Origin of the sequence: Burkholderia seminalis DSM 23518 (assembly GCF_902832885.1) — a bacterium.
In the GTDB taxonomy this organism is placed as follows: domain Bacteria; phylum Pseudomonadota; class Gammaproteobacteria; order Burkholderiales; family Burkholderiaceae; genus Burkholderia; species Burkholderia seminalis.
This window is the reverse complement of sequence record NZ_CADFDK010000001.1, coordinates 965,473-1,370,582: the sequence shown is the minus strand read 5'-3', so window position 1 is coordinate 1,370,582 and position 405,110 is coordinate 965,473. Positions and strand designations below refer to the sequence as shown.

The 405,110-nt window shown below is 67.8% G+C and carries 364 protein-coding genes, 8 tRNA genes, 4 pseudogenes and 1 riboswitch (1 of these 377 running past the window's edge); of the genes and pseudogenes, 232 read left to right on the top strand and 144 right to left on the bottom strand.

Features of this window, described 5'->3' with window-relative positions; translation table 11 throughout:
- On the top strand, positions 1 to 387 hold a 387-nt coding region (locus tag HWX00_RS06410; RefSeq protein WP_175868099.1), incomplete at its 5' end, for an acyl-CoA dehydrogenase C-terminal domain-containing protein.
- Between the two features lie 91 nt (positions 388 to 478).
- On the opposite strand, the gene HWX00_RS06405 is transcribed toward HWX00_RS06410, so the two are convergent.
- Entirely contained in the window at positions 479 to 1,765 is a 1,287-nt protein-coding gene (locus tag HWX00_RS06405) for a D-amino acid dehydrogenase (RefSeq protein WP_049034348.1), read from the bottom strand.
- Positions 1,766 to 1,910: 145 nt separating this feature from the next.
- On the opposite strand from HWX00_RS06405, the gene HWX00_RS06400 reads away from it, so the two are divergent.
- Positions 1,911 to 2,399 carry an Lrp/AsnC ligand binding domain-containing protein gene (locus HWX00_RS06400; RefSeq protein ID WP_012492860.1) on the top strand — a complete coding sequence of 163 codons (489 nt, stop codon included), beginning with the start codon at positions 1,911 to 1,913 and terminating at the stop codon, positions 2,397 to 2,399.
- 102 nt (positions 2,400 to 2,501) lie between these two features.
- Complete coding sequence (locus tag HWX00_RS06395) at positions 2,502 to 3,668, top strand: PA0069 family radical SAM protein (RefSeq protein ID WP_034186455.1); 1,167 nt, start codon at positions 2,502 to 2,504, stop codon at positions 3,666 to 3,668.
- Between the two features lie 50 nt (positions 3,669 to 3,718).
- On the opposite strand, the gene HWX00_RS06390 is transcribed toward HWX00_RS06395, so the two are convergent.
- Positions 3,719 to 4,186, bottom strand: coding sequence for an NINE protein (locus HWX00_RS06390; protein ID WP_034186748.1), 468 nt, complete (start codon positions 4,184 to 4,186; stop codon positions 3,719 to 3,721).
- Positions 4,187 to 4,295: 109 nt separating this feature from the next.
- Positions 4,296 to 5,435 carry a PQQ-dependent sugar dehydrogenase gene (locus tag HWX00_RS06385; protein WP_175028356.1) on the bottom strand — a complete coding sequence of 380 codons (1,140 nt, stop codon included), beginning with the start codon at positions 5,433 to 5,435 and terminating at the stop codon, positions 4,296 to 4,298.
- A 151-nt stretch (positions 5,436 to 5,586) separates the two neighbouring features.
- Here HWX00_RS06385 and rpsP point away from each other — a divergent pair, with 151 nt between their 5' ends.
- From rpsP to HWX00_RS06355, 6 genes are all read left to right on the top strand, one after another.
- On the top strand, positions 5,587 to 5,841 hold the full coding sequence (gene rpsP, locus HWX00_RS06380) for a 30S ribosomal protein S16 (RefSeq protein ID WP_006476550.1): 255 nt from the start codon (positions 5,587 to 5,589) through the stop codon (positions 5,839 to 5,841).
- 42 nt (positions 5,842 to 5,883) lie between these two features.
- A complete protein-coding gene (gene rimM / locus HWX00_RS06375; RefSeq protein ID WP_034186457.1) occupies positions 5,884 to 6,561 on the top strand; it encodes a ribosome maturation factor RimM in 678 nt (225 codons plus the stop codon).
- Between the two features lies 1 nt (position 6,562).
- Positions 6,563 to 7,357, top strand: coding sequence for a tRNA (guanosine(37)-N1)-methyltransferase TrmD (gene trmD / locus HWX00_RS06370; protein ID WP_034186458.1), 795 nt, complete (start codon positions 6,563 to 6,565; stop codon positions 7,355 to 7,357).
- Between the two features lie 133 nt (positions 7,358 to 7,490).
- Positions 7,491 to 7,883, top strand: a complete 393-nt coding sequence (gene rplS, locus HWX00_RS06365; RefSeq protein ID WP_006753174.1) for a 50S ribosomal protein L19 — start codon at positions 7,491 to 7,493, stop codon at positions 7,881 to 7,883.
- Between the two features lie 87 nt (positions 7,884 to 7,970).
- Positions 7,971 to 8,657: a CoA pyrophosphatase gene (locus tag HWX00_RS06360; RefSeq protein WP_034186459.1), complete on the top strand. Its 687-nt coding sequence runs from the start codon at positions 7,971 to 7,973 to the stop codon at positions 8,655 to 8,657.
- Between the two features lie 120 nt (positions 8,658 to 8,777).
- Positions 8,778 to 9,716, top strand: a complete 939-nt coding sequence (locus tag HWX00_RS06355; protein WP_034186460.1) for a CobD/CbiB family protein — start codon at positions 8,778 to 8,780, stop codon at positions 9,714 to 9,716.
- Positions 9,717 to 9,779: 63 nt separating this feature from the next.
- Here the strand turns inward: HWX00_RS06355 and HWX00_RS06350 are convergent, their stop codons facing one another.
- From HWX00_RS06350 to HWX00_RS06340, 3 genes are all read right to left on the bottom strand, one after another.
- Positions 9,780 to 10,097, bottom strand: coding sequence for a putative signal transducing protein (locus HWX00_RS06350; RefSeq protein ID WP_034186461.1), 318 nt, complete (start codon positions 10,095 to 10,097; stop codon positions 9,780 to 9,782).
- 62 nt (positions 10,098 to 10,159) lie between these two features.
- Positions 10,160 to 11,101 (bottom strand): ribosome small subunit-dependent GTPase A, encoded by a 942-nt coding sequence (gene rsgA / locus HWX00_RS06345; RefSeq protein ID WP_175028357.1) that lies wholly within the window; start codon positions 11,099 to 11,101, stop codon positions 10,160 to 10,162.
- Positions 11,098 to 12,357: a M48 family metallopeptidase gene (locus HWX00_RS06340; RefSeq protein ID WP_034186463.1), complete on the bottom strand. Its 1,260-nt coding sequence runs from the start codon at positions 12,355 to 12,357 to the stop codon at positions 11,098 to 11,100. The genes rsgA and HWX00_RS06340 overlap by 4 nt, the downstream gene beginning before the upstream one ends.
- A 117-nt stretch (positions 12,358 to 12,474) precedes the next feature.
- Here HWX00_RS06340 and orn point away from each other — a divergent pair, with 117 nt between their 5' ends.
- Positions 12,475 to 13,095, top strand: coding sequence for an oligoribonuclease (gene orn / locus HWX00_RS06335; protein WP_049030222.1), 621 nt, complete (start codon positions 12,475 to 12,477; stop codon positions 13,093 to 13,095).
- Positions 13,096 to 13,111: 16 nt separating this feature from the next.
- Here orn and mog read toward each other — a convergent pair whose 3' ends face one another.
- Both mog and yjgA read right to left on the bottom strand, forming a co-directional pair.
- Positions 13,112 to 13,729 carry a molybdopterin adenylyltransferase gene (gene mog / locus HWX00_RS06330; RefSeq protein WP_124670472.1) on the bottom strand — a complete coding sequence of 206 codons (618 nt, stop codon included), beginning with the start codon at positions 13,727 to 13,729 and terminating at the stop codon, positions 13,112 to 13,114.
- A complete protein-coding gene (yjgA, locus tag HWX00_RS06325; protein ID WP_272481919.1) occupies positions 13,713 to 14,315 on the bottom strand; it encodes a ribosome biogenesis factor YjgA in 603 nt (200 codons plus the stop codon). Before yjgA ends, mog begins: the two co-directional genes overlap by 17 nt.
- Positions 14,316 to 14,442: 127 nt before the next feature.
- Between yjgA and pmbA the strand changes: the two genes are divergently transcribed.
- A complete protein-coding gene (pmbA, locus tag HWX00_RS06320) occupies positions 14,443 to 15,813 on the top strand; it encodes a metalloprotease PmbA (protein WP_175028358.1) in 1,371 nt (456 codons plus the stop codon).
- A gap of 96 nt (positions 15,814 to 15,909) precedes the next feature.
- Here the strand turns inward: pmbA and HWX00_RS06315 are convergent, their stop codons facing one another.
- On the bottom strand, positions 15,910 to 16,410 hold the full coding sequence (locus tag HWX00_RS06315) for a dihydrofolate reductase (RefSeq protein WP_175028359.1): 501 nt from the start codon (positions 16,408 to 16,410) through the stop codon (positions 15,910 to 15,912).
- On the opposite strand from HWX00_RS06315, the gene HWX00_RS06310 reads away from it, so the two are divergent.
- Entirely contained in the window at positions 16,409 to 16,675 is a 267-nt protein-coding gene (locus HWX00_RS06310) for a hypothetical protein (protein ID WP_124609141.1), read from the top strand. The genes HWX00_RS06315 and HWX00_RS06310 overlap by 2 nt on opposite strands.
- Here HWX00_RS06310 and HWX00_RS06305 read toward each other — a convergent pair.
- Positions 16,669 to 16,962 (bottom strand): hypothetical protein, encoded by a 294-nt coding sequence (locus tag HWX00_RS06305; RefSeq protein WP_404823839.1) that lies wholly within the window; start codon positions 16,960 to 16,962, stop codon positions 16,669 to 16,671. The two genes, HWX00_RS06310 and HWX00_RS06305, sit on opposite strands and share 7 nt — an antisense overlap.
- A 155-nt stretch (positions 16,963 to 17,117) precedes the next feature.
- Positions 17,118 to 17,519 (bottom strand): hypothetical protein, encoded by a 402-nt coding sequence (locus HWX00_RS06300; protein WP_080287732.1) that lies wholly within the window; start codon positions 17,517 to 17,519, stop codon positions 17,118 to 17,120.
- Here HWX00_RS06300 and HWX00_RS06295 point away from each other — a divergent pair.
- Positions 17,499 to 18,896, top strand: a complete 1,398-nt coding sequence (locus HWX00_RS06295; protein ID WP_034186469.1) for a sigma-54 dependent transcriptional regulator — start codon at positions 17,499 to 17,501, stop codon at positions 18,894 to 18,896. The two genes, HWX00_RS06300 and HWX00_RS06295, sit on opposite strands and share 21 nt — an antisense overlap.
- A gap of 41 nt (positions 18,897 to 18,937) precedes the next feature.
- Positions 18,938 to 19,909: a thymidylate synthase gene (locus HWX00_RS06290; protein ID WP_049030723.1), complete on the top strand. Its 972-nt coding sequence runs from the start codon at positions 18,938 to 18,940 to the stop codon at positions 19,907 to 19,909.
- An 88-nt stretch (positions 19,910 to 19,997) separates the two neighbouring features.
- On the opposite strand, the gene HWX00_RS06285 is transcribed toward HWX00_RS06290, so the two are convergent.
- Together HWX00_RS06285 and HWX00_RS06280 are read right to left on the bottom strand one after the other, a co-directional pair.
- The gene (locus HWX00_RS06285; RefSeq protein ID WP_226194065.1) at positions 19,998 to 22,589 is read right to left on the bottom strand and encodes a DUF6600 domain-containing protein; all 2,592 of its coding nucleotides are present in this window, start codon (positions 22,587 to 22,589) and stop codon (positions 19,998 to 20,000) included.
- Between the two features lie 150 nt (positions 22,590 to 22,739).
- On the bottom strand, positions 22,740 to 23,447 hold the full coding sequence (locus HWX00_RS06280) for an ArsR/SmtB family transcription factor (protein WP_124609140.1): 708 nt from the start codon (positions 23,445 to 23,447) through the stop codon (positions 22,740 to 22,742).
- 186 nt (positions 23,448 to 23,633) lie between these two features.
- On the opposite strand from HWX00_RS06280, the gene HWX00_RS06275 reads away from it, so the two are divergent.
- Positions 23,634 to 23,774 (top strand): hypothetical protein, encoded by a 141-nt coding sequence (locus tag HWX00_RS06275; RefSeq protein WP_167361865.1) that lies wholly within the window; start codon positions 23,634 to 23,636, stop codon positions 23,772 to 23,774.
- Between the two features lie 131 nt (positions 23,775 to 23,905).
- Positions 23,906 to 24,418: an acyl-CoA thioesterase gene (locus HWX00_RS06270; RefSeq protein ID WP_175028360.1), complete on the top strand. Its 513-nt coding sequence runs from the start codon at positions 23,906 to 23,908 to the stop codon at positions 24,416 to 24,418.
- A gap of 46 nt (positions 24,419 to 24,464) precedes the next feature.
- Here HWX00_RS06270 and fumC read toward each other — a convergent pair whose 3' ends face one another.
- From fumC to HWX00_RS06255, 3 genes are all read right to left on the bottom strand, one after another.
- Positions 24,465 to 25,859 (bottom strand): class II fumarate hydratase, encoded by a 1,395-nt coding sequence (gene fumC / locus HWX00_RS06265; protein WP_034186471.1) that lies wholly within the window; start codon positions 25,857 to 25,859, stop codon positions 24,465 to 24,467.
- Positions 25,860 to 26,004: 145 nt separating this feature from the next.
- Complete coding sequence (norM, locus tag HWX00_RS06260) at positions 26,005 to 27,393, bottom strand: multidrug efflux MATE transporter NorM (RefSeq protein ID WP_034186472.1); 1,389 nt, start codon at positions 27,391 to 27,393, stop codon at positions 26,005 to 26,007.
- A gap of 137 nt (positions 27,394 to 27,530) precedes the next feature.
- On the bottom strand, positions 27,531 to 27,749 hold the full coding sequence (locus tag HWX00_RS06255; protein WP_034186473.1) for an RNA-binding S4 domain-containing protein: 219 nt from the start codon (positions 27,747 to 27,749) through the stop codon (positions 27,531 to 27,533).
- A gap of 269 nt (positions 27,750 to 28,018) precedes the next feature.
- Here HWX00_RS06255 and HWX00_RS06250 point away from each other — a divergent pair, with 269 nt between their 5' ends.
- Positions 28,019 to 28,420 (top strand): hypothetical protein, encoded by a 402-nt coding sequence (locus HWX00_RS06250; RefSeq protein ID WP_034186474.1) that lies wholly within the window; start codon positions 28,019 to 28,021, stop codon positions 28,418 to 28,420.
- Between the two features lie 128 nt (positions 28,421 to 28,548).
- Here the strand turns inward: HWX00_RS06250 and HWX00_RS06245 are convergent, their stop codons facing one another.
- The 8 genes from HWX00_RS06245 to fdxA all read right to left on the bottom strand — a co-directional run bounded on the left by HWX00_RS06245 (position 28,549) and on the right by fdxA (position 32,896).
- The gene (locus tag HWX00_RS06245) at positions 28,549 to 29,334 is read right to left on the bottom strand and encodes a DUF4088 family protein (protein WP_034186475.1); all 786 of its coding nucleotides are present in this window, start codon (positions 29,332 to 29,334) and stop codon (positions 28,549 to 28,551) included.
- A gap of 161 nt (positions 29,335 to 29,495) precedes the next feature.
- Positions 29,496 to 29,834 carry an AzlD domain-containing protein gene (locus HWX00_RS06240; protein ID WP_049028167.1) on the bottom strand — a complete coding sequence of 113 codons (339 nt, stop codon included), beginning with the start codon at positions 29,832 to 29,834 and terminating at the stop codon, positions 29,496 to 29,498.
- Positions 29,831 to 30,583 (bottom strand): AzlC family ABC transporter permease, encoded by a 753-nt coding sequence (locus tag HWX00_RS06235; protein ID WP_034186477.1) that lies wholly within the window; start codon positions 30,581 to 30,583, stop codon positions 29,831 to 29,833. The genes HWX00_RS06240 and HWX00_RS06235 overlap by 4 nt, the downstream gene beginning before the upstream one ends.
- Positions 30,584 to 30,670: 87 nt before the next feature.
- On the bottom strand, positions 30,671 to 31,570 hold the full coding sequence (locus HWX00_RS06230) for an AraC family transcriptional regulator (RefSeq protein ID WP_124670470.1): 900 nt from the start codon (positions 31,568 to 31,570) through the stop codon (positions 30,671 to 30,673).
- 63 nt (positions 31,571 to 31,633) lie between these two features.
- Positions 31,634 to 32,119, bottom strand: coding sequence for a CreA family protein (locus HWX00_RS06225; RefSeq protein WP_034186479.1), 486 nt, complete (start codon positions 32,117 to 32,119; stop codon positions 31,634 to 31,636).
- A 127-nt stretch (positions 32,120 to 32,246) separates the two neighbouring features.
- A tRNA-Asn gene (locus tag HWX00_RS06220) sits at positions 32,247 to 32,322 on the bottom strand.
- 71 nt (positions 32,323 to 32,393) lie between these two features.
- A tRNA-Asn gene (locus HWX00_RS06215) sits at positions 32,394 to 32,469 on the bottom strand.
- A 103-nt stretch (positions 32,470 to 32,572) separates the two neighbouring features.
- The gene (fdxA, locus tag HWX00_RS06210; protein ID WP_006753067.1) at positions 32,573 to 32,896 is read right to left on the bottom strand and encodes a ferredoxin FdxA; all 324 of its coding nucleotides are present in this window, start codon (positions 32,894 to 32,896) and stop codon (positions 32,573 to 32,575) included.
- Positions 32,897 to 33,183: 287 nt separating this feature from the next.
- Here fdxA and pncB point away from each other — a divergent pair, with 287 nt between their 5' ends.
- The 5 genes from pncB (at position 33,184) to HWX00_RS06185 (ending at position 39,154) form a co-directional block, all read left to right on the top strand.
- Positions 33,184 to 34,383, top strand: a complete 1,200-nt coding sequence (pncB, locus tag HWX00_RS06205; protein WP_034186480.1) for a nicotinate phosphoribosyltransferase — start codon at positions 33,184 to 33,186, stop codon at positions 34,381 to 34,383.
- Between the two features lie 88 nt (positions 34,384 to 34,471).
- Positions 34,472 to 35,134, top strand: a complete 663-nt coding sequence (locus tag HWX00_RS06200; protein ID WP_034186481.1) for a LutC/YkgG family protein — start codon at positions 34,472 to 34,474, stop codon at positions 35,132 to 35,134.
- 43 nt (positions 35,135 to 35,177) lie between these two features.
- Positions 35,178 to 36,608 (top strand): sodium:proton antiporter, encoded by a 1,431-nt coding sequence (locus HWX00_RS06195; protein ID WP_059560721.1) that lies wholly within the window; start codon positions 35,178 to 35,180, stop codon positions 36,606 to 36,608.
- An 81-nt stretch (positions 36,609 to 36,689) separates the two neighbouring features.
- Positions 36,690 to 37,679, top strand: a complete 990-nt coding sequence (locus HWX00_RS06190) for a 2-hydroxyacid dehydrogenase (protein ID WP_034186752.1) — start codon at positions 36,690 to 36,692, stop codon at positions 37,677 to 37,679.
- Positions 37,676 to 39,154, top strand: a complete 1,479-nt coding sequence (locus tag HWX00_RS06185) for a DNA recombination protein RmuC (RefSeq protein ID WP_049034188.1) — start codon at positions 37,676 to 37,678, stop codon at positions 39,152 to 39,154. Before HWX00_RS06190 ends, HWX00_RS06185 begins: the two co-directional genes overlap by 4 nt.
- 102 nt (positions 39,155 to 39,256) lie before the next feature.
- On the opposite strand, the gene HWX00_RS06180 is transcribed toward HWX00_RS06185, so the two are convergent.
- The 6 genes from HWX00_RS06180 to HWX00_RS06155 all read right to left on the bottom strand — a co-directional run bounded on the left by HWX00_RS06180 (position 39,257) and on the right by HWX00_RS06155 (position 46,499).
- Positions 39,257 to 39,742, bottom strand: coding sequence for a GNAT family N-acetyltransferase (locus HWX00_RS06180; RefSeq protein ID WP_175028361.1), 486 nt, complete (start codon positions 39,740 to 39,742; stop codon positions 39,257 to 39,259).
- Positions 39,739 to 40,014, bottom strand: coding sequence for a hypothetical protein (locus tag HWX00_RS06175; protein ID WP_006476519.1), 276 nt, complete (start codon positions 40,012 to 40,014; stop codon positions 39,739 to 39,741). Before HWX00_RS06175 ends, HWX00_RS06180 begins: the two co-directional genes overlap by 4 nt.
- A 39-nt stretch (positions 40,015 to 40,053) precedes the next feature.
- Positions 40,054 to 41,352 (bottom strand): molybdopterin molybdotransferase MoeA, encoded by a 1,299-nt coding sequence (gene moeA / locus HWX00_RS06170; RefSeq protein ID WP_175028362.1) that lies wholly within the window; start codon positions 41,350 to 41,352, stop codon positions 40,054 to 40,056.
- Positions 41,353 to 41,466: 114 nt separating this feature from the next.
- On the bottom strand, positions 41,467 to 42,084 hold the full coding sequence (mobA, locus tag HWX00_RS06165) for a molybdenum cofactor guanylyltransferase MobA (RefSeq protein WP_059560716.1): 618 nt from the start codon (positions 42,082 to 42,084) through the stop codon (positions 41,467 to 41,469).
- 29 nt (positions 42,085 to 42,113) lie between these two features.
- Complete coding sequence (gene moaA, locus HWX00_RS06160; protein ID WP_034186487.1) at positions 42,114 to 43,226, bottom strand: GTP 3',8-cyclase MoaA; 1,113 nt, start codon at positions 43,224 to 43,226, stop codon at positions 42,114 to 42,116.
- 129 nt (positions 43,227 to 43,355) lie between these two features.
- Positions 43,356 to 46,499 carry an Rne/Rng family ribonuclease gene (locus HWX00_RS06155; protein ID WP_175028363.1) on the bottom strand — a complete coding sequence of 1,048 codons (3,144 nt, stop codon included), beginning with the start codon at positions 46,497 to 46,499 and terminating at the stop codon, positions 43,356 to 43,358.
- Between the two features lie 722 nt (positions 46,500 to 47,221).
- On the opposite strand from HWX00_RS06155, the gene HWX00_RS06150 reads away from it, so the two are divergent.
- From HWX00_RS06150 to HWX00_RS06135, 4 genes are read left to right on the top strand one after another with little or no spacing between them, the layout of a single operon-like run.
- On the top strand, positions 47,222 to 48,226 hold the full coding sequence (locus HWX00_RS06150) for an RluA family pseudouridine synthase (RefSeq protein ID WP_034186489.1): 1,005 nt from the start codon (positions 47,222 to 47,224) through the stop codon (positions 48,224 to 48,226).
- Positions 48,227 to 48,231: 5 nt separating this feature from the next.
- On the top strand, positions 48,232 to 48,891 hold the full coding sequence (locus HWX00_RS06145) for an HAD-IA family hydrolase (RefSeq protein WP_049030461.1): 660 nt from the start codon (positions 48,232 to 48,234) through the stop codon (positions 48,889 to 48,891).
- Entirely contained in the window at positions 48,888 to 49,289 is a 402-nt protein-coding gene (locus HWX00_RS06140; RefSeq protein WP_049030459.1) for a Rieske (2Fe-2S) protein, read from the top strand. Before HWX00_RS06145 ends, HWX00_RS06140 begins: the two co-directional genes overlap by 4 nt.
- Before the next feature lie 12 nt (positions 49,290 to 49,301).
- Entirely contained in the window at positions 49,302 to 50,294 is a 993-nt protein-coding gene (locus tag HWX00_RS06135) for a S49 family peptidase (RefSeq protein WP_049030457.1), read from the top strand.
- Positions 50,295 to 50,355: 61 nt separating this feature from the next.
- Here HWX00_RS06135 and HWX00_RS06130 read toward each other — a convergent pair whose 3' ends face one another.
- The gene (locus HWX00_RS06130; protein ID WP_034186493.1) at positions 50,356 to 51,078 is read right to left on the bottom strand and encodes an SAM-dependent methyltransferase; all 723 of its coding nucleotides are present in this window, start codon (positions 51,076 to 51,078) and stop codon (positions 50,356 to 50,358) included.
- Positions 51,075 to 51,707 (bottom strand): Maf-like protein, encoded by a 633-nt coding sequence (locus tag HWX00_RS06125; protein WP_034186494.1) that lies wholly within the window; start codon positions 51,705 to 51,707, stop codon positions 51,075 to 51,077. Before HWX00_RS06125 ends, HWX00_RS06130 begins: the two co-directional genes overlap by 4 nt.
- Before the next feature lie 230 nt (positions 51,708 to 51,937).
- Here HWX00_RS06125 and HWX00_RS06120 point away from each other — a divergent pair, with 230 nt between their 5' ends.
- From HWX00_RS06120 to nagZ, 22 genes are all read left to right on the top strand, one after another.
- Complete coding sequence (locus HWX00_RS06120) at positions 51,938 to 52,573, top strand: DUF177 domain-containing protein (protein WP_034186495.1); 636 nt, start codon at positions 51,938 to 51,940, stop codon at positions 52,571 to 52,573.
- Between the two features lie 98 nt (positions 52,574 to 52,671).
- Positions 52,672 to 52,851 (top strand): 50S ribosomal protein L32, encoded by a 180-nt coding sequence (gene rpmF / locus HWX00_RS06115; protein ID WP_006051932.1) that lies wholly within the window; start codon positions 52,672 to 52,674, stop codon positions 52,849 to 52,851.
- Positions 52,852 to 52,980: 129 nt separating this feature from the next.
- Positions 52,981 to 54,087 carry a phosphate acyltransferase PlsX gene (gene plsX, locus HWX00_RS06110; protein WP_034186496.1) on the top strand — a complete coding sequence of 369 codons (1,107 nt, stop codon included), beginning with the start codon at positions 52,981 to 52,983 and terminating at the stop codon, positions 54,085 to 54,087.
- Positions 54,088 to 55,077: a beta-ketoacyl-ACP synthase III gene (locus HWX00_RS06105; RefSeq protein WP_034186497.1), complete on the top strand. Its 990-nt coding sequence runs from the start codon at positions 54,088 to 54,090 to the stop codon at positions 55,075 to 55,077.
- A gap of 83 nt (positions 55,078 to 55,160) precedes the next feature.
- On the top strand, positions 55,161 to 56,093 hold the full coding sequence (gene fabD, locus HWX00_RS06100; protein WP_175028364.1) for an ACP S-malonyltransferase: 933 nt from the start codon (positions 55,161 to 55,163) through the stop codon (positions 56,091 to 56,093).
- 36 nt (positions 56,094 to 56,129) lie between these two features.
- Entirely contained in the window at positions 56,130 to 56,879 is a 750-nt protein-coding gene (fabG, locus tag HWX00_RS06095) for a 3-oxoacyl-ACP reductase FabG (RefSeq protein WP_034186499.1), read from the top strand.
- A 144-nt stretch (positions 56,880 to 57,023) separates the two neighbouring features.
- Positions 57,024 to 57,263, top strand: a complete 240-nt coding sequence (gene acpP, locus HWX00_RS06090) for an acyl carrier protein (protein ID WP_004197638.1) — start codon at positions 57,024 to 57,026, stop codon at positions 57,261 to 57,263.
- Positions 57,264 to 57,427: 164 nt separating this feature from the next.
- Entirely contained in the window at positions 57,428 to 58,660 is a 1,233-nt protein-coding gene (gene fabF / locus HWX00_RS06085; RefSeq protein WP_034186500.1) for a beta-ketoacyl-ACP synthase II, read from the top strand.
- Positions 58,661 to 58,671: 11 nt separating this feature from the next.
- Positions 58,672 to 59,136: a protein YgfX gene (locus HWX00_RS06080; protein ID WP_175028365.1), complete on the top strand. Its 465-nt coding sequence runs from the start codon at positions 58,672 to 58,674 to the stop codon at positions 59,134 to 59,136.
- Between the two features lie 91 nt (positions 59,137 to 59,227).
- Positions 59,228 to 59,827, top strand: coding sequence for an RNA polymerase sigma factor RpoE (gene rpoE, locus HWX00_RS06075; protein ID WP_006490873.1), 600 nt, complete (start codon positions 59,228 to 59,230; stop codon positions 59,825 to 59,827).
- A gap of 86 nt (positions 59,828 to 59,913) precedes the next feature.
- Complete coding sequence (locus HWX00_RS06070; protein ID WP_034186502.1) at positions 59,914 to 60,531, top strand: sigma-E factor negative regulatory protein; 618 nt, start codon at positions 59,914 to 59,916, stop codon at positions 60,529 to 60,531.
- Between the two features lie 5 nt (positions 60,532 to 60,536).
- Positions 60,537 to 61,589, top strand: a complete 1,053-nt coding sequence (locus tag HWX00_RS06065) for a MucB/RseB C-terminal domain-containing protein (RefSeq protein WP_034186503.1) — start codon at positions 60,537 to 60,539, stop codon at positions 61,587 to 61,589.
- 16 nt (positions 61,590 to 61,605) lie between these two features.
- Complete coding sequence (locus HWX00_RS06060) at positions 61,606 to 63,105, top strand: DegQ family serine endoprotease (protein WP_034186504.1); 1,500 nt, start codon at positions 61,606 to 61,608, stop codon at positions 63,103 to 63,105.
- Positions 63,106 to 63,112: 7 nt separating this feature from the next.
- Positions 63,113 to 63,349 (top strand): glutaredoxin family protein, encoded by a 237-nt coding sequence (locus HWX00_RS06055; protein ID WP_059560708.1) that lies wholly within the window; start codon positions 63,113 to 63,115, stop codon positions 63,347 to 63,349.
- A gap of 168 nt (positions 63,350 to 63,517) precedes the next feature.
- Entirely contained in the window at positions 63,518 to 65,311 is a 1,794-nt protein-coding gene (gene lepA / locus HWX00_RS06050) for a translation elongation factor 4 (protein ID WP_175028366.1), read from the top strand.
- 16 nt (positions 65,312 to 65,327) lie between these two features.
- On the top strand, positions 65,328 to 66,221 hold the full coding sequence (lepB, locus tag HWX00_RS06045) for a signal peptidase I (protein ID WP_034186507.1): 894 nt from the start codon (positions 65,328 to 65,330) through the stop codon (positions 66,219 to 66,221).
- A 153-nt stretch (positions 66,222 to 66,374) separates the two neighbouring features.
- Positions 66,375 to 67,565: a ribonuclease III gene (rnc, locus tag HWX00_RS06040; protein WP_059560706.1), complete on the top strand. Its 1,191-nt coding sequence runs from the start codon at positions 66,375 to 66,377 to the stop codon at positions 67,563 to 67,565.
- A 60-nt stretch (positions 67,566 to 67,625) separates the two neighbouring features.
- On the top strand, positions 67,626 to 68,525 hold the full coding sequence (gene era / locus HWX00_RS06035) for a GTPase Era (protein ID WP_034186509.1): 900 nt from the start codon (positions 67,626 to 67,628) through the stop codon (positions 68,523 to 68,525).
- A complete protein-coding gene (recO, locus tag HWX00_RS06030; protein ID WP_034186510.1) occupies positions 68,512 to 69,348 on the top strand; it encodes a DNA repair protein RecO in 837 nt (278 codons plus the stop codon). The genes era and recO overlap by 14 nt, the downstream gene beginning before the upstream one ends.
- Positions 69,345 to 70,121: a pyridoxine 5'-phosphate synthase gene (gene pdxJ, locus HWX00_RS06025; RefSeq protein WP_034186511.1), complete on the top strand. Its 777-nt coding sequence runs from the start codon at positions 69,345 to 69,347 to the stop codon at positions 70,119 to 70,121. The genes recO and pdxJ overlap by 4 nt, the downstream gene beginning before the upstream one ends.
- A gap of 33 nt (positions 70,122 to 70,154) precedes the next feature.
- On the top strand, positions 70,155 to 70,583 hold the full coding sequence (acpS, locus tag HWX00_RS06020) for a holo-ACP synthase (RefSeq protein ID WP_021159685.1): 429 nt from the start codon (positions 70,155 to 70,157) through the stop codon (positions 70,581 to 70,583).
- Between the two features lie 16 nt (positions 70,584 to 70,599).
- Positions 70,600 to 71,628 (top strand): beta-N-acetylhexosaminidase, encoded by a 1,029-nt coding sequence (gene nagZ, locus HWX00_RS06015; protein ID WP_175027825.1) that lies wholly within the window; start codon positions 70,600 to 70,602, stop codon positions 71,626 to 71,628.
- Positions 71,629 to 71,810: 182 nt separating this feature from the next.
- Here the strand turns inward: nagZ and HWX00_RS06010 are convergent, their stop codons facing one another.
- From HWX00_RS06010 to earP, 3 genes are all read right to left on the bottom strand, one after another.
- Positions 71,811 to 73,196, bottom strand: coding sequence for a sigma-54-dependent transcriptional regulator (locus tag HWX00_RS06010; protein WP_059560702.1), 1,386 nt, complete (start codon positions 73,194 to 73,196; stop codon positions 71,811 to 71,813).
- Positions 73,197 to 73,464: 268 nt separating this feature from the next.
- Positions 73,465 to 74,022, bottom strand: a complete 558-nt coding sequence (gene efp, locus HWX00_RS06005; protein ID WP_034186515.1) for an elongation factor P — start codon at positions 74,020 to 74,022, stop codon at positions 73,465 to 73,467.
- 126 nt (positions 74,023 to 74,148) lie between these two features.
- Positions 74,149 to 75,342, bottom strand: coding sequence for an elongation factor P maturation arginine rhamnosyltransferase EarP (gene earP, locus HWX00_RS06000; RefSeq protein WP_175027826.1), 1,194 nt, complete (start codon positions 75,340 to 75,342; stop codon positions 74,149 to 74,151).
- A gap of 76 nt (positions 75,343 to 75,418) precedes the next feature.
- On the opposite strand from earP, the gene uvrC reads away from it, so the two are divergent.
- From uvrC to HWX00_RS05970, 6 genes are all read left to right on the top strand, one after another.
- Positions 75,419 to 77,464 carry an excinuclease ABC subunit UvrC gene (uvrC, locus tag HWX00_RS05995; RefSeq protein WP_175027827.1) on the top strand — a complete coding sequence of 682 codons (2,046 nt, stop codon included), beginning with the start codon at positions 75,419 to 75,421 and terminating at the stop codon, positions 77,462 to 77,464.
- Between the two features lie 91 nt (positions 77,465 to 77,555).
- On the top strand, positions 77,556 to 78,143 hold the full coding sequence (gene pgsA / locus HWX00_RS05990) for a CDP-diacylglycerol--glycerol-3-phosphate 3-phosphatidyltransferase (protein WP_034186518.1): 588 nt from the start codon (positions 77,556 to 77,558) through the stop codon (positions 78,141 to 78,143).
- A 149-nt stretch (positions 78,144 to 78,292) separates the two neighbouring features.
- Positions 78,293 to 78,368, top strand: a tRNA-Gly gene (locus HWX00_RS05985).
- Between the two features lie 53 nt (positions 78,369 to 78,421).
- Positions 78,422 to 78,497: transfer RNA gene (locus tag HWX00_RS05980), tRNA-Gly, on the top strand.
- Between the two features lie 51 nt (positions 78,498 to 78,548).
- A tRNA-Gly gene (locus tag HWX00_RS05975) sits at positions 78,549 to 78,624 on the top strand.
- A 99-nt stretch (positions 78,625 to 78,723) separates the two neighbouring features.
- Positions 78,724 to 78,797 (top strand) — tRNA-Cys (locus HWX00_RS05970).
- A gap of 97 nt (positions 78,798 to 78,894) precedes the next feature.
- Here HWX00_RS05970 and HWX00_RS05965 read toward each other — a convergent pair.
- Complete coding sequence (locus HWX00_RS05965; protein ID WP_124609131.1) at positions 78,895 to 79,443, bottom strand: GNAT family N-acetyltransferase; 549 nt, start codon at positions 79,441 to 79,443, stop codon at positions 78,895 to 78,897.
- Positions 79,444 to 79,490: 47 nt separating this feature from the next.
- The gene (locus HWX00_RS05960; RefSeq protein ID WP_175027828.1) at positions 79,491 to 80,123 is read right to left on the bottom strand and encodes a helix-turn-helix domain-containing protein; all 633 of its coding nucleotides are present in this window, start codon (positions 80,121 to 80,123) and stop codon (positions 79,491 to 79,493) included.
- Positions 80,124 to 80,271: 148 nt separating this feature from the next.
- Here HWX00_RS05960 and HWX00_RS05955 point away from each other — a divergent pair, with 148 nt between their 5' ends.
- A complete protein-coding gene (locus tag HWX00_RS05955; protein ID WP_034186521.1) occupies positions 80,272 to 80,508 on the top strand; it encodes a ParD-like family protein in 237 nt (78 codons plus the stop codon).
- Positions 80,508 to 81,314: a type I methionyl aminopeptidase gene (gene map, locus HWX00_RS05950; RefSeq protein ID WP_175027829.1), complete on the top strand. Its 807-nt coding sequence runs from the start codon at positions 80,508 to 80,510 to the stop codon at positions 81,312 to 81,314. Before HWX00_RS05955 ends, map begins: the two co-directional genes overlap by 1 nt.
- A 96-nt stretch (positions 81,315 to 81,410) precedes the next feature.
- On the opposite strand, the gene HWX00_RS05945 is transcribed toward map, so the two are convergent.
- Positions 81,411 to 81,914, bottom strand: a complete 504-nt coding sequence (locus HWX00_RS05945) for a GAF domain-containing protein (protein ID WP_034186523.1) — start codon at positions 81,912 to 81,914, stop codon at positions 81,411 to 81,413.
- A 79-nt stretch (positions 81,915 to 81,993) separates the two neighbouring features.
- Positions 81,994 to 82,911: a LysR family transcriptional regulator gene (locus HWX00_RS05940; protein ID WP_124609129.1), complete on the bottom strand. Its 918-nt coding sequence runs from the start codon at positions 82,909 to 82,911 to the stop codon at positions 81,994 to 81,996.
- Between the two features lie 111 nt (positions 82,912 to 83,022).
- Here HWX00_RS05940 and HWX00_RS05935 point away from each other — a divergent pair, with 111 nt between their 5' ends.
- Positions 83,023 to 83,895 carry a pirin family protein gene (locus HWX00_RS05935; protein WP_175027830.1) on the top strand — a complete coding sequence of 291 codons (873 nt, stop codon included), beginning with the start codon at positions 83,023 to 83,025 and terminating at the stop codon, positions 83,893 to 83,895.
- 145 nt (positions 83,896 to 84,040) lie between these two features.
- Positions 84,041 to 84,526 (top strand): GNAT family N-acetyltransferase, encoded by a 486-nt coding sequence (locus tag HWX00_RS05930; protein ID WP_034186526.1) that lies wholly within the window; start codon positions 84,041 to 84,043, stop codon positions 84,524 to 84,526.
- 10 nt (positions 84,527 to 84,536) lie between these two features.
- On the opposite strand, the gene HWX00_RS05925 is transcribed toward HWX00_RS05930, so the two are convergent.
- Genes HWX00_RS05925 through HWX00_RS05915 form a run of 3 tightly spaced genes read right to left on the bottom strand, consistent with a single transcriptional unit; the run spans position 84,537 to position 86,507 of the window.
- Positions 84,537 to 85,406, bottom strand: a complete 870-nt coding sequence (locus tag HWX00_RS05925) for a cytochrome c oxidase assembly protein (protein WP_034186527.1) — start codon at positions 85,404 to 85,406, stop codon at positions 84,537 to 84,539.
- Between the two features lie 10 nt (positions 85,407 to 85,416).
- Entirely contained in the window at positions 85,417 to 85,863 is a 447-nt protein-coding gene (locus HWX00_RS05920; protein ID WP_034186528.1) for a copper chaperone PCu(A)C, read from the bottom strand.
- Between the two features lie 8 nt (positions 85,864 to 85,871).
- Positions 85,872 to 86,507, bottom strand: a complete 636-nt coding sequence (locus HWX00_RS05915) for an SCO family protein (protein WP_124670451.1) — start codon at positions 86,505 to 86,507, stop codon at positions 85,872 to 85,874.
- Positions 86,508 to 86,789: 282 nt separating this feature from the next.
- Between HWX00_RS05915 and otsB the strand changes: the two genes are divergently transcribed.
- The gene (gene otsB, locus HWX00_RS05910) at positions 86,790 to 87,542 is read left to right on the top strand and encodes a trehalose-phosphatase (RefSeq protein ID WP_034186530.1); all 753 of its coding nucleotides are present in this window, start codon (positions 86,790 to 86,792) and stop codon (positions 87,540 to 87,542) included.
- A complete protein-coding gene (otsA, locus tag HWX00_RS05905; RefSeq protein WP_034186531.1) occupies positions 87,539 to 88,927 on the top strand; it encodes an alpha,alpha-trehalose-phosphate synthase (UDP-forming) in 1,389 nt (462 codons plus the stop codon). The genes otsB and otsA overlap by 4 nt, the downstream gene beginning before the upstream one ends.
- Before the next feature lie 77 nt (positions 88,928 to 89,004).
- Here the strand turns inward: otsA and HWX00_RS05900 are convergent, their stop codons facing one another.
- Entirely contained in the window at positions 89,005 to 90,837 is a 1,833-nt protein-coding gene (locus HWX00_RS05900; RefSeq protein ID WP_034186532.1) for an ABC transporter ATP-binding protein, read from the bottom strand.
- Positions 90,838 to 91,402: 565 nt separating this feature from the next.
- On the opposite strand from HWX00_RS05900, the gene HWX00_RS05895 reads away from it, so the two are divergent.
- Together HWX00_RS05895 and HWX00_RS05890 are read left to right on the top strand one after the other, a co-directional pair.
- The gene (locus tag HWX00_RS05895) at positions 91,403 to 92,467 is read left to right on the top strand and encodes a glycosyltransferase family 4 protein (RefSeq protein WP_034186533.1); all 1,065 of its coding nucleotides are present in this window, start codon (positions 91,403 to 91,405) and stop codon (positions 92,465 to 92,467) included.
- A 236-nt stretch (positions 92,468 to 92,703) separates the two neighbouring features.
- Positions 92,704 to 93,513, top strand: coding sequence for a hypothetical protein (locus tag HWX00_RS05890; RefSeq protein ID WP_034186534.1), 810 nt, complete (start codon positions 92,704 to 92,706; stop codon positions 93,511 to 93,513).
- A gap of 56 nt (positions 93,514 to 93,569) precedes the next feature.
- Here HWX00_RS05890 and gudD read toward each other — a convergent pair whose 3' ends face one another.
- The gene (gudD, locus tag HWX00_RS05885) at positions 93,570 to 94,922 is read right to left on the bottom strand and encodes a glucarate dehydratase (RefSeq protein ID WP_034186535.1); all 1,353 of its coding nucleotides are present in this window, start codon (positions 94,920 to 94,922) and stop codon (positions 93,570 to 93,572) included.
- Between the two features lie 361 nt (positions 94,923 to 95,283).
- Here gudD and HWX00_RS05880 point away from each other — a divergent pair, with 361 nt between their 5' ends.
- Complete coding sequence (locus HWX00_RS05880) at positions 95,284 to 96,033, top strand: FadR/GntR family transcriptional regulator (RefSeq protein ID WP_059560683.1); 750 nt, start codon at positions 95,284 to 95,286, stop codon at positions 96,031 to 96,033.
- 137 nt (positions 96,034 to 96,170) lie between these two features.
- On the opposite strand, the gene HWX00_RS05875 is transcribed toward HWX00_RS05880, so the two are convergent.
- The 3 genes from HWX00_RS05875 to pdxY form a co-directional block, all read right to left on the bottom strand.
- Positions 96,171 to 97,319: a branched-chain amino acid ABC transporter substrate-binding protein gene (locus HWX00_RS05875; RefSeq protein WP_034186537.1), complete on the bottom strand. Its 1,149-nt coding sequence runs from the start codon at positions 97,317 to 97,319 to the stop codon at positions 96,171 to 96,173.
- 388 nt (positions 97,320 to 97,707) lie between these two features.
- The gene (locus HWX00_RS05870; RefSeq protein WP_175027831.1) at positions 97,708 to 99,852 is read right to left on the bottom strand and encodes a phosphocholine-specific phospholipase C; all 2,145 of its coding nucleotides are present in this window, start codon (positions 99,850 to 99,852) and stop codon (positions 97,708 to 97,710) included.
- Positions 99,853 to 100,125: 273 nt separating this feature from the next.
- Positions 100,126 to 100,986 carry a pyridoxal kinase PdxY gene (pdxY, locus tag HWX00_RS05865; RefSeq protein ID WP_034186753.1) on the bottom strand — a complete coding sequence of 287 codons (861 nt, stop codon included), beginning with the start codon at positions 100,984 to 100,986 and terminating at the stop codon, positions 100,126 to 100,128.
- A 172-nt stretch (positions 100,987 to 101,158) separates the two neighbouring features.
- Here pdxY and HWX00_RS05860 point away from each other — a divergent pair, with 172 nt between their 5' ends.
- On the top strand, positions 101,159 to 102,220 hold the full coding sequence (locus HWX00_RS05860) for an alpha/beta fold hydrolase (RefSeq protein WP_034186539.1): 1,062 nt from the start codon (positions 101,159 to 101,161) through the stop codon (positions 102,218 to 102,220).
- A 19-nt stretch (positions 102,221 to 102,239) separates the two neighbouring features.
- On the opposite strand, the gene HWX00_RS05855 is transcribed toward HWX00_RS05860, so the two are convergent.
- Positions 102,240 to 103,238: an LLM class flavin-dependent oxidoreductase gene (locus HWX00_RS05855; RefSeq protein ID WP_124670446.1), complete on the bottom strand. Its 999-nt coding sequence runs from the start codon at positions 103,236 to 103,238 to the stop codon at positions 102,240 to 102,242.
- Between the two features lie 638 nt (positions 103,239 to 103,876).
- Here HWX00_RS05855 and hpnI point away from each other — a divergent pair.
- The 16 genes from hpnI to HWX00_RS05775 all read left to right on the top strand — a co-directional run bounded on the left by hpnI (position 103,877) and on the right by HWX00_RS05775 (position 122,052).
- Positions 103,877 to 105,052 (top strand): bacteriohopanetetrol glucosamine biosynthesis glycosyltransferase HpnI, encoded by a 1,176-nt coding sequence (hpnI, locus tag HWX00_RS05850; protein ID WP_034186541.1) that lies wholly within the window; start codon positions 103,877 to 103,879, stop codon positions 105,050 to 105,052.
- 134 nt (positions 105,053 to 105,186) lie between these two features.
- Positions 105,187 to 106,629, top strand: coding sequence for a hopanoid biosynthesis associated radical SAM protein HpnJ (gene hpnJ / locus HWX00_RS05845; RefSeq protein WP_376698784.1), 1,443 nt, complete (start codon positions 105,187 to 105,189; stop codon positions 106,627 to 106,629).
- A 3-nt stretch (positions 106,630 to 106,632) separates the two neighbouring features.
- Positions 106,633 to 107,517, top strand: a complete 885-nt coding sequence (hpnK, locus tag HWX00_RS05840) for a hopanoid biosynthesis-associated protein HpnK (RefSeq protein WP_175027832.1) — start codon at positions 106,633 to 106,635, stop codon at positions 107,515 to 107,517.
- Entirely contained in the window at positions 107,514 to 108,560 is a 1,047-nt protein-coding gene (locus HWX00_RS05835) for a lysylphosphatidylglycerol synthase domain-containing protein (RefSeq protein ID WP_175027833.1), read from the top strand. Before hpnK ends, HWX00_RS05835 begins: the two co-directional genes overlap by 4 nt.
- Before the next feature lie 87 nt (positions 108,561 to 108,647).
- Complete coding sequence (locus HWX00_RS05830) at positions 108,648 to 109,205, top strand: lipoprotein (RefSeq protein ID WP_034186545.1); 558 nt, start codon at positions 108,648 to 108,650, stop codon at positions 109,203 to 109,205.
- A gap of 269 nt (positions 109,206 to 109,474) precedes the next feature.
- The gene (locus HWX00_RS05825) at positions 109,475 to 110,164 is read left to right on the top strand and encodes an ABC transporter permease (protein ID WP_006488734.1); all 690 of its coding nucleotides are present in this window, start codon (positions 109,475 to 109,477) and stop codon (positions 110,162 to 110,164) included.
- Entirely contained in the window at positions 110,161 to 110,874 is a 714-nt protein-coding gene (locus tag HWX00_RS05820; protein WP_034186546.1) for an ABC transporter permease, read from the top strand. The genes HWX00_RS05825 and HWX00_RS05820 overlap by 4 nt, the downstream gene beginning before the upstream one ends.
- A gap of 20 nt (positions 110,875 to 110,894) precedes the next feature.
- Positions 110,895 to 111,689, top strand: a complete 795-nt coding sequence (locus HWX00_RS05815) for an ABC transporter ATP-binding protein (protein ID WP_034186547.1) — start codon at positions 110,895 to 110,897, stop codon at positions 111,687 to 111,689.
- A gap of 22 nt (positions 111,690 to 111,711) precedes the next feature.
- Positions 111,712 to 112,752: a GlxA family transcriptional regulator gene (locus tag HWX00_RS05810; protein ID WP_175027834.1), complete on the top strand. Its 1,041-nt coding sequence runs from the start codon at positions 111,712 to 111,714 to the stop codon at positions 112,750 to 112,752.
- 1,007 nt (positions 112,753 to 113,759) lie between these two features.
- Positions 113,760 to 114,992, top strand: coding sequence for an aspartate aminotransferase family protein (locus HWX00_RS05805; RefSeq protein WP_034186549.1), 1,233 nt, complete (start codon positions 113,760 to 113,762; stop codon positions 114,990 to 114,992).
- Positions 114,993 to 115,023: 31 nt separating this feature from the next.
- Positions 115,024 to 116,076: an arginine/ornithine succinyltransferase subunit alpha gene (gene aruF / locus HWX00_RS05800; protein WP_034186550.1), complete on the top strand. Its 1,053-nt coding sequence runs from the start codon at positions 115,024 to 115,026 to the stop codon at positions 116,074 to 116,076.
- Entirely contained in the window at positions 116,073 to 117,119 is a 1,047-nt protein-coding gene (gene astA, locus HWX00_RS05795) for an arginine N-succinyltransferase (protein WP_175027835.1), read from the top strand. Before aruF ends, astA begins: the two co-directional genes overlap by 4 nt.
- Positions 117,120 to 117,126: 7 nt before the next feature.
- Positions 117,127 to 118,590 (top strand): succinylglutamate-semialdehyde dehydrogenase, encoded by a 1,464-nt coding sequence (gene astD / locus HWX00_RS05790; RefSeq protein WP_034186552.1) that lies wholly within the window; start codon positions 117,127 to 117,129, stop codon positions 118,588 to 118,590.
- A gap of 14 nt (positions 118,591 to 118,604) precedes the next feature.
- Positions 118,605 to 119,945 carry an N-succinylarginine dihydrolase gene (gene astB, locus HWX00_RS05785; protein WP_034186553.1) on the top strand — a complete coding sequence of 447 codons (1,341 nt, stop codon included), beginning with the start codon at positions 118,605 to 118,607 and terminating at the stop codon, positions 119,943 to 119,945.
- Between the two features lie 7 nt (positions 119,946 to 119,952).
- Positions 119,953 to 120,981 carry a succinylglutamate desuccinylase gene (astE, locus tag HWX00_RS05780; RefSeq protein WP_175027844.1) on the top strand — a complete coding sequence of 343 codons (1,029 nt, stop codon included), beginning with the start codon at positions 119,953 to 119,955 and terminating at the stop codon, positions 120,979 to 120,981.
- A gap of 276 nt (positions 120,982 to 121,257) precedes the next feature.
- Complete coding sequence (locus HWX00_RS05775; RefSeq protein ID WP_034186555.1) at positions 121,258 to 122,052, top strand: ABC transporter substrate-binding protein; 795 nt, start codon at positions 121,258 to 121,260, stop codon at positions 122,050 to 122,052.
- 90 nt (positions 122,053 to 122,142) lie between these two features.
- On the opposite strand, the gene HWX00_RS05770 is transcribed toward HWX00_RS05775, so the two are convergent.
- Both HWX00_RS05770 and cdpA read right to left on the bottom strand, forming a co-directional pair.
- Complete coding sequence (locus HWX00_RS05770; protein ID WP_175027836.1) at positions 122,143 to 123,633, bottom strand: HDOD domain-containing protein; 1,491 nt, start codon at positions 123,631 to 123,633, stop codon at positions 122,143 to 122,145.
- 27 nt (positions 123,634 to 123,660) lie between these two features.
- Positions 123,661 to 125,403 carry a cyclic di-GMP phosphodiesterase CdpA gene (gene cdpA / locus HWX00_RS05765; RefSeq protein ID WP_193791016.1) on the bottom strand — a complete coding sequence of 581 codons (1,743 nt, stop codon included), beginning with the start codon at positions 125,401 to 125,403 and terminating at the stop codon, positions 123,661 to 123,663.
- 278 nt (positions 125,404 to 125,681) lie between these two features.
- On the opposite strand from cdpA, the gene HWX00_RS05760 reads away from it, so the two are divergent.
- On the top strand, positions 125,682 to 126,230 hold the full coding sequence (locus HWX00_RS05760) for a peroxiredoxin (protein ID WP_175027837.1): 549 nt from the start codon (positions 125,682 to 125,684) through the stop codon (positions 126,228 to 126,230).
- Between the two features lie 87 nt (positions 126,231 to 126,317).
- On the opposite strand, the gene HWX00_RS05755 is transcribed toward HWX00_RS05760, so the two are convergent.
- Positions 126,318 to 126,947, bottom strand: a complete 630-nt coding sequence (locus HWX00_RS05755; protein ID WP_034186559.1) for an NAD(P)H-binding protein — start codon at positions 126,945 to 126,947, stop codon at positions 126,318 to 126,320.
- 230 nt (positions 126,948 to 127,177) lie between these two features.
- Here HWX00_RS05755 and HWX00_RS05750 point away from each other — a divergent pair, with 230 nt between their 5' ends.
- Positions 127,178 to 128,644, top strand: a complete 1,467-nt coding sequence (locus HWX00_RS05750) for an NYN domain-containing protein (protein ID WP_175027838.1) — start codon at positions 127,178 to 127,180, stop codon at positions 128,642 to 128,644.
- An 82-nt stretch (positions 128,645 to 128,726) separates the two neighbouring features.
- On the opposite strand, the gene HWX00_RS05745 is transcribed toward HWX00_RS05750, so the two are convergent.
- The 8 genes from HWX00_RS05745 to HWX00_RS05710 all read right to left on the bottom strand — a co-directional run bounded on the left by HWX00_RS05745 (position 128,727) and on the right by HWX00_RS05710 (position 142,669).
- Positions 128,727 to 129,110: a VOC family protein gene (locus HWX00_RS05745; protein WP_049028599.1), complete on the bottom strand. Its 384-nt coding sequence runs from the start codon at positions 129,108 to 129,110 to the stop codon at positions 128,727 to 128,729.
- Positions 129,111 to 129,269: 159 nt separating this feature from the next.
- Entirely contained in the window at positions 129,270 to 132,578 is a 3,309-nt protein-coding gene (locus tag HWX00_RS05740; RefSeq protein ID WP_034186562.1) for an efflux RND transporter permease subunit, read from the bottom strand.
- A gap of 3 nt (positions 132,579 to 132,581) precedes the next feature.
- Positions 132,582 to 135,695, bottom strand: coding sequence for an MdtB/MuxB family multidrug efflux RND transporter permease subunit (locus HWX00_RS05735; protein WP_034186563.1), 3,114 nt, complete (start codon positions 135,693 to 135,695; stop codon positions 132,582 to 132,584).
- A 15-nt stretch (positions 135,696 to 135,710) separates the two neighbouring features.
- The gene (locus tag HWX00_RS05730) at positions 135,711 to 137,081 is read right to left on the bottom strand and encodes an MdtA/MuxA family multidrug efflux RND transporter periplasmic adaptor subunit (RefSeq protein ID WP_034186564.1); all 1,371 of its coding nucleotides are present in this window, start codon (positions 137,079 to 137,081) and stop codon (positions 135,711 to 135,713) included.
- A gap of 257 nt (positions 137,082 to 137,338) precedes the next feature.
- A complete protein-coding gene (locus tag HWX00_RS05725; RefSeq protein ID WP_034186565.1) occupies positions 137,339 to 138,163 on the bottom strand; it encodes an IclR family transcriptional regulator in 825 nt (274 codons plus the stop codon).
- Between the two features lie 602 nt (positions 138,164 to 138,765).
- Complete coding sequence (locus HWX00_RS05720) at positions 138,766 to 140,727, bottom strand: PhoX family protein (protein WP_175027839.1); 1,962 nt, start codon at positions 140,725 to 140,727, stop codon at positions 138,766 to 138,768.
- Positions 140,728 to 140,886: 159 nt separating this feature from the next.
- Positions 140,887 to 142,080, bottom strand: a complete 1,194-nt coding sequence (locus HWX00_RS05715) for an ammonium transporter (protein WP_034186567.1) — start codon at positions 142,078 to 142,080, stop codon at positions 140,887 to 140,889.
- A gap of 253 nt (positions 142,081 to 142,333) precedes the next feature.
- Positions 142,334 to 142,669, bottom strand: a complete 336-nt coding sequence (locus HWX00_RS05710) for a hypothetical protein (protein WP_069705392.1) — start codon at positions 142,667 to 142,669, stop codon at positions 142,334 to 142,336.
- A 194-nt stretch (positions 142,670 to 142,863) separates the two neighbouring features.
- On the opposite strand from HWX00_RS05710, the gene HWX00_RS05705 reads away from it, so the two are divergent.
- The 4 genes from HWX00_RS05705 (at position 142,864) to HWX00_RS05690 (ending at position 145,314) form a co-directional block, all read left to right on the top strand.
- The gene (locus tag HWX00_RS05705) at positions 142,864 to 143,292 is read left to right on the top strand and encodes a BCAL1086 family glycoprotein (protein WP_034186569.1); all 429 of its coding nucleotides are present in this window, start codon (positions 142,864 to 142,866) and stop codon (positions 143,290 to 143,292) included.
- Positions 143,293 to 143,382: 90 nt separating this feature from the next.
- On the top strand, positions 143,383 to 143,835 hold the full coding sequence (locus HWX00_RS05700) for an Rrf2 family transcriptional regulator (RefSeq protein WP_034186570.1): 453 nt from the start codon (positions 143,383 to 143,385) through the stop codon (positions 143,833 to 143,835).
- Positions 143,836 to 143,967: 132 nt separating this feature from the next.
- Positions 143,968 to 144,609 carry an NAD(P)-dependent oxidoreductase gene (locus HWX00_RS05695; RefSeq protein WP_069705394.1) on the top strand — a complete coding sequence of 214 codons (642 nt, stop codon included), beginning with the start codon at positions 143,968 to 143,970 and terminating at the stop codon, positions 144,607 to 144,609.
- 234 nt (positions 144,610 to 144,843) lie between these two features.
- A complete protein-coding gene (locus HWX00_RS05690) occupies positions 144,844 to 145,314 on the top strand; it encodes an Lrp/AsnC family transcriptional regulator (RefSeq protein WP_006484401.1) in 471 nt (156 codons plus the stop codon).
- A gap of 59 nt (positions 145,315 to 145,373) precedes the next feature.
- Here the strand turns inward: HWX00_RS05690 and HWX00_RS05685 are convergent, their stop codons facing one another.
- Genes HWX00_RS05685 through HWX00_RS05675 form a run of 3 tightly spaced genes read right to left on the bottom strand, consistent with a single transcriptional unit; the run spans position 145,374 to position 148,873 of the window.
- Positions 145,374 to 146,147 (bottom strand): ABC transporter ATP-binding protein, encoded by a 774-nt coding sequence (locus HWX00_RS05685; RefSeq protein WP_175027840.1) that lies wholly within the window; start codon positions 146,145 to 146,147, stop codon positions 145,374 to 145,376.
- A 4-nt stretch (positions 146,148 to 146,151) separates the two neighbouring features.
- Positions 146,152 to 147,840 (bottom strand): ABC transporter permease, encoded by a 1,689-nt coding sequence (locus tag HWX00_RS05680; RefSeq protein ID WP_059560632.1) that lies wholly within the window; start codon positions 147,838 to 147,840, stop codon positions 146,152 to 146,154.
- Positions 147,830 to 148,873, bottom strand: a complete 1,044-nt coding sequence (locus tag HWX00_RS05675; protein WP_175027841.1) for a Fe(3+) ABC transporter substrate-binding protein — start codon at positions 148,871 to 148,873, stop codon at positions 147,830 to 147,832. The genes HWX00_RS05680 and HWX00_RS05675 overlap by 11 nt, the downstream gene beginning before the upstream one ends.
- A gap of 207 nt (positions 148,874 to 149,080) precedes the next feature.
- On the opposite strand from HWX00_RS05675, the gene HWX00_RS05670 reads away from it, so the two are divergent.
- Positions 149,081 to 149,242: a hypothetical protein gene (locus HWX00_RS05670; protein WP_009688068.1), complete on the top strand. Its 162-nt coding sequence runs from the start codon at positions 149,081 to 149,083 to the stop codon at positions 149,240 to 149,242.
- A 147-nt stretch (positions 149,243 to 149,389) separates the two neighbouring features.
- Here the strand turns inward: HWX00_RS05670 and HWX00_RS05665 are convergent, their stop codons facing one another.
- Entirely contained in the window at positions 149,390 to 150,757 is a 1,368-nt protein-coding gene (locus HWX00_RS05665; RefSeq protein ID WP_034186575.1) for an amino acid permease, read from the bottom strand.
- Positions 150,758 to 151,048: 291 nt separating this feature from the next.
- Positions 151,049 to 153,340 carry an FUSC family protein gene (locus tag HWX00_RS05660; protein ID WP_124609109.1) on the bottom strand — a complete coding sequence of 764 codons (2,292 nt, stop codon included), beginning with the start codon at positions 153,338 to 153,340 and terminating at the stop codon, positions 151,049 to 151,051.
- A 180-nt stretch (positions 153,341 to 153,520) separates the two neighbouring features.
- On the opposite strand from HWX00_RS05660, the gene recC reads away from it, so the two are divergent.
- The 4 genes from recC to arfB are packed head-to-tail and all read left to right on the top strand — an operon-like array spanning position 153,521 to position 163,273.
- On the top strand, positions 153,521 to 156,859 hold the full coding sequence (recC, locus tag HWX00_RS05655) for an exodeoxyribonuclease V subunit gamma (RefSeq protein WP_175027842.1): 3,339 nt from the start codon (positions 153,521 to 153,523) through the stop codon (positions 156,857 to 156,859).
- Entirely contained in the window at positions 156,856 to 160,560 is a 3,705-nt protein-coding gene (gene recB / locus HWX00_RS05650) for an exodeoxyribonuclease V subunit beta (protein ID WP_175868098.1), read from the top strand. The genes recC and recB overlap by 4 nt, the downstream gene beginning before the upstream one ends.
- A complete protein-coding gene (locus HWX00_RS05645) occupies positions 160,557 to 162,872 on the top strand; it encodes an AAA family ATPase (protein ID WP_175868097.1) in 2,316 nt (771 codons plus the stop codon). Before recB ends, HWX00_RS05645 begins: the two co-directional genes overlap by 4 nt.
- The gene (gene arfB / locus HWX00_RS05640) at positions 162,869 to 163,273 is read left to right on the top strand and encodes an alternative ribosome rescue aminoacyl-tRNA hydrolase ArfB (protein WP_034186580.1); all 405 of its coding nucleotides are present in this window, start codon (positions 162,869 to 162,871) and stop codon (positions 163,271 to 163,273) included. The genes HWX00_RS05645 and arfB overlap by 4 nt, the downstream gene beginning before the upstream one ends.
- Positions 163,274 to 163,300: 27 nt before the next feature.
- Here the strand turns inward: arfB and HWX00_RS05635 are convergent, their stop codons facing one another.
- From HWX00_RS05635 to thiC, 5 genes are all read right to left on the bottom strand, one after another.
- Entirely contained in the window at positions 163,301 to 164,581 is a 1,281-nt protein-coding gene (locus HWX00_RS05635) for a sensor domain-containing phosphodiesterase (RefSeq protein ID WP_034186581.1), read from the bottom strand.
- A gap of 423 nt (positions 164,582 to 165,004) precedes the next feature.
- On the bottom strand, positions 165,005 to 165,931 hold the full coding sequence (locus HWX00_RS05630; RefSeq protein WP_049035319.1) for a DMT family transporter: 927 nt from the start codon (positions 165,929 to 165,931) through the stop codon (positions 165,005 to 165,007).
- 141 nt (positions 165,932 to 166,072) lie between these two features.
- Complete coding sequence (locus HWX00_RS05625; RefSeq protein ID WP_034186583.1) at positions 166,073 to 166,321, bottom strand: hypothetical protein; 249 nt, start codon at positions 166,319 to 166,321, stop codon at positions 166,073 to 166,075.
- Positions 166,322 to 166,515: 194 nt separating this feature from the next.
- Positions 166,516 to 166,728, bottom strand: coding sequence for a glycine zipper 2TM domain-containing protein (locus tag HWX00_RS05620; protein WP_021162063.1), 213 nt, complete (start codon positions 166,726 to 166,728; stop codon positions 166,516 to 166,518).
- Positions 166,729 to 166,960: 232 nt separating this feature from the next.
- Positions 166,961 to 168,892 carry a phosphomethylpyrimidine synthase ThiC gene (gene thiC / locus HWX00_RS05615; protein WP_175029103.1) on the bottom strand — a complete coding sequence of 644 codons (1,932 nt, stop codon included), beginning with the start codon at positions 168,890 to 168,892 and terminating at the stop codon, positions 166,961 to 166,963.
- A 126-nt stretch (positions 168,893 to 169,018) separates the two neighbouring features.
- Positions 169,019 to 169,135, bottom strand: a riboswitch (TPP riboswitch).
- A gap of 270 nt (positions 169,136 to 169,405) precedes the next feature.
- On the opposite strand from thiC, the gene HWX00_RS05610 reads away from it, so the two are divergent.
- From HWX00_RS05610 to HWX00_RS05595, 4 genes are all read left to right on the top strand, one after another.
- Positions 169,406 to 169,678: a pentapeptide MXKDX repeat protein gene (locus tag HWX00_RS05610; RefSeq protein ID WP_034186585.1), complete on the top strand. Its 273-nt coding sequence runs from the start codon at positions 169,406 to 169,408 to the stop codon at positions 169,676 to 169,678.
- 71 nt (positions 169,679 to 169,749) lie between these two features.
- Complete coding sequence (locus HWX00_RS05605; RefSeq protein WP_034186586.1) at positions 169,750 to 170,382, top strand: cytochrome b/b6 domain-containing protein; 633 nt, start codon at positions 169,750 to 169,752, stop codon at positions 170,380 to 170,382.
- Between the two features lie 29 nt (positions 170,383 to 170,411).
- Positions 170,412 to 171,200, top strand: coding sequence for a molybdopterin-dependent oxidoreductase (locus tag HWX00_RS05600; RefSeq protein WP_175029102.1), 789 nt, complete (start codon positions 170,412 to 170,414; stop codon positions 171,198 to 171,200).
- A gap of 525 nt (positions 171,201 to 171,725) precedes the next feature.
- The gene (locus HWX00_RS05595; RefSeq protein WP_175029104.1) at positions 171,726 to 172,901 is read left to right on the top strand and encodes an EamA family transporter; all 1,176 of its coding nucleotides are present in this window, start codon (positions 171,726 to 171,728) and stop codon (positions 172,899 to 172,901) included.
- Between the two features lie 21 nt (positions 172,902 to 172,922).
- On the opposite strand, the gene HWX00_RS05590 is transcribed toward HWX00_RS05595, so the two are convergent.
- From HWX00_RS05590 to HWX00_RS05560, 7 genes are all read right to left on the bottom strand, one after another.
- Positions 172,923 to 174,122, bottom strand: coding sequence for an MFS transporter (locus HWX00_RS05590; protein ID WP_175029101.1), 1,200 nt, complete (start codon positions 174,120 to 174,122; stop codon positions 172,923 to 172,925).
- Between the two features lie 153 nt (positions 174,123 to 174,275).
- Complete coding sequence (locus tag HWX00_RS05585) at positions 174,276 to 175,100, bottom strand: phosphodiesterase (RefSeq protein WP_175029100.1); 825 nt, start codon at positions 175,098 to 175,100, stop codon at positions 174,276 to 174,278.
- Positions 175,101 to 175,186: 86 nt separating this feature from the next.
- The gene (locus tag HWX00_RS37355; RefSeq protein ID WP_059560608.1) at positions 175,187 to 176,218 is read right to left on the bottom strand and encodes an ABC transporter ATP-binding protein; all 1,032 of its coding nucleotides are present in this window, start codon (positions 176,216 to 176,218) and stop codon (positions 175,187 to 175,189) included.
- 13 nt (positions 176,219 to 176,231) lie between these two features.
- Positions 176,232 to 177,128, bottom strand: a complete 897-nt coding sequence (locus HWX00_RS05575; RefSeq protein ID WP_034186591.1) for an ABC transporter permease — start codon at positions 177,126 to 177,128, stop codon at positions 176,232 to 176,234.
- 10 nt (positions 177,129 to 177,138) lie between these two features.
- Entirely contained in the window at positions 177,139 to 177,963 is an 825-nt protein-coding gene (locus tag HWX00_RS05570) for an ABC transporter permease (RefSeq protein WP_034186592.1), read from the bottom strand.
- 17 nt (positions 177,964 to 177,980) lie between these two features.
- Positions 177,981 to 179,009: an ABC transporter substrate-binding protein gene (locus HWX00_RS05565; protein ID WP_034186593.1), complete on the bottom strand. Its 1,029-nt coding sequence runs from the start codon at positions 179,007 to 179,009 to the stop codon at positions 177,981 to 177,983.
- Positions 179,010 to 179,072: 63 nt separating this feature from the next.
- The gene (locus HWX00_RS05560; RefSeq protein WP_175029099.1) at positions 179,073 to 180,098 is read right to left on the bottom strand and encodes a LacI family DNA-binding transcriptional regulator; all 1,026 of its coding nucleotides are present in this window, start codon (positions 180,096 to 180,098) and stop codon (positions 179,073 to 179,075) included.
- Between the two features lie 651 nt (positions 180,099 to 180,749).
- Between HWX00_RS05560 and HWX00_RS05555 the strand changes: the two genes are divergently transcribed.
- The 7 genes from HWX00_RS05555 (at position 180,750) to HWX00_RS05525 (ending at position 188,252) form a co-directional block, all read left to right on the top strand.
- Positions 180,750 to 181,007, top strand: coding sequence for a hypothetical protein (locus HWX00_RS05555; protein ID WP_175029098.1), 258 nt, complete (start codon positions 180,750 to 180,752; stop codon positions 181,005 to 181,007).
- 278 nt (positions 181,008 to 181,285) lie between these two features.
- Positions 181,286 to 181,912, top strand: coding sequence for a flavin reductase family protein (locus HWX00_RS05550; protein ID WP_034186599.1), 627 nt, complete (start codon positions 181,286 to 181,288; stop codon positions 181,910 to 181,912).
- 401 nt (positions 181,913 to 182,313) lie between these two features.
- Complete coding sequence (locus tag HWX00_RS05545; protein ID WP_175029097.1) at positions 182,314 to 183,546, top strand: 3-methyl-2-oxobutanoate dehydrogenase (2-methylpropanoyl-transferring) subunit alpha; 1,233 nt, start codon at positions 182,314 to 182,316, stop codon at positions 183,544 to 183,546.
- Between the two features lie 2 nt (positions 183,547 to 183,548).
- A complete protein-coding gene (locus tag HWX00_RS05540) occupies positions 183,549 to 184,589 on the top strand; it encodes an alpha-ketoacid dehydrogenase subunit beta (RefSeq protein ID WP_034186601.1) in 1,041 nt (346 codons plus the stop codon).
- A 1-nt stretch (position 184,590) separates the two neighbouring features.
- Positions 184,591 to 185,895, top strand: a complete 1,305-nt coding sequence (locus HWX00_RS05535; protein WP_124609099.1) for a dihydrolipoamide acetyltransferase family protein — start codon at positions 184,591 to 184,593, stop codon at positions 185,893 to 185,895.
- 5 nt (positions 185,896 to 185,900) lie between these two features.
- Entirely contained in the window at positions 185,901 to 187,292 is a 1,392-nt protein-coding gene (gene lpdA / locus HWX00_RS05530; protein WP_175029107.1) for a dihydrolipoyl dehydrogenase, read from the top strand.
- Positions 187,293 to 187,622: 330 nt separating this feature from the next.
- A complete protein-coding gene (locus tag HWX00_RS05525; RefSeq protein ID WP_175029108.1) occupies positions 187,623 to 188,252 on the top strand; it encodes an NAD(P)H-binding protein in 630 nt (209 codons plus the stop codon).
- Between the two features lie 28 nt (positions 188,253 to 188,280).
- Here the strand turns inward: HWX00_RS05525 and HWX00_RS05520 are convergent, their stop codons facing one another.
- Complete coding sequence (locus tag HWX00_RS05520; protein ID WP_175029109.1) at positions 188,281 to 189,198, bottom strand: LysR family transcriptional regulator; 918 nt, start codon at positions 189,196 to 189,198, stop codon at positions 188,281 to 188,283.
- Positions 189,199 to 189,326: 128 nt separating this feature from the next.
- On the opposite strand from HWX00_RS05520, the gene speB reads away from it, so the two are divergent.
- The 5 genes from speB to HWX00_RS05495 all read left to right on the top strand — a co-directional run bounded on the left by speB (position 189,327) and on the right by HWX00_RS05495 (position 194,523).
- Positions 189,327 to 190,295 (top strand): agmatinase, encoded by a 969-nt coding sequence (speB, locus tag HWX00_RS05515; RefSeq protein WP_124609097.1) that lies wholly within the window; start codon positions 189,327 to 189,329, stop codon positions 190,293 to 190,295.
- Positions 190,288 to 190,752, top strand: a complete 465-nt coding sequence (locus HWX00_RS05510; protein WP_175029110.1) for a GNAT family N-acetyltransferase — start codon at positions 190,288 to 190,290, stop codon at positions 190,750 to 190,752. Before speB ends, HWX00_RS05510 begins: the two co-directional genes overlap by 8 nt.
- A 130-nt stretch (positions 190,753 to 190,882) precedes the next feature.
- Positions 190,883 to 191,560, top strand: coding sequence for an SOS response-associated peptidase family protein (locus HWX00_RS05505; protein WP_049034239.1), 678 nt, complete (start codon positions 190,883 to 190,885; stop codon positions 191,558 to 191,560).
- 303 nt (positions 191,561 to 191,863) lie between these two features.
- Positions 191,864 to 193,294 (top strand): purine-cytosine permease family protein, encoded by a 1,431-nt coding sequence (locus HWX00_RS05500; protein ID WP_175029111.1) that lies wholly within the window; start codon positions 191,864 to 191,866, stop codon positions 193,292 to 193,294.
- A 158-nt stretch (positions 193,295 to 193,452) separates the two neighbouring features.
- Positions 193,453 to 194,523 (top strand): porin, encoded by a 1,071-nt coding sequence (locus tag HWX00_RS05495; protein ID WP_175029112.1) that lies wholly within the window; start codon positions 193,453 to 193,455, stop codon positions 194,521 to 194,523.
- Positions 194,524 to 194,581: 58 nt separating this feature from the next.
- Here the strand turns inward: HWX00_RS05495 and HWX00_RS05490 are convergent, their stop codons facing one another.
- Entirely contained in the window at positions 194,582 to 195,538 is a 957-nt protein-coding gene (locus HWX00_RS05490) for a LysR family transcriptional regulator (protein WP_175029113.1), read from the bottom strand.
- A gap of 190 nt (positions 195,539 to 195,728) precedes the next feature.
- Between HWX00_RS05490 and HWX00_RS05485 the strand changes: the two genes are divergently transcribed.
- The 4 genes from HWX00_RS05485 to HWX00_RS05470 all read left to right on the top strand — a co-directional run bounded on the left by HWX00_RS05485 (position 195,729) and on the right by HWX00_RS05470 (position 199,795).
- Positions 195,729 to 197,039: an MFS transporter gene (locus tag HWX00_RS05485; RefSeq protein ID WP_175029114.1), complete on the top strand. Its 1,311-nt coding sequence runs from the start codon at positions 195,729 to 195,731 to the stop codon at positions 197,037 to 197,039.
- Between the two features lie 31 nt (positions 197,040 to 197,070).
- Positions 197,071 to 198,342 (top strand): Zn-dependent hydrolase, encoded by a 1,272-nt coding sequence (locus HWX00_RS05480; protein WP_059560576.1) that lies wholly within the window; start codon positions 197,071 to 197,073, stop codon positions 198,340 to 198,342.
- Positions 198,343 to 198,367: 25 nt separating this feature from the next.
- Complete coding sequence (locus HWX00_RS05475; RefSeq protein ID WP_175029115.1) at positions 198,368 to 199,390, top strand: histone deacetylase family protein; 1,023 nt, start codon at positions 198,368 to 198,370, stop codon at positions 199,388 to 199,390.
- A 117-nt stretch (positions 199,391 to 199,507) separates the two neighbouring features.
- Positions 199,508 to 199,795: a hypothetical protein gene (locus HWX00_RS05470; protein ID WP_049028455.1), complete on the top strand. Its 288-nt coding sequence runs from the start codon at positions 199,508 to 199,510 to the stop codon at positions 199,793 to 199,795.
- A gap of 19 nt (positions 199,796 to 199,814) precedes the next feature.
- Here the strand turns inward: HWX00_RS05470 and HWX00_RS05465 are convergent, their stop codons facing one another.
- The 6 genes from HWX00_RS05465 to HWX00_RS05440 all read right to left on the bottom strand — a co-directional run bounded on the left by HWX00_RS05465 (position 199,815) and on the right by HWX00_RS05440 (position 207,828).
- Complete coding sequence (locus tag HWX00_RS05465) at positions 199,815 to 200,777, bottom strand: Csu type fimbrial protein (RefSeq protein ID WP_034186616.1); 963 nt, start codon at positions 200,775 to 200,777, stop codon at positions 199,815 to 199,817.
- On the bottom strand, positions 200,774 to 203,158 hold the full coding sequence (locus HWX00_RS05460; protein WP_175029116.1) for a fimbria/pilus outer membrane usher protein: 2,385 nt from the start codon (positions 203,156 to 203,158) through the stop codon (positions 200,774 to 200,776). Before HWX00_RS05460 ends, HWX00_RS05465 begins: the two co-directional genes overlap by 4 nt.
- A gap of 7 nt (positions 203,159 to 203,165) precedes the next feature.
- Positions 203,166 to 203,885, bottom strand: coding sequence for a fimbrial biogenesis chaperone (locus HWX00_RS05455; protein WP_049034610.1), 720 nt, complete (start codon positions 203,883 to 203,885; stop codon positions 203,166 to 203,168).
- Between the two features lie 15 nt (positions 203,886 to 203,900).
- Complete coding sequence (locus HWX00_RS05450; protein ID WP_049034614.1) at positions 203,901 to 204,398, bottom strand: Csu type fimbrial protein; 498 nt, start codon at positions 204,396 to 204,398, stop codon at positions 203,901 to 203,903.
- Between the two features lie 566 nt (positions 204,399 to 204,964).
- On the bottom strand, positions 204,965 to 206,164 hold the full coding sequence (locus HWX00_RS05445) for an MFS transporter (protein WP_059560562.1): 1,200 nt from the start codon (positions 206,162 to 206,164) through the stop codon (positions 204,965 to 204,967).
- Positions 206,165 to 206,916: 752 nt separating this feature from the next.
- Positions 206,917 to 207,828: a LysR family transcriptional regulator gene (locus tag HWX00_RS05440; protein WP_034186621.1), complete on the bottom strand. Its 912-nt coding sequence runs from the start codon at positions 207,826 to 207,828 to the stop codon at positions 206,917 to 206,919.
- 161 nt (positions 207,829 to 207,989) lie between these two features.
- Between HWX00_RS05440 and HWX00_RS05435 the strand changes: the two genes are divergently transcribed.
- Positions 207,990 to 208,910 carry a pyridoxal-phosphate dependent enzyme gene (locus HWX00_RS05435; RefSeq protein WP_124609088.1) on the top strand — a complete coding sequence of 307 codons (921 nt, stop codon included), beginning with the start codon at positions 207,990 to 207,992 and terminating at the stop codon, positions 208,908 to 208,910.
- A gap of 129 nt (positions 208,911 to 209,039) precedes the next feature.
- Here the strand turns inward: HWX00_RS05435 and HWX00_RS05430 are convergent, their stop codons facing one another.
- Both HWX00_RS05430 and HWX00_RS05425 read right to left on the bottom strand, forming a co-directional pair.
- The gene (locus tag HWX00_RS05430; RefSeq protein ID WP_175868096.1) at positions 209,040 to 210,152 is read right to left on the bottom strand and encodes a DUF2242 domain-containing protein; all 1,113 of its coding nucleotides are present in this window, start codon (positions 210,150 to 210,152) and stop codon (positions 209,040 to 209,042) included.
- A 115-nt stretch (positions 210,153 to 210,267) separates the two neighbouring features.
- A complete protein-coding gene (locus tag HWX00_RS05425; RefSeq protein ID WP_034186623.1) occupies positions 210,268 to 211,161 on the bottom strand; it encodes a LysR family transcriptional regulator in 894 nt (297 codons plus the stop codon).
- Between the two features lie 108 nt (positions 211,162 to 211,269).
- On the opposite strand from HWX00_RS05425, the gene HWX00_RS05420 reads away from it, so the two are divergent.
- Positions 211,270 to 212,025, top strand: a complete 756-nt coding sequence (locus tag HWX00_RS05420; protein WP_034186624.1) for a TerC family protein — start codon at positions 211,270 to 211,272, stop codon at positions 212,023 to 212,025.
- Between the two features lie 90 nt (positions 212,026 to 212,115).
- A complete protein-coding gene (locus HWX00_RS05415; protein ID WP_124669866.1) occupies positions 212,116 to 212,418 on the top strand; it encodes a TFIIB-type zinc ribbon-containing protein in 303 nt (100 codons plus the stop codon).
- A gap of 123 nt (positions 212,419 to 212,541) precedes the next feature.
- Here HWX00_RS05415 and HWX00_RS05410 read toward each other — a convergent pair whose 3' ends face one another.
- Both HWX00_RS05410 and HWX00_RS05405 read right to left on the bottom strand, forming a co-directional pair.
- Positions 212,542 to 212,952 carry an Hsp20/alpha crystallin family protein gene (locus tag HWX00_RS05410; RefSeq protein ID WP_049033114.1) on the bottom strand — a complete coding sequence of 137 codons (411 nt, stop codon included), beginning with the start codon at positions 212,950 to 212,952 and terminating at the stop codon, positions 212,542 to 212,544.
- Positions 212,953 to 212,968: 16 nt separating this feature from the next.
- A complete protein-coding gene (locus HWX00_RS05405) occupies positions 212,969 to 213,409 on the bottom strand; it encodes an Hsp20/alpha crystallin family protein (protein WP_069245605.1) in 441 nt (146 codons plus the stop codon).
- 245 nt (positions 213,410 to 213,654) lie between these two features.
- Between HWX00_RS05405 and HWX00_RS05400 the strand changes: the two genes are divergently transcribed.
- On the top strand, positions 213,655 to 214,572 hold the full coding sequence (locus tag HWX00_RS05400) for a 3-hydroxyacyl-CoA dehydrogenase NAD-binding domain-containing protein (protein ID WP_034186628.1): 918 nt from the start codon (positions 213,655 to 213,657) through the stop codon (positions 214,570 to 214,572).
- Between the two features lie 9 nt (positions 214,573 to 214,581).
- Here the strand turns inward: HWX00_RS05400 and HWX00_RS05395 are convergent, their stop codons facing one another.
- The gene (locus HWX00_RS05395; RefSeq protein WP_049031214.1) at positions 214,582 to 214,860 is read right to left on the bottom strand and encodes a DUF4148 domain-containing protein; all 279 of its coding nucleotides are present in this window, start codon (positions 214,858 to 214,860) and stop codon (positions 214,582 to 214,584) included.
- 165 nt (positions 214,861 to 215,025) lie between these two features.
- Complete coding sequence (locus HWX00_RS05390; RefSeq protein ID WP_034186630.1) at positions 215,026 to 215,874, bottom strand: LysR substrate-binding domain-containing protein; 849 nt, start codon at positions 215,872 to 215,874, stop codon at positions 215,026 to 215,028.
- 325 nt (positions 215,875 to 216,199) lie between these two features.
- On the opposite strand from HWX00_RS05390, the gene madL reads away from it, so the two are divergent.
- The 11 genes from madL (at position 216,200) to HWX00_RS05335 (ending at position 224,960) form a co-directional block, all read left to right on the top strand.
- Entirely contained in the window at positions 216,200 to 216,595 is a 396-nt protein-coding gene (gene madL, locus HWX00_RS05385) for a malonate transporter subunit MadL (protein WP_034186756.1), read from the top strand.
- Between the two features lie 11 nt (positions 216,596 to 216,606).
- Positions 216,607 to 217,374, top strand: a complete 768-nt coding sequence (gene madM, locus HWX00_RS05380; RefSeq protein WP_034186631.1) for a malonate transporter subunit MadM — start codon at positions 216,607 to 216,609, stop codon at positions 217,372 to 217,374.
- 134 nt (positions 217,375 to 217,508) lie between these two features.
- Entirely contained in the window at positions 217,509 to 219,155 is a 1,647-nt protein-coding gene (gene mdcA / locus HWX00_RS05375) for a malonate decarboxylase subunit alpha (protein WP_034186632.1), read from the top strand.
- Positions 219,156 to 219,165: 10 nt separating this feature from the next.
- Positions 219,166 to 219,483 carry a malonate decarboxylase acyl carrier protein gene (gene mdcC / locus HWX00_RS05370; RefSeq protein WP_175029336.1) on the top strand — a complete coding sequence of 106 codons (318 nt, stop codon included), beginning with the start codon at positions 219,166 to 219,168 and terminating at the stop codon, positions 219,481 to 219,483.
- Positions 219,480 to 220,412, top strand: a complete 933-nt coding sequence (locus tag HWX00_RS05365; RefSeq protein WP_175029337.1) for a biotin-independent malonate decarboxylase subunit beta — start codon at positions 219,480 to 219,482, stop codon at positions 220,410 to 220,412. Before mdcC ends, HWX00_RS05365 begins: the two co-directional genes overlap by 4 nt.
- Positions 220,399 to 221,106, top strand: a complete 708-nt coding sequence (gene mdcE, locus HWX00_RS05360) for a biotin-independent malonate decarboxylase subunit gamma (RefSeq protein WP_175029338.1) — start codon at positions 220,399 to 220,401, stop codon at positions 221,104 to 221,106. The genes HWX00_RS05365 and mdcE overlap by 14 nt, the downstream gene beginning before the upstream one ends.
- On the top strand, positions 221,093 to 221,761 hold the full coding sequence (gene mdcG, locus HWX00_RS05355; RefSeq protein ID WP_175868095.1) for a malonate decarboxylase holo-[acyl-carrier-protein] synthase: 669 nt from the start codon (positions 221,093 to 221,095) through the stop codon (positions 221,759 to 221,761). The genes mdcE and mdcG overlap by 14 nt, the downstream gene beginning before the upstream one ends.
- Positions 221,758 to 222,624 carry a triphosphoribosyl-dephospho-CoA synthase MdcB gene (gene mdcB, locus HWX00_RS05350; RefSeq protein WP_124609547.1) on the top strand — a complete coding sequence of 289 codons (867 nt, stop codon included), beginning with the start codon at positions 221,758 to 221,760 and terminating at the stop codon, positions 222,622 to 222,624. The genes mdcG and mdcB overlap by 4 nt, the downstream gene beginning before the upstream one ends.
- Complete coding sequence (locus HWX00_RS05345) at positions 222,621 to 223,550, top strand: acyltransferase domain-containing protein (protein WP_034186638.1); 930 nt, start codon at positions 222,621 to 222,623, stop codon at positions 223,548 to 223,550. Before mdcB ends, HWX00_RS05345 begins: the two co-directional genes overlap by 4 nt.
- 117 nt (positions 223,551 to 223,667) lie before the next feature.
- Positions 223,668 to 224,189, top strand: a complete 522-nt coding sequence (locus HWX00_RS05340) for a phospholipase D-like domain-containing protein (protein ID WP_034186639.1) — start codon at positions 223,668 to 223,670, stop codon at positions 224,187 to 224,189.
- Between the two features lie 126 nt (positions 224,190 to 224,315).
- The gene (locus tag HWX00_RS05335) at positions 224,316 to 224,960 is read left to right on the top strand and encodes a phosphoribosyltransferase (protein ID WP_376698798.1); all 645 of its coding nucleotides are present in this window, start codon (positions 224,316 to 224,318) and stop codon (positions 224,958 to 224,960) included.
- Between the two features lie 7 nt (positions 224,961 to 224,967).
- On the opposite strand, the gene HWX00_RS05330 is transcribed toward HWX00_RS05335, so the two are convergent.
- Entirely contained in the window at positions 224,968 to 226,185 is a 1,218-nt protein-coding gene (locus HWX00_RS05330) for a polyhydroxyalkanoate depolymerase (protein WP_175027633.1), read from the bottom strand.
- A gap of 174 nt (positions 226,186 to 226,359) precedes the next feature.
- Between HWX00_RS05330 and HWX00_RS05325 the strand changes: the two genes are divergently transcribed.
- Both HWX00_RS05325 and HWX00_RS05320 read left to right on the top strand, forming a co-directional pair.
- Positions 226,360 to 226,989, top strand: coding sequence for a glutathione S-transferase family protein (locus tag HWX00_RS05325; protein ID WP_034186641.1), 630 nt, complete (start codon positions 226,360 to 226,362; stop codon positions 226,987 to 226,989).
- A 128-nt stretch (positions 226,990 to 227,117) separates the two neighbouring features.
- A complete protein-coding gene (locus tag HWX00_RS05320) occupies positions 227,118 to 227,324 on the top strand; it encodes a hypothetical protein (protein ID WP_034186642.1) in 207 nt (68 codons plus the stop codon).
- Between the two features lie 111 nt (positions 227,325 to 227,435).
- On the opposite strand, the gene proP is transcribed toward HWX00_RS05320, so the two are convergent.
- Positions 227,436 to 228,926: a glycine betaine/L-proline transporter ProP gene (gene proP / locus HWX00_RS05315; protein ID WP_034186643.1), complete on the bottom strand. Its 1,491-nt coding sequence runs from the start codon at positions 228,924 to 228,926 to the stop codon at positions 227,436 to 227,438.
- 541 nt (positions 228,927 to 229,467) lie between these two features.
- Between proP and HWX00_RS05310 the strand changes: the two genes are divergently transcribed.
- On the top strand, positions 229,468 to 229,800 hold the full coding sequence (locus tag HWX00_RS05310) for a YnfA family protein (RefSeq protein ID WP_034186644.1): 333 nt from the start codon (positions 229,468 to 229,470) through the stop codon (positions 229,798 to 229,800).
- Between the two features lie 28 nt (positions 229,801 to 229,828).
- On the opposite strand, the gene dnaQ is transcribed toward HWX00_RS05310, so the two are convergent.
- The 3 genes from dnaQ to HWX00_RS05295 are packed head-to-tail and all read right to left on the bottom strand — an operon-like array spanning position 229,829 to position 231,854.
- Positions 229,829 to 230,563 (bottom strand): DNA polymerase III subunit epsilon, encoded by a 735-nt coding sequence (dnaQ, locus tag HWX00_RS05305; RefSeq protein ID WP_034186645.1) that lies wholly within the window; start codon positions 230,561 to 230,563, stop codon positions 229,829 to 229,831.
- A 38-nt stretch (positions 230,564 to 230,601) separates the two neighbouring features.
- Entirely contained in the window at positions 230,602 to 231,045 is a 444-nt protein-coding gene (gene rnhA / locus HWX00_RS05300; RefSeq protein ID WP_021163370.1) for a ribonuclease HI, read from the bottom strand.
- Positions 231,042 to 231,854 (bottom strand): class I SAM-dependent methyltransferase, encoded by an 813-nt coding sequence (locus tag HWX00_RS05295; RefSeq protein WP_034186646.1) that lies wholly within the window; start codon positions 231,852 to 231,854, stop codon positions 231,042 to 231,044. Before HWX00_RS05295 ends, rnhA begins: the two co-directional genes overlap by 4 nt.
- 18 nt (positions 231,855 to 231,872) lie before the next feature.
- On the opposite strand from HWX00_RS05295, the gene gloB reads away from it, so the two are divergent.
- The 8 genes from gloB to HWX00_RS05255 all read left to right on the top strand — a co-directional run bounded on the left by gloB (position 231,873) and on the right by HWX00_RS05255 (position 242,360).
- Positions 231,873 to 232,679 carry a hydroxyacylglutathione hydrolase gene (gene gloB, locus HWX00_RS05290; RefSeq protein ID WP_124609552.1) on the top strand — a complete coding sequence of 269 codons (807 nt, stop codon included), beginning with the start codon at positions 231,873 to 231,875 and terminating at the stop codon, positions 232,677 to 232,679.
- A gap of 151 nt (positions 232,680 to 232,830) precedes the next feature.
- Positions 232,831 to 234,405: a transglycosylase SLT domain-containing protein gene (locus HWX00_RS05285; protein ID WP_175027634.1), complete on the top strand. Its 1,575-nt coding sequence runs from the start codon at positions 232,831 to 232,833 to the stop codon at positions 234,403 to 234,405.
- 158 nt (positions 234,406 to 234,563) lie between these two features.
- On the top strand, positions 234,564 to 235,781 hold the full coding sequence (locus HWX00_RS05280) for an MFS transporter (protein WP_175027635.1): 1,218 nt from the start codon (positions 234,564 to 234,566) through the stop codon (positions 235,779 to 235,781).
- Positions 235,782 to 236,146: 365 nt separating this feature from the next.
- The gene (gene carA, locus HWX00_RS05275) at positions 236,147 to 237,292 is read left to right on the top strand and encodes a glutamine-hydrolyzing carbamoyl-phosphate synthase small subunit (RefSeq protein WP_034186650.1); all 1,146 of its coding nucleotides are present in this window, start codon (positions 236,147 to 236,149) and stop codon (positions 237,290 to 237,292) included.
- 36 nt (positions 237,293 to 237,328) lie between these two features.
- Positions 237,329 to 237,988 carry a leucine efflux protein LeuE gene (leuE, locus tag HWX00_RS05270; RefSeq protein ID WP_034186651.1) on the top strand — a complete coding sequence of 220 codons (660 nt, stop codon included), beginning with the start codon at positions 237,329 to 237,331 and terminating at the stop codon, positions 237,986 to 237,988.
- Between the two features lie 49 nt (positions 237,989 to 238,037).
- Positions 238,038 to 241,292 (top strand): carbamoyl-phosphate synthase large subunit, encoded by a 3,255-nt coding sequence (gene carB / locus HWX00_RS05265; protein WP_175027636.1) that lies wholly within the window; start codon positions 238,038 to 238,040, stop codon positions 241,290 to 241,292.
- Positions 241,293 to 241,410: 118 nt separating this feature from the next.
- Positions 241,411 to 241,887: a transcription elongation factor GreA gene (greA, locus tag HWX00_RS05260; RefSeq protein WP_021163362.1), complete on the top strand. Its 477-nt coding sequence runs from the start codon at positions 241,411 to 241,413 to the stop codon at positions 241,885 to 241,887.
- Between the two features lie 14 nt (positions 241,888 to 241,901).
- Positions 241,902 to 242,360: a DUF4149 domain-containing protein gene (locus HWX00_RS05255; protein WP_034186653.1), complete on the top strand. Its 459-nt coding sequence runs from the start codon at positions 241,902 to 241,904 to the stop codon at positions 242,358 to 242,360.
- Between the two features lie 48 nt (positions 242,361 to 242,408).
- Here the strand turns inward: HWX00_RS05255 and HWX00_RS05250 are convergent, their stop codons facing one another.
- Positions 242,409 to 242,936: a YhbY family RNA-binding protein gene (locus HWX00_RS05250; RefSeq protein WP_034186654.1), complete on the bottom strand. Its 528-nt coding sequence runs from the start codon at positions 242,934 to 242,936 to the stop codon at positions 242,409 to 242,411.
- Positions 242,937 to 243,129: 193 nt separating this feature from the next.
- On the opposite strand from HWX00_RS05250, the gene HWX00_RS05245 reads away from it, so the two are divergent.
- The 11 genes from HWX00_RS05245 to phoR all read left to right on the top strand — a co-directional run bounded on the left by HWX00_RS05245 (position 243,130) and on the right by phoR (position 255,378).
- Complete coding sequence (locus tag HWX00_RS05245) at positions 243,130 to 243,792, top strand: RlmE family RNA methyltransferase (RefSeq protein WP_034186655.1); 663 nt, start codon at positions 243,130 to 243,132, stop codon at positions 243,790 to 243,792.
- Between the two features lie 166 nt (positions 243,793 to 243,958).
- Positions 243,959 to 245,857: an ATP-dependent zinc metalloprotease FtsH gene (gene ftsH / locus HWX00_RS05240; RefSeq protein ID WP_034186656.1), complete on the top strand. Its 1,899-nt coding sequence runs from the start codon at positions 243,959 to 243,961 to the stop codon at positions 245,855 to 245,857.
- Between the two features lie 162 nt (positions 245,858 to 246,019).
- On the top strand, positions 246,020 to 246,829 hold the full coding sequence (gene folP, locus HWX00_RS05235; RefSeq protein ID WP_437341336.1) for a dihydropteroate synthase: 810 nt from the start codon (positions 246,020 to 246,022) through the stop codon (positions 246,827 to 246,829).
- A gap of 27 nt (positions 246,830 to 246,856) precedes the next feature.
- A complete protein-coding gene (gene glmM, locus HWX00_RS05230; protein ID WP_034186658.1) occupies positions 246,857 to 248,212 on the top strand; it encodes a phosphoglucosamine mutase in 1,356 nt (451 codons plus the stop codon).
- A 465-nt stretch (positions 248,213 to 248,677) separates the two neighbouring features.
- A complete protein-coding gene (gene pstS / locus HWX00_RS05225; RefSeq protein ID WP_175868094.1) occupies positions 248,678 to 249,712 on the top strand; it encodes a phosphate ABC transporter substrate-binding protein PstS in 1,035 nt (344 codons plus the stop codon).
- A 94-nt stretch (positions 249,713 to 249,806) separates the two neighbouring features.
- Complete coding sequence (pstC, locus tag HWX00_RS05220; protein ID WP_059557054.1) at positions 249,807 to 250,790, top strand: phosphate ABC transporter permease PstC; 984 nt, start codon at positions 249,807 to 249,809, stop codon at positions 250,788 to 250,790.
- A complete protein-coding gene (gene pstA, locus HWX00_RS05215; RefSeq protein WP_034186661.1) occupies positions 250,787 to 251,680 on the top strand; it encodes a phosphate ABC transporter permease PstA in 894 nt (297 codons plus the stop codon). The genes pstC and pstA overlap by 4 nt, the downstream gene beginning before the upstream one ends.
- 15 nt (positions 251,681 to 251,695) lie before the next feature.
- Positions 251,696 to 252,544 carry a phosphate ABC transporter ATP-binding protein PstB gene (gene pstB / locus HWX00_RS05210; RefSeq protein ID WP_034186662.1) on the top strand — a complete coding sequence of 283 codons (849 nt, stop codon included), beginning with the start codon at positions 251,696 to 251,698 and terminating at the stop codon, positions 252,542 to 252,544.
- 18 nt (positions 252,545 to 252,562) lie between these two features.
- Positions 252,563 to 253,267, top strand: coding sequence for a phosphate signaling complex protein PhoU (gene phoU, locus HWX00_RS05205; protein WP_034186663.1), 705 nt, complete (start codon positions 252,563 to 252,565; stop codon positions 253,265 to 253,267).
- Between the two features lie 32 nt (positions 253,268 to 253,299).
- Positions 253,300 to 254,001, top strand: coding sequence for a phosphate regulon transcriptional regulator PhoB (gene phoB, locus HWX00_RS05200; protein WP_006750313.1), 702 nt, complete (start codon positions 253,300 to 253,302; stop codon positions 253,999 to 254,001).
- A gap of 57 nt (positions 254,002 to 254,058) precedes the next feature.
- The gene (phoR, locus tag HWX00_RS05195; protein ID WP_034186664.1) at positions 254,059 to 255,378 is read left to right on the top strand and encodes a phosphate regulon sensor histidine kinase PhoR; all 1,320 of its coding nucleotides are present in this window, start codon (positions 254,059 to 254,061) and stop codon (positions 255,376 to 255,378) included.
- 95 nt (positions 255,379 to 255,473) lie between these two features.
- Here phoR and ppk1 read toward each other — a convergent pair whose 3' ends face one another.
- Entirely contained in the window at positions 255,474 to 257,537 is a 2,064-nt protein-coding gene (gene ppk1, locus HWX00_RS05190) for a polyphosphate kinase 1 (RefSeq protein WP_034186665.1), read from the bottom strand.
- 279 nt (positions 257,538 to 257,816) lie between these two features.
- On the opposite strand from ppk1, the gene ppx reads away from it, so the two are divergent.
- Positions 257,817 to 259,331 carry an exopolyphosphatase gene (ppx, locus tag HWX00_RS05185; RefSeq protein WP_034186666.1) on the top strand — a complete coding sequence of 505 codons (1,515 nt, stop codon included), beginning with the start codon at positions 257,817 to 257,819 and terminating at the stop codon, positions 259,329 to 259,331.
- 88 nt (positions 259,332 to 259,419) lie between these two features.
- On the opposite strand, the gene HWX00_RS05180 is transcribed toward ppx, so the two are convergent.
- Complete coding sequence (locus HWX00_RS05180; protein WP_059557062.1) at positions 259,420 to 259,854, bottom strand: hypothetical protein; 435 nt, start codon at positions 259,852 to 259,854, stop codon at positions 259,420 to 259,422.
- Positions 259,855 to 260,630: 776 nt separating this feature from the next.
- Here HWX00_RS05180 and HWX00_RS05175 point away from each other — a divergent pair.
- The 5 genes from HWX00_RS05175 to HWX00_RS05155 all read left to right on the top strand — a co-directional run bounded on the left by HWX00_RS05175 (position 260,631) and on the right by HWX00_RS05155 (position 267,640).
- A complete protein-coding gene (locus HWX00_RS05175) occupies positions 260,631 to 263,585 on the top strand; it encodes a type VI secretion system Vgr family protein (RefSeq protein WP_175027637.1) in 2,955 nt (984 codons plus the stop codon).
- A complete protein-coding gene (locus HWX00_RS05170; RefSeq protein WP_175027638.1) occupies positions 263,582 to 265,600 on the top strand; it encodes a phospholipase D-like domain-containing protein in 2,019 nt (672 codons plus the stop codon). Before HWX00_RS05175 ends, HWX00_RS05170 begins: the two co-directional genes overlap by 4 nt.
- Before the next feature lie 2 nt (positions 265,601 to 265,602).
- On the top strand, positions 265,603 to 266,910 hold the full coding sequence (locus HWX00_RS05165; RefSeq protein WP_404823841.1) for an SEL1-like repeat protein: 1,308 nt from the start codon (positions 265,603 to 265,605) through the stop codon (positions 266,908 to 266,910).
- Between the two features lie 67 nt (positions 266,911 to 266,977).
- Positions 266,978 to 267,289, top strand: coding sequence for a hypothetical protein (locus HWX00_RS05160; RefSeq protein ID WP_124609556.1), 312 nt, complete (start codon positions 266,978 to 266,980; stop codon positions 267,287 to 267,289).
- A 63-nt stretch (positions 267,290 to 267,352) separates the two neighbouring features.
- On the top strand, positions 267,353 to 267,640 hold the full coding sequence (locus HWX00_RS05155; RefSeq protein WP_175027640.1) for a PAAR domain-containing protein: 288 nt from the start codon (positions 267,353 to 267,355) through the stop codon (positions 267,638 to 267,640).
- Between the two features lie 643 nt (positions 267,641 to 268,283).
- On the opposite strand, the gene HWX00_RS05150 is transcribed toward HWX00_RS05155, so the two are convergent.
- Positions 268,284 to 268,360, bottom strand: a tRNA-Pro gene (locus HWX00_RS05150).
- A 161-nt stretch (positions 268,361 to 268,521) separates the two neighbouring features.
- Here HWX00_RS05150 and sixA point away from each other — a divergent pair.
- Entirely contained in the window at positions 268,522 to 268,983 is a 462-nt protein-coding gene (gene sixA, locus HWX00_RS05145) for a phosphohistidine phosphatase SixA (protein ID WP_175027641.1), read from the top strand.
- Between the two features lie 170 nt (positions 268,984 to 269,153).
- Positions 269,154 to 269,960: a GNAT family N-acetyltransferase gene (locus HWX00_RS05135; RefSeq protein ID WP_175027642.1), complete on the top strand. Its 807-nt coding sequence runs from the start codon at positions 269,154 to 269,156 to the stop codon at positions 269,958 to 269,960.
- 192 nt (positions 269,961 to 270,152) lie between these two features.
- Here HWX00_RS05135 and HWX00_RS05130 read toward each other — a convergent pair whose 3' ends face one another.
- On the bottom strand, positions 270,153 to 270,323 hold the full coding sequence (locus HWX00_RS05130; RefSeq protein ID WP_162840567.1) for a hypothetical protein: 171 nt from the start codon (positions 270,321 to 270,323) through the stop codon (positions 270,153 to 270,155).
- 136 nt (positions 270,324 to 270,459) lie between these two features.
- Between HWX00_RS05130 and HWX00_RS05125 the strand changes: the two genes are divergently transcribed.
- Positions 270,460 to 270,636 carry a hypothetical protein gene (locus HWX00_RS05125; RefSeq protein WP_167361866.1) on the top strand — a complete coding sequence of 59 codons (177 nt, stop codon included), beginning with the start codon at positions 270,460 to 270,462 and terminating at the stop codon, positions 270,634 to 270,636.
- A 15-nt stretch (positions 270,637 to 270,651) separates the two neighbouring features.
- Here the strand turns inward: HWX00_RS05125 and HWX00_RS05120 are convergent, their stop codons facing one another.
- The 5 genes from HWX00_RS05120 to HWX00_RS05100 form a co-directional block, all read right to left on the bottom strand.
- Entirely contained in the window at positions 270,652 to 272,031 is a 1,380-nt protein-coding gene (locus tag HWX00_RS05120) for an MATE family efflux transporter (protein WP_175027643.1), read from the bottom strand.
- Positions 272,032 to 272,041: 10 nt separating this feature from the next.
- Positions 272,042 to 272,365 carry a DUF2288 domain-containing protein gene (locus HWX00_RS05115; protein ID WP_175027644.1) on the bottom strand — a complete coding sequence of 108 codons (324 nt, stop codon included), beginning with the start codon at positions 272,363 to 272,365 and terminating at the stop codon, positions 272,042 to 272,044.
- A gap of 73 nt (positions 272,366 to 272,438) precedes the next feature.
- Positions 272,439 to 274,058: an acyl-CoA synthetase gene (locus tag HWX00_RS05110; RefSeq protein ID WP_124609609.1), complete on the bottom strand. Its 1,620-nt coding sequence runs from the start codon at positions 274,056 to 274,058 to the stop codon at positions 272,439 to 272,441.
- Positions 274,059 to 274,426: 368 nt separating this feature from the next.
- A complete protein-coding gene (locus HWX00_RS05105; protein ID WP_069705434.1) occupies positions 274,427 to 275,128 on the bottom strand; it encodes a peptidoglycan DD-metalloendopeptidase family protein in 702 nt (233 codons plus the stop codon).
- 130 nt (positions 275,129 to 275,258) lie between these two features.
- Positions 275,259 to 276,170, bottom strand: a complete 912-nt coding sequence (locus HWX00_RS05100; RefSeq protein WP_049029343.1) for an aldose epimerase family protein — start codon at positions 276,168 to 276,170, stop codon at positions 275,259 to 275,261.
- 478 nt (positions 276,171 to 276,648) lie between these two features.
- Between HWX00_RS05100 and HWX00_RS05095 the strand changes: the two genes are divergently transcribed.
- Both HWX00_RS05095 and HWX00_RS05090 read left to right on the top strand, forming a co-directional pair.
- A complete protein-coding gene (locus tag HWX00_RS05095; protein WP_021157259.1) occupies positions 276,649 to 277,479 on the top strand; it encodes an undecaprenyl-diphosphate phosphatase in 831 nt (276 codons plus the stop codon).
- 176 nt (positions 277,480 to 277,655) lie between these two features.
- Positions 277,656 to 277,732 (top strand) — tRNA-Arg (locus HWX00_RS05090).
- 104 nt (positions 277,733 to 277,836) lie between these two features.
- On the opposite strand, the pseudogene HWX00_RS05085 reads toward HWX00_RS05090, so the two are convergent.
- Positions 277,837 to 278,055: pseudogene (locus HWX00_RS05085) on the bottom strand (transposase); the annotation flags it as partial.
- 460 nt (positions 278,056 to 278,515) lie between these two features.
- On the opposite strand from HWX00_RS05085, the gene HWX00_RS05075 reads away from it, so the two are divergent.
- The 7 genes from HWX00_RS05075 (at position 278,516) to HWX00_RS05045 (ending at position 288,913) form a co-directional block, all read left to right on the top strand.
- Complete coding sequence (locus HWX00_RS05075) at positions 278,516 to 281,515, top strand: type VI secretion system Vgr family protein (RefSeq protein WP_175027646.1); 3,000 nt, start codon at positions 278,516 to 278,518, stop codon at positions 281,513 to 281,515.
- Positions 281,515 to 282,384 carry an ankyrin repeat domain-containing protein gene (locus HWX00_RS05070; protein WP_034186682.1) on the top strand — a complete coding sequence of 290 codons (870 nt, stop codon included), beginning with the start codon at positions 281,515 to 281,517 and terminating at the stop codon, positions 282,382 to 282,384. The genes HWX00_RS05075 and HWX00_RS05070 overlap by 1 nt, the downstream gene beginning before the upstream one ends.
- A 43-nt stretch (positions 282,385 to 282,427) precedes the next feature.
- Positions 282,428 to 282,865 (top strand): hypothetical protein, encoded by a 438-nt coding sequence (locus HWX00_RS05065; RefSeq protein WP_124609338.1) that lies wholly within the window; start codon positions 282,428 to 282,430, stop codon positions 282,863 to 282,865.
- 71 nt (positions 282,866 to 282,936) lie between these two features.
- Positions 282,937 to 283,395, top strand: a complete 459-nt coding sequence (locus tag HWX00_RS05060) for a DUF1795 domain-containing protein (RefSeq protein WP_034186683.1) — start codon at positions 282,937 to 282,939, stop codon at positions 283,393 to 283,395.
- Between the two features lie 21 nt (positions 283,396 to 283,416).
- A complete protein-coding gene (locus HWX00_RS05055; RefSeq protein ID WP_124609339.1) occupies positions 283,417 to 287,682 on the top strand; it encodes an RHS repeat-associated core domain-containing protein in 4,266 nt (1,421 codons plus the stop codon).
- On the top strand, positions 287,682 to 288,308 hold the full coding sequence (locus tag HWX00_RS05050; protein ID WP_124609340.1) for a hypothetical protein: 627 nt from the start codon (positions 287,682 to 287,684) through the stop codon (positions 288,306 to 288,308). Before HWX00_RS05055 ends, HWX00_RS05050 begins: the two co-directional genes overlap by 1 nt.
- A 44-nt stretch (positions 288,309 to 288,352) precedes the next feature.
- On the top strand, positions 288,353 to 288,913 hold the full coding sequence (locus HWX00_RS05045; protein ID WP_175027647.1) for an imm11 family protein: 561 nt from the start codon (positions 288,353 to 288,355) through the stop codon (positions 288,911 to 288,913).
- A 144-nt stretch (positions 288,914 to 289,057) separates the two neighbouring features.
- On the opposite strand, the pseudogene HWX00_RS05040 reads toward HWX00_RS05045, so the two are convergent.
- Positions 289,058 to 289,241: pseudogene (locus HWX00_RS05040) on the bottom strand (IS3 family transposase); the annotation flags it as partial.
- A 90-nt stretch (positions 289,242 to 289,331) separates the two neighbouring features.
- Here HWX00_RS05040 and HWX00_RS05035 point away from each other — a divergent pair.
- Positions 289,332 to 289,544, top strand: a pseudogene (locus HWX00_RS05035) (IS30 family transposase); the annotation flags it as partial.
- Between the two features lie 130 nt (positions 289,545 to 289,674).
- Positions 289,675 to 290,133, top strand: coding sequence for a hypothetical protein (locus HWX00_RS05030; RefSeq protein WP_175027648.1), 459 nt, complete (start codon positions 289,675 to 289,677; stop codon positions 290,131 to 290,133).
- 244 nt (positions 290,134 to 290,377) lie between these two features.
- Here the strand turns inward: HWX00_RS05030 and HWX00_RS05025 are convergent.
- From HWX00_RS05025 to HWX00_RS04990, 8 genes are all read right to left on the bottom strand, one after another.
- Positions 290,378 to 291,519 (bottom strand): IS3 family transposase gene (locus HWX00_RS05025; protein WP_088578745.1). Its coding sequence is split into 2 segments (ribosomal slippage): positions 290,378 to 291,267 and positions 291,267 to 291,519, totalling 1,143 coding nucleotides; the frame shifts between segments, so codons are not numbered across the junction.
- 104 nt (positions 291,520 to 291,623) lie between these two features.
- Positions 291,624 to 293,441: a glutamine--fructose-6-phosphate transaminase (isomerizing) gene (glmS, locus tag HWX00_RS05020; protein WP_069706032.1), complete on the bottom strand. Its 1,818-nt coding sequence runs from the start codon at positions 293,439 to 293,441 to the stop codon at positions 291,624 to 291,626.
- 48 nt (positions 293,442 to 293,489) lie between these two features.
- A complete protein-coding gene (locus HWX00_RS05015) occupies positions 293,490 to 294,578 on the bottom strand; it encodes a prenyltransferase/squalene oxidase repeat-containing protein (RefSeq protein ID WP_175027649.1) in 1,089 nt (362 codons plus the stop codon).
- 92 nt (positions 294,579 to 294,670) lie between these two features.
- Complete coding sequence (locus HWX00_RS05010; protein WP_034186687.1) at positions 294,671 to 296,821, bottom strand: polysaccharide deacetylase family protein; 2,151 nt, start codon at positions 296,819 to 296,821, stop codon at positions 294,671 to 294,673.
- A gap of 334 nt (positions 296,822 to 297,155) precedes the next feature.
- A complete protein-coding gene (locus tag HWX00_RS05005) occupies positions 297,156 to 297,926 on the bottom strand; it encodes a hypothetical protein (RefSeq protein WP_175027650.1) in 771 nt (256 codons plus the stop codon).
- Between the two features lie 13 nt (positions 297,927 to 297,939).
- Entirely contained in the window at positions 297,940 to 298,953 is a 1,014-nt protein-coding gene (locus HWX00_RS05000; protein ID WP_175027651.1) for a YaiO family outer membrane beta-barrel protein, read from the bottom strand.
- Positions 298,954 to 298,964: 11 nt separating this feature from the next.
- Positions 298,965 to 299,960: a bactofilin family protein gene (locus HWX00_RS04995; RefSeq protein ID WP_034186690.1), complete on the bottom strand. Its 996-nt coding sequence runs from the start codon at positions 299,958 to 299,960 to the stop codon at positions 298,965 to 298,967.
- A 3-nt stretch (positions 299,961 to 299,963) separates the two neighbouring features.
- On the bottom strand, positions 299,964 to 301,508 hold the full coding sequence (locus HWX00_RS04990; RefSeq protein ID WP_034186766.1) for a glycosyltransferase family 2 protein: 1,545 nt from the start codon (positions 301,506 to 301,508) through the stop codon (positions 299,964 to 299,966).
- A 1,193-nt stretch (positions 301,509 to 302,701) separates the two neighbouring features.
- Between HWX00_RS04990 and wecB the strand changes: the two genes are divergently transcribed.
- From wecB to HWX00_RS04960, 6 genes are all read left to right on the top strand, one after another.
- Positions 302,702 to 303,919: a non-hydrolyzing UDP-N-acetylglucosamine 2-epimerase gene (gene wecB, locus HWX00_RS04985; protein ID WP_034186691.1), complete on the top strand. Its 1,218-nt coding sequence runs from the start codon at positions 302,702 to 302,704 to the stop codon at positions 303,917 to 303,919.
- A 703-nt stretch (positions 303,920 to 304,622) separates the two neighbouring features.
- Entirely contained in the window at positions 304,623 to 305,084 is a 462-nt protein-coding gene (locus tag HWX00_RS04980) for a (2Fe-2S)-binding protein (RefSeq protein ID WP_034186692.1), read from the top strand.
- The gene (locus HWX00_RS04975) at positions 305,081 to 307,405 is read left to right on the top strand and encodes a xanthine dehydrogenase family protein molybdopterin-binding subunit (protein ID WP_034186693.1); all 2,325 of its coding nucleotides are present in this window, start codon (positions 305,081 to 305,083) and stop codon (positions 307,403 to 307,405) included. Before HWX00_RS04980 ends, HWX00_RS04975 begins: the two co-directional genes overlap by 4 nt.
- A 72-nt stretch (positions 307,406 to 307,477) precedes the next feature.
- Positions 307,478 to 308,245: a class II aldolase/adducin family protein gene (locus HWX00_RS04970; protein ID WP_049029982.1), complete on the top strand. Its 768-nt coding sequence runs from the start codon at positions 307,478 to 307,480 to the stop codon at positions 308,243 to 308,245.
- Between the two features lie 108 nt (positions 308,246 to 308,353).
- A complete protein-coding gene (locus HWX00_RS04965) occupies positions 308,354 to 310,183 on the top strand; it encodes an acyl-CoA dehydrogenase (protein WP_175027652.1) in 1,830 nt (609 codons plus the stop codon).
- A 148-nt stretch (positions 310,184 to 310,331) separates the two neighbouring features.
- Positions 310,332 to 311,312: an NADPH:quinone oxidoreductase family protein gene (locus tag HWX00_RS04960; RefSeq protein ID WP_175027653.1), complete on the top strand. Its 981-nt coding sequence runs from the start codon at positions 310,332 to 310,334 to the stop codon at positions 311,310 to 311,312.
- A 162-nt stretch (positions 311,313 to 311,474) separates the two neighbouring features.
- Here the strand turns inward: HWX00_RS04960 and HWX00_RS04955 are convergent, their stop codons facing one another.
- Complete coding sequence (locus tag HWX00_RS04955; RefSeq protein ID WP_049032392.1) at positions 311,475 to 312,011, bottom strand: PadR family transcriptional regulator; 537 nt, start codon at positions 312,009 to 312,011, stop codon at positions 311,475 to 311,477.
- Positions 312,012 to 312,162: 151 nt separating this feature from the next.
- Between HWX00_RS04955 and HWX00_RS04950 the strand changes: the two genes are divergently transcribed.
- Together HWX00_RS04950 and HWX00_RS04945 are read left to right on the top strand one after the other, a co-directional pair.
- On the top strand, positions 312,163 to 314,187 hold the full coding sequence (locus HWX00_RS04950) for an NADPH-dependent 2,4-dienoyl-CoA reductase (RefSeq protein WP_175027654.1): 2,025 nt from the start codon (positions 312,163 to 312,165) through the stop codon (positions 314,185 to 314,187).
- Between the two features lie 47 nt (positions 314,188 to 314,234).
- Positions 314,235 to 314,672, top strand: a complete 438-nt coding sequence (locus tag HWX00_RS04945; RefSeq protein ID WP_049032393.1) for a nuclear transport factor 2 family protein — start codon at positions 314,235 to 314,237, stop codon at positions 314,670 to 314,672.
- Positions 314,673 to 314,781: 109 nt separating this feature from the next.
- On the opposite strand, the gene HWX00_RS04940 is transcribed toward HWX00_RS04945, so the two are convergent.
- The 3 genes from HWX00_RS04940 to HWX00_RS04930 are packed head-to-tail and all read right to left on the bottom strand — an operon-like array spanning position 314,782 to position 317,037.
- Complete coding sequence (locus HWX00_RS04940; protein ID WP_034186700.1) at positions 314,782 to 315,849, bottom strand: maleylacetate reductase; 1,068 nt, start codon at positions 315,847 to 315,849, stop codon at positions 314,782 to 314,784.
- Between the two features lie 7 nt (positions 315,850 to 315,856).
- Entirely contained in the window at positions 315,857 to 316,159 is a 303-nt protein-coding gene (locus tag HWX00_RS04935) for a Dabb family protein (protein ID WP_069706039.1), read from the bottom strand.
- Complete coding sequence (locus tag HWX00_RS04930; protein ID WP_034186702.1) at positions 316,156 to 317,037, bottom strand: intradiol ring-cleavage dioxygenase; 882 nt, start codon at positions 317,035 to 317,037, stop codon at positions 316,156 to 316,158. The genes HWX00_RS04935 and HWX00_RS04930 overlap by 4 nt, the downstream gene beginning before the upstream one ends.
- Before the next feature lie 118 nt (positions 317,038 to 317,155).
- Here HWX00_RS04930 and HWX00_RS04925 point away from each other — a divergent pair, with 118 nt between their 5' ends.
- From HWX00_RS04925 to HWX00_RS04905, 5 genes are all read left to right on the top strand, one after another.
- On the top strand, positions 317,156 to 318,079 hold the full coding sequence (locus HWX00_RS04925) for a LysR family transcriptional regulator (RefSeq protein ID WP_059557035.1): 924 nt from the start codon (positions 317,156 to 317,158) through the stop codon (positions 318,077 to 318,079).
- A 345-nt stretch (positions 318,080 to 318,424) separates the two neighbouring features.
- The gene (locus tag HWX00_RS04920) at positions 318,425 to 320,515 is read left to right on the top strand and encodes a TonB-dependent receptor (protein ID WP_175027661.1); all 2,091 of its coding nucleotides are present in this window, start codon (positions 318,425 to 318,427) and stop codon (positions 320,513 to 320,515) included.
- An 11-nt stretch (positions 320,516 to 320,526) separates the two neighbouring features.
- Positions 320,527 to 321,312 carry an ABC transporter ATP-binding protein gene (locus tag HWX00_RS04915; protein WP_175027655.1) on the top strand — a complete coding sequence of 262 codons (786 nt, stop codon included), beginning with the start codon at positions 320,527 to 320,529 and terminating at the stop codon, positions 321,310 to 321,312.
- Complete coding sequence (locus HWX00_RS04910) at positions 321,309 to 322,298, top strand: ABC transporter substrate-binding protein (RefSeq protein WP_175027656.1); 990 nt, start codon at positions 321,309 to 321,311, stop codon at positions 322,296 to 322,298. The genes HWX00_RS04915 and HWX00_RS04910 overlap by 4 nt, the downstream gene beginning before the upstream one ends.
- A 2-nt stretch (positions 322,299 to 322,300) precedes the next feature.
- On the top strand, positions 322,301 to 323,308 hold the full coding sequence (locus HWX00_RS04905) for a FecCD family ABC transporter permease (protein WP_175027662.1): 1,008 nt from the start codon (positions 322,301 to 322,303) through the stop codon (positions 323,306 to 323,308).
- A 56-nt stretch (positions 323,309 to 323,364) separates the two neighbouring features.
- Here the strand turns inward: HWX00_RS04905 and HWX00_RS04900 are convergent, their stop codons facing one another.
- A complete protein-coding gene (locus tag HWX00_RS04900; RefSeq protein WP_226194073.1) occupies positions 323,365 to 324,744 on the bottom strand; it encodes an ATP-binding protein in 1,380 nt (459 codons plus the stop codon).
- A complete protein-coding gene (locus tag HWX00_RS04895; protein ID WP_034186707.1) occupies positions 324,745 to 325,470 on the bottom strand; it encodes a response regulator in 726 nt (241 codons plus the stop codon).
- Positions 325,471 to 325,715: 245 nt separating this feature from the next.
- Here HWX00_RS04895 and HWX00_RS04890 point away from each other — a divergent pair, with 245 nt between their 5' ends.
- On the top strand, positions 325,716 to 326,462 hold the full coding sequence (locus HWX00_RS04890; RefSeq protein WP_034186708.1) for a MipA/OmpV family protein: 747 nt from the start codon (positions 325,716 to 325,718) through the stop codon (positions 326,460 to 326,462).
- A gap of 233 nt (positions 326,463 to 326,695) precedes the next feature.
- Positions 326,696 to 327,010: a hypothetical protein gene (locus HWX00_RS04885; protein WP_175027657.1), complete on the top strand. Its 315-nt coding sequence runs from the start codon at positions 326,696 to 326,698 to the stop codon at positions 327,008 to 327,010.
- Positions 327,011 to 327,056: 46 nt separating this feature from the next.
- Here the strand turns inward: HWX00_RS04885 and HWX00_RS04880 are convergent, their stop codons facing one another.
- Complete coding sequence (locus tag HWX00_RS04880) at positions 327,057 to 328,250, bottom strand: lytic transglycosylase domain-containing protein (protein WP_175027658.1); 1,194 nt, start codon at positions 328,248 to 328,250, stop codon at positions 327,057 to 327,059.
- 401 nt (positions 328,251 to 328,651) lie between these two features.
- Complete coding sequence (locus tag HWX00_RS04875; protein WP_124669786.1) at positions 328,652 to 329,812, bottom strand: porin; 1,161 nt, start codon at positions 329,810 to 329,812, stop codon at positions 328,652 to 328,654.
- A 485-nt stretch (positions 329,813 to 330,297) separates the two neighbouring features.
- Between HWX00_RS04875 and HWX00_RS04870 the strand changes: the two genes are divergently transcribed.
- Genes HWX00_RS04870 through HWX00_RS04855 form a run of 4 tightly spaced genes read left to right on the top strand, consistent with a single transcriptional unit; the run spans position 330,298 to position 335,230 of the window.
- Entirely contained in the window at positions 330,298 to 330,807 is a 510-nt protein-coding gene (locus tag HWX00_RS04870; RefSeq protein ID WP_175027659.1) for a sigma-70 family RNA polymerase sigma factor, read from the top strand.
- 3 nt (positions 330,808 to 330,810) lie between these two features.
- The gene (locus tag HWX00_RS04865) at positions 330,811 to 331,797 is read left to right on the top strand and encodes a FecR domain-containing protein (RefSeq protein WP_175868093.1); all 987 of its coding nucleotides are present in this window, start codon (positions 330,811 to 330,813) and stop codon (positions 331,795 to 331,797) included.
- A gap of 54 nt (positions 331,798 to 331,851) precedes the next feature.
- On the top strand, positions 331,852 to 334,413 hold the full coding sequence (locus tag HWX00_RS04860; RefSeq protein ID WP_175868092.1) for a TonB-dependent siderophore receptor: 2,562 nt from the start codon (positions 331,852 to 331,854) through the stop codon (positions 334,411 to 334,413).
- Between the two features lie 55 nt (positions 334,414 to 334,468).
- The gene (locus HWX00_RS04855; RefSeq protein WP_175029172.1) at positions 334,469 to 335,230 is read left to right on the top strand and encodes a hypothetical protein; all 762 of its coding nucleotides are present in this window, start codon (positions 334,469 to 334,471) and stop codon (positions 335,228 to 335,230) included.
- Between the two features lie 15 nt (positions 335,231 to 335,245).
- On the opposite strand, the gene HWX00_RS04850 is transcribed toward HWX00_RS04855, so the two are convergent.
- A complete protein-coding gene (locus HWX00_RS04850) occupies positions 335,246 to 336,136 on the bottom strand; it encodes a LysR family transcriptional regulator (protein ID WP_175029162.1) in 891 nt (296 codons plus the stop codon).
- Between the two features lie 112 nt (positions 336,137 to 336,248).
- Here HWX00_RS04850 and HWX00_RS04845 point away from each other — a divergent pair, with 112 nt between their 5' ends.
- On the top strand, positions 336,249 to 336,674 hold the full coding sequence (locus HWX00_RS04845) for a VOC family protein (protein ID WP_034186716.1): 426 nt from the start codon (positions 336,249 to 336,251) through the stop codon (positions 336,672 to 336,674).
- A gap of 130 nt (positions 336,675 to 336,804) precedes the next feature.
- A complete protein-coding gene (locus HWX00_RS04840) occupies positions 336,805 to 337,389 on the top strand; it encodes a flavin reductase family protein (RefSeq protein WP_034186717.1) in 585 nt (194 codons plus the stop codon).
- 39 nt (positions 337,390 to 337,428) lie between these two features.
- On the opposite strand, the gene HWX00_RS04835 is transcribed toward HWX00_RS04840, so the two are convergent.
- On the bottom strand, positions 337,429 to 338,325 hold the full coding sequence (locus HWX00_RS04835; protein ID WP_175029163.1) for a LysR family transcriptional regulator: 897 nt from the start codon (positions 338,323 to 338,325) through the stop codon (positions 337,429 to 337,431).
- Between the two features lie 97 nt (positions 338,326 to 338,422).
- On the opposite strand from HWX00_RS04835, the gene HWX00_RS04830 reads away from it, so the two are divergent.
- Genes HWX00_RS04830 through HWX00_RS04820 form a run of 3 tightly spaced genes read left to right on the top strand, consistent with a single transcriptional unit; the run spans position 338,423 to position 341,430 of the window.
- On the top strand, positions 338,423 to 339,721 hold the full coding sequence (locus HWX00_RS04830) for a CitMHS family transporter (RefSeq protein ID WP_034186719.1): 1,299 nt from the start codon (positions 338,423 to 338,425) through the stop codon (positions 339,719 to 339,721).
- 39 nt (positions 339,722 to 339,760) lie between these two features.
- Positions 339,761 to 341,119 (top strand): acyclic terpene utilization AtuA family protein, encoded by a 1,359-nt coding sequence (locus HWX00_RS04825; RefSeq protein WP_175029164.1) that lies wholly within the window; start codon positions 339,761 to 339,763, stop codon positions 341,117 to 341,119.
- Entirely contained in the window at positions 341,119 to 341,430 is a 312-nt protein-coding gene (locus HWX00_RS04820; protein ID WP_034186770.1) for an AtuA-related protein, read from the top strand. Before HWX00_RS04825 ends, HWX00_RS04820 begins: the two co-directional genes overlap by 1 nt.
- 37 nt (positions 341,431 to 341,467) lie before the next feature.
- On the opposite strand, the gene HWX00_RS04815 is transcribed toward HWX00_RS04820, so the two are convergent.
- Positions 341,468 to 342,289, bottom strand: a complete 822-nt coding sequence (locus HWX00_RS04815) for a carbon-nitrogen hydrolase family protein (RefSeq protein ID WP_175029165.1) — start codon at positions 342,287 to 342,289, stop codon at positions 341,468 to 341,470.
- A 184-nt stretch (positions 342,290 to 342,473) separates the two neighbouring features.
- Complete coding sequence (locus HWX00_RS04810; protein ID WP_124609361.1) at positions 342,474 to 343,277, bottom strand: helix-turn-helix transcriptional regulator; 804 nt, start codon at positions 343,275 to 343,277, stop codon at positions 342,474 to 342,476.
- A gap of 105 nt (positions 343,278 to 343,382) precedes the next feature.
- On the opposite strand from HWX00_RS04810, the gene HWX00_RS04805 reads away from it, so the two are divergent.
- The 5 genes from HWX00_RS04805 (at position 343,383) to HWX00_RS04785 (ending at position 349,389) form a co-directional block, all read left to right on the top strand.
- Complete coding sequence (locus HWX00_RS04805) at positions 343,383 to 344,168, top strand: hypothetical protein (protein ID WP_226194075.1); 786 nt, start codon at positions 343,383 to 343,385, stop codon at positions 344,166 to 344,168.
- A gap of 43 nt (positions 344,169 to 344,211) precedes the next feature.
- Complete coding sequence (locus HWX00_RS04800) at positions 344,212 to 345,018, top strand: topoisomerase IV (protein ID WP_175029166.1); 807 nt, start codon at positions 344,212 to 344,214, stop codon at positions 345,016 to 345,018.
- 156 nt (positions 345,019 to 345,174) lie between these two features.
- Entirely contained in the window at positions 345,175 to 347,490 is a 2,316-nt protein-coding gene (locus tag HWX00_RS04795) for a hypothetical protein (RefSeq protein ID WP_175029167.1), read from the top strand.
- On the top strand, positions 347,487 to 348,701 hold the full coding sequence (locus tag HWX00_RS04790) for a hypothetical protein (RefSeq protein WP_175029168.1): 1,215 nt from the start codon (positions 347,487 to 347,489) through the stop codon (positions 348,699 to 348,701). The genes HWX00_RS04795 and HWX00_RS04790 overlap by 4 nt, the downstream gene beginning before the upstream one ends.
- A gap of 13 nt (positions 348,702 to 348,714) precedes the next feature.
- On the top strand, positions 348,715 to 349,389 hold the full coding sequence (locus HWX00_RS04785) for a DUF1266 domain-containing protein (protein ID WP_175029169.1): 675 nt from the start codon (positions 348,715 to 348,717) through the stop codon (positions 349,387 to 349,389).
- A 77-nt stretch (positions 349,390 to 349,466) separates the two neighbouring features.
- On the opposite strand, the gene HWX00_RS04780 is transcribed toward HWX00_RS04785, so the two are convergent.
- The 3 genes from HWX00_RS04780 to HWX00_RS04770 all read right to left on the bottom strand — a co-directional run bounded on the left by HWX00_RS04780 (position 349,467) and on the right by HWX00_RS04770 (position 351,400).
- Entirely contained in the window at positions 349,467 to 350,396 is a 930-nt protein-coding gene (locus HWX00_RS04780) for a phosphatidate cytidylyltransferase (protein ID WP_034186724.1), read from the bottom strand.
- Between the two features lie 38 nt (positions 350,397 to 350,434).
- Positions 350,435 to 351,067 carry a lysophospholipid acyltransferase family protein gene (locus HWX00_RS04775; protein WP_034186775.1) on the bottom strand — a complete coding sequence of 211 codons (633 nt, stop codon included), beginning with the start codon at positions 351,065 to 351,067 and terminating at the stop codon, positions 350,435 to 350,437.
- A gap of 102 nt (positions 351,068 to 351,169) precedes the next feature.
- Positions 351,170 to 351,400, bottom strand: coding sequence for a hypothetical protein (locus tag HWX00_RS04770; RefSeq protein WP_154233710.1), 231 nt, complete (start codon positions 351,398 to 351,400; stop codon positions 351,170 to 351,172).
- A 123-nt stretch (positions 351,401 to 351,523) separates the two neighbouring features.
- On the opposite strand from HWX00_RS04770, the gene HWX00_RS04765 reads away from it, so the two are divergent.
- From HWX00_RS04765 to HWX00_RS04750, 4 genes are read left to right on the top strand one after another with little or no spacing between them, the layout of a single operon-like run.
- Positions 351,524 to 352,129: a CDP-alcohol phosphatidyltransferase family protein gene (locus HWX00_RS04765; RefSeq protein WP_034186725.1), complete on the top strand. Its 606-nt coding sequence runs from the start codon at positions 351,524 to 351,526 to the stop codon at positions 352,127 to 352,129.
- Positions 352,130 to 352,188: 59 nt separating this feature from the next.
- A complete protein-coding gene (locus HWX00_RS04760; RefSeq protein WP_124609365.1) occupies positions 352,189 to 353,958 on the top strand; it encodes a bifunctional alpha/beta hydrolase/class I SAM-dependent methyltransferase in 1,770 nt (589 codons plus the stop codon).
- Positions 353,955 to 355,355: a phosphatase PAP2/dual specificity phosphatase family protein gene (locus HWX00_RS04755; RefSeq protein WP_175029170.1), complete on the top strand. Its 1,401-nt coding sequence runs from the start codon at positions 353,955 to 353,957 to the stop codon at positions 355,353 to 355,355. The genes HWX00_RS04760 and HWX00_RS04755 overlap by 4 nt, the downstream gene beginning before the upstream one ends.
- A complete protein-coding gene (locus HWX00_RS04750; RefSeq protein WP_059557015.1) occupies positions 355,355 to 355,807 on the top strand; it encodes a hypothetical protein in 453 nt (150 codons plus the stop codon). The genes HWX00_RS04755 and HWX00_RS04750 overlap by 1 nt, the downstream gene beginning before the upstream one ends.
- Before the next feature lie 23 nt (positions 355,808 to 355,830).
- On the opposite strand, the gene HWX00_RS04745 is transcribed toward HWX00_RS04750, so the two are convergent.
- Complete coding sequence (locus HWX00_RS04745) at positions 355,831 to 356,853, bottom strand: sensor domain-containing diguanylate cyclase (RefSeq protein WP_175029391.1); 1,023 nt, start codon at positions 356,851 to 356,853, stop codon at positions 355,831 to 355,833.
- A 475-nt stretch (positions 356,854 to 357,328) separates the two neighbouring features.
- Between HWX00_RS04745 and bcsB the strand changes: the two genes are divergently transcribed.
- From bcsB to HWX00_RS04700, 9 genes and pseudogenes are all read left to right on the top strand, one after another.
- Complete coding sequence (gene bcsB / locus HWX00_RS04740) at positions 357,329 to 359,638, top strand: cellulose biosynthesis cyclic di-GMP-binding regulatory protein BcsB (protein ID WP_175029390.1); 2,310 nt, start codon at positions 357,329 to 357,331, stop codon at positions 359,636 to 359,638.
- Between the two features lie 3 nt (positions 359,639 to 359,641).
- Positions 359,642 to 360,871, top strand: coding sequence for a cellulose synthase complex periplasmic endoglucanase BcsZ (bcsZ, locus tag HWX00_RS04735; protein WP_034186731.1), 1,230 nt, complete (start codon positions 359,642 to 359,644; stop codon positions 360,869 to 360,871).
- A pseudogene (locus HWX00_RS04730) lies at positions 360,856 to 364,762 on the top strand (cellulose synthase subunit BcsC-related outer membrane protein). The gene bcsZ and the pseudogene HWX00_RS04730 overlap by 16 nt, the downstream one beginning before the upstream one ends.
- Positions 364,763 to 364,771: 9 nt before the next feature.
- The gene (gene bcsE, locus HWX00_RS04725; RefSeq protein WP_175027987.1) at positions 364,772 to 366,715 is read left to right on the top strand and encodes a cellulose biosynthesis protein BcsE; all 1,944 of its coding nucleotides are present in this window, start codon (positions 364,772 to 364,774) and stop codon (positions 366,713 to 366,715) included.
- The gene (locus HWX00_RS04720) at positions 366,712 to 366,921 is read left to right on the top strand and encodes a hypothetical protein (RefSeq protein ID WP_034186734.1); all 210 of its coding nucleotides are present in this window, start codon (positions 366,712 to 366,714) and stop codon (positions 366,919 to 366,921) included. The genes bcsE and HWX00_RS04720 overlap by 4 nt, the downstream gene beginning before the upstream one ends.
- Positions 366,918 to 367,697 carry a cellulose biosynthesis protein BcsQ gene (gene bcsQ, locus HWX00_RS04715; protein ID WP_175027988.1) on the top strand — a complete coding sequence of 260 codons (780 nt, stop codon included), beginning with the start codon at positions 366,918 to 366,920 and terminating at the stop codon, positions 367,695 to 367,697. Before HWX00_RS04720 ends, bcsQ begins: the two co-directional genes overlap by 4 nt.
- A complete protein-coding gene (bcsA, locus tag HWX00_RS04710; protein WP_175027989.1) occupies positions 367,694 to 370,231 on the top strand; it encodes a UDP-forming cellulose synthase catalytic subunit in 2,538 nt (845 codons plus the stop codon). Before bcsQ ends, bcsA begins: the two co-directional genes overlap by 4 nt.
- Positions 370,232 to 370,258: 27 nt before the next feature.
- A complete protein-coding gene (gene bcsG, locus HWX00_RS04705; protein WP_175027990.1) occupies positions 370,259 to 371,815 on the top strand; it encodes a cellulose biosynthesis protein BcsG in 1,557 nt (518 codons plus the stop codon).
- Positions 371,797 to 371,994 (top strand): hypothetical protein, encoded by a 198-nt coding sequence (locus tag HWX00_RS04700; protein ID WP_034186737.1) that lies wholly within the window; start codon positions 371,797 to 371,799, stop codon positions 371,992 to 371,994. The genes bcsG and HWX00_RS04700 overlap by 19 nt, the downstream gene beginning before the upstream one ends.
- Before the next feature lie 63 nt (positions 371,995 to 372,057).
- Here HWX00_RS04700 and HWX00_RS04695 read toward each other — a convergent pair whose 3' ends face one another.
- The 4 genes from HWX00_RS04695 to HWX00_RS04680 are packed head-to-tail and all read right to left on the bottom strand — an operon-like array spanning position 372,058 to position 375,289.
- Positions 372,058 to 372,942: a pirin family protein gene (locus HWX00_RS04695; RefSeq protein ID WP_175027991.1), complete on the bottom strand. Its 885-nt coding sequence runs from the start codon at positions 372,940 to 372,942 to the stop codon at positions 372,058 to 372,060.
- Positions 372,943 to 372,977: 35 nt separating this feature from the next.
- The gene (locus HWX00_RS04690; RefSeq protein ID WP_034186739.1) at positions 372,978 to 373,370 is read right to left on the bottom strand and encodes an OsmC family protein; all 393 of its coding nucleotides are present in this window, start codon (positions 373,368 to 373,370) and stop codon (positions 372,978 to 372,980) included.
- A gap of 52 nt (positions 373,371 to 373,422) precedes the next feature.
- Entirely contained in the window at positions 373,423 to 375,003 is a 1,581-nt protein-coding gene (locus HWX00_RS04685) for a cation:proton antiporter (protein ID WP_175027992.1), read from the bottom strand.
- A gap of 25 nt (positions 375,004 to 375,028) precedes the next feature.
- Positions 375,029 to 375,289 carry a XapX domain-containing protein gene (locus HWX00_RS04680; RefSeq protein ID WP_034186741.1) on the bottom strand — a complete coding sequence of 87 codons (261 nt, stop codon included), beginning with the start codon at positions 375,287 to 375,289 and terminating at the stop codon, positions 375,029 to 375,031.
- A gap of 274 nt (positions 375,290 to 375,563) precedes the next feature.
- Between HWX00_RS04680 and HWX00_RS04675 the strand changes: the two genes are divergently transcribed.
- Positions 375,564 to 376,250: a hydrolase gene (locus HWX00_RS04675; protein ID WP_034186742.1), complete on the top strand. Its 687-nt coding sequence runs from the start codon at positions 375,564 to 375,566 to the stop codon at positions 376,248 to 376,250.
- Between the two features lie 63 nt (positions 376,251 to 376,313).
- Here the strand turns inward: HWX00_RS04675 and HWX00_RS04670 are convergent, their stop codons facing one another.
- A complete protein-coding gene (locus HWX00_RS04670) occupies positions 376,314 to 377,237 on the bottom strand; it encodes a LysR family transcriptional regulator (protein WP_034186743.1) in 924 nt (307 codons plus the stop codon).
- 99 nt (positions 377,238 to 377,336) lie between these two features.
- Between HWX00_RS04670 and HWX00_RS04665 the strand changes: the two genes are divergently transcribed.
- The 6 genes from HWX00_RS04665 to HWX00_RS04640 are packed head-to-tail and all read left to right on the top strand — an operon-like array spanning position 377,337 to position 382,989.
- On the top strand, positions 377,337 to 377,504 hold the full coding sequence (locus tag HWX00_RS04665; RefSeq protein ID WP_059557006.1) for a DUF1427 family protein: 168 nt from the start codon (positions 377,337 to 377,339) through the stop codon (positions 377,502 to 377,504).
- Between the two features lie 18 nt (positions 377,505 to 377,522).
- Entirely contained in the window at positions 377,523 to 379,415 is a 1,893-nt protein-coding gene (locus HWX00_RS04660) for an amidohydrolase (RefSeq protein WP_175027993.1), read from the top strand.
- Between the two features lies 1 nt (position 379,416).
- On the top strand, positions 379,417 to 379,878 hold the full coding sequence (locus HWX00_RS04655; RefSeq protein ID WP_034186746.1) for a DoxX family protein: 462 nt from the start codon (positions 379,417 to 379,419) through the stop codon (positions 379,876 to 379,878).
- 26 nt (positions 379,879 to 379,904) lie between these two features.
- On the top strand, positions 379,905 to 380,822 hold the full coding sequence (locus tag HWX00_RS04650) for a glyoxalase (RefSeq protein WP_175868091.1): 918 nt from the start codon (positions 379,905 to 379,907) through the stop codon (positions 380,820 to 380,822).
- Entirely contained in the window at positions 380,819 to 381,514 is a 696-nt protein-coding gene (locus HWX00_RS04645; RefSeq protein ID WP_049035816.1) for a YoaK family protein, read from the top strand. Before HWX00_RS04650 ends, HWX00_RS04645 begins: the two co-directional genes overlap by 4 nt.
- Positions 381,511 to 382,989: an alginate export family protein gene (locus tag HWX00_RS04640; RefSeq protein ID WP_175027994.1), complete on the top strand. Its 1,479-nt coding sequence runs from the start codon at positions 381,511 to 381,513 to the stop codon at positions 382,987 to 382,989. Before HWX00_RS04645 ends, HWX00_RS04640 begins: the two co-directional genes overlap by 4 nt.
- 96 nt (positions 382,990 to 383,085) lie before the next feature.
- Here the strand turns inward: HWX00_RS04640 and HWX00_RS04635 are convergent, their stop codons facing one another.
- Positions 383,086 to 384,672 carry an acid phosphatase gene (locus HWX00_RS04635; RefSeq protein ID WP_059557001.1) on the bottom strand — a complete coding sequence of 529 codons (1,587 nt, stop codon included), beginning with the start codon at positions 384,670 to 384,672 and terminating at the stop codon, positions 383,086 to 383,088.
- A gap of 223 nt (positions 384,673 to 384,895) precedes the next feature.
- Here HWX00_RS04635 and HWX00_RS04630 point away from each other — a divergent pair, with 223 nt between their 5' ends.
- The 3 genes from HWX00_RS04630 (at position 384,896) to HWX00_RS04620 (ending at position 387,223) form a co-directional block, all read left to right on the top strand.
- Positions 384,896 to 386,245 (top strand): cytochrome-c peroxidase, encoded by a 1,350-nt coding sequence (locus HWX00_RS04630; RefSeq protein ID WP_175027995.1) that lies wholly within the window; start codon positions 384,896 to 384,898, stop codon positions 386,243 to 386,245.
- 109 nt (positions 386,246 to 386,354) lie between these two features.
- Positions 386,355 to 386,741, top strand: a complete 387-nt coding sequence (locus HWX00_RS04625) for a hypothetical protein (RefSeq protein WP_034191202.1) — start codon at positions 386,355 to 386,357, stop codon at positions 386,739 to 386,741.
- A gap of 11 nt (positions 386,742 to 386,752) precedes the next feature.
- Positions 386,753 to 387,223: an NUDIX hydrolase gene (locus HWX00_RS04620; protein ID WP_049035811.1), complete on the top strand. Its 471-nt coding sequence runs from the start codon at positions 386,753 to 386,755 to the stop codon at positions 387,221 to 387,223.
- 127 nt (positions 387,224 to 387,350) lie between these two features.
- Here HWX00_RS04620 and HWX00_RS04615 read toward each other — a convergent pair whose 3' ends face one another.
- Positions 387,351 to 389,060, bottom strand: a complete 1,710-nt coding sequence (locus HWX00_RS04615) for a glutamine--tRNA ligase/YqeY domain fusion protein (RefSeq protein ID WP_034191200.1) — start codon at positions 389,058 to 389,060, stop codon at positions 387,351 to 387,353.
- Positions 389,061 to 389,313: 253 nt separating this feature from the next.
- On the opposite strand from HWX00_RS04615, the gene HWX00_RS04610 reads away from it, so the two are divergent.
- Together HWX00_RS04610 and HWX00_RS04605 are read left to right on the top strand one after the other, a co-directional pair.
- Positions 389,314 to 389,523 (top strand): ornithine acetyltransferase, encoded by a 210-nt coding sequence (locus HWX00_RS04610; protein WP_006497729.1) that lies wholly within the window; start codon positions 389,314 to 389,316, stop codon positions 389,521 to 389,523.
- Between the two features lie 157 nt (positions 389,524 to 389,680).
- Positions 389,681 to 390,229 carry an RBBP9/YdeN family alpha/beta hydrolase gene (locus HWX00_RS04605; protein ID WP_059556998.1) on the top strand — a complete coding sequence of 183 codons (549 nt, stop codon included), beginning with the start codon at positions 389,681 to 389,683 and terminating at the stop codon, positions 390,227 to 390,229.
- Between the two features lie 33 nt (positions 390,230 to 390,262).
- Here HWX00_RS04605 and HWX00_RS04600 read toward each other — a convergent pair whose 3' ends face one another.
- Positions 390,263 to 391,483, bottom strand: a complete 1,221-nt coding sequence (locus HWX00_RS04600; protein WP_175027996.1) for a CaiB/BaiF CoA transferase family protein — start codon at positions 391,481 to 391,483, stop codon at positions 390,263 to 390,265.
- A 254-nt stretch (positions 391,484 to 391,737) separates the two neighbouring features.
- Between HWX00_RS04600 and alaS the strand changes: the two genes are divergently transcribed.
- The gene (gene alaS, locus HWX00_RS04595) at positions 391,738 to 394,362 is read left to right on the top strand and encodes an alanine--tRNA ligase (RefSeq protein WP_034191197.1); all 2,625 of its coding nucleotides are present in this window, start codon (positions 391,738 to 391,740) and stop codon (positions 394,360 to 394,362) included.
- A gap of 129 nt (positions 394,363 to 394,491) precedes the next feature.
- On the opposite strand, the gene HWX00_RS04590 is transcribed toward alaS, so the two are convergent.
- The gene (locus HWX00_RS04590) at positions 394,492 to 395,406 is read right to left on the bottom strand and encodes a LysR family transcriptional regulator (RefSeq protein WP_175027997.1); all 915 of its coding nucleotides are present in this window, start codon (positions 395,404 to 395,406) and stop codon (positions 394,492 to 394,494) included.
- Positions 395,407 to 395,529: 123 nt separating this feature from the next.
- Here HWX00_RS04590 and HWX00_RS04585 point away from each other — a divergent pair, with 123 nt between their 5' ends.
- The 9 genes from HWX00_RS04585 to HWX00_RS04545 all read left to right on the top strand — a co-directional run bounded on the left by HWX00_RS04585 (position 395,530) and on the right by HWX00_RS04545 (position 402,535).
- The gene (locus HWX00_RS04585) at positions 395,530 to 396,786 is read left to right on the top strand and encodes a YbfB/YjiJ family MFS transporter (RefSeq protein WP_175027998.1); all 1,257 of its coding nucleotides are present in this window, start codon (positions 395,530 to 395,532) and stop codon (positions 396,784 to 396,786) included.
- A gap of 121 nt (positions 396,787 to 396,907) precedes the next feature.
- Positions 396,908 to 397,444, top strand: a complete 537-nt coding sequence (locus HWX00_RS04580; protein WP_034191194.1) for an NUDIX domain-containing protein — start codon at positions 396,908 to 396,910, stop codon at positions 397,442 to 397,444.
- Between the two features lie 139 nt (positions 397,445 to 397,583).
- Complete coding sequence (locus tag HWX00_RS04575) at positions 397,584 to 398,021, top strand: acyl-CoA thioesterase (protein ID WP_034191208.1); 438 nt, start codon at positions 397,584 to 397,586, stop codon at positions 398,019 to 398,021.
- 9 nt (positions 398,022 to 398,030) lie between these two features.
- Positions 398,031 to 398,966: a branched-chain amino acid ABC transporter permease gene (locus HWX00_RS04570; RefSeq protein WP_175027999.1), complete on the top strand. Its 936-nt coding sequence runs from the start codon at positions 398,031 to 398,033 to the stop codon at positions 398,964 to 398,966.
- Positions 398,959 to 400,179 carry a branched-chain amino acid ABC transporter permease gene (locus tag HWX00_RS04565; RefSeq protein ID WP_175028000.1) on the top strand — a complete coding sequence of 407 codons (1,221 nt, stop codon included), beginning with the start codon at positions 398,959 to 398,961 and terminating at the stop codon, positions 400,177 to 400,179. Before HWX00_RS04570 ends, HWX00_RS04565 begins: the two co-directional genes overlap by 8 nt.
- On the top strand, positions 400,176 to 400,928 hold the full coding sequence (locus HWX00_RS04560; RefSeq protein WP_034191191.1) for an ABC transporter ATP-binding protein: 753 nt from the start codon (positions 400,176 to 400,178) through the stop codon (positions 400,926 to 400,928). The genes HWX00_RS04565 and HWX00_RS04560 overlap by 4 nt, the downstream gene beginning before the upstream one ends.
- Positions 400,925 to 401,629 (top strand): ABC transporter ATP-binding protein, encoded by a 705-nt coding sequence (locus HWX00_RS04555; RefSeq protein ID WP_059556993.1) that lies wholly within the window; start codon positions 400,925 to 400,927, stop codon positions 401,627 to 401,629. Before HWX00_RS04560 ends, HWX00_RS04555 begins: the two co-directional genes overlap by 4 nt.
- Positions 401,611 to 401,784: a hypothetical protein gene (locus HWX00_RS04550; RefSeq protein WP_156444742.1), complete on the top strand. Its 174-nt coding sequence runs from the start codon at positions 401,611 to 401,613 to the stop codon at positions 401,782 to 401,784. The genes HWX00_RS04555 and HWX00_RS04550 overlap by 19 nt, the downstream gene beginning before the upstream one ends.
- A 4-nt stretch (positions 401,785 to 401,788) precedes the next feature.
- The gene (locus HWX00_RS04545) at positions 401,789 to 402,535 is read left to right on the top strand and encodes an SDR family NAD(P)-dependent oxidoreductase (protein ID WP_034191189.1); all 747 of its coding nucleotides are present in this window, start codon (positions 401,789 to 401,791) and stop codon (positions 402,533 to 402,535) included.
- Positions 402,536 to 402,578: 43 nt separating this feature from the next.
- Here the strand turns inward: HWX00_RS04545 and HWX00_RS04540 are convergent, their stop codons facing one another.
- The 4 genes from HWX00_RS04540 to iolD all read right to left on the bottom strand — a co-directional run.
- Positions 402,579 to 403,070 (bottom strand): heme-degrading domain-containing protein, encoded by a 492-nt coding sequence (locus HWX00_RS04540; protein WP_034191188.1) that lies wholly within the window; start codon positions 403,068 to 403,070, stop codon positions 402,579 to 402,581.
- 79 nt (positions 403,071 to 403,149) lie between these two features.
- Positions 403,150 to 403,968 carry a 5-deoxy-glucuronate isomerase gene (iolB, locus tag HWX00_RS04535; RefSeq protein WP_059556992.1) on the bottom strand — a complete coding sequence of 273 codons (819 nt, stop codon included), beginning with the start codon at positions 403,966 to 403,968 and terminating at the stop codon, positions 403,150 to 403,152.
- Positions 403,969 to 404,004: 36 nt separating this feature from the next.
- Positions 404,005 to 404,934, bottom strand: a complete 930-nt coding sequence (iolE, locus tag HWX00_RS04530) for a myo-inosose-2 dehydratase (RefSeq protein WP_175028001.1) — start codon at positions 404,932 to 404,934, stop codon at positions 404,005 to 404,007.
- 61 nt (positions 404,935 to 404,995) lie between these two features.
- Positions 404,996 to 405,110 carry the 3' end of a 3D-(3,5/4)-trihydroxycyclohexane-1,2-dione acylhydrolase (decyclizing) gene (iolD, locus tag HWX00_RS04525; protein WP_175028002.1) on the bottom strand. Its footprint extends 1,769 nt past the window's final position, so the window shows 115 of its 1,884 coding nt (coding positions 1,770-1,884); the start codon falls outside the window, past its right edge; its stop codon occupies positions 404,996 to 404,998.

Here is a 405,110-nt window from a genome sequence, read left to right as displayed (position 1 = left end):
ATCGACGCCACGGTGGCGGCGCTGGGCAAGCTGGACGGTGCGGCGGCCGCGTCGATGAAGGTACAGCTGGAGAAAGGTGCCCGCGCGCTGGCATCGGCGGTGGATTACGTGCTGGCGAACGTGAAGCAGGACCCGAACGCGGTGTTCGCGGGGAGCGTGCCGTACCTGAAGCTGGCGGGCGTGGTGCTGTGCGGGTGGCAGATGGCGCGCGCGCTGGTGGCGGCGCAGGCGAACCGCGCGAGCGACCCGGCGTTTTTCGATGCGAAGATCGCGATCGCGCAATGTTATGCGGAGCACATTCTCGTGCAGGCGGGTGCGCTCGAGGCGTCGATCGTCGGCGCGAAGGGCAACGAGAGCGTGCTCGCGTTGACGGAAGACCAGTTCTGACCGCGAGCAACGCCGTCGACGCAACGAAAAAGGCGCCCGAGGGCGCCTTTCCTTTTGCCGCCGGCCGGCCCGTGTTGCGGGCCGTCGCGGCTCAGGCGTAGGCCGGGCGCGTCTGGCCGGCCACGTCCTTCAGGTAGCGATGCACCGACAGGTCGTCGGCCTGGATCGCGGGCATCTTGCCCGAGATCAGGTCGGCGAGCAGTTGGCCCGAGCCGCACGACATCGTCCAGCCGAGCGTGCCGTGGCCGGTGTTCAGGAACAGGTTCGACACCGGCGTGCGGCCGACGATCGGCGTGCCGTCCGGCGTCATCGGGCGCAGGCCCGTCCAGAACGTGGCCTTCGACGTGTCGCCGCCGCCCGGGAACAGGTCGTTGACGCACATCTCGAGCGTTTCGCGGCGCGCGGCGCGCAGCTTCTTGTCGAAGCCGACGATTTCCGCCATGCCGCCGACACGGATGCGCTGGTCGAAACGCGTGATCGCGATCTTGTAGGTTTCGTCGAGCACGGTCGACACCGGAGCGGCCGCTTCGTTGACGATCGGCGCGGTGATCGAATAGCCCTTCAGCGGATAGACCGGGATCTTCATCAGGTTCGAGATGAAGTTCGTCGAGTACGAGCCGAGCGCGACGACGTACGCGTCCGCGCGCACCGTCTCGCTGCCGCACTGCACGCCGGCGATCTTGCCGCCCGCGATCGCGAGCGCATCGATCGGCGTGTTGTAGCGGAACTTGACGCCGAGCGATTCGGCGAGCGCGGCCAGGCGCGTCGTGAACAGCTGGCAATCGCCCGTTTCGTCGCCCGGCAGGCGCAGGCCGCCCGTCAGCTTGTGCGAGACGGCGGCAAGCGCCGGTTCGGCATTCTTCAGTTCGGCCGGCGACAGCAGTTCGAACGGCACGTTCGCTTCCCGCAGCACGGCGATGTCCTTCGCCGCGCCGTCGAGTTGCTGCTGCGTGCGGAACAGTTGCAGCGTGCCGCCCGTGCGGCCTTCGTACTCGATGCCCGTATCGGCGCGCAGCGCCTGCAGGCAGTCGCGGCTGTATTCGGCGAGGCGGACCATGCGGCCCTTGTTGACCGCATAGCGCTCGGCCGTGCAGTTGCGCAGCATCTGGTACATCCACTGGAGCTGGAAGCGCGTGCCGTCGAGGCGGATCGCGAGCGGCGCATGCTTTTCGAACATCCACTTGACGGCTTTCAGCGGCACGCCGGGCGCGGCCCACGGTGCGGCATAACCGGGCGAGATCTGGCCTGCGTTCGCGAAGCTCGTCTCGAGCGCCGGGCCGGCTTCCCGGTCGATCACGGTGACTTCATGGCCGGCGCGTGCAAGGTAATACGCGCTTGCCACGCCCACTACACCACTGCCCAGAATGACGACTCGCATAGCTGCTCCAGATGGAAGGGACCAGATCGAGGCCGGGCGCGTGTGCGGCTCCGTGTAACCTCTAGCTGATCTAGTTTTTTGCGCTATGGTATTGTCGAATGTGTAGGTTTTGTTATCGTATTTTTCAGGTTTTCAGCATAAACAAATGAGAACGCAACGTCAGCCCGTACGCTCGCTCGACAAGCTCGACCGGCGCATCCTGAAACTGCTCCAGGACGACGGCCGGATGGCGATGAAAGACCTCGCGGAACAGGTCGGACTGACCGTCACGCCGTGCATCGAGCGCGTGCGTCGCATGGAGCGCGACGGCGTGATCACCGGCTATCACGCGCGGGTCGACCCGGGTCAGCTGGGGGCCGCGCTGCTGGTGTTCGTCGAGATCACGCTTGGCCACAAGGGCGGCAACATGTTCGAGCAATTCCGCCGGGAAGTGATGAAGATCGACGAGGTGCTCGAATGCCATCTGGTTTCCGGCGATTTCGACTACCTGATCAAGGCGCGGATCGGCGAGATGGCCGACTACCGGAAGCTGCTCGGCGACATCCTGCTGCAACTGCCCGGCGCGGTGCAGTCGAAGAGCTATGTCGTGATGGAGGAAATCAAGGAAACGCTGACGATTGCCGTCGGCGAGTGACGCGTCGGCAGCCTGTTGTCGAGCCCCTTATCCCGCCCTTGGCATGCTGCGCCCAATACTGTATAAATGTACAGTATTGGGCGCAGGCGAAGGGGTGGGCATATGGACGATCGGTCCGACAACGAATTTCCGGTAGCGCCGCCCGTGCCCCGCAAGGGGCGCGGTGCGGTCGACAACCTGCAGGGGCGGTATGAAATCGCGCAGCGCGAAGCGGTCGACGACGGCTGGACGCACGAGTCGGACGATGCCGACTTCCCCGCGCCGCTGCGCACGCAGGTGTTCGAGGAGCGTGCGAAAAGCATCCTGACGCACAACCAGTCGCCCGATATTCCGTTCAGCGTATCGCTCAACCCGTATCGCGGCTGCGAGCACGGTTGCATCTACTGCTTCGCGCGGCCGACGCACAGCTATCTCGGCCTGTCGCCGGGGCTCGATTTCGAAAGCCGCATCTACGCGAAGGTCAACGCGGCCGAGCTGCTCGAGCGCGAGATTTCGCGCAAGCGCTACGTGCCGGAGCCGATCGCGCTCGGCGTCAACACCGACGCGTACCAGCCGGTCGAGCGCGACCTGCGCATCACGCGCAGCGTGATCCAGGTGATGCACGATCGCGGGTTGCCGTTCGCGGCGATCACGAAATCGTCGCTGATCGAGCGCGATCTCGACCTGCTCGCACCGATGGCCGAGCGCGGGCAGGTGATGGCGGCGGTCACGATCACGACACTCGATGCCGATCTCGCTCGTACGCTCGAGCCCCGCGCGGCCACGCCGGCGCGACGGCTGCGCACGATCCGCGCGCTGCGCGACGCGGGCGTGCCGGTCGGCGTGAGCATTGCGCCGGTGATTCCGTTCGTGACCGAGCCCGACATGGAGCGCGTGCTCGAAGCGTGCGCGGAAGCCGGCGCGACGCACGCAAGCTACATCATCCTGCGGCTGCCGTGGGAGGTCGCGCCGCTGTTCAAGAACTGGCTCGCCGCGCATTTCCCCGACCGCGCGGAACGCGTGATGAACCGCGTGCGCGACATGCGCGGCGGCAAGGACTACGACGCGGATTTCTCGAAGCGGATGAAGGGCGAGGGGATCTGGGCGGACCTGTTGCGGCAGCGCTTTCGCCAGGCCGTCAAGCGGCTCGGGTTGAACGAGCGCACGAACGGCATTCTCGATCTGTCGCAGTTCCGCGGTGCGCCGGCCGCGGTCGCGCCGGTGCCACGTGTTGCCGGACGTTCGGCCGGTGCGAAGCCACGCGACGACATGCAGTTGAATCTGTTCTGATACGCGAGCAAGGCCGCCGCGGAGGGCCCTCGGCGCCGCGTCCGTCGTGCTTACTGCGAAATCTGCTTCGCGGCTTCGACCTGCGATTCGAAATACGTCTGGAACGACAGCGCGAGTGCGGTCATCAGCAGGAACGCGCCGATCAGCAGCGAGAAGATCACGACGAAGATCACGGTCCAGCCCGACTTGCTGTGCTTGCCGGTGTCCGCGTTGAATTGCGCATCCCATTTTTCGTCAGGGCGCAGCCCGTAGACGAGTGCGGCGAGGAATGCCGCCAGCAGCGAGATCGCGCCGGGTATCGCGAGCCACCAGCCGAGGCCGGCAGTGCGTTGGGTCGCCGCAAGCAAAAGGAAGCCCGGGATGCCGACGATCGTCGCAAGCAGGTGCGCCCAGCCGTACACGTCGCGCAAGCCATACAGATAGAAGCGGTGCGCGCCGAGCGAACCGAACAGGAACGCGAGGGCGGCAGTGAGCGTCTTGGAGCGGAAGCGGCGGGACGGTGCGGTGCTGCTGGACATGGATGGCGGCGGATGGTCGTTGGCATGGGCGGCCGGCGGGCCGGCGCGGGCGCGCGGCCCGGCACGCATTCTACGATGCCCGGTCGGGCCCGGTCACCCCTTGCCTGCGTCAAGGTGCCGCATAGGTCACGCGGTAGATGGCGCCGGCGTAATCGTCGCTGACGAGCAGCGAGCCGTCCGGCAGCGGCAGCACGTCGGCCGGGCGTCCCCATACCGTGCCGTCGGGGCGCAGCCAGCCCGTGACGAACGGCATCTGCTGCGCGTGGCTGCCGTCCGCCGACACGATCACGCGCATCACGCGGTAGCCGACCTTCGTGCTGCGGTTCCACGACCCGTGTTCGGCGATGAACACGTTATTGCGATACGACGCCGGAAACATCGGCCCGGTATAGAAGCGCATGCCGAGCGCGGCGACATGCGCGCCGAGTTTCACGACGGGCGGCGCGTAGCGGCGGCACACGCCGGCGCTGCCGAATTCGGGGTCGGGCGTATCGCCGCCATGGCAATAAGGAAAGCCGAAGTCGAGCCCGGCGCGCGGGGCGCGATTCAGCTTGTCATCGGGTACGTCGTCGCCCATCAGGTCGCGCCCGTTGTCGGTAAACCACAGCTCGCCCGAATCGGGATGCCATGCGAAGCCGACCGTATTGCGTACGCCGCGCGCGACCACCTCGCGTTCGCTGCCGTCCGCCTTCATGCGCGCGATGATCGCGTAGCGGCTGCGATCGGCGAGGCAGGCATTGCACGGTGCGCCGGTCGGCACGTACAGCTTGCCGTCGGGGCCGAACGCGATGAATTTCCAGCCGTGATGATGTTCCGTCGGTAGCGCATCGGTCACGACGACGGGGGCGGGCGGTCGGGCGAGCCGATCGTCGACATGATCGACGCGCAGGATCCGCGATACGGCGGATATATAGAGGGCGCCATCGCGGTAGGCGACGCCGACGGGCATGTCGAGCCCGGAGGCGATCACGTAGTGCGCGGTGATCCGGCCCTCGTGCATCGCGAACGCGTGCACGCGGCCTTCGCGTGTGCCGACATACAGGATGCCGCGGGGCGACCAGGCCATTTCGCGCGCGGCCGGTACCGTGTCGGTCAGGATTTCCACGTGGAAGCCGGGCGGGACGACGAGTTCACTCACCGGCAACGGCGCGGCAAACGCCGGTGCGGACGCGAGGCTGGCAAGGCCGGCGAGCAGCGCCGTGAAACGGTTCTGCGCGCGGCGCGTCGAGGCAGCGGGAAGGGGCGGCATGACGGCGGGAAACGTCCTGGACACGACGATTGTATGCCCGCCCGACAGGCCGCCCGCGGAATTTTGCGCGTAAGTGTTTGTTGTACCTCTGGTTTCCGGCTATAATCGCGTGTTTCAGTAGTTTCGAACCCGGTTTTCCGAAGGACATCATATGGTTATCATCCGTCTGGCTCGTGGCGGCTCGAAGAAGCGCCCGTTCTACAACATCGTCGCTACCGATTCGCGCAACCGTCGTGACGGCCGCTTCATCGAGCGCGTCGGCTTCTACAACCCGGTCGCCACGAAGGGCGAATCGCTGCGTATCGCTCAGGATCGCCTGACGTACTGGCAAGGCGTTGGCGCGCAACTGTCGCCGACCGTCCAGCGTCTCGTGAAGGAAGCGCAAAAGGCGCAACCGGCTGCCTAACATGGCACGGTGTGCCGGTCGTGCCGGCTGTGAGGTGCATTGATGGCGGGTCACGATTCCGGTAATGCAAGGCGCGGGCGTGCGTCATTCGGCGCGTTCGTCCGCAAGCCGGTCGAGCGCGACGCTGTCGCGAGCGCCGGTGAGGCTGCCGAGCAAGGTGGTCTCGAAGCGACGCAAGCCTGGCCCGACGACGCAGTCGAGGTCGGGGCGGTAGTCGACGCCTACGGCCTGAAGGGCTGGGTCAAGGTGGCGACGCATGCCGACGCCGGTCGCGGCGGCGATGCATTGCTCAACGCGCGTCGCTGGTGGCTGGAGCGCGGTGCGGAGCGGCTTTCGGTCCGCATCATGCAGTCGAAGACGCACAGCGACACCGTCGTTGCGCAACCCGCGGGCGTCAGCGACCGCGATGCCGCACTCGCGATGCGCGGCTTTCGCGTGTTCGTGCGCCGGGAAGATTTCCCGGCACTGGCCGCGGACGAATTCTATTGGGTCGACCTGATCGGTCTCGATGTCGTCAACGAGCAATCGGTGGCGCTCGGGAAGGTGAGCGGGATGATCGACAACGGCGTGCATTCGATCATGCGTGTCGAGTATCCGGCGACCGGCAAAGACGGTCAGCCGACCACCGACGAACGGTTGATCCCGTTTGTCGGCGTATACGTCAAAACGGTGGATCAGGCGGCGCGTCGGATCGTCGTCGACTGGGAAGCCGATTACTGAAATGAACCAGGTAACCGAGAGCGCGGTGCAGTTCGACGTCGTCACGCTCTTTCCCGAGATGTTCCGTGCACTGACCGACTGGGGCATCACCAGCCGGGCCGTCAAGCAGGGGCGCTTCGGGCTGCGCACCTGGAACCCGCGTGATTTCACGACGGACAACTACCGCACGGTCGATGATCGTCCGTACGGCGGCGGTCCGGGCATGGTGATGCTGGCGAAGCCGCTCGAAGCCGCCATTGACGCCGCGAAAGCGGCGCAGGCGGAGCAGGGCATCGCGAGCACGCGTGTCGTGATGATGTCGCCGCAGGGCGCGCCGCTCACGCATGAGCGTGCCGTGCGGATGGCGCAGGAGCCCGGTGTCGTCGTGCTGTGCGGCCGCTACGAAGCGATCGATCAGCGTCTGCTCGACCGGTGCGTCGACGAGGAAATCAGCCTCGGCGATTTCGTCCTGTCGGGCGGCGAACTGCCGGCGATGGCGATGATGGATGCCGTCGTACGGCTGCTGCCCGGCGTGCTGAACGATTCGCTGTCGGCCGTGCAGGACAGTTTCGCCGACGGCCTGCTCGATTGCCCGCACTACACGCGCCCCGAGGAATACCATGGCGTGCGCGTGCCGGACGTGCTGCTCGGCGGGCATCATGCCGAGATCGAGCGGTGGCGGCGGCAGGAAGCATTGCGGAATACGTGGCGGAAGCGGCCGGACCTGATCGTCCGGGCGCGCCGCGAGAAGTTGCTGAGCCGGGCCGACGAGGCGTGGCTTGCGAACCTCGCACGCGAAGCGAAGGACGCCTCCTGAGGCGGCTGCGCGAGCGGGAATTGGCGGTGCCGTGCATGCGTGTGCGGTGCCTGATGTGAATCCATCCTCTATCGGGGCCAGGCCTGGAAGCAGGCGGGTACCAACGCCGACACGATGGCATAAGGAGTCAGTAATGAATCTGATCGCAAAACTTGAGCAGGAAGAAATCGAGCGCGCGCTCGCCGGCAAGACGATCCCCGAATTCGCCCCGGGCGACACGGTGATCGTGAACGTGAACGTGGTTGAAGGTAACCGCAAGCGCGTTCAGGCTTACGAAGGCGTCGTGATCGCGATTCGCAACCGTGGTCTGAACTCGAACTTCATCGTCCGCAAGATCTCGTCGGGCGAAGGCGTCGAGCGTACGTTCCAGACGTACTCGCCGCTGCTGGCAAGCATCGTCGTGAAGCGTCGCGGCGATGTGCGTCGTGCGAAGCTGTACTACCTGCGCGAGCGTTCGGGCAAGTCGGCTCGTATCAAGGAAAAGCTGGTGTCGAAGGATCGCGCCGCAGCAGCTTCCCAAGAGTAAGAGCTGTAAGGAAAAAGCACCCACCCGGGTGCTTTTTTCATTCTGGCGCGACAATATGCTCGATACGACACGAACCCGAGAGCCCCATTGAATCGCCGCCCCATCATCGATCCCGAAGTCCTGCCGGTCGAAGGCACCGGTGCCGGCCTGCCTGTCATCGATCCCCCGCTGATGACGCCGTCCGGCTTGCGCGAACGTTTCGCGCGTACGCTCGACTGGAGCGTCGAGCCCGGCGAGGCGAGGCTGCAGGAAGGCGTCGATCCGCGCAGCGCGGCCGTCCTCATGCCGCTCGTCGTCCGCGAGTCGGGCCTGACCGTGCTGTTGACCCAGCGTGCCGACCACCTGAACGACCACGCCGGGCAGATCAGCTTCCCCGGCGGCCGTCGCGAGACGTTCGATCGCGATGCAACGGCCACCGCGTTGCGCGAGGCGAAGGAAGAGATCGGGCTGGCCGCCGAACGGGTCGAGATCCTCGGTGCGCTACCCGACTACCTGACCGGCACGGGCTTCTGCGTGACGCCGGTGGTCGGCCTCGTGCATCCGCCGTTCACGGTGCAGGCCGATACGTTCGAAGTCGCCGAGATTTTCGAAGTGCCGCTCGCGTTCGTGATGAATCCCGCGAACCATCAGGTCCGCGTGTTCCGCTGGGAAGGCGGCGAGCGTCGTTTTTTTGCGATGCCCTATCCGAATGGCGAACCGGGCGGGCATTACTTCATCTGGGGCGCAACTGCCGGCATGTTTCGCAATCTCTACCGCTTCTTGGCCGCCGGCTAGGCGCATGCACCGGCCGGCGCGCGCGGCCGGCCGCCGGGCGACCGCGTCGGCAGCCATGCGGGGCTGGCGCTGTGCTATCGTTATGCAAAAAATGACATAACTCCGAAGACGGCGCCACGCATGACTTTCTTTTCGGTTCTCCTCGCCCTCATCATCGAACAGGTCCGCGCGTTATCACCGAGCAATCCGGTGTTTGCGCTGTTCCAGTTTCATGCGGAAACCGTTGCGCATGGCCTCGACGCCGGCAAGCAGAAGCACGGCATCCTCGCCTGGCTCGCGGTCGTGCTGCCGTGGGTGCTGATCGTCGCGCTGATCTATTTCCTGCTGTACAAGGTGAGCTTCGTGCTCGCGTTCCTGTGGAACGTCGTCGTCGTGTATTTCACGCTCGGCTTCCGCCAGTTCAGCCACTACTTCACCGACATCCACCTCGCGCTCAACAACGACGACGTGCCGCGTGCGCGCGAAATCCTCCGTGAGTGGACGGGCATCGACACGGTCGACATGCCGGTCGGCGAAATCGTCCGCCATACGCTGATTCATGCAGTTGTCGCGTCGCATCGCCACGTGTTCGGCGTGTTCTTCTGGTATGTGCTGCCGATCGGCCCGGCCGGCGCCGTGCTGTACCGGATTTCCGAATACCTCGCGCGCAGCTGGTCGACGCCGGGCGACGACCGCACGGCCGCGTTCTCGACGTTCGCGCAGCGCGCGTTTTTCGTGATCGACTGGATTCCCGCGCGATTGACCGCGCTCGGCTTCGCGATCGTCGGCAATTTCGAGGATGCGATCTACGCGTGGCGCAATCACACGCGCCAGTGGCCCGACCCGAACGACGGCGTGCTGCTCGCCGCCGGCAGCGGGGCGCTCGGCGCGCGTCTCGCGGGGCCGCTCGCGGAGCCGTCGAGCCTCGATGCGCTGGCGGTCGGCGACAGCGGTCCGTTGACGGTCGGAGACGATTGCACGCCGCGGACGCTGCAATCGGCGGTCGGCCTCGTCTGGCGTGCGGTGATCCTGTGGATGATCCTGCTGCTGATGCTGACGCTCGCCGTCTGGGTGTCGTGACGTCGCACGGCGGGATCCGATGAAAGAACAAGGCCGGCTCGATGCCGGCCTTGTCGCTGTGGGTCAGTCGTCGCGCGGATCGCGCACGGCGCCGCATTGCCAGCACGCGGTGAACTGGGCCTCGAGCGCTTCGCCGCACTGCCGGCAAAACCAGGGCGCGGCGCCGGCCGACGGGCCGTGCGAGGCGGCATCGAGGAGCCGGCGCGCGAGGGCGCCGTCACGTTCGTCGTCGAGCCACAGCTCGGGCGTGCACGCATCGGCCGGCAGGCCGCCGAGCGCACCAGTCGCGTAGCAGTTATGCAGCTCGCAACCGACGCCGGCCACCTGAAGCACGTTGGCCCAATGTTGCGCGGTCGCGAGATCGGGTGCCTTGAAACGCATCGCGGCTCCTGTCGATGAAGGCCGGCCCGGGCGTGCCGGCCGGCCCCGCGCGCCTCTCGCGCTCAGCGGACGATCTGGCTCGCCTCGTGCACGAGCTGGGCGTACAGCGCATGCCGCGACGGCGCGATACGGCCGTCGGCGACGGCTTCGAGAATCGCGCAGCCGGGCTCGTGCAGATGATGACAATTATAGAAACGGCAATCCGCGAGCAGCGGCCGGAACTCCGGAAACGCGCGCTCGAGGCGGCCTTCCGTCAGGTGGTAGAGGCCGAATTCCTGGAAACCCGGCGAATCGATCAGTGCACCGCCGCCTTCCAGCGGGTAGAGGCGCGTGAACGTCGTCGTGTGGCGGCCGCTGTTGAGCGCGGCCGAGATCTCGCGCGTCGCGGCTTCGGCATCGGGGACGAGCAGGTTCACGAGCGTCGACTTGCCCATCCCGGACTGGCCGAGCAGGATCGTCGAGTGCCCGGCGAGGTGCGGCATCAACTGCGCGCGCGCGTCGTCGGGCGAGCCCTTCACCGACAGCTCGAGCACGTCGTAGCCGAGCGCGCGGTACGGCGCGAGGCGCTCGCGTGCGACGGGCAGCGCGGCCTCGACGTCGATCTTGTTCAGCACGACCAGCGGCTTCAGCTCGTTCGCCTCGGCCGCGATCAACGCGCGGCCGAGCAGGTCCTCGCTGAAATAGGGCTCGGTCGCGAGCACGATCAGCAACTGGTCGAGGTTGGCCGCGAACAGCTTCGACTTGAACTGGTCGGAGCGGTACAGCAGATTGCGCCGTTCGCCGATCTCGACGATCACGCCCTGGTCGGCCGATGCGAGTTCGCACACGACGCGGTCGCCGACCGCGATGTCGCTCTTCTTGCCGCGCGGGAAGCATTGCAGCATCGGGCCGCCGTTGTCGGGTGCGACGATGTAGTGGCGCCCGTGCGCGGCGATCACGCGGCCTTCGACCCGTTGCGCGTTCGACGCGCGCGGGGCCGGCTTGCGGGACGTCGGGCGGCTCATGCGTGTTGCAGCAGGCGGTCGATCCGCTGCGACGCAGGCGGATGCGAGTAGTAGAAGGCCGTGTAGACGGGGTCGGGCGTCAGCGTCGACGCGTTGTCCTCGTAGAGCTTCACGAGCGCGCTGACGAGATCCTGCGCGTCGGTCTGGCTGGCCGCGAACGCGTCGGCCTCGAATTCGTGCTTGCGCGACGTAAGGCTGCTGAACGGCGTCGCGAAGAACAGGAATACCGGAATCGCGAGGAAGAACAGCACGAGCGCGGCGCCCGCGTTGCTGGTGTCGAGCGACGGCGTGACGCCGAGCCCGGTGTAGAACCACGTGCGTTGCGCGAGCCAGCCGAGCAGCGCGAGCAGCACGAGGCTCAGCACGAACGACACGAGCATCCGCTTCATCACGTGGCGGCGCTTGAAATGGCCGAGCTCGTGCGCGAGCACGGCCTCGATTTCCTGGCCGGACAGGCGCGCGAGCAGCGTATCGAAGAACACGATCCGCTTCGATGCGCCGAAGCCCGTGAAGTACGCATTGCCGTGCGCGGAGCGGCGGCTGCCGTCCATCACGAACAGCCCCTTCGCCGCAAAACCGCAGCGCTTCATCAGCGACTCGATGCGCGTGCGCAGTGCGTCGTCCTTCAGCGGCTCGAACTTGTTGAAGATCGGCGCGATGAAGGTCGGGTAGATCAGCAGCACGAGCATCTGGAACGCGACCCAGACGATCCAGGTCCACAGCCACCACAGGCTGCCGGCCTGGTTCATCAGCCACAGCACGACGAACAGCAGCGGCAGGCCGAGCGCGGCGCCGAGCAGCGCGTTTTTCAGCATGTCGGTGAAGAACAGCCGTTTCGTCATGCGGTTGAAGCCGAACCGTTGCTCGACCCCGAACTGCCGGTAGTACTCGAACGGGACGTCGATCACGCTCGTGATCACGAGCACCGCGGCGACGAGCGCGACCTGCTGCCCGTAGCCGCGGCCGAGCCAGCCGGTCAGCAGCGTATCGAGCGCGCCGACGCCGCCGAGCAGCGTGAGGCCGACCAGCACGGCCGCACTGACGACGATCTCGAGCATCGTCAGCCGGGTGCGCTCGACCGTATAGTCGGCCGCGCGCTGGTGGGCGGTCAGCGGGATGGTCGCGCTGAACTGCGCGGGCACGCCGTTGCGGTGCGCCGCGACGAAGCGGATCTGCCGCGACGCGAGCCACAGCTTGGTGACGACCATCGCGAGTACGGCGATCGCGAACAGCAGGGTGAATGAAAAGGGTGACATCGAAGGCGCCAAAGGGTTCTATGCGAGAATTATATGTTCTTGCGGACCGGCCCCGCTGATGCGATGCCGGCCGCCCGGGCGGCGGCGCGCGCCGTCCGCCATTTTCCAGGATGACTCATGACCGATACCGCCGCTTCCGCCAGCCAGCCCGCGCTCGTGCGCAACGAGTTGAACCTCGTCTGGCTCGACATGGAGATGACGGGCCTCGACCCGGATAACGACCGCATCATCGAGATCGCGGTCGTCGTGACCAATTCCACGCTCGACATCGCGGTCGAAGGCCCCGTGTTCGCGATCCACCAGAGCGACGAGACGCTCGCGAAGATGGACGACTGGAACAAGTCGACGCACGGGCGCTCGGGCCTGATCGACCGCGTGCGCGCGTCGACCGTGACCGAGGCGGAAGCCGCCGCGCAGTTGCAGGCGTTCCTTGCGCAGTACGTGTCGCCCGGCAAGTCGCCGATGTGCGGCAACTCGATCTGCCAGGACCGCCGTTTCATGGCGCGCTGGATGCCGGAATTCGAGCGGTTCTTCCACTACCGCAATCTCGACGTCAGCACGCTCAAGGAGCTGTGCCGCCGCTGGCAGCCCGCGATCTACAAGGGTTTCCAGAAGCGTGCGATGCATACGGCGCTCGCGGACATCCACGAGTCGATCGACGAGCTGAAGTACTACCGCGAGCATTTCCTGATTCCGGCCGCATCGGCGCCGGCAGGCGAATCCGCGCCGGCCGCCTGAGCGGGCCGGCACGCGGTCAGCGCGGCGCCCGCCGCGCGCTTTTCGGCCGGAACGCCGCGACCACCGCGGCGTCGGTTTCGATGTACGGGCCGCCGATCAGGTCGATGCAGTAGGGCACCGCGGCGAAGATGCCGGGCACGGTCGACTTGCCGTCTGCATCGCGCAGCCCTTCGAGCGTTTCCCGGATCGACTTCGGCTGGCCCGGCAGGTTGATGATCAGCGCCGCATGGTCGGCCGTCTCGCGGATCACCGCGACCTGCCGCGACAGGATCGCGGTCGGCACGAAATTCAGGCTGATCTGCCGCATCTGTTCGCCGAATCCCGGCATTTCCTTCGTCGCCACGGCCAGCGTGGCCTCGGGCGTCACGTCACGGCGCGCGGGGCCCGTGCCGCCGGTCGTCAGCACGAGGTCGCACCCCGCGACGTCGACGAGCTCGGCGAGCGTGGCGGAAATCGTCGGCGCATCGTCCTGGATCAGGCGCGTTTCGGCGCGCCACGGCGACGTGAGCGCGGCGCCGAGCCATTCCTGCAGCGCCGGAATGCCTTTGTCCTCGTAGACGCCCGTGCTCGCGCGGTCGCTGATCGACACGAGGCCGACGACGAGTTCGTCCGGGTGGTTACGCTTCGTCGTCATGGTCGTCTTCGGTGTCGTCCGGCGCATCGTCACCCGCGTCGGGCGAGCCGCTCGCGGTCTTGATCCACTGGAACAGCTCGCGGAAATAGCGCGGCGGCTTGCCTTGCTGTGCTTCCTTGCGCGCGTTGCGGATCAGCGTGCGGCCTTCCTGGATATCGGCTTCCGGGTGCTGGCGCAGGAATTCGGTCAGCGCGTCGTCGCTGGCGAGCAACTGGTCGCGCGTGCGTTCGATCCAGTGCAGGCGGGCCGTCGCGGCCTTGTTCACGCCGCGTTGCGCGTCGAGTGCGGTGCGCAGTGCGGCCGTTTCGTCGTCGGTCAGCGAGCGCATCACGCGGCCGACGTACTGGAGCTGGCGGCGCTTGCCTTCGTGATCGGTGATCCGGCGTGCCTCGCGAACGGCGTCCGCGAGGTTTTCGGGCATCGGCATGCGCTTCAGTGCGTCTTTCGGCAGGTCGACGAGCGCCTGGCCGAGCACCTGCAACTCGTGCATCTCGCGCTTCAACTGGGATTTGCTGGGGCGATCGTAGCCGTTGTCGTCGTCTTCGACGGCATGCTCGATCGGCTGGATTCGGGTTTTGCGTGTCATGGGCGGCATTGTATCGCGGCGCGGACACCCCAAGCTTGTCTGTGTCCGGCCCCGGACCTTGCTATGATCGCGGGATACGCAACATTTTGACCATGCGGGCGCCCGCCCGCCACCGGATACCAAGACGATGGCAGCCAATCTCGACGTACAAGCGCGCTATTTCCCGCACACGCAGGACCAGCTCAAGGAAATCGCGTCGGACATCCTTCGCCATGCGAAGGCGCTCGGCGCGTCGGACGCCGCGACCGAAATCTCCGAAGGCGACGGCCTGTCGGTATCGGTGCGCCGCGGCGAAGTCGAAACGATCGAGCACAACCGCGACAAGATGGTCGGCGTGACGGTGTTCATCGGCAAGAAGCGCGGCAACGCGAGCACGTCCGATTTCTCGCCGGCCGCGATCAAGGATACCGTCGCCGCCGCGTACAACATCGCGCGCTTCACGGCCGAGGACGAGGCAGCCGGCCTCGCCGAGGCCGAACTGCTCGAAACCGACCCGCGCGATCTCGATCTCTACCACCCGTGGGCGCTGACGGCCGACGACGCCGTCGAACTGGCCCGCCGCGCGGAAGACGCCGCCTTCGCGGTCAGCCCGCAGATCCGCAATTCGGAAGGCGCGAGCGTGTCGGCGCAGCATTCGCAGTTCGTGCTCGCGACGTCGCGCGGCTTCCTGTCCGGCTACCCGTACTCGCGCCACTACATCGCCTGCGCGCCGATCGCGGGCAGCGGCCGTCACATGCAGCGCGACGACTGGTATTCGTCGAAGCGCAGCGCGATCGATCTCGCGGCGCCCGAGGCGGTCGGCCGCTACGCGGCCGAGCGTGCGCTCGCGCGGATGGGCGCGCGCCGCCTGGACACCCGCAAGGTGCCCGTGCTGTTCGAGGCGCCGCTCGCGGCCGGCCTGCTCGGCGCGTTCGTGCAGGCCGTGAGCGGCGGCGCGCTGTACCGCAAGACGTCGTTCCTCGTCGACAGCCTCGGCAAGCCGGTGTTCGCGCCGCACATTCAGGTCGTCGAGGATCCGCACGTGCCGCGCGCGATGGGCAGCGCGCCGTTCGACGAGGAAGGCGTGCGCACGCGCGCGCGCAGCGTCGTGAAGGACGGTGTCGTCGAGGGCTACTTCCTGTCGACCTATTCGGCACGCAAGCTCGGCACGCAGACCACCGGTAACGCGGGCGGGTCGCACAACCTCGCGCTGCGCAGCTCGAACACGCAGGCGGGCGACGACTTCGAAGCCATGTTGAAGAAGCTCGGCACGGGCCTGCTGCTGACCGAGCTGATGGGGCAGGGCGTGAACTACGTGACGGGCGACTATTCGCGCGGCGCGGCGGGTTTCTGGGTGGAAAACGGCGCGATCCAGTATCCGGTCGAGGAAATCACCGTCGCGAGCACGCTGCAGGAAATGTTCCGGCACATCGTCGCGATCGGTGCCGATTCGATCGTGCGCGGTACGAAGGAAACGGGCTCGGTGCTGATCGAGCAGATGACGATCGCGGGGCAGTAAGCGAGGCGCGGCGTCAGCCGCCCGCCCTCCAGCGAAAAAGCCCGACCGGCGGCAAGCCGGTCGGGCTTTTTTCATCGCGTGCGGCCGCGTACCGCGTCAGCCGCGCTTGCGTTCGTAGACCACGAACGCATAACCGAACGTGTTCGGCGCGGCAGCCTGGTGCGCATCGCGCGACACTTCCTGCCAATGTGCGGGATCGGGCGCGGGGAACGACGCGTCGCCGTCGAAGTCGGCGTCGATCTCGGTGACGACCAGCTTGTCGGCGAGCGTGAGCCCTTCCGCGTAGAGTTGCGCGCCGCCGATCAGGAATGCCTCGGGTACGCCGTCGCGCGCGGCGAGCGCCAGTGCATCGGCGAGCGACGTGACCGTGTCGCAACCGTCGAAACGGCGCGCCGCCTCGCGCGTGACGACGATGTTGCGGCGGCCCGGCAGCGGCCGGCCGATCGATTCGTGGGTCTTGCGGCCCATCACGATCGGCGCGCCCATCGTCGTGCGCTTGAAGAACGCGAGATCCTCGGGAAGTTTCCAGGGCAACTGGTTGTCGCGGCCGATGATGCCGTTGCGGGCACGCGCGACGATCAGGGTCAACGTCGTCATGAAGGTCGGGGAAGAGGAAAACCGGAATGGCGCCGATTCTACCGGAACGGCGGCATGCGCCGCCTTTCGCGTGCTGCGCGCCGCGACGCTCGATGCATGGCGTCGCGGCGACGGACCGAATAAAAAGAGTGCCCGCCGGGGGACGGAGCACAAAACCTTTGTCGTGTCGCGGGAACGGCGATACCGGCGCGGATCGGTGTCGGCCGGCTCGAATCGTCAAATCAATACGGAATCCTCATTGAGTGGGGCGACGCAGGCTCACTGACGCTTGTTGCCTTGAACGTTGCCTTCCATCGCGTGCTGCACGTCACCGGGTTGCGATACCGGAAGCGGCATCGGCAGTGGGGGCGGTGGCGGGATCTCGTCCCACAGCGTGACGGTTGCCTTGCCGGTCGGCAGCGGTTGCGGTGCGGACACGGTCACGATGCCGAAGCCGCTGCCGTGCCGCAGGCTCGGCGCATTTTCGGCCGGCAGCATGGCGCGATCCGGTTTTGCGATGTCATCCGCGCGGGCCGGCGCAGGCGGGCCGGCGGCCGAGAGCGCGAGCGCCATCGGCACGAAAGAAAGTAAAAGATGTTTGCGCATGGCCGCTGTCTCCGATCGTTTACGGATTCAGCGAAATGCATGCCACCGTGCCGGGACCGTTGTCGCTACGGCGATTCGCGCTCAAGCGTTGCGAATTGTGGCCGAAAACGCCTGAAAATGTTTCAGGCCTGAAACGAGGGGGCTCGGGAATACTGCGGATTCAATCGATTCGCTTCAAGGATGAAAATCGGCCCGTGTGTTGATGAACGAACACCTTGCTGCGCATGCGCTATGTGCAGATGATTGACCTGCATCGACCTCCTGTGCGATTGGGCCGTATCGCCGTCGGCGCCGAAATCCGTTTGTCGTATCTGGTGCCTATAACTAAGCTGTCTTGACCAAAAATAACTGGACGCGAGATAAGCGCCATCATGCGAGGCTTTGTCGTTGCCGAGCATCGGCATGGCGAATCGAGCCGCCTCTGGCTGACCCGATTCGATCCTTTTCGCACGAACTCTGACGTGCGCGGCAATCGTTAGACGGTTGATGAACGGGGTGAGGATATGGGAGCCGATCAGCGGCACGTGATCTACTATTCGCGCGAACCGAACGACGCGTTGCGCGGCCATTTCGACGAGTGCGGCTGGCGCGTCGATCTCGCGGAGACCGTACGCGACGTCCGGCGTGTCGTGCAGCATGGCGTGGCAACCGCCGGCCTGCTCGACTTTTCGCCGGGCTTCAAGCCCTCGGACCTGCGCGAACTCGAATCCTGCCTGAGCATCCAGCACATCGGCTGGATCGCCGCGACGCGTCGCGGCCAGTTGCAGGATGCCACGCTGCGCCACCTCATTCGCGACTACTGCTTCGATTATGTGACGATGCCGTACGAGACGTCGCGAATCGTCGAGACCGTCGGTCATGCGCACGGCATGGTCGCGCTGACCGATCCCGTTGCGCCGCCGGTCGGCGCCGGGCGCAGCGAAGGCGAGATGGTCGGCACCTGCGATGCGATGCTCGGGCTCTTCAGGACGATTCGCCGCGTCGCGGCGACCGATGCGCCGGTGTTCATCTCCGGCGAATCGGGTACCGGCAAGGAACTGACGGCGGTCGCGATTCACGAGCGTTCGTCGCGCGCGCAGGCACCGTTCATCGCGATCAATTGCGGCGCGATTCCGTCGACGCTGCTGCAGGCCGAACTGTTCGGCTATGAGCGCGGCGCATTCACCGGGGCGAACCAGCGCAAGATCGGCCGCGTCGAGGCCGCCAACGGCGGCACGCTGTTTCTCGACGAGATCGGCGATCTGCCGCTGGAAAGCCAGGCAAGCCTGTTGCGCTTCCTGCAGGAAGGCAAGATCGAGCGGCTCGGTGCGCACGTGTCGGTGCCCGTCGATGTGCGCGTGATCTGCGCGACGCACGTGGACATGGACGCCGCGTTGCGCGAAGGGCGGTTCCGCGAGGACCTGTTCCATCGCCTGTGCGTGCTGAAGATCGAGGAGCCGCCGCTGCGCGCGCGCGGCAAGGACATCGAGGTGCTCGCGCGTCACATGCTCGAGCGTTTCAAGGGCGATGCGCATCGCCGCCTGCGCGGTTTCTCTCCGGACGCGGTCGCGTCGCTGTACGGCTATTCGTGGCCGGGCAACGTGCGCGAGCTGATCAATCGCGTGCGCCGCGCGATCGTGATGTCGGAGGGCCGGATGATCACCGCGGCCGATCTCGAGTTGAACGACTTCGCGACGCTCGCGCCCGTGTCGCTGCTGGAGGCGCGGGAAGCGGCCGAACGGCAGGCGATCGAGCAGGCGCTGCTGCGCCACCGCGGCCGTTTCGCGGATGCCGCGCGTGAACTCGGCGTGTCGCGCGTCACGCTCTACCGGCTGATGTGCGCGCACGGCATGCGCGATCGCGGCGACACGCTGGCAGGGTTTTCGGCGCCGTTGCCGGAGCTTCCTCACCACGCTTGCTAAAATTGGCGGGTACGGCCGCCCTCGCGGCCGAAGGAACCCGCATGAAACAGTATCTCGACCTCGTTCGTACCATTCTCGATACCGGCACCTGGCAGGAGAACCGCACGGGGATCCGCACCATCAGCATGCCGGGCGCGATGCTCCGCTTCGACCTGCAGCAAGGCTTTCCGGCCGTGACGACCAAGAAGCTCGCGTTCAAGTCGGCGATCGGCGAACTGGTCGGCTTCCTGCGCGCGTCGCGCAGCGCGGCCGAGTTCCGCGCGCTCGGCTGCAAGGTGTGGGACGCGAACGCGAACGAGAACGCGCAGTGGCTCGCGAATCCGTACCGTCAGGGCGTCGACGATCTCGGCGACGTGTACGGCGTGCAATGGCGCCAGTGGCCGGGCTACAAGGTGCTCGACGCGGGCGCCGACGCGCAGATCGCCGACGCGACGCGCCGCGGCTTCCGGATCGTCACGCGTTTCGACGAAGACGGCGCGCCGAAGGTGCTGCTGTACAAGGCGATCGACCAGCTGCGCCAGTGCCTGGACACGATCATGGAGAATCCGGCCGACCGCCGCATTCTGTTTCACGCGTGGAATCCGGCCGTGCTCGACCAGATCGCGCTGCCCGCGTGCCACCTGCTGTACCAGTTCCTGCCGAACGCGACGAAGCGCGAGATCTCGCTGTGCCTGTACATCCGCAGCAACGACGTCGGCCTCGGCACGCCGTTCAACCTGACGGAAGGGGCCGCGCTGCTGTCGCTCGTCGGCCGCCTGACGGGCTACACGCCGCGCTGGTTCACGTATTTCATCGGTGACGCGCACATCTACGAGAACCAGCTCGACATGCTGCAGCGGCAGCTCACGCGCGAGCCTTACGAAAGCCCGCGGCTCGAGATTGCCGAGCGCGTGCCCGACTACGCGAAGACGGGCGTTTATGCGCCCGAATGGCTCGAGCAGGTCGAGCCGTCCGATTTCTCGCTGGTCGGTTACCGCCACCATGAGCCGCTGACTGCGCCGATGGCGGTCTGAGCGCGCGGTTTCATCGATCCGCGCCCTGCAGGAAGAAGGCCCGACCGGCTGAGACCGGTCGGGCTTTTTTGTTTCACGTTTGCGGCACTTACTGGCGATGCCGCTCGTCGTGCCCGCCTGGCGGCGGGCTGCTCGGGCGCGGCGCCTCGACGTGCGGTGCCGGTTGCGGCCGCGGTTCCATGCGGGGAGCGGGCATCGACGGGCGCGGTTCCATGCGGGGTGCCGGCTGCGGTCGCGGCTCCATTCGAGGTGCGGGCTGGGGGCGCGGCTCCATGCGCGGCGCCTGCGGTTGCGGGCGCGGCATGTCGTGTACGGCTGGCGCCGGCGGACGGTACTCGTTCACGCGCGGCGGTGCGACTTCGCGGTGCGGCGCCGGTTGCGCGAATTCGGGGCGGGGTTGCGGCGTGGGGGCGGCCCGTTCCGGTTGCGCTTGCCCGTGCTGGGCCAGTGTCGGGAAATCGGGGCGCGGACGCGGCTGCGGAATCTGCGCCGTGTGGTCGACCCTCGGCTGAGGCAACGCGCGCGGCGCGTCGTTCCGGCCGCCGGGCTGCGTGCCCTGCGGTGTCGGTATGCCCTCCGGATGCGGCACCGCCGCACTGCGCACGGGCGGCAGTGCATTCCGGCCTGCCGCGTGAAGGGCGCTCGGCGGGGCAGGGCGCTGGCGTTCCATCGGCGTGTGCGGCTGCATCCACGCCGGCGACGGCGCCTCGGGCGCGTGCGTGTTGCCGATGCCCGACGGCGTGTTGCTTGCGATCGGCGGGTGCGGGACGCCGTTGCCGGGCCCGAAGGCCTGATGCGGCGTCGCGTTGCCGGGCGCCTGCGGCATGCCGCCGGTGGCGAAATGCGGCCCATTGGGGATTTCGCCGTTCGCCGGCCGTCCGGCATTCGGCACGCCCGGCAATGGCGCACCGGGCGCACCCGGCCGTCCGGTTTGCACGGCAGGCGGCTGGCCTTCGCGCGGCGCGCGTGACGGCTGCACGACGGGGCCGTGCGGATTCACGAGCTGCACGTTGTGCATCGCCCACGCGCCGCCGCTCGGATTACCCGACACGCGGACCGGGCGGGCCCTGTAATCGGCCGGCACGCTCGTCTTCACGACCGGCGCGCCGGCGCCCGGCACGCGCCCGCCTTGCTGCGCGAGATGCGCGGCTGCCTGGTCTCGATAGGCGGCGGGCACCGCAGGATTGCGCGTCGCGACGTAGGGGTGCTGCGCGATCGCCGCCGGCGGACGGTAGCCGGCATTGCGCAGCCCGCCGGTAAAGCTCTGGCGCACCGGCGCGATGCCGGGTGTGCCCGGCGTGACGTGCGCATTGCGCCATTGCCGCGGATCGACGTGTTGCGAGAAGTGCGCGACCGGCTGGCCATGCACGAACGCGGCGGCCGGCACGGCCGTGATCGCGTGCGGCGCACGGAAGTTCACGTACGTCTTGTTGATGTTGGTGATATTGGTGATGTTCGTCACGTTCACGGTCTTGTTCACGTTGACGTTGTTCACCACGATATTGCGATTCACGCGGTCGTAGTAGTGCGGGCTCCAGCCGCCCCAGCGCGGGTGCCACGGCTCGCCCGGGCCGAGCGCGAACCATGCGCAGCCGGCCGCGGCGACGCCGCCGACCGTGAGCGCGACGCTCCAGTCGGGACCGCCGCCACCGCCCACGAACGCGACGAGCGCCGGCGCGTAGACCGGCGGCTGGCTGACGACCATCGGGCCGGGCACCCAGGCCCAGCTGTCGTCCACGTACGCCCAGCGGCCGTAGTGGTACGGCGCGAAGCCCCACGGTGCGTCGTCGACCCACGTCCAGCCCCACGGCGCCTGCCAGATCCAGTGGCCGTCGTGATACGGCGCCCAGTCGGCCGGCGTGTCGTTCGGCACCCAGACCGAGCCGTAATTCGGGGTTTCGCGCCACGTGCCGTTCGCGTCGAGATCCTGATAGCCGGGAATGTCGCGGGACACATAGCGGGCCGACACCGAGCGCTCCTCGGCCGCGTCGCGGCTGGCGGCCCACTGGTCGAGCGGGTCGGGGCCCGGCGCCGCCGATTGCTGTGCGACCTGCAGGTCGGTGCCGGTGAACACGACCTGCTGCCCGGGCGACAGCGGGTACTGCCCGTTGCTGCCGTAGACGGTCGCGCTGCCGCTGCGCATCGTGACGGTCGTGCTCGCGCCGTTCGGCGCGACATCGACGCGATAGTCGCCGGGGCCCGTGATGCCGAGCGCGAGGTTCGGCGTGTCGATTTCGTACGATCCGCCGCGGGGCAGATCGCGCACGTGCGTCGATACGGTGCCGAGGCCGACCTTCAACTGCGTCGTCGTGTCGTCGAGATTCAGGATCGACAGGCTCGTCGAATCGCCGAGCCGCACCGCGGTCGAGCCGATATGCAGTTCCGAGCGTGCGCCGGCGTCGTTCCAGAGCTGGTCGCCGGTCGTCAGCGGCCGGTTCACGGCCGCATACGACCACGTATCGGTGCCGGCCGGTTCGGTCGTCACGGCACCCGACAGGTAGTTGAGCCGCGCGACGCGGCCGGGCGGGTCGCCGCCCGGTTGCCGTGCCGCGGCCGAATACGGCGGCGCGCCGGCCGATTGCGCGAAGGCGGGCGGCAGGGCCGCAAGCGCGGCGAACGCGAGCAGCGTATAGCGGGCGGTTCGCTTGAGCGTGAACAGGGGGGCCATGGTGAGCGTCATCGTCGTTATCGCGGCGCGTCGATTCGTGCCGTTGAGTTCACAATATCCGCTCGGCCTGTTTCAATGCTCGGTGTTTTGTAAGTCGGATGGCACGCGGTGTAACAAAACCTGTCTGTCGCGTGCGGCTGTCGTGCAGCCGCAATGCGGGCGTCAAGCGGACGTAAGCCACGCGTCGAAAACCTGCTGGCCGGGCACGGTGACGCGCAGCACCCGCGGCCGTGCGGAACGTTCGATCCAGCCGTGCGCACAGAAGCTTTCGAGCAGCGCCGCGCCGAGCGCGCCACCCAGATGCGAGCGCCGCTCGCTCCAGTCGAGGCAGCCGCATGCGAAGCGGCGCCGGCGCGTGCGCTGCTGCGCGACGTCGATGCCCCATTGCGCGAGGGCCTGCGTGCCGAGCTCGGTGGCTTCGATCGCGTCGCCGTCCGCGAGCAACCAGCCGCGGGCGGTGAGCCCGTCGAAAATGCGCACCGCAAGTTCGCCGGCCATGTGGTCGTAGCAGGTGCGCGCGTAGCGCAGTTCGGCCGGTACCGTGCGCGACGGCGCCGGTACCGGGCGGTGCGGCGCAGCCGCGCGGGCGACGTTCGCGAGCGCCTCGAGCGACGCCGCGATGTCGGCCGACGCGATGCGGTAGTAGCGGTGCCGGCCGCGCACGTCGAGCGCGAGCAGGCCGCCTTCGGTCAGCCGCGCGAGGTGCGCGCTTGCCGCGGACGGCGACAGCCCCGCGATCATCGTCAATTCACCGGCCGGCCGCGCGCTGCCGTCCATCAGCACCCACAGCATCGCGGCGCGGCCGGGGTCGGCGATCAGTGCGCCGATGCGGCTGAGGCCCGGAAAGTGGTGGTCGTCTTGATCGGTCATCGTCGTCTCTCGTCAAGCGGGATGAGGGGCAGTGTAGTGGGTGTGCGCATTCGATGTTTCGTATCCGGATGAAATGTCGGATGCGGCGGCGCCGTCCCGCGGCAGCCTGGCTGCGGCCCGTTGCGGCGCGCGTAGAATGGGCCGGACGCGGCGGCAGCGGGCCGCCGCATGTGACACGATGCAACGATGAAGACGATTTTCTGCATGTTGGCCGCCGCGCTCGTCTGCGCGGCCTGTGCGCAGGGCGGCGCGGGCGCCGCCGGCGGGCAGGGCGGCAGTATCGAGATGTACGGGACGATCGACCAGGGCGTCACGGTGCGCCGCTGACCGGCGGCGCTGCGCGCGCGGGGCGGGTGGCGCCGCCGCGGCCGCGCCACGCGGCGCTGGCCGCGACGCATTGCCGCACTGCAACGTATAATGGCCCGATTACAGCGCCCCTGCCGCCTGGAGCCAGAACGATGCCCCAACCGTCCCCCGTGCCGGCCGCCCTCGACCGTACCGAAACCGTATTCCGCTTCCTCGCCGAGCCTTCGTCCGTGAACTTCGGCGGCAAGGTGCACGGCGGCGCGTTGATGAAGTGGATCGACGAGGTCGCGTATGCGTGCGCGGCCGTCTGGTCGAGCCGCTATTGCGTGACGGTCAGTGTCGGCAACATCCGATTCCAGCGTCCGATCCTGGTCGGCAACCTGGTCGAGCTGAAGGCGCGCGTCGTGGCGACGGGCCGCACCAGCATGCACATCCATGTGTCCGTGCACGCGGGGGACCCGAAGGGCGGCGTGCTGCGCCAGACGACCGACTGCCTCGTCGTGTTCGTCGCGGTCGACGAGAACGGCAACCCGGTGCCGGTGCCGCCGTTCGTGCCCGAGACCGCCGAGCAGAAGGTACTCGCGAAATATGCGGCCGACGTACGGGCCGCGCTCGACAAGATCGTCGAGATGAAACCGGAAGAAGTCGCGAAGGGCACGGTCTGACCGCAGCGGGCGCCGCGCTCGACGCGCCGCGCCCGTCGTCCTGCCCCTAGCGCGTCCCGATCATCTGCTCGGGGCGCACCCACGCATCGAATTCCGCCTCGGTCAGGTAGCCGAGCGCCAGCGCGGCCGCCTTCAGCGTCGTGCCTTCCTTGTGCGCCTTCTTCGCGATCTGCGCGGACTTGTCGTAGCCGATGTGCGGATTGAGCGCCGTCACGAGCATCAGCGACTCGTTCAGCAGCAGGTCGATCCGCGCGCGGTTCGGTTCGATGCCCACCGCGCAGTGGTCGTTGAAGCTCTGCGCGCCGTCGGCGAGCAGCCGCACCGACTGCAGCACGTTGTGCGCGATCATCGGCCGGAACACGTTCAGCTCGAAATTGCCGCTTGCGCCACCGACGTTGACCGCGACGTCATTGCCGAACACCTGGCAGCACAGCATCGTCACGGCTTCCGACTGCGTCGGGTTCACCTTGCCCGGCATGATCGAGCTGCCCGGCTCGTTTTCCGGAATCGACAATTCGCCGAGCCCGCAGCGCGGCCCGCTCGCGAGCCAGCGCACGTCGTTCGCGATCTTCATCAGGCCCGCCGCGACCGTTTTCAGCGCGCCGTGCGCGAAGACCAGCGCATCGGCGGCCGCCATCACCTCGAACTTGCTCGGCGCCGTCACGAACGGCAGCTTCGCGAGCCGGCCGATCTCGTCGGCGACGCGCACCGCGAACTCCGGATGCGCGTTCAGCCCGGTGCCGACCGCGGTGCCGCCGAGCGCGAGCTCGTACAGGTGCGGCAGCGCCGATTCGACGTGACGGATGCCCTGGTCGAGCTGCGCGACGTAGCCGGAAAACTCCTGGCCGAGCGTGAGCGGCGTCGCGTCCTGCAGGTGGGTGCGGCCGATCTTCACGATGTCGGCGAACGCCTTCGACTTCGCGTCGAGCGTCGCGCGCAGCGTGCGCAGTGCCGGCAGCAGATGATTGACGATCGCGTACGCGGCCGCGATGTGCATCGCGGTCGGGAACACGTCGTTCGACGACTGGCCGCGATTCACGTCGTCGTTCGGATGGACCTTGCGCGCTTCGCCGCGCTCGCCGCCCAGCAGCTCGCTCGCGCGATTCGCGATCACCTCGTTGAGGTTCATGTTGGTCTGCGTGCCGGAGCCCGTCTGCCACACCGCGAGCGGGAATTCGCGCGGATGCTTGCCGGCGATGATCTCGTCGGCCGCGTCGATGATCGCGCGCGCCTTGTCGTCGGCGAGCACGCCGAGCGACTGGTTCACGGCCGCCGCGGCGCGCTTGACGATCGCCAGCGCGTGGATCAGCTCGGGCGACTGCTTCTCGGTCGAGATCCGGAAATTCTGCAGCGAGCGCTCGGTTTGCGCGCCCCAAAGTCGGTCGGCCGGCACGGCGATTTCGCCGAACGTGTCGCGTTCCATCCGAACTGCTTCGTTCATGATGCACTCCTCCTGGAAAGGGGAAAGGCCGCGCGTCGTCGCGCGGCATCAGGCGTATCGTGAGGCAGTCGCGCCGCTCGCGCGGCGTCTCGAGGTGTTCAGCCGACAAGCATAGCGCCGGTCGCGATTTCGCGTCGTGTCGCGCTCAGTGCCGCGTCGCGACGAGCGACGCGGTTTTCAGATGAAAGCGCCATGCCATCAGCGCGGCGACGCTCGCGAGGCCGGCGGCGAGCCCCCACCACAGGCCGCGTGCGCCGAGGCCCGCGTGGAACGCGAACCAGTAGCCGGTCGGGAAGCCGATGCCCCAGTAGCCGAAGGTCGCCGCGAGCATCGGGATGCGCGTGTCCTTCAGGCCGCGCAGCGCGCCCGACGCGACGGTCTGCATGCCGTCGACGATCTGGAACACCGCGGCGATGCCGAGCAGCGAGGCGGCGAGCGACACCGTGGCCGCGTTGGCCGGGTCGTCGAGATTCAGGTACAGGCCGACGATCGTATGCGGCGCGACGATCATCACGACGCCCGACAGCGACATGAACGCGACGCCGAGCGCGAGTGCGACGAAGCCCGCGTGCCGCGCGGCGACGGGCGAACCCGCGCCGACCCAGTAGCCGACGCGCACGTTGGCGGCCTGGCCGATCGCGAGCGGCACCATGAACGACACCGACGCGACGTTCAGCGCGATCTGGTGCGCGGCAAGCGACGTCGCGCCCAGCACGCCGACCGTGAGGCCGGTGGCGAGGAACAGCGTCGATTCGACCCCGTACGTGATCGCGACGGGCCAGCCGATGCCGATCAGTTCGCCCATCGTGGGCAGCTTCGGGCGCGACGCGGTCACGAAATGACGGAAGCGCCGCCGGCCGTGCAGCAGCCAGATCAGGGCGAGCGCGGTGAGCCAGATCGTGATCGTCGTCGCGACGGCCGAGCCGAGAAAACCGAGGCGCGGCAGCCCGAACGCGCCGTGGATCAGCCCGTAGTTCAGCACGCCGTTGACGCCGACGCCGCCGATCGACACCCACAGCAACCGCCGCGCGGCGCCGATCGCCGGCAGGAATGCCCGCATCAGCCCGACGCCGATCAGGCTGCCGAGCGCCGCGTAGCGCAGGATGCCCGTGTATTCGCCGACGTGATGCGCGAGCAGCGGCGGCTCGTGGAACATCAGCAGGATCGGTTCGGACAGCGACAGCGCAACGATCGCCGGGATCGCGAGCAGCACCGACAGCGCGAAGCCCGTCCAGTAGATGTGCGGCACGCGGTCCTCGGCCTGCGCGCCGCGCGCGTGCGCGACGCTCACGCTGACCGACGACAGCACGCCCTGCAGGATCGTGACGATGACGAAGAAGAAGTTCGCGCCGAGCCCGCCCGCCGCGAGCGAATCGGGGCCGAGCGAACCGAGCAGCACCGTGTCGGTGACGCTCATCGCCATCTGGGAAAGTTGCGCGATCGCGAGTGGCGCGGCGAGGCGCGCGGTATCGGCGGCGTGACTGGATAGCGACGGCGGCGCGGCGGCCGTCCGCGTAAGACCGGAATGCGACATGGAATGGGCGCTCGCGCGGGTGCGGGCCCGCGCTGTATGTATTTATTTTGAGAGACGGCTAGCTTACGGCTTTATTCGTACGGTGTCGAACGCGTGCGCCGATGGCCATGTCGCGGACAGGGGGAACGCCGCGGGTGCTAGGCCTCGCGCACCGCGATGCGCGTGTCGCCGAGCAGCACGACCTGGCCCGCGCGGATCTTGCAGGTCTTGCGCAGCTCGACCGCGCCGTCGACTTTGACCGCGCCGGACGCGACGATCACTTTCGCGCTCCCGCCGCTGTCCGCGAGGCCGGTGATCTTGAGAAGGTTGTGCAGCTCGACGTATTCGCCGGTCAGCGTGAAATCCAGGTTGGGCATGACGAAGGAGGTGCGCAAGGCGCGGGAGGAAACGCTCCGCATCATACGGCACCGCGGGCCGACGCGCGAGCGCGGGCCGCCACGGCCCGCAGTTGTTAAGGACTGTGAGCGATTCGTCAGCAAATGAAACGGTGGGTAACAGTCTGAGAGATTCGAGAACCGGCCGGGCGCGCCGCGGGTCTTTTGTCGTACCTGCTGCGTGTTGCGGCGGGGACGCGACGGACCGCATCGCAGCGGTCCGGGCTCACAACTTCTCGAGGAGAATTGCCATGTCCAAGATTCGTACGATGCTGATCGGTGCCGCGCTGACGGCGTTCGCCACTTCGGCCGCATTTGCCCAGACGGGGACGGCGGCGCAGGGTGCAGCCGGTGCCGGCGTGCAGGCACAGACGCCGGCCGCAGGTGTCGGCGCAGGCGTACAGGGCAGCGCCGGCGCGAACGCGTCGGGCAACGCGGTCGGCGGCGCAACCGATGCGGTCGGCGCGGCAGCCGACGGCGCGAAGGATACCGCGTCGTCGGCCGTCCATTCGGCCAAGAAGCACACGAAGCATGCCGCGAAGTCGGCCAAGGGCCATGTCGGCGCCGCCAAGGCGAAAGCCGGCGAAGCGACCGAAGGCGGCGCGTCGGTCGGCGCGCAAGGCGGTGCATCGGCCCAGGGCGCCACGCAGTAAGCGACGCCCGGCGCCGCGCGACGCTCGCCCCCCGGGCGTCGCGCCCGCAGCGGTCCGACGGCCCGGTTCGCCTCATGCGAGCCGGGCCGTTTTCATGGGTTCATGCTGTCAGCGGGATGGGTGCGCGGTCATGGCCGGCGCTGTCCTTGCCCTTGTCCCGGTTGTCCCTGCGACGGTCGCACGGCGGCCGGCGTGAACACGCTGCGCAGCCACGCGGCGAGCCGTGCGAAGACGTCGTACGGTTCCTCGACGAAGATCTCCGGCTTCAGCAGCCGCAGGTACTCCATGATCTGCTGCGCTTCCTGCTTCTGGAACGAGCCGTGCGCAAGGCCCAGCCGCAGCAGCCCGCGCAGTTCGCCGAGCTTGTCGCGCGCGGTGCTGCCGACGCTCATCTCGCACGCGAGCTTGGCCTCGTAGATGCGCTGGCGCAACGATTCGGCGAGCCGCCACGCAGGCGTCTGCATCAGCTCCTCGAGCGCCTGGATGTCCTGCGCCGCGCCCTTGATCTGCGACGCGAGCGGGTCGATCAGCGACGGGTCGCCCTGCGCTTCGGCGACGATCGCCTTCGCCCAGTCGCGGCACGCTTTCGCGAGTTCGTCGGGGGTCCATTCGGAGCGCGACGCGAAGCCGAAGCCGAATTCGCCGGCCTGTCGCATCAGGATCGCGACGACGTCCGGAAACTCCTTGTCGAGCGTGCGCTTGGCCCATGCGTACTGGCCGCCCTGCAGCATCCGCTGCACCGCGTGTTCGGTCAGCGGCACCATGTTGTCGAGCAGCTTGGCGCGCAGGAAATCCTCGAACGACGGTGTCGCGAACTGCGGGTCGAGTTTCAGCGACACGCGGACGAACGCGTCGTAGTCCTTGCGCAGGGACTCGAGCGTGTCGTCCTTGAGGGAAAGGGTGATCTGGCCCATGAATCGTCTCGATGGCGGCCCGCGCAAGCCGACGGCCGGCACGGCGCACCGGGGCGGGCGCAGCGTCGACTGACCGGTGCGCGCCGAGGCCGGTGGCGGGTCTTCATCCCCTATATCGGCGCGCCGGGCGGAAACTTGAGCGTGCGCGGTAGAGCGTCCGCTCAGGCGGGCAGCCAGTGGGGGATCACGACCCCTTGCCAGAAGAAGAACACCGCGAGCCCCGCGGCGATCGTCACGAGCGGGCGGCGGGTTGCCGCCGACACGAGCACGGCGGCGAGCGCGCCGACGAGCTGCGGATTGCGCCAGGTCAGCTCGGCCGGGCCGCCGTGCGGCGAGACGGTCATCGGCACGATGATCGCCGTCAGCACGGTCACGGGCACGAAGCCGAGCGCGGTCCGCACGAGCGGCGGGAAGGTCAGCCGCTCGCCGAACAGGAACAGCGTCGAGCGGATCGCGTAGGTGATGACGGCCATTCCGAGGATCAGCAGCGCGTAGCTCACGATGTCGCCTCCGTGCGCGAGCCGGTGCGCCTGCGTTCGTGCAGCAACGTGAGCGTGACGCCGATCGCGACGCCGGCGGCGACCGCGCCGAGCAGCCCGAGCTTGTACGGCCAGCCCTGCCAGAAGCAGGCGAGCGTGCCGGCCGTCGCGGCCGCCGCGAAATAGCGCAACGTGCCGAGCTGCGGGACCACGATCGCGATGAAGGTCGCCGCCATCGCGAAATCGAGTCCGAGCGACTGCAGGCCCGGGAACGCCGCGCCGAAGCCGATGCCCGCGAGCGTCCAGACCTGCCAGTTCAGGTACATCGCAAGCCCGGAGCCGAAAAAGTAGTGGGGGCCAACCGTGCCGGGCGCGAAGTGCCGGTAGTGCGCATGGGCGACCGCGAACACCTCGTCGGTCATCAACGCGCCGAGCGTGGCACGCCAGCGCAGCGGCAGGTGTGCGACGTAGGGCGCGAGCGTCGCGCTGTACAGCAGGTGGCGCAGGTTCACGATCAGCGTGGTCGCGAGCACGACGACGAAGCTCGCGCTGCCCGCGATCAGGCCGAGCGCGATGAATTGCGCGGAGCCCGCGAACACGGCGAGCGACATCAGTGCGCCGTGCCATGCGGCGAGCGGGCCGCCGCCGACGAGCGTGCCGAAAATCACGCCGAACGGTGCTGCGCCGATCATCATCGGAATCGTGTCGCGCGCGCCGTCGAGCCATTCGTTGAGCGGGCGGCGAGGGGGCGAGGCGGGTGTCGGGTTCAAAGGGGCTCCTCCATGAACGGGAGGATAGCGGGCCGGTGGCGGGCCGGCTTGTATGTTCTTGCGCTCGCGAATGCGTGGGCGGCCGCGTCAGCTCGCCTGCCAGCGCCCGGGCGGAACCCCGAACATCCGTTTGAAGTGTCGCGTGAAGTGGCTCTGGTCGACGAAGCCGCTGGCCGCCGCGACGTCGGCGACGGGCACGCCCGCGCGCAGCGGCGCCAGCGCGCGCTGCAGCCGCAACTGGTTGCGCCACGCATGCGGCGGCATGCCGGTGGTGCGCGTGAACAGGCGTGCCGCGTGGAACGGCGACAGGCCGGCTGCCTGCGCGACGTCATCGAGCGTCACCGTGCACATGAGATTGGCCGCGAGCCGCTCGCGCATCGCGTCGACGCGCGGTTCGTCGGCCGCGAGCGGCGCCGGTCGCGGCCGCGCGTCGGCATGACGCACGATCAGCGTCGACAGTGCGTCGAGCATCGCCGTTTCGGCGGCGAGCGGATCGTAGATGCGCGGTGCGTCGGCTGCCGGATCGCCGGCCGGCTGCCCGTGCGCATGCGACGACAGCGCGCGCTCGCTGCCGGCTTCCATCATCCGGTGCGCGAGGGTGAGCCTGGCGGCGAGATCGGCGTCGCGAATCACGTCGGAGGCAAACCACGGCGCATCCTGCGGGCGGCCGGCGATCGCGCTCGCGAGTCCGCGGACGAATTCGACCGGCAGGTAGCTGACGCGATAGCACCAGCCTTCGTCGGTTGCGCGCGAACCCGTATGCACTTCACCGGGATTGATCACGGGCACGGTGCCCGTTTCGGCGACATAGCCGTTGCCGCGATAGGTGAAGCGTTCCGCGCCCTCGAGAATCACGGGGATCGTGTACGCGTCGTGCCAGTGCGGCGCGAACGCGTGGTCGCGATAGGTCGCCGTGAGGAGATCCGCGTCCGGCAGCAGCGGCGTGCGCCAGTAGCGTGCGGCGTCGGGAAGGCGGGTGGCGGACATGATCGGGCGCGGGAGCGGTCGGACACGACAGTGTATCGCTCGCGCGCCCGGCCGGTGTGCGCGTTACTTGACCGGAATCGTCGTGCCGGCCGGCATCGGCACCGCGGTGACGGCATTCTTCGGGCTGCCGCTGACGATCCGGTCGCTGTAGGTCAGGTAGACGATCGTGTTGCGCTTCTGGTCGACCACGCGCACGACGTGCAGCGTCTTGAAGATGAACGACATGCGTTCGCTGAACACGTCGGTCTGCTGCTTGAGCGGCTCCTTGAAGCTGATCGGCCCGACCTGCCGGCAGGCGATCGACGCCTCGCTCGGATCCTCGGCCACGCCGAGCGTGCCCTTGATCCCGCCGGTGCGGGCGCGCGATACGTAGCAGGTCACGCCGTTCACGACCGGATCGTCATACGCTTCGACGACCACGCGGTCGGAGCCCGTGACGCGGAAATGGGTGTTGACGCTGCCGACTTCCTCCGCGTGCGCGAGCGGTGCCGCGGCGAAGGCGGAGAACAGGAGGGCGAACGGGGCGGAGCGCAGGAGACGATGCTTCATCGACGGAACCGGATGCGAATGCGGGACAGAGACTCTAGCATGCGCGCGACGGGGCGATGAACGGCGGAAACGCGGAAGGGTGGCCGGAAAAACAAAAGGCCCGTCGAATGACGGGCCTTTCATTGTTTGGCTCCCCGACCTGGGCTCGAACCAGGGACCTACGGATTAACAGTCCGGCGCTCTACCGACTGAGCTATCGGGGAATAAATCGGTACATCTGCGTGCGTTGTTTCCAACAAAAAACCCGTCCACTTTCAACGGGCCTTCGTGTTTTTGGCTCCCCGACCTGGGCTCGAACCAGGGACCTACGGATTAACAGTCCGGCGCTCTACCGACTGAGCTATCGGGGAACAAACAACAACAGCAGAGAAACGAGATTGTATGGAGTGGTCGCTAACCTGTCAATACCTTCGGGCCGCGATCTACAAAAAAATTTCTGCGGCCGCCGCGCGATCAGCGCTCGAGCAGGTGCAGCTTCTCCTGCACGTCCTTCCACTCGTCCGCGTCGGCCGGTGCCGGCTTGGTCTTGGTGATCGACGGCCAGTTCTTGGCCAGCTCGGCGTTCAGCTCGGTGAACTGCTGCTGGTCGCCCGGAACGTCTTCTTCGGCATAGATCGCATTGGTCGGGCACTCGGCGACGCACACGGCGCAGTCGATGCACTCGTCCGGATCGATGGCGAGAAAGTTGGGACCTTCACGGAAGCAATCCACCGGGCACACATCCACGCAATCCGTGTATTTGCACTTGATGCAGCCTTCGGTCACAACGTGAGTCATTAAAACGCTCCTGCTTGGCGGTATATATGGGGTGGCGTTTGCGCCAAAAGCGGCATTGTAACTGAAGCGCCAAACCCGCATCGCGTGGTCGGCTATCCGGCTTATATCGTTTCGTGATTAGTTTATGGGGTGCGCAACGCAGGCGCGTGCGCGGCGCGCCTGCGCGACGGGAGCAGGGCCGCGGGCGGTTTCCCGATGGTCGGTCCCGCATTCGGGTAACATGGCCGCCTGACCGGGCGGCGCGCGGTGCGCAGGTGCCCTGTCTCGATATTGGCGGTGCCGTCACCATGATCATCACTTCGCTGCTCGACACGGATCTCTACAAGTTCACGATGATGCAGGTCGTCCTGCATCACTTTCCGGCTGCAAACGTCGAGTACCGCTTCCGGTGCCGCACGCCCGGCGTCGACCTCGTGCCGTACATCGACGAGATCCGCGACGAGGTGCGCGGCCTGTGCGCGCTGCGCTTTTCCGACGTCGAACTCGACTACCTGCGGCGGATGCGCTTCATCAAGAGCGATTTCGTCGACTTCCTCGCGCTGTTCCACCTGAACGAGAAATACATCTCGATCACGCCGTCGCCGAAGGGCAACGGCGAGATCGACATCGTGATCGAGGGGCCGTGGCTGCACACGATCCTGTTCGAGATCCCGGTGCTCGCGATCGTCAACGAAGTCTATTTCCGCAACACCCAGCGCGAGCCCGACTATCGCGAGGGCCGCGAGCGGCTGCGCGAGAAGATCAAGCTGCTCGGCGCGGAACCCGAGTTCGCCGACTGCAAGATCGCCGACTACGGCACGCGCCGGCGTTTCTCGAAGGTCTGGCACGAGGAAGTCGCGCTCACGCTGCGCGACGGGCTCGGCCCGCAGTTCGCGGGCACGAGCAACGTGCTGTACGCGATGAAGCACGACATCACGCCGCTCGGCACGATGGCGCACGAGTACCTGCAGGCATGCCAGGCGCTCGGCCCGCGGCTGCGCGATTCGCAGATCTACGGTTTCGAGATGTGGGCGAAGGAATATCGCGGCGACCTCGGGATCGCGCTGTCGGACGTCTACGGGATGGATGCGTTCCTGAACGACTTCGACATGTACTTCTGCAAGCTGTTCGACGGCGCGCGCCACGACTCGGGCGATCCGTTCGAATGGGGCGAGCGCATGCTGCGCCACTACGAGGCGAACCGCTGCGACCCGCGCACCAAGGTGCTCGTGTTCTCGGACGCGCTCGACATCCCGAAGGTCATGCAGTTGTACGAACGGTTCCGCGGGCGCTGCAAGCTCGCGTTCGGCGTCGGCACGAACCTCACCAACGATCTCGGCTACGTGCCGCTGCAGATCGTGATCAAGATGGTGCGCTGCAACGGCCAGCCGGTCGCGAAGCTGTCGGACTCGCCGGGCAAGAGCATGTGCGACGACAAGGCGTATCTCGCGTACCTGCGCCAGGTGTTCGGCATCGCGCAGCCGGTCGAGGAAGACGCGTCGAAGTGAGCGCCGGCCGTTCGGCCGAAGGTGCGTGGCGGCAGGGGCGGCCGGTATAATCGGACGGTATTGCACGCCAACGTCACGAGGACCGTTCATGGACACTTCCGCTGCCCGTCGCCAGATCCTCGCGCGCATCCGCGCGGCGCAGGGGCGCGCGGCCGAACCCGACGCAGCGGAGCGCGACGGCGTCGCCGACTATCTCGCGCGTCATCCGCCGGGCCCGCGCCCGCCGGCGCCGGCCGACCTCGTCGCCGCCTTCGTCGACGAAGCCGCGCGCCTGTCGACCACGGTCGACGAAGTCGCGACGCTGGCCGACGCGCCTGCCGCCGCCGCCCGCTATCTTTCCGCTCACGGGCTGCCGGCGCAGGCCGTCGCGTGGCGCACGCTGGCCGATCTCGACTGGGCCGGCGCCGGCCTGTCGGTCGAGTGCCGCAAGCCGCGCGACGGCGATCTCGTCGGCCTTACCGGCTGCTTTTGCGCGACCGCCGAAACGGGTTCGCTGGTACTGCTGTCCGGCCCCGACACCTATGCATCGGCCGGCCTGCTGCCGGAAACGCACATCGCGCTCGTACCGGCTTCGCGGATCGTCGCCGGGCATGAGGACGCGTTCGCGCTGATTCGCGCGGAGCGCGGCGAATTGCCGCGCGCGGTCAACTTCGTGTCGGGCCCGTCGCGCACGGGCGACATCGAGCAGACCATCGTCCTGGGCGCGCACGGCCCGTATCGCGTGCATGTGATCATCGTACGCGGCGCATGACGCGCCCGCTGCATCCGCTACCACTCGAACAAGGAAGTTCTGCATGAAACGACATGCCGCCTGGGCAGGCATGGCGTCGGGAATCGCGCTTGGCGCGGCGCCCGCGCTTGCATCGGCCGCCACGCTCGACGGTGCCGCGCTGTCCGCACTCTGGGGCATCCCGTTCGCCGGGATCCTGCTGTCGATCGCACTGTTCCCGCTCGTCGCGCCGGTGTTCTGGCATCACCACTTCGGCAAGATCGCGGCCGGCTGGGCGGTCGTGTTCCTGGTCCCGTTCGCGGTCGCGTTCGGCGCGGGCACCGCGTTCGGCACGCTCGTGCATGCGCTGCTCGAGGAATACATTCCGTTCATCGTGCTGCTCACCGCGCTCTATACGGTCGCGGGCGGCATCTGCGTGAACGGCAACCTGCACGGCTCGCCGAAGCTGAACACCGCGATCCTCGCGCTCGGCACGCTGCTCGCGAGCGTGATGGGCACGACGGGTGCCGCGATGCTGCTGATCCGGCCGCTCCTGCGCGCGAACGACAACCGCAAGCACGTCGTGCACGTCGTGATCTTCTTCATCTTCCTCGTCGCGAATGCGGGTGGCTCGCTGTCGCCGCTCGGCGATCCGCCGCTGTTCCTCGGCTTCCTGAACGGCGTGAGCTTCTTCTGGACGACGACCCATCTCGCGCTGCCGATGCTGTTCATCTGCGTCGTGCTGCTGACGCTGTTCTTCGCGCTCGATACATACTTCTACCGGAAGGGCGGCGAGGAGCGGCCGGCCGCACTCGACCCGACGCCCGACGGCGCCGCACTGTCGATCGACGGCAAGATCAACTTCGTGCTGCTCGCGGCCGTGATCGCGCTCGTGCTGATGAGCGGCGTGTGGAAGCCGGGCATCGCGTTCGACGTGTGGGGCACGCACGTCGCGCTGCAGAATCTCGTGCGCGATGTCGCGCTCGTGCTGGTGACGCTCGCGTCGCTCGCACTCACCCCGCGTTCCGCGCGCGAGGGCAATGCATTCAACTGGGCGCCGATCGAGGAAGTCGCGAAGCTGTTTGCCGGGATCTTTGTGACGATCGCGCCGGTCATCGTGATCCTGCGCGCGGGCTCGGACGGCGCGTTCGCACAGATCGTCCATCTCGTCACGGGGCCGGACGGCAAGCCGATCGACGCGATGTACTTCTGGGCGACGGGCATCCTGTCGTCGTTCCTCGACAACGCGCCGACGTATCTCGTGTTCTTCAACCTCGCGGGCGGCGATGCGCAGGCGCTGATGACGACGGGCGCATCGACGCTCGCGGCGATTTCCGCGGGTGCGGTGTTCATGGGCGCGAACAGTTATATCGGCAACGCGCCGAACTTCATGGTGAAGGCGATCGCGGAGTCGCGCGGCGTGAAGATGCCGAGCTTCTTCGCGTACCTCGGCTGGGCACTCGTGATTCTGGTCCCGGTGTTCCTGCTGACGTCGCTGATTTTCTTCCCGGCGTAACCTGACGACTTTCAACCCAGCGCGGGTGGTCCCGGCGGCGCGGCGCGCGCCGCGACCGGCTCGCGGCATACGGAGATGGCGATGCAGAAGATCCTGGTCGCGCGTCCGATCTTTCCGGACGTGATCGAACGGCTCAAGCAGTATTTCGACGTCGACTGGAACGACGGCGACGCGCTCGCGCCCGATGCGCTCGCCGCGCGTCTGGCCGACAAGGACGGCGCGCTGACGGCCGGCGACCCGGTCGGCGCGGCGACGCTCGCGGCGGCCCCGCGCCTGCGCGTCGTGGCGAACATGGCGGTCGGCTACAACAACTTCGACATGGCCGCGTTCAACGCGGCGAACGTGCTCGGCACCAATACGCCCGACGTGCTGAACGAGTCGACCGCCGATTTCGGCTGGGCGCTGATGATGGCCGCCGCACGCCGGATCGCCGAATCCGAGCACTGGTTGCGCGCCGGTCACTGGCGGAAGTGGGCGTACGACGGTTTTCTCGGCTCCGACATCTACGGCTCGACGCTCGGCGTCATCGGGATGGGCCGCATCGGCCAGGCGCTCGCGCGCCGCGCGCGCGGCTTCGGGATGCAGGTGATCTATCACAATCGTTCGCGAGTCGCGCCCGAGATCGAGGCCGAGCTGAACGCCGAGTACGTGTCGAAGGATGCGCTGCTCGCACGCGCCGATCACGTCGTGCTCGTGCTGCCGTACACGAAGGAGAACCATCACACGATCGGTGCGGCCGAGCTCGCGAAGATGAAGCCCACCGCGACGCTGACCAACATCGCGCGCGGCGGGATCGTCGACGACGCGGCGCTGGCTGCCGCGCTGCGTGACGGGACGATCGCCGCGGCCGGCCTCGACGTGTACGAGGGCGAGCCGACCGTGCATCCGGCGCTGCTCGAGGTGCCGAACGTCGTGCTGACGCCGCATATCGCGAGCGCGACCGAACAGACGCGCCGCGCGATGGCGAACCTCGCCGCCGACAACCTGATCGCCGCACTGGGCGAGGGGCCGCGCGCCGGTCAGCCGCCGAATCCGATCAACCCTGACGTGATCGGGAAGCCGCGCGCATGACGATGACGTTGTTGCTTGCGGCGGTCGTCGTGCTGGCCGTCGCGCTCGCGGTGGCGATCGTCGCGCTCGTGCGCGGCGGCGGCCGTCACGACGACGCGGCCGTACTCGGCGACCAGATCGAGGACGCCGCGCACGCGCAGGCGCGCGCGGTCGAGCGGCTCGAACGCGAATTGCGCGGGGAGATCGTCGAGAGTGCGCGCGGCTCGCGCACCGAGCTGGCCGGCAGTTTCGCGCAGCTTCAGCAGACGCTCGCCGCGCAGCTGACGAGCGTGGCGACCGTACAGAACAACCAGATCGAGGGTTTCGCGCAGCAGCTCGGCAAGCTCGTCGCCGGCAATGCGCAGCAATTCGACGCGATGCGCGAGAGCGTGCAGCGCCAGGCGCAGCAGGCGCGCGAAGAGCAGACGGGCGCGCTCCGGCTGTTCGGCGACACGTTGAACCGGCAACTCACGCAACTGACCGAGGCGAACGACCGCCGGATCGGCGAGGTGCGCGCGACGCTCGAACAACGGCTGAAGGAAATCGAGACCAACAACGCGGCGAAACTCGAGGAGATGCGCCGTACCGTCGACGAGAAACTGCATGCGACGCTCGAGCAGCGGCTCGGCGAATCGTTCAAGCTCGTGTCGGACCGGCTCGAACAGGTCCATCGCGGGCTCGGCGAAATGCAGACGCTCGCGGCCGGCGTCGGCGACCTGAAGAAGGTGCTGACCAACGTGAAGACGCGCGGCACCTGGGGCGAAGTGCAGCTCGAGGCGTTGCTCGAACAGATGCTGACGCCCGACCAGTACGCGAAGAACGTCGCAACGGTGCCGAAGAGCACCGAGCGCGTCGAATTCGCGATCCGGTTGCCGGGGCGCGACGCCGGTACGCGCGATGCGCCGCCCGTGTGGCTGCCGATCGATGCGAAATTCCCGCGCGAAGACTACGAGCGGCTGATCGATGCGCAGGAGCGCGCCGACGTGGTGGCCGTCGAGGAGGCGGCCCGTGCGCTCGAGACGCGCGTGCGGCTGGAAGCGCGCACGATCGCCGAGAAATACGTCGCGCCGCCGCACACGACCGATTTCGCGCTCCTGTTTTTGCCGACGGAAGGGCTTTACGCGGAGATTCTGCGCCGCCCCGGACTGACCGACCTGCTGCAGCGCGACTATCGCGTGACGATTGCCGGGCCGACGACGCTCACCGCGCTGCTCAACAGCCTGCAGATGGGGTTCCGCACGCTCGCGATCGAGCAGCGCTCGAGCGAGGTGTGGCAGGTGCTCGGCGCGGTCAAGACGGAATTCGGCAAGTTCGGCGACGTGCTCGCGCGCACGAAGTCGCAGCTCGAAACGGTCACGCGTTCGATCGAGGCGGCCGAGCAGCGCACGCGCGTGATGAGCCGCAAGCTGAAGCAGGTCGAGGCGCTGCCGGGCGATACGGCGGCCGGGCTGCTCGGTGCGGAAGGTGCTGACGGCGCCGATGCGGACGACGCATGACGTGAGTCGCCCACAGCAAGCGGGACGAAAAAACGGGCGCCGAGGCGCCCGTTTTCCGTTGAAGCAGTTTCTGAAGCGACCACCGGAGCGGCCGGCCCGCGCTCATTGTCCGGCGAGTGTACCCAGCGCGTCGCCCGTGACGCGGACGATGCGCCATTCGGGCAGCACGGTCGCGCCCATTTTCTCGTAGAACTCGATCGCGGGCTGGTTCCAGTCGAGGACCGACCATTCGAAGCGAGCGCAACGGCGCTCGACGGCCAGGGCCGCGAGATGACGCAGCATCGCGGTGCCGAGGCCCGTGCCGCGCTGCGACGGCTGCACGTACAGATCCTCGAGGTAGAGGCCGCGACGGCCGAGGAACGTCGAATAGTTGTGGAAGAACAGTGCATACGCGACGATCGCACCGTCGTGCTCGGCCACCCGCGCTTCGGCGGCGGGGTGTTCGCCGAACAACGCATCGGCGAGATCGGCCTCGGTCGCGACGAACAGATCCGTGAGCTTTTCGAACGCGGCCAGTTCGCGCATCAGCGCGAGGATCGCGCCGACGTCGCGTGTTTCGGCCGCGCGGATCAGCGGCGTGCCGCTCACGCTTCCTCCGGCGGATCGGACAGCACGATCTCGATGCCGCCGAAGCGCGACGCGACCCAGTTGTACGCGTGGCAGGCGATCCACAGCAGCACGAAGCCGAGAATGGCGTTCAGCAGCAGTGCGCTCAGGATCGTGCTCAGTTCGACCATCCCGTAGCGGATGTACGCGACGAGAATGCCGAGCAGCACGATCGGCACGCTGAACGTCAGATACACGAGGATCAGCGCCTTTGCGGTCTGCCCCGCGGCGATCGACGAGATTTGTTTCTTCATGTGCGGATTGCCCCCGTAGAAATATACCGATAGTGGAATTCAGATCAGGCCGTCGAGCGGCAGGATGTCGACCGGGGTGCCCGCGTCGACTGCCGCGGTATCGTGGCCCAGGACGATGAAACAGTTGGCGGCCGCGAGGCCGCTCAACGAGGCGGAACTCTGCGAGCCGGCCGGCGTGACGTGCCAGCGGCCGTCGGCGGAGCGTGTCGCGATGCCGCGCAGGTATTCGGTGCGGCCGGGGCGCTTCTTCAATGCCTGCGTGCTGAGCGCCGGGTACGTCGCCGGCGGCGGCGTCCGCGCGCCGGCCAGCGTCAGCAGCGCCGGGCGCACGATCGCGTAGAACGTCACGGCCGACGCGACCGGATTGCCGGGCAGCCCGAAGAAGAGCGCGTGACCGGTGCCGCCGGCCGCACGCGCGAGCGTGTCGCAGGCGAGCGGCCGGCCGGGCCGCAGCGCGAGGCTCGCGAACGTCACGTCGCCGAGTTTTGCCATCACGTCACGCGTGAAGTCGGCTTCCCCGACCGAGACGCCGCCCGACGTGATCACCGCGTCGGCCTGCACGTCGATGGCGTCGCGCAACGCGGCTTCGAGCGCGGCCGGGTCGTCGCGAACGATCCCGAGATCGAGCGCGTCGACATGCAGCCTTTCCAGCATCGCGATCAGCATGCCGCGATTGCTGTCGTACAGCGCGCCGCGGGCGAGCGGTTCACCGGGTTCGCGCAGCTCGTCACCGGTCGAGAACACGGCGACGCGCACGCGGCGGCGCACCGTGACGTCGGTGACGCCGAACGAGGCGAGCAGGCCGAGATCCGACGGGCGCAGAATGCGGCCCGCGGCGAGCGCACAGGCGCCGCGCGCGAGATCCTCGCCGGCCTTGCGGCAGTTCGCGCCGCGCGAGACTTCGTGCGCGCCGAAACGGATCGTGTCGCCGTCGATGCGCACGCGTTCCTGCGGAATCACCGTGTCGCATCCGGCCGGCATCGGCGCGCCCGTCATGATGCGCACGCACGAGCCGGCTGCCACGGCGCCATCGAACGGATGACCCGCGAACGCGGTGCCGGCGACCGTCATCGCGATGTCGCCCTGCGGCGTCGCGGGCGCGCCGGCGCTGCCGTCGAATGCGTAGCCGTCCATCGCCGAGTTGTCGTACGCGGGAATGTCGAACGGTGCGTTCACGTCAGCCACGAGCACGCGGTCGAGCGCATCACGCAGCATCACCGTGTCGCACGCGTCGACCGGCGCCGCGAAACGGCACGCGAGTGCCTGTGCGTCGGCGAGCGACAGCGGGGCATCGGAATCGGGTGCGGCTCGGGAGGCGGGCGAGGATTGCGTGATCATCAGTCGGACTGCGCCGCAAGGCGTATCGGGTTCGTGGCCGGTGGCGCGAGGAGGGTGCCTGGGCGCGAGTGTCGCGTGCGGCGGGCACCGGGCGGGAGCGGCACGGACGCGCCGTCAGCGACGGGCCAGCGCGGCGAGATCCTGCCAGGAATTGGCATTGTAAAACGCACGCTCGTCGCGAAACTCGACTTCGACCGTCTTGTGGCGTGCGTACCACGCACGCACCTTGCGGTCGCCGGCCGCGAGCCGGGCGGCCAGATCGTCGGCCAGCGACGTGCGCAGCAGCGCGAACGTCGGTTGCGGCGAGCGCGCCTGCTGCGCATCGACGGTCACGGCCATCGCGATGTCGGCCTGTTGCGCGTCGAGCGCCGCGTGCAGCCGCGCGACGAGGTCGGCGGGCAGGTAGGGCGTATCGCACGGCGAGCACGCGACGAGCGGCGCGCGCGCCACCCGCATGCCGGCGAGCAGGCCCGCGAGCGGACCGGGGAAGTCGGTTGTGTCGTCCGCGACGATGCGCGCGCCGAACGGCGCGCCGAGCTCGGCATAGCGATCGGCGTGGCGATTCGCGCTGATCAGCGTCTCGTCGACCTGCGGCGACAGCCGGCGCAGCACATGCAGCGCGAGCGGCGTGCCGTCGAGCAACTGCAGGCCCTTGTCGACGCCGTCCATGCGCGTGGCGCGCCCGCCTGCGAGCAGCAGGCCGGCGATCGAGGGGGAGGCGGAAGCGGGCATCGCGCGAAAGCGGAACGGGGCGGCGTGCGTCAGCCGCCGATATACGACATTTCGACACGCTTGCCGGTGCCGTCGGGCATGGCCTCGGCCGATGCGCTGCCACGCAGCTGCGAATAGCGATCGGTGCGGGCCTGCCAGATGCGGGCGATCGCGGTCGCGATCTCGGCGTCGGTCGCGCCGCCGCGCACGAGCGCGCGCAGGTCGTGACCCGTCGACGCGAACAGGCACAGGTACAGCTTGCCTTCGGTCGACAGCCGCGCGCGCGTGCAGTCCCCGCAAAAGGCCTGGGTGACGCTCGAGATCACGCCGATCTCGCCGCTGCCGTCCGCATAACCCCAGCGTTGCGCGGTTTCGGCCGCCGTGTGCGCGTCGAGCGGCACCAGCGGGAAATGTTCGGCGATCCGCGCGACGACGTCGGCCGACGGCAGCACCTCGGTCATGTTCCAGCCGTTCGACGTGCCGACGTCCATGTATTCGATGAAGCGCAGGACCACGCCGGTGCCGCGGAAACGCTCGGCCATCGGCAGGATCTCGCTGTCGTTGGTGCCGCGCTTCACCACCATGTTGACCTTGACCGGCGCGAGGCCGGCCGCCTGCGCGGCGAAGATGCCGTCGAGCACGTCGGCACTCGCGAACTCGGCATCGTTCATGCGCTTGAACAGCGCGTCGTCGAGCGCGTCGAGGCTGACCGTCACGCGTGTGAGCCCGGCGTCCTTCAGCGCACGCGCCTTGCGCGCGAGCAGCGAGCCGTTGGTGGTCAGCGTCAGGTCGAGCGGGCGGCCGGCGTGCGTCGTCAGGCGCGCGAGGCGCTCGATCAGGAATTCGAGATTCTTGCGCAGCAGCGGCTCGCCGCCCGTGATGCGGATCTTCTCGACGCCGTGTGCGACAAAGAGTCGCGCCACGCGCTCGATCTCCTCGTGCGTGAGCAGGGCGCTGTGCGGCAGGAACGGGTAGTCCTTGTCGAAGACCGCGCGCGGCATGCAGTACACGCAACGGAAGTTGCAGCGGTCCGTCACCGAAATGCGCAGGTCGCGCAGCGGCCTGGCGAGCGTGTCGGCCAGCGTGCCGTCGGGGGCATGCGCGACGCCGGAGACGTCCGGCATCCCGCTGACGTCGGCGAGGGGAATGATGCGTCGGGACATGTTGAAAGAAGTGCGAATCAGACCTCCATTTTAGCCGCAAGCGGCCGGCGGGTCCGGTGGGCGGAAACCCGCAGCGCGGACATGAAAAAGCCCGCCGGAGGCGGGCTTTTCCTGGTCGGGCGATGCGACTTAGTGATGCGTCGTTTCGACCTGCTGCATCGGGGCCGTATCGGCCGGCGGCAGCACCTTGCGTTCGCGCGGCACGCGGGCCGGGCGCGGGAGCTGCGACGCGGCTTCCTGCGCGGCAGCGAGCTTGCCGGCGTCCGTGTTCACCCAGACGAGGCCGGCTTGCTCCAGCACGGCGTCCAGGCTCGCCGAAGCGGGCGCGGCTGCCGGTTGCGCGGGAGCGGCTGCCGGCGCCGGTGCGGCGGCGACCTCGACCGGCGCAACGGCGACCGGTGCCGGTTCGACTGCCACCGGAGCGGCTTCGATCGCTACGGCCGGCGCGGCTTGCTCGACGGGCGCCGGCTGCGGCGCCTCGACAGCGACCGGGGCCGCGGCCGGGACTGCCGGCACTTCGAACGCGTCGGTCGGCGAAACCGCGACCGGAGCCGGACCGGCTTCGGCGACGACGGCCGGTGCAACCGGCGCCGGTTCCGCGACCTGCACGGCGACGGCCGGCTCGACCGGAGCCGCTTCGACGGGTGCCGGCGCCGGGGTTTCGACAGTGGCCGGAGCAGCATGCTGCTCGACGACTGCTTCCACGACGACCGCGCTTGCCACGGCTGCGACGACTGCCGGCGCGGCCGTGTGGGCCGGTTCGACAGCGGCCGGTGCCGCCGGCGTCACGGCTTGCACGGCGCCTTCGCCATCCGCGCCTTGCTCGGCCTGGTCGACGACCGTGCCGTCTTCTTCGCGCTCACGACGACCGCCGCGGCGGCCGCGACGGCGACGACGGCGCTCTTCGCCGTCGCGCGCGACGGCTTCCGCATCGGCTGCCAGATCGGCGCCGGGCAGGGCCTCCGCAACGGCCTTGTCGTCTTCCGGTTCCGGGTGGTTTTCACCGCGGTTGACGGTCTCGAGCGTGGCCGCATGCTGGGTCGGCTTGCGGCGCTCGCCGCGCTCGCGACGCTCGCCGCGTTCCTGGCGCTCGCCGCGGCCGGTTGCCTCGACGGCGTCCGCCTGCTCGGCACGCTCGCGCGGTTCGCGGTTCTCGCGCGGTTCGCGCGGCTCACGGCTTTCACGCGGCTCGCGGCCTTCGCGCGGGCCACGGCCCTCGCGACCTTCGCGGCCCTCACGACCTTCGCGACCTTCGCGACCTTCGCGACCTTCACGCAGCTCACGGCCCTCGCGCGGCTCACGGCCTTCACGCGGTTCGCGCACTTCCTTGCCTTCGCGTTCCTGGCGTTGCGGCTGGCCACGGCCTGCCGCTGCCTGATCGCGGCCGCCTTGCGCCTGCTGCGCGCCGCCGCGGCGGTTGCGATTGCGATCGCCGCCGCGCTGCTCGGTCTTTTCGGTCCGCTCGCGGGCCGGACGGGCCGCCTGCTCCTTCGCCGGTGCCGGAGCAACCGGTGCGGGCGCCGGTGCCGGCGCGACGCCGAACAGGCCCTTCAGCCAGCCGATGAAGCCGCCGCTTGCCGCGGCGACAGGGGCAGCCGGGGCGGGCGCGGCCACCGGTTCGACCGGGCGCTGCGGCGCCGGGCTCGGGGCCGGACGCTCGGGCGTGATGCCCTTGACCGCGGCTTCCTGCTTCGGCTTTACTTCCGCGGCGCGCTTGCTGTAGCCGGTTTCCGACTCGAGTTCGCGGGCGGCTTCCTCGGCCATCTTCCACGACGCGCGCGGATCGTCGAGGCGCGCATCGTCGTGACGCAGGCGCTCGAGCTTATAGTGCGGCGTATCGAGGTGCTTGTTCGGGATCAGCACGATGCCGACCTTGAAGCGCGACTCGATCTTGTTGATTTCCTGACGCTTTTCGTTGAGCAGGAAGGCGGTCACCTCGACCGGCACCTGGCAGTGGATCGCCGCGGTGTTTTCCTTCATCGCTTCTTCCTGAATGATCCGCAGGACCTGCAGCGCGGACGATTCGGTATCGCGGATGTGGCCGGTGCCGTTACAGCGCGGGCAGGTCACGTGGCTGCCTTCCGACAGGGCCGGACGCAGGCGCTGGCGCGACAGCTCCATCAGGCCGAAGCGGGAGATCTTGCCCATCTGCACGCGCGCCCGGTCGTGCTTGAGCGCATCTTTCAGGCGCTGCTCGACTTCACGCTGGCTCTTCGCCGATTCCATGTCGATGAAATCGATCACGATCAGGCCGCCGAGGTCACGCAGGCGTAGCTGGCGGGCGACTTCGTCGGCCGCTTCGAGGTTCGTGCGGGTCGCCGTTTCCTCGATGTCCGCGCCCTTGGTCGCGCGCGCCGAGTTCACGTCGATCGCGACGAGCGCTTCGGTGTGGTCGATCACGATCGCGCCGCCCGACGGCAGCGGCACCGTACGCGAGTACGCGGTTTCGATCTGATGCTCGATCTGGAAGCGCGAGAACAGCGGCACGTCGTCGTGGTAGCGCTTCACCTTCGACACGTTGTCCGGCATCACGATATCCATGAACGCACGGGCCTGATCGTGGATCTCGGTCGTGTCGATCAGGATTTCGCCGATATCGGGCTGGAAATAGTCCCGGATCGCGCGGATCACGAGGCTCGATTCCAGATAGATCAGCATCGGCTGGCCGGCATTGCCGCTTTGCGACGCCGCTTCGATCGCGCGCCACAGCTGCAGCAGGTAGTTCAGGTCCCACTGCAGTTCCTCGGCGCTGCGGCCGATGCCCGCGGTACGGGCGATCATGCTCATGCCGTCCGGGATCTGCAGTTGCGCCATCGTTTCGCGCAGTTCCTGGCGCTCGTCGCCCTCGATCCGGCGCGACACGCCGCCGCCGCGCGGATTGTTCGGCATCAGCACGAGGTAACGGCCGGCGAGCGAGATGAAGGTGGTGAGGGCGGCGCCCTTGTTGCCACGCTCTTCCTTCTCGACCTGGACGATCAGCTCCTGGCCTTCGCGCAGGGCATCCTGGATGCGCGCGGAGCGCATGTCGATGCCTTCCTTGAAGTACTGGCGGGCGACTTCCTTGAACGGCAGGAAGCCGTGGCGGTCTTCGCCGTAGTTGACGAAGCACGCCTCGAGCGAAGGCTCGATACGGGTGATGACACCTTTGTAGATATTGCCTTTGCGCTGTTCGCGCCCGGCTGTCTCGATGTCGATGTCGATGAGCTTTTGCCCATCGACGATGGCGACGCGCAGCTCCTCCTGCTGCGTCGCATTGAACAGCATGCGTTTCATGAACGGCTCCAGGCGGCTCCGCTGCCGGCGCCTCGCGGTTGTCAGTCGCGAGGGCGGGAACGACGGCAGGCCGCACCTTGTTGTGTTGTCACGAGCACGCTGGAGCGGGAACGATGGCGGGGAGAATTGCCTGAAGAGGCGCTTGGGCCCGAAAGACGGAGCCGGCGGCCATAGGGCACCTGCGAATACGGCTTCAAAGCACGGCGTTCACACACCGCACGCTGCAAAAGCGCGCTAAGCCTGAGTCCGGGCATTGCCACGGGCGCGCACAATGCGTCGCGCGCGCCGACGGGCGGCAGATGCTGCGGCTTGGGCCGCAGCGGGGAGTATCGAATCCAGCCCGACTTTCCCGCTTGGGGTGTACTTCCCTGGTTTGACGTCGCCAAGTCCCGCACGCTTCGCGGGACCAAATCGGGCGCAACGCCGTAATTTTCGCAACCGGCAGCCTGCGGACGCACTTCGCGCCGTCGGGCTGCCGATCAAATTCTTTTCAACCAACTTTCCGTTACCGCGGCGCCTTGCCGACCGAATCCGCCTGTGGGCGCGATCCTTGCCGACGGGCGGCGCCGTGCGTGCAACTTGCTGCATCTCTTTGATTAGGGGTGAGCAGCGGACCCCCGGCGCAAGTAAAATAACGGTTTGCGCTTGCGCCTTGCCCGATTCAGCCGGGGCCGGCCGGTCAGGCCACCCACAACGTCAGGCTGGGCAAAATTATATTCAGTATGAATGAGTTAGGCAAAATATCCCAGAATTCGGTCGCAAGCGGCCAGGTATCGATGATCGAGATCGACGAAAACTCGGCCGGTCAGCGTATCGACAACTTCCTGTTGCGCGTCTGTAAAGGCGTGCCGAAAAGCCATATTTACCGGATCCTCCGCAGCGGCGAAGTGCGCGTGAACAAGGGCCGGATCGATGCGCAGTACCGCCTGGCGCTGGGCGACATCGTCCGCGTGCCGCCCGTACGGGTGGCGGCAGCCGACCTGGCGCGCGCCGACACGCCGGTCGTGCCGCCCGCGAATTTCGACGTGCTGTACGAGGACGACGCGATGCTCGTCATCGACAAGCCGGCCGGCGTCGCCGTGCACGGCGGCAGCGGCGTCGCGTTCGGCGTGATCGAGCAGATGCGCCAGGCGCGCCCGCGCGCGAAATTCCTCGAACTCGTGCACCGGCTCGACCGCGAGACGTCCGGGATCCTGATGCTCGCGAAAAAGCGCACGGCGCTGGTCGGCCTGCACGAACAGATCCGCGAGAACCGGATGGACAAGCGTTACTTCGCGTGCGCGCACGGCGAATGGCAGCCCGACTGGGGCCGCCGCCGCGCGGTCAAGGCGCCGCTGTTCAAGTATTCGACCCCGGAAGGGGAGCGCCGCGTGCGCGTGCAGGACGACGGGCTGGCGTCCCATACGGTGTTCAACCTCGTCGACCGCTGGTCCGACTATGTGCTCGTCGAGGCGGAACTCAAAACGGGTCGGACCCATCAGATCCGCGTGCACCTCGCGCATCTCGGCCTGCCGATCGCCGGCGACGCCAAGTATGGCGATTTCGCACTGAACAAGGCGCTGGCGCGCGCGAACGCGCAACCGTCACTGAAGCGGATGTTCCTGCATGCGCACCGGCTGCGGCTTGCGCATCCGCTGACCGGCGAGGCGCTGCAGTTCGACGCGCCGCTGCCGGACGAATGCCGGCGCTTCCTCGATCAACTCAGCGCACTGCGCGATACCGCCTGAACCGCATGGCTCGACAGCAATTTGACCTGATCGTCTTCGACTGGGACGGCACGCTGATGGATTCGACTGCGCACATCGCGCACAGCATCCAGGCCGCGTGCCGCGATCTCGGCCTTCCCACGCCGTCCGACGAGGCGTCGCGCTACGTGATCGGCCTCGGCCTGCGCGACGCGCTGCAGATTACCGCTCCGACCCTCGATCCGTCCGAGTACGCGAGGCTCGCCGAGCGCTACCGCTATCACTATCTGCTCGACGACCAGCGCATCGAGCTGTTCGCCGGCGTGCGCGAACTGCTTGCCGAGCTGCGCGACACGGGCTACCTGCTCGCGGTGGCGACCGGCAAGGGGCGGGTGGGGCTGAACCGCGTGCTCGACCAGTCGAAGCTGACGAGCCTGTTCGACGCGACGCGCTGCGCGGACGAGACGTTCTCGAAACCGCACCCGGCGATGCTGCACGAATTGTCGCGAGAATTGGGGCAGGATCTGGCGCGCACCGTGATGATCGGCGATACGACGCACGACCTGCAGATGGCCGCGAGCGCCGGGGCGGCCGGTGTCGGTGTCGCGTATGGCGCGCATACGGCCGATGCGCTGGCGGCGCTCGCGCCTCGCTTCGTCGCGCCCGATGTCGGTGCGCTGGCCGAATGGCTGAGGGAGCACGCATGAGCGCGGCGCCGGACGCCGTGCGCGTGTGCGCATCGGATGCGCTGGCCGACGGCGGCGCCGGCGTGCGCGTCGACGCGACGCTGCGCGGCGAGCAGGCCGTCGTGTTCTTCGTGCGCTACGACGGCCGCGCGTACGGCTACCTGAACCGCTGCGCGCATGTGCCGATGGAGCTCGACTGGGCCGAAGGGCAGTTCTTCGAGTCGTCGGGCCTTTACCTGATGTGCGCGACGCACGGCGCGATCTATGCGCCGGATACCGGCAAGTGTGTCGGCGGCCCGTGCCGCGGCGGCCGCTTGCGCCCGGTCGAGGTCGACGAACGGGACACGCCCGACGGCCGTGCGGTATTCTGGGTGCCGGATGCCGACCTGCATCCCGCCACTTCCGCCACGACCGACTGACGACACCACTGCATGGCCGACCAACCGAATTCCCCGGAATCCTCCTCCCGTCCCGACAGCCGTGAACCGAACTGGGAGCGCGCGGCGCTCGAACGGATCGCGCTCGCGGCCGTCAAGGAGCAGCGCGCGGCGCGGCGCTGGAAAATCTTCTTCCGCTTCGCGTTTCTCGGCGTGTTCGTGCTGCTTGCGTTCGCGCTGATCGATTTCTCGAGCGATTCGAAGTTCTCGTCGAGCGGGCGGCACACGGCGCTCGTGACGATCGACGGCGAGATCGCGGCCGGCGTCAACGCGAACGCCGAGGACATCAACACGGCGCTCGACGCCGCGTTCGACGACGACGGCACGGTCGGTGTCGTGCTGCGGATCAACAGCCCGGGCGGCAGCCCCGTGCAGGCCGGGATGGTCTACGACGAGATCCGGCGGCTGCGCGCGAAGCATCCGGACAAGCCGCTGTACGTCGTCGTGACCGACATGTGCGCATCGGGCGGCTATTACATCGCGGCCGCGGCCGACAAGATCTTCGTCGACAAGGCGAGCATCGTCGGGTCGATCGGCGTGCTGATGGACGGTTTCGGCTTCACCGGGCTGATGGGCAAGCTCGGCGTCGAGCGCCGCCTGCATACGTCGGGTGAAAACAAGGGCTTCTACGATCCGTTCTCGCCGGAGACGCCGAAGATGGACGCGCACGCGCAGGCGCTGCTCGACCAGGTGCACGCGCAGTTCATCAAGGCCGTGAAGGATGGCCGCGGCAAGCGGCTGCACGAGACGCCCGACCTGTTCTCGGGGCTGTTCTGGACGGGCGAGAAGAGCGTCGAGCTCGGGCTCGCCGACGGCTACGGCACCACCGACACGGTCGCGCGCGACGTGCTGAAGGCGCCGGACCTCGTCGATTACACGGTGAAGGAAAGCCTGACGAACCGCGTCGCGCGCAAGTTCGGCGCGGCCGTCGGCGGCGCCGCGATGAAGGCGCTGACGGCCGGCGGCGCGTCGGTCAGCCTGCGCTGACCGGCTGGCGGCGGGCCGCGACGGCCCGCCTTCGTGCCACCGGCTTGTGCCGGCTGACGCGTCAGTTCGCGAGCAGCAGGAAGATGGCGGGACGCTTGTGCAGATTCGGCGCGGGCGCCTTTTTCCAGTCGGTCACGGTGCGGCTCGCGATCGTTTCGGTCGCGAGGGTCAGGTCGGCCGCGACGCAAATCTGCGTCGACGGCGCGCAGGTCGCGATCAGCGTGTCGAGCATCGCGTGATTCCGGTACGGCGTTTCGATGAAGATCTGCGTCTGGCGCGCCTTGCGCGACAGTTGCTCGAGTTCGCGCAGCCGTTTCGCGCGCGCGGCCGCATCGACCGGCAGGTAGCCGTTGAACGCGAAGCTCTGGCCGTTCAGGCCCGACGCCATCAAGGCGAGCAGGATCGAACTCGGCCCGACGAGCGGCACGACCTTCACGCCGCGCTCGTGCGCGCGGCGCACCAGCAGCGCGCCGGGATCGGCGACGGCCGGGCAACCGGCTTCCGACACGAGGCCGGCGTCCGCGCCGGCCAGGATCGGCGCGAGCAGCCGGTCGATGGCGCCGGCCGGCGTATTGACGTTCAGCTCGCTGATCTCGATTTCCTGGATCGGGCGGGTCGTGCCGATCTTCTTCAGAAACGCGCGCGTCGTTTTCGCGTTCTCGCCGATGTAATAGCCGAGCGTGCCGGCGCGCGCCTGGACGGCGGCGGGCAGCACGGCGGCAAGCATCGATTCGTCGCCTTCGCCGAGCGTGTTCGGGACGAGGTAAAGCGTGCCGGCGGTCATGCGCGGTCTCCACGGGTGGTTGCAAACAGCGGGTAGTCGGCGGCGCGCAGCATCCGCGTGAGCGCGATCAGCGGCAGGCCGACCAGCGCGGTCGGGTCGTCTGAGTCGATCGCGTCGAGCAGCGCGATGCCGAGCCCTTCGGATTTCGCGCTGCCGGCGACGTCGTACGGGGTTTCCGCGCGCAGGTACGCGTCGAGTTCGGCTTCGGGCAGCGAGCGGAAGCGTACGTGCGTGACGACGTCCTCGACCTGCGCTTCGCCCGTGCGGCTGTCGTACAGGCACAGCGCGCTGTGGAATTCGACCGCGCGGCCCTGCATCGACACGAGCTGCGCGAGCGCGCGCTCGTGCGTGCCGGGCTTGCCGATCTGAAGGCCGTCGAAGGTCGCGACCTGGTCCGACCCGATCACGAGCACGCCATCGGGTGCGTCGATCGTCGCGGCGACGGCGCGCGCTTTCGCACCGGCGAGGCGCAGTGCGGTCGCGGCCGGGGTTTCGCCGTCGAGCGGGGTCTCGTCGAGGTCGGGCGACACGACGTCGAACGGCACGCCGAGGCGCTCGAGGAGCGCGCGGCGGTAGCGGGAACTGGAGGCGAGAATCAGCCGCGGCGGGCGGCAAACGGTATCCGGCATGGTCGGTTGGATCGGTGAGTCTTCAGGTGTGGCGCGGCGTTGCGCGGACGCAAGCTTAAGTGATTGACCGCAAAAGGTAAAACAGGTATGCTTTCCCGCTTTTCGTCGGCAGGCTTCCGCGGTGGTGGCGCCTGCCGGGTCTTCGGAAGTAAAGTACGTCATCCGCGGATGAGCCGTACGCGAGCGGTACCAAGCCGGATCCGCAAGTCAGCCTGTAGGCGGGAGCGCACATGAACACTTCTTCTGGCAAACCTGCGGCGGCGCTCGATCCGCGCGCGGTCGACCTGTTCGAGTTCGCCCGCAGCGGGCGGCAGGCAGCCGGTGCGGTGCATCTCTCGCAACTGCCGCGCATGTTAAACGAAGTGCCGGCGGACGCGCCAGATCGCGACACGGTCTTCACATGGCAGGCGGAAGGGTTCACGCAGAAGGAACTGCAGGACGACGGCGCCGACGGTCAGCAGCCGTACCTGCGCCTCGCGGTGCATGGCCATGCGTGGCTCACGTGCCAGCGCTGCATGACGCCGTACGACCAGACGTTCGACGTCGACATGACGTACCGGATCGTCGCGACCGAAGAAGAAGCTGAAGAATTTCCGCTCGACGACGATGAAGCCGATGTGATCGTGGGCTCACGCCAGTTCGATCTCGTCGACTTGATCGAAGAGGAATTGCTGCTTTCGTTGCCGCTCGTGCCCAAGCACGAGGTTTGCCCGGCAGTTCACGAAAGCCTCGTGTCGGGTGCGAGCGGTCCCGCGGAAGAGTCGGACGAAGAGTCCGACGAAGCCGGGGACGAAGGCAAGCGGCCGAATCCGTTCGCAGCGCTGGAAGCGTTGAAGAAGGGCGGTGACGGCAACAAGAAACACTAAGCAGTTGTGGCGCGGGAAGGCGTAAGGGCTTTGGGCCAGGGTAGTTAAGCGCCGGATCGGGCTGTGTTAGAATCCGGAAAATTATTTAGGAGTTAGTCATGGCAGTCCAGCAAAACAAGAAGTCGCCGTCGAAGCGCGGCATGCATCGTTCGCACGATTTCCTGACGGCAGCGCCGCTGGCAGTCGAGCCGAGCACGGGTGAAGTGCACCTGCGTCACCACGTCAGCCCGAACGGCTACTACCGCGGCAAGAAAGTCGTCAAGACGAAGAACGACTAAGCGTCAAGTCACGCGTTGCGCGCTACGTTTGCCGTTCGCGTGACAACTGGTTCGCTTGACACTTTCCTGGCGCAACAAAAAGGCGACATTCTACTGCCGCTTTTTTGTGCCTGAAATTCGTCACATTCCATGACCGTAAAGCTCACAATCGATTGCATGGGAGGCGACCACGGCCCGTCCGTGACCGTTCCCGCGGCAGTCAAGTTCGTCCGCGCGCATCCCGATGCGCACCTGATGCTCGTCGGCATCGAAAGCGCGATCCGCGCTCAGCTGAAGAAGCTGAAAGCCCTCGACGATCCCGCGCTGACCATCGTTCCCGCCACCGAAGTCGTGGCGATGGACGACCCTGTCGAAGTGGCGCTGCGCAAGAAGAAGGATTCTTCGATGCGTGTCGCGCTCAATCACGTCAAGGATGGCGCGGCGCAGGCCTGCATCTCCGCCGGCAATACCGGCGCGCTGATGGCCGTTTCCCGTTACGTACTCAAGACGCTGCCCGGCATCGAGCGGCCCGCGATCGCGTTCGCGCTGCCGAACCCGACCGGCTACACGATGATGCTGGACCTCGGCGCGAACGTCGACTGCGAACCGCAGCACCTGCTGCAGTTCGCGGAGATGGGGCACGCGCTCGTGGCGGCGCTCGAAGGCAAGGAGCGTCCGACGATCGGCCTGCTGAACATCGGCGAGGAGGTCATCAAGGGCAACGAGACGATCAAGCGCGCGGGCGAGCTGCTGCGCGCCAGCACGCTCAATTTCCGCGGCAACGTGGAAGGCAACGACATCTACAAGGGCACCGTCGACGTGATCGTGTGCGACGGCTTCGTCGGCAACGTCGCGCTGAAGACGTCGGAAGGACTCGCGCAGATGCTGTCCGACATCATCCGCGAGGAGTTCGGCCGTTCGCTGATGTCGAAGCTGATGGCGCTGCTCGCGCTGCCGGTGCTGATGCGTTTCAAGAAGCGCGTCGACCACCGCCAGTACAACGGCGCGGCGTTGCTGGGGCTGAAGAGCCTCGTGATCAAGAGCCACGGTTCGGCCGACGCGTACGCGTTTGAGTGGGCGATCAAACGCGGGTATGATGCCGTCAAAAACGGCGTGCTGGAGCGCCTCGCGCGCGCGATGGCGGATAATTCAGTGTCGCTCGGCGATGGCGAACACGACGCGGGTGGCGCGGGCCAGGCAAGCCCGGCCGCAGGCCAACACGCCGAACCTTCCGCTGCGCAATCCTCTAAAGCATAAATGGCCCAATCGACTCTCTATTCCCGCGTGCTCGGCACGGGCAGCTACCTGCCGCCCGACCGCGTCACGAACCAGCAGTTGACCGATCGTCTTGCGAAGGAAGGCATCGAGACGAGCGATGAATGGATCGTTGCGCGCACGGGCATCCATGCGCGCCATTTCGCCGCGCCCGACGTCACGACGAGCGATCTCGCGCTCGAGGCGTCGCGCCGTGCGATCGAGGCGGCCGGTGTCGATCCGCAGTCGATCGACCTGATCATCGTCGCGACTTCGACCCCCGATTTCGTGTTCCCGAGCACCGCGTGCCTGTTGCAGAACAAGCTCGGCATCAAGAACGGCGGCGCGGCGTTCGACGTGCAGGCCGTGTGCTCGGGCTTTGCGTACGCGATGGCAACGGCCGACAGCTTCATCCGCAGCGGCCAGCACCGTACGGCGCTCGTGGTCGGCGCGGAGACGTTCTCGCGCATTCTCGACTTCAAGGACCGCACGACCTGCGTGCTGTTCGGCGACGGCGCGGGCGCGGTGATCCTGTCCGCATCGGAGGAGCCGGGCGTGCTGGGCAGCGCGCTGCATGCCGACGGCAGCTATTCGCACATCCTCTGCACGCCGGGCAACGTCAACCGCGGCGTGATCGAGGGCAGCGCGTTCCTGTACATGGACGGGCAGGCCGTGTTCAAGCTCGCGGTCAACGTGCTCGAAAAGGTCGCGATCGAGGCGCTCGCCAAGGCGAATCTCGCGCCCGAACAGATCGACTGGCTGATTCCGCACCAGGCCAACATCCGCATCATGACCAGCACCTGCCGCAAGCTCGGCCTGCCGCAGGAGCGCATGGTCGTGACGGTCGACCAGCACGGCAACACGTCGGCCGCGTCGATCCCGCTGGCGCTCGACACCGCGGTGCGCGACGGCCGCATCCAGCGTGGCCAGCACGTGCTGATCGAAGGCGTCGGCGGCGGCTTCACCTGGGGCGCGTCGGTCTTCCGCTTCTGATCCGCGGCGCGCGACCGCTGCGCGCGGATCCCACCGGCGCGCCGTTCGTGCGCGCCGTCCGAATCGATTCAATTGGGGACGATATGAAATTTGCATTCGTTTTTCCGGGGCAGGGCTCGCAGGCGATCGGCATGCTCAACGCATTCGCCGATCTGGCCGTCGTGCGCGAGACGCTTCAGGAAGCGTCCGATGCACTCAATCAGGATCTCGGCAAGCTGATCGCCGAAGGCCCGGCCGAAGAGCTGAACCTGACCACCAATACGCAGCCGGTGATGCTGACCGCCGCCTACGCGTGCTACCGCGCGTGGCAGCAGGCAGGCGGCCCGGCGCCGTCGATCGTCGCCGGCCACAGCCTCGGCGAGTACACGGCGCTCGTCGCCGCGGGTGCGCTGGCGTTCAAGGACGCGGTGCCGCTCGTGCGCTTCCGTGCGCAGGCGATGCAGACGGCCGTGCCGGTCGGCCAGGGCGGCATGGCCGCGATCCTGGGCCTTGACGACGACACTGTGCGCGCGGTGTGTGCCGAAGCCGCGGAAGCGGGCGTCGTCGAAGCGGTGAACTTCAATGCGCCCGCGCAGGTCGTGATCGCGGGCAGCAAGGCCGCGGTCGAAAAGGCGTGCGAGATCGCGAAGGCGAAGGGCGCGAAGCGCGCGCTGCCGCTGCCGGTGTCGGCGCCGTTCCATTCGTCGCTGCTCAAGCCGGCGTCGGACCAGTTGCGCGACTACCTCGCGAACGTCGACGTGAAGGCGCCGCAGATTCCGGTCGTCAACAACATCGACGTGGCCGTGATCAACGATCCGGCCGCGATCAAGGACGCGCTGGTGCGCCAGGCCGCGGGCCCGGTGCGCTGGGTCGAGTGCGTGCGGCACATCGCCGGCACCGGCGTCACGCACGTGATCGAATGCGGTCCGGGCAAGGTGCTCGCCGGCCTGACGAAGCGCATCGACGGCAACCTGACCGGTGCGTCGGTGTTCGATCCGGCATCGCTCGACGAAGCCCTCAAGCTGGTGACCGCCTGACGCGGCGCCTTTTTTCAAGAAACGGATATTCGATTCATGGAAAAGACTCTCGATAAACAGGTCGCGATCGTGACCGGCGCGTCGCGCGGCATCGGCCGTTCGATCGCGCTCGAACTGGCGCGCCTGGGCGCGACGGTGATCGGCACGGCGACGAGCGAATCGGGCGCCGCCGCGATCAGCGCGGCATTCGCCGAGGCGGGCGTCACGGGTCGCGGCGCGGTGCTGAACGTCAACGACGCAGCGGCCGCCGAGGCGCTGATCGATGCGACCGTGAAGGAATTCGGCGCGCTGAACGTGCTCGTCAACAACGCGGGCATCACGCAGGACCAGCTCGCGATGCGGATGAAGGACGAGGACTGGGACGCGGTGATCGACACCAACCTGAAATCGGTGTTCCGCCTGTCGCGCGCGGTGCTGCGCCCGATGATGAAGGCGCGCGGCGGCCGGATCATCAACATCACGTCGGTGGTCGGTTCGGCCGGCAACCCGGGTCAGGTCAACTACGCGGCCGCGAAGGCAGGCGTGGCGGGCATGACGCGTGCGCTCGCGCGCGAGATCGGCAGCCGCGGCATCACCGTGAACTGCGTCGCGCCGGGCTTCATCGATACCGACATGACGAAGACGCTGCCGGAAGAACAGCAGGCCGCGCTCAAGACCCAGATTCCGCTTGGCCGCCTCGGCAGCCCGGAGGACATCGCCCATGCCGTCGCGTTCCTCGCATCGCCGCAGGCCGGTTATATCACCGGCACGACGCTGCACGTGAACGGCGGCATGTACATGTCGTAACGGTTTTCGTTTACCATCCGCGCCGTATCCCGATTTTCAGGCGGATAGGCGCTTGATCGACCATCAAGCCAACGCGCGTTTTGGCGTCAGCAAACCTGATAAAATGCGCGCACTTGTAAATCTGAACTTTCCCTCGGAGGGGTAATGGACAACATCGAACAACGTGTCAAGAAGATCGTCGCTGAGCAACTGGGCGTCGCGGAAGCCGAGATCAAGAACGAAGCTTCGTTCGTGAACGACCTGGGCGCCGACTCGCTCGACACGGTCGAACTGGTGATGGCTCTGGAAGACGAGTTCGGCATGGAAATCCCGGACGAAGAAGCAGAGAAGATCACGACCGTTCAGCAAGCGATCGACTACGCTCGCGCAAACGTCAAGGCGTAAGCGCCTTTCGCGCTTGTCCGCCACGTCGCCGCGATCTTCGCGATTGACGCGCCATCCTGCCGGCTTCGCGCCGGACGGACTAACAGCCACAGGGCTCGCAGGGCTGGTTCCTGTGGCCACTGTGGCTTTTGTTTTTGTCATCCAATAATGGAAAAGAGGTTACCGTGAGCCGCCGTCGTGTTGTTGTTACAGGCCTGGGGCTGATTTCGCCTGTTGGCAATAATGTTGCCGACGGCTGGGCCAATCTCGTCGCCGGCAAGTCCGGTATCGCCACCGTCACGAAGTTCGATGCGTCGAACCTCGCCTGCCATTTCGCGGGCGAAGTGAAGGGTTTCAGCGCCGAGGAGTACATTCCGGCGAAGGAAGCCCGGAACATGGATACGTTCATCCATTACGGCATCGCCGCCGGCGTCCAGGCCATCCGGGACAGCGGGCTGGAAGTGAACGAAGCCAACGCGGAACGCATCGGCGTGCTGGTCGGTTCCGGCATCGGCGGCCTGCCGATGATCGAAGACACGCACCAGACCTACGTCGATCGCGGCGCACGCCGGATTTCGCCGTTCTTCGTGCCGGGTTCGATCATCAACATGATCTCGGGCCACCTGAGCATCATGTTCGGCCTGAAGGGCCCGAACCTCGCGGCCGTGACGGCCTGCACGACCGGCCTGCACAGCATCGGCCTCGCCGCGCGCCTGATCCAGGCCGGCGACGCCGACGTAATGGTCGCGGGCGGTGCCGAATCGACGGTGTCGCCGCTCGGCATCGGCGGTTTCGCGGCGGCGCGTGCGCTGTCGACCCGCAACGACGATCCGGCCAGCGCCTCGCGTCCGTGGGACAAGGACCGCGACGGCTTCGTGCTGGGCGAGGGTGCCGGCGTGATGGTGCTCGAGGAGTACGAGGCGGCGAAGGCGCGCGGCGCGAAGATCTATGCGGAAGTCTCGGGCTTCGGCATGACGGGCGACGCGTACCACATGACCGCGCCGAACATGGACGGCCCGCGCCGCTGCATGGTCGCGGCACTGCGCGACGCCGGCATGAACGCGGACGAGGTCCAGTACCTGAACGCGCACGGCACGTCGACCCCGCTGGGCGACAAGAACGAGTCCGACGCGGTGAAGGCGGCCTTCGGCGAGCACGCGTACAAGCTCGTCGTGAACTCGACGAAGTCGATGACGGGCCACCTGCTGGGCGGCGCGGGCGGCCTCGAATCGGTGTTCACGGTGCTGGCGCTGCACAACAACGTGTCGCCGCCGACCATCAACATCTTCAACCAGGACCCCGAGTGCGATCTCGATTACTGCGCGAACACCGCGCGGGACATGAAGATCGACGTCGCCGTGAAGAACAACTTCGGCTTCGGCGGGACCAACGGCACGCTGGTGTTCAAGCGCGTCTGACGCTGAATCGCTTGACGAGTCCATTCGACATGCCGGCCGGGCGCCCGCAGCGCTTTGCGTTGCGGGCCTCGGCTGTCTCGTATCTCGTGCTGGCCGTGTTCGTCGCATCGGCTGCCGCGTCGGCCTATCTGTTCTGGGCGCCGCGCGCGGGCGCCGTCGCCGGCGCATGCGTGTCGGCCGCGACGGCCGCGCTGCTGGCCGTGTGCGCGGCGCGGGCCGGTGCGCGCCGGCTGCCGGCCGAGCTGCGGATCGATGCATTCGGGGAGATTGCGGCGTTTGGCCGCACCGGGCGGCTGCTGGCCCGTGGCCGCGTGACCGGCCATGCGCACTGGAGCAGCCTGCTGCTGGTGCTGTCGGTCGGGCAGGGTGCCCGGCGGGCCCGGCCGCTGCTGATTCCGGCCGATGCGCTCGACGCGGCATCGTTCAGCGCGCTGTCCGTGCTGGCGAGAACCGCGGGCGCGGCGGGGCGGGCATGACCGCGGCACGGTTACCGACCGTAACCAGCGGCCGGCGCTGGAACGCTACAATAGCGCTCCGCGTTGCATCCCTAGTTAACGGATTTGTCAGGTGAGTGAAAAAGAAATCGATCAGGCTCTGGTCGAGCGCGTACAGAAGGGCGACAAGGCGGCGTTCGAACTCCTGGTCTCCAAATACCACCGCAAGATCATTCGGCTGATCTCGCGCCTCGTGCGGGATCCCGCCGAGGTCGAGGATGTGGCCCAGGACGCGTTCATCAAGGCGTATCGTGCGCTGCCGCAATTTCGCGGCGAATCGGCGTTCTATACGTGGTTGTACCGGATTGCCGTCAATACGGCCAAGAACTACCTTGCGACGCAAGGCCGCCGGGCACCGACCTCGACCGAGGCCGATGCAGAGGAAGCGGAAACTTTCTCCGACGCAGACCAACTAAGGGATATCAACACGCCTGAGTCGATGTTGATGAGCAAGCAGATTGCCGAGACGGTCAACGCTGCAATGGCTCTGCTGCCCGAGGAACTGCGCCAGGCAATCACGCTGCGCGAGATCGAGGGCCTGAGCTACGAAGAGATCGCGGAAATGATGGGCTGTCCGATCGGGACGGTCCGGTCGCGGATCTTCCGCGCGCGCGAAGCAATCGCTGCCAAGTTGCGTCCGCTGCTCGATACGCCCGAAGGCAAGCGCTGGTAAGCGCGATGGGCGTAACGACGCGGGTCGGGGTCTAGTTACGGATAGAGTCGTGAAGTCACGACGGGGTGTGCAAGATGGGGAGCATCATGGGGTCGGTCAATACGCAATCGCAAGCGTGCTCGCGCGGCGAGCGCCTTTCCGCGCTGGTCGACGGCGAAATGTTCGATGGCCCGGACCACGGGCAGTTTCTGGCTGAGCTCGACCGCGCGGATCGCGCTGCGTGGGCCCATTACCACCTGATCGGCGATGCGCTGCGCTCGGACGAGCTCGCGCTGTCGCCCGCCGTGAGCGTCGCGTTCACCGCGCGCATGTCGGCTGCGCTCGACAGCGAGCCGCACCTGCTCGCGCCGGCGGCGGCGCCGGTCGCGCGCAAGCTGCTGTCGCTGCGCCGGCGTGTCGTGCCCGCGTTCGCGGTCGCGGCCGCGGCGGCCACGCTGACTTGGATCGTCGTCCCGCAGATGCAGACGGCCGGTGCCCCGGGCGCCGTCCAGGTCGCATCGGCCGGTGCGCAGCAAGGCGGCAACCTGCAGCGCGTGACGGTTGCGCAGGCATCGGCCCAGCCGGGCCTGCAGGACGTCAACATCATTCGCGACGCGAGCCTCGACCAATATCTTGAAGCGCACCAGCAATTCGCGCAGCAGCCCGTCGTCACGGGTTCGATGCCGCTGATCCGCGCAGCCGTGACCACCACGCCAGGCCAATAAACCCGATGCGGACATTGCAGTTGAATCACGCCATCTCCGGATGGAAGCGGCTGCCGGCCCTCCTGCTTTGCGCAGCCGCCCTGTTGTCCGTTCAATCCCTTCCTGCCAGCGCCCAGCAACCGGACGATCCCGTCGCGACCCGCAAGGGCGCCGCGGACTGGCTCGACCGCGTCCAGCAGGCGGCGCAGCAGCAGAGTTACGAAGGCACGTTCGTCTACCAGCGCGGCGGGTATGTCCAGTCGTCGCGCATCGCGCACGTCGCGTCCCGCGATGGCGAGTTCGAGCGAATCGAGACGCTCGACGGCAAGCCGCGCAAGCTGCTGCGGCATAACGACGAGCTGTACACGTTCGTGCCCGAGCGCAAGCTGTGCGTGGTCGAGCGCCGCCAGACGCGCGACTCGTTCCCCGCGCTGCTCGGCGCGAGCGGCGAGCACGTGATGTCGGTCTACGACGCGAAGTCGCTCGGCAAGGACCGCGTGGCCGGGATCGACGCGCAGGTCGTCGAGCTCGTGCCGAAGGATGCGTACCGTTTCACGTACAAGCTGTGGGCCGACGCGCGCACCGGGCTGCTGCTGCGTTCGCAGACGCTCGATGCGAACGATCACGTGCTCGAACAGATTGCGTTCTCCCAGTTGCAGACGGGGGGCGCGAACGGCGACAAGGCCGCGATCGCGGCCGGCATGCGCAACCTGAGCGGCTGGACGGTCGTGCGCCCGCCGGTCGCGACGGTCGACATGGAAGCGCAGGGCTGGCAGCTCGCACCGAGCGTTGCCGGCTTCCAGAAGATTCGTGAAGTGCGCCGGCCGATGGCCGCGCGCGATGCAGGCGACCCGCCGATCGCGGTCGATCAGGCCGTCTTCACCGACGGTCTCGCGACGATCTCGGTGTTCATCGAGCCGGCCGAAAAGAATACGCGCAAGGAAGGCGCGGGCAGCACCGGTGCGACGCACGTTCTCGTGAAGCGCCGTGGCGACTACTGGATCACCGTGCTCGGCGAAGTGCCGCCGGCCACGTTGCAGCAGTTCGCGTCTGCCATAGAATACAAGGCTTCCAAGTAACGCTACGGCTTCCGACATGATGAAACTCACGCTGCGCAAATGGCTCGCGGCGGCGGCGTTGTCTGCCTGCCTGCCGCTCGTGCCGCATACCGCATTCGCCGTGACGGCTCCCGCTGCCAGCCTGCCCGACTTCGCCGACCTGGTCGAAAAGGTCGGGCCGGCCGTCGTGAACATCCGGACCACCGCCAACGTGCCGACCAACAGCGGCCCGCGCGGGATGCTCCCGCCGGGCTTCGACAACGGCGACATGTCGGAATTCTTCCGGCGCTTCTTCGGCATTCCGCTGCCGCAGGCGCCCGGCAACGGCGGCGGCAACGGCAGCAACCCGAAGAGCGCGCCGGCGCCGGACAATCCGCCCGACACCGAGCAGAACCGTGGCGTGGGCTCGGGCTTCATCGTGTCGGCCGACGGTTACGTGATGACCAATGCGCACGTCGTCGACGATGCGGACACCATCTACGTGACGCTGACCGACAAGCGCGAATTCAAGGCGAAGCTGATCGGCGTGGACGACCGCACGGACGTCGCGGTCGTGAAGATCCAGGCGTCGAACCTGCCGGTCGTCGCGATCGGCGATTCGAACAAGGTGCGCGTCGGCGAGTGGGTCGTCGCGATCGGTTCGCCGTTCGGCCTCGACAACACGGTGACGGCCGGCATCGTCAGCTCGAAGAGCCGCAACACGGGCGACTATCTGCCGTTCATCCAGACCGACGTCGCCGTGAACCCCGGCAACTCGGGCGGCCCGCTGATCAACATGCAGGGCGAGGTGATCGGCATCAATTCGCAGATCTACAGCCGTACCGGCGGCTTCATGGGCATCTCGTTCGCGATTCCGATCGACGAGGCGATGCGCGTGGCCGACCAGCTGAAGGCGACCGGCAAGGTCACGCGCGGCCGGATCGCGGTGGCGATCGGCGAGGTGACGAAGGACGTGGCCGACTCGATCGGGCTGCCGAAGGCCGAAGGCGCGCTCGTCAGCAGCGTCGAGCCGGGCGGCCCGGCCGACAAGGCGGGCATCCAGCCGGGCGACATTATCCTGAAGTTCAACGGCCGTTCGGTCGACACGGCGTCGGACCTGCCGCGCATGGTCGGCGACACCAAGCCCGGCACGAAGGCGACGGTCAGCGTGTGGCGCAAGGGTCAGGCACGCGATCTGCCGATCACGATCGCGGAGACGCCGGCCGAGTCGACGGCGAAGGCCGAACAGCGCAAGAACGCGCCGCAGAAGCCGCGCCAGACCAATTCGCTCGGTCTGACGGTGAGCGACCTGACGGCCGACCAGATGAAGGCGCTGAAGCTGAAGAACGGCGTGCAGATCGACGGCGTCGACGGCCCGGCTGCCCGTGCGGGCCTGCAGCGCGGCGACATCGTGCTGCGCGTCGGCGACACCGACATCACGAACGCGAAGCAGTTCGCCGACGTGACGGCGCAGCTCGATCCGCAGAAGGCGGTCGCGGTGCTCGTGCGGCGTGGCGACAACACGCAGTTCGTGCCCGTGCGGCCGCGCCAGAAGTAACGCGCCGATGTTCACGCTCTACGGCCGCGGCTGGTGCCACCTGTGCGACGACATGCGCGACGCACTGGCGCCGGTGGCGGCCGAATTCGGCGTCGCGGTCGACTACGTCGACATCGATACCGATGCGGCGCTGGTTGCCCGTTACGACGAGGACGTGCCCGTGTTGCTGCTGGACGGCGCGGAAGTGTGCCGCCACCGGTTCGACGGCACACGGGTGCGCGACGCGCTGGCGGCCCGGCGCTGAGTTCCGGCCGCGTCCGGCGGGTGCCCGCGGCGGGCCGCGCTGCGGGCGGGCGTCCGAAATACCGCCCGTCGAAAGCCTTTTCAGCTAAAATAAGCTGTTTTTTCACCGACTTACACAAGGCGTGCTCCGCAGTCGTCGAGCGCGCCTTTTTCGCTTGATCGGCACTGAATGGATCATATTCGCAATTTCTCGATCATCGCGCACATCGACCATGGCAAGTCGACGCTCGCGGATCGCATCATCCAGGTATGCGGCGGTCTCGCCGACCGTGAAATGGAAGCGCAGGTGCTCGACTCGATGGATATCGAGCGCGAGCGCGGCATCACGATCAAGGCGCAGACGGCGGCATTGTCCTATCGCGCGCGCGACGGCAAGGTCTACAACCTGAACCTGATCGACACGCCGGGGCACGTCGACTTCTCGTACGAAGTCAGCCGTTCGCTGTCCGCCTGCGAAGGCGCGCTGCTGGTCGTCGATGCCAGCCAGGGCGTCGAGGCGCAGACGGTCGCGAACTGCTACACGGCGATCGAGCTCGGCGTCGAGGTCGTGCCGGTGCTGAACAAGATCGACCTGCCGGCCGCGAACCCCGAGAACGCGATCGAGGAGATCGAGGACGTGATCGGCATCGACGCGACCGACGCGACGCGCTGCAGCGCGAAGACGGGGCTCGGCGTCGAAGACGTGCTCGAGTCGCTGATCGCGAAGGTGCCGCCGCCGAAGGGCGATCCGGCCGCGCCGCTGCAGGCGCTCATCATCGATTCGTGGTTCGACAACTACGTCGGCGTCGTGATGCTCGTACGTATCGTCAACGGCACGCTGCGCCCGAAGGAAAAGATCAAGATGATGGCGACCGGCGCGCAGTATCCGGTCGAGCACGTCGGCGTGTTTACGCCGAAGTCGCGCAATCTCGACTCGCTGTCGGCAGGGCAGGTGGGCTTCATCATCGCCGGCATCAAGGAGCTGACGGCCGCGAAGGTCGGCGATACCGTCACGCACGCGGCCAAGCCCGCTGCCGAGCCGCTGCCGGGCTTCAAGGAAGTGAAGCCGCAGGTGTTCGCGGGGCTGTATCCGGTCGAGGCGAACCAGTACGACGCGCTGCGCGAGTCGCTCGAGAAGCTGAAGCTGAACGATGCGTCGCTGCAGTACGAGCCGGAAGTGTCGCAGGCACTCGGGTTCGGTTTCCGCTGCGGCTTCCTCGGGCTGCTGCACATGGAAATCGTGCAGGAGCGGCTCGAGCGCGAGTTCGACATGGATCTCATCACGACCGCGCCGACGGTCGTCTACGAGGTCGTGCAGAGCGACGGCTCGACGATCATGGTCGAGAACCCGGCGAAGATGCCGGAGCCCGGCCGCATCGCCGAAGTCCGCGAGCCGATCGTCACCGTGAACCTGTACATGCCGCAGGACTACGTCGGCTCCGTGATCACGCTGTGCGAGCAGAAGCGCGGCTCGCAGATCAACATGCAGTATCACGGCCGCCAGGTGCAGCTCACGTACGAGATCCCGATGGCCGAGATCGTGCTCGACTTCTTCGATCGCCTGAAGTCGGTGTCGCGCGGCTATGCGTCGATGGACTACGAGTTCAAGGAATACCGTTCGTCGGACGTCGTGAAGGTCGACATGCTGATCAACGGCGACAAGGTCGATGCGCTGTCGATCATCGTGCACCGGTCGCAGTCGCAATACCGCGGCCGCGAGGTGGCCGCGAAGATGCGCGAGATCATCCCGCGCCAGATGTACGACGTGGCGATCCAGGCCGCGATCGGCGCGCACATCGTCGCCCGCGAGAACATCAAGGCGCTGCGCAAGAACGTGCTCGCGAAGTGCTACGGCGGCGACATCACGCGGAAGAAGAAACTGCTCGAGAAGCAGAAAGAAGGCAAGAAACGGATGAAGCAGGTGGGTTCGGTCGAGATCCCGCAGGAAGCGTTCCTTGCGATCTTGCGCGTCGAAGACAAATAACAGGACTGATCCTTTTATGAATTTTGCGCTGATTCTTTTTGTGCTCGTCATCGTGACGGGCGTAGCGTGGGTGCTGGACAAACTGGTGTTCCTGCCGCGGCGACGCAAGGCGGCCGACTCGGCGATCGAGGAGTTCGATCGCCAGCAGTCGCGCATCGACAAGCGCTTCGCGGATGAAAACGCGGTGCAAACGCGTTCGAAGCTGCGCGACGAGAAGCTGCGCCAGCCGTGGTGGCTCGAGTACACCGCGAGCTTCTTTCCGGTGATCCTGGCGGTGTTCGTCGTGCGCTCGTTCGTCGTCGAGCCGTTCAAGATCCCGTCGGGCTCGATGGTGCCGACGCTGCTCGTCGGCGATTTCATCCTCGTCAACAAGTTCGAATACGGGCTGCGCCTGCCGGTCACGAACACGAAGATCACGCAGGGCAGCCCGCTGTCGCGCGGCGATGTCGTCGTGTTCCGTTATCCGAAGGATGAGTCGGTCGACTACATCAAGCGCGTGATCGGCCTGCCGGGCGACACGGTCGCCTACCAGGACAAGCAGCTGACGATCAACGGCCAGCCGGTGCCCGAAACGCCGCTGCCGGATTTCTTCGACGACGAGCGCCAGAATTACGCGAAGCAGTTCGAGGAAACGATCGGCAACAAGAAGAACGCGATCCTCAACAACCCGGCCGTGCCGCCGTTCGTGATGGGCGCCTACGACTATCCGTATCGCGACAACTGCACGTACAACAGCCGCGGCGTGATCTGCAAGGTGCCGCCCGGTCACTACTTCATGATGGGCGACAACCGCGACAACAGTGCGGACAGCCGCTACTGGGGTTTCGTGCCGGACCAGAACATCGTCGGCCGCGCGTTCTTCATCTGGATGAACTTCAGCGACCTGAAGCGCATCGGCTCCTTCAACTGATCGCAGTCGACTCGCACGCAATACGCGACGCACGGGCCGCGTCGCGTATTGCCGAACTACTTTAAGAACCGGCGGTAACACCGCCTCGTCACGCCTTTTCGTCTCCGGCCGTGCCGTTTCGGCCCGACCGGCGCCCGCGTTATACTCCTGCACATGCCCCTATCCCAGTTGGAAAGCCGGCTGCGCTACGAATTTCGCAATGCGGAATTGTTGCGCCAGGCTTTGACCCATCGCAGTCACAGTGCCACGCACAACGAACGGCTCGAGTTTCTCGGCGACTCCGTTCTGAATTGCGCGGTGGCCGCCCTTTTGTTCCAGCGTTTCAGCAAGCTGGACGAAGGCGACCTGTCGCGCGTACGCGCCAACCTCGTCAAGCAGCAGTCGCTGTACGAAATTGCTCAGGCCCTGAATATCTCGGACGGCCTGCGGCTGGGCGAGGGCGAACTGCGCAGCGGCGGGTTCCGTCGCCCGTCGATCCTCGCGGACGCGTTCGAAGCCATCATCGGGGCCGTGTTCCTCGATGGCGGCTTCGAAGCCGCCCAAGGGGTCATCAAGCGCCTCTACATCCCGATTCTCGACCACATCGATCCGCGCACGCTCGGCAAGGACGCGAAGACGCTGCTGCAGGAGTACCTGCAGGGGCACAAGATCGCACTGCCGACCTACACGGTCGTCGCGACGCATGGTGCGGCGCACAATCAGCAGTTCGAGGTCGAATGCACGGTGCCGAAGCTGGACGTGAAGGTATCGGGCTCCGGCGCGAGCCGGCGCGCGGCCGAGCAGGCCGCCGCGAAGAAGGCGCTCGACGAAGTGATGGCGGCCGCGCCGATGCTGGCCACGAAGCCGAAGCGCTCGAAAAACGCGCGCGGCTCGAAGCATGTGGAACCCGAAATCGTGCCGGGCGTGAAGGGCGTGCAGGAAGCGCTCGACCTGCGCTCGCCGGAGCGGAAGGAGCGGGCGGCTGCCCGCGAGGCCAGGGCGGCCGCCGGTGCGGTGCCCGCGGCGGCTGCGACCGGCGCCGAGCCGGCCGTCGCGCCGATGGCCGCGATTCGCGCGGCGCATGTCGAGACGGCTGCCGACAAGGGTGAGCGGGCGGCGAAGCCGGCGGCCGACAAGGTGGCCGATAAACCCGCCGACCGCCCTGACAAGGCGGCGGACAAGCCCGCGGACGCCGCGCCGCGTGCCGCCGATCCGGCCGCATCGTCCGCCGACAAGCCTTCCGCCGGTTCCGACCCCGCTGCGCGCACGCGTGCGCGCGACGCTGCCGCACCGGACGCCGAGACGCCGCCGGGCGGCGCGAGCCTCGCCGCCGCGCAGGCGCGCGTGGCCGATGCCGACCACTGAATTGCCCAGCGATCGTGCCGCGCGCCGCGCGGCCGTTTCCGAACCTGCCTCCCAAACGATATGAACACTCCCGCTCCTACCGGCTTCCGTTGCGGCATGATCGCGATCGTGGGCCGCCCGAACGTCGGCAAGTCGACGTTGATGAACGCACTCGTCGGCCAGAAGATCAGCATCACGTCGCGCAAGGCGCAGACGACCCGCCATCGCATCACCGGCATCAACACGTTCGATGACGCGCAATTCGTGTTCGTCGACACGCCGGGTTTCCAGACCCGTCACAGCACCGCGCTGAACCGATCGCTGAACCGCGCGGTCACGTCGACGCTGACGTCGGTCGACGTGATCCTGTTCGTGATCGAGGCCGGTCGCTTCGGGCCCGACGACCAGAAGGTGCTCGACCTGATTCCGCCCGGCATGCCGACGCTGCTGATCACGAACAAGATCGACCGTGTCGCCGACAAGGCCACGCTGTATCCGTTCATGCAGAAGATGAACACGCTGCGCGAATTCGCCGAGCTCGTGCCGCTGTCGGCGCAGCAGCCGGAAGACATCAAGCGCCTGCTCGAGACGATCAAGCCGTACCTGCCGGAAGGCGCCCCGATCTACGGCGAGGACGAGCTGACCGACCGCAGCTCGCGCTTCCTCGCGGCCGAAATCCTGCGCGAGAAGGTGTTCCGCTGGACCGGCGACGAGCTGCCGTACACGAGCACCGTCGTGATCGACAAGTTCGAGGAGGAAGGGCGGCTGAAGCGCATCTTCGCGACGATCCTCGTCGAACGCGATTCGCACAAGGCGATGGTGATCGGCAAGAAGGGCGAGAAGCTCAAGCAGATCAGCACCGAGGCGCGGATGGACATGGAGAAGCTGTTCGACGGCCCCGTGTACCTCGAGACCTTCGTGAAGGTGAGGAGCGGCTGGGCCGACAACGAGGCCGGACTGCGCGCCTATGGGTACGAATGACGCGCTGACGTCGACTGAAGACGCGGTGACGGCCGGCGCGAACGACGCGCCGCTGCCGGCTCCGCCCGAACCGCCGCGCAAGGCGCGGCGCGCGACGTCTCGCACGTCCGATTTCCGCGTCGCCGAGCAGCCGGCGTTCGTGCTGCACAGCTATCCGTATCGCGAAACCAGCCTGATCGTCGATGTGCTGACGCGCGATCACGGCCGGCTTGCGCTCGTCGCGAAGGGCGCGAAACGCCCGCACTCCGCGCTGCGCGGCGTGCTGCAGACCTTCCAGCCGCTGCTGCTGTCCTGGTCCGGCAAATCCGAGGTGCGCACGCTGACGGGGGCCGAGTGGGTCGGCGGCATGCTGCCGCTCGGCGGCGACGGGCTGCTGTGCGGTTTCTACGCGAACGAGCTGCTCGTGAAATTCTGCGCGCGCGAGGATCCGCAGCCGCCGCTGTTCAATCACTATGTGCTGACGCTCACGCGCCTTGCGCACGGCGAACCCGCGGTGCAGGTGCTGCGTTCGTTCGAGCGCGTGCTGTTGAAGGAGACCGGTTACGCGATGGCGCTGAACCGCACGGTCGCGCGCCGCGCGGTCGAGCCCGATCGCCGCTACGTGTTCGATCCCGAGCGCGGCGTGCGCAACGCGGACGACGACGTGCCGTCGCACTGGCCGGTCATCACCGGACAGACGTTGCTCGACATGGAGCAGGACGATTACCATCGAGCCCAGACGGTCGCGCAAAGCAAGACGCTGATGCGCTTCCTGCTGAACACCTATCTCGGCGGTACGCCGCTTGCCACGCGTCAGATCCTGATCGACCTGCAAAACCTATGAGCTTCTTCCTGACAACGCCCACCGCCATCGACCTCGGCGTGAACATCGACCACGTCGCGACGCTGCGCAATGCGCGCGGCACGGCCTATCCCGATCCGATCCGCGCGGCGCTCGCCGCCGAAGAGGCCGGTGCGGACGCGATCACGCTGCATCTGCGCGAGGATCGCCGCCACATCGTCGACGCCGACGTGCGCAAGCTGCGCCCGCTGCTGAAGACGCGCATGAACCTCGAATGCGCGGTGACGGCCGAGATGCTCGACATCGCGTGCGAAGTGCGTCCGCACGACGCGTGCCTCGTGCCGGAAAAGCGCGAGGAACTGACGACCGAAGGCGGTCTCGATGTCGCCGGCCACTTCGAAGCCGTGCGCGCGGCCTGCAAGCAACTGGCCGACGTCGGCGTGCGCGTGTCGCTGTTCATCGACCCGGACGAGACGCAGATCCGCGCCGCGCACGAAGCGGGCGCGCCGGTGATCGAACTGCACACGGGCCGCTACGCCGAAGCGCACGACGAAGCCGAGCAGCAGCGCGAGTACGAACGCATCGTCGCGGGCGTGCAGGCCGGTGCGCAACTGGGCCTGAAGGTCAATGCGGGGCACGGGCTGCATTACACGAACGTGCAGCAGATCGCCGCGATCGACGGCATCGTCGAGCTGAACATCGGTCACGCGATCGTCGCGCATGCGATCTTCGCGGGCTGGGACAACGCGGTGCGCGAGATGAAGGCGATCATGGTCGCCGCCCGCGTCGCCGCGCTGCACGGCGGCGCGCGTTGAAGATGAAATACCGCCGCGTGCGCGCGTACTGACATGGCGATCTACGGCATCGGTACCGACATCGCCCAGGTAAGCCGCGTCGCGGCCGTGCTCGAACGCACGGGCGGCCGGTTTGCCGAGAAGGTGCTGGGCCCCGACGAACTGCGTGTGTTCCATGCGCGCCGCGCGCGCTCCGAGGCGCGCGGCATCGCGTTTCTCGCGACGCGCTTCTCCGCGAAGGAAGCGTTCTCGAAGGCGATCGGGCTCGGCATGCACTGGCCGATGACGTGGCGCGCACTGCAGACGCTCAACCATCCGAGCGGCGAGCCGTACGTGGTCGCGTCGGGCGAGCTGGCCGACTGGCTGGCCGCGCGCGGCATCACGGCGCGCGTGACGGTCAGCGACGAGCGCGACTACGCAGTGTCGTTCGTGATCGCCGAAACGGACGCCGCGCCTGCTCCTGTTTCCCGAACCTCCTCCTGACGGACTTCCCGATTCGATGAAAACGACTCCCGGCCCGGTCATGCTCGACGTCGTCGGCACGGCCCTGTCGCGCGACGATGCACGGCGTCTTGCGCATCCGAATACCGGCGGCGTGATCCTGTTCGCGCGGCACTTCCAGAACCGCGCGCAGCTGATCGCGCTGACCGACTCGATCCGCGCGGTGCGCGAAGACATCCTGATCGCCGTCGATCACGAAGGCGGGCGCGTGCAGCGGTTCCGCACCGACGGCTTCACGGTGCTGCCCGCGATGCGCCGCCTCGGCGAGCTGTGGGATCGCGACGTGCTGCTCGCGACGAAGGTGGCGACCGCCGTCGGCTACATCCTGGCCGCCGAACTGCGTGCGTGCGGGATCGACATGAGCTTCACGCCCGTGCTCGACCTCGACTACGGGCATTCGAAGGTGATCGGCGACCGCGCGTTCCATCGCGACGCGCGCGTCGTCACGCTGCTCGCGAAGAGCCTGAACCACGGGCTGTCGCTCGCCGGCATGGCGAACTGCGGCAAGCATTTCCCCGGGCACGGTTTCGCGGAAGCCGATTCGCACGTCGCGCTGCCGACCGACGACCGCACGCTCGACGCGATCCTCAAGCAGGACGTTGCGCCGTACGACTGGCTCGGCCTGTCGCTGTCGGCCGTGATCCCCGCGCACGTGATCTATACGCAGGTCGACAAGCGGCCGGCCGGATTCTCGCGCGTCTGGCTGCAGGACATCCTGCGCAGCAAGCTCGGCTTCACGGGCGCGATCTTCAGCGACGACCTGTCGATGGAGGCCGCGCGCGAAGGCGGCACGCTCACGCAGGCGGCCGATGCCGCGCTCGCCGCCGGTTGCGACATGGTGCTCGTCTGCAACCAGCCGGAGGCGGCCGAGGTCGTGCTGAACGAGCTGAAGGCACGGGCGTCGGCCGAGTCGGTGCGGCGCATCAAGCGGATGCGCGCGCGCGGCAAGGCGCTCAAGTGGGACAAGCTGGTCGCGCAGCCCGAGTATCTGCAGGCGCAGGCGCTGCTGAAAAGCGCACTGGCGTAAACGGGGAGGGGACGGTGCGGTTCGCGTCCTGTCACCCGCTGAAACGAAAAGCCGCGCGATTGCGCGGCTTTTTCATGGGTGACGGCACGGGGCAAACGGGGGCAAACAGGGCAGTCGGCACGGTGGGCTTTTGCGCAACTAACGGTCAGGTCCGGCCAGTGCCCGTATTCACGGTCGCGCGCTCAGTTCACCTTCATCCGCTGCAGCTTGTTGTACAGCGTCTTCGGGCTGATGCCGAGCAGCGTGGCCGCACGATGGCGGGTGCCGCCGACCGCGTCGAGCGTCGCGCGGATCAGCAGGTCCTCGACGTCGGACAGCGGCGTGCCGACCTTGATCTGCACGCTGCTGCCGTTCAGCGCGGCGCCGGAGGAGAAGCTCGGCTCGCCGGCGCGCAGCGTCTCGATGAAATCGCCCGACGCGTCGTACGCGAAGCGCACGCGTTCCTGCAGTTCGCGCACGTTGCCCGGCCATTCGTAGGACAGGCATTCGCGCACGAAGCCCGGCGCCGCGCGCTTGTCGGTCGTGCTGCGCCCGGTCGCGCGCGCCTCGCGGTTCAGTTCGTCGATCTGCGCGTCCGCGATCGCGAGTGCGTCGCCGTCGCGCTCGCGCAGCGGCGGCATCGTGATCGACGCCGCATCGAGGCGCAACCACAGATCCTCGCGCAGCGTGCCGTTCGCGACCGCTTCGCGTGCCGGGCGGCGCGTGGTCGCGATCAGCCGGAAATCGCTCGTGATCGAGCTCGTGCCGCCGATCCGCATGAAGTTCTGCGAATCGAGCGCATGCAGCAGCGCTTCCTGCAGCACGAGCGGCAGCGCGGTGATCTCGTCGAGGAACAGCGTGCCGCCGCCGGCCTGTTCGAACAGGCCCGATTCGCGGCGCTCGGCGCCGTCGAACGCGCCGCGCTCATGGCCGAACAGCACGCTGTCGAGCGACGCGCCGTGGCGGCCGGCCTGCGCGATCGTCCGGCAGTCGAACGACACGAACGGCCCCTTGCGGCGCCGGCTCAGGTCGTGCAGCGTGCGCGCAGCCAGCTTCTTGCCGGTGCCGGCCTCGCCCGAGAACAGCACGGCCGTTTCGGTGCGCGCGTTGTGCTCGATCATGTCGTACACGTGCTGCATTGCATCGCTGCAGCCGACCAGCGCGCCGAAGCGGCCGAGCCGGCGCAGCGACGCACGCAGCGACTGCACTTCGTCGATCAGTTCGTACGGGCGCGGGATCCGCGCGAGCAGGCTGCGCAGGCGCGGAATGTTGATCGGCTTCAGCAGGTAGTCCCAGATGCCGTGACGCAGGCCCTCGATGGCGCTCTCGACCGTCGCGTTGCCCGTGAGCACGATGACGGGCAACGAGCCGTTCGGCTGTTGCTGCGGCAGGTGCTGGAGCAGGTCGAACCCGCTGCCGTCCGGCAGGTTCAGGTCGACGAGGACGACATCGGGGATCGAGCGGCCCAGCGCCGTGCGGGCTTCGGCGAGCGACGTGGCCGTGTCGACCGAGAAGCCGTCTGCGGCGAGCAGCGCGGTGAGGCCGGAGAGACTGTTGGGATCGTCTTCGACAATCAGGGCGTGTGGCATGGTGGACGCGAGTCGAGTCAAGAGAGGCGGGCTGTCGGCCATCGGGGCCGCAGCCGCATGTCAGATTAAAAACTGATTTTATGCCCCGCCGAACCCGTCACGCGCATTATTTCTCCGGCGCTATAAAACAGTTACCGATGATACAAATTGAATATCTTTACCGGTGGATTTTGTGTTCCTTATGCCCTTGGCTGGTGCCCGCTGTTGGCGCCAGACAAACAAAAAGCGCCCCGAAGGGCGCTTTGTTCGATGCGGGTATCGCTGACGATTACGCGCGGCTGCGGTATTCGTTCGTACGCGTATCGATTTCGATCTTGTCGCCGGTATTGCAGAACAGCGGCACTTGCAGTTCGAAGCCCGTTGCGAGCTTGGCGTTCTTCAGCACCTTGCCCGACGACGTGTCGCCCTTGACTGCCGGCTCCGTGTAGGTGATCTCGCGAACGAGGATCGTCGGCAGTTCGACCGAGATCGCCTTCTCGTTGTAGAACACGACTTCGCACGCCATGCCGTCTTCGAGGTAGTTCAGCGCTTCGCCCATCATTTCGGCTTCGACTTCGAACTGGTTGTAGTCGGCGTCCATGAACACGTACATCGGGTCGGCGAAGTACGAGTACGTCACTTCCTTGCGGTCGAGCACGACGACGTCGAACTTGTCGTCGGCCTTGTAGACCGATTCCTGGCCTGCGTTCGTCAGCAGGTTCTTCATCTTCATCTTGACGACGGCGGCGTTACGGCCCGACTTGTTGTATTCCGTCTTGGAGATGACCCATGCGTCGCTGCCGATCTGCACGACGTTGCCTACGCGGAGTTCCTGTGCGGTCTTCATAAAAACTGTCCTGATCCAATCAAATAAATAGGTGCCTGAGCGTTGCGCAACGGCTGACGGCGCAAGCGGTGCGTTCCGGTGGACGCCAAAAGCGAGCGCTTGCCTGGTCAGCCGTCGGATAACCGCTTATTTTAACTGAGATTTTGCGTATTCCGCCAGCTTTCCGGCGAGATCGCCGACCGCCGCGAGCGCGTCGGCCCAGCGGGCCGCATTGGCGTCCAGTGCGGCACGGTGTTGCCAGAAATCGGCCCAGTCGGGCGTGCCGGCGCCGTTCCATGCATGCCAGAACCGCTCGAGCGCGGCGCGCGGCGCATCGGCGAGGCCCGCCGACAGGTGCGCGAGCGCGGCGTCGAGCTTCGGCAGGTGCACGTCGTCGGCCTGCGGGTAGATGTGCCACACGAACGGCTTGCGCGCCCATTGCGCGCGGACGAACGAATCCTCGCCGCGCACGAAATTGAGGTCGGCCGCCCACAGCAGCGGATCGTAGTCGGCCTGCGGGACGAATGCGAGCCCGTGGGCGACCAGGTTGCCGGCGCGTGCATGAGCGCCCGCCGCGAACGACTCGACCCCGAAAAAGCGCGCGACGGCCGGCGACAGGCGGCCGGCCGGCACGAGCGCGACGACCGGCGACGGGCCGTCGCGCCATTGGGCGAGCAGCGCGTCGACGGCCGGATTTTCGTACGCGAACAGACTGACGACCGTCGTGCCGGGCGCCGGCGGCGCGCCGCCGGTCGCGCGCCGCCACCACGCGGCGCGGGCCGCGGCGTCGGCATCGAAGGCCGTCCGGCGCGCGTCGAGGTCGTGCTCCTTCGGCACGCCGCCGGTGCCGGCCGACAGGCCGGGGAAGAAGAACGTCTTCAGCAGCGGGTAGCGTGGATGCGGCGACGGCCGCAAATGGAAATCGGCGACCCAGTCCTCGGCGCTCAGGTATTCGAGGTTGATCCACACGGGGCGGCGCTCGCGGCGTGCCATCGCCGCGAGATACGCGCCGGGCAGCTCGCACGCGAACGCCTCGATCACGACATCGGCGATCTCCAGTGCGTCGCCGACTTCCGCATGCCAGTGCTCGATCGCGATCGCGTCGATCGTCTGCCGTCCGGCGTCGGGATCGACGCTCGGCAGCAGGCGCGCGAAGGTGCGCAGGTCGTCGACGAACAGCCGGACCTGCCAGCCGTGCTCATGCGCGAGCTGGTGCGCGACGCGCCAGCACACGCCGACGTCGCCGAAATTGTCGATCACCGTGCAGAAGAGGTCGCAGGCGATCGGTTCGCCCGGCGCGAGCGTTGCGGCGGGGTGTGGGGCAGCGGTGGTGCGTGGCATCGAAGCGGGCCGGTGAATGCTCTAAACTGGCGATTCTAATAGACCCGTTCCGCGTTACAAGGCGCCCGGATCACGCATGACAGCCCCAGAAGCCTCCGATACCCCGTTCGAACCGAAGAAGATCCTTGCGCAGTTGCCGCACATGCCCGGCGTCTATCGTTATTACGACACGGCGGGCGCCGTGCTTTACGTCGGCAAGGCGCGCGACCTGAAGAAGCGCGTATCGAGCTATTTCACGAAGACCCAGCTGTCGCCGCGCATCGCGATGATGGTCACGCGCATCGCGCGCATCGAGACGACCGTCACGCGCTCGGAAGCCGAGGCGCTGCTGCTCGAGAACAACCTGATCAAGGCACTCGCGCCGCGCTACAACATCCTGTTTCGCGACGACAAGTCGTATCCGTACCTGAAGCTCACCGCACATCGGTTTCCGCGGATGGCCTACTACCGCGGGTCGGTCGACAAGCAGAACCAGTATTTCGGGCCGTTCCCGAGCGCGTGGGCCGTGCGCGAGAGCATCCAGATCCTGCAGCGCGTGTTCCAGTTGCGGACCTGCGAGGATTCGGTGTTCAACAACCGCACGCGGCCGTGCCTGCTGCACCAGATCGGGCGCTGCACGGCGCCGTGCGTCGGCGCGATCTCCAGCGAGGATTACGCGGTCGACGTGTCGAACGCCGCGCGGTTCCTGCTCGGCCGGCAGTCCGAAGTGATGAAGGAACTCGAGCAGAAGATGCATGCGTTCGCGGCCGAGCTGAAATTCGAGCAGGCGGCGGCCGTGCGCAACCAGATGAGCTCGCTCGCGACGGTGCTGCACCAGCAGGCGATCGAGGTCGGCGGCGACAGCGACGTCGACATCCTCGCCGTCGTCGCGCAAGGCGGGCGTGTGTGCGTGAATCTCGCGATGGTGCGCGGCGGCCGGCATCTCGGCGACAAGGCGTATTTCCCGACGCACGTCGAAAGCGCGCTGACGCTCGCCGAAGGTGGTCTTGGCGACGAGGCCGAGTCGTCGGAAGCGGCCGACACAACCGGCGCGACTGCCGCCGCGGTGCCCGACCAGCCCGCGGAAGAAGCCGGCAGCGTGCGCGGCGGCGCGGCGGCGGCATCGGTCGAGGCGGAGGTGCTCGACGCGTTCATCGCGCAGCACTACCTCGGCAACCGCGTGCCGCCGGTGCTTGTCGTCAGCCATGCGCCCGCGAGCCGCGACCTGCTCGAGCTGCTGTCCGAACAGGCCGGCCACAAGGTGTCGCTGGTGCGGCAGCCGCAGGGGCAGCGGCGCGCGTGGCTGTCGATGGCCGAACAGAATGCGCAGATCGCGCTGATGCGGCTGCTGTCCGAGCAGGGCTCGCAGCAGGCGCGTACGCGCTCGCTGGCGGAAACGCTCGGTTACGACATCGACGATCTCGCGACGCTGCGGATCGAATGCTTCGACATCAGCCACACGATGGGCGAGGCCACGCAGGCGTCGTGCGTCGTCTACCATCATCACAAGATGCAGTCGGGCGAGTACCGCCGCTACAACATCACGGGCATTACGCCGGGCGACGATTACGCGGCGATGCGGCAGGTGCTCACGCGCCGCTACGAGAAGATGGTCGAGCAGGCCGCGCAGGCGGCCGCGGTGGATGAAGCGGCCGGCATCGACGGCGAATCGACGCGCCAGGCCGAGGCGTCGAGCCTGCTGCCGAACATCGTGCTGATCGACGGCGGCAAGGGTCAGGTCGAAATCGCGCGCCAGGTGTTCACCGAGCTGGGGCTCGACACGTCCATGCTGGTCGGCGTCGCGAAGGGCGAGGGGCGCAAGGTCGGCCTCGAGACGCTCGTGTTCGCGGACGGCCGCACGCCGCTCGAACTCGGCAAGGAGAGTGCCGCGCTGATGCTCATCGCGCAGATCCGCGACGAGGCGCACCGCTTCGCGATCACCGGCATGCGGGCGAAGCGGGCGAAGGCGCGCCAGACGTCGCGGCTCGAGGAACTCGAGGGCGTTGGCGCGAAACGCCGGCAGCGGCTGCTCGCGCGGTTCGGCGGATTGCGCGGCGTGGTGGCCGCGAGCGTCGAGGAACTCGCGAGCGTCGAGGGCATCTCGCACGCGCTCGCCGAACAGATCTACAAGCAGCTTCACTGACGCGCCCGTGCGGCCGGGCTGCCTCGCCAGCGTTCTTGTGGCAGGCCGGTCGACACGGCACAATTGCGAATCCTTTACTGTCCCGCATGCCATGCCGTTCAATTTCCCGATTTTCCTGACGTGGGTACGGATCGTGCTGATTCCGCTCGTCGTCGGCGTGTTCTACCTGCCGGACACGGTGATGGGCGGCGCGCACCGCAATCTCGCGGCGGCGGCGATCTTCATCCTCGCGGCGCTGACCGACTGGTTCGACGGTTATCTCGCACGCAAGTGGAACCAGACCTCGTCGTTCGGCGCCTTTCTCGATCCGGTGGCGGACAAGCTGATGGTGACGGCCGCGCTGCTGATCCTCGTGCAGATTTCGCGGGTCGATGCGGCGATCGCGCTGGTGATCGTCGGCCGCGAGATCGCGATCTCGGCGCTGCGCGAGTGGATGGCGCAGATCGGCGCATCGAAGAGCGTCGCGGTGAACCAGCTCGGCAAGTTCAAGACCGCATGCCAGATGGTCGCGATCCCGATGCTGCTGTTCTACGGGCCGCTGCCGCTCGGCGTCGTGACGATCGACACGCGCGTGTGGGGTGAGTGGCTGATGTATCTCGCGGCGGTGCTGACGATCTGGTCGATGCTTTACTACATGAAGCTCGCGTGGCCGCAGATCCGTGAGCGCGGCGGTGCGTGAGACGTGCGTCTCGCGTTCGGTCGAGGCGGTTTTTGTAAAAAGGGCTGGAAAAGCCCTTGACACACGAATGTGCCTTCGACATAATCTCGCTTCTCCGCTGCACGACGAAGTAAGCGTGTGACGGGGAAGCAGCAGTAGCGTAGCAATACGCGGGAGTAGCTCAGTTGGTAGAGCGCAACCTTGCCAAGGTTGAGGTCGCGAGTTCGAGACTCGTCTCCCGCTCCAGATTTTTTCTGGCAGCGCGTTGGTCGGCGAAGCGCTGCAGATGCAGGACCCATGCGGGAGTAGCTCAGTTGGTAGAGCGCAACCTTGCCAAGGTTGAGGTCGCGAGTTCGAGACTCGTCTCCCGCTCCAGATTTTTCTGGCAGCGTGTTGGTCGGCGAAGCGCTGCAGGTGCAGGACAATGCGGGAGTAGCTCAGTTGGTAGAGCGCAACCTTGCCAAGGTTGAGGTCGCGAGTTCGAGACTCGTCTCCCGCTCCAAGTAATGGGGAAGCCAAGCTTCCCTTTTTATTTGATGGACTTCCGGTCCTCGAATAGAAATCTGTCGCTTGCCTCACGGCATCCGGACAGTCCGCTTTTGGCGCGATAGCAAAGCGGTTATGCAGCGGCCTGCAAAGCCGTTTAGGCCGGTTCGACTCCGGCTCGCGCCTCCAGGTAGAACGAGAAAAAGCCCCGCTTCGGCGGGGCTTTTCTTTTTTCTGCATCGTTTGCCGGCCGCCGTACGGGATGCATGCGACGGCCTCCGCGCAATCAGCCATCCACCGGCTGCGCGGGCGTATCGAGCTTCAACTGATAGAACGCCGCGTCGAGCCAGCGGCCGAACTTGAATCCCGCCTCCGTGATCGTGCCCGAGTGCACGAATCCCAGTTTCGTATGCAGTGCGATGCTTCCGGCATTGGTCGCGTCGATGCAGCCGACCAGCACGTGCACCTGCGCGTCGCGCGCACGACGGACGACTTCGCGCAGCAGCAGTTCGCCGAGCCCGCGGCCGCGCTGGTCGCTGCGCACGTAGACGCTGTGTTCCATCGTGTACTTGAACGCAGGGAACGCACGGAACGTGCCCCAGCTCGCGAAGCCGAGCAGCGTGCCCGATGCGTCGACGGCGCCGACGACCGGAAACCCGCCCGCGCGTTTCGTCGCGAACCACGTGACCATCGCTTCCGGCGGGCGCGGCCGGTAGTCGTACAGCGCGGTCGAATTCGCGATCGCGTCGTTCAGGATCTCGAGGATGGCCGCTGCGTGCTCGGCCTCGCTGCAATCGATCAGGCGCACGTCGTCGTGCTGTTTCGGGGAATTCATACGGGTTCCTGGTGGGGTTGAACGGGGGCGTACACCCCACGCATGCGTTACGCGTTCCGCGCGCCGGCCGCGCCGGCCGCGCCGGACGCATCGCAGATCACGACGACATAGCGCGCGGGATGCGGCGACGGATTGCTGAAGATCAGCGGCTGGTCGAGGCGCAGGGCCAGGCAGTCGCCTTCGTGAAGCGCGTGCAGCGCATCGCCGAGCGTGACGTCGACGCGGCCGCTGATGACCCACACCTGCTGATGCAGCACGCGCTCGCGTCCGCCGCTGTCGTACGCGACACGCGCGCCGGGCGGGAAATCGACCTCGACGAGCTGGATCGGCGACGGCCAGCCGGCCGGGGAGAGATTGCGCCGCACGTAGCCGGACGCCGGATCGCGCCACTCGGCCTGCTGCGCGCGCCGGGCCAGCGGCTGCGCGGGCGCGTCGTCCCGGTCGCCGCCGAACAACCCGGCCAGCGAGATGCCGAGGCCGGCCGCGAGCTTGTCGAGCACGACGGCCGTCGGGCTGGCCGACGCGCGTTCGATGAGCGAGATCATCGAACGGCTGACGCCGGAACGCGCGGCCAGCGCATCGAGCGTGTAGCCTCGAACGGTGCGCAGTTCGCGCACGCGCCGTGCGATGCGCTCGTTGATGCCGCTGTCGCCGGCCGCGGTGATCGTGGATTCTTTCATGATGGATTGATTTTCCAGCAAACTGGAATTTGATGTCAACGGCATTTGCCGCAGCCGACAGAGAGGGGAGCGGGATTCGGGCAGCTTGCCCGGCGCGCGTGCGCAGCGTAATATACGAAATAGCTACGTTTCGTTTAATTGGGGATATATGGGCATCATCAAGATTTCCGAGCACATGCATGAACGGCTGCGCTCGACGAGCACAGCGCTGAGCCGTTCGATCAATGCGCAGGCCGAACATTGGTTGCGCGTCGGAATGCTGGCGGAACTCAACCCGGCGCTGTCCTACGGCGACATCTGCAAGATGTTGATCGAGGCCGAGGCGCGGGGCGGCGACGTGGGGCCGGCGGAACCGGTCGCGTCGCAGATCGAGCAGGTGGCGTAATGGCGAGGCGAGAAATCCCGATCCGCGGGGCCGCGGAAATCGCGAAGTCGCGCGAAGCCGCGAAGCTCGCATCGCAGGTGCTGACGATGATCACCGAGCACGTGAAGCCGGGCGTGACCACCGACGAGCTCGACGCACGCTGCCGCGAATACATCGTCGACGAACTCGGCGCGATTCCCGCGAACATCGGTTATCACGGTTATCCGAAGACGCTGTGCACGTCGGTCAACCATGTGGTCTGTCACGGCATTCCGACCTCGCGGCCGATGCGCGACGGCGACATCGTGAACCTCGACATCGCGGTGATCAAGGACGGCTGGTTCGGCGATACGAGCCGCATGTATTTCGTCGGCGAGCCGAACGAGCTGGCGCGGCGCCTCGTCGCGGCCACCTACGAGGCGATGCACGCGGGCATCCGCGCGGTGCGTCCGGGCGCGACGCTCGGCGACGTCGGTTACGCGATCCAGCAGGTCGCGCATCGCGAAGGGTTCAGCGTCGTGCGCGAATATTGCGGGCACGGCATCGGCGATGTCTATCACGACGAGCCGCAGGTGCTGCATTACGGCCGCTCCGGCACCGGCGTGCCGCTGCGGCCGGGGATGATCTTCACGATCGAGCCGATGCTCAACGCGGGCAAGCGCGACACGCGCGTGTTGGCCGACGGCTGGACGGTCGTCACGAAGGACCATTCGTTGTCCGCGCAATGGGAGCACATGGTCGTGGTGACGGAAACGGGCTTCGAGGTGCTGACCGAGGACGCGAAGCCGCAGGCGTTCGCGGCGCTGTCGGGCACGCACGCGGCCTGACAGCGGCCGTGCGCCGCGTATGACGAGGCGCGGCACTGCAATGAAACGGGCCCTTTCGCGGGGCCCGTTCCGTTTGCGGCGACCGGCCGGCGCGGCTCAGCCGCGCGCCTTCTGCCACGCGTGTTCGACGAACACGCGGCACAGCGCTTCCATGCCCTTGCGATCTTCGTCGTCGAAGCGCGCGGCGACCGGGCTGTCGACGTCCCACACGCCGATCAGCGTGCCGTCGCCGGCCACCAGCGGGACGACGATTTCCGATTCCGAGGCCGCGTCACACGCGATATGGCCGGGAAACTCATGCACGTCGCGCACGACCTGCGTCTCGCGCGTCTGCGCGGCGGTGCCGCACACGCCCTTGCCGAGCGCGATGCGCACGCACGCGGGCTTGCCCTGGAACGGGCCGACGACGAGTTCGGTCCCGTCGAAGAAGTAGAAACCCGCCCAGTTGAGACGATCGAGCGCGTGATAGACGAGCGCGGAGAAATTCGCCGCGTTGGCCGTCAGGTCGCGTTCGGACTCGACGAGCGCGCGTGCCTGCTCGACGAGCGTCGCGTATTGATCGGCCTTGGAGGCGTTGGGGTCGTTGGACAGCGTGAACATGGCGGGAAAGCGATAAGGGTTGTGAAAAGACGCGTGGCGCGTATCGCAGTCTACGGCACGCGCGTGCGGTCTGCAGCGCTCAGTCGGGTTCGAGTTCGGCAAACCGCTCGGCCAGGAAGTCGAGCAGCGCGCGCACCGCGGGCAGCAGCCCGCGGCGCGACGCGAACACCGCGTGCACGATCTCGCGGCGCGGCGCCCAGTCCGGCAGCACGGTGACCAGTTCGCCGCGCGCGACTTCGTCGCGCACCATCATCGTCGGCAACTGCACGACCCCGACCCCCGCGACGGCCGCCGCGCGCAGCGCGAGCATGCCGCCCGTCACGAGGCGCGGCTGGTGATGGATTTCCGCGTGCGCGCCGTCGGGCCCGCGCAGCCGCCACACGTGGGTGGACTGCGGCACGCCGTGGTCGAGGCTCGGCAGGCGGGCGAGATCGGCGGGAACGGCCGGCGCGCCGCGCTCGCGCAGCAGCGCGGGGCTCGCGACGAGGCACTGGCCGCGCTCGGCCAGCACGCGCAGCGCGAGATCGCTGTCTTCGAGCGGCGGCGGGCGCACGCGGATCGCGACGTCGATTCCTTCGCCGACCACGTCGACGCGACGGTTGGTTGCTTCCAGATGAATGTCGACGCGTGGACACGCGGCCATGAACGCGGCAATCATCGTCCCGACCAGCGAATCGAGCAGCACGACCGGGCAACTGACCCGCACGATGCCGCGCGGCTCCTCGTGCAGCAGCGCGATCGCCTCGTCGGCCGCGTCGGCCTCGACGAGCATCGCGCGGCAATGCGCGTAGTACGTCTGGCCGACGTCGGTGACCGTGAAGCGGCGCGTCGAACGCTGGATCAGCCGCATCCCGAGCCGTGCCTCGAGCAGCGCGACGCGGCGGCTCAGTTTCGATTTCGGCATGTCCAGCGCACGCCCGGCCGGCGCGAAGCCGCCGTGTTCGACGACCTGCACGAAGTAGTAGAGATCGTTCAGATCCCGTGCTTTATCGTTCATGAAATAGAACGCTGAGTGCGATTTCGGCAGTCTACCGGATCGATCGTTCCACCACTATATTGCTACCCATGGATGCGAAACACGTGTTTCGCCGCAATTTGGAGAAGGGCCATGAAGAAGATCCAGGGTGTGTACAGTGCGCCGCGCGGACATTGGGTCGGCGACGGTTTCCCGGTGCGTTCGATGTTCAGCTACCAGTCCCACGGCGCGCACCTGAGCCCGTTCCTGCTGCTCGACTACGCCGGCCCCGCGACGTTCGAGCCGGGCTCGGTTTCGGCGCCGCGCGGGGTCGGCCAGCATCCGCACCGCGGGTTCGAAACGGCGACGATCGTCTATGACGGCGAAGTCGCGCACCGCGATTCGACCGGCGCGGGCGGCACGATCGGCCCGGGCGACGTGCAGTGGATGACGGCCGCGAGCGGGATCCTGCACGAGGAATTCCACTCGGAGGCGTTCACGAAGCGGGGCGGCCCGCTCGAGATGGTGCAGCTGTGGGTGAACCTGCCCGCCGCCGACAAGATGGGCGCGCCCGGCTATCAGACGCTGCTGAACGCGGACATTCCCGTGGTCGAGCTGCCGGACGGCGCCGGGCGTGCGCGGATCATTGCCGGCGAACTCGACGGGCGGCGCGGCCCGGCCCGCACGCACACGCCGATCGACGTGTGGGACGTGCGGCTCGTGGCCGGCGGCCACGCGCGGTTCCCGATCGCCGAAGGGCGCACGCTCGCGGTGGTCGTGCTGAGCGGCACCGTGCAGGTGAACGGCGAGACGGTCGCGCGCGAAGCGCAGTTCGTGCAACTCGGCCGTGACGGCAGCGACGTCGAGATCGAAGCGAACGGCGACGCGAAGCTGCTGATCCTGAGCGGCGAGCCGATCGACGAGCCGGTCGTCGGCTACGGTCCGTTCGTGATGAACTCGCAAGCGGAGATCCGTACCGCGATCGAGGACTTCAACGGCGGCCGCTTCGGCCAGATGCCGGCATGACAGTCGTGACGGCATGACGGACAGGCCCCGCGCAATGCGGGGCCTTTTTTTTCGCGCGCGGGCAGGCGGTCGTGCGCGACAGGCGCTTCGAGGCATAATCGACGGTTGTCGCGCGCCGGCCGGCGCGCCCGAATCAGGACCGTACATGAACGCATCCGCCGCATCCCCGAGCGCTGCCGATCTCGACTGGCGCTGGAAATCCTTCGACGCGCTGACGGCGCGCGAAGTCTATTCGATCCTCGAGGCGCGCAGCGCCGTGTTCGTCGTCGAGCAGAACTGCGTGTATCGCGATATCGACGATGCGGACCAGGCCGCATGGCACCTCGCCGCGTTCGATCCGGCCGGCCGCCTGGCCGGCTATCTGCGCGTGCTGCTGCCCGATGCGCAGCATACCGACGTGCGTATCGGCCGCGTGCTGACGACCGCCGCGTTTCGTGGTGCGGGCCTCGGCAACGGGCTGCTGTCGCGCGCGCTCGAGCACATCCGCGCGCAATGGCCGGATACGCCGGTGAGCCTGCACGCGCAGGCTCACTTGCAGCGTTTCTACGGGGCGTTCGGCTTCACGCCGAGTTCGGACGTGCATGACGAGGACGGCATCCCGCACGTGTGGATGAGCAGCGCGCGCGCATGACGCGCGGCGGTCAGTGCACGGCGCGGGGCACCGGCGGCTTGTCCGCGTGCCGCGCCGCGCGTTCGCCGATCAGGCGGCCGCGCGCGGAGAGCCGCAGCCAGTGCCGCAGCGCGATCAGCGCACCGATCACGCTCATCATCGAGCCGGGAATCCACAGCAGCAGCCCGCCGATCTGCTGATCGCGCAGCGGGCTCAGCCACGTGAAGGCACGGCCGCAGATCGAGTAGATCGGATACAACTCGTGCGGCGTGAAGAAGATCAGCGCGCCGAGCGCGATCTGCGGCGGGATCGCCGCGACGACGATCAGGATCCGGCGCCCCGGCGACAGCCGCGCGGGCGGCGCGGGCCGCGGATCGACGACGAGCCACCAGAACAGCAGCCCGTCGATCACCATGCTCCAGTTCATCACGCGATAGAGCCGCCAGTCGAGCATCGCGATGAAGTGGATCGGCGAGAGCAGCCAGAAATAGATCAGCCCGACGAACAGCACGACCGCGACGACCGGATGGAACACCACGTCGAGCGTGGCCCGGACGGGCGCCCACGCGAGCGCGGGGCGCACGAAGCGCTGTCGCCAGCGGAACGGGATGCCCGCGCGGATCGCCGCGCCCGGATACGACAGCGCGATGAAGAACGGCCCGAGGTGGTGCAGCACGAGATGCTGCGCGCGATGCATGAAGAACTCGTGCTCGAAGAAATAGTCGAGCCGCGTATGCAGCGCGATGTAGAGCGCCGTCAGCCCGAACCAGAACGAGAACTGCCGCAGCGGCGACACCTTCGCCTTCTTCACGCCGCGCGCGAACAGCACGGCCGCCGTCAGCACCGCGATGACGACCGTCGGCGACGGCTCCCACGGGTCGAGCCAGTACAGGAGGTTCATTGCGCGCGGATCACTTCGCCTGGGCCGGCGACTTCACGGCAAACGGTGCGTCGACTGTTTCGCCGTCGGAGAATTTCAGGCGCAGGTGCACGGTGTCGCCCGGCTTGATCGCGTGCTTCGGTTCCTCGAGCATGAAGTGATAGCCGCCCGGTGCGATGTCGACCTTGCCGCGCGCGGGGATCGTCAGCTTGTCGACCATTTCCATCTTCTGCGTCGAGCCGTTCGACACGGTCTGGTGCAGCATGGCCATCCCGTAGTCGGGGCTGTCGACGTCGACGAGATCGACCGGCTTGTCGCTCGTGTTCACGAGCGTCACGTAGCCGCCCGCGGGCAGCTTGTTCGGCAGCCAGCGCACCCACGCGCCCTGCGCGGTGATCGCGCCGGCGGCATAGGCCTGGGCGCCGGTGCACAGCGCGGCGAGGAGGGCGAACGTCTTGAGGGTCGTCTTCGTGTTCATGGCGGAATTCAGGTCGTGGAGGCGGTGTCGATGATCCGGCGCACATCGGCGGCGATGGCGTCGGGCGAATCGCGATCGGTCGCGAGCAGGCGCGCGCGGCCGGTTGCGTCGAAGATGTAGACGGCCGAGCTGTGCGTGACTTCGTAGCCGCCGGACGGATCGCGTTTTTCCATCTGGTACGCGACGCGATAGCGTTTCGCGAGCGATTCGATCTGGCCGTCGGTGCCGGTCAGGCCGCGCGCGTGCGCGGCGTCGAACGCGGCGACGTACGACTGCATCATCTGCGGCGTGTCGCGCGCGGGATCGACCGATACGAACAGGATGCGCACGTCGTTGGCCCGCGGGCCGAGCTTGCCGAGCACTTCCATCAGCCGCGCCATCGTTTCGGGGCAGACATCGGGGCAGTGCGTGTAACCGAAGTAGACGAGCGCGACGCGGCCGTGGAACGCATCGGCGTCAACGGGACGGCCGTCACCGCCCGTCAGCGTGAACGACAGGTCGGGCAGGTGGCCGGTGACGTTGGTCAGGTTCCAGCGCGGCTCGTCGTGCGTGCACGCGGCGAGCGTCACGGCGGCGGCGAGGGCCGCGGCCGTGCGGATGAGGCGGGGGAGGCGCCACGGCGGCGCGGGACGGGCAGACGACATCCTGGGGCTCGATCGGTCGGAAAAGTGGCCGGCCGGCGGTGATGCCAGGCGTCACGCGGCAGGCGGTTGCGACTGTAGCGCAATTCGCGCGCCCGCGTCCTTTCGAAACCCGTACGGGGCGAGCGAGCGGGGCAATATGTCGCAGTTGACGCAAGCGGCGGCGCGCGGCAGGCGACGCACCGGTTTCGCCCATCTCGGTGCGCAGGCGCGGTAAGATGCGCACAATTCCATTCGCGCAGCGGCGGCCCGTGGTTGCCGGCCGACCCTCAGACTATCGAATCGATGCAATCCGTTCCGGCTTCCCTGTCCCTGACCGATACCGCGTTCTTCTTCGACTTCGACGGCACGCTCGTCGAACTCGCGCCCACCCCCGACAGCATCCACGTTCCGCCGTCGCTGCTGACGCTGCTGGACGCGTTGCGCCGCCGCTCGCACGGGGCGGTCGCGATCGTGTCGGGGCGCGGTATCGACAACCTCGACACGTTCCTGCAGATGCCCGGCCTGCCGATCGCGGGCCTGCACGGGGCGGAGCGCCGCGATGCGAACGGCGACACGCAGCGCATCGGCTTCAACGACGAACGCCTGTTGCGCATCGAGCGCGAGCTTGCGGGTGTCGTCGACCGTCATCCGGGCATGCTGCTCGAAATCAAGGGCGCGGCCGTCGCGCTGCACTTTCGCAATGCGCCCGAGCGCGAGGCGGTCGCGCGCGAAGCGGCCGAGCGTCTCGTGGCCGACTATGCCGATGCATACGTGCTGCAGCCCGGCAAGATGGTGTTCGAGATCAAGCCGAAGGGCGTCGACAAGGGGCGTGCGCTGGCGGCGTTCCTCGATGAACCGCCGTTCGCGGGGCGCATGCCGCTGTTCGCGGGCGACGACCTGACCGACGAGAAGGGCTTCGCGGTGGTCAACGCGCGCGGCGGCCTGTCGATCAAGGTCGGCGCGGGCGAGACCTCGGCCCGCGCGCGGCTCGATTCGGTCGACGCGCTGCATGAGCAGATCGCGCGCTGGCTCGGCACGGGGCAGCCGCACGCATGAGCCGGCTCATCATCGTTTCAAACCGCGTCGCACCGATTTCGGAAGGCGAACCGGCGGCGGGCGGCCTGGCGATCGGCGTCTATGACGCGCTGAAGGAGACGGGCGGCATGTGGTTCGGCTGGAGCGGCGAGGTCGTCGCATCCGGCGCGCCGCAGCCGCAGATCCGCATCGAGGAGCGCGGGCCCGTGACGTTCGCGACCGTCGGGCTGTCGCGCCGCGATTACGACCAGTACTACCGGGGTTTCTCGAACGCCACGTTGTGGCCCGCGTTTCATTACCGTGCGGACCTGATCCAGTACGACCGCCACGAATTCGACGGCTATCGTCGCGTCAACGTGTGGCTCGCGCAGCAGCTCGTGCCGCTGCTGCAGGACGACGACGTGATCTGGGTGCACGACTATCACCTGATTCCGTTCGCGCGCGCGCTGCGCGAGGCCGGCGTGAAGAACCGGATCGGCTTCTTCCTGCATATCCCGTTTCCGGCCGCGCAGGTGCTCGTCAACGTGCCGCCGCATCGCGAACTCGTCGAGTCGCTGTGCGCGTTCGACCTGCTCGGCTTCCAGACCGAACCCGACTTGCGCGCGTTCTGCGACTACGTCGAGTTCGAGGCGGGGGGCGACGTCGAGCGCGACGGGCACAACACCGTGCGCGTGCGCGCGTTCGGCCAGACGCTGCGTGCGGCTGCCTATCCGATCGGCGTCTATCCGGACGAGATCGCGTCGCTCGCGCAGGCGGGCGAACACGGCAAGGCCGTGCGCACGCTCGCGACGTCGCTGCGCGGGCGGCAGCTGATCATGAGCGTCGACCGGCTCGATTATTCGAAGGGGCTCGTCGAGCGCTTCCGGGCATTCGAGAAGCTGCTCGAGCACCAGGCGTCGATCCGCAACCGCGTGTCGTTCCTGCAGATCGCGCCGTCGACGCGTGCGGACCTGCGCGCGTACCAGGATATCCGGCTGCAGCTCGAAGCGGAGTCGGGGCGCATCAACGGGCGCTACGCGGAGCTCGACTGGGCACCGATCCTCTACATTCACCGCCAGTACGACCGGCAGGTGCTGGCCGCGCTGTACCGGCTCGCGCGCGTGGGCTTCGTGACGCCGCTGCGCGACGGGATGAATCTGGTCGCGAAGGAATACGTGTCCGCACAGAATCCGGACGATCCGGGCGTGCTCGTGCTGTCGCGTTTCGCGGGCGCCGCGCGCGAGCTGACGGGCGCGCTGATCGTCAATCCGATCGACATCGACGGGATGGCCGATGCGCTGTCGCAGGCGCTGACGATGCCGCTCGCCGAGCGGCGCGCACGCTATACGGACATGATCGCGCAGCTGCGCGAGAACAACGTGTCGGTGTGGCGCGACAACTTCCTGCGCGACCTGCAGCACGCCTGACCGGCCGTTTCCGCGCCAATGAAAAAAGCCGCGGTGCGTGATGCACCGCGGCTTTTTTGTCGGCTGGCGGGGGCGCGTCAGGCCACGCGCTCGCCGGTCGGCGTGTTGCCGTCGTGCGCCGGGTGATGGCGGCCGTGCTGTTTCGCGAGCAGGTCGCGGTACAGGCCGGGGCGATTGCGCAGCACCTCGGGCGGGCCGTCGTCGATCACCTTGCCGTTGTTCATCACGATGATCCGGTCGAAGTTGCGCAGCGTCGACAGGCGGTGCGCGATCGCGATCACCGTGCGGCCGACCATCAGGCGGTCGAGCGCGCTCTGGATCGCTTCCTCGGACGCGCTGTCGAGCGCCGACGTCGCTTCGTCGAGCAGCAGGATCGGCGCGTTCTTCAGGATCGCGCGCGCGATCGCGATGCGCTGGCGCTGGCCGCCCGACAGCTTGACGCCGCGGTCGCCGACGATCGTGTCATAGCCTTCCGGCATCGCCTCGATGAACTCCGCGCAACGCGCGTCGCGCGCGGCGGCGAGCACTTCGTCGCGGGTCGCGTCGGGACGGCCGTACGCGATGTTGTCGTAGATCGTCCGGTGCAGCAGCGAGATGTCCTGCGGCACGAGCGCGATCGCATGGCGCAGGCTGTCCTGCGTGATCGCCTTCACGTCCTGGCCGTCGACCTTCACGACGCCGTCCTGCGTGTCGTAGAAGCGCTGCAGCAGCGCGAGCACGGTCGACTTGCCGGCGCCCGACTTGCCGATCAGGCCGACGCGCTGGCCCGGTTCGATATGGAGATCGAAGTGGTCGAGGATCGCGCGGCGGTGCGGATACGCGAACGTCACGCGCTCGAAGTCGACGCGGCCGCCCGTGGCCGCCAGCGGCTGCGCGTCGGAGCGGTCGGGCATCCCGTGCGGTTCGAGCAGCGTCTTCACGGCCTCGGACAAGCGCGCGACGTGCTGCGTGACGTCGACGAGCGCGACCGCGAGGTCGCGCGTGCCGTGCAGGATCGTGAAGCCGAGCGAACTGACGAGCACGATGTCGCCCGACGTCGCGCGGCCCTGGTCCCACAGCCACAGCGCCCAGCCGAGCAGGCCGGCGGACAGCATCGCGGTGATCACCGCGTGCAGCAGGCGCAGCTTTTCGAGATAGAGCAGGCTTTGCTGGCGCGCGTCCATCTCGGCCTTGACCGTCGCGCCGAAGCGCTTCTGCTCGCGCAGCGTCATCCCGAACGCGCGCACGAGGCCCATGTTGCCGATCACGTCGACGAGTTCGCCGTCGACCGCCGCGGCCTTCGCCGCGAACGCATGGTGACGGGCGGAGCCGCGGCCGGCGAGCTTGAACAGGATGATGGACAGCACGGCCGAACAGCCGAGCAGGCCGGCGGCCATCAGCGGATTGACGACGATGATCATCAGGATCGCGCCCATCACCGCGATGCACGGCGGCAGCACGTTCCACGCCATCGTGTTCTCGGACGTATACACCGCGTTCGACGTGGCCGTGATGCGGCTCGCGAGCGTGCCCGGCTGCTTCTCCGAGTAATACGTCGGCGAATGGCCGATCAGGTACTGGAACAGGTCGCGCCGCAGGTCGCCGGTCACGGCGACGAACGTGTGCGCGGCGACCCAGCCGCCGACGCGCCACAGCAGGTTGTCGGCCGCGATCAGCCCGACGAGCAGCGCGAACGCGCTCCACAGCGGACCCGGGTGATGGCGCCCGGTCGCGAGCACGTCGATCAGGTGCTTGATCGCATATTGCGAACCGAGCGCGCAGCCGACGGCGGCCAGCACGCTGAAGAGCACGATGAGGTGCGCGACGGGGTGGAGGCGGATGTAGCGGAACAGGAACGCGATCGGCCGGTGCGCGTAGCTCGACAGCTTCGCGTTGTGGGCGTTGCGCTGGGCAGGGGTGAGAGATTCCAAAATATGCGTGCGGTGATTCGGTGATTGAGCGTGGCGGCTGGATCGCATGCCGGCGTTCGCCCGGACTGAATAATCCGGCATTGTAAACAAGGCCGTGCGTCGCGCTGCGCGAATCTTGCCTTGGCCAGGGGCTCGCGGTCGATTTTGAGATAAAATCCGGCATCCCGTCCTGCCTCGTGTGCCGGAATCACGCTGCCGGCAGCCACGGGTGACGAGGATCGCCAAAGGGCCTTCCACTCTAGAACGGACACCCGAGTCCGCGGGTTGCAAAGTGTTGCGCCTTTGTAACAAAGTAAAGTGTTTGAAATGTTGTGCGCCGTATCGGGATTAACCCTAGATAATCGGCTCCGGGTTCGATTCCAGGTTTTTTTACGAACCCCTGTCAACGGGTCTTCGTTTCAAACGTTCTATGCCTGTCGCGTCGCCGACGCTCCTTGAGCAGCGCGGGTTCGACGCCCCCGGCAGGCTGATTCGTCCGATGGTTCGGATGAAAAGCATCCAGCCCGGACCGCCGGCAGGTTGCCGACCCATACCTGGTTTTTAGCCGATTTTTTAGGAGTTACGCATGCGAATCGCCCAAATCGCTCCGTTGCATGAAGCGGTACCCCCGAAACTGTACGGTGGTACCGAGCGAGTGGTGTCCTACCTCACCGAAGCACTCGTCGAGATGGGGCATGACGTCACGCTCTTCGCGAGCGGCGATTCGCAAACCTCCGCGAAGCTCGAAGCGTGCTGGCCGCAGGCGCTGCGCCTCGACCCGACGATCCGCGACGTGATGGCCCCGCACATGCTGCTCCTCGAGCAGGTGCGCCGCCGTGCGGAAGAGTTCGACGTCCTGCACTGCCACATCGACTACTACCCGTTCTCGCTGTTCTCGCGCCAGCCGGTCCCGCATCTGACGACGATGCACGGCCGTCTCGACCTGCCGGAACTGCAGCCGATCTTCAATGCATTCAGCGACGTGCCGGTCGTGTCGATCTCCGACAACCAGCGCATCCCGCTGCCGCAGGCGAACTGGCTGTCGACCGTCTACCACGGCCTGCCGGAAAACCTGCTGACGCCGATCCCGAACGTGAAGCCGAGCTACCTCGCGTTCCTGGGCCGCATCTCGCCGGAGAAGCGCGTCGACACGGCAATCCGCATCGCCGAGCAGGCCGGCCTGCCGATCAAGATCGCCGCGAAGCTCGACAAGGCCGATCGCGCGTACTACGAAGAGAAGATCAAGCCGCTGTTCGCGCTGCCGCACGTCGAGTACATCGGCGAAATCAGCGAAGCCGAGAAGACCGAATTCCTCGGCAATGCACATGCGCTGCTGTTCCCGATCGACTGGCCGGAGCCTTTCGGCCTGGTGATGATCGAGGCGATGGCGTGCGGTACGCCGGTGATCGCGTTCAAGCGCGGCTCGGTGCCGGAAGTGATCGACAACGGCGTGTCGGGCTTCGTCGTCGAAGACGAACTGTCGGCCGTCGCGGCGCTCAAGCGCCTCGATACGCTGCCGCGCGAGAAGGTTCGCGCCGCGTTCGAAGCACGTTTCTCGTCGAAGGTGATGGCGCAGAATTACGTGAAGGGCTACGAGGAACTGCTGCGCCAGAAGCGCCGCACGGTGCTCCGCGAAGTCAACGCAAGCTGATCGCGGGCCGCCGCCGCGCTGCGGCGCGCGGCCGTCATCGACGCCCCGTCCGGGTTTCCGGCGGGGCGTTGTCACATCCGCGGCGCGGATGTGTTGTATTCTCGCCGCGCCCGGCGCCGCGAACGCCCCCCGAAGCGCCCCGGCACGCCATCCGGCCGTCTGTCCAGACGGTAATGTCCCTATAATGGCCGTGCCGTGAAATCCGGCCCTGTACGAATATCAAGAGGAGAGCAGTCTTGGCGAGAACGAAAACCACGCGCGCAGCGCCGGCCCCCGGCGCCGGTGTGATCTTCGCGTTGCGCGCGATCGGTCTCGTGCTGCTCGCGCGCTGGCTGTTCTCGATGTCCCAGATGGGCTATCGCTCGTCGCTGTCCGCGATGGTGTCGTCGCCGTGGGCGTTCGTCTACCTCGTGCTGATCTTCCTGCTGCTCGCGCTGCCGGGCGCCGTCGCGCGCGCCGAGCGGCCGTTCCATCCGCTGCCGCAGTGGCTGCGTCAGGCGCTGCGCGTCTTCGCGCTGATCGGTTTCCTGTTCGCCGTCTGGTCGATCGGCGCGTTCACGTGGGCGGCCGGCTGGCGCCGCGCGCTGCATGCGGTGACGGCGACCAACGGCTGGCTCGTCGCCGCGCCGGCGCTTTACGCGGCCATCGTCTGGATCTGCCGCCCGCGGCCGCTGTGGCGCACCAACGTGGCCGCCCGCCGCTTCGCGGTCGGCCGGTATGCGATTTCACTCGACGTGCTGACGCGTACCGCGATCGTCTGGATGGAAAGCCGCAAGGTTGGCCAGTACGACGCGCGTGAGCTGTCGGTGCGCTGGCCGGGCCGCAAGGCTGCCGCGCCGGGCGAGCAGGGCGCGGCGGACGGGCAGCCGGCAGTCGTGCCGCCGCGTCGCGGCAGCCTGTTCAATCGGCCCAAGGTCGAACTGCTGTGGGATTCGCCGGCGGCCGTCGGCCACAACCGGCAGATCGTGATGCGCGCGCCGCTCGCGACCGAAGGCGACCGCGTCGCGGTGCTCGCGCTCGACGCGGCGCTCAAGCAGATCGTCTGACAGGGCGGGGACGGCACGGGCAACCGGGCGATCCGGGCGCCCGGTTCGTTCCGCGTTCAGCGCACGAGGCAGGGGCGCTTGTTGTTGAACGTCCACCCCGGAATCAGGTACTGCATGGCCGCCGCATCGTCGCGAGCGCCGAGGCCGTGCTGCTTGTACAGCTCGTGCGCGAGCGCGACCGCATCCATGTCGATGTCGATGCCCAGGCCCGGCCGCTTCGGCACCTCCACCAGCCCGTTCTCGATCTTCAGCGGCTCGCGCGTCAGCCGCTCGCCGTCCTGCCAGATCCAGTGCGTGTCGATCGCGGTGACCTGGCCCGGTGCGGCGGCCGCGACGTGCGTGAACATCGCGAGCGACACATCGAAGTGGTTGTTCGAATGCGAGCCCCACGTGAGACCCCAGTCGCGGCACATCTGCGCGACGCGCACCGAACCCTGCATCGTCCAGAAGTGCGGGTCGGCGAGCGGGATGTCGACGGCCTGCAGCTGCACCGCGTGGCCCATCTGCCGCCAGTCGGTCGCGATCATGTTGGTCGCCGTCGGCAGCCCCGTCGCGCGGCGGAATTCGGCCATCACCTCGCGGCCCGAGTAACCGTTCTCCGCGCCGCACGGATCTTCCGCATATGCGAGCACGTGATGCTGATCGCGGCACAGCCGCACGGCTTCGTCGAGCGACCAGGCGCCGTTCGGGTCGAGCGTCACGCGCGCGTCGGGGAAGCGTTCGGCGAGCGCCGTCACGGCCTCGATCTCGCTCGCGCCTTCGAACACGCCGCCCTTCAGCTTGAAGTCGTTGAAGCCGTAGCGTGCATGCGCGGCCTCGGCGAGCCGCACGACGGCCTCGGGTGTCAGCGCGGCTTCGTCGCGCACGCGCGTCCAGTCGTCGGTCGCGCCGCTGCCGTCGCGATAGGCGAGCGCGGTTTTCGTGCGGTCGCCGATGTAGAACAGGTAGCCGAGCATTTCGACACGGTCGCGCTGCTGGCCTTCGCCGAGCAGCGCGGCGACCGGCACGCCGAGATGCTGGCCGAGCAGGTCGAGCAGCGCGGCCTCGAGCGCGGTGACCGCGTGGATCGTCGTGCGCAGGTCGAAGGTCTGCAGCCCGCGGCCGCTTGCATCGCGATCGGCGAAGGTGCGCCGCACGTCGTTGAGCACCGCGTGGTAGTTGCCGACCGGCTGGCCGACGACGAGCGCGCGCGCATCGTCGAGCGTGCGGCGGATGCTTTCGCCGCCCGGCACCTCGCCGACGCCGGTTCGGCCCGCGCTGTCCTTCAGGATCACGAGGTTGCGGGTGAAGAACGGACCATGCGCGCCGCTCAGGTTGAGCAGCATGCTGTCGTGGCCGGCGACCGGAATCGCTTGCAGGTCGACGATGCGCGGCGTGTCGTGGGAAGGCGAGGCAGTGACGGCGTTCATGGGCGGCGATGGCAGAAGAGTAGGCAATGCCGTGCGGCAAAAGCTTTGCCGCGCGCGGCGGGAGGTGCGATCATTCGACAACCGACGTGCGCGGCGCGCAAGGCCCGCATGTCGACAGCAACCCGGAACGGGGGTGGGAGCGACAACGAGACCAGCGGAGCGCGGAACGCGAATGCTGGCCGATCGTCAGGCACGAGACCAGGCGGCGCTGAAGTGCCGGCCCTGAGTCGACAGGAGATCCGTGCACCGATCATCAGTCGTCGGATGACTTGTGACGCAGTATAATGAATCATCGGCTTTCGCTCAAACCCCGCGTAAACCCTCGGCTCACATTACGATCATTCAAAAAGGAACCGGCCTCATGTCCGTGCCCACGCTTCCCGCAGCGCCGCGCCGTCGCGCACGCAGCCTCGCACAAGATGTCGTCGACGCGCTGACCGCGCAGATCGAAAACGGCACGCTGCGTCCCGGCGACAAGCTGCCGACCGAAACCGAAGTCATGGCGGCGCAGGGCGTGAGCCGCACGGTCGTGCGCGAGGCGATCTCGCGGATGCAGGCGAGCGGCCTGATCGAGACGCGCCACGGCATCGGCAGCTTCGTGCTGGAGCCGTCGCGCCGCCAGACGCTCGGCATCGATCCCGCGACGATCACGACGCTGCGCGACGTGCTCGCGGTGCTGGAACTGCGCATCAGCCTCGAGAGCGAGTGCGCGAGCCTGGCCGCGCAACGCGCGAACGATGCCGACCTCGCCGCGCTGCGGCGCGCGCTCGACGCAATCGCGACGGGCGCGGGCGGCGGCCGCGATACCGCGCAGCTCGACTTCCAGTTTCACCTGCAGATCGCGCAATCGACCGGCAACCGCTATTTCGTCGACATCATGACGCAGCTCGGCACCTCGATCATCCCGCGCACACGCGTGAATTCGGCGCGCTTCGCCGGCGACGACCTCGAGCGCTACGTCGGCCGGCTGAACCACGAGCACGAGGACATCTACGAGGCGATCGCGCGCCACGACCCCGAAGCCGCGCGCGCCGCGATGCGCACGCACCTCACGAACAGCCGCGAGCGGCTGCGCCGCGCGCACGAGGCGGCCGAGGCCGAAGCCGGCTGACCGTCGCGTCGCGGGGCCCGCGTTGGCGTGGGCCCGGTCGAATCGCTTCAACATCAGTCGTCATACAAGATCGATGCGACGGCATCGATCCGCCCGGCCTGGCGGCGGGTTCGCCGCCAGGCCGCCTGCATGACCGATCAGCCTCCCTTGGTCACGATCGTCTTCCACGCGCCGCTCTTCACCTGGTAGAGCGTCGACATCCCGCTCTTCAGCGAACCGTCGTTCGCGAACGAGATGCGGCCGGTGACGCCTTCGAAGTCGATCTTCTTCAGCGCCGGGCGATAGACCTTCGGGTCGGTCGAGCCGGCCGCCTGCATCGCCTTGATCGCGGCCCACGCCGCGTCATAGCCGAACTGCGCATACGACAGCACGTCGACGCCGAAGCGCTTCTTGAAGCGCTGTTCGAAATCCTTCCCCTGCGGCAGCTCGTCGAGCGGCTGGCCGTATTCCCACGCCATCGCCCCTTCTGCGGCCGGACCGGCGATCTTGATGAACTCGTTGTCCTTCACGCCGCCGCCGCCGACGAACTGCGCGTTCAGCCCGAGCTGGCGCATCTGCTTGATGAAGTTCGCGGCGAGCGAATCGAGGCCGCCGAAGAAGATCAGGTCGGGGTTCTTGCCTTTCAGGCTCGTGATCTGCGCGCGGAAGTCGACGGCCTGGTTGCTGGTGAACTCGCGGCCGATGATGTTCCCGCCGGCGGCCTTCACGGCCTTCTCGAACTCGTCGGCCTCGCCCTGGCCGAACGCGGTGCGGTCGTCGATGATCGCGATGCGCTTCGCCTTCGTCACGTCGACCGCGTACTTGCCCGCGTTGCCGGCGTTCTGGCCGTCGGTCGCGATCACCATGAACATGTTCGCGAGCCCGCGCGACGTGAGTGTCGGGTTGGTCGCGGCCGGGTCGATCACCGGGATGCCGGCCTTGTCGTAGACGACCGATGCCGGAATCGTCGTCCCCGAGTTGAAGTGACCGACCACGACCGACACGTTCTGGTCGACGAGCGCCTGCGCGGCCTGCACGCCGATGCGCGGGTCGGCCTGATCGTCCTGCACGACGAGATTGAAGTGAGCCGGCTTGCCGGCGATCTGCACCTTCTGCGCGGCGGCATCGTCGAGCGCGAGCTGCACGCCGTTCTGCAGATCCTTGCCGTAGCCGGCGTTCACACCCGTGAGCGGTGCGGCGAAGCCGACCTTCACGTCGGTTGCGTCGGCAGCCTGGGCGGCCTGTTGCGAGAGGAGGGCCAGCGCGGATGCAATCGACACCGACAGCAGGGAATGACGGAATTTCATGTTGTTCCTCTTGTTCGACACCAGCGAGTGGGTACCGCGCGCGTCCGGGCGAGCCGGGCGCGTGCGACGGGCGGGCGGTTCGACCGCTTCTCGGAATCGGGCGGGGAGGTCGGCATCGCGATCTTCGGAACACGCCCCCGTCAGGCTCGGTGAAGAGCCCCGATTGTCTCGATATATAGGTCGCCGATATGCGCGGGTCTTGGCAATTTGCTGCGCATTCGATGCGGATTTGCGCATAGCTTCCGCGCGGGCAGGACCGGCCGGTATCGGGAGTTTCCCGTTGCGGACGGAAGGGGCGAAGAGGAGGGCAGGAGGAGGGGGCGAGACAAGGGCGCGAGACAAGGGCGCGGCACGGCCCGCCGGGGGCCGTGCCGCGCAAGCGATGCCGTCAGTCGGACAGCGCGTCCGATGCGGCCTCGGTGTCGTCGTGCGACGCGTGCGTGCGGATCAGCGGATCGCTGGTGCTCGGGCGGCCCGTTTCGACGTGGCCCGCGAAGCGGCGCAGGAAGCCGAGCAGCCGGCCGTCGCTGACGGTCAGGTCGTACCAGCCGTGGCTGCCGCGCAGATCCCAGTAGTCGTCGACGTGCGCGCCGGGCGCGAGGTCGAACGTGCGCGGGCGGCCATGACCATAGGCGTTCGTGACCTTGAGCCGCACGGCCTTGTGGCCGCGGTTCATCAGGCGCAGCGTGATGTTGCCGTTCGCGACGTCATAGCCGTAGATCACCTCGGGGTTCACGTTCGCGCTGCCCACGCCGGTCGCGAACGGGCCGCGGAAATGGCAGTAGAAGCCGTTCGGGCCGTACACGTCGAGGTCGTACAGGCTGAGCGATGCCGCCGCGCTCCACGTGTCGGCGACGCGTTTGCCGGCTTCGACCGTGTACGCCCACGGGCCGTCCAGGCGGTTGCGCGACTGGACCTGGAACGCGGCGCCCGCGCGGCCGGTGTTCGCGAAGGTCAGCCGGAACTGGCCGTTGACGGATTCGACGCGGCCGTGCACGAACAGCTCGTACGGCAGCGCGCGCGCCGGACGCAGCCCGGCCTCCTGCTTCGGCAGCTTCTGCAGCACCGGCGGCACCGGGATGTAGTCGGGATGGCGGTTGCGGTCGGGCGGCGCGTAGCCGCTCGTGTCGGGCAGCGTCGGCCAGCCGGCATCGGACGTCGCGAAGTCGAACGCGGCGGTCAGGTCGCCGCATACCGTACGGCGCCACGGCGACACGTTGGCGGCCGTGACCGGATATTGCGCGCCGAACCGTGCCTCGATGAATTGCAGCAGCGACGTGTGATCGAAGGTCTGCGAGCATACCCAGCCGCCCTTGGTCCACGGCGACACGACGAGCATCGGCACGCGCGGCCCGAGCCCGTAAGGGCCGGCCATGTGCGACGCGTCGCCGGCGAATGCCTCGTTGGTCGTCGCGACCGTCGACAGCCCGTTGTCGCGCGACTGCGGCGCGAACGGCGGCGGCACGTGGTCGAAGAAGCCGTCGTTTTCGTCGTACGTGATGAACAGCGCGGTCTTGCTCCACACGTCGGGATTCGACACGAGCGCCTTCAGCACCTGCTCGATGTACCACGCGCCGTAGTTCGCGGGCCAGTTCGGGTGCTCGGAATACGCTTCCGGCGCGCAGATCCACGACACCTGCGGCAGCGTGCCGTTCTTCACGTCCTGCTGCAGCACGTCGAACAGCGTGCCGCCCGCGCTGATGTTGGTGCCGGTGCGCGCCTTGTCGTACAGCGGCGTGCCGGGCAGCGCGGTGCGGTACTGGTTGAAGTAGAGCAGCGCGTTGTCGCCGTAGTTGCCGATGTACGGGTTCTGCGTCCAGCCCCACGAGCCGTTCGCGTCGAGGCCCGTACCGACGTCCTGGTAGATCTTCCACGACACGCCGGCCTGTTCGAGCACTTCCGGATAGGTCGTCCAGCCGTAGCCCTTTTCCTCGTTGCCGAGCACCGGGCCGCCGCCCGTGCCGTCGTTGCCGACGTAGCCCGTCCACATGTAGTAGCGGTTCGGGTCGGTCGAGCTCGGGATCGCGCAGTGGTAGGCATCGCAGATCGTGAACGCATCGGCGAGCTGGTAGTGGAACGGGATGTCGTCGCGCTTCAGGTACGCCATCGTCGTGGTGCCCTTGTTCGGCACCCACTGGTCGTAGCGGCCCTTGTTCCATGCGGCGTGCATGTCCTGCCAGCCGTGCGGCAGGTCCTGCAGGAACTGCAGGCCGAGCTTGTCGGCGCCCGGATGGAACGGCAGCAGTTCGGCCGGACCGACCGGCTGGTGGAACACCGACTTGCCGTTCGCGAGACGTAGCGGGCGCGGGTCGCCAAAACCGCGGACACCGCGCATCGTGCCGAAGTAATGGTCGAACGAACGGTTCTCCTGCATCAGGATCACGATGTGTTCGATGTCGCGGATCGTGCCGGTGCGGCGGTTCGCGGGAATCGCGAGCGCATCGCGGATCACGGGCGGAAACAGGTTCAGCGCGGCGGCGCCGGCAGTGCCGGCGGCGACGCGCAGGAAGTCACGACGGTTCGATCGGGTCATGGTCGTTATCGTGCGTTAAAGGGGGAAGCCGATTGGCGGGACCTGCTGGAAGGGCGCGCTCCGGGGCGCAGGATGCGGCTGCGCGGGTTCGTGCCGCCGCGAGCATAGCGAGAAATCGGTGTCATTCATGTGAAGTCCGGAAACGTTTGCAGGTGCGGTGAAACGACGGCGAAGCAGCATCGGGACACGGGGCGCCCGCGGTCGTGGCGCGGCAGGGGAAGCGGGCAAGCGGCGCAGGCGGCTCGCCGGTGAAGCGGAGCGGAGGGCGATGCGTCAGGCGTCGGTCACCCACGCGCCGAACCATTCGCTCGGGCGGGCGATCTCGTCCTGCGCGGCGACGAGTTCGAGTTCGTAGCGGCGCGCATCGTAGGTCGCCTTCACGACCGCATGCACGGCCGCGAGCGTGTGCTCGAACGCGGCGCGCACGGAGTCGCCACGCAGCCGGCGCGCGACGAAGATCGCGCTGGTCAGGTCGCCGACGCCGACCGGATGGCGCGGAAACGCGTACAGCGGGCGCTGGCCGATCCACGCTTCGGTTTCGGTGACGGCGAGCATGTTGAAACGGTCGGCCGGACTGTTACGGTCGTGCAGGTGCTTGACGAGGATGATCCGCGGGCCGCGGCGGATCAGCGCGCGGCACGCGTCGACGGCTTCGGCGACGGTTTCGATGCGCCGCCCGGCGAGCTTCTGCAGTTCGGTGTGATTCGGCGACATGCCGTCCGCGAGCGCCGGCACCTCCTGCACGATGAACTCCTCGACGCCGGGCTCGGGCCGGATGCCGCCCGTCTGGCCCATCGCGGGATCGCAGAAGTACCACGCGTCCGGATTCATCGCCTTCACCGAGCGCACGATCTCGACGGCCGCGCGTGCTTGCGGCGGCGACCCGAGGAAGCCGGACAGCACGGCGTCGCAGCGCTTGAGCGCGCCGATCGCGGCGATGCCGTCGACGAGCTGTTCCATCTTCGCGGCATCGATCGCGCTGCCGGCCCAATGGCCGTACTGCATGTGATTCGACAACTGGACGGTGTTGAGCGGCCAGACGTTGACGCCGAGGCGCTGCATCGGGAACACGGCCGCACTGTTGCCGGCATGTCCGTAGATGACGTGCGACTGAATGCTGAGGACGTTTTTCATGGGAATCGCCTGCACGCGTTTCAGGGTCACGTCACACGATACCCGAGTTCGTCGCACGCGCGGAAGTCGCGTGGCCCCGGAGTGTTGCGCGCCGTCGTCACGCGAGCGCGTAGAATCGCGGGGCGCGCGGCTGCCCGGCTGCCCGCGCGCGTCTCCAATCTCCGTGATCGCCATGCTTTCGATTTGCAAGATGTTGTCTGTTGCGCGCGCCGCCGCGCTCGGCGCGGCCGCCGCCGCCGTGTGCGCCATGCCTGCGGCGGCCGTTGCCGCACCGTCCGCGGGCAACGACGGGCCCGTGTACGGCCCGCGCCTGGAAGGGTTCACGTATCCGGCGCCTGTGCACCTGTATACGTTCGTGTCGCAGCGCGAAACCCTCGAGATGGCGTTTCTCGATGTCCAGCCCGCCCACCCGAACGGTCGCACCGTCGTGCTGCTGCACGGGAAGAACTTCTGCGCGGCCACCTGGGAGGACACGATCGGCGTGTTGAGCCGTGCCGGCTACCGCGTGATCGCGCCGGACCAGATCGGCTTCTGCAAGTCGTCGAAGCCCGAGCGCTATCAGTACACGTTCCAGCAACTCGCGCGCAACACGCATGCGCTGCTCGAATCGGTGGGCGTGAAGTCGGCGACGATCGTCGGTCATTCGACCGGCGGGATGCTCGCGATCCGCTATGCGCTGATGTATCCGAAGGCGACCGACCAGCTCGTGCTCGTGAACCCGATCGGCCTCGAGGACTGGAAGGCGCTCGGCGTGCCGCCGCTGTCGGTCGACTACTGGTATGCGCGCGAGCAGAAGACGACGGCCGACGGCATCCGCCGCTACGAGCAGGGCACGTACTACGCGGGCAAGTGGTCGCCGTCGTACGAGCGCTGGGTGCAGATGCTGGCCGGCATGTATCGCGGCGCCGGCCGCGATGCGGTCGCGTGGAATTCCGCGCTGATCTACGACATGATCCTCACGCAGCCGGTGGTCTATGAACTCGGCGCGATCCGCGTGCCGACGCTGCTGATGATCGGCGACAAGGACACGACCGCGATCGGCAAGGACGTCGCGCCGCCCGACGTGCATGCGAAGCTCGGCCGCTATCCGGAACTCGCGAAGCGCACGCAGGCCGCGATTCCCGGCGCGCAGCTCGTCGAATTCCCGGCGCTCGGACACGCGCCGCAGATCCAGGATCCGGACGCGTTCCACAAGGCGCTGCTCGACGGGCTGGAGGCCGTGCACCCGCAGTGACGCGGGGGCAGGGGCGCCGTCAGCGCGCCTCGTTCGCGAGCTCGTCGCGAATCTGCGCGGTCAGTTCGAACGAGCGCAGCCGCGCGGCGTGATCGTAGATCTGCGCGGTGACGATCAGCTCGTCGGCGCCGGTTTGCGCGATGCGATCGCGCAGCTTGTCGCGCACCGTGTCGCGCGAGCCGACCGCCGCGAACGACAGCGAATGCGCGACGGTCGCGAGCTCGAGCTCGTTTGCCTCGAGCACGTCGACGGGCGGCGGCAGCTTGCCCGGCGTGCCGCGCCGCAGGTTGATGAACTGCTGCTGCAGCGACGTGAACAGGCGCCGTGCCTCGTCGTCGGTCTCCGCCGCGAACACGTTGACGCCGACCATCGCGTGCGGCTTCGGCCACGCGGCCGACGGCCGGTACTGCGCGCGATAGATCTCGAGCGCACGCATCAGGTAGTCCGGCGCGAAGTGCGACGCGAATGCGAACGGCAGCCCGAGCATCGCGGCGAGCTGTGCACTGAACAGACTCGAACCGAGCAGCCATACCGGCACGTCGAGCCCCGCGCCGGGCACCGCGCGCACGCGCTGGCCGGGCACCGGCTCCGCGAAGTAGCGCTGCAGCTCGGCGACATCGTCCGGAAACGAGTCGGCGCTGCCGATCAGGTCGCGGCGCAGCGCGCGCGACGTGGTCTGGTCGGTGCCGGGCGCGCGGCCGAGGCCGAGGTCGATGCGCCCCGGATACAGCGAGGCGAGCGTGCCGAACTGCTCGGCGATCACGAGCGGCGCGTGATTCGGCAGCATGATGCCGCCCGAGCCGACCCGGATCGTTCGCGTGGCGCCCGCGACGTGGCCGATCACGACCGCGGTGGCCGCGCTCGCGATGCCCGGCATGTTGTGATGCTCGGCCAGCCAGTAGCGCCGGTAGCCCCAGCGCTCCGCATGCTGCGCGAGATCGACGGTGTTGCGGAACGCCTGCGAGGCGTCGGTGCCGGCCGGAATGGGGGCGAGATCGAGTACGGAAAACGGTGTCATCGGGTGGCCTTCGAATGAGGGGCGCGGTGATGCGCTTATGCAACAAATGCCAAGGATTTTGCCAAAGGGTTCCGGAACGTGCTGGCGGCGCGCCGATACCCATGCGCCTTACAGGGGTGCAGGGGCGTCGTTCTTGATCGTTGCAGAAATCAACCTAATCGCCGATTAATTACCAATCTTTACGGCGATTGGCGGTGAATCCGCATCGACGTACAAATTTGCACGAAACGTCTGATTTTCAAGACTGCAATACGCCTGCAAAGTGCTTACGCTAACGTGAACGTGGCTGTACCGATAAGGTTCGTCGTCCGCTCAGCTTTGCCGGAATTGCACTAGTCCGTTTCTCGTCGTGCCACGCGCGGGGGGCTGCGGACTGCTAAAATCCGGCGCCTGCCCATGTTGTGCCGATGGTAGCCAGTCGAGTCTTCCCGCATCCCCTTCCGGGCATTGCGCGGAGAGATGCCACGCGAAACCGGGCATGGCCGCACCCGAACAACGGGGCGCGCCTCCCCCATTACAGACGCTGCTGGAACAAGGAGTCGGGTCGTGCCCGCGTTCGTCGTCGCCGGAATACCGCATCACGCTCAATCGCGCTCAAGCGTTCTCCATGGCGTTCAGGCTGCCGGGAGGCGTTGCGCATGACGCCAACCGCAACACTGCTCGACTGGCTCCTGATCGCCTTCACGCTGGCCGCGGCCGGCTATGCGCTCGTCGCGGCCTTCGCGCCGCGGCCGCGCACGCCACGCACCGCCGCGCGCGACGGTTTCGAGCCGGTCAGCGTGCTCAAGCCGCTGTGCGGCGCGGAGCCGCACCTGTACGAAAACCTCGCGACGTTCTGCGAGCAGCGCCACCCGCGTCATGAGGTGCTGTTCGGGGTCGCGTCGCCGGCCGATCCGGCGATTGCCGTCGTCGAGCGGCTGCGCGCCGACTATCCCGAGTGCGACATCACGCTGGTGGTCGACGCGCGCGTGCACGGCAAGAACCTGAAGGTCAGCAACCTGATCAATCTCGCCGCGCGCGCGAAATACGACCGCATCGTGATCGCCGACAGCGACATCGCGGTACAGCCCGACTATCTGGAGCGCGTGACGGCGCCGCTCGCCGACGTGTCGGTCGGGGTCGTCACGTGTCTGTATCATGCGCGCAGCGTCGGCGGCTTCTGGACGCGGATCGGCGCACAGTTCGTCGACGCGTGGTTCGCGCCGTCGGTGCGGATCACGCACCTCGGCCGCTCGAGCCGCTTCGGCTTCGGCGCGACGCTCGCGCTGACGCGCGACACACTCGACCGGATCGGCGGCTTGTTCGCGCTGAAGGACGAGCTGGCCGACGATTTCTGGCTGGCGGAATTGCCGAGGCGCCTCGGGCGGCGCACAGTACTGTCGGAGGTCGAGGTCGCGACCGACGTGATCGAGCCGTCGTTCGGGCCGTTGTGGCACCGCGAAACGCGCTGGCTGCGCACGATCCGTTCGCTGAACCCGGCCGGCTTCGCGTTCCTGTTCATTACGTTTACGGTGCCGTGGCTCGCGATCGGCGCGGCGCTCGCGCTGCGCCTCGACGGCACCTTCGCCGGCACGCTGGCGGGCGGCGCAGCCGTGGTCGGCGCATTCGGGCGGCTCGTGCTGCACGCGCGCGGCGAAGAGGGCTGGCGCGCGTTCTGGCGCGACCTGCCGCTTGTCGCGGTGCGCGACACGCTGCTCGCGCTCGAATGGCTCGCGGCCGTGTTCGGCACGCACGTCGTGTGGCGCGGCGCAAGGATGACGGTCGTCGGCGGCGAACGCGCGACGGCGGCGGTGGAAGCAGTGGACGGCCATTAGGACCGTCGATCGAACCCGGCCCGAGGGCCGAGACGCGCTGCACGGCGACGCCGCGCGGCGCGACATGACAGAGAGGCGGGCGCCGGCACGGCGGCCCGCGGTTTTTTGACTGAATCGTTGCAACGAAACGAACTATGCAGGCTACCGGAGCATTCATGAAAACGCTGTTCTTGCAGGCCCCTTCGTATGACGGCTTCGACGGCGGAGCCGGCTCGCGCTATCAGGCGAAGCGCGAAATCCGTTCCTTCTGGTATCCGACCTGGCTCGCGCAGCCGGCCGCGCTCGTGCCGGGCAGCCGTGTCGTCGATGCACCGGCCGACGGCCTGTCGGTCGAGGAAACGCTGAAGATCGCCAACGACTACGACCTCGTGATCATTCACACGAGCACGCCGTCGTTCCCGACCGACGCGATGTTCGCGCAGGATCTCAAGAAGATGAAGCCGTCGATGCTGGTCGGCATGGTGGGCGCGAAGGTGATGGTCGATCCGCACAACTCGCTCACGGCGAGCGACGCAATCGACTTCGTGTGCCGCGAGGAATTCGACTACACGTGCAAGGAGCTCGCCGAAGGCAAGCCGTTCCCCGAGATCAAGGGCCTGAGCTGGCGCGCGAAGGACGGCTCGATCGAGCACAACGAAGCGCGTCCGATCCTCGAGAACATGGACGAGCTGCCGTTCGTCGCGCCCGTCTACAAGCGCGACCTGAAGATCGACAACTACTTCATCGGCTACCTGAACTATCCGTACGTGTCGATCTACACGGGCCGCGGCTGCAAGTCGCGCTGCACGTTCTGCCTGTGGCCGCAGACGGTCAGCGGCCATCGCTACCGCACGCGCTCGGTCGAGAACGTGCTCGCGGAAGCGAAGTGGATCCGCGACAACATGCCGGAAGTGAAGGAACTGATGTTCGACGACGACACCTTCACCGACGACCTGCCGCGCGCCGAAGCCATCGCCATCGGCCTGGGCAAGCTCGGCATCACGTGGTCGTGCAACGCGAAGGCCAACGTGCCGTACAAGACGCTGAAGGTCATGAAGGAAAACGGCCTGCGTCTGCTGCTGGTCGGCTTCGAATCCGGCGACGACCAGATCCTCGTGAACATCAAGAAGGGCGTGCGCACCGATTTCGCGCGCCGCTTCAGCGCGGACTGCAAGAAGCTCGGCATCAAGATCCACGGCACCTTCATCCTCGGCCTGCCGGGCGAGACGCAGGAAACCATCAAGAAGACGATCGAGTACGCGAAGGAAATCAATCCGCACACGATCCAGGTCTCGCTCGCCGCGCCGTATCCGGGCACGACGCTCTACAAGCAGGCCGTCGAAAACGGCTGGATGGAAGAGAACAAGACGATCAACCTGGTGAGCAAGGAAGGCGTGCAGCTCGCGGCGATCGGCTACGCGCACCTGTCGCGCGACGAGATCTATCACCACCTCGAGCAGTTCTATCGCGAGTTCTATTTCCGCCCGTCGAAGATCTGGGAGATCGTGCGCGAGATGCTGACGAGCTGGGACATGATGAAGCGCCGCCTGCGCGAAGGCGTCGAGTTCTTCCGCTTCCTGCGCGCGCACGAGGCGTAATCCGTGGCGACGCAGCGGGCGGCGCGGGCGCTGATCTTCACCGCGGACGATTTCGGGCTGCACCCGCGCGTCAACGCGGCGGTCGAGCGCGCGCATCGCGACGGCGTGCTGAATGCCGCGAGCCTGATGGTCGGTGCGCCCGCGGCGCGGGATGCGATCGACCGCGCGCGGCGGCTGCCGTCGCTCGCGGTCGGCCTGCACCTGGTGCTCGCGGACGGGCCGGCCACGCTGCCCGCGCATGACATTCCCGCGCTCGTCGGGCCCGACGGGCGGTTCGGCGACGCGATGGCGAAGGACGGCTGTCGCTTTTTCTTCCTGCCGCACGTTCGCGCGCAACTGCGCCGCGAGATCCGGGCGCAGTTCGACGCGTTCGCGGCGAGCGGCCTGCCGCTCGATCACGTGAACGCGCACAAGCATTTCCACCTGCATCCGACCGTGCTGTCGATGATCATCGAGATCGGCCGCGACTACGGGTTGCGCGCGGTGCGGTTGCCGTACGAGACGAGCGCGCCCGCGCTGCTCAAGCCGTGGATCGCGCTCGTGCGCGCGCGGCTCGACCGCGCCGGGCTCGCGCACAACGACTACGTGGTCGGGATCGCGCAGACGGGCGCGATGGACGAGGCCGTGCTGCTCGACGCGCTCGCGACGCTGCCGCCGGGCGTCGGCGAGATCTACTGCCATCCGGCCGAGGCCGGCGACGGCCCGATCACGCCGACGATGGCCGGCTACCGTCCGGTCGACGAACTCGACGCGCTGCTGTCGCCGCGCGTGGCGGCCGCGCTGAAGGCGGCGGGCGTCGCGACCGGCGGCTTTGCCGACGTCTTCGGCCAGCCCGCGGCACGTCGCGGCGCGCAGGCGGCGCGCGCACCGGGAGCGCAGCCGTCATGAGCAAGTGGATCAAGTGGCTCGGCTGGCCGATCGGCATCAGCATCCTGCTCGCGCTGGGGCTGCACGAAGGCGTCGGCGACGTGTCGCAGATGCTCGCGCGCGCCGGCTATGCGCTGCTGTGGCTCGTGCCGTTCCATGGGCTGCCGCTGCTGCTCGATGCGTACGCGTGGCACCTGCTGCTCGACCGGCGCAGTTCGCTGCCGTTCCTGTGGTGGATCGCGACCGTGCGCGAGGCCGTGAACCGGCTGCTGCCGGTGGTCGGGATCGGCGGCGAGATCGTCGGCATCCGGCTCGCGCGCTGGCAGGTGCCCGATGCGAGCCGTGTCACCGCATCGGTGATCGTCGAAGTGCTCGTGACGATCGTCGTCCAGTATGCCTTCGCGGCGCTCGGCCTCGTGCTGCTGCTCGCGACGACGGACAACATGGGCGGCGGCACGATCGGTCTCGCGCTGCTGCTGACGCTGCCGTTGCCGGTGCTCGGCGTCGTGCTGATGCGGCGCGGCGGCGTCTTCCACGCGATCGAGCGTTTCGCGGGGCGCCTGCTCGGCGATTCGCACCGGCTGCTGCAGGGCGTCGACGGGCGCCGGCTCGACGCCGACATCGACGCGCTGATGTCGCGCACGGGCCTGCTGTTCAGCGCATTCTTCTGGCAACTGGCCGGCTATGTGCTCGGCGCGCTCGAGATCTACTGGGCGCTCGCGTTGCTCGGCCATCCGGTGTCGGTCGGCGGCGCGATCGCGATCGAGGCGATGACGCAGGCCGTGCGGCATGCGGCGTTCATGGTGCCGGGCGGGCTCGGCGTGCAGGAGGCGACCGTCGTGCTGCTCGCGCAGATGTTCGGCGTCGACCGCGAGACGGCGCTGTCGCTCGCGGTGGTCAAGCGCGGCCGCGAGGTGCTGTTCGGCTGCCTGGCGCTCGGCTCGTGGCAGCTTGCCGAGCTTGTGCGTACGCGCCGCCGCATCGGTGCGCCGCCGGCCGCGCCGCGCGCGGCGCAGGCGGGCCGCGTGACCGAAGCCGAGACGGAAACCGAAACGACGCATTGAACAGGAGACGGGCCGTGCGCCCGTCTCGCGCTTTTGGCGTCGCACGGGTATCCTTGCCGCGTGTTTTCTCGACGCGCATTTCTTCCGATGATTTTCCGATTCCGGCTGCTTCCCGTGACGATGCTGGCCGCCGCGCTGGCGCTGACCGGCTGCGACGACAAGCAAGGCGACCTCGACGTGCAACGTATCAGGGACTTCTTCAACGCGATCAAGCCCGCGCCGCTGCTGCTCAAGGGGCTGAAGGTCGGCGAATCGACCGAGGCCGACGTGCGCGGCACGATGGGCAAGCCCGAGATCGTGCGCGAGTTCACCGACGGCTCGAAGCGCTACGAATATCCGCGCGGCCCGATGGGCAACCAGACCTGGTTCGTCGATCTCGATGCGAACGGGCGCTACGCGGGCGCGACGCAGGTGCTGACCGCCGAGAATTTCGCGAAGGTGCGCCCGGGGATGAACGAGGACGAGGTGCGGCGCCTGCTCGGCAAGCCCGGCGACATCGCGCAGTATCCGCTGAAGCCCGAGACGGTCTGGAGCTGGCGCTGGCTCGAGGACGGCGTCAACACCGACGCGTTCTTCAACGTCCATTTCGGCCCGGACGGGCTGGTCTATACGACTTCGCGCTCCGACATCCTGAAGGGACGGTAAGCGCGGCCGTCTGCGGCGCTATATCGAAAAAGCGACCGGAAAATTGCAAAAAGTCCGCTTCCCTGCGTGTCATCCGACTGTCAGGAAGCGGCTTTTTTCCTTTTGAAACAGCGAAGTAGACATCGGTCGCAAATGACGAGGCGGGTTGCTGCGATGCAGCAATCGCACGCCAGGTGATTTGAGACAATCAATTTCGCTTGCGACTATCCGCGTCAGCCCGGCGCGGGACAGGCGACGCGTCGGCATCCATTCCAACTCTGGAGACGCGCGTGTTCCTTTACGGCTTTGGTCCTGTTCTCTGGGCCGGCACCGTGCAGACCATCGAGCTGTCGGTGCTGTCGCTTGCCACTGCGGTGGCGCTGGGGCTGATCGGCGCGGTGGCGAAGCTGTCGCACAACCGGGTGCTGCGAGCGATCGCGACCGGTTATACGACGCTGATCCGCTCGGTGCCCGATCTTGTGCTGATGCTGCTGTTGTTCTACAGCATCCAGATCTGGCTGAACCAGTTCACCGACCTCGTCGGCTGGAACCAGATCGACATCGACCCGTTCGTGGCCGGCGTGCTGACGCTCGGCTTCATCTACGGCGCGTATTTCACCGAGACCTTCCGCGGTGCGTTCCTGTCGGTGCCGCGCGGCCAGCTCGAGGCCGGCGCGGCTTACGGGATGAGCGGCGCGCGCGTGTTCGCGCGGATCATGTTTCCGCAGATGATGCGCTTCGCGCTGCCGGGCATCGGCAACAACTGGCAGGTGCTCGTGAAGGCGACCGCGCTGGTGTCGATCATCGGCCTCGCGGACGTCGTGAAGGCCGCGCAGGACGCCGGCAAGAGCACGTTCAACATGTTCTTCTTCATCCTCGTCGCGGCGCTGATCTACCTCGCGATCACGACCGTTTCCAACCTCGTGCTGATCCAGCTCGAGAAGCGATATTCCATGGGCGTGCGGCACGCAGAACTATGATCGAGATCCTCCAGGAATTCGGCAAGGCGTTCCTTTTCTGGGACGGCCAGCGCCTCTCCGGCCTCGCGGTGACGTTGTGGCTGCTCGTTGCGTCGATCTCGCTCGGCTTCGTGTGCGCGGTGCCGCTCGCGGTCGCGCGCGTGTCGAAGAAGAAGTGGGTGTCGATGCCCGTGCGGTTCTACACGTACGTGTTTCGCGGCACGCCGCTCTACGTGCAGCTGCTGCTGATGTACACGGGCATGTACAGCCTCGAGTTCGTGCGGTCGCACTCGCTGCTCGATGCGTTCTTCCGCAGCGGCTTCAATTGCGCGATTCTCGCGTTCGCGCTGAATACCTGCGCGTACACGACCGAGATCTTCGCCGGCGCGATCCGTGCGATTCCGCACGGCGAGGTCGAGGCGGCGCGTGCGTACGGGATGTCGCCGTTCACGATGTATCGCCGCGTGATCCTGCCGTCGGCGCTGCGCCGTGCGCTGCCGCTGTACAGCAACGAGGTGATCCTGATGCTGCACGCGACGACCGTGGCGTTCACGGCGACCGTGCCGGACATCCTGAAGGTCGCGCGTGACGCGAATTCCGCGACCTACATGGCGTTCCAGTCGTTCGGAATCGCCGCGCTGATCTATCTTGCGGTATCGTTCGCACTCGTCGCGGCGTTTCGCCGGGCGGAGCGCCACTGGCTCGCGTATCTCGCGGCCGCCCGTCATTGATTCACTTCGAGGAGAGCCAGTTGGCCGAGATCACTCAAACGCACGGTGCCACCAAGCTTGCGGCGCTCGACATCCACAAGCGCTATGGCGACAACGAAGTGCTCAAGGGCGTGTCGCTGAACGCGAAGGCCGGTGACGTCATCAGCATCATCGGCGCGAGCGGCTCGGGCAAGAGCACGTTCCTGCGCTGCATCAACTTCCTCGAGCGGCCGAATGCGGGGCAGATCGTCGTCGACGGCGAGGCCGTCCGCACGAAGGCCGACCGCGCCGGCGCGCTCGAAGTTGCCGATCACAAGCAGCTGCAGCGTATCCGCACGAAGCTCGCGATGGTGTTCCAGCACTTCAACCTGTGGGCGCACATGAACGTGCTCGAGAACGTGATGGAGGCACCCGTGCACGTGCTCGGCATTTCCAAGAAGGAAGCCGAGGATCGTGCGCGCGAGTACCTGGAGAAGGTCGGCCTGCCGCCGCGCGTCGAGAAGCAGTATCCGTCGCACCTGTCCGGCGGCCAGCAGCAGCGCGTCGCGATCGCGCGTGCGCTCGCGATGCATCCGGACGTGATGCTGTTCGACGAGCCGACGTCGGCGCTCGACCCGGAGCTGGTGGGTGAAGTGCTGAAGGTGATGCAGAAGCTGGCCGAGGAAGGCCGCACGATGATCGTCGTCACGCACGAGATGGGTTTCGCGCGCAACGTGTCGAATCATGTGATGTTTCTGCATCAGGGGCGGACCGAGGAAGAGGGCGATCCGAAGGAGGTGCTGGTGCGCCCGCAGAGCGAGCGGCTCAAGCAGTTCCTGTCGGGCAGCCTCAAGTAACGCGACGGGGCAGGTTTCAGCCGTGGTACCGGTGTCTCGTCCCGCAGGCGCCACCCGCACGACGCAGGTGGTGATCGTTGCATTGCCGCCCGTGTCGATGTCGGGCGTGGGTCCGATCGTCGATGCGTTGAATCTGGCGAACGAGATCGACGGGCGGCTGCTGTACCGCTGGCAGGTGTGTTCGTGGGACGGGCGGCCCGTGCCGCTCGCGGGCGGGGCGCAGTGGCATGCCGATGCGGCGTTCAACGATGCGATCGCATGCGACTGGCTGATCGTCGTGACCGAGCGGTTTCAGCAGTTTGCCGATTACCGGCTGTTTCTCGCGAGTCTCGCGCGGGTCGGGCAGCGGACGCCGGTCGTGACCGGCATTCACCACGGCGTGTGGTGGCTCGCGATGGCCGGGCAGCTTTCCGGGTATCGCGTGAGCGTGAACTGGGAGACGTATCAGCAGTTCGCCGAGCAGTTCGAGCGGTCGATCGTCACGCAGCAGATTTTCGAGATCGATCGCGATCGGGCGACCTGTGCCGGCGGGCAGGCGACCGTCGATTTCATGCTGGCCATGATTGGCCGGGAACACGGGCCCGAGCTGGGCGAGCGGATTGCCGATGCGCTTGGCGCCGGGACCTTGCGCAGCGGCGAGGAGCGGCAGCGGATTCCCTTCGTCACCGCGCCCGGTGAGCGGCATCCTCGGTTGAATGACGCGTTGCTGCTGATGGAGGCCAATGTCGAGGATCCGCTGACGACCGACGAGATCGCCGAGCTGGTCGGCGTGTCGCGCCGACAGTTGGAGCGGCTTTTTCGACAGTATCTCGGGGCGATGCCCTCCAAGTATTACCTCAATCTCCGATTGCTCAAGGCCAGGACGCAGTTGCAGCGGACCAGCAAGTCGGTCGTGCAGGTTAGTCTCGCTTGTGGGTTTTCTTCTGCTGCGCACTTTTCTAATGCGTATCGCGAAAGGTTCGGGGTCACGCCTCGGGAGGATCGGCGCGCGTGGCTCGAGAAGCAGACAGGTGGGGGGAGTGAGCCGCGGGCGGGGGCGCTCGTGGAGCGGGGGAAGGATTGATTTTTTTGGGTTTTTTTGAGGCGGTTCGCTCGCGTTTTGACGTGAATTGCCTGTGATCGTAATGGTCTATTAGCGTCGCCCCTGCGCGGGGCGGCGGTTACTTTTCTTTGTCTTGCCAAAGAAAAGTAACCAAAAGAAAGGCGCTGTGAGAACGCAAGACTTCCCGGTGCCATGGTCAGCAAAGTGGCCCTCGCCTAAGTGTCCGCGCCAGCAAGGAACCCGGAGTGGTTCGAGCAATGGTTCTGACTCCACTCATCCTCCAGCGGAGCGGTATACCGCCCGCCAGCTCCATCCTCGCTTCGCTCGGCTGCAAGGTGCTTCTGGTCGTGCGGTGCGCACGTTTGCTTATCCAGGAGCCGTTGCCTGCCAGGCATCTCCGACGATTCACATCGATCGTGCAATTACGCCGCCTGCAAATCGATCATTGCTCGCGGTGTATTGCTGTACCCCATTTTTCCTGGCCGGGGCAGCGAATCAGGTGTTCACCGAAAATGACGTCTTGCCCAGACGAGTGAGGGCGATTGCTGATCGATGGCGATGCTGGAGGGGTGTACCTGTCGGCCGAGCGAAGCGAGGGCGGAGCTGGCGGGCGGTATACCGCTCCGCTGGGGGATGAGTGATGTCAGAACCATTGCTCGAACCACTCCGGGTTCCTTGCTGGCGCGGACACTTAGGCGAGGGCCACTTTGCAGGCTATGGCACCGGGAAGTCTTGCGTTCTCAAGCGCCTTTCTTTTGGTTACTTTTCTTTGGCAAGACAAAGAAAAGTAACCGCCGCCCCGCGCAGGGGCGACGCTAATAGACCATTACGATCACAGGCAATTCACGTCAAAACGCGAGCGAACCGCCCAAAACCCCCCAAAAAAAACCACCCCCCACCCCAGAAGGCAAAATAAAAGCGCACTATCCGCTTCCGATAGAACCCGTCGCAAATCCGCAAGACGCTTGCGTCACCCTTACCTAAACTTGATCCTGTTGAACCCTCTTACGAAACCGAAAGGAACGACCATGACGACCTCGACCGTGACCCGCCAGACATTCGACGAAGTGATGGTGCCGGTATTTTCCCCCGCCCCGTTCGTGCCGGATCGCGCAGAGGGCTCCCGCGTGTGGGACACGGCTGGCCGTGAATACATCGATTTCGCGTGCGGCATCGCGGTCACGTCGCTGGGCCACGGCCACCCGGAACTGCTGAAGGTCCTGGACGAACAAAGCCGCAAGCTCTGGCACATCGGCAACGGCTACACGAACGAGCCGGTGCTGCGCCTCGCGAAGCGTCTCGAATCGCTGACCTTCGCCGACCGCGCGTTCTTCGCGAACTCGGGCGCGGAAGCAAATGAAGCCGCATTGAAGCTCGCACGCCGCGTCGCGTTCGACCGCCACGGCGCCGATAAAGCGGAAATCATCTCGTTCGTGCAGTCGTTCCACGGCCGCACGTTCTTCACGGTCAGCGTCGGCGGCCAGCCGAAGTACTCGGAAGGCTTCGGCCCCGTGCCGGCCGGCATCACGCACCTGCCGTACAACGACATCGAAGCCGCGAAGGCCGCGATCGGCCCGCAAACCTGCGCCGTGATCGTCGAGCCCGTGCAAGGCGAAGGCGGCGTGATCCCGGCCGATCCGGCCTTCCTGAAGGCGCTGCGCGAAGCGTGCGACGCGCACGGCGCGCTGCTGATTTTCGACGAAGTGCAAACGGGCGTCGGCCGCACGGGCCAGTTCTACGCGTACATGGACACGGGCGTCACGCCGGACATCCTGACGACCGCGAAGGCGCTCGGCAACGGCTTCCCGATCGGCGCGATGCTGACGACGAACGAACTGGCCGCGCACTTCAAGGTCGGCGTGCACGGCACGACGTACGGCGGCAACCCGCTCGCCTCGGCGATCGCCGACAAGGTCGTCGAGCTGATCGGCGATCCGGCACTGCTCGAAGGCGTGCGCGAACGCAGCGTGCGCCTGAAGGGCGCGCTCGAACGCATCAACGCACGCTTCGGCATCTTCAAGGACGTGCGCGGCAAGGGCCTGCTGGTCGGCGCCGAACTCACCGCCGCGTTCGACGGCCGCGCGAAGGACTTCGTCACCGCCGCCGCCGAGAACGGCCTGATCATGCTGATCGCCGGCCCGAACGTGCTGCGCTTCGTCCCGTCGCTGGTGATCCCGTTCGACCTGCTCGACGAAGGCGTGAAGCGCTTCGAGAAGGCGGTCGAACAGGTGCTCGCCGCACAGGAAGCCACCGCGCGCTGATCGGCGCCCCCCACCGCAGACAGGAACGACGATGCTATTTGTTCGCCCCGGCAAACTCACGGATCTCGATGCGCTCGCGCACATGGCGCGCACCGCGCAGCCGGTCCTGCACTCGCTGCCGCACGACCGCGCGGCGCTCGAAGCGCGCGTGGCGCTCTCCGAGGATTCGTTTCGCGCGGACGTCGATTTCGCCGGCGAGGAGTTCTACCTCTTCGTGCTCGAGGAGTCGTCGACCGGCAAGCTGCTCGGCACGGCGAGCATCGTGGCCGCGGCCGGCTACTCGGAGCCGTTCTACGCGTTCCGCAACGACGCACTGATCCACGCGTCGCGCGAGCTGCACGTGAACCGCAAGATCCACGCGCTCACGATGTCGCACGAGCTGACCGGCAAGAGCCGGCTCGCGGGCTTCTACGTTGATCCGTCGCTGCGCGGCGATGCGGCCGCGCACCTGATCTCGCGCGCGCGGATGATGTACATCGCCGCGAACCGCCGGCGCTTCACGCCGGAAGTGTTCACGCTGCTGCTCGGCGTGAGCGACGGCAACGGCGCATCGCCGTTCTGGGAAGCGGTGGGGCGCAAGTTCTTCGGCCGCGATTTCACCGACGTCGACATCGCGTCGGGCGGCCGCAGCCGCACGTTCATCGCCGAAGTGATGCCGGCCTATCCGCTCTACGTGCCGCTGCTGCCGGAAGCCGCGCAGCGCGTGCTCGGCGAGCCGAACGAAACGGCCTTGCTCGCATACGACATCCATCTCGAGGAAGGCTTCGAGCCCGACCGCTTCGTCGACATCTTCGACGCGGGCCCGGTGCTGACCGCGCAGGTCGACCGCACCGCGTGCGTGAAGCACGGCTCGGAGCGCGTCGTGCGCGAGGCCGCGCACCAGCAGGGCGATGTCGCGTACCTGGTGTCGACGGGCAGCGGCGAATCGTTCCGCTGCGTGCTGGCCGACCTGCCGGGCGACACGGCCGAGGCACCGCTGGCCGGCGACGTGCGCGCGGCGCTCGATGTGAAGGATGGCGATGTCGTGCGCTGCGTGCCGCTGCACCGCCGCGACGATGAAGATTTGAAGGGAGACGCAGCATGATCGTCGTTCGGGTCGTACAAACGGGCGACGTCGACGCGCTCGTGTCGCTCGCGAAGGAAACCGGGCCGGGCCTGACCACGTTCAAGCCCGACCGCGACGCGCTCGCCGCGCGTATCGCGCGCGCGCGCCGCACGCTGGACGGGCAGGCCGCGCCGGGCGAGGCCGGCTACTTCTTCGTGATGGAAGAATCGAAGACGGGCGACATCGCGGGCGTGTGCGGGATCGAAACGCAGGTCGGCCTCGAGCAGCCGTTCTACAACTATCGCGTGAGCACCGTCGTGCACGCGAGCCAGGAACTCGGCGTGTGGACGCGGATGTCCGCGCTGAACATCTCGCACGACCTGACGGGCTACGCGGAAGTGTGCTCGCTGTTCCTGAGCCCGCGCTATCGCACCGGCGGCGTCGGCGGCCTGCTGTCGCGCTCGCGCTTCATGTTCATCGCGCAGTTCCGCGAGCGCTTCCCGGAACGCCTCTGCGCGGAACTGCGCGGCCACTTCGACGAGGACGGCACGTCGCCGTTCTGGCGCGCAGTCGGTTCGCACTTCTACCAGATCGATTTCAACGCAGCCGATTACCTCAGCTCGCACGGCCGCAAGTCGTTCCTCGCGGAACTGATGCCGCGCTACCCGGTGTACGTCGACCTGCTGCCGCAGGACGCGCAGGACGCGGTCGGCCTCACGCACCGCGACACGCTGCCGGCCCGCAAGATGCTCGAAGCGGAAGGGCTGCGTTACCAGAATCACGTCGACATCTTCGACGCGGGCCCCGTGCTCGAATGCCACATCAACGACCTGCGCACGGTGCGCGAGAGCGTCGTCGTGCCGGTCGCGATCGGCGTGCCCGACACGCGCGAGGACGCGCAGGGCGGCCATCCGCCGAGGTCGCTGGTGTCGAATACGTCGCTCGGCGATTTCCGCGTCGGCGTCGCGCCGGGCGTCGTGGCGAACGGCTCGTTCGTGCTGTCGGCCGACGATGCCGCCGCGCTCGACGTGAAGGCCGGCGATCCGGTCCGCGTGCTGCCGCTCAAAGTCAAACAGGGATAAACGAATCATGACGGAACTCTTCATCGACGGCGCCTGGGTCGCGGGCTCGGGCCCCGTGTTCGCTTCGCGCAACCCGGGCACCGACGAGATCGCATGGCAGGGCGAAAGCGCGTCGGCGGCCGACGTCGACCGTGCGGTCGCGAGCGCGCGCCGTGCATTCGCCGGCTGGTCGGCGCTCGACTTCGAATCGCGTTGCGCGATCGTCAAGCGTTTCGCCGCGTTGCTCAACGAACGCAAGGAAGCGATCGCGACCGCGATCGGCCGCGAGACGGGCAAGCCGCTGTGGGAAGCACGCACCGAAGTCGCGTCGATGGCCGCGAAGGTCGGCATCTCGATTCAGGCCTACCAGGAACGCACCGGCGAGAAGCGCCAGGACATGGCCGACGGCGTCGCGGTGCTGCGCCACCGTCCGCACGGCGTCGTCGCGGTGTTCGGTCCGTACAATTTCCCCGGCCACTTGCCGAACGGCCATATCGTGCCCGCGCTGATCGCGGGCAATGCGGTCGTGTTCAAGCCGTCGGAACTCGCGCCGGGCGTCGCGCGCGCGACGGTCGAAGTGTGGAAGGAGGCCGGGTTGCCGGCCGGCGTGCTGAACCTCGTGCAGGGCGAGAAGGACACCGGCATCGCACTCGCGAACCATCGGCAGATCGACGGACTGTTCTTCACGGGCAGCTCCGATACGGGCACGCTGCTGCACAAGCAGTTCGGCGGCCGTCCGGAGATCGTGCTCGCGCTCGAAATGGGCGGCAACAATCCGCTCGTGATCGGCGAAGTCGAGGACATCGACGCGGCCGTGCATCACACGATCCAGTCGGCGTTCCTGTCGGCCGGCCAGCGCTGCACGTGCGCGCGCCGCATCTTCGTGCCGCAGGGCGCGTTCGGCGACCGCTTCCTCGCGCGCTTCGCGGACGTCACGTCGAAGATCACGGCCGACGTGTTCGATGCCGATCCGCAGCCGTTCATGGGCGCGGTGATCTCGGCACGCGCGGCCGCGAAGCTGGTCGATGCCCAGTCGCGCCTGATCGAGCAGGGCGCGAAACCGGTCATCGCGATGACGCAGCGCGATCCGCGCCTCGGCTTCGTGAACGCGGCGATCGTCGACGTGACGGGCGTGGCCAACCTGCCCGACGAGGAACATTTCGGCCCGCTCGCGCAGATCGTCCGCTACGCGACGTTCGACGAAGCGATCGAGCGCGCGAACGACACGGCGTTCGGCCTGTCCGCCGGCCTGCTGGCCGACGACGAGAAGGCATGGGAACACTTCCGCCGCACGATCCGCGCCGGCATCGTCAACTGGAACCGGCCGACCAACGGCGCGTCGTCCGCCGCGCCGTTCGGCGGCACGGGCCGCTCGGGCAACCATCGCCCGAGCGCGTACTACGCAGCCGACTACTGCGCGTATCCGATGGCGTCGGTGGAAAGCACGCAACTGACCTTGCCCGCGAGCCTGTCGCCGGGCCTGCATTTCTGATCGAGGGAGCGACGATGAACGCACAAGAAGCCAATTTCGACGGGCTCGTCGGCCCGACCCACAACTACGCCGGGCTGTCGTTCGGCAACGTGGCGTCCCTCAACAACGAGAAGTCGGCCGCGAACCCGAAGGCCGCCGCGAAGCAGGGGCTGCGCAAGATGAAGCAGCTCGCCGATCTCGGTTTCGCACAGGGCGTGCTGCCGCCGCAGGAGCGGCCGTCGCTGCGCCTGTTGCGCGAGCTCGGCTTCTCGGGCAAGGACGCGGACGTGATCGCGAAGGCCGCGAAGCAGGCGCCGGAACTGCTCGCCGCGGCGAGCTCGGCGTCGGCGATGTGGACCGCGAACGCGGCCACGGTCAGCCCGTCGGCCGACACGAGCGACGGCCGCGTGCACTTCACGCCGGCGAACCTGTGCAGCAAGCTGCATCGCGCGATCGAGCACGAAGCGACGCGCCGCACGCTGTCGACGCTGTTCGCCGATCCCGCGCACTTCGCGGTGCACGAAGCGCTGACGGGCACGCCGGCGCTCGGCGACGAAGGCGCGGCGAACCATACGCGCTTCTGCGCGGAATACGGCAAGCCGGGCATCGAATTCTTCGTGTACGGCCGCGCGGAATACCGCCGCGGGCCGGAACCGAAGCGCTTCCCGGCACGGCAGACCTTCGAGGCGAGCCGCGCGGTCGCGCATCGCCACGGGCTCGCCGAGGAAGCGACGGTCTACGCGCAGCAGGATCCGGACGTGATCGACGCGGGCGTGTTCCACAACGACGTGATCTCGGTCGGCAACCGCGACACGCTGTTCACGCACGAGCGCGCGTTCGTCAACAAGCAGGCGATCTACGACACGCTGACCGCCGCGCTCGACGCACGCGGCGCGCGCCTGAACGTGATCGAGGTGCCGGAAGCGGCCGTGAGCGTGAACGACGCGGTGACGTCGTACCTGTTCAACAGCCAGCTGCTGTCGCGCGCGGACGGCTCGCAGGTGCTCGTCGTGCCGCAGGAATGTCGCGAGAACGCCAACGTCGCGGCCTATCTCGACCACCTCGCGGCCGGCAACGGCCCGATTCACGACGTGCTCGTGTTCGACCTGCGCGAAAGCATGAAGAACGGCGGCGGCCCCGCATGCCTGCGCCTGCGCGTCGTGCTGAACGACGCGGAGCGCGCGGCGGTCACGTCGAACGTGTGGATCAACGACACGCTGTTCGCGTCGCTCGACGCATGGATCGACAAGCACTACCGCGATCGCCTCGCACCGGAAGATCTCGCCGATCCGGCGCTGCTCGACGAATCGCGCACGGCGCTCGACGAACTCACGCAGATCCTGCGCGTCGGTTCGCTGTATGACTTCCAGCGCTGAGGCACGGATGCCGGCCGCCGCGCTGCTCGACGACTTTCTCGCGTTCACGCTGGCCGGCAGCGTGCCGGCCGAGCAGGGCGGTACCTGCGCGGGCGGTGCGGTGCGCTGGCAATGGCCCGGCGACGGGCTGCTCGTGCTCGAACCGGTCGCGGCGAACGAGGCAACACGCGCGAGCGTGCTCGTATCGGCGGGCGTGCACGGCGACGAGACGGCGCCGATCGAGCTGCTGTCGATGCTGGTGCGCGATCTCGCGTCGGGCGCGCTGCCGCTCGCGTGCCGGCTGCTCGTCGTGCTCGGCAACGTGCCGGCGATGCGCGCGGGCGAGCGTTATCTCGACGACGACCTGAACCGCCTGTTCAGCGGCCGTCACACGCAGGTGCCCGCGAGCCGCGAAGCGCCACGCGCCGCGCAGCTCGAAGCGGCCGCGGCCGCGTTCTTCGCGGCCGCGCCGGCGGGCAGCGCGCGCTGGCACATCGACATGCACACGGCGATCCGCGCGTCGGTGTTCGAGCAGTTCGCGCTGCTGCCGCATACGGGCACGCCGCCGACGCGCACGATGGTCGAATGGCTGGGCGACGCGCGCATCGCGGCCGTGCTGCTGCACACCGCGAAGGGCAACACGTATTCGCATTTCACGGCCGAGCATTGCGGCGCGCTCGCCTGCACGCTCGAACTCGGCAAGGTGCGGCCGTTCGGCCAGAACGACCTGACGCGCTTCGCGCCGGCCGACCGCGCAGTGCGCAAGCTGGTGTCGGGCCGGCCGACGGATGCCGACGCGGCGCTGCCGCGCGTCTTCACGGTGATCGACCAGATCACGAAGCAGAGTGACGCGCTCGAGCTGTTCGTCGCGGCCGACGTCGCGAACTTCACCGCGTTCGCGCGCGGCACGGTGCTCGCGCAGGACGGCGACTACCGCTACACGGTGACGCACGACGAGGAGCGGATCGTGTTTCCGAACCCGACCGTGAAGCCGGGGCTGCGTGCGGGCCTGCTCGTCGTCGACACGACGCGCGAGACGATCGCGGCATTGGTCTGACCGATCGGCGGCCGAGCCGACGCGCGGCCCGCCTTGCGTATTTGCGACATCGTCTTGCAAGTTCGGTGGCCGGCGCGGCCGGTGTCGCATGCGCACCGCAGCATCGCGCATCGGCAGCCGCTTTGCCATGCCGGGCCGCGCGGATTGGTACAATCGCGGCCTTGCGGCTGTTGCGCCGCATCACGGCGCGGCAGCCGCATTGTCGGGGTCATCCGACCCTGCAATGATGCCTGCGCCCGTAGTTCCGGAACATTCGAGTATCGAGGAGAGCACCTGATGAAGTTGGATTGGCGTAAAGTGGCCGCGCATGCGGTGGTGGCGGCATCGGCGGTGGCGGCAGGCAGCGCGTTTGCCGCGGATCTGAAGGAGATCCGGTTCGGCGTCGAGGCCTCGTACGCACCGTTCGAATACAAGACGCCCGACGGCAAGCTGACCGGCTTCGACATCGACATCGGCAACGCGGTGTGCGCGAAGCTGAAGACGAAGTGCGTGTGGGTCGAGAACGACTTCGACGGCCTGATCCCCGCGCTGCAGGCGCGCAAGTTCGATGCGATCAACTCGGACATGACGATCACCGACCAGCGCAAGCACGCGATCGCGTTCACCGACCCGATCTATACGATTCCGAACCAGCTGATCGCGAAGCAGGGCAGCGGCCTGCTGCCGACCCCGCAGTCGCTGAAGGGCAAGCGCGTCGGCGTGCTGCAGGGCACGATCCAGGAAGCGTACGCGAAGAAGAAGTGGGCGCCGGTCGGCGTTGAAGTCGTGCCGTACCAGACGCAGGACCTGGCCTACGCCGACCTGAAGTCGGGCCGTCTCGACGCGACGTTCCAGGATTCGGAAGCCGGCTCGAAGGGCTTCCTGACGAAGCCGCAAGGCCAGGGCTTCGCGTTCGCGGGCGGTACCGTCAGCGACGCCGAGATCCTCGGCTCGGGCGTCGGCTTCGGCCTGCGCAAGAACGACGCGGCGCTGAAGACCGCACTCGATCAGGCGCTGAAGGACCTGAAGGCCGACGGCACGATCGACAACCTCGCGAAGAAGTACTTCAGCGTGCCCGTGACGCTCAAGTAAGCGCTTCGTTCGAACGCACGATGTAAAAAACCGGCTGCCGATGCGGCCGGTTTGCTTTTGGGAACCGGAAACCGCGCGGGCGGCCGGCCGTCAGCCGTGCTGCGCGGGGAAGAACCGCCCCAGTTCGTGCGCGAGCTCGTTGAGGATGCTCATTTCCTGTTGCGAGATCTTGCGTGCCGGCTGCGCGCCGGCCCAGTCGCCATACAGCAGCGCGACCGTCGCCGCATCGACCCGCACCGGCAGCAGCACGAACGCGCGCGTGTCGTCGAACACGTCGAGATACCACGCGGGCAGGCGCTTGAGCATCTTCGGTTCCTGCGCCTGCTCGATGAAGATGCCGACCGAATTGGTGATCGCGAGATGGAATACGTCCGGCTCGAAGCGCTCGTGAAAGCGCAGCCGGTAGAGCGCCGCGTCGACGCCGGGACCGAAACCCAGGCGCGCGGCGAACGTGCCGTCGTCGTGGCGCACGAACATGACGGTGCGCGTGAACGCGAGGCTCGCGAGCAGGCTTTCCGACGCCAGCGCGAGCACCGGCGTCAGCACGTGCTCGGACGGCAGCGCGCGCAGGTCGGCGAGGCCGGCTTCGAGACAGGCTTCGGGCTCGGCCTGCGCACGCGCGATCGCATCGGCGTTCGCGCGTAACTCGACGATCTCGCGCATCACGGTGTCGCTCGCTTCCTCGTGCGCGAGCCGGTCGGCGATCTCGACGAGCGCGTCGGGTTCCGTATCGAGCGCCGGCGCATAGTGCTGCGCGAGCGCCGCGATGTGCGCGTCGCGCTGCGGACCATCGGGCATCGCGAGCGCACTCGCGACGTCGGCCGAGCAGCGGCTCACCGCCCGCAGCCAGTTCACGCGTTCGATCATGTCCTCGTCGGCCGCGAGTTCGCGGCCGAACGCGTCGACGCGGTTCACGTGGTGGTGGTGGTCGGCGATGCCGTCGCGGATCATGTCGGGCAGCCGCCAGCGTGCCGCCGCCTCGAGCCCGATCTCGTCGAAACCGACGCCGAGCACCTCGACGCAGGCGGCCGATTCGTCGACGTGCATCTCGGCCGCGCGGCGGCGGATCTTGTCCCATTCGCTGTCGAGATAGCAGACCACGAGCAGCTTGCCGACCTGGCGCATCAGCGTGCAGACGACGGCTTCCTCGCCCGCGCGCAGGTCGGCGCGCTCGGTGAGCTTGCGCGCGACGCAGCCGGACAGCAGCGCGCGGTTCAGCTCGAGCTTCGCGTCGATGCGCCGCGGCGTGCTGTGGTGGAAATGGTCGACGAGCTTCAGCCCGACGACCAGATGGCCGACGGCGTCCATGCCGAGCACCATCAGCGCGCGCGTCACGGTCGTGATGTTGCCGCCGAACGCCATGTACATCGCGGAGTTCGCGAGCCGCAGCACTTTCTGCGTGAGCGCGAAGTCCGACAGCACGACGCGCACGAGTGCGGTGAAGTCGAGGTCGTCGTTCTTCATCGCGGCCATCGTCGCGCGCAGCGATTCCGACAGCAGCGGGAAATCGCCCCGTTCGCTCATCCGGGCCCACAGCTTGTCCAGCAAAGCGGTGCGGGGCAGGTGTTCGGTGATTGACATACGGATCTGTCCGGTTCGCCGCGCGCGTCAGGCGGCGGCGTGCAGGTGCAGCTGCTGCGCCTCGAAGCGCCGCGCGAGCTCCTCGGACGGCAGCGCCTGGCAGACGAGCCAGCCCTGGATGTGATTGCAGCCCATCTCCGTCAGCAGTGCGCGCTGCGCCTCGGTCTCGACGCCTTCGGCGACGAGTTCGAGATCGAGCGTCTGCGCGAGGCCGACCACCGCCGACACGATCGCGCGGTCGTTGCGCGACGTCAGCAGGTTCTCGACGAAACTGCGGTCGATCTTCAGCTTCGCGAGCGGGAAGCGCTGCAGGTACGCGAGGCTCGAATAGCCGGTGCCGAAATCGTCGATCGCGAAGCGGATGCCGAGATCGGTCAGCTCCTCGAGCAGCACTTTCGCATGCGCGGGATCGTGCATCAGCAGGCTTTCGGTGATTTCGAGCACGATGCGGCGCGGGTCGATGCCCGTCAGCGCGATCGCCTCGCGCACGCTCTGCGTGAAGCGCGGGTCGCGGAACTGCTGCGGCGACACGTTGACCGCCACGTACTGCAGCGCAAGCCCCTGGCTGTCCCATGCGACGAGCTGCATGCACGCGGCCTTGAGCACCCAGTTGCCGAGGTAGTTGATCAGGCCGATCGATTCGGCGAGCGGAATGAAGGTCGCCGGCGGCACGAGGCCGTGTACCGGATGGCGCCAGCGGATCAGCGCCTCGACGCCGACCACCGCGCCCGACTGGCTGTGCGTGATCGGCTGGAAGTGGAGCGAGAACTCGCCGTTGCGCACGCCGTCGTACAGGTCGGCCTCGAGCTTCAGCCGTTCGGCGTCGGCCGGATCGTCGACCGGCGCATGGAACGCAAGCGCGTTGCCGCCCGATGCCTTCGCCTGCGCGAGCGCATGGTCGGCGCGGCGCAGCAGCGGGCTGTGATGCTGCGCGCGATGCGGCGCGGCACGTTCGTCCGGGTAGAGCGCGATGCCGATGCTCGCGGACAGGTGCACGGTCTGCCCCTGGTACACGTAGGGCTCGCGCACCGCGGCCTGCAGCCGGCGCGCGAGCGCGTCGGCGGCGTGACTCGCCTGCGAGCGGTCCGAGGCGCCGAGCACGATCGCGAACTTGTCGCTCGCGACGCGCGCGAGCCGCTCGTTCGGCGTGACGAGCGCCTTCAGCCGCTGCGCGGTCTCGCGCAGCAACGTGTCGCCCGCGTCGTAGCCGAGCGCGCGGTTGATCCGCTGGTAGTCGTCGAGGTCGAGCAGCAGCAGCGCCGCGCAGGTGCCGTCCTCGTCGGCGGTCTGCTGCGCACGCATCAGCGCCGGCACGAGCGCGGACAGGTTGTCGAGCCCCGTCATCGGGTCATGGTGCATTTCATACGTCAGCTTCGCCTCGAGCGCGCGCCACGACGACACGTCGAATGCCGCGATCGCGAAACCGTCGACGCCGTGATGGCGGCTCTTGAACGCACGGACCTCGACGTCCAGCGGGTAGGTGAGCGACTTGACGATGCACATCGTCGCCTTCTCGACCTGGCCGGAACGCGCGGCGCGCGCAAGCAGGCCTTCGAGCGCCGAGGTATCCTGTTCGGCGATCAGGTCGCGCAGCGTCAGCGTGTGCAGGTAGTCGCGGTGGTAGCCGATGAAGCGCAGGCTCGCGTCGGACACGTACAGAAAGCGCAGCTCGCGGTCGACATGGGCGAGGAAATCCACCGTGCCGACCGTCTGTTCCAGCCAGTTGCGCACGGAGTCGTCGCGGCGCGGCGCGCCGGCGCGCGCCGGCATCAGCGCGCCGCCCGACCAGGCGAAGCGGCGCAGCGTATGCAAGGCGCTGCGCCAGGAGCCCTTGCGTGACGTCTGTTTCCTGTTGGCTTCCATGTTTCTCGCTGACGTGAAGGGCTGGAACTGGTTGTCCGCAAGGAATAACGGCAGATTGTGCGGAATCTTTAACGGGCCGGCCGCGGATGGCGCGGCCGCCGGCCCGGATCGCATCCCGGATGTTCGACAGGCGAACGCCGGCGTGGCCTGTATCGAGGCTGACTTTATAAGAAATGAGGACGCAGATGAAGCGAAAACTGTTGCTGGGCGCCGTGGCGGCGCTGGTGGCCGGCCATGCGCTGATGGCGCAGGCGGAATTGAAGCCGGGCGCTGCGGCGCCGGATTTCACGACGCAGGCGTCGCTGGGCGGCAAGACTTACACGTACTCGCTCGCCGGCGCGCTGAAGCAGGGGCCGGTGGTGCTGTATTTCTACCCGGCGGCGTTCACGAAGGGCTGCACGATCGAGGCGCATGCGTTTGCCGATGCGGTCGACCGTTACAAGGCTTACGGCGCGACGGTGATCGGCGTATCGGCGGACAATATCGACACGCTGACGAAATTCTCGGTGAGCGAGTGCCGCAGCAAGTTCCCGGTCGCGGCCGATCCGGACGCGAAGATCATCCGGGAATGCGATGCGAAGCTGCCGGCGCTCGACCGCGCGAACCGCGTGTCCTACGTGATCTCGCCGGAAGGGAAGGTGCTCTACGAATACACGAGCCTGTCGCCCGACAAGCACGTCGAGAACACGCTCGCCGCCGTGAAGGCGTGGGCCGACGCGCATCCGAAGCCGTAAGCGGCCGCGCCTGGCACGAAAACGGCCCGCCGTGCGGGCCGCGGGCACGACAACACGCGCCGCCGGGCGGCGGCGCGCAGCGGGCCGTCACGCGCGCAAGGCCTGCTCGATCGGCACGCTGCCGCCGACGAAGCCGACGATCTTGCGCGAGATGCCGAGCTTGATCGCCTCGATCGCGGCCCATGCGACGTCCTGGCGCGACACGGGCGGCGCGGGGTCGAGCCAGGCGTCGGTCAGCGCGATCTTGCCGACGCCCGGATCGTCGGTGAGCGGGCCCGGGCGCAGGATCACGTAGTCGACACCCGACGCGATCACGCGGTCGTCGCCCTCGCGCTTCATCTGCGAATAATGGCGCAGCGCGTCCGGCGCCTGTTCGGGCCGGTACGCCGAAAGCGAGCTGATCACGACGAGCTTCTGCGCGTTGAAGGCGAGCGTGTATTCGGCCGCGCGGGCCACCGCGTCGCGGTCGACCTGTTCCTCTTCGGCCGCGCCCTCCGATTCGGCCGAGCCGGCCGCGTAGATCACGTGCGTGATGCCCTGGAACGCGTGCGAGAAATCGTTCGTCAGATCGGCCTCGACGACCCGTGCGCCCGCCAGCGCATAGCCGTGCCGGCGCACGAGCGCCGTGACCTCGAACTCCGGCTGCTTGAGCAGCAGATCCGCGCAGGCCTGGCCCGTCCGGCCGGTCGCACCAATCAGCAGTACCTTCGTCGTCATGAAACCGCTCCTTGCTCGATGCGTCTTCCGTCCAGATAGGGGCGGACGACCGATAACTCAAGTGTAATGTCGATTTGCCCCGCCGGCGGGCGCGTATTAAGGGGCGTACCGGCGTCGGGCGTTCATTCGTTCACACGGATGCGGTAATGACGCGCCGACCGGCTATCATGTGCGCGATGGTTTTTTCGCCGTTACGCGTATAACGCGCCGGCCCACCGGTTGGAGTACACATGGCATTACCCCTGGACAACGTCAGCATGGCCGTGTTCTGCGACTTCGAGAACGTCGCGCTCGGCGTGCGCGACGCGAAGTACGAGAAATTTGACATCAAGCCCGTGCTGGAGCGCCTGCTGCTGAAAGGCAGCATCGTCGTGAAGAAGGCCTATTGCGACTGGGATCGCTACAAGGGCTTCAAGGCGTCGATGCACGAGGCGAGCTTCGAGCTGATCGAGATTCCGCACGTGCGCCAGTCGGGCAAGAATTCGGCCGACATCCGGCTCGTCGTCGATGCGCTCGATCTCTGCTACACGAAGTCGCACGTCGATACGTTCGTGATCATCAGCGGCGATTCCGACTTCTCGCCGCTCGTGTCGAAGCTGCGCGAGAACGCGAAGAAGGTGATCGGCGTCGGCGTGAAGAAATCGACGTCGGACCTGCTGGTCGCGAACTGCGACGAATTCATCTTCTACGACGATCTGGTGCGCGAGCAGCAGCGCACGCTCGCGAAGCGCGAACAGCAGCAGCGTGCCGGCAACGGCGGCGCGAGGCGGCCTGACGAGCCGGCCTCGCGCAAGCACGACATGGATGCCCGCAAGGCCGAGGCGATCGCGCTGGCGGTCGAGACGTTCGATGCGCTCGCGTCGGAGCGCGACGACGTCGGCAAGATCTGGGCGTCGGTGCTCAAGAGCGCGATCAAGCGCCGCAAGCCGGATTTCAACGAGTCGTACTACGGGTTCCGCGCGTTCGGCAACCTGCTCGACGAAGCGCAGGCGCGCGGCCTGCTGGAAGTGGGGCGCGACGACAAGTCGGGCGCGTTCGTGTCGCGGGCCCGCCAGCCGGCGGCCATGGAGCATGTCGCGGCGGGCGGGGACGGCAGCGCGCACGGCGGCGCCCACCACCACGGTGCGCGCGCGGCCGAACCGGCGCGGGCCGGGCGCAATGCGCAACGTCGCGGGCAGCGGGCCGAAGCGGTGGCGCACGAAAGCGAGCAGGCCGAAGCGGAAGCGGCGGACGTCGCCGAGTTCGTCGAGGCTGGGTCGGTGACGCCACCGGCTGAAACGGCTGAAGCGGCGGAGGCGGTCGACGCACCGGGCGAGGCGAAGGACGGCCGCAAGCGTGCGCGCAAGAGCGCGGCGAAGAAGACGGGCGCGAAGAAGGGTGCCGCCGCGAAGGGCGCCGGCCATCATGCGGCCGGGAAGACCGACGACGCCCACGGTGAGGCGAAGCACGGCGGCGACCAGCACGCGCACGGCAGGCATGCCGACGACGCGGAGCAGGGCGACGAACGGCATGCCGCCGTGACGCGTGCCGAGCCGGCGGCCGGCGATGCCGGCGGCGACGGGACTGCCGCCCAGCCGTCGCATGAGGCGGCGCCGCTCGAAGCGCATGCCGACGCACCGGCCGCTGCCAAGAAAAAGCCGGCCCGCAAGGCGGCACCGCGCGCACGTCGTCCGCGCAAGACGACGGCGGCCGAGTAACGGCAGGCGTCCGGGTGCCGTCCGAAGCGGGACGGCATCCGCGCCGAACGATACCGGCCGGCGCAATGCCGGCGCGGCTGCGCTAGCCGTTCAGCACATACGGACGCGTCATCACTTCGAGGAAGTGGCCGTCCGGGTCGTCGAAGTACACGCCGCGCCCGCCGTTGTGGCGGTAGATGTCGTCGGGTTGCCGCTTCGCGGGATCGGCCCAGTGCGCGAGCCCGCGCGCGCGGATGCGCGCCAGCACGCGATCGAAGCCGGCTTCGTCGAGCAGGAACGCATAGTGCTGCGACCTGATTTCCCCCGCCTGTTCGTAGAAATCGAGCGACACGCCGTTGTCGAGCGCGACGACCCGCATCGCGCCGAACGGCGTCGGCGGCGGCAATTCCAGGAGTTCGGTCAGGAAGCGGCTCGACGCATGCTTGTCGCTGCACCAGACGATCGTGTGATTGAGCTGGACGTTCATGGCGGGTTCCGGCGAAGGGCTCGCGGTAGGCATGGACTCACGATAGCCGATCGCCGCCCGGGTTCAAGGGCAAAAAAACGGCCGCCTGCCTGAATTGCCCCCAGGAGTTGGACACCACTCCAACCCTTGGGGTCGGCTCAGTCGGGCCGCCGCTTCCCGTCATTCGCCGGCCACCGCCGGCCCGCCCGAATTGCCGCGGCGATTGCGGCGTTTCTCTCCCCACACGCGGAACCGGTCCATGTACAGGTAGACGACCGGCGTCGTATAGAGCGTCAGCACCTGCGACACGATCAGGCCGCCGGCGATCGCGATCCCGAGCGGCGCGCGCAGCTCGGCGCCGTCGCCGCTGCCGAACGCGAGCGGCAGTGCGCCGAGGAGCGCGGCCATCGTCGTCATCATGATCGGGCGGAAGCGCAGCAGGCACGCCTCGTGGATCGCGTCGAACGACGACTTCTTGTTGTTGCGCGTCTGGTCGATCGCGAAGTCGACCATCATGATCGCGTTCTTCTTCACGATGCCGATCAGCAGGATCACGCCGATCAGCGCGATGATGCTGAACTCGGTCTTGAACAGCAGCAGCGCGAGCAGCGCGCCGACGCCGGCCGACGGCAGTGTCGACAGGATCGTGATCGGGTGGATGTAGCTCTCGTACAGGATCCCGAGCACGATGTAGACGGCCAGCAGCGCGGCGAGGATCAGGATCGGCTGGTCGTTCATCGACTGCTGGAACGCCTGCGCGGTGCCCTGGAAACTGCCGACGATCGTCGGCGGGACGCCGACCTGCGCCATGGTCTGGTAGATCACCTGGGTCGCCTGCGACAGCGACACGCCCGGCGGCAGGTTGAACGAGATCGTCGTCGCGACGAACAATCCCTGGTGGTTGACCGACAGCGGCGTCGTGCTCGGCCCGAACGTCGCGATCGCCGACAGCGGGATCATCGTCGACTTCGACGTCGACACCGACGCACCCGACGACGCGCTCGACTTGCCGCTCGCGGCGATCGAGTTGAGCGCCTGGTTGCGCGCGGAATCGGACGCGATCGCCGCGGCGCTCTGCGTGGCCGTCCCGGCGCTCGACGTGCCGGCCGACGTCGCGACATAGGTGCCGGCGGCCGCGTTGGTGGTCTGCGAGCCGTTCGCGCTGCCGCCCGACGTGCTGATCCACACCTGGTTCAGCATCTCCGGGCTTTGCCAGTATTTCGGCGCGACTTCCATCACGACGTGGTACTGGTTCAGCGGGTTGTAGATCGTCGAGACCTGGCGCTGGCCGAACGCGTCGTACAGCGTGTTGTCGATCTGCGCGGGCTTGATGCCGAAGCGCGCGGCCGTCGCGCGGTCGATCGTCACCATCGCCTCGAGACCGCCTTGCTGCTGGTCGGAGTTCACGTCGGTCAGCTCGGGGCGCTTCTGCAGCGCCTCGGTCAGGATCGGCCCCCACTTGTACAGGTCGGCGCTCGAATCGCCGAGCAGCGTGAACTGGTACTGCGCGTTGCTCTGCCGGCCGCCGACGCGGATATCCTGCGCGGCCTGCAGGAACGTGCGCGCACCCGCGACGTCCGCCAGCGGCGGGCGCAGCTGCTGGATCACCTGGTCGGCCGACAGCTTGCGCTCGGAGCGATCCTTCAGCGTGACGAACATGAAGCCCGAGTTGGTCTGCGTGCCGCCGGTGAACCCCGCGACGCTCTTCACGTTCGGGTTGCCCTGCACGATCCGCATCATCTCGGAGAACTTCAGCTTCATCGCCTGGAACGAGGTCGACTGGTCGGCCTGGATGCCGCCGATCATCAGGCCGGTGTCCTGCTGCGGGAAGAAGCCCTTTGGCACGACGATGTACAGGTACACGTTCAGCCCGATCGTCGCGAACAGCGTCAGCAGGATCAGCAGCGGCCGGCGCAGCGCCCACGACAGCGAGCGCTCGTAGCCGCGCTGCATGCGCGAGAAGCCGCGCTCGAGGAAGCGCCCGAAGCGGCCTTCGTTTTGCGGGTCGTGCGACTCGGGCAGCAGGCGCGCGCACATCATCGGCGTGACGGTGAGCGACACCGCGAGCGACACGGCGATCGCGAGCGACAGCGTCAGCGCGAATTCGCGGAACAGCCGCCCGACGATGCCGCCCATCAGCAGGATCGGCAGGAACACCGCGACGAGCGAGATGCTCATCGACAGCACCGTGAAGCCGACCTCGCGCGCACCGTCGAACGCGGCCTGCATCCGCGACTTGCCGTTCTCGATGTGCCGCGAGATGTTCTCGAGCACGACGATCGCATCGTCGACGACGAAGCCGGTCGCGACGATCAGCGCCATCAGCGACAGGTTGTCGATCGAGAAGCCGAGCAGGTACATCGCGCCGAACGTGCCGACGATCGAGATCGGCACCGCGACGCTCGGGATCAGCGTCGCGCGCCAGTTGCGCAGGAACAGGAACACGACCATCACGACGAGGCTGACCGCGATCAGCAGCGTGTGCTCGGTGTCCTTCAGCGACGCGCGGATGGTGGTCGAGCGGTCGAGCACCGGCGTGACCGTGATGTCGGCCGGCAGCGACGCGGTGAGTTGCGGCAGCGCCGCGCGCACGCGGTCGATCGTATCGATGATGTTCGCGCCGGGCGAGCGGTAGAGGATCACGAGGACCGCGCGCTTGCCGTTCGACAGGCCGAGGTTGCGCAGGTCCTCGACCGAATCGACGACGTCCGACAGGTCGGACAGCCTGACGGCCGAGCCGTTGCGGTAGGCGACGACGAGGTCGCGGTATTGCGACGCCTGGGAGGCCTGGTCGTTCGTATAGAGCTGGTAGTGCTGCGGGCCGAACTCGATCGCGCCCTTCGGCGCGTTGGCGTTCGCGGACGCCAGCGCCGCGCGCACGTCCTCGAGGCCGATCCCGTAGTGGAACAGCGCCTGCGGTTCGAGCTCGACGCGCACGGCCGGGTTCGCGGAGCCGCTCACCGAGACCTGGCCGATCCCGTCGATCTGCGACAGCGACTGCTGCAGCACCGTCGATGCGGCGTCGTACAGCTTCGCGGGCGACGACGTTTCCGACGTCAGCGACACGATCATGATCGGCGAATCGGCCGGGTTGACCTTGCGGTAGGTCGGGTTGCTCTTCAGCGCGGCGGGCAGGTCGGCGCGCGCCGCGTTGATCGCGGCCTGCACGTCGCGCGCGGCGCCGTCGATGTCGCGGTTCAGGCCGAACTGCAGGATGATCCGCGCGTTGCCGACCGTGCTCGTCGACGTCATTTCGGAGACGTCGGCGATCGAGCCGAGGTGCCGCTCGAGCGGGCTCGTCACGCTGGTCGCGACCGTTTCCGGGCTCGCGCCCGGCAGCGACGCCTGCACCGAGATCGTCGGGAAGTCGACCTGCGGCAGCGGCGACACCGGCAGCTTGATGAACGCGAACAGGCCCGCGAGCGCGACGCCGAGCGCGAGCAGCGTCGTCGCGACGGGGCGGGTGATGAAGGGGCGCGACAGGTTCATGGCTTACGCATCCGTGCGCTTGCCGGCGTCGGGGCCGTGGCGTTCGAACCAGCCGCGCACGCGGCGCGCGAGCGAGTCGAAGCCGAGGTAGATCACGGGCGTCGTAAACAGCGTCAGCACCTGCGACACGATCAGGCCGCCGGCGATCGCGATCCCGAGCGGCTGGCGCAGCTCGGAGCCGGCGCCGGAGCCGACGATCAGCGGCACCGCGCCGAGCAGCGCGGCGAGCGTCGTCATCAGGATCGGCCGGAAGCGCAGCAGGCACGCCTGGTAGATCGCCTCGCGCGGCGGCTTGCCTTCGACACGTTCGGCCTCGAGCGCGAAGTCGATCATCATGATCGCGTTCTTCTTCACGATACCGATCAGCAGCACGATGCCGATGATGCCGATGATGTCGAGGTCGTGCCCGGTGATCATCAGCGCGAGCAGCGCGCCGACGCCGGCCGACGGCAGCGTCGACAGGATCGTGATCGGGTGGATGTAGCTTTCGTACAGCACGCCGAGCACGATGTACATCGTGACGACCGCCGCGAGGATCAGGAACAGCTGGTTCGACAGCGACGCCTGGAACGCGAGCGCCGCGCCCTGGAAGCGCGTCTGGAACGACGCGGGCAGGCTGATGTCCTTCTCGGCGGCCTCGATCGCCTTGACGGCCTCGCCGAGCGACGCGCCCGGCGCGAGGTTGAACGAGATCGTCGTCGACGGGAACTGCGACAGGTGCGCGACCAGCAGCGGCGACGGCCGCTCGTGGAACGACGCGATCGACGACAGCGGCACCTGGCCGCCGCCGGCCGACGGCAGGTAGATGTCGTTCAGCGATTGCGCGTAGTGCTGCTCCTTCGGCTCCGACTCGAGAATCACACGGTACTGGTTCGACTGCGTGAAGATGGTCGACACGATGCGCTGGCCGAACGCGTCGTACAGCGCGTTGTCGACGGTCGCCGGCGTGATGCCGAAACGCGCGGCGCTCGGGCGGTCGATCTCGATGTAGACCGACTGGCCGTTGCTCTGCAGGTCGGTCGCGACATCGGCGAGCGACGGCTCCTGCTGCAGCCGCGCGACGAGCTTCGGCACCCAGGTCGCGAATTCTTCCGCGTTCGGGCTCGTCAGCATGAACTGGTACTGCGTCGGGCTGACGGTCGAATCGATCGTCAGGTCCTGCACCGACTGCATGAACAGCGAGATGCCGGTGATGTTCGCCACGCGGTGCTGCAGGTCGCGGATGATCTGCGCGGCCGTTTTGGAGCGGTCGTCGCGCGCCTTCAGGTTGATCAGCATCCGGCCGCTGTTCAGCGTGATGTTGCTGCCGTCGACGCCGATGAACGACGTGAGGCTGTCGACGTTCGGGTCCTTCAGGATCTCGGCCGCGAGCGCCTGCTGGCGTTCGGCCATCGCGCCGTACGAGATCGACTGCGGCGCCTGCGTGATCGCCTGGATCACGCCGGTGTCCTGCGCGGGGAAGAAGCCCTTCGGCACGTAGATGTAGAGCAGGGCGGTCAGCCCGAGCGTCAGCAGCGCGACGACCAGCGTCGAGCGCTGGCGGTTCAGCACCCATTCGAGCGCGACCGCGTAGCGCGCGATCACCCAGTCGATCGTGCGGTGCACGCGTGCCTCGAAGCGGTGGCTTTCCGGCGGCGGCGAATGACGCAGCAGCTTCGCGCACATCATCGGCACGAGCGTGAGCGACACGATCGCCGAGATCACGATCGTCACCGCGAGCGTGATCGCGAACTCGTGGAACAGGCGCCCGACCACGTCGCCCATGAACAGCAGCGGGATCAGCACCGCGATCAGCGACACCGTCAGCGAGATGATCGTGAAGCCGATCTGCCTCGAGCCCTTCAGCGCGGCCTCGAGCCCCGACTCGCCTTCCTCGACGTAGCGCGCGATGTTCTCGATCATCACGATCGCGTCGTCGACGACGAAGCCGGTCGCGATGGTGAGCGCCATCAGCGACAGGTTGTTCAGCGAGAAGCCGGCCATGTACATCACCGCGAGCGTGCCGATCAGCGATAACGGCACGGACAGGCTCGGGATGATCGTCGCGTAGATGTTCGCGAGGAACAGGTACATCACCAGCACGACGAGCGCGACCGCGAGCAACAGCTCGAACTGCACGTCGCGCACGGCCGCGCGGATCATCGTCGTGCGATCGGTGACGATCTCCACGTCGAGCGCGGCCGGCAGCGTCTCCTGCAGCTTCGGCAATTGCGCCTTGATCGCGTCGACCGTCTGGATCACGTTCGCGCCCGGCTGGCGCTGCACGTTCAGGATGATCGCGGGATCCGAATTCACCCACGCGCCGAGCTTGGTGTTCTCCGAGCCGGCGACGACCGTCGCGACGTCGGTCAGCATCACCGGGCGGCCGTTCTTGTACGCGACGACCGCGCTGTTGTACTGGTCGGCGCTCGTCAGCTGGTCGTTCGCGTTGATCGTGTAGGCGCGCGTCGGGCCGTCGAAGTTGCCCTTCGGGGTGTTGACGTTCAGGTTCGAGATCGTCGTGCGCAGGTCGTCGAGGTTCATCCCGTACTGCGCGAGCGCGGTCGGGTTCGCCTGGATCCGCACGGCCGGGCGGTTGCCGCCCGACAGGCTGACGAGGCCGACGCCCGCGATCTGCGAGATCTTCATCGCGAGGCGCGTGTCGGCCAGGTCCTGCACCTGCGTGAGCGGCAGCGTCTTCGACTTGACGGCGAGCGTGATCACCGGCGCATCGGCCGGGTTGACCTTCGCGTAGATCGGTGGGGCCGGGAGGTCGGACGGCAGCAGGTTGCCGGCCGCGTTGATCGCGGCCTGCACTTCCTGTTCGGCGATGTCGAGCGGCAGGTCGAGCGAGAACTGCAGCGTGATCACCGACGCACCGGCCGAGCTTTGCGACGACATCTGGTTCAGCGACGGCATCTGCCCGAACTGGCGCTCGAGCGGCGCGGTGACCGACGAGGTCATCACTTCCGGGCTCGCGCCGGGGTAGAAGGTCTGGACCTGGATCGTCGGGTAGTCGACTTCGGGCAGCGCGGCGAGCGGCAGGAACCGCAGCGCGACGAGACCGGCCAGCATGATCGCCGCCATCAGGAGGGCGGTGCCGACCGGCCGGAGAATGAAGAGGCGGGAAGGATTCATCGAGCGGCCCGCGCGTTATTGGGCCGCTGCCTGCGACGCACCGTGCTTGTGTCCGCCGTGATGGCCGGCGGCGCCCGACGCAGCCGAGGCACCCGACGCCGCGCCGGCGCCACGCGTGCCCGACGCGCCTTTCGGCTTGTCGGCCGGAATCGAGATCTTCGAGCCTTCGCGCAGTCGGTCGGAGCCGTCGGTCACCACGCGCTCGCCGAGCGCGACGCCGCTGACGATGCTCGTGCGTTCGCCGTCGACCGGGCCGATCGTGACCTTGCGCACGGTTACCGTGTTGTCGGGTTTCACGACGTAGACGAACTGGCCGATCGAACCCGTCAGCACCGCGGACGTCGGCACGATCGTCGCGTTGCGCAGCACGTCGACGAGCAGCCGCGTGTTCACGAACTGATTCGGGAACAGCATGCCTTCCTTGTTATCGAAGTTCGCGCGCAGCTTGACCGTGCCGGTGCTCGTGTCGATCTGGTTGTCGAGCGTGGCGAGCGACCCCGTCTCGAGCGGCACCGTGTTGTTGCGGTTGTAGGCGGTGACCGACAGTTTCTGGCCCGCGTTCACCTGCTTGAGGATCTGCGGCAGGTTGTCTTCCGACGTCGTGAAGATCACGCTCATCGGCTGCAGCTGCGTGATCACGACGATGCCGTTGGTGTCGCCCGGCGTCACGTAGTTGCCCGGGTCGACCTGGCGCAGGCCGACGCGGCCCGATACCGGCGCCGTGATGCGCGCATACGTGAGGTTCAGCTTCGCGGAATCGATCGCGGCCTGGTCGGTCTTCACCGCGCCTTCGTACTGCTTGACGAGCGACGCCTGCGTATCGACGGTTTGCGACGCGATCGAATCCTGCGACAGCAGCGTCTGGTAGCGCTTCAGGTCGAGGCGCGCCGTCGCGAGCAGCGCCGAGTCGCGTGCGAACGTGCCTTCGGCGTTCTCGAGCGCCACCTGGTACGGGCGCGGGTCGACCTGCGCGAGCACGTCGCCCTTCTTGACGATCTGGCCTTCCTGGAACGACACCGACTGCAGGTAGCCCGACAGTTGCGTCTTGACCGTCACGTTCGCGAGCGGCGTGACGGTGCCGAGCGCGGACAGCACGATCGGCATCTCGCCTTGCGTCGCGGTCGCGACCTGCACGGGCTGCGGAACGTTCGCCATCGCAGCGGGGCCGCCGCGGCCGCGATGGCCGCCTGCGCCGCCGCCGGCGCTTGCGCCCGCGGTTTGTGCCGCGCTGCCGGCCGCCGGCGTGCGGTTCCACGGATGCCACCACAGCAGGCCGCCGATGACGACGACCGCGAGCGTTCCGATCATCAGCGTGCGGCGCGGGCGTCGCGCGGCGGGGGACGCAGGGTCTTTCGAAGGGGGCGTGGGCTTTTGTTCGTTATCCATCGTGATCTGTCAGGAAGACGGCGCGGCGTGCCGGAAATCGGACTGCTGGGCTGCGCGTGGGCGAGCGGGTGACGGGACGGGGCGGCCCGGCTCGGTCCGGGGCCCCCGTCGACCCGCGCGGGGAAAAGAGCGGTGCGCGCCGAGAGTGCGGCGCGACGATGGGCATGATCCTACGTCCCGTCCCCGTTACAGTCCAGTCGTCTATCTTTCAACGGGTTACGGTCGTTACAGAACGCGACGGAACGGTGACGGAACGATTACACGCCGACGCGCCGGGCCGGCGCGCCGCCGATCTCGCGGGTGATTTTCGCGATGCACTCCTGCAGCGCGGGCACGACATGTTCCTGCAGCCATTCGGGCGGACACTGGTGCGACGCGCCGCCGCAATTCACCGAATAGCGCTGGCCCGACGGGCCGACGAAACCGGCCGCGACGGCATTCAGGCCTTCGCGCCATTCGCCGATTGCGATCGCGTGGCCGTCGCGCATCGCGTCGTCGAGCGCGGGGGTCAGGCGCGCCGACACGTGCGGCCAGTCGTCGCCCGCCGTGGTGCGCAGCGACTCGAGCAGCAGGCGGCGCTCGTCGTCCTCGAGCGCGGCGAGATACGCGCGGCCGACCGCCGTGCGCGCGATGTCCATCCGCGAGCCGATTTCGAGGCGCGTGACGAGCACGGCCGAGCGCGGCCGGATCACGTCGATCGCGACCATGTCGAGCCGGTCGCGCACCGCGAGGTGCACGGACAGCGACGTGCGTTCGGCCAGCTCGATCATGAACGGCCGCGAGCGCGCGCGGATGTCGAAGTTGCGCAGGAAGCCGTGGCTCAGCTCGAGCACCGACGCGGTGAGCACGAAGCGCTCGCTGTCGGGCAACTGGAACAGGAAGCCGGCGCTGACGAGCGTCGCGGTGATGCGCGAGACGGTCGGCTTCGGGATGCCGGTCAATTCGGTCAGTTCGCGGTTGCTGACGGGGGCGTCGGCAGCCGCGATGCGGCGCAGCACGGCGAGGCCGCGGGCGAGGGCGGTGATCTCGTCGGGCGACGATTCACGGTCCCGCGACGCGGGAGAGGTTACAGTTGTCGACACGAGGGATTCTCTCTAATTCCGAAACTCGATTTCAATTTTGTTGGTATTGTAGGACTATTGTCAAAGGATGCATGTTCCGCGGGCGAACCGGTCATTGGATGAAATTTTACGGGTTCACCCTTGGTTTATTAGGAAAACGCTCAAATGAGCGTTGCCAGAAAGTGCATGAACCGGTGCAAATACCGCTTGACTTGTCGGGCGGAAACGGAAAGAATGTCTCACGTTTTCGAAACATCGTTTCAAGAGTTTAACCGGCAACGATGTTTCGCGCAGTCTCTCAGGTTCTAGCACGGCCCTCGGAATGGCTAGAACTTTTTTAGCGCCACGGTCTCCGTGGCGCTTTTTTTTGCCCGTCATTTTGACTGTCCGCCCGGGCACGTCAGGCCCGTATTATCCCCCGATCGATGGAAACGCCCGTCCGAGCCCGTTCGGCGCGCGCTGGCGCACGCCATGCACACGATTCGCACGCGCAAAAAAAAGCGCGATGCCCGCACTGGGCATCGCGCACAAAACGGCGTGGAGCGCCGACGAATGAACGGTGATGAAGAAAGGGAGTCCCGGTTAGGGACGCCTGGCCAGCGAGCCCCCCTCGTGTGACCCGGTCAGGCCTTCGCGAGCTTGATGCCGGTCTGCTCGGCCGTCAGGTAGCCGACGCTGGCGCCGAAGCGGTCCTTGAAGTTCGCGCGCACGAGCGGATCGAGCGTCGGCTTGACCTTGTCGTGCAGCGGCGATTCCCAGTCGCCCGCGTGCTGGAAGTTGCTCATGATGTAGGTCCAGCCGTTGATCTCGTCGACCGCGTGCAGGCCCGTCGACTCCGCGCCGGCCGGGCACGACAGCACGCGCGAGAGCGACTTCGTGTCGACGTTGTACGCCCACAGGAAGTTGTTCACGTGCATGCCCGAGTCTTCGCCGATGAACAGCGTGCGCAGCTTTTCGGAGAACTTCAGGTTGTCCGGGTTCGCGATCTTGTCCGGGTTCGCGAGGTTGCCGAGCCCGTCGGCCGCGGCGAGATCCTCGCCGACGAGCGCGGCCGGCGCGCCCATGTCGACCGGCACCCATTCGCTGTCGATCGCGCCGCCCGTCGTGTCGCGCTGGCCGGCCTTCAGGTTCAGCGCGTAGACGGCGCCCGCGGCGATCTTCTTGTCGACCGCGACGTCGCGCGACACCGCATTGCCCTTGACCATCGACGTTTCGATCCGCGACATCGCCGTATAGACGATCTTGTCCTTCGCGTTCACGGTCGTGCCTTCGAGCTTGGTGAAGCCCATGCTGCCGCCGAGCAGCGCCGCGTAGCGGTGCGTCTCGAGGAACGCGGCCGCCTTTTCCATCCCCGGCTTCACGCGCATCCAGTTGAACTTGCCGCCGAAGTGGATCTTCGCGTAGCTCGCGTCGTTCGGGTCGGCGGTCACCAGGTCCATGATGTCCGACGCCTTCAGCGTGTTCGCGAGCGCTTCGATCTCGCTGCTCGTCGCGTGGCCGATCCTGATCCACGTGAGTGTCGCGGTGCCGGCGCCGGCCGACGACGTCTGCGTCCATTTCGCGACGTACAGCGTGCCGGCCGACAGGTCGGCCGCCTTGTCGGCGACGAACATGAACAGGCCGCCGTTGGTGGCGTCGTCACCCATCATCACGGTGCGCTGGTCCGGCATCACCTGGATCAGCTCGTGCGAGATGCGGCCGAGGCAGTAGTGCTTCTTCACGCTGCCCGTGCCGTCCGGGTTCACGGTGATCTCGGGGAGGTGGCCGTAGTGGTAGGGGTTCGCCTTCGTCTCGTCGCCGAACGTGTTCTTGCTGAACGCCTTGAACTGCGCGTCGGTGGCAGCCTTCGTCGCGTCCGGCTCGTATTCCTCGCTCGACAGGTGCGTGCCCCACGGCGACAGGCTCGCGCCGCAGGTGATCCACAGCCCGTGCGCCTTCGACGTGTCGACGTTGTGGTACTTCACGACCTTCAGCGCGCCGGTGGCCGGATCCTGGTCGAGCGAGAGCACCGCGATCGGCGACGGCAACTGGCCGTACTGCGATGCGCTCGCCTGGTCGCGCGTCGTGTATTCGAACTGCACGACCGCGAACACCGTGTTGCCCTTCACGCCGGGCACGTTCGCGTTCTTCAGCGTCAGCAGCGAGCTGCCGTCCGGGCAGTCGGAATAGAACTGGCGCTCCTTGCCGGCGACCGAGCGATCGATGATCGGCTGGTTGTTGATGTCGTAGTAGCCGCCCGCGAGCGTCGTGCCGCCCTTGCCGTCCGGCACCATGTCGCCCGTCACGAAGAACGGCCGGTACGCGAGCTTGAAATTGCGCGACGAACCGTCCGAGAACGACACCGACAGCGTCGAGCCGACCGTCGTCGTGGCCATCGCGGCCGCATTGTCGAGCGTGGGGGCGGCCATCGCCGAGAACGTCGCCGACGTATAGGCAGCGGCGACCGGGGCCGGCGTCGACGCGGGATCGTCGCCGCCGCAACCCGTCAGCAGGGCCGGCAGCGCGAGGCCGGAAAGGGGGAGCATCGGCGCGCCGGCGAGGATCTTCAGGGCCTGACGACGGGAAGCATTGGGCAACGCGGGCATGTGGAGTCCAGTTTCGGTTGTTGGAAGAATGGCCTTCGCGAAGCAGGCGGTCGGCAAGCTTCGCGAAGGCTGATTGAAAACTGGACGGAAGTGTAAGGACGCTAGATGAAAGTTTTTTGAATTGAAACCGTAATGGTGTGCCTGGTGTCCTTCGATGGATCAATCGCGCTCGGGCGTTGCCGTGATGCGATGGATCGACAGGTCGGCGCCGTCGAACTCGGCTTCGCGATCGAGGCGCAGCCCGACGGTCGCTTTCAGCGCGCCATAGACGAGCGTGCCGCCCGCGCTTGCGATCACGATGCCGCCGAGCGTGCCGACGAGCTGCGACAGGAACGACACGCCGCCGAGGCCGCCAAGCGCAGGCAGGCCGAACACGCCCGCCGCGAGGCCGCCGAGCGCGCCGCACATGCCGTGCAGCGGCCACACGCCGAGCACATCGTCGATGCGCCACTTGTTCTGCACGCAAGTGAACATCGCGACGAACAGCGCACCGGCGGCCGCGCCCGTGACGAGCGCGCCGATCGGATGCATCACGTCGGAGCCCGCGCATACGGCGACGAGGCCCGCGAGCGGCCCGTTGTACGTGAAGCCCGGGTCGTTGCGGCCGGCCATCCACGCGGCGAGCGTGCCGCCGACCATCGCCATCAGCGAGTTCACGGCGACGAGGCCGCTGATCTTGTCGAGCGTCTGCGCGCTCATCACGTTGAAGCCGAACCAGCCGACCGCGAGCACCCATGCGCCGAGCGCGAGGAACGGGATGTTCGACGGCGGGTGCGCGGCGATCCGGCCATCCTTCGCGTAGCGGCCGTGACGCGCGCCGAGCAGCAGCACGGCCGGCAGCGCGACCCAGCCGCCGAACGCATGCACGACGACCGAGCCGGCGAAATCGTGGAACGGCGCACCGAACGCGTGCGTGAGCCACGCCTGCACGCCGAAGCGCTCGTTCCACGCCATCCCTTCGAAGAACGGATAGATGAAGCCGACGATGATCAGCGTCGCGACGAGCTGCGGATTGAACTTCGCGCGCTCGGCGATGCCGCCGGACACGATCGCGGGAATGGCCGCCGCGAAGGTCAGCAGGAAGAAGAAGCGCACGAGCGCGTAGCCGCTGTGCTGCGACAGCGTGCCGATGTCGTCGAAGAACTCGACACCGTATGCGATCGTGTAGCCGATGAAGAAATACGCGAGCGTCGACACCGAGAAGTCGACCAGGATCTTCACGAGCGCGTTGACCTGGTTCTTCTTGCGGACCGTGCCGAGTTCGAGAAATGCGAAGCCCGCGTGCATCGCGAGCACCATGACGGCGCCGATCAACAGGAACAGTGTATCGACGCCGGATTTCAGACCATCCATGCCGTGGCTTCCTTGCGCAAAAAACGGGCAAGGAACGCAAATATCGAGCCAACTTGGTGAGCGGCTGCGTGGAATTGGTGCCTCGATACCGCGTGGTGCGGCATTCCGGTGAATCGTGCACGGGTGACGGAGCGGGCGACGACGATTGGTGACCGCACGATTTGCACGCGCGTGGTGCGGTGCGTGCTGAACTGGTGCGTACGGCGGGCGAGGCGATGCGATGTGGTGCGCCGTGGCGCACCGATCTGGCGCGTCAGTGACGGGCGAACAGCGTGGGCGGCCGGCGCAGCCGCCACGCGCATGCCGACCAGTAGGCGGCGACGGTCGACAGCCCGAGCGCGGCGAACGCGAGGGCCGCGAAGCCGGCGAGCGACTGGCCGTCGCCGTCGGCGCCGAGGATGCCTTCCGCGATGATCAGCGCGGCCGTCCAGAAACCGATCACGGCCTGCGTGAGCAGGCGCGCGGATGCGACGCGGCGCGGGCGCCCGGATTCGGCCAGGCGGGGCGCCGACGGCGCGCGCAGGCACAGGAACAGGGTGGCGGCGAGCAGCGTGGCCAGAACGATGAACCAGTCGACGAGAAAAGCCATAAGAAAAAAGGGACACGTACGAAGCGGATTGAGGCGTGCCCACTTTAGTGGCGTAGCGCCTGCGATTGAATCAGACGAATCCGAAACTGAAAGGCATTTTTAATGGCTGGTCGTCATTTGGCCTGTTCCACAGGCGGTATCATCGACACCGGTCCAACCACAAGGCCGTGCGACGCACGGCCGGAGATTTGCTGATGAACATGAAGACATCGCGGGCGCGTCGCGTGCCCGGGTCCGTACTGGCGGCGGTGGCCGCCGGTGCGCTGCTGTTGCTCGCGGGCTGCGAGAAGTCCGGCGCGCCGGCCACGCAAGCCGATACGGCCGCCAGCGCGGCCGCCGATGCCGCGAACAACGCGGCCAAGGCGCTCGACCAGGTCGCGAGCACCGTCAACCAGCAGATCAACGCCGCGAAGGCCGGCATCGCTTCGGCGGCGTCGGCCGTGCCGCCGCTGTCCGCGAGCGGTCTCGCGTCGGCCGCGCAGGCGCAGATCGACGCGGCCGCTTCCGCGGTCGTCGCGCATGCGGCCTCCGAAGCCGGTGCGAAGATCGCGGAAGCCGGCAAGAAGCTGCAGCAGTGGAGCCAGCAGAACGCGTCGGGCGCCAAGCCCGCGAGCGGGGAATGACGCGGGCTTGCACGATCCACGAAATGTAATTATCATGATTACATATGTCGCCGGTCGCGGTTCGGGCCGGTGTCGCCGAGTGAGTGAGGAATGAATACCAGCAGCCGGTTCGCGTTTGCCGTCCACGTGCTCGCCTTGCTGTCGATGCAGGAAGGCGTGCCGCTGTCGTCGGACATCATCGCGGGCAGCGTGAATACGAATCCGGCGCTGATTCGCCGGTTGCTGTCGATGCTGGCAGCCGCGGGGCTGACCACGTCGCAGCTCGGCGCGGGCGGCGGCGCGTTGCTGGCGCGCGAGCCCGGCGAGATCACGCTGCTCGACGTGTATCGCGCGGTCGACGACGCGCAACTGTTCGCGCTGCATCGCGAGGCACCGAATCCCGCGTGCCTCGTCGGGCGGCACATCCAGGTCGCGCTGACCGGCTATATCGGCGATGCGCAGCGCGCGATGGAGGCATCGCTCGCCACGCGCACGCTCGTCGACGTCACGGCCGACATGCTGGATCTCGAGCGGCGCACGCAACAGGCGGCAGCCGGCAGGTAGCCGGCGGCAGGCAGGGCAGGAAGCCGGATGGCGCGCAGGTGCGGGTGTCCGGTGCAACGGGGGCTTCGCCCCGTTTTTTTCGATCTTATCTGTAATTAACTGTGTTACATATTTTCTGACTGGAGAATCGTCATGACGCAACGTTCGTTGAAAATCGCGCTGTTCGGCGCCACCGGCATGATCGGCTCGCGCATCGCGGCGGAAGCCGTACGACGCGGCCACCGCGTGACCGCGCTGTCGCGCCACCCGGGCGCGGCCGGCGACGGCATCACCGCGCAGGCGGCCGACCTGTTCGACGCGGCCAGCATCGCGGCCGCGCTGCCGGGGCATGACGTGGTCGCGAGCGCGTACGGTCCGAAGCAGGACGATGCGGCGAAGGTCGTCGGGGCCGCGCAGGCGCTGGTCGCCGGCACGCGCCAGGCCGGCCTGAAGCGGCTCGTCGTGGTCGGCGGCGCCGGTTCGCTCGAAGTCGCGCCGGGCAAGCAGCTGGTCGACAGCGAAGGTTTCCCTGACGCGTACAAGGCGGTCGCGCTGGCCCATCGCGACGCGTTCGACTACCTGAAGACGGTCACCGATCTCGACTGGACCTTCCTGGCGCCGGCCGCGCTGATCGCGCCGGGCGAGCGCACGGGCACGTTCCGCACGGGCGTCGGCAAGCTGATCGTGGACGCGCAGGGCAATAGCAAGATCTCGGCGGAAGACTACGCGGTCGCGTTCGTCGACACGCTCGAGCAGGACAGCTTCGTGCGCGAGATCGCGACGGTCGCGTATTGAGCGGCGTGACGACCGGCGGCGTGTGAGCGCCGGCCGGGGCGTGGCGTACAAGCCGCGGCGCGTAACAAGGTCGGGCGATGCCATCCTCACGGGCGGCGTCGCCTGTTTCGTTTGGCGTGGCGAGCACGTGGCGGATCGGTATTTATACCGGTCGACGCGGCGAAGCCGTTTTCATACTGTTCCCCGTTGTGCAGGATGAATAGAATAAATTTCTATCTACGAGGGACTGGAGAAATGGACGCCATCGATCGCAAGCTGCTGGAACTGCTGCAGGCCGATGCCACATTGCCGATCGCGGAACTGGCGCAGCGCGTGAACCTGTCGCAGACGCCATGCTGGAAGCGCGTGCAGCGGCTCAAGGAGACCGGCGCGATTCGTGCGCAGGTTGCGCTGTGCGATCCGCGCAAGCTCGGCGTCGGCACGACCGTGTTCGTCGCGATCCGCACGAACCAGCACACCGAGGAATGGGCGCAGCGTTTCACGCAGGCCGTGCGCGACATGCCGGAAGTGGTCGAGGTCTACCGGATGAGCGGCGAGACCGATTACCTGCTGCGCGTCGTGGTGGCCGGCATCGACGACTACGATCGGGTCTACAAGCAACTGATTCGCACGGTGCCGCTGTTCGACGTCAGCTCGTCGTTCGCGATGGAGCAGATCAAGTATTCGACTGCGCTGCCCGTGCGCGATCTCGCGGAGCCGGCGTAGCGCGTCAAGGACGCGGCACGGAGGCTGACGGTGTCGCGCGACGGGGCCGCGGCACGGCGTCAGCGGCCGCGTGCCAGTGCGCGTGCGCGTTCGTCGGCGAGCGCGTCGCGGCGCACGAAATCCGCGACGAATGCGTTCGCTGGATGATGGTGCAGCGCGTACGGCGTGTCCCATTGCGCGAGCCGGCCGTCCTTCATCACGCCGATCCGGTCGGCGATCGCGAACGCTTCGGCCTGGTTGTGCGTGACGAGGATCGCGGTGTGGCCCGTGCGTTTCAGGATGTCGCGCAGCTCGAACGCGAGCCGCTCGCGCGTATCGACGTCGAGATTCGAGAATGGCTCGTCGAGCAGCAGCAGCTCCGGGGACGGCGCGAGCGCGCGGGCGAGCGCGACGCGTTGCTGCTGGCCGCCCGACAACTCGTGCGGATAGGCGCCGCCGGAATCGGCGAGGCCGACGAGTTCGAGCATTTCGGCGACACGCAGGCGCCGTTCGATCTTCGGCATGTGCCGCAAACCGAAGGCGACGTTGTCGGCCGCGCTGAGGTGCGGAAACAGCGCATAGTCCTGGAACATCATGCCGATGCGCCGCCGCTCCGGCGGCACCTCGAACGACGATGCCGCGACGGGCCTGCCGTCCAGCATGATGCGCCCCATGCGAACGGGCTCGAAGCCGGCGATCGCGCGCAGCACGGTCGTCTTGCCGCAGCCCGACGCGCCGAGCAGGCAGCCGATGTCGCCGCGCGGCAGCGCGAGGCTCAGCCCGTCGACCACCGTGCGGCGGCCGTGCGGCGTGTCGTAGGCGATGCAAAGGTCATCGAGTTCAAGCAGGTTCACGGGTTCAGGCTCCGATCTTGTGGCGGGTGCGGGCGAGCAGGATCACGGGCACGAGCCCGGCCAGCACGATCGCGAGCGCGGCGACCGCGCCTTCTTCGTAGGTGCCGCGTGCGGCTTCCGCATACAGCCAGGTCGCGAGCGTGTCGAAATTCAGCGGACGCAGCAGCAGCGTGGCCGGCAATTCCTTCATCGCGTCGACGAACACCAGCAGCGCGCTTGTCGTGAGCGCGGGCCGCAGCAGCGGCAGGTGGACGCGGCGCAGCGTGCCGCCGGCCGTCTCGCCGAGCGAGCGCGCCGCCTGTTCGAGCGACGGCGGAATGCGCGCGAGACCGGCCTCGATGCTGCCGGCTGGGATCGCGAGAAAGCGCACCGCATAGGCGATCACGAGCGCGGTGACCGAACCCATCAGCAGCAGCCCGTCGCGGCCGAGCGCCGCGCCGAACAGCCGGTCGGCTGCCGCGAACGGAATCAGCAGGCCGATCGCGAGCACGGTGCCCGGTACCGCATAGCCGAGGCTCGCGATCCGCGCGCACAGGCGGGCAGGGCCCGCGCGGGCGCTGTCGCGTTGCGCGCGCGCGGCCCACGCGACGACGAGCCCGCAGGCGAGCGTCGCGGCGGTGGCCGCGGTGGCGATCGTCAGCGTGTTCGTGAGCCCCGTCAGCAGTTGCGCGGACACGCCGCCGACGAGATGCAGCCGCTTGCCGGTCTCCACCGCGAGGTACGCGGCCGGTGCGCCGAAACCGAGCAGCACGGGCAGCCAGCCGAACACGGCGGCGCCGAGCGCGGCCGCGCCGGTGAGGCGGCGCGGCGCGATCGGCCGCATGCGCCGGCCATGCGCGTAGCGCTGGCGGCGGCGCCCATGACGTTCGAGCACGATCATGCCGACGACGATCGCGAGCATCGCCAGCGCGATCTGCGCGGCACCGGCGAGGTCGGAGCGCGTGATCCACGTCGTGTAGACCGACACGGTCAGCGTCTGCACGCCGAGAAATTCCGACGCGCCGATGTCGTTCAGCGTTTCGAGCAGCGCGAGGCTCACGCCGACCGCGATCGCGGGCCGCGCGAGCGGCACGACGACGCGCCAGAACGTCGCGACGCGTCCCGCGCCGAGCGTGCGCGCGGCCTCGAGCAGGCTCGCGGACTGCGTGACGAACATCGCGCGCGTGCTCAGGTACACATACGGATACAGCACGAAGCCGAGCACGAAGATCGCGCCGGGCAGCGAGCGCAGGTCCGGCAGGCGGAACTGGCGCGGGCTGTCGAAGCCGAGCAGCCAGCGGATCGCGCCCTGGACGGGGCCGATCGGATGCAGCAGGTCGAGATACGCGAATGCGACGATGTAGGTCGGCACCGCGAGCGGCAGCAGCAGCGCCCACGTCAGCATCCGGCGACCGGGAAAATCGTACGCGGTGACGAGCCACGCGCAGCCGGTGCCGACGATCGACACGATCGCGCCGACCCCCGCGAGCAGCAGCAGCGTATTGACGAGCGCCTGCGGCAGCACGAATTCGGCGAGATGACGCCAGTGCGCGAGATCGGCGTCGAACGCGGCGGCCACGAGCACCGCGAGCGGCGCCGCGACCGCCGCGGCGACCGCCAGCGCCGCGAGCAGCCACAGGCTGCCCGCGCGCGGGCGCAGACGCAGCCGGGATGGCGCGCGGTACGCGCCGGACGATGCGGCGTCAGTTGTCAAAGCCGACCTTGTCGACGAGCTGGCTCGCCTGCTTGCGATGCTTCGCGATGTCCGCCAGCGGCAGCGGGTCGACCTTCAGCGCGCCGAAACCCGCGATCACCGGATCGAGCTTCACGTTCGCGCGTACCGGGTATTCGTAGTTCGCCTGCGCGTACAGCGCCTGCGCTTCCGGCGACACGAGGTATTCGAGCAGCTTCACCGCGTTGGCCTTGTGCGGCGCGTGCTTTGCGACCGTCGCGCCGCTGATGTTCACGTGCGTGCCGCCGCTCTTCGCGTTCGCGAACGTCGGGCGTACGACCTTGATCGCGTCGCCCCACTTGCGCGCGTCGCTGCCGGCTTCCGCGTTCTTCATATGGCCGACGTAGTACGCGTTCGCGAGGCCGACGTCGCAGATGCCGCCGAGGATGTCGCGCGCGACGTCGCGGTCGCCGCCCGTCGCCTTGCGCGCGAGGTTCGCCTTCACGCCGCGCAGCCATTTCTCGGTCGCGGCCTCGCCGTCGTGCGCGATCATCGCCGCGACGAGCGCGGTGTTGTACGGATGCTGGCCCGAGCGGATGCAGACCTTGCCCTTCCATTTCGGATCGGCGAGATCCTCGTAGCGGAATGCGTCGACCTTCAGGTCCTTCTCGACGTACAGCACACGGTCGCGCAGCGACAGCGCGTACCAGTCGCCGTTCGTGCCGCGCAGGTTCGCGGGAATCGCGTCGTCGAGCGCCTTCGAGCGTACTGGCTGCGTGACGCCACCGTCGACCAGGTCGAGCAGGTTGCCGACGTCGACCGTCATCAGCACGTCGGCCGGCGACTGCGCGCCTTCCGCCTTCACGCGCTCGAGCAGGCCGTCCTTCACGAACACCGTGTTGACCTTGACGCCGCTCTGCTTCGTGAAGGCATCGATGAGCGGCTGGATCAGCTTGGGTTCGCGGGTGGTGTACAGGCTCACTTCCTCGGCCGCCTGGGCAAGCGGCGCGAAGGCGGCCGCGGCCAGGGCGAGGGCGCCGGCGAGCGGCAGCAGGCGGGTGCGCGGATTCGACATGGTGACTCCGGTGGGACGGGTGGACGAAGGAAATATTACAAAATGAAAGATTCGGGATTCTAAATCGAAATGGGAACGATTACCAACTGAAAGCGTGCGGAAAGCAGCGGGGGATGGGCGTAACGGCGATCGGAAACGGGACGTCGCAGCGCGGGCGCAAGCGCGTAGAATGCGCGCTTCGATGAATTTGACGGAGACGCACCGACCATGAACGATCAGCGCAAGAAGAACCCTGTTCGCAACGTGAGCATCCTGATCGTCGTGGCCGTGCTCCTCGTGATCGGGACGATCCTGTACAACGCGATTTCGCAGAAGCGGGCGTACGACGAGGCCCATCCGGCCGAGGCCGCGAGCGCGGCATCGCACTGACGTGCCGGTACGCGGGCCGGCCGGGCCGCGCACGCGGCGCATGCGAAGGGGCGCAATCTGCGGCTTCCGGCGCGACGGGCGCCGCGCGGAGCCTTGACGGCAGCGGGCGCCGAACGAGGCGCGCCGCGCATTCGGGGCAGCCGTGCGTCAACGTGACGCAGGGGCGAATTTCGGGCGGATCCGTGCGTAGAACACGGCCGCGAGCAGCGCGAGCCATGCCGCGCCGACATACAGCGCGACACGCGTATCCTCGAACCAGCCGAGCATCACGATCACGAAACCCATGAACGCGATCGTCAGCGCCGGCGCGGCCGGCCACAGCGGCACCTTGAACTTCAGCGCGGCGACTTCCGCGCTCGACAGGCGGCGGCGCATCGCGACCTGCGACAGCAGGATCATCAGCCAGACCCATACGGTCGCGAACGTCGCGATCGCGGCGACCACCAGGAACACGTCCTTCGGCATCAGGTAGTTGAGCAGCACGCCGACGAGCAGCGCGCCGGCCATCACGAGCACCGTGACCCACGGCACGCCGTGCCGCGACGTCGTCATCAGCACGCGCGGTGCCTGGCCCTGTCGCGCCATCCCGAACATCATGCGGCCCGCGCCGAAGATGTCGCTGTTGATCGCCGAGATCGCCGCGCTGATCACGACCAGGTTGAGGATCGTGGCAGCCGACTTCACGCCGAGCGCCGAGAAGATCTGCACGAACGGGCTGCCGTCGCTGCCGACGCCCGTCCACGGGCTGATCGACATCAGCACGACCATGGTCAGCACGTAGAACAGCAGGATGCGCGCGGGCACCGCGTTGATCGCGCGCGGAATCACGCGTTCCGGATCCTTCGCCTCGCCGGCGCTCATCCCGATCACCTCGATCCCGCCGTACGCGAAGATCACGACCGACAGCGACGCGACCAGCCCGCCGATGCCGTTCGGCAGGAAGCCGCCGTGGTTCCACAGGTTCGCGAACGTCGGCACGTCGGCCGAATGGCCGAAGTGCATGCCGGACAGCAGGATCGCGACGCCGCCGCCGATCATCGCGACGATCGCGCCGACCTTGATGATCGACAGCCAGAATTCGAGCTCGCCGAACACCTTCACGTGGCACAGGTTCAGCCCGCAGATGATCGCGACGACGCCGAGCACCCAGATCCATTGCGGGACATCCGGAAACCAGAAGCCCATGTAGATGCCGAACGCGGTGATGTCGGCGATCGCGACGATCACCATTTCGAGCGTGTAGGTCCAGCCGGTGACGAAACCTGCGAACGGGCCGAGGTTCTCGGTCGCGTAATGGCCGAACGAGCCGGCGACGGGTTCGCGCACGGCCATCTCGCCGAGCGCGCGCATCACCATGTAGACGGCCGCGCCGCCCAGGATGTACGCCAGGATCACGGCCGGGCCCGCGAGCTGGATCGCGGACGCCGAGCCGTAGAACAGGCCCGTGCCGATCGCCGAGCCGAGCGCGAGAAAGCGGATGTGCCGCGCGCTCAGGTGGCGCTGCAAGTTTTTCATCGAGTCTCCGATATCGTTATGCGACGGACCGGGCGAGCGGGGCCGGTCCGATTGGCTCAAGTTGTCTATACAACTTGAATGTGAACGAATGATAACAAGCCGGGCCGGGTGACCGGAATCGGGTATTCCCTGACTGGCGCGGCGAGCGGGAAGGGGCGTGGGGCGGTCGCGCGACGGATGCGCGGGCCGCGTGGAGCGGACGGGTCATGCTTCGGGGATCGCTGAGTCGGGGCGCGCCGGTGGCCGACCCGCGGCGTGCGCGGGCCGGCCCGCCGGCGCGGGTGGTCGGGGTCAGGCGGGCAGGCGGATCACGCTCGCGTCCTTGCGGATCAGCAGCGACGACGCAAGCATCTGCTTGCATTGGTGGGCAAGCACTTTCAGGTCGTGCGTGAGCTCGGCGCCGACCGCATCGGATTTCTCCGCGGACACGACCATCGCGTCGAGATCGCGCGTGATCTGCTTCGACGTTTCGAGCTGGTCGGCGGGCGGCGGTTCGCCAGCCTCGGCCTTCTCGAGATTGTCGAGCACGGCGGCGAGGCCGCGATGCAGCGCGTCGTCGTGCTCGATGCTGCCGTCGGCCGAGCACGCGTTGCGGATCAGCGGCGCGGCGGCCGTGATCTGCGCGCCGAGCACGTGCGTCTGCACGAGCAGGTCGTTCAGTTCGGGCACGAAACGCTGGTGCGCCTTCGGCTCGATCATCATCCGCTGGAACGCCTGCCCGAGGTTCGCGAACGCGATGTGCACGTCCTTGCGCGCCAGGCGGTAGCGGTAGTCGTCGTCGAGGCTCGTGGCCGGCGTTTCGACCGCCGCGGCGACGACCGGCACGACGGCGGCGCCGTCGGCGGCGGGCACGGTCGGCGGCGACGCGCCACGCCCGGCGCGCCACACGGCCTCGAAATACTTGCGGGTTGCGGTGAGCATGTCGGCGACCTGCTTGCCCATCAGCCGGTATTCCCAGTACGGGAACAGTCGGCTCGCGGCGATCGCGATCATGCAGCCGACCACCGTGTCGATCGCGCGCTCGCCGATGATCCGCATGCTGCCCGGTGCGAGCAGGTGAAACATCAGCAATACGTACGACGACGTGAACACGACGCTTGCCGCGTAATTGAACAGCAGCAGGCTGTAGCTCATCACCATCGACCCGAACATGATCGCGATCAGCAGGTGCGGCTCCTTCACCGTGTAGATCAGCGCGATGCTCGCCGCGCAGCCGATCAGCGTGCCGATGATCCGCTGCGCGTTGCGCTGCTTGGTCAGCGAGTAGCCGGGCTTCAGGATGATGATGGTCGTCATCACGATCCAGTACGCGTTCGTGAGCGGCAGCAGCCGGCCGATCCAGAAGCCGACCGCCACCGCGATCGTCACGCGCAGCGCGTGGCGAAAGCTCGGCGAGCGCATGTTCAGGTTCGAGAAGATCAGCAGCGGCGACATCCGGCGGCGCTGCAGGAAGCGCGTGAGCGCCTTGTCGATCTTCAGTTCGGTTTGCTGCGGATCGGCGTGGCCCGACAGGTTGCGGCGCATCCGGTCGATCAGGCGCGTCGCGCTCCAGATGCGCCGGAACGTCGCGAGCACGGCCGCGTACGCTTCCGCGTTGGTGGCCGCGAAGTTCTTCTTGCGCATCAGCTCGATCTCGTACTCGATCGCGCGCAGTTCGGCCTTCACGCTGATCCGCGAATGCGGCGCGCGGTTCTCGAGCACCGCGAGGCCGATCTCCTCGAGATCGGCGGCCGCCTTGCGGATCAGGTCGCGGTAGAAAATGATCAGATCCGAGCCGCCGAACGTGTTGCGCACCAGCGGGTAGTCGGTGTGGGCGCCGACGAACAGCTCGTGCAGGTCGACGCTGTTGATGAACAGGTTGTACATCGTCGTGCGGCCGGGATCGAGCTTGCCGCGCCGCAGCTTCGGCAGGTTGCGCAGCACGATGTCGCGCGCGGTTTCCTGCGTTTCGACCGCGGTGATCTGCCGCGCGACCAGGTTGCGGTAGCATTCGTCGAGATCGGCGTCGAGATCGTAGAACTGTGCGCGCGCCAGCAGGTAGTCGGCACAGGCGAACAGGCTCTCGGCCAGCGCTTGCTGCTCGATCCGGCGCGCCTGCCATCGCGACACGAGCGTGGCCCAGTACGTGTACCAGAGGCCGCCCGCGAGAATCCAGCCGGCGTTGATGAACGCCTGCAGCGGCGTGAACTTCTCCTCGAGCGTCATCACCATCATGAACAGCGTCGCGAAGCTGATTTGGGGCCAGCGGTTGCCGTAGACGACGATCAGCGACAGCACGAACGTGAGCGGCACGATCGTGAGCCACAGCGCGAAGATGTTCGGTGTCGCGAGGCCGGTGGCGAGCGCCGCGAGGAAGCCGATCACGCTGCACGCGAGCATTTCGTTGTGCTTGTACTTGAGCGGACCCGGCATGTCGACGACGCAGGCGCCGAGCGCGCCCGTCGAGATCGTGAAGCCGAGTTCGCGGTTGTGAAACACGATCAGGCACAGCACGGCCGGCAGCGAGACGCCGACCGCGATCCGCAGGCCGCCGAAAAAGTACTGGCTGTAGAAAAACTTTCTGATTTCGACCGAATAGCGCATCGATGGGCTGAATGGCAGACGAAGACGCCGGGGCGGCGTATTGACTGGCGACGAGTCTATCGTATTTCGCGGTCCGCAAAACCTGGCTTTCCGGCAGAGGTTCGCGGCGGCGGTCCATTTGCTATCCTTGGTGATCCTGTTCGCCCGGCCCGGCCGGGGCGAGGTTCCGACGCCCGCTTCATGCTCCATCTCTTCTATTCGAACCGTCACGAGACGCTGGCCGACGCGCTGCTCGAGGATCTGGCCGCGTTCCCGGCCCGCAACGGCCCGTGGGCGCCGCAACAGGTCATCGTGCCGAGCGCGGCGCTGCGCCGTCGTCTCGAGCTCGACATCGCCGCACGCAACGGCGTGTGCGCGAACGTCGAGTTCACGTATCTCGCGCAGTGGCTGTGGGCGCAGATCGGCCGCGTGATGGAGGTGCCCAAGCGTTCGCCGTTCGCGCCCGACCGTCTCGTGTGGCGCTGCTACCGGCTGCTCGCGCAGGCGGCCGGCGGCGCGCCATGGCTCGCCTCGCCACGGCTGGCCGCGTACCTGTCCGCCTCCGACGATGCGATGCGCTACGAGCTCGCGCACCGCGTCGCGGCCGTGCTCGATCATTACCTGACCTATCGCCCCGAATGGCTGGCCGCCTGGCAGGCTGGCGAATCCGTGCTCGCGAGCGACGCCGCGCCGCGCGGGATCAGCGACGCCGCACGCGACGACGAGCGCTGGCAGGCCGCGCTGTGGCGCGCGCTGCTCGCCGAGCTGAGCGACAGCGGCACGCCGCCCGCGCACCGTTTCCTCGTCGAGGCGCGCCATCTCGATGCCGAAACGGTCGCGCGCGCGGACTGGCCGGAATCGGTCAGCGTGTTCGCGCTGCCGACGATGCCGCCGCTGCACGTCGCGTTGCTGCGCGAGCTGTCGCGCTGGATCGACGTGCGCGTCTATGCGCTGAACCCGTGCCGCGAATTCTGGTTCGACATCGTCACGGCCGCGCACGCCGAGACGCTCGATGCGGCCGGGCGGCTCGACTATCAGGAAGTCGGCCATCCGCTGCTCGCCGAGTGGGGCCGGCAGACGCAGGCGCAGCTGCACATGCTGCACGAGCTGACTGAAAGCGCCGCGTCGGGCGATGCCTCGCGCTTCGTCGAGAATCCCGCGCCCACGTGGCTCGCACGCGTGCAGAACGCGATCCTCGAGCTGCGGCCGGAGGCCGAAACCGGCGACACGCCGGCCGAGCGCGGCATCGAGGTGCACGTGTGCCACAGCCTCGCGCGCCAGCTCGAGGTGCTGCACGACCGCCTGCTCGCGTGGTTCGACGCCGATGCGAGCCTGCAGCCGTCCGACGTGCTGGTCGCGGTGGCCGACCTCGCGGCGGCCGGGCCGCTGATCGATGCGGTGTTCGGCACGGCCGGCGCCGGCGGCGCGCGCGTGCCTTACCGGATCACCGGCCTGCCGCCGTCGCAGGCGAACCCGGTCGCCCGCGTGCTGCTCGACTGGCTCACGTTGCCGGAACGGCAGGTCGGCGCGCCGGAGTTGGTCGAATGGCTGCGCGTCGATGCGGTGGCCGCGCGATACGACATCGACGCGGCCGCGCTCGAGACGGTGCAGACCTGGCTCGCGGCCGCCGGCGCGCGGCGCGGGCTGTCGCCGCTTGTCAGCGACGACGCGGCCGTGCCCGCGCCGCGCCATACGTTCTCCGATGCGCTCGCGCGGCTCTTTCTCGGCTATGCGATGCCGGAAGGCGCGGCGCCGATCGGCGCGTGGCTGCCGATCGAGGCGGCCACGGGCAGCGAGGCCGAACTGCTCGGCCGGCTGGCGCGCTTTACCGACGATCTCGACGGCTTCGCGCGTCGCCTGGCCGAATCGCACACGCCGAGCGGCTGGAGCGAACTGTTCGCCGATACGCTCGCGCGCTTCTTCGATTCGGGCGCCGCATATGCGGACGCGCTGGCCGGCGTGCGCGATGCGCTCGACGCGATGCTGGCCGCGATGACGGAAGGGGCGCCCGACGAAGCGTTGCCGGCCGCGGTCGTCCGCGCGGGGCTGGCCGCGGCGCTCGACGATCCGGCGCGCGGCGGGGTGCCGTGGGGCGGCGTCACGTTCTCGTCGCTGACGAGCCTGCGCGGGCTGCCGTATCGCGTCGTCTGTCTGCTCGGGATGGACGACGGCGTGCTGCCGAGCCTCGCGCGCGCGGACGAATTCGACCTGATGGCCGTGTTGCCGAAGCTCGGCGACCGGCAGCGCCGCGACGACGAGCGCAACCTGTTTCTCGACCTGCTGCTGGCCGCGCGCGACCGGCTGCTGATCGCCTATACGGGCCGCAGCATCCGCGACAACGCGCCGTTGCCGCCCGCGGCGCTCGTCGACGAACTGCTCGATCATCTGGCGATCGTCACGGCCGGGCCCGACGCCGCGCCGGACGCCGTCGATGCCGCGCGGCGCGCGTTCATCGTCGAGCATCCGCTGCAACCGTTCGCGGCCGCGTATTTCCAGCCCGGCAGCGCGCTCGTGTCCTACGACGCCGAGCGGGCGACGCTCGCGTCGCTGCTCGCCGCCGAAGCGTCGCGCGACGGCCCGCGCGAATTGCCGTTCTTCGCGCAGCCGCTGCCGGCCGAGCCGGTCGAGCCCGTCGCGTTCAGCGAATTCGAACGCTTCTGGCGCCATCCGGCGCGCGCGTTGCTGCGCGGCCGGCTCGGCATCGTGCTTGCCGACGCGCAGGCCGAACTGCTCGATACGGAACCGTTCTCGCTCGACTTCGCCGGCAGTGATGCGCTCGCCGAGCGCGTGTTGCCGCTGTTGATCGAATCGGACGAGGGCACGGTGCATGACCACGCGCTGCGCATTGCCGATGCGAGCCCCGAACTGCCGGGCGGCGCGACGGGCACGGTGTGGCGCGATCAGGCGCTCGGCTCGATGACGCAGCTTGCGTCGAGCGTGCGCCGCGCGCTGGCCGACGGCATCGAGCGGCGGCCGTTCTCGCTCACGGTCGTGCCGGCATGGCCCGATACGGAGCAGGCGTTGTTCGGCACGGACGACGCGATGCTGTCGGCCGACGCGGTGTGCGCGCCGCTCGAATTGCAGGGCACGCTGAACCGGTTGACGCCGGCCGGGCAGATCATCTATCGCTACGCACGACCGAGCGCGCGCGACTATCTGTCCGCCTGGCTCGCGCATCTCGTGTACTGCGCGATCGAGCCCGGCGGGCCGCGCCGCACGCTGTGGTTCGGCAGCGGCGGCGCGTTCGAGCTGACGCCCGTCGCGGCGCCGCTGGAACGGCTCGCGCCGCTTGCCGCGCTGTTCCGCGCGGGGCGGCGGATGCCGCTGCGGTTCTTTCCGCGCAGCGCATGGGCGCGGGTGTCCGACGGCGAGGCCAAGGCCGCGAGCGTGTGGATCAACGAACGTGTCGTGAGCGAAGCGGACGATCCGGCGATCGCGATCGCATGGCGCGGTGCGCACCCGTCGCTCGACGAGCCGTTCGGCACATTGGCGCGGCTCGTGTTCGAGCCGCTGATCGAGCATCTGAAGGAGGTTGCATGAGCGCCGTGTCGCAGCCGCAGCAGGCGCTCGAACTCGACGTGTTCGCGTGCCCGCTCGACGGCGTCAACCAGATCGAGGCATCGGCCGGCACCGGCAAGACCTGGAACATCTGCGCGCTGTACGTGCGCCTGCTGCTCGAGAAGGATCTCGGCGCGGACGAAATCCTCGTCGTGACCTTCACGAAGGCGGCGACGGCCGAGCTGCACGAGCGGATTCGCAGCCGGCTCGCGCAGCTTGCGCACGCGCTCGATACGGGCGACGACGGCGGGGACCCGTTCATCTCGCGCCTGCTCGAGACCACGCTCGGCGCAGACGGCGTGCTCGATTCCGAGACGGCCGCGAAGCGCATCCGGCGCGCGCTGCGCGCGTTCGACCAGGCCGCGATCCATACGATTCACGCGTTCTGCCAGCGTGCGTTGCAGGAAGCGCCGTTCGCCGCCGCGATGCCGTTCGCGTTCGACATGGAGGCCGACGATGCGTCGCTGCGCTTCGAACTCGCGGCGGATTTCTGGCGCACGCGCGTCGAACCGGCGGCCGCGCGCTGGCCGGGTTTCGCGACCTGGCTCGTCGAATCGGGCGCCGGCCCGGCCGCGCTCGATGCGCAGCTCGCGCGCCGGCTGAAGAAGCCGCTCGCCGCGCTGCGCTGGGACGGCGTGACCGAGCCGGACGAGTCGGCCGAGGCCGCCGCGGCCGAATGCTTCGCCGAGGCGGCGCGGCTGTGGGCGGCCGAGCGCGAGACGATCGACGCGTTGCTGCGCGCGGCGCAGCCCGCGCTCAACCAGCGCTCGCACAAGCCCGATGCGGTCGCCGATGCGCTGGCCGCCTGGACGGCGCATTTCGCGCAGGGCGACGCGACGGCCGCGCTGCCGAAAGCCGCGCTGAAGCTCACGCAATCCGCGCTGACGAAGGCGACGAAGAAAGGCGGCGTGACACCCGAGCACGCGTTCTTCGACGTCGCCGATGCGCTCGAAGCCGCGGTGGCCGCCGCCGAGGCCACGCAGCGCGCGCGCTGGCTCGCGCTGATCGCCGACTGGCTCGACGTGGCGCCGGGCGAGCTGGCCGAGCGCAAGCGCACGCGGCGCGTCGTGTCGTTCGACGATCTGCTGGCGAACCTGTACCACGCGCTGCATGCGCATCCGTGGCTCGCCGAGACGTTGCGCGCACGCTATCCGGCCGCGCTGATCGACGAGTTCCAGGATACCGACCCGCTGCAGTTCGCGATCTTCGACCGGATCTTCGCGCCGACCGGCCCGCTGTTCCTGGTCGGCGATCCGAAGCAGGCGATCTACAGCTTTCGCGCGGCCGATCTGCATACCTATCTGGCGGCGCGCGCACGAGCGAGCGCGTGCTACACGCTCGCGGTCAACCAGCGTTCGACGCCCGCGATCGTCGACGCATGCAACCGCTTCTTCATGTCGAATCCGCGCGCGTTCGTGCTCGACGGGCTCGACTATTACGCGGTGCGTGCCGGCACGCGCGTGCGCGCGCCGTTCGTCGACGAAACCGATCCGGGCCCGTCCGGCGACTTCCGGGTCTGGGCATTGCCGGGCGGGGAAGGCACGTTGCTCAAGCGCGATGCGCAGGCACAGGCCGCGCAGGCGTGTGCCGCCGAGATCGCGCGGCTGATGCGCGGCGCGCGCGAAGGGCACGTGCGGCTCGGCGACACGCCGCTGTCGCCGGGCGACATCGCGGTGCTCGTGCAGACGCACCGGCAGGGCAGTCTCGTGAAACGCGTGCTCGCCACCTGGGGCATCGGCAGCGTCGAGCTGGCGCAGGCGTCGGTGTTCTCGACCGGCGACGCCGAGCAGCTCGAACGCGTGCTGGCGGCGATCGATGCGCCGGGCGACCTGCGGCGCCTGCGCGCGGCGCTCGCATCCGACTGGTTCGGCCTCGATGCCGGTGCGCTGTGGCGGATGGAGCAGGGCGACGGCGATGCGTCGAGCGGCGCGTCCGACAGCACCGACGCGATGAGCTGGGTCGAGCGCTTCTCGCGCTATCGGCTGCTGTGGCGCGAACGCGGTTTCGCGGTGATGTGGCGCACGTTCACGCGCGAGCTGCGGATCGCCGAACGGCTGATGGCCGGTGCGGACGGCGAGCGTCGCGTGACCGACATCAACCATCTGGCCGAACTGACGCAGGCGCGCGCTTCCGCGCAGCCGGGCATCGCGCCGACGCTGCGCTGGCTCGCCGCGCAACGGCTCGACGGCGGCGGCGAGGAAGCGCAGCTGCGGCTCGAATCCGATCGCAACCTCGTGCAGATCGTGACGGTGCACAAGTCGAAGGGGCTTGAATACGCAATCGTGTTCTGTCCGTTCCTGAACGACGGCGGATTGCGTGAACCGCCTGCGTCCGCGTTGCCCGATGCGCGCGAGTATCACGACGAAGCGGGCGACGCCGTGCTGCATTACGGATGCGACGACGAGGCGGCCGCGCACGCGGCGCGGCAGGCGTTGCGCGAGCAGGCCGCGGAACGTGCGCGGCTCGTCTACGTGGCGCTCACGCGTGCGGTCTATCGTTGTTATGTCGTTGCCGGGCCGTACCTGTCGTCGCGCTCGACGCGCGAAGCGCGGCGCAGCGTGCTCAACTGGCTCGTCGCCGGCGCCGGCCAGTCGTTCGATGCGTGGCTCGACGAACCGCCCGACGAGGCTGCGCTCGAGGCGGCGTGGCGCGCGCTCGCGGGCGGCCCCGTGAGCGTCGCGCCGCTGCCCGTGCCCGCGCGCCGCGAGCGTCTCGCGGCGGGGCACGACGCCTCGCAGGCGCTCGCGGCGCGCCACGCGACGCGTGTGCTGCGCGACGCGTGGCGGATGGCGAGCTTCAGCTCGCTGACCGCGTCGATGGCGCGCGAGGAGGCGGGCGTCGCGGCCGTGCCCGACGACGAACTGCGGCCCGATCACGATGCGCTTGCCGAGGTGACGCCGGACGGCGAATGGCACTTCTCGGAGCCGGCCGCGGCGGAACCGCCGGACGACGACATCCTCGTGTTCCCGCGCGGGGCCGCGGCCGGCGAATGCCTGCACCGCCTGTTCGAACTCAGCCGCTTCACGGAGCCCGAGTCGTGGCACGCGGCCGCGCTCGGCGCGCTGCATGACCGGCCGGTCGAGGCGGAGCCCGAGCTCGCTACCCGGCTGCCGGCGATGATGGCGCAGCTGGTCGACGATGTCGTGCACACCGAGCTCGTGCCGGGCATGCGGCTCGCCGATCTCGATCCGGCGAAGCGGCTCGACGAAATGGGGTTCCTGTTCCCGGCGCCGTCGCTCGACCTGGCGGCGCTGCGCCGCTTGCTGGTCGCGCACGGCTATCCGGACGTCGCACTGGAGGCGGGCACGCTCGCCGGTTTCATCAAGGGTTTCATCGACATGATCGTCGAACACGACGGCCGCTTCTGGATCGTCGACTGGAAGTCGAACCATCTCGGCACGACGCCGGATGCCTACGGTCCGCGCGCGCTCGACGTCGCGATGGCCGATCACGCGTATCACCTGCAGGCGCTGCTCTACACGGTCGCGCTGCATCGCTACCTGCGCGGACGGCTGCCCGACTACGACTACGATACGCACATCGCGGGCTACCTGTACCTGTTCGTGCGCGGCGTGCGGCCCGGCTGGCGCAGCGGCGGCGAGCCGTCCGGCGTGCATGCCCGCCGGCCCGCGCGTGCGCTCGTCGAGGCCCTCGACCGCATGATGGAAGGGAGGCGCGCATGAACGCGTCGGACGACACGCTCGAATTCACCGGCGGCCTCGTCGCGCGGCTGCCCGAGCCGGCCGATTTCGGCATCGCGCTTGCGGAAGGCTTCGCGCGTCGCATCGGCGAACTCGCGCGGCGCGCCGGCGCGCCGTCGGCCGCGGCACGCTGGGCGGCGCGCGCCGCGTTCGCGACAAGCCGTGCGACGGCCGGCGGCCACGTGTGCGTCGCGCTCGGCGCACTCGCGCAGCGCTACGACGCACCGCTCGACGAGGTGCGCGCCGCGCTTGCCGCGAGCGGCGTGGTCGCGTTCGGCACGCTGGCGCGCGGCGACGAGCGGCCGCTGATCGTCGACCGGCACGATCACCTGTACCTGTCGCGCTATTTCGATTACGAACGGCGGCTTGCCGATGCGCTCGTCGCACAGGCCGGGGTTGCCGGTCCGGACGAAGGCCTGTCGCCCGACCGGCTGCGCGACAGTCTCGCGCGCTATTTCGGGCCGGCCAACGGCGAAGTCGACTGGCAGCGCGTGGCGGCGATCGTCGCGCTGACGGGCCGCGTGACGATCGTCAGCGGCGGCCCCGGCACGGGCAAGACGACGACGGTCGTCGGCGTGCTGGCCTGCCTGCTCGACGCGCACCCGGGGCTGCGCATCGCGCTGGCCGCACCGACCGGCAAGGCCGCGCAGCGGATGCAGGAAGCGCTGCATGCACGGGCCGGCGACCTGCCGCCCGAACTCGCGGCACGCCTGCCCGACACGTCGTATACGCTGCACCGGCTGCTGGGCGGCGGCGGGGCGGCCGGCTTCCGCCATCATCGCGACAATCCGTTGCCGTACGACCTGATCGTCGTCGACGAGGCGTCGATGATCGACGTCGCGCTCGCCGCGCATCTGCTCGACGCGCTTGCGCCGGGCGCACGGCTCGTGCTGCTCGGCGACAAGGATCAACTGGCCGCGGTCGAAGCGGGGGCCGTGTTCGCCGAGTTGAGCGCGCGGCCCGCCTTTACGGCCGCGGCGCGCACGCGCATCGCACAGGCGCTCGGCATCGACGAGGCGACGTTCGTCGCGGCGTTGCCGGTGCCGGACGAAGCCGCAATCGCCACCGCGGCGGGCGTGCCGGCCGCACGTCCGGCTTCCGTTTCGGCGCAGGCGTTGCCTTCGGCATCGGCTTCGGTTTCCCGCAAACCGGCGTCGCGGCAGAAGGCCGATCCGCGACAGGCATCGCTCTTCGACGACGAACCGCAGGATGACGAAGTTTCGTCGGTCGCGATCGTATCGCCACCGCCGGCAGTCCCGGGGCCGGCCGATGTCGGCGGCACCGTTACCGCGGGGGAGACACCCGCATGGATCGAAGTCGACGAACTCGCATGGCTCGATGCCGTCGAACTGCCGCCGTTCGACGCGGGCGACGCGGCGCTCGCATCGGTGACGGCAGCGACATCCGCATCGACCGGCGAAGTCGACGCCGCAGCCGCCGTCGCGCGCGCGCCGGCGCCGCTCGCGGACTGCGTCGTCTGGCTCGAACGCAACTACCGTTTCGGTCTCGATTCGCCGATCGGGCGGCTGTCGGTCGCGATCCGCGGCGGCGACGTGCAGGCCGCACTGGATGCGCTGCCCGCCGACGATACGGCCGCCGCGTCCTTCCACGACGATGCGGGCGATACGCTTGCATCGTCGACGGTCGAGCGGCTCGCGCGGCGGTTCGGCGCTTACCTCGACGCGTTGCGCGCCGCGCTGGACGCGCCGGTGCCCGATCCGCTGCCGCTGTTCGATGCGCTCAACCGGTTCCGGATCCTGTGCGCGACCCGCAACGGCTCGCGCGGCGCGGAGCACGTCAACGCGCTGGTGGCCGCGCACGTGCGGCACGCGGCGCGCGTGCCGCTCGCGGTCGGCGCGCACTGGTTCACCGGGCGGCCGATCATGGTGACGCGCAACGACTACGCGCTCGGGCTGTTCAACGGCGACATCGGCATCGCGTTGCCCGATGCGCACGGCGTGCTGCGCGTGTGGTTCCGGCGCGCGGACGGCACCGCGCGTGCGGTGTCGCCGGCCGCGCTGCCGCCGCACGAGACGGCGTTCGCGCTGACCGTCCACAAATCGCAGGGTTCGGAATTCGACGAAGCCGCGCTCGTGCTGCCGGCCTCGTTCAGCCGGGTGCTCACGCGCGAGCTGGTCTATACGGCCGTCACGCGTGCGCGCACGCGGGTGCAGGTGATCGGGCCGCGGCGCGTGCTGGCGCAGGCGGTCGCAACACGCACGCAGCGCGATTCGGGGCTCGCGGCGCGCGTCGACGAAGCGCTCGCGCGACACCGCACGGAGGTTTCGCGATGATGATCCGCTATACGCTCGATCCGGCCGAGGTCGAATGGACGGCCGTGCGCGCACAGGGCGCGGGCGGGCAGAACGTGAACAAGGTGTCGAGCGCGATTCACCTGCGCTTCGACATCCGTGCGTCGTCGCTGCCGCCGGTGATCAAGGAGCGGCTTCTCGCGCTGTCCGACCAGCGCATCACGCGCGACGGCATCGTCGTGATCAAGTCGCAGGAATACCGCACGCAGGAGAAGAACCGCGAGGCCGCGCTGGCGCGACTCGATTCGCTGATCTCCAGCGTCGCGTTCACGCCGCGCGCACGCGTGGCGACGCGGCCGACGCGTGCGTCGAAGGAGCGGCGGCTCGAACACAAGTCGCGCCGCAGCGTGGTGAAGTCCGGAAGAGGGAAGGTGATCGACTGACGAATGAACGGCCGGCGGCGCGCGCGGCTAGCGCATCACCGTTCCCGCGCTGTCGAGCACGAAGTCGACGCAGAACACGACGAGCCGGCTCCGTGCGCGGATCGCGACGGCGGCCGTGTAGCAGTCGCGGCCTTCCGTCAGCGAGAAATGCGGGCCCATCAGCGCGACGCGTCCAGGTGCGGCGATCGCGCGCTGGAAGTACGGGCGCCGCGACCAGTTGCTGTGGGTTTCCGGGAACAGCGGCGCGAGGCGGGCGGTGACTGCCTGACCGTCGTCGGGCCGCGCGGTGATCGACGGCAGGAACTGCTCGCCGATCTCGTCGGTGACGAACACGCGGCGCGCGGCCGGCACCGTGAACACGCGTTGGGCGGCATCCTGCAGATTGCCGCTGGCGGAAAAGGCGGCCGCACCGCCCAGCACGAGTCGTTCGATCGCATCGAAGCCCGGCTGCTCGGCGATGACCGGCGGGCGCCGGCGTGCGATGAAGCGCTGCCACGCGGCGTCGAGCATCGCGGGCGCGGCCGCGCTCGCATGCGCGATCGACGCATCGGGCTGGCCGAACTGGAAACCCTGCACGAAATCGATATCGGCCTCCATCAGCGTCTGCAGCGCGTCGTCGCTTTCGACGCCTTCGGCCAGCACCATCGCGCCGGCCTGGTGCAGCATCGACACGAGGTGATGCATGATGCGGCGATCGTCGGCCGACCCGGTCGCGCGTTCGACGAGCGAGCGGTCGAGCTTGACGATGTCGGGCCGTGCGCGCCAGACGCGGTCGAAATTCGAGAATCCGGTGCCGAAATCGTCGATCGCGATCAGGAAATCGCGATGCTGGATCATGTCGATCGTGCGGGCGAGCGCGGCTTCGTCGCGCGCCGGTTGCTCGACGACCTCCAGCACGATGCGGTTCGGCGGCAACCCGAAATGCCGGCACAGCGCCTCGACGAACTCGCGCTGCACGAGGCCCGTATCGAGTACGCGCGGCGTCACGTTCAGGAACAGCCAGCCGTCGCCGATTCCCTGCGCGACGAAGTTGGCCGTGTGCAGGCAGCGCGCGAGCCGGTCGAGCAGCAGCGCGTCGGCGTCGGCACGCGTCTTGTCGAAGAGGGCGGTGGGCGAGAGCAGCGTGCCGTCCGCGTCGACGACGCGCAGCAGCGCTTCGTAGCCGACGACGCGCTTGTGCGTGATCGACAACACGGGCTGGAACACGCTGCGCAGCGTCGTGGTGCGAAAGGTGGCGACCCAGCCGCCGGGCGTCGGCGTCAGGCGTTCGAGCAGGGAGTCGAGCGACAGGTCGCGGGCGGGCTTCATGTCAACGGTGCCCGGGGGCGTACGGTGGGGCGGGAGCGGGCCGCCACGCCGATGCGGTCGCACGCGCAGGCGGACGCGAAAGAACGTGGTACATCGAGGCCGCCTCGTGCGGATAAGTGTTTCGAGTGTACCGGGATTGCAGCGGCGCGCGTATCAGGGTAACTCCAGACGCAAACGGTACACGGCCCGGCCATGGCAACGGCGCGGGGGTGCCGGGTGCCGTTCGCGTGCGTGCCGCGCATGACCGTCACGCAGCGGCGGGCGCTGCCGGCGCACATGACAACCCGACCGCATGGCGAATGGTAAAGGGCGGGGGACGAAAAATCCCGGCGGCGGAGACAGGCGCGAACGAGATCCGCCGTCGGATGAATGCGGGTGCGCGGTGCCGCCATCCGCGATGCGTTGGCGCCCGCGCCCGGATCCTCAGGCCGCTTCGCCGCCGCGCGGCCGGATGCCGGGAATCCGCTTGATCACGCCGGTCGCGAGCGCGGTGCCGACGAGTACGATCGCGCAGCCTTCGATCATGACGGCCGACACGTGTTCGCCCAGGAACAGCGCGCCCCACAGCAGCCCGAACACCGGGATCACGAACGTCACGGTAATCGCGCGGGCGGGGCCGACATGCGCGATCAGATAGAAGAAGATGAAATACGCGATGCCGGTGCACGCGATGCCGAGGGCGAGTACCGCGCCCCAGGCGTGGGCGCTGACCGGCGCCGCCGGCCAGGTGGCGATCGCGAACGGCAGCAGCAGGAGGGTCGAGCCGATCATGCTGCCGGCCGCGTTGACGAGCGGATCGACGCCACCGAGCGTGCGCTTCGTGTAATTGGCCGCGATGCCGTACAGCAGCGTCGCGCCGAGCGCCGCGGCGGCAGCGAGCGCGGTCGCGCTGGCGCCCGTGTCGCCGTGCGCGTTCGCGATCTGGTTCCACACGAGCGTGAGGACCCCGGCAAAGCCGATCACGAGGCCGAGCGCACGCGGCAACGACAGCTTGTCCTTCAGCCACAGGTACGCGACGAGCGCGCCCCACAGTGGCGTCGTCGCATTGATCACCGACGTGAGCCCGGCCGACAGCGTCAGCTCGGCGAACGCGAACAGGCAGAACGGGATGCCCGAGTTCAGTGCGCCGACGACGAACAACGGCCACGCATGGCGGCGCAATCGCGCACCGAGGTCGGCGGGTTTGAAGCGCGTCAGCGCGAAGCCGGTGAGAAACAGCGCGCCGATGCCCACGCGCAACGCCATCAGCGGCGCGACGCCGAGATCGATGACGCCGATCCGGATGAACAGGAACGACGCGCCCCACAGGGCAGCGAGCACGGTCAGCAGGAAGGCGTTCTTGGGTGACATCGATCGTGAGGGCGAGGACGGGTTGCGATGAATCTTACACCGCGTTACCGCGCCGTCGTTTCACGATTCGATGAAACGACAAGAAACGGGAATATCGCCGGTCGAGGGGGCAGGGCGCCACCCGTCGGCGGCCGTGCCCGGTCAGTGATGGCGCCAGCCGCCGCGTCCGCCGAAGCCGAAATTGAGCGACAGCGCCGGTCCCCAATAGCCGCCCCAGGCAGGCGCATAGGCCGGCGCCGGATAGTAGTAGGCGGGGCCGGGATCGACGTACACGGGCGCCGGCTGCACCGGCGCGGCCGTGTAATAGCCGCCGGGATAGTAGCCGTACGGGTAGTAGCAGCCGGCGAGCGTCGTGCAGGCGAGCGCCGCCGCGACGAGGGTCCTGTTCATGATGTCTCTCCGGCGGAGCCGGCAATCGGCAGATGCTTAAGCTTAGGCCGCGCGCCGATGACACGGTGTGCAAAACGGTAACCGATCATTTCCGGGCGGCTGCCGCGCCTATTGCGGCGCCGCATGCGAAAACGGCGCTTCCGCATCGCGGAAACGCCGTCTGGACGAAGGTTGCGTCGGGTCCGGCCGGCGGCTTACTTGCCGACCTGGTTACCGATGATGCCGCCGGCTGCCGCACCGCCGAGCGTCGACAGCGCGCTGCCGCCGATCGCCGCGCCGGCGACGCCGCCGACACCCGCGCCGATTGCCGTGTCGCGCTGACGTCGTGACATCGAATCGCAGGCCGACAGGCTGGCCACCGTCGCGACGAGAAGCGCGCATACCCCAAAACGCCGAATCGAGTTCATGATCGTTGTCCTTGTGGTAGTGAGCGGAGGTCGCGCGACCGGCTGGCGGCCGCGCATGACCCCAATCTACGCGCCGCTTGGCGGGGCTGCTGTAAGGACTTGTTAAGGCTTGCGCGGTTTCGTAATCAATTGTTTCCCGTGCCGCCGCAGGCACGCGACGTGCGCAAAAAAGCCCGCTCGAAAGCGGGCTTCATGCATCGCGATGCGACCCGGCGCGGATCGCTGCTTGCGCTTACTGACGGTGATAGATCTCGGCGCCGGTCTTGACGAACTCGACCGCCTTCACTTCCATCCCTTTCTTCAGCGCCTCGGTTTCCGACACGCCCTGCTGTGCCGCGAACTCGCGCACGTCCTGCGTGATCTTCATCGAGCAGAAGTGCGGGCCGCACATCGAGCAGAAGTGCGCGACCTTCGCCGAATCCTTCGGCAGCGTTTCGTCGTGGAATTCGCGCGCCTTGTCCGGATCGAGACCGATGTTGAACTGATCTTCCCAGCGGAACTCGAAGCGTGCCTTCGACAGCGCGTTGTCGCGCACCTGCGCGCCCGGGTGACCCTTGGCGAGGTCGGCGGCGTGCGCGGCGAGCTTGTACGTGATGATGCCTTCCTTCACGTCGTCCTTGTTCGGCAGGCCGAGGTGTTCCTTCGGCGTCACGTAGCAGAGCATCGCGGTGCCGAACCAGCCGATCATCGCCGCGCCGATGCCCGACGTGATGTGGTCGTAGCCCGGTGCGATGTCGGTCGTCAGCGGCCCGAGCGTGTAGAACGGCGCTTCCTTGCACCAGTCGAGCTGGAGATCCATGTTCTCCTTGATCAGCTGCATCGGCACGTGGCCGGGGCCTTCGATCATCACCTGCACGTCGTGCTTCCACGCGATCTGCGTGAGCTCGCCGAGCGTCTTCAGCTCGCCGAGCTGCGCTTCGTCGTTCGCGTCGTAGATCGAGCCGGGACGCAGGCCGTCGCCGAGCGAGAAGCTCACGTCGTACGCCTTCATGATCTCGCAGATCTCTTCGAAGTGTTCGTACAGGAAGCTTTCCTTGTGATGCGCGAGGCACCACTTCGCCATGATCGAGCCGCCGCGCGACACGATGCCCGTCATCCGGTTCGCGGTGAGCGGCACGTACTGCAGGCGCACGCCGGCGTGGATCGTGAAGTAGTCGACGCCTTGCTCGGCCTGCTCGATCAGCGTGTCGCGGAAGATTTCCCAGGTCAGGTCCTCGGCCTTGCCGTTGACCTTCTCGAGCGCCTGGTAGATCGGCACCGTGCCGATCGGCACCGGGCTGTTGCGGATGATCCACTCGCGCGTTTCATGGATGTGCTTGCCGGTCGACAGGTCCATCACCGTGTCGCCGCCCCAGCGGATCGCCCACGTCATCTTGTCGACTTCCTCGCCGATCGACGACGTGACGGCCGAGTTGCCGATGTTCGCGTTGATCTTCACGAGGAAGTTGCGGCCGATGATCATCGGCTCGGATTCCGGGTGGTTGATGTTCGCGGGGATGATCGCGCGGCCGCGTGCGACTTCGTCGCGCACGAATTCCGGCGTGATCTCGGCCAGCGCATTCGCGCCGAAGGCCGCGGCGCCGAATGCTTGGCCCGGGTGCTGGCGGCCCATCATCGCGGCGAGCTTCGCGCCGTTCGGGCCGCTCGACTTCAGGCTCTCGATGTATTCGGCGCGGCGCTGGTTCTCGCGGATCGCGATGTACTCCATTTCCGGCGTGATGATGCCCTGGCGCGCGTAGTGCATCTGCGTGACGTTCTTGCCGGCCCGGGCGCGACGCGGGTTGCGGTGCAGGCCGGGGAAACGCAGGTCGGCCGTGGCCGGATCGGCCGCGCGCTCGAGGCCGTACTGGCTCGACAGGCCGGAGAGCACGTCGGTGTCGCCGCGTGCCTCGATCCAGCGTTGGCGCAGCGCGGGCAGGCCTGCACGGATGTCGATCTTCGCGTCCGGATCGGTGTAGGGGCCCGACGTGTCGTACACGTAGATCGGCGGATTCTTTTCGCCGCCGAAGCCGGTCGGCGTGTCGGCCTGCGTGATTTCGCGCATCGGCACGCGGATGTCGGGCTGCGAGCCGGTGACATAGACCTTGCGCGAATTCGGCAGCGGCGCGACGGCAGCCGCGTCGACGTGGGCGTCGGCGGACAGAAACTTCGGATTGGCGTTCATTCGATCTCCTGTGTCGGCCCGAGTCGGCGCTTCGGCGCTTACTCGGGCCCCATGCAAAGCAATTGTGGGGCGCGAGCTAAGCAGGAGACGAGATTCGTGAGGCGGCGGGTTTCGTCAGAGGGATGGCGGCGAAATCCGTACGCTTCCCTGCGCTGGCATTATCCAGATCAGGTTCAAAGGGTATTTCTCACCCGCAATGCCGGTTGTTTGACCGGGCGCATTGCAGGACCCCCGCGTTAGCAAGGGCACACGATACACCGGCTTGGCGGCGGTTTCAACCGGGAGCGGAGCGGATGCCGCCGGGCGATCGCTTGATCGCCGCGGCCGGACCGGGCGGGGTGCGCCGCAGCAATCGCGGCCGCCGAACGGCTTCCCGGTGGGGCCGCCCAGGGTCGAGCGGTGCAGCATTCGCGTCTTCATTTTCGGCGTCTAGAATTTTTTTTGACATCGCTGTCATTTCCGGCGGTGTGCTCCGTCTATTCGGCTCCTAAACCCATGTAGTGGAGAGATGTCATGAAAAACGTATTCCTGGTTGCCTGTGTCGCCGCGCTTGCCACGATCGCAACGGGCGCATATGCGCAGAACGATGCGATGTCGAAGGACGGCATGTCGATGTCGAAGGACGCGATGGGCCACGACGCGATGGCCAAGGACGGCGCGATGAAGAAGGACGGCATGAAGAAGGACGGCATGAAGCACGACGCGATGAAGAAGGACGCGATGGGCCACGACGCGATGTCCAAGGGCGACGCGATGAAGAAGGACGCCATGAGCCCGTCGAACTGACGAATGCGCGGGGCGCGACCGGCAACACGCATCGCGTCCCGCCCCGACGCCTCAATCCGGGAGTCTTCATCATGCAAACGGTTCCTGTCACGGATCGCACGAGCACGCCGCCGCCCGCGCCCACGATTCATCCGCCGTGGGTGCGCGTGAGCCACTGGCTCAACGCGCTCGCGGCGATCCTGATGGCGCTGTCGGGCTGGCGCATCTACGACGCGTCGCCGATCTATCCGTCATTCACGTTCGCGCACGGCATTACGCTCGGCGGCTGGCTCGGCGGCGCGCTGCAATGGCATTTCGCGGCGATGTGGCTGCTGGTCGCCAACGGGCTGTTCTACCTCGCGATGTCGATCGCGACGGGGCGCTTCGCGCGCAAGCTGCTGCCCGTCACGCCGGCATCCGTATGGCGCGACATCCGCGCCGCGCTCGGCGGGCGGCTCGCGCATGACGACCTGAGCGTCTACAACGCGGTGCAGCGTGCCGCGTACCTGACCGCGATCGTCGATCTCGTCGTGCTGGTGCTGTCGGGGCTCACGATCTGGAAGTCCGTCCAGTTTCCGCTGCTGCGCGAACTGTTCGGCGGCTACGACAACGCACGCGTCGTGCATTTCTGGGCGATGTCGCTGCTGGTCGCCTTCTTTGTCGTCCATGTCGCGATGGCGCTGCTGGTGCCGCGCTCGCTGCTCGCGATGTTGCGCGGCCGCTGACCTGCCCACCGCGGGCGAAGGAAATCATCATGTCGGAATCCGAAAAAAACCGCGACGAGTCGCGCTGGACGCTCGACCGCAAGTCGCTCGAACTCGACGTGCGCCGCGAGCTCGAGATGCCGTCGCGGCGGCTCTTCAACCGGCGCGTCCTGACGCTCGGCGGCCTCGCGATGCTGACCGGCTGCACGTTGCAGGACGACGCGTCGGTCAACACGTTTCTCGAGAAAGTGTCGCGCATGAACGATCGCGTGCAGGCGTGGCTGTTCAACCCCGACCGGCTCGCGCCGACCTACACCGAGGCCGACATCACGCGTCCGTTCCCGTTCAACGCGTACTACGGGATCGACGAAGTGCGGCACGTCGATGCGTCGACGTATCGCCTCGTGCTGTCCGGCCGCGTGACGGGCAAGCGCGTGTGGACGCTCGACGAGCTGCGCGCGCTGCCGCATGCGGAACAGATCACGCGGCACATCTGCGTCGAAGGGTGGAGTGCGATCGGCCGCTGGGGCGGCACGCCGTTCGGCGCGTTCCTCGCGCGCGCCGGCGCCGACACGCGGGCGAAATACGTCGGCTTCAAGTGCGCGGACGATTATTACGAAAGCATCGACATGCCGACCGCGCTGCATCCGCAGACGCTGCTCGCGCTCGAGTACGACGGCCGCCAGTTGCCGCCGGAGTACGGCTTCCCGATGAAGCTGCGGATGCCGACCAAGCTCGGTTACAAGAATCCGAAGCACATCATGGAAATCTTCGTGACCGATACGTTCCCGGGCGGCTACTGGGTCGATCAGGGCTACAACTGGTTCGGCGGATCGTGAGCGTCGCACGGGGCGCGCGCGTCCGGCACGCGGATTCGCGCACCTGAAGATCGACAGGCGGGCCGACCGCAGCGGCCCTGTTCACGAACGCGTCGAGCCCACCCGTCGTCCGTCACGACCGGCGCGACGGACGGACCGGCGCGCACGGCGGGCCGTTTGACCGACGCCGGATTCGACGGCCCCGGATTGCGCGGGTGCGCGCGCGTTCCGTTCATCCGGCCCCGGATTTCATCCGCGTGCGGGCCGAAAAATGTCGCGCCGAAACGTCAGTCTTTATGCTTTCAGACAGGTCTGACGATGCTTTCGAATCCTTGATGCCATAATGCCGAGCGTGTGCAGCCGAAGCGGGTGCGCACGTTTTTTTTGTCCCTCTGCCGCCGCTCGCCGGTTCTCTTTCGTCGCCGTTCGCACTGCCATGTCGTTCCGCACGTTCGCTCTGCCTTTCCGGTCCCGCCAGGACCGTTTGCCGGCATGGCCGGCGTCTTTCAGCGGGGCACGCGGCGTGACGTGCGGGCGGGCTGCACGATGACGCCGCTCGACCGCCTGCTCGATTTCCTCGCGCGCTTTTCGTTCCGGATCCGCCTGCCGCAAAGCCGCGGCGGCCGGGTCGCGCTGGCGCTCGTGTTCATCTATTTCGTCTGGGGTTCGACCTACAGCGGCCTGCATTTCGCGCTGCAGTCGTTCCCGCCGCTGCTGCTGTCGGGGCTGCGCAACCTGCTCGGCGGGATCGGCCTGTTCATCTTCGCGCTGCGACGCAAGCCCGAATGGCCGACGCTGCTCGAAATTCGCAACGCGGGGATCGTCGGCACGATGCTCGTCGCGCTGTCGTCCGGCACGATCGCGCTGGGGATCAGCTCGGTCAGCAGCGGCTCGGCCGCGGTGATGGTGGCGACCGTGCCGCTGTTCGCGACGGTGATCGCGGCGGTGGCCGGGCGGCCCGTGACGAAGGGCGAGTGGGCGGCCGTCGCGCTCGGGATGGTCGGTATCGTCGTGCTGAACTCGGGTGGCGCGGCGGCCCGGAATTCGGCACTGGGCACGATCTGCGTGCTGGCCGGCGCGCTGTTCTGGGCGGGCGGCGCGCACCTCGCGACGCGGCTCAGGCTGCCGTCGGACCTGTTCCTGTCGACGTCGCTGCAGATCGGCCTCGGCGGCCTGATTTCGACGCTCGTCGCCTGGCTGATCGGCGAACGCATCGAACAGGTGATGGTGGGGCCGGTGTTCGCGTTCCTGTACCTGATGGTGTTCTGCACGATGGCCGCGTATGTCGCGTACGGCTATCTGATCCGCCATACGAGCCCGATCATCGCGAGCAGCTGCATGTACGTGAACCCGATCGTCGCGGTCGCGCTCGGTGCGCTGCTGCTCGGCGAGCCGGTGACGATGGCGACCGTGGTCGCGACCGTCGCGATCCTCGGCAGTGTCGCGCTGTCGTTCGTGTTCGATCCGGCGCGTCGGCCGGCGGCACGGGCGGCGGCCGACAGTTCGGCGGCCGTGGCGGCCGAGCACGCGCCGGCGGCGGCCGATGCCGCCCCCGAGCAGATCGCGATTCCCGAAGCGGCGCCGATCCTCGCGCCTTCCGCCGTTCCGCTCGCGGTGCCGGCGCCGGCTGCCGTGATGGATCCCGCCGCGGTGATCGACCCGGCACCGGCGTTCGCGCCGCCGCCCGTCGACGAACCGGCCGTGCCGCGCGCCGACGCGTGACGCCGCCGTGGCCGGCCGCGCTCAGCCGTGCCGGCCGCCGCGATGGTGGGACCAGCCCGCGAGCGCGGCGAACAGCAGCCCCGTCGCGCACATGCCGGTCCAGCCGAACGCATGCCATGCGGCAACCCCGACCGACGAGCCGAGCGCGCCGCCGATGAAGTAACACACCATGTACACCGTGTTCACGCGGCTGCGCGCGTCGGGCTTCAGCGCATAGATGCGCGACTGGTTGGAGATCTGCGCGGCCTGTACGCCGACATCCAGCACGATCACGCCGATCACGAGTCCGGCGAGGCTCGAACCCGACACCGCAAAAATCACGAATGACAACGCCAACAGCGCGATCGCGAGCGAGATGATCGCGCGCGGGCCGCGCGTGTCCGCGAAGCGGCCGGCGTACGGCGCCGCGAGCGCGCCGGCCGCCCCGACGATCCCGAACAGGCCGGCAGCCTGCGGGCCGAGATGGAACGGCGCGCCTGCGAGCAGCAGCGTCAGCACGGGCCAGAACGCGCTGAACGCCGCGAACAGCGCGGCACCCGTCAGCGACGCCTCGCGCAGCCCGCGCAGTTCGACGGCCAGATGCCACATCGAGCCGAGCAGCTTGCCGTACGACAGCGTCGACGTCGGCGAACTGCGCGGCAGCCGCATCACGATCACGGCGGCGAGCACGACGAGTGCCGCGACCGACGCGGCGAACACCGCGCGCCAGCCGAAATACTCGGCGACGAAACCGGCGGCCGTGCGCGCGAGCAGGATGCCGAGCAGCAGGCCGCTCATCACGGTGCCGACTGCATGCCCGCGTTCGGCGGGCGGCGCGATTTCGGCGGCGAACGGCACGGCCTGCTGCGCGATGGTCGCGAGGACGCCGATCGCGAGGCTCGCGACGGCGAGTACGGCCAGCGACGGCGCGGTGGCCGCCACGATCAGCGCGACCGACAGGCCGGCGATCTGCATCAGGATCAGCCCGCGGCGGTCGAACCGGTCGCCGAGCGGCGCGAGCAGGAACATGCCGGCGGCATAACCGAGCTGCGTCGCGGTCGGCACCGCGCCGATCCATGACGCGCCGTCGGGAAAAGTCGAGCGGAAGCTGTCGAGCAGCGGCTGGTTGTAGTAGATGTTCGCGACCGATACGCCCGCGATCGTCGCGAGCAGCAACAGCAGGCTGCGCGAGTAGTGGGGCGAGGCGGTGTCGGTCGGACGGTCGGTGGAGGCGGTGGACATGGCTGCGCGGACGGAGTTGGACGGCGTGGCGAGCGTCGGGTGCACAGGCGGGCCGAGCGCCGGTCGAGGCTGCCGATCATACCGGAGCGACGCGAATCCTGCCGGGCAGGCGGCGAACCGGCCGCCGCCCGCCGCCGTGCGTGCCGCAAGCCGTCAGTCGACCAGTTCGCCCGTCGGTTCGTAGAACGGATACGGGCCGGCGCCTTCGTCGACGTACACGTGATGCGATGTCATCCCCGTATCGGGCGCATAACGATGGACCGCGAACGCCGGCGATTCGAGCCGGAACGCGGACGGCGCGTCGGCCCGCAGGTCGAACGCCACCTGATGCGCGGGCGACGGCACCGCCGCCGCGAGCGTGCCGCCGAAGCGCGTGAACATCGTGCGGTGCACGTGGCCGCACAGCACCCGCTCGACGTTCGGATGACCGCGCAGCAGCGCGTCGAGTTTCGCGGCAGCGGCCGGCGCGAGGCGCAGCTTGTCCATATGGCCGATGCCCGCCACGAACGGCGGGTGATGCAGCGCGACGATCACCGGCCGGTCGCGTGCGGCGTCGAGCTGCGCGGCGAGCCACGCGAGCCGTGCGTCGCACAGATCGCCGTGACTCGCGCCGGGCACCTGCGAATCGAGCGCGAGCACGCGCACCGCGCCGACGTCGAGCGCGTACTGCACGAATGCGCCGTCCTGCAATTCGGCGCGCGCGGCAAACGCACGGCGCAGCCCGGCGCGGTCGTCGTGGTTGCCGATCATCAGGTAGTACGGAATCTCGAGCGCCGCGAGCAGCCCGCGCAGGTTGCCGTACTCTTCGTCGTGGCCGAAGTCGGTCAGGTCGCCGGTGACGAGCACGGCGTCGGGACGCGGCTCGAGCGCGTTCAGCTTCGCGATGCAGCGCGCAAGCGCGGCCGCCGTGTCGACGCGCCGGTACGCGAGCTGGCCCGGCCGCTTGATGTGGAGATCGCTGATTTGAGCAAGCAGCATCGTCGTTCCTCGGAATCGTCTGTTTGTTGTCGCGGCGCTGTCGTGCGCCGCGGTGGGGGCTGCGGGAATGATGCCCGAACGACGGGTCACGCGCCGAGCGCGATCAGGCCTTCCGGTGCGATCGTGAGGCCGACCGCCGTGCCGCGTGCGAGCGCGATGCGGCCCGGCACGTCGATCACGAGCGCATCGGGTGCCGCGTGTTCGATCGTGAGCCGCGTGCGCTCGCCGAGGAACGCGCACGCGCCGACCGCGCCGCGCAGCGGCGCATGCGCGGGATCGGCGAGCTGCGCGTCCTCCGGGCGGAAGAACCATTCGTCGGCGGCGTGCGGCGTCGCGATCGCGCCGCCCGTCGTCACCAGCGCGCCGTCGCGCCATTGCCCGGCGAGCCGGTTCAGCGTGCCGATGAACTGCGCGACGGTGCGGTTCGCCGGGTGGTAGTAAATGTCGCGCGGCGTGCCGATCTGCTCGATGCGGCCCGCGCCCATCACGACGATCCGGTCGCCGAGTTCCATCGCCTCGGCCTGGTCGTGCGTCACGTAGACGGTCGTCACGCCGAGCTCGCGCAGCAGCGTGTTCATCTCGCGGCGCAGCACGTCGCGCAGTTTCGCGTCGAGCGCGGTCAGCGGTTCGTCGAGCAGCAGCACGCGCGGCCGCACCGCGAGCGCGCGGGCCAGCGCGACGCGCTGGCGCTGGCCGCCCGACAGCTGATCGACCGGCTTGTCCGCATGCGCGTCGAGCCGCATCATCGCGAGCAGTTCGTCGACGCGTTCACGCAGCGCGCGCGGCTCGGTCTTGCGGATCTTCAGCCCGTAGCCGACGTTGCCGCGCACCGTCAGGTTCGGAAACAGCGCATAGTTCTGGAACACCATGCCGACCTGCCGGCGCTCGATCGGCAGCGCGGTGACGTCGTCGTTGCCGAACGCGATCGTGCCGCCGGCGTCCGGCGTGTCGAGGCCCGCGATCAGGCGCAGCGTGGTCGTCTTGCCGCAGCCTGACGGCCCGAGCAGCACGAGTGTCTCGCCCGCGCCGATCGACAGGTCGAGCGGTTCGAGTACGCGCGTGCCGCGGAACGTCTTCGCGCAACGGGTCAGGGTGATGGGAGTGGAATCGAGTTTCATATCTGCGAAAAATTCAGCGCGGGCGCTGCTTGAGCGCACGCGTGCCGGACGGATCGACGCCGAGCCACTGCATCGCGACGAGGAGCGGCAGCGTCATCAGCAGGAACAGGATCGTGTACGCGCTGCCGACTTCGAGGCGCAGCGACGCATAGGTATCGGCGAGCCCGACCGGCAGTGTCTTGGTGTCGGGCGTGTGCAGCATCCACGTGAGGTTGAATTCGCCGATCGACAGTGTGAGCACCGCGAGCGCGCCCGCGACGATGCCGGGGCGCAGGTTCGGCAGCACGATCGTGACGAAGCGCGTGACGAACGACGCGCCGAGGCTCGCCGCGCCTTCCTCGAGCGTGCGCAGGTCGGCGCCGGCCGCGACGGCGGCCACCGCGCGCACCATGAACGGCAGCGTGAACACGACGTGGCCGACGACGATGAACCACAGGCTCATCCGGAACGCGGTGAAGCCGCCGTACACCACCAGCAGCGCGAGTGCCGACGCGAGCCCGGGCAGCGCGACCGGCAGCACGAGCGCCTCCTCGATCGCGCGTGCGACGCGGCTCTTGCTGCGCGCGAGCGCATAGCCGGCCGGCACGCCGGCGACGAGCACGATCGCGAGCGTCGCGAACGCGACTTCGAGCGACAGCGCGACCGAGCCGTGATACTGCTGCCACACCTGTTCGAGCCAGCGCAGCGTGAGGCCGCTCGACAGGCCGCGGAAATAGTTGACGGTCAGGCCCGCGAGCACGGACATCACGACGGGCACGATCAGGAACGCGCACAGCAGCAGCGTGACGCCCCATTGCAGCGCGGCGATCGCGCGCGCGCCCGTGACGTGCGGCGCGCGCCGCGCGACGCCGTTCGCCTGCGCGGGAGCGGGCGCCGGTGACGGCGCGGAGGAGCTGGAAAGCGATTGCATGCGGGAATCCTCAGGCCGCGGCGGCGGCGGTGTGGCCGGTGAAACGGCGCGCGAGCGCGAGCACGGCCCAGGTGACGATGCCGAGCACGATCGACAGGCCGGCCGCCGTCGCGATGTTCGCGTTCAGCGTGAATTCGGTATAGATCGTCATCGGCAGCACGTTCAGGTCGGTGGCGAGCGTGAAGGCGGTGCCGAAGGCGCCCATCGCGGTCGCGAAGCAGATCGCGCCGGCCGCGATCAGCCCGGGCGCGAGCGCGGGCAGCACGATGTCGACGAAGATGCGCCACGGCGACGCGCCGAGCGAACGCGCGGCTTCCTCGAGCGACGCATCGAGCTTCGACGCGGCCGCGATCACGGTGACGATCACGCGCGGAATCGAGAAGTACAGGTAGCCGACGAACAGGCCCGCGACCGAGTACGCGAATACCCATTTGTCGCCGGTGAGCTTTGCCGACAGCATGCCGATCAGCCCCTGGCGGCCGGCGAGCATGATCACCATGAAGCCGACGACGACGCCCGGGAACGCGAGCGGAAACGTGAGCAGCGCGAGCAGCACGCGCTTGCCGGCGAACTCGCGGCGCGCGAGCAGGAGGCCCGAGATCGTCGACAGCGCGAGCGTCGCGAGCGTGACGCCCGCGGACAGCGCGACCGTCTCGCCGAGGCTCTTCATGTAACGCGCATTGCCGAGCAGCGCCGCGTAGTGCGACAGGAACGCGCCGTCGGCGGATACCTGCACGAGCGCCGCCATCGGCAGCAGCCAGAACGCGGCGAACACCGCCAGCGCCGGCGCGACGAGCGCGACGCGCCAGCGCAGCGGAAAAGTCAGGTCGAGCATCGATTGTGTCCTGCCGCTTACTGCATCACCTGCAGGTACTGCTGGCCGAACGCCTGCTGGCCGGCCGCCATCTTGCCGAAGTCGACCGATTTCGCGCGTGCGTACTCGCTCGCCGGCAGGAACTTCGCGGCGACGTCGGCGCCGAGCGCCTGCGCGCGTACCGGGCGCAGGTAGGCGTTGGCCCACAGCTTCTGGCCTTCGTCCGACAGCACGAAGTCGAGCACCTTCTTGCCGTTCGCGTCGTGCGGCGCACCCTTCACGAGGCTCATCACGTACGGCACGGCGATCGTGCCTTCCTTCGGAATCACGAACTCGACGTTCGCGCTGTCCTTGTACTTCGCACGATACGCATCGAAGTCGTAGTCGAGCAGGATCGGAATCTCGCCGGACAGCACGCGTGCATACGCAGTCTGTTTCGGCACGATCGGCGCGTTCGCCTTCAGCTTGCGGAACCAGTCGAGGGCCGGCTTGAAGTTGTCGAGGCTGCCGCCGAGCGCCTGGTTGACGGCGACCGCGCCGGCATAACCGACGAAGGCGCTCGACGGATCGAGATAACCGACCATGCCCTTGTATTCGGGCTTCAGCAGATCGGCCCACGAACGCGGCACCGGCTTGCCGTCGAGCGCGTCCTTGTTCACGAAGAAGCCGAGCGTGCCCGAGTGAATCGCGAACCAGTAGCCTTGCGGATCCTTCAGGTTCGCGGGAATGTCGTTCCAGTGCGCGGGCTTGTACGGCGCGATCACGCCCTTGTCCTTCGCCTGGAAGGCCGACGACACGCCGAGGTAGACGACGTCGGCGACCGGGCTCTTCTGTTCGGCGATCAGCTGCGCGATCGACTGGCCCGAATTCTTGTTGTCGAACGGCACGCGGATGCCGGTCTTCTGCTTGATCGCCGCGATCTGCGCGGCCCAGTCGGCCCATTCGGGCGGGCAGTTGTAGCAGATCGCCGTTTCGTCGGCGTGGGCGGCGGGCGCGCCGGCGACGAGCGCGGCAAGGGCGAGCGGCGCGGCAAGCGCGCGCAGCAGCGAGGTCAGGCGAAAGGACACGGTGGGTCTCCGGGCGAGTGGGTGGTGCGCTGGGGTGGTGGGGTTGTCGGGGGCGGCCTGCGTTCAGGCCGGGCGCCATTGCAGATCGGTGGACGGCGGTGCGACCGTCGCGCCGTCGCGCACCGCATGCGGCAGGATCAGCGACGTGCGCTCGAGCGTCGCGCCGGCGATGCATTCGACGAGACGCCGCCACGCGTGACGGCCGATGTCGCGGTTCGGCGTCGCCACGCTCGCGAGCGGCGGCGCGAGCAGTTCGCCGATCGCGATTCCGTCGAAGCCGAGTACCGACAGGTCGTCGGGAATCGAGAAGCCGGCGCGGCGCAGGCCGCGCATCACGACCATCGCGAGCAGGTCGTTGCTGCAGAAGAGGGCGGTCGGGCGTGTGGCGTGCGCGGTGAGATGCGCGAGCACGGCTTCGGGCAGCTCGGGTGCGTTGAAGTCGACCTCGACCGGCGGCAGCGTGGCCATGCCACTTTCCTGGAGGGCCTGCGCATAGCCGAGATGACGCTGGCGCGCGCGATCCGACGCGGCGAGCGAACCGGCCAGCATCAGCACGCGGCGGTGGCCGCGCGCGATCAGCAGCCGCACGCCGTCGTAGGCGGCACGGCGGTTGTCGACCGACACCGACGGGCGGCGTTGCGTGTCGTTGTGCATCAGCACGTAGTGCGGGCCGTCGCGGTCGAGCATGTCGAGCAGCGGGTGCGTGTCCGCGTCGGCGACGGTGAGGATCAGCCCTTCGACGCGCTGCTCGCGCAGTGTCTCGATCGCGTGGCGTTCGCGCGCGGCGTCGTACTCGGTCGTCATCACGATCAGCTTGAAGCCGGCCGCGGTCGCGAGCGCGTCGATGCCTTGCAGGCAGTCGGCGAACACGGGGTTCGACAGCGTCGGCACGACGACGCCGACGAGTCGCGTGCGTTCGCCGCGCAGTTGCCGGCCGAGCGGGCTCGGGCGGAACTGCAGCGTATCGATCGCGGTGCGGATCGTCTGCAGCGTGGCGGGGCTGACGGTATGCGGGGCGTTGATCGCGCGCGAGACGGTGGCGATCGAGAAGCCCGCGAGGGCAGCGACGTCCTTGATGGTCGAGGTCATGAAATAACGCGATGTAAACGTTTTCGGCGAGGGAATTATCGAAAACGTTTGTGACTTCGCGATGACGCACACGACGCTTGTTTCGCAAAAAAGCACGATACAAACGTCAGACGGTTGGGGCCGTCGGACGACGCGGGCTTGATTGTAGCGGGGAGGGCGCGGCGCGCGACGAAACCGGCGGCCCTGTCGTAGCGACGGCGAGCGGGCGGGAGTGCATCCGCGCGACGGCGGCCGGTGTCGCGATGCGGTGCGGCAGAATAAGGGAACGCATGCGCAAGCAATGGTAGAATCGCGTCCGCCCTCTTGCCGGGGTGATGAAATTGGTAAACATAGCGGACTTAAACGATTGAGTGCCCGGCCGGAAACGGTCGGTGCAGAACCCTTCAAATTCGGCGAAACCCCTGATGCGCGCATCGAGGCAACGCCGAGCCAAGCCTCGCGGCATCCGCGAGGAAGGTGTAGAGACTAGACGGGGGGCGCCTAAGGCGCACGGGCAGCGGTCACGCCCGCGCGCGACGGTGAAGGCATAGTCCAGCGCACGAACGGCTTCGCTTACGCGACGCCGGCTTTGAAAGAAGCAGTGTGACGAAAATCCGCCGCCTTAAGTGGCTTGCCGGTTCGAGTCCGGTCCCCGGCACCACGATCGCTTCGATGCGTTTCGATGAAGGTCTGAAAAAACCCGCGAGAATTGAAGCGCTCGCGGGTTTTTTGTTTGTGCGGCCTGGCCATTCGTCGGAGGCCGCGGTGTCGGGGACGGATGTCGAGGATGTTGCGGCGGGCGGAGTGTCGAAAGATCCCCGGCCGATGCCCTCTCCCGAGACCCGGCCGTTCGCATGGCTCGTTTCTGACGATGAGTGCGCGATATTCCGGCAGGGGACGGGCGCGTGTTTCGATACGGCCTGTCGTTGATCAGGCGGGCCGATCGTGCGTGCGGACCCGCGACGCAGTGGCTGATCGACCATCTGACGCGTCCCGGCGAACCGGACGCCTGAAGCGCGACGCCGTGCGCCGGCACAACGCGGGCACCGGGACACGCGAAGCCTTCATTGGCGTTGCCGCTGCGCTGCGGCAAAAACGGCGTCATGTGATACTGGCGACGCCCGTCGTACCGGACGCGTGGGTCGCCATCGGCACACGCGTCCCGCCGACCGCCTCCAACATCGTTTGCGTCACGCAAAAACATCGTCATGACCGACTCGACCCATCACTATTACGAACCGTCGCAAGGCCACGGCCTGCCGCACGATCCGTTGAACGCGATCGTGGGCCCGCGCCCGATCGGCTGGATCTCTTCTCGCGGCAGCGACGGCACACTCAACCTCGCGCCATACAGCTTCTTCAACGCGTTCAACTATCGCCCGCCGATCATCGGCTTTTCGAGTACCGGCGCCAAGGACAGCCTGCGCAACGTGCAGGAGACGGGCGAGTTCGTGTGGAACCTCGCGACGCGCGAGCTCGCCGAGCGGATGAACCAGACCTGCGCCGCCGTGCCGTACGACGTGAACGAGTTCGAACTCGGCGGCTTGACCGCGGTGCCGTCGCGCCTCGTCAACGTGCCGCGCGTCGCGGAAAGCGGCGTCAACTTCGAATGCAAGGTGACCGACGTGATTCGGCTGCGCGACCATCACGGTGTCGAAACGCCGGCAACGCTCGTGCTGGGCGAAGTCATCGCCGTCCATATCCGCCACGACCTGCTGAAGGACGGCATCTTCGACACGTTTGGCGCCGGCATCATTCTTCGTGCGGGCGGTCCGTCGGCCTACGTGCACGTAAAGCCCGACAGTCGCTTCGACATTTTCCGTCCCGACGCGTGATCGATCGCGCCGGCGCAAGCCGGCGACCGGGCGCCGAAGCGCCCGAACCTGAAAGGACCCCGCGCAGCGCAACGATGTCGCGGGGTCTTTTGCTTCGTACCCTCGCATGAGAGGGACGGGCCGATTCGTCCGCCCCCGATGCCCGATCGCGGCCGGCCCGGTGGTCTTGCACTGCAGCAACCACATCCTTCGCCGGTTCCGCCCGCCCCACGCGCGCCGTGGACCTCTGCCATGGCAAATCTGCTCACGACGAACGAGCGGCTTGGACATCGACGCCCGGCGCCGCAAGGCATAGATTTCCAAGGTTGACGCGCTTATCCGCGCGTCAACCCGCGCGCAGGCCGGCAACCGGCCGCGCGTTCCCAACAGCGTGAGACACAATCGAGCGTGGAGACGACACGATGAGCCTGTCAGAGCCATTGCGTCTGCATGTGCCGGAGCCCACCGGGCGTCCGGGCTGCAAGACGGATTTTTCCTATCTGCATCTATCGCCGGCCGGCGCGGTCCGCCGCCCGCCGATCGACGTGGCCGCGGCGGACACCGCCAATCTCGCCCGCAGCCTCGTGCGCGTGCTCGACGACAGCGGCCAGGCCGTCGGCCCGTGGGCGCCGGAGCTCGACGACGCGCGACTGATCGCCGGGCTGCGCGCGATGCTCAAGACCCGCATTTTCGACGCGCGCATGATGATCGCGCAGCGTCAGAAGAAAATCTCCTTCTACATGTTGAGCCTCGGCGAGGAGGCGATCGGCACCGCGCACGCGATGGCGCTGCGCGACGGCGACATGTGCTTCCCGACCTACCGGCAGCAGAGCATCCTGATCACGCGCGACGTGCCGCTCGAACGGATGATCTGCCAGCTGATGTCGAACGAAGGCGACCCGCTGAAAGGCCGCCAGCTTCCGGTGATGTATTCCGACCGCGAAGCGGGCTTCTTCTCCATTTCCGGCAACCTCGCGACGCAGTTCATCCAGGCGGTCGGCTGGGCGATGGCGTCGGCGATCAAGGGCGACACGAAGATCGCGTCCGCGTGGATCGGCGACGGTGCGACGGCCGAAGCCGACTTCCATACCGCGCTCACGTTCGCGCACGTGTACCGCGCGCCGGTCGTGTTGAACGTCGTCAACAACCAGTGGGCGATCTCGACGTTCCAGGCGATCGCGGGCGGCGAAGGCACGACCTTCGCGGGGCGCGGCGTCGGCTGCGGGATCGCGTCGCTGCGCGTCGACGGCAACGACTTCCTCGCGATCTACGCGGCGTCGAGCTGGGCCGCCGAGCGCGCGCGCCGCAATCTCGGCCCGACGCTGATCGAGTGGGTGACCTACCGCGCGGGCGCGCATTCGACGTCGGACGATCCGACCAAGTACCGGCCGAGCGACGACTGGTCCCATTTCCCGCTCGGCGACCCGATCGAGCGTTTCAAGCGTCACCTGATCGCGAAGGGCATCTGGTCGGACAGCGCACACGAGGCGCTGACGGCCGAACTCGAGGCCGAGGTGATTGCCGCGCAGAAGGAAGCGGAGCAATACGGGACGCTGGCCGACGACCGGATTCCGTCGCCGGCCTCGATGTTCGACGACGTGTACAAGGAGCTGCCCGCGCACCTGCGCCGTCAGCGCCAGGAACTGGGAGCATGATCATGGCGCAACATGAGACAGACACGGCGACGCAGCCGATGACGATGATCCAGGCGCTGCGCTCCGCGATGGACGTGATGCTCGGCCGCGACAGCGACGTGGTCGTGTTCGGGCAGGACGTCGGTTATTTTGGCGGCGTGTTCCGCTGTACCGAAGGACTGCAGAACAAATACGGCAAGTCGCGCGTGTTCGATGCGCCGATCTCCGAAGGCGGGATCGTCGGCGCGGCGGTCGGAATGGGCGCGTACGGGCTGCGCCCGGTGTGCGAGATCCAGTTCGCCGACTATTTCTACCCGGCGTCGGACCAGATCGTGTCGGAAGGCGCGCGGCTGCGCTATCGCTCGGCCGGCCAGTTCACCGCGCCGATGACGATCCGGATGCCGTGCGGCGGCGGCATCTACGGCGGCCAGACGCACAGCCAGAGCCCGGAGGCGATGTTCACGCAGGTGTGCGGGCTGCGCACGGTGATGCCGTCGAATCCGTACGACGCGAAAGGGCTGCTGATCGCGTCGATCGAAAACGACGATCCGGTGATCTTCCTCGAGCCGAAGCGGCTGTACAACGGGCCGTTCGACGGCCATCACGAACGGCCGGTCACGTCGTGGCTCAAGCATCCGGCGAGCGCGGTGCCCGAGGGTTATTACACGGTGCCGCTCGACACGGCCGCCATCGCGCGGCCCGGCAGCGACGTGACGGTGCTGACGTACGGCACGACCGTGCACGTATCGCTCGCCGCCGCCGAGGAGACGGGCATCGACGCGGAGGTGATCGACCTGCGCACGCTGTGGCCGCTCGATCTCGACACGATCGTCGCGTCGGTCCGCAAGACCGGGCGCTGCGTCGTGGTGCACGAGGCGACGCGCACCTGCGGCTTCGGCGCGGAACTCGTTTCGCTGGTTCAGGAACACTGCTTCTACCACCTCGAAGCGCCGGTCGAGCGCACGACGGGCTGGGATACGCCGTATCCGCATGCGCAGGAATGGGCGTACTTTCCGGGGCCGGCCCGGGTCGGTGAAGCGTTGCGACGCGTGATGGAGGCGTGAAATGGGGATTCATGTCATCAAGATGCCGGATATCGGCGAAGGGATCGCCGAGGTCGAGCTGGTGGCCTGGCATGTGGCAGTCGGGCAGACGATCAAGGAAGACCAGCCGCTCGCCGACGTGATGACCGACAAGGCGGCGGTCGAGATTCCGTCGCCGGTGACGGGCAAGGTGATCGAACTGGGCGGCCGGATCGGCGAGATGATGGCGGTCGGCAGCGAGCTGATTCGACTCGAAGTCGAAGGCGACGGTAACCTGAAGGCCGGCGCACCGGTGCGGGAAACAAAGGTAGCAACCGCACCGGTCGCGGCGGCGCCGGCGAAGCCGGCGGTCGACGTGCCGGCCGAGCCGCCTGCACGGCCGACGGCGAGCGACGCTCCGGCGCGGCCGCGTCGTGACGCACCGGCGGCGCAGCCGCGCGCGGCGCTCGCGCCGGGCGAACGGCCGCTCGCGTCGCCGGCCGTGCGTCAGCGCGCGTGGGACATGGGCATCGAGCTGCGCTATGTGCGCGGCACCGGTGAAGCCGGGCGGATCCTGCACGCGGACCTCGATGCGTATGCGGGCGGCGGCGCGGCGCGGCCGGTGCACGCGCACGGCTACGACGAACGCAACGACGAGACCGAGGTGCCGGTGATCGGCTTGCGCCGCGCGATCGCGCGCAAGATGCAGGAAGCGAAACGCCGCATCCCGCACTTCAGCTACGTCGAGGAAATCGACGTCACCGAGCTCGAGTCGTTGCGCACGGAACTGAACCGACGCTACGGCGACACGCGCGGCAAGCTCACGCCGCTGCCGCTGCTGATCCGCGCGATGGTGATCGCACTGCGCGATTTCCCGCAGATCAACGCGCGTTTCGACGACGAAGCAGGCGTCGTCACGCGTTACGGCGCGGTGCACATGGGGGTCGCGACGCAGACGGACGGCGGGCTCACGGTGCCCGTGCTGCGCCATGCCGAAGCGCGCGACGTGTGGTCGATCTCGGCGGAAATCGCGCGGCTCGCCGATGCCGTGCGCGCGAACCGCGCGCAGCGCGACGAGTTGAGCGGGTCGACGATCACGATTTCGAGCCTCGGCGCGCTCGGCGGCATCGTGTCGACCCCGGTGATCAATCACCCGGAAGTCGGCATCGTCGGCGTGAACCGGATCGTCGAGCGGCCGATGATCCGCGACGGGGCGGTCGTCGCGCGCAAGCTGATGAACCTGTCGTCGTCGTTCGATCATCGCGTCGTCGACGGCGCGGATGCGGCCGAATTCATCCAGGCCGTGCGCGCGGTGCTCGAACGCCCGGCACTGCTGTTCGTGGAGTGAGCGCGATGAAGAACGAACACACCACACTGCTCGTCGTCGGCGGCGGCCCGGGCGGCTACGTCGCCGCGATCCGCGCCGGCCAGCTCGGCATTCCGACCGTGCTGGTCGAGCGCGACCGGCTCGGCGGTACGTGCCTGAACACCGGCTGCATTCCGTCGAAGGCGCTGATCCACGTGGCCGATGCGTTCGAACAGGCGTGCGGCCAGGCGGGCGAAGGCGCGCTCGGGATCCGCGTGCGCACGCCCGAGCTCGACATCGCGAAAAGCGTCGCGTGGAAGGACGGCATCGTCGACCGGCTGACGCGCGGCGTCGGCGCGCTGCTCAAGAAAAACGGCGTGCGCGTGCTGCACGGCGACGCCCACGTGATCGACGGCAAGACCGTCGACGTCGTCACCGGCAATCATTCGGTGCGGATCGGTTGCGAACACCTGTTGCTCGCGACGGGTTCCGAGCCGGTCGAGCTGCCGACGATGCCGTTCGGCGGGCACGTCGTGTCGTCGACCGAGGCGCTGTCGCCCGCGACGTTGCCGAAGCGGCTGGTCGTCGTCGGCGCCGGGTACATCGGGCTCGAACTCGGGACCGTCTATCGCAAGCTCGGTGTCGACGTCAGCGTCGTCGAGGCGGCCGAGCGCGTGCTGCCTGCATACGATGCGGAACTCGGGCGGCCGGTTGCCGATTCGCTCGCACGGCTCGGCGTCCGGCTGTGGCTTGGCCATAAGGTGCTCGGGCTGGCGGAGCACGGCGCGGTGCGCGTGCAGGCCGCCGACGGCGCCGAGCAGACGCTGCCGGCCGATCGTGTGCTGGTGGCCGTCGGCCGCCGGCCGCGCGTCGACGGATTCGGGCTGGAGACGCTGCAGCTCGATCGCAACGGCCGCGCGCTGCGGATCGACGACACGTGCCGGACGTCGATGCGCAACGTATGGGCGATCGGCGACGTCGCGGGCGAGCCGATGCTCGCGCATCGCGCGATGGCGCAAGGCGAGATGGTGGCCGAGCTGATTGCCGGCCGGCGCCGCCAGTTCGTGCCGGCGTCGATTCCGGCCGTGTGCTTCACCGATCCCGAGATCGTGACGGCCGGCTGGTCGCCGGACGATGCGCATGCGGCCGGCGTCGATTGCGTGAGCGCATCGTTCCCGTTCGCGGCAAACGGGCGCGCGATGACGCTGCAGGCGACCGACGGCTTCGTGCGCGTCGTCGCGCGACGCGACAATCACCTGATCGTCGGCTGGCAGGCCGTCGGACGCGGCGTGTCGGAACTGGCCGCGGCGTTCTCGCAGTCGCTGGAGATGGGCGCGCGGCTGGAGGATATCGGCGGCACGATCCATGCGCATCCGACGCAGGGTGAGGCGCTGCAGGAGGCCGCATTGCGCGCGCTCGGGCACGCGTTGCACGTCTGATAGGCGGGCCGCCTGAAACGGAACCGCCGGTGTGCCATGCGCGCATCGGCGGTTCGTGCTTTTTCACGCTTGCGTCGTGTGCATCCAGTCGGTATGCGGAATGCATCGATGCCGGCTTCCGCGCCGGCGCTGATCGCCGAAGGCCGGCTGTCGATCGGGCCGGCGTCGGCCGCGTCGTGGCGCGCGACAGGACAGGGAAGACGCCCGATCGGTAATTTTTGGAGACAACGGACGGGTTGTGCGCGAGCGGCCGGCCGGGGATCATGTCGATAGCCGGAAACCGGGCCGCATCGGGCCCGCCAACGCAGGCTTCACACGGAAGAACCGGACATGAAACTGCTGCTCGTCGGCGCGACCGGACTCGTCGGGCGCCACGTCCTCGAAGTCGCGCTTGCCGATTCGCGGGTCGATCAGGTCATCGTCCTCGCGCGCCGGCCGCTGTCCCCGCATCCGAAGATGCGCGCGCTGGAGGTCGATTTCGACCAGTTGCCCGACACGGCCGACTGGTGGCAGGCCGATGCGGTCATTTGCACGCTCGGCACGACGATGCGGGCCGCCGGCTCGCAGGCGGCCTTCCGGCGCGTCGATCACGATTATCCGCTGGCCGTCGCGCGGCACGCGCACCGGCACGGCACGCCGACCTACGTGCTGAATTCCGCACTCGGCGCGGATACCGCGTCGCGCATCTTCTACAACCGCGTGAAGGGCGAGGTCGAGCAGGCGCTGGCCGGCGTCGGCTTTGCGTCGCTCACCTATGTGCGGCCGGGCCTGATCGGCGGCAGTCGTGACGAATTCAGGTTCGGCGAGCGGCTGTTCGTGTTCGCGTTGAACGCGGTCGGGCCGGTGCTGCCGGCGAAGTGGCGCGTGAATCCGGCGTCGCGGATCGCGCGTGCGCTGGTCGATGCCGCGATCGACGCGCGGCCGGGCGTGCACGTCGTCGCATCGGACCGGCTCGTCTGACGCGCGGCGGGCTGCCTCGCGTAGCCGGTTACCGGCCCGACCAGTCATCGAGCCCGCTGAACTGTTCGGCGAGCGCCGCGGTGAACGCGTCCATCGCGTCGCTGCCGTCGCGGTTCCGCGGCGTCGCGAGCTGGAATTCGACCGTGTGGCTCAGCTTGCTGGCAAGCAGCCGGCGCATCTTCCCGGCGGCGATCCACGGTGCCGCGACGTGGTCGGGCAGGAACCCGACATGCGCGCCGGACAGGATGAAGATCACGTCGGCGTCGACGTTTTCGGAGAACGCGGTCGGCTGCGCGTTGCGCAGCGCCGCACCCGACGTGTTCGTCTTGTAGAGCCGCGCGACGTTGCTCGCGCGCGCGATGTCGCTCGCCGACACGCTTTTTTTCGCAAACAGCGGATGGCGTGCGCCGCAATGCAGCGACTGGTGTTCGACGAACAGCGGCGCGTAGTGCAGGCCGGCCTGATGGCCGGAAAAATAGCCGATCGCGAGCTGCAGTTCGCCTTTCAGCAGCCTGCGCTCCAGTTCGTCGGGCGGAACCGCGAGCATCTCGATCAGCACGTCCGGCGCCTGTTCGCGAAAACGGCCGACGGCCGCCGCGATCGATTCGACGATGTCCGGCGCGAGCCGTTCGGACAAACCCACGCGCAGCTCGCCGAGCAACGTGCCCGACACGTGCTGCGTGTCGCGCGTGAACACGTCCATCGCCTGCAGGAGCCGCCGCGTCGACTGCAGCACGCGCTCGCCTTTCGGCGTCAGCCGGAAGCCGCGCTTGCCGCGATCGCACAGCCGGAACCCGAGGCGCGTCTCGAGCTTGGCCATCTGCGTGCTGATGGTCGAAGGCGCCATGCCGAGCGTGCCCTGCGCGGCGCTGAAGCCGCCGCACTCGGCGATCGTCAGGAACAGCCGCAGCAACTGCAAATCCATGTCTCGGAGCCGGGTCAGCATGGCAATACATCGCATTTCGTGAAGTCGGCTTATGTTAGTTCATATTTTTCGTTGGATGCCGTGGCGGCAGAATCGGGCACGAGGTCGCCAGCCGCGCGGCCGTGTCCCCTTCAGACAGGAATCCGACGATGAGCCAGAACGATTTCGCGTTTACGCGCGACAGCCTCCACGGCACCCAGGCCGAACCGACGTTTGCGGGCGCGACGAGCTTCATGCGGCGGCGTTTCAGCCGCGATCTCGACGGCGTCGATCTCGCGATCACCGGCGTGCCGTTCGACGCCGCCGCGTCGCACCGGCCCGGCACGCGCTTCGGCCCGCGCGGGTTGCGGATCGCGTCGACGGGCCTCGCGTGGGAGCGGCCATGGCCGTGGTCGTTCGATCCGTTCGACGTGCTGGCCGCGGTCGACTACGGCGATTGCGCGTTCGATCTCGGGCAGCCGGAATCGGTGCCGGGTGCGATCGAGCGGCATGCCGATGCGATCCTCGCGAGCGGCTGCGCGATGCTGACGCTCGGCGGCGATCACTTCATCACGTATCCGCTGCTGAAGGCGCATGCGAAGGTGCACGGCCCGCTGTCGCTCGTGCATTTCGATGCGCACACCGACACCTGGCCCGACCGCGACGTGAAGCGCATCGATCACGGGACGATGTTCCATCACGCGGCGCGGGAAGGGTGGGTCGTGCCCGCGCGATCGGCGCAGATCGGCATCCGGACCACCAACGACGAGCCGATGGGATTCGACATCCAGGATGCGCGCCGCGTGCATGCGTCGACGCCGGCCGCGGTCGCCGCGCGGATTCGCGAGCGGGTCGGCGATCATCCGGTGTACCTGACGTTCGACATCGACTGTCTCGACCCGGCGTTCGCGCCGGGCACCGGTACGCCGGTGTCGGGCGGATTGTCGAGCCACCAGGCGTTCGAGATCCTGCGTCACCTCGACGGCATCAACCTGGTCGGCATGGACGTGGTCGAGGTGTCGCCGCCGTATGATCATGCTGAAATCACGTCGCTGGCCGGCGCGACGATCGCGCTGGAACTGATCTGCCTGTATGCGTCGCGCCGGCGGCACACCAAGGAAACATCGATCGATGGATGACCTCATCTGGCGCAAGGCCGTGCCCGGCGACGCGGCCGCGTGCATCGCACTGCGCGGCAAGACACGCGAGAACGCGTTCACCGAAGCGCAGTTGCGCGACCTCGGCATCACCGTCGAAAGCTGGGGCGACGGGATCCGGGACGGCCGGTTCGCGGGCCATGTCTGCTGCACGGACGGGCGCATGGTCGGCTACTGCTTCGGCGCTACCGCTTCGGGCGAGATCGTCGTGCTCGCGATCCTGCCCGAGTACGAAGGGGCGGGGATCGGCAAGCGGCTGCTGCGGCGCGTGATCGACGATTTCGCGGCGAACGGCGTCACGTCGCTGTTTCTCGGCTGCTCGACCGATCCCGCGTCGCGCTCGCACGGCTTCTATCGACATCTCGGCTGGACGCCGACCGGCAGGCTCGATGAAGCCGGCGATGAAATCCTGACGCTTCAGGTGAGGCAGGGCGCCTGACCGCATGCGCTGCCCGGATCTCGATACGCCGGCGATCCGTAAAACTGTTTCGTCATACCAAGCAATAACGCCATTGCCGCATGCGCGCTGATCTACGATGGAAGCATTGCCTCCATGGTCGGCATGAACCGTGTGCACTCACTACCGCGCTCCCGGCGAAGACCCCGGCATCAGCGAACTGAAGATCGGCATCGGCGATCTGTATCGCCGCGACCCGTGGGCACCCGACGTGTATCCCGACTACGCGGCGCCCGTCGCATGCGCCGACGGCGACGGCCTTGCGGTCGTGGCGGCCGTGTTCGGCTTCTGGCCGAAGTTCATGCAGCCCGAGCGGCTCGACGAGCACGGCCGGAAACGAAGGAAGCTCGATACGGTGAATGCGCGCACGGAAACGGTCGGCGCATCGCGTCTCTACGGGAACGCCTGGCGCAACGGCCAGCGCTGCCTGATTCCGGTGCGCTGGATCTGCGAGCCGTGTTACGAGACCGGCCGCAACGTGTGGCACCGGATCGGCGTCGACGGCTGGCAGCCGTATTGCGTCGCCGGTCTCTGGCGTCGCCATGAAGACAGCGGCGGACGCGTCCGCATCGGCATGACGATGCTCACCGTGAACGCCGACGATCATCCGCTGTTCGCGCGAATGCATCGGCCCGGCGACGAGAAGCGCGGTGTCGTGATCCTGCGCAGCGAGGATTACGACGAGTGGCTGCACACGCGTGACATCGAAGCAGCGCGGCGCATGCTGAACCTGTTCCCCGCAGGCGGCATGACGGCCGAGCCCGATCCGGCACCGCCGGCCGGCGCCTGACCTTTCATTTTTCCGACGACCGGCTTGCGGCGAAATTGCCCGACCCCGCACCGATTGTTCGGACGATTTCGAAAATCGGTCGATACCGGGTAATCACCGATATCTCACAAGTTGTATATACAAGATCATCCGCTGGCAATGTCGGCACACGTCGTGCCGCTTGCGCGCCAGCGTGCAGACCATGCGTGCGTGGCGCATGCCGGCGATCCACGGCGCCCCGCATCCGCAGAGCCGAAAGGGCGGCTCGCTGCATCCTGTCCCGTTCAAACCATGTGTGGTCCTGAGTATTGGGGAGATTGACCCGTGTCAACGAATTCGAGTGGAAAGGCCGGCGGACTGATCGAGGTCCGCTCGATCGACTTCATTCCCGACGCCGAGCGCCACGGCGGGTTGCTGAGCCAGTTCACGCTGTGGCTGTCGGCGAACATGCAGATCACGGCCATCGTCACGGGCGCGCTCGCGGTCGTGCTCGGCGGCGACGTGTTCTGGTCGCTGGTCGCGCTGCTGCTCGGCCAGCTCGTCGGCGGCGCCGTGATGGCGCTGCACGGCGCGCAGGGGCCGCAGCTCGGGCTGCCGCAGATGATCTCGAGCCGCGTGCAGTTCGGCGTGTACGGCGCGATGATCCCGATTGTGCTCGTGTGCCTGATGTATATCGGCTTTTCCGCGAGCGGCTCGGTGCTGGCCGGGCAGGCCGTCGCGCAGTTGCTGCACGTCGATGACGCCGCCGGCATCCTGCTGTTCGCGGCCGTGATCGTCGTGCTGACCGTATTCGGCTACCGCGCGATCCACTTCGTCGGCCGGATCGCGAGCGTGGTCGGCATCGTCGCGTTCGTCTACATGTTCGCGCAGCTGTTCGCGAACCACGACGTCGGCGCGCTGCTCGCGAACCGTCATTTCTCGCTCGCGAGCTTCCTGCTGTCGATGTCGCTGTCCGCGTCGTGGCAGATCGCGTTCGGCCCGTACGTTGCCGATTACTCGCGCTACCTGCCGCGCTCGACGTCGTCGGTCGCGACGTTCCTCGCGGTCGGGCTCGGCTCGGTGATCGGCGCGCAGGCGGCGATGGTGTTCGGCGTCTTCGCGGCCGCGCTGGCCGGCAGCCAGTTCGCGCATCACGAAGTGTCGTATATCGTCGGCCTCGGCTCGACGGGCGCCGTGGCGGCGCTGCTGTACTTCAGCATCGCGTTCGGCAAGGTGACGGTGACGGCGCTCAACGCGTACGGCAGCTTCATGTCGATGGCGACGATCGTCAGCGGTTTTCGCGGCAAGGGCGCCGTGTCGTCGAAGAGCCGCCTCGTGTACATCGTCGGGATGATCTGCGTGTCGACGCTGATCGCGCTCGCCGGCCGTCATTCGTTCCTGAAGGAATTCACCGCGTTCATCCTGTTCCTGCTCGCGTTCTTCACGCCGTGGAGTGCGATCAACCTCGTCGACTACTACTGCTTCACGCGCTCGCGCTACGACGTGCCGGCGCTGTCCGATCCGGACGGCCGCTACGGACGCTGGAACGGGATGGCCATCACGATCTACGTGGTCGGTATCCTCGTGCAACTGCCGTTCATGTCGACGCACATCTACACGGGGCCGCTCGTCGATGCGCTCGGCGGCACCGACATCTCGTGGATCCTCGGGCTGATCGTGCCGGCCGTGCTGTATTACTTCGGCGCGCGCGCATCGCGTCGAACCATTCCCGAGCGCCTGATCCTGCCGCTCGAACGCGGCGAAGTTCACCACTGACGGCGCATCCCGCGCATCGGGCCGGCTCGTTGCCGGCCTGAGCGTCGAGCCGGGCGCCGTCCGCGCCCGGCTTACCCGATCGATTCCCGTTCCCGCGATACCGGTGCGGCGTGACTGCCGCGCCCGGTGTCGTTTCCTTCTCTGCTCATTTAAATAGTATGACTAAATACATTGAAGCGCACGGCAGCGATTGCCGGGCGCGGACGGCGCACGCCGGTCTTCGCGCGACGGTCACGGTCGCATGCCTTGCCGCATCGGGTACCGTGCTCGCGCAGGACGGCGTCACGTTGTACGGCGTGATCGACGAGTTCGCGCAGTACGTGAATACGGGCAACGGCTATACGGCGGCGATCAACTCGGGTGGCCAGTGGGGCAGCCGGTTCGGCTTGAAGGGCGGCGAGGATATCGGCGGCGGGCAGAAGATCGAGTTCGCGCTGGAAAACGGCTTCAATCCGAACGACGGTTCGCTGGCGAGTGCCGGCAGCATGTTCAACCGGCAGGCGTGGGTCGGCGTCGCGGGGGCGTGGGGGAAGCTGCGCGCGGGCCGGCAGAATTCGCCGCTGTTCAACGACCAGGGCGGGCAGGACGCGTTCGGCGGCGTCACGCAGGCATCCGGCATGGACAACCTGACCGTGTTCGCGTTCCGCACCAGCAACACGCTGTCGTACCAGAGCCCGGAGATCGCGGGCTTCCGGGGCGGGCTGTATTTCGGCTTCGGCGACGCGGGCGGCGTGCGCTCGGCCGGTTCCAGCCAGCAGTTCGACCTGACCTACGAACACGGGCCGTTCGGCGCGTTCGTCGCGGGCCAGTGGCTGAAGAACGCGACGGCGACCACGACCGATCGCACGATCATGGCCGGCGCCTCGTACGAGATCGGCAAGGCAACCGTGTACGGCGGTTTCTCCGCGGTGAAGTGGGCCGACCTCGGGATCGATTCGCGCGTGTACGGGCTGTCGGTCAAATACCAGTTCAACCCGGCGAACTATGTCGCGCTCGGCTACGCGTACCTGCATGACCAGTCGTCGCAGGGCAACAATGCGGACCAGCTGGGGCTGATGTACGAGTACGACCTGTCGAAGCGCACGAGCTTCTACGGCGCGCTGTCGTACCTGCGCAACCGCAACCAGGCCGGCTACACGCTGGCCGGCGCGGCGAACCCCGGCCTGCCGCTCGCCTACCCGGGCGCGAATGCGCGCGGCGTGCAACTCGGCATCGTGCATCGTTTCTGATGCGTGCGACGCGCCGGGCCGCCTGCGCCCGGCGTGTTCTCCGCGCGCAGGCGCACCGTCACTTCCCCAGCCGCTCCGCGAGCGAATAGCGCTGCATGCAGCGCTCCATCGCGTCGAGAAACGCCTGCTCGGCCGCGTTCATCTTGCGGTCGCGATGCCACAGCAGGAACACGTCGACATCGACGAGCCCGTCATCGGGCGGCAGCCGCCACAGCCGCTGCTGCGCGATGTCGTCGCGCACGATGTGCTCGGGCAGGCAGCCGATCCCGTAACCCGCGAAGATCAGCCGCCGCACTTCCTCGAGGCTCGGCGACGATGCCACGATGCGCCCCGTGAAGCCCTTCTGGTCGCGGAACACGGTGAGCGGCGACAGGCTGTCGCCGATCTGGTCGCTCGTGAACGACACGAAATTCTCCGTGAGCAGATCGTCCATCCGCAGTTGCGTCTGCCCGAACAGCCGGTGATGGCGGCCGCAGTAGATCGCATAACGCTGGCGCAGGAAACAGCGCATCTCCAGCTTGTCGTGCGGCGTGCGGCACAGGCCGATCCCGGCCGTGGCCGTCTTCTGCAGCAGCGACGACAGGATGTCCGACGAGCGCATCACCTCGATCTGCAGGTCGATGCGCGGATACGCGCGATGGAATTCCGCGAGGAATTCGTCGTAGACGGGCGACTCGATGCGGCTCACCGTCAGCAGCCGGATCGAGCCGGTCAGGTCGGCCGTGCTGTCGTCGATTTCGGTTTCGAGGCGCGAGATGCCGCCGTAGATGTCGCTTGCGATCCGGTACACGGCCTCGCCGGCCGGCGTCGCCGCGAAATGCGCGCCGCGCCGCTCGATCAGCCGGCGCTCGAGCGTCTCCTCGAGCCGCCGCAGCGCCTGGCTCACGGCCGGCTGCGTCACGTGCAGGCGCGCGGCCGCGCGGCTCACGCTGCGCTCCTGCATGATCACCAGATAGGTGCGCAACAGGTTCCAGTCGAGGCGGTCGTTCAGGAACGGGGCAAGGTCGGGGCGCATCGGGTCTCCGGGCGAGGCGTCGGGTAGACATTAGTTGAATTTATACAGCGAATAATAACTTGAAATTTGACTAATGATTTGCGGTCGCCGATAAAGGAGGGGCGCCGCAGCGTGCGGCGCGAGGCCGCGCGAGACGGTCGTCACCACGATATTGCGCGTCGCCCCGCAGCGGCGTGCGTCAGGAGCCCGCATGACCCAGTCCCTTCCTTCCGCGCGCCAGCCGGGGCGTGCCGCGACGGCCGCGTTCATCGGCACGATGATCGAGTGGTACGACTTCTACATCTACGCGACCGCCGCCGCGCTCGTGTTCGGCGAGCTCTATTTTCCGTCGCACGACCGCTTCGTCAGCACGATGGCGTCGTTCGCGACGTTCGCGGTCGGCTTCTTCGCGCGGCCGCTCGGCGGCGTGATCTTCGGCCACCTCGGCGACCGCGTTGGCCGCAAGAAGGCGCTGATGACGACGCTGATGATGATGGGCGTCGCGACCGTGTGCGTCGGGCTGCTGCCCGATTATTCGACGGTCGGCATGCTCGCGCCGGTGCTGCTCGTCGCGCTGCGCGTGGTGCAGGGCATCGCGGTCGGCGGCGAATGGGGCGGTGCGGTGCTGATGGCGGGCGAGCATGCGCCGCAGGGGCGCCGCACGTTCTTCGCGTCGTTCGCGCAGCTCGGCAGCCCGGCCGGGCTGATCCTGTCGCTGGTCGCGTTCCGGGCGGTCACGTCGATGGACAAGGCCGACTTCCTCGCGTGGGGCTGGCGCCTGCCGTTTCTCGCGAGTTCGGTGCTGCTCGTGGTCGGCATCCTGATCCGGCTCGGCGTGAACGAATCGCCGGAATTCGCGCGGGTGAAGGAAACCAACCGCACGGTGAAGCTGCCGGTCGCCGAAGTGTTCCGCTCCGCGTCGGGGCTGGTGCTGCTCTGCATCGGCGCGAACACGATCGGCATCGCGGGCGTCTATTTCACGAACACGTTCATGATCGCGTACACGACCCAGTACGTCGGCGTATCGCGCTCGCTGATCCTCGACAGCCTGTTCGCGGTCGCGATCATCCAGTTCGTCGCGCAGCCGGTCGCCGCCTGGACCGCCGAGCGGATCGGCGGCGCGCGCTTCCTGAAGCTCGCCGCGCTGCTCGCGATGCTGTCGCCGTATCCGATGTTCATGCTCGTGCAGGGCGGCACGTCCGCGTCGCTGATCGCAGGCATCGCGCTCGCGGTCGTCTGCATGGCCGGCTTCTATTCGGTGATCGCGGGTTTCGTCAGCGACGTTTTCCCCGCGCACGTGCGCTATTCGGCGATCTCGCTCGCGTACCAGATCTGCGGCGCGATTGCCGGCGGCCTGACGCCGCTCGTGGGCACCTGGCTCGCGCATCGCTTCGCCGGCCAGTGGTGGCCGCTCGCGGTGTTCTACACGGGTCTCGCCGGCATTTCGCTGCTCTGCATCGTGGCGCTCGACGCGCGCCGTGCGGCCCGGCCGGCTGCCGCCGAAGCGCTCGGTTCGCACTGACCCTCAACGTACGAATTCATCCGGAGTGCACATGAAAGACCTGCTGGAAATCGACGGCGCCCGCTTGTGGCGGAGCCTGGCCGACATGGCGCGCGTCGGCGCGACGCCGCGCGGCGGCGTGCGGCGCCTCGCGCTGACCGAGGATGACCGGCGCGGGCGCGACCTGTTCGCGCAATGGTGCCGCGACGCGGGGATGGCGGTGCGCGTCGATGCGGTCGGCAACCTGTTCGCCCGGCGCGACGGCGCCGACGCGCAAGCCGCGCCCGTGCTGATCGGCAGCCATCTCGACACGCAGCCGGAAGGCGGTCGTTTCGACGGCGTCTACGGCGTGCTCGCCGGGCTCGAACTCGTGCGCACGCTGAACGACGCCGGCATCGCGACCGACAAGCCGCTCGAAATCGTGTCCTGGACCAACGAGGAAGGCGCGCGCTTCGCGCCGGCGATGCTCGGCTCGGCCGTGTTTACGGGCGCGCTGCCGCTTGACGACGCGCTCGCGAAGCAGGACGCCGACGGCGTCACGCTCGGCGCGGCGCTCGACGCGTGCGGTTATCGCGGCACGCGCGCGGCGGGCGGCGCGGTCGATGCGTATTTCGAGGCCCATATCGAACAGGGGCCCGTACTCGAGGCCAACGGCACGACGATCGGCGTCGTCACGGGCGGCCAGGCGATTCGCTGGCTCGACGTGACGGTGACGGGCGTGGCCGCGCATGCGGGCACGACACCGATGCCGTATCGCAAGGATGCGTATTTCGCGAGCGCGCAGATCGCGCTCGAACTCGAGCGGATCGTCGCCGGGTACGCGCCGCGCGGGCTCGCGACGATCGGGCAGGCCGGCATCCGCAACGCGTCGCGCAACACGATTGCCGGCGACCTGACGTTCACGGTCGACCTGCGTCATCACGACGATGCCGAAGTCGACGCGATGGAGCGCGACCTGCGCGATGCGTGTGCACGCATCGCCGCCGCCCGCGGCGTGCAGATCGCGATCGACACCTGCTGGCGCAGCCCGGCGACGCCGTTCGACCGCGATTGCGTCGAGCTGGTCGCGCAGGCGGCGGCTGCATTCGGCTATACGAACGAGCGGATCGTCAGCGGCGCCGGCCACGACGCGATCCTGCTCGCGCGACGCGTCCCGACCGCGATGGTGTTCATTCCGTGCGTCGACGGCCTGTCGCACAACGAAGCCGAGGACGCATTGCCCGACGACGTGACGCGCGGCACGAACGTGCTGCTCCATGCGGTGCTGGCGCGCGCGGGCATCGCGGCGCCGGTCGAAGCGGAGGCGGCCGCGCGCGTGGCGTGACGCGGCGATTCGACGAGGACGAACGATGAAAACCTATTTCCATCCCGAACAACTGCTGCATCATCCGCGCAGCTACCTGTCGCGCGGCCGGATGCGCGAACCGCAGGAAGTGCCCGAACGCGCGTCGCGGCTCGTCGCGGCCGTGCGCGCGCTCGACTTCGACGTGCGCGAACCGGCCGACCGCGGCACCGCGCCGATCGCGGCCGTGCACGACATGAACTACCTGCGCTTTCTCGAAGAGGCGCACCGCGACTGGCAGCGGATGCCCGACGACTGGGGCGACGAAGTGATGTCGAACGTGTTCGTGCGCGACCCGAACCCGTTGCGCGGCGTGCTCGCGAAAGCCGCGCGCTACCTTGCCGACGGCAGTTGCCCGGTCGGTGCGAACACGTGGCGCGCCGCGTACTGGTCCGCGCAGGACGCGCTCGCGGCCGCGGCCGACGTCAACGACGGCGCGCGCGAGGCCTACGCGCTGTGCCGCCCGCCGGGCCATCACGCGCGCCGCGATGCGGCCGGCGGCTTCTGTTACCTGAACAATGCGGCGATCGCCGCGCAAGCGCTGCTGGGCCGCCATCGCCGTGTCGCGATCCTCGACACCGACATGCATCACGGGCAGGGCGTGCAGGAGATCTTCTACGGCCGCGACGATGTGCTGTACGTGTCGATCCACGGCGATCCGACCAACTTCTACCCGGTCGTCGCGGGTTACGAGGAAGAGACGGGCGCGGGCGCCGGCGCCGGCTTCAACCTCAACCTGCCGATGCCGCACGGTGCGCCGGAATCGGTATTCTTCGAGCGGCTCGACGACGCGTTGCGCGCCCTCGCGCGATTCCAGCCCGACGCGCTCGTGCTCGCGCTCGGCTTCGACATCTACCAGGACGATCCGCAATCGCAGGTTGCCGTCACGACCGACGGGTTCGGGCGGCTCGGCGGCGCGCTCGGCGCGCTCGGGTTGCCGACGGTGATCGTGCAGGAGGGCGGCTATCACCTCGACAGCCTCGACGCGAACGCCCGTGCGTTCTTCGGCGGGTTCGACGAGGCGCGCTGACGCGGACGCCGGCGCGCCGTGGGGAGGGGCCGGATCACCGGCATGCGCTCAAGTTTTCGGCTTGCGCGCCGTCAATTCGCGCATACGCTGGATCAATGCATGAAGGAGAGCCGAACGATGAGCGCAACCGGCCGAATCAAGTATGCGGTGCTCGCGTTGGCGGGCGTGGCGGCGCTCGCGCGTGCCGCGGAGCCATCGATCCCGTTGAGGGTCAGCCTGACGATTCCCGAAACCTGCACGATCGCGCCGGCCGTGCAACCGGGCGTGGACGCGGACATGCCGAGCGTCAGTTGCGCGCACGGCACACCGTTCCAGGTGAGCCACGTGAGCGTGGCCGGCGCGCGGACGACGCCGCCGCGCAGCGTCGGCGCGGGCGCGCCGGCCGCGTGGACCGTGATGTTCTGAGCGCCGCGCCGCCAGCCCGCTAGAAGCTGATCGTCGCGGTGATCGTGTCGCTGTAGTTGCCGGGCGCGGGCGTGGTCTGCGCGGGCACCGCGCCGTACACGGTGACGGCCTGCGACGTGCCGGTGCCGACGCCCGTGACGGTCGCGCTTCCGCCCGTGTCGTCGCCCCAGGTGACCGAGTGCGCGGCATCCGTGTACAGCCCGTAGTTGATCGCGCCGCCGCCGCCGCTGCGCTGCATCTGGCGCGCCGTCACATTGCCGCTGCCGCCGCCGTTCAGCGCGATTTTCCACGCGTCGCCGTTCGTGCATTGCGCGGTGATCGAACCGGTCGCCGCGAGCGCGCCCGACAGCACGCTCGCCGTGCCGAAGTTCACGTTGGTCGCGCTGATGTTGCAGTCGTTGATCACGTTCGCGGTTGCGCTGAACGGAAAGGTGCCGTTCGATGCCGTCAGCGACGCGCAGGTCGGCGCACCGAGCAGATAGAACCCCGCGTTGATCGATGTCGTGTTGCCGCCGAACGTCTGCGAGTAGGTCGTCGTGCTGTTGCCGGTGGTCGGCACGGTCGGCTGGTTCGCGGTGATCTGCCCGTAAACCGTGACCGTGGCGCTCGCGCTCGTGCCGAGCGCGGGTTTGACGAGCGTGACCGACGCGGGCGTCGTGCCGGAGTAGACGGAGCCCCACGCGACGGAGTGCGCGGCATCGAGATAGAGGTCGTACTGCATCGCGTTGGTGCCGTTCACGAGGCTGCGCGGGCTCGTGCCGCCGAGATTCAGGCACACGAGCACGTTCGGCGTCAGCGTGACGGCCGACCACGTGCAGGTGACGCTGACGGTGCCGGTCGCGGCGACCGACGCGCGCGTGATCGGGCTGACCGAACCGAAGCTGACCGTCGACGCGGTGGCCGTGCACGTTTCCGCTTGTGCACGGCCCGGCACGCCGCACCACGCGACGAACGCGACGACGAGCAGCAGCACGGCCCTCATGGCGCCGCCCTGCAGACCAGCGGCCCGACGGTCGGCAGCGTGCCGTTGCCGGGCGCGGTGAACGCGAATGCCGCGACGCAACGCCGCGTGCCGTCATCGATCACGAGATGGTTGTCCGCCTTCAGCCCGTCGATGAACGTGAGCCCGTCGTAGCCGACGATCGTGTCCGCGCCGCTTTCGGCATGATGCACGCGCGCGCCGGCCGGCAGCGGCTTGCCGGCGGCATCGTGCAGGATCACCGACGCCGCGCGATAGCGCGACACGCCGAAATGCGCGACCACGCCCGATCGCGCCTGCGGCACGACCGTCATCGACGTGCGGGCGATCCGCGCGTCGGCCGGCAGCTTCATCGAATCGATCGCGACCTGGTTGTTCTGGTACGCGTTCAGGTCGGGCACGAGCAGATGCCCGGCACGATCGGTCGTGCCGATCACGCGGTTCTCATGCAGCACCGGGATGCCGGCGACGCCGTCGGTCGACACCAGCGCGAAGCCGTCGTCGATGCGGCGCGACATCTGCAGGCTGCTGTCCATCAACACGAGCGCGCCGCTGACGTCGAGCGATGCGCCCGTCTGGCGGTCGATGCCCTGCGCGGCCGCGATGACTTCGCCCGCGCGGCCGAGATAGCGCACCTGCGCCTGCCGGTAGGGCACGGCGCCCGTCCCGCCGGTCTGCACGCCCCAGCCCCAGCCGCCGTCGTAGTCGGGCGGACGGCTCGCGTCGACCGTGTAGTTCGACTGGCCGCGCTGGCGGCCGACGGTCGCGTTGATCGACGTATTGCGGCCGAGCCCGATGTTCAGCGACACGAATGCGCCGTTCGCGCCCCGCTGCGCGAAATCGCGGTAGGCGCTCACGCTCATCGACGCGAGATCGCCGAAGCTCAGCGTGTACGACACGGTGCCGATCCGCGCGCTCGGGCCTTGCGGCAGCCGGAAGCCGATATAGCTGAGCGACAGCGTCTGGCGGTGCATGAACGGCAGCGCGAGCGTCGCCTGGTCGGTCGCCGACGGCACCGGCGAGCCGTCGCGCGATGCGAGGTCGCCGTAGCGGCCGAACGCGCGGATCGTCTGCGCGTTGATCGAGAAGCGCGGCTCGATCAGCTGGTAGCCGACGCTCACCTGCGTGCCGGAAAAGCGGCCGGCGCTGCCCGCGATCGCGCCGTTCAACACACCCGCATAACCGAGCCGCATCAGCGCGCCGACGCCGGCATTGAGCACGCCGCCGGTCGCTTCCGCATGACCCTCGACGGTCAGCGCGTCGCCGAGGCCGCGCCGCAGCGAGCCGCTGACGGCCGGCCGCGCGTCGTAGTCGAACGACTGCAGCGCGTAGTTGCGGCGCAGGAAGCCGGCCTCGAACGAATAGCTCGACAACCCGGCCGACAACATGCGCGTATCGACGTAGAGCGGCACCGACGTCGCGACCGTGCGCCCGAGCGCGTCGCGCGTGATGACGGTCGCCTGGCCGGCGCCGGTGATGCCCGGCACGTCGTGGATGATGAACGGGCCGCTCGGCACGTTGCCGGTGTATTGCCGCACGTTGTTGATGTACAGGTCGACTGCCGACGGCACCGCGGCCGAGCCCGCGAGCGACGGAATCGGAAACGTCACGAGGTCGGGCCGCAGCGCGAAATTGCTGCGCCACTGGACGCCGCCGAGACGGACCGACCGGGTCCACGCGAGCGATCCGGAAATCGCGTCGCCGATCTGTGTCGTGCTCGGCCGCGCCGGGTCCGAATGGCTCCAGTACGTATCGAAGCGCGTGTAGCGCCGCTGGCCGTTGTAGAAGGACGCGGTGCCGGTGTTGTTGAACACGCCGTTCGGATCGAAGTAGCGCACGTCGGTGTAGAGCGAGAACTGCCGGTCGCCGATCGTCTGCGCGTATGCCTCGTAGTTGATCGCGAGCCCGCGCGATGCGGTGGCCGCTTGCGTGGGCGGCAGCGCGCGGCTGTCGACCGCGTACGGGCGGCGCAGTGCGTCGGCCATCTCCAGATCGACGCTCTGGCGTGCCGCGTCGTAGCGGTAACGCAGGCCGGCAATCGTGTCGAGTTCGACCGTCGCCGCGTCGGCGATGCCGAGGCGGTCGGTCGCGAAGCCGATCGTGCGCAGGTCGGCGCCGCTCGCCGACAGTCGGCCGTCGCGTTCGCGGAAGTGCGCGAGCAGCGCCGTATTTTCGCCGTTGACGCTGACTTCGAGGATCACGTCGTGCGTGCGGTCGGTCATCACGAGCGCCGCGGGTTCGTCCGCGCGGGCGCCGCCAAGCACGAGCAGGCGGCTCGCCACGACGGCCGCGAGCACGATGCGGCGGGTGCGTCGCGACGTTCCGCGTCCGTTGGCCGGGCGTGCGCCGGCGCGTGGCGCAGGGGAAGAGGCCGGGCGGCGCACCGGCGGTCTAGCCCGGCGGCTCCACCGCGACGACCGCGCTGGCCGGCTGCGAATTGACGGCCGCCCGCACCGTGACCTTGCCGCCGGGCACGAGACCCGCCGGCAGCGGCGCGCTCCACTGGCCGGTGCGGCCCGCCAGCGCGTAGCCGAGCAGCCCGCGCGTGAGCGGGTACGCACGACCGTCGCCATTGACGAGTTCGACCGACGCCAGTTGCGCGCGGCGCGTGCCGACGTTGCGCACGCGCAGCACCCAGCCTTCGTTGCCGCGCGCGAGCGTCCAGTCGAGTTGCGGCGCGCCGGGGGCTGCCGGTTCGACGAACACCGGAATCGAATAGCGCAGCCGGATCGAGACACCGTTGGTCGGCGCCTCGCCCGGGGGCGGAAGCTCGTCGATCAGCAGCCGGTAGCACTGTTCGACGCCGGAAGGCGCGCGCGAGGCGCGCACGACGCGGATCAGCTGCTCGGACTGCGTGCCGACCTCGATCAGCGGCGGGCTCGCGACGAGATCCTGGGTGGGCGTCAGCGTGTCCTGGCCGTCGGCCTGGTCCCAGCGGAATACGCGTACCTGTCCGTACACGGGCCGCTCGCCGGGATTGCGCAGCGTGATGCCGGTGGCCGTGTCGTCGGTGCCGAATTCGATCGTGACGGGGGAAATCTGCAGCGACGCGGCGTGCGCGGCGCCGGCCGCGCACAGCAGCGCGGCGAGCGTTCGACGTATTGCGAGCATGCGAAACGGCGCCGGTCAGAAGTAGACGGTTGCGGTGACGGTCGTCTGATAGGTGTCCGGCTTCGGCGTCGCCTGCGCGGGCACCTGACCGTAGACGGTCAGCGCCTGCGCGGCGCCCGTGCCGGTGCCGGCCACGGTGTTGGTGCCCTGCGTGTTGCCCCAGATCGTCGTGCGCCCGGCGTCCTGGTACAACTGGAAGCCGACGGTCGTCGTCGTATTGCCGGTCGACGTGCCGGCCATCAGGCGGCTCGCGACGCTCGATCCGGTGACCGAACCGGCGTCGAGGCCGACGTTGTACGGCGTCGTGTTGGTACAGGTGACGCTGACGGTCGTCTGCTGGTTGATCGCGGTCGCCAGCACGCCGTTGGTCCCGAAGGCCAGCGGGTTCGCGGCGATCGTGCAGTTCGGCTGCAGGGTCAGCGTGACGTTGAAGGTGGCGGTCGCGGTGCCGTTCGTATAGACGGCCGCGTCGGCGGTGGGTGTCGAAAGGCCGATTGACAGCGCGAGCGACAACGTCGTGGAAGCGATGGCGACTTTCACTCTGATCCCTCATCGGTCGATTTTTCATTGGATTTATGCCGCGCTTCGCACGCCGCAGCACGGTAAATGCTGATACGAATCGATGAGTCTTTCAATCTTAAATTTGGGGTTGTTGTATTTCGTGACGAATGAATGGGTTATTTATTGAATAAATCGGGGAAATATTACGGATTTGGATTTAATTGCCGGATTCCACGCGAAATATTTTGCTGCGACGCGGAAAAGAATGCCTTTTGGGGTGGGGTGCGGCACGATTTTTCCGATTGGTTCGGTGAATCGAAGCGGCGAATTCGAATTGGATAATTCATGCGCGCGGTGAAATTGAACGAGCGGCAATGAATCGGTTGGGCGATGCCAGGTATTTAACCGGTTCGTGAATCGATCCGGTCGAAATGATGTCGGGAGACGGATATTCCGGATTTTTCCCGGGTGAAGAGAAAACGGGAATCCGGACGGCGGACGGGAAATGAAAACGGCCGCATTGCGCGGCCGTAGGTGTCCTTGCCGAACCGGGCGGCAGCCCGGGCGAGCCGCGCGTGTCAGTTCGCGGCGGCCGGCGCGCGGCGCTGCGCGATCTGCAGCAGGACGAGTGCGAGTCCGGCCGCGGCGATCAGGCCGCCGACGAGCGGCACCGCCGCGTAGCCGAACCCGGCCGAAATTGCCGCGCCGCCGGCCGCGGCGCCCACCGCATTGCCGAGGTTGAACGCGCCGATGTTGACGGCCGACGCGAGGCCCGGCGCTTCGTGGGCCGCGCGCATCACGCGCATCTGCAGCGGCGGCACGACCGCGAACGTGGCGACGCCCCACACGAGCAGCGTGACGGCCGCGCCGGCATGCGTGCTGGCGAGCAGCGGGAACGCCGCCATCGTCGCGATCAGCAGCAGCAGGAAGCCGATCAGCGTGCCGTCGAGCGAGCGGTCGGCCAGGCGGCCGCCCGCGATGTTGCCGATCGAGAAGCCGACGCCGATCAGCACGAGCATCGCGGTCACGAAGCCGGGCGTCGCGCCGGTCAGGTGTTCGAGCGTCGGTGCGACATACGTGTAGAGCGTGAACATCGCGCCGGCGCCGAGCACCGTCGTGGCGAGCGCACCGAGCACGACCGGGCGCGTCAGCACCGAGAGTTCGGCCCGCAGATCGGGCATCTTGCCGGCCTCGCCCTTCGGCAGCGCGGCGAACAGGCCGGCGATCGCGATCAGGCCGAGGCCCGCGGTCGCCGCGAACGACATGCGCCAGCCGATGATCTGGCCGAGCCAGGTCGCGGCCGGCACGCCGCCCACGTTCGCGATCGTGAGGCCCATGAACATCGTCGCGACGGCGCTTGCCTGCTTGTCGCGCGGCACGAGGCTGGCCGCGACCACCGAGCCGAGCCCGAAGAACGCGCCGTGGTTGAGGCTCGTCACGAGGCGGGCGAGCAGCAGCGTCGTGTAATCCGGCGCGACGGCCGACAGCAGGTTGCCGATCGTGAAGATCGACATCAGCGCGATCAGCGCCGAGCGGCGCGACCAGCGGGCGAGCAGCAGCGTCATCAGCGGCGCGCCGACCATCACGCCGATCGCATACGCGCTGATCAGCATGCCGGCCTGCGGAATCGACACGTGCACGCCGTCGGCGATCACGGGCAGCAGGCCCATCGGCGAGAACTCGGTCGTGCCGATGCCGAACGCGCCGGCGGCGAGCGCCAGCAGCGGCAGCGCGGCGCTGCCGCCGGGGCGGGAAGGAGAGGAAGTCGTGGTGTTCACGCGATGGGCTCCTGTATTCGTGGGTGACGGCACGGGGCCGTTGCGGACAGGGCGAAGTGTGCCTGGATTATTTTTGCGGAAAAAGCCGGATTGGAACGAAATTATCTTGATTCCATGTCAACAATACGGAGCGCGCGCGGTGTGCCCGCCAGGCCGTGGGCGTTGCGCCGGCGAGGCAGGCGAACGACGGTGTCGGTGGTGAAAGGTATGGGTAAGGTGGAAATCGGATTGTCCTGCCGCGCGCCGCGATTCGGTGACGGTTTGCGGCGGACGGGCGGGCCGTCCGGCATCGCATGCCGCACGTTGCCCGGCAACCGTGCGGTGACGGGCGGCGGGGCAGCCAGGGCCCGTCGACCGGGCGCCTTCCATCCCGTGAAACAGACCTCGCGCCACGGCTGGAAACCCTTTACAGGCAAGGAGCAAGCGAAAAAAGCCCCGACCACAGGGGGACCGTGGCCGGGGCGAAAACGCATCCTCTCTTTGGCACGAGGGTTGGATGCGGGCGCAGTATATTTCGGGCCATGACAATTCGAAGCGGCGTTAAACGGCGGTTTTTGGTGCCAATTTAAAAATTCCGGCGCCGCGGCGTGGATTGTCGGGGTTTTGAAAGATTTTTCGCTGGCACGGCCATCTTGTTTAGCGCGATGAGGCCGCCAAAACGGCGAATCAGCAGAGGGGGCGTCGCGCGTTGGCTGGCGTGCGGATCGCCTTGCCTGACCGGATGCCGGGCTGGCCCGGCGCCCGGTGCAGGGTCAACCTGCTTCGTCGGCCGCATCGCGCACGGCCGCGAGAAACCGCGCGACGATCGGCGAGGGCGCCGCCGCCGCGCCATCGAACACGAATTCGATGTCGAAGCGGCTCGCGAGCTCGTCGAGCGCGACGAGCCTGACCGTGTGCGGGCAGGTCGGCGATGCGCTTTCCGGCACGAACGCGCACCCCATTCCGGCCGCGACGAGGCCGATCAGCGTCGGGATGTCGCTGCCGACCTGCGCGATGCGCGGCGTGAAGCCGGCCTGCTGGCACTGCGCCATCAGGAACCGGTGGTGCGCGGCCGAGCGCTGCGCGTCGAACCAGACGAACGGTTCGTCCGCGACGTCGGCCAGCGCGCGCGGCGCATTGAAGCGGCCGCCCGGCGGCGCGGGCATCGCGAGCACGAAGCGGTCGCTCAGCAGCCGCACGCCCGACAGGTGCGGCGCCTCGTCGCGGCGCCACGCCATGATCCCGGCGTCGAGCTGGCCGCGCATCAGCGCGCTCGCCTGTTCGGCCGACAGCATCGGCGCGATCGACAACTGCACGTCCGGGCACGCGTCGCGAAACGCCTTGAGCACCTTCGCGACGATCGGCAGCGGCAGGCAGTTCGGCAGCGCGCCGAGCCGCAGTTCGCCGAGCTGGCCGGCCGCGCTGCGCAACGCGCGTTCGCGGCTGGCCTGCACCGTTGCGAGCAGGCCGGTCGCATCCTTCAGGAAGCTCGCGCCGGCCGCGGTGAGCGTGACGCCCGTCGCGCGTCGGATCAGCAACGGCGTGCCGATCGCGTCCTCGAGCTCGCGGATCTGCCGCGACAGCGCGGGCTGTACGATGCCGGCCGCGCGGGCGCCTGCCATCACGCTGCCGGCCTGGGCGACAGCCACGAAATAGCGCAGGTGACGCAGTTCGATCTGGCGCATGCGATGTTCGTCCGGGTTCGTCGATATACCTGTGGAGCATAGCAAATACCATTCGATGGTATTGGAAAGCATGGCAGGCCTGCCGTACGATGACCGTCATGGGCGCACGCGCTGGCTCGCGAGTCGCGTGCGCTTCCTCCGTCTCCACTGAGCCTTGTCCGATGCCGCTTCATATCCCGACTCCTTATATCCGCTCGCAAATCGCGTCCCGCCGGCTCGGCCGGACGATCCGGCTGAAGCTCGATGCGCTGCAGCCATCGGGCTCGTTCAAGCTGCGCGGCATCGGCGCCGTCTGCGAAGCGCGGCACGCGGCCGGCGCGCGGCGATTCGTGTCGTCGTCGGGCGGTAACGCGGGCATCGCGGTCGCGTATTGCGGCCGCGTGCTCGGCGTGCCGGTACGCGTCATCGTGCCGGAAAGCGCCTCGGCGCGCGCGCGTGAGCTGATTCGTGTCGAAGGCGCCGAGGTGGTCGTGCATGGCGCGAGCTGGGCCGAGGCAAACGCATTTGCGCAATCGGCGCTCGGCGAGCACGATGCGTTCGTCCATCCGTTCGACGATCCCGTGCTGTGGCAGGGGCACGCGACGATGATCGACGAGATGGCGGCCGCCGGGCCGAAGCCCGGTGCGGTGGTGCTCGCGGTCGGCGGCGGCGGCCTGCTGTGCGGCGTGCTCGAAGGGCTCGCGCGCAACGGCTGGCACGACGTGCCGGTCGTCGCGGCCGAAACGGAAGGCGCCGACTGCTATGCGCGCTCGGTCGCGCAGGGGCGTCCGGTCGAACTCGCGGCAATCGCGAGCATCGCGACGTCGCTCGGCGCGAAGCGGCCATGCGATGCGGCAGTCGAATGGGCGACGCGGCACGCGATCCATCCCGTCGTCGTGTCCGATGCGGACGCGGTGGCCGCGTCGCTGCGGTTCGTCGACGAACACCGGATCGTCGTCGAACCCGCATGCGGCGCCGCGCTGGCGGCGCTCGAGCGGCCGGTGCCGGTGCTTGCGTCGGCGTCGGACATCGCGGTGATCGTCTGCGGCGGCGTGACGGCGTCCGTCGAGCAGCTGCAGACGCTGCGCGCGACGTTGCGGTAAGGCGGGAGCGCCGCAGGCAGGGCGCTCACGCCGCCCGATGGCGGAAACTGCTGCGGTGAATAACGCGGAAGGCGGGCGTATCGCCGTGCCGAGCCGTATGCAGCCGGGCGCGACGATACGGCGGCCCGGTCAGTTCGCGGCCGGTGCGCTCGCGCCGGACGGCGCGGACGATGCGACAGGGTTGGCGGTGGCGGGCGCCGGCGATGCGCTCGACGGCGCGGATGCCGATGCGGGGGCGGATGCCGCGGACGCGGGTGCAGGTGCAGGGGCAGGCACGGTCGACGCCGGCTTGCCAGCGGCCGGTGCCGGAACGGCGGGCGTCGACGCCGCGGCGGCAGGCGCGGCCGCCGGGCTGGCAGCCGATGCAGGCGTGGCAGCCGACGCGGCAGCGGAAGCCGGCGCAGGCACGGAACCGGCGGAAGCCGCAGCCGGTGCGGCAACCGGCTGCGAACCCGACGCCGCTCCCGGCGCGGCGGCACGCGCCGCGGCCGGCACGGCGACGGCCGACGCCGCGGCAGGCACGGCATGCGCACCCGACTCGGGTGCGACACCCGGCACCGACAGCGGCACCGGCGCCGCGGGCGGCGTCGGCACGACCGGCGTCGTCATCTTCAGCGGTTCGCCCTGCGGCGTCGGCGCGGGTTCCGGCAGCGGCGTGACGGGTTCCTTCTCGGCGGCCTTCACGGTCGCGCGATCGCGGCGCGCCGGATCGATCTTCAGGAAATGGTCGACGAGATTGAAGAAGCGCTCATAGAACACGCCGGCCGGAATCGTCTCGCTCGCGGTCTTGACGAGCGCGTCGTCGCTCGACCCGATCGGCAGCGACAGCGAGCCGAACACGCTCAAGCCCACGCTGGCCGACGTATTCGACTTCTTCAGCGTGTAGCGGTCCTGCACGGCGTTCACGTACGCGATGCTCGACGTGCCGTCGGCGTTCGCATCCGCGCACACGACGTGAAATTCGATCACGACGTGCATGTCGTTGCTCGGCTGGAAATTCTTGCTGCCGTCGACCGCATCGTTGCGCGACGACGACACCACATAACCCTGGCTCAGCAGCGCGCGCCGCGCGGCCTCGCAGGCCGCGTCGGATTTCGAGTGGAACGTATGCGCATACGGGCTGCTGGTCGCGTCGAACTGTTCCTGCTGGTAGATCGGCTTGGGCGGCGACGAGCACGCGGCCAGCACGGTCGCGGCCGCGAGTGCGCACGAAACGGAAAACAGGCGAAATCGGTTGTGCATGGCGTCTTTCAGAAGGCTTGGCGAGCGGCCGCGCAACGGCGGTGCCTGGATGAGGCGTGCGGCAATCTCGTAAGGCCGGGGCGCCATTATAGTTTCGTTTGATGTCGCGCTCGCTTCAGTCGGCCGGCGCGACGCGCACCGCGGCCAGCAATTGCGACGTCAGCGGATGATGTTCGCCGCGCCGCGAGCGGATCGCGTGGATCTCCTCGGTCACGTCGCCCGCGCGCCCGAGCCGCCGCAACCCGCTCAGCAGCGACGCATCGTTCGCGCCGAGTTCGCTGAGCGGAAACACGCCGAGGCCGCGCGCCGCGAACACGGCCATCAGCGCGCTGTCCTCGAATTCCCCGGTCACGCGCGGCACGATCCGCTCGCCTTCCAGCCACCGGTCGAGGCGCGCGCGCAGCGCCGAATGCGCGGTCGGCAGCAGCACGGGCAGGTCGGCCAGGCACTGCGGAAAGCGCTGCCGCGCGGCCGGCGTGACGAGCGCCGCGGGCCCGTACCAGTCGACCGGCGATGCGACGAGCCGCTCGCTCGTCACGCGCAGGTTCGACCCCGACGGCGCGCCCTGGCCGGCCAGCACGAGATCGAGGTGATGCAGCGCGAGCTCCGCGAGCAGCGCATCGTGCTCGCCCTCGTGGCACAGCAGCCGCAACGTCGGCGTGTCGAGCACCGGCGCGAGGATCGCGTGCGCGGCGAGCTTCGAAATGCCGTCCGCGAGCCCGACCGCGAGCCGCACGGTCGGCTGGCTGGCCGCCGCGCGCACTTCGTCGGGAATCAGCCGCCCCATCTCGAAGATGACTTCGGCGCGCGCAAACGCGGCCTGTCCCGCGTCGGTCATCGTGACGCCGCGCCCGGCCGGGCGCAGCAATTGGTGCCCGAGCGATTTCTCGAGCTCGCGCACCTGCGCGCTGATCGTCTGCACGGCCATGTCGAGCCGGCCGGCCGCGCGCGCGAAACCGCCTTCCTTCACGACGACCCAGAAATAGTACAGATGTCGAAAATTGAGCATCGGATCGATATATCGAAAAAACCGAACTTAAATTCAGATTCTCTCTGATTTTTTCGAAGTACGGGGCGGCATATCATCGGGCTTTCCACTTTTCAATCGGCCCATTTCATGGACTACCTGCTGACGCTTGCCGCCGACCCCGCCGTCTGGGCCGCGCTCCTGACGCTCGTCGTGATGGAAGTCGTGCTCGGCATCGACAACCTGATCTTCATCTCGATCCTCAGCAACAAGCTGCCCGAGGCGCAGCGCGCCCGCACGCAGCGCCTCGGCATCGCACTCGCGCTGGTGATGCGCCTGGCGCTGCTCGGCAGCGTCGCGTGGATCGCGAGCCTGACCGAACCCGTGTTCACGCTGTTCGACCATGCGTTCTCGTGGCGCGACATGATCCTGCTGTCGGGCGGCCTGTTCCTCGTGTGGAAGGCGACCACCGAGATCCATCACCACGTGTCGCACGACGGCGGCGGCGAGGGCGGGGCGGGCGGCGCGGCCGGGCTGACGGTGTGGGCCGCGATCGGCCAGATCGTGATGCTCGACATCGTGTTCTCGATCGACAGCATCGTGACGGCGATCGGGATGACCGAGCACATCCCGATCATGTTCGTCGCGGTGATCGTCGCCGTGACCGTGATGCTGTTCGCCGCGCAGCCGCTCGCACGCTTCATCGATCGCAACCCGACCATCGTGATGCTGGCGCTGTCGTTCCTGGTCGTGATCGGCATGACGCTGATCGCCGAAGGTTTCGGTTCGCACGTGCCGAAGGGGTACATCTACGCGGCGATGGCGTTCTCGGCGTTCGTCGAGGGCATGAACATGCTGGCGCGGCGCGCGAAGGCGAAGCGCGCGGCGCAAGTCGATGGCGACTGAGTCGCCGCGCGTGACGCCGGCTGCCGCGGCTGCCGGCGCGCGCGCTGCATACGGAATCCGGACGAGATTCGCACGGAAAGGAGAAACGCGATGAAATGCCCTGTCTGCAAGACGCCCGACCTGCTGATGGCCGAGCGCCAGTCGATCGAGATCGACTACTGTCCGACGTGCCGCGGCGTATGGCTCGACCGCGGCGAGCTCGACAAGCTGATCGCCCGCGAAACCGGCGACGCGCCGGCTCGCCGCGCCGATCCGCCGGCACGGCACGCCGCATCGGCGCAGCACGGTCGCGACGATGGCTGGGGGCGCGACGGCCGCTCGCGCGACGAGCGTTACCGGCACGACGGCCAGCGTCGCAAGAAGTCGGTGTTCGACCTGTTCGATTTCGATTGAATCCGGATCCGGCGTGCCTGCACGCACGCCGGGCCGCCGATCAACAAAGAAGCCCCGCCCGGCATCGCGCCGGGCGGGGCTTCTTTCATGCGTGCCGCGACACGTCGCGACTCACGCCGACGCTTACGCGTGGCCGGCCGTCACGTCGATACGGCGCGGGCGCGTTTCCTCGCGGCGCGGAATCGTCAGCGTCAGCACGCCGTCGCGCAGGTTCGCGTCGATCCGCGACGTGTCGAGGTCGGGACTCAGCACGAACGAGCGCGCATAGCGGGTCGCGCGCACTTCCGCGTGCCGCACGCGCAGGTCGGCCGGCGTGTCGATGTGCGTGTCCGCTTCGATCGTCAGCGTGTTGTCGTGCACCTTCACGTCGAGGTTCTCGCGCGGCACGCCGGGCAGGTCGGCCCGCAGCGTGACGCCGCGAGGGGTCTCGACGATGTCGACGTTCGGCGTGATCGCGGGCCGGCGCGCGGCCTCGGCGGCGGCAGGATGAACGGGTTTCGTTTGGCGTTCGGCCAGGGTCGGGTTCGTATACATGTCGGTATCCTGAAGATTACTGAACGGTGATCGCACGCGGCTTCGAGGCTTCGCGCCGGCCGACGCGAATCAGCAGGCAGCCGTTTTCGTAGCGCGCGGTGACCTGGTCGGGATCCGCGTCGCGCGGCAGCTCGACGACGCGGCGGAAGGCGCCGTGAAAACGCTCCTGCGCGTAGGTCCGCACGTCTTCGCCTTCGATGCCCGGCGCCGGCTTGCGCTCGCCGCTGACGGTCAGCAGGTCCTTGTCGATCGATACGTCGAAGTCGCCCGCGGCCATGCCGGGTGCGAACGCGACGATCTCGATCGCATTGTCGGTGGCGCCGACGTTGAGTGCCGGGAACGTGCCGTGCCGCACCGCGCGGATGCCGGTCGGGCGTTCGCCGAGCAGGTTCGCCACTTGCCGCTGCACGCGGGCGAATTCGTCGAACAGGTCGTTGCCGAAATGGATACCGCTCATGTGGGTCCTCCTGAACAGGGAACACGGGAGACGTGACGGCGCGACGCCTGCGGCGGGCGCGACGGGGGCTCCACTGGATCGAAACGGAGGCAGTGCAACGGATGAGGCACTGCCCGACGACGGGTAATTAGTGGCCGCCATCGCGCATTTCAAGAGGGAATCCGCAATCCGCGTCAACGCATGCGCACGGGATTCGATGCGACAATCGCCGCGAGCTATCCGCAGAACAACCACACGGGACAACCATGGACATTCGACGTATCGCGATCGTCGGCGCCGGCGTGATCGGCGCGAGCTGGGCGGCTTTCTATCTGACGCAGGGTTTCGACGTCGTCGCGACCGATCCGGCGCCGCAAGCCGACGCGCGGCTGCGCGACGCGCTGGCCGCGTTTCTCGGCGAGCGTGCCGCCGAACTTTCCTCGCGGTTATCGTTCGACGCCGATCTGGTGCGCGCGCTCGACGGCGTCGACTTCGTGCAGGAGAACGGCCCGGAGCGGCTCGACCTGAAGCGTGCGCTGTACCGCCAGATGGACGACGTGCTGCCCGCGCACGTACCGATCGCATCGAGCTCGTCGGGCCTGAAGATGTCCGACATCCAGACCGCGTGCGCGAAGCATCCGGAGCGTTGCCTGATCGCGCATCCGTTCAATCCGCCGCACCTGATTCCGCTCGTCGAGCTGGTCGGCGGCGATGCGACCGGCCAGGACGTGATCGCGCGCGTGAAGGATTTCTACGACGCGCTCGGCAAGCAGACGATCGTCCTCAACAAGGAGATGACCGGCCACGTCGCGAACCGGCTCGCGGCCGCGCTGTTCCGCGAGGTGTATCACCTCGTCGGCGAAGGCGTCGTGAGTGTCGCCGATGCGGACAAGGCCGTCGCGTGGGGGCCCGGCTTGCGCTGGGGGCTGATGGGGCAGTGCCTGACCTATCACCTCGGCGGCGGCGCGGGCGGGATCGCGCACTTCCTCGAACACCTGTCGGGGCCGATCGCGAGCTGGTGGGACGACCTCGGCACGCCCTCGTTCGATCCGGAGGTCGATCGCCAACTGAACGAAGAACTGCGCGCGATCCAGGGCGAGCGTTCGATGCAGGCGCTGGCGGCCGAGCGCGACCGTTTGCTCGTCGAGCTGATCGATGCGCGGCGCCGCAGCTTCCTGCCCTGAGCGCGCGGCTTATTGCTGCGACGCGGCCTGCGGTGCGGGCGGCGCATGCGCGAGCCAGGCAGGGCTCGCGGCCTGCACGAGTTCGCGGTTGCGTGCCCGCGTCGCGGCATCCGGCGGGTAGTTGCCGTCGTTCGTCGGCAGTTCGCCGTCGAGATAGGCCTGCTTGAGCTGGTCGATGACTTCCGCGCGTGTCAGGCCCTGGGCAGGCGCCGACGCGTCGGTTTGCGCAAAGGCGGGGGACAGCAGCGCGGCTGCGGCGGTCGCGACGGCGAATCGCAAGACGTTCATGGTGGGCTCCGATCAAGGGACGGGGTACCGGATGCGCGCGGCGATCGCCGTGCCTGCCGATGGGTCCCATTGTCGCGAGCGGGTGCTGCGCGGACGATGACGCGTTCCGGGCAAAGCTGTCAGGTGCGGGCGCGGCCGTGCATGCGCCCGGTGCGCCCGGTGCGGTTACAACCCGGCCGCCGCCGCGATCAGCGTGGCTTCGAGCGCGAGCGTCGAGCGCGACGCTGCTGCCGGCCGGTCGATCACGTATTCGAGTTCGCCGAGTTCGGGCAGCCCCGCGTCGAGCCGGGCGAGTCCGGCCGGGATCACGTAGCCGGCGAACGCGCTGACGCCGAGCCCCGCGCTCGCGGCCGCGCGCAATACCGCGACGCTGCTGCTGACCACCGCGATCCGGTACGGCCGCCCGATGGCCTCGAGCGATTCGAGCACGCGGCGGCGCGACACGCTCGGCTCCGGATGCATCGCGAGCGGCAGCACGACCTCGTGGCCGGTGAGCCGCGATTCGGGGCCGGTGCACCAGTACAGCGGTTCGCTGCGGATCACGCGGCCGCGCCGGCTGCCCGCGATACGCTTCGCGAACACCAGGTCGTGCCGGCCCTCGTCGAGCGCATCGAACAGGTCGCCCGACAGCCCGGTCGAGATCGCGAGCTCGACGTCCGGATTGCGCTGCACGAAGCTCGCGAGCGCGGCCGTCAGGTGGGCGGACGCGAAATCCTCCGACATCGCGAGCCGCACCTTGCCCGACAGCGGCGGCCCGCACACCGACGTGACGGCTTCGTCCATCAGCTCGAGGATGCGCACCGCGTAGCGGAACAGCGCGTCGCCGTGCTGCGACAGGTGCACGTTGCGCGTGTCGCGTTCGAACAGCGGCCGGTCGAGCAGCTCCTCGAGGCGGCGGATGTGCTGGCTGACGGTCGACTGCGACAGGCTCACGCGCTCGGACGCGGCGGTGAAGCTGCCGGATTGGGCGACGGCGACGAAGCTGCGCAGCAGCTCGGGCGGTAACGGACGCATTGCTAAATCCACTGAATCGGTTTCGACAACTTCATAAATGGCGGGAATCGGCGGCGCTAGTATCGGATCACGCGCCAGTGCGGCCCGCAACGGGGGCACCGGCGCGTAGCCCACGTCGTGCCGGCGGCTGCCTCGATCAGTCTAAGGCATCCGGCGTTCGGCCCGAAACCGCATCATCCCATCGACCGCCCGAGAACAGGCCCGCCAGACGGGCCGCCGGGCCGCGGCGCACCGCCGCAGGAGACAAGTCCGTGCACGGGATCGCCGTGCGGGGCCGGCTCCCGCGTGCGTCCGGCGCCCGTCACGAAGAGACTGGAGACGACTCATGATCATCTACGGAACCGCGCTGCTGGCGTTTTGCCATCTGGCCGGACTGTTTCTCGGCGACCTGCTCGGCAGCGCGATCGGCGTGAAGACCAATGTCGGCGGCGTCGGCATCGCGATGCTGCTGCTGATCTGCCTGCGCCTGTGGCTGCACCGGCGCGGCTGGCTGCCGAAGGAGACCGAGGCCGGCGTCGGTTTCTGGGGCGCGATGTACATTCCGGTCGTCGTCGCGATGGCCGCGAACCAGAACGTCGTCGCCGCGCTGAAGGGCGGTCCCGTCGCGCTGCTGGCCGCCGTCGGCGCGGTCGCGATCTGCGCATGCTGCATCGCGGTACTGGTGCGCACCGGGCGCGACGACACGGCCTTCGCGGGCGTGCCGCAATTCGAAGAACAGTAACGGAGGCCGCCATGCTGCAGATGCTCGAAAAAACCGTCGCCCACAACGGGCTCGTCGCGTCGTTCGCGCTGGTCGGCCTGATCATGTGGCTGTCGTCGATCGCGTCGCGCAAGCTGACGTTCGGCCGCGTGCACGGCTCCGCGATCGCGATCGTGATCGGTCTCGCGCTCGCGTACGTCGGCGGCGCGTTCACCGGCGGCGAAAAGGGAATCGCCGACGTGCCGCTGTTCGCGGGTGTCGGCCTGATGGGCGGCGCGATGCTGCGCGATTTCGCGATCGTCGCGACCGCGTTCGAAGTGCAGCCGACCGAGGCGCGCAAGGCCGGGCTCGTCGGCGTCGTGTCGCTGCTGCTCGGCACCGTGCTGCCGTTCATCGTCGGCGCATGCATCGCGCGCGCGTTCGGCTACACCGACGCGGTCAGCATGACGACGATCGGCGCGGGCGCCGTCACCTACATCGTCGGGCCCGTCACCGGCGCGGCGATCGGCGCGAGTTCCGACGTGATCGCGCTGAGCATCGCCACCGGGCTCGTGAAGGCGATCATCGTGATGGTCGGCACGCCGGTCGCCGCCGGCTTCATGGGCCTGAAGACGCCACGCTCCGCGATGATCTTCGGCGGCCTCGCGGGCACCGTCAGCGGCGTGAGCGCGGGGCTCGCCGCGACCGACCGCCGGCTGGTCCCATACGGCGCGCTGGTCGCGACGTTCCATACGGGCGTCGGCTGCCTGCTCGGGCCCTCGGTGCTCTACTTCACGACCCGCGCGCTGGTCGGCGCATAGCGCCCCGCGGTGCGGCCCGCGCGCGTGGGCCGCATCCATCGCGGCGTCCTCTGAGTCGCATTCGTCAACATCATCAATCGGCGGCGGCGCCCGGCTTAGAATGCCGCTGAACCATCGAAGCGGGAGAACTGTTCATGACGGGATGGAATCACGCGCGGCAAGCGCGCGATGCACGGCTCGCGGCCGGCGCGGCTTACGCGCAGGGCAAGCGGGTCGATGCGCGCGACACCGTCGCGTTGCTCGAAGCGGTGCTGCGGCCCGGCGACCGCGTGTGCCTCGAAGGCGACAACCAGAAGCAGGCCGACCTGCTCGCGACGGCGCTCGCCGACGTCGACAGCGCGAAGATCCACGACCTGCACATGGTGCAGTCGGGCGTCGTGCTGCCCGAGCATCTCGACGTGTTCGAGCGCGGCATCGCGAAGCGCCTCGATTTCGCGTACTCGGGCCCGCAGTCGCAGCGCATCGCGAAGCTGCTGTTCGGCGGCAAGATCGCGCTCGGCGCGGTGCATACCTATCTCGAGCTGTTCGCGCGCTACTTCATCGATCTGACGCCGCAGGTCGCGCTGATCGCGGCGGTCAGCGCCGACCGTGACGGCAACCTGTACACGGGCCCGAACACCGAGGACACGCCGACCGTCGTCGAGGCCACGGCATTCAAGGACGGCATCGTGATCGCGCAGGTCGACCGCATCGTCGACAAGGTGCCGCGCGTCGACATCCCGGGCGACCGCGTGCATTTCGTCGTCGAGGCCGGCCGGCCGTTCTACGTCGAGCCGCTGTTCACCCGCGATCCGGCCGCGATCACCGAAACGCAGATCCTCACCGCGATGCTCGCGATCAAGGGCATCTACGAGCCGTACGGCATCAAGCGCCTGAACCACGGGATCGGCTTCAACACGGCCGCGATCGAGCTGCTGCTGCCGACCTACGGCGAGAAGCTCGGGCTGAAGGGCAAGGTCTGCACGCACTGGGCGCTCAATCCGCATCCGACGCTGATTCCCGCGATCGAGTCGGGCTGGGTCGAGCAGGTGCACTGCTTCGGCTCCGAAGTCGGGATGGACGACTACATCCGCGAACGGTCCGACGTGTGGTTCACGGGCCCCGACGGGTCGCTGCGCTCGAATCGCGCGTTCTGCCAGACGGCCGGCCTCTACGCGTGCGACATGTTCATCGGCTCGACGCTGCAGATCGACCTGTCCGGCCATTCGTCGACGGTCACGGCCGAGCGCATCGCCGGCTTCGGCGGCGCGCCGAACATGGGCAGCGACGCGCGCGGCCGGCGCCATCCGAGCGCGCCGTGGCTGAAGGCCGGCGCGGAAGCCGACCCCGACACGCCGGCGGCGCTCAGGCGCGGCCGCAAGCTCGTCGTGCAGATCGGCGAGACGTTCGGCGACAAGAACGTGCCGATGTTCGTCGAGAAGCTCGACGCGCTGAAGCTCGCCGACAAGCTGCAGCTCGACCTCGCGCCGATCATGGTCTACGGCGACGACGTCACGCACATCGTCACCGAGGAAGGGATCGCGAACCTGCTGATGTGTCGCGACAAGGACGAACGCGAGCACGCGATCCGCGGCGTCGCCGGTTATACGGAGATCGGCCGCGGCCGCGACCGGAAGATGGTCGAGCGGCTGCGCGAACGCGGCGTGATCCGCCGCCCGGAGGATCTCGGCATCGATCCGCTCGACGCCGACCGTCGCTGGCTCGCCGCGCGTTCGATCAAGGATCTCGTGCACTGGTCGGGCGGGCTCTATGCGCCGCCGGCGCGGTTCCGCAACTGGTGAGGAAGAGGGCATGGAACAGTTGAACTATCGCTTCACCGCGCGCGAACGCGCGAAGGGAGAGCAGGCCGCGGCGCTCGTCGGCGTGGTCGCGTCCGGCAATCTCGAGGTGCTCGTCGAGCGCGTGCTGCCGGGCAACGAATGCGAGATCGACATCCGCACCGCGGCGGTCGGTTTCGGTGCGGTATGGCAGGCCGTCGTGTCGGATTTCGTCGAACGGCGCGCGCCGGGCGGCCTGAAGCTGTCGATCAACGACGGCGGCGCGCGGCCCGACATGGTGTCGCTGCGGCTCGCGCAGGCCGTGCGCGCGATCGAGGGGGGCGCACGATGAGCGACTTGATCCACGACGCACCGGCGTTCGTCGCGAACGGCGCGAGCTGGTACGAGGCGTCGGCGCGGCAGCGCATCGACGGACTGCTCGACACGGGCAGCTTCGACGAATTCCTCGGGCCGGCCGAGCGCGTGACGAGCCCGCACCTGCCGCTGTTCGACCTGCCGCAGCAGTTCGACGACGGGATGGTGGTCGGCCACGGGCGGCTCGATGGCCGGCCGGTGTTCGTCGCCGCGCAGGAAGGCCGCTTCATGGGCGGCGCGTTCGGCGAGGTGCACGGCGCGAAGCTCACCGGGCTGCTGCGCGCCGCGCGCGAAATCGGCAAGCCGGTGCTGATCCTGTTCGATACGGGCGGCGTGCGGCTGCAGGAAGCGAACGCGGGCGAGCTCGCGATCGCCGAGATCATGCGTGCGCTCGTCGACGCGCGCGCGGCCGGCGTGCCGGTGATCGGGCTGATCGGCGGGCGCGCGGGCTGCTACGGCGGCGGCGGGTTGCTCGCCGCGTGCTGTTCGGCGCTCGCGGTGTCGGAGCAGGGGCGCATCAGCGTGTCGGGCCCCGAAGTGATCGAGACCAATCGCGGCGTCGAGGAATTCGATTCGAAGGATCGCGCGCTGATCTGGCGCACGATGGGCGGCAAGCACCGGCGGCTGATCGGCGGCGCCGACCGTTACGTGGCCGACACGCCGGACGCGTTCCGCGCGGCGGCGCTCGAGCTGATCGGCCGCGCGCCGAGGTTCGATGCGGCGATGCTGCGCGCGGAACAGGCGCGCCTGGAAGCGCGTGTCGCCCGGTTCGGCGCATGCAGGGATGCGCTCGACGTGTGGCGCATGCTCGGGGCCGATCAGCCCGAGGCGATTCCCGGCATGCCCGACGACGCATTCGCCACGCTCGCCGACCAGTTACAGGAGCCGCAGCATGACGCTCGATGAAGTACTGAATTCGCTGTTTCCGAAGGGCCATTCGATCGTGCGTCACGGCGGCCTGCTGACCGGCCATGCGGAACTGGCCGGCGCGCGGGTCGACGTGATCGGCGTCACCGACCGCTTGCCGTTCGGCATCGACGAAGCGCTGACGCTCGCGTCGCAGGTGCTCGACACGGTCGCGCGCGGCGGCGACACGCCGATCGTCGTGCTCGTCGACAGCGACAGCCAGCGGATGAGCAAGCGCGACGAGCTGCTCGGCCTGAACGAAGGGCTGTCGCATCTCGCGAAGTGCCTGATGCATGCCGATCTCTCCGGGCACCGGACGATCGGCGTGCTGTACGGCCACACCGCCGCCGGCGCGTTCATCGCGACCGCGCTCGCGACGCGCACGCTGCTCGCGGTGCCGGGCGCCGAGCCGGAGGTGATGGACCTGCCGTCGATGTCGCGCGTGACCAAGCTGCCGATCGACGTGCTGAAGGAGATGTCGCGTTCGACGCCGGTGTTCGCGCCGGGACTCGACAATCTCGTGAAGATGGGCGCCGTCGACGCCGTGCTCGACCCGGCCCGCGCGCTCGACGCACAGGTCGGCGAATGGCTCGGCAAACCGGCCGACCGAATCGACCGGCGCGCGTCGCGCGGCCGGCCGGTCGCGACCGACGTCGCGCAGCGCGTCGAGGCACTCGCGCGTGCCGCGCGCTGAGCTGCCGCTGCGCCGCCACACGCTCGTCACGCTGACGGCGGCCGGGTGGGACGCGGCGTTCGCGCGCGACCGCGCGCTCGCGGGCGATCCGCTCGTGCGCGCATGGGCCGGACGCGGCTGGCCGCTGATCGTGCGCCGCGCGTCGCCGGATGAAGCCGGCGCCGGCCGCGTGCCGCTCGGCATGCCGCTGCCGCCGGCGGCGGGCAAGCGGCGTATCGCGCTGAACGTCGCCGCCGACGAGCTCGCGACGGTCGGCCCGCTGCCCGCGCTGGCCGACGTGCGCGGCGCCGCGCCCGACGCATGGCACGTACCGCTGCGCGCGCTCGACGCGCTCGGCGCGCGCAGCGGCGTGCAGGGGCGCGTGTTCGGCAGCCTCGCGTGGCAGGCACTGACGGGCGAGCCGTACCTGGGCCCGTCGTCCGACCTCGACATCGTGTTTCCGCTGCCGGATGCCGCGTCGCTCCGGCCGTTGCTCGACGGTCTCGCGGCGATCGACGCGCACGCGCCGATGCGCATCGACGGCGAACTGCTGCGCGCCGACGGCGCGGGCGTCAACTGGCGCGAACTGCATGCGCGGCGCCCCGAAGTCGCGGTCAAGACCGCGGTCGCCGTCGAATTGATGGCGGCCGACGCATTCGCCGGAGGCGCGCGATGAGCGCATGGGCTGCCTGCCGCGTAGCGGCGCCGTCGGATGCCGAGCGCATCGCCGCGCTGGCCGAGCGCAGCCTCGTGCTCGAGATCGAGACTTATCCGAAGCCGGGTCTCGTCAGCCATGTCGACACCGGCAGTCACACCGACATGGATGCCGCGACGTTCGCGCGCAGCGCCGCGGTGCTGCGGCCGTACTTCGCGGCACTCGCCGACGCGGGCGCACGCGACGCGGACATGGCCGTGCTGCGCAAGATCGGCCTGCGTGCCGAACACGCGATGCTCGCCGCGACCGGCGGCGTCAATACGCATCGCGGCGCGATCTTCGGGCTCGGGCTGCTGTGCGCGGCCGCGGGCCGGCGCGCGGTGCCGGGCGCGGTGCCCAACGGGACGACGCTCGGCGCGTTCGTCTCCGGCCGCTGGGGTGCCGACATCCTCGGCGGCCCGCGTTTGCCCGACAGCCATGGCGAGCGGGCGAGCCGCCGCTACGGTGTCGGCGGCGCGCGTTGCGAAGCGGCTGACGGCTTCCCGACCGTGTACGCGGTCGGGTTGCCCGCGCTGCGCCGCGCGCGGCGCGACCTGCCCGGCGATCCGGAAGCCGCGCGCGTCGACGCGTGCTTTGCGCTGATCGCCGCGCTCGACGACACGAATCTGTTGCACCGGGGCGGGCAGCACGGCCTCGATTTCGCGCGGGCGACCGCCCGTGCGTTCGTCGCCCGCGGCGGCGTGCGGGCGCGTGACTGGCGGCTGCGCGCGGCCGCCGCGCACCGTGCGTTCGTCGCACGCCGATTGAGCCCGGGCGGCGCGGCCGACCTGCTCGCGATGAGCGTATTCGTCGATGCGCTCGACGCCGACGGGCACCCGCGATGACGCTGGCCATCCTCTGTTCGGGGCAGGGCGCGCAGCGCGCCGACATGTTCGACCTGACGGGCGCCGCGCCGCAGGCCGACGCCGTGTTCGCCCATGCCGGTCGGCTCCTTGGCGACGATCCGCGCGCGTGGGTCCGACAGGCCGGGCCGGACGCGCTGCGCGAGAACCGCGCCGCGCAGATCCTCTGCACGACCCAGGCGCTCGCGGCCGCCGCGCTGCTCGATACGGCGTGGCCGCGCCGGCGCTGCGTCGCCGGCTACAGCGTCGGCGAGGTCGGTTCGTGGAGCGTCGCGGGGATGATCGAGCCGCATGACGCGCTCGACCTGGCCGACGCGCGCGCGCGCGCGATGGATGCGGCGAGCGGCGGCGACGAGCGGATGGTGTTCGTGCGCGGCCTGACGCGCGCGCGGCTCGCGTCGTTGTGCGACGGCCGCGATGCGGCCATCGCGATCGCGAATCCCGGCGACGCGTTCGTCGTCGCGGGGCGCCAGGCCGACGTCGATGCGGTGGCCGACGATGCGGCGCGCGCCGGCGCATTGCGCGTCGCACCGGTCTGCGTGCGGATCGCGTCGCACACGCGCCGGCTCGCGGCGGCCGTGCCGGTGTTTCGCACGGCGCTTGCCGCGACGCACGTCCGGCGGCCGCTGCCCGGCACGCGGCTGTTTTCCGGGATCGACGGGGCGTCGGTGCTCGACGTCGACGCGGGCCTCGACAAGCTCGCGCGGCAGATCGCGGAGCCGGTCGAGTGGGCGGCCTGTCTCGCCGCCTGCGTCGAGGCCGGTGCGACGGCGTTTCTCGAACTGGGCCCCGGGCGCGCGCTGGCCGAGATGGCCGGCGGCGCGTACCCGGCGTTGCCGGCGCGCAGCCTCGCGGATTTCCGTTCCGTCGACGGCGTGACGAGCTGGCTCGCGCGCGTCGCGGCCTGACCCGCGGCCCGAAAAACGGGCTGAAACCCAGTCGTCGCGTCCGCGGTCCGGGCGGGGTGTTGCGCCGGCGCAGCAGCGTCGCAGCCGGTGCTTGCCACGCGAATTGGCATCGCTACAATGGCGCCCGCCATGAGACCAGCCGCCATCCTTCTCGCCGCGCTGTGCTGCGCGACGAGCGCCCACGCCAGCCAGATTCCGTCCGACGCCGCGTCGGTCGGCACATACTTTTCGTATGACAACGCGGCGGCCGACGCGACCGTCGACCTGATCGAACAGGCCCAGCGTCGCGTGCTGCTGGCGGGCTATACGCACGTGCCGCCGGCTGTCGCGGGCGCGTTGCGCGCGGCCCGTGCGCGCGGAGTCGAGGTGCGTGTCGTGCTCGTGCGCTCGCCGCGCGCGGGCCGCTACAGCGGCGCCGGTTTTCTGAAATCCGCGGGCATCGACGTCGCGATCGATTCACGGCATGGCGATCCGGCACCGCGCTTCGTGATCGTCGACGACAGCGTCGCGCTGACGACGCTGTCCGACGGTGCGGCCGCCCATGCGGAAACGGTGAATGTGTTCCAGCGCGCGCCCGAGCTTGCGCAATCCTATGCGCAGTCGTTCTGGCGGCTGTACCGGCAGGCCGGCGGCCTCTGATCCCTTCCTTCGGCGTCGCGTGCGCCGGTATGGCCCTGCTTGCATCGGCGCGGCCGATGCACCATGCTCGTTGACAAGGCGCCGGCGCGGGTTTCGCGCATCCGGCGCAACGGCAGGGAGCCGATCGTGACCGAGTGTTTTGCCGATCGCGCCGATGCCGGCCGCCAGCTGGCCGACGCATTGCGCGATTACGCGGGGCGGAGCGACGTCGTCGTGCTCGCGTTGCCGCGCGGCGGCGTGCCCGTCGCGTATCCGGTCGCCTGCGCGCTGCGCGCGCCGCTCGACGTGCTGGTCGTGCGCAAGCTCGGCGTGCCGTTCGATCCCGAGCTCGCGATGGGCGCGATCGCGACCGGTGGCGCGATGTATCTGCAGCGTTCGGTGATCCGCTCGATGGGCGTGTCGGACGGGCAGCTCGCCGACGTGATCGTGCGCGAGACGGCCGAGCTGCATCGCCGTGAGGCGTTGTATCGCGGCGCCGTGCCGCCGCTGCCGGTCGACGGACGCATCGCGGTCGTCGTCGACGACGGCGTCGCGACCGGCGCGTCGATGCGCGTCGCGCTGCAGGCGTTGCGCGAGCGCCGCCCCGCACGCATCGTCGCGGCGGTACCGGTCGCGCCGGCGAGCGCGCGGCACGCGTTCGACGATCTGGCCGACGCCTTCGTCACGGTGTCGCAGCCGCTGCGGTTCTTCGGGATCAGCCCGTTCTACGCCCGCTTCGAGCAGACGAGCGACGACGAGGTGCGCAGGCTGCTCGACGCGGCGCGCCACTGAAGCCGCATCACGGCCGCCTGGCGCGGCGCGTGCGCGTGCGGGCTGCTTCCGCCAGCGCGAACACGCGCTGCAGCGCCGGATGGACGTCGCCGCGCCAGCGCGGCCCGGTAAACAGCCCGTAGTGATCGCAATCGTCGATGTCGACGCGATGGCGTTCGCCGGCCGTGAGGCCGCGGCACAGGTCGAGCGCCGCGTGCGTCTGGCCGGCGCCCGTGACCGCGTCGCGCGCGCCTTCGACGGTCAGCAGCGCGACGCCGCGCAGCGCGGCCGGCTCGACGCGCGTGCCGCCGACGTCCCACGTGCCGGTCGCGAGGCTCATGCGCTGGAACACGATGTCGACCGTGTCGAGGAAATAATCGGCCGGCATGTCGAGCAGCGCCGTGTATTCGAGCAGCGCCCGTCGCGCACCGGCGAGCCCGGCCATGTCGAAGCGTGACGCGGCCAGCGCGTAGGCCTCGATCAGCGTGAGGAAGCGCTGCGGATACAGCAGCGCGATCTCGCCCTGCTGCAGGTAGGTCGGGAACACGTGGCGGCCGTGCCCCGCGAAACCGGGCGGCACGATGTCGATCAGGTGGCGGCGGCACCAGTCGAGCGAGTGGGTGGCGGCGGCGGTGCCGAGTGCGCTCGGGTTCCGGCGCGCGTCGAGCGGGCCGCCGATCAGCGTGATGCTCGCGGGCGGTGCGAGGCCGCGCGCGGCACGCAGCGCGAGCGCGCCGAGCGCCGGCACGGTGGCCTGGCACACGGCGACGACGTGCAGCGGCCGGGCGTCGTGCGCGAGGCCGTCGACGAAGCCGTCGAGCAGCGCGACGTACTCGTCGAGCCCGAAGCGGCCTGCTGCAGGCGGCACGTCGCGCGCATTGCGCCAGTCGGTCACGCAGACGTCGCCGTCGGCGAGCAGCGTCTCGACGGTTTCCCGCATCATCACGGCCGCGTGCCCGGCGAGCGGCGCGCACAGCAGCACCGTGCGCCGTGCGTCGGCGCGCACGAAGCGCCGCAGGTCGCAGAACGGCGTGCGGGCGACGACCCGCTCGTCGACGGCCGGCCGCCCGATGTCGAAGCGCGGCGGCCCGGCCGACGGGCCGAGCAGCGGTTCGAACAGGTCGTCGTAGCACGACGACGCGGCGTGCGGCAGCGTGGCCGCGGGCCATGCGTCGAACGCGTGCCGCGTCGCCGCGCGCCAGGCGCGCATCCATTCCCGCTGCTGCTCGACGAGGGCATACCACATGGCGAACCTTGGGGCGGAAGGGGGCGTGAATCTTCATTATGGTCACTGTGGCCGCGCAGCGGGAGCCGAAAGCGCGGCCGTCTGCTTAGCATCAAGCGTGCGGGCGCGCTGGCCGGTGCGGCGCGACACTGCTACAGTCGTCGGTCCCATCCCCCCAGAAGCGGAGCGTTTGCGATGAAGCTGATCGGCATGCTGGATTCCCCGTTCGTGCGCCGTGTCGCCATTTCGGCGAAGCTGCTCGACCTGCCGTTCGAACACCATTCGATCTCGGTGTTTCGTCATTTCGAGCAGTTCGGCACCTTCAACCCGGTCGTCAAGGCGCCGACGCTGGTGACCGACGACGGCTCGACGCTGATCGATTCGTCGCTGATCGTCGACTATCTCGATCATTGCGTCGCGCCCGAGCGGCGCCTGCTGCCCGACACCGCCGATGCGCGGTTGCGCGTGCTCGTGCCCGTCGGGTTCGCGCTGGCGGCGGCCGAAAAGACCGTCCAGGTCGTCTACGAGCAGGCGCTGCGACCGGCCGACAAGCAGCACGCGCCGTGGCTCGAGCGCGTGCTGGGCCAGCTTGAGGCCGCATACGGCGCACTGGAGCCGCTCGTCGCGGCCGCGAACGGCTGGTTAGGCGGTGCGCGCCTGCTGCAATCCGACGTGACGGTCGCGGTCGCATGGCGTTTCACGCAATTCATGGCGGCCGATTACCCGGCGCTCGCGCGGATCGATCCGGCCCGCTATCCGGCGCTGGCCGCGCATTCGGCACGGGCCGAGACGCTGCCGGCATTCGTCGAAACGCCGCTCGCGTAGGCCGAGTGCCTTGTCCGGCAAGGGTTTGCCGATTGTTCGCAACCGCTGACAAGTGACTTCGCATTCGCGCTGTTTATCCGGAAGCGGCCGGTCCCTAGAATCCACTCCATCGAATGACGCATTGCCAGATGGAGCCGATGATGAAAGCCCTGATCGAATCGAGCCTGTACCACCCGTCCGTCGTGTTGCCGCTCGCCGCGCTGACGCAGCTGATGGTCGAGCGCGATTTCAATCTCGGCCAGGTCGGATTGATCATGGCGACGCGCGGTGCCCAGGCGGCCGTGTCGCGTTCGCGCGAGCTGATCTTCTGCCGCCATTGCGAAGCGCGCGCGTGAAGGCGGCCGCATCGAAAGGATGAAAAAAAAGCCCGGCCGGCGCAAGCCGGTCGGGCGGATCGGGTTCGATCGAGCCCCGGCTGCGGCCGGGGCTTTTTCATTGCAGGGCGCTCACGCGCGTGCCGGCGTCGCGACGTCGTACATCTGCGGCGCATCGTCCTCTTCACGCAGCTTGCGCGCGAGCTGGTGCGCCTCGCGACGCGTCGCGACGGCCGGCGGCGAGCCCTTCAGCGGCTGGCGCGCGGTTTCCGCGAGCGCGACGACCGACACGATGCCGATCACGGCGGCGCCCATCATGTAATACGCGGGCATCATCAGGTTGTGCGTCACGTCGACGAGCCACGCGGTCATCAGCGGCGTCGTGCCGCCGAACAGCGATACCGACACGTTGAAGCCGATCGCGAGCGCGCCGTAGCGGATCTCGGTCGGGAACAGCGCCGGCAGCGCCGACGGCATCACGCCGGTGAAGCACGACAGCAGCACGCCGAGGATCAGCAGGCCGCCGAACACCGACGCCGTGGTGCCCGCGTGAATCAGCATCATCGACGGGATCGACAGCACGAGCAGGCCGACACAGCCGGCGAGCATCACGGGCTTGCGGCCGATCTTGTCCGACAGGCGGCCGGCGTACAGCGTCATCGGCATCATCAGCACCATCACGATCAGCACGAGCACGAGGCTGTGCGATTCGTCGAAGTGCAGCGTCGACGACATGAAGCTCGGCAGGTACGACAGCACCATGTAGTCGGTCACGTTGAAGATCAGCACGAGGCCGACGCACAGCAGCAGCGCACGCCAGTTGCGCATCAGCGTCTCGCGGAACCGCGCTTTCGGCACGGCCTTGTCCTGCGCTTCGCGCTCTTCGGCCTGGCGCTTGAACGCGGGCGTTTCCTCGAGCCGCATCCGGATGTAGAGGCCGATCAGGCCGAGCGGGCCGGCGATCAGGAACGGCACGCGCCAGCCCCACGACAGCAGCGCTTCCTGCGACAGCGACGCGGTGAGCAGCGCGACGACGCCGGCGCCCATCACGTAGCCGATCAGCGTGCCGAACTCGAGGAAGCTGCCCATGAAGCCGCGGCGCTTGTCGGTCGAGAATTCGGCGATGAAGGTGGCGGCGCCGCCGTACTCGCCGCCGGTCGAGAAGCCCTGCACGAGGCGGGCGACGAGCAGCAGCACGGGCGCCATGATGCCGATCGACGCGTAGCTCGGGATCAGGCCGATCGCGAAGGTGCCGACGGCCATCATGATCATCGTCGCGGCGAGCACGCGCTGGCGGCCGATGCGATCGCCGAGCGGGCCGAACACCATGCCGCCGAGCGGGCGCACGAGGAACGCGGCCGCGAACGTGCCGAAGGTCGCGAGCAGCTGCGCGGACGGGCTGCTGGACGGGAAGAACACCTTGCCGAGCGTGACGGCGATGTAGCTGTAGACGCCGAAGTCGAACCATTCCATCGCGTTGCCGATGGCCATCGCGCTGACGGCGCGCTTGAGCAGGCTCTGGTCGACGACGGTGATGTCGTCCGCGGCGAGCGGAGCCTCGCCGGACGGCGAAGCGGTGGAAGAAGCAGCGGTCGGGCTGACGTGTGTTGCGGTCAAGGTCATGCACTCCTTTGACTGCGCCGGAACGGGCGGGCCGTCCGACACGGTTTGCCGGCGAGCGCGATGTCGGGTGCGGCGCGTCGGGGCAGACCATTAAGCGCTTACTGCACAAGGGGCAGCAAAAGGCCGTAAGGGGCTGCTTCGACGCGGGCCCGATGGGCCGTCGCGACAGTGCGCTCATGAAGAATGGGCCGCGTGATGCAGGCGGCGGATACCGGTGCGGACGAAGGGTCCGGTGTTCCGGCAACGCCCCGGAGGGGCAACGAAACGAGAAAAGCGGGCCTGTCGGGCGGGCTTTCCTGTAGGTGCAATTTCGGTCGAAAGGCCGGCCCGCAACGCGCGGACGGGTTTCTCCCGAAATCGAATAGACAGAGATTGAATGTTGAAACAGGCGACATGATAGCACGATGACGGATGATCGTGCAAATTGCCGGGAGACGCCCGCCTGGCGGGGGATTCGGCGCGGCCTGCTCGGGTATGATCGGCGGCGCGCGGCGGGGCCGTGCAGCGCCCGGCGACGGGGGCCGAATTCACGAGGAACCGGATGACCGAACTGATCAGGATCGCGGCGCTGTTCGCCGCTACCGCGCTGGCCGAAATCGTCGGCTGCTACCTGCCGTGGCTCGTGCTGAAGGACGGGCGTCCGGCCTGGCTGCTGGTGCCGGCCGCGCTCTCGCTCGCGCTGTTCGCGTGGCTGCTGACGCTGCACCCGAGCGCGGCCGGGCGCACTTATGCCGCGTACGGCGGCGTCTACATCGCGGTGGCGCTGGTGTGGTTGCGGGTGGTCGACGGCGTCGCGCTGACCCGCTGGGACGTGGCCGGCGCGGCGCTCGCGCTCGGCGGGATGGCCGTCATCGCGCTGCAGCCGCGCGCGTAAGCGCGGCCGCGGCGGGTATGGGCAGGCGTCAGGCCGCTTCCGCGGCGCCTTCGTCGGCGGACTTGCGCCACACGCAGGTGCCCTTGACCGACTTGTCGAGCTCGTCGAGCTGCGCCTGGTGCGCGGCGAGTTCGTCGTCGCTCGCGACCACGACGGCCAGGTCGAGCGCGGCGAGCGAGACGCGCTGGCCGTTCGCCGCGCCGCCGTCGGCGCCCGCGTCGTCGAGCATGTCGATCACGAGGCTGTCCTGGCCGCGCGTCATCGCGAGATACACCTCGGCGAGCAGCTCCGAGTCGAGCAGTGCGCCGTGCAGCGTGCGGTGCGCGTTGCTGATGCCGAAGCGGTCGCACAGCGCGTCGAGCGAGTTGCGCTTGCCTGGGAACATCTGCTTGGCCTGCACGAGCGTGTCGATCACGCCGCCGCAATGTTCGGTGAACGGCGGCAGGCCGAGCCGCGCGAATTCCGCGTCGAGAAAGCCAAGGTCGAACGGCGCGTTGTGGATGATCAGCTCGGCGTCCTTCACGAAGTCGCGGATCTGGTCGGCGACTTCCGCGAATTTGGGCTTGTCGCTGAGGAATTCGGTCGTGAGGCCGTGCACCGCCAGTGCGCCCGGATCGCTGTCGCGCTCGGGGTTCACGTAGAAATGCAGGTTGTTGCCGGTGAGCCGCCGGTTCAGCAGCTCGACGCAGCCGATTTCGATGAGGCGGTCGCCCGTGCGGGCGTTCAGGCCGGTGGTTTCGGTATCGAGAATGATCTGGCGCATGTCGGGGAAAACGAAGAAAACAGGGGAACGGCCGGCGTTCAGGCCGTGAGCGATTCGACGCCGCGATTGGCGAGCGCGTCCGCGCGCTCGTTTTCGGGGTGGCCCGCGTGGCCCTTGACCCAGCGCCACTCGACTTCATGCTGCGCGACGAGCGCGTCGAGCCGCTTCCACAGGTCGGCGTTCTTCACGGGTGTTTTCGCCGCGGTGACCCAGCCTTTTTTCTTCCAGCCGTGGATCCACTCGCTGATGCCTTTCTGCACGTACTGCGAGTCGGTATGGACGATCACCTGGCACGGCCGCTTCAGCGCTTCGAGCGCGGCGATCACGCCCATCAGCTCCATGCGGTTGTTGGTCGTGTTCGGCTCGCCGCCGAACAGCTCCTTCTCCTTGTCGCCGTAGCGCATCAGTGCGCCCCAGCCGCCGGGGCCGGGGTTGCCCTTGCAGGCGCCGTCGGTATAGATGTCGATGGTATCGATTGTCATGAATGTTCTTGATGGGTGGTCGGGGAGGCCGCCGGCGTCAGGCCCGGGGCGAGCACGGGCTTCTTCATCTTGATCTGGCCGACGAGGCGCATGCCGCGCACGCGCTTGACGGCCGTCACCATGTAGACGGCGCCGAAGATCGGCCACCAGCGGTCGCCGGCGGCCTCCATGAAGCCGTAGCGGGCCAGCCACTTGTCGGTGACGAGCGGCGGGCGGTAGCAGCCGAAGCGGCCGCGTTCGAGGTCGAAACCGAGCAGCTTGATCCAGTCCTTGAGCCGGATGAACGCGATCTGGTCGCGCGTGGCCGGCACGAACGGGTGGTTCGCCATGCGCCCGAACGACTGGCGCATGCCCCACAGGCTGAGCGAATTGAAGCCGGTGATCACGAGCTGGCCTTCCGGCATCAGCACGCGCTCGGCCTCGCGCAGCAGGCGGTGCGGGTCGGACGTGAATTCGAGCGTGTGCGGCATCACGATCAGGTCGACGCTCTGCGACTCGAACGGCAGGTCGAGCAGGTCGCACCAGGTCGTGCTGCGATCGGCGGGCGCATGCTCGGGTGCGTGCGCCTCGCGTGCCCACGGGTACTGGTACGGCGCGCTCGCGCCGCTCGCCGGGTCGAGCACGAGGCCGCGATACGGCATGCGGTTCTCGCGCAACGCGTCGAGCTGCGGCAAGCCGAGCTGCAGCGCGTGGAACCCGAAGACGTCGGACACGATCCGGTCGAGCTGCGCCTGCTCCCAGCCCAGCACGTAGCGGCCGGGAGGCGAGTCGGTCCAGGCGGGCCAGTCTATAATTTGACGGTCAGACATAACGATGATTGCGCGCCCATGAACGAGCTGGAATACGTGCCGGTTCCGGCATTCGAAGACAACTATATCTGGCTCGTCTCGGACGGCCGCGATGCAATCGCCGTCGATCCGGGTGAAGCCGCGCCCGTACGCCGGGTTCTTGCCGAACGAGGCTGGCGGTTGACCGCTATTTTACTCACGCACCACCACGCCGACCATGTCGGCGGTGTCGAGGCGCTGCGCGATAGCCAACCGGCCGATGCGCCGCTGGCGGTATACGGCCCCGCGGCCGAAGCGATCGGCGTGGTCACGCGGCCGCTGGCGGGCGGCGATCGCGTGACGCTCGACGCGCCGGCCGTCGCGTTCGACGTGCTCGACGTACCCGGTCATACGCGCGGCCACATCTCCTATTTCCAGGCGGCCGGGCCGCGCAACGCGGCGCCGCACGTGTTCTGCGGCGACACGCTGTTCTCGTGCGGGTGCGGCCGCCTGTTCGAAGGCACGCCCGCGCAGATGCTCGCGTCGCTCGACGCGCTCGCGGCGCTGCCGGGCGACACGCGCGTGCATTGCGCACACGAATACACGCTGTCCAATATCCGCTTCGCGCTCGCGTGCGAGCCCGGCAATGCGGCGCTCGCCGCGTGGCGCGACGAAGCGCAGGCGCTGCGCGCGCGCGGCGTGCCGACGCTGCCCACTACGATTGCTCACGAGCGTGCCGTTAACCCGTTCATGCGGGCGGACAGCGCGGCGATACATGCCGCGCTCGAGGCCGAGCTGCACGAAACAGTGCCGGATCGTCTGGCGGCATTCACGCTGATGCGCGAGTGGAAAAACCGGTTCCGATGATGATTTCCGGAGGACTCCAAAGCTCAAGCGGTGTCTGTAAAAATTGCTCCAAATGTAGGATTTCGCTGAGTTTTCGGTGTTTTTATTGACGTGAAGCACGCACTTCCGTAGTATCGCCTGCAATTTCCAGCCGTCGGAAGCCGAGATTTTCATGCGACTTATATTGAGTGCGATGGTGGTCCTGCTACTCGCCGCTTGTGCGAGCCAGGCGCCTGTCGCCAACAACGCCGCCGATTCGCAGGCGACGTCCAACTACCTCCGTAAATCAGCCACCGCCAAAGAAACTGTCGACGTCGACAAGCAATCCGTCGGCGACCTGACCAGTGCCGACTCCGATCTGTGGGGGCGCATCCGCCGCGGCTTCCAGATGCCCGACCTGCAGAGCGACCTCGTCGACATGCAGACGACCTGGTACACGCAGCGTCCGGATTACGTGCAGCGCATGACCGAGCGCTCGCAGAAGTACCTGTATCACATCGTCGAGGAGCTCGAGGCGCGTCACATGCCGACCGAACTCGCGCTGCTGCCGTTCATCGAGTCCGCGTACAACCCGCAGGCGCTGTCGGTCGCGAAGGCGGCCGGCATGTGGCAGTTCATGCCCGGCACGGGCCGCACGTACAACCTGAAGCGCAACATGTGGCAGGACGAGCGCCGCGACGTGCTCGCGTCGACGAGCGCCGCGCTCGACTACCTGTCGCGCCTGCATGACATGTTCGGCGACTGGTATCTGGCGCTGGCCGCGTACAACTGGGGCGAGGGCAACGTGCAGCGCGCGATCGCGCGCAACCAGGCGGCCGGCCTGCCGACCGACTACCAGAACCTGCGGATGCCGAACGAGACGCGCAACTACGTGCCGAAGCTGCAGGCGGTGAAGAACATCATCGCGAGCCCGCAGCAGTATGGCCTGACGCTGCCGGACATCCCGAACCACCCGTATTTCGTGACGGTCACGACCGCGCGCGACATCGACGTCGCGGTTGCCGCGAAGCTCGCGAACCTGTCGCTCGACGAGTTCCGCTCGCTGAACCCGTCGTTCTCGAAGCCGGTGATCCTCGGGGCGACCGAGCCGCAGATCCTGCTGCCGTTCGACAACGCGTCGGCGTTCGAGAAGAACCTGAAGACCTACAACGGCCAGCTGTCGACGTGGACCACCTATACGGTGAGCGAGCGCGCGCGCCCGGCCGCGATCGCCGAGAAGATCGGCGTGGACGCCGATACGCTGATGTCGGTCAACAAGATTCCGGCCGGCATGCGCCTGAAGCCGGGCTCGACGATCGTCGTGCCGCGCGGCGACGACGATGACGAGGACATCAGCGCCGGCGTCGCCGAAAACGGCGCGCTCGCGATGGAACCGGACGTACCCGACACGCGCAAGATGCTGATCCGCGTGCGCCGCAAGCAGTCGATGGCGGCGATCGCCGGCCGCTACGGCGTGTCGGTCGGTCAGTTGAAGGCGTGGAACCGCACGCACCGCGATCTCGCGATGCCGGGCCAGGCGCTCGTGCTGCACGTGCCGGTCGGCCGTTCGGTGCCGGCGGAACCCGGCCCGGAGCGGATCGCGACGTCGTCCGCCGGGGCGCACATCGAGCGTGCAAGCCTCGCGGTGGGCGGCAAGTCGCACGGCGCGAAGCGCGGTGCGGCAAAGCCGGCCGCCAGGTCGGCGAAGGCGGCGCCCGCGAAGGCCGCGCCGGCCAAGGCCGCGGCACACAAGGGCAAGAAGAAGTAACGCGGCTGCCCCGCGCAGCGGGCGGCCGGTCGGGTTCGCGCGATTGCGCTATCATCCGACGAAATGCGACGAAACGCCGTCACCGAGGTGACGGCGTTTTCGTTTGTGCGCGGTGCGAGGTCGCCGTTTCGGATGTCTTCATATAACGAGGGGAAGTGATGTCGTCGGTGCAGGTGAGGGTGCTCGCGCTGTTTTCGGTCGGGTATTTCGTGTCGTACGTGTTTCGCGGCGTCAATCTGGGCTTCGCGCCGTTCGTCACGCACGAGCTCGGGCTGTCGGCCGCCGACCTCGGCCTGCTGACCAGCCTCTATTTCCTCGGCTTCGCGGGCGCGCAGATTCCGGCCGGCGTGATGCTCGACCACTTCGGCCCGCGTCGCGTGACGGCCGGCATGCTGCTGTTCGCGGCGGCCGGTGCGGCCGTGTTCGGCGCCGCGCACGGCCTCGGCACGATGATGGTCGGCCGGCTGCTGATTGGCGTCGGCGTATCGGTATGTCTCGGCGCGGCGTTCAAGGCACTCGCGCAGCATTTCCCCGTCGGCCGGCTGCCGCTCGTCAACGGCCTCGTGATGGCCGTGGGCGGCCTTGGCGGCGTGATGGTCGGCTCGCCGCTGACCTGGCTGCTCGGCTGGACGAACTGGCGCGCGATCTGTTTCGGTCTCGCGGTGCTGACGGTGGCCGTCGCGGCGTCGATCGGTTTCGGTGCGCCCGAGGCGAAGCAGGCGCGCCACCAGGGCGGCCTCGTCAGCCAGTTCAAGGGCACGTGGCACATCCTGAGCAGCCGTGCGTTCTGGAAGATCTCGTCATTCTCCGTCGTCACGCAGGGCGTGTTCTACGCGATGCAGTCGCTGTGGGTCGGGCCGTATCTGCGCGATGTCGCCGGTTTCGATGCGGCGCATGCCGCGCGCCTCGTGTCGGTGCTCGGCTTCGCGATGATGGCCGGCTGCGTCGGCTTCGGCGCGGCCGCGCGCGTGCTCGAGCGGCGCGGCGTGTCGGTCTACGCGTTCTGCGGCGTCGGCATGGCGCTGTTCGTCGCGACGCAACTGGCGATCGTCGCGCGCGTGCCGCTGCCGCCGGCCGCGCTGTGGGCGGCATACGGGATGTTTGGCGGCGTCGGCATCCTGACCTACGCGGTGATGGCCGGACACTTTCCCGCGCATCTGATCGGCCGCGCGAACACGACGCTCACGCTCGTGATCTTCCTGCTGATCTTCGCGTTCCAGATCGGCGTCGGCGCGGTGCTGTCGCACTGGCCGTCGGTCGACGGCCGTTATCCGGCGGCCGCGCACTTCACCGCGTGGGGCGTGTTGCTCGCGCTGCAGCTCGCGAGTGCGGCCTGGTACGTGTGGCCCGCGCGCGGCGCTGGCCAAGCGCACTGATCCGGCGGTACGCTGGCGGGTAGGGCGGTCCTGGAAACGGGGCCGCAGCGCGCCGCGCCGTGCGGCAGGGCGCGGCGCGCGTACGATCGGACGGCCATATCCATTGAAGATAGGGCCATTTTCAGGCTATAATTTGAAAGTTTGTGCTGATCAACCTCGCACCCTAGCGCCTACCTCTTTCATCCCGTTCATCCGCCGCACGCCGCCTGCCGGGCGATGCCGCGAAGCCTCGTGCGCCACGCGCCGGGTTCGCGACTCGACAACGCAGGCCGCGTCCAGCAAGCGACCACGCGCGCCCACGCAGCGCGGCGCTCGCGCGGCAGGGTAAACAGGTCGGCAGCAGGGTGTTCCCCAAGGAGCCTCCCGTGTTGCCGTCTTTTTCTCCCGCCTTGCTTGCACTCGCCGACGGCACGGTCTTTCGTGGTTATTCGATCGGGGCCGAAGGCCACACGATCGGCGAAGTCGTGTTCAATACCGCGATCACCGGCTATCAGGAAATCCTGACTGACCCGAGCTACTCGCGCCAGATCGTCACGCTCACCTACCCGCATATCGGCAACGTCGGCGTCAACGCCGAAGACGTCGAAGCCACGAAAGTCCATGCCGCCGGCCTGATCATCCGTGATCTGCCCACGCTCGCGTCGAATTTCCGCATGGACCGCACGCTCGGCGACTATCTGCGCGACGAAGGCGTCGTCGCGATCGCCGGCATCGACACCCGCAAGCTGACCCGCATCCTGCGCGACAAGGGCGCGCAGAACGGCTGCATCCTGACCGGCTCGGACGACGCAACGAAGGCGATCGAGCTCGCGCGCTCGTTCCCGGGCCTCGCGGGCATGGACCTCGCGAAGGTCGTGTCGACCACGAAGCCGTTCGAATGGAAGCAGACCGAATGGCGCCTCGAAGGCGGCTACGGCATGCAGGAAGCGCCGAAGTATCGCGTCGTCGCGTACGATTTCGGCGTCAAGTACAACATCCTGCGCATGCTCGCGGAGCGCGGCTGCCACGTGACGGTGCTGCCGGCGCAGGCGAGCGCGGCCGATGCGCTCGCGCTGAATCCGGACGGGATCTTCCTGTCGAACGGCCCCGGCGATCCGGAGCCCTGCGATTACGCGATCGCGGCCACGAAGGAATTCATCGCGCGCGGGGTGCCGACCTTCGGCATCTGCCTGGGTCACCAGATCATGGGCCTCGCGGTCGGCGCGAAGACGCTGAAGATGAAGACGGGCCACCACGGCGCGAACCATCCGGTGAAGGATCTCGGCGACGGCCGTGTCGTGATCACGTCGCAGAACCACGGCTTCGCGGTCGACGCCGATTCGCTGCCGGCCAATGCGCGCGTGACGCACGTGTCGCTGTTTGACGGCACGCTGCAGGGCTTCGAGCTGACCGACAAGCCGGCATTCTGCTTCCAGGGCCACCCGGAAGCGTCGCCCGGCCCGCACGACATCGGCTACCTGTTCGACCGTTTCACCGCGCTGATGGACGCGGCGAAACAGCGCAACGCCTAAGTCACTGACGCAACCGAAGGACGGGAGATTCACATCATGTTCGGCCACGCACTCGGCATCACGGATATCTGGACCTACGTGTTCGGCGTGATCTTCATCATCCTGCTGCCGGGACCGAACTCGATGTACGTGCTGTCGCTGGCGGCGCAGCGCGGCGTGAAGGCCGGCTACCGCGCGGCCTGCGGCGTGTTCGTCGGCGATACGGTGCTGATGGTGCTGTCCGCCGCGGGCGTCGCGTCGCTGCTGAAGGCGAACCCGCTGCTGTTCTCCGTCGTCAAGTACGGCGGCGCCGCATATCTGCTGTATATCGGCACCGGGATGCTGCGCAGCGCGTGGCGCAAGCTGCGCGCGCGCGGCGACGCACCGGTCGATGCGCCGCAGGCGGTTGACGGCGAGCGGCCCTTCCGGAAAGCGCTGATCGTGAGCCTGCTGAATCCGAAGGCGATCCTGTTCTTCATCTCGTTCTTCATCCAGTTCGTCGACCCGGCATTTCCGCATCCCGCGCTGTCGTTCGTCGTGCTCGGGGCGATCGCGCAGTGCGCGAGCTTCCTGTACCTGAGCACGCTGATCTTCGCGGGCGCGCGGCTCGCCGAGCATTTCCGCCGCCGCCGCAAGCTTGCGGCAGGCGCGGCGAGCAGCGTGGGCGGCCTGTTCATCGGTTTCTCGGTGAAGCTTGCGCTCGCGACCATGAGTTGAGCGCTGCCGGCCGACCCACGACAACGATTACTTATTGAATTCACAAGCCATGCCAAAACGCACAGACATCAAGAGCATCCTCATCATCGGCGCCGGCCCGATCATCATCGGCCAGGCGTGCGAGTTCGACTACTCGGGCGCGCAGGCTTGCAAGGCGTTGCGTGAGGAGGGCTACAAGGTCATTCTCGTCAACAGCAACCCGGCGACGATCATGACCGACCCGAACACGGCCGACGTGACCTACATCGAGCCGATCACGTGGGAAGTCGTCGCACGCATCATCGAGAAGGAGCGCCCGGACGCGATCCTGCCGACGATGGGCGGCCAGACCGCGCTGAACTGCGCGCTCGACCTGCATCACCACGGCGTGCTCGAGAAGTTCGGCGTCGAGCTGATCGGCGCGTCGCCGGAAGCGATCGACAAGGCGGAAGACCGCCAGAAGTTCAAGGAGGCGATGACCAAGATCGGTCTCGGCTCCGCGAAGTCGGGCATCGCGCACTCGATGGAAGAGGCGACCCAGGTGCATGCCGAGATCATGGCCGGCACCGGCGGCAGCGGCTACCCGGTCGTGATCCGTCCGTCGTTCACGCTCGGCGGCTCGGGCGGCGGCATCGCGTACAACCGCGAGGAGTTCGAGGAGATCTGCAAGCGCGGTCTCGACCTGTCGCCCACGCGCGAGCTGCTGATCGAAGAGTCGCTGCTCGGCTGGAAGGAATACGAGATGGAAGTCGTGCGCGACCGCGCCGACAACTGCATCATCGTCTGCTCGATCGAGAACCTCGACCCGATGGGCGTGCACACCGGCGACTCGATCACGGTCGCGCCGGCGCAGACGCTCACCGACAAGGAATACCAGATCCTGCGCAACGCATCGCTCGCGGTGCTGCGCGAGATCGGCGTCGACACCGGCGGCTCGAACGTGCAGTTCTCGATCAACCCGAAGGACGGCCGCATGGTCGTCATTGAAATGAACCCGCGCGTGTCGCGTTCGTCGGCGCTCGCATCGAAGGCGACGGGCTTCCCGATCGCGAAGGTCGCCGCCAAGCTGGCGGTCGGCTACACGCTCGACGAGCTGAAGAACGAAATCACCGGCGGCCAGACGCCGGCGTCGTTCGAGCCGACGATCGACTACGTCGTCACGAAGATCCCGCGTTTCGCGTTCGAGAAGTTCCGTGAAGCCGATTCGCGCCTCACCACGCAGATGAAGTCGGTCGGCGAAGTGATGGCGATCGGCCGCACGTTCCAGGAATCGTTCCAGAAGGCGCTGCGCGGCCTCGAGGTCGGCGTCGACGGTCTCGACGAGAAGTCCACCAACCGCGACGAGATCGCGATCGAGATCCACGAGCCGGGCCCGGACCGCATCTGGTACGTGGGCGACGCATTCCGCATCGGCATGACGGCCGAGGAAATCTTCGCGGAAACCGCGATCGACCCGTGGTTCCTCGAGCAGATCGAGCAGATCATCCTGAAGGAAAAGGCGCTGTCGGGCCGCACGCTCGCGTCGCTGACGTTCGACGAGCTGCGCTACCTGAAGCAGAGCGGCTTCTCCGACCGCCGCCTCGCGAAGTTGCTCGGCGCGACGCCGGAAGACGTGCGCAAGCGTCGTATCGAACTGAACGTGCGCCCGGTCTACAAGCGCGTCGACACCTGCGCGGCCGAATTCGCGACGAAGACTGCGTACATGTACTCGACCTACGAGGAAGAGTGCGAGGCGCAGCCGACCACCAACAAGAAGATCATGGTGCTGGGCGGCGGCCCGAACCGGATCGGCCAGGGCATCGAGTTCGACTACTGCTGCGTGCACGCGGCGCTCGCGATGCGCGAGGACGGCTACGAAACGATCATGGTCAACTGCAACCCGGAAACGGTGTCGACCGACTATGACACGTCCGACCGCCTGTACTTCGAGCCGCTGACGCTCGAAGACGTGCTCGAGATCGTCGACAAGGAAAAGCCGGTCGGCGTGATCGTCCAGTACGGCGGCCAGACGCCGCTGAAGCTCGCGCTCGACCTCGAGGCGCACGGCGTGCCGATCGTCGGCACGTCGCCGGACATGATCGACGCGGCCGAAGACCGCGAGCGCTTCCAGAAGCTGCTGCAGGACCTCGGCCTGCGCCAGCCGCCGAACCGCACCGCGCGCGCCGAAGACGAAGCGCTCGCGCTCGCGGACGAAATCGGCTACCCGCTCGTCGTGCGCCCGTCGTACGTGCTGGGCGGCCGCGCGATGGAAATCGTCCACGAGCCGCGCGACCTCGAGCGCTACATGCGCGAGGCCGTGAAGGTGTCGAACGATTCGCCGGTGCTGCTCGACCGCTTCCTGAACGACGCGATCGAATGCGACGTCGACTGCATCTGCGACGGCGAAGCCGTGTTCATCGGCGGCGTGATGGAGCACATCGAGCAGGCGGGCGTCCACTCGGGCGACTCGGCATGCTCGCTGCCGCCGTACTCGCTGTCGAAGGAAACCGTGGCCGAGCTGAAGCGCCAGACGGGCGCGATGGCGAAGGCGCTGAACGTGGTCGGCCTGATGAACGTGCAGTTCGCGATCCAGCAGGTGCCGCAGGCGGACGGTTCGAAGCAGGACATCATCTACGTGCTGGAAGTGAACCCGCGCGCATCGCGCACGGTGCCGTACGTGTCGAAGGCGACCAGCCTGCCGCTCGCGAAGATCGCGGCGCGCGCGATGGTCGGCCAGAAGCTCGCGCAGCAGGGCGTGACGAAGGAAGTCGAGCCGCCGTACTTCAGCGTGAAGGAGGCCGTGTTCCCGTTCGTCAAGTTCCCGACCGTCGATCCGGTCCTCGGGCCTGAAATGCGCTCGACCGGCGAAGTGATGGGCGTCGGCCAGACGTTCGGCGAAGCGCTGTTCAAGTCGCAGCTCGCGGCCGGCTCGCGCCTGCCGGAGTCGGGCACGGTGCTGCTGACCGTGATGGACGCGGATAAACCGAAGGCCGTCGAAGTCGCGCGCATGCTGCACGACCTCGGCTACCCGATCGTCGCGACGAAGGGGACGGCTGCCGCGATCGAAGCGTCCGGCGTGCCGGTGAAGGTCGTGAACAAGGTGAAGGACGGCCGTCCGCACATCGTCGACATGATCAAGAACGGCGAGATCGCCCTCGTGTTCACGACCGTCGACGAGACGCGCCAGGCGATCGCCGATTCGCGTTCGATCCGCATGAGCGCGCAGGCGCACAAGGTCACGTACTACACGACGATGTCGGGCGCGCGCGCGGCCGTCGAAGGCTTGCGCTACCTGAAGGATCTGGAAGTCTATGATTTACAAGGTCTTCACGCTCGCCTAAACTAAGCAGTCAGTTACCTGTCGAAGCAACACGTGCCGCGATTAGGCGGTGTTTCCAGTGCATCGGAAACGCGCTTAATCGCGGTGATTTTTTTTAAAGCCGTTTTTAGCGATTGAGCCGTTTATGAGCACCATTCCGTTGACAAAGCGTGGCGCGGAGCAACTGCGCGATGAATTGCAGCGCCTCAAGTCCGTCGAGCGGCCGGCCGTGATCAACGCGATCGCGGAGGCCCGCGCACAGGGCGACCTGTCCGAAAACGCCGAATACGATGCCGCGAAGGAAAAGCAGGGCTTCATCGAGGGTCGTATCGCGGAAATCGAATCGAAGCTGTCGGCCGCGCAGGTCATCGATCCCACCGTGCTCGACGCGGAAGGCCGCGTGGTCTTCGCGTCGACCGTCGAGCTCGAGGATCTCGAATCGGGCGACACCGTCAAGTACCAGATCGTCGGCGACGACGAAGCCGACATCGATCACGGCCTGATCTCGGTCAGCTCGCCGATCGCGCGCGCGCTGATCGGCAAGTCCGAAGGCGACGTCGCGGCCGTGCAGGCGCCGAGCGGCGTGCGCGAGTACGAAATCATCTCGGTCAGCTACATCTGAAGCGGGGCGACGTGATGCCGCATCGCGTGTTCCGCCTGCTGTCGGCCGTGTGGGTCGGCAGCCTGCTGACGATCGGGTATGCGGTCGCGCCCGTATTGTTCAAGACGCTGGAGCGGATGACGGCCGGTTCGGTCGCCGCCCAGCTGTTCCGTATCGAGGCGATCCTCGGCGTCGTGTGCGGCGTGCTGCTGCTCGCGCTGTCGAACCAGCAGGTGCGGCGCGGCAGCAGCGAATATCGCCGCGTGCGCTGGGTCGTCGCCGCGATGGTCGGGTGCGTGCTGGTCGGGTATTTTGCGCTGCAGCCGTTCATGAACGCGCTGCGGGTGGCCGCGATGGAGGCGGGCACCGATATCGCGAATTCGCCGTATGCAAGCCGCTTCGGGATGCTGCACGGCGTCTCGAGCGTGTTCTACCTCGTCGAGAGCGTGCTGGGGCTGATGCTGATCTGGCGTCTGCCGGCACGCGACGCCTGAGCGCCGCGCGGGCTGCGCGGCACGGGATGCCCCGTGCCGCATGCGTGATTACTTGTCCTGGAACGGCCGCTTGGTGCTGGCCTGGCGCTTTTTCGCCCGCTTCACGTTGCCGCCGGCCGTCACGCGCTCGTTGCCGCGCACGACGACCTTCGTCGGCTTCGGGCGACGCACGGGGCTCGCGTTCGGCGACACCTTGACGACCTTGACGGTGCGCGGTGCGCGGCCTTTCCTGTCGTCGGCGGCTTCGGCCGCGCTCGGCAGCGTGCCGGCACGACGGCCGCGGGCCGGGGCCGCCGCGGCGGCTTCGGGCTTCCAGATCACCAGCAGCTTGCCGATGTGCTGGATCGGCGCGGCGCTCAGGCGGTCGCAGATCTCGTCGTAGATCGCGATGCGCTCGTCGCGTTCGTCGCCGAACACGCGGATCTTGATCAGCTGGTGCGCGTTGAGGTGCACCTTGATTTCCTTCAGCACGGCGTCGGTCAGCCCTTCGGCGCCGATCAGCACGACGGGCTTGAGCGCATGGGCCTGGGAGCGCAGCGCGGAGCGCTCGGCGGGAGAAAGCGAAAGGGCGGGCATGGGAATGTCGAAATCTAAATAAGGGCGCGCTGACTGAATGGCGATCGCGGGAAGTTACCGCGTCAGCCGTGCGCCGAAACCACGTAAAATCGCGGCTTGGGCCTGAAAAGGGGCCGCAGCCGCGCGAAGAAGACGCGTATTATCCGCTAAAAGCGCGGCTTCACGAAGCAATTGGCAGCAATCTCTCTCTCGAATGGCAAAAAACCGCTTCAACCAGCACTGGCTGCACGACCACATCAACGACCCGTACGTCAAAATGGCGCAGCGGGAGGGCTATCGCGCGCGCGCCGCGTACAAGCTGAAGGAAATCGACGAGCAGGACAAGCTGATCCGTCCGGGCCAGGTGATCGTCGACCTCGGCGCGACGCCGGGCAGCTGGAGCCAGTATGCCCGCAACAAGCTCGCGCAGGGCAAGAAGCGTGACGCGGAGCGCGAAGGCGGCATCGACGGCACGATCGTGGCGCTCGACATCCTGCCGATGGAGCCGATCGCCGACGTCCACTTTCTCCAGGGCGACTTCCGCGAGGACGATGTCCTTCACCAGCTCGAAGAAGTGCTCGAAGGGCGCGCGGTGGACCTTGTTATTTCCGACATGGCCCCAAACCTCTCCGGCGTGGCCTCGGCAGACGCGGCGCGCATCGAGCATCTCTGCGATCTGGCGCTCGAATTCGCGCAGAATCATCTGAAGCCGGACGGTGCGCTGCTCGTGAAGTGCTTTCACGGCAGCGGCTACAGCCAGATCGTCGAGAAATTCAAACAGCAGTTTAAGACCGTCGCGCCGCGCAAGCCGAAGGCGTCCCGCGACAAATCGTCCGAAACGTTCATTTTGGGTCGGCATCTGAAGCATCCGCGGTGACGCGGAGCGGGATACCGCAAACGGGCTCCGGCCCTTGCCAGACAAGCGAAGCGCTATCGCGGCGGTTGTCAATGCTTATGGCGGGGGTGGTCGGACTGGATTAGAATGACCGAGGGGCGCCGCAAGGAAAATGTAGGCGCTCGTCTACGAGTGAAGGAGTGGTGCTTTGAACAACAATATGTTTTCGAAGGCAGCGGTGTGGCTGGTGATCGCACTGGTGCTGTTTACGGTGTTCAAGCAGTTCGACAAGCCCCGCGTCCAGGAAGGCGTGTCCTATTCGCAGTTCATGGACGACGCCAAGAACGGCAAGGTCAAGAACGTCATCGTTCAGGGGCGCAACCTCACCGTCACTCCGGCTGATGGCCAGAAATACCAGATCGTGTCGCCCGGCGACATCTGGATGGTCGGCGATCTGATGAAGTACGGCGTGCAGGTCAGCGGCAAGGCCGACGACGAGCCGAACGCGCTGATGTCCGCGCTGTACTACCTCGGGCCGACGATCCTGATCATCGTGTTCTGGTTCTACATGATGAGGCAGATGCAGGGAGGCGGCAAAGGCGGCGCATTCTCGTTCGGGAAATCGCGTGCGCGGCTGATCGACGAGAACAACAACGCGGTGAACTTCTCCGACGTCGCGGGCTGCGACGAAGCGAAGGAAGAAGTGTCCGAGCTCGTCGACTTCCTGCGCGATCCGCAGAAATTCCAGAAGCTGGGCGGCCGCATTCCGCGCGGCGTGCTGCTGGTCGGCCCGCCGGGTACCGGCAAGACGCTGCTGGCCCGCGCGATCGCCGGTGAAGCGAAGGTGCCGTTCTTCAGCATCTCGGGTTCGGACTTCGTCGAAATGTTCGTCGGCGTCGGTGCGGCCCGTGTGCGCGACATGTTCGAGCAGGCGAAGAAGCATGCACCGTGTATCGTGTTCATCGACGAAATCGACGCGGTCGGCCGTCATCGCGGCGCCGGCATGGGCGGCGGCAACGACGAGCGCGAACAGACGCTGAACCAGATGCTCGTCGAGATGGACGGCTTCGAGGCGAACTCCGGCGTGATCGTGATCGCCGCGACCAACCGTTCCGACGTGCTCGACAAGGCGCTGCTGCGTCCGGGCCGTTTCGACCGCCAGGTCTATGTCGGCCTGCCGGACATCCGCGGCCGCGAGCAGATCATGCGCGTGCACCTGCGCAAGGTGCCGATCGCGAACGACGTCGACGCGGCCGTCATCGCACGCGGCACGCCGGGCTTCTCCGGCGCCGATCTCGCGAACCTCGTGAACGAAGCCGCGCTGTTCGCCGCCCGCCGCGGCAAGCGCATCGTCGAGATGCAGGACTTCGAGGACGCGAAGGACAAGATCTTCATGGGTCCGGAGCGCAAGTCGGCCGTGATCCGCGAGGAAGCGAAGCGTGCGACCGCGTATCACGAGTCGGGCCACGCGGTGATCGCGAAGCTGCTGCCGAAGGCCGACCCCGTGCACAAGGTCACGATCATTCCGCGCGGCCGTGCGCTGGGCGTCACGTGGCAGTTGCCGGAGCACGACAACGAGACGTACTCGAAGGACTACCTGATGGATCGCCTCGCGATCCTGTTCGGTGGCCGCGTGGCGGAAGAGCTGTTCATGAACCTCGTCAGCACCGGCGCATCGGACGACTTCAACAAGGCGACGCAGACGGCGCGTGCGATGGTCGCCCGTTTCGGCATGACCGACGCGCTCGGGCCGATGGTCTACGTCGACGACGAAAACGATGCATCGCCGTTCGGCCGCGGTTTCACGCGCACGATTTCGGAAGCGACGCAGCAGAAGGTCGACTCGGAAATCCGTCGCGTGCTCGACGAACAGTACGGCCTTGCGCGCCGTCTGCTCGAGGAGAACCGCGACAAGGTCGAGGCGATGACGGCCGCCCTGATGGAGTGGGAGACGATCGACGCCGATCAGATCAACGACATCATGGAAGGTCGTCCGCCGCGTTCGCCGAAGAGCTCGGCGGCGGTCGGCGGCGATTCGTCGGGCGGTGGCAGCAGCGCCGAGGTCAAGCCCGGCAACGCACCGGCGCCGGCTACGCCGGCGGCGTAATCTCTCCGCTTTAGCACCGTTCACGGGCTGGTGTGGCTTCACACCGGCCCGTTTTGCATTCATCCACGCCAGTCGCTCGTGTCCGATTCCGCTGTGTCCCCGTTCATTCCCGCGCCCCTCCAGTGCGGCCGCTTCGAGCTGACGTTCGAGCGCCCGCTCGTGATGGGCATCCTCAACGCCACGCCCGATTCGTTCTCCGACGGCGGCCGCTTCCTCGCGCGCGACGATGCGCTGCGCCAGGCCGAGCGGATGATTGCCGACGGCGCGGATATCCTCGACATCGGCGGCGAATCGACGCGCCCCGGCGCACCGCCCGTGCCGCTCGACGAGGAGCTGGCGCGCGTGATTCCGCTCGTCGAGGCGCTGCGGCCGCTGAACGTGCCGCTGTCGATCGACACGTACAAGCCGGCCGTGATGCGCGCGGCGCTGGCCGCCGGCGCGGACCTGATCAACGACATCTGGGGGTTCCGCCAGCCAGGCGCGATCGACGCGGTGCGCGAGGGCAACAGCGGACTGTGCGCGATGCACATGCTCGGCGAGCCGCAGACGATGCAGGTCGGCGAACCCGACTACGGCGATGTGGTGACCGACGTGCGCGATTTTCTCGCCGTGCGTGCGCAGGCGCTGCGCGACGCGGGCATTGCCCCGGAGCGGATCTGCGTCGATCCCGGTTTCGGGTTCGGCAAGGCGGTCGTCGACGACAACTATGCGCTGCTGGCCGCGTTGCCGGACACGGCGCCCCTGCGGCCCGACGGGCGGGCATATCCGATACTCGCGGGCATGTCGCGCAAGTCGATGCTCGGCGCGGTGATCGGCGGCAAGCCGCCGATGGAGCGCGTCGCGGCGAGCGTGGCCGCCGCGTTGTGCGCGGTCGGGCGCGGTGCCGCGATCGTGCGCGTGCACGACGTCGCGGCGACGGTCGATGCATTGAAAGTGTGGAATGCCGTGCGCGAAGCCGCGCGGCAACGATAAGTCAAAAGACGAAGGAGAAAGGATCCCATGGGACGTCGATATTTCGGCACGGACGGCATTCGCGGCACGGTGGGCGAGGCACCCATCACACCGGATTTCGTATTGCGTCTCGGTTATGCGGCGGGCAAGGTGCTGGCCGGTTCGGCCGACGTCGCGGCGGGCGCGCGTCCGACCGTGCTGATCGGCAAGGACACCCGCGTGTCGGGCTACATGCTCGAGGCCGCACTCGAGGCCGGCTTCTCGGCGGCGGGCGTCGACGTGATGCTGGCCGGCCCGATGCCGACGCCGGGCGTCGCGTACCTGACGCGCGCGCTGCGCCTGTCGGCCGGTGTCGTGATCAGTGCATCGCACAACCCGTATCACGACAACGGGATCAAGTTTTTCTCGGCTGACGGCAACAAGCTGCCCGACGACACGGAAGCCGCGATCGAAGCGTGGCTCGACAAGCCGCTCGAGTGCGCGTCGTCCGACGGCCTCGGCAAGGCGCGCCGCCTCGACGACGCGGCAGGCCGCTACATCGAGTTCTGCAAGAGCACGTTCCCGGCCGCGTTCGACCTGCGCGGGCTGAAGCTCGTGATCGATTGCGCGCACGGCGCCGCCTACCAGATCGCGCCGCACGTATTCCACGAGCTTGGCGCGGACGTGATCCCGATCGGCGTCGCGCCGAACGGCTTCAACATCAACGACGGCGTCGGTGCGACCGCGCCGGACGCGCTCGTGCGCGCGGTGCGGGCGAACCACGCCGATCTCGGCATTGCGCTTGACGGCGATGCGGACCGCCTGCAGGTCGTCGATTCGACCGGTCGCCTGTACAACGGCGACGAACTCCTCTACGTGCTCGTGAAGGACCGGATCGCGACGGACGGCAAGGTCGACGGCGCGGTCGGCACGCTGATGACGAACCTCGCGGTCGAAGTCGCGTTGCAACGCGAGGGTGTGAAGTTCGTCCGCGCGGCGGTCGGCGACCGCTACGTGCTCGAGCAGTTGCGCGAACACGGCTGGCAGCTCGGCGCGGAAGGGTCGGGCCACATCCTGTCGCTCGACCGGCATTCGACCGGCGACGGCATCGTGTCGGCGCTGCTCGTGCTGGCCGCGCTGAAGCGCGGCGGCCGTACGCTCGCGCAGATGCTCGACGGTGTCACGCTGTTCCCGCAGAAGCTGATCAACGTGCGGATGAAGCCGGGTGCCGACTGGAAGGGCAGCGCATCGATTCGCGCGGCGATCGACGCGGCGGAGGCCGCGCTCGCCGGCCGCGGCCGCGTGCTGATCCGCGCATCGGGCACCGAGCCCGTGCTGCGCGTGATGGTCGAGGCGCAGCAGGCGGCCGACGCGGTGCGCCATGCGGAGACGATCGCCGACGCGGTGCGCGCCGCGACAACCTGATGCGGGGTGGCGGCGCGCGGCAGTCCCGTCGCCCGCGCGCCGGCGTTTCGACGAATGACCAGGCGGCGCCTTCGGGGCGCCGCCATTTCGTCAGACGCAAAGGTTTGCGATATATATAGATGTGTTTTGGGCGTGTGTTTCCGCACGCGCATGCTTCCGACCAGAGAAATCCTCCGACCCCGGATATCCAGCCCGCCACCGGCAGGGCTTCCCGCCTCGCCGGCGCCCCGCGGCGATCCGCCGGTCCACCCGCGAATCGGGTGTCCGCCCGGTCCTTGCCAGGCAGGCAATTCTTGCCGCCATGGCCGTTCCGGTGCCGCCCAGGCGCCGCCCGCGCCCCCTCGCTATTCCCTTTCAACCAGTCATGTTACTGTCACGCCAGTTTCATCGATTGTCACATTACCGTCATGAGGAGCCCCTAACCTTCGCGGTGCCGTAGTCATCCGCTCACACACTGGAGGTCTCATGAAATTGATGCAAACCGCGATTGCCGGCCTGGCTGGCGCGCTTTTCGCCGTCGCCGCCCACGCTGCCGACATCACGGGCGCAGGCAGCACGTTCGCGATGCCGATCTATACGAAATGGGCTGCCGACTACCAGCAGTCCGGCGGTTCGAAGGTCAACTACCAGGGCATCGGCTCGTCGGGCGGCCTGAAGCAGATCATCGCGAAGACGGTCGATTTTGCCGGTTCGGACGCTCCGCTGAAGGATGAAGAGCTTGCGAAGGAAGGCCTGTTCCAGTTCCCGACGGTGGTCGGCGGCGTGGTGCCGGTCGTCAACGTGCCGGGCGTGAAGGCCGGCGAACTGACGCTGTCGGGCCCGGTGCTCGGCGACATCTACCTCGGCAAGATCAAGAAGTGGAACGACCCGGCGATCGCCGCGCTGAACCCGAAGGTCAAGCTGCCGGATACGGACATCGCCGTGGTTCGCCGCGCTGACGGTTCGGGCACCAGCTTCATCTGGACGAACTACCTGTCGAAGGTCAACGACGAGTGGAAGTCGAAGATCGGCGAAGGCACGGCGGTCAACTGGCCGACGGGCACGGGCGGCAAGGGCAACGACGGCGTCGCGGCCTTCGTGCAGCGCCTGCCGGGCGCGATCGGCTACGTCGAATGGGCGTACGCGAAGAAGAACAACATGGTCTACACGGCCCTGAAGAACTCGACGGGCACGGTGGTCGAGCCGAAGACGGAAACGTTCAAGGCGGCCGCGGCCGGCGCGAACTGGTCGAAGTCGTTCTACCAGATCCTGACGAACCAGCCGGGCAAGGACGCATGGCCGGTCGTCGGCGCGACGTTCGTGCTGCTGCACGCGAAGCAGGACAAGCCGGAGCAGGGCGCCGAAACGCTGAAGTTCTTCAGCTGGGCGTTCAAGAACGGCGAGAAGGCTGCCGACAGCCTCGACTACATCTCGCTGCCGTCGGCGGTCGAGACGGAAATCCGCAAGCAGTGGAAGACGAAGGTGACGGACGCTTCGGGCAAGTCGGTCGCCGCCGAGTAAGCAATGCAGCGGTTCGCTGCCCGGCCGCGCCGGCCGGGCAGTGTGTGCGGTAAAGCCGGGCGTCATGGCGCCCGGCGATCAAAAGCAGGCACCCATGTCTGATATTTCCTACACGTCCTCCCGATCGTCCGACGGTGCGCAGCGCGCGCCGGGTCGTCTCGGGGATGTCCTGTTCGGCGGCCTCGCTCGGCTCGCCGCGATCGTGACCCTGCTGCTGCTGGGCGGGATCATCGTTTCCCTGATCGTTGCGTCGATGCCGACCATCGAGAAGTTCGGCCTCGGTTTCCTGTGGCAATCCGAGTGGGATCCCAACTCGGACATCTACGGCGCACTCGTGCCGATCTACGGCACGATCGTGACGTCGCTCATTGCGCTCGTCATCGCGGTGCCCGTCAGCTTCGGCATCGCACTGTTCCTCACCGAATTGTCGCCCGTCTGGCTGCGCCGCCCGCTCGGCATCGCGATCGAGCTGCTCGCCGCGATTCCGTCGATCGTGTACGGCATGTGGGGCCTGCTCGTGTTCGCGCCGATCTTCGCCGAATACTTCCAGAAGCCGATCGGCCGCCTGTTCAAGGACGTCTGGGTGCTCGGTCCGCTGACGGCGGGCCCGCCGATCGGCATCGGCATCCTCGCGGCCGGCGTGATCCTCGCGATCATGATCATCCCGTACATCGCGTCGGTGATGCGCGACGTGTTCGAGGTCACGCCCGTGCTGCTGAAGGAGTCCGCGTACGGGATCGGCTGCACGACCTGGGAAGTGATGTGGAAGGTCGTGCTGCCCTACACGAAGACCGGCGTGATCGGCGGCGTGATGCTCGGCCTCGGCCGCGCGCTCGGCGAAACGATGGCCGTGACCTTCGTGATCGGCAACACCAACCTGCTCGACAGCGTATCGCTGTTCGCGCCGGGCAACAGCATCACGTCGGCGCTCGCGAACGAATTCGCCGAAGCGCAGCCGGGCCTGCATACGTCCGCGCTGATGGAACTCGGCCTGATTCTCTTCGTGATCACGTTCATCGTGCTGTCCATCTCCAAACTGCTGCTGCTTCGTCTCGAGAAGGGAGAGGGCAAGAAATGAGCGAGCCCATCATGAATTTCCCGGGAGCCGACGGCGCCGTGCTCGACGCGATGCGCAACCGCCTGCAGCGCAAGCGCAAGGCGATCAACGCGATCGCGCTTACCGCGTCGCTCGGCGCGATGGCGTTCGGCCTGCTGTGGCTCGTGTGGATTCTCTACACGACGGTGCACCTCGGTATCGGCGGCCTGTCGCTGCAGCTGTTCACCGAATCGACGCCGGCGCCGAACACGGAAGGCGGCGGTCTCGCGAACGCGATCGTCGGCAGCCTGCTGCTGTGCGGATTCGGCACGCTAGTCGGCACGCCGATCGGCATCCTCGCGGGCGTTTATCTCGCCGAATACGGCCAGAAGAACCTGCTGGCGAGCACGATCCGCTTCATCAACGACATCCTGCTGTCGGCGCCGTCGATCGTCATCGGCCTGTTCGTGTACGCGATCGTCGTGGCGAAATCGGGACGCTTCTCTGGCTGGGCCGGCGTCATCGCGCTCGCCCTGCTGCAGATTCCGATCGTGATCCGCACGACCGAGAACATGCTGAAGCTCGTGCCGAATGCGCTGCGCGAAGCGGCCTTCGCGCTCGGTACGCCGAAGTGGCGGATGGTGCTGAAGATCACGCTGCGCGCATCCGTCGGCGGGATCGTGACGGGCGTGCTGCTCGCGGTCGCACGGATTGCCGGCGAAACGGCGCCGTTGCTGTTCACCGCGCTGTCGAACCAGTTCTTCTCGTGGGACATGAGCCAGCCGATGGCGAACCTGCCGGTCACGATCTACAAGTTCGCGATGAGCCCGTTCGCGGAGTGGCAGTCGCTCGCATGGGCGGGCGTGTTCCTGATTACGCTCGGGGTGCTCGGACTCAACGTCCTGGCGCGCTCGATCTTCTCGAAAAAGTAACGGCGGAGCAATCCGATGAATATGGCAGAGAGCCACCTGAATCCCGTCGAGCGCACCGCTGCGCCGGCCGGCACGCATGACGCGGCGAACGATCGCCCGCTCGCGCCGCTGAACGCGAAGATCGAGGTCAACAACCTCAACTTCTTCTACAACAAGTTCCATGCGCTGAAGAACATCAATCTGCGTATTCCGGACGGCAAGGTGACCGCGTTCATCGGCCCGTCGGGTTGCGGCAAGTCGACGCTGCTGCGCACGTTCAACAAGATGTTCGCGCTCTACCCGGAACAGCGCGCCGAAGGCGAAATCCTGATGGACGGCGAGAACCTGCTGACGACGAAGCGCGACATCTCGCTGCTGCGCGCGCGGATCGGCATGGTGTTCCAGAAGCCGACCCCGTTCCCGATGTCGATCTACGACAACATCGCGTTCGGCGTGAAGATGTTCGAAAAGCTCACGCGCTCGGAAATGGACGACCGCGTCGAATGGGCGCTCACGAAGGCTGCTCTGTGGAACGAAGTGAAGGACAAGCTGGGCCAGAGCGGCTACGGCCTGTCGGGCGGCCAGCAGCAGCGTCTGTGCATCGCGCGCGGCATTGCGATCCGTCCGGAAGTGCTGCTGCTCGACGAGCCGTGCTCGGCGCTCGACCCGATCTCGACGGGCCGCATCGAAGAGCTGATCGCGGAGCTGAAGAGCGACTACACGGTCGTGATCGTCACGCACAACATGCAGCAGGCCGCACGCTGCTCGGATTACACGGCCTACATGTACCTGGGCGAGCTGATCGAGTTCGGCGAGACCGAAAAGATCTTCATCAAGCCGGTGCGCAAGGAAACGGAAGACTACATCACCGGCCGTTTCGGTTGATGACGGAGAACAACAGCCATGTCGGATAAACATCTGTCGAGCCAGTTCGATGCGGACCTGAATGCCGTGTCGTCGAAAGTGCTGGAAATGGGCGGCCTCGTCGAGTCGCAGATCGTCGGCGCGATGTACGCGCTGAACGAGTTCGACCGCGAGACGGCCGAGAAGGTGATCGCGGCCGAGGAAACGCTGAACGCGATGGAAGTCGACATCGACCAGGAGTGCGGCAACATCATCGCGCGGAGGCAGCCGGCCGCGCGCGACCTGCGCCTTTTGATGTCGATTTCGAAAACGATTACGAACCTCGAGCGCGCCGGCGACGAGGCCGAGAAGATCGCCAAGCGCGTGCGCCGCCTGGTCGACGAGCCGGCCGCGCGCGCGGTCAACATCGCCGAGATCAAGGTGTCGGGCGAGATGGCCGTGACGATCCTGCGCCGCGCGCTCGACGCGTTTGCGCGCCTCGACACGGTCGCGGCCGCGCAGATCGTCAAGGACGACAAGGAGATCGACCTGGAATTCCGCGCGTTCGTGCGCAAGCTCGTGTCGTACATGCAGGAAGATCCGCGCACGATCTCGGTCGGCCTCGAGTACCTGTTCATCGCGAAGGCGATCGAGCGGATCGGCGACCACGCGAAGAACATCGCCGAATTCATCATCTACATCGTGAAGGGCACGGACGTGCGGCACCAGCCGCGCGACACGCTCGACCGTGAAGCCAACAGTTAATACGACCCAGCACAGGAAAAACAGAGGTGCCGATGCCCAGCAACATTCTCGTCGTTGAAGATGAGCCCGCGATTTCCGAACTGATCTCGGTGAATCTCCAGCACGCCGGTCACTGCCCGATCCGTGCGTACAACGCCGAACAGGCGCAGAACCTGATCAGCGATGTGCTGCCCGATCTCGTGCTGCTCGACTGGATGCTGCCGGGCAAGTCCGGTATTGCGTTCGCGCGCGACCTGCGCAACAACGAACGGACCAAGCACATCCCGATCATCATGCTGACTGCCCGCGGCGACGAGCAGGACAAGGTGCTCGGCCTCGAAATCGGCGCGGACGACTACGTGACGAAGCCGTTCTCGCCGAAGGAGCTGATGGCGCGGATCAAGGCCGTGCTGCGCCGCCGTGCGCCGCAGCTGACCGAGGACGTCGTGTCGATCAACGGGCTGCGCCTCGACCCGGCCACGCATCGCGTCGCCGCGCACGGCGATGGCAGCGAGATCAAGCTCGATCTCGGCCCGACCGAGTTCCGCCTGCTGCATTTCTTCATGACGCATCCGGAGCGCGTCCACAGCCGAACGCAACTGCTCGACCAGGTATGGGGCGACCACGTATTCGTCGAGGAGCGTACCGTCGACGTGCACATCAAGCGATTGCGCGCGGCCTTGAAACCGGCCGGTTGCGATGCGATGATCGAGACCGTGCGCGGCAGCGGCTACCGGCTCGCCAAGCACGCGTAACGTATCCGCGCATGCCGTGTGCCACGGCATGCCGTTCATTCTTTCGGACGCTGAATCATGAACATCATCTGGGCGCGCTTTCTGGTGTCGCTCGTGCTGCTCGTGCTGATCGGCGTATTGGTCGGCGTTTTCGCCGGCCCGACCGCGGGCCTCGTGTTCGTGGTCGTGATGCTGGTCGCGCAGGGCTTTTTCAGCACCTTCCATACGCAGCGTCTGTGGCGCCTGCTCGACGCGCCCGTCTACGGCGAAGTGCCGAGCGCGCCGGGCATCTGGGGCGAAATCTACTATCGCCTGCACAAACTCGCGAAGCAGTGGCATGCGCAGGTGCGGCAGGTCGAGCAGCAGCATTCGCGCTTCATCCAGGCGATCCAGGCGTCGCCCAATGGCGTCGCGATGCTCGACGACCACGACCAGATCGAGTGGTGCAACGCGATCGCCGAGGTTCATTTCGGCCTCGACGCGAAGCGCGACCTGCGCCAGCACATCACGAACCTGGTGCGCCATCCCGATTTCGTCCGCTACCTGAACGCGCAGCTGTACGACGAGACGCTCGTGATGCGCGGCATGGGCGACTCGCGGCAGAACGTGCTGGAAGTGCAGGTGTTTCCGTACGGCGAAAACCGCAAGCTGCTGCTCACGCAAGACATCACCGAGCTCGAACGCACCGACGCGATGCGGCGCGACTTCGTCGCGAACGTGTCGCACGAGCTGAAGACGCCGCTCACCGTGCTGTCGGGCTTTCTCGAGACGATGCGCGAGCTGCCGCTGAACGAGGAAGACCGCGCGCGTTATCTCGACATGATGGAGCAGCAGGCGTCGCGCATGCGGCACATCGTGACCGACCTGCTGGTGCTCGCGAAGCTCGAAGGCGAGAGCAAGCCGCCGCTCGATCACGCGATCGACATGCGCGCCGTGTTCGACCATCTGAAGGAGGATGCGCAGACGCTGTCGAACGGGCATCACGACATCGCGTTCATGATCGACGAGACGCTCGGCGTCACGGGGGCGCAGACGGAGCTGTTCAGCGCGTTCGCGAACCTCGTCACGAACGCGATCCGCTATACGCCGGAAGGCGGCAAGATCGTCGTCACGTGGCGGCGCGAGGGCGCGCAGGGCGTGTTTTCCGTCACGGACAGCGGCTTCGGCATTCCGGCCGCCGACCTGCCGCGGCTCACCGAGCGCTTCTACCGCGTCGACCGCAGCCGTTCGCGCGACACCGGCGGCACGGGCCTCGGGCTGGCGATCGTCAAGCACGTGCTGCAGCGGCACGACGCGCACCTGTACGTGCAGAGCGAGGAAGGGCGCGGCAGTACGTTCACCGCGCGGTTCCCGGGTTCGCGCGTCATCGCGATCCGGCCGGCCGCGTACGAGGCGTGACCGCGTAGCGTTCCGACGTTCGAAACAAAAGAGCAGCCCGCGGGCTGCTCTTTTTCATGCGCGAGGCTTCGCGCGACTGGCGGCGCGCCGACGGCTCACGAGCAGAACTTCGCGAGCAATCCGAGCTGCGCGTTGCGGAGCGTCTTGCCGGCGCGACGGCGGCGGTAGTGGCCGTCGCTGTGCATCTGCCATGCCGACTGGTTGTCGCCGAGACACACCGACAGGCCTTCGGCGATCACGCGCCGCTTGAGCTTGCGCTCGCGGACCGGGAACGCGACTTCGACGCGGCGGAACAGGTTGCGGTCCATCCAGTCGGCGCTCGACAGATAGACGTCCTCGGCGCCGCCTGCATGGAAGTAGTAGATCCGGTGGTGCTCGAGGAAGCGGCCGACGATCGAGCGCACCGTGATGTTTTCCGACAGCCCCGGCACGCCGGGCTTCAGCGCGCAGACGCCGCGCACGATCAGGTCGACCTTCACGCCGGCCTGCGACGCTTCGTACAGCGCGGCGATCACCGACGGCTCCAGCAGCGCGTTCATCTTCGCGACGATGCGCGCACGCTTGCCGGCGCGCGCATTGTCGATTTCCGCACCGATCGCGTCGATGATGCGCGGATGCAGCGTGAACGGCGACTGCCACAGCTCGTGCAGCGTGAGCTCGCCGCCGATTCCCGTCAGTTGCTGGAAAACGTGGTGGACGTCCTCGCAGATCTTCTGGTCGGCCGTCATCAGCCCGAAGTCGGTGTAGAGGCGCGCCGTGCGCGGGTGGTAGTTGCCGGTACCGAGGTGCACGTAGCGGCGCAGCGATGCCTTTCCGCCCTGCACGACGCGCCGCACGATCAGCATCATCTTCGCGTGGCACTTGTGGCCGACCACGCCGTACACGACATGCGCGCCGACGGCCTCGAGCTGCGACGCCCAGTTGATGTTGGTCTCCTCGTCGAAGCGCGCGAGCAGCTCGACGACGACGGTCACTTCCTTGCCGTTGCGCGCGGCTTCCATCAGCGCGTCCATCAGCGGCGAATCGGTGCCGGTGCGGTAGATCGTCTGCTTGATCGCGACGACGCTCGGGTCCCTTGCGGCCTGCTGCAGCAGTTCGAGCACGGGCTGGAAGCTCTCGTACGGGTGGTGCAGCAGGATGTCGCCGTCGTCGATCGCGTCGAACATCGTCGGCGCGTTCGTGATCGCGGCCGGGGTCGACGCGGTGAACGGCGCGAACTTCAGGTCGGGGCGGTCGACGAGATCGGGAATCTGCATCAGCCGCACGAGGTTCACAGAACCGGCCACGCGATAGCAGTCCTTTTCGCCGAGCTCGCTTTCCTCGAGCAGGCGGCGCACGATGTGCGCCGGCGTGTCGGCCGACACTTCGAGACGCACCGCGTTGCCGAGGTGGCGTGCGGGCAGCTCGCCCTGCAGCGCGACGCGCAGGTTCGTGATTTCGTCCTCGTCGACGAACAGCTCGCTGTTGCGCGTGATGCGGAACTGGTTGCAGCTCTTCACGACGAGTTGCGGGAAGAGTTCGCCGACGAAGCGCTGCATGAACGAACTCAGCAGCACGAAGCCGTGCTCGAAGCCCGACAGCGCGTGCGGCATGCGCACGACACGCGGCAGCGCACGCGGCGCCTGCACGATGCCCATCACCGCCTGGCGGCCGAACGCGTCGCGGCCTTCGAGCTCGACGACGAAGTTCAGGCTCTTGTTGAGCACGCGCGGGAACGGGTGGGCCGGATCGAGGCCGATCGGCGTCAGCACGGGCAGCAGCTCGTCGAGGAAGTAGCGCCGCGCCCATTCGAGCTGCTCGTCGTTCCACGTGTCGCTCGCGTGGAAGTAGATGCCTTCCTGTTCGAGCGCGGGCAGCACGGTTTCGTGCAGCATCGTGTACTGTCGATGGACGAGCCGCTGCGCGCGTTCGACGACGAGGTCGTAAGCGTGCTGCAACGACATGCCGTCGGGCGTCAGCGCGCCGGGATTGTCGCGGATCTGTTCCTGAAGGCCGGCCATCCGGACTTCGAAGAATTCGTCGAGGTTGCTGCTGGTGATGCAGATGAAGCGGAGGCGCTCGAGCAACGGGACTTGCGGATCGGCCGCCTGGGCCAGCACGCGCTCGTTGAAACCGAGGATGCCGAGTTCACGATTGAGAAGCGGATAACGGACGGACATCGGCAGAGTAGGGGGCAGTTCAGGCGATGATTCGAAAGGACGCTCGGAAACTCTCACGGTACGATGACGTGCTGATGACAATCATGTATTTATATCGGGAAATTCTACGCCTTAACCATTTCGTCGCATAAATGTTTCGGCTATATGGAATCGAGCAGTGTGCATACCCGTGAAGCGTGGTAACGGCAAGCGTTCCACGCTTAAAATGTCGCCTTTGATTGATCGCCCTGGGTTGCCGGTCCGGCTGCCGCGGGCGACCGCGCACGGAGCCCCCTTCTGATGGTTACAACCCCCCACTTGCTGGCTGCCGTGGATCTCGGCTCGAACAGCTTCCGGCTGATCGTCGGGCGCGTCGAGGAAACGCCGGCGGGCAGCCAGATCTATCCCGTCGACGCGTTGCGCGAGCCGGTTCGGCTGGCCGCGGGCCTGTCGAGCGACAAGATGCTCGATCGCGCGTCGCAGGAGCGTGGCTGGGAGGCGCTCAAGCGGTTCGGCGAGCGCCTGCGCGATTTTCATCCCGACCATGTGCGCGCGGTGGCGACCAACACGCTGCGCGTCGCGAAGAACGCCGCCGAATTTCTCGGCGAGGCCGAAGCGGCGCTCGGTTTCCCGATCGAAGTGATCGCGGGCCGCGAAGAAGCGCGGCTGATCTATGCGGGCGCCGCGCACTCGGTGCCGGCGAGTGCCGGCAAGCGGCTCGTCGTCGACATCGGCGGCGGCTCGACCGAATTCATCATCGGCTCGCACTACACGCCGATCGTGATGGAGAGCCTGTATATCGGCTGCGTGAGCCACAGCCGCAGCTTCTTTCCGGCCGGCAACGTCGACGAATACACGATGCGGCAGGCCGAACTCGCGGCCAAGCGCGAGATCCAGATCATTTCGAGCGAGTACAAGAAGGCCGGCTGGGACCAGGCGATCGGGTCGTCCGGCACGGCGCGTGCGCTCGCGGAACTCGTCGAGGCGAACGGATTCAACGATCCGGGCATCACGCACGGCATTTCGCGCGGTGGCCTGGAGCGGCTGAAGCGCGCGCTGATCAAGTCGGAGAACGTCAACCGGCTCAAGCTGATCGCGCTGAAGCCCGACCGCGTGCCGGTGCTCGCCGGCGGCCTCGCGATCATGCTCGCGGTGTTCGAGGAGCTCGGCGTCGATTACGTCGATACGACCGACGGCGCGCTGCGCCTCGGCGTGCTGTACGACCTGCTCGGCCGGACGCAGCACGAGGACATGCGCGCGGTGACCGTCGAGGGCTTCACGCGCCGCTACGGCGTCGATCGTGCTCAGGCCGAGCGGATCGGTGCGCTTGCGGTGCGTTTCTACGACGAACTCGAGGAAGACGACGAAGAGGCGCGCGAGGAAGGGCGGATGTTCCTCGGCTGGGCGGCCGCGTTGCACGAGATCGGCCTGTCGATCTCGCACAGCGCGTATCACAAGCATTCGGCCTATATCGCGAGCAATGCGGACATGCCGGGTTTCTCGCGCACCGACCAGGCGCGGCTGGCCGCGCTCGTGCTCGGTCATGCGGGCAAGCTCGGCAAGCTGTCGCAGGCGCGCGACGTCGAGTGGCCGCTGCTGTTCTGCCTGCGGCTCGCGGCGCTGCTGTGCCGGCGCCGGACCGATGCGGGGCTGCCCGACATCTCCGTTTCGCAGATGAAGAAGGGCGGGTACGAAGTGCGCCTGCCGAGCGCGTGGGTCGAGCAGAATCCGTTGACCGACTACAGCCTCAGCCAGGAGGCTGCCGAGTGGGAGAAGGTCGGGATCCCGTATCGCGTGGTGTACACCGGCGCGTAATGGCCGCAAGCGTGGCCTGGAAGCCGTTGGGGCGGGAGCGTGGCTGCGGTGGCCCGAGGCGTGCCGCACGACCGTCCTGACGGCTCGCTCAATCCGACGAGCAGACGATCGCGGTCAGAAACGGGAACGCCTGCTTGACGGTCGCGTCGCTGCCGGCCTTGCGCACGGCTTCCTCCACCGCACTCTTCGTGCCGCGTACCACGACGCCGTAGGCCCAGTCGCCGATCGGCGTGCCGTCGCCCGGACGGAAGATCGGGTCGTTCGCTTGATAGCCCAGCACGACATAGACGCCGAAGCCGTACGCCGTCAGCGAGCGGTTCGTGCGGAATGCGTTCACGGAATTCGATTCGACGTGCATCGGCTCCGACTGGATGTCGCCGGCGGCGAGCAGCGGCGCGACGAACTTGTGGCCGGTCGAATGGCAGTCGAGCGCGTCGTCGAGCGCTTTCGCCGACGCGGGGCCGGCGGTCGCGAGCACGAGCAGCGACGCGCAGAGGGCGGTTTTGACGATGTTGTTTTTCATGCGCGGATGCGGGTTGTTCATACGCATTATCGCGTGTTCCCGGAAGTGTCGCGCGCGGGTGCGGGCAGGGCCGGAGCGTTGTCGCGTCGGTGCCCCAATGAATCCCTACAATGAACGGAAGTGCGTGAGCCGGGAATCCGTGCGGGCGGGGCAGGGCTCAGAAACGGAAAAGGGGCTACGGTGTTCAACCGTCGGTGGCGATCGATAAATTTTGTAAGTCATTGATTTTGTATTGAATTTATTCTTTCTGCGATTTTGTGTTCCGACCCGTAACGCTACGAACCGGCCTGGATTTGCTCGAGATCGCTGATGTGGTGCTTTTCGATTGCGTCGTTTGCGGCGAGCAATTGCTGAATTCCCGCCCTATGTCATTGCCGACGCCCAGCTCAGGCACGGCTCGGCGAATCCGTGACCAATGACTTGCTTTCTCCGATCGTGGCTGAACACGAGTCGTCGCACCACTCGCACCCTTCTCGACCTGATCGCCGGAACTTTGGTTACTGGGCTACTACGTACCCTCGCGTAGAAAGTTAGAGGTCTCACGCCCGAGGCGAAAGCAAAACGAAAGAAATTGTGCGATCGCCGGGTTGTTTGGCGAATTACTTGCGGAGATATCCGCAAATAATTGTCAAAAATACGACGGAGAGTCTTCCGTCCGTGTCACGAATCTGCCTTACTCCAGATAAAATCGCGCGAGCGGCAGTATTCGCGACCGCAGACCGTCCTTGCCTTCCATCTTTGCGACGGTCGAACCTGAGAGACAAGGACAAGAACAGATGGCACTCGAGCCGACAGATTCGGGGAGTTTGAGATACAGCGACATTTACGAAGCGCTCAACCGGGGCCTCATGCAGCACGGCCGTTTGCTGACGCTGCGCACCCCGCTGGGCGATAACGCGCTTACGCCCGTTCGCGCGAAAGGCTGGTCGAAGATCGGTCGTGACTACCGCTGGACCGTGGATGCAGTTTCCACGCGTGACGACATTGAATTGCTCGCACTAATGCATCAGCAGGTGTCGTTGTTCATCCAGCAGCCGACGGCCCCCAATTCCGACGCGGAGTATCGGCCGATCCACGGCTTTGTCTATCAGATCAGGCGATTGGGAGCCGATGGCGCGCTTTCGCTTTACCAGATCGAGTTCGCGTCCGCCTTGTTCTTCTTAGGTGAGGGTCGCGACGATTACTACTGGCTGGATTCCGATGCGGTCCAGAGCATTAGCACTGTCTTCGACAAATATCCTCAACTGCGCGGGCGCTATCGATTCAATCTCGGTAGTCAGCCAAGTACGCGCACGTATACGCGGCAAAGCGAATCGGACCTGAACTTGGTCCATCGGCTTTTGGAAGATGAAGGCTGGTACTTCTATTGGGAACATGCGCCGGTTAAGGACAGCGAACCGCCAAAAACAACGCTCGTGATCGTGGACAGCATCTCGGCACTTCCGGAGGCTCACGATGTCACGTATTCCCGAAGCAATACGGGCGATGAGATCGGCGGCTTGACGCAGTGGGTGATGCAGCAGACTGCGCAGCCTATGGAGTTCAGGTCCACCTCTTTCGATCAGGATCGACCGGGTTCGAGCTTCGCGGCCGGGAGCTCGATGGAATCGACGACATATACGGTCCAGCATTACCGCGACAAGGAAACCCTCAGTATTCCCGGCGTCCCGGCGACAGTGTACGAACCGACGACGTTGGGCTATATCGACTCCGACAGCGGCGCTCGCCGCGCACAGATTCGGACGCAGGCATGGGATGCGATGGCCCGTCGTTTTATCGGCGTCGGTGGGGTGCGCTGGCTCGATGCAGGTTCGCGGTTCGTTCTGAATGACCATCCTCGTCACGATACTCCCGATTCGAAGGGCCGAGAATTTCTGGCGGTCGATATACATTGGTTCATCCTAAACAACGTGCCGTTCGCCCGGCAGTCGGAAGCGTTTCCATTCAGCCTGCAACCGGAGTTCGACCGCGTTCAGGCGGAATATGAGCAGGCGTCGGTATCCCGGCCTCGTGCCAACGATGGTTCGGTGGGCTTTTTCTTGATGAAGATGGAAGCGCAGCGCACGGATGTTGTGTACCGCAGTCCGCTCGAGCATAAGAAGCCGGCAATGCAAGTTGAGCACCTGCTGGTCGGCGCACCCGACGGCGAGGAGGCGTGGACGAACAAGAATAACGAGATACGTGGCCGGTTCGCGTGGGACCGGCAGAGCAAGCCGGACGACTACAACACATCGCCTTGGTTGCGGGTCATGCAGGGCGATACGGGCGACGGCTATGGCGCAGTTCACGTGCCGCGCAAGGGAGAATGGGTCGCGGTCGGTTACTGGCAAGGGGATTGTGATCGCCCCTTCGTGATGGGTAGATTGCCTGGGGGGACCACTCAGCAGCCGTGGCATTCGGACGTACTGAAATCTGGGCAGCAGTCGCGCGGCTTCGGCAATACCGGTGCCTACAACGCCCTGATCCACGACGATTCCACGCATCAGGGCGGGCAGCGCCTGACGAGCTATACCGGGGGAACCTACCATCTATTTCATCAAGGGTACTTGATCGATCAGACGGGCAACACGCGAGGCGGGTATCGCGGGATTGGCTACAAACTTCATACCGACGCATTCGGTGCCATGCGCGCGAATCAGGGGATGGCGATCAGCACGCAGCACAAGTCCCCGGACGCCGAACAACTGGACGTGCGAGAAGCACGCCAGCAACTGTCCCGTGCGGGGAATGTGGTCGATTCGTTGTCGGAAGCCAGCAAGGGGCATCAGGCGGCGGACCTCAAGACCGGTCACGATGCGTTGAAGCATTTCACGGACGCACTCGAATTGCCGCAGACGCCCGAGGCCAAGGGCGGTCGCACGGCAGGTGGCGGCACGGGCACCGCGAACGCCTTCAAGGAGCCCGTGATGCTGCTGGACAGCCCGGCCGGAATTGCCGCGTCGACGCAGCAGTCGGTGCATCTCGCGGCGGACCAGCTCATCAACCTCGTGAGCGGTCAGACCACGACCGTCGCGTCCGGACAGTCGTTGATCGTCGCGGCGCTCAACTTGATCAGCATCTTTGCGCAGAACGGCGGGATGAAGGCAATCGCCGGCAAAGGCGACATCGATATTCAGGCGCATGCCGGCGTCATCGATTTGGCAGCCCAACTTGCATTGCACATCCGGTCCGTAACGGATGTTATCGAAGTCGCTTCCGGCAAGGAAATCCGGATTCTGTGCGGTGGCGCGATCATCCAGATCAGTCAGGACGGCAGCATCAATATCCACTCACCGGGCAAGATCGACTTCAAGGCCGCAAGCTATTCGTTTGCTGGCCCCGCACGGGTCGATATAACGAACCCGGCGTTCAAGGATTCGCCAGTCCAGAAGCTGTCGTTGAACATGTTTGCGTCTCCCTCGGCGAAAAATTCTGCCCCGATTGGCATGCCATATAAACTCTATGCAGACGGCGCGCTGGTTAAACAGGGCGTGTTCGACGAGACTGGGCAGTTGCCTATCGACCATCATGTGGCGACGCAGAAGTACACACTTGAATTGGCAAACGGCGTTAAGCATGAAATTCCCGTGCCCGGCGATTATCACGACGCTGCTAACGGTGCTCTCGCGAATCAAGGCTTCCAGTTTCACGAAAGTAGTAGTGCGGCGGACATCACTCCACCTGGCGATCGGGCATTGCACCGAGCGCGCTACAGCGAACTGCTGAACCCGTCAACCGGAGACGAAGCATGACCGCCAAGACGATCACTACGCCGATGGCACTCAATCAGACGTCAAGTGCATCGGTGTGTTCACCTTGGTTTGTGGACACGACGGACGAGGGAAAGCCCGTCGAGTTTCATCCGATCACATGCTCCTACCAACCCCTCGTAAACGGTCAGGAGGCGTTTGGTGCTGTGTATGATGCCATCATGGCGGCACGGTACAGCGTTGACATCATCTGTTGGGGCTTCCAGCCGTCGATGTATTTCAAGCGTGGGGACGGAGGGGCGTCGCTCAATATCGGCGACCTGCTTCTCAAGAAAGGACTGGAGGGCGTTCGGGTCCGACTTCTGTGTTGGGCGGACTCCCTCAATGTTGCTCAGGTCACCGAAAACTCGACGCCTGGTTTTAGTTGGTTGCGGAACCGTGTCTTGCAGAACGAGAACGATGCGGAGCGGGAGTACGATCGTGCCTGGTATTTGACCGCACGAGCAGTGCCTCCTTCCCCGTTCCGGGAAGAGCAGGCGAACAAGCAAGCTGCCGATTTGCGCGCCAAGCATGCGGCTGGCCTGCCGCCTCCTGAGCCGTCGAAAAAGACTGTAGCCTTGCAGGGGCTGCCGTGCATCGAAGTGGCAACACGAGATTTTTCATTGGGGGACCGCGCGGAAATCATCTATCGTGAATCGCGGTTCCGCGAAGACAAGAACCTGAACGAAGAAGCGGTCACGTTTGGCTTCGGCACCGAACCTTCGCACCATCAGAAAATGGTACTCGTGGACTACGAAGCGCCCGAACATGCCGTAGGCTTCGTGATGGGCCATAACACACTGGATGCATACTGGGACGATGATAAGCATTCGTTTGCGCGGATGCATCCTCGCTTCGGGCGCAACGGCGCGACACCGCGACAGGATATGTCGGCGCTCGTGACGGGACCGATCCTCGAACATCTCAATGTCAACTTCTGCAATGCATGGAAGCGCAGTACGGATGTCGATTTATTGCCGGCTCGCCGAGCACTCGCCTCAAGACTTCGGTTGCGAAAAGACAAGGGTACGCCGGTCATGGCGCAAATCTTGCGCACACAATCGCAGGAAGGTCGCCGCGATATCCGGGCGATGTACAAGCAGGCGACGGACAATGCGTGCCGCTATATCTATATCGAGAATCAGTATTTCCGCTGGCCGCCGCTGGTCGATCACATCAAGACTGCGATCAACAGACAGACGGCTGGCGGGCGAGATATTGGCAAGCATGGACCGCTGTATCTGTTCGTGGTGACGAATTCCAGCGATGACGCATTGGACCACGGACAGGTATCGACATACCGGATGATGGAATCGCTGGGGCATGCGGACACGATGCCGAACGTGACAAGGTTGGAGCGGAACGACGTGTATCAGCAGCAGCGACGCAATCTTGCGGCGAGCATTGATGGTACCGACAGCACGGCGCAGTTGATTCAGACCTATGGAACAGGTTCGAAGGCTGAGATTGCCAAAGCCTTGGAAAAGAACGAAGCGCACAAGAAGGATTTGCAGAAGCAACTCAACGACGTGAATGCCAAGATTGCGGATAATAATAAGGGGCAGCTCATTCCGGGCGACATTCCGGGACTTAAGACTCTGATCTGCACTCTCGTCGCACCAGACTCTCCAGCGGGAAACTGGATGGACACCTATGTGCACAGCAAGATCATGGTTATCGACGATGTGTTCTTGACGCACGGTTCGGCGAACATCAACACACGAAGTATGGAGGTTGACAGCGAGTTGAATATTTGCCACGAACACGGCGATGTGACCAAGGCGCTTCGCAAGCACTTATGGACAATTCACACGAGGTTCACCTCCGCTAACTCTCAGGGTGGAAGCGCTGATACAAACAGAGCACGTGCGATAGGTGATGACATGGGCATCGCTTACGACACTTGGAAAATGATTATTACGAGCAACCAGAAGCTTCAAAATTCAAAAAAGCAATCGCCGACTGCTTCAATCATCAGCTTCCAAACAGCCACGACCACACGAAGCAGGCTTGACTAATCATGCGTAGAGTTCCTATCGCCCTGTTCGTTTTATGCCTGTTGACCGCCTGTTCGAAGAACGAAAGTGCTATGAATCCGTTGCCCGACGTTAGCGCAGTACGCTTAAATCTCGCCTTCACGTGCACGCATGAAGCCGATCATCTGCCGCCACTTGATTCTGAGGCGGATAAGCTGTTCCAGTACGCTCGATACCTTGAGAAGAGGGACGGGCCGAAGGATTTCAACGATGTCGCTCGGTACTACCGCATAGCGGCTGCGTTTGGTCACTATAAGGCTAATCATAATCTGCAAATCTTGGTCTCGTCGGGAATGGCATCCTCTCCCGATCCCGAGAAAGAAAGCGTTGATCTCGCCGAGCAGCTTATCAAGGCCGGCGTGCCAAGCGGCTACTACGATATCGGACACTATCTTTTGAATGGGTACGGCGTTCAAAAAGACGATGACGCGGCCCGGCGATATATCCGGAAAGCTGCGGACCTGGGTAACGCGGATGCACAGTACTACGTTGGCAACTTGCTTGATCCTGCTGACGCAGCGCCGGACATCGCTCTCAAAATGTTCCAGTGTGCAGCCGATCAGGGGCACGCAGAGGCCGCGAACTATCTCGGAGTTAGTTTTCAAACCGACAAAAGGTTTGATGAGGCTGCGAGAGCATTTCAGACAAGTGTCACGGCAGGGAGTAGTCAATCAGCTCTGTTGCTTGAGGAAGCGTTTGATGTAAGTGGTGGAAAAGACCCGTTAACCAATCTCGGCGTTCATGCAGACGCTGAACGTAGTCGCCGATATGAGCTTATTGGGAAATTTCTCCGCGCCAATGACGGACGGAACCCCAAGGTTCCCGACATCGACAAAGTCGTACCACTTCCCCCTGCGAAGCTTCCGCCGTGGGATGGCACGTTCCAATGGCAGAAGGAACAGGACGCCGCTGTTCCGCCGCGAAAACCGTCAAACGAAGTCATTGATCAGATGGCGAAGGAAAAGCATCTCGATCCGGCGACAGGTTTGCCTTTGGCAAGTCAGACGGAGAAAACTGCGCAAGAAGATCAGTCTGCGAACATCGCAACGCGTGTGCCTTTGGGGACCGTCGCGCGTACCGGCCAGCAGTGTCCGGAAGATGGCGTATGGTGCGCGAAACTGGATGCCGGTCAGGTCGGTGATGCGAAACGCAGGTTTCTTAAGGGTGACGCGTTGCCGTCCGTCGTCGTGCATGAGCCTCGACGGTTAGCGGTTCTCGACAGCATGCTGGGTACACGTCAGCGTATGGCCCCTGTTGCGTGGGAACTCGTTGCATATCTTGATCAGTCTTGACCCGGCGCCTCGTTGGAAGACTACAAGCGGATGGCCTCTTTTGTAATCGACAGGAAGATTGTTCAACGTGAACCAACCGAATGAAGCGAAGAGGCGTGCACACCCCGTGACGTTGGCCGGGTTCGGCTGGTTGCTATTCGTGCTTGGACTGCCGTGCTGGGTCCTTGTGAGCAGCGCGCTTCAGGTATTCGCTCCGTATGCCGATTGGCCCAAGATGATCGGGGTGATCGGTGTGCCAGTGCCGTTGCTGTTCGTCGCGGCTTGGAAGTACGACCGCGAGTACACGGGTGAAATCGGTCCTCTTCTGGTGGGCTGGTGCGTGGGCGTCGGGATGGCGAGGCTGGCCTTTTTAGTCGGAGGCTTGGCTCCGCATGGCTGATTGCGTGGCGAAGATGGCACACCTGCATTCGTCCATTTGGGGATGTGACTGAGGCAACGGCAAATGACCCGATACCTGATTCTCGATGGCGATCATACGACCGTGGCGGGAACCGTTCGCGTGAAGGCAACACCGTTTGAATTGGACGGCAGGCATATCGCGCACGAAGATGACGACGTAATTTGCCCAGCTTGCAAATCGATCGGCAAGATTCAATGTGCCGGTCCACGACTTCCAATGACAGGGCCGGACGGACGGCGCGTCGCGCTGAGTGATGACCTGTGTATTTGCAAGTGCACCCCGCCACCGAAGCTCGTCGCGTCACAACAGGTCATGTCGGTCGACGTGTGACGACCTCCGGCGATGTATTGAGCGAGGGGCTGGCATGCGGAAATCCTGACGGGGCAAGAGTGGACTGGTCAGTCAGGCTTCGTGTTGACGGCAATCCGCTCATCCTGCATGTCTTTGTGTGTCGGGCGACGGCGTCTACTCGGCTTGTTGCACTTCGAAGTGCAAATAGCCAGTTGTTTGCCGCGGCAACTCGTCTGCTCCGACTCGATAGTCAACCTCGAAAGAACGGCCATCCGCCTGGGTGCTCATCACAATGGTGAACGATTTGATAATCTGCAGACGCCCCTGTTGAATCTTGCTCGCTCGGAAAGCGATGGCTTTATCGTCATCGGCGATACCTGGCCCTTCCCTCAAATACGAACTATCGAGTTGTGGGTACCGGACGTAGTCTTGTGCGTACTTGTTATCGCGCTGAAGGGCTTCCCGAGACCAGATGGAGGATGCGCGAAGGGACGCCGGGGGTATTGGGCGGCGTCGCGCCAGTCAGCGTGGAGGATGAAAAGGCGGTGCTGGGCGGGATGAGAGAGGCTGTCATCGGGTGCGGTTCCTTATGGAAGCGCGCCAGATGGTAGAAAAATAGTAGCAACGGCTTGGCATTGCGGCAAAGAAAAAGGGGTTAGCATCAGCTAACCCCTTGATTCCTTGGTCGGAGCGATAGGATTCGAACCTACGACCCTCTGATCCCAAATCAGATGCGCTACCAGGCTGCGCTACGCTCCGACGAGCCAAAGATTATATCGTTGCATGATCCATCCGGTCAATCACGACATGCGGGTAAATGCCGCGGCGGCGAACCGGCCGCGATTTGCGACAATCCACGGGACGATCGGCCGGCCGCGACGCATGCGTGCGCGGACGCTCGCCGAAGCAAGGAGAACATCATGATGAACCTGATCCTGTGGCGTCACGCCGAAGCCGAAGACCATGCGACGAGCGATCTCGCGCGCCAGCTGACCGTCCGCGGCCGCAAGGACGCGCAGGCGATGGCCAAATGGCTGCGCGGCAGGCTCGAGACGAACAGCGTGATCCTCGCGAGCCCGGCGGCTCGCACCGTGCAGACGGTCGAGGCGCTGACCGACCAGTACCGGACCGTCGACGCGCTCGCACCGGGCGGCAGCGTCGACGACGTGCTGGCAGCGGCAGGCTGGCCGGACGGCATCGCGCCGACGGTCGTGATCGTCGGGCACCAGCCGACGCTCGGCAGTGTCGCCGCGCAATTGATTACCGGCGGCGACGACAGCTGGAGCGTCAGGAAGGGCGGCATCGTGTGGCTCGCGAGCCGCACGCGTGACGGCAGTCGGCAGGCGGTATTGCGGGCGGTATTGACGCCGGAACTGGTGTGAATCCCGGCTGAATAGGTTTGAAGGGATTGATCATACGGTTTCGCAAGCTTTCTGCTAAAGTCAATTCGGCGACACGTCATTGAAAGGACACGGTCGTGCCACATAACGGTCACGGCCGGTTACTACATTGGCGGGCATGTCGCCTTATTCCTTACGACCAGGAAAGCCTAATGCGAGAACTGCCGACGCCTACGCTCCCTTTTGCCTCGCTGCCCCTCGACACGTCGCGGCGCCACCTGCCGCGCGCCAGTGAAACCGTCACATCGGAGTATCGCCTGCGCGCCGCATGGGCGCGTACGGAAGACGAATTGCGCGAAGCCCAGCGCCTGCGCTACAGCGTGTTCGCCGAAGAGATGGGCGCGCAGGTCAGCGGTCCCTCCGGTCTCGACGTCGATCCGTTCGATGCGTACTGCGACCACCTGCTGGTGCGCGATCTCGACACGCTGAAAGTCGTCGGCACGTACCGCGTGCTGCCGCCGCACCAGGCGGTGCGGGTCGGCCGCCTGTATGCCGAGGGCGAATTCGACCTGTCGCGTCTCACGCACCTGCGCGGCAAGATGGTCGAGGTCGGCCGCTCGTGCGTGCACAGCGACTACCGCAGCGGCGCCGTCATCATGGCGCTGTGGGGCGGTCTCGGCGCGTACATGATGCAGAACGGCTACGAGACGATGCTCGGCTGCGCGAGCGTGTCGATGGCCGATGGCGGCCACTATGCGGCGAACCTGTACCAGTCGCTGTCGGCAGGCTCGCTGACGGCGCCCGAGTACCGCGCGTTCCCGCACACGGCGCTGCCGGTCGACGAATTGCAGACGGGCACCGTGGTCGCACCGCCGCCGCTGATCAAGGGCTACCTGCGTCTCGGCGCGAAGATTTGCGGCGCACCGGCCTGGGATCCCGACTTCAACTGCGCGGATTTCCTGACGCTGTTCCGCCTGTCCGACATCAACTCGCGCTACGCCCGCCACTTCCTGGGCTGAACCGTCCGAACCGCGGCGCGCCCGCTCCGGGTGCGCGCAAGCGAATGCCGTCGCGCGCCATTGGTCAGGCGACGGCGTTCGTGCATTCGGCCCTGATAATTTCCGCGGTATGCGATTGCCGGCGTGCCACGGGATGGCACGTTTCAGGACGGCCCGGATCGTTGATACGGGCCGGACTGCGGGGCGGCTCGCTCAGTGCTTGCGCCGCCAGTCGAGCAGGTGATGTTCCGCCATCCAATGGTGGATCATCCCTTCGCCGCCATGGCTGCGCTTGTATTCGCGCGACTCGAAGTACGACAGCGCGACCAGCACCATCAGGCCAATGAACAGGCCGATCAGGCCCGCAATTTCTTCAGACGACATGGCAGCCTCCTTTCCACGGCACAGCGCCATGCGTACATAGTAGGACATGCGCGGCACGACCCTGAAACCGGATTTCCGCTAGACTCGGCGCGGTCCCGGCGCGCGATGGGCGCACCGTTTTCCGGAGCCACACCCGATGACCCGTTTCATGCTGGCCGTGCTGGCCGCATCCCTGCTTGCCGCCTGCACCAGCGATCCTCGCCAGGCCCGTCGCGGCCACCCGCCGGAAGACCCGGCCGACTATCACGGCGTGCCGACCGACATGACGCCGCCGTCGATGCTCGACGCGCCGCCGCCGAAACCGACGCAGTAACGACAGGGTTCGCCGTCACGCGCGGGCGGCGGACGCGGCGTGCGCGTCGGCGCCGATGCGCCGCAGCAGCCCGGGCAGGTAACGCGCGAGCGTCGCGCCGCGCGCGGCCATGAACAGCAGCAGCGCGAACCACAGACCGTGATTGCCGAACGTGCCGACGGCCGCGAACGTGGCAACAATGAAGATCGAGAGCGACACGACCATCGCGCGCATCAGCGATCGCGTTTGCGTCGCGCCGATGAAGACGCCATCGAGCAGGAAGCCCCAGACCGACACGATCGGCGAGATCGCAGCCCACGGCAGATAGCGCAACGCGACGGCGCGGATCTCGGCCTGGTCGGTCAGGCGCGCGACGATCCAGCCGCCCGCCGCCCAGTAGGCGAGCGCGAACAGCAGCGCGCCGAGCGCCGACCAGAGCAGCGTGACGCGCACGGCCTGCCGAAAGGCGCGGCGGTCGCGCGCCCCGGCGGCCGCACCGACGAGCGCCTCGGCAGCATGCGCGAAGCCGTCGAGGCCATAAGCCATGAAGGTCTGGAAATTCAGCAGCAGCGCGTTTGCCGCGAGCGTCGCGTCGCCCTGTCTTGCGCCGAGGTGCGCGAACCAGCCGAACGCGCCGAGCAGGCACAGCGTACGCAGGAAGATGTCGCGATTGAGCGCAACCAGGCGCTTGAGCGCGGCGCGCTCGGCAAGTGCGCGTACCGCGATCGGCGCAAGGCCGCGCGGGCGCAACCGCCACAGCATCCACGCACCGAGCGCGAAGCCGCAAGCGTCCGCGGTGGCGGTCGCGGCGCCGATGCCGGCGATGCCCCAACCGAAGCCGTACACATAGAGCAGGACCGCACCGATGTTCACCGCGTTGATGAACACCTGCGCGACCAGCGCCAGCCGCACACGCTGTACGCCGAGCAGATAGCCGAGCACGACGTAGTTCGCGAGCGCGAATGGCGCGCTCCAGATCCGCGCATGACTGTATGCGAGCGCCGTCGCGCGGACGGCGTCGCTGCCGCCGAGCGCGGACAGTGCGAACGACAGCAGCGGCACCTGCAGCGCGAGCACGGCGCTACCGAGCGCGAACGCGACGATCAGCGCGCGCAGCAGGTTCAGGCGAATACCGGCGGTGTCCCCGGCGCCATGCGCCTGTGCGACGAGGCCGGTCGTCCCCATCCGCAGGAAGCCGAAACCCCAGAACACGAAATTGAAGAACAGCCCGCCGAGTGCGACGCCGCCGAGATACTGCGCGCCGTCGAGGTGGCCGGCGACGGCCGTGTCGACGGCGCCGAGGATCGGCTGGGTCAGGTTCGCCAGGACGATCGGGAAGGCGAGCGCGAGGACGCGCCGATGCGTGACGGTGGCCGAACCGGCGCCGGCTCCGTGCGCTAACGCGGATTCGGACATGGCGGACGCGTCAGGCGCGTTCCTGCACGCAGACCCACGGCGAGACGACGACCGCCCACAGCTCCGGGTTGCGCGCCGCGTAGTCGGCGGCGGTCTCGGCGGGCATGCGCGCGACGAGACCGGCCGACAGCCAGCGCGTGACCTGTTCGGCATCGTCGCTGGCGACGGCTTCCGCGATGCTGACGAGATCGAGGTCGCGCGCGACGGACAGCAGCTTGCCCTGCGCGAAGAAGCGTTCGAGATCGCACCAGTCGATCTTCGCGGTTTCGCCGAGGAGTTTGGCGTAGAGCGGGCTGTGCGACGCGCCCGCGGCGGATGGCTGATCTGAGGACATCGTTTTCTTGGAAAAACTGCGTGGCGCCACTATAAACCATCCGGCCGCACGGGCCGAGCCGGAGGTGAGCGGCCTACGCGTCGCGCAACGCGCGGCGCACGATCTTGCCGGTCGCGGTCATCGGCAGGCTGTCGACGAACGCGATCGCGCGCGGGTATTCGTGTGCGGCGAGCCGCGTGCGCACGTGGGCCTGCAGCGCGAGGACGAGCGTGTCGTCACCGACGTGACCGGGGTTCAGCACGACGAACGCCTTGACGATCTCGGTGCGCGTCGCGTCGGGCACGCCGACGACGGCCGCCATTCGCACCGCCGGATGCGTGAGCAGGCAGTCCTCGATCGGCCCCGGGCCGATCCGGTAGCCGGCGCTCGTGATGACATCGTCGTCGCGGCCGACGAAGCGCACGAAACCGTCGGCGTCGAGCGTGCCCGTATCGCCGGTCAGCAGGTAGTCGCCCGCGAACTTGTCGCGCGTCGCATCCGGGTTGCGCCAGTATTCGAGGAACATCACCGGGTCGGGGCGGCGTACCGCGATGCGACCTTCGACGCCCGGCGGCAGCGGCGTGCCGTCCGCGTCGACGATCGCGACCGCATGACCGGGTACCGCCTTGCCGATGGCGCCGGGCCGCGCGTCGAACAGCGCCGCGCAGGACGACAGCACCATGTTGCACTCGGTTTGCCCGTAGAACTCGTTGATCGTCACGCCGAGCGCGTCGCGCCCCCAGGCCGTCAGTTCGGTGCCGAGCGATTCGCCGCCGCTCGCGACCGATTTCAGCGACAGCGCATGGCGTTCGCGCGGAGCCGCTACGGTGCGCATCAGCTTCAGCGCGGTGGGCGGCAGGAATGCGTGCGTGACGCCGTGCCGCGCCATCAACGCAAACGCCGCGTCGCCGTCGAACTTCTCGAAGCGGCGCGCGAGCACCGGCACGCCGTGATGCCACGACGGCAGCAGCACGTCGAGCAGGCCGCCGATCCATGCCCAGTCGGCTGGCGTCCAGAACAGGCGTGCATCGCGCGGGAAGCATTGCTGCGACATCTCGACACCGGGCAGGTGGCCGAGCAGCACGCGATGGGCGTGCAGCGCGCCTTTCGGTTTGCCCGTCGTGCCGGATGTGTAGATGATCACCGCCGGATCGTCGGCGGCCGTATCGGCCGGCACGAACTCCGGCGTTTCGGCGGCGAGCGCCGCGTCGTAACGCAGCAGGCCCGGCGCGTCGGGCGCATCGTCGCCGACGCAGTAGACGGTACGCAGCGTGGGCAGCTGCGCGCGCAGCGGCGCGATTTTCGCGTAGCCGGCCGCGTCGGTGACGAGCGCGGCGGCCCCGCTGTTCGCGAGCCGGTATTCGAGTGCATCGACGCCGAACAGCGTGAAGAGCGGCACCGCGATCGCGCCGAGCTTGTACGCCGCGAGATGCGCGACAGCCGTTTCGGGACCCTGCGCGAGAAAGATGCCGATCCGGTCGCCGCGTTGCAGGCCCGCACGCGCGAGGCTGTTCGCGAAACGGTTAGAGGCATTCTTCAGATCGTCGAACGTCATCCGAAACACGTCGCCTTGCGCCGTTTCGTAGATCAGCGCGAGGCGTCCGCTGCCGTCGGCCCATTTGTCGCAGACGTCCACGCCGATGTTGTAGCGCGCCGGAATGTTCCACTGGAAGCGGGAGAGCAGGTCGTCGTAGCGGTCGGCGGCGGGCAGCATCGATTGTCTCCTGGGTGTCGATCGTGGCGTCGGGCGCACGGCTTACATCAGGTTTTCACGCAGACGAATCCACAATGGGGTCTGCTGATAGGGAATGCTCGGGCTCGTCCAACGGCCGACGCTCGGTGCACGATTCCGGAATGACGCATAAGATCACGACAAAACAGTGATGTGACCATGGATTTGCTTCTGATAGCTGCGGGGTTCAGCCTGATCGGAATCGGTGCGCTGGTGGCGTTTGCCAGTCACGTCGATCCGTTGTCCGGCCGTTTCACCGGACGTCTGCGCAAGCGCTGACTCGACCATTCCCGTTTTTCGCCGCGACGGCACGCGATGCGCGCCGGCATCGCGTGTCGTCCGTTGGTCGCTCAGCGGGCCGGCAGGTAACGAGACGGGTCGATCGACCGGCCGCCGTAGCGCAGCTCGAAATGCAGCGCGACGCGATCGCTGTCGCTGTTGCCCATCTCCGCGATCGACTGCCCCTGCGTGACCGACTGGCCTTCCTTCACCAGCAGCGCGCGGTTGTGCGCGTAGGCGGTCAGGTAGTCGGCGTTGTGCTTCAGGATGATCAGGTTGCCGTAGCCGCGCAGCCCGTTGCCGGCATAGACCACGACACCCGGCGCGGCCGCGACCACCGGCGTGCCCGGCGCGTTCGCGATGTCGATCCCCTTCGATTTCGAGCCGTCGAACGTGCGCACCACGTTGCCGGCCGCCGGCCAGACCAGCGCGATGCTCGTGGCCGGTTTCACGGCCGATTCGACCGGCGCGGAAGGGGCCGGGCGGGCGCGTCCCGCGCTGCCGGTGCCGGTGGTCGACGGCGTCGATGCGGTGGCCGTGCCGGGCGGCGGCGCGACGCGCAGCACCTGACCGACTTCGATCGCATCGGGGTTCGCCATCTGGTTCCAGCGCACGATGTTTTGTACCGACGTGCGGTTGTCGCGCGCGATCTTGTAGAGCGTGTCGCCACGCTCGACGCGATAGAACCCGGGGCCGACGGGCGCGGAGCCGCACGCGACGAGCAGGGTCGCGCAGGCGGCCGCGAAGAGTCGCTTCGTTGTTGTTCCGAACATTGAACCTCGCAAAACCCCGCCGCGCGTGACGCGGCAGGCAACACAAAACGTCCGATTTTAACGGGTTCGACCCGAGCACCGCAGTTTCGTGCCGCTGCCGGGGCCCTTGCGCGCCCGTTCGGCGCGCCGATCAGCCGGCGAGCGGCCGCACGCGAATGCGCAGCGCGGCCGTTTCGGTTGCGCCCGGCGCAAGCATGCGCAGCCCGAGGCCGTTGTGGATCGCATCGGGCAGACCGAGCCACGGCTCCACGCAGTAGAAGTCGGAATCCGGCTTTTCGGTCCAGGTCGTGACTGCGTACCAGGGGATCGAGCCCGGCGCGTCGAGCGCGATCTCGATCGTGCGGCCGCGGCCCGGCATCACGATGCGCACCGGCGCGGACGGTTCGCCGTCGAGGCAGTGGAAGCGGTCGAGGATGTCCGGATTGTCGAGGCGGTAGCGGGCTTCGCCGGGTTCGAGCGGGCTGATCGAGCCGTCCGGACGCTGCTGGCAGCTGCGGGTCGGCGGCAGTTCGAGGGTGGTTTCCGCGCGTTCGCCATGCGGCAGCGCGAAATAGAAATGATGACCGGCGTAGTAGGGCAGCGGCGTGTCGCCGCGGTTGGTCGTCGTCAGCGCGACGTCGAGCGTATGCGCGTCGGCCAGCCGGTAGGTCGTCTCGAACCGGAAGTCGAACGGGTAGCTCGCGTGCAGGGCGTCGTTCGCGTCGAGCGTCATCGACAGCGCGGCACCGTCGGCGGACGGATGTGCGTCGAACGGCAGGTCGCGCGCGAAGCCGTGCATCGGCAGATCGCGGACCACGCCGGCGGCGTCGCGCCAGCGGCCGAGTTCCCCGTCGACGCGGTGGCGGCCGAGGAACGGAAACAGCAGCGGATTGCCGCCGCGCACGCGTGCGAGGTTGCTCCAGTCGGCCGTTTCCGGCCAGAAGATGACCGGTTCGCCGTCGACGTGCCAGGACAGCAGGCGGCCGCCGAATTGCGGAGCGACCCGGACGAGCGACGGGCCGGCGTGAAGTTCGTGGATATCGTGTTGCTGGAAGATCGGCATGGCGAATCGGGTTGGGCGGGTGGACGGAGCAACGCGCGTTCCATTATCGGGCCGCGGCTGCTCGGGGAAAACCCTTCTCGGGAAATTGCGAGTTTTTAACATTGTCAACGGTCGGGATAATGCCTCTAAACCGGTGATGTTGCCGGGTCATGACACTTCGTGGAGGGGGCCATGGATCTGGCAATGGCAATGGGTATCGCACTGTTCGGCATGTTCACTGGCAGCACGGTATTATTTTTCTATCAGCTCGGCCGCTGACGGCAATTCCTGCCGAAGTCGACAGGCCCGCCATGCAAATGGCGGGCTTTTTGCTTTCTGGGCCCTTACAAATTGCAAGCGTTTGTGTGCATTGCCGCAATAACCTGCCAAATGCCTTGGCGCGGTAATCCTGGCTCGGCATAATCGGGGCGCGTTTTTCGGACGCGCATCGCGTCGTCCGTCTTTCTCCCCGCTTAATCTCGACTAAAAGGACCGACGCGTGAGCCTCTGGTTTCTGGTATTCCTGAGCGTCCTGCAGGGCGTCACCGAACTCTTCCCCGTCAGCAGCCTCGGCCATACGTTGCTCGTGCCGGCGCTGTTCGGCATGCATATCGACAAGCACGCGCCGCAACTGCTGCCGTTCCTCGTGGCGCTGCACCTCGGCACCGCGCTCGCGCTGCTGTGGTACTTCCGCGCGCGCTGGATCGCGCTGATCGGCGGCTTCTTCGCGCAGCTCGGCGGCCGCAAGAACGACGACGGCCACCTGATGTGGGCGCTCATCATCGGGACGATCCCGACCGGCATCGTCGGGCTGCTGCTCGAGAAGCGTATCGAACGCGTGTTTCATGACCTGCGGATCGTGGCGATCGCGCTGATCGTGAACGGCGTGCTGCTGTGGCTCGGCGATCGCATCCAGCGCAGCCGCGCGCACCAGGCGCCCGAGAAGATGACGTTCAAGCAGGCGTTCTTCGTGGGTCTCGCGCAGATCGGCGCGCTGATTCCGGGTTTCTCGCGCAGCGGGCTGACGATGATCGCCGGCAATGCGGCCGGGTTGACGGCCGAGAAGGCGGCGGAATTCTCGTTCCTGCTCGGCACGCCGATCATCTTCGCGGCGGGCGTGCTCGAGCTGCCGAAGCTGTTCCATGCGCGCGACCAGCTCGCCGACGCGCTGCTCGGCGGCGTGCTGACGGCGATCGCCGCGTACCTGAGCGTGCGATTCCTGATGCGCTATTTCGAAGGGCGCGGCCGGCTCGCGTCGTTCGGCGTGTATTGCGTGATCGCCGGCGTGTTCTGTCTCGGCTGGTTCATGCTGCATCCGCAGCCGGTTTGACGCGGTGATGGCTCGCTTCGCGTGATGTGGCGCGATGATCGGGTATAATTTCGGGCTCGGTTTCGTACCGGGCCCGTTTTGTTTCGGGGCTTTGAGTCTGGCGGCGCGGTTGTCGCAGCTGCTCGAAAGCCCGGCGCGGAATGCGGTCCGTGGCAGGCCGTGTCTTTTCTCCCCGACCGCCCTTAGCTCAGTTGGATAGAGCAACGGCCTTCTAAGCCGTAGGTCACACGTTCGAATCGTGTAGGGCGGGCCAGTCAAGTCAAGCACTTACATTCGCGCTCTCGCTGCATCAGCCATCGATCGGTCGTCCATGTGACCGTGGTGTAACCGGATTTGGGTAATCGATGGCGGCTCGTGACGCTCCGGGATCCAACGCTTGAGCCGCTCATTCTCCGATTCCAGTTCCTTGAGCCGGCGGACATCCGCCATATCCATGCCGCCGAATTTGTCGTGCCGACGATAGAACATCCGTTCCGAGATGTTGTGGCGCCTGCACAGATCCTTCGCGTGTTCGTCCGGGCGCTCTGCCTCGCGGAAAATTCGAATGACCTGTTGGTCGGTAAATCGCTTTTTCATCGAGTTCTCCTTGCCGCTAGAGTAAAAAAGAACTCGCTTGCCGAATGGCTGCAAGAAGCGTCCCAGGTCACGGCACTGGATGCCGGGCAAGCCCGCTTCAGCGTTCGTACAGGGATCGGAAATCCGGCTCGTGATCAACGAGCAGCGTTTCGTTCAATTCAGTCTCGACGAGTTGGGTCGCGTGATGGATCGACCTTTTACCCCGTACGTGCCAATTCCCTGCTTCGTACAGATCGCGTTGGTCACGCGGGAGAGGCCGTTGCGGTACTGCGACGCGGTGAACCCTCCACCGGTACCCAGCCGCATATTAGATAAGCGGACGGACAAGGGTATCAGCAAGGAAATTGCAACGAAATTTCAGGTATCTTTCGCTGGCAAACGTTTTGTCCTACAGTAGCGGGGCCTCACGCTGGCGAGCCAGTTGGGGACAGAACCTGAGACGAAAATAAAGGGAATTCAAATGAGTTTCGCCCCGAATGGCGGTATTCCGGCCGGTTCCGGCGGGAATCTGTTGGGCTCGCTGAGCGCGCTCGGCGGCCTTGCCGGGCCGGTTGCGTCCACGGTGGCAGGCCAGATCGGCCCCCTCGCCGGTGTCGCAGGTCATATCGACACCGTGCAACGCGCCGTCCAGCTTGCGCAGACCGGCTTCTCGCTCATGAACAAAACGCCGGCCGCGATTGCGGACGCGCTCAACAATGCGGCCGGCGGCGTTGCTCGGCTGACTCAGCTAAATCGATACGTGACCATCGACTCGCCGCTCGGTTCGGACGTGTTGCTGGTCAGTACCGCGGTCATCGATGAGCACGTCAATCGGTTGCCGGAGATCCACCTGGATTTGCTGTCACACCAGCATGACCTGGTACCCGATCAGCTGATCGGTCAACCGATCAAAATCCGATTCGATGAGAGTGCGCGGCAGTCCACGCTGGAGCGTATCGTCTCGTCAGGGGGGGCCGACGGCATCCGCTACTTCGACGGCTACGTCACGTCGTTCGATCGGGCCGGCAATCCGGGCAAGGTGACGCAATATCAAATGACGGTGGCGCCGTGGTTCTGGTTTTTGACGCGCTCGACCGACTGCCGGATTTTTCAGAACAAGACCGCTCAGGACATCCTCACCGAGATTTTCCAGGATCACGGGTTCACCGACTTCGAGTTCGATATCCGGACCGCACAGAAGCCGCTCGAATACATCGTGATGTATCAAGAGTCGTACTACAACTTCTGTGCGCGTCTGATGGAGCAGGAAGGCCTGATCTGGACGCACCGCTACGAGAAGGAAAAGCACTTCCTTGTCATCGGCGATACGAATTTCGTTTTCCGCCCGATCGACGGGCTGGCCAACCTGCCATATGCCGCCAGCGCGGCGAGTGAAGACAACGGCATCGACCAGTTGCATGAAGGCCGACGTTTCGGTGTCGGCAAGATCGCTTTTCGCGACTTCAATCACCAGAACCCATCGTCGCCGCTGATGCTGGCGCAGGCAGAGCCGGAGAATCTCCGCCATGCGGGGCTCGAGACAACGGAGCGTTTCGAGCACCAGTCGTTGTTCGACCACGGTGATGATGGCGACCGTTACGCGCGCATTGCGATGCAGGCAGAAGAAGCGAGCGCGCATCGGTATACGGGCAGCGGCTATGCGTGGCGGATGACGACCGCAGGCAGCGTGACGGTGACGAACCATCCAGTCATGGCCAACAATCAGGAATACGCCATTCTGCACGTTCGCCACGAGGCCGTGAACGACTATACGGAACACAACGCAAAACTGCCGTACCGCAATACATTTTCTCTGCTCCCGAAGAAGTTTCCGTACCGTTCGCCCAGAAATACCCCGAAGCCCGTCATCCACGGCACCCAGTCGGCAATTGTGGTCGGCCCGAAGGGCGAGGAAATTCATACGAACGGCAGTGCGGTCAAGGTGCACTTCCTGTGGGATCGCCGCGGCAAGCTGGACGGCTCGGATTCGATGTGGATCCGCGTGTCCCAGCCGTGGGCGGGTGACGGGTGGGGGGCGGCTGCCATTCCACGGATCAAACAGGAGGTCCTGGTCGCGTTTAACCAGGGAGACCCGGACAATCCGGTCATTGTGGGCCGCGTCTACAACGGCGAGCAGGGCAATCCTTATCACGGGGCTGCCGGGCAGACGATGGGGATCAAGAGTCAGACGCACAAGGGGGCCGGCTCGAACGAACTGCGGTTCTCCGACGTGAACGGTGCGCAAGAAGTCTTTCTGCATGCGCAGAAGGATATGAACACGGTCATCAAGGATTCGGAAACGCACACGGTCGAAGCCGGCGCGCGCACGGTGTCGCTGCTCAAGGGCAGTGAGACGAAGCAGATCGCGCAGGGCGGATTGAAGGAAACCATCGCGCTGACTCGCGACACCACGGCGAACGTGATCAATACCAAGGCCATCGCGAGCAAGGCCGGCCCCGGCATGCAAAGCCACCAGGCGAGCGACGGCATCGAGCACCGTGTCGGCGACGGCGTCGTGACGATGACGCCGGACAGCATCAAGCTGACCTTCGGACCGTCCACGATCGTCATCAATGCGAACGGCATCTATCTCGACGGGCCGGTCATCCACCTGAATCGCGGCAGCGCGCAGTCCGCGGAACAGGCGCTCGCGCTCGAGTGGGCCGCCGAACAGGCGACGATCGCGAAGGGGCTGGCGAGCCCCGACCCGGCGACGCGCGCGGCGGCAGCCAAGCTGGCGAGTTCACTGAAGGCGCAGCAATTGGCGAAACTCGCGGATCACGTGTATCACCCGAACGATCCGCCGCCGACCGGGTGGAAGATGGCGACCAACGATCCGGAAGCGTTGAAGGCTTTCGGGCTCAAGCCGAGCGACTTCGAGAAAAGCGGTAGCAACTTCGGGTCGCAGATGTATATCCCGGATCCGAAGGTCTTTGGCGACAGCATGAAGCCGACGGTGGCGTTCAAGGGGACCCAGCAGCTCTTCGGCGAAGACATGAGCAACAACATGGCGCAAGGTCTTGGCGCCGATGCGCCGTATTACCGCAATGCGGTCACGATCGGCAAGAACATCGAGACCACCGGCGCGTCGGCCGGCGTCGATTTCACCGGACATTCGCTCGGCGGCGGCCTGGCGTCCGCTGCAGCCGAGGCCAGCGGCGGTTCGGCGGTGACCTTCAACGCTGCCGGCCTCAATCCGGAGACGGTCGCGCAATACGGCGGGACCGCCCAGGCGGCCAATATCACGGCCTATCGCGTCGACGGGGATATCCTGACCGGCCTGCAGGAAGGCCGACTCGGGCCGATCAGCGACGGCACGGCGGCGCTGATGCCGAAGGCGGTTGGCAGCCCCGTCACGCTCGACGGTGAAAGCGTGACCACGGTCGGCCGTCACCTGATGGGTGACGTGACGAACGGGATCAACCAGCAGGTCGCGAAGGATCAACTCGACCTGGCCTCCCAACTGAATTCATCTCACTGATGCGATACAAGAAAGCGATAACCGCCGGCGCGATTGCCGCACTCGTTGGAGTGTCCTCGCCGCTCTGGTGGCCCACTCAAGCTCAAGGGACGAACATGACTGGCTTCAAGCGTTACGCACCGGAGGATTTTTTTTCGGGGCAGCAACTTACGTTGGCTCAGGCCATTCATGACGGCGATCTCGGCCGCGTTCAGCAGCTCGCGCCGAAGACTGATCTGAATGCGCCGGGCGCGAAGAATACGACACTGCTGTCGTATGCGGTGCAGGAGATCGTGCCGGTCAAGAACGATGCATCGAACCCGCGCTACCAGATCATTTCGGTGCTCCTGAAGAATGGGGCTGATCCGAAGGCACCTGTCGGTGCAAATGGCGGCTCGGTTGCGGATATTGCGCTGCGGGCAGACACACCGAACCTGCTTCGCGTGCTGCTCAATGGCGGGCTCGATCCGAACTGGCTGTACAACGGCGACACGCCGATGATTTTTGCAGTGTCGGAGAACCGGCTGCTGCCCCAGTTGAAGCTGCTGATCGAGCACAAGGCGAACGTGAACGCTCGCGATTCGCTCGGGAAGACGGCACTCTTCGAGGCGACGATGATTCAGCAGTGGGACATCGTCGATTATCTGCTCGCGCACGGCGCGGATCCGAAGATTGCCAGCCAGCTCGGCGTGTCGTACGGGTGGGTGCTGCAGAACGAGTTGAAGAACCATACGACCGCGGATTCCCCGGCGCGTACGCGTATCGAAGAGATTCGTCGCAAGATCGTCACGGCCGGCGCGCCGTGGCCGCCGCTCGATCCGAAGGCGCAACGGGCAGCAATGCGCGCCCGCGGCGAGAAGGTCGTGACGCCGGCCGGTCAGACGGATTGAACGCTCGCGCGACTGTTGAAGCGTCGTGCAATGGATGCGGGAAATGACGAACGTTTTTGATTCGACACCGCGTGTCAGGCGAGAGATAGTCCTCGGCGTATCGGGGGGGCTGTACGTCCTCTCGCTTACGATGCCGGCGATGTATTTCGAAAAAGAAGCGTCGCTTAGCGGGTTGTCGGTTCTCGCCCAGGGCTGGTGGGGACTGTTCATGCTCAATCCAGCATGGCTCGCCAATCCGCTTTACGTGGTTGCGGCCGTCCAGCTCGCCCGGAACCGGTATACCCGCGCGAGCCAGTTTTCGGCCGCTGCGCTCGCGTGTGCGCTCTGTTCACTGTTCACGACGAAGTGGTACTTCAACGAAGCGGACGCGACGCCGATATCCGGCTACGGCGTTGCATTTTATGCGTGGCTCGTCGCGCATATCGTGTTGCTCACGGGCAGCTTGCGCTTGCGCCGGGAAAGCACCGTCGCGCCACGGTGAAAATGAATGTCGGCGCCTGTGGATGCTGATTTCGACCCATTCCAACAACTACACATCACGAGAGAACTCGCATGACGGATTCCGAAAACCGTATCCGGATTCACGAAGGCAGCATCGTGCTGCCGAACGGTTTCGAGGATCGGACGACCAACCTCTTCGTGCCGGTCGATACGGCCGCACAGCCGAACCTCAGTGTCGCACGCGACTGGCTCAAGGACGGAGAGGCCCTTGCGCCGTATATCGATCGTCAGATCGCGCTGCTCAAATCGCGGTTGCAGGGACACCGGGTGCTTTCGCGCCAGGCTGAACGGCTTGGGCCTGAAATTGATGGACTGCCCGGGGAGCGCATCGACGCTGCCTATCGGAACGGTCCGAAGACCGTTTTTCAACGGCAAGGTGCATTCATTGTTGCCCCGGGGCGCGTGCTGATCTTTACCGCATCGAGCGCGAAGAGTTTCGGCGAAACGCTCGACGCATTGTGGCGCAACTGGCTCGACGGATACCGTCCGGCAGAACAAGAGTCGGCATAACAACAGCAAAGGACAACCATCGTGTACGAAGCCGCACGAGTCACTGATCCGATCGATCACACCAGCGCGCTTGCGGGCTTTCTGGTCGGAGCCGTGCTGGGCATTGCCCTGATCGCCGCAGTCGCCTTCGCCACATTCACATGCGGATTCGGCGTGGCGTTGCTGGCGGGGATGATGGCCGGTATCGGAGCGCAGGCTCTCCTATCAATAGGGGAGTCGATCGGCAAGATGTTCAGCTCGCAATCCGGCAACATCATCACCGGTTCATCCGACGTGTACGTCAACTCCATGTCGGCGGCCTATGCGACGCTGAGCGGCGTGGCTTGCAGCAAGCACAATCCCATCCCGCTTGTCGCGCAAGGCTCGACGAACATCTTCATCAACGGGCGGCCCGCGGCGCGAAAGGACGACAAGATCACCTGCGGCGCGACGATCGCCGACGGTTCGCACGATACGTTCTTTCACGGCGGCACGCAGACCTATCTGCCGGTCGACGATGAAGTACCGCCGTGGTTGCGCACTGCGACGGAATGGGCGTTCGTGCTGGCGGGGCTGGTTGGCGGGTTGGGCGGGTTGTTGAAGCAGGCGGGCGGACTGTCGCGGGCGGTCTTGCCGTGTGCTGCGAAGTTCATCGGCGGGTACGTACTGGGTGAGGCTTTTGGGCGTTATGTTGCCGGACCCGCGATCAACAAGGCGATCGGCGGGTTGTTCGGCAATCCGGTAGATGTCACGACCGGAAGAAAGATCCTGTTGGCGGAATCGGAAAGCGACTTCGTGATCCCGAGCCCGATGCCGGTCGCGATCAAGCGGTTCTATTCCAGCAGCATCGACTATGCGGGGACACTCGGGCGCGGCTGGGTGGCGCCGTGGGAGCTTCGTTTACATGCCCGGGACGGACGTCTCTGGTACACCGACGCGCAAGGACGTGAGAGCGGATTTCCTTTGCTGCGGGCCGGGCAGGCGGCTTTCAGCGAAGCTGAGCAACGGTATCTAACCTGTACCCCGGACGGGCGTTACATCCTGCACGACCTCGGCGAGACGTATTACGACTTTGGTCAATACGATCCAGATTCCGGCCGTATTGCCTGGGTGCGCCGCATCGAGGATCAGGCGGGACAATGGTGCCAATTCGAACGTGATAGCCGCGGCCGCGTCACCGAGATTCTGACGTGCGGCGGTTTGCGTGCCGTGCTCGATTACGAGCCGCAGCATGAACGGCTGGGTTCGGTCACGCTTGTGCATGGCGAAGAGCGTCGATTGGCTGTCGCTTACGGATACGACGAAAACGGGCAGTTGGCGTCGGTGACTGACGCGAACGGGGCGGTCGTACGGCGATTTACTTACGTCAATGGCCTGATGACGAGTCACACGAACGCACTGGGTTTTACGTCATATTACGTGTGGTCGATGATCGACGGGCAGCCGCGGGTTGTCGCGACACGCACCAGCGAAGGCGAGGAGGCGACGCTCGAATACGACATCGATGGTCGTCAAACCCGTGTTCGGTACGCCGATGGCCGCACTGCGCACTGGCGCTTCGACGCACAGTTCCAGATTGTCGAGTACACCGACTTCGACGGCGGACTCTACCGGATTAAGTACAACGACACTGGCATGCCGGTGATGCTGATGCTACCGGGTGAGCGCACCGCCGAGTTCGAGTACGACGACGCAGGTAGGATTGTCGTTGAGACGGATCCGCTTGGCCGTACGACTCGCACTCGTTACGACGGCAACAGCATGCGGCCCGTGGAAGTTGTCGGGGCGGACGGCGGCGCCTGGCGCGCGGAATACGATCCACAAGGCCGGTTGCTGTCGACCAAGGATCCGCTTGGCCACGAGAATCGCTACGAGTATCCGAAGGGATTGACCGCGTTGCCGATCGCACATATCGACGCGCGTGGCGGACGCAAGAGGCTCGAGTGGAATCGTCTCGGAGAATTGGTTGCCTATACCGACTGCTCAGGTAAAACCACGCGCAGCAGTTTCGACGCGTTTGGACTGCCGCTTGCGCGGGAGAACGCCCTGGGGCAGCGCGTCGCATATGACGTACGTCCGACCGGCGAGCCACGTCGCATCACGTATCCCGATGGCAGCACGGAAACTTTCGAATACGATGCGGCTGGGCTCGTCGTGCGGCATGTCGGCCTCGGAGGACGGATACAGCAGTCACTGCGCAATGCCCGCGGTCAACTTGTCGAAGCGATCGATCCTGCCGGACGACGGACCCGCTATCACTATGACGTAGCGGGGCGCCTGCGCGAACTCCAGCAGGACCACGCACGCTACGTGTTCACGTACAGCGCGGGCGGCCGTCTTTTGACCGAAATGAGGCCCGATGGTGTCCAGCGGCGATTCGAGTATGGCGAAGGCGGAGAATTGCTTGCTGTGGACATCGTGGGCTCGCCGGACCGTCATGCGACGGCGGATCGGCCGATCCGTACGATTCGATTCGAACGCGACCGGATGGGTAACCTGAAGGTCCAGCATACGCCGACCGACGTTACCCGTTACGAGCGTAACAAGAATGACCAACTGGTGAAGGTCGAACGTACACCGACGGCCGCCGGTACGGCACTCGGCATCACGGCGAACGTGGTGCGTTTCGAGTACGACAAGGTTGGTCGTCTTGTCGCCGAGCACGGTGCGAATGGCGACGTTGAATACGACCTTGATGAACTGGGCAACGTGATATCGCTTGCGCTGCCCAACGATCAGACGCTCCGGATGCTGCGTTATGGCTCCGGTCACGTTCATCAGATCCGTTGCGGTGATCAGGTGGTGAGCGACTTCGAGCGTGACGACTTGCATCGCGAGATCGCGAGAACGCAGGGAAGGCTGACTCAGCGTTTTGCCTACGATCCGCTTGGCCGAAGAGTCTGGCAGTCCGCTGGCTTCCAACCGGACGCACTCGGTCGAGGACGCGGGCAGTTGTGGCGTAACTACGGCTACGACGCGTCAGGCGAGCTGATCGAGACCAGCGACTGCCTGCGTGGCAACACGCAGTACAGCTACGATCCGGCCGGACAGCTGACACGTCGTGTGAACACCATGGATCGCGAGCTCGAGGAATTTGCCTGGGATGCCGCTGGCAATATGCTCGACGGCGCACAGGGTAAGAGTCGCGGATACGTCGAAGGCAATCGTCTGCGGATGTGGCAGGACATCCGCTTCGAATACGATCCGTTCGGCAATCTGGCGACGAAGCTTCGCGGAGCCCACCAGCAGCAGCGCTTCACATACGATGGGCAGGACCGGCTGATCATGGTGCGCACGGAGGACGCGCGTCGTGCGGTCGAAACGCGCTTCCAGTACGATTCTCTGGGCCGACGTATTTCGAAGACCGATACCACTTTCGACGTGCGTGGCGTGAAACTGCGCAGCGAGACGAAACGGTTCGTATGGGAAGGCTTGCGCCTCGCGCAGGAAGTGCGCGAGACAGGCGTGAGCAGCTATGTGTACAGCCCTGATGATCCGTACTCACCGGCTGCCCGCGTCGATGCGGTGATCGCGGAGGCCCTGGCCGCGGCCGCGATCGATACGGCGAAGCGCGCGTCGCGGATTTATCACTTCCACACGGATCTGGCAGGGGCGCCGCAAGAGGTTACCGACGAGGCTGGCGAGCTGGCCTGGGCGGGGCAATACACGGCGTGGGGCAAAGTCGAGCCGAGCAAGCGGCAGCTCGCCACCGCGCGGACGGATCAGCCGCTGCGCTATGCCGGTCAGTATGCCGACGAAAGTACGGGGCTACACTACAACACGTTCCGGTTCTATGATCCGGACGTGGGACGGTTCATCAATCAGGATCCGATTGGGTTGGTGGGCGGCGACAATTTGTACGCGTACGCATCAAACCCATTGACCCGAGTCGATCCGATGGGGTGGTGTTCCACAAAGCTCGGGGAAAATATGGGGGCTCGCCCGCATGATGGTATGGCGAACCACCATCTGATTCCTGAAGAACTCATGAAGCACCCTGACTTTGCGGCTATGTTCAGCCGGTTGCGCGGGATGGGATTCGATGGCGATGGTGCGTCTAATGGCATATTCCTGCCCGGTAGCTCCAAGCTTGCCCAAACGCTGGAGCTCCCAGGGCATTGGTCGAACCACGGGCAATACACTGCGGCCATTGAAACTGAGCTAACGAAACTTAACCAACAATTCCTGGCGGGCCGTCTCAGTGATACGCAACTTGTGCTCGGTGTCGGGCGCATTCAAAATATGGCGAGAGAAGGATTGGAGTCCGGTAAATATTTGGTTGATGCAATAACGGGAAGGTTACTTTGATGAATGCACGTTTCTTTGTTGTTAAATACCGCGCTGGAGACCCAGGCTGCCCTCCATACCTGTCGGGAGAATTGAACCGTGCTGAATGGGAGTGGCCGATGTATGTCGCTGATCCGTTTGGCGTCGATGTAAAGCATGAATATATTTTCACACTATCAGATCCATCGATTTCGATTGATTTCGATTTCTACGGAACGCAAACGAATTACGTGTCAAAAGAGTTTTTGGCCGCATGTGAAAAATTGGGAGTTAGATATAGGGTGGTCCCCATTGGTATCGTTGCGGGTGGAAAGCCGGCGGGTAATAAGGCGTATTCAATTTTCTTGCCGGCAGATCATGAGTCTCTGCTTGATCGACAAAAGTCGGACTATTCCGAGGACCGGGATCTGGAAACAAAAGAGGTCGCCGAGAATAAGTTGTTTCCAGGGACTCCAATGTATAGTTGGATCAAAACCTTCATTCCGCGCGACGACTGTGCTAGCAATCTTTTTAGATGTACCGAAACAATGGAGCTGGTATGTAGTCAGGAGTTTAAGTCGGAAGTGGAGCGATGCGCATTGAAAGGTATTGATTTTTCGCCGATCGATGAAAGCTATTCCTATGACCCTTGGGGTGAGGCACCGTAGGCCGCTACTTATCTGGGGGCTATGATTTGGATGTGAGGCAATGTGTGAGTGACGTTTACGGTTTGAGGCAGGATGAAGCATTTCAGCCTCTCGTTCAAGTCGATGATGACAGTGAAATCGCATATGACAAGAGCGTAGCTATACGAGCAACCGCTCTCTGTGGGCGGGGGTTTGGCCAAGACTATGACCCCGTTAAGCTTACGTGGGGCACTTCGCGCAGAAAAAAGACCAGCGACGTTCATACGATACTATCTCCGTTTCTCGTGTTTAGTGAGAGGGCGCTTGATGTATTGGCGCCGGTACTTCGTGACAGCGGGGAGATATTGCAGGTCGAGGCCCCGATAAAAGACATGTTCGGATTTCATGTAACCCGGGTGATAGAGAATGCTGTCGATTTGGACGCGTCAAAATTCAAGATTTACCCTCAGGCAACGGTTTTTAATAAAATATATCTTCTGAGGAGCCGTATCGAGGGGATTGATATATTTCGCTTAAAAGAAAGCCCTGCAACAGTATTTGTATCCGAGCATTTCAGGGGGCTTGTGGAACAGAATAAGTTAAAGGGATTCAATTTTGGAGAGATTATTTCGCAATCTGATAAATAGGATTGCTCAACTCTCGGTGACCGATCAGAGCATGGTGCGGATAGCCTCGCTTTCGCGAGAGTAACTTGTGAAATCATACGTTGGAGGCGACTTCTCGGCCTCCATGCGCGAGACTGATCCTGCCTCGTTTTCACGTGCAGCAACTCATGCGGCGATCAAGCTGGCCTCGTAGTCGACGGGGGGTAAGGAAGTCGATTGAGGTATGCAGGTGTTGTCGATTGTAATAGCCCTCGATCCAATCGTCGATATCCACACGGGCGTTGGCACGCGTTTCGTAGTGAGTCTGGTAGATTCTTTCGGCCTTCAGCGTCTTGAAGAAACTCTCCATCCGGCGCGCGACTGGCGTATTGGGTGGATTCAACCGGTCGTCGCAACACCTTAATCCAGGAGGTGTTTCATGGGTCGTCCATCGAAGTGGATACAACAGTTGACGAGGCGAGGAGCGATGCGCTCGCCAGGTGCACCATCGCTTCGGCACGAGGTTGAGCGCCAGTCTTGAGAGCAGGTTGCGACCGGAATCACAAGCGAGAAGGCTGCTGTGGCAGTTGGCGTGTCCCAGGCGGCAGGGACACGCTGGTTTCGCGAGCGTGGCGGTATGCCGTTGTTCATGGCAAGTCCAATATCCGGCAGGTAGAGGGTGCCTCGAATAAGCAGAAACCTGTCGGCATAAACAATCCTAACAAGGATGTTTATTTGTCTGCGGCGGACGAACATTTGGCGGAAAAATCAAATGTACCGAAGGGCGGGAAGGGAGTGATGGGGTGTTGAAAAAGATAGTCTGGTCGGAGAACTCAATATTCAATGTGAAGTTGAGTGAGAATTTATTTACGATTGCGCAGATGCGATGTAATCATCTAATGCAATTTTTTGACGTAAGTAGTGAAGATGGTGCTTGGTCTGGAGTGGACCTAAATACTGTTCCTGAGTTATTTTCGATTTATGTTGCGGAAAATAAGTTAAAGCCAATTCTGGTTGAGAAAATCGACGAAAGCCGAGTTGCTCCTAATCTCAGGCCGGCTCCAAAGCTTATGTTGAGTTTGAGAATTGATGGCTCCGGCGAGTTTGGCGCTGATTTGATTGAGCTAAGTGACACTTACTCTGTTGACGGGAAAAAATCGTCAAGCAGAAACTTTCTTCTCAGGAGGACCTGGATTCCATCCGGCGCTATGAATTGGCTGGAATGGTGGGCGATCCGAACAAGATCAAGGGCAGGCTGTTAAGGTTTTTTGAGAGTGGAGTGAACTGGGACGATTCAAAATATTTTATCTTTAAAGATATACGGCCACTACATGCAATAAGGAATTAGCGGGGTGTGATCTCTCGATTGAATGGGAGGGCGGGACGTGGTTCTTTGCTGTATTGTTCGGTATTGGTCAGCCATCCTTGCTTAGATCAGCAAATACTCGGTGTGAGTAGGTTTGAGTTCAAGGTGTTGGCTATGGTGAGATTGACCCTGAACCAGAATTAGTCCCGGTCGGAAGTGGAGATTTCCGGCTTGGTTGAGTTGTCAGGCGAGGCGGATTCCCTTGCCTGACGGGCGAATTCGGCGGGCGTCATCCACTGCAATGCAGAGTGGGGACGCACCTCGTTATAGTACGTGCGCCAGTCGTCGATTTTGCTCTGCGCGTCGGCCAATGACAAGAACCAATGCGCGTTCAGACATTCTTGCCGGAAGCGCCCGTTGAAGCTTTCGACCTTGGCGTTGTCAGTAGGCGTGCCCGGCCGGCTGAAATCCAGTTCGACGCCATGTTCATACGCCCAGCGATCCATTGCCTTCGAGATGAACTCGCTGCCGTTGTCGACCTTGATCGTGGCAGGGTGCCCGCGCATGGCGGTGATACGCGTCAGCGCTTCGACCACATGCTCTCCCTTCAGGCTTTGTCCAACCTCGATGGCCAGGCATTCCCGTGTGTAGTTGTCGACGACGGTCAGAGTCCGAAGGCGTCGCCCATCGAACAGTGCATCCGCAACGAAATCCATGCTCCAAATTTCGTTGATCGCGGTCACGATATGCTTGGGCTGTCGCAGCCGAGCCGATTTGTTACGTCGTGGTCGCTTATGCCGCAGTGAAAGGCCCTCCGCCCGATACAGCCTGTAGACGCGCTTGCAGTTATCTCGCCAGCCTTCCCGTCGCAGGACCACGTGAACGCGCCGATACCCATAGTGCACGCGCGTGGCGGTGATTTCCTTGATACGCATGAGCAGCGCCGACGAATCGCGCGCAACCGACTGATACCGATACAGCGAACGAGACATGCCAAACAACGCGCAAGTCTTCGTCAGGCTGGTTCGATAGCGATCACGCAATTCATCGATCAACATGCGCCGACGGGCAGGCTTCAGAGCTTTTTTGCGAGTACGTCCTGCAACATGGCCTTGTCCAGGCTCAGGTCCGCCACGAGCCGCTTCAGCTTCGCGTTTTCCTCTTCGAGCTGGCGCAAGCGGCGCAGCTCAGAAGGCCCCAACCCTCCGAATTTCTTCTTCCAGTTGTAGAAAGTCGCCTCGCTTATTCCGAGTTTGCGGCAGATCTCTTCGACCTTCGTACCCAGCTCGGCTTGCTTCAGGGCAAATGCGATCTGCTCTTCCGTAAACTTGCTCGTCTTCATGGCATGGCCTTCGTGTCCGCTTGGACACATCATGCCGAATTTCTCTACTTTTGCACCGGACTATTTCTTGGGGCAGGGTCACCCGCGAAGCGCCGAGGTAGTCGTCACTCCACCGTCACCGATTTCGCCAGATTCCTCGGCTTGTCGATATCCGCGCCGCGCAAGCACGCCGCGTGATACGCGAGCAACTGTAACGGCACGACGTGCAGGATCGGCGACAACAGCCCGTAGTAATCCGGCATCCGCAGCACCGACACGCCTTCGCCGTTGTCGATCCGCGTATCCGCGTCGGCGAATACGTAGAGCTGCCCGCCACGCGCCCGCACTTCCTGCATGTTCGACTTGAGCTTTTCGAGCAGCGCGTCGTTCGGTGCAATCGTCGCGACGGGCATCGTGTGCGTCACAAGCGCAAGCGGCCCGTGTTTCAGCTCACCCGCGGGATACGCCTCCGCGTGGATATACGAAATCTCCTTCAGCTTCAGCGCCCCTTCGAGCGCGATCGGATAGTGCAATCCGCGCCCGAGAAACAGCGCGTTTTCGTGCTGCGAGAATTCCGCCGCCCAGCGCTCGATCTGCGGCTCCAGTCCGAGCACGTCTTCGAGCGCACCGGGTAGCCGTCGCAACTGCATCGTGTACCGCGCGAGCTGCGCGTCGTCGACGTAGCCGCGCAACCGCCCGAGCGTCACGGCAAGAATGAACAGCGCGACGAGCTGCGTCGTGAACGCCTTGGTCGACGCGACGCCGATTTCCGGGCCGGCCCGCGTCAGGAAGCGCAGGCCGGTTTGACGCATCATCGCGCTGGTCGGCACGTTGCAGATCGCCAGCGTGTCGATATGGCCGAGCGCCTGTGCGTACTTGAGCGCGGCGAGCGTGTCGGCGGTCTCGCCGGACTGCGACACGCTGACCACCAGCGTATTCGGCATCGCGAGCGCGTCGCTGTAACGGTATTCGCTCGCGATCTCGACCTGTGCGGGTATGCGCGCGATCGTTTCGAGCCAGCGGCGCGCGGTCAGGCCGGAATAGTGACTCGTGCCGCACGCGAGAATCAGCACGTTGTCGATCTGCTCGAACGCTCGCGCGGCATCCGGGCCGAACACGGCCGGATCGAACAACCCCGCGTCCGGGATGGTCGCGGCCACCGCCTGCGGTTGCTCGAAAATTTCCTTCTGCATGAAATGCCGGTACGGCCCGAGTTCGACCGCACCCTGCGCGGACGAAACGGTTTGTATCGCGCGTTCGACCGGTGTGCCGGTGCGATCGAGCACGCGTACGCCGCCTGGCGTCAACTCGACGATGTCACCTTCCTCGAGAAAGATGAAGCGGTCGGTGATACCGGCGAGCGCGAGCGCATCGGACGCAAGAAAGCATTCGCCGTCCTTCACGCCGACGACGAGCGGCGAGCCGGCCCGCGCGCCGATGAGCCGCTGCGGTTCGTGTTTGCTGAACACCGCGATCGCGTAGGCGCCGTGCAGCTGCGCCGTCGCATCGCGTACGGCGGCGAGCAGGTCGCCGCGATACTTGCTGTGGATCAGGTGGGCGACGACCTCGGTATCGGTCTGACCGTCGAATTCGTAGTGCTTGTCTGAAAGTTGCTTGCGCAACGTCTCATGGTTCTCGATGATGCCGTTGTGCACGAGCGCGATCTCGTCGCGCGAGAAGATCGGGTGCGCATTGCAGGTTGCGGGCGCGCCATGGGTCGCCCAGCGCGTGTGGGCGATGCCCGTGCTGCCGGTCAGGCCGGCGCTGCGCACGTGCGCGTCGAGATCGGCGACGCGCGACATGCTGCGTTCGCGGCGCGCCTGGCCGTTGACGACCGTCGCCACCCCGCATGAATCGTAGCCGCGATATTCAAGGCGGCGCAAACCTTCGATCAGAATCGGGACGATGTCCCGTTGCGCGACCGCGCCGACGATGCCACACATGACACGTCTCCTTCCCTGTCAATTCTCCTGGACCGCATGCACGCTGTGTCAGCGCGACGCGGTCGCCGTTGCCTCTGCCGTCGTGAAGCCGCACTGAGCGGGCGCGACGGGGTCGGCCATCCTGCTTTCGAATGCAAGATAAAGGGATTCCTCCAGTACGTTCCAGTGCGCGCCGTGCCGGTACGGGCCCGATCGCGCATGCCAGCAGGCGACCGTGCTCCAGTCGTTCATCTTGAATGCGACCAGCGCGATCAAGCCCCACGGATAATCGCTGCCGGCCAGCTGCAGCCAGGTCTTGCCGTATTTCTGCATCCATTGCGCGTAGATCGTCTCGTTCGATTGGGCGGGAACTTGAATCCCCGACAGGAGCGGGAAGATCTGCGCGACTTTCGCCGGATAGAAAGTCGTGTCGCTGATGCGCTGCGTGCTCGCCCGAAAGCCGGACTGCGTGCCGCGCCAGAACACCTTCAGGATCGCCGACGAGAGCCGGTCGGCGCGCTGGCTCCACGGGCCCGCATGCGCGTAGTCGGCATGCCGCATGTAGTACGCGGCGAGTGCCTGGAACGCGCTGTGTACCTCGACGTTGTCCATCAGCAGCGCGACGTGCAGCGTCGACGAGATCTGATAGACGCCGGCGGGCTTGCTGAGCAGCGTGTCCAGATGCGTGCCCGCGCGGTTCAGGCTGAGTTCCCAGGCGGCGGACATGCCGTCGGGCGGCGCGAAGCGGGAGAGCAATTCGATCCACGTCGCCATCATCGAGTCGTCGGCGTCGGCTTCCGCGCATGGACTGTACTGGCCGCTCTTCATGCAGTAACGATCGAAGCCGCCGTCCGGACGCTGGCGCGGCAACAGCCACGCGATCCACGCGAGTGCGGCCTGACGGGCATCGAGCCCGGCGTCGGCGGCGCCGAGCAGCGCCTTCGCCGCGAAGTAAGGATCGATGCCGGCGCCGTTCAGGCGCACGGTGATCGCGCCGTCGGGGCGCTGGTACAGTCCGTTGAGCTGGAGTTCGGCGGCACTCGCGTGTGGCGCGAAGCCGAATGCCGAAAGGCAGCTGGCAACGCACCACAGGCGGCATAGCCGGGCGACGGCCGCCACGCGTGCGCGTGCGGCCGGGAACAGCGCGGGCCGGTTCATGATCGGGGGCTCCTGCGCGGTGGTCCTGCGCAAATCCCGCCGGGCGCGGCGTTGGCCGCGTCGCGCGCCGGCGGGTAGGTCGATGTTGCGGCTCAGTGCACCTTGGCGCTGGTGAACTTGAGGCTGGTGCCGCTGATCGCGGTCACGAGCCAGTACGTCGAGTCGGTAATGACGACGCTGCCGAGGCCTTGCGTGATGACCGGCAGTGCGAAGCCCTTCTTGGGCAGCAGCCAGGTCATGTTCGCGAGGCTGGTCGGGTGGCTGGCGGCGAACGCCCAGCCGCTGCCCGTGTCGGTGGCCGACCACGTGACGTTCAGGCGTGCGCGATCGAAGATCGTGATGTCGCTCATCGTGTACCACTTGAACTGACCCGCCAGTTTCAGCGTATTGGCTTGCGAGAAGATCGCGGACAGCGTCGACGTGTAGGACGACGCGCCGAGCGGGTGCGCGTAGATCAGCCGGCTCGTACGGTTCGCGACGACGAAGTTCATCAGGGCTGCGTACCAGTTGTTCACGTCGCTCGTGGGCACCGCATACTGCTGGAATTCCTCGAACGTCGCGTACTTGCCGAACGGCATCACGGGGTACGCCCACAGGCCCGGGTTCAGCAGCGCGCCGTTGCGGTATGCGCGGGTCGGCGCCGAGCCGGTGTGGCCGGTGAAGTAGTACCCGTTGAAGCCGTTGCTCTCGAGCCAGTTGACCGACCAGGTCGGCGTGTTGCCTTCCGGCGCCGCATATTCGACATCCGGCTGGCCCGACGCGGCCTGGACGGCCTGATGGTTCATCACGAGGTACTGGGTGAACGTGCTCGCGTTCGTTTCGCTGGCGTTCGCCCCCCAGTAGTCGTGGATCCAGCCGCCGTGGCTGCCGACGCGATGGCCCTTGCTCACGAAATACCTCACGAGACTCTGCGCGGTCGGGTTGTTGGCGAGGTTGATGCCGTCGCCGTCGCCGAAGGCCGCTTCGTCGGGGCCGGCCGTGATCACGAGCGAGAACGGGCCGTTGTTCCACACGCCGAGGTTCTTCAGTTGGAGTGCTGGCTGGATCTGGTCGCCGGCGCAGAAGTGCCAGTTGAACACCAGCCCGGCCATCGCCTTCGGCAGCGGCGACAGCGACGGCAGGTTCAGCATCTGCGTGCCGAAATAGTGCAGGTACCCGTGGATCAGCATGCCGTCGGTCTGGCCGTCGAGGTAGGCGAGCGGCAGGTTGACGAACAGCACGCCGCCGTTGCCGTACGTGTTGTAGCCGGATACCAGCCCGAACGTCGGCGAGGTCAGGATCGTCGTGCCGGTGTACGTGCCCTGCGTGACGAAGCTCGGGTAGGTGAGGAAGCCGTACACGTAGCCGGAGATGCCTTCGAGCGTGTCGGTGGTCGTCGCCGCGGTCGACGCGAGCGCGGTGGTCGCCGTGCCGGCCGTCGTGCTGACGAGCGAGTTGGCGCTATAGGTGCCGGACTTCACGAGCTTGCCGTTCGCAACGCCGGTCAGCTTCGGGGCCGTCTGGTTCAGTACGCCGCTGCCTGCGGACGGCGTGTCGTACTGGAACCACGCACCGTGGTTGTAGTTGGCGAGGCCGCCCGGGTTCGACGGGCTGGCGGACAGATAGAGCGCGCTGCCGGACGTCTGCTTCGACGAATTGTTCGTCTTCGTGTTGTTCGTGCTCGCCGCGGCCATGACGCTGGCGGTCGTCGTGGTCGACGCGGTCGTGGTCCACGTCATCGACTTGCCGGGAGGCACCTGGAGCGTGCGAAGCCAGCTGCTCATGCCGGTTACGTTGCCGAGACCGATCATGTTGCCGCCCAATTGGTCATACAGTACGTAGTCCACACCGACCATGTTGCTGAAACGGGATTTGGGGCTCACGTAGAAGCCGGCCGAATTCAGCACGCCGAAATCGTAGACGAGCATCACCTTGCCGCCGTTCAGCGCATAGTTCTGGATCGCCGTGACGAGCGTGTCGTCGGCCGTCGTATGCACCTGATCGGGCAGGATCAGGCCGGGATACTGCGACAGCGACGCGCCGGCCGCCATGAACTGGCTGTCGGTCATCACCGTGATCTGCAGCCCTTCCTCTTGCGCGGTGTCCAGCCACGCGGACACGCGCGGATCGGGCAATGTCAGCGTATTCGGCACCAGCAGGATGAGCTGGTTGGTGGCCGCCTGAACCCCGCCCGGACTGAATGCGAACGCGAGCGCGAACAACGCGAACAGGATCCGCAAGAACTTGCCTGACTTTGCCAACATGGTGTACTCCTCGCTCAAGGAATGGGGGCGCGCGGCCGCCGTGATGCGCGTGCCGCCAGGTCGACCAATCCTGCCCCGTAGGTGTGTGCGGCTGTCCGGTGCGTCGGATATCGAGCGGCACCTGTCGACGGCAGCCGGACCGACGAGATACGTCGGTATGCCGCGCTGTCGTCGTCGACGAGAGGACTCGATGCGACGTATCGAACGAAGCGAACAACGTGCCATTCGCCCCGGAGGCCCGGTCCTGCTGGCTTCATGTGACATGGACCGTGCGGCACGGGAGCAAACGCAATGGATTCGTTTCATCGCTGATACGGCGCATTAGCGGGCGAAATCAGCAGACGGAATCGGAGCCGTTCGTCAGCGCGCCGGGCCAGCTTGCGCAGTAGGTGTAGAGCGTGACCAGCAGGCCGATCAGCAGCGGTCCGCCAAGCAGGAAATAGCAGAACGGCAGGAACAGCAGCGAGCCGTGATGAATGATCGTCGCGTGCAGCAGCATCACGAACGGCAGCGCGACGATGAAGTAGCCGAGCACCAGCATCGACGCGACGGCCTTCTGTGGCAGCGAGAAATCGAGCGGGTAGTACAGCGCCGCCATCACCAGCGGGATCATCGCGATCGCCGCGCCGTGCAGCACGAACATGTCGCGCAGATGCAGCAACGGGCCATACGGAAACGTGCCGGGCGCGAGCCAGAAGTACACGCAAATCAGCAACTGGGTGAAGCTCGCGATACGTAACAGATATGCAACAGGCAGCCAGTTCCTGTGCCGTATGAAGGATGCGGCGAAGCCGATCGCGCAGAGCGCCGCGGTGGCGGCCAGCAGCACGCCGCCCGGCATGCGCGCGGCGACGTCGATCGACAGCAGCGGTACGCGCGGCGCATCGGGCGGATAGCCGAGCACGATCACGTGGAGCGCCGGATCGATCTGGTGCGCACCCCACACCATCACCGCGCGCCAGTAGCGCCAGGCGAGCGGCAAGCCGACCCACAGCAACGCATACAGCGAGGGCGTCAGCAGGGCGATCGACAGCAGCCAGCGCTGCGGATGGGCGTGAATCCGCAGCGAACGGTCGGCGGTAGGGCGGACGGGGTGCGTCTGCATGGCGCCCGCCCGGCTACCAGCGATAAAACACGCTGAGCTCGCCGCCGATCCGCGAGTAGTAAGGGTTGTGGTAGTAATTGAATTCGAGCTGCGTGCCCCACTTGCGCGTGAACCAGTAACGCCATTTCGCGTCGATCTCGTGGCTGCGGAAATCGGCGATCTGCGAGCCGGAGCCCGTGACCTGGTAGGCCTCGCGCCCGAACCCGCCGCGCAGCACGATCACGCTCTTGCCGACTTCGCCGTAGGTGACGGCGCCGTAATAGGCCGGCGCCTTTACCGATCCGGGCGAATCGACGGTGTAGTTCGTGCCTGCCTCGAAGATCCACTTCGGCAGGGCGTACCAGATCACGCCGGCGTGATAGAGCTGGTCGCGATGGCCGCTGCGGTTCCATGCGTAGCCGGCGCCCAGCGACACGACCAGCGAACGATCCGACAATAGCTTGCGATTGATCGACAGGTCGACGCGTGCGCTCGGCAGGATCGTCCCCGACGTGGTGCCCGCGAAGCCGATGCCGCCGAACCAGTCGGGGCCGAGATCCTGCACGTAGGTCAGGGCGCCGAGCTGCGTGTTCTCGCCGAAGCGGTGCAGTTGCGCGAGTTCGCCGAGCACGGTGCGCCCGCCATCCTGATAGACGCCACGCAGATGCACGCCGTACCAGTCGCCGTAGCCGTGCGTCAGGTGTGCGCTCGAATAGCCGAGCGACAGTTCGGTATGCGATTCTTGCGGCGCCTGGACATGTGTGACGATTGCGTCGGGCAGGGCCGGCCGGTTCGCATCGTCAGGCGTGAACTCGGCGAGCGGCCCGCCGTCCGGCAGGCCGTCGGCGCTGACGCGGACGAACGTGGATTCGTCGCGCGGCCGCGGCGTGATGACGGTCGGGACGTCGGGCGACGGCGCGGGCGGCGCGGCGGCCGCATCGTCCGGCAGTGCCGCGAGCGCCGGTGGCGTACCGAAGGCGACGCCGCACAGCACCGCGAGGGTGGCAACCGGCACGCGCGGACCGCGATGGCAAGGGCGATCGGACATGAAGGCGCTCCTTAACGGGATGCATGGAACCAGCCGCTGCGCCACGCGACGAGGTCGCCATGCACGCAGGCATGACCGACGACCGAGACATCGCGCGCACATGCGCTGACAGGATGGCCGGCGACACCGATGCGTGCACCGGTCAGCCGCAGCAGGCCGCCGGCCGACACGATCCCGTCGATGCAGCTCGCATTCGCGAGCAGCACGTCGTCGCGCGCGAACACGGCGCCGTGCAGCAACGCATGACGTTCGAGTTCGACGCGATGCGCCTTGACGCTGCCGCGCAGCACGCAGCCTTCGCCGAGCACGAGCGTGCCGTCGACGATGAGGTTGCCTTGCACGACCGTGTGCGCGGGCAGGCGAACGTCGCAATGCACCAGGTAGCGGCCGTGCAGGAAGCGATGCGGGAGCGATGCGAAGTGGCGGGCGAGCGAGATCGCGCGGCGCGGCGCGGCTGGCGTGCCGACCGGTCGCGCGCTCGGTGCTGCGCCGAAGACGATCGGCTCGCCGTACAGGCACGCGAAGCCGCCGGCGCCGCGCAGGTGTACCGTGCCGCCGACCACGACGCCACGCAGCACCGCGCCGTCGACGTCGATCCGTGGCGCGTGCGCAAGCGCGCCGATGGTCGCGCCGGCGCGAATGTCGATGCGTTCGCCGGCGAACGCGTACGCCGCGCGGGCGCCGCCGTCGAGCGTGATCGCATGATCGGCATGGAGCACGTCGTCGCGATGCTCGTCGTGCGCGACGTGGATCGTGCCGGCGTGCTGCACGGCCAGTCCGAGCGCTTGCCAGGGCGGTGCGGCAGACGGATCGGCCGCCGGTTCACCGGCCGCGTGCGCGCGCAGCGCGTCGTGCCATTGCGTGGCGAGCAACGCCTGATCGACGAACGGACCGTCGCCGATCGGCAGCGCCGCGACGTCGCTGCGCCGGATCAGCTCATGCAGCATCGGCAGGAACGGCAGGCTGAGCACGCCGGCCACCGGCACCAACACATTGAAGGTCGTCATCGATCATCGCTCCGGTTTCAGTTGCCGGCGAAAGCGCTCGGTCTTGTCCCACTTCAGTTCGCGACGGAATGCGGCGTCGAGCGTGAGTCCCCACAACGCGGAGACGACGGCCGCGATCGTCACGCAGAAGCCGACGACGTTGACCGGTACGAGCCTCAGCCGCGTCGCGCGGCCGTCGAGCCGGGCGGCGACGACGATCTCGAAGAACACGCCGAAGTTGCCGAAGGTGCTGAACGAGAACAGCGCGAACAGCGACACGATCAGGCCGAGCGCCGTCGAGTTGACCCCGTTGAACAGGTAGAGCGTGAGCGCGGCGATCCATGCGACCGCGAGCAGCGCGGGCATCACGAACACGCCGAGCAGCAACGCGCCGTCCAGCCGGCAGCGCCGCGAGATCAGCGGGTTGCGCAGTACCGGAACCAGATAGCGCAGCAGCGTCTGGTTGTGGCCTTTCGCCCAGCGCGTCAACTGCCGGGCACGCACGGCCCAGCGCTCCGGCACTTCCTCATAGCATTCGGCGTGATTCAGGTAGACCGTGCGCCAGTCGCTCAGCAGCAGGCGATAGGTCATGTCGGTGTCCTCGGCCAGCGTGTCGTCGCGCCAGCCGCCCACCGCGTCGAGCGCGCCCTTGCGGATGCCGCCGACCGTGCCGCCGTACTGCGGCACCAGGTTGAGGTTGTTGCGGGCTTGCTGGTTGACCTGGTAGCCGCCCGCGCGCTCGAGGTCGAGCAGCCGCGCGAGCAGGTTGCTGTCGGCGTTCTGCGGCACGACGCGGCCCATCACCGCGCCGACTTCCGGATCGAAGAACGGCGCGACGAGTTCCTTCAGCAGCCCCGGGCGCGGCAGGTAGTCGGCGTCGAACACCACCATGATGTCGCCGCGAATGTAGCGCAGCGCATCCTTCAGCGCGGCCGCCTTGCCCGGTTTGCCGGTCTCGCGGTGAAACGGCTGGATGAGGTCGGGCGCGAGCGCCCGGACCTCGTCGATCAGCGCACGGGTGTTGTCGGTCGAGCGGTCGTTGACCGGAATGATCGTCAGCCTGTCGCGCGGGTAGGTCGTCGCCAGCAGTGCCATCAGGCAATCGACGACGACGGCTTCCTCGTTGTGGGCGGCGACGAACACCGTGAGCCTCGGCCAGTCGCCGTGGGTAATCGTCCGGTAGGGCGCGCATTGCGGCTTGAACAGGCGGTCGAGGCTGAACACGTAATGCCGTCCGGCGTAGATGCACGTCAACACCGTGAACAGCCACAGGTACGCGACGCAGGGCATCAGCAGCAGGTCGGGGTCGAGCGTGATACCCGGCGCGCCGGCCGGCGGCGGCTCGAGCGACGCGTTCGCATCGGGCGAAGCCTGCGCGGCGATCGCGAACCGCGCGCCGTCGAGGGCCGCGCGTTCGACCGCGACCGCGGCGTTTGCGGCAGGCAGGATGATCCGCGCCGGCTCGGCGATCGCCTGCGATGCGGTGTCGCGCACGCTCAGCGAAAAGGCAAGCACGATCAGCAGCAGAACGCCTTGCTCGCAGAGTGACGCCATCCGCGGATTCTTCATGTCCTGGTCCCCGGTGTCCGCGACGACGACCGATGAGAGCGGAAGGCGCCCGTGGATCGCGCGGATGTCAATGGGACGCGGCCGCACGTTCGTCGCGCGGGGCGGATGTCGTTCGCCCCCGCGCACGCGTCGCGTCGCTTCCCGGCTTCGTTGCTTTGGCGTCCCCGTCCGTCTGCTGCTGCCGTGCGAGTGCTTCGGGACGCACCTGTCTGACATTAAGCAAGGCGTGAGCCATGGGCCGCGATGCCCCGTGCAGCAAGGAGGCGGGCGCGAGGCGCGCGTAGGGTCGGGCGCGTGGCGACGTGTTTTGATTCACTGACGAATCAGCGCCGTCGCGCGACATGCGACGCCACGCAGCCTGCGACACATCTCGCCGACCTCGCACGGCGGGCGGTTTGTCTAACGAGTCGTCGCCGCCTTGTTCGATGTGGCCTTGCGAGACGTGCAGCGGCGTGTCGCTCGCCGCGGGCGCGTTGCCCCGATGGACGAAACGGTTGCCGCCGTCGTGCGCGCGGAATAGACCGGACTCCGATGTATCTTCCCGCTCGGCTCTGCGTTACACATTCGCAACATTTCCCGCGCATGCATTCGTGCGACGCAAGCCGCGCCGCGTGTCGGGGAATTCGCGCGCACATGGTCGTGGCCGGAGGTCGCGTGCGCGCCGCGCGCTGCACAGACAAAAGTGCCGAATCGAGACGACGCAACGCGCTTCGAAAGATGCACGCGGTGCGATGCGTGACGGGCGTCCGACCTGCGTTCTCGATTCATCGGACGACGTCGTCAGACGGATCGCGCGATCGGCCGGCTGTTTATCGTTGTCGTGCCGGCTCGTCGATGAGACGCCCGTAGCAGTTGTGAAACATTCCGTAACGCACCGCGCATGTGCGGTGTGCGTCGCGCGAGCCGGCTGCGGCTGCGGGGGCGGCTGGTTTGAATATTGCTGGTGTGGAAGCGACGTGACGGACCGACGTGACGCTCGACACAGCGAGGAACGACTCATGACGTGACTGATCAGTGCAACGGGACGCCGGTAGTACGACGATTCGCGTGGCCGGGACCGCGCGGACAGGACGGCGCGCCTGCCTCGCAGCACGGTTACGTGCCGACCGCGCGAGTATGGGCAGTGCCGCCTGAATACATGCTTCGCGCCACGTGCAGGATCATCCGCGCGAAGTGGCTAAACGAGGATAACGATGAAGAAGATCTTGCTTGTGTTCGGGACTCGGCCGGAGGCCATCAAGATGGCGCCGCTGGTGCGTGCGCTGAAGGCGCAAGCGGAGGTCGACGCCCGGGTATGCGTGACCGCGCAGCATCGGGAAATGCTCGACCAGGTGCTGACGCTGTTCGACATCAAGCCCGACTACGATCTCAACCTGATGCGGCAAAGCCAGACGCTGACCGACGTGACGACCGGCATTCTTCAGGCGATCGGCATGGTCTTCGACGACCTGCGTCCGGACGTCGTGCTGGTGCACGGCGATACGACGACCACGCTGGCGGTCAGCCTGGCGGCGTTCTACCGCTATCTGCCGGTCGGGCACGTGGAGGCCGGGCTGCGCAGCGGCGACATCTGGTCGCCGTGGCCGGAGGAGCTGAATCGCCGCGTGACCGATGCGGTGTCGTCGTGGCACTTCGCGCCGACCGGGCAGGCGCGCGACAACCTGCTCAGCGAGGGCGTGCCGGGCAGCGGCGTCTCGCTGACCGGCAATACCGTGATCGATGCGTTGCACGAGGTCAAACGCATGCTGGACCGCACCTCTGCGTTGTCTGACAAGGTCGCCGCGTATTTTCCGTTTCTCGAACCGTCGCGGCGCGTCGTGCTGATCACGGGGCATCGCCGCGAGAGTTTCGGCGAACCGTTCCAGCATTTTTGCGAGGCGCTCTGTACGCTCGCGGGCCGCTATCGCGACGCGCAGTTCGTCTATCCGCTGCACATGAATCCGAACGTGCGGGAGCCGGCGCGAGCGCGGCTCGGCGGCGTGCCGAACATCTACCTGATCGAACCGCAGGAATACCTGTCGTTCGTATTCCTGATGTCCCGCGCGCATTTCATCATTACCGACTCGGGCGGCATTCAGGAAGAAGGGCCGGCGCTCGGCAAGCCGGTGCTCGTCACGCGCGAGACGACCGAGCGGCCCGAGGCGATCCAGGCCGGCACCGCACGGCTCGTCGGTACGGACCAGGAGCGGATCGTGTGGGAGGCGTCGCGCCTGTTCGACAGCGAAAGCGCCTACGAGGAAATGTCGCGCGCGAGCAATCCGTATGGCGACGGCCACGCGAGCGAGCGGATCGTTCACGCGCTGATGCGCACGCCGGGCGTGACCACGAAAACGACGAGTTTTTCGATGGGGGCAACGGAGATGCCGTTCAACGCGCTCACGCTGGGCTTGCAGGCGTTGCGCTCGCCGTGAGCCGGATCGCGCGATAGCGTACTTCCGTACCGTTCGTTACCGTCGCGCGCGAGGATCCGGTTCGGCCGCCAGGCCGGCCGGATCATCGCATTTGCGCGACCCCGAACGAATTTTCCCGCCGCGTTCTTCAAGACTGTCTTAGCGGACTGCTCCGTTCTCGGTGCGGCGCCGCGCATGGATACTTCCGCGGATACCCGCCCCGCATCGGCCGGAATGCACGGCAAACTCCCGGTTTCAGATGCGGGGGTCCGATGCATCCGATCCCCGGTCATCCGTCGCAACCCATGCCGCGCGAGTTCGGTCTCGACCCGGTCGGCTGGAAAGCGCCCGGCGGCGCAAAGCTGCCGCACATCGGTTAAAGTTGGAGCGCGGCTCAATCCCCATACGAATCCGCCTGCCCGGGCATGTCGAAGCCCTCCGGGCCGGACGTCGCGCGCGGGGGCAGCGGTGATCCCGGGCACCGTTTCTGGCAGCCCCGACAGGGTCGCGTCGCCTGAGTGACGGTTTGCATGGGGCAGAATCGGGACCCGCGGGCGCCCGCTTTCGCTCGGAGTCGAACACCCGGTCGTCATCGGCACCGATAGCCCGTCGGCCGCTGGTGCTTCCGGCGAAGCAGTCCGCCAGGCGGTGCCGGGCCGGCACCGTTCGAATCCCCACACGGCACCCGTGGTGCGACGCGGGCGCCTCGACCAGGAGGTGAACGATGATCACGCTGACCGTCAACGGTAGCGAGCAACACTTCGACGGCAATCCCGACATGCCGTTGCTCTGGTATCTGCGCGACGTGCTCGGCCACACCGGCACCAAGTTCGGCTGCGGGATGGCGCTGTGCGGCGCGTGTACCGTTCATCTCGACGGCGTCGCGATCCGGTCGTGCATCACGCCCGTTGCGGCGGCTTCCGGCAAGCGCGTGACGACGATCGAGGGACTGTCGACCGACCTGACCCACCCGCTGCAGCAGGCATGGCAGGAACTGAACGTCGCGCAATGCGGCTACTGCCAGTCCGGGCAGATCATGCAGGCCGCATCGCTGCTGAAGACGAATCCCCATCCGACCGATGCCGACATCGACGATGCGATGTCCGGCAACATCTGCCGCTGCGGCACCTACACGCGCATTCGCGCGGCGATCCGCCTGGCCGTGCGCCGCGGAGGTGCCGCATGAGCGCGCCCGAACTCTCCGTCCACAACGAAAGCCGCCGCGCGCTGCTGCTGGGCTTCGCGTCCGGCGGGCTGCTGCTCGCGTTCGGCGTGCCGTCGCTCGCGCAGGCCGCGGCACCGGTGCAGCCGCCCGTCAGCACGAACCCGCAATACGGCGGCGCCGGGATGCCGCACGGGCTGCGCGACGATCCGCACCTGTTCGTCGCGATCGCCCCGGACGGCACCGTGACCGTCACCTGCATCCGCTCCGAGATGGGACAGGGCGTGCGCACGAGCGTCGCGCTCGTGGTCGCCGACGAGCTGGGTGCCGACTGGGCGCGCGTGAAGGTCGCGCAGGCCGTCGGCGACGAGCCGCGCTACGGCAACCAGAACACCGACGGCTCGCGCAGCCTGCGCCAGAGTTTCGCCGCGCTGCGTCGGGCAGGGGCCGCCGCGCGCACGATGCTCGAGCAGGCGGCCGCGACCGAGTGGGGCGTCGATGTGGGCCAGGTCAAGGCATCGGTGCACGAGGTCGTCGACACGAAGGGCGGGCGCAAGCTCGGTTTCGGCGAACTCGCCGCGAAAGCGGCCGCGTTGCCGGTGCCCGACACGAAGACGCTCGCGTTGAAGGCACCGGCCGAATTCCGCTATATCGGCAAGGGCAAGACCGCGCTGATCGACGGGCGCGACATCGTCGGCGGCCGTGCGCACTACGGGATCGACACGCGGCTCGACGGCATGCTGTATGCGGTCGTTGCGCGGCCGCCGGCCTACGGCGATACGGTCGCGTCATTCGATGCGTCGGCGGCCGAGAAACTGCCGGGCGTCGTCAAGGTCGTGCAGCTTGCGTCGGCGCCGCTGCCGTCCGGCTTCCAGCCGCTCGGCGGCGTGGCCGTCGTCGCACGCGACACGTGGACGGCCATCCAGGCGCGCGCGCAACTGAAGATCGACTGGAAGCGCGGGCCCCACGCGGGCTACGACTCGGCCGACTATCGCAAGGCGCTCGAGGCGGCCGCCGCGCAGCCGGGCGACGTGATCCGCAACGACGGCGATGCGGCCGCGGCGCTCGCCGGCGCCGCGAAACGCGTCCGTGCGACGTACTACATCCCGCATCTCGCCCACGCGACGATGGAGCCGCCCGCAGCCGTCGCGCGCGTGGCCGACGGCCGCTGCGAGGTGTGGACCTGCACGCAGGCGCCCCAGACCACCCGCGACGAGGTCGCGAAGGCGCTCGCGCTGCCGACCGAGCGCGTGACGGTCAACGTGACGCTGCTCGGCGGCGGATTCGGCCGCAAGTCGAAACCCGATTACGTGGTGGAAGCCGCGCTGCTGTCGAAGGCGGTCGGCGCGCCCGTGAAGCTGACGTTCACGCGCGAGGACGACATCGCGCACGACTATTTCCACGCGGTGTCGCTCGAGGCGTTCGACGGCGGGATCGACGCGTCGGGGAAGGTGGTCGCGTGGCAGCATCGCACGGTCGCGCCGTCGATCCAGTCGACCTTCAAGCCGGACATCGTGCACGAGCAGCCGGGCGAACTGGCTCAGGGGATCGCGGACCTGCCGTTCGCGATCCCGAACGTGCGGATCGAGAATCCGGCTGCCGAAGGGCACACGCGGATCGGCTGGTTTCGCTCGGTCTACAACATCCCGCATGCGTTCGGCATCCAGAGCTTCGTGTCGGAGCTCGCGCACGCGGCCGGCCGCGACCCGAAGGATTTCCTGCTCGCGCTGATCGGGCCCGCGCGGCGCTTCGAGCCGCACATCACGGTGAAGAACGTGAACTACGGCGAGGATCCCGCGCTGTACCCGGTCGATACGGGGCGGCTGCGGCGCGTGGTCGAGACGGTCGCGCGCGAAGCCGGCTGGGGGCGCAAGCTGCCGAAGGGGCACGGGCTCGGGATCGCCGCGCATCGCAGTTTCGTGTCGTACACGGCGGCGGTCTGCGAGGTGCAGGTCGGCGCGGACGGCAGGATCACGGTGCCGCGCGTCGACATCGCGATCGACTGCGGGCCTCAGGTCAATCCGGAGCGCGTGCGCTCGCAGCTCGAGGGGGCGGTGGTGATGGGGCTCGGCATCGCGCTGCATGGCGAGATCACGTTCAAGGACGGCCATCCGGAACAGAGCAACTTCAACGGCTTCCAGGTGCTGAGAATGAACGAGGCGCCGCGCGAGATCCGCGTGCATCTCGTCGCGCCGGACGACTTCACGGCACCGCTCGGCGGCGTCGGCGAGCCGGGCCTGCCGCCCGTCGCACCGGCGCTGACCAACGCGATCTTCGCGGCGACCGGCACGCGCATCCGCAGCCTGCCGATTGCCGATCAGCTCGCGAAGCCGCAGGCGGGTTGACGCACAATCCCTCCGACGCCGGGCCGCTTCGCGCGGCCCGGTTCGCATCGATCCCTGAACAAGGAGTGTGACGTGGCCTCATCCGATGTCAGTGTGCAGCAGGCGGTTTCTCCCGCCGAATGGGATGCGCGAGTCAACCTGGCGGCGGCCTATCGCCTGACCGCGCTGTTCGGCTGGGACGATCTCGTGTTCACCCATATCTCGGCGCGTGTGCCCGGCCCGGAACATCATGTCCTGATCAACCCGTACGGGATGATGTTCGACGAGATCACGGCGTCGTCGCTGGTCAAGATCGATCTCGACGGTCGCAAGGTGTCCGAATCGCCGTACGAGATCAACCCGGCCGGCTTCACGATTCACAGCGCGGTGCATGCGGCCCGTGACGACGCGCTGTGCGTGATGCACACGCACTCGATCAACGGCGTTGCCGTATCGGCGCAGGAAGCCGGCTTGCTGCCGCTGTCGCAGCAGTCGCTCGGCGTGCTGGCGTCGCTCGGGTATCACGATTACGAAGGCATTGCGCTCGACGAGGGCGAGAAGGCGCGCCTCGTGCGGGACCTCGGCGGCAACACGAACCTGATGCTGCGCAATCATGGGCTCTTGACGGTCGGCGCGACGCCGGCCGACGCGTTCGTCGCGATGTACTTCTTCGAGGCCGCGTGCATGATCCAGGTCCGCGCGCAGGCCGGCGGCGCGGCGCTGCGGCCGATCGCGCAACCGATTCTCGACGGTATCAGGCAGCAGATCGCCGCGGTCACGCGCGGGATGGGCGCCGGGGCGCTCGTCTGGCCGGGATTGCTGCGCCGGCTCGATCGACTTAATCCCGGGTACGCGGACTAGCTCGCTCGTCGTTGTTGTTTGCGAACGATCGTGCTAAATTCCTGCCAGCAACTTGCGGTCACGAACCCTTCATTCGGCTGACGAAGCCGGCACCCGGGAGGCAGCACGATGAGCCTGTTGATGTCGCGACGCGATCTCGCGTTCCTGCTGTACGACTGGCTCGACGCCGAAGCGCTCGCCGCGCTGCCGCGCTTCGCGGAGCACAGTCGCGAGACCTTCGACGCGGTGCTCGACACCAGCGAGCGGATCGCCGAGAACCTGTTCGCACCGCATGCGGCGCGCGGCGATCGCGAGGAACCGCATTTCGACGGCGAGCGCGTGACGCTGATCCCCGAGGTCGAGCCGGCCGTGCGCGCGTTCGCGGACGCCGGGCTGATCGCCGCGGGCCATGACGACGCGCTCGGCGGCATGCGGTTGCCGAAGCTGGTCGAAGCCGCATCGTTCCTGTTCTTCCAGGCCGCGAACATCGCGACGGCCGCCTATCCGTTCCTGACCGTCGCCAACGCGAACCTGCTCGTCGCGCACGGCAGTCCCGCGCAGATCGACGCGTTCGCGCGCCCGGAACTGGAAGGGCGCTTCCTCGGCACGATGTGCCTGTCCGAACCGCAAGCCGGCTCGTCGTTGTCCGACATCGCGACGCGGGCGGATTTCGAGGGCGACGCGCCGCTCGGCCCGCGCTACCGGCTGACCGGCAACAAGATGTGGATCTCCGGCGGCGAACACGAGCTGGCGGAGAACATCGTGCACCTCGTGCTCGCGAAGATTCCCGACGAACACGGCCGGCTGCAGCCCGGCACGCGCGGCATCTCGCTGTTCATCGTGCCGAAGTACCTGCCGGGCGCCGACGGCCGTGCGCGGGGCGAGCACAACGACGTCGTGCTCGCCGGGCTGAACCACAAGATGGGCTATCGCGGCACGACCAACTGCCTGCTGAATTTCGGCGAAGGCACGCGCTATCGTCCGGAAGGGCGTGCGGGCGCGATCGGCTACCTGGTCGGCAAGCCGAACCATGGCCTCGCCTACATGTTCCACATGATGAACGAGGCGCGCATCGGCGTCGGCGCGGGTGCGGTGGCGCTCGGCTATACCGGTTATCTGCGCGCGCTCGACTATGCGCGCAACCGGCCGCAGGGGCGCCCGCTCGGGCCGGCCGGCAAGGACGCGGCCGCGCCGCAGGCGCCAATCGTCGAGCATCCGGACGTGCGGCGCATGCTGCTCGCGCAGAAGGCCTATGTCGAAGGCGGTCTCGCGCTGATCCTGTACTGCGCGAAGCTGGTCGATGAAGCACGCGCGCACGACGACGCGGACGCGCGCGCCCAGGCCGCGGGCCTGCTCGACATCCTCACGCCGATCGCGAAAAGCTGGCCGTCGCAGTGGTGTCTCGCCGCGAACGATCTCGCGATCCAGGTGCACGGCGGCTACGGCTACACGCGCGACTACGCGGTCGAGCGGCTCTACCGGGACAACCGGCTGAATCCGATTCACGAAGGCACGCACGGGATCCAGGCGCTCGACCTGCTGGGCCGCAAGGTCGCCCAGGACGACGGCGCGCTGCTGCATGCGCTCGATGCGCGGATCGGCGCGACGGTCGAGCGCGCGCGAGCGCTGGATGCCGGCACGCGCGAGCAGGCCGATGCGCTGGCGCGGCGCTGGGCGCGACTGTGCGACGTCACGCGGCAGCTCGGCGCGATCGGCGATCCGCGGACACGGCTGGCGAACGCGAGCGTCTATCTCGAAGCGTTCGGCCACCTCGTCGTCGCATGGCTGTGGCTCGACGTGACGCTTGCCGCGCACGGGCACGACGGCGATTTCCACGACGGCAAGCGTGCGGCGGCCCGATACTTTTTCCGCTGGGAGTTGCCGAAGGTGGATGCGCAGCTCGATCTGCTGTCGAGCGTCGACACGACGACGCTCGACATGCGGGACACGTGGTTCTGAACGTTGCGTCACCGTCATTCCGGCATGCGGACGATATCGCGGGGGCGGGCGCTGCCGGCCGTCGCCGGTTCGTCGCAAGCCGGCCGGGCGGGAGCATTCCGCCGACCGTACCGATGCGCGGCCGCGCCGCGCAAGGAGTGAGAAGCGCATGAAAGCCCTGTTGTGTACCGCATTCGGCCCGATCGACAGTTTGCGTATCGAGGACGTCGCGATTCCCGAACCGGCCGCCGGCCAGGTGCGGATCCAGGTGAAGGCGGCGTCGCTCAATTTTCCCGACGCGTTGATCGTCCAGGGCTTGTATCAGGTGAAGCCGGCGCTGCCGTTCTCGCCGGGCGCCGAGTTTGCCGGCGTGATCGACGCGGTCGGCGACGGCGTGAGCGCGTATCGGCCGGGCGATTCGGTGGTGGCGTTCACCGGGCATGGCGGGTTCGCGGAGCAGTGCGTGGCCGACGTGCACCAGATCGCCGCGCTGCCGCCGGGCATGGCGTTCGAGCAGGGGGCGGCGCTCGTGCTCGCCTACGGCACGTCGCTGCACGCGTTGCAGCAGCGCGCGCGGCTCCAGGCGGGCGAGACGCTGCTCGTGCTGGGCGCGGCGGGCGGGGTCGGGCTCGCGGCGATCGAGATCGCGAAGGCGCTCGGCGCGCGCGTGATCGCGGCGGCGTCGAGCGCGGACAAGCTCGCGTTGTGCCGTGAAGCGGGGGCCGACGAGACGATCGACTATGCGACCGAAGACCTGCGTCGGCGCGTCGACGCATTGACCGGCGGGCGCGGTGCCGACGTCGTCTACGATCCGGTGGGCGGCGCGTACAGCGAAGCGGCGCTGCGCGCGACCGCCTGGCGCGGCCGGTTCCTCGTGGTCGGCTTCGCGGCCGGCGAGATTCCGAAGATCGCGCTGAACCTCGCGCTGCTCAAGGAGCGTGACATTCTCGGCGTGTTCTGGGGCGATGCGGTGCGCCGCGACCCGGCGCAGCATGTCGCGAACATGCGGCTGCTGGCCGAATGGTTCGCGGCCGGCAAGGTGCGGCCGGCGATCACCGAGCGCGTGTCGCTGGCCGGCGCGGCCGGCGCGATCGCACGGATGGCGAACCGGCAGGTGAAGGGCAAGGTGGTGATCCTGCCCGGCGCGTGATCCTGATTCGCCGCGCGGTGATTCAACGTCGGCCGCGCGGCCGATTGCCTGCGGCAGCGGCGCCGCGTGAACCGCGGCAGGCTCATCGTTACCGCGCATGCGCTGCGCGAGTGCGATGCCGATCGGCGCCGAGACGAACGCCGCCCATGTTCCGTCAGCGGATCAATCCTTCGGCAAGCGCAGCGTGTCGAGCGCGTCCTGCGAAAACTCGACCCAGAACCGCTCGTTCGCGATGCCGGCCTGCAGCACCAGATGCTGCAAGCGTTTCGCGCGCGAGTCGGCGCCTTCCGGAAAATCGCGCGCCTCGATCTTCAGGTACAGGTCGAGCTTCTCCTGGTGAAGCGCGATCCGCCGCCGGATTTCGTCCTCGAGGCCCGACGGGCCGAGCACCGCTTCCGCACGCAGGCGCACCATCAACGCTTCGCGCAGCGGCGTCGGATCTTCCTGTTCGGCGATCCAGCGTCGCAGTTCCTTCTTGCCGGCCGGCAGGATCCGATAGGCACGCTTGCGGCCACGGCCCGATTCGGCGGGCAGCGATTCGATCCAGCCCGTTTCCTCGAGGCGCCCCAGTTCGCGATAGATCTGCTGATGCGTCGCCTGCCAGAAATAACCGATCGAGCGATCGAAGCGGTCGGCAAGCTCGGACCCCGAACCGGGACGTTCGGCGAGCGCGGTGAGGAGGGCGTGAGGCAAGGACATGTCGGATCGGAGGAGGCCGCGGAATGAATCGCATCTTGCCATATCGGGGCCACAGTACAAGCCAGGGATCCCGTTTATGCAACATGTTGCATAAACGGATGCGGTGAACTACCATCTGTGCAACTTGTTGCATAAAAATGGAGACGCCCCGATGACATCCCGTTATCCGCATTTGACGACCCCGCTCGACCTGGGCTTCACGTCGCTCAGGAACCGCGTGCTGATGGGGTCGATGCATGTGGGACTCGAGGAAGCGCCGAACGGTTTCGAGCGGATGGCGGCGTTCTACGCGGAGCGCGCGCGAGGCGAGGCCGGCCTGATCGTCACGGGCGGATTCGCACCGAACGAGCGCGGCCGTCCGGCGCCGGGCGGCGCGATGCTGACGACCGAGGCGGAAGCCGAACGCCATCGTGTCGTGACGCGCGCGGTGCACGCGGCGGGCGGCAAGATCGCGCTGCAGATCCTGCATTTCGGACGCTACGCGTATCACCCGGCGCTCGCGGCGCCCAGCGCGCTGAAGGCGCCGATCAACCCGTTCACGCCGCATGCGTTGAGCAGCGACGAAGTCGACGAGACGATCGCCGATTTCGTGCGTTGCGCGGCGCTCGCGCAGCATGCGGGCTACGACGGCGTCGAAATCATGGGGTCCGAAGGTTACCTGATCAACGAATTCATCGCCGCGCGCACGAACCATCGCGACGACGCATGGGGCGGCGCGTACGAGAACCGCGTTCGTTTCGCGGTCGAGATCGTGCGGCGCGTGCGCGAGCGCGTCGGCACGAACTTCATCGTCATCTACCGGCTGTCGATGCTCGATCTCGTCGAAGGCGGCTCGACGCTCGACGAGGTGATCCGCCTCGCGCAAGCGATCGAGGCGGCCGGCGCGACCATCCTCAATACCGGCATCGGCTGGCACGAGGCGCGCATTCCGACCATCGCGACCAAGGTGCCGCGCGCCGCGTATGCGTGGGTGACGCGGCAATTGATGGGCAAGGTCGGCATCCCGCTCGTCGCGACCAACCGGATCAACACGCCGGAAGTGGCCGAGCAACTGCTCGCCGACGGCTATTGCGACATGGTGTCGATGGCGCGGCCGTTCCTTGCCGATGCCGAATTCGTCCGCAAGGCGCGGGAAGGGCGCGCGGACGAAATCAACACGTGCATCGGCTGCAACCAGGCGTGCCTCGACCATACCTTCAGCGGCAGGATCACGTCCTGCCTCGTGAATCCGCGCGCCTGCCATGAAACCGAACTCGTGATCCGCCCCGCCGGGCAGCGCAAGCGGATCGCGGTGGTCGGCGCCGGGCCGGCGGGCCTCGGCTTCGCGGTCACGGCGGCCGAACGCGGTCACGCGGTGACGCTGTACGAAGCCGGCGCCGAGATCGGCGGTCAGTTCAACATCGCGAAGAAGGTGCCCGGGAAGGAAGAGTTCAACGAAACGCTGCGCTATTTCCGCCGGCAGATCGAACTGCGCGGCGTGACGCTGCACGTCAATACGCGCGCGACCGCCGAGATGCTGCTGCAGGGCGAATTCGACGAAGTGGTGATCGCGACCGGCATCGTGCCGCGCACGCCGCCGATCGACGGCGTCGGCCATCCGAAGGTGCTCGGTTATCTCGACGTGTTGCGCGACGGCAAGGTCGTCGGCCGCGACGTGGCGATTGTCGGCGCCGGCGGCATCGGCTTCGACGTCGCCGAATATCTCGTGCATCGCGGCGACGGTGAACGTGTCGACGCAGCGCGGTTCTTTGCCGAGTGGGGTGTCGACCGGACGTATGCGAACGCGGGCGGTCTCGGCCATGCGCGGCCCGAACCGGCGGCACGTCATGTCCACCTGCTGCAGCGCAAGGCGTCGAAGGTCGGCGACGGGCTCGGCAAGACCACCGGCTGGATTCATCGCACCGCGCTGAAGGCGCGCGGCGTCGGGATGTCGTCGGCGGTGACGTACCGGCGCATCGACGACGAGGGACTGCACGTGACGATCGACGGCGTCGAGCGGACGCTGCCGGTGGACAACGTGATCATCTGCGCGGGGCAGGAACCGTTGCGCGAACTCGCCGTGCAGCTCGAGGCGGCCGGGTGCAAGGTTCATGTGATCGGCGGCGCGCACGAAGCCGCCGAGCTCGATGCGAAGCGCGCGATTCACCAGGGTACGACGCTGGCCGCGACGCTTTGACGCCGATTCGCTTTTCTTTCCGTTCGACGATTCAGGAGTCTACGAAGATGAATGCAACGACGCAGGTTCATCCCGCTGTCGCGAAGTCGCTCGACGCGTGGCACGTGATGGTCGAGAACAAGGACTTCGGGCCGCTGGAGTCGATCGTCCACCCGGATGCCGTGTTCCGTTCACCGATGGCGTTCAAGCCGTACGGGCCGGCGCCTGCGCTGTTGATCGCGCTGCGCACGGTGATCACGATCCTCGAGGATTTCGCGTATCACCGCCAGTTCGTCAGCGACGACGGCCGGAGCGTCGTGCTCGAGTTCAGCGCGCGCGTCGGCGACAAGGCGCTGAAGGGAATCGACATGATCCGCTTCGACGACGACGGCCGGATCGTCGAGTTCGAGGTGATGATCCGGCCGTTCAATGCGCTGCAGGCGCTCGGTGCGGAAATGGGCGCGCGGCTCGGGCAGCAGATGCCGACGTTCAAGATCGGCGGGTGAGCGCAGGCGTGGCTGCCGCATGGTCCCGGCCCGCCGCCGCATGGCGTCGTTCGGCATTCGTGCGGGTTGTCTCGCCGGGGCTCGTTGGTGGGTTTGTCGCATGTGCGGCTCAGTACGCGGTCGAGCCGGGCAGGTTGCCGTCGAAGGCGTCCTGCAGCAGCGCGCGCAGGCCGTCGCGTTCGATCGGGCGAGGGTTCCAGTACGGGTTGGCCGTCGCGAGGTCGGCCGCGCGATCGAGATCGGCCGCCTGCATGCCGATCGCCTTCAACGACACCGGCGCGCCGTTGTCGCGCGCCAGCGCGTAGAGGCCGCGCGCGGCGTCGTTGGTCCCGAGCGCGCGGGCGATCCGCTGCATCGCCTCGGGCGCGTACGCCGCGTTGTACGCGAGCGCATGCGGCAGCACGACCGTGTGGGTCGGTGCGTGTGGCAGGTTGAAGCTGCCGCCGAGCGTGTGGCAGAGCTTGTGGTGCAGCGCCATGCCGACGTTGCCGAGCACCATGCCGCACAGCCACGCGCCGTAGAGGGCATCGCCGCGCGCGGCGAGATCGGCGGGATCGCGCCGCACGCCCGGCAGGCCGCGCGCCAGCGCGCGAATGCCTTCCTCGGCGACGAGGCTCATGACCGGATTTGCGTTGTCCGCGTACAGGCCCTCCGCCGCGTGTGCGATCGCATTGAGGCCGCTCGTCACCGACAGCTCGACCGGCAGCGTCACGGTGAGCTCGGGATCGTAGATCACCGTCTTCGGCAGCACGCGTGCATCCGTGCCGGTGCGCTTGAGGCCGCCTTCGGTCAGGCCGTAGATCGGCGTCATTTCGCTGCCGGCGTACGTGGTCGGTATCGCAAGGATCGGCAGGCAGCTTTCGAGCGCGATCGCCTTGCCCAGGCCGATCGTCGAGCCGCCGCCGATCGCGATCGCGCAATCGGCGTCGCAGGATGTCGCGAACGCCTGCGCATCGCGGGCGATCTCGATCGGCACGTGCATCGTCGCGCGGTCGTACAGCCCGGCGGCACGTGCGCCGAGCCGGTCGACGATGCGTTGCGCGAGGTCGCGCTGCTCCGGCGTGCAGAGCACGATCGCGCGCTGCGCGCCGAGTTCCAGTACTTCGCGTTCGAGATGGTGCAGGCTGCCTGCGCCGAAGACGACGCGGGCCGGCCGCGCCTGATAGATGAAGTTCATGTCGTGCTCACTCCGTCGCGTAGTCGACCTGATGGCGCGCAGTGCGCAGGCCGGTCAGTGCGTCGTATACGCGTGCGTGTTCGGGATGCGTCGCGTAGCCGTCGAGCGCTTCGCGCGATTCGAATTCGGCGACGAGAATCAGGTCGCATGCGCGGTCGGCCGCACCGAGGTCCGTGCCGACCTCGAGGTGCGTCATGCCCGGAATCCTGCCGCGCAGGCTCTCGAAAGCCGTCTTGACGCTGGCGCGCGCCGTCGCGCGCTCGTAGTCGGTTGCGCCCGCAACGTTCCACATGACGACGCGCCGGATCATGCGACCCGCTCCGCGGGATTCAGCACGAAGTCGTAGTCGAGCGTGTAGAACGGCGTGTCCATTCGCGACCCGTCGGGCGCGAGCCCGGGCGCATGCCGCACCCAGTCGGCGACGAGCGTCGAGCGCACGCCGAATACCGCGTCGGAGTCGAGATAGCGGTCGCCGTCGCGGAACACGTGCGTGATCAGCGTTTCGTAGCCGCGCGCTGCGATCATGAAGTGCAGGTGGGCGGGGCGCCAAGGGTGGCGGCCGAGCGCATCGAGCATCGCCCCGACGGGGCCGTCGTGCGGAATCGGATACGGCTCCGCGAGGATCGAGCGGAATGCGTAACGGCCGTCGGCGCCGCTGCGCAGCCGGCCGCGTGCGCGATGCGTGACGGACCCGTCGTCGGCCGGCTGCTGCACGTCGTAGTGGCCGTCTTCGTCGGCTTGCCAGACTTCCAGCGACGCGTTCGCGACGGGCGTGCCGTCGATGCCTCGCACCTGGCCGGACACGAAGCAGGGCGCGCCGCATGCGCCGTTCGCGATGTCGTCGAACATCGCGAACTCGGGGCTGCCGTCGACGTAGAACGGGCCGAACACGGTCGCCTCGGTGCAGCCGGCCGGCTTCGCATGGTTTTGCGCGGTGACGAGCGTGGACAACCCGAGCACGTCGGACAGCAGGATGAACTCCTGGCGCTTGTCGTCGGTGATGTGGCCGACGGCCGTCAGGAAGCCGATCGCGACTTGCCATTCGGCCTCGGTGAGTTTCGTTTCGCGGGCGAACGAATGCAGGTGCTGGACGAGGCTCGTCATCACCGTGCGCAGCCGCTCGTCGCGACAGCCGGCGAGCGACGCGATCACGGCTTGCGTGATGGTGTCTTCGTTGAGATTGCGCATAGGGGTTGTCTCCTGATGTCGTTCGATGGCGCGCTGACGTAACATTAATTCCTCCCGGAAACGTAAAAAAGCGGGTTTGGAGGAGTTTTGTTCTCCGCCAGGTGGAAGAATCGAACGCATGGACAAGTGGACGCAGATCGAATTTTTCGTGCAGGTGGCCGAGCTGGGCAGCCTGACGAAGGCCGCCGAACGGCTCGGCATGTCGAGCGCGGCGGCGAGCCGCTGCCTGAATGCGCTGGAGGAGCGGCTGGGCGCGCGGCTCGTCGAGCGCACCACGCGCCGCCTGTGGTTGACCGACGCGGGGCACGAGTACCACCGCCGTTGCGTCGCGATCCTGACGGAGCTGTCGGAGGCCGATGCGGCCGTCAACGCAGCGAGCGTCAATCCGGCCGGCACGCTGCGCGTGACCGCGTCGGTGTCGTTCGCGTCGATCTATATCGCGCCCGCGCTGCCGGAGTTTCACCGGCGGTACCCGAACCTGAACGTACAGATCGTCGCGGCGAACCGTTACCCGGATTTCATCGAGGCCGGCATCGACGTGGCGATCCGCACGCGCGAGCACGAAGCCGATTCGGGCATCACCGTGCGCAAGCTCGCCGAGACGCGGCGCGTGCTGGCCGCGTCGCCCGGGTATCTGGCGAAGCATGGCGCGCCGGCGACGCCCGACGCGCTGTGCGACCATCGGCTGCTGGTCTACAACCTCGCGAACGATCCATACGTGCTGCATTTCCGCCATCGCGCGAAGACGCAGTCGGTCACGATCAAGAGCGTGCTCGATGCGAACGAGGGACAGGTGATCCGCGCGGCGGCGCTCGCCGGGTTCGGCATCCTGATCCAGCCGCTCTACATCATCCACGACGATATCGTCGCGGGGAAGCTGGTGCCGGTGCTCACCGACTGGCAGCTGCCCGCGCTCACCGTCAACATCGCGTACCAGAGCCGCCGGCACCAGCCGGCGAAGATCCGCGTGTTCACCGAGTTCCTGATCGAGCGTTTCGAACGCCTCGGGCTCGCACGCAAGTGGAAGGAAGTCGGCCGCTGATCGCGGCCCGGCGTCGGGCGGGGTCGTGAAGTCCCGGCGCGAGTTCGCGATGCGCAACCGGCCGCAGGGCGACACGCTGTGGGTGCGGTTCAGTTTCCCGCTGTAACGGCACCGGGAAGGGCAGAAAGGCTGACAAATTCCTGACGGATCGAGTTGATATATTGTATCATCCGACGTTTTCGTCGCCGGTGGCCGGCGACGACATTCCACCCAGATCGATACGACGTGACGAAATCCGGAAACCATCTGGCGCGCGGGGAGCGGCACCATGCCGCGCAGCGCCGGAACGCGGGCGCCTGGCGCACACGCGCGGCGCGCGGCTGCACGACCCTGCTGGGCTGCGCGATGGCGACCTCCGGCGCGTTGTCCGCCGAAGCGGCCGCATCCGCACCGGACGAGCGGCATGTGCTGCCGGCGATCAACGTCAGCGCGCAACCCGTAGCGACCGACCCACTGGCACAACCGCTCGAAACAGGCTCGCGGCTCGGGCTCGCGAGCCTCGATACGCCCGCGAGCGTCGAGACGGTCACGGCCGCCACGATCGACGCGCGCGGCGATCGCACGGTGCTCGACGCGGTCACGCGCGCGGCCGGCTTCGCGAGCGCGATGGCGCCCGGCAACGGCGGCACCGCGTTGAGCGTGCGCGGTTTCAGCGGGCAGGAATCGGTGATGACGCTGCTCGACGGCGTGCGGCTGATGCCGGCGGCCGGCACGATCACGTTTCCGTTCGATACGTGGTCGGCCGAGCGCATCGAGGTGCTGCGCGGCCCCGCGTCGGTGCTGTACGGCGAGGGCGCGATCGGCGGCGTCTTGAACGTCGTGCCGAAGCGGCCGCAGCGCACGCGCGAGACGACGCTGCAGGCGGGCATCGGCCTCGACGGCGCGAAGCGCGTCGCGTTCGATACGACGGGTGCGCTCGGCGCGCGGCTGTCTTACCGCTTCTATGCGAGCGACGCGCGCGCGAACGGCCTCGCCGAGCGGGCCGATACGCATACGACGGCGCTCGGCGGCGCACTGAAGCTCGACGTGAGCCCGCGGCTCACGCTGACGCTCGACTACGACTACGGCCGCCAGATGCCGGCAACGTACTACGGCGTGCCGGCGCCGAACGGCGTGCTCGATCCGTCGCTGCGCAAGCTCAACTACACCGTCGGCGATGCGACGATTTCGTACTACGACCAGTGGACGCGCCTGTCGGCCAGTTACCGGCCCGCGGCCGGCGTGACGATCGACAACCAGCTCTACTACCTGACGTCGAACCGCCACTGGCGCAACGCCGAATCGTACGCGCTCGATCCCGCGGCGGGGCGCGTCACGCGCGGCGACTATCTCGACATCGGCCACCACCAGCGGCAGATCGGCGACCGCCTGAGCGCGCGCGTCGACGGCACGCTGTTCGGCCGTGCGAACCGCTTCGTCGTCGGCACGGAGTTCAGCCGGATCACGTTCAGCGGCATCAACAACTCGCCGTACGGGGGCGAATCGACGGTGCCCGTGCACGGCTTCGACCCCGGCATCTTCACGAGCCCCGATCCGATCGTGCCGCAATTCAGCACGCGGGCGCGGCAGGCCGCGGTGTTCGCCGAGAACCGGCTCGAAGTGCTGCCGCGGCTCGCTTGGCTGAGCGGCGTGCGCTACGACCACATCGCCTTCAGCCGCGAACAGGCGGCGACCGGCGCGGGCTTCGACAAGCGCTTCGCGAACGTCGGCTGGCGCACCGGTTTCGTGTTCGAAGTCGCCCCGACCCTCAGCGCGTATGCGCAATACACGACAGGCGCGGAGGGGCTCGGCTCGCTCGTGACGTTGTCCGCGTCACAGGCGAACTACCGGCTCGCGACCGGCGAGCAGTGGGAGGCCGGGCTCAAGCAGACGCTGCTCGACGGCCGCGCATACTGGACGTTCGCCGTGTACGACATCACGAAGCGCAACCTGCTCAGCACCGATCCGTTCCATCCGGCGCTGCGCCGGCAGGTCGGCCGGCAATCGTCGCGCGGCATCGAGTTGACGGGCGGTGCGCGGCTGCCGCAGGGCTGGACGATCGACGCGAACGTCGCGCTGCTGCGCGCGCGTTACGACGAATTCAACCAGACTGACGGCGGCGCGACGGTATCGCGAGCCGGCAACGTGCCGTCCCACGTGCCGCAGCAGACCGCGAACCTGTGGCTTGGCTGGGCGTTCGCCGAACGCTGGCAGGCGAATGCAGGCGTGCGCTACGTCGGCGCGACCTACGGCGACGATGCGAACCGCCTGCAGGTGCCGTCGTACACGGTGTTCGATGCATCGTTGCGCTGGCAGCCGACGTCGCGCACCGAGCTCGCGCTGTATCTGCGCAATCTCGCGAACCGCACGTACGCGGTGACGACGTCGAACGGCGGCGAGCAATGGCTGCTCGGCCCGTCGCGCTCGGCGGAGCTCGTCGCGACGATGCGTTTCTAGTGCGGCGCGACATGCGTCCCGTCACCCACATGCTCGACATCGAACGCGTGAGCTGGTCTCCCGGCGGCGCGATCGACGTGCTCGATTCGGTGACGCTGACGGTCGCCGAAGGCGAATTCGTCGGGCTGGTCGGCCCGAACGGCAGCGGCAAGACGAGCCTGCTGCGCTGCATATTCCGTTACGCGCGGCCCGATGCGGGCCGCGTTGCGCTCGATGCGCAGGACGTCTGGCGCATGCGGCCGCGCGCGGTCGCGCAGCGCATCGCGGTGCTGCAGCAGGAGACGCCGGACGATTTCGGGCTGACGGTCGACGAACTGGTCGGCATGGGCCGCGCGCCGCACCAGCGGGCGTTCGACGCGGAGTCGGCCGACGATCGCCGGATCGTCGAATCCGCGCTCCGCGACGTCGGCCTCGTCGCGCGCCGCGCGCAACGCTTCGCCTCGCTGTCGGGCGGCGAGAAGCAGCGTGCGCTGCTGGCCCGCGCGCTCGCGCAGCAGCCCGAATTGCTGCTGCTCGACGAACCGACCAACCATCTCGACTTGCGTCACCAGCTCGAACTGCTCGCACGCGTGCGCCGCCTCGGCATCGCGACGCTCGCGACGATTCACGACCTCAATCTCGCGGCCGCGTACTGCGACCGGCTCCACGTGCTCGCGCATGGCCGGGTCGTCGCGTCCGGCACGCCGGGCGACGTGCTGACCGATGCGCTGCTGCGCGACGTATTCGGCGTCGCCGCGCTCGTCGATCGGCATCCTGTGTCGGGCCGGCCGCGCATCACGCCGCTTCATCCGGAATGACCGCCATGCCGTTTTCTTTGTCCTCCGTCGCACGCCGGCTGGTTGCCGCCGCCGCGCTCGGCTGCGCCGCCGCTCACGCGGGCGCCTATCCCGTCACCGTGCGCAGTTGCGAGCGCGACGTGACGTTCGAGCGTGCCCCGACGCGCGCGGTCAGCAACGACGTCAACCTGACCGAGATGATGCTCGTGCTCGGCCTGAAGGACCGGCTCGTCGGTTATACGGGCATCGGCGGCTGGAAGACGGGCACCGCCCGCGTGCGCGACGCGTTGCGCGGCGTGCCCGAGCTGGCGAGCCAGTATCCGTCGCTCGAGGTGCTGGCCGCCGCGCGCGCCGACTTCTATCTTGCGGGCTGGAACTACGGGATGCATGTCGGCGGCGCCGTGACGCCCGCGACGCTCGCACCGTTCGGCATTCGCACCTACGAACTGACCGAGTCGTGCTCGCACGTGATGAAGCAATCGGCCGCGTCGTTCGAGGACGTGTTCCGCGACCTGAACAATCTCGGCCGGATCTTCGGCGTCGACGCGCGTGCCGCGCAAGTCGTCGCCGCGATGCGTGCGCGTCTCGCGGCGGTGGCGCGCACGCTCGGGAAGCCGGCGCCGCTGCGCGTGTTCGTCTACGACAGCGGGACCGACAAGCCGATGACGGCGGGCGGGCTCGCGATGCCGACCGCGTTGCTGGCGGCGGCCGGTGCGCGCAACGTGATGGACGACCTGCCGCGCAGCTGGACGCAGGTGAGCTGGGAGAGTGTGGTCGCGCGCGATCCGCAGGCGATCGTGATCGTCGACTACTCGGCGGTGACGGCCGCGCAGAAGCAGCAGTTCCTGCTGAGCCAGCCGGCGCTCGCGCGCGTGGCGGCGATCCGCGACCGGCGCTTCATCGTGATTCCGTACGATGCGGCGACACCGGGCCCCGAGAACGTCGCGGCCGTCGAGACGCTGGCGCGTGCGCTGTATCCGGCCGCGTTCGCCGGGCCGGCGCGATGAGCATGCGCGTCGTGCTGCCGGCGCTGGCCGTGCTGCTGATCGTGTCGATCGTCGTGTCGGCCGCGTTCGGTCCGGCGCCGATCGCGATGCCGGCCGCGGTGCGGATCGTGGCCGCGCACCTCGCCTCGGCGTTCGGCGAGACTGGCGCGTTCGCGGCGAGCGCGGGCGACGACAGCATCGTGTGGCTGATCCGGATGCCGCGCGCGCTGCTGGCCGCGACCGTCGGGGCGACGCTGGCGGCGGTCGGCGTCGCGTTGCAGGCGGCGACCGCGAATCGTCTGGCCGATCCGCATCTGCTCGGCGTGAGCGCGGGCGCGATGCTCGGCGCCGTCGCGGTCACGGTGGTCGCCGGTGCGGCGTTCGGCCCGTTCACGTTGTCGGCCGCGGCGTTCGCGGGCGCGCTCGCGGCAACCGCATGCGTCGTCGCGCTCGCGCACCGGGCCGGCCGGCTCGAATCGGACCGGCTGTTGCTCGCGGGCGTGTCGGTGTCGTTCATGATGGCCGCATTCGGCAATCTGCTGCTGTATCTCGGCGACCAGCGCGCCGCATCGTCGGTGCTGTTCTGGATGCTCGGCGGTGTGGGGCTCGCACGCTGGGACCTGTTGCCGGTGCCGGCCGCGTGTGCGGTGCTTGCCGGCGGCGCGCTGTACGCGCGACGGCGCGAACTGAACGCGCTGATGTCGGGGGATGTCGCCGCGGCGTCGCTCGGCGTGCCGAGCGCGCGGATGCGGCGCGAGGTGTTCGTCGTCGCGTCGTTCGCGACGGGCGCGATGGTCGCGGTGAGCGGTGCGATCGGCTTCGTCGGGCTCGTCACGCCGCATCTGTGCCGGCGCGTCGTCGGCGCCGAGCACGGTCGGCTGCTGCCGGTCGCCGCGCTGACGGGCGCGATCCTGCTCGTGTGGGCCGACGTCGCGGCCCGCACGCTGGCCGCGCCGGAGGATTTGCCGATCGGCATCGTGACGGCGCTGTTCGGCAGCCTGTTCTTCGTCGCGCTGCTGCGCCGCCGCTGAGCGGCGAGCAATCGGATCCGGTCGGGCGGCGGCGGGGCGGCGGCCCGCCGTGCCTGTCATCGCGACGGCGTGGCCGTGCGCTTGACGTCGCCGGGCGTGTCGGCGCGTGTATCGGTGCCCGTCATGTCGAAAAGTCTGTCCGGCAGTGTCAGCGCGGGCAGCGTGATCACGAAGCGTGCGCCGCCGAGCGGCGAATCCTCGAGCCGCACGTCGCCGCCGTGCACCTGCGCGACGCGCCGCACGATCGCGAGCCCGAGCCCGAAACCGCCGGTCTGCCGGTCGCGGCTGGAGTCGAGCCGCTGGAACGGTTCGAACACGCGCGCGCGTTCGGCGACCGGAATGCCGGGGCCGTCGTCGTCGACGCTGAGCACGAGCGCGCCGCTCGCGTTGCCGGCAGCGGCCAGCAGGACCTTGCGCGACGCATAACGCGCGCCGTTGCGGATCAGGTTCAGCAGCGCGCGGGCGACGAGCTTCGGATCGCACACGTGAGTCGCGGGCGCACCGAACGCCGATACGTCGAGCGTGATCCCGCGATCGGCGACGTCGTTCGCGACGTTGCCGGCGACGCTGTCGATCAGCGCGTCGACGACGATCTCCATCGGCGCGAGTTCGCTCGCCCCCTGTTCGAGGCGGCCGATCGTCAGCAGCTCGGTGACGAGCTCGTCGAGTTCGCGCACGTCGCGCCGCAGCGCATCGCGGCGCTCGCGCATCCGTCCGGTCTCGTCGGGTTCGGCGAGCAGGGCGAGCCCGAATTCGAGCCGCGCGAGCGGCGTCTTCAGTTCATGCGAGATGCCATGCATCATTTCGCGCTGCTGCTTGATCGACGCCTCGATGCGCTCGGCCATGTCGTTGAACTGCCGCGACAGCTCGTAGATGTTCGACTTCTTGCCCGCCAGCTTCACGCGCGTCGACAGCTTGCCGGCGCCGAACGCGCGCGCGGCATCCTGCAGCCGCCGAATGTCGCGCCAGTGATAGTGAATCCACAGCACGACCGCAAACAGCGCCGCGAGCGCGAGCAGCAGGTACGCATAGATCCGGATGTCGAGATCCGGCGGCTCGATCGGGCGCGCATGCAGCACCGAGCCATCCGCGAGCGGCATGTAGTAATCCTTGCCGTTGTAGCTGATCGCGATCCTGCCGGCATCGAGATCGCGCAGCGGTGCGCCGCTCAGTTGCGCGCGCGCGTCGGCCATCGACATGAAGCCGAACCCTTCGTTGCCGTGCAGCGCGAGTTCGCGCAGTGCAAGCTCGCGCTGCGCGCCCGGATGGCGCTCGAGGTAGTCGTTCAGCACGAACGAATAGGTCGTCAGCGAATCGCGCTGCGCCTGCGCGACGCGCTCGTAGAAGATCCGGTCGAACGCCAGCTGGATGAACATGATCGACGCGGCGACGCACACGATCACGATGAGGTACAGCCTGATCAACGGGCGCAGCATTTATTCGTCCCACGCGGAAGGGCTGAACAGATAACCGCGACCCCAGATCGTCTTGATCTTGTGCGGCTCCGACGACGCATCCTCGAAGCGGCGGCGCAGCTTCGAGATACCCGAGTCGACCGAGCGGTCGAGCCCGTCGAATTCGATCCCGCGCAACTGCTTCAGGATGTCGTCGCGGCTCAGCACGGTGCCGGCCGCGCGCGCGAGGATCAGCAGCAGGTTGAATTCGGCCGTCTTCAGGTCGACCGGCTCGCCGCGCCACGTGACGGTGCGGTTCGGCGGCGAGATCGTCAGTTCGCCGAACACGAGCGCCTCCGGCGCGGCGACGGGCGCTTCGGCCGCGGCCGTTTGCGCGCGGCGCAGCAGCGCACGGGCGCGCGCGACGAGCACGCGCGGCTCGATCGGCTTCGTCACGTAGTCGTCGGCGCCGGTCTCGAGGCCCGCAACCTGGTCGTAGACGTCGGCGCGCGCGGTCAGGATCAGCACGGGGACGTTGGTGAACGCGCGGATGCGCCGGCAGACTTCCATCCCGTCGAGGTTCGGCAGCATCAGGTCGAGGATCACGAGGGCCGGCTGGTGCTCGCGCACGGCCGCGACGGCAAGGTCGCCGCGCCGCACGACCGTCACCGCGAATTCGTAGCCGTCGAGGTATTCGCGGACGAGCTGCGCGAGACGGTCGTCGTCCTCGATCAGCAGCACACGGTATTTGAGCGGGTCTTCGTTCATGGTCTCCTCGGGATGCGCGCGCCATCTCGCACCCGGCAGGCTGATGGGCGGCGCGGCACGCGAATTCTATCCGGCGTACGGGAGGGCGGGGGAGCGGGGCGACAATCTCGAACAATCGAACACAATTGAGCACAGATTCTCCGCACATTCAGGACAGTCGCGGCGCAAGGCCGCACCTAGACTTCGGGCTCCGTCACTCTTATCTCAATATTGTGCGCCCCCTACTCCGCCGCTATCGTTATTGCATGCCGCTCGCCGGCCTGACCCTCGCCGCCGCCGCCCACGCGGAAAACCAGTATTCGCTGTCGCTCGGCGGCGGCTTCGCGCCACGCTACGCGGGCAGCAACCAGTATCGCGGCGTCGTCGCACCGTCGTTCTCCGCGACGTTCGGCAACGGCTTCTTCATCGACAGCACCGAGGGCGCGGGCTACAAGCTGAACCTGCCGCACGGCGTGTTCGTGTCGGCGGCCGTGAGCTACGACGCGGGCCGCGCGGACGAGAACCGCTTCGACCTGCCGGGCTCCGACTACCTGAAGGGCATGGGCCGGATTCCGGGCTCGGTGCTCGTCGGCGTGCGCGCGGGCGTGACGCTCTTCGACGCGGCCGAACTGAGCGTCGCGATCGATACACCGGTGACGCACACGTCGCGCGGCGTGTCGGGGCACGTGGATCTCGCGGTGCCGGTGCTCAAGACGTCGCAGCACGAGATCATCGTGACGGGCACCGTGCACGCGGGCTCGGGACGTTACATGCAGACGTTCTACGGCGTGACCGATGCCCAGTCGATGACGAGCCGGTTCCGGCCGTATTCGACGAGCGGCGGGATCGACAGCGCGTCGATGGCGCTCGCGTGGAACTGGACGCTGTCGCGGCACTGGTCGGTGCTCGCGACCGGCGGCGTGACGCGGCTGCTCGGCCGCTACGGCGACAGCCCGATCGTCCAGTCGCGCAGCAACTACTACGGGATGGCGGGCGTGACCTACACGTTCTGATCGGGCCGGCTCGACATGCGCGACCGGGCGCGCATCCCGGATGCGCGCGCCTTCGCGCCGGTCAGCGTGCGGTAACATGCAGGCGGCTTCGGCACCGGGCCGAAGCCGCCGAAGCCGCGATACCGGCGCGCTGCATCGGCGCGGCCGGTTGGGCGCGGGACCGGTCAAGCATGCAACGCCCGGCCGGCGACGAACGCCGCCCATGTTTCGCCGGGCGCGAAAGGGAGAAACCGATGAAGAAGACGATCGCGATGATGACGGCGCTGGTTGCGGGCGCAACGTTTGCGGGATGTGCGGACATGAACACGAAGGTCTCGAGCGCAAGCGGCGCGCCGGCCGGTGCGCCGCAGGCATGCAAGGCGGACGCGGGGCAGGACGACGCGCTGGTCGGCAAGACCGAGGCCGATGCGGCGGCGCAACTGGACGGCTGCCTGTGGCGCGTGCTCGAGCGCGACGGCAAGTCGCTGCCGGGCACGATGGATTACCGGCAGGAGCGCCGCAATCTCGGCATTCGCGACGGGAAAGTGATCTGGGTCCGGCGCGGGTGATGTGACGGTGCCGGCGTGACGCGCTACCCGTGCGATCGGGGGCGCGTCACTTCGAGATGTACCACAGCGCATCCGTACTGACGCGCGAAGGCTGGGCGGCCGGTGCCTGGGCCGGCGCGGGCGGCGGCGTGTTCGACGTGATGGCCGTCGGCAGCGTGGCGGGAAGGTTCGCCGTCGATGGCGAGGCGGCCGTCGATCCCGACGTCGATGGCGTATCCAGATACCACAGCGCATCGGCCGAAGCCGTGCGTTTCGACGCCGCTCCCGCTGCCGGATTCGTTGCGGTACCGGCGGACTTCTTCGAAGCGGCGGCCGCGCCCGCCGTACCGGCCTGCGCGGTCATGGCCGCGCTCCCGGCTGCCCCACGCTGCGCACGCGCCTCGAACGGCCCGAGCTGGAAGATTAACGTTTGCGCGGGACGGGTCAGGACGGCATACGGAAACTGCAGCTCCCACGACATCAGCACGCGCCCGCTCGACGTCTCGGTGAAGATCGCCGGCACGTGCTTCATGTCGCTGAACTGCACGTAGATCCGCGCGCCGTCGTCGAATACCTGGGTCGGCTTGGCCTGGTCCGCGCCCGTGACCGTCCAGCCGAAGTTGTACGTGCCGGCCGGGCCGGCGGGGCCGCCCTGCGGCGACGGAGGCGGTGGAGCCGGCGAGACCGTGCGCGGGCGCGTGACCGGCGGCGCCGACACGCTCAGGCTCGCGAACGGGTTGTACGCCTGTGCCTGTTGCGGCGGCGTGAAGGAGGGGGGCAGGATAGGCATGGGAGTATCCGGCGAATCCGGCATGGTTCGGATTGCATCATAGACCTTGCGCGCATACGCGAGGCGCTTGTCGGGCGACGCGGAGTTGTACGCGCCGATCGCGTTCCAGTTGGGGCCGAGCTGGCGGATGTTCTGCGACAGGATCCACGCGCCGACATACGCGTTCGTGCACGCATCGAACAGGCTTTCCCGCGTGATGCCCTCGCGCGCGAGCGTCGGCAGCCACGTGCTGTTGATCTGCATCAGCCCGATGTCGACCGTGCCGTTCGTATTGGTGTTGACGGCGTTCGGATTCATTCCCGATTCGACCTGCGCGATGCCGCGCATCAGGCTGACGCTCACGTGCTGGAACGCGGCCGCGTCGTCGAGGCAATCGGCCTGCGCGACACCCTGCACCGCGCACGACAGCGCGATCGTCGAGGCGATTTTCAGCGTTTCGCGGCTGATCGGACGGGTGGTATGACGCGGCATGGCAGGTTGGGGCGCAATCCGGGCGCCCGGTGCAAGGAAATGTCGTGAGACGCGAAGTGTGCCATAGCGGGCGGGCAAATGGCTCGCGTCAAACTTTCCTTTGCATTTGCGCACGCGTTCGCCACGCATTTTTATCGCGTCGGATCACGCGGCGCGACGACATCCGACCGGTAAAAATGGCCGGATTTTCGGTGAATGCCGGTGCGACGGCGGCGATCGAAACCTGACGCACGACGTCAGCCGTCTCGTGTGCGCCGTATCGAATTGCGTGAAAGGATTTCACCGGGCCATCCCTGTCCGGCTCGAATTCGAACAAAAGCGGAAAAACAACGGCGGCCGAAGCCGCCGTTCACGTCCCGCGGCTTCGACCGGCCGCATCGCGTGCGACCGGTCGCTTCCCATCAGAAGCGGTGACGCAGGCCGAGGTTGACCATCGTCTGCGAGCTGGTGCCCGCATAGCCGTACGAACCGATCGACGCCTGCGCGGCCATCGAGCCGCCCTGGCCGTCGCCGGTCTGGCCGCTCGCATGCTGGTAGGCGGCGGTCAGGTAGACGTCGGTGCGCTTCGACAGGTTGTAGTCGGCGCCGGCCGATACCTGGTGATAGGTGGCCGACGTGTCGCCGCCCGAGCGCGTGTAGCTGTAGCCGACGCCGACGAGCAGCGCGTTCGTCGCCTGGTAGTTCACGAAGCCTTGTCCGGTGTTGTAGTGCTCGTTCGAGCCGAACACCGAGCTGGCGTCGCGGCGGTATTGCGCGTTGCTGTAGCCGAGGCCGAACGTGAAGGGGCCGGCGACGTACTGGCCCGCGATGCGCGCGATGCCGAGCGAGTGGGCGCTCGCATAGCCGCTGTTGATCGGGCCGTCGAAGGTGCCGTCCGACGAGCTGGTCCAGCCGCTGCGCAGGCCGTTCGACGCGGGGCTGTTGGTCGCGTGGAAGTAGCCGCCCGCGACGCTGAACGGTCCGTTGTTGTACGACACGGCGGCCGAATACGACTGCGCGGCGCCGGTGCTGCCCGCGATGCCGCCGAACGAGTACATCGCCGCGAACTGCAGGCCCGCATAGACGGCGGACGTGTACTTCACCGCGTTGTCGACACGGAAGCTGTTGTCGTAGTTGTCGACGTCGCCCGGCGTCGCGAACACGCTGCCGAGATAGTTGTCGGCGGTGATGCCCTGCACGAGATCGACGAGCGGGTCGTACTGGCGGCCGAACGTGAGCGTGCCGTAGCGGTCGCTCGTCAGGCCGACGAATGCCTGCCGGCCGAACATGCGGCCGCCCTGGCCCTGGCGCCCGTTGCTCGGGTCGAAGCCGTTCTCGAGCTGGAACAGCGCCTTCAGCCCGCCGCCGAGATCCTCGGTGCCTTTCACGCCGAAGCGGCTGCCGGCCAGGTTGCCCGCGCTGCTGTTGCCGAGCATCCACGCGTTGTCCTTGCCCTGCGCGTGGTTCACGTAGGTGATCGACGTGTCGATCACGCCGTACAGCGTGACGCTCGATTGCGCATGTGCGACGGGTATCGCCGCGAACGACGCGACGGAAATCAGCGAGAGGGTCGTGCGTTTCATTTCATCTCCTTGCGCATGGGCTTGTGTTCGTGATCCGGAATGGCAGGAGACTACCGAGCCGCAATGGAACGGCAAAAACGAAATTCTCCGTTGTGGTCTGACGCAGACAGGGGTGTTCTTCGAAATGCACCGTTGAGGGATTTGGATTATTGAGAATCTCGTATCAATGCGTTGGCGTTTCGAGATTTCGCCATTGCGTTTTGCATCTCCCGCGACAATGCCGGGCAATCGAACGGGGAATCGCGGCGATTCGAATATTGTTATTGATCCGTCAAATAATTATTGAATGAATTGAATGGGCCGGACCGCAATGCGTGTGTTAAAGACAGGTCGCCCGCGGCCGGCGACGGCAGCGCGGCTTCGCTACCTGGCGCGACCCGATCGCCGCCGTGCGCATCGAAACCGCGGCCGCAAGCTTGCTTTTGTATATAATAATCATTCTCATTTACAGAATCGTTGACGCCCGCGCACCCCGGAACCCGGCCATGTCCGCTGACAAGCTGTCTCTCCATCGAGAAATCGACGCCCTTTATGCCGGCCACCATGCGTGGCTGCGCGGCTGGCTGAGCCGGAAGCTCGGTTGCGCGCATCGCGCGGCCGATCTGGCGCACGACACGTTCATGCGCCTGCTCGCACGCGACGAGCCGATCGGCGTCGACGAGCCGCGCGCGTTCCTGACGACGGTCGCGCAGCGCGTGCTGAGCAATCACTGGCGGCGCGAGCAGATCGAGCGCGCGTATCTCGACGTGCTGGCGCAGCGCCCCGAAGCGCATGCGCCGTCGCCGGAGGAGCGGGCCGTCGTGCTCGAGACGCTGCTCGAAATCGACCAGCTGCTCGACGGCCTGCCGCTCGCGGCGAAGCGTGCGTTTCTGCTCGCGCAACTCGACGGCCTTACCCAGGCCGAGATCGCGCGCGAACTCGGCGTGTCGCTCGCGACGGTGAAGCGCCATCTCGTGAAGGCCGGCACGCAGTGCTTCTTCGCGATGGCGGCCTGACCGATGGCCGTGCCACGCGCACCGGCGGTGCCGCCGCACGTCGCACGCCGCGCGGTCGAATGGTGGGCCGACCGGCAGTCCGGCCGCGCCGACGAGGCGTTTGACGCCGCGCTCGCGCGCTGGCGCGCCGAGGATCCGGCGCATGAAGCGGCATGGCGTCATATCGAGACGATGCAGGGTCGTTTCGGCCGCCTCGCGGCCGGGCTCGACGCGCAGGCCGCGCATGCGGCGCTGCTGCCGCCGCGTGCGGGCCGCCGCCGCGCGGCCGTGAAGACGCTGGCCGTGCTGCTGTTCGCGGGCGGCGCCGCCTGGATGGCCGAGCCCGCGCGGCGCGCGGCGATCTGGCCGGCCGACCTGCGCACGGCGGTCGGCGAGCGGCGCACGGTGACACTCGCGGATCGCACGGTCGTCGTGCTCGATACCGACACGGCGCTCGACGTGCATTTCGACGACACGACGCGCCACCTGCGCCTGTTGCGCGGCACGGTCATGGTGACGAGCGGCCATGACGATCGCGAGCCCGCGCGGCCGCTCGTCGTCGCGACCGCGCAAGGCGAGTTGCAGCCGCTCGGCACGCGCTTCGCGGTACGGCAGCGCGACGGTGCGACCCGCCTCGAGGTGTTCGCCGGCGCGGTGCGCGTGCAGCCGGCCGGCGCGACGGCCGGCATGCGCGTGATCGCGGCGGGAGAGGGGGCGGATTTCACGCGCGATGCGATCGGCGCGCCGGCGCCGCTCGATCCGCATGCGTCCGCGTGGACGGTCGGCATGCTGGTCGCGTCGCGCATGCGGCTGGCCGATCTCGTCGCCGAGCTCGACCGCTATCGGCGCGGCAGCCTGCGCTGCGATGCGGCCGTGGCCGACCTGCGCGTATCGGGCACCTATCCGCTCGACGATCCCGCGCGCGTACTCGACACGCTGAAGGCGACGCTGCCGATCGACGTCCACTACCTGACCCGCTACTGGGCGACGGTCGTGCCGGCCGGTTCGTGAGCGCATCGACAAAAATTTCCGCCGGCTTGAGCTGTTTTTCGCGGTTCGCGTGACATGGGTATTGAAAGCTGCATTGGCCCATCGTCCACCGACTCTCCGCTCATGGTTTCCATCCGTCTCACGTATCGGCGCCGTCCGGCGCCCGCCCGTCATCTGCCGCGCGCGGTCGCGCCGGGCCGTCTTGCGCGCCGACTCGCCGGTGCGGTCCTGCTGTCGGCGCTGCTGCCGCTGCCCGCGCTGGCCGACACCGACGCCGACGCGGCGCCCGCGGCACAGCGTGCGCCGCGCCGCGCGTTCGACGTTCCGGCCGGCCCGCTCGAGGCCGCGCTGAACCGGTTCGGGCGCGACGCGGGCATCCTGCTCGCGTTTCCGGCCGAGTTGACGGCCGGCCTGACGAGCGGCGGCGTGCATGGCCGGTTCGACATCGACGGCGCGTTCGATCGCCTGCTGGCCGGCACGGGGCTCGTCGCGCTGCGCCAGCCGGGCGGCGGCTACACGCTGATGCGCGCGGACGGTTCGGCGGCCGGGACCGTGGCGGCCGGCGTCGCACCGGCCGCCGAGCTGCCGGCGATCAACGTGCGCACGAGTGCGTTGCGCGCCGAAAGTTATCGCGCGCCGAAGGAAGCGGGCGTGCTGCGCTCGGACATTCCACTGCTCGACACCGCGCAGGCCGTCAACATCGTGCCCGCGCAGGTGTTGCGCGACCAGCGTCCGCGCAATCTCGACGACGCGCTCGGCAACGTGAGCGGCATCACGCAGGGCAACACGCTTGCAGGCACGCAGGACACGATCATGAAGCGCGGCTTCGGCGGCAACCGCGACGGCTCGATCATGCAGAACGGCATGCCGCTCGTGCAGGGTCGCGCGTTCAACGCGGCGGTCGACAGCGTCGAGGTGCTGAAGGGCCCGACGTCGCTGCTGTACGGGCTGATGGATCCGGGCGGGATGATCAACGTCGTCACCAAGCAGCCGCAGCTCGCGCGCTACAACGCGATTTCGCTCGGTGCATCGACGTTCGGACACGGCAAGAACGGCGGCGGCGCGACGTTCGATTCGACCGGGCCGATCGGCGATTCGCGGCTCGCGTACCGGCTGATCGTCGACCAGTCGAACGAGCAGTACTGGCGCAACTTCGGCGAGAACCGGCAGACCTTCGTCGCGCCGTCGCTCGCGTGGTACGGCCGCGACACGCAGGTCGCGCTCTCCTACCAGTACCGCAAGTTTCATACGCCGTTCGATCGCGGCACCGCGCTCGATCCGCGCACCAATGCGCCGCTCGACATTCCCGCGCGGCGGCGCATCGACGAGCCGTTCAACAACATGGACGGCGAATCGCATCTCGCCCAGCTGACCGTCGATCACCAGTTCAACGCGGACTGGAGCGCGCATTTCGGCTACAGCTACAACCGCGAGACCTACGACGCGAACCAGCTGCGCACGACCGGCGTCGACCCGGTGAAGGGCACGATGACGCGCAGCAACGATGCGACGCACGGCTCGCTCAGCACCGACAGCTACGGAGTCGGCTACGTGAACGGCAAGCTGACGCTCGCGGGGATGCGTCACGACGTGCAGGTCGGCTTTGATACCGAATACCGCCGCATCTATCGCAAGGACATGCTGCGCCAGGCCGTGAAGACGCCGTTCAGCTACATCGATCCGGTGTACGGGCTGCTGCCGCCGTCGAGCACGGTGTCCGCGAGCGACAGCGACCAGACCGACACGCTGCACGATGCGTCCGCGTTCTTCCAGGATACCGTTCACCTCACCGACAAATGGATCGTGTCGGGCGGCCTGCGCTACATCACGTACAACCAGGTCGCGGGGCGCGGCCGGCCGTTCAAGGCGAACACCGACCTGAGCGGCTCGAAGTGGCTGCCGCGCGCGGGCGTCGTCTACAAATGGACCGACACGTTCTCGCTGTACGGCAGCTACTCGCAGTCGCTGAAGCCGTCGTCGTCGATCGCGCCGATGGCGTCGGGCTACATGATCGACGGCTCGACGCCGCCCGAGGAGGCGACCGCATGGGAAGTAGGCGGCAAGCTCGACCTGCCGGGCGGGATGACGGGCACGCTTGCGCTGTTCAACATCGACAAGAAGAACGTGCTCGTGTCGCAGTACAACGACGCGACGAAGCTGACCGACTGGCGCACGTCGGGCAAGGCGCGCTCGCGCGGTGTCGAGCTCGACGTGTCGGGCAGGATCGGCGAACGCGTGAACGTGATCGCGAGTTATGCGTACATCGACGCGAAGACGACCGAGGATCCGCTGTATGCGGGCAACCAGCTGTGGAACGTCGCGCGCCACACCGCTTCGCTCGCGGCCGTCTACGACTTCGGCACGATGATCGGCGGCGACGACCTGCGCGTCGGCGCGGCCGCGCGCTATGTCGGCGCCCGTCCCGGCGATTCGGCGAACAGCTTCACGCTGCCGTCGTACGTGCTCGCCGACGCGTTCGCGACCTACGACACGCGGATCGGCAAGCAGAAGCTGTCGTTCCAGCTGAACGTGAAGAACCTGTTCAACCGCACGTACTACCCGTCGAGCGCGAACCGCTACTTCGTCGCGATCGGCGACGCGCGACAGGTGTCGCTGCTGACCACGCTGCAGTTCTGATCATGCAATCGCCGCGCGGCCGGTGCGCCGGCGCGCGGCCATGGAGAACATTCCGATGAACCTGAAGACGAAGACCGGCGCCCTGCGTGCCGTTGCCGCCGGCGCGCGGCGCCGCGCGTTGCGCGCGATCGCGGGCGCGGTGCTCGCGCTGGGCGCGGGCGTATCGGCTCCCGCGGCCGCGGCCGACGCACCGGCGGCCGTCACGCGCGTCGCGATGCTCGTGCAGCTGCGCGGCCCGAACCTGAAGGCCGACGAACGCATCGGCCGGCATCTTGGCGAACGCGGCTATGCGGTGCGCCTGATCGACGAGTCGGCCACGCCCGATGCGGCGCGCGACGCGGACCTCGTCGTGATCTCGTCGACGGTGTCGTCGAAGAACGTGCAGCCCGGCTGGCGCACGCTCGACAAGCCGCTCGTGACCTGGGAAAACGACCTGCTCGACGATCTCGCGATGACGGGCAAGCGGCACGACGCCGACTTCGGCGAAACGGGCAAGGAGCGCTACCTGTGGCTCGTCAACGCACCGCATCCGATTGCGGCCGGCTTGCCGGCCGGCGCGACCAACGTGTACGGCAAGCAGGCGCCGATGAGCTGGGGCAAGCCGGGGCTCGGCGCGATCACGATCGCGACCGTGTACGGGCAGCCCGACAAGGCCGCGATCTTCGCGTACGAGAAGGGCGCGACGATGGACTACGAAGCGCTCGCGCCGGCGCGCCGCGTGATGTTCTTCCTCGACAACGATACGTTCGCGAACCTGTCGCCGGCCGGCGTCGCGCTGTTCGACGCGGCCGTCGACTGGGCGGCCGGGCGGCGTTGAGCCGCCACGCGCCGGTCAGGCAGGCCGCGGCGGCGTACTGATCCGCGACGCGGCTTCGATCAGTTGCGCCAGCTGCTGCGCCGGTTCCGACATCGTGCGCCGGGCGCGGTGCACGAGCCCGATGTCGCGGTGGAACGTGTGCGGCCCGAGGTCGATCGCGCGCACGCCGGCCGGCCAGCGGCGATACACGGCCGTCTGCGGCACGATCGCGATGCCGACACCGTTTTCGACCAGCTTGACGATCGCATCGAGCTCGTCGAGTTCGCAGGTGTCACGCACCGCGATGTGCATCTTGCGCAGGAAGCGATCGACCTGACGGCCGCCGAACGACGCGCGGTCGTAGCGCACGAACGGCTCGCTCGCGAGCAGGCCGGCCCAGTCCTTGCCCTTCACGCCGCGCGGCACGATCAGCCGGAACGGTTCCTGCGCGAGGGTCGTCCAGTGCAGGTCGCTCTGCAGCGAAAACGGCGGGCGGATGATGGCGGCCATGTCGATCTCGCCCGCATCGACCCGGTTCACCAGCTCGATCGACAGCCCCGGGATCACGCGTGTCCGGCATGCGGGATGCCGGTGATGGAAATCGGCCAGCGCGGCCGGCAGCAGCGCGCTCTGCACCGATGCGATCGCGCCGATCGTCACGCGCACGGCGGCCGGCGAGCCGGGCGCCGTCGAGCTCAGGTTGTCGTACAGGCCGAGCAGCGCCTGCGCCTGGTCGAGCACGTGATGGCCCATCTCGTTGAGCCGCGCCGACCGGCCTTGCCGGTCGAACAGCGCGAAGCCGAGCTCGGCCTCGAGCCGCTGCATCTGCGCACTGACGGCTGCCTGCGTGAGCCCGATGCGGTTGCCGGCGGCGGCGAACGTGCCTTCCCGGGCGACGGCGACGAGGGTTTTCAGCTCGCGGATCATTCATCAATTCCGTTTGTGAATCGCGAAAGTATATATTGATTTAATTTTTGCTCGACCTTGTCTACCATGGTGCCGTCCTCGCGCCACGCGAGCGTTTCCCCACGAGGCAACCATGAGTCTTTCCCCGTTTCACCTGGCGATTCCGGTCTACGACCTGTCGGCCGCACGCGATTTCTATGGCCGCGTGTTCGGGCTGGCGGAAGGGCGTTCGAGCGCGCAGTGGGTCGATTTCGACTTTTACGGGCACCAGCTCGTGATTCACGAGCATCCGAAGACCGCGTCGCAGGACGGCGCGCATACGAATCCGGTCGACGGTCACGACGTGCCGGTGCCGCATTTCGGGATCGTGCTCGACTGGCCGAGCTGGGAGGCGCTGGCCGAGCGCTTGCGCGCGTTCGGCGTGACCTTCGTGATCGAGCCGTACGTGCGGTTCCAGGGGCAGGTCGGCGAACAGGCGACGATGTTCCTGCTCGATCCGTGCGGCAATGCGCTCGAATTCAAGGCGTTCCGCGATATCGGCCAGCTGTTCGCGAAGTGACCGGCGGCGCCGTCAGCGCCGATTGAATTTGGGTGCGAGAATGCGGCCTCCGGCACGCGCGCGCAGGTGCGCAGGCCGATGCCGCGCCGCACGGCATCCGTCCGTGCGCGCCGTTCTCCAGGGAACCCGTATGGACAGTCACATCGCTCCGGTGGCGCTGAAGAACGCCTACCGTCTCCTCAACCACGGCCCGACCGTGCTCGTGTCGGCCCGCCACGACGGTGTCGACAACGTGATGGCCGCCGCGTGGGCATGCGCGCTGGACTTCCTGCCGCCGAAGCTGACGGTCGTGCTCGACAAGTCCGCGAAGACGCGCGAGCTCGTCGAGCGCAGCGGCACGTTCGTGATCCAGGTGCCGACGGCCGCGCAACTGCGGCTCACGCATGCGGTCGGCAGCCACAGTCTCGCGGAGCGGCCGGCCAAGCTGCGCGAAGCGGGCGTCGAGCTGTTCGATGTCGACGGGCATGACCTGCCGTTCGTCGCCGGCTGTTCGGGCTGGCTCGCGTGCAAGCTGATTCCCGAGCCGCACAACCAGCAGACCTACGACCTGTTCATCGGCGAAGTCGTCGGTGCGTGGTCCGACACGCGCGTGTTCCGCGACGGTCACTGGTATTTCGAATCGGCCGATCCCGCGCTGCGCAGCCTGCACTACATCGCGGGCGGTAATTTCTATGCGATCGGCGAATCGCTGCACGTCGATCCGGACGCGCAGTAAGCGCCAGCCGACCGACCAGGGCCGACCGGAGCGCGCGATTCACGCGCGCCTTTTCAATTCCGCCAGCATCGCTTCGGCGAACGCCTGCGCGACGCGCGGCAGCGTGCGCCCGCGCTTCGTGACGAGCGCGATCGGCCGCACGAATGCCGGGTCGTCGATCGGTTTCGCGACCAGCTCGGGTTCGGCGCGCACCTCGCGCGCGGTCGCGGGCAGGATCGTCACGCCGAGGCCGCCGCGCACCATCGCGACGGCCGTCATCATGTAGGTCGGCTCGCACGCGATGTCGGGCGTGCAGCCGGCCGCCTCCAGCGCGGCATCGACGACGCTGCGCACGCTCGTCCCTTGCGCGGTCAGCACCAGCGGCACATCCGCGACGTCGGCGGTGGCGACGCGCCGCTTGCGCGCGAGCGGATGATCCTTCGGGCACACGGCGACGAGGCGGTCGGCGCCCGCGTACAGCACCTCCAGCGACGCGTCGAACGTGTCGCCGCCCGTCAAGCCGAGATCGGCTTCCTCGTTGCGCACGAGCGCGGTGACGAGGCTCGCGACGCCGTCACGGATCTCGAAGCCCGCCCGCGGCACGTCGCGCCGGAACGCCTGGATCAGCTCCGGCAGCATGCTGGACGCAAAAGTCGGCAGGCAGGCGAGCCGTACCGTGCCGCTCGTGCCTTCGCCGAGCGCGCGCGCATCGCGCAGCACGCGCTCCATGTCGTCGAGCGAGCGCTGCAGCAGCGGCAGCAGCTCGCGTCCGGTCTGCGTCAGCGCGACGCTGCGGCTGTTGCGGTCGAACAGGCGCGCGCCGACGATCTCCTCGAGCCGGCGGATCTGCACGGTCAGCGCCGGCTGCGACAGGTGCAGCCGCGCGGCCGCGCGCGTGAAGTTGCCGGCGTGCGCGACGGTGACGAACGCGCGAATGTCGCGGAGATTCAGATCCATAACGGTTCGTGATTGCTGCGATCAAATCATTTCAATTGTGCTATCGCTGCGCCGACCTTACGCTCGTCTCCAACAAAAGACAAGGTAGGAGACACGGATGCTGCCGTTACTCGGGCTTGGCACGATCGTCGTGCTGCTGGCCGCGATTCTGTCGAAGCGGATGTCGCCGCTCGTCGCGCTGATCCTCGTGCCGATCGCCGCGTCGCTGATCGGCGGCTTCGGGCTGCACACCAGCAAGTTCGTCGTCGACGGGCTGAAGGGCCTCGCGCCCGTCGTCGGGATGTTCGTGTTCGCGATCCTCTATTTCGGGACGATCACCGACGCCGGCACGCTCGACCCGATCATCGACCGGATCCTGCGCGCGGTCGGCACGCGGCCGACCCGCATCGTGATGGGCACGACGCTGCTCGCGCTGCTGATCCACCTCGACGGCTCGGGCGCCGTCTGCTTCCTCGTGACGATTCCGGCCGTGCTGCCGCTGTACGACCGGCTGAAGATGGACCGGCGCGTCCTGGCCGCCGCCGTGTCGATGGCCGCGGGCATCAACTTCCTGCCGTGGACGGGACCGATGATCCGCGCGTCGGCGTCGCTGCACCTGCCGGTGTCGGCGCTGTTCAATCCGCTGATCCCGGTGCAGGCGATCGGGCTCGTGTTCGTGTTCGGCGTCGCGTACTGGCTCGGGCGGCGCGAGGAGAAGCGGCTCGGCCTGTCGCGCGACGACCCGTCGATCCCGCTGCCGAAGCGCGAGCTGACGCCCGACGAGCAGGCGTTGCGCCGGCCGCACCTGTTCTGGTTCAACCTCGTGCTGACGCTCGTCGTGCTCGGCACGATGGTCGTGATGGGCGAGAAGATCCCGCCCGCGATCATGTTCATGGTCGGGCTGTGCATCGCGCTGATGGTGAATTACCCGGACGTCGACATGCAGCGCAAGCGCATCGATGCGCATGCGCGCGCCGCGCTGATGATGGCCGGCATCCTGCTCGCGGCCGGCGTGTTCACCGGGATCATGCAGGGCAGCGGGATGCTGAAGGCGATGGCGCAGGCGGCGGTCGGGTTCGTGCCGCCGTCGATGGCCGGCCACATTCCGGTCGTGCTCGGCCTCGCATCGATGCCGCTCAGCATGCTGTTCGACCCCGATTCGTTCTACTTCGGCGTGCTGCCGGTGATCGCGGAAGTGGCCGGCCAGTTGGGCGTGCCGGCCGTCCAGGTCGGACAGGCCGCGCTGCTCGGCCAGATGACGACGGGGTTCCCGGTCAGTCCGCTGACGCCCGCGACGTTCCTCGTCGTCGGCCTGTGCGGCATCGAGCTGGCCGAGCACCAGAAGTTCACGTTTCCGCTGCTGTTCGGCGCCTCGATCGTGATGACGATCGCATGCGTCGTGCTGGGCATCTTTTGATTTTCGCCGGCGGCGCCCCCGCCGGGACACGGTACCGACATGACAGCAAAGCAACCTGAACGGCGCGTGCGCATCGGCGCGGGCGCCGGCTACTCGGGCGACCGGATCGAGCCCGCGGTCGAACTCGCCGAACACGGGCAACTCGACTATCTCGTCTTCGAATGCCTGGCCGAGCGTACGATCGCGATCGCGCAGCAGGCACGACGCCAGGATCCGGCGCTCGGCTACGATCCGCTGCTCGACGCGCGGATGCATGCGGTGCTGCCGGTCGCCGCGGCGAAACACGTGCGCATCGTGTCGAACATGGGCGCCGCGAACCCGCGCGCGGCGGCGCGGCGCACCGCGCGGATCGCGCGGTCGCTCGGCATCGCGGGGCTGAAGGTCGCGGCGGTCGAAGGCGACGACGTGCGCGATGTCGTGCTGCGCGGGGCGTTCCGCTTCGAGGAATCGGGCGACGAAGTCGCCGCGTATCGCGACCGCATCGTGTCCGCGAATGCGTATCTCGGCGCCGCGCCGATCGTCGACGCGCTCGCGGCCGGCGCGGACGTCGTGCTGACCGGGCGCGTCGCCGATCCGTCGCTGTTCGCCGCGCCGCTGATCCACGCGTTCGGCTGGCGAATGGACGACTGGGACACGCTCGGGCAGGCGACCGTCGTCGGCCATCTGCTCGAATGCGCGGGGCAGGTGACGGGCGGCTATTTCGCGGATCCCGGCTACAAGGACGTGCCGAACCTCGCGCGGCTCGGCTTCCCGATCGGCGAAGTCGCGGCCGACGGCTCGGTCACGATCACGAAGGTGCCGCATGCGGGCGGCCGCGTGAGCGCGGCGACCTGCAAGGAACAGCTGCTTTACGAGATTCACGATCCGGCGCGCTATCTGCAGCCCGATGTCGTCGCCGATTTCACGCGGGTCGCCGTTGCCGAGGAGGCGATCGACCGCGTGCGCGTGACGGGCGGGCGCGGCGCCGCGCGGCCCGATACGCTGAAGGTGTCGGTCGCTTATGTCGACGGGTACATCGGCGAAGGCCAGATCTCGTACGGCGGCCCGGGCGCACGTGAGCGCGCACGCCTCGCGCTCGACATCGTCCGCGAGCGGCTGGCGCTGACCGGCGTCGCGGCCACCGAGTTGCGCTTCGACCTGATCGGCGTCGATGCGCTGTATAGCGACGCCACGCCGGCCGCTCATGGCGAGCCGGCCGAGGTGCGCGTGCGGGTGGCCGGCCGCGCGGCGAGCGCCGCCGAAGCCGCGCGGATCGGCAACGAGGTCGAGACGCTTTATACGAACGGGCCGGCCGGCGGCGGCGGTGCGTTCAAGTCGACGCGCGAGGTGGTCGCCGTGCAGTCGGTGCTGCTGCCGCGTGCGGCCGTGACGCCGTCGTTTTCATTCGTGGAGGCATGATGCAACTGCGTGAACTCGCGCATGCGCGCACCGGCGACAAGGGCAATACGCTGAACGTATCGGTCATCTGCCGCGATCCGCGTCATTACGACCATCTGCGCGCGCATCTGGATGCGCAAGCGGTGAAGGCGTGGCTCGCGGGCATCGTGCGCGGCGACGTCGTGCGCTACGAGTTGCCGTCGCTCGGGGCGTTCAATTTCGTGCTGCGCGATGCGCTCGGCGGCGGCGTGACGCGTTCGCTCGCGCTCGACGCGCACGGCAAGTCGGTCAGTTCGGCGCTGCTGGCGATCGAGGTGCCCGACCCGGCATGACGTGCGGCGTCGCCGCCGGGGGGCGAGTGGCGGCCCGTCACGGAATCAGCAGTTCGCGACGTCCGTCCGGGTGCGCGATGCGCTCGCCGGCGATGTGCAGGCGCTGATCGTTGCGATAGTCGTAGACCGCGCGCGAGGCGGCGAGCTGGTCGGAATCGAGCACGATCGCATGACGCGATTCGGTGTTGCCGGCTTCGAAGATCACGTTGCCGAACGGATCGACCGCGAGGCTGCCGCCGGCGAACACGATGTCGTGCGCGCTGCCGCCCACGCGGTTCGCGACCGCCGCGAACACCTGGTTCTCCATCGCGCGCGCCGACACCGATGTGCGGTGGACGTTGCGGTACGGTTCCATGTTGCCGTCGGTCACGAGGATCAGCTGCGCACCGAGCGCGGCGAGCGCGCGGCCGGATTCGGGGAATTCGCTGTCGTAGCAGATCAGCAGGCCGATCCGCACGCCGCGCCATTCGACCGTCGCATAGCGGTCGCCGGGCAGCACGACGCCACGCTCGCTTACCCACAGATGCGTCTTGCGATAGCGCAGCGCGATCCCGTCCGGCGTGACGAACACGGTCGTGTTGTAGAAGCGGCCGCCGTCGTTCTCGATCAACCCGACCACGACCGCGACGTCGCGTGCACGCGCGGCCGCGATCACCGCGCCGACGCTCGGCCCGTCGAGCGGCTCGGCGACTGCCGCGAGATTCGACGGATCGAGAAAGCCGGTGAGTTGCGCTTCGGGAAACATCACGATGTCGGTGCCGGGCGCGCAGGTCGCGATCGCTTCGAGCGTGCGCTGCAGGTTGTAGTGCGTGTCGCCGTCGCGGCCGGCGAGCTGGACGATGTCGAGCTTCAGTTTCATGGGCGGGTTCGGGGGGCGTTTGGAACGAAGTTCTAGTATGCGCCGAACCACGCGGTTGCCCATCCCGCCGACGCGTTAACCCGTCGGGGGTATTGATTTCGCGGCTGACGTGCCGGAAGCGACGGCGAACAGGTCCCGTCAAGGTGGCGCGACACGGCGGCGACATCGCGCCGCCCACCGGTCGTCACGTATCGGTCTGGGCCTTCAGGAACAGCGAAAACAGTTCAGACTGCGAATTGATCGCGAGCTTGGCGTAGATGTTGCGCCGGTGCACCTTGACCGTTTCCGCCGAGATGTCCAGCTTGTTCGCGACTTCCTTGTTCGAGCGGCCGCTCAGGATCAGCCGGATCACGTCGAGCTCGCGCGCGGTGAGCGGCGTGCCGAGTCGCGCCATCGCGTGCTCGAATCCGCTCCCGGCACCCGCGCGGGCGTGGGTCCGGCGCGACGGAGCCGGTTCGGCATGCGTGTGCTCGTACGCGAGGCGCTGGCGCATCAGCGCGGCGACCCATGGCCGGACGAGGTCGAGCAAGGCCACCTGCGCGGGACTGAAGCGCCGCTTGCTGCCGAGCGACAGGCACAGCGTGCGCGCATCGTCGAGCACGACGTTGAACTGCACTTCGTCCTCGACGACGTTGTGCGTGAAATAACGCGTGTAGTACTCGGTAGCGCGAAAGCACTCCGGCGCGACGTCGGACAGCCGGAACAGCCCGCTCGTCGGCGCGTCGCGGTTCGCGATGTAGAACGGGTCCAGCAGGTACAGCCCCTGCACGTAGTCGCGGAACAGCGGATCGGGGCCGTCGCCTTCGTACGCGCATTCGGCGAACACCTGCGGGCGGCCGTCGCCGAACATCAGCGCGACCCAGCTGTCGACCGCGACGTATTCCTCGATCAGCCGGATCAGCGCGAGCCAGAAACCCGGCTGGTCGAGCGTCTCGATGAGCCGCCCGACCGAGCGGTGCCAGGCGACGTCCTGCAAGCTCAGGTTCATGCGTATGTCCGTGTCGGGCCGGCCGATGCGCGCTGGCGGTGCCGCGCCGTGCGTGTACGCTACGGGCTCGCGAGCGTTTCCCGCACGCATCGAACGGATCATGGAATGAAGAACGAGATCGTAACGCCGGCCGGCACGAATGGCGAGGCCGGGCGCGGCCGCCGGTTCGCGGCGCTCGCCGTGCACGTCGCGCTGGCGAGTGTCGGGGCGGTCGTCGCGCATGCGGCTCACGCGGCATCGTCCGCGTCGTGCGACGCACAGCTTACGCAACTGATCGTGCCGGCACTGCGGCAGACCGCATTCGACCGGCAGGCGATCCACGCCGAGCCCGCGGCGCTGACCGGTCAGCCGGACGGCGTGCTGGGCGTCCGGTTGTTCGTCACCCCCGACCGTCCGGGCACGCCGAACCGCGACGCGACGATCGGCTGGGTCACGCTCGACACGCATGCGCTGCGTGCGCTCGACGTGACACGCGATCCCGATCAGCCGGACGTGCTGAAGATCGACCGGCACGCGCTGTCGCGCTACGTATCGACGTGCGTCGCGCCACCGGCCGCCTCCGCGCGTACCGATGCGGCCCCGCACGGCGCCGTCGATTGCGACGCGCTGAACCGCCTCGCGCAGGCGCGGGGCGACCGCGTGCCGGGCAGCGACGCCGGGCGCGTCGTGACGGGCAAGGGGCGGCTGCCGTTCTTTGTCGCGCCGGACGACGCGTGCCGGATCGACGGCCTGTTCATCGTCGAGCACGATCACGTCGACGCGCGGACCGAATACGGCCGGTTCACGGCGGTCACGTATCTGAATCCGCGCACGCATGGCATGGCCGACGGCTGGGTGCCGAGCGCGCGATTGAGACCGGACGGCACCGGCATCGCGCCGCGGCAACCCTGATGGCCCGTCCGTATCGACCTTGTCCTCCGAATCGCCCATCTCCATGAACGTCCAGAACCCGAAAACACGCGTGAAGCCATTCGCGGCCACGCTCGCCGTGCTGTTCGTACTCGCCGCGGCGGCGCCCGTTCACGCGGCCGAGCCGGTCCCTCCCGCGCGTCAGCTGCAAAAATTCATCCGCGACACGTACGGCACGTGGCGCGCCGATCGCAAGGGCTGGCAGCCGGATGCGGGCGACTTCATCTATTCGTCGTGCGGCGCGCTGCGCGTCGCGACGGCCGACGGCCCGCGCACGCTGCTCGCGATGTGCGGCGAGACCGAGGCGGCCGTCCAGAACGGGGTGCCGGGCATGGATTCGGACGGCACGCCGGGCACGATCGACCTGTACGTGCTGAAGCCGAGCCAGGACGGCGGCACGCTCGAGCCCGTCGTGAAGAAGACGGATATCGCGTCGGGCAAGCGCGGCGAGCCCGGCACCGTCCGCATCGAGCGGCTCGGCCCGCACCTGTTCGGTTTCGTGATCGGCGACGGCGTCACGCTGCAGGGCTATACGCAGGCGAGCCGGTCGATCTGGCTGCCGCTCGGCAACGCGATCGTCGAAGCCGCGCCGCGCATCAACGAAGCGATGGACAACGGCGGGTCGCTCGATTGCGATCATGCGAAGTCGCATTGCGAGCGCCGCACGTTCGCGATCGTGCCGGATACGACCGGCGCGGGCGACGTCTATCCGCTGACGGTCACGGAGACGGGCGAGCGCGGCGGCAAGGACGTCCGTGCGCGCTACACGGTGAGGTTCGACGCGGCGCGCGGGCGCTACGTGGTGCCGAAGGCGCTGCGGGAGGGGTACTGAGCGGGGCGCGTGCCGGCAGTTGTCGTCGGCTTGATTCGCGCGTCGGTCCTGATAAGCTATCGCGATTCCGAGATGGAGAAGTCGATGACTCCCAGCGCCGATACAACAACGACGACAACAACGATGCCCGTCACGGGCCAACAACTCGACACCCTGATGAATCGGCTCGAGGCCGATCTCGAGGAGAGCGATTCGAGCCGTGAAACCGATCTCGCGGCGAGGTTGCGCGCGCAGCCGTTGCGTGCCGATACGCTCGACGCGGTCGCACGTCTGCACACGCTGTGGATGCACGCGGGCGATCCGGCCGCCGCACGCGCGGTGATCGACGTCGACGGCGCGCTCGTCCACGAGGCCGCCCCGCCCGACGCGCGGCCCGATATCCGCATGCAGCTCGCGCTGTACCGATTGCAGGTCGGTCATCACCTGCGCGAGCACGATTCGGTCGCGCAGGCGATCGGCGAGATGCACGAGGTGGTGCGCACGTCGCCGACGCTCGACGCCGAGCGTTATGTGCGATTGCGCATACTGGATACGCTGGAGCGCGACGGCGCGGCGCATTCGCTCGATGCGATCGAACTGCGGCATGCACTGAACGGCGCGATTGCCGGGCGGGCCCGGTTCCGCGCGTGGGACGAAGCCGACCGGCAATGCCGGCGCGCGTGGGCGCTGCAGCGTCTCGACCGTGCCGCCGACGCGCGCGCGGCCGCCGAAGCCGCCGTGGCGGCGCTCGGCTCGGCCGCCGCCGATCAGGACATCGACGCGTACGACTGGCTGCGCATCGGCCACGCGATCATCGAGATCGCGCCGCTGCAGCTCGATACGATCCGGCAAGCCGTCGAAGCGCGCGTGGCGGACTGGGCGTTGCCGCCGCGTCGGGAGGTGGAGGTCAGGGTCGCACGGCTCGCCGCGCGTGCGGCGCGCGCGCAGGGCGATCTCGACGGGGCGCTCGCGCAGTGTGCATTCGCGAGACACAGCCTCGAGTCGGACGGCGGCGACGATTTCGTCGAATATGAACTGCCGTGGCTGATCGAAGCCGGTCGATTCGACGAAGCCGGCCGCCGTGCATTCTTCCATGTGTACCAGATCGAAGGCAGCATGCTCGACACGGTCGGGCACATCGTTCACGCGCGGCTGGCCGACCCGTCCGACACGTCGGTCTGGTGGCCGCTGTGCGTGATGCGCGCGGCCGGCTTCGGGCCGACGCTCGAGCGGCTGATCGAACTGGGCCAGCAGTGGCGCGACCCGCTGGCATCGGGCTCGCCGGTGCATGCGGCGCTCTTCGCCGCGCTCGGCTCGCTCGATGGCGACGCGCGGCGTCATGCGATCGCCGACGCCGCGCGCGAGCTTGCCGCGCAGCGCGCGCCAGGCCATCCGTGGATCGCGCGGCTCGCGGCGGCCTACGACGGCGAAAACGGCCGGATCGACGCGACGACGCAGGCGGCGCGACTGCTCGCCGCCGCGCAGGAAGGCGACCTGCACGACAATCGCACGGCATTCGTGCTGTTCGGCGCGCGGATCCGCGCGCTCGGCGTCGCGGCCGCGCTGAAGCTGCCGCCGCCATCGCTGCCGAGCGGCCTGTGGAGCTATGCGTTCGCGGTGTCGATCGAGGACGAGGTCGACGACGCGCTCGAAGCGCTGCCGGCGGCGCAGCGCGATGACGTGCGCGCCGATCTGGCACGCCTGCAGACCGCGGTGTACGAGCAGGGGCGGGCGTGCATGGAGCGCTTCTTCGAGACGGGCAACGGGCACCCGTACGATGCGTGCGCGCATCTGTATTCGATGCTGTGCAACAACCTCGCGATTCTTTATCGCGGGGTCGAACGGTACGACGACTCGCTGCAGCTGCATCGCAACGGCATCGCGGCGAGCCCGTTCGCCGAGCATTACGACGGCATACGCTACGTGCTCACGTGTCAGGGCAAGGACGACGAGATGCTCGAAGCGGCCGAGCAGCTGTGGCACTACGCCGCCGAAAACGGATACAGCCGGCACGGGCCGAACGGGTACCTGCGCGACGTCGTGCGTGCGCTGTCGCGCGTCGAGCGATCCAACGAAATGCCGATCTGGCTCGAACGTCTCGTCGGCTGGCAGCGCGATAACGACCAGGTCGACGGGAACCTGCCCGCCGAGGCGTTGAGCGCGCGCTTCATCTTCGCGACCTACATGACGGCGTCGCATCCGGACCAGGCGGCCGCGTTGTACGACGCCGCACGCGCGCAGGCGATCGCGTCGAGCGACCTGAGCGTCCAGCTCGACGCCGGCAACGCGGCGTATCAGCTGCGTCGCGATGCCGACGTCAAGCGCTTCTACGAACACGTGCTGGCTGCCAACCCGCACGCGGCCAAACCGCTCGACCTGAACGTCGAGCTGATCGAGCAGCGGATCCGCGAGGCGAGCGGGCTGGCGCCGGCAGCGGACGCGGACCCCGTGCCCGCCGGGTCGAACAAGCGCTGGTGGAAGTTCTGGCAATGACGGCCGCGCTTCGGCGAGCCGGTTATGCGCCGCGCAATGCGCTGAACGCGGACGCATTGAAAGCCGCGATCGCGGCGCGCAGCACCGCGCGCGGCGACGCGCACGCCGTGCGCGCGTGGCTGCTTAACCATTTCTACCGGCATGTCGTCGCGAATTTCGAACCGGTGCGTACGATCGCATCGCTCGACGATGCGCGGCACGCGCTGGGGCGCGTCGCGCCACCCGAGTGGGTGGCCCGCCGTTTCGGTCCCGCCGCGAAGATGGCGGGCGCATCGCGCGCCGATGCGCCCGCCCCCGTCGTATGGGTCGATCCGGCGGATCCGGCGCTGCTCGCGCTGGAAGCGACGCTCGTCGAGTTTCTCGAGTCGCGCAAGGGCACCGGGCTCGAGGGCAAGCTCGACCGGATCAACTGTCCGCAGGCGCTCGCGTTGTGGGAGCACGAGCATGCGCGGATGGTCGCGCGCGTCGCACGCGGCTGGCGCGAGAGCCGGCCCGAGGCGCTGCGCACGTGGTGCGACACGCCCAACGGACGTTTCGTCGAATTGTTGCCCGACAGCGGGCTGCTGCGCGAGGAAATGGCGTTCGAGAGTTACGTGATGCGTCACTGCCTCGGCCAGTTCGCGGATCGGCGCGCATTGACGGGCGGCTACGGCGAACGCTACGCGCAGGCGATCGAGGCACGCACGCTGCGGCTCCTGAGCTTTCGCGACCCGAACGGCCAGCCGCACATCACGATCAGCGTCGCGATACGCGCGGACGGCGGCCTGGACGTCGATCAGGTGAAGGGCAAGCAGAACCGGCCGCCGATCGAGCGCTACGTCGGCGACCTGCTGACGTGCCTGAATGCGCTCGGCACGACCGATCGCACGCCGGACGACTGCATTGCGATCGGCGTCGTGCGCACGGCGTCCGGCTGGTGCCGGATCGAGGACGTGACCGAGGCCGCGGCGCAAGCGCGACTCGTCGCCCGTCATCCGCAACTGTTCGCGCGGCTCGCCGCGCCGACGCCTGCCGTCGAGTGGCTGGTGGCGGCACGGCAGCCCGAGCTGTTGTCGCGGCGGCCGCCGCGCGCGGCTTCGGTGCGTTATGCGGTGCGCGCGACGGCGCCGCAATCGCAGCCGCCGTCGGTCGATGCCGCGGCCGGGTTCGCGACCGAGGGCGTGTCGTGGCCCGGGTACGAGGGGCGCGGTGCTCAACGGCCGGGCAGTTGAAGGCGCCGCGACCATGACACTGAAGCTGATCGTCGCGCTGTTCATCCTGTGGCGCATCGTCCGCTACCTGCGCCGGCGCGGCCGCGCGCGTGCGTCGGTGCTGTCCGCGCGCAAGCACTGGGCGCTGCTGCTTGCGCTTCCGTACGTGGAGGCGACGGAGTTCTCCCGTTTCAGCGATGCCGATGCGAGCCGCGTGGGCGACGACACGCGCCGGTTCCTGCGCGCGCAGATGCTCCACCAGATGGAATTGCGTACCGACGCGACGGACGACGACGCGCGCGCGCATCTGGCGAGGGTGCTGGAAACGCAGTGGTTCCGGGCCGATCTCCACGCGCTGCACGCCGACGACGAACCGCGCGCCGCGCTCGCGTTCGCCTGCGCGCGGATGGCCTTCTTTGCGCGCGCCGCGATGCTGATGGGCTGGGCCGAGCCGGACGTCGCGTGGCGCGTGCTGCTGCTCAATGCACAGCGTGCGCAGGATTGCTTCGACGGCTGGGAGGATTTCGGCCGCGCGTACGTGGCGGGCCGCAAGCAGTGGGTCACGGCGTTTCGTGCCGATCCGCTCGGTCGCGCGGTCGACGAGGCGGCCGTGCAGCGATGGCTCGCGCCGGCCGACGGCGCGTGGGGGCGGGCGGCCTGGCCGGGCCTCGCGACGTTCGATCCGGAGCCGGTCGCCCGACCGCGTTGATGCCGTCGCCGGCCGGTTTGCGTCGATGCGTTCGTGCGGAGGCGCCGGCATGTCTGATGCGCCGGCGCGGCCGCGCGTCACACGTACAGATAGCGCACGAGGTGGAAGAACACCGGCGCGGCGAAGCAGATCGAGTCGACGCGATCGAGCATCCCGCCGTGGCCGGCGATCATCGAGCCCCAGTCCTTCGTGCCGAGCGAGCGCTTGACGGCCGACAGCACGAGCCCGCCGACGAAACCCGCGATCACGATCGCGAGCGAGATCCCGAATGCCGCGCCGAAGCTGAACGGCGTCACGCGATACAGCGACGCGCCGCACAGCGTGGCCAGCAGCCCGCCGCCGACGAAGCCTTCGACCGTCTTCGACGGCGACAGCTGCGGCGCGATCTTGCGGCGCCCGAACAGCTTGCCGACGACGTATTGCAGCACGTCGCTGATCTGCACGACGAACAGGAAGAAGAACAGCAGCAGCGCGTTCTGCCCCGCGTAGCGCGGAATGTCGAGGATCAGCACGGCCGGCGCATGGCTCAGCCCGTACACGCACACCATCAGCGCCCAGTTGATCTTCGCGTTGCGGCTGAGGAATTCGCGCGTGTCCTGCGTGAGTGCCGAGACGAGCGACATCGCGAAGAACAGGTGGACGGGCACGAAGATCGAATACATCCCGTACCAGTTGATGCCGAGCAGCAGGTACTGCACGGGGATCGCGATGAAGAACGCGATGAAGAGCGTCGTATGGTCGCTCGCCGTGGTCGGCGTGAGCGTGATGAACTCGCGCAGCGTCAGGTACGACAGCAGCGCGAACACTAGATACGTGACGTTGTTGCCGAGGCCGATCGCGACGGCCATGATCGCGATCATCGCCCACCATGCGCGGATGCGCTGGTTCAGGTTGGCGATGGTCGCGTTCTGCCCGCCGCTGCGCGCGCCGAGGATCGCGCCGATCACGGTCGCGACGACGAGCACGCCCGTCACGCCCGCGACCAGTTCCCAGAAGAGGGTTCGCATGGTTGATATCCGGAAAAGGGGAGAAGAGGGCGCCGCGTTCAGCCGGCCGGTCGTTGCGGCGGCGCGAGCGCGATGACCGCGTCGCGCATGCGGGCGAGGAACGTCGGCTTGTCTTCCTGGGCGTCGAGCGCGTCGTTCGCACCGAAATGCACCTTGCAGATCAGCGGCACGGGCCAGATCGCGCCCTTCGGCATGATGCGCTGCAGGTTCTCGAGGTAGACGGGCGCGAGCGCGACGTTCGGGAACTCGGTCGCGAGATGGAACAGCCCGCTCTTGAACGGCTGCGGCAGCACGTCGGCGCCGCGCGTGCCTTCGGGGAAGATGATGATCGAGTGGCCCTGCCGCAGCGCGTCGCGCACGGGGTCGAGCGGGTCGCCGCCCGATTCGCGGTGGCGGTCGATCAGCACGACGTTCAGCAGTTTCCGCGCGATGTGCCGCTTCAGGTCGCTGCTGTCCCAGTAGTCGCGCGCGGCGACCGGCCGCACGACCGCGCGCACGTCGCGCGGCAGCGCGGCGAGAATCGCGAGCGTGTCGATGTGGCTCGTGTGATTCGAGAAATAGATCTTCTGCGTCGGGGACGGCGGCGCCTGATGCCAGACCGGATACGCGCCGGCGACGAGCCGCACGATGGACAGCAGGAAATCGCGCTGCCAGACGTTGAGAATGTTCATCGGCGCGACGCCTCCTGCCTGCATGCGCGGCCCGCTGCGCACGCGCGGCGGGCGGAACCCCGGAATGCCGGCGCGGCAGGATGCGCGCCGGACGGCTCTTGTTTAAATTTTTTCAAATTCGTGGCTGCCTGTCGCAGGTCCGCGATAATCGGACGATTCGCCGTCGCACGCTGTTGCGTCGCGGCGAATGCGCCGGTCGGCGGCGTGATAATCGGCTGTTGCACGAGTGCCCGTCTGCAGTTCGAATGGATCGCGCCGCGATCGGGCCAGCGGATTATCGCGAGTTTCGCCGAAAAACGCCAGATTGGCGCCGCGCGGGCGGGCCGGGCGCATGCTTGACGCATCGGGGCCGCTCGGCGACGATTAGGGCCGTCCAATGAAGGCCGACCAAGGCCGTTACGCCGCCCGGGGCATGGCGGCGGGAAACGTATCCGATAGCGCCGCGCAAATAAAACGATGAGCCTCTACGCACTCAAACCCAAATTCCAGAACCGTCTGCGTCCGTTCGCGGATTCGCTTGCCGCGCGCGGGGTCACGGCCAACCAGGTCACGCTGTTCGCGGCCGGCGGCTCGATCGTCGTCGGCGCGCTTGCCGGGCTCGGCGTGTTCGCCCGCGCGCTGTTCCTGCTGATTCCGCTTTGGCTGTTCGCGCGCATGGCGCTCAACGCGATCGACGGCATGCTCGCGCGCGAGCACGGTCAGAAGAGCACGCTCGGCGCGTACCTGAACGAGCTGGGCGACATCGTGTCCGACGTCGCGCTCGTGCTGCCGTTCCTCGCCATTCCCGCGTTCGCTCCGGCGGACGTCTGGCTGTTCGCGCTGACGGCGGTGATCGTCGAGTGCGCGGGGCTGATCGGCCCGCTCGTCGGCGCGACGCGCCGCTACGACGGCCCGTTCGGCAAGAGCGACCGCGCGCTGGCCCTCGGCGCGTTCGCGCTGTGGATCGGCCTCGGGTTCCCGGTCGGCGGCGTCGCCGCCTGGCTGTGGCGGCTGCTGATCGTGCTGTCGATCGTGACGGCGGTGCGGCGCGTACGGGCCGGGATCGCCGAAGCGGGCGGCTGACGGGCCGGGCGCCGGAGGGCGGCGCCACACCATTCGAATAACGAAACGAGAGAAAGCGCATGAGCACACGCACGGCACGTGAGGCCGGCTTCATCACGCACGACGGCGAAACGCTGTTCTACCGCCACTGGCCCGCGACGGGCCCGCATTGCCGCGGCGCCGTCGTGCTGCTGCATCGCGGCCACGAACATTCGGCGCGCGTCGCGCACCTCGTCGACGAGCTCGACCTGCCCGATTTCGCGTTCTTCGCGTGGGACGCGCGCGGCCACGGCCGCTCGCCCGGCGCGCGCGGCTACAGCCCGAGCGCGGCCGCGTCGGTGCGCGACCTGCAGACCTTCGTCGAGCATATCCGCGACGCGCACGGCATCGCGATCGAGGACATGGCCGTGGTCGGACAGAGCGTCGGCGCGGTGCTCGCGGCCACGTGGGTGCACGACTACGCGCCGCCGATCCGCGCGCTCGTCGTCGCGTCGCCGGCGTTCCACATCAAGCTCTACGTGCCGTTCGCGCGGCCGGGGCTGCGGCTGATGCACAAGCTGCGCGGGCTGTTCTACGTGAACAGCTACGTGAAACCGAAATTCCTCACGCACGATCCCGAGCGGATCGCGAGCTACGCGTCCGATCCGCTGATCACGCGGCCGATCGCGGTCAACATGCTGCTCGACCTGCACGATACCGCGCAGCGGATCGTCGCCGACGCCGCCGCGATCACCGTGCCGACGCAACTGCTGATCTCGGGCGCCGACTGGGTCGTGCATCGCGGCCCGCAGGACCGCTTCTTCGAACGGCTCGGGTCGGCGCGCAAGGAGCGCATCGTGCTGCCGGGTTTCTATCACGACACGCTCGGTGAACGCGACCGCGCACAGGCGCTCGCGCCGCTGCGCGCGTTCGTGCTGCGCGAGTTCGACGCGCCGAGCCCGCGCGTGTCGCTCGCCGACGCCGATCGGCGCGGCGCGTTCCACGACGAATACGCGGCGCTTGGCCGGCCGCCCGCGAACGTGTTCGCGCGGGCGTACTGGGCGCTGACGCGCGCCGGGCTGAAAGCCGGCGGTGCGCTGTCGGACGGCATCGCGCTCGGGCTGCGGCTCGGCTTCGATTCGGGCTCGACGCTCGACTACGTGTACCGCAACCGTGCGCAGGGGCGGCTCGGCGTCGGCGCGCTGATCGACCGCACGTACCTCGATTCGCCGGGCTGGGTCGGCATCCGCCAGCGCAAGGTGCATCTGCAGGAACTGATCGGCGCGGCGATCGGCCGCCTGCGCGGCCACGGCACGCCGGTGCGGATCGTCGACATCGCGGCCGGCCACGGGCGCTACGTGCTCGACGCGATCGCGTCGGCCGCCGAGCGCGACGGCGCGGCGCCGGACGACATCACGCTGCGCGACTACAGCCCGCCGAACGTCGAGGCCGGACGCGTCCTGATCGCGCAGCGCGGCCTCGAGCCGATCGCGCGCTTCGAGCGCGGCGACGCGTTCGACGAGACGTCGCTCGCGACGCTCGAGCCGCGCCCCACGCTCGCGATCGTGTCGGGCCTGTATGAACTGTTCGGCGAGAACGCGCTGATCGAGCGCTCGCTGCGCGGGCTCGCGCGGGCCGTGCCGCCCGGCGGCTATCTCGTCTATACGGGGCAGCCGTGGCATCCGCAGCTGGAATTCATCGCGCGTGCGCTGAACAATCACCGCGGCGAGGCGACCTGGGTGATGCGCCGCCGCTCGCAGGCCGAGATGGACGAGCTCGTCGCGCGCGCGGGCTTCCGCAAGCTCGACCAGCGGATCGACGAGATGGGTATCTTCACGGTCAGCCTCGCGCAGCGGGTCGACGCGCCATGAGCGCGCTCGGCGGGGGCGCGGGCGGCCTCGCCGAGCCGGCGGCCGGCGCGCGCGACGCATCGTTCGCGCTGCGCTTGGGCTGGCTCGCGGCGATGGGCGCCGTGTTCTTCTCGACGTACGGCTTCGCGAACTGGCTCGCCGCGCGCCGCGCGGCGGTGCCGACGTTCGCGTTCGGCTGGGAGCACGCGATCCCGTTCGTGCCGTGGACGATCGTGCCGTACTGGTCGATCGACCTGCTGTATGCGGTGTCGTTCTTCTTCTGGACGCGCCGTGCCGATCTGCTCGATCACGTGAAGCGGCTGCTGACCGTGCAGCTGGTGTCGGTGGCCTGTTTCATCGCGTGGCCGCTGCGCTTCGGGTTCGAGCGGCCCGACGCGGGCGGCGTGGCCGGCGCGCTGTTCACGCTGCTGATGGGCTTCGACAAGCCGTTCAACCAGGCGCCGTCGCTGCATATCGGGCTGCTCGTCGTGCTGTGGGCCGTTTATGCGCGGCACCTGCGCGGTACGGTCGCGCGCGCCGTGCTGCATGTGTGGTTCGCGGCGATCGGCGTGTCGGTGCTGACGACCTACCAGCATCACGCGATCGACGTGCCGACCGGTGCGGCCGTCGGCTGTCTCGCGCTGTTCCTGTTTCCGTTGCGCGATGCGACGGGCCGGCTGCCGGGCGCCGATGCGTCGCCGAGCGCGGCCGGCCGCGCGCTCGCTCGGCGCTATGCGATCGGCGCGGCACTGCTGGCGTGGACGGCCCTGTGGTGCGTGCCGCGCGCGCCGGGCTGGGCGCTGGCGGCCGGGTGGGCCGCGCTGGCGCTCGCGTGTGTCGCGTGGGCGTACCGGCGCGGCGCGCCCGGCGTTTTCCAGAAGGATGCGGATGGACGTCTCCCGGTCTTCATCCGCGCGCTGCTCGCGCCGACGATCGTCGGCGCGTTCGTCAATTCACGGCTGTGGACGTGGCGCCGGCCGGCGCCCGTGCGGATCGACGAGCGCGTGTCGATCGGCCGTACACCGACGACGCGCGACGTGCGCCGCCATGGTTTCACTGCGCTGGTCGACCTGACCGCCGAGATGCCGCGCTGGGCGGCGGACGAAACGTCGCTCGCGTATGCATCCGTGCCGCAGCTCGATCTCGTCGCGCCGACGGCGGCGCAGCTTGCGCAGGCCGTCGCGGCGCTCGAACGCCTGCACGGGGAAGGGCGTGACGTGCTGGTCTGCTGCGCGCTCGGTTATGGACGCAGCGTGCTGTGCGCGGCCGCGTGGCTCGCCGCGCGGCGCGGGCTGGGAGACGCGCGCAACGCGCTGGCCGCGGTGCGCGCGGTGCGGCCGCACGCGGTGTGGTCGGACGAAGGCGTGGCCGTGCTGCAGCAGTGGATCGATCGCCGTCGCGGCACGGGGCGCGAGTGATGCGCGATCCGTCCGCTCCGTTCAGGATTGCCGCCGCGCGCGGCGCGCTCGATGCGGGCGCATGGGCGATCGCGGCCGCGCTGGCCGCGGCCGGCGCGGGCTGGTGGGTCGCGGCGGGCTGGATGCCGGCGACGCTCGCCCGCGTGTTGCTGGCCGTTGTCAGCACGGGGTCGGGGATGGTGGCGCTGTGGTACGCGGTGCGCATCGAGATCGACCGCCGGCTGTTCGCGGCGCTCGCGCGGGCGGCAGCGGGCGACGGGCCCGTCGACGACGCGCTCGCGGCGCTCGACCGCGCGCTCGCCGATCTCGGCTGGATCGACGCGGCCAAGGCCGGCCGTACGCTCGATGCACGCGTGCGCGGCGCGGTCGGGCTGTGCCGGGCCGGTGTGCTCGTGGCGATCGTGCAGTGGCTGGCGGTCGGGATCGCGATCGCGGTGTCGCGGATCGGTTAGCGCCGCCCGCCGCCCGCCGCCCGTCAAGCGTGCGCCGCGCGCCGCGAGCGCGTGCGCTTCACTTCATACATGGCCCGATCGGCATGCTCGATCAGCGCGGTCATGTCGGTGCCGTCGTCCGGCAGCATCGCGACGCCGATGCTGACGCCCAGCCGCAGCGCATGCCCGTCGAATTCGAACGGTTCGCCGACTTGCCGCGCGAGCCGTGCGCTGTGCGTGTGCGCGTCGTCGCGGGTGCCGATGTTCGGCAGGATCACCGCGAATTCGTCGCCGCCGATGCGCGCGACCGTGTCCGAGCGCCGCACCGCACCCTGCATCCGCGTGGCGATTTCGCACAGCGCGGCGTCGCCCGCGCGGTGGCCGAGCCCGTCGTTGATCGGCTTCAGCCCGTCCATGTCGATGTTGAGAATGCCGAGCCGGCCGTTCGCGCGCAGTGCTGTATGCATCGACTGGCGCAGGCGGTCGTAGAACAGCGCGCGGTTCGGCAGGCCCGTGAGCGCGTCGTGCGTCGCGCGCAGGTACAGCTCGTTGGCCTCGTTGCGCGCCGCGTGGAACATCGCGGCGGCGATCAGGCCGGCCGTCAGCCGCAGCGTGCCGGCGTCGGCAGGCGAGAAGCCGTCGACGTGCGGCGACATCACCTTCAGCACGCCGACGGTCGTGTCGGCATGCGTGAGCGGCACGACGAGCATCGAGCGCAGGCCGACCCGGCGGCACGCATCGCGATCGACGCGCGGGTCGGTTTCCGAATCGACGCAGTGCAGCAGTTCGCCTTGCTGCACGCACCGGCCCGACAGGCTGCCCGAGCGGCGCAGCCGCAGGCCGAGCATCCCGGCGGCGGTGCCCGACGCGGCGCGGTACACCATGTCGTCGCCCTCGGCAAACTCGACCGCGGCGGCGCTCGCGCCCGTGAGCTGCGGCACCTGCTCGGCCACGTAGGCCATCACGCTGCCGAGGTCGAGGCCGAGCTTCGCGATCTCGGTCTGCAGGGCGATGATGCGCAGCAGCGTGTCGGAGGACGGGGTGGCGGTATCGACGATTTGATTCAAGTCAGTGATCCATCAAAGAAAGCGCATCCGGCGTCGCGGGTTTGCGGTAGCATACGCGCCGCATCGCGGCGGCGTGCCCCGGGCGGTCCGTCACGGGCCGCCGCCGGCCAGCCGCACGGCGCCGGCAGTATGCCGTTCGGCTCGCCCGGCGACAACGGCGCAATTCTTACCATTCGTCCCTCTCGTGCAGCATTTCCGACTCGATTGAGGTTTTTTTCGCTTCATCGGCGCGAATTCGCGTAAGTTTTGTCCTATTTTTGAGATAGTGTGACGAATGGGCGCGCGCCCGTGCCAGGCGTGCGCAGCACGGCGACGGCCGTTAAAGAATCCGCCGCGTCGTTTCGATAAATGCATCAGGCCAGGTCGCCATATGAGGGGAAGCAGTGGGGATGTGCACTCACGGGCATAGCTGCTTGACGCGCGTCGGTTCGGACGCGCTTGATGACCGGATCAACCAGACGACACGGAGGGGCGCATGAAGCCGGCCGCGTCGCTGCTCGTCCTGTCGGTCGCCATGGTTGGCGCTTTTCACACGGCAGTGCTGTCGGCCGCGCCGATGCCGGCGGTGCCGGCCGCCGCGTCGGCCGCCGGGCCCGCCGATGCGTCCGCTCCGGTGCTCGCGGCCGCGCCGGCCGTGGCCAGCGCGTCGTCCGCCGGCTTGCCGGCGACCACCGTGCATCTGCCGTTCGCGTCGCTCGGCGCGTTCGATCCGCTGCGCCTGCGCGGCGCCGACGACGCGCGCACGATCAACGCCGGCGTGCGGCTCGACCGCGTGGTCACGGGGGCGCGGTTGCGCCCGACCTACGCGTATTCGCCGTCGCTGGTCTTCCCGATGTCGCACCTGAAGGTGTCGGTGAACGGCGAGGTGATCGCGACCGTCCCGTTCGACGCCGCGCGCGCGGGCCGCACGGTCACGCAGGAGATTCCGATCGATCCGCGCTACTTCTCGGATTTCAACCAGATCGGTCTGCGCCTGATCGCGCACTACACGCTCGACCATTGCGAGGATCCGTCGAACTCGGCGCTGTGGGCCGACGTGAGCCCGACGAGCGAACTGATCCTCGACGAATCGCCGGTGCGCTTGCCGAACGATCTCGCGCTGCTGCCCGCGCCGTTCTTCGACCGGCGCGACAACGGCCGCGTGCGGCTGCCGTTCGTGCTGCCGGCAGCGCCCGATTCGGCGACGCTGCGCAGCGCGGGTGTGCTCGCGTCGTGGTTCGGCGCGCTGGCCGATTACCGGCATGCGCGCTTCCCGGTATCGTCCGCGCTGCCGGCCGACGACCAGGCGGTGGTGGTCGGCACGGCCGCGACGCTACCGGCCGGGCTCGCGCTGCCGCCGGTCAACGGCCCGCTGCTCGCGGTCGCCGACAACCCGGCCGCGCCGGGGCGCAAGCTGCTGGTCGTCACGGGCCGCACGGCGGCCGAAGTCGACGACGCGGTCGCCGCGCTCGTGCTCGGCCGTGCGGCGCTGTCGGGGCCGACGGCGACGGTCGCGCACGTCGATCTCGGCGCACCGCGCAAGCCGTACGACGCGCCGCGCTGGCTGCCCGTGAACCGACCGATCACGTTCCGCGAGCTCGTCAACGATCCGCGCCAGCTGGAAGTGCGCGGCACGACGCCCGACGCGATCCGGCTGAACCTGCGCGTGCCGGCCGATCTGCACTCGTGGAACGGCGCGGGCGTGCCGATCACGCTGCGCTACCGCTACACGGCGCCGACCGTGCAGGACAACTCGACGCTCGCCGTCGAGATCAACGACCAGCTCGTAAAGTCGTACCGGCTCGGGCCGGCCCATGCCGAGGACGCGCACGGCCGCATGCAGCTGCCGCTGCTGTCGGTGCCGGAAGGGCGCGTGACGAGCGATGTCGACATTCCCGCGTTCCGCGTCGGCAGCGGCAACCAGCTGCAGTTCCGCTTCACGCTCGATTCGCAGAAGACGGGCCTGTGCTCGAGCACGGCGACCGAGCCGCAGCGCGCGGCGATCGATCCCGATTCGACGATCGACTTCTCGCATTTCGTCCACTACGCGCAACTGCCGAACCTCGCGTTCTTCGCGAACAGCGGTTTCCCGTTCACGCGCTTCGCCGACCTGTCGCAGACGGCCGTGGTGCTGCCCGACCGGCCGTCGCCGCAGGAACTCGAGGCCTATCTGACGATGCTCGGCCACATGGGCGAATGGACCGGCTTCCCGGCGCTGCGCGTGCAGATCGCCCGGCCCGGCGACGTCGCCGCATTGGCGGGCAGCAAGGACCTGCTCGTGATCGACGGCTCGCCCACGTCGCCGTTGCTGGCGCACTGGCGTGCGGCGCTGCCGCTCGCGATCGGCGAGCAGGGCGGCGCCGGCGCGACGCGCGTCGCGTTCTCGGTGAAGGAGCGCTGGCGCAACGGCGTCGGTCTCGCGGACGGCGGCGCGCATATCGAACAGACGGGGCCGCTCGCGGCGCTCGCCGGTTTCGAGCTGCCGGGCAGCCACGGCCGCAGCGTCGTCGCGCTGACCGCGACCGACCAGCCGCGTCTCGGCGATCTGCTCAACGTGTTCGAGAACGCCGGCCTCGTCGCGCAGCTGCAGGGCGACCTCGCGGTGGTGCGGCCGGGGCAGGTCGACAGCCTGCGGGTCGGCGAGCCTTACGTGGTCGGTTTCGTGCCGTGGTATGCGCGTGTCTGGACGCATGCGGCGCGGCATCCGGTCGTGCTCGGCGCGGTGGGCGTCGTCGCGGGGCTGCTGCTCGCGCTCGGCGTGTTCAGCGTGCTGCAGAGGATCGCCGCGCGTCGACGGGGGATGTAACGGATGGCGCGGGCAATGACGAAGCGACGGGCAGCGCGGCCGGCGCGGCGTGTCGGCGCGACACTCGCGCTGGCGGTTGCGGTGACGTGCGCGGCGGCCGGCCTGGCCGCGCGGGCGCACGCGGCCGGGGGCGGCGCGACCGATGCGGCCAGCGCGGGATGCAGTGCGGCGTGGCCGCGCTGGGATGCGTTCAAGCGCGATTTCATCTCGGCCGACGGCCGCGTGATCGACGTCGGCTCGGCCGATTCGCGCACGGTGTCGGAGGGGCAGGCCTATGGACTTTTCTTCGCGCTGGTCGCGAACGACCGGCGCACGTTCGACACGATCCTCGCATGGACCGAGAACAACCTCGCGCAGGGCGACCTGAGCGCGCATCTGCCCGCGTGGCTGTGGGGCCGCGCGCCCGACGGCGCGTGGCGCGTGCTCGACGCCAACGCGGCGTCGGACGCCGATCTGTGGATCGCGTACGCGCTCGTCGAGGCCGGCCGGCTGTGGCACGAGCGCAGCTATACGGCACGCGGCGCGCTGCTCGCGAAGCGCGTGCTCGACGACGAGACGGCGACCGTGCCGGGCCTCGGCCTCACGCTGCTGCCGGGGTCGACCGGGTTCAAGCTCGCCAACGGCCAGTTCCGCGTGAATCCGAGTTATTCGCCGCCGCAGGTGATCCGCGCGCTCGGCGCGCGCCTGCCCGACGACCGGCGCTGGGCCGCACTGGCATCCAGCACCGGGCGCGTGCTGCTCGACACGGCGCCGAAGGGTTTCTCGCCGGACTGGGCGCTGTATCGCGCGGGCACGGGCTTCGGCCCCGATCCGCAGACGCACGCGGAGAGCGCGTACAACGCGATCCGCGTGTATTTGTGGGCCGGCATGCTCGACCGTGCCGATCCGCTCGCCGCGCCGCTGCTCGCACGCTTCGCGCCGTTCGCCGACCATATCGCCGCGCATGGCGCACCGCCGGAGAAGGTCGATACGACGACGGGCGTCGCGGGGCCGAACGACGGCAACGGCGGGTTTTCGGCGGCGGCCGTGCCGTTCCTCGATGCGCGCGGCCAGCACGCGCTTGCCGATGCGCAGGCGGCCCGCGTCGATACGCTCGCGCGGCAGTCGGCGCCCGGCTATTACACGAGCGTGCTGACGCTGTTCGGCCTCGGCTGGCGCGACGGCCGCTACCGGTTCGGCGCGGACGGCACGCTCGACACCCGCTGGGGAGGCCGCTCGTGCGCCGCCCGCTGAAACGCGCCGCGCCGCACGTCGCGGGATTCGCGTGGCTCGCGTCGTCGATGTGCGCGGCGGCGGCGGGCGCCGCATCCGGCACGGCGATGGCGAACCCCGCGGCGCCGGCGACTGCCGCGTCGGCCGACGCGCAGCGTCAACTCGACACCGCGCGGATGTGGGGCGTCAAGCATCGCGACGATCTCGCGCGCGATGCGCTGCGCAAGGGTCTGCTGATCGCGCCGGGCGATCCCGAGCTGCTGGCCGAACAGGTCCGCGTGCTGCTGCGGCTCGGCGACGCGAAAGGCGCGCAGGCGTCGCTGGCGCGCCTGCAGGCGCAGTCGCCGAATGCGCCCGCCACGCGGCGCGTGGCCGACGAATACCGTGTCGCGACGAGCGGGCGCGGCGAGATGGCGCAGATTCGCCTGCTCGCGCGCAGCGGCCGCGCCGACGAAGCCGCGCGGCGGATCGTCGCGCTGTTTCCGAACGGCGCGCCGTCGGGTGCGCTTGGCGCCGAGTATTACGAGATCCGCGCGAATGCGCCGGGTGGCCGCGAGTCGGCGCTTGCCGCGCTGCGCCGCAGGGTCGCGGCCGATCCGCAGGACACCAGCGCGGCCATGGCGCTGGCGCGGTTGCTGAACCAGCATGCCGATACGCGCGCGGAGGCCAACCGGATCGCCTGGTCACTCGCGAAGCGGGACGACGCCGACCATACCGAGGCGATGTCGCTGTGGCGCCGCGTGCTGCAGTCGGCCGGCGACGATCCCGCGTATCTCGACGCGCTGCATGCGTATCTCGCGCTCACGCCGGACGACACCGAATTCCGCGACCGTGCGGCCGGTCTCGACCGGCAGCGCGACGCGCGGCGCCGGCTCGAACGCGACCCCGACTACATCGCGCAGCAGCGCGGGCTGCAGGCGCTCGCGCGCGGCGACCTGGCCGCGGCCGATCCGCTGCTGTCGCGGGCGGCGCGTGCGCGAGCGGACGACGCGGACGCGCTCGGCGGCCTCGGCCTGCTGCGCCTGCGCGAAGGGCGGCACGACGAAGCGCGCGCGCTGTTCACGCAGGCCGCGGCGCGCGCGACCGATCAACGCGGGAAATGGCAAGGCCTCGCACGCACCGCGCAGTTCTGGGGGCTGCTCGCGCAAGGCCGCGAAGCGGCCAACGCGGGGCGCCCGCAGGAGGCCGAACGCGCGGCGCGGGCGGCGCTCGCGATGCAGCCGGGCAGTCCGGACGCGAAGCTGCAGCTTGCCGATGCGTTGCTCGCGCAGCGCGACTGGGCGCACGCGGAGCCGTTGCTGCGTGAATTGCTGGCGGCACGTTCGCCGGCGCTGTCGGCCGTGCGCGGCACGGCCACGCTCTATGAAAACACCGGCCGCGCGGACCGGGTCGGCCCGCTGCTCGACGCGCTGCAAGGTCGCGTGACGGGCCGCGACGATCGCCGCGCGCTCGACGGCCTGCGGGCCGACCTGCTCGCGAACCAGGCGCGCGCATTGGCCGACAAGGGCGAACGCGGCCCGGCCGCGCAACGCTACGAGGCGGCCGTGCGTGCGGCGCCCGACGCGCCGTGGACGCGCTTCGCGCTCGCGCGCCTCTATCGCGACATGGGGTTGCCGCAGCTCGGCCGCACGGTGATGGACGACGGGCTCGCGCAGGGCGATACGCCGGAGATGCGCTACGCGATCGCGTTGTACCGCAATTCGCTCGACGATGTCGCGGGCGCGCAGGCCGCGCTGGCCCCGGTCGACGACGCGCACCGTTCGGACGGAATGCGCGCGCTCGCGCGCAAGCTCGACGCCGAACATGCGCTGGCCGACGCACGCGGTACGCTCGCGCGCGGCGACCGCGCGGCGTTCGCCGCGTCGCTCGCGCACGCGCAGGCGAGCGCGCCGGACGATCCCGACATGCTCGCCGCGATCGGCGCGCAGTGGATCGACGCGGGCGAACCCGAACGCGGCCTCGCGCTGCTGCACGACTGGATCGTCGCGCATCCGCGCGAAGCCGATGCCGACGTGCGGCTGCGTTACGGCGATCTGCTCGGCAGCGCGGGGCGTGACGACGCGCTCGCCGCGTGGCTCGACACGTTGCGGCGCGAAGCGTCGCTGACCCCGGCGCAGACCGCGCGGATCGAGGACCAGTCGCTGCGGCTCGTGCTGCGGCAGACCGACGAAGCGATCGCGCGGCAGGACTATGCACGGGCGCGCACGCTGCTCGATCGTGCGAGTCCGGCCGGCAGAGCGGACAAGCGTCACGCGCTCGAGCTGGCCGATCTCGAACGCGCGCAGGGCCATTACGGCGCCGCGCGCGACGCGCTCGCGCCGGTCGTCGCGCGCACGCCGGACGACGCCGATACGCAGCTCGCGCTCGCACGGATCGACGAGGACAGCGGCAACCGGGCCGCCGCGCTGGCGCGCGTCCAGGCCGTGCTCGCGCGTACGCCGGACGACGACGTCGACACGCAACTGTCGGCCGTGCGCCGCCTGAACGCGCTGCGCCGCCCGGACGAAGCCGCGCAGGTGACGGACCGGCTGCACGCCGCGCATCCGGCGCGCGCCGACGTGACGGTCGCGGCCGGGCGCGTGGCCGAGGCGCAGGGCCGCTACGACGACGCGGCGTCGCTGTACCGGCTGTCGCAGTCTCAGGAACGCGCGACGGGCGTGAGCCCGGGCCGCGACGGCCTGACGCCCGCGCGGGCCGCGTTCGCGGAGCTCGAACAGCGGCGCAATCCCGAAATCGAGACCGGCTGGACGCCCGCGTACAAGTCGGGCGACGAAGGCGTCTCGTCGTATCGCGCCCAGCAGGTGCCGATCTATCTGCAGATGCCGGTCCGCTACGACGGGCACGTGTTCGCGCAGATCGATACCGTGCATCTCGACCCGGGCACGCTCGATACGAGCGACCCGGATGCGTATGCGCTGAAGACGTTCGGCACCTACGCGGCGCTCAAGGCCCCGGGCGGCCTGCCGCCGCCGTTCCAGACGAATCCGTCGGCCGCCGCGCTGCTCGCGAATCCGCCGGGTTCGCTGCACCAGTCGACGACGGGCGTCGCGCTCGGCGCCGGTTATCTGTCGGACGCATGGCGCTTCGACCTCGGCACGTCGCCGCTCGGCTTCCCCGTGCACTACCTCGTCGGCGGCGTGCGCTACCGCTTCGACGCGGGCCCGGCAAGCTTCAGCGTGAATGCGTCGCGGCGGCCGGAAACGAGCAGCGTGCTGTCGTATGCGGGGATGCGCGACCCATGGACGGGTGCGGTCTGGGGCGGCGTGCGCCGCGACGGCGTGAACCTGCGCGCGTCGGTCGACGTCGGCCGCACGAACCTGTTCGCGGAACTCGGCGCGGGCGTGCTGTCCGGCCGCAACGTCGAACGCAACGCGGAAGTCACGCTGCGCACCGGCTTCACGGTGCCCGTGTACGAACGCGCGACGATGAAGGTCAGCACCGGCCTCGTCGGCAATGCGTGGCACTACGCGCAGAACCTGCGCTACTACACGTACGGGCAGGGCGGCTACTACAGCCCGCAACGCTACCTGTCGCTCGGCGTGCCGATCGAATGGGCGGGGCGGTACGACGCGCTGTCGTGGGACCTGACCTTTACGGGCGGGATCTCGAACAGCTTCGAGAAGGATTCGCTGTACTACCCGACGTTCTCGGGCCAGCGGGCCGCGCAGGTCGCGGCCGGGTTTGTGTACGCGGGCAGCTCGACGCGCGGCGTGTCGTTCTCGTACGGCTTCAACGGCATCGCCGAGTACCGCGTGAACCCGCACCTGAGTGTCGGCGCGCAACTGCATGTCGACCGGTCGCACGACTACGCGCCGAGCTCGGCGCTCGTGTACCTGCGCTATGCGTTCGATGCGCGCGCAGCGCAGCTGGCTCGTCACGCCGACGCCGGTGCGGCTTTATTCGGATTACTAGGGGAACGTCGTGAATACGGAAATCGATGCCACCCGTCCCGCGCCCGGCGTTGCCGGTCTGCTGGGCCACCTGCGCGCGCTGCTGCGCATGGGGCCGGCCGGCGGCCGCGTCGGCACGCTGAGCCGGCTTGCGATCGACGGCCTGCCCGATGCATGGACGCAACTGGAGGCGGGGGGCCTGTACGCGATCTACGCGGCCGGCGGCACGCCGGCGTGCGATGCGCTCGTCTGGGAAAGCGCGCGGCAGGCACGCACGCGCGATGTGACGGTCGTCCTCGCGCGCGACGCGGCCCGCGTGGCCGACCAGATGGCATCGCTCGGCTTCGCGGGCGGCGTGCAGCCGGCCGGCTGGCCGCGCAACCTGACCGTGCTGGCGATGCCGCCGGCGGCCGAGCCGGCCGACGACGGTCTCGGCACCGGCGCGCCGCGCCGCGCGGCGCCGGGCCCGTTCGCGCGGCTGACCGGCGGCCTGCGCGCGATGAGGCGCTACGGTTTTCGCGCGCGTTCGCTGTATTTCGTGGAAGGCGCCCAGCGCTGGTTCAGCTGGGACGATCCGGTCGCGCTCGCGGATGAAGCCCGCGCACTGGCCGACTGGTGCCGTACGCACCGCCTCGCGCTCGTGCTGCTGCTCGACCCGGAGGCCGCGCGGGCGGGCGACGACGCGCGCACCGACGATGCGCCGCTCGTGCGCGATGCGGACCGCACGCCGCGCAGCGGCTTCCACGGTATCTGCTCGGGCGTCGCGCAGTTGCAGCGCACGCATGGCGAGCTGCTGTGGATCGTCGATTTCTGGCGCGTGGGCGACACGCTCGCGGCCGGTGAAGTGCGGCCGCTGCGCTTCGCGCCCGGCGGCCGGCTGTCCGCGAGCATCGACGGCGGCGCGACCGAACCGGCATACCGGATGAAGCTCGCGAGCGACGAGGACCGTGTCATCGTCAGCCGCGCGGTGCTCGACGACACGAATCGCCTGCCCGCCGACTGGGAAATCGTCGAAGACAACGCGGCTGTCGTCGCGGCCTGCGCCCGTGCCCAAGCCGCGACCGCGGTGCTCGCGTTCCGCTCGCATGCGCAGCTCGAGGCGTTGTGCGCGGACGTGCATGCGTTGCGCCGGCAATGCGGCGGCGCGCTGAAGATCGCGGTCGTCGAGCGCGGCGAAGTGCTGCGCCAGCAGTTCGAGATGCTCGTGCTGAGCGTCGGCGCGAACCGCGTGGTCGCGCGCGACTTGCCGGTCTCGCGGATGCAGGCGGCCGTGCACGCGCTGCGCGGCCAGCTCTACGCGCGGCCGGTCGCACCCGACTATCGCGCGGCGCTCGCGGCCGCGCTCGGCGATTCGGTGCTCGGCTATCTGCCGGTCGGCGCATTCTGCCTGCGCATTCGCGCGGTGCTCGATCGCGGCGCCGTGCTCGCGCTCCCGCACACGCTCGCGAAGATCACGCTGCTGCCGGGCGTGTCGCACGTCGATGCGTTGCGGCACTGCCGCCCGCGCCGGGCGGGCGACGTCGTGACGGCCGATCCCGGGCATCTGTTCGTGTTCCTGTTCGCGTGCGAACCGGCCGACGCCGACGATGCGCTCGCGCGGATCTTCGACGTGCCGGTCGACACGCTGTCCGATCGCGTCGTATGCCTCGGAAAGGGCAGCATCGACACCGAGCTCGATGCGCTGAAAGCCGAGAACCGGCGCGCGCCGATCGCCGACTACAGCGACCTGTTCGCGGCGACGCACCCGGCCAACGGCGCGCGCACGCCGCTCGCGGATGCCGGTCCCGGCGAGACGCCCGCCGAGGCGAGCGATGCGATCGATGCAATCGATGCGATCGTCGCGCTCGAGGCGATCGGCGCGCCGCCGGCGCCCGATGCCGTCGACGCACCGGCGCCGCATCCCGTCATTCCCGCCGCGCGTGCGCGCGGCGCTACCCGCAGCGCGATGCCGCTGCGCAAGGAGGAGCGCGCATGATTGCCGTACTCGTCATCGGTTTCATCGTCGGCATCGTGATCGCGGTGCCGGTGTGGATCATTGCGCAGCACCTCGGCGTCGGCCGCGGCTTTCAGGCGCCGCGCGGAATCGACCGGCGCGACGCCGTGCCGTGCGAGCTCGTGCCGGTCGCGTTGCGCGGCCGGTTGCTGCCCGGCGCCGAGGGCGGCGACAAGGCGGCCCGATGAAGACGATCGCCATTACGTCGACGACCGGCGGCGCGGGCCGCACGACGCTTGCCGCCGCACTTGCGGTGCTGCTCGCGCGCCGCGGCCGGCCGGTCGTCGCCGTCGAATTCGATGCGCAGAACCTGATGGGCGCGACGCTCGGCCTCGACACGCTGGCCGAACACGGCCTCGCGCAAAGCATGCTCGGCGGCGCCGAACCGTGGCATGCGCACACGTGGCGCAATGCCGACGGCGTGCTGTTCGTGCCGTACGGGCAAGTTGATGCGGTCGACGCAGCCGCATGCGATGCGCGGCTCGCGGCGGATCCCGCATGGCTGTCGCGCGCACTGGACGAGATCGCGCTGCCGGCCGACGGCGTGGTGCTGGTCGACACCGCGCGCTATCCGTCGCCGCAGGCCGAGCAGGCGATTCGCCGCGCGGACCTGACGCTCGTCGTCGTGCCGCCGGAGCCGGCCGCCTGCGCGACGACGGCCGCGCGGCTCGGTGCGCTGCGGGCCGGCGCCGGTGAGCTGCAGATCGTCGTGAATCGGCTGAATCCGGCACGCGACATGCAGCGCGACGCGCTCGCGATGCTGCGCGCGGTCGCCGGGCCGGCGTCGATGCTCGAACAGCGGATCCACGTCGACGCGGCCGTGCCCGAGGCGCTCGCGCGCGGCAGCTGGATTTTCGACGACGCGCCGTATTCGCAGGCGTCGCACGACCTGAACGGCGTCGCGAACTGGGTCCATGCGTGGCTGACGGCCGTTGCCGCGGGCCGCACCGGAGCGGCGCGATGAAGCCCGCGCGCGCGCCGCGGTTGCGCACGCTCGGCCGCCGTGTGGCCGACTGGTGCGCGCGCGGCATCGGCCTGCCGGCCGAGCGCACGCTGGTCGACTGGCTCGTGCGGCTGTTTTTCCACGCACCGCCGCCGGGCCGGCCCGATCACGTGCGCCGCTGGGTGCGCATCGCGTTCCTGCGGCTCGCGCACGACTGGGGCGTGCTGCAGCCGTTGAGCCCGCGCGAATGGCTGTGGCGCGCGATCGTGCGTGCGCCGCGCGCGGCCGACGGCCGGCCCGCGCGCGATCCGCTCGCATGGTTCGACAAGACCGTCGTGCCCGCTTACGTGGCCGTCCGCGCGGTCGGCCGGCGCATCAACGCGCTGCTCGATCGTCTGCCGTGGGCACGCTGGGGCGGCTGGCTCGATACGCGCGCGAACGGCGTCGGCCGGCGCGGCTGGCTCGCGCCGCTGCTGCTGGTGGCCGGCGCGGTGCTGTGGGCCGCGGCCGGGATGTCGCCGCTGATGCCCGGCGCGCAGTTCGCCTTCTTCGCGATCGTCGCGGTGCTGGCGCTCATGCTGCGCCGTCTGCCCGGCCATCTGCCGACGCTCGCGCTCGCATCGCTCGCGCTGCTCGCGACGGTGCGCTACGTGTGGTGGCGCACGACGCAGACGCTCGACTTCCGCAGCCCGGTCGAGGCCGTCGCCGGCTACCTGCTGTACGGCGCCGAAGCCTATACGTGGATGATCCTGCTGCTCGGCTTCGTGCAGACCGCGTGGCCGCTCGACCGGCCGATCGTGCCGCTGCCCGACGACCCCGACACCTGGCCGACCGTCGACGTCTATATCCCGACCTACAACGAGCCGCTGTCGGTCGTGAAGCCGACCGTGTTCGCCGCGCAGAGCATCGACTGGCCGACGGCGAAGCTGCGCGTGTACCTGCTCGACGACGGCCGGCGCTCCGAGTTCGCGGCGTTCGCGGCCGAGGCCGGCATCGACTACCTGACGCGCGACGACAACCGCCACGCGAAGGCCGGCAACATCAACCGCGCGCTGCCGAAGACGCACGGCGAATACATCGCGATCTTCGATTGCGATCACGTGCCGACGCGCTCGTTCCTGCAGACGACGATGGGCGTGTTCCTGCGCGACCCGAAGTGCGCGCTCGTGCAGACGCCGCACCATTTCTTCTCGCCCGATCCGTTCGAGCGCAACCTCGGCACGTTCCGCGAGATCCCGAACGAGGGCAACCTGTTCTACGGGCTCGTGCAGTCGGGCAACGACCTGTGGAACGCGACGTTCTTCTGCGGCTCGTGCGCGGTGCTCAAGCGCAGCGCGCTGGAGGAGGTCGGCGGCGTCGCGGTCGAGACCGTGACCGAGGATGCGCACACGGCGCTCAAGCTGCACCGGCGCGGCTACACGTCGGCGTACCTGCCGACCGTGCAGGCGGCCGGCCTCGCGACCGAAAGCCTCGCGGGCCACGTGAAGCAGCGCACGCGCTGGGCACGCGGGATGGCGCAGATCTTCCGCATCGACAACCCGTTCCTCGGGCGCGGGCTCGGCCTGATCCAGCGGATCTGCTACGGCAACGCGATGCTGCACTTCTTCTACGGGATTCCGCGGCTGGTGTTCCTGACGATTCCGCTCGCGTACCTGTTCTTCCACCTGTACTTCATCAACGCGTCGTCGCTCGCGCTCGCGAGCTACGTGATCCCGTACCTCGTGCTCGCGAACGTCGCGAACTCGCGGATGCAGGGGCGTTTCCGCCATTCGTTCTGGGCCGAGGTCTACGAATCGGTGCTCGCGTGGTACATCGCGCTGCCGACCACCGTCGCGTTCTTCAGTCCGAAGCACGGCAAGTTCAACGTGACCGACAAGGGCGGCAAGATCGACGAGGGCTACGTCGACTGGTCGACGTCGAAGCCGTATCTGGTGCTATTCGGGCTGAACGTGCTCGCGATCCTGGCCGGCCTGTGGCGGCTGGCGGCCGACCAGGGCGACGAGGCGTCGACGATCCTGATCACGCTCGGCTGGACCGTGTACAACCTCGCGATGCTCGGCGCCGCGCTGGCCGTCGCGCGCGAGACCAAGCAGGTGCGCGTCACGCACCGGATCGCGATGCGCGTGCCGGCCATGCTGCTGCTGGCCGACGGGTCGACGGCCGCGTGCTTCACGAGCGACTACTCGACCGGCGGCCTCGGCCTCGAAGCCGTGCCGGGGCTGCCGCTCGCTGTCGGCGACACGCTGACGGTGTGCGTGACGCGCGGCGATCGGGCGTTTCCGTTCCCGGTGCGCGTGACCCGCGTGACGCCGACGCACGTCGGCGTGAGCTTCGAGGCACTGACGCTCGAACAGGAGCGCCAGCTCGTGCAGTGCACGTTCGGCCGCGCCGATGCGTGGCTCGACTGGCATGAAGGCGAGCGCCTCGACACGCCGCTCGGCGGGCTGAAGGAAGTGCTGCGGATCGGGCTGGACGGCTACGTGCGGATGTGGAAGGGCGCGGCGCGCGGCGTGCAGGCGATGCTGGCGCCGAAACTCGATCGGGCGCGCGACTGACGCGGCGCCCATCATGGAGTGGTTTAGATGACGTTCTGGAATCTGTATTTCATCCTGAAGTTCGCGCTGTTCGCGACCGGGCACCTGCAGCCGTTCTGGCTCGCGAACCTCGCGTTCGCGGTGGCGCTCGCGGCGAGCGCGCCGATCCGGCGGCGCGCGTGGCGCATCGTGCGGCAGATCGCGGCGATCGCGATCGCGGTGCCGCTGCTCGCGCGCGAGATGCACGCGCCGCCGCTCGCGCGCCTCGTCGATGCCGCGCGCGAAGTGAGCACGTTCCGTTTCGACTACTGGATGGAACTGCTGCCGCGCCTGCTGCCGCCGTTGCTGGTGCTGACGGTCGCCGGCGCGCTGATCGTCTATTTCATCGTGAACCGCTGGCTGCGCGTCGCGACGTTCGTGCTGGCCGTGCTGATCGCGATGCCGCTGTGGCAGGCCGGCAGCGGGCTGATGGCGCGCGTCGTCGCGCCGGCCCCGCAGCAGGCGAACGCGACGGGCGCCACGCGCGCCGACCAGCCCGAGGATCACAACGCGGCGCTGGCGACGTTCCGCGCCCAGGAGTCGCAGCGGCAGGTGGCGTTCGGCCATCTCGGCCAGGATCCGGCCACGCAGTTCGACGTGATCGTGCTGCACATCTGCTCGCTGTCGTGGGACGATCTCGATGCGGCGAAGGTGCGCAACCATCCGATGCTGAGCCACTTCGACTACCTGTTCACGAACTTCAGCACGGCCGCGAGCTACAGCGGCCCGGCGGCGATCCGCGTGCTGCGCGCGAGCTGCGGGCAGGAGGCGCACGCGGACCTGTACAAGCCCGCGCCGCAGCAGTGCTACCTGTTCTCGCAACTGGCGCGCGCCGGCTACTCGGTGCAGTCGCTGCTGAACCACGACGGCCATTTCGACAACTTCCTGCAGGTGATTCACGACAACATCGGCGTGGCCGATGCGCCGATGATCTCGAACGCGGCCGCGCCCGTCGCGATGCACGCGTTCGACGGCTCGCCGATCAAGGAGGACTATTCGACGCTCGCGAACTGGTACGCGCAGCGCGCGTCGGTGCCGGGGCCCGTCGCGCTGTACTACAACACGATCAGCCTGCATGACGGCAACCGTGTCGTCGGCAGCGCGCTGACGAGCATCGACTCGTATCCGCAGCGCGCGACGAAGCTGATGACCGACTTCGACCGGCTCGCCGACCTGATCGCGCAATCGGGCCGCCGCGCGGTGATCGTGTTCGTGCCCGAGCATGGCGCCGCACTGCGCGGCGACGAGAATCAGATCGCGGGCCTGCGCGAAATCCCGACGCCACGCATCGTGCACGGCCCGGTCGGCGTGCGGCTCGTCGGTTTCGCCGGCAACCATGGGGCAACGACCGTGATCGACCAGCCGGCCAGCTTCCTCGCGCTCGCGCAGTTGCTGTCGAACCTGGTGTCGAACAGCCCGTTCAAGCCTGGCACGACGCTCGCGCAATACGCGGCGGACCTGCCGCGCACGCGCATGGTCGGCGAAAACGAGGGCACGGTGACGATGCAGACGGCCGCGGGTTACGCGGTGAAAACTCCGGACGGCGTATGGATCGACGAACACTAATCCTTCCCGGCGACGGCGACGACGATCGCCTGTCGCAACCCAACGACGTGATCGGTCTGTCGCGGCACCTGCCCGCGCTCGATCCCGAACGGTATGTCGACGAGCAGGCGCGACGCGCGTTCGTCGAATCGCTCGATCGCTGGCCGACGCTGGCGAAGCTGATGGGATTGAAGCCGTAAACGCAAGACGGCCGGCGTGGGTGCCGGCCGTCGCTTCCTCTCAGGCGGTCCTGCCGATCCTGCCTATTGCGCCTTGCGCGCCGGCTGGCGCGTCCATTCGTGTTCCTCGCCCGGCACCTTGCCGAAGGTTTGATCGGCCCATGCCGAGCGGGCCGCATCGATCTTCGCGCGCGCGCTCGAGACGAAATTCCATTCGATGAAACGCTCGCCCGGCAGGTGCGCACCGCCGAGCAGCATCACGCGCGCGCCGTTCGCGCTCGCGAGCGCGACGGTCGCGCCCGGTTCGAGCACGGCCATCGTCGCCGCGGCGAGCGGCGTGCCGTCGACGGTGAGATCGCCGTCGACGAGATAGACGCCGCGCTCCTCATGCTCCGCATCGAGCGCGAGCCGGCCGCCCGGCGTGAATTCCGCGTACGCATAAAGCGTCGGCGAGAATACGGCGACCGGCGACGCCAGCCCGAACGCGGTGCCCGCGATCACGCGCACGTTCGCGCCGTCGCGCGTGAACGACGGCAGCGTGTCGGCCGCGTGGTGCACGAACGCGGGCGCGGTGTCTTCATGTTCGACCGGCAGCGCGACCCAGGTCTGGATCCCGTGGACCGGCTGCTCGCGCGGCCGATCCTCGTCGGGCGAGCGTTCCGAATGCACGATGCCGCGACCGGCCGTCATCCAGTTCACGTCGCCCGGCACGATCTTTTGCCGGAAGCCGAGGCTGTCGTGATGCATCAGCGAGCCGTCGAACAGGTAAGTGACCGTCGCCAGCCCGATGTGCGGGTGCGGCAGTACGTCGATGCCGTGGCCGGCCGGCAGCACGGCCGGGCCCATTTCGTCGAAGAAGATGAACGGGCCGACGAGGCGCGCGGCGCGCGCGGGCAGCACGCGGCGCACGACGAGGTTGCCGATGTCGCTTTCGCGCGGCGTGAGCAGGGTCTTGATCGAGGCGGACATGGTGGGGGGATGCTCGTGGTCGGTGCGACAGGCGATCAGGCGATCGCCGTGTCGATCGTGATCGGGTGCGTGAGGATCTTGTGGACCGGGCACGCGTTCGCGATCTGCAGCAGGCGGTCGCGCTGCTCGTCGGTCAGGTCGCCGTCGAGCGTGATGCGGCGCACGATCGTGCTGCCCGCGCCGCCCGATTCGTGCGCGAGCTTCACGTGCACTTCGGCGAGCGGCCAGCCCTTGCGTTGCGCGTACATCTTCAGCGTGATCGCGGTGCACGCGCCGAGGCTCGACAACAGCAGCGCGACGGGTGTCGGCGCCGCGTCGCCGCCGCCGAGCGCAGCCGGTTCGTCGGCACGCCACTGATGGACGCCATCGCTGAAGTGGACGAGGTAATCGACCGAGCCGATGCTCGCTTCGACGGACAGTTCGCTCATTGCAGTTCCAGGTGGGGAAAGGGGGCGGGCCGGCGGCGTGGCCGGCCGGGCGTTACGGTTCGAGCAACCGCTGCAGCCGCAGCTCCTCGAAATCGAGCTCCGATTCTATGCGGTGCAGCACCGCGTCGTCGACCTTGCCGTCGCGGTGCAGGTCGAGCAGCGCGCCGCGCGACACGCCGACGAGTTCGAGCTCCACGCGCAGCATGCGCGTGCGCACGCCGGCGGGCTCGGCGCCTTGCCGGTGCGCGCGTTCGTTGAACGTGACGCGGTTGCGGTATTCGGCGAGCAGGCGGTCGAGCGACGGACGCTCGAGATCCGACCCGCGCCGCTCGCGCGCGTCGAGCTCGGCGAGCGCCGCGCCGAAGGTATGCGCGCGCACCGCATGCTCGGACATCGTGCGGCGCGCGGCCGGGCGCAGCTTCAGCACGCGGATCAGCGGCGCAAGCGTGCCGCCTTGCACGACGAGCGTCGCGATGATCAGCAGGAACGTGCTGAACAGGATCAGGTCGCGGCCGGGGAAGTTGGCCGGCAGCGCGACCGCGGCCGCGAGACTCACGACGCCGCGCATGCCCGACCAGCCGAGCACGACGGCCTCGCGCCACGACCACGGCGCATGCCCGGCGCGCGGCGCGCGCAGGCGGCCCGGCAGCCACATCGCGGCGAATACCCACACGACGCGCGCGCCGATCGCGGCGGCGGTGGCGGGCAGCGCGACGCGCAGGCCGGCCATCAGCACCGCGCCTTCGTGGTTCACGCGCGCGAGGATCGCGTGCAGCGCGAGACCGATCAGGATGAACACGAGCGCGTCGAGCACGAACACGATCGCTTCCCACGTCGCCTTTGCCTTGATCCGCATGTCGGCGTCGAACACGCGGTGCTGGCGCGCGCCGAGCACCAGGCCGCAGGTGACGACCGACAGCACGCCCGAGCCGTCGACGGCTTCCGCGACGCCATAGCTGCCCCATGCCATCGCGAAGGTCACGACGATGCCGAGCATCGGGTCGCGCAGGCGCGGCAGCACCCAGCACATCGCATGGCCGCAGGCGAGGCCGACCGCGATGCCGATCAGCGTGAGCGAGAAGAACAGGCCGGTGGCGCTCGCGGCCGTGATCGACACGGCGAGCGCGGCCGAGACGGCCATCTGGTACAGCAGCAGGCCCGACGCGTCGTTGACGAGGCTTTCGCCCTCGAGCACCGCGACGAGCCGCGCGGGCAGCGGGTGGCGCTGCAGGATCGCCTTCGCGGCGACCGCGTCCGGCGGCGACACGATCGCGCCGAGCGTGAAGCACGCGGCCCAGGGCAGATCGGGGTTCGCGGCATGCACGGCGAGTGCGACCGCGACGGTCGTGAACGCCACCGCGCCGAGCGCGAGCGACGCGATCGATGCGAGTTGCTCCCGGAACTCCTTCCACGCGGTGTAGAACCCGCTCGACATCAACAGCGGCGGCAGCACGGCCGCGAGCAGCAGCGCCGGGTCCATGTCGGGCACGCGCTTGCCGGCGATCGCGATCGCGCAGCCGCCGAGCAGCAGCACGACGGCCGGTGGAATCGAGATGCGCTCGGCGAGCCACGTGAGCGCGCCCGCACCGCAGATCAACAACAGCAGGTAATGGAACAGTTCGACGTTGGTCATGCGCGGCCGGCAGGGAAGGGAGTCGTCACGACGGCTTGCGGTCGTTCGTCGTGCCGCCCGGCAGCGCGCCGAACATGTGCTGGCTGCACTGTGCGTCGCGCCATGCGGTGTTCAGCCGATGGCCGGACAGCATCCGGCGCGCGACCGGCAGGATCTGTTCGCCGGCCAGCATGCCGAGCAGGCCGGTGAGCGCGATGATCGGCGGCGCCGGCGAGTTCACGCCGAGTGCGCCGTAGATGACGCCGGCGAGGATGCCGGCGAGCAGTGACAGGAAATACGGTTTCATGGTGGGCATCCCGTGATGGCCGACGAAGGCGCGTCGCGCGTCGTCAAGGTCTTGAAAGCGTATCGGGTTTACATGAAGAAAAAAAGGGCGGGTCGCCCGGATCGGGCATCGATTGCGGAATCGGACCGATTCCATTTCTTGGGTGTTCGCGCCGCGCGTTTGCGGATTAAATGTTCGGGCCGGATGACGATCCGGCACCGACGCATCTCCGGCTCCTCCCGTTTTCACGGCCGAGGCAGGCCTCCCTTTTTTCGTTCACAGGACACCTTGCGCCATGAGCAATCCGAAACTCGAAGTACTGACACCGCAGAACAGCCAGCTGATCTTCATCGACCAGCAGCCGCAGATGGCGTTCGGCGTGCAGTCGATCGATCGCCAGACGCTGAAGAACAACGTCGTCGGGCTCGCGAAGGCCGCGAAGGTCTTTGACATTCCGACCACGATCACGACGGTCGAAAGCGACAGCTTCTCGGGCTACAGCTATCCCGAACTGCTCGACGTGTTCCCGAACCAGAAGACGCTCGAACGCACGTCGATGAACTCGTGGGACGACCAGAAGGTTCGCGATGCGCTGGCCGCGAACGGCCGCAAGAAGGTGATCGTCTCGGGCCTGTGGACCGAGGTCTGCAATACGACGTTCGCGCTGTGCGCGATGCTCGAAGGCGACTACGAGATCTACATGGTGGCCGACGCGTCGGGCGGCACGTCGCAGGCCGCGCACGACTTCGCGATGCAGCGGATGGTGCAGGCCGGTGTCGTGCCCGTCACGTGGCAGCAGGTCGTGCTCGAGTGGCAGCGCGACTGGGCGCGCCGCGAGACGTACGACGCGGTGATGGCGCTCGTGAAGGAGCACTCGGGCGCGTACGGGATGGGGGTCGACTACGCCTACACGATGGTCCACAAGGCCGCACAGCGCACCGCGACGCCGCACGAGTCGCTCGCGCCGGTGCCGGCGAAGTAACGGGCTGCCGGATGCGATCGCCGCGGGGGATGCGGCGATCGCCTGTCATCGGCCGCCACGCATTCAGGCCGCCGGCAATGCCCACGGCGCGTGCGAGAAGTGTTCCGCGAGGAAGTCGAGCAGTACCGTCACGCGCGCGGCGCGCAGCATGCCGGGCGGCGTGACGAGGTTCACGTTGATGTCGGCGATCTTCCAGTCGCTCATCACTTCCTCGAGTTCGCCGCGCTGCATCGCCTCCCACACGAGGAACTCGGGCTGCAGCGCCAGGCCGTGACCCGCGACGAGCGCGGGAAGGATCACGTCCGCGTTGTTGGTGCGGATGCGTCCGTGCACGGACACGCCGACTTCCTCGCCCGAGGCCGGGTGACGGAAGCGCCAGTGTTCGGGTGTCGGCAGGTTCGTGTAGGTGAGGCACACGTGCTGGTCGATGTCGCGCGGGTGCGCGGGGCGGCCGCGCCGGTCGAGGTAGGCCGGCGCCGCGACGAGCGGCCGGCGCACCGCGCAGAGGCGGCGCGAGCGCAGCGACGAATCGTTGAGCTCGGCGATGCGGATGGCGACGTCGAAGCCGCCGGACACGATGTCGACGATGTGATCGGTGAGCACGAGGTCGATGTCGACGCGCGGATAGCGCTCGAGAAATGCGGGCAGCACCGGCGACAGGTGGCGCAGCCCGAACGACATCGGCGCATTCACGCGAACGAGGCCGTGCGGTTCGAGCGCCTGCGCGGACGCTTCGTTCTCGATCAGCTCGGCGTCGGCAAGCAGGCGGATCGCGCGGTCGCGCAGCAGTTCGCCGGTCGGCGTGAGCGACAGCTTGCGCGACGTGCGGTACAGCAGCATCGCGCCGAGGCGCTTTTCGAGGCGCGCGATCGCCTTCGACACGGTCGGCTGCGACACGCCGAGCAGGTCGGCGGCTTTCGCGAACGAGCCGGTCTCCGCGACGCGCGCGAAGATGGCCCAGGCTTCGAGATCAGGAAGGTGTTGCATGGTCGGAATGAATGGCAGGGAAGCGAAACGGATGCGATGTGCCGCGAAGGCGGAACGCGCGATGCAGGTGATTCTAATCCGGCCGGGAGAAAAATCGTTATGGAATCTTATCTACTTTCGTTGGGCGCCGGCGTGCTGATCGGCGTCGTATACAGCGTGATCAAGGTGCGCTCGCCGGCACCGCCGCTGATCGCGCTGGTCGGCCTGGGCGGCATGCTGATCGGCGCACAGGCGATCGCGCCGGTTCGTCACTGGCTCGGCTTCTGACCGCATCGAGGACACTTCATGAGCGCAACCGATACTCAACCCGATCTCATCCTGCACAACGGGCGCATCACGACGCTCGACCGTGCGAACCCGGTCGCGACGGCCGTCGCGATCAAGGACGGCCGCTTCGTCGCGGTCGGCGGCAACGCGGACGTCGTGCCGCTCGCGGGTCGCGCGACGAAGGTCGTCGACCTCGACGGCCGCACCGTGCTGCCGGGCCTGATCGACAACCACACGCACGTGATTCGCGGCGGCCTGAACTACAACCTCGAGCTGCGCTGGGACGGCGTGCGTTCGCTCGCCGTCGCGATGGAGATGCTCAAGCGCCAGGTCGCGATCACGCCCGCGCCGCAGTGGGTGCGCGTGGTCGGCGGCTTCACCGAGCATCAGTTCGCGGAGAAGCGCCTGCCGACGATCGACGAACTCAATGCGGTGGCGCCCGATACGCCGGTGTTCATCCTGCACCTGTACGACCGCGCGCTGCTGAACGCGGCTGCATTGCGGGTGGTCGGCTATACGAAGGACACGCCCGAGCCGCCGGGCGGCACGATCCTGCGCGACGACGCGGGCAACCCGACCGGGCTGCTGCTGGCGAACCCGAACGCGACGATCCTCTACGCGACGCTCGCGAAGGGGCCGAAGCTGCCGTTCGACTACCAGTACAACTCGACGCGCCATTTCATTCGCGAGCTGAACCGGCTCGGCGTGACGGGCGTGATCGATGCGGGCGGCGGCTCGCAGAATTATCCCGACGATTACGAAGTGATCCGCAAGCTGCACGACGCGGGCGAGATGACGGTGCGGATCGCCTACAACCTGTTCACGCAGAAGCCGAACGCGGAGAAGGAAGACTTCGTGAACTGGACGAAGAGCGTCACGTATCACGACGGCACCGACTATTTCCGCCACAACGGCGCGGGCGAGATGCTGGTGTTCTCCGCCGCCGATTTCGAGGACTTCCGCGTCGCGCGGCCGGACTTGCCGGCAGAGATGGAAGACGATCTCGAAGGCGTCGTGCGCGTGCTCGCGCAGAACCGCTGGCCGTGGCGCATGCATGCGACGTACGACGAAACGATCAGTCGTGCGCTCGACGTGTTCGAGAAGGTGAACCGCGATATTCCGCTCGACGGACTCAATTGGTTCTTCGATCATGCGGAAACCGTCTCCGAACGATCGATGGACCGCATCGCCGCGCTCGGCGGCGGCATCGCGGTGCAGCACCGGATGGCGTACCAGGGCGAATACTTCGTCGAACGCTACGGCGCGCAGGCGGCCGAGGCGACGCCGCCGGTCGCGAAGATGCTCGAGAAAGGGCTCAAGGTGTCGGCCGGCACCGACGCGACGCGCGTCGCGTCGTACAACCCGTGGGTGTCGCTCGCGTGGCTCGTGACGGGCAAGACGGTCGGCGGGTTGCGGATGTATCCTCGGCGCAACCTGCTCGATCGCGAGACCGCGCTGCGCATGTGGACCGAGTACGTGACGTGGTTCTCGAACGAGGAGGGGAAAAAAGGGCGCATCGCGGTCGGGCAACTGGCCGACCTGATGGTCCCGGATCGCGATTTCTTCACCTGCGCGGAGGACGATATCGTGGACACGTCCGCGCTGCTGACGGTGGTGGGCGGCAGGATCGTGTGGGGCGCGGGGCCGTTCGCGTCGCACGATGCGCCGATTCCGCCCGCGATGCCCGACTGGTCGCCGGTGCGCGAGTACGGCGGTTACGGCGGCTGGGGCGCGACACGGCGCGACGGTGCACCGCTGCAGCGTGCGGCGGCAGCGGCCGCCGCGTGCGGCTGTTCGAGCGCGTGCAACGTGCATGGGCATGCGCATGCGGGCGCGTGGGGCCGCGCGTTGCCGACCTCGGATGCAAAGGGCTTCTGGGGCGCGTTCGGCTGTTCGTGCTGGGCGGTCTGACATGGCGACCCCGACCAACCCGGGCCGTGTCGGCAACCCGGCATGGGTCCGTGCGCTGCTGGCGCAGCCGTGGGTCCTGCCGCTCGTGCGTCTGGCGCTGGTGTCCGCGTACCTGATCGGCGGCGTCGCGAAGGCGCTGGACTTCGGCGGCGCGGTCGCGGAGCAGGCGCATTTCGGCCTGCACCCGGCCGCGCTGTGGGCGGCGCTCGCGATCGCGGTCGAGATCGCCGGCTCGCTGTGCGTGGTGTTCAACCGCTTCACTTGGCTCGGTGCCGGCAGCCTCGGTATGCTGACGCTGGTCGCGATGGCGGTGGCGAACGATTTCTGGAACCGCACGGGCGCCGAGCATTTCATGGCACTCAACAGCTTTTTCGAGCATCTCGGACTGATCGCGGCACTCGTGCTCGCGACACTGCTCGCCGATACGAAGCACGCGGCCGGTGACGGCCGCACGACTCGATGACGATGACACAACCAGGAAAACCCTTCATGAAATCCATTCGTTCCGTGTTGCTCGCCGCAATGATCGCGGGCGGTCTCGCCGTCGCGCCGGTCGCATTCGCGAAGACGCCGGTCACGAAGGCTGGCGCGACGCCGGCCGTGGCCGTCGGCCCGCAGTACGACACGACGCACGTGTGCGTGGCGCCCGAGGACTTCGACCGCTTCACCGACAGCTTCGTCGCGACCTTCGGCGGCAAGAAGTCGAAGCAGGGCGTGTTCCAGGTCACGCCCACGCCGAGCCAGACGATGTCGCAGCTCGTGCTCACGCCGGTCGGCACGATCTCGGTGTTCGGCTTCAAGACGCCGATCCCGTATCCGTTCTGCGCGGAGCGCACCGGTTATCTCGTCACCGATCTCGACGTCGCGATGAAGTCGGCGCGCGCGCACGGCGCGGACGTGGTGGTCGACACGTTCCCCGACCCGATCGGCCGCGACGCGATCATCCGCTGGCCGGGCGGCGTGAACATGCAGCTGTACTGGCATACGGAAGCGCCGCACTACGATGCGCTGGAGACGGTGCCCGAGAACCGCGTGTACGTGTCGCCGGAAAGCGCCGACACGCTCGTGCGCGACTTCGTCGCGTTCTCGCACGGCAAGGTGGTGTCCGACGTGCGCCGCGCGCCGGGCGTCGAGATCGGCCGGCCGAACGACACGTACCGGCGCATCCGCATCGAATCGGGCTTCGGCAAGATGACGGTGCTCGCCACCGACGGCCATTTGCCCTACCCGTTCGGCCGCGAGATGACCGGCTATGAAGTGCGCGATCTCGCCGCGACGCTGAAGCAGGCGCAGGCCGCGGGCGTGACCGTGCTCGTGCCGGCGTTCACGTCGGACGGCCGCGATGCGGCGCTCGTGCAGTTCCCGGGCGGCTACGTCGCCGAGATCCACGCGGGCGCGGCGCGATGAAGCACGAGGATACGATTCTTGCCGCGGTGGCCGGCTTCGTCGACACGCTGAGCTTCGTCGCGCTGTTCGGGCTGTTCACCGCGCACGTGACGGGCAACTTCGTGCTGATCGGCGCGGGCATCGCGGGCTTCGGCCAGGGTGTCGTGCTGAAGCTCAGCGTGTTTCCCGCGTTCGTGTGCGGCGTGATCGCGAGCAGCCTGATCGCGCGGTCGATGTCCGCGCGGCCGGCCTGGCAGGGTACGCGTGCGCTGCATGCGGTACAGGCCGTGCTGCTGCTCGGCTTCTGCGCGGCCGGCGTGTGGGCGACCCCCGTCACGCAGCCCGACAGCCTGCCGGCGCTCGTGGCCGGCATCGTCGGCACGTTCGCGATGGGCGTGCAGAACGCGCATCCGCGCGTGATCCCGCGCGCCGGCGTGCCGAACACGGTGATGACCGGCAACGTCACGCAGGCGATCCTCGACGTCGTCGATATCCTGTCCGCCGGCACGGCCGACAGCGTGCGCGCGGCCGCCCGCGCGCGCTTCGCGAAGATGCTGCCGGCGATCGTCGCGTTCGCGCTCGGCGCGGCATGCGGTGCGCTCGGGTTCCGCTACGTCGGGTTTCCGGCGTTGCTCGCGCCCGTCTGCGCGCTGGCGGTGCTCGCGCTGCGCGCGTCGCAAGCGGCCGGCACCGTCAAGCCGGAGCACGCATGAGCCGGCGGCGGGAACGGCATCGTCGCGCGCGCCGCTTCGATCGTGCGGCACGGGCGTCGGTCGTCGCGGGCTTGCTGCTCGCGGGCGCCGATGCCGCCTGCGCGGAAACGGCAACCGCCGCGACCACGACGTCGGCCGCCGACGGCGCCGCATCGACCTGTACGGCCAAGCGGCCGACCGTACTGTTCAATCGCTGGCAGGAAGACTGGTCGGTGCTCGCGAATCCGTGCGTGCCGCGCGCGCCGCTCGACGGGTTGAAGTACATTCCGCTCGGCAGCGATCCGGCTGCCTATCTGTCGCTCGGCGTGAACCTGCGGGAGCGCCTGGAGACCAACGATGCACCGCTGTTCGGCATCGGCTCCGCGCAATCGGACACGTACCTGATCCAGCGCGTCGAAGTGCACGCCGATGCGCATCTCGGCCAGCACTGGCAATTCTTCGTGCAGTTGCAGGACGACCGCGCGTTCGGCAAGAACACGATTTCGCCGGTCGACAAGAATCCGCTCGATCTCGAACAGGCCTTCGTGACCTACACGGGTGCGCTCGGCGGCGGCACGGTCAAGTTCCGCGTCGGCCGCCAGGAGATGGCGTTCGACCTGCAGCGCTTCATCGCCGCGCGCGACGGCCCGAACGTGCGGCAGGCGTTCGATGCGGTGTGGGCCGACTACGAGTACCGGAAGTGGCGTTTCATCGGGTATGCGACGCAGCCGGTGCAGAACCGCACCGTGTCCGCGTTCGACGACGTGTCGAACCGCGATCTCACCTTCAGCGGCGTGCGCTTCGAGCGGCAGTCGGTCGGGCCCGGCGACCTGTCCGGCTACTGGTCGCGCTACAACCGCAGCAACGCGCGCTTTCTCGATGCGAGCGGCGCCGAGCGGCGCGACGTGTGGGACCTGCGGTACACGGGCACGCAGGGCCGCTTCGACTGGGATCTCGAGACGATGCTGCAGACGGGCACGGTCGGCAGCAGTTCGATCCGCGCGTGGGCGGTCGGCTCGATCGCCGGCTACCGGCTCGACGCGCCGTGGTCGCCGCGCGTCGCGCTGCAGGTCGATGCGGCGTCGGGCGACCGGCATCCGCACGACGGCCGCGTCGGCACCTTCAACCCGCTGTTTCCGAACGGCTATTACTTCACGCTGGCGGGATTCACGGGTTACTCGAACCTGATCCACGTGAAGCCGTCCGTGACGTTGAAGCCGTCGGCGAACCTGTCGCTGCTCGGCGCGCTCGGTTTCCAGTGGCGCGAGACGACCGGCGATGCGGTCTACCAGCAGGGCAACGCGGTCGTGCCGGGCACGGCAGGCAAGGGCGGGTTGTGGACGGGGATGTACGTGCAGCTGCGTGCGGACTGGACGATCGCCGCGAACCTGATCGGCGCGATCGAGGCCGTGCATTTCCAGGTCGGCGATGCGATCCGGCAGGCGGGCGGGCACAACGCCGACTACGTCGGCGTCGAGCTGAAGTACGGCTGGTAACGCGCGGGTACGCGATGCATGAAAGAAGGGCGGCCGGCAGGCCGCCCTTCGTGCGTTCGGGCCGGCTTCGCCGCCGGCCCGGTCGGTGCGGGCCCGTTACAGGTTCGGCGACAGCGCGAGCGCGTTCGTCAGGTCGCCCATCGGCTGCCCGCCGTTCGCCTTCAGCGCGTCGTCGCGCTGCTGCAGGCCCGCGAGGCGCGGCAGCGAGAAGCGGCGCGTGATGAAGCGCAGGATCGAACCCGTGTCGTACTGCGTGTGGTCCACGAAGCCCTTCTTCGCGTACGGCGACACGATCAGTGCCGGAATGCGCGTACCCGGGCCCCAGCGGTCGGCGCTCGGCGGCGCGGCATGATCCCAGAAGCCGCCGTTTTCGTCGTACGTGACGACGACAACCATGTTCTTCCACTGCGGGCTGGCCTGCAGGTGCGCGATCACGTCGGCGATGTGCTGGTCGCCGGAGGTCACGTCCGTGTAGCCCGGGTGTTCGTTCAGGTTGCCCTGCGGCTTGTAGAACGCGACCTGCGGCAGCGTGCCCGCGTCGATCGCCTTGATGAACTCGGCGCCGTTCGCGCCGCCGTCGAGCAGGTGCTGCGCGCGGCTCGCGGTGCCCGGCGCCTGGTTCGCGAAGTAGTTGAACGGCTGGTGGTGCGGCTGGAAGTTCGGCGTCGACAGATCGGCACCGTAGATCACGTTCGACGTGCCGTTCTGGCTCGCCTGCAGCGCCTGGCCCCATGCGCCGCTGTACCAGGCCCACGACACGCCTGCGTTGGTCATCAGGTCGCCGATATTGGTCGCCGTCTGCGGCGGCATCGTCGACGGATTCGCCGGGTCGGCCAGCAGCGGGTCGCCGCCCGTGGCCGCCTTGTTGCCGCTCGGCTGATACGCCGGCTGCATCGTGTTGATGCCGTAGAAGTCGGGCGTGAGCGCGCCGTCGTTGACGAACTTCGGCGGGCCGCTCAGCGCGGAGGCCGGCGAGTTCGTCGCGACCTTCAGTGACTTGCCGTCCGCGTTCAGCACGGCGATCTTGCCGGCCGCGGGGCTCTTGTCGGCGTTCGGGTAGTACGGTGCGCACGCGCAGACCAGGTACTGGTGGTTCAGGAACGAACCGCCGAACGCGCCCATGAAGAAGTTGTCGGCGAGCACGTACTGCTGCGCGATCTTCCACAGCGGCAGCTTCGACGGATCCGCGGTGTAGTGGCCCATCGTCAGGCCGCCCGCGTCGGTCCAGGCGGCGTACATGTCGTTCTTGCCGCCGTTGATCTGCATCTGGTCCTGGTAGAAGCGATGCACGATGTCGCGCGTGGCGATGCTCATCGACTGGTTGAAGCCCTTCGGGTCGTCGATCGCGAACGGCGCGTTCGGCAGGTTCGCCGTCATCGCCTCGGTGACCGCCGGCGTGATGCCGGTCGCGGTCAGGCCGCCCCAGATCTTCGGCAGCGTCGCCATCGTCGAGCCGTCGCGATCCTTCTGCACCGAGTTCGCGGCCGTCGCGTTCTGCAGGCCGTTCGCGCCCGGGAAGTTGCCGTACAGGTTGTCGAAGCTGCGGTTTTCCGCATAGATCACGACGACGTTCTTGACGGCGGACAGGCCTTGCTGCGTGACATCGTCGCCGCCGCAGGCGGTCAGGCTGAGCGCGGCCGCAAGGGCGATCGGCGTGTAGCGAATCCAGGCGTGCTTCTTCATGCGATGTTCTCTCTCATTCGTCGTTGGTCGCGTGTGGGAACCGGGTGGCGGGAGGGCCGGCGCACGAACCTCGCGGTACCGCCCGGCAGCGCGCATTATCTGGAACCGATTTGACAGCCGGGTGTAGGCGCGCTTTCAATTGACTGTCGGTGGAACGTCATTGAACGGTCATGGAACTGACATAAGCTCCGGCCGATCGCCCACCGCTACCAGAACAACGACGATGCACACCCTTCTGAAATCCCTCGCGTCCGCGCGATCGCTGATCTCCGCCGCGGCCGCGCTGGCACTCGCGGGCGGACTCGCGGCGCTCGCCGGTTGCGATGCGCGGCCCGGCACGACCGCGTCGGCCGCGTCCGTCGTACCGGCGGCTCAGGCCGCGTCGGCCGGCCCGGCGGTCGCGCCAGCCAGCCAGCCGCAGACGCGCGCGCAGGTGTTCGAGGGCGTGAAGCAGATGACGGCACTCGGCAAGCAACTGTTCTTCGATCCGTCGCTGTCCGGGTCCGGCAAGCTCGCCTGTGCGTCGTGCCATAGCGCCGAGCATGCGTTCGGGCCGCCGAACGCGTTGTCGGTGCAGCTCGGCGGCGACGACATGCACCGTAGCGGTTTTCGCGCGGTGCCGTCGCTGAAATACCTGCGCGGCATTCCTCCGTTCAGCGAGCACTTCCACGATTCGCCGGACGAAGGCGATGAAAGCATCGACGCGGGTCCGACCGGCGGCCTGACCTGGGACGGCCGTGTCGACACGCGCGACGCGCAGGCGCGCATTCCGCTCACGTCGCCGTTCGAGATGAGCAGCTCGCCCGCACGGGTGGCGAAGGCGGTTCGCGCCGCGCCGTATGCCGACGCGTTCCGCAAGGCGTTCGGCGATCAGGTCCTCGGCGACGATCGGGCAACGTTCGATGCCGTGCTGCGCGCGCTCGACGCATTCCAGCAGCAGCCGGCGCTGTTCGATCCGTACACGAGCAAGTACGACGCGTATCTGGCCGGCCGCGCGCGGCTCACGCCTGCCGAGCTGCATGGCCTGCAGCTGTTCAACGACGAGAAGAAGGGCAACTGCGCGAGTTGCCACATCAGCCAGCGCACGCTCGAAGGCGGCCCGCCGCAGTTCAGCGATTTCGGGCTGATCGCGATCGCGGTGCCGCGCAACCGCGCGCTGCCCGTCAACCGCGACCCGCGCTTTTACGATCTCGGCGCGTGCGGTCCCGAGCGCACCGACCTGAAGGGCCGCGACGAATTCTGCGGGCTGTTCCGCACGCCGTCGCTGCGCAACGTCGCGCTGCGCAAGACGTTCTTCCACAACGGCGTGTATCACACGCTCGAGGACGTGATGCGCTTCTACGTCGAGCGCGACATCCATCCGGAGAAGTTCTACCCGGTCGTGCACGGCAAGGTGCAGATCTACGACGACCTGCCGAAGCGCTACTGGCCGAACATCAACCGCGAGCCGCCGTTCGACCGCAAGCGCGGCGAGCAGCCGGCGCTGAACGCGGCCGAGGTCAAGGACGTGATCGCGTTCCTCGGCACGCTGACTGACGGATATCAGCAAACGGCCGCGCCGGCCGGGCACTAGAAGGCGCTGCCGCCGGCACGCATGCTATGCTCGCTCGCTGACGGGCGCGCTGCGGGCCGGTTCGCCGGCCTGCAGCGCGCCGTTCGATCGAACATCCAAGGAGAAAAACATGTCGATGCGCGCATCCCTTTCCGTCGTCACGCGTGTGCTGGCCGGCGCCGCGTGCGCAGCCGCGATGCTGCCCGCCCATGCGCAGAACAACCTGAGCTTCCTGAACGACACGCCGATCAGCTATTTCAGCAACGCCGACCGCGCGTCGCTCTCGAAGGCCGTCGTGCAGGCGCGCGACGAAGGCAAGGACGGCGAAACCACGACGTGGCAGAGCAGCGGCCGCGGCACGCAGATCGACGCGAAGCTCACGCCGACCACGACCGAGACGGACGGCAAGACCTGCCGCGAAATCACCACCGACATCACCGCGAAGGGCCAGACGATGACGCTCAAGCCCGTCTACTGCAAGACGGCCACGGGCAAGTGGCAGCTGCAGAAGCGCTGAGCACACGCGCGATGAAGCGGGGCGGCGCGCCGCGCACGGTGTCGTGCGGCGTCGTGATTCTCGATGCGGCCGGCCGCGTGTTCCTCGCGCACGCGACGGATACCACGCACTGGGATATCCCGAAGGGGCAGGGCGAGCCCGGCGAGACGCCGGCCGACGCCGCGCTGCGCGAGCTGCTCGAGGAAACCGGCATCGAGCTCGCGCCGGCGCGGCTGCTCGATCTCGGCCGGTTTTCCTATCGTCACGACAAGGATCTGCACCTGTTCGCGGTGCGGGTGGCCGCAGGCGAGATCGATCCCGCGCACTGCACGTGCACGTCGCTGTTCCCGAGCCGTCGCGACGGCTCGATGATTCCCGAGATGGATGCGTACCGCTGGACCGCGCCGGGCGACGTCGACGCATATGCGAGCCGCAGCCTCGCGCGGCTGTTTCGCACGAAGCTGTCGCTGGCGGACCTGCATCGGCGGTTGGCGGGCGCATGAGCGTGTGCGGCGGCTCCCGCCGCGGCGTGCCGTTTCGATGCGCGCAAAAAACCGGCGCTTGGGCCGGTTTTTTTATGGGTGACGCGAGGGCGGCGCCCGAAGCCGCCGCCGCGCGCCGAGCAGGCCGTCAGGCCGGCTTGCCCCAGCTGTCGCGCAGCCCGACGATCCGGTTGAACACCGGCTTGCCCGGTTTCGAATCGACACGGTCGGCAACGAAGTAGCCGTGACGCTCGAACTGCAGGCGCGTTTCCGGCGCGATGTCGCCGTTACCGGGCTCCAGATAAGCCTGCACGATCTTCTTCGAATCGGGGTTCAGCGCCTCGAGGAAGTTCGCGCCGCCCGCGTCCGGATGCGGCTCCTTGAACAGGCGGTCGTAGATCCGCACTTCGGCCGGCTGCGCATGCTTCGCGCTGACCCAGTGGATGTTGCCCTTGACCTTGTACGTGTTCGCGCCTTCGGTGCCCGACTTGCTGTCCGGGAAGTAGTTGCAGTGCACGGCCGTCACGTTGCCGTCGGCGTCCTTGTCGAAGCCCGTGCATTCGATCACGTAGCCGTAGCGCAGGCGCACCTTGTTGCCCGGGAACAGGCGGAAATAGCCCTTCGGCGGGTTCTCGACGAAATCCTCGCGCTCGATCCACAGCTCGCGCGAGATCGGGAACGTGCGCACGCCGCGGTCCGGGTGGTGCGGATGCACGGGCGCCGTGCACGCTTCCTCGAGGTCTTCCGGATAGTTGTCGATCACGAGCTTCAGCGGATCGAGCACCGCGACCGTACGCGCGGCCTTGTCGTCGAGGTCGTCGCGCAGCGCGCCCTCGAAGATGCTCATGTCGATCCACGAATCGATCTTCGTCACGCCGATCCGCTCGCAGAACAGGTGGATGCTCTCCGGCGTGAAGCCGCGACGGCGCACGCCGACGATCGTCGGCATCCGCGGGTCGTCCCAGCCGTCGACGTGGCCTTCGGTGACGAGCTGCAGCAGCTTGCGCTTGCTGGTGATCGCGTACGTGAGGTTCAGGCGCGAGAATTCGATCTGTTGCGGCAGCGGACGCGTGAACACGCCGGCTTCCGCGAGTTCGTTCAGCACCCAGTCGTACAGCGGGCGGTGATCCTCGAATTCGAGCGTGCACAGCGAATGCGTGATGCCTTCGAGCGCATCCGAGATGCAGTGCGTGTAGTCGTACATCGGATACACGCACCAGGCGTCGCCGGTGCGGTAGTGGTGCGCGTAGCGGATCCGGTAGATCACCGGATCGCGCATGTTCATGTTCGGCGAAGCCATGTCGATCTTCGCGCGCAGCACGTGCTCGCCTTCCTTGAACTCGCCGGCCTTCATGCGGCGGAACAGGTCGAGGTTTTCCTCCGGCGTGCGGTCGCGGAACGGCGACGGCTTGCCGCCTTCCGTCAGCGAGCCGCGGTTCGCGCGCATTTCGTCGGCGCTCTGGCTGTCGACATACGCCTTGCCGCGCTTGATCAGCAGCTCGGCGAACTCGTACAGCTTGTCGTAGTAGTCGCTCGCGAAATACTGATGATCGACGGCGTCCTTGCGCCAGTCGAAACCGAGCCAGCGCACCGCGTCGACGATCGAATCGACGTACTCGACGCTTTCCTTTTCCGGGTTCGTGTCGTCGAAGCGCAGGTGGCACACGCCGCCGTAGTCGCGCGCGACGCTGAAGTTCAGGCAGATGCTCTTCGCATGGCCGATGTGCAGATAGCCGTTCGGCTCGGGCGGGAAGCGCGTCTCGACGCGTCCGCCCCATTTGCCGGTGCGGTTGTCGTCGTCGATGATGTTACGGATGAAATTGGAAGCCGCGGGGGCGTCGTTGCGTTCGGTGCTCATGCGGTTGGCGTCAGGTTGTGTCGGCGCGTCGCGCCGGTTTAATCCTGTAATTCTACCTGACCGGGGTCCGTCCCGCGCGGGTCGCGGGTCCGGCACCCTGCGTGCGCGATGCGCGCCGCAATATATCGAGTGTGTGTCGGCTGTAACACGACGTAAATCGGATTGCCCGCGCCGTTCGGGTTTTCCTATGATGGCTTTACCGATTCAACGCCGCCATTCGTATTTTTTGCCTGGCGGGAGGAAGCCAATAACCATGATGAAGAAGACCACTTTTCTCGTTCGTACCGCGGTGATCGTCGCGGCCCTGTCGCAACTCGGCGCATGCGCGATGACGCATACGCAGCGTAATGCCGGGATCGGCGCGGCCGCGGGCGGCGCACTCGGCTACCTGATCACGGGCGGCCCGGTCGGCACGGTCGCCGGTGCGGCGGCAGGCGGCCTGGTCGGCGCCGGCGTCCGCTGAACGCAGGACGGCCGTGACGTCGACCTGAATCGACGTCGCGGCCCGCTCGCTCCTCACGCACATCCTCCGGTTTTTTGACAGGCAGCATCAGGGAGAGGAGGGTGTGCGACACTTCGTCGACGCCACCACACGATTCCATTCGTCGACGAACCCCGCCATGAGCGACCCCTTCGTTTTCGTCTTGCCGGGCTACGGCAATTCCGGCCCGCTTCACTGGCAGAGCCGCTGGGAGCGTGCCGATGCGCGCTTTTCGCGTGTCGCGATGCCCGACTGGGACCGCGCGTTCCGCAACGGCTGGTGTCTCGCGCTCGACCGCGCGGTCCAAGCCGCGCGCGGGCCCGTGGTGATCGCCGCCCACAGCCTCGGCACGCTGACCGCCGCGTGGTGGGCGACGCGCTATGCGCGTCCGGCCGCGCTCGCGAAAGTGCGCGGCGCGCTGCTGGTCGCGTTGCCCGATCCTGCCGGACCGGCGTTTCCGGCCGACGCGCACGGCTTCGGCCCGGTGCCGCGCGAGCGGCTGCCGTTTCCGACCTGCGTCGTCGCGAGCAGCGACGATCCGTACGGGTCGCTCGCGTTCGCGCGCGGCTGCGCGCACGCGTGGGGCAGCGAATTCCGTGACATCGGCCCGCGCGGCCACCTCAACGCGGACAGCGGGCTCGGCGACTGGCCGGCCGCCCGCGGCTGGCTCGACGCGCTCGCGCGGTAGGCGGGCGAGCCGCCGCCGCGCGAGCCCGGCGCGTCAGATCGCCTGCTTCGCCTTCAACGCGGCGATCCGCGCGTCGTCGTAGCCGAGCATCTCGCGCAGCACGTCGTCGGTCTGCGCGCCGAGCAGCGGCGGGGCCGTGCGCGCGTCGGGCGGCGTCGCGCTCATCCGGATCGGGTTGCGCACGAGCTTCACGTCCGCGCCGCACGGGTGCGGCAGCGATACCTGCATCCCGCGCGCGGCCACCTGCTCGTTGTCGAACACCTCGTCGAGATCGTTGATCGGGCCGCACGGCACGCCGGCCGCTTCGAGCACGGCGATCCAGTCGGCCTTGCCGCGCGCCTTCACCATCTCCGCGAGGATCGGCACCAGCGTGTCGCGGTGGCGCACGCGCGACGGGTTCGTCGCGAAGCGCTCGTCGTCGGCCAGCTCGGACCGGCCGCCGGCCTCGACGAATTTGCGGAACTGCCCGTCGTTGCCGACCGCGACGATGATCCAGCCGTCGCGTGTCTGGAACGTCTGGTACGGCACGATGTTCGGATGCGCGTTGCCCCAGCGCACCGGCGGCTTGCCGCTCGCGAGGAAGTTGGTGTTCATGTTCGCGAGCAGCGCGACCTGCACGTCGAGCAGCGCCATGTCGATGTACTGGCCTTCGCCGGTGCGGTCGCGGTGCGCGAGCGCGGCGAGCACCGCGATCGTCGAATAAAGGCCCGTCGCGAGATCGGCGATCGCGACGCCGGCCTTTTGCGGGCCGCCGCCCGGCTCGCCGTCGCGCTCGCCGGTGATGCTCATGAAGCCGCCGATCCCCTGCACGATGAAGTCGTAGCCCGCGCGGTGCGCGTACGGGCCCGTCTGGCCGAAGCCGGTGACCGAGCAGTAGACGAGATCGGGCTTCACCGCGCGCAGCGACGCGTAATCGAGCCCGTATTTCTTCAACTGGCCGACCTTGTAGTTCTCGAGCACGACGTCGCTTTGCGCGGCGAGCTCGCGCACGATCTGCTGGCCTTCGGGCGTCGCGATGTCGATCGTCACCGAGCGCTTGTTGCGGTTCGCCGCGAGGTAGTACGCGGCCTCGGCGGTATCCGCGCCGTCCGCGTCCTTCAGGTACGGCGGCCCCCAGTGGCGCGTGTCGTCGCCGGCGCCCGGGCGCTCGACCTTGATCACGTCCGCGCCGAAATCGGCAAGGGTCTGCGCGCACCACGGGCCCGCGAGCACGCGGGTGAGGTCCAGCACGCGGATATGGCTCAGGGCACCCATCGTCGAATCGTCTCCTTTCATGGCTGGCCTGCCTTGTCGGGCAAGGCCGATTGGCATGCCGAGCATCTTAAGGCGAATCGGCCGCGCGGGTGGCCCAGCCGGGCCGTCCGGATGGCCGAGCCGCTTTGCCGGCGCTTTGCCCGGAAGCCGGCCCCGATCCCGTATAATCGATCGTTTCCGAATCCATGCCGTCGCGCGCCCGTCAAGGGCGCCGGCGTTTTGAAGCCGTCTTTGCCAGACTGTCCCCGCACGCCATGAAAGCTGCCGAAATCCGCGAGAAATTCCTCAAATTCTTCGAATCGAAGGGCCATACGATCGTCCGCTCGTCGAGCCTCGTGCCCGGTAACGACCCCACGCTGATGTTCACGAACTCGGGCATGGTCCAGTTCAAGGACGTCTTCCTCGGCACGGATCCGCGCCCGTACTCGCGCGCCACGACGGCGCAGCGCAGCGTGCGCGCGGGCGGCAAGCACAACGACCTCGAGAACGTCGGCTACACGGCGCGCCACCACACGTTCTTCGAGATGCTCGGCAACTTCTCGTTCGGCGACTACTTCAAGCACGACGCGATCAAGTTCGCGTGGGAGCTGCTGACCACGGTCTACCAGCTGCCGAAGGACAAGCTGTGGGTCACCGTCTACCAGGAAGACGACGAGGCGTACGACATCTGGGCGAAGGAAGTCGGCGTGCCGACCGAGCGCATCATCCGCATCGGCGACAACAAGGGCGCGCGCTACGCGTCGGACAACTTCTGGACGATGGGCGACACCGGCCCGTGCGGCCCGTGCACCGAAATCTTCTACGACCACGGCCCGGACGTGTGGGGCGGCCCGCCGGGGTCGCCCGAAGAAGACGGCGACCGCTACATCGAGATCTGGAACCTCGTGTTCATGCAGTTCAACCGCGACGCGCAGGGCAACATGACGCGCCTGCCGAAGCAGTCGGTCGACACCGGCATGGGCCTCGAGCGTCTCGCCGCCGTGCTGCAGCACGTGCACAGCAACTACGAGATCGACCTGTTCCAGAACCTGATCAAGGCCGCCGCGCGCGTGACCGAGATCAGCGACCTCACGAACAACTCGCTGAAGGTGATCGCCGATCACATCCGCGCATGCTCGTTCCTGATCGTCGACGGCGTGATCCCCGGCAACGAAGGCCGCGGCTACGTGCTGCGCCGGATCGTGCGCCGCGCGATCCGCCACGGCTACAAGCTCGGCCGCAAGGGCTCGTTCTTCCACAAGCTGGTGGCCGACCTCGTCGCCGAGATGGGCGTCGCGTATCCGGAGCTGAAGGAAGCCGAGCAGCGCGTGACCGACGTGCTGCGCCAGGAAGAAGAGCGCTTCTTCGAGACCATCGAGCACGGCATGTCGATCCTCGAGGCGGCGCTGGCCGACGTCGAGGCGAAGGGCGGCAAGGTGCTCGACGGCGAACTCGCGTTCAAGCTGCACGACACCTACGGCTTCCCGCTCGACCTCACGGCCGACGTGTGCCGCGAGCGCGGGATGACGGTCGACGAGCCGGCATTCGACGACGCGATGGCGCGCCAGCGCGAACAGGCGCGCGCGGCCGGCAAGTTCAAGGCCGCGCAGGGCCTCGAATACTCGGGCGCGAAAACCACGTTCCACGGCTACGAGGACATCGCGTTCGACGACGCGAAGGTCGTCGCGCTGTACGTCGACGGTTCGGCCGTCAACGAAGTGAAGGCCGGCCAGGATGCGGTCGTCGTGCTCGACCACACGCCGTTCTACGCGGAATCGGGCGGCCAGGTCGGCGACCAGGGCGTGCTCGCGAACGCCGCGACGCGCTTCGCGGTGGCCGACACGCTGAAGGTGCAGGCCGACGTGATCGGCCATCACGGCACGCTGGAGCAGGGCACGCTGAAGGTCGGCGACGTGCTGCGCGCGGAAATCGACGCGCATCGCCGTGCCCGCACGCAGCGCAACCACTCGGCCACCCACCTGATGCACAAGGCGCTGCGCGAAGTGCTCGGCGCGCACGTGCAGCAGAAGGGTTCGCTGGTCGACGCGGAAAAGACCCGCTTCGACTTCGCGCACAACGCGCCGATGACCGACGACGAAATCCGTCGCGTCGAGCAGATCGTCAACAACGAGATCCTGGCCAACGCGCCGGGCATCGTGCGCGTGATGCCGTACGACGAAGCGGTGAAGGGCGGCGCGATGGCGCTGTTCGGCGAGAAGTACGGCGATGAAGTGCGCGTGCTCGATCTCGGCTTCTCGCGCGAACTCTGCGGCGGCACGCACGTGCACCGCACCGGCGACATCGGGCTCTTCAAGATCGTCGTCGAAGGCGGCGTCGCGGCCGGCATCCGCCGCGTCGAGGCAATCACCGGCGACAACGCGGTGCGCTACGTGCAGGAGCTCGACGCGCGCGTGAACGAAGCGGCGGCCGCGCTGAAGGCGCAGCCGTCGGAACTCACGCAGCGCATCGCGCAGGTGCAGGACCAGGTGAAGTCGCTCGAGAAGGAGCTGGGCGCGCTGAAGTCGAAGCTCGCATCGAGCCAGGGCGACGAGCTCGCACAGCAGGCCGTCGAAGTCGGCGGCGTGTACGTGCTGGCCGCGACGCTCGACGGCGCCGACGCGAAGACGCTGCGCGAAACGGTCGACAAGCTGAAGGACAAGCTGAAGAGCGCGGCGATCGTGCTGGCGGCCGTCGAAGGCGGCAAGGTCAGCCTGATCGCGGGCGTCACGCCGGACGCGAGCAAGAAGGTCAAGGCCGGCGAACTCGTGAACTTCGTCGCGCAGCAGGTCGGCGGCAAGGGCGGCGGCCGTCCGGACATGGCGCAGGCGGGCGGCACCGAGCCGGCGAACCTGCCGGGCGCGCTGGCCGGCGTGAAGGGCTGGGTCGAAGAGCGGCTCTGATCGTCATGCGACCGGTGCGATGCCGTTGCGCTGACGGCATCGCGTGAATGAAAAAACGACCCGATCGGCGGATGCCGGTCGGGTCGTTTCGTTTGCGCACATCGATCGATGCGGCGACGCGCGCACCGGTCAGGCCGTCACGATCGCCGGCGGCTTCGTCGTGTCGCCGGCCGGCCGCGCGGCCTCGGTGAGCGCATCGCGCAGCGCGGCGAGCGCCGCCGACGCATAACCCTGTCGCCACGCGAGCAGCGTGTCGATGCCTTCGAGTTCGGGAATCGTGTGCGCGGCGATGTTGCCGGTTTCCGGCTGCAGGTCGAGCACCGAACGCGGCGCGACCGCGACGCCGGCGCCGGCCGCGACGCACGCGACGATCGCATGGTACGAGCCGAGTTCGAGCACGCGCGCGGGCTTCATGCCGTGCGCCGCATACCATTGCTCGACGTACTTGCGGTACGTGCAGCCGCGCTCGAACGCGATCAGCGTCGGCAGGATCACGTCGCGCGGCGTGCGCACCGGCGGATGGCCGCGCGGCGTCAGCAGCACGAGATCCTCGCGGAAGACCGGCATCGTCTCGAACGTGTCGGGCAGCCCGTCCGGTTCGGGCGGCCGCGCGAACAGCGCGGCATCGATCTCGAAGTCGCGCACCCGGTCGATCAGCCAGCCCGTCGTGCCCGTCACCAGTTCGAGCGACACGTCGGGCCACGCGTGGTGATAGCGCGCGAGGAGAGCCGGCAGCCGGCTCGCGGCCGTGCTTTCCATCGTGCCGAGCCGCAGCCGGCCGCGCGGCGTGTCCTCGCGCACCGCGTCGCGCGCCTCGTCGGCGAGCGCGAGCAGGCGCTCCGCATACGGCAGCAGCGTCTGCCCGGCCGGCGTCAGCACGAGCCGGCGTCCGTCGCGCACGAACAGCGCGGCGCCGAGTTCTTCCTCGAGCTGCTTGATGCGCGTGGTGACGTTCGACTGCACGCGATTGAGCTTGGCCGCCGCGCGCGTCACGCCGTTCTCGCGCACGACCGCCCGGAAAATCGCCAGCGCGGCCAGGTCCATGATTCTCTCCGAGGGATGAGTCGATTCTTGATTATTCATTTTTCAAGAACGTTTGGTCAAGCTACGATGGCCGCATTCCGGTTTCCGATCCGGCCGGCGCGCTCAGTGCCGGCCGTTGCCGCCATGTCCCGCTTCGATGCCTCGACCGCCGCTGCCGGCGTCCTTTCGTCCGACCAGGCCGACCGCCTTGCCCGCGCGGCGGCGCTGGCGTGCATGGTCGGCCTCGCGGTCGTGCTCGGCGTCGGCCGTTTCGCGTTCACGCCGCTGTTGCCGCTGATGCTCGCGGACGGCTCGATCGGCCTGAAAGCCGGCAGCTGGCTCGCGTCGGCGAACTACGCGGGTTACTTCGTCGGCGCGGTCAGTTGCGCGGCGCTGCGCATCGCGCCCGCGCGGATGGTCCGCTTCGGGCTCGCGGCCACCGTGCTGCTGACCGCCGCGATGGGCGTCGGCCACCTGCTGCCCGTGTGGCTCGCGGTGCGCTTCGTCGCGGGCATCGTCAGCGCGTGGACGTTCGTGTTCGTGTCGCAGTGGGGATTGCGGCGCCTGGCCGAACTGCACGCACCCGAATGGAGCGGGGTGATCTACGCGGGGCCGGGCGTCGGCATCGTCGTGACGGGGCTGATCGGCAGCGCGCTGGCCGGCCAGCGCGCGGCGTCGGGCTGGCTGGGCTTCGCGGCGCTGTCGGCCGTGCTGTCGGTGGCGATCTGGCGCACGTTCGGCACGGCGCCGCCACCCGCGGCACCCTCGGCGGCTGCCGTGCCGCATGCGGCCGCGGGCGCGACGGCAGCCTCGACGGCGCCGGCCGCCGGCGTGCGAAGCCGGCGCCTCGATGCCGCGTGGCTCGTCGTGCTGTACGGCGCGCCGGGCTTCGGCTACATCATCACCGCGACGTTCCTGCCGGTGATCGCACGCGCCGCGCTGCCGGCCGGCTCGCCGTGGCCGGACCTGTTCTGGCCGATGTTCGGCGCGGCGCTGATCGTCGGCGCGATCACGGCCGCGCGGCTGCCCGGCCACTGGGACAACCGGCTGCTGCTCGCGGCCGGCTGCGCGACGCAGGCGCTCGGCATCGTGGCCGGCCTCGTGTGGCCGAACGCGGCCGGCTTCTCGGCGGGCAGCGCGTTGCTCGGCCTGCCGTTCACCGCGATCACGCTGTTCGCGATGCGCGAGGCGCGGCGGCTGCACGGCGAGCGCGCGGCCGGGCTGATGGGCTATGCGACCGCGTCGTACGGGATCGGGCAGATCCTCGGGCCGCTCGTCGCGGCGCCGCTGGCCGCGCGTTTCGGGTCGTTCACGCCGGCGTTGTGGGTCGCGGTCGCCGCGCTGCTCGCGGGCGCCGCCGGCTTCGCGGCGACCGCCGCGCGCGCGCGCCGGCAACCCTGACGCCGGCGGGGACGGATCGTCTGCGGCGCGGGCAAACTCGCTAGAATGAAGCCTTTCCCGCGCCGAGCGGGTGCGCGGGCAGCCGGGAGGCGGCCGTCCGGCGCTCGCCAGATCCTCACCGATGACCACCGCCGACTACCGCTTCTGCCCGCGCTGCGCGAGCCCGCTGACCGAGCGCGCCGATCCCGAACATGAAGGCGGCCGCATCCGCCAGGCGTGTCCCGACGACACTTGCGGCTATGTGCACTGGAACAACCCGCTGCCGGTCGTCGCCGCGATCGTCGAGCTCGACGGCCAGATCCTGCTCGCCCGCAACGCGGCGTGGCCCGAGGGGATGTTCGCGCTGATCACCGGTTTCCTCGAAAACGGCGAGACGCCCGAGGACGGCATCGCGCGCGAGGTGTTCGAGGAAACCGCGCTGAAGGCCGAGCACGTGTCGCTCGTCGGCGTGTACGAATTCATCCGCAAGAACGAGCTGATCATCGCGTACCACGTGCGGGCGTCGGGCACGGTGTCGCTGTCGCCGGAACTGCTCGAATACCGGCTCGTCGATCCGCCGCTGCTGCGTCCGTGGCGTGCCGGTACGGGCTTCGCGCTTGCCGACTGGATGCGTGCGCGCGGCCTCGATGTCGAGTTCGTCGACCGGCCGGGGCAGTGACGGGCCGGCCTGCCCGCAGGGTGTCATTCGCCGCGCCGCGCGCGATCGCGCCGCGGCGTGGCGCTTCATGCCGGCGTGCCGTGCCGCACGGCCGCCGCGCGTCGTCCTCACCGTTTCCATCGTCCTGACCGCCATCGCCATGTCCGACAAGCCGCAGCCGCGTCCACGCGACGCCTATCGCCACTTCCTGCCGATCACGACCCGCTGGATGGACAACGACGTCTACGGGCACGTGAACAACGTCGTCTACTACAGCTACTTCGACACCGTCGTGAACGAGTACCTGATCCGCGCGGGCGTGCTCGACGTCGAGCACGGGCAGACGATCGGGCTGGTCGTCGAGACACAGTGCAACTACTTCGCGCCGCTCGTGTTTCCGCAGTCGGTCGACGCGGGGCTGCGCGTCGTGAAGCTCGGCACGTCGAGCGTGCGCTACGAGGTCGGGCTGTTCGCGCAAGGCGCTGCGTCGCCCGCCGCGCAGGGCCATTTCGTGCACGTGTACGTCGATCGCGAGACACGCCGCCCCGTGCCGCTGCCCGATGCGCTGCGCGCCGCGCTCGAGCCGCTCACGGCCTGACGGTTCGCGGTGCACGCGTTCGCGCTCCAGGCCTTCAACGGCCTCAGCTACGGCTTGCTGCTGTTCATGCTGTCGGCCGGCCTCACACTGATCTTCAGCGTGCAGGGCGTGCTGAACTTCGCGCATGCGAGCTTCTACATGCTCGGCGCGTATGTCGGCTACAGCATCGCGGCCCAGGCGGGCTTCTGGCCCGCGCTCGTGCTCGCGCCGCTCGCGGTCGGGCTGCTCGGCGCCGGCTGCGAACGCACGCTGCTGCGCCGCGTGCAGGCGCGCGGCCATACCAGTGAGCTGCTGCTGACCTTCGGTCTCGCGTACCTGATCGGCGAGGGCGCGAAACTCGCCTGGGGCCTCGCGCCGCTGCCGGCACCGGTGCCGCGGCTGTTCGACGGCGCGCCGGCGAGCGTGTTCGGCCTCGCGTTGCCGCGCTACCGGCTGTTCATGATGGCGATGTCCGCGACGATGCTGGTCGCGCTCGGTGCGCTGCTGCGCGCATCGCGCCTCGGGCTCGTCGTGCGCGCGGCGCTCACGCATCGCGCGGCCGTCGAGGCGCTCGGCTACGACGTGCCGCGCGTGATGACGGGCCTGTTCGGCGCCGGCACCGCGCTCGCGGCGCTGGCCGGCGTGATCGGCGCGCCGCTCGCGGTGATCGAACCCGCGCTGGCCGAGACCGTCGGGTCGGTCGTCTTCGCGGTCGTCGTGATCGGCGGCCTCGGCTCGCTCGGCGGCGCATTCGTCGCGTCGCTCGCGGTCGGCTTCGCGCAGACCTTCGCGGCCGCGAGCGACACGTCGCTGCGCGACCTCGCGCAATGGATCGGCATCGCGTTGCCCGACCGCGTGGCCGCGGTGTCGATCGCGCAACTCGCGCCGCTGGTGCCGTACCTGCTGCTCGTCGCGGTGCTGGTCGCACGGCCGCGCGGGCTGTTCGGCGAGCGCGCCGATGCGTAGCCGCGCGTTCGCCGGATTAGCGCGCTGGGCGCTGTTCGCCGCGTGCTTCGTGCTGCCCGCGTGGCTGTGGCCGCATGGCGCGGTGCTCGGCTATCTCGCGCAGACGGCCGCGCTCGTCGTGCTCGCGCTGTCGTACAACCTGCAGCTCGGCACGACCGGGCTGCTGTCGTTCGGGCACGCGGCGTTCGCGGGCCTCGGTGCGTTCGCCGCCGCGCACTGGTTCAACCATCTCGGCGGCCCGCTGCCGCTGCTGCCGCTCGTCGGCGGCGTGGCCGGCGCGGGTTTCGGCTGCGTCGCCGGGCTGCTCGCGACGCGTCGCTCCGGCACCGCGTTCGCGATGATCACGCTCGGGCTCGGCGAATGCGTCGCGGCGGCGGCGTGGAGCGTGCCCGCGTGGTTCGGCGGTCTCGGCGGCGTGCCGATCGATCGCGCGAGCGGCGCGCCGTGGGGCAACGGGCAATTCGGCGCACCGGCGCACGCGTATGCGGTGATCGCCGCGTGGTGCATCGTCTCGGCGTGGGCCATGCACGCGCTGACGCGCACGCCGCTCGCGCGCCTCGCGAACGCGGTGCGCGACAACCCGGCGCGCGTCGCCGCGCTCGGCACCGATCCGCGCCGCGTGCGGCTCGCCATGGTCACCTGCGCGTCGTTCTTCGCGGGCATCGCGGGCACGTTGACGCTGATCGACATCGAGATCGCAACGCCCGACAGCGTGTCGATGGCGCGCTCGGCGACCGTGCTGATCGCCGCGGTGATCGGCGGTACCGGCGCGTTCTTCGGGCCCGCGGCCGGCGCCGCGGTGCTGACCGCGCTGAGCATCGGTGTCGCGGGCGTGTCGCGCGCGTGGGCGCTGTATCTCGGCGTGCTGTTCGTCGCGATCGTCGTGGCCGCGCCGCGCGGGCTCGCGGGCATCGCGCAGGCGCTCGTGCATGTGATGCGGCGCGATGCGCCGGCGCCCGAGCGGTGGCGCATGCTGTGCGCGCTCGGCGCGTGCGTGTTCTGGGGCGTCGCGATCGTCTGCGCGGGCGAGCTCGGTTATGCGTGGCGCTTCGCGCAGGACGACGGCACGGGCCTCGCGTTCGGCGCATGGGGCATCGACGCCGATACGCCGGCCGGCTGGGCCGTCGCGTGCTCGGCGGCCGGCATCGGCACGCTGCTGTGGGGCTGGCGCGCGCGGTTCGCGCGGGCCGGCAAGCGGGAGGACGTGCGATGAACGGCAATGCGATCGCGCTGCAGGGCGTCGTGCAGCGCTTCGGCGCGCAGACCGTGCTCGACGGCGTCGAACTGAGCATCGCGGCCGGCGAGCGCCATGCGTTGATCGGGCCGAACGGCGCGGGCAAGTCGACGCTGTTCGGCGTGATTGCCGGTGCAGTACGGCCGACGCGCGGGCGTGTCGTGCTGCACGGCGTCGACCTGCGCGGGCGCGGGCCCGTCGTCGCGAGCCGCCTCGGCGTCGGCCGCAGTTTCCAGCAAACGAGCGCGTTCGCGCGGCTGACCGTGTTCGACAACCTGCGCTGCGCGGCGCTGCATGCGCCGGCCGAACGGCGGCGCTGGTGGAACCGGCTGCGCGAATCGGCGTCGATCGATCTCGCGGCCGCGCGCGTGCTGCGCGACATCGGGCTCGAGGCACGGCGCGACACGCCGGCCGCCGAACTGAGCTACGCGGAACAGCGCGCGCTCGATCTCGGAATCGCGCTCGCGAGCGGCGCCCGCACGCTGCTGCTCGACGAGCCGACGGCCGGCATGAGCCGCGCGCAGGCGGCGCGGATGATCGCGCTGATCCGCGCGACGACGCAGGGCCGCACGGTGCTGATGATCGAGCACGACATGGATGCGGTGTTCGGTTTCGCCGAACGCATCACGGTGCTCGTCCGCGGCGCGGTCGTCGCGACCGGTGCGCCCGATACGATCCGCGCCGATCCGCGCGTGCGTGCCGCGTACCTGGGCGAAGGCCGCGCATGAACGCACTGCTCGACATTCGCGGCCTGCGCGCGTGGTACGGATTGCAGCCCGTGCTCGACGGCGTCGATCTCGCGCTCGCGCCGGGCGAGACGCTCGCGCTGCTCGGCCGCAACGGCTCGGGTCGCTCGACACTCGCGAAGGCCGTGATGGGGCTCGTGCGCACGGCCGGGTCGGTGCGCATCGCGGGCGCCGAATGCGCGGGCGCGCGTACGTTCGAGATCGCACGGCGCGGCGTGGCTTACGTGGCCGAAAGCCGTGACGTGTTCCCGCTGCTGACGGTACGCGACAACCTGCGGCTCGGATTGCGCGGCGCACGCGGCCCGGCCGAACGCGCGGCGCTCGACCGCCTGTTCGACCGCTTTCCGCTGCTGGCCGCACGCGCGGACGTGAAAGCGGGGCGGCTGTCGGGCGGCGAGCAGCAGGTGCTCGCGTTGGTGCGGGCACTGGCCGGCCGCCCGCGGGTGCTGATCGTCGACGAGCCGGCCGAGGGGCTCGCGCCGCTCGCGGTCGACGAGGTCGGTGCCTGCCTCGCCGCGCTGCAGGCCGACGGCGTCGCGATCGTGCTGATCGAGCAGCGCCTGCAGTTCGCGCCGCGGCTCGCGCGGCGGGTCGCGGTGATGGGGCGGGGACAGATCGTCTACGACGGCGCGCTCGACGGTCTGGGCGGCGAGGTCGCCGACGCATGGCTGAGTGCCGGCTGACCGCGCGCGATCGATTGTTCGGCAAACGCCGCCAGTCAATTCGTGTCGGGCCGCTTTATCGCCGCCGCGACGCGCCGTACATTGCCAGTCATGCCGGTCGCCGCGGCAACGCGGCATCGGCGCCCACCATCGAATGTCTTCTGACCGAGGAATGAAATCATGAGCAAGCTGGCAAACAAGGTAGCGATCGTCACGGGCGCATCGAAGGGCATCGGCGCGGCCATCGCGAAGGCACTGGCCGCGGAAGGCGCATCGGTCGTCGTCAATTACGCGAGCAGCAAGGCCGGCGCCGACGCGGTCGTGAGCGCGATCGTCGAAGCGGGCGGCCGCGCGGTCGCGGTCGGCGGCGACGTGGCGAAGGCCGCCGACGCGCAGCGCATCGTCGATACGGCGATCGACACGTACGGCCGTCTCGACGTGCTCGTCAACAATTCCGGCGTGTACGAATTCGCGCCGATCGAGGCGATCACCGAGGAACACTACCGCCGGCAGTTCGACACGAACGTGTTCGGTGTGCTGCTGACGACGCAGGCGGCCGTCAAGCATCTCGGCGAAGGCGCGAGCATCATCAACATCAGCTCGGTGGTGACCAGCATCACGCCGCCGGCGAGCGCCGTGTACAGCGGCACGAAGGGCGCGGTCGACGCGATCACCGGCGTGCTCGCGCTCGAACTCGGCCCGCGCAAGATCCGCGTGAACGCGATCAACCCGGGCATGATCGTGACCGAAGGCACGCACAGCGCGGGTATCATCGGCTCCGATCTCGAAAAGCAGGTGCTCGGCGAGACGCCGCTCGGCCGTCTCGGCGAGCCGAACGACATCGCGTCGGTCGCCGTGTTCCTCGCCTCGGACGATGCACGCTGGATGACCGGCGAGCACCTCGTCGTGAGCGGCGGGTTGAACTGATCGCGCCACGCGCGGCATCGGCCCGCACGGGCCGGCCGCGCGGTTACGCGATCATCGCCAGCGCGTTCGCGCCGACGTGCCAGCGCAGGCTCTCGACGACGAGCGCGTGGTTGCGTTCGGACTCGAGTCCGGCGATCGTCATCGCACCGACGATGCCGGCGCCGGCGACGCGTAACGGTACGCCGCCGCCGTCGAGCGCATAGTCGTCGTCCGACAGCCCCTGCGACTGCAGCGACCAGCCGGCGTGCCGGAAGCGCGCGCCGACTTCGAGCGAGCTCAGGCCGAAGCGCAGCACCGTGTTCTGCCGGCGGCGGATCGCGTCGTTGTCGCGCGCGCCGCTGCCGTCGAGCGCGCAGTAGAACAGCGGCGCCTTGCCGACGATGCCGACCGCGATCGGCAGCCCGCGGCGCGACGCAATGTTGACCGCGATTTCCCCGAGCCGGCGCGCGACGTCGGCATTGAAGCGCGGCAGCGCCGTTTCGCGCGCGCCTTCGTCGAAGGGCGCGTGATCGAGGCGCGGAAAGATCGTCACCATGGCGGCTCCGTGTCGTCGCAAATGCGGATTGCGCGCGGGTATCGCACCGCGACGGGCCGCGCGCTCGCCCGTCTTGCGCTCAGCGCTTCGGCGCCGCGTCGATCATCCATTCGTGCGCGGGATCGTTCTTGAACGCCCATGCGCGGCTCGGCCCGGCCATCACGTTCAGGTAGTACAGGTTGTAGCCGTGCGGCGCGACGACCGGGTGGTAACCGCGCGGCACCATCACGACGTCGTGGTTCTCGACCGCGCACGCTTCGTCGAGGCTGCGGTCGTCCGTATACACGCGCTGGAACGCGAAACCCTGCGGCGGATCGATCCGGTGATAGTAGGTTTCCTCGAGCGACGTCTCGTCGGGCGCCGCGTCGCGATCGTGCTTGTGCGGCGGATAGCTGCTCGAATGGCTGGCAGGCGTGACGACTTCGACCACGAGCAGCCGGTCGGCCGCCGGGTTGTCGCCCATCAGGATGTCGCACACGTAGCGCGTGTTGGTGCCTTGCCCGCGCACCGAGCGGCGCATCCGTTCGCCGTCGAGGCGTTGCACGGGCTTGTCGCCGCTCGCGTAGGGCGCGGTGCACAACGCGATTTCCGCGTCGCGCGTCGCGACCAGCGTGACGGTCTTGCCGCCCGGCACGTACAGCGCGTCCGGCGACACCTCTTCGAAGACGCTGTCGCGCTTGCCGAGCGCATCGTGGGTTACGCCGTCGACTTCGGCGCGCACCGTGCCCGTCAGCACGACGACGCACAGCTCGCGCGTGCCGGTGTCGAGCGTTTCCGTGTCGCCGGCCTTCAGGCGCAGCGCGCGAAAGCCGACATGCTTCCAGCCGGCCGACTCAGGCGTGACGTTGCAGATTTCGCGGTCGGCGGATGCCTTGACCAGCAGGGGAGAAATCGTCATGGGGTGGGGCTCCGCAATGGAAGGGGGCTCAATCGCTCACGCACTCAACCGGTCGACGATCGCGCGCAGCGACGTGTAGCCCTTTTTCGCATACGCATAGCTCGGCGCGACGGCCGGATCCTGCTCGGCCTCGACGACGAGCCAGCCTTCGTAGCCGGCGTCCTTCAGCGTGCGCAGCGTCGCGTCGTAATCGAGCGCGCCGTCGCCCGGCACCGTGAACGTGCCGTTGATCACGCCGTTCAGGAAGCTCCAGCCGTCGTTGCGCGCCTGCGTGACGACCTGCGGCCGCACGTCCTTGCAATGCACGTGCGCGACGCGCGACACGTGCTTCTTCAGCAGCGCGACGGGGTCGGCCGCGCCGCCGAAATACGCGTGGCCGGTATCGAACAGCAGGAACACCTTCGTCGGGTCGGTCAGCGCCATCAGCCGGTCGACGTCGTCGGGCGACTCGACGTACGCGCCCATGTGGTGATGGTAGGCGAGCTTGATCCCGTACGTGTCGAGCAGGTGCGCGCCGAACGCGTCGAGGCGTGCCGCGTAGCGCCGCCAGGCGTCGTCGTCGACGAAACGCGGCCGTTTCGCGACCGGCGTGTCGATGCTGCCCTGGATCGTGCCCGCGCATTCGCCGTAGACCACGACCTTCACGTCGTTGAACTGCAGCTTCGTCAGGTGCGCGCGGCAGCGCTCGATTTCGGCCGCGACCGCCTCGGCGTCGCTCATGCCCGGTTCGACTTCCGCGAGGAAGCCCGAATACCAGCCGGACACGCACACGAGGCCGAATTCGGCGAGCTTCGCCTTCAGTGCGGGGCCCGTCTTCGGAAACTTGTTGCCGAGCTCGAAGCCCGCATAGCCGATTTCGGCGCCTTCCTTCAGCGCCGTTTCGAGCGGCGTCTCGCCGCCGAGCGACGGCAGGTCGTCGTTCATCCACGACAGGGGATTGATGCCGATGCGGATGTTCCAGCTCATGACTTGCTTCCTTGGTTCGGAGGGTGTTCTTGTCGGGTGCTTTAGCGGGCGGCGGGCGCGGTCAGCGCCGCTGCCGGGTTTTCGCGTCGAGATACGCGCGGTGCGCCGCGTCGACGCCGGCGCGTGCGGATACCTGCGGCACCGCGACTTCCCACCACGCGCCGCCGTCGTCGGTC

Coding starts and splice junctions, on each gene's coding strand:
- HWX00_RS06405 (WP_049034348.1), bottom strand. CDS start 1,765: ATGCGAGTCGTCATTCTGGGCAGTGGTGTAGTGGGCGTGGCAAGCGCG.
- HWX00_RS06400 (WP_012492860.1), top strand. CDS start 1,911: ATGAGAACGCAACGTCAGCCCGTACGCTCGCTCGACAAGCTCGACCGG.
- HWX00_RS06395 (WP_034186455.1), top strand. CDS start 2,502: ATGGACGATCGGTCCGACAACGAATTTCCGGTAGCGCCGCCCGTGCCC.
- HWX00_RS06390 (WP_034186748.1), bottom strand. CDS start 4,186: ATGTCCAGCAGCACCGCACCGTCCCGCCGCTTCCGCTCCAAGACGCTC.
- HWX00_RS06385 (WP_175028356.1), bottom strand. CDS start 5,435: ATGCCGCCCCTTCCCGCTGCCTCGACGCGCCGCGCGCAGAACCGTTTC.
- rpsP (WP_006476550.1), top strand. CDS start 5,587: ATGGTTATCATCCGTCTGGCTCGTGGCGGCTCGAAGAAGCGCCCGTTC.
- rimM (WP_034186457.1), top strand. CDS start 5,884: ATGGCGGGTCACGATTCCGGTAATGCAAGGCGCGGGCGTGCGTCATTC.
- trmD (WP_034186458.1), top strand. CDS start 6,563: ATGAACCAGGTAACCGAGAGCGCGGTGCAGTTCGACGTCGTCACGCTC.
- rplS (WP_006753174.1), top strand. CDS start 7,491: ATGAATCTGATCGCAAAACTTGAGCAGGAAGAAATCGAGCGCGCGCTC.
- HWX00_RS06355 (WP_034186460.1), top strand. CDS start 8,778: ATGACTTTCTTTTCGGTTCTCCTCGCCCTCATCATCGAACAGGTCCGC.
- HWX00_RS06350 (WP_034186461.1), bottom strand. CDS start 10,097: ATGCGTTTCAAGGCACCCGATCTCGCGACCGCGCAACATTGGGCCAAC.
- rsgA (WP_175028357.1), bottom strand. CDS start 11,101: ATGAGCCGCCCGACGTCCCGCAAGCCGGCCCCGCGCGCGTCGAACGCG.
- HWX00_RS06340 (WP_034186463.1), bottom strand. CDS start 12,357: ATGTCACCCTTTTCATTCACCCTGCTGTTCGCGATCGCCGTACTCGCG.
- orn (WP_049030222.1), top strand. CDS start 12,475: ATGACCGATACCGCCGCTTCCGCCAGCCAGCCCGCGCTCGTGCGCAAC.
- mog (WP_124670472.1), bottom strand. CDS start 13,729: ATGACGACGAAGCGTAACCACCCGGACGAACTCGTCGTCGGCCTCGTG.
- yjgA (WP_272481919.1), bottom strand. CDS start 14,315: ATGACACGCAAAACCCGAATCCAGCCGATCGAGCATGCCGTCGAAGAC.
- pmbA (WP_175028358.1), top strand. CDS start 14,443: ATGGCAGCCAATCTCGACGTACAAGCGCGCTATTTCCCGCACACGCAG.
- HWX00_RS06310 (WP_124609141.1), top strand. CDS start 16,409: ATGAAGGTCGGGGAAGAGGAAAACCGGAATGGCGCCGATTCTACCGGA.
- HWX00_RS06315 (WP_175028359.1), bottom strand. CDS start 16,410: ATGACGACGTTGACCCTGATCGTCGCGCGTGCCCGCAACGGCATCATC.
- HWX00_RS06305 (WP_404823839.1), bottom strand. CDS start 16,962: ATGGCGCTCGCGCTCTCGGCCGCCGGCCCGCCTGCGCCGGCCCGCGCG.
- HWX00_RS06295 (WP_034186469.1), top strand. CDS start 17,499: ATGGGAGCCGATCAGCGGCACGTGATCTACTATTCGCGCGAACCGAAC.
- HWX00_RS06290 (WP_049030723.1), top strand. CDS start 18,938: ATGAAACAGTATCTCGACCTCGTTCGTACCATTCTCGATACCGGCACC.
- HWX00_RS06285 (WP_226194065.1), bottom strand. CDS start 22,589: ATGACGCTCACCATGGCCCCCCTGTTCACGCTCAAGCGAACCGCCCGC.
- HWX00_RS06280 (WP_124609140.1), bottom strand. CDS start 23,447: ATGACCGATCAAGACGACCACCACTTTCCGGGCCTCAGCCGCATCGGC.
- HWX00_RS06275 (WP_167361865.1), top strand. CDS start 23,634: ATGAAGACGATTTTCTGCATGTTGGCCGCCGCGCTCGTCTGCGCGGCC.
- HWX00_RS06270 (WP_175028360.1), top strand. CDS start 23,906: ATGCCCCAACCGTCCCCCGTGCCGGCCGCCCTCGACCGTACCGAAACC.
- fumC (WP_034186471.1), bottom strand. CDS start 25,859: ATGAACGAAGCAGTTCGGATGGAACGCGACACGTTCGGCGAAATCGCC.
- norM (WP_034186472.1), bottom strand. CDS start 27,393: ATGTCGCATTCCGGTCTTACGCGGACGGCCGCCGCGCCGCCGTCGCTA.
- HWX00_RS06255 (WP_034186473.1), bottom strand. CDS start 27,749: ATGCCCAACCTGGATTTCACGCTGACCGGCGAATACGTCGAGCTGCAC.
- HWX00_RS06250 (WP_034186474.1), top strand. CDS start 28,019: ATGTCCAAGATTCGTACGATGCTGATCGGTGCCGCGCTGACGGCGTTC.
- HWX00_RS06245 (WP_034186475.1), bottom strand. CDS start 29,334: ATGGGCCAGATCACCCTTTCCCTCAAGGACGACACGCTCGAGTCCCTG.
- HWX00_RS06230 (WP_124670470.1), bottom strand. CDS start 31,570: ATGTCCGCCACCCGCCTTCCCGACGCCGCACGCTACTGGCGCACGCCG.
- HWX00_RS06225 (WP_034186479.1), bottom strand. CDS start 32,119: ATGAAGCATCGTCTCCTGCGCTCCGCCCCGTTCGCCCTCCTGTTCTCC.
- fdxA (WP_006753067.1), bottom strand. CDS start 32,896: ATGACTCACGTTGTGACCGAAGGCTGCATCAAGTGCAAATACACGGAT.
- pncB (WP_034186480.1), top strand. CDS start 33,184: ATGATCATCACTTCGCTGCTCGACACGGATCTCTACAAGTTCACGATG.
- HWX00_RS06200 (WP_034186481.1), top strand. CDS start 34,472: ATGGACACTTCCGCTGCCCGTCGCCAGATCCTCGCGCGCATCCGCGCG.
- HWX00_RS06195 (WP_059560721.1), top strand. CDS start 35,178: ATGAAACGACATGCCGCCTGGGCAGGCATGGCGTCGGGAATCGCGCTT.
- HWX00_RS06190 (WP_034186752.1), top strand. CDS start 36,690: ATGCAGAAGATCCTGGTCGCGCGTCCGATCTTTCCGGACGTGATCGAA.
- HWX00_RS06185 (WP_049034188.1), top strand. CDS start 37,676: ATGACGATGACGTTGTTGCTTGCGGCGGTCGTCGTGCTGGCCGTCGCG.
- HWX00_RS06175 (WP_006476519.1), bottom strand. CDS start 40,014: ATGAAGAAACAAATCTCGTCGATCGCCGCGGGGCAGACCGCAAAGGCG.
- moeA (WP_175028362.1), bottom strand. CDS start 41,352: ATGATCACGCAATCCTCGCCCGCCTCCCGAGCCGCACCCGATTCCGAT.
- mobA (WP_059560716.1), bottom strand. CDS start 42,084: ATGCCCGCTTCCGCCTCCCCCTCGATCGCCGGCCTGCTGCTCGCAGGC.
- moaA (WP_034186487.1), bottom strand. CDS start 43,226: ATGTCCCGACGCATCATTCCCCTCGCCGACGTCAGCGGGATGCCGGAC.
- HWX00_RS06155 (WP_175028363.1), bottom strand. CDS start 46,499: ATGAAACGCATGCTGTTCAATGCGACGCAGCAGGAGGAGCTGCGCGTC.
- HWX00_RS06150 (WP_034186489.1), top strand. CDS start 47,222: ATGAATGAGTTAGGCAAAATATCCCAGAATTCGGTCGCAAGCGGCCAG.
- HWX00_RS06145 (WP_049030461.1), top strand. CDS start 48,232: ATGGCTCGACAGCAATTTGACCTGATCGTCTTCGACTGGGACGGCACG.
- HWX00_RS06140 (WP_049030459.1), top strand. CDS start 48,888: ATGAGCGCGGCGCCGGACGCCGTGCGCGTGTGCGCATCGGATGCGCTG.
- HWX00_RS06135 (WP_049030457.1), top strand. CDS start 49,302: ATGGCCGACCAACCGAATTCCCCGGAATCCTCCTCCCGTCCCGACAGC.
- HWX00_RS06130 (WP_034186493.1), bottom strand. CDS start 51,078: ATGACCGCCGGCACGCTTTACCTCGTCCCGAACACGCTCGGCGAAGGC.
- HWX00_RS06125 (WP_034186494.1), bottom strand. CDS start 51,707: ATGCCGGATACCGTTTGCCGCCCGCCGCGGCTGATTCTCGCCTCCAGT.
- HWX00_RS06120 (WP_034186495.1), top strand. CDS start 51,938: ATGAACACTTCTTCTGGCAAACCTGCGGCGGCGCTCGATCCGCGCGCG.
- rpmF (WP_006051932.1), top strand. CDS start 52,672: ATGGCAGTCCAGCAAAACAAGAAGTCGCCGTCGAAGCGCGGCATGCAT.
- plsX (WP_034186496.1), top strand. CDS start 52,981: ATGACCGTAAAGCTCACAATCGATTGCATGGGAGGCGACCACGGCCCG.
- HWX00_RS06105 (WP_034186497.1), top strand. CDS start 54,088: ATGGCCCAATCGACTCTCTATTCCCGCGTGCTCGGCACGGGCAGCTAC.
- fabD (WP_175028364.1), top strand. CDS start 55,161: ATGAAATTTGCATTCGTTTTTCCGGGGCAGGGCTCGCAGGCGATCGGC.
- fabG (WP_034186499.1), top strand. CDS start 56,130: ATGGAAAAGACTCTCGATAAACAGGTCGCGATCGTGACCGGCGCGTCG.
- acpP (WP_004197638.1), top strand. CDS start 57,024: ATGGACAACATCGAACAACGTGTCAAGAAGATCGTCGCTGAGCAACTG.
- HWX00_RS06070 (WP_034186502.1), top strand. CDS start 59,914: ATGGGGTCGGTCAATACGCAATCGCAAGCGTGCTCGCGCGGCGAGCGC.
- HWX00_RS06065 (WP_034186503.1), top strand. CDS start 60,537: ATGCGGACATTGCAGTTGAATCACGCCATCTCCGGATGGAAGCGGCTG.
- HWX00_RS06060 (WP_034186504.1), top strand. CDS start 61,606: ATGATGAAACTCACGCTGCGCAAATGGCTCGCGGCGGCGGCGTTGTCT.
- HWX00_RS06055 (WP_059560708.1), top strand. CDS start 63,113: ATGTTCACGCTCTACGGCCGCGGCTGGTGCCACCTGTGCGACGACATG.
- lepA (WP_175028366.1), top strand. CDS start 63,518: ATGGATCATATTCGCAATTTCTCGATCATCGCGCACATCGACCATGGC.
- lepB (WP_034186507.1), top strand. CDS start 65,328: ATGAATTTTGCGCTGATTCTTTTTGTGCTCGTCATCGTGACGGGCGTA.
- rnc (WP_059560706.1), top strand. CDS start 66,375: ATGCCCCTATCCCAGTTGGAAAGCCGGCTGCGCTACGAATTTCGCAAT.
- era (WP_034186509.1), top strand. CDS start 67,626: ATGAACACTCCCGCTCCTACCGGCTTCCGTTGCGGCATGATCGCGATC.
- recO (WP_034186510.1), top strand. CDS start 68,512: ATGGGTACGAATGACGCGCTGACGTCGACTGAAGACGCGGTGACGGCC.
- pdxJ (WP_034186511.1), top strand. CDS start 69,345: ATGAGCTTCTTCCTGACAACGCCCACCGCCATCGACCTCGGCGTGAAC.
- acpS (WP_021159685.1), top strand. CDS start 70,155: ATGGCGATCTACGGCATCGGTACCGACATCGCCCAGGTAAGCCGCGTC.
- nagZ (WP_175027825.1), top strand. CDS start 70,600: ATGAAAACGACTCCCGGCCCGGTCATGCTCGACGTCGTCGGCACGGCC.
- HWX00_RS06010 (WP_059560702.1), bottom strand. CDS start 73,196: ATGCCACACGCCCTGATTGTCGAAGACGATCCCAACAGTCTCTCCGGC.
- efp (WP_034186515.1), bottom strand. CDS start 74,022: ATGAAGACCGCACAGGAACTCCGCGTAGGCAACGTCGTGCAGATCGGC.
- earP (WP_175027826.1), bottom strand. CDS start 75,342: ATGCCACGCACCACCGCTGCCCCACACCCCGCCGCAACGCTCGCGCCG.
- uvrC (WP_175027827.1), top strand. CDS start 75,419: ATGACAGCCCCAGAAGCCTCCGATACCCCGTTCGAACCGAAGAAGATC.
- pgsA (WP_034186518.1), top strand. CDS start 77,556: ATGCCGTTCAATTTCCCGATTTTCCTGACGTGGGTACGGATCGTGCTG.
- HWX00_RS05965 (WP_124609131.1), bottom strand. CDS start 79,443: ATGAATTCCCCGAAACAGCACGACGACGTGCGCCTGATCGATTGCAGC.
- HWX00_RS05960 (WP_175027828.1), bottom strand. CDS start 80,123: ATGAAAGAATCCACGATCACCGCGGCCGGCGACAGCGGCATCAACGAG.
- HWX00_RS05955 (WP_034186521.1), top strand. CDS start 80,272: ATGGGCATCATCAAGATTTCCGAGCACATGCATGAACGGCTGCGCTCG.
- map (WP_175027829.1), top strand. CDS start 80,508: ATGGCGAGGCGAGAAATCCCGATCCGCGGGGCCGCGGAAATCGCGAAG.
- HWX00_RS05945 (WP_034186523.1), bottom strand. CDS start 81,914: ATGTTCACGCTGTCCAACGACCCCAACGCCTCCAAGGCCGATCAATAC.
- HWX00_RS05940 (WP_124609129.1), bottom strand. CDS start 82,911: ATGAACGATAAAGCACGGGATCTGAACGATCTCTACTACTTCGTGCAG.
- HWX00_RS05935 (WP_175027830.1), top strand. CDS start 83,023: ATGAAGAAGATCCAGGGTGTGTACAGTGCGCCGCGCGGACATTGGGTC.
- HWX00_RS05930 (WP_034186526.1), top strand. CDS start 84,041: ATGAACGCATCCGCCGCATCCCCGAGCGCTGCCGATCTCGACTGGCGC.
- HWX00_RS05925 (WP_034186527.1), bottom strand. CDS start 85,406: ATGAACCTCCTGTACTGGCTCGACCCGTGGGAGCCGTCGCCGACGGTC.
- HWX00_RS05920 (WP_034186528.1), bottom strand. CDS start 85,863: ATGAACACGAAGACGACCCTCAAGACGTTCGCCCTCCTCGCCGCGCTG.
- HWX00_RS05915 (WP_124670451.1), bottom strand. CDS start 86,507: ATGTCGTCTGCCCGTCCCGCGCCGCCGTGGCGCCTCCCCCGCCTCATC.
- otsB (WP_034186530.1), top strand. CDS start 86,790: ATGCAATCCGTTCCGGCTTCCCTGTCCCTGACCGATACCGCGTTCTTC.
- otsA (WP_034186531.1), top strand. CDS start 87,539: ATGAGCCGGCTCATCATCGTTTCAAACCGCGTCGCACCGATTTCGGAA.
- HWX00_RS05895 (WP_034186533.1), top strand. CDS start 91,403: ATGCGAATCGCCCAAATCGCTCCGTTGCATGAAGCGGTACCCCCGAAA.
- gudD (WP_034186535.1), bottom strand. CDS start 94,922: ATGAACGCCGTCACTGCCTCGCCTTCCCACGACACGCCGCGCATCGTC.
- HWX00_RS05880 (WP_059560683.1), top strand. CDS start 95,284: ATGTCCGTGCCCACGCTTCCCGCAGCGCCGCGCCGTCGCGCACGCAGC.
- HWX00_RS05875 (WP_034186537.1), bottom strand. CDS start 97,319: ATGAAATTCCGTCATTCCCTGCTGTCGGTGTCGATTGCATCCGCGCTG.
- HWX00_RS05870 (WP_175027831.1), bottom strand. CDS start 99,852: ATGACCCGATCGAACCGTCGTGACTTCCTGCGCGTCGCCGCCGGCACT.
- pdxY (WP_034186753.1), bottom strand. CDS start 100,986: ATGAAAAACGTCCTCAGCATTCAGTCGCACGTCATCTACGGACATGCC.
- HWX00_RS05860 (WP_034186539.1), top strand. CDS start 101,159: ATGCTTTCGATTTGCAAGATGTTGTCTGTTGCGCGCGCCGCCGCGCTC.
- HWX00_RS05855 (WP_124670446.1), bottom strand. CDS start 103,238: ATGACACCGTTTTCCGTACTCGATCTCGCCCCCATTCCGGCCGGCACC.
- hpnI (WP_034186541.1), top strand. CDS start 103,877: ATGACGCCAACCGCAACACTGCTCGACTGGCTCCTGATCGCCTTCACG.
- hpnJ (WP_376698784.1), top strand. CDS start 105,187: ATGCAGGCTACCGGAGCATTCATGAAAACGCTGTTCTTGCAGGCCCCT.
- HWX00_RS05835 (WP_175027833.1), top strand. CDS start 107,514: ATGAGCAAGTGGATCAAGTGGCTCGGCTGGCCGATCGGCATCAGCATC.
- HWX00_RS05830 (WP_034186545.1), top strand. CDS start 108,648: ATGATTTTCCGATTCCGGCTGCTTCCCGTGACGATGCTGGCCGCCGCG.
- HWX00_RS05820 (WP_034186546.1), top strand. CDS start 110,161: ATGATCGAGATCCTCCAGGAATTCGGCAAGGCGTTCCTTTTCTGGGAC.
- HWX00_RS05805 (WP_034186549.1), top strand. CDS start 113,760: ATGACGACCTCGACCGTGACCCGCCAGACATTCGACGAAGTGATGGTG.
- aruF (WP_034186550.1), top strand. CDS start 115,024: ATGCTATTTGTTCGCCCCGGCAAACTCACGGATCTCGATGCGCTCGCG.
- astA (WP_175027835.1), top strand. CDS start 116,073: ATGATCGTCGTTCGGGTCGTACAAACGGGCGACGTCGACGCGCTCGTG.
- astD (WP_034186552.1), top strand. CDS start 117,127: ATGACGGAACTCTTCATCGACGGCGCCTGGGTCGCGGGCTCGGGCCCC.
- astB (WP_034186553.1), top strand. CDS start 118,605: ATGAACGCACAAGAAGCCAATTTCGACGGGCTCGTCGGCCCGACCCAC.
- astE (WP_175027844.1), top strand. CDS start 119,953: ATGCCGGCCGCCGCGCTGCTCGACGACTTTCTCGCGTTCACGCTGGCC.
- HWX00_RS05775 (WP_034186555.1), top strand. CDS start 121,258: ATGAAGTTGGATTGGCGTAAAGTGGCCGCGCATGCGGTGGTGGCGGCA.
- HWX00_RS05770 (WP_175027836.1), bottom strand. CDS start 123,633: ATGTCAATCACCGAACACCTGCCCCGCACCGCTTTGCTGGACAAGCTG.
- cdpA (WP_193791016.1), bottom strand. CDS start 125,403: ATGCCGGCGCGCGCCGGCGCGCCGCGCCGCGACGACTCCGTGCGCAAC.
- HWX00_RS05760 (WP_175027837.1), top strand. CDS start 125,682: ATGAAGCGAAAACTGTTGCTGGGCGCCGTGGCGGCGCTGGTGGCCGGC.
- HWX00_RS05755 (WP_034186559.1), bottom strand. CDS start 126,947: ATGACGACGAAGGTACTGCTGATTGGTGCGACCGGCCGGACGGGCCAG.
- HWX00_RS05750 (WP_175027838.1), top strand. CDS start 127,178: ATGGCATTACCCCTGGACAACGTCAGCATGGCCGTGTTCTGCGACTTC.
- HWX00_RS05745 (WP_049028599.1), bottom strand. CDS start 129,110: ATGAACGTCCAGCTCAATCACACGATCGTCTGGTGCAGCGACAAGCAT.
- HWX00_RS05740 (WP_034186562.1), bottom strand. CDS start 132,578: ATGAACCTGTCGCGCCCCTTCATCACCCGCCCCGTCGCGACGACGCTG.
- HWX00_RS05735 (WP_034186563.1), bottom strand. CDS start 135,695: ATGAATCCTTCCCGCCTCTTCATTCTCCGGCCGGTCGGCACCGCCCTC.
- HWX00_RS05730 (WP_034186564.1), bottom strand. CDS start 137,081: ATGGATAACGAACAAAAGCCCACGCCCCCTTCGAAAGACCCTGCGTCC.
- HWX00_RS05720 (WP_175027839.1), bottom strand. CDS start 140,727: ATGCCCGCGTTGCCCAATGCTTCCCGTCGTCAGGCCCTGAAGATCCTC.
- HWX00_RS05715 (WP_034186567.1), bottom strand. CDS start 142,080: ATGGATGGTCTGAAATCCGGCGTCGATACACTGTTCCTGTTGATCGGC.
- HWX00_RS05710 (WP_069705392.1), bottom strand. CDS start 142,669: ATGGCTTTTCTCGTCGACTGGTTCATCGTTCTGGCCACGCTGCTCGCC.
- HWX00_RS05705 (WP_034186569.1), top strand. CDS start 142,864: ATGAACATGAAGACATCGCGGGCGCGTCGCGTGCCCGGGTCCGTACTG.
- HWX00_RS05700 (WP_034186570.1), top strand. CDS start 143,383: ATGAATACCAGCAGCCGGTTCGCGTTTGCCGTCCACGTGCTCGCCTTG.
- HWX00_RS05695 (WP_069705394.1), top strand. CDS start 143,968: ATGACGCAACGTTCGTTGAAAATCGCGCTGTTCGGCGCCACCGGCATG.
- HWX00_RS05690 (WP_006484401.1), top strand. CDS start 144,844: ATGGACGCCATCGATCGCAAGCTGCTGGAACTGCTGCAGGCCGATGCC.
- HWX00_RS05675 (WP_175027841.1), bottom strand. CDS start 148,873: ATGTCGAATCCGCGCACCCGCCTGCTGCCGCTCGCCGGCGCCCTCGCC.
- HWX00_RS05670 (WP_009688068.1), top strand. CDS start 149,081: ATGAACGATCAGCGCAAGAAGAACCCTGTTCGCAACGTGAGCATCCTG.
- HWX00_RS05665 (WP_034186575.1), bottom strand. CDS start 150,757: ATGAAAAACTTGCAGCGCCACCTGAGCGCGCGGCACATCCGCTTTCTC.
- HWX00_RS05660 (WP_124609109.1), bottom strand. CDS start 153,340: ATGCGCTATTCGGTCGAAATCAGAAAGTTTTTCTACAGCCAGTACTTT.
- recC (WP_175027842.1), top strand. CDS start 153,521: ATGCTCCATCTCTTCTATTCGAACCGTCACGAGACGCTGGCCGACGCG.
- recB (WP_175868098.1), top strand. CDS start 156,856: ATGAGCGCCGTGTCGCAGCCGCAGCAGGCGCTCGAACTCGACGTGTTC.
- HWX00_RS05645 (WP_175868097.1), top strand. CDS start 160,557: ATGAACGCGTCGGACGACACGCTCGAATTCACCGGCGGCCTCGTCGCG.
- arfB (WP_034186580.1), top strand. CDS start 162,869: ATGATGATCCGCTATACGCTCGATCCGGCCGAGGTCGAATGGACGGCC.
- HWX00_RS05635 (WP_034186581.1), bottom strand. CDS start 164,581: ATGAAGCCCGCCCGCGACCTGTCGCTCGACTCCCTGCTCGAACGCCTG.
- HWX00_RS05630 (WP_049035319.1), bottom strand. CDS start 165,931: ATGTCACCCAAGAACGCCTTCCTGCTGACCGTGCTCGCTGCCCTGTGG.
- HWX00_RS05625 (WP_034186583.1), bottom strand. CDS start 166,321: ATGAACAGGACCCTCGTCGCGGCGGCGCTCGCCTGCACGACGCTCGCC.
- HWX00_RS05620 (WP_021162063.1), bottom strand. CDS start 166,728: ATGAACTCGATTCGGCGTTTTGGGGTATGCGCGCTTCTCGTCGCGACG.
- thiC (WP_175029103.1), bottom strand. CDS start 168,892: ATGAACGCCAATCCGAAGTTTCTGTCCGCCGACGCCCACGTCGACGCG.
- HWX00_RS05610 (WP_034186585.1), top strand. CDS start 169,406: ATGAAAAACGTATTCCTGGTTGCCTGTGTCGCCGCGCTTGCCACGATC.
- HWX00_RS05605 (WP_034186586.1), top strand. CDS start 169,750: ATGCAAACGGTTCCTGTCACGGATCGCACGAGCACGCCGCCGCCCGCG.
- HWX00_RS05600 (WP_175029102.1), top strand. CDS start 170,412: ATGTCGGAATCCGAAAAAAACCGCGACGAGTCGCGCTGGACGCTCGAC.
- HWX00_RS05595 (WP_175029104.1), top strand. CDS start 171,726: ATGACGCCGCTCGACCGCCTGCTCGATTTCCTCGCGCGCTTTTCGTTC.
- HWX00_RS05590 (WP_175029101.1), bottom strand. CDS start 174,122: ATGTCCACCGCCTCCACCGACCGTCCGACCGACACCGCCTCGCCCCAC.
- HWX00_RS05585 (WP_175029100.1), bottom strand. CDS start 175,100: ATGCTGCTTGCTCAAATCAGCGATCTCCACATCAAGCGGCCGGGCCAG.
- HWX00_RS37355 (WP_059560608.1), bottom strand. CDS start 176,218: ATGAAACTCGATTCCACTCCCATCACCCTGACCCGTTGCGCGAAGACG.
- HWX00_RS05575 (WP_034186591.1), bottom strand. CDS start 177,128: ATGCAATCGCTTTCCAGCTCCTCCGCGCCGTCACCGGCGCCCGCTCCC.
- HWX00_RS05570 (WP_034186592.1), bottom strand. CDS start 177,963: ATGCTCGACCTGACTTTTCCGCTGCGCTGGCGCGTCGCGCTCGTCGCG.
- HWX00_RS05560 (WP_175029099.1), bottom strand. CDS start 180,098: ATGACCTCGACCATCAAGGACGTCGCTGCCCTCGCGGGCTTCTCGATC.
- HWX00_RS05555 (WP_175029098.1), top strand. CDS start 180,750: ATGCGTTTCGATGAAGGTCTGAAAAAACCCGCGAGAATTGAAGCGCTC.
- HWX00_RS05550 (WP_034186599.1), top strand. CDS start 181,286: ATGACCGACTCGACCCATCACTATTACGAACCGTCGCAAGGCCACGGC.
- HWX00_RS05545 (WP_175029097.1), top strand. CDS start 182,314: ATGAGCCTGTCAGAGCCATTGCGTCTGCATGTGCCGGAGCCCACCGGG.
- HWX00_RS05540 (WP_034186601.1), top strand. CDS start 183,549: ATGGCGCAACATGAGACAGACACGGCGACGCAGCCGATGACGATGATC.
- HWX00_RS05535 (WP_124609099.1), top strand. CDS start 184,591: ATGGGGATTCATGTCATCAAGATGCCGGATATCGGCGAAGGGATCGCC.
- lpdA (WP_175029107.1), top strand. CDS start 185,901: ATGAAGAACGAACACACCACACTGCTCGTCGTCGGCGGCGGCCCGGGC.
- HWX00_RS05525 (WP_175029108.1), top strand. CDS start 187,623: ATGAAACTGCTGCTCGTCGGCGCGACCGGACTCGTCGGGCGCCACGTC.
- HWX00_RS05520 (WP_175029109.1), bottom strand. CDS start 189,198: ATGCTGACCCGGCTCCGAGACATGGATTTGCAGTTGCTGCGGCTGTTC.
- speB (WP_124609097.1), top strand. CDS start 189,327: ATGAGCCAGAACGATTTCGCGTTTACGCGCGACAGCCTCCACGGCACC.
- HWX00_RS05510 (WP_175029110.1), top strand. CDS start 190,288: ATGGATGACCTCATCTGGCGCAAGGCCGTGCCCGGCGACGCGGCCGCG.
- HWX00_RS05495 (WP_175029112.1), top strand. CDS start 193,453: ATGACTAAATACATTGAAGCGCACGGCAGCGATTGCCGGGCGCGGACG.
- HWX00_RS05490 (WP_175029113.1), bottom strand. CDS start 195,538: ATGCGCCCCGACCTTGCCCCGTTCCTGAACGACCGCCTCGACTGGAAC.
- HWX00_RS05485 (WP_175029114.1), top strand. CDS start 195,729: ATGACCCAGTCCCTTCCTTCCGCGCGCCAGCCGGGGCGTGCCGCGACG.
- HWX00_RS05480 (WP_059560576.1), top strand. CDS start 197,071: ATGAAAGACCTGCTGGAAATCGACGGCGCCCGCTTGTGGCGGAGCCTG.
- HWX00_RS05475 (WP_175029115.1), top strand. CDS start 198,368: ATGAAAACCTATTTCCATCCCGAACAACTGCTGCATCATCCGCGCAGC.
- HWX00_RS05470 (WP_049028455.1), top strand. CDS start 199,508: ATGAGCGCAACCGGCCGAATCAAGTATGCGGTGCTCGCGTTGGCGGGC.
- HWX00_RS05465 (WP_034186616.1), bottom strand. CDS start 200,777: ATGAGGGCCGTGCTGCTGCTCGTCGTCGCGTTCGTCGCGTGGTGCGGC.
- HWX00_RS05455 (WP_049034610.1), bottom strand. CDS start 203,885: ATGCTCGCAATACGTCGAACGCTCGCCGCGCTGCTGTGCGCGGCCGGC.
- HWX00_RS05440 (WP_034186621.1), bottom strand. CDS start 207,828: ATGCGCCAGATCGAACTGCGTCACCTGCGCTATTTCGTGGCTGTCGCC.
- HWX00_RS05435 (WP_124609088.1), top strand. CDS start 207,990: ATGCCGCTTCATATCCCGACTCCTTATATCCGCTCGCAAATCGCGTCC.
- HWX00_RS05430 (WP_175868096.1), bottom strand. CDS start 210,152: ATGCACAACCGATTTCGCCTGTTTTCCGTTTCGTGCGCACTCGCGGCC.
- HWX00_RS05425 (WP_034186623.1), bottom strand. CDS start 211,161: ATGCTCAATTTTCGACATCTGTACTATTTCTGGGTCGTCGTGAAGGAA.
- HWX00_RS05420 (WP_034186624.1), top strand. CDS start 211,270: ATGGACTACCTGCTGACGCTTGCCGCCGACCCCGCCGTCTGGGCCGCG.
- HWX00_RS05415 (WP_124669866.1), top strand. CDS start 212,116: ATGAAATGCCCTGTCTGCAAGACGCCCGACCTGCTGATGGCCGAGCGC.
- HWX00_RS05410 (WP_049033114.1), bottom strand. CDS start 212,952: ATGTATACGAACCCGACCCTGGCCGAACGCCAAACGAAACCCGTTCAT.
- HWX00_RS05405 (WP_069245605.1), bottom strand. CDS start 213,409: ATGAGCGGTATCCATTTCGGCAACGACCTGTTCGACGAATTCGCCCGC.
- HWX00_RS05400 (WP_034186628.1), top strand. CDS start 213,655: ATGGACATTCGACGTATCGCGATCGTCGGCGCCGGCGTGATCGGCGCG.
- HWX00_RS05395 (WP_049031214.1), bottom strand. CDS start 214,860: ATGAACGTCTTGCGATTCGCCGTCGCGACCGCCGCAGCCGCGCTGCTG.
- HWX00_RS05390 (WP_034186630.1), bottom strand. CDS start 215,874: ATGCGTCCGTTACCGCCCGAGCTGCTGCGCAGCTTCGTCGCCGTCGCC.
- madL (WP_034186756.1), top strand. CDS start 216,200: ATGATCATCTACGGAACCGCGCTGCTGGCGTTTTGCCATCTGGCCGGA.
- madM (WP_034186631.1), top strand. CDS start 216,607: ATGCTGCAGATGCTCGAAAAAACCGTCGCCCACAACGGGCTCGTCGCG.
- mdcA (WP_034186632.1), top strand. CDS start 217,509: ATGACGGGATGGAATCACGCGCGGCAAGCGCGCGATGCACGGCTCGCG.
- mdcC (WP_175029336.1), top strand. CDS start 219,166: ATGGAACAGTTGAACTATCGCTTCACCGCGCGCGAACGCGCGAAGGGA.
- HWX00_RS05365 (WP_175029337.1), top strand. CDS start 219,480: ATGAGCGACTTGATCCACGACGCACCGGCGTTCGTCGCGAACGGCGCG.
- mdcE (WP_175029338.1), top strand. CDS start 220,399: ATGACGCTCGATGAAGTACTGAATTCGCTGTTTCCGAAGGGCCATTCG.
- mdcB (WP_124609547.1), top strand. CDS start 221,758: ATGAGCGCATGGGCTGCCTGCCGCGTAGCGGCGCCGTCGGATGCCGAG.
- HWX00_RS05345 (WP_034186638.1), top strand. CDS start 222,621: ATGACGCTGGCCATCCTCTGTTCGGGGCAGGGCGCGCAGCGCGCCGAC.
- HWX00_RS05340 (WP_034186639.1), top strand. CDS start 223,668: ATGGCGCCCGCCATGAGACCAGCCGCCATCCTTCTCGCCGCGCTGTGC.
- HWX00_RS05330 (WP_175027633.1), bottom strand. CDS start 226,185: ATGTGGTATGCCCTCGTCGAGCAGCAGCGGGAATGGATGCGCGCCTGG.
- HWX00_RS05325 (WP_034186641.1), top strand. CDS start 226,360: ATGAAGCTGATCGGCATGCTGGATTCCCCGTTCGTGCGCCGTGTCGCC.
- HWX00_RS05320 (WP_034186642.1), top strand. CDS start 227,118: ATGGAGCCGATGATGAAAGCCCTGATCGAATCGAGCCTGTACCACCCG.
- proP (WP_034186643.1), bottom strand. CDS start 228,926: ATGACCTTGACCGCAACACACGTCAGCCCGACCGCTGCTTCTTCCACC.
- HWX00_RS05310 (WP_034186644.1), top strand. CDS start 229,468: ATGACCGAACTGATCAGGATCGCGGCGCTGTTCGCCGCTACCGCGCTG.
- dnaQ (WP_034186645.1), bottom strand. CDS start 230,563: ATGCGCCAGATCATTCTCGATACCGAAACCACCGGCCTGAACGCCCGC.
- rnhA (WP_021163370.1), bottom strand. CDS start 231,045: ATGACAATCGATACCATCGACATCTATACCGACGGCGCCTGCAAGGGC.
- HWX00_RS05295 (WP_034186646.1), bottom strand. CDS start 231,854: ATGTCTGACCGTCAAATTATAGACTGGCCCGCCTGGACCGACTCGCCT.
- gloB (WP_124609552.1), top strand. CDS start 231,873: ATGAACGAGCTGGAATACGTGCCGGTTCCGGCATTCGAAGACAACTAT.
- HWX00_RS05285 (WP_175027634.1), top strand. CDS start 232,831: ATGCGACTTATATTGAGTGCGATGGTGGTCCTGCTACTCGCCGCTTGT.
- HWX00_RS05280 (WP_175027635.1), top strand. CDS start 234,564: ATGTCGTCGGTGCAGGTGAGGGTGCTCGCGCTGTTTTCGGTCGGGTAT.
- leuE (WP_034186651.1), top strand. CDS start 237,329: ATGTTCGGCCACGCACTCGGCATCACGGATATCTGGACCTACGTGTTC.
- carB (WP_175027636.1), top strand. CDS start 238,038: ATGCCAAAACGCACAGACATCAAGAGCATCCTCATCATCGGCGCCGGC.
- greA (WP_021163362.1), top strand. CDS start 241,411: ATGAGCACCATTCCGTTGACAAAGCGTGGCGCGGAGCAACTGCGCGAT.
- HWX00_RS05255 (WP_034186653.1), top strand. CDS start 241,902: ATGCCGCATCGCGTGTTCCGCCTGCTGTCGGCCGTGTGGGTCGGCAGC.
- HWX00_RS05250 (WP_034186654.1), bottom strand. CDS start 242,936: ATGCCCGCCCTTTCGCTTTCTCCCGCCGAGCGCTCCGCGCTGCGCTCC.
- HWX00_RS05245 (WP_034186655.1), top strand. CDS start 243,130: ATGGCAAAAAACCGCTTCAACCAGCACTGGCTGCACGACCACATCAAC.
- folP (WP_437341336.1), top strand. CDS start 246,020: ATGGGCATCCTCAACGCCACGCCCGATTCGTTCTCCGACGGCGGCCGC.
- glmM (WP_034186658.1), top strand. CDS start 246,857: ATGGGACGTCGATATTTCGGCACGGACGGCATTCGCGGCACGGTGGGC.
- pstS (WP_175868094.1), top strand. CDS start 248,678: ATGAAATTGATGCAAACCGCGATTGCCGGCCTGGCTGGCGCGCTTTTC.
- pstC (WP_059557054.1), top strand. CDS start 249,807: ATGTCTGATATTTCCTACACGTCCTCCCGATCGTCCGACGGTGCGCAG.
- pstA (WP_034186661.1), top strand. CDS start 250,787: ATGAGCGAGCCCATCATGAATTTCCCGGGAGCCGACGGCGCCGTGCTC.
- pstB (WP_034186662.1), top strand. CDS start 251,696: ATGAATATGGCAGAGAGCCACCTGAATCCCGTCGAGCGCACCGCTGCG.
- phoU (WP_034186663.1), top strand. CDS start 252,563: ATGTCGGATAAACATCTGTCGAGCCAGTTCGATGCGGACCTGAATGCC.
- phoB (WP_006750313.1), top strand. CDS start 253,300: ATGCCCAGCAACATTCTCGTCGTTGAAGATGAGCCCGCGATTTCCGAA.
- phoR (WP_034186664.1), top strand. CDS start 254,059: ATGAACATCATCTGGGCGCGCTTTCTGGTGTCGCTCGTGCTGCTCGTG.
- ppk1 (WP_034186665.1), bottom strand. CDS start 257,537: ATGTCCGTCCGTTATCCGCTTCTCAATCGTGAACTCGGCATCCTCGGT.
- ppx (WP_034186666.1), top strand. CDS start 257,817: ATGGTTACAACCCCCCACTTGCTGGCTGCCGTGGATCTCGGCTCGAAC.
- HWX00_RS05180 (WP_059557062.1), bottom strand. CDS start 259,854: ATGAAAAACAACATCGTCAAAACCGCCCTCTGCGCGTCGCTGCTCGTG.
- HWX00_RS05175 (WP_175027637.1), top strand. CDS start 260,631: ATGGCACTCGAGCCGACAGATTCGGGGAGTTTGAGATACAGCGACATT.
- HWX00_RS05170 (WP_175027638.1), top strand. CDS start 263,582: ATGACCGCCAAGACGATCACTACGCCGATGGCACTCAATCAGACGTCA.
- HWX00_RS05165 (WP_404823841.1), top strand. CDS start 265,603: ATGCGTAGAGTTCCTATCGCCCTGTTCGTTTTATGCCTGTTGACCGCC.
- HWX00_RS05155 (WP_175027640.1), top strand. CDS start 267,353: ATGACCCGATACCTGATTCTCGATGGCGATCATACGACCGTGGCGGGA.
- sixA (WP_175027641.1), top strand. CDS start 268,522: ATGATGAACCTGATCCTGTGGCGTCACGCCGAAGCCGAAGACCATGCG.
- HWX00_RS05135 (WP_175027642.1), top strand. CDS start 269,154: ATGCGAGAACTGCCGACGCCTACGCTCCCTTTTGCCTCGCTGCCCCTC.
- HWX00_RS05130 (WP_162840567.1), bottom strand. CDS start 270,323: ATGTCGTCTGAAGAAATTGCGGGCCTGATCGGCCTGTTCATTGGCCTG.
- HWX00_RS05125 (WP_167361866.1), top strand. CDS start 270,460: ATGACCCGTTTCATGCTGGCCGTGCTGGCCGCATCCCTGCTTGCCGCC.
- HWX00_RS05120 (WP_175027643.1), bottom strand. CDS start 272,031: ATGTCCGAATCCGCGTTAGCGCACGGAGCCGGCGCCGGTTCGGCCACC.
- HWX00_RS05115 (WP_175027644.1), bottom strand. CDS start 272,365: ATGTCCTCAGATCAGCCATCCGCCGCGGGCGCGTCGCACAGCCCGCTC.
- HWX00_RS05110 (WP_124609609.1), bottom strand. CDS start 274,058: ATGCTGCCCGCCGCCGACCGCTACGACGACCTGCTCTCCCGCTTCCAG.
- HWX00_RS05105 (WP_069705434.1), bottom strand. CDS start 275,128: ATGTTCGGAACAACAACGAAGCGACTCTTCGCGGCCGCCTGCGCGACC.
- HWX00_RS05100 (WP_049029343.1), bottom strand. CDS start 276,170: ATGCCGATCTTCCAGCAACACGATATCCACGAACTTCACGCCGGCCCG.
- HWX00_RS05075 (WP_175027646.1), top strand. CDS start 278,516: ATGAGTTTCGCCCCGAATGGCGGTATTCCGGCCGGTTCCGGCGGGAAT.
- HWX00_RS05070 (WP_034186682.1), top strand. CDS start 281,515: ATGCGATACAAGAAAGCGATAACCGCCGGCGCGATTGCCGCACTCGTT.
- HWX00_RS05065 (WP_124609338.1), top strand. CDS start 282,428: ATGACGAACGTTTTTGATTCGACACCGCGTGTCAGGCGAGAGATAGTC.
- HWX00_RS05060 (WP_034186683.1), top strand. CDS start 282,937: ATGACGGATTCCGAAAACCGTATCCGGATTCACGAAGGCAGCATCGTG.
- HWX00_RS05050 (WP_124609340.1), top strand. CDS start 287,682: ATGAATGCACGTTTCTTTGTTGTTAAATACCGCGCTGGAGACCCAGGC.
- glmS (WP_069706032.1), bottom strand. CDS start 293,441: ATGTGTGGCATCGTCGGCGCGGTCGCGCAACGGGACATCGTCCCGATT.
- HWX00_RS05015 (WP_175027649.1), bottom strand. CDS start 294,578: ATGAACCGGCCCGCGCTGTTCCCGGCCGCACGCGCACGCGTGGCGGCC.
- HWX00_RS05010 (WP_034186687.1), bottom strand. CDS start 296,821: ATGTTGGCAAAGTCAGGCAAGTTCTTGCGGATCCTGTTCGCGTTGTTC.
- HWX00_RS05005 (WP_175027650.1), bottom strand. CDS start 297,926: ATGCAGACGCACCCCGTCCGCCCTACCGCCGACCGTTCGCTGCGGATT.
- HWX00_RS05000 (WP_175027651.1), bottom strand. CDS start 298,953: ATGTCCGATCGCCCTTGCCATCGCGGTCCGCGCGTGCCGGTTGCCACC.
- HWX00_RS04995 (WP_034186690.1), bottom strand. CDS start 299,960: ATGACGACCTTCAATGTGTTGGTGCCGGTGGCCGGCGTGCTCAGCCTG.
- HWX00_RS04990 (WP_034186766.1), bottom strand. CDS start 301,508: ATGAAGAATCCGCGGATGGCGTCACTCTGCGAGCAAGGCGTTCTGCTG.
- wecB (WP_034186691.1), top strand. CDS start 302,702: ATGAAGAAGATCTTGCTTGTGTTCGGGACTCGGCCGGAGGCCATCAAG.
- HWX00_RS04980 (WP_034186692.1), top strand. CDS start 304,623: ATGATCACGCTGACCGTCAACGGTAGCGAGCAACACTTCGACGGCAAT.
- HWX00_RS04975 (WP_034186693.1), top strand. CDS start 305,081: ATGAGCGCGCCCGAACTCTCCGTCCACAACGAAAGCCGCCGCGCGCTG.
- HWX00_RS04965 (WP_175027652.1), top strand. CDS start 308,354: ATGAGCCTGTTGATGTCGCGACGCGATCTCGCGTTCCTGCTGTACGAC.
- HWX00_RS04960 (WP_175027653.1), top strand. CDS start 310,332: ATGAAAGCCCTGTTGTGTACCGCATTCGGCCCGATCGACAGTTTGCGT.
- HWX00_RS04955 (WP_049032392.1), bottom strand. CDS start 312,011: ATGTCCTTGCCTCACGCCCTCCTCACCGCGCTCGCCGAACGTCCCGGT.
- HWX00_RS04950 (WP_175027654.1), top strand. CDS start 312,163: ATGACATCCCGTTATCCGCATTTGACGACCCCGCTCGACCTGGGCTTC.
- HWX00_RS04945 (WP_049032393.1), top strand. CDS start 314,235: ATGAATGCAACGACGCAGGTTCATCCCGCTGTCGCGAAGTCGCTCGAC.
- HWX00_RS04940 (WP_034186700.1), bottom strand. CDS start 315,849: ATGAACTTCATCTATCAGGCGCGGCCGGCCCGCGTCGTCTTCGGCGCA.
- HWX00_RS04935 (WP_069706039.1), bottom strand. CDS start 316,159: ATGATCCGGCGCGTCGTCATGTGGAACGTTGCGGGCGCAACCGACTAC.
- HWX00_RS04930 (WP_034186702.1), bottom strand. CDS start 317,037: ATGCGCAATCTCAACGAAGACACCATCACGCAAGCCGTGATCGCGTCG.
- HWX00_RS04925 (WP_059557035.1), top strand. CDS start 317,156: ATGGACAAGTGGACGCAGATCGAATTTTTCGTGCAGGTGGCCGAGCTG.
- HWX00_RS04920 (WP_175027661.1), top strand. CDS start 318,425: ATGGCGACCTCCGGCGCGTTGTCCGCCGAAGCGGCCGCATCCGCACCG.
- HWX00_RS04915 (WP_175027655.1), top strand. CDS start 320,527: ATGCGTCCCGTCACCCACATGCTCGACATCGAACGCGTGAGCTGGTCT.
- HWX00_RS04910 (WP_175027656.1), top strand. CDS start 321,309: ATGACCGCCATGCCGTTTTCTTTGTCCTCCGTCGCACGCCGGCTGGTT.
- HWX00_RS04905 (WP_175027662.1), top strand. CDS start 322,301: ATGCGCGTCGTGCTGCCGGCGCTGGCCGTGCTGCTGATCGTGTCGATC.
- HWX00_RS04900 (WP_226194073.1), bottom strand. CDS start 324,744: ATGCTGCGCCCGTTGATCAGGCTGTACCTCATCGTGATCGTGTGCGTC.
- HWX00_RS04895 (WP_034186707.1), bottom strand. CDS start 325,470: ATGAACGAAGACCCGCTCAAATACCGTGTGCTGCTGATCGAGGACGAC.
- HWX00_RS04890 (WP_034186708.1), top strand. CDS start 325,716: ATGCCGCTCGCCGGCCTGACCCTCGCCGCCGCCGCCCACGCGGAAAAC.
- HWX00_RS04885 (WP_175027657.1), top strand. CDS start 326,696: ATGAAGAAGACGATCGCGATGATGACGGCGCTGGTTGCGGGCGCAACG.
- HWX00_RS04880 (WP_175027658.1), bottom strand. CDS start 328,250: ATGCCGCGTCATACCACCCGTCCGATCAGCCGCGAAACGCTGAAAATC.
- HWX00_RS04875 (WP_124669786.1), bottom strand. CDS start 329,812: ATGAAACGCACGACCCTCTCGCTGATTTCCGTCGCGTCGTTCGCGGCG.
- HWX00_RS04870 (WP_175027659.1), top strand. CDS start 330,298: ATGTCCGCTGACAAGCTGTCTCTCCATCGAGAAATCGACGCCCTTTAT.
- HWX00_RS04865 (WP_175868093.1), top strand. CDS start 330,811: ATGGCCGTGCCACGCGCACCGGCGGTGCCGCCGCACGTCGCACGCCGC.
- HWX00_RS04860 (WP_175868092.1), top strand. CDS start 331,852: ATGGGTATTGAAAGCTGCATTGGCCCATCGTCCACCGACTCTCCGCTC.
- HWX00_RS04855 (WP_175029172.1), top strand. CDS start 334,469: ATGAACCTGAAGACGAAGACCGGCGCCCTGCGTGCCGTTGCCGCCGGC.
- HWX00_RS04850 (WP_175029162.1), bottom strand. CDS start 336,136: ATGATCCGCGAGCTGAAAACCCTCGTCGCCGTCGCCCGGGAAGGCACG.
- HWX00_RS04845 (WP_034186716.1), top strand. CDS start 336,249: ATGAGTCTTTCCCCGTTTCACCTGGCGATTCCGGTCTACGACCTGTCG.
- HWX00_RS04840 (WP_034186717.1), top strand. CDS start 336,805: ATGGACAGTCACATCGCTCCGGTGGCGCTGAAGAACGCCTACCGTCTC.
- HWX00_RS04835 (WP_175029163.1), bottom strand. CDS start 338,325: ATGGATCTGAATCTCCGCGACATTCGCGCGTTCGTCACCGTCGCGCAC.
- HWX00_RS04830 (WP_034186719.1), top strand. CDS start 338,423: ATGCTGCCGTTACTCGGGCTTGGCACGATCGTCGTGCTGCTGGCCGCG.
- HWX00_RS04825 (WP_175029164.1), top strand. CDS start 339,761: ATGACAGCAAAGCAACCTGAACGGCGCGTGCGCATCGGCGCGGGCGCC.
- HWX00_RS04820 (WP_034186770.1), top strand. CDS start 341,119: ATGCAACTGCGTGAACTCGCGCATGCGCGCACCGGCGACAAGGGCAAT.
- HWX00_RS04815 (WP_175029165.1), bottom strand. CDS start 342,289: ATGAAACTGAAGCTCGACATCGTCCAGCTCGCCGGCCGCGACGGCGAC.
- HWX00_RS04810 (WP_124609361.1), bottom strand. CDS start 343,277: ATGAACCTGAGCTTGCAGGACGTCGCCTGGCACCGCTCGGTCGGGCGG.
- HWX00_RS04805 (WP_226194075.1), top strand. CDS start 343,383: ATGAAGAACGAGATCGTAACGCCGGCCGGCACGAATGGCGAGGCCGGG.
- HWX00_RS04800 (WP_175029166.1), top strand. CDS start 344,212: ATGAACGTCCAGAACCCGAAAACACGCGTGAAGCCATTCGCGGCCACG.
- HWX00_RS04795 (WP_175029167.1), top strand. CDS start 345,175: ATGAATCGGCTCGAGGCCGATCTCGAGGAGAGCGATTCGAGCCGTGAA.
- HWX00_RS04790 (WP_175029168.1), top strand. CDS start 347,487: ATGACGGCCGCGCTTCGGCGAGCCGGTTATGCGCCGCGCAATGCGCTG.
- HWX00_RS04785 (WP_175029169.1), top strand. CDS start 348,715: ATGACACTGAAGCTGATCGTCGCGCTGTTCATCCTGTGGCGCATCGTC.
- HWX00_RS04780 (WP_034186724.1), bottom strand. CDS start 350,396: ATGCGAACCCTCTTCTGGGAACTGGTCGCGGGCGTGACGGGCGTGCTC.
- HWX00_RS04775 (WP_034186775.1), bottom strand. CDS start 351,067: ATGAACATTCTCAACGTCTGGCAGCGCGATTTCCTGCTGTCCATCGTG.
- HWX00_RS04770 (WP_154233710.1), bottom strand. CDS start 351,400: ATGCGCCCGGCCCGCCCGCGCGGCGCCAATCTGGCGTTTTTCGGCGAA.
- HWX00_RS04765 (WP_034186725.1), top strand. CDS start 351,524: ATGAGCCTCTACGCACTCAAACCCAAATTCCAGAACCGTCTGCGTCCG.
- HWX00_RS04760 (WP_124609365.1), top strand. CDS start 352,189: ATGAGCACACGCACGGCACGTGAGGCCGGCTTCATCACGCACGACGGC.
- HWX00_RS04755 (WP_175029170.1), top strand. CDS start 353,955: ATGAGCGCGCTCGGCGGGGGCGCGGGCGGCCTCGCCGAGCCGGCGGCC.
- HWX00_RS04750 (WP_059557015.1), top strand. CDS start 355,355: ATGCGCGATCCGTCCGCTCCGTTCAGGATTGCCGCCGCGCGCGGCGCG.
- bcsB (WP_175029390.1), top strand. CDS start 357,329: ATGAAGCCGGCCGCGTCGCTGCTCGTCCTGTCGGTCGCCATGGTTGGC.
- bcsZ (WP_034186731.1), top strand. CDS start 359,642: ATGGCGCGGGCAATGACGAAGCGACGGGCAGCGCGGCCGGCGCGGCGT.
- HWX00_RS04720 (WP_034186734.1), top strand. CDS start 366,712: ATGATTGCCGTACTCGTCATCGGTTTCATCGTCGGCATCGTGATCGCG.
- bcsQ (WP_175027988.1), top strand. CDS start 366,918: ATGAAGACGATCGCCATTACGTCGACGACCGGCGGCGCGGGCCGCACG.
- bcsA (WP_175027989.1), top strand. CDS start 367,694: ATGAAGCCCGCGCGCGCGCCGCGGTTGCGCACGCTCGGCCGCCGTGTG.
- bcsG (WP_175027990.1), top strand. CDS start 370,259: ATGACGTTCTGGAATCTGTATTTCATCCTGAAGTTCGCGCTGTTCGCG.
- HWX00_RS04700 (WP_034186737.1), top strand. CDS start 371,797: ATGGATCGACGAACACTAATCCTTCCCGGCGACGGCGACGACGATCGC.
- HWX00_RS04695 (WP_175027991.1), bottom strand. CDS start 372,942: ATGTCCGCCTCGATCAAGACCCTGCTCACGCCGCGCGAAAGCGACATC.
- HWX00_RS04690 (WP_034186739.1), bottom strand. CDS start 373,370: ATGAGCGAACTGTCCGTCGAAGCGAGCATCGGCTCGGTCGATTACCTC.
- HWX00_RS04685 (WP_175027992.1), bottom strand. CDS start 375,003: ATGACCAACGTCGAACTGTTCCATTACCTGCTGTTGTTGATCTGCGGT.
- HWX00_RS04680 (WP_034186741.1), bottom strand. CDS start 375,289: ATGAAACCGTATTTCCTGTCACTGCTCGCCGGCATCCTCGCCGGCGTC.
- HWX00_RS04675 (WP_034186742.1), top strand. CDS start 375,564: ATGAGCAATCCGAAACTCGAAGTACTGACACCGCAGAACAGCCAGCTG.
- HWX00_RS04670 (WP_034186743.1), bottom strand. CDS start 377,237: ATGCAACACCTTCCTGATCTCGAAGCCTGGGCCATCTTCGCGCGCGTC.
- HWX00_RS04665 (WP_059557006.1), top strand. CDS start 377,337: ATGGAATCTTATCTACTTTCGTTGGGCGCCGGCGTGCTGATCGGCGTC.
- HWX00_RS04660 (WP_175027993.1), top strand. CDS start 377,523: ATGAGCGCAACCGATACTCAACCCGATCTCATCCTGCACAACGGGCGC.
- HWX00_RS04655 (WP_034186746.1), top strand. CDS start 379,417: ATGGCGACCCCGACCAACCCGGGCCGTGTCGGCAACCCGGCATGGGTC.
- HWX00_RS04650 (WP_175868091.1), top strand. CDS start 379,905: ATGAAATCCATTCGTTCCGTGTTGCTCGCCGCAATGATCGCGGGCGGT.
- HWX00_RS04645 (WP_049035816.1), top strand. CDS start 380,819: ATGAAGCACGAGGATACGATTCTTGCCGCGGTGGCCGGCTTCGTCGAC.
- HWX00_RS04640 (WP_175027994.1), top strand. CDS start 381,511: ATGAGCCGGCGGCGGGAACGGCATCGTCGCGCGCGCCGCTTCGATCGT.
- HWX00_RS04635 (WP_059557001.1), bottom strand. CDS start 384,672: ATGAAGAAGCACGCCTGGATTCGCTACACGCCGATCGCCCTTGCGGCC.
- HWX00_RS04630 (WP_175027995.1), top strand. CDS start 384,896: ATGCACACCCTTCTGAAATCCCTCGCGTCCGCGCGATCGCTGATCTCC.
- HWX00_RS04625 (WP_034191202.1), top strand. CDS start 386,355: ATGTCGATGCGCGCATCCCTTTCCGTCGTCACGCGTGTGCTGGCCGGC.
- HWX00_RS04620 (WP_049035811.1), top strand. CDS start 386,753: ATGAAGCGGGGCGGCGCGCCGCGCACGGTGTCGTGCGGCGTCGTGATT.
- HWX00_RS04615 (WP_034191200.1), bottom strand. CDS start 389,060: ATGAGCACCGAACGCAACGACGCCCCCGCGGCTTCCAATTTCATCCGT.
- HWX00_RS04610 (WP_006497729.1), top strand. CDS start 389,314: ATGATGAAGAAGACCACTTTTCTCGTTCGTACCGCGGTGATCGTCGCG.
- HWX00_RS04605 (WP_059556998.1), top strand. CDS start 389,681: ATGAGCGACCCCTTCGTTTTCGTCTTGCCGGGCTACGGCAATTCCGGC.
- HWX00_RS04600 (WP_175027996.1), bottom strand. CDS start 391,483: ATGGGTGCCCTGAGCCATATCCGCGTGCTGGACCTCACCCGCGTGCTC.
- alaS (WP_034191197.1), top strand. CDS start 391,738: ATGAAAGCTGCCGAAATCCGCGAGAAATTCCTCAAATTCTTCGAATCG.
- HWX00_RS04590 (WP_175027997.1), bottom strand. CDS start 395,406: ATGGACCTGGCCGCGCTGGCGATTTTCCGGGCGGTCGTGCGCGAGAAC.
- HWX00_RS04585 (WP_175027998.1), top strand. CDS start 395,530: ATGTCCCGCTTCGATGCCTCGACCGCCGCTGCCGGCGTCCTTTCGTCC.
- HWX00_RS04580 (WP_034191194.1), top strand. CDS start 396,908: ATGACCACCGCCGACTACCGCTTCTGCCCGCGCTGCGCGAGCCCGCTG.
- HWX00_RS04575 (WP_034191208.1), top strand. CDS start 397,584: ATGTCCGACAAGCCGCAGCCGCGTCCACGCGACGCCTATCGCCACTTC.
- HWX00_RS04565 (WP_175028000.1), top strand. CDS start 398,959: ATGCGTAGCCGCGCGTTCGCCGGATTAGCGCGCTGGGCGCTGTTCGCC.
- HWX00_RS04560 (WP_034191191.1), top strand. CDS start 400,176: ATGAACGGCAATGCGATCGCGCTGCAGGGCGTCGTGCAGCGCTTCGGC.
- HWX00_RS04555 (WP_059556993.1), top strand. CDS start 400,925: ATGAACGCACTGCTCGACATTCGCGGCCTGCGCGCGTGGTACGGATTG.
- HWX00_RS04550 (WP_156444742.1), top strand. CDS start 401,611: ATGGCTGAGTGCCGGCTGACCGCGCGCGATCGATTGTTCGGCAAACGC.
- HWX00_RS04545 (WP_034191189.1), top strand. CDS start 401,789: ATGAGCAAGCTGGCAAACAAGGTAGCGATCGTCACGGGCGCATCGAAG.
- HWX00_RS04540 (WP_034191188.1), bottom strand. CDS start 403,070: ATGGTGACGATCTTTCCGCGCCTCGATCACGCGCCCTTCGACGAAGGC.
- iolB (WP_059556992.1), bottom strand. CDS start 403,968: ATGACGATTTCTCCCCTGCTGGTCAAGGCATCCGCCGACCGCGAAATC.
- iolE (WP_175028001.1), bottom strand. CDS start 404,934: ATGAGCTGGAACATCCGCATCGGCATCAATCCCCTGTCGTGGATGAAC.